At 71.0% G+C, this 453,211-nt stretch carries 411 protein-coding genes, 2 pseudogenes and 1 riboswitch (1 of these 414 running past the window's edge); of the genes and pseudogenes, 174 read left to right on the top strand and 239 right to left on the bottom strand.

Annotated features, from left to right (window positions below; genetic code table 11):
- Positions 1-191 precede the first annotated feature (191 nt).
- Positions 192-1,004 carry an enoyl-CoA hydratase/isomerase family protein gene (locus ACFYY1_RS09215; RefSeq protein ID WP_388582805.1) on the top strand — a complete coding sequence of 271 codons (813 nt, stop codon included), beginning with the start codon at positions 192-194 and terminating at the stop codon, positions 1,002-1,004.
- Between the two features lie 8 nt (positions 1,005-1,012).
- Here ACFYY1_RS09215 and ACFYY1_RS09210 read toward each other — a convergent pair whose 3' ends face one another.
- Together ACFYY1_RS09210 and ACFYY1_RS09205 are read right to left on the bottom strand one after the other, a co-directional pair.
- Positions 1,013-1,597, bottom strand: a complete 585-nt coding sequence (locus ACFYY1_RS09210) for a DNA-3-methyladenine glycosylase I (protein WP_388582803.1) — start codon at positions 1,595-1,597, stop codon at positions 1,013-1,015.
- On the bottom strand, positions 1,594-2,043 hold the full coding sequence (locus ACFYY1_RS09205; protein WP_388582801.1) for a hypothetical protein: 450 nt from the start codon (positions 2,041-2,043) through the stop codon (positions 1,594-1,596). Before ACFYY1_RS09205 ends, ACFYY1_RS09210 begins: the two co-directional genes overlap by 4 nt.
- Positions 2,044-2,180: 137 nt before the next feature.
- Between ACFYY1_RS09205 and folP the strand changes: the two genes are divergently transcribed.
- Entirely contained in the window at positions 2,181-3,053 is an 873-nt protein-coding gene (gene folP, locus ACFYY1_RS09200; RefSeq protein WP_388582799.1) for a dihydropteroate synthase, read from the top strand.
- 72 nt (positions 3,054-3,125) lie between these two features.
- On the opposite strand, the gene ACFYY1_RS09195 is transcribed toward folP, so the two are convergent.
- Together ACFYY1_RS09195 and dapE are read right to left on the bottom strand one after the other, a co-directional pair.
- The gene (locus ACFYY1_RS09195; RefSeq protein WP_388582797.1) at positions 3,126-3,875 is read right to left on the bottom strand and encodes a TIGR00730 family Rossman fold protein; all 750 of its coding nucleotides are present in this window, start codon (positions 3,873-3,875) and stop codon (positions 3,126-3,128) included.
- Positions 3,876-3,977: 102 nt separating this feature from the next.
- The gene (dapE, locus tag ACFYY1_RS09190; RefSeq protein WP_388582795.1) at positions 3,978-5,057 is read right to left on the bottom strand and encodes a succinyl-diaminopimelate desuccinylase; all 1,080 of its coding nucleotides are present in this window, start codon (positions 5,055-5,057) and stop codon (positions 3,978-3,980) included.
- Positions 5,058-5,118: 61 nt separating this feature from the next.
- On the opposite strand from dapE, the gene ACFYY1_RS09185 reads away from it, so the two are divergent.
- Together ACFYY1_RS09185 and ACFYY1_RS09180 are read left to right on the top strand one after the other, a co-directional pair.
- A complete protein-coding gene (locus ACFYY1_RS09185; protein ID WP_388582793.1) occupies positions 5,119-6,057 on the top strand; it encodes a hypothetical protein in 939 nt (312 codons plus the stop codon).
- Between the two features lie 287 nt (positions 6,058-6,344).
- Entirely contained in the window at positions 6,345-6,746 is a 402-nt protein-coding gene (locus tag ACFYY1_RS09180; RefSeq protein WP_388582791.1) for an ATP-binding protein, read from the top strand.
- A 90-nt stretch (positions 6,747-6,836) separates the two neighbouring features.
- On the opposite strand, the gene dapC is transcribed toward ACFYY1_RS09180, so the two are convergent.
- The gene (gene dapC, locus ACFYY1_RS09175) at positions 6,837-7,931 is read right to left on the bottom strand and encodes a succinyldiaminopimelate transaminase (protein ID WP_388582789.1); all 1,095 of its coding nucleotides are present in this window, start codon (positions 7,929-7,931) and stop codon (positions 6,837-6,839) included.
- 151 nt (positions 7,932-8,082) lie between these two features.
- Positions 8,083-8,403 (bottom strand): ferredoxin, encoded by a 321-nt coding sequence (fdxA, locus tag ACFYY1_RS09170; RefSeq protein ID WP_018956287.1) that lies wholly within the window; start codon positions 8,401-8,403, stop codon positions 8,083-8,085.
- Positions 8,404-8,520: 117 nt separating this feature from the next.
- Here fdxA and ACFYY1_RS09165 point away from each other — a divergent pair, with 117 nt between their 5' ends.
- Entirely contained in the window at positions 8,521-9,522 is a 1,002-nt protein-coding gene (locus tag ACFYY1_RS09165; protein ID WP_388582787.1) for a GNAT family N-acetyltransferase, read from the top strand.
- Positions 9,523-9,589: 67 nt separating this feature from the next.
- Entirely contained in the window at positions 9,590-10,438 is an 849-nt protein-coding gene (locus ACFYY1_RS09160) for a tetratricopeptide repeat protein (protein WP_388582785.1), read from the top strand.
- A gap of 643 nt (positions 10,439-11,081) precedes the next feature.
- On the opposite strand, the gene ACFYY1_RS09155 is transcribed toward ACFYY1_RS09160, so the two are convergent.
- Entirely contained in the window at positions 11,082-11,933 is an 852-nt protein-coding gene (locus tag ACFYY1_RS09155; protein WP_388582783.1) for a hypothetical protein, read from the bottom strand.
- 24 nt (positions 11,934-11,957) lie between these two features.
- On the opposite strand from ACFYY1_RS09155, the gene ACFYY1_RS09150 reads away from it, so the two are divergent.
- From ACFYY1_RS09150 to ACFYY1_RS09140, 3 genes are all read left to right on the top strand, one after another.
- Positions 11,958-12,290, top strand: a complete 333-nt coding sequence (locus tag ACFYY1_RS09150; RefSeq protein WP_388582781.1) for a hypothetical protein — start codon at positions 11,958-11,960, stop codon at positions 12,288-12,290.
- A 178-nt stretch (positions 12,291-12,468) separates the two neighbouring features.
- Complete coding sequence (locus ACFYY1_RS09145) at positions 12,469-13,197, top strand: class F sortase (RefSeq protein ID WP_388582780.1); 729 nt, start codon at positions 12,469-12,471, stop codon at positions 13,195-13,197.
- Between the two features lie 121 nt (positions 13,198-13,318).
- Entirely contained in the window at positions 13,319-14,830 is a 1,512-nt protein-coding gene (locus ACFYY1_RS09140) for an FG-GAP-like repeat-containing protein (RefSeq protein ID WP_388582778.1), read from the top strand.
- A 143-nt stretch (positions 14,831-14,973) separates the two neighbouring features.
- Here the strand turns inward: ACFYY1_RS09140 and ACFYY1_RS09135 are convergent, their stop codons facing one another.
- The 8 genes from ACFYY1_RS09135 to ACFYY1_RS09100 form a co-directional block, all read right to left on the bottom strand.
- Positions 14,974-15,585, bottom strand: coding sequence for a response regulator (locus ACFYY1_RS09135; RefSeq protein WP_388582776.1), 612 nt, complete (start codon positions 15,583-15,585; stop codon positions 14,974-14,976).
- On the bottom strand, positions 15,582-16,766 hold the full coding sequence (locus tag ACFYY1_RS09130) for a sensor histidine kinase (protein WP_388582774.1): 1,185 nt from the start codon (positions 16,764-16,766) through the stop codon (positions 15,582-15,584). The genes ACFYY1_RS09135 and ACFYY1_RS09130 overlap by 4 nt, the downstream gene beginning before the upstream one ends.
- Positions 16,763-17,503, bottom strand: coding sequence for an ABC transporter permease (locus tag ACFYY1_RS09125; protein WP_388582773.1), 741 nt, complete (start codon positions 17,501-17,503; stop codon positions 16,763-16,765). The genes ACFYY1_RS09130 and ACFYY1_RS09125 overlap by 4 nt, the downstream gene beginning before the upstream one ends.
- Complete coding sequence (locus ACFYY1_RS09120; RefSeq protein WP_388582771.1) at positions 17,500-18,435, bottom strand: ABC transporter ATP-binding protein; 936 nt, start codon at positions 18,433-18,435, stop codon at positions 17,500-17,502. The genes ACFYY1_RS09125 and ACFYY1_RS09120 overlap by 4 nt, the downstream gene beginning before the upstream one ends.
- 180 nt (positions 18,436-18,615) lie before the next feature.
- Entirely contained in the window at positions 18,616-20,709 is a 2,094-nt protein-coding gene (locus ACFYY1_RS09115) for a hypothetical protein (protein ID WP_388582769.1), read from the bottom strand.
- Positions 20,710-20,884: 175 nt separating this feature from the next.
- The gene (locus tag ACFYY1_RS09110; protein WP_388582768.1) at positions 20,885-21,331 is read right to left on the bottom strand and encodes a DUF6113 family protein; all 447 of its coding nucleotides are present in this window, start codon (positions 21,329-21,331) and stop codon (positions 20,885-20,887) included.
- A complete protein-coding gene (gene mshB / locus ACFYY1_RS09105) occupies positions 21,328-22,227 on the bottom strand; it encodes an N-acetyl-1-D-myo-inositol-2-amino-2-deoxy-alpha-D-glucopyranoside deacetylase (protein WP_388582766.1) in 900 nt (299 codons plus the stop codon). Before mshB ends, ACFYY1_RS09110 begins: the two co-directional genes overlap by 4 nt.
- Before the next feature lie 98 nt (positions 22,228-22,325).
- Entirely contained in the window at positions 22,326-22,520 is a 195-nt protein-coding gene (locus ACFYY1_RS09100; RefSeq protein ID WP_093896879.1) for a hypothetical protein, read from the bottom strand.
- A 165-nt stretch (positions 22,521-22,685) separates the two neighbouring features.
- On the opposite strand from ACFYY1_RS09100, the gene ACFYY1_RS09095 reads away from it, so the two are divergent.
- A complete protein-coding gene (locus ACFYY1_RS09095; protein WP_388582764.1) occupies positions 22,686-24,818 on the top strand; it encodes a prolyl oligopeptidase family serine peptidase in 2,133 nt (710 codons plus the stop codon).
- A gap of 16 nt (positions 24,819-24,834) precedes the next feature.
- On the opposite strand, the gene ACFYY1_RS09090 is transcribed toward ACFYY1_RS09095, so the two are convergent.
- The 6 genes from ACFYY1_RS09090 to ACFYY1_RS09065 all read right to left on the bottom strand — a co-directional run bounded on the left by ACFYY1_RS09090 (position 24,835) and on the right by ACFYY1_RS09065 (position 31,920).
- Positions 24,835-25,836 (bottom strand): hypothetical protein, encoded by a 1,002-nt coding sequence (locus tag ACFYY1_RS09090; protein WP_388582762.1) that lies wholly within the window; start codon positions 25,834-25,836, stop codon positions 24,835-24,837.
- Between the two features lie 195 nt (positions 25,837-26,031).
- Complete coding sequence (locus ACFYY1_RS09085; RefSeq protein WP_388582760.1) at positions 26,032-27,297, bottom strand: ABC transporter ATP-binding protein; 1,266 nt, start codon at positions 27,295-27,297, stop codon at positions 26,032-26,034.
- Positions 27,287-28,264, bottom strand: coding sequence for an ABC transporter ATP-binding protein (locus ACFYY1_RS09080; protein WP_388582758.1), 978 nt, complete (start codon positions 28,262-28,264; stop codon positions 27,287-27,289). Before ACFYY1_RS09080 ends, ACFYY1_RS09085 begins: the two co-directional genes overlap by 11 nt.
- Before the next feature lie 13 nt (positions 28,265-28,277).
- Positions 28,278-29,252, bottom strand: coding sequence for an ABC transporter permease (locus ACFYY1_RS09075; protein ID WP_388582756.1), 975 nt, complete (start codon positions 29,250-29,252; stop codon positions 28,278-28,280).
- Positions 29,245-30,168, bottom strand: a complete 924-nt coding sequence (locus ACFYY1_RS09070) for an ABC transporter permease (protein WP_388582755.1) — start codon at positions 30,166-30,168, stop codon at positions 29,245-29,247. Before ACFYY1_RS09070 ends, ACFYY1_RS09075 begins: the two co-directional genes overlap by 8 nt.
- A 117-nt stretch (positions 30,169-30,285) precedes the next feature.
- Positions 30,286-31,920 (bottom strand): ABC transporter substrate-binding protein, encoded by a 1,635-nt coding sequence (locus tag ACFYY1_RS09065; RefSeq protein ID WP_388582753.1) that lies wholly within the window; start codon positions 31,918-31,920, stop codon positions 30,286-30,288.
- Between the two features lie 472 nt (positions 31,921-32,392).
- On the opposite strand from ACFYY1_RS09065, the gene ACFYY1_RS09060 reads away from it, so the two are divergent.
- The 5 genes from ACFYY1_RS09060 (at position 32,393) to ACFYY1_RS09040 (ending at position 38,558) form a co-directional block, all read left to right on the top strand.
- On the top strand, positions 32,393-33,418 hold the full coding sequence (locus ACFYY1_RS09060; protein WP_388582752.1) for an ABC transporter permease: 1,026 nt from the start codon (positions 32,393-32,395) through the stop codon (positions 33,416-33,418).
- Between the two features lie 80 nt (positions 33,419-33,498).
- Positions 33,499-35,265 (top strand): ABC transporter substrate-binding protein, encoded by a 1,767-nt coding sequence (locus ACFYY1_RS09055; RefSeq protein ID WP_388582750.1) that lies wholly within the window; start codon positions 33,499-33,501, stop codon positions 35,263-35,265.
- A gap of 105 nt (positions 35,266-35,370) precedes the next feature.
- Positions 35,371-36,351 carry an ABC transporter permease gene (locus tag ACFYY1_RS09050; protein ID WP_388582748.1) on the top strand — a complete coding sequence of 327 codons (981 nt, stop codon included), beginning with the start codon at positions 35,371-35,373 and terminating at the stop codon, positions 36,349-36,351.
- Between the two features lie 56 nt (positions 36,352-36,407).
- A complete protein-coding gene (locus ACFYY1_RS09045) occupies positions 36,408-37,445 on the top strand; it encodes an ABC transporter ATP-binding protein (protein ID WP_388582746.1) in 1,038 nt (345 codons plus the stop codon).
- Between the two features lie 27 nt (positions 37,446-37,472).
- Complete coding sequence (locus tag ACFYY1_RS09040; RefSeq protein WP_388582744.1) at positions 37,473-38,558, top strand: ABC transporter ATP-binding protein; 1,086 nt, start codon at positions 37,473-37,475, stop codon at positions 38,556-38,558.
- A gap of 222 nt (positions 38,559-38,780) precedes the next feature.
- Here the strand turns inward: ACFYY1_RS09040 and ACFYY1_RS09035 are convergent, their stop codons facing one another.
- The 9 genes from ACFYY1_RS09035 to ACFYY1_RS08995 all read right to left on the bottom strand — a co-directional run bounded on the left by ACFYY1_RS09035 (position 38,781) and on the right by ACFYY1_RS08995 (position 51,433).
- Entirely contained in the window at positions 38,781-39,932 is a 1,152-nt protein-coding gene (locus ACFYY1_RS09035; RefSeq protein WP_388582742.1) for an ABC transporter ATP-binding protein, read from the bottom strand.
- Positions 39,925-40,983: an ABC transporter ATP-binding protein gene (locus ACFYY1_RS09030; protein WP_376425143.1), complete on the bottom strand. Its 1,059-nt coding sequence runs from the start codon at positions 40,981-40,983 to the stop codon at positions 39,925-39,927. The genes ACFYY1_RS09035 and ACFYY1_RS09030 overlap by 8 nt, the downstream gene beginning before the upstream one ends.
- A 14-nt stretch (positions 40,984-40,997) precedes the next feature.
- Entirely contained in the window at positions 40,998-41,951 is a 954-nt protein-coding gene (locus tag ACFYY1_RS09025; RefSeq protein WP_388582739.1) for an ABC transporter permease, read from the bottom strand.
- The gene (locus ACFYY1_RS09020) at positions 41,944-42,870 is read right to left on the bottom strand and encodes an ABC transporter permease (protein ID WP_388582738.1); all 927 of its coding nucleotides are present in this window, start codon (positions 42,868-42,870) and stop codon (positions 41,944-41,946) included. Before ACFYY1_RS09020 ends, ACFYY1_RS09025 begins: the two co-directional genes overlap by 8 nt.
- 151 nt (positions 42,871-43,021) lie before the next feature.
- Positions 43,022-44,665, bottom strand: a complete 1,644-nt coding sequence (locus tag ACFYY1_RS09015; RefSeq protein ID WP_388582736.1) for an ABC transporter substrate-binding protein — start codon at positions 44,663-44,665, stop codon at positions 43,022-43,024.
- Between the two features lie 516 nt (positions 44,666-45,181).
- Positions 45,182-47,053, bottom strand: a complete 1,872-nt coding sequence (typA, locus tag ACFYY1_RS09010; RefSeq protein WP_376634201.1) for a translational GTPase TypA — start codon at positions 47,051-47,053, stop codon at positions 45,182-45,184.
- 566 nt (positions 47,054-47,619) lie between these two features.
- Positions 47,620-50,031: an ABC transporter substrate-binding protein gene (locus ACFYY1_RS09005; protein ID WP_388582733.1), complete on the bottom strand. Its 2,412-nt coding sequence runs from the start codon at positions 50,029-50,031 to the stop codon at positions 47,620-47,622.
- 270 nt (positions 50,032-50,301) lie between these two features.
- On the bottom strand, positions 50,302-50,856 hold the full coding sequence (locus ACFYY1_RS09000) for an isochorismatase family protein (protein WP_388582731.1): 555 nt from the start codon (positions 50,854-50,856) through the stop codon (positions 50,302-50,304).
- Positions 50,857-50,953: 97 nt separating this feature from the next.
- Positions 50,954-51,433 (bottom strand): MarR family winged helix-turn-helix transcriptional regulator, encoded by a 480-nt coding sequence (locus ACFYY1_RS08995; protein ID WP_388582729.1) that lies wholly within the window; start codon positions 51,431-51,433, stop codon positions 50,954-50,956.
- A gap of 171 nt (positions 51,434-51,604) precedes the next feature.
- Between ACFYY1_RS08995 and ACFYY1_RS08990 the strand changes: the two genes are divergently transcribed.
- Positions 51,605-52,660 carry a LacI family DNA-binding transcriptional regulator gene (locus tag ACFYY1_RS08990; RefSeq protein WP_388582727.1) on the top strand — a complete coding sequence of 352 codons (1,056 nt, stop codon included), beginning with the start codon at positions 51,605-51,607 and terminating at the stop codon, positions 52,658-52,660.
- A 36-nt stretch (positions 52,661-52,696) separates the two neighbouring features.
- Here ACFYY1_RS08990 and ACFYY1_RS08985 read toward each other — a convergent pair whose 3' ends face one another.
- On the bottom strand, positions 52,697-53,692 hold the full coding sequence (locus ACFYY1_RS08985; RefSeq protein ID WP_388582726.1) for an acetylxylan esterase: 996 nt from the start codon (positions 53,690-53,692) through the stop codon (positions 52,697-52,699).
- 265 nt (positions 53,693-53,957) lie between these two features.
- Here ACFYY1_RS08985 and ACFYY1_RS08980 point away from each other — a divergent pair, with 265 nt between their 5' ends.
- The 5 genes from ACFYY1_RS08980 to ACFYY1_RS08960 all read left to right on the top strand — a co-directional run bounded on the left by ACFYY1_RS08980 (position 53,958) and on the right by ACFYY1_RS08960 (position 60,202).
- Positions 53,958-55,205 (top strand): sugar ABC transporter substrate-binding protein, encoded by a 1,248-nt coding sequence (locus tag ACFYY1_RS08980; RefSeq protein WP_388582724.1) that lies wholly within the window; start codon positions 53,958-53,960, stop codon positions 55,203-55,205.
- A 25-nt stretch (positions 55,206-55,230) separates the two neighbouring features.
- The gene (locus tag ACFYY1_RS08975) at positions 55,231-56,220 is read left to right on the top strand and encodes a carbohydrate ABC transporter permease (RefSeq protein ID WP_388582722.1); all 990 of its coding nucleotides are present in this window, start codon (positions 55,231-55,233) and stop codon (positions 56,218-56,220) included.
- Entirely contained in the window at positions 56,217-57,125 is a 909-nt protein-coding gene (locus tag ACFYY1_RS08970; protein ID WP_388582720.1) for a carbohydrate ABC transporter permease, read from the top strand. Before ACFYY1_RS08975 ends, ACFYY1_RS08970 begins: the two co-directional genes overlap by 4 nt.
- A 91-nt stretch (positions 57,126-57,216) precedes the next feature.
- Complete coding sequence (locus ACFYY1_RS08965; protein ID WP_388582719.1) at positions 57,217-58,419, top strand: glycoside hydrolase family 1 protein; 1,203 nt, start codon at positions 57,217-57,219, stop codon at positions 58,417-58,419.
- A gap of 307 nt (positions 58,420-58,726) precedes the next feature.
- Positions 58,727-60,202 (top strand): glucoamylase family protein, encoded by a 1,476-nt coding sequence (locus tag ACFYY1_RS08960; protein WP_388582718.1) that lies wholly within the window; start codon positions 58,727-58,729, stop codon positions 60,200-60,202.
- 135 nt (positions 60,203-60,337) lie between these two features.
- On the opposite strand, the gene ACFYY1_RS08955 is transcribed toward ACFYY1_RS08960, so the two are convergent.
- Positions 60,338-61,318 (bottom strand): hypothetical protein, encoded by a 981-nt coding sequence (locus ACFYY1_RS08955; RefSeq protein ID WP_388583465.1) that lies wholly within the window; start codon positions 61,316-61,318, stop codon positions 60,338-60,340.
- 217 nt (positions 61,319-61,535) lie between these two features.
- Between ACFYY1_RS08955 and ACFYY1_RS08950 the strand changes: the two genes are divergently transcribed.
- Positions 61,536-63,680, top strand: a complete 2,145-nt coding sequence (locus tag ACFYY1_RS08950; protein ID WP_388583464.1) for a TPM domain-containing protein — start codon at positions 61,536-61,538, stop codon at positions 63,678-63,680.
- 153 nt (positions 63,681-63,833) lie between these two features.
- Positions 63,834-64,544 carry a PspA/IM30 family protein gene (locus ACFYY1_RS08945; protein ID WP_388582716.1) on the top strand — a complete coding sequence of 237 codons (711 nt, stop codon included), beginning with the start codon at positions 63,834-63,836 and terminating at the stop codon, positions 64,542-64,544.
- A 36-nt stretch (positions 64,545-64,580) separates the two neighbouring features.
- On the opposite strand, the gene ACFYY1_RS08940 is transcribed toward ACFYY1_RS08945, so the two are convergent.
- The 7 genes from ACFYY1_RS08940 to ACFYY1_RS08910 form a co-directional block, all read right to left on the bottom strand.
- A complete protein-coding gene (locus tag ACFYY1_RS08940; RefSeq protein WP_388583462.1) occupies positions 64,581-67,100 on the bottom strand; it encodes a SpoIIE family protein phosphatase in 2,520 nt (839 codons plus the stop codon).
- A gap of 193 nt (positions 67,101-67,293) precedes the next feature.
- Positions 67,294-67,722, bottom strand: a complete 429-nt coding sequence (locus ACFYY1_RS08935; protein ID WP_351260943.1) for an ATP-binding protein — start codon at positions 67,720-67,722, stop codon at positions 67,294-67,296.
- Between the two features lie 274 nt (positions 67,723-67,996).
- Positions 67,997-68,398, bottom strand: a complete 402-nt coding sequence (locus tag ACFYY1_RS08930; protein ID WP_266729934.1) for an NUDIX domain-containing protein — start codon at positions 68,396-68,398, stop codon at positions 67,997-67,999.
- A 172-nt stretch (positions 68,399-68,570) separates the two neighbouring features.
- Positions 68,571-68,771, bottom strand: coding sequence for an SPOR domain-containing protein (locus tag ACFYY1_RS08925; RefSeq protein WP_388582714.1), 201 nt, complete (start codon positions 68,769-68,771; stop codon positions 68,571-68,573).
- A 198-nt stretch (positions 68,772-68,969) separates the two neighbouring features.
- A complete protein-coding gene (locus ACFYY1_RS08920) occupies positions 68,970-70,703 on the bottom strand; it encodes a purine-cytosine permease family protein (protein WP_388582712.1) in 1,734 nt (577 codons plus the stop codon).
- Between the two features lie 159 nt (positions 70,704-70,862).
- Positions 70,863-71,615: a GntR family transcriptional regulator gene (locus ACFYY1_RS08915; RefSeq protein ID WP_388582710.1), complete on the bottom strand. Its 753-nt coding sequence runs from the start codon at positions 71,613-71,615 to the stop codon at positions 70,863-70,865.
- Positions 71,616-71,887: 272 nt separating this feature from the next.
- A complete protein-coding gene (locus ACFYY1_RS08910; RefSeq protein WP_388582708.1) occupies positions 71,888-73,474 on the bottom strand; it encodes a S8 family serine peptidase in 1,587 nt (528 codons plus the stop codon).
- A gap of 228 nt (positions 73,475-73,702) precedes the next feature.
- On the opposite strand from ACFYY1_RS08910, the gene ACFYY1_RS08905 reads away from it, so the two are divergent.
- Both ACFYY1_RS08905 and ACFYY1_RS08900 read left to right on the top strand, forming a co-directional pair.
- Positions 73,703-74,797, top strand: a complete 1,095-nt coding sequence (locus tag ACFYY1_RS08905) for a pyridoxal-phosphate dependent enzyme (RefSeq protein WP_388582707.1) — start codon at positions 73,703-73,705, stop codon at positions 74,795-74,797.
- Between the two features lie 147 nt (positions 74,798-74,944).
- On the top strand, positions 74,945-77,578 hold the full coding sequence (locus ACFYY1_RS08900; protein ID WP_388582705.1) for a discoidin domain-containing protein: 2,634 nt from the start codon (positions 74,945-74,947) through the stop codon (positions 77,576-77,578).
- Positions 77,579-77,597: 19 nt separating this feature from the next.
- On the opposite strand, the gene ACFYY1_RS08895 is transcribed toward ACFYY1_RS08900, so the two are convergent.
- From ACFYY1_RS08895 to ACFYY1_RS08870, 6 genes are all read right to left on the bottom strand, one after another.
- Positions 77,598-77,780, bottom strand: a complete 183-nt coding sequence (locus tag ACFYY1_RS08895) for a hypothetical protein (protein WP_266688849.1) — start codon at positions 77,778-77,780, stop codon at positions 77,598-77,600.
- Positions 77,781-77,892: 112 nt separating this feature from the next.
- Positions 77,893-78,801, bottom strand: a complete 909-nt coding sequence (locus ACFYY1_RS08890; RefSeq protein ID WP_388582703.1) for a peptidoglycan recognition protein — start codon at positions 78,799-78,801, stop codon at positions 77,893-77,895.
- A 301-nt stretch (positions 78,802-79,102) separates the two neighbouring features.
- Positions 79,103-80,458, bottom strand: a complete 1,356-nt coding sequence (locus tag ACFYY1_RS08885; RefSeq protein ID WP_388582701.1) for a DUF4407 domain-containing protein — start codon at positions 80,456-80,458, stop codon at positions 79,103-79,105.
- Positions 80,448-82,232, bottom strand: a complete 1,785-nt coding sequence (locus ACFYY1_RS08880) for a hypothetical protein (RefSeq protein WP_388582699.1) — start codon at positions 82,230-82,232, stop codon at positions 80,448-80,450. The genes ACFYY1_RS08885 and ACFYY1_RS08880 overlap by 11 nt, the downstream gene beginning before the upstream one ends.
- Positions 82,229-84,454 (bottom strand): hypothetical protein, encoded by a 2,226-nt coding sequence (locus ACFYY1_RS08875; RefSeq protein ID WP_388582697.1) that lies wholly within the window; start codon positions 84,452-84,454, stop codon positions 82,229-82,231. The genes ACFYY1_RS08880 and ACFYY1_RS08875 overlap by 4 nt, the downstream gene beginning before the upstream one ends.
- A gap of 92 nt (positions 84,455-84,546) precedes the next feature.
- A complete protein-coding gene (locus tag ACFYY1_RS08870) occupies positions 84,547-85,383 on the bottom strand; it encodes a hypothetical protein (protein ID WP_388582695.1) in 837 nt (278 codons plus the stop codon).
- A 387-nt stretch (positions 85,384-85,770) separates the two neighbouring features.
- Between ACFYY1_RS08870 and ACFYY1_RS08865 the strand changes: the two genes are divergently transcribed.
- Entirely contained in the window at positions 85,771-86,283 is a 513-nt protein-coding gene (locus tag ACFYY1_RS08865) for a Pycsar system effector family protein (RefSeq protein WP_388582693.1), read from the top strand.
- 63 nt (positions 86,284-86,346) lie between these two features.
- Here the strand turns inward: ACFYY1_RS08865 and ACFYY1_RS08860 are convergent, their stop codons facing one another.
- Entirely contained in the window at positions 86,347-87,027 is a 681-nt protein-coding gene (locus ACFYY1_RS08860) for a Crp/Fnr family transcriptional regulator (RefSeq protein WP_388582691.1), read from the bottom strand.
- 316 nt (positions 87,028-87,343) lie between these two features.
- Between ACFYY1_RS08860 and ACFYY1_RS08855 the strand changes: the two genes are divergently transcribed.
- Complete coding sequence (locus ACFYY1_RS08855) at positions 87,344-88,909, top strand: SDR family oxidoreductase (RefSeq protein ID WP_388582690.1); 1,566 nt, start codon at positions 87,344-87,346, stop codon at positions 88,907-88,909.
- Between the two features lie 3 nt (positions 88,910-88,912).
- Here ACFYY1_RS08855 and ACFYY1_RS08850 read toward each other — a convergent pair whose 3' ends face one another.
- From ACFYY1_RS08850 to ACFYY1_RS08825, 6 genes are all read right to left on the bottom strand, one after another.
- Positions 88,913-89,404 carry a S26 family signal peptidase gene (locus ACFYY1_RS08850; protein ID WP_388582688.1) on the bottom strand — a complete coding sequence of 164 codons (492 nt, stop codon included), beginning with the start codon at positions 89,402-89,404 and terminating at the stop codon, positions 88,913-88,915.
- On the bottom strand, positions 89,401-91,233 hold the full coding sequence (locus ACFYY1_RS08845) for an ABC transporter ATP-binding protein (RefSeq protein WP_388582685.1): 1,833 nt from the start codon (positions 91,231-91,233) through the stop codon (positions 89,401-89,403). Before ACFYY1_RS08845 ends, ACFYY1_RS08850 begins: the two co-directional genes overlap by 4 nt.
- Entirely contained in the window at positions 91,230-91,784 is a 555-nt protein-coding gene (locus ACFYY1_RS08840) for a TlpA family protein disulfide reductase (protein WP_388582683.1), read from the bottom strand. The genes ACFYY1_RS08845 and ACFYY1_RS08840 overlap by 4 nt, the downstream gene beginning before the upstream one ends.
- The gene (locus ACFYY1_RS08835; RefSeq protein WP_388582681.1) at positions 91,781-92,329 is read right to left on the bottom strand and encodes a MauE/DoxX family redox-associated membrane protein; all 549 of its coding nucleotides are present in this window, start codon (positions 92,327-92,329) and stop codon (positions 91,781-91,783) included. Before ACFYY1_RS08835 ends, ACFYY1_RS08840 begins: the two co-directional genes overlap by 4 nt.
- A 73-nt stretch (positions 92,330-92,402) precedes the next feature.
- Entirely contained in the window at positions 92,403-92,585 is a 183-nt protein-coding gene (locus tag ACFYY1_RS08830) for a hypothetical protein (protein WP_388582679.1), read from the bottom strand.
- 80 nt (positions 92,586-92,665) lie between these two features.
- Positions 92,666-93,196: a peroxiredoxin family protein gene (locus ACFYY1_RS08825; RefSeq protein ID WP_388582677.1), complete on the bottom strand. Its 531-nt coding sequence runs from the start codon at positions 93,194-93,196 to the stop codon at positions 92,666-92,668.
- A gap of 109 nt (positions 93,197-93,305) precedes the next feature.
- Between ACFYY1_RS08825 and ACFYY1_RS08820 the strand changes: the two genes are divergently transcribed.
- Both ACFYY1_RS08820 and ACFYY1_RS08815 read left to right on the top strand, forming a co-directional pair.
- Positions 93,306-94,103 (top strand): BTAD domain-containing putative transcriptional regulator, encoded by a 798-nt coding sequence (locus ACFYY1_RS08820; RefSeq protein WP_388582675.1) that lies wholly within the window; start codon positions 93,306-93,308, stop codon positions 94,101-94,103.
- Between the two features lie 240 nt (positions 94,104-94,343).
- A complete protein-coding gene (locus tag ACFYY1_RS08815) occupies positions 94,344-94,880 on the top strand; it encodes a BTAD domain-containing putative transcriptional regulator (RefSeq protein ID WP_388582673.1) in 537 nt (178 codons plus the stop codon).
- A 28-nt stretch (positions 94,881-94,908) separates the two neighbouring features.
- Here ACFYY1_RS08815 and ACFYY1_RS08810 read toward each other — a convergent pair whose 3' ends face one another.
- Together ACFYY1_RS08810 and ACFYY1_RS08805 are read right to left on the bottom strand one after the other, a co-directional pair.
- Entirely contained in the window at positions 94,909-95,460 is a 552-nt protein-coding gene (locus ACFYY1_RS08810; protein WP_388582672.1) for a hypothetical protein, read from the bottom strand.
- On the bottom strand, positions 95,460-97,151 hold the full coding sequence (locus ACFYY1_RS08805) for a hypothetical protein (RefSeq protein WP_388582670.1): 1,692 nt from the start codon (positions 97,149-97,151) through the stop codon (positions 95,460-95,462). Before ACFYY1_RS08805 ends, ACFYY1_RS08810 begins: the two co-directional genes overlap by 1 nt.
- Before the next feature lie 420 nt (positions 97,152-97,571).
- Here ACFYY1_RS08805 and ACFYY1_RS08800 point away from each other — a divergent pair, with 420 nt between their 5' ends.
- The 4 genes from ACFYY1_RS08800 (at position 97,572) to ACFYY1_RS08785 (ending at position 99,384) form a co-directional block, all read left to right on the top strand.
- Positions 97,572-97,700 (top strand): CPCC family cysteine-rich protein, encoded by a 129-nt coding sequence (locus tag ACFYY1_RS08800; protein WP_388582669.1) that lies wholly within the window; start codon positions 97,572-97,574, stop codon positions 97,698-97,700.
- Positions 97,701-97,703: 3 nt separating this feature from the next.
- Positions 97,704-98,336, top strand: a complete 633-nt coding sequence (locus tag ACFYY1_RS08795) for a DUF6000 family protein (RefSeq protein WP_388582668.1) — start codon at positions 97,704-97,706, stop codon at positions 98,334-98,336.
- Between the two features lie 177 nt (positions 98,337-98,513).
- Positions 98,514-99,020, top strand: a complete 507-nt coding sequence (locus ACFYY1_RS08790; RefSeq protein ID WP_388582667.1) for a DUF2004 domain-containing protein — start codon at positions 98,514-98,516, stop codon at positions 99,018-99,020.
- Between the two features lie 55 nt (positions 99,021-99,075).
- Positions 99,076-99,384, top strand: a complete 309-nt coding sequence (locus ACFYY1_RS08785; RefSeq protein ID WP_388582665.1) for a type II toxin-antitoxin system RelE/ParE family toxin — start codon at positions 99,076-99,078, stop codon at positions 99,382-99,384.
- 630 nt (positions 99,385-100,014) lie between these two features.
- Here the strand turns inward: ACFYY1_RS08785 and ACFYY1_RS08780 are convergent.
- The 3 genes from ACFYY1_RS08780 to ychF form a co-directional block, all read right to left on the bottom strand.
- The gene (locus ACFYY1_RS08780; RefSeq protein ID WP_388582663.1) at positions 100,015-100,269 is read right to left on the bottom strand and encodes a Txe/YoeB family addiction module toxin; all 255 of its coding nucleotides are present in this window, start codon (positions 100,267-100,269) and stop codon (positions 100,015-100,017) included.
- A complete protein-coding gene (locus tag ACFYY1_RS08775) occupies positions 100,266-100,550 on the bottom strand; it encodes a type II toxin-antitoxin system Phd/YefM family antitoxin (protein WP_388582661.1) in 285 nt (94 codons plus the stop codon). The genes ACFYY1_RS08780 and ACFYY1_RS08775 overlap by 4 nt, the downstream gene beginning before the upstream one ends.
- A gap of 194 nt (positions 100,551-100,744) precedes the next feature.
- A complete protein-coding gene (gene ychF / locus ACFYY1_RS08770; protein ID WP_189542725.1) occupies positions 100,745-101,833 on the bottom strand; it encodes a redox-regulated ATPase YchF in 1,089 nt (362 codons plus the stop codon).
- 218 nt (positions 101,834-102,051) lie between these two features.
- Here ychF and ACFYY1_RS08765 point away from each other — a divergent pair, with 218 nt between their 5' ends.
- Complete coding sequence (locus tag ACFYY1_RS08765; protein WP_388582659.1) at positions 102,052-102,651, top strand: DUF6542 domain-containing protein; 600 nt, start codon at positions 102,052-102,054, stop codon at positions 102,649-102,651.
- A 30-nt stretch (positions 102,652-102,681) separates the two neighbouring features.
- Here the strand turns inward: ACFYY1_RS08765 and ppgK are convergent, their stop codons facing one another.
- Positions 102,682-103,419, bottom strand: a complete 738-nt coding sequence (gene ppgK, locus ACFYY1_RS08760; protein WP_388582656.1) for a polyphosphate--glucose phosphotransferase — start codon at positions 103,417-103,419, stop codon at positions 102,682-102,684.
- Positions 103,420-103,499: 80 nt separating this feature from the next.
- Positions 103,500-104,489: a 4-hydroxy-3-methylbut-2-enyl diphosphate reductase gene (locus ACFYY1_RS08755; RefSeq protein WP_388582653.1), complete on the bottom strand. Its 990-nt coding sequence runs from the start codon at positions 104,487-104,489 to the stop codon at positions 103,500-103,502.
- 138 nt (positions 104,490-104,627) lie between these two features.
- On the opposite strand from ACFYY1_RS08755, the gene ACFYY1_RS08750 reads away from it, so the two are divergent.
- From ACFYY1_RS08750 to ACFYY1_RS08735, 4 genes are all read left to right on the top strand, one after another.
- A complete protein-coding gene (locus tag ACFYY1_RS08750; RefSeq protein ID WP_388582650.1) occupies positions 104,628-106,019 on the top strand; it encodes an APC family permease in 1,392 nt (463 codons plus the stop codon).
- 200 nt (positions 106,020-106,219) lie between these two features.
- A complete protein-coding gene (gene xseA, locus ACFYY1_RS08745) occupies positions 106,220-107,431 on the top strand; it encodes an exodeoxyribonuclease VII large subunit (RefSeq protein ID WP_388582647.1) in 1,212 nt (403 codons plus the stop codon).
- 139 nt (positions 107,432-107,570) lie between these two features.
- Positions 107,571-107,837: an exodeoxyribonuclease VII small subunit gene (locus ACFYY1_RS08740; protein ID WP_388582644.1), complete on the top strand. Its 267-nt coding sequence runs from the start codon at positions 107,571-107,573 to the stop codon at positions 107,835-107,837.
- A gap of 184 nt (positions 107,838-108,021) precedes the next feature.
- Positions 108,022-108,612, top strand: a complete 591-nt coding sequence (locus ACFYY1_RS08735) for a malonic semialdehyde reductase (RefSeq protein ID WP_388582641.1) — start codon at positions 108,022-108,024, stop codon at positions 108,610-108,612.
- 140 nt (positions 108,613-108,752) lie between these two features.
- Here the strand turns inward: ACFYY1_RS08735 and ACFYY1_RS08730 are convergent, their stop codons facing one another.
- Positions 108,753-109,271, bottom strand: a complete 519-nt coding sequence (locus ACFYY1_RS08730) for a DUF4245 domain-containing protein (protein WP_388582638.1) — start codon at positions 109,269-109,271, stop codon at positions 108,753-108,755.
- 141 nt (positions 109,272-109,412) lie between these two features.
- Between ACFYY1_RS08730 and glpX the strand changes: the two genes are divergently transcribed.
- Positions 109,413-110,444, top strand: coding sequence for a class II fructose-bisphosphatase (gene glpX / locus ACFYY1_RS08725; protein WP_124716631.1), 1,032 nt, complete (start codon positions 109,413-109,415; stop codon positions 110,442-110,444).
- A gap of 282 nt (positions 110,445-110,726) precedes the next feature.
- Here glpX and ACFYY1_RS08720 read toward each other — a convergent pair whose 3' ends face one another.
- Together ACFYY1_RS08720 and ACFYY1_RS08715 are read right to left on the bottom strand one after the other, a co-directional pair.
- Entirely contained in the window at positions 110,727-111,110 is a 384-nt protein-coding gene (locus ACFYY1_RS08720) for a WhiB family transcriptional regulator (protein WP_388582635.1), read from the bottom strand.
- 186 nt (positions 111,111-111,296) lie between these two features.
- Positions 111,297-111,959 (bottom strand): DUF1707 domain-containing protein, encoded by a 663-nt coding sequence (locus ACFYY1_RS08715; protein ID WP_388582632.1) that lies wholly within the window; start codon positions 111,957-111,959, stop codon positions 111,297-111,299.
- A 203-nt stretch (positions 111,960-112,162) separates the two neighbouring features.
- On the opposite strand from ACFYY1_RS08715, the gene ACFYY1_RS08710 reads away from it, so the two are divergent.
- Entirely contained in the window at positions 112,163-113,830 is a 1,668-nt protein-coding gene (locus tag ACFYY1_RS08710; RefSeq protein WP_388582629.1) for a fumarate hydratase, read from the top strand.
- Between the two features lie 48 nt (positions 113,831-113,878).
- Here the strand turns inward: ACFYY1_RS08710 and ACFYY1_RS08705 are convergent, their stop codons facing one another.
- On the bottom strand, positions 113,879-114,868 hold the full coding sequence (locus tag ACFYY1_RS08705) for a LuxR C-terminal-related transcriptional regulator (RefSeq protein WP_388583461.1): 990 nt from the start codon (positions 114,866-114,868) through the stop codon (positions 113,879-113,881).
- An 83-nt stretch (positions 114,869-114,951) separates the two neighbouring features.
- On the opposite strand from ACFYY1_RS08705, the gene ACFYY1_RS08700 reads away from it, so the two are divergent.
- Together ACFYY1_RS08700 and ACFYY1_RS08695 are read left to right on the top strand one after the other, a co-directional pair.
- A complete protein-coding gene (locus tag ACFYY1_RS08700; protein ID WP_388583459.1) occupies positions 114,952-116,322 on the top strand; it encodes an MFS transporter in 1,371 nt (456 codons plus the stop codon).
- Between the two features lie 529 nt (positions 116,323-116,851).
- Entirely contained in the window at positions 116,852-118,153 is a 1,302-nt protein-coding gene (locus tag ACFYY1_RS08695) for a M18 family aminopeptidase (protein ID WP_388582626.1), read from the top strand.
- A gap of 121 nt (positions 118,154-118,274) precedes the next feature.
- Here ACFYY1_RS08695 and ACFYY1_RS08690 read toward each other — a convergent pair whose 3' ends face one another.
- Positions 118,275-119,804: a ricin-type beta-trefoil lectin domain protein gene (locus ACFYY1_RS08690; RefSeq protein WP_388582624.1), complete on the bottom strand. Its 1,530-nt coding sequence runs from the start codon at positions 119,802-119,804 to the stop codon at positions 118,275-118,277.
- A 106-nt stretch (positions 119,805-119,910) separates the two neighbouring features.
- Here ACFYY1_RS08690 and ACFYY1_RS08685 point away from each other — a divergent pair, with 106 nt between their 5' ends.
- From ACFYY1_RS08685 to ACFYY1_RS08670, 4 genes are all read left to right on the top strand, one after another.
- Entirely contained in the window at positions 119,911-121,335 is a 1,425-nt protein-coding gene (locus ACFYY1_RS08685; protein ID WP_388582621.1) for a class II fumarate hydratase, read from the top strand.
- A gap of 90 nt (positions 121,336-121,425) precedes the next feature.
- Positions 121,426-122,124 carry a DUF402 domain-containing protein gene (locus ACFYY1_RS08680; protein ID WP_388582618.1) on the top strand — a complete coding sequence of 233 codons (699 nt, stop codon included), beginning with the start codon at positions 121,426-121,428 and terminating at the stop codon, positions 122,122-122,124.
- A gap of 371 nt (positions 122,125-122,495) precedes the next feature.
- Positions 122,496-124,400, top strand: coding sequence for a SpoIIE family protein phosphatase (locus ACFYY1_RS08675; protein WP_388582616.1), 1,905 nt, complete (start codon positions 122,496-122,498; stop codon positions 124,398-124,400).
- Between the two features lie 168 nt (positions 124,401-124,568).
- Entirely contained in the window at positions 124,569-126,047 is a 1,479-nt protein-coding gene (locus ACFYY1_RS08670; protein ID WP_388582613.1) for a catalase, read from the top strand.
- Positions 126,048-126,140: 93 nt separating this feature from the next.
- Here the strand turns inward: ACFYY1_RS08670 and ACFYY1_RS08665 are convergent, their stop codons facing one another.
- Positions 126,141-128,378 (bottom strand): transglycosylase domain-containing protein, encoded by a 2,238-nt coding sequence (locus ACFYY1_RS08665; protein WP_388582612.1) that lies wholly within the window; start codon positions 128,376-128,378, stop codon positions 126,141-126,143.
- Between the two features lie 222 nt (positions 128,379-128,600).
- On the opposite strand from ACFYY1_RS08665, the gene ACFYY1_RS08660 reads away from it, so the two are divergent.
- The 5 genes from ACFYY1_RS08660 (at position 128,601) to ACFYY1_RS08640 (ending at position 133,515) form a co-directional block, all read left to right on the top strand.
- Complete coding sequence (locus ACFYY1_RS08660; protein ID WP_388582609.1) at positions 128,601-129,572, top strand: SPFH domain-containing protein; 972 nt, start codon at positions 128,601-128,603, stop codon at positions 129,570-129,572.
- Complete coding sequence (locus ACFYY1_RS08655; protein WP_388582607.1) at positions 129,569-129,817, top strand: hypothetical protein; 249 nt, start codon at positions 129,569-129,571, stop codon at positions 129,815-129,817. Before ACFYY1_RS08660 ends, ACFYY1_RS08655 begins: the two co-directional genes overlap by 4 nt.
- Positions 129,818-129,902: 85 nt before the next feature.
- The gene (locus ACFYY1_RS08650; protein WP_385818918.1) at positions 129,903-130,427 is read left to right on the top strand and encodes a PadR family transcriptional regulator; all 525 of its coding nucleotides are present in this window, start codon (positions 129,903-129,905) and stop codon (positions 130,425-130,427) included.
- Positions 130,424-131,110, top strand: a complete 687-nt coding sequence (locus ACFYY1_RS08645) for an ABC transporter ATP-binding protein (RefSeq protein WP_388582604.1) — start codon at positions 130,424-130,426, stop codon at positions 131,108-131,110. Before ACFYY1_RS08650 ends, ACFYY1_RS08645 begins: the two co-directional genes overlap by 4 nt.
- Positions 131,107-133,515, top strand: coding sequence for an ABC transporter permease (locus tag ACFYY1_RS08640; RefSeq protein ID WP_388582603.1), 2,409 nt, complete (start codon positions 131,107-131,109; stop codon positions 133,513-133,515). Before ACFYY1_RS08645 ends, ACFYY1_RS08640 begins: the two co-directional genes overlap by 4 nt.
- A gap of 60 nt (positions 133,516-133,575) precedes the next feature.
- Here the strand turns inward: ACFYY1_RS08640 and ACFYY1_RS08635 are convergent, their stop codons facing one another.
- A complete protein-coding gene (locus ACFYY1_RS08635; protein ID WP_388582600.1) occupies positions 133,576-134,544 on the bottom strand; it encodes a hydrogen peroxide-inducible genes activator in 969 nt (322 codons plus the stop codon).
- Positions 134,545-134,675: 131 nt separating this feature from the next.
- Between ACFYY1_RS08635 and ACFYY1_RS08630 the strand changes: the two genes are divergently transcribed.
- Positions 134,676-135,230, top strand: coding sequence for a peroxiredoxin (locus ACFYY1_RS08630; RefSeq protein ID WP_388582598.1), 555 nt, complete (start codon positions 134,676-134,678; stop codon positions 135,228-135,230).
- 12 nt (positions 135,231-135,242) lie between these two features.
- Positions 135,243-135,776 (top strand): alkyl hydroperoxide reductase, encoded by a 534-nt coding sequence (locus tag ACFYY1_RS08625; RefSeq protein WP_072483998.1) that lies wholly within the window; start codon positions 135,243-135,245, stop codon positions 135,774-135,776.
- Between the two features lie 104 nt (positions 135,777-135,880).
- On the opposite strand, the gene ACFYY1_RS08620 is transcribed toward ACFYY1_RS08625, so the two are convergent.
- The 4 genes from ACFYY1_RS08620 to ACFYY1_RS08605 all read right to left on the bottom strand — a co-directional run bounded on the left by ACFYY1_RS08620 (position 135,881) and on the right by ACFYY1_RS08605 (position 141,055).
- Positions 135,881-137,338, bottom strand: coding sequence for an AI-2E family transporter (locus tag ACFYY1_RS08620; RefSeq protein ID WP_388582595.1), 1,458 nt, complete (start codon positions 137,336-137,338; stop codon positions 135,881-135,883).
- A gap of 143 nt (positions 137,339-137,481) precedes the next feature.
- Entirely contained in the window at positions 137,482-138,186 is a 705-nt protein-coding gene (locus ACFYY1_RS08615) for a transglycosylase SLT domain-containing protein (protein ID WP_388582592.1), read from the bottom strand.
- A gap of 390 nt (positions 138,187-138,576) precedes the next feature.
- Entirely contained in the window at positions 138,577-139,899 is a 1,323-nt protein-coding gene (locus tag ACFYY1_RS08610; protein WP_360919198.1) for a PhoH family protein, read from the bottom strand.
- A gap of 394 nt (positions 139,900-140,293) precedes the next feature.
- On the bottom strand, positions 140,294-141,055 hold the full coding sequence (locus ACFYY1_RS08605) for an isoprenyl transferase (protein ID WP_388582589.1): 762 nt from the start codon (positions 141,053-141,055) through the stop codon (positions 140,294-140,296).
- A gap of 202 nt (positions 141,056-141,257) precedes the next feature.
- On the opposite strand from ACFYY1_RS08605, the gene mgrA reads away from it, so the two are divergent.
- Positions 141,258-142,298, top strand: a complete 1,041-nt coding sequence (mgrA, locus tag ACFYY1_RS08600; RefSeq protein WP_388582586.1) for an L-glyceraldehyde 3-phosphate reductase — start codon at positions 141,258-141,260, stop codon at positions 142,296-142,298.
- Positions 142,299-142,523: 225 nt separating this feature from the next.
- On the opposite strand, the gene ACFYY1_RS08595 is transcribed toward mgrA, so the two are convergent.
- A complete protein-coding gene (locus ACFYY1_RS08595) occupies positions 142,524-143,051 on the bottom strand; it encodes a hypothetical protein (RefSeq protein WP_388582583.1) in 528 nt (175 codons plus the stop codon).
- Between the two features lie 51 nt (positions 143,052-143,102).
- Here ACFYY1_RS08595 and ACFYY1_RS08590 point away from each other — a divergent pair, with 51 nt between their 5' ends.
- Positions 143,103-144,254 (top strand): winged helix DNA-binding domain-containing protein, encoded by a 1,152-nt coding sequence (locus ACFYY1_RS08590; RefSeq protein ID WP_388582580.1) that lies wholly within the window; start codon positions 143,103-143,105, stop codon positions 144,252-144,254.
- A gap of 55 nt (positions 144,255-144,309) precedes the next feature.
- Here the strand turns inward: ACFYY1_RS08590 and ACFYY1_RS08585 are convergent, their stop codons facing one another.
- From ACFYY1_RS08585 to ACFYY1_RS08575, 3 genes are all read right to left on the bottom strand, one after another.
- Entirely contained in the window at positions 144,310-144,768 is a 459-nt protein-coding gene (locus tag ACFYY1_RS08585) for a hypothetical protein (protein ID WP_388582577.1), read from the bottom strand.
- 73 nt (positions 144,769-144,841) lie between these two features.
- Positions 144,842-145,645, bottom strand: a complete 804-nt coding sequence (locus ACFYY1_RS08580) for a class I SAM-dependent methyltransferase (RefSeq protein WP_388582576.1) — start codon at positions 145,643-145,645, stop codon at positions 144,842-144,844.
- 82 nt (positions 145,646-145,727) lie between these two features.
- Complete coding sequence (locus ACFYY1_RS08575) at positions 145,728-146,522, bottom strand: prepilin peptidase (protein WP_388582573.1); 795 nt, start codon at positions 146,520-146,522, stop codon at positions 145,728-145,730.
- Positions 146,523-146,618: 96 nt separating this feature from the next.
- Here ACFYY1_RS08575 and ACFYY1_RS08570 point away from each other — a divergent pair, with 96 nt between their 5' ends.
- On the top strand, positions 146,619-147,008 hold the full coding sequence (locus tag ACFYY1_RS08570; protein WP_388582570.1) for a DUF192 domain-containing protein: 390 nt from the start codon (positions 146,619-146,621) through the stop codon (positions 147,006-147,008).
- Between the two features lie 58 nt (positions 147,009-147,066).
- Here ACFYY1_RS08570 and ACFYY1_RS08565 read toward each other — a convergent pair whose 3' ends face one another.
- Entirely contained in the window at positions 147,067-147,651 is a 585-nt protein-coding gene (locus ACFYY1_RS08565) for an XRE family transcriptional regulator (protein WP_356082533.1), read from the bottom strand.
- Positions 147,652-147,878: 227 nt separating this feature from the next.
- On the opposite strand from ACFYY1_RS08565, the gene ACFYY1_RS08560 reads away from it, so the two are divergent.
- From ACFYY1_RS08560 to ACFYY1_RS08540, 5 genes are all read left to right on the top strand, one after another.
- Entirely contained in the window at positions 147,879-149,027 is a 1,149-nt protein-coding gene (locus tag ACFYY1_RS08560) for a Zn-dependent alcohol dehydrogenase (protein WP_388582568.1), read from the top strand.
- A complete protein-coding gene (locus ACFYY1_RS08555; RefSeq protein ID WP_388582565.1) occupies positions 149,024-150,454 on the top strand; it encodes an APC family permease in 1,431 nt (476 codons plus the stop codon). Before ACFYY1_RS08560 ends, ACFYY1_RS08555 begins: the two co-directional genes overlap by 4 nt.
- A gap of 211 nt (positions 150,455-150,665) precedes the next feature.
- The gene (locus ACFYY1_RS08550; RefSeq protein WP_388582563.1) at positions 150,666-152,666 is read left to right on the top strand and encodes a hypothetical protein; all 2,001 of its coding nucleotides are present in this window, start codon (positions 150,666-150,668) and stop codon (positions 152,664-152,666) included.
- A 42-nt stretch (positions 152,667-152,708) separates the two neighbouring features.
- Positions 152,709-153,293, top strand: coding sequence for a hypothetical protein (locus tag ACFYY1_RS08545; protein WP_388582561.1), 585 nt, complete (start codon positions 152,709-152,711; stop codon positions 153,291-153,293).
- Positions 153,294-153,313: 20 nt separating this feature from the next.
- Positions 153,314-153,763, top strand: coding sequence for a DUF3592 domain-containing protein (locus ACFYY1_RS08540; protein ID WP_388582558.1), 450 nt, complete (start codon positions 153,314-153,316; stop codon positions 153,761-153,763).
- A 65-nt stretch (positions 153,764-153,828) separates the two neighbouring features.
- Here the strand turns inward: ACFYY1_RS08540 and ACFYY1_RS08535 are convergent, their stop codons facing one another.
- The 3 genes from ACFYY1_RS08535 to ACFYY1_RS08525 all read right to left on the bottom strand — a co-directional run bounded on the left by ACFYY1_RS08535 (position 153,829) and on the right by ACFYY1_RS08525 (position 157,793).
- Positions 153,829-154,557 carry an Imm52 family immunity protein gene (locus tag ACFYY1_RS08535; RefSeq protein ID WP_388582556.1) on the bottom strand — a complete coding sequence of 243 codons (729 nt, stop codon included), beginning with the start codon at positions 154,555-154,557 and terminating at the stop codon, positions 153,829-153,831.
- Between the two features lie 50 nt (positions 154,558-154,607).
- A complete protein-coding gene (locus ACFYY1_RS08530) occupies positions 154,608-156,950 on the bottom strand; it encodes a Tox-REase-5 domain-containing protein (protein WP_388582554.1) in 2,343 nt (780 codons plus the stop codon).
- A 249-nt stretch (positions 156,951-157,199) separates the two neighbouring features.
- Complete coding sequence (locus tag ACFYY1_RS08525; protein WP_388582551.1) at positions 157,200-157,793, bottom strand: hypothetical protein; 594 nt, start codon at positions 157,791-157,793, stop codon at positions 157,200-157,202.
- Positions 157,794-158,104: 311 nt separating this feature from the next.
- On the opposite strand from ACFYY1_RS08525, the gene ACFYY1_RS08520 reads away from it, so the two are divergent.
- Complete coding sequence (locus ACFYY1_RS08520) at positions 158,105-158,608, top strand: DinB family protein (RefSeq protein WP_388582549.1); 504 nt, start codon at positions 158,105-158,107, stop codon at positions 158,606-158,608.
- A 51-nt stretch (positions 158,609-158,659) separates the two neighbouring features.
- Here ACFYY1_RS08520 and ACFYY1_RS08515 read toward each other — a convergent pair whose 3' ends face one another.
- Positions 158,660-159,529 carry an LLM class F420-dependent oxidoreductase gene (locus ACFYY1_RS08515; protein ID WP_351261535.1) on the bottom strand — a complete coding sequence of 290 codons (870 nt, stop codon included), beginning with the start codon at positions 159,527-159,529 and terminating at the stop codon, positions 158,660-158,662.
- Between the two features lie 511 nt (positions 159,530-160,040).
- Between ACFYY1_RS08515 and ACFYY1_RS08510 the strand changes: the two genes are divergently transcribed.
- Positions 160,041-162,626 (top strand): MFS transporter, encoded by a 2,586-nt coding sequence (locus tag ACFYY1_RS08510; RefSeq protein ID WP_388582546.1) that lies wholly within the window; start codon positions 160,041-160,043, stop codon positions 162,624-162,626.
- 103 nt (positions 162,627-162,729) lie between these two features.
- Positions 162,730-163,989, top strand: a complete 1,260-nt coding sequence (locus tag ACFYY1_RS08505; protein WP_388582542.1) for a serine hydrolase domain-containing protein — start codon at positions 162,730-162,732, stop codon at positions 163,987-163,989.
- Here the strand turns inward: ACFYY1_RS08505 and ACFYY1_RS08500 are convergent.
- Positions 163,964-165,169: an erythromycin esterase family protein gene (locus ACFYY1_RS08500; RefSeq protein WP_388582540.1), complete on the bottom strand. Its 1,206-nt coding sequence runs from the start codon at positions 165,167-165,169 to the stop codon at positions 163,964-163,966. The two genes, ACFYY1_RS08505 and ACFYY1_RS08500, sit on opposite strands and share 26 nt — an antisense overlap.
- A 58-nt stretch (positions 165,170-165,227) precedes the next feature.
- Here ACFYY1_RS08500 and ACFYY1_RS08495 point away from each other — a divergent pair, with 58 nt between their 5' ends.
- A complete protein-coding gene (locus ACFYY1_RS08495; protein WP_388582538.1) occupies positions 165,228-165,977 on the top strand; it encodes a TioE family transcriptional regulator in 750 nt (249 codons plus the stop codon).
- Between the two features lie 137 nt (positions 165,978-166,114).
- Positions 166,115-166,687, top strand: a complete 573-nt coding sequence (locus ACFYY1_RS08490) for a dihydrofolate reductase family protein (RefSeq protein WP_388582535.1) — start codon at positions 166,115-166,117, stop codon at positions 166,685-166,687.
- Positions 166,688-166,899: 212 nt separating this feature from the next.
- Here ACFYY1_RS08490 and ACFYY1_RS08485 read toward each other — a convergent pair whose 3' ends face one another.
- The gene (locus tag ACFYY1_RS08485) at positions 166,900-167,163 is read right to left on the bottom strand and encodes a hypothetical protein (RefSeq protein WP_388582532.1); all 264 of its coding nucleotides are present in this window, start codon (positions 167,161-167,163) and stop codon (positions 166,900-166,902) included.
- Positions 167,164-167,705: 542 nt separating this feature from the next.
- The gene (locus tag ACFYY1_RS08480; protein ID WP_388582531.1) at positions 167,706-168,251 is read right to left on the bottom strand and encodes an ATP-binding protein; all 546 of its coding nucleotides are present in this window, start codon (positions 168,249-168,251) and stop codon (positions 167,706-167,708) included.
- A 318-nt stretch (positions 168,252-168,569) separates the two neighbouring features.
- Between ACFYY1_RS08480 and ACFYY1_RS08475 the strand changes: the two genes are divergently transcribed.
- Positions 168,570-169,421 carry a helix-turn-helix domain-containing protein gene (locus ACFYY1_RS08475; RefSeq protein WP_388582529.1) on the top strand — a complete coding sequence of 284 codons (852 nt, stop codon included), beginning with the start codon at positions 168,570-168,572 and terminating at the stop codon, positions 169,419-169,421.
- An 11-nt stretch (positions 169,422-169,432) separates the two neighbouring features.
- On the top strand, positions 169,433-169,624 hold the full coding sequence (locus ACFYY1_RS08470; protein ID WP_388582526.1) for a hypothetical protein: 192 nt from the start codon (positions 169,433-169,435) through the stop codon (positions 169,622-169,624).
- 56 nt (positions 169,625-169,680) lie between these two features.
- Here ACFYY1_RS08470 and ACFYY1_RS08465 read toward each other — a convergent pair whose 3' ends face one another.
- The 15 genes from ACFYY1_RS08465 to ACFYY1_RS08395 form a co-directional block, all read right to left on the bottom strand.
- Positions 169,681-171,759 carry a protein kinase gene (locus ACFYY1_RS08465; RefSeq protein WP_388582523.1) on the bottom strand — a complete coding sequence of 693 codons (2,079 nt, stop codon included), beginning with the start codon at positions 171,757-171,759 and terminating at the stop codon, positions 169,681-169,683.
- 125 nt (positions 171,760-171,884) lie between these two features.
- Positions 171,885-172,526 carry an OmpA family protein gene (locus tag ACFYY1_RS08460; protein ID WP_388583457.1) on the bottom strand — a complete coding sequence of 214 codons (642 nt, stop codon included), beginning with the start codon at positions 172,524-172,526 and terminating at the stop codon, positions 171,885-171,887.
- Between the two features lie 8 nt (positions 172,527-172,534).
- Positions 172,535-173,146, bottom strand: coding sequence for a hypothetical protein (locus tag ACFYY1_RS08455; protein ID WP_388582520.1), 612 nt, complete (start codon positions 173,144-173,146; stop codon positions 172,535-172,537).
- Positions 173,147-173,177: 31 nt separating this feature from the next.
- Entirely contained in the window at positions 173,178-173,780 is a 603-nt protein-coding gene (locus ACFYY1_RS08450; protein WP_388582517.1) for a pilus assembly protein TadG-related protein, read from the bottom strand.
- Positions 173,780-174,010 (bottom strand): hypothetical protein, encoded by a 231-nt coding sequence (locus ACFYY1_RS08445; RefSeq protein WP_388582516.1) that lies wholly within the window; start codon positions 174,008-174,010, stop codon positions 173,780-173,782. The genes ACFYY1_RS08450 and ACFYY1_RS08445 overlap by 1 nt, the downstream gene beginning before the upstream one ends.
- Positions 174,011-174,264: 254 nt before the next feature.
- Complete coding sequence (locus ACFYY1_RS08440) at positions 174,265-175,362, bottom strand: response regulator (protein ID WP_388582513.1); 1,098 nt, start codon at positions 175,360-175,362, stop codon at positions 174,265-174,267.
- Positions 175,363-175,414: 52 nt separating this feature from the next.
- On the bottom strand, positions 175,415-176,731 hold the full coding sequence (locus ACFYY1_RS08435) for a sensor histidine kinase (RefSeq protein WP_388582511.1): 1,317 nt from the start codon (positions 176,729-176,731) through the stop codon (positions 175,415-175,417).
- 51 nt (positions 176,732-176,782) lie between these two features.
- A complete protein-coding gene (locus tag ACFYY1_RS08430) occupies positions 176,783-177,670 on the bottom strand; it encodes a DUF5936 domain-containing protein (protein WP_388583455.1) in 888 nt (295 codons plus the stop codon).
- A 14-nt stretch (positions 177,671-177,684) separates the two neighbouring features.
- Positions 177,685-178,623, bottom strand: a complete 939-nt coding sequence (locus ACFYY1_RS08425) for a type II secretion system F family protein (protein ID WP_388582507.1) — start codon at positions 178,621-178,623, stop codon at positions 177,685-177,687.
- A gap of 10 nt (positions 178,624-178,633) precedes the next feature.
- Complete coding sequence (locus ACFYY1_RS08420) at positions 178,634-179,971, bottom strand: CpaF family protein (RefSeq protein ID WP_388582504.1); 1,338 nt, start codon at positions 179,969-179,971, stop codon at positions 178,634-178,636.
- Positions 179,972-180,040: 69 nt separating this feature from the next.
- Positions 180,041-180,445, bottom strand: coding sequence for a TadE/TadG family type IV pilus assembly protein (locus tag ACFYY1_RS08415; protein WP_388582501.1), 405 nt, complete (start codon positions 180,443-180,445; stop codon positions 180,041-180,043).
- The gene (locus ACFYY1_RS08410) at positions 180,442-180,834 is read right to left on the bottom strand and encodes a TadE family protein (RefSeq protein ID WP_388582498.1); all 393 of its coding nucleotides are present in this window, start codon (positions 180,832-180,834) and stop codon (positions 180,442-180,444) included. Before ACFYY1_RS08410 ends, ACFYY1_RS08415 begins: the two co-directional genes overlap by 4 nt.
- Before the next feature lie 90 nt (positions 180,835-180,924).
- Positions 180,925-182,211: a CpaE family protein gene (locus ACFYY1_RS08405; RefSeq protein ID WP_388582496.1), complete on the bottom strand. Its 1,287-nt coding sequence runs from the start codon at positions 182,209-182,211 to the stop codon at positions 180,925-180,927.
- A 7-nt stretch (positions 182,212-182,218) separates the two neighbouring features.
- On the bottom strand, positions 182,219-182,926 hold the full coding sequence (gene cpaB, locus ACFYY1_RS08400; RefSeq protein ID WP_388582493.1) for a Flp pilus assembly protein CpaB: 708 nt from the start codon (positions 182,924-182,926) through the stop codon (positions 182,219-182,221).
- A 92-nt stretch (positions 182,927-183,018) separates the two neighbouring features.
- Entirely contained in the window at positions 183,019-183,885 is an 867-nt protein-coding gene (locus tag ACFYY1_RS08395) for a hypothetical protein (RefSeq protein WP_388582491.1), read from the bottom strand.
- A 705-nt stretch (positions 183,886-184,590) separates the two neighbouring features.
- On the opposite strand from ACFYY1_RS08395, the gene ACFYY1_RS08390 reads away from it, so the two are divergent.
- The 3 genes from ACFYY1_RS08390 to ACFYY1_RS08380 all read left to right on the top strand — a co-directional run bounded on the left by ACFYY1_RS08390 (position 184,591) and on the right by ACFYY1_RS08380 (position 191,047).
- Positions 184,591-186,327 carry a chitinase gene (locus ACFYY1_RS08390; protein WP_388582489.1) on the top strand — a complete coding sequence of 579 codons (1,737 nt, stop codon included), beginning with the start codon at positions 184,591-184,593 and terminating at the stop codon, positions 186,325-186,327.
- A gap of 321 nt (positions 186,328-186,648) precedes the next feature.
- Positions 186,649-188,943, top strand: coding sequence for a serine/threonine-protein kinase (locus ACFYY1_RS08385; protein WP_388582486.1), 2,295 nt, complete (start codon positions 186,649-186,651; stop codon positions 188,941-188,943).
- A 154-nt stretch (positions 188,944-189,097) separates the two neighbouring features.
- Positions 189,098-191,047: a serine/threonine protein kinase gene (locus ACFYY1_RS08380; RefSeq protein WP_388582484.1), complete on the top strand. Its 1,950-nt coding sequence runs from the start codon at positions 189,098-189,100 to the stop codon at positions 191,045-191,047.
- Between the two features lie 64 nt (positions 191,048-191,111).
- On the opposite strand, the gene ACFYY1_RS08375 is transcribed toward ACFYY1_RS08380, so the two are convergent.
- The 4 genes from ACFYY1_RS08375 to ACFYY1_RS08360 form a co-directional block, all read right to left on the bottom strand.
- A complete protein-coding gene (locus ACFYY1_RS08375) occupies positions 191,112-192,587 on the bottom strand; it encodes a GntP family permease (RefSeq protein ID WP_388582482.1) in 1,476 nt (491 codons plus the stop codon).
- Between the two features lie 243 nt (positions 192,588-192,830).
- Entirely contained in the window at positions 192,831-193,241 is a 411-nt protein-coding gene (locus ACFYY1_RS08370; RefSeq protein ID WP_093897317.1) for a RidA family protein, read from the bottom strand.
- 6 nt (positions 193,242-193,247) lie between these two features.
- Positions 193,248-194,006: an IclR family transcriptional regulator gene (locus ACFYY1_RS08365; RefSeq protein WP_351264086.1), complete on the bottom strand. Its 759-nt coding sequence runs from the start codon at positions 194,004-194,006 to the stop codon at positions 193,248-193,250.
- Entirely contained in the window at positions 194,003-195,082 is a 1,080-nt protein-coding gene (locus ACFYY1_RS08360) for a sugar kinase (protein WP_388582479.1), read from the bottom strand. The genes ACFYY1_RS08365 and ACFYY1_RS08360 overlap by 4 nt, the downstream gene beginning before the upstream one ends.
- A 107-nt stretch (positions 195,083-195,189) precedes the next feature.
- On the opposite strand from ACFYY1_RS08360, the gene ACFYY1_RS08355 reads away from it, so the two are divergent.
- Both ACFYY1_RS08355 and ACFYY1_RS08350 read left to right on the top strand, forming a co-directional pair.
- The gene (locus ACFYY1_RS08355) at positions 195,190-196,518 is read left to right on the top strand and encodes an alanine racemase (RefSeq protein ID WP_388582476.1); all 1,329 of its coding nucleotides are present in this window, start codon (positions 195,190-195,192) and stop codon (positions 196,516-196,518) included.
- Positions 196,519-196,751: 233 nt separating this feature from the next.
- Entirely contained in the window at positions 196,752-198,386 is a 1,635-nt protein-coding gene (locus ACFYY1_RS08350; protein WP_388582473.1) for an amidohydrolase family protein, read from the top strand.
- Between the two features lie 49 nt (positions 198,387-198,435).
- Here ACFYY1_RS08350 and ACFYY1_RS08345 read toward each other — a convergent pair whose 3' ends face one another.
- Positions 198,436-199,272: a siderophore-interacting protein gene (locus ACFYY1_RS08345; protein ID WP_388582470.1), complete on the bottom strand. Its 837-nt coding sequence runs from the start codon at positions 199,270-199,272 to the stop codon at positions 198,436-198,438.
- Positions 199,273-199,355: 83 nt separating this feature from the next.
- Between ACFYY1_RS08345 and ACFYY1_RS08340 the strand changes: the two genes are divergently transcribed.
- Positions 199,356-200,171 (top strand): TetR/AcrR family transcriptional regulator, encoded by an 816-nt coding sequence (locus ACFYY1_RS08340; RefSeq protein WP_388582468.1) that lies wholly within the window; start codon positions 199,356-199,358, stop codon positions 200,169-200,171.
- A 91-nt stretch (positions 200,172-200,262) separates the two neighbouring features.
- On the opposite strand, the gene ACFYY1_RS08335 is transcribed toward ACFYY1_RS08340, so the two are convergent.
- The 4 genes from ACFYY1_RS08335 to ACFYY1_RS08320 form a co-directional block, all read right to left on the bottom strand.
- A complete protein-coding gene (locus tag ACFYY1_RS08335) occupies positions 200,263-201,132 on the bottom strand; it encodes a serine protease (RefSeq protein WP_388582465.1) in 870 nt (289 codons plus the stop codon).
- 131 nt (positions 201,133-201,263) lie between these two features.
- Entirely contained in the window at positions 201,264-202,133 is an 870-nt protein-coding gene (locus ACFYY1_RS08330) for a GyrI-like domain-containing protein (RefSeq protein WP_388582462.1), read from the bottom strand.
- 115 nt (positions 202,134-202,248) lie between these two features.
- On the bottom strand, positions 202,249-202,938 hold the full coding sequence (locus ACFYY1_RS08325; protein WP_388582459.1) for a methyltransferase domain-containing protein: 690 nt from the start codon (positions 202,936-202,938) through the stop codon (positions 202,249-202,251).
- Between the two features lie 93 nt (positions 202,939-203,031).
- Positions 203,032-203,361 carry a hypothetical protein gene (locus ACFYY1_RS08320; RefSeq protein WP_388582456.1) on the bottom strand — a complete coding sequence of 110 codons (330 nt, stop codon included), beginning with the start codon at positions 203,359-203,361 and terminating at the stop codon, positions 203,032-203,034.
- A 131-nt stretch (positions 203,362-203,492) separates the two neighbouring features.
- Here ACFYY1_RS08320 and ACFYY1_RS08315 point away from each other — a divergent pair.
- From ACFYY1_RS08315 to ACFYY1_RS08305, 3 genes and pseudogenes are all read left to right on the top strand, one after another.
- Positions 203,493-203,714 (top strand): annotated as a pseudogene (locus ACFYY1_RS08315) (arylamine N-acetyltransferase); the annotation flags it as partial.
- 273 nt (positions 203,715-203,987) lie between these two features.
- On the top strand, positions 203,988-205,199 hold the full coding sequence (locus ACFYY1_RS08310) for a pyridoxal phosphate-dependent aminotransferase (RefSeq protein WP_266730067.1): 1,212 nt from the start codon (positions 203,988-203,990) through the stop codon (positions 205,197-205,199).
- Between the two features lie 103 nt (positions 205,200-205,302).
- Positions 205,303-205,707, top strand: coding sequence for a hypothetical protein (locus tag ACFYY1_RS08305; protein WP_388582453.1), 405 nt, complete (start codon positions 205,303-205,305; stop codon positions 205,705-205,707).
- Positions 205,708-205,831: 124 nt separating this feature from the next.
- Here the strand turns inward: ACFYY1_RS08305 and ACFYY1_RS08300 are convergent, their stop codons facing one another.
- From ACFYY1_RS08300 to ACFYY1_RS08290, 3 genes are all read right to left on the bottom strand, one after another.
- A complete protein-coding gene (locus tag ACFYY1_RS08300; RefSeq protein WP_388582450.1) occupies positions 205,832-206,947 on the bottom strand; it encodes a glycosyltransferase in 1,116 nt (371 codons plus the stop codon).
- A gap of 44 nt (positions 206,948-206,991) precedes the next feature.
- Positions 206,992-208,410 carry a DUF2079 domain-containing protein gene (locus ACFYY1_RS08295; protein ID WP_388582447.1) on the bottom strand — a complete coding sequence of 473 codons (1,419 nt, stop codon included), beginning with the start codon at positions 208,408-208,410 and terminating at the stop codon, positions 206,992-206,994.
- Between the two features lie 182 nt (positions 208,411-208,592).
- Entirely contained in the window at positions 208,593-209,315 is a 723-nt protein-coding gene (locus ACFYY1_RS08290; RefSeq protein WP_388582444.1) for a peptidylprolyl isomerase, read from the bottom strand.
- Between the two features lie 384 nt (positions 209,316-209,699).
- Between ACFYY1_RS08290 and ACFYY1_RS08285 the strand changes: the two genes are divergently transcribed.
- A complete protein-coding gene (locus ACFYY1_RS08285; RefSeq protein ID WP_388582441.1) occupies positions 209,700-210,698 on the top strand; it encodes a hypothetical protein in 999 nt (332 codons plus the stop codon).
- A gap of 91 nt (positions 210,699-210,789) precedes the next feature.
- Here the strand turns inward: ACFYY1_RS08285 and ACFYY1_RS08280 are convergent, their stop codons facing one another.
- Positions 210,790-212,580 carry an Ig-like domain repeat protein gene (locus ACFYY1_RS08280; protein ID WP_388582438.1) on the bottom strand — a complete coding sequence of 597 codons (1,791 nt, stop codon included), beginning with the start codon at positions 212,578-212,580 and terminating at the stop codon, positions 210,790-210,792.
- Between the two features lie 244 nt (positions 212,581-212,824).
- Positions 212,825-214,681: a phosphoenolpyruvate carboxykinase (GTP) gene (locus tag ACFYY1_RS08275; protein ID WP_388582435.1), complete on the bottom strand. Its 1,857-nt coding sequence runs from the start codon at positions 214,679-214,681 to the stop codon at positions 212,825-212,827.
- A gap of 212 nt (positions 214,682-214,893) precedes the next feature.
- Here ACFYY1_RS08275 and ACFYY1_RS08270 point away from each other — a divergent pair, with 212 nt between their 5' ends.
- Positions 214,894-215,592, top strand: coding sequence for a hemolysin III family protein (locus ACFYY1_RS08270; protein WP_388582432.1), 699 nt, complete (start codon positions 214,894-214,896; stop codon positions 215,590-215,592).
- 63 nt (positions 215,593-215,655) lie between these two features.
- Entirely contained in the window at positions 215,656-216,297 is a 642-nt protein-coding gene (locus tag ACFYY1_RS08265; RefSeq protein ID WP_388582430.1) for a TetR/AcrR family transcriptional regulator, read from the top strand.
- Positions 216,298-216,337: 40 nt separating this feature from the next.
- Here the strand turns inward: ACFYY1_RS08265 and ACFYY1_RS08260 are convergent, their stop codons facing one another.
- Positions 216,338-218,374, bottom strand: a complete 2,037-nt coding sequence (locus ACFYY1_RS08260; RefSeq protein WP_388582427.1) for a thioredoxin domain-containing protein — start codon at positions 218,372-218,374, stop codon at positions 216,338-216,340.
- Between the two features lie 230 nt (positions 218,375-218,604).
- On the opposite strand from ACFYY1_RS08260, the gene ACFYY1_RS08255 reads away from it, so the two are divergent.
- Entirely contained in the window at positions 218,605-219,171 is a 567-nt protein-coding gene (locus ACFYY1_RS08255) for a Uma2 family endonuclease (protein ID WP_388582424.1), read from the top strand.
- A 64-nt stretch (positions 219,172-219,235) separates the two neighbouring features.
- On the opposite strand, the gene ACFYY1_RS08250 is transcribed toward ACFYY1_RS08255, so the two are convergent.
- Positions 219,236-221,041 (bottom strand): flavin-containing monooxygenase, encoded by a 1,806-nt coding sequence (locus tag ACFYY1_RS08250; RefSeq protein WP_388582421.1) that lies wholly within the window; start codon positions 221,039-221,041, stop codon positions 219,236-219,238.
- Positions 221,042-221,234: 193 nt separating this feature from the next.
- Between ACFYY1_RS08250 and ACFYY1_RS08245 the strand changes: the two genes are divergently transcribed.
- Positions 221,235-222,257: an SMP-30/gluconolactonase/LRE family protein gene (locus ACFYY1_RS08245; RefSeq protein ID WP_388582418.1), complete on the top strand. Its 1,023-nt coding sequence runs from the start codon at positions 221,235-221,237 to the stop codon at positions 222,255-222,257.
- A gap of 13 nt (positions 222,258-222,270) precedes the next feature.
- On the opposite strand, the gene ACFYY1_RS08240 is transcribed toward ACFYY1_RS08245, so the two are convergent.
- Together ACFYY1_RS08240 and ACFYY1_RS08235 are read right to left on the bottom strand one after the other, a co-directional pair.
- Positions 222,271-222,861: a TetR/AcrR family transcriptional regulator gene (locus ACFYY1_RS08240; protein ID WP_388582416.1), complete on the bottom strand. Its 591-nt coding sequence runs from the start codon at positions 222,859-222,861 to the stop codon at positions 222,271-222,273.
- Positions 222,862-222,939: 78 nt separating this feature from the next.
- Positions 222,940-223,323 (bottom strand): VOC family protein, encoded by a 384-nt coding sequence (locus ACFYY1_RS08235; RefSeq protein ID WP_388582413.1) that lies wholly within the window; start codon positions 223,321-223,323, stop codon positions 222,940-222,942.
- Between the two features lie 160 nt (positions 223,324-223,483).
- Between ACFYY1_RS08235 and ACFYY1_RS08230 the strand changes: the two genes are divergently transcribed.
- Positions 223,484-226,768: a tetratricopeptide repeat protein gene (locus ACFYY1_RS08230; RefSeq protein ID WP_388582410.1), complete on the top strand. Its 3,285-nt coding sequence runs from the start codon at positions 223,484-223,486 to the stop codon at positions 226,766-226,768.
- 132 nt (positions 226,769-226,900) lie between these two features.
- On the opposite strand, the gene ACFYY1_RS08225 is transcribed toward ACFYY1_RS08230, so the two are convergent.
- Complete coding sequence (locus tag ACFYY1_RS08225) at positions 226,901-227,134, bottom strand: hypothetical protein (RefSeq protein WP_388582407.1); 234 nt, start codon at positions 227,132-227,134, stop codon at positions 226,901-226,903.
- A gap of 1 nt (position 227,135) precedes the next feature.
- Positions 227,136-228,017 carry a mycothiol conjugate amidase Mca gene (gene mca, locus ACFYY1_RS08220; RefSeq protein WP_388582404.1) on the bottom strand — a complete coding sequence of 294 codons (882 nt, stop codon included), beginning with the start codon at positions 228,015-228,017 and terminating at the stop codon, positions 227,136-227,138.
- Between the two features lie 98 nt (positions 228,018-228,115).
- Between mca and ACFYY1_RS08215 the strand changes: the two genes are divergently transcribed.
- Positions 228,116-228,532 carry a DUF4307 domain-containing protein gene (locus ACFYY1_RS08215; protein WP_388582402.1) on the top strand — a complete coding sequence of 139 codons (417 nt, stop codon included), beginning with the start codon at positions 228,116-228,118 and terminating at the stop codon, positions 228,530-228,532.
- A 183-nt stretch (positions 228,533-228,715) separates the two neighbouring features.
- Positions 228,716-229,213, top strand: a complete 498-nt coding sequence (greA, locus tag ACFYY1_RS08210; protein ID WP_093550387.1) for a transcription elongation factor GreA — start codon at positions 228,716-228,718, stop codon at positions 229,211-229,213.
- 67 nt (positions 229,214-229,280) lie between these two features.
- Here the strand turns inward: greA and ACFYY1_RS08205 are convergent, their stop codons facing one another.
- The 3 genes from ACFYY1_RS08205 to ilvA all read right to left on the bottom strand — a co-directional run bounded on the left by ACFYY1_RS08205 (position 229,281) and on the right by ilvA (position 232,618).
- Complete coding sequence (locus ACFYY1_RS08205; RefSeq protein WP_388583453.1) at positions 229,281-230,066, bottom strand: ABC transporter permease; 786 nt, start codon at positions 230,064-230,066, stop codon at positions 229,281-229,283.
- A 65-nt stretch (positions 230,067-230,131) separates the two neighbouring features.
- Positions 230,132-231,190: an ATP-binding cassette domain-containing protein gene (locus ACFYY1_RS08200; RefSeq protein WP_388582398.1), complete on the bottom strand. Its 1,059-nt coding sequence runs from the start codon at positions 231,188-231,190 to the stop codon at positions 230,132-230,134.
- A gap of 198 nt (positions 231,191-231,388) precedes the next feature.
- Positions 231,389-232,618 (bottom strand): threonine ammonia-lyase, encoded by a 1,230-nt coding sequence (gene ilvA / locus ACFYY1_RS08195; RefSeq protein ID WP_388582395.1) that lies wholly within the window; start codon positions 232,616-232,618, stop codon positions 231,389-231,391.
- 156 nt (positions 232,619-232,774) lie between these two features.
- On the opposite strand from ilvA, the gene ACFYY1_RS08190 reads away from it, so the two are divergent.
- The 4 genes and pseudogenes from ACFYY1_RS08190 to ACFYY1_RS08175 all read left to right on the top strand — a co-directional run bounded on the left by ACFYY1_RS08190 (position 232,775) and on the right by ACFYY1_RS08175 (position 234,374).
- Positions 232,775-233,305: a MarR family winged helix-turn-helix transcriptional regulator gene (locus ACFYY1_RS08190; RefSeq protein WP_388582392.1), complete on the top strand. Its 531-nt coding sequence runs from the start codon at positions 232,775-232,777 to the stop codon at positions 233,303-233,305.
- A 74-nt stretch (positions 233,306-233,379) separates the two neighbouring features.
- The gene (locus tag ACFYY1_RS08185; RefSeq protein ID WP_388583451.1) at positions 233,380-233,874 is read left to right on the top strand and encodes a sigma factor-like helix-turn-helix DNA-binding protein; all 495 of its coding nucleotides are present in this window, start codon (positions 233,380-233,382) and stop codon (positions 233,872-233,874) included.
- Complete coding sequence (locus ACFYY1_RS08180) at positions 233,871-234,119, top strand: hypothetical protein (RefSeq protein ID WP_388582389.1); 249 nt, start codon at positions 233,871-233,873, stop codon at positions 234,117-234,119. Before ACFYY1_RS08185 ends, ACFYY1_RS08180 begins: the two co-directional genes overlap by 4 nt.
- A gap of 65 nt (positions 234,120-234,184) precedes the next feature.
- A pseudogene (locus ACFYY1_RS08175) lies at positions 234,185-234,374 on the top strand (DUF1059 domain-containing protein).
- Positions 234,375-234,452: 78 nt separating this feature from the next.
- Here ACFYY1_RS08175 and ACFYY1_RS08170 read toward each other — a convergent pair.
- Complete coding sequence (locus tag ACFYY1_RS08170; RefSeq protein ID WP_388582386.1) at positions 234,453-235,598, bottom strand: cystathionine gamma-synthase; 1,146 nt, start codon at positions 235,596-235,598, stop codon at positions 234,453-234,455.
- Between the two features lie 68 nt (positions 235,599-235,666).
- On the opposite strand from ACFYY1_RS08170, the gene ACFYY1_RS08165 reads away from it, so the two are divergent.
- From ACFYY1_RS08165 to ACFYY1_RS08155, 3 genes are all read left to right on the top strand, one after another.
- Positions 235,667-236,770 (top strand): hypothetical protein, encoded by a 1,104-nt coding sequence (locus ACFYY1_RS08165; protein WP_388582384.1) that lies wholly within the window; start codon positions 235,667-235,669, stop codon positions 236,768-236,770.
- 85 nt (positions 236,771-236,855) lie between these two features.
- Positions 236,856-237,521, top strand: a complete 666-nt coding sequence (gene msrA, locus ACFYY1_RS08160; RefSeq protein WP_388582382.1) for a peptide-methionine (S)-S-oxide reductase MsrA — start codon at positions 236,856-236,858, stop codon at positions 237,519-237,521.
- A gap of 285 nt (positions 237,522-237,806) precedes the next feature.
- Positions 237,807-238,361, top strand: coding sequence for an RICIN domain-containing protein (locus ACFYY1_RS08155; protein WP_388582380.1), 555 nt, complete (start codon positions 237,807-237,809; stop codon positions 238,359-238,361).
- A gap of 534 nt (positions 238,362-238,895) precedes the next feature.
- Here ACFYY1_RS08155 and ACFYY1_RS08150 read toward each other — a convergent pair.
- From ACFYY1_RS08150 to ACFYY1_RS08140, 3 genes are all read right to left on the bottom strand, one after another.
- Positions 238,896-239,450: a hypothetical protein gene (locus tag ACFYY1_RS08150; RefSeq protein ID WP_388582378.1), complete on the bottom strand. Its 555-nt coding sequence runs from the start codon at positions 239,448-239,450 to the stop codon at positions 238,896-238,898.
- 176 nt (positions 239,451-239,626) lie between these two features.
- Entirely contained in the window at positions 239,627-239,833 is a 207-nt protein-coding gene (locus tag ACFYY1_RS08145) for a DUF397 domain-containing protein (RefSeq protein WP_388582375.1), read from the bottom strand.
- Positions 239,820-240,143 carry a Scr1 family TA system antitoxin-like transcriptional regulator gene (locus ACFYY1_RS08140; protein ID WP_388582372.1) on the bottom strand — a complete coding sequence of 108 codons (324 nt, stop codon included), beginning with the start codon at positions 240,141-240,143 and terminating at the stop codon, positions 239,820-239,822. The genes ACFYY1_RS08145 and ACFYY1_RS08140 overlap by 14 nt, the downstream gene beginning before the upstream one ends.
- 1,180 nt (positions 240,144-241,323) lie before the next feature.
- On the opposite strand from ACFYY1_RS08140, the gene ACFYY1_RS08135 reads away from it, so the two are divergent.
- From ACFYY1_RS08135 to ACFYY1_RS08125, 3 genes are all read left to right on the top strand, one after another.
- Positions 241,324-242,070 carry an IPT/TIG domain-containing protein gene (locus tag ACFYY1_RS08135; protein WP_388582369.1) on the top strand — a complete coding sequence of 249 codons (747 nt, stop codon included), beginning with the start codon at positions 241,324-241,326 and terminating at the stop codon, positions 242,068-242,070.
- 278 nt (positions 242,071-242,348) lie between these two features.
- On the top strand, positions 242,349-243,470 hold the full coding sequence (locus ACFYY1_RS08130) for an IPT/TIG domain-containing protein (RefSeq protein ID WP_388582366.1): 1,122 nt from the start codon (positions 242,349-242,351) through the stop codon (positions 243,468-243,470).
- Between the two features lie 161 nt (positions 243,471-243,631).
- Positions 243,632-244,036 carry a YrdB family protein gene (locus tag ACFYY1_RS08125; protein ID WP_388582363.1) on the top strand — a complete coding sequence of 135 codons (405 nt, stop codon included), beginning with the start codon at positions 243,632-243,634 and terminating at the stop codon, positions 244,034-244,036.
- A gap of 35 nt (positions 244,037-244,071) precedes the next feature.
- Here the strand turns inward: ACFYY1_RS08125 and ACFYY1_RS08120 are convergent, their stop codons facing one another.
- A complete protein-coding gene (locus ACFYY1_RS08120) occupies positions 244,072-244,422 on the bottom strand; it encodes a winged helix-turn-helix transcriptional regulator (protein WP_388582361.1) in 351 nt (116 codons plus the stop codon).
- Positions 244,423-244,497: 75 nt separating this feature from the next.
- On the opposite strand from ACFYY1_RS08120, the gene ACFYY1_RS08115 reads away from it, so the two are divergent.
- Entirely contained in the window at positions 244,498-245,157 is a 660-nt protein-coding gene (locus tag ACFYY1_RS08115; protein ID WP_388582359.1) for an NADPH-dependent F420 reductase, read from the top strand.
- 120 nt (positions 245,158-245,277) lie between these two features.
- Here ACFYY1_RS08115 and gdhA read toward each other — a convergent pair whose 3' ends face one another.
- On the bottom strand, positions 245,278-246,651 hold the full coding sequence (gene gdhA / locus ACFYY1_RS08110; RefSeq protein ID WP_388582357.1) for an NADP-specific glutamate dehydrogenase: 1,374 nt from the start codon (positions 246,649-246,651) through the stop codon (positions 245,278-245,280).
- Between the two features lie 207 nt (positions 246,652-246,858).
- Complete coding sequence (locus ACFYY1_RS08105; protein ID WP_376632536.1) at positions 246,859-247,026, bottom strand: hypothetical protein; 168 nt, start codon at positions 247,024-247,026, stop codon at positions 246,859-246,861.
- Between the two features lie 365 nt (positions 247,027-247,391).
- On the opposite strand from ACFYY1_RS08105, the gene ACFYY1_RS08100 reads away from it, so the two are divergent.
- Complete coding sequence (locus ACFYY1_RS08100) at positions 247,392-248,960, top strand: hypothetical protein (protein ID WP_388583449.1); 1,569 nt, start codon at positions 247,392-247,394, stop codon at positions 248,958-248,960.
- A 24-nt stretch (positions 248,961-248,984) separates the two neighbouring features.
- On the opposite strand, the gene ACFYY1_RS08095 is transcribed toward ACFYY1_RS08100, so the two are convergent.
- The 5 genes from ACFYY1_RS08095 to ACFYY1_RS08075 form a co-directional block, all read right to left on the bottom strand.
- Positions 248,985-249,497: a hypothetical protein gene (locus tag ACFYY1_RS08095; protein WP_388582353.1), complete on the bottom strand. Its 513-nt coding sequence runs from the start codon at positions 249,495-249,497 to the stop codon at positions 248,985-248,987.
- 127 nt (positions 249,498-249,624) lie between these two features.
- Positions 249,625-250,308, bottom strand: coding sequence for an ABC transporter ATP-binding protein (locus ACFYY1_RS08090; protein ID WP_388582350.1), 684 nt, complete (start codon positions 250,306-250,308; stop codon positions 249,625-249,627).
- A gap of 45 nt (positions 250,309-250,353) precedes the next feature.
- Positions 250,354-251,820: an ABC transporter permease gene (locus ACFYY1_RS08085; protein ID WP_388582347.1), complete on the bottom strand. Its 1,467-nt coding sequence runs from the start codon at positions 251,818-251,820 to the stop codon at positions 250,354-250,356.
- A gap of 168 nt (positions 251,821-251,988) precedes the next feature.
- On the bottom strand, positions 251,989-253,254 hold the full coding sequence (locus ACFYY1_RS08080; RefSeq protein ID WP_388582344.1) for an Ig-like domain-containing protein: 1,266 nt from the start codon (positions 253,252-253,254) through the stop codon (positions 251,989-251,991).
- A gap of 279 nt (positions 253,255-253,533) precedes the next feature.
- Positions 253,534-253,929 (bottom strand): hypothetical protein, encoded by a 396-nt coding sequence (locus tag ACFYY1_RS08075; RefSeq protein WP_388582341.1) that lies wholly within the window; start codon positions 253,927-253,929, stop codon positions 253,534-253,536.
- A 107-nt stretch (positions 253,930-254,036) separates the two neighbouring features.
- Between ACFYY1_RS08075 and ACFYY1_RS08070 the strand changes: the two genes are divergently transcribed.
- On the top strand, positions 254,037-254,327 hold the full coding sequence (locus ACFYY1_RS08070) for a hypothetical protein (RefSeq protein ID WP_388582338.1): 291 nt from the start codon (positions 254,037-254,039) through the stop codon (positions 254,325-254,327).
- Positions 254,328-254,369: 42 nt separating this feature from the next.
- On the opposite strand, the gene hutH is transcribed toward ACFYY1_RS08070, so the two are convergent.
- The 5 genes from hutH to ACFYY1_RS08045 all read right to left on the bottom strand — a co-directional run bounded on the left by hutH (position 254,370) and on the right by ACFYY1_RS08045 (position 260,540).
- Complete coding sequence (hutH, locus tag ACFYY1_RS08065) at positions 254,370-255,920, bottom strand: histidine ammonia-lyase (protein ID WP_388582335.1); 1,551 nt, start codon at positions 255,918-255,920, stop codon at positions 254,370-254,372.
- Between the two features lie 120 nt (positions 255,921-256,040).
- Positions 256,041-257,210, bottom strand: a complete 1,170-nt coding sequence (locus ACFYY1_RS08060) for a diguanylate cyclase domain-containing protein (RefSeq protein WP_388582332.1) — start codon at positions 257,208-257,210, stop codon at positions 256,041-256,043.
- A 95-nt stretch (positions 257,211-257,305) separates the two neighbouring features.
- Positions 257,306-258,118, bottom strand: a complete 813-nt coding sequence (locus ACFYY1_RS08055) for an enoyl-CoA hydratase/isomerase family protein (RefSeq protein ID WP_388582329.1) — start codon at positions 258,116-258,118, stop codon at positions 257,306-257,308.
- Between the two features lie 112 nt (positions 258,119-258,230).
- Positions 258,231-259,403, bottom strand: a complete 1,173-nt coding sequence (locus ACFYY1_RS08050) for an adenylate/guanylate cyclase domain-containing protein (protein WP_360934166.1) — start codon at positions 259,401-259,403, stop codon at positions 258,231-258,233.
- Positions 259,404-259,673: 270 nt separating this feature from the next.
- Positions 259,674-260,540, bottom strand: coding sequence for a biotin--[acetyl-CoA-carboxylase] ligase (locus tag ACFYY1_RS08045; protein ID WP_388582326.1), 867 nt, complete (start codon positions 260,538-260,540; stop codon positions 259,674-259,676).
- Positions 260,541-260,686: 146 nt separating this feature from the next.
- Here ACFYY1_RS08045 and ACFYY1_RS08040 point away from each other — a divergent pair, with 146 nt between their 5' ends.
- From ACFYY1_RS08040 to ACFYY1_RS08025, 4 genes are all read left to right on the top strand, one after another.
- Entirely contained in the window at positions 260,687-262,270 is a 1,584-nt protein-coding gene (locus ACFYY1_RS08040; protein WP_351255945.1) for an acyl-CoA carboxylase subunit beta, read from the top strand.
- A 14-nt stretch (positions 262,271-262,284) separates the two neighbouring features.
- Positions 262,285-262,509, top strand: coding sequence for an acyl-CoA carboxylase epsilon subunit (locus ACFYY1_RS08035; RefSeq protein WP_388582322.1), 225 nt, complete (start codon positions 262,285-262,287; stop codon positions 262,507-262,509).
- 155 nt (positions 262,510-262,664) lie between these two features.
- On the top strand, positions 262,665-262,793 hold the full coding sequence (gene mmpB / locus ACFYY1_RS08030; protein WP_351255940.1) for a morphogenic membrane protein MmpB: 129 nt from the start codon (positions 262,665-262,667) through the stop codon (positions 262,791-262,793).
- An 82-nt stretch (positions 262,794-262,875) separates the two neighbouring features.
- Positions 262,876-263,487: a nucleoside triphosphate pyrophosphatase gene (locus ACFYY1_RS08025; protein WP_388582319.1), complete on the top strand. Its 612-nt coding sequence runs from the start codon at positions 262,876-262,878 to the stop codon at positions 263,485-263,487.
- A 90-nt stretch (positions 263,488-263,577) separates the two neighbouring features.
- Here ACFYY1_RS08025 and ACFYY1_RS08020 read toward each other — a convergent pair whose 3' ends face one another.
- The gene (locus ACFYY1_RS08020; RefSeq protein ID WP_388582316.1) at positions 263,578-264,042 is read right to left on the bottom strand and encodes a hypothetical protein; all 465 of its coding nucleotides are present in this window, start codon (positions 264,040-264,042) and stop codon (positions 263,578-263,580) included.
- Positions 264,043-264,452: 410 nt separating this feature from the next.
- Here ACFYY1_RS08020 and ACFYY1_RS08015 point away from each other — a divergent pair, with 410 nt between their 5' ends.
- Positions 264,453-266,207, top strand: coding sequence for an acetyl/propionyl/methylcrotonyl-CoA carboxylase subunit alpha (locus ACFYY1_RS08015; protein ID WP_388582313.1), 1,755 nt, complete (start codon positions 264,453-264,455; stop codon positions 266,205-266,207).
- 136 nt (positions 266,208-266,343) lie between these two features.
- A complete protein-coding gene (locus ACFYY1_RS08010; RefSeq protein ID WP_388582310.1) occupies positions 266,344-266,943 on the top strand; it encodes a TetR/AcrR family transcriptional regulator in 600 nt (199 codons plus the stop codon).
- Between the two features lie 85 nt (positions 266,944-267,028).
- Here the strand turns inward: ACFYY1_RS08010 and ACFYY1_RS08005 are convergent, their stop codons facing one another.
- Together ACFYY1_RS08005 and ACFYY1_RS08000 are read right to left on the bottom strand one after the other, a co-directional pair.
- Positions 267,029-267,997 (bottom strand): DeoR/GlpR family DNA-binding transcription regulator, encoded by a 969-nt coding sequence (locus ACFYY1_RS08005; RefSeq protein ID WP_388582307.1) that lies wholly within the window; start codon positions 267,995-267,997, stop codon positions 267,029-267,031.
- 207 nt (positions 267,998-268,204) lie between these two features.
- A complete protein-coding gene (locus tag ACFYY1_RS08000; protein ID WP_388582305.1) occupies positions 268,205-269,644 on the bottom strand; it encodes an NAD(P)H-quinone dehydrogenase in 1,440 nt (479 codons plus the stop codon).
- Between the two features lie 249 nt (positions 269,645-269,893).
- Between ACFYY1_RS08000 and ACFYY1_RS07995 the strand changes: the two genes are divergently transcribed.
- From ACFYY1_RS07995 to ACFYY1_RS07985, 3 genes are all read left to right on the top strand, one after another.
- On the top strand, positions 269,894-270,331 hold the full coding sequence (locus ACFYY1_RS07995; protein WP_072486709.1) for a gamma-glutamylcyclotransferase: 438 nt from the start codon (positions 269,894-269,896) through the stop codon (positions 270,329-270,331).
- Between the two features lie 102 nt (positions 270,332-270,433).
- The gene (locus ACFYY1_RS07990; RefSeq protein ID WP_388582302.1) at positions 270,434-271,258 is read left to right on the top strand and encodes a purine-nucleoside phosphorylase; all 825 of its coding nucleotides are present in this window, start codon (positions 270,434-270,436) and stop codon (positions 271,256-271,258) included.
- Positions 271,259-271,320: 62 nt separating this feature from the next.
- Positions 271,321-272,961 carry a phospho-sugar mutase gene (locus tag ACFYY1_RS07985; protein ID WP_388582300.1) on the top strand — a complete coding sequence of 547 codons (1,641 nt, stop codon included), beginning with the start codon at positions 271,321-271,323 and terminating at the stop codon, positions 272,959-272,961.
- Positions 272,962-273,004: 43 nt separating this feature from the next.
- Here the strand turns inward: ACFYY1_RS07985 and ACFYY1_RS07980 are convergent, their stop codons facing one another.
- Positions 273,005-273,658: a PH domain-containing protein gene (locus tag ACFYY1_RS07980; protein ID WP_388582297.1), complete on the bottom strand. Its 654-nt coding sequence runs from the start codon at positions 273,656-273,658 to the stop codon at positions 273,005-273,007.
- 124 nt (positions 273,659-273,782) lie between these two features.
- Between ACFYY1_RS07980 and deoC the strand changes: the two genes are divergently transcribed.
- The 3 genes from deoC to ACFYY1_RS07965 are packed head-to-tail and all read left to right on the top strand — an operon-like array spanning position 273,783 to position 277,091.
- Positions 273,783-274,745, top strand: a complete 963-nt coding sequence (deoC, locus tag ACFYY1_RS07975) for a deoxyribose-phosphate aldolase (RefSeq protein ID WP_388583448.1) — start codon at positions 273,783-273,785, stop codon at positions 274,743-274,745.
- Positions 274,746-274,750: 5 nt separating this feature from the next.
- Positions 274,751-276,190 (top strand): aldehyde dehydrogenase family protein, encoded by a 1,440-nt coding sequence (locus ACFYY1_RS07970; RefSeq protein WP_388582295.1) that lies wholly within the window; start codon positions 274,751-274,753, stop codon positions 276,188-276,190.
- Entirely contained in the window at positions 276,180-277,091 is a 912-nt protein-coding gene (locus tag ACFYY1_RS07965) for an aldehyde dehydrogenase family protein (RefSeq protein ID WP_388582293.1), read from the top strand. The genes ACFYY1_RS07970 and ACFYY1_RS07965 overlap by 11 nt, the downstream gene beginning before the upstream one ends.
- A gap of 70 nt (positions 277,092-277,161) precedes the next feature.
- Here ACFYY1_RS07965 and ACFYY1_RS07960 read toward each other — a convergent pair whose 3' ends face one another.
- Positions 277,162-277,581, bottom strand: coding sequence for a hypothetical protein (locus ACFYY1_RS07960; protein ID WP_388582290.1), 420 nt, complete (start codon positions 277,579-277,581; stop codon positions 277,162-277,164).
- Between the two features lie 63 nt (positions 277,582-277,644).
- On the opposite strand from ACFYY1_RS07960, the gene ACFYY1_RS07955 reads away from it, so the two are divergent.
- On the top strand, positions 277,645-278,352 hold the full coding sequence (locus ACFYY1_RS07955) for a uridine kinase (protein WP_388582286.1): 708 nt from the start codon (positions 277,645-277,647) through the stop codon (positions 278,350-278,352).
- A gap of 133 nt (positions 278,353-278,485) precedes the next feature.
- Here ACFYY1_RS07955 and ACFYY1_RS07950 read toward each other — a convergent pair whose 3' ends face one another.
- Positions 278,486-279,247, bottom strand: a complete 762-nt coding sequence (locus ACFYY1_RS07950) for a SigE family RNA polymerase sigma factor (protein ID WP_266730167.1) — start codon at positions 279,245-279,247, stop codon at positions 278,486-278,488.
- Positions 279,248-279,439: 192 nt separating this feature from the next.
- On the opposite strand from ACFYY1_RS07950, the gene afsQ1 reads away from it, so the two are divergent.
- From afsQ1 to ACFYY1_RS07925, 5 genes are all read left to right on the top strand, one after another.
- Positions 279,440-280,117, top strand: a complete 678-nt coding sequence (afsQ1, locus tag ACFYY1_RS07945) for a two-component system response regulator AfsQ1 (RefSeq protein WP_388583446.1) — start codon at positions 279,440-279,442, stop codon at positions 280,115-280,117.
- Complete coding sequence (locus ACFYY1_RS07940; protein ID WP_388582282.1) at positions 280,114-281,652, top strand: ATP-binding protein; 1,539 nt, start codon at positions 280,114-280,116, stop codon at positions 281,650-281,652. Before afsQ1 ends, ACFYY1_RS07940 begins: the two co-directional genes overlap by 4 nt.
- Positions 281,652-282,284 (top strand): GerMN domain-containing protein, encoded by a 633-nt coding sequence (locus ACFYY1_RS07935; RefSeq protein WP_388582279.1) that lies wholly within the window; start codon positions 281,652-281,654, stop codon positions 282,282-282,284. Before ACFYY1_RS07940 ends, ACFYY1_RS07935 begins: the two co-directional genes overlap by 1 nt.
- Before the next feature lie 88 nt (positions 282,285-282,372).
- Entirely contained in the window at positions 282,373-282,921 is a 549-nt protein-coding gene (locus ACFYY1_RS07930) for a VanZ family protein (protein ID WP_388582276.1), read from the top strand.
- Positions 282,922-283,014: 93 nt separating this feature from the next.
- The gene (locus ACFYY1_RS07925) at positions 283,015-283,218 is read left to right on the top strand and encodes a PspC domain-containing protein (RefSeq protein WP_259928209.1); all 204 of its coding nucleotides are present in this window, start codon (positions 283,015-283,017) and stop codon (positions 283,216-283,218) included.
- Between the two features lie 70 nt (positions 283,219-283,288).
- Here the strand turns inward: ACFYY1_RS07925 and ACFYY1_RS07920 are convergent, their stop codons facing one another.
- Together ACFYY1_RS07920 and ACFYY1_RS07915 are read right to left on the bottom strand one after the other, a co-directional pair.
- On the bottom strand, positions 283,289-283,606 hold the full coding sequence (locus ACFYY1_RS07920; protein ID WP_376625720.1) for a hypothetical protein: 318 nt from the start codon (positions 283,604-283,606) through the stop codon (positions 283,289-283,291).
- 136 nt (positions 283,607-283,742) lie between these two features.
- A complete protein-coding gene (locus ACFYY1_RS07915; RefSeq protein WP_388582272.1) occupies positions 283,743-284,897 on the bottom strand; it encodes an adenosine deaminase in 1,155 nt (384 codons plus the stop codon).
- Between the two features lie 103 nt (positions 284,898-285,000).
- Between ACFYY1_RS07915 and ACFYY1_RS07910 the strand changes: the two genes are divergently transcribed.
- Positions 285,001-285,771, top strand: coding sequence for an alpha/beta hydrolase (locus tag ACFYY1_RS07910; protein ID WP_388582269.1), 771 nt, complete (start codon positions 285,001-285,003; stop codon positions 285,769-285,771).
- A 132-nt stretch (positions 285,772-285,903) separates the two neighbouring features.
- On the opposite strand, the gene ACFYY1_RS07905 is transcribed toward ACFYY1_RS07910, so the two are convergent.
- Positions 285,904-286,209, bottom strand: coding sequence for a hypothetical protein (locus ACFYY1_RS07905; RefSeq protein WP_388582266.1), 306 nt, complete (start codon positions 286,207-286,209; stop codon positions 285,904-285,906).
- A 146-nt stretch (positions 286,210-286,355) separates the two neighbouring features.
- The gene (locus ACFYY1_RS07900) at positions 286,356-287,309 is read right to left on the bottom strand and encodes a LysR family transcriptional regulator (protein ID WP_388583444.1); all 954 of its coding nucleotides are present in this window, start codon (positions 287,307-287,309) and stop codon (positions 286,356-286,358) included.
- A 62-nt stretch (positions 287,310-287,371) separates the two neighbouring features.
- On the opposite strand from ACFYY1_RS07900, the gene ACFYY1_RS07895 reads away from it, so the two are divergent.
- The 4 genes from ACFYY1_RS07895 to ACFYY1_RS07880 all read left to right on the top strand — a co-directional run bounded on the left by ACFYY1_RS07895 (position 287,372) and on the right by ACFYY1_RS07880 (position 290,922).
- The gene (locus tag ACFYY1_RS07895) at positions 287,372-288,706 is read left to right on the top strand and encodes an MFS transporter (RefSeq protein WP_388582263.1); all 1,335 of its coding nucleotides are present in this window, start codon (positions 287,372-287,374) and stop codon (positions 288,704-288,706) included.
- 85 nt (positions 288,707-288,791) lie between these two features.
- Positions 288,792-289,508, top strand: a complete 717-nt coding sequence (locus ACFYY1_RS07890) for a L,D-transpeptidase family protein (RefSeq protein ID WP_388582260.1) — start codon at positions 288,792-288,794, stop codon at positions 289,506-289,508.
- Positions 289,509-289,612: 104 nt separating this feature from the next.
- Positions 289,613-290,605, top strand: a complete 993-nt coding sequence (locus tag ACFYY1_RS07885; protein ID WP_317861688.1) for a sigma-70 family RNA polymerase sigma factor — start codon at positions 289,613-289,615, stop codon at positions 290,603-290,605.
- Between the two features lie 8 nt (positions 290,606-290,613).
- Positions 290,614-290,922, top strand: coding sequence for a hypothetical protein (locus ACFYY1_RS07880; protein ID WP_388582257.1), 309 nt, complete (start codon positions 290,614-290,616; stop codon positions 290,920-290,922).
- 49 nt (positions 290,923-290,971) lie between these two features.
- On the opposite strand, the gene ACFYY1_RS07875 is transcribed toward ACFYY1_RS07880, so the two are convergent.
- The gene (locus tag ACFYY1_RS07875) at positions 290,972-291,358 is read right to left on the bottom strand and encodes an STAS domain-containing protein (protein WP_388582255.1); all 387 of its coding nucleotides are present in this window, start codon (positions 291,356-291,358) and stop codon (positions 290,972-290,974) included.
- Positions 291,359-291,643: 285 nt separating this feature from the next.
- Here ACFYY1_RS07875 and ACFYY1_RS07870 point away from each other — a divergent pair, with 285 nt between their 5' ends.
- Entirely contained in the window at positions 291,644-294,931 is a 3,288-nt protein-coding gene (locus tag ACFYY1_RS07870; protein ID WP_388583442.1) for a S8 family serine peptidase, read from the top strand.
- A gap of 104 nt (positions 294,932-295,035) precedes the next feature.
- On the opposite strand, the gene ACFYY1_RS07865 is transcribed toward ACFYY1_RS07870, so the two are convergent.
- From ACFYY1_RS07865 to ACFYY1_RS07820, 10 genes are all read right to left on the bottom strand, one after another.
- Complete coding sequence (locus ACFYY1_RS07865; RefSeq protein ID WP_388582252.1) at positions 295,036-295,626, bottom strand: Uma2 family endonuclease; 591 nt, start codon at positions 295,624-295,626, stop codon at positions 295,036-295,038.
- A gap of 98 nt (positions 295,627-295,724) precedes the next feature.
- Complete coding sequence (locus ACFYY1_RS07860) at positions 295,725-297,002, bottom strand: thymidine phosphorylase (protein ID WP_388582250.1); 1,278 nt, start codon at positions 297,000-297,002, stop codon at positions 295,725-295,727.
- Between the two features lie 111 nt (positions 297,003-297,113).
- Positions 297,114-297,512: a cytidine deaminase gene (locus ACFYY1_RS07855; protein ID WP_388582248.1), complete on the bottom strand. Its 399-nt coding sequence runs from the start codon at positions 297,510-297,512 to the stop codon at positions 297,114-297,116.
- The gene (locus tag ACFYY1_RS07850; protein WP_388582245.1) at positions 297,509-298,804 is read right to left on the bottom strand and encodes an ABC transporter permease; all 1,296 of its coding nucleotides are present in this window, start codon (positions 298,802-298,804) and stop codon (positions 297,509-297,511) included. Before ACFYY1_RS07850 ends, ACFYY1_RS07855 begins: the two co-directional genes overlap by 4 nt.
- The gene (locus ACFYY1_RS07845) at positions 298,801-299,919 is read right to left on the bottom strand and encodes an ABC transporter permease (RefSeq protein ID WP_388582242.1); all 1,119 of its coding nucleotides are present in this window, start codon (positions 299,917-299,919) and stop codon (positions 298,801-298,803) included. The genes ACFYY1_RS07850 and ACFYY1_RS07845 overlap by 4 nt, the downstream gene beginning before the upstream one ends.
- Positions 299,916-301,544, bottom strand: a complete 1,629-nt coding sequence (locus ACFYY1_RS07840) for an ABC transporter ATP-binding protein (protein WP_388582239.1) — start codon at positions 301,542-301,544, stop codon at positions 299,916-299,918. Before ACFYY1_RS07840 ends, ACFYY1_RS07845 begins: the two co-directional genes overlap by 4 nt.
- A gap of 248 nt (positions 301,545-301,792) precedes the next feature.
- Positions 301,793-302,833, bottom strand: coding sequence for a BMP family protein (locus ACFYY1_RS07835; protein ID WP_388582236.1), 1,041 nt, complete (start codon positions 302,831-302,833; stop codon positions 301,793-301,795).
- 138 nt (positions 302,834-302,971) lie between these two features.
- On the bottom strand, positions 302,972-304,198 hold the full coding sequence (locus tag ACFYY1_RS07830) for an amidohydrolase (protein WP_388583440.1): 1,227 nt from the start codon (positions 304,196-304,198) through the stop codon (positions 302,972-302,974).
- A gap of 180 nt (positions 304,199-304,378) precedes the next feature.
- Entirely contained in the window at positions 304,379-305,020 is a 642-nt protein-coding gene (locus tag ACFYY1_RS07825) for a hypothetical protein (protein WP_388582234.1), read from the bottom strand.
- Between the two features lie 74 nt (positions 305,021-305,094).
- Positions 305,095-305,313, bottom strand: a complete 219-nt coding sequence (locus ACFYY1_RS07820; RefSeq protein WP_388582231.1) for a hypothetical protein — start codon at positions 305,311-305,313, stop codon at positions 305,095-305,097.
- Positions 305,314-305,602: 289 nt separating this feature from the next.
- On the opposite strand from ACFYY1_RS07820, the gene ACFYY1_RS07815 reads away from it, so the two are divergent.
- On the top strand, positions 305,603-305,845 hold the full coding sequence (locus tag ACFYY1_RS07815; RefSeq protein ID WP_388582228.1) for a type II toxin-antitoxin system Phd/YefM family antitoxin: 243 nt from the start codon (positions 305,603-305,605) through the stop codon (positions 305,843-305,845).
- 102 nt (positions 305,846-305,947) lie between these two features.
- Here the strand turns inward: ACFYY1_RS07815 and ACFYY1_RS07810 are convergent, their stop codons facing one another.
- From ACFYY1_RS07810 to ACFYY1_RS07790, 5 genes are all read right to left on the bottom strand, one after another.
- A complete protein-coding gene (locus ACFYY1_RS07810) occupies positions 305,948-306,529 on the bottom strand; it encodes an XRE family transcriptional regulator (protein WP_388582225.1) in 582 nt (193 codons plus the stop codon).
- Positions 306,530-307,254: 725 nt separating this feature from the next.
- Complete coding sequence (locus tag ACFYY1_RS07805; RefSeq protein ID WP_388582222.1) at positions 307,255-308,310, bottom strand: hypothetical protein; 1,056 nt, start codon at positions 308,308-308,310, stop codon at positions 307,255-307,257.
- 11 nt (positions 308,311-308,321) lie between these two features.
- Positions 308,322-309,257, bottom strand: a complete 936-nt coding sequence (locus ACFYY1_RS07800; protein WP_383764273.1) for an N-acetylneuraminate synthase family protein — start codon at positions 309,255-309,257, stop codon at positions 308,322-308,324.
- 43 nt (positions 309,258-309,300) lie between these two features.
- Positions 309,301-310,533: a cytidylyltransferase domain-containing protein gene (locus ACFYY1_RS07795; RefSeq protein ID WP_388582220.1), complete on the bottom strand. Its 1,233-nt coding sequence runs from the start codon at positions 310,531-310,533 to the stop codon at positions 309,301-309,303.
- Positions 310,534-310,553: 20 nt separating this feature from the next.
- Positions 310,554-311,903 (bottom strand): DUF6716 putative glycosyltransferase, encoded by a 1,350-nt coding sequence (locus ACFYY1_RS07790; RefSeq protein ID WP_388582217.1) that lies wholly within the window; start codon positions 311,901-311,903, stop codon positions 310,554-310,556.
- Between the two features lie 209 nt (positions 311,904-312,112).
- On the opposite strand from ACFYY1_RS07790, the gene ACFYY1_RS07785 reads away from it, so the two are divergent.
- On the top strand, positions 312,113-313,147 hold the full coding sequence (locus ACFYY1_RS07785; protein WP_388582215.1) for a glycosyltransferase family 2 protein: 1,035 nt from the start codon (positions 312,113-312,115) through the stop codon (positions 313,145-313,147).
- A gap of 17 nt (positions 313,148-313,164) precedes the next feature.
- Positions 313,165-314,529 (top strand): polysialyltransferase family glycosyltransferase, encoded by a 1,365-nt coding sequence (locus ACFYY1_RS07780; protein ID WP_388583438.1) that lies wholly within the window; start codon positions 313,165-313,167, stop codon positions 314,527-314,529.
- 96 nt (positions 314,530-314,625) lie between these two features.
- Here the strand turns inward: ACFYY1_RS07780 and ACFYY1_RS07775 are convergent, their stop codons facing one another.
- The 3 genes from ACFYY1_RS07775 to ACFYY1_RS07765 form a co-directional block, all read right to left on the bottom strand.
- Positions 314,626-316,971 carry a glycosyltransferase gene (locus ACFYY1_RS07775; RefSeq protein ID WP_388582212.1) on the bottom strand — a complete coding sequence of 782 codons (2,346 nt, stop codon included), beginning with the start codon at positions 316,969-316,971 and terminating at the stop codon, positions 314,626-314,628.
- Positions 316,968-318,485, bottom strand: a complete 1,518-nt coding sequence (locus ACFYY1_RS07770; RefSeq protein WP_388582209.1) for a hypothetical protein — start codon at positions 318,483-318,485, stop codon at positions 316,968-316,970. Before ACFYY1_RS07770 ends, ACFYY1_RS07775 begins: the two co-directional genes overlap by 4 nt.
- Positions 318,486-318,693: 208 nt before the next feature.
- On the bottom strand, positions 318,694-319,338 hold the full coding sequence (locus ACFYY1_RS07765) for a TetR/AcrR family transcriptional regulator C-terminal domain-containing protein (protein WP_388582207.1): 645 nt from the start codon (positions 319,336-319,338) through the stop codon (positions 318,694-318,696).
- A 38-nt stretch (positions 319,339-319,376) separates the two neighbouring features.
- On the opposite strand from ACFYY1_RS07765, the gene ACFYY1_RS07760 reads away from it, so the two are divergent.
- Positions 319,377-320,804, top strand: coding sequence for an FAD-dependent monooxygenase (locus ACFYY1_RS07760; protein ID WP_388582204.1), 1,428 nt, complete (start codon positions 319,377-319,379; stop codon positions 320,802-320,804).
- Between the two features lie 9 nt (positions 320,805-320,813).
- Here the strand turns inward: ACFYY1_RS07760 and leuE are convergent, their stop codons facing one another.
- The 3 genes from leuE to ACFYY1_RS07745 all read right to left on the bottom strand — a co-directional run bounded on the left by leuE (position 320,814) and on the right by ACFYY1_RS07745 (position 323,821).
- A complete protein-coding gene (leuE, locus tag ACFYY1_RS07755; protein ID WP_388582201.1) occupies positions 320,814-321,479 on the bottom strand; it encodes a leucine efflux protein LeuE in 666 nt (221 codons plus the stop codon).
- Between the two features lie 60 nt (positions 321,480-321,539).
- Positions 321,540-322,151: a Uma2 family endonuclease gene (locus ACFYY1_RS07750; protein WP_388582199.1), complete on the bottom strand. Its 612-nt coding sequence runs from the start codon at positions 322,149-322,151 to the stop codon at positions 321,540-321,542.
- 89 nt (positions 322,152-322,240) lie between these two features.
- On the bottom strand, positions 322,241-323,821 hold the full coding sequence (locus ACFYY1_RS07745; RefSeq protein ID WP_388582196.1) for a methylmalonyl-CoA mutase: 1,581 nt from the start codon (positions 323,819-323,821) through the stop codon (positions 322,241-322,243).
- Positions 323,822-324,062: 241 nt separating this feature from the next.
- Here ACFYY1_RS07745 and ACFYY1_RS07740 point away from each other — a divergent pair, with 241 nt between their 5' ends.
- Positions 324,063-324,956 (top strand): peptidoglycan-binding protein, encoded by an 894-nt coding sequence (locus ACFYY1_RS07740; protein ID WP_388582193.1) that lies wholly within the window; start codon positions 324,063-324,065, stop codon positions 324,954-324,956.
- A 225-nt stretch (positions 324,957-325,181) separates the two neighbouring features.
- Here ACFYY1_RS07740 and ACFYY1_RS07735 read toward each other — a convergent pair whose 3' ends face one another.
- From ACFYY1_RS07735 to ACFYY1_RS07715, 5 genes are all read right to left on the bottom strand, one after another.
- Positions 325,182-326,276 (bottom strand): hypothetical protein, encoded by a 1,095-nt coding sequence (locus ACFYY1_RS07735; RefSeq protein WP_388582191.1) that lies wholly within the window; start codon positions 326,274-326,276, stop codon positions 325,182-325,184.
- Positions 326,276-327,025 carry an RNA polymerase sigma factor gene (locus tag ACFYY1_RS07730; protein ID WP_388582188.1) on the bottom strand — a complete coding sequence of 250 codons (750 nt, stop codon included), beginning with the start codon at positions 327,023-327,025 and terminating at the stop codon, positions 326,276-326,278. Before ACFYY1_RS07730 ends, ACFYY1_RS07735 begins: the two co-directional genes overlap by 1 nt.
- A 330-nt stretch (positions 327,026-327,355) precedes the next feature.
- Complete coding sequence (locus ACFYY1_RS07725) at positions 327,356-327,925, bottom strand: hypothetical protein (protein ID WP_388582186.1); 570 nt, start codon at positions 327,923-327,925, stop codon at positions 327,356-327,358.
- 116 nt (positions 327,926-328,041) lie between these two features.
- Positions 328,042-328,875: a DUF4328 domain-containing protein gene (locus ACFYY1_RS07720; RefSeq protein WP_388582184.1), complete on the bottom strand. Its 834-nt coding sequence runs from the start codon at positions 328,873-328,875 to the stop codon at positions 328,042-328,044.
- A 140-nt stretch (positions 328,876-329,015) separates the two neighbouring features.
- On the bottom strand, positions 329,016-330,635 hold the full coding sequence (locus tag ACFYY1_RS07715; protein ID WP_388582181.1) for a glycoside hydrolase family 20 protein: 1,620 nt from the start codon (positions 330,633-330,635) through the stop codon (positions 329,016-329,018).
- 300 nt (positions 330,636-330,935) lie between these two features.
- Here ACFYY1_RS07715 and ACFYY1_RS07710 point away from each other — a divergent pair, with 300 nt between their 5' ends.
- The 7 genes from ACFYY1_RS07710 (at position 330,936) to ACFYY1_RS07680 (ending at position 336,687) form a co-directional block, all read left to right on the top strand.
- Positions 330,936-331,466 (top strand): 2-oxo-4-hydroxy-4-carboxy-5-ureidoimidazoline decarboxylase, encoded by a 531-nt coding sequence (locus ACFYY1_RS07710; RefSeq protein ID WP_388583437.1) that lies wholly within the window; start codon positions 330,936-330,938, stop codon positions 331,464-331,466.
- 205 nt (positions 331,467-331,671) lie between these two features.
- Entirely contained in the window at positions 331,672-332,052 is a 381-nt protein-coding gene (gene sdhC, locus ACFYY1_RS07705) for a succinate dehydrogenase, cytochrome b556 subunit (protein ID WP_072486591.1), read from the top strand.
- Between the two features lie 5 nt (positions 332,053-332,057).
- Positions 332,058-332,534: a succinate dehydrogenase hydrophobic membrane anchor subunit gene (locus tag ACFYY1_RS07700; RefSeq protein WP_388582178.1), complete on the top strand. Its 477-nt coding sequence runs from the start codon at positions 332,058-332,060 to the stop codon at positions 332,532-332,534.
- A 29-nt stretch (positions 332,535-332,563) separates the two neighbouring features.
- Entirely contained in the window at positions 332,564-334,318 is a 1,755-nt protein-coding gene (gene sdhA, locus ACFYY1_RS07695) for a succinate dehydrogenase flavoprotein subunit (protein WP_388582176.1), read from the top strand.
- The gene (locus ACFYY1_RS07690; protein WP_388582174.1) at positions 334,318-335,076 is read left to right on the top strand and encodes a succinate dehydrogenase iron-sulfur subunit; all 759 of its coding nucleotides are present in this window, start codon (positions 334,318-334,320) and stop codon (positions 335,074-335,076) included. The genes sdhA and ACFYY1_RS07690 overlap by 1 nt, the downstream gene beginning before the upstream one ends.
- A 186-nt stretch (positions 335,077-335,262) precedes the next feature.
- The gene (locus tag ACFYY1_RS07685; RefSeq protein WP_388582172.1) at positions 335,263-335,865 is read left to right on the top strand and encodes a hypothetical protein; all 603 of its coding nucleotides are present in this window, start codon (positions 335,263-335,265) and stop codon (positions 335,863-335,865) included.
- Between the two features lie 12 nt (positions 335,866-335,877).
- Positions 335,878-336,687, top strand: a complete 810-nt coding sequence (locus tag ACFYY1_RS07680; protein ID WP_388582169.1) for a hypothetical protein — start codon at positions 335,878-335,880, stop codon at positions 336,685-336,687.
- 7 nt (positions 336,688-336,694) lie between these two features.
- On the opposite strand, the gene ACFYY1_RS07675 is transcribed toward ACFYY1_RS07680, so the two are convergent.
- Positions 336,695-337,204 carry a MarR family winged helix-turn-helix transcriptional regulator gene (locus ACFYY1_RS07675; RefSeq protein WP_388582166.1) on the bottom strand — a complete coding sequence of 170 codons (510 nt, stop codon included), beginning with the start codon at positions 337,202-337,204 and terminating at the stop codon, positions 336,695-336,697.
- Between the two features lie 88 nt (positions 337,205-337,292).
- Here ACFYY1_RS07675 and ACFYY1_RS07670 point away from each other — a divergent pair, with 88 nt between their 5' ends.
- The 4 genes from ACFYY1_RS07670 to ACFYY1_RS07655 all read left to right on the top strand — a co-directional run bounded on the left by ACFYY1_RS07670 (position 337,293) and on the right by ACFYY1_RS07655 (position 340,234).
- Entirely contained in the window at positions 337,293-338,519 is a 1,227-nt protein-coding gene (locus ACFYY1_RS07670) for an MFS transporter (RefSeq protein WP_388582163.1), read from the top strand.
- Between the two features lie 67 nt (positions 338,520-338,586).
- Positions 338,587-339,018, top strand: a complete 432-nt coding sequence (locus ACFYY1_RS07665; RefSeq protein ID WP_388582160.1) for a hypothetical protein — start codon at positions 338,587-338,589, stop codon at positions 339,016-339,018.
- A gap of 5 nt (positions 339,019-339,023) precedes the next feature.
- A complete protein-coding gene (locus ACFYY1_RS07660; RefSeq protein WP_388582157.1) occupies positions 339,024-339,458 on the top strand; it encodes a thiol-disulfide oxidoreductase DCC family protein in 435 nt (144 codons plus the stop codon).
- 23 nt (positions 339,459-339,481) lie between these two features.
- Entirely contained in the window at positions 339,482-340,234 is a 753-nt protein-coding gene (locus ACFYY1_RS07655; RefSeq protein WP_388582155.1) for a TetR family transcriptional regulator, read from the top strand.
- A gap of 76 nt (positions 340,235-340,310) precedes the next feature.
- Here the strand turns inward: ACFYY1_RS07655 and ACFYY1_RS07650 are convergent, their stop codons facing one another.
- The 3 genes from ACFYY1_RS07650 to ACFYY1_RS07640 form a co-directional block, all read right to left on the bottom strand.
- A complete protein-coding gene (locus tag ACFYY1_RS07650; RefSeq protein WP_388582154.1) occupies positions 340,311-341,867 on the bottom strand; it encodes an ABC transporter substrate-binding protein in 1,557 nt (518 codons plus the stop codon).
- Between the two features lie 188 nt (positions 341,868-342,055).
- On the bottom strand, positions 342,056-343,381 hold the full coding sequence (locus ACFYY1_RS07645) for a metallophosphoesterase (protein ID WP_388583435.1): 1,326 nt from the start codon (positions 343,379-343,381) through the stop codon (positions 342,056-342,058).
- Positions 343,382-343,434: 53 nt separating this feature from the next.
- Complete coding sequence (locus ACFYY1_RS07640) at positions 343,435-343,680, bottom strand: SCO4848 family membrane protein (protein WP_093549020.1); 246 nt, start codon at positions 343,678-343,680, stop codon at positions 343,435-343,437.
- On the opposite strand from ACFYY1_RS07640, the gene ACFYY1_RS07635 reads away from it, so the two are divergent.
- A complete protein-coding gene (locus ACFYY1_RS07635; protein WP_388582151.1) occupies positions 343,619-345,058 on the top strand; it encodes a D-alanyl-D-alanine carboxypeptidase in 1,440 nt (479 codons plus the stop codon). The two genes, ACFYY1_RS07640 and ACFYY1_RS07635, sit on opposite strands and share 62 nt — an antisense overlap.
- Here ACFYY1_RS07635 and ACFYY1_RS07630 read toward each other — a convergent pair.
- Positions 345,006-345,929 carry a YihY/virulence factor BrkB family protein gene (locus tag ACFYY1_RS07630; RefSeq protein WP_388582148.1) on the bottom strand — a complete coding sequence of 308 codons (924 nt, stop codon included), beginning with the start codon at positions 345,927-345,929 and terminating at the stop codon, positions 345,006-345,008. The two genes, ACFYY1_RS07635 and ACFYY1_RS07630, sit on opposite strands and share 53 nt — an antisense overlap.
- A gap of 143 nt (positions 345,930-346,072) precedes the next feature.
- On the opposite strand from ACFYY1_RS07630, the gene ACFYY1_RS07625 reads away from it, so the two are divergent.
- Positions 346,073-347,422, top strand: coding sequence for an FAD-binding protein (locus tag ACFYY1_RS07625; RefSeq protein ID WP_388582145.1), 1,350 nt, complete (start codon positions 346,073-346,075; stop codon positions 347,420-347,422).
- Positions 347,423-347,469: 47 nt separating this feature from the next.
- On the top strand, positions 347,470-348,339 hold the full coding sequence (locus ACFYY1_RS07620) for an SDR family NAD(P)-dependent oxidoreductase (RefSeq protein ID WP_388582142.1): 870 nt from the start codon (positions 347,470-347,472) through the stop codon (positions 348,337-348,339).
- A gap of 21 nt (positions 348,340-348,360) precedes the next feature.
- Here ACFYY1_RS07620 and ACFYY1_RS07615 read toward each other — a convergent pair whose 3' ends face one another.
- Together ACFYY1_RS07615 and trpS are read right to left on the bottom strand one after the other, a co-directional pair.
- Positions 348,361-348,951, bottom strand: coding sequence for a 2'-5' RNA ligase family protein (locus ACFYY1_RS07615; RefSeq protein ID WP_388582139.1), 591 nt, complete (start codon positions 348,949-348,951; stop codon positions 348,361-348,363).
- 113 nt (positions 348,952-349,064) lie between these two features.
- On the bottom strand, positions 349,065-350,078 hold the full coding sequence (gene trpS, locus ACFYY1_RS07610; RefSeq protein ID WP_388582136.1) for a tryptophan--tRNA ligase: 1,014 nt from the start codon (positions 350,076-350,078) through the stop codon (positions 349,065-349,067).
- A gap of 141 nt (positions 350,079-350,219) precedes the next feature.
- Here trpS and rocD point away from each other — a divergent pair, with 141 nt between their 5' ends.
- Complete coding sequence (gene rocD / locus ACFYY1_RS07605) at positions 350,220-351,425, top strand: ornithine--oxo-acid transaminase (RefSeq protein WP_388582133.1); 1,206 nt, start codon at positions 350,220-350,222, stop codon at positions 351,423-351,425.
- Positions 351,426-351,489: 64 nt separating this feature from the next.
- Positions 351,490-352,296, top strand: a complete 807-nt coding sequence (locus tag ACFYY1_RS07600; protein ID WP_388582131.1) for a hypothetical protein — start codon at positions 351,490-351,492, stop codon at positions 352,294-352,296.
- Between the two features lie 20 nt (positions 352,297-352,316).
- On the opposite strand, the gene ACFYY1_RS07595 is transcribed toward ACFYY1_RS07600, so the two are convergent.
- Both ACFYY1_RS07595 and ACFYY1_RS07590 read right to left on the bottom strand, forming a co-directional pair.
- Positions 352,317-353,498, bottom strand: coding sequence for a glutathionylspermidine synthase family protein (locus ACFYY1_RS07595; protein ID WP_388582128.1), 1,182 nt, complete (start codon positions 353,496-353,498; stop codon positions 352,317-352,319).
- Positions 353,499-353,504: 6 nt separating this feature from the next.
- Positions 353,505-353,771, bottom strand: coding sequence for a hypothetical protein (locus ACFYY1_RS07590; protein WP_351255764.1), 267 nt, complete (start codon positions 353,769-353,771; stop codon positions 353,505-353,507).
- Between the two features lie 202 nt (positions 353,772-353,973).
- Between ACFYY1_RS07590 and ACFYY1_RS07585 the strand changes: the two genes are divergently transcribed.
- On the top strand, positions 353,974-354,612 hold the full coding sequence (locus ACFYY1_RS07585; RefSeq protein ID WP_388582126.1) for a LysE family translocator: 639 nt from the start codon (positions 353,974-353,976) through the stop codon (positions 354,610-354,612).
- A 57-nt stretch (positions 354,613-354,669) separates the two neighbouring features.
- Here the strand turns inward: ACFYY1_RS07585 and ACFYY1_RS07580 are convergent, their stop codons facing one another.
- Positions 354,670-356,088 carry a PLP-dependent aminotransferase family protein gene (locus tag ACFYY1_RS07580; RefSeq protein WP_388582123.1) on the bottom strand — a complete coding sequence of 473 codons (1,419 nt, stop codon included), beginning with the start codon at positions 356,086-356,088 and terminating at the stop codon, positions 354,670-354,672.
- A 47-nt stretch (positions 356,089-356,135) separates the two neighbouring features.
- On the opposite strand from ACFYY1_RS07580, the gene ACFYY1_RS07575 reads away from it, so the two are divergent.
- Both ACFYY1_RS07575 and ACFYY1_RS07570 read left to right on the top strand, forming a co-directional pair.
- Positions 356,136-356,651, top strand: a complete 516-nt coding sequence (locus ACFYY1_RS07575; protein WP_383719621.1) for a carboxymuconolactone decarboxylase family protein — start codon at positions 356,136-356,138, stop codon at positions 356,649-356,651.
- A gap of 43 nt (positions 356,652-356,694) precedes the next feature.
- Positions 356,695-357,429 (top strand): isocitrate lyase/phosphoenolpyruvate mutase family protein, encoded by a 735-nt coding sequence (locus ACFYY1_RS07570; RefSeq protein WP_388582120.1) that lies wholly within the window; start codon positions 356,695-356,697, stop codon positions 357,427-357,429.
- 18 nt (positions 357,430-357,447) lie between these two features.
- Here ACFYY1_RS07570 and ACFYY1_RS07565 read toward each other — a convergent pair whose 3' ends face one another.
- The 5 genes from ACFYY1_RS07565 to ACFYY1_RS07545 all read right to left on the bottom strand — a co-directional run bounded on the left by ACFYY1_RS07565 (position 357,448) and on the right by ACFYY1_RS07545 (position 362,570).
- Positions 357,448-358,824, bottom strand: coding sequence for a B12-binding domain-containing radical SAM protein (locus tag ACFYY1_RS07565; RefSeq protein ID WP_388582117.1), 1,377 nt, complete (start codon positions 358,822-358,824; stop codon positions 357,448-357,450).
- 143 nt (positions 358,825-358,967) lie between these two features.
- Positions 358,968-359,957: a malate dehydrogenase gene (locus ACFYY1_RS07560; protein ID WP_388582114.1), complete on the bottom strand. Its 990-nt coding sequence runs from the start codon at positions 359,955-359,957 to the stop codon at positions 358,968-358,970.
- A gap of 202 nt (positions 359,958-360,159) precedes the next feature.
- The gene (locus tag ACFYY1_RS07555; protein ID WP_388582111.1) at positions 360,160-360,702 is read right to left on the bottom strand and encodes a helix-turn-helix domain-containing protein; all 543 of its coding nucleotides are present in this window, start codon (positions 360,700-360,702) and stop codon (positions 360,160-360,162) included.
- A gap of 372 nt (positions 360,703-361,074) precedes the next feature.
- The gene (locus tag ACFYY1_RS07550; protein WP_388582109.1) at positions 361,075-361,677 is read right to left on the bottom strand and encodes a DUF3017 domain-containing protein; all 603 of its coding nucleotides are present in this window, start codon (positions 361,675-361,677) and stop codon (positions 361,075-361,077) included.
- 29 nt (positions 361,678-361,706) lie between these two features.
- Positions 361,707-362,570 carry a bifunctional methylenetetrahydrofolate dehydrogenase/methenyltetrahydrofolate cyclohydrolase gene (locus tag ACFYY1_RS07545; RefSeq protein WP_388582106.1) on the bottom strand — a complete coding sequence of 288 codons (864 nt, stop codon included), beginning with the start codon at positions 362,568-362,570 and terminating at the stop codon, positions 361,707-361,709.
- Positions 362,571-362,794: 224 nt separating this feature from the next.
- Here ACFYY1_RS07545 and ACFYY1_RS07540 point away from each other — a divergent pair, with 224 nt between their 5' ends.
- Positions 362,795-363,565 (top strand): RDD family protein, encoded by a 771-nt coding sequence (locus ACFYY1_RS07540; RefSeq protein ID WP_388582103.1) that lies wholly within the window; start codon positions 362,795-362,797, stop codon positions 363,563-363,565.
- Positions 363,566-363,678: 113 nt separating this feature from the next.
- Here the strand turns inward: ACFYY1_RS07540 and purH are convergent, their stop codons facing one another.
- On the bottom strand, positions 363,679-365,232 hold the full coding sequence (purH, locus tag ACFYY1_RS07535) for a bifunctional phosphoribosylaminoimidazolecarboxamide formyltransferase/IMP cyclohydrolase (RefSeq protein WP_388582100.1): 1,554 nt from the start codon (positions 365,230-365,232) through the stop codon (positions 363,679-363,681).
- Entirely contained in the window at positions 365,219-365,875 is a 657-nt protein-coding gene (purN, locus tag ACFYY1_RS07530) for a phosphoribosylglycinamide formyltransferase (protein ID WP_388582097.1), read from the bottom strand. The genes purH and purN overlap by 14 nt, the downstream gene beginning before the upstream one ends.
- A 333-nt stretch (positions 365,876-366,208) precedes the next feature.
- Between purN and ACFYY1_RS07525 the strand changes: the two genes are divergently transcribed.
- The gene (locus ACFYY1_RS07525) at positions 366,209-367,168 is read left to right on the top strand and encodes a hypothetical protein (protein WP_388582094.1); all 960 of its coding nucleotides are present in this window, start codon (positions 366,209-366,211) and stop codon (positions 367,166-367,168) included.
- Between the two features lie 19 nt (positions 367,169-367,187).
- Here the strand turns inward: ACFYY1_RS07525 and ACFYY1_RS07520 are convergent, their stop codons facing one another.
- Positions 367,188-368,786, bottom strand: coding sequence for a DUF6350 family protein (locus tag ACFYY1_RS07520; protein WP_388583433.1), 1,599 nt, complete (start codon positions 368,784-368,786; stop codon positions 367,188-367,190).
- Positions 368,787-368,911: 125 nt separating this feature from the next.
- Here ACFYY1_RS07520 and ACFYY1_RS07515 point away from each other — a divergent pair, with 125 nt between their 5' ends.
- On the top strand, positions 368,912-370,363 hold the full coding sequence (locus tag ACFYY1_RS07515; protein ID WP_388582093.1) for a helix-turn-helix domain-containing protein: 1,452 nt from the start codon (positions 368,912-368,914) through the stop codon (positions 370,361-370,363).
- A 189-nt stretch (positions 370,364-370,552) separates the two neighbouring features.
- Here the strand turns inward: ACFYY1_RS07515 and sucD are convergent, their stop codons facing one another.
- The 5 genes from sucD to ACFYY1_RS07490 all read right to left on the bottom strand — a co-directional run bounded on the left by sucD (position 370,553) and on the right by ACFYY1_RS07490 (position 377,727).
- Positions 370,553-371,437: a succinate--CoA ligase subunit alpha gene (gene sucD, locus ACFYY1_RS07510; protein WP_266730260.1), complete on the bottom strand. Its 885-nt coding sequence runs from the start codon at positions 371,435-371,437 to the stop codon at positions 370,553-370,555.
- 21 nt (positions 371,438-371,458) lie between these two features.
- Positions 371,459-372,640, bottom strand: coding sequence for an ADP-forming succinate--CoA ligase subunit beta (sucC, locus tag ACFYY1_RS07505; RefSeq protein ID WP_266730262.1), 1,182 nt, complete (start codon positions 372,638-372,640; stop codon positions 371,459-371,461).
- 241 nt (positions 372,641-372,881) lie between these two features.
- Entirely contained in the window at positions 372,882-374,159 is a 1,278-nt protein-coding gene (locus ACFYY1_RS07500) for a VWA domain-containing protein (protein WP_388582089.1), read from the bottom strand.
- The gene (locus ACFYY1_RS07495; RefSeq protein WP_388582086.1) at positions 374,156-376,618 is read right to left on the bottom strand and encodes a DUF5682 family protein; all 2,463 of its coding nucleotides are present in this window, start codon (positions 376,616-376,618) and stop codon (positions 374,156-374,158) included. The genes ACFYY1_RS07500 and ACFYY1_RS07495 overlap by 4 nt, the downstream gene beginning before the upstream one ends.
- Complete coding sequence (locus ACFYY1_RS07490; RefSeq protein WP_388582083.1) at positions 376,615-377,727, bottom strand: AAA family ATPase; 1,113 nt, start codon at positions 377,725-377,727, stop codon at positions 376,615-376,617. Before ACFYY1_RS07490 ends, ACFYY1_RS07495 begins: the two co-directional genes overlap by 4 nt.
- Positions 377,728-377,845: 118 nt before the next feature.
- Between ACFYY1_RS07490 and ACFYY1_RS07485 the strand changes: the two genes are divergently transcribed.
- Both ACFYY1_RS07485 and ACFYY1_RS07480 read left to right on the top strand, forming a co-directional pair.
- Positions 377,846-379,351, top strand: coding sequence for an SWIM zinc finger family protein (locus ACFYY1_RS07485; protein ID WP_388582080.1), 1,506 nt, complete (start codon positions 377,846-377,848; stop codon positions 379,349-379,351).
- Positions 379,352-379,400: 49 nt separating this feature from the next.
- Entirely contained in the window at positions 379,401-380,996 is a 1,596-nt protein-coding gene (locus ACFYY1_RS07480; RefSeq protein WP_388582077.1) for a DUF5691 domain-containing protein, read from the top strand.
- A 66-nt stretch (positions 380,997-381,062) separates the two neighbouring features.
- Here the strand turns inward: ACFYY1_RS07480 and ACFYY1_RS07475 are convergent, their stop codons facing one another.
- The gene (locus ACFYY1_RS07475; protein WP_124716864.1) at positions 381,063-381,476 is read right to left on the bottom strand and encodes a cobalamin B12-binding domain-containing protein; all 414 of its coding nucleotides are present in this window, start codon (positions 381,474-381,476) and stop codon (positions 381,063-381,065) included.
- A gap of 368 nt (positions 381,477-381,844) precedes the next feature.
- Here ACFYY1_RS07475 and ACFYY1_RS07470 point away from each other — a divergent pair, with 368 nt between their 5' ends.
- Together ACFYY1_RS07470 and ACFYY1_RS07465 are read left to right on the top strand one after the other, a co-directional pair.
- Positions 381,845-382,780 carry an esterase/lipase family protein gene (locus ACFYY1_RS07470; protein WP_388582074.1) on the top strand — a complete coding sequence of 312 codons (936 nt, stop codon included), beginning with the start codon at positions 381,845-381,847 and terminating at the stop codon, positions 382,778-382,780.
- A 253-nt stretch (positions 382,781-383,033) separates the two neighbouring features.
- Complete coding sequence (locus ACFYY1_RS07465; RefSeq protein ID WP_388582072.1) at positions 383,034-384,623, top strand: M23 family metallopeptidase; 1,590 nt, start codon at positions 383,034-383,036, stop codon at positions 384,621-384,623.
- 79 nt (positions 384,624-384,702) lie between these two features.
- On the opposite strand, the gene pcrA is transcribed toward ACFYY1_RS07465, so the two are convergent.
- The gene (gene pcrA / locus ACFYY1_RS07460; protein ID WP_388582068.1) at positions 384,703-387,177 is read right to left on the bottom strand and encodes a DNA helicase PcrA; all 2,475 of its coding nucleotides are present in this window, start codon (positions 387,175-387,177) and stop codon (positions 384,703-384,705) included.
- 248 nt (positions 387,178-387,425) lie between these two features.
- Positions 387,426-387,590: riboswitch (cyclic di-AMP (ydaO/yuaA leader) on the top strand.
- 7 nt (positions 387,591-387,597) lie between these two features.
- Between pcrA and ACFYY1_RS07455 the strand changes: the two genes are divergently transcribed.
- On the top strand, positions 387,598-388,752 hold the full coding sequence (locus tag ACFYY1_RS07455) for an NlpC/P60 family protein (protein ID WP_376631546.1): 1,155 nt from the start codon (positions 387,598-387,600) through the stop codon (positions 388,750-388,752).
- A gap of 60 nt (positions 388,753-388,812) precedes the next feature.
- On the opposite strand, the gene ACFYY1_RS07450 is transcribed toward ACFYY1_RS07455, so the two are convergent.
- A complete protein-coding gene (locus ACFYY1_RS07450; protein ID WP_376631548.1) occupies positions 388,813-389,166 on the bottom strand; it encodes a hypothetical protein in 354 nt (117 codons plus the stop codon).
- A gap of 313 nt (positions 389,167-389,479) precedes the next feature.
- Here ACFYY1_RS07450 and ACFYY1_RS07445 point away from each other — a divergent pair, with 313 nt between their 5' ends.
- Positions 389,480-390,541: an NlpC/P60 family protein gene (locus tag ACFYY1_RS07445; protein ID WP_376631550.1), complete on the top strand. Its 1,062-nt coding sequence runs from the start codon at positions 389,480-389,482 to the stop codon at positions 390,539-390,541.
- A gap of 61 nt (positions 390,542-390,602) precedes the next feature.
- Positions 390,603-391,364, top strand: coding sequence for a GNAT family N-acetyltransferase (locus ACFYY1_RS07440; protein WP_388582064.1), 762 nt, complete (start codon positions 390,603-390,605; stop codon positions 391,362-391,364).
- Between the two features lie 25 nt (positions 391,365-391,389).
- On the opposite strand, the gene ACFYY1_RS07435 is transcribed toward ACFYY1_RS07440, so the two are convergent.
- Entirely contained in the window at positions 391,390-392,088 is a 699-nt protein-coding gene (locus ACFYY1_RS07435) for a LuxR C-terminal-related transcriptional regulator (RefSeq protein WP_388582061.1), read from the bottom strand.
- Positions 392,072-393,370 (bottom strand): PspC domain-containing protein, encoded by a 1,299-nt coding sequence (locus ACFYY1_RS07430; protein ID WP_388582058.1) that lies wholly within the window; start codon positions 393,368-393,370, stop codon positions 392,072-392,074. Before ACFYY1_RS07430 ends, ACFYY1_RS07435 begins: the two co-directional genes overlap by 17 nt.
- 169 nt (positions 393,371-393,539) lie before the next feature.
- Between ACFYY1_RS07430 and ACFYY1_RS07425 the strand changes: the two genes are divergently transcribed.
- Positions 393,540-394,880: a PspC domain-containing protein gene (locus ACFYY1_RS07425; RefSeq protein ID WP_388582056.1), complete on the top strand. Its 1,341-nt coding sequence runs from the start codon at positions 393,540-393,542 to the stop codon at positions 394,878-394,880.
- 156 nt (positions 394,881-395,036) lie between these two features.
- Here the strand turns inward: ACFYY1_RS07425 and ACFYY1_RS07420 are convergent, their stop codons facing one another.
- The 5 genes from ACFYY1_RS07420 to guaA all read right to left on the bottom strand — a co-directional run bounded on the left by ACFYY1_RS07420 (position 395,037) and on the right by guaA (position 400,258).
- Positions 395,037-395,546, bottom strand: a complete 510-nt coding sequence (locus ACFYY1_RS07420; protein WP_388582054.1) for a DoxX family protein — start codon at positions 395,544-395,546, stop codon at positions 395,037-395,039.
- Between the two features lie 102 nt (positions 395,547-395,648).
- The gene (locus ACFYY1_RS07415) at positions 395,649-396,917 is read right to left on the bottom strand and encodes a hypothetical protein (RefSeq protein WP_388582051.1); all 1,269 of its coding nucleotides are present in this window, start codon (positions 396,915-396,917) and stop codon (positions 395,649-395,651) included.
- A gap of 133 nt (positions 396,918-397,050) precedes the next feature.
- Complete coding sequence (locus tag ACFYY1_RS07410; RefSeq protein WP_388582049.1) at positions 397,051-397,821, bottom strand: class II aldolase/adducin family protein; 771 nt, start codon at positions 397,819-397,821, stop codon at positions 397,051-397,053.
- Positions 397,822-397,939: 118 nt separating this feature from the next.
- Complete coding sequence (locus tag ACFYY1_RS07405) at positions 397,940-398,560, bottom strand: Uma2 family endonuclease (RefSeq protein ID WP_388582047.1); 621 nt, start codon at positions 398,558-398,560, stop codon at positions 397,940-397,942.
- Positions 398,561-398,662: 102 nt separating this feature from the next.
- Positions 398,663-400,258, bottom strand: coding sequence for a glutamine-hydrolyzing GMP synthase (gene guaA, locus ACFYY1_RS07400; protein WP_351255662.1), 1,596 nt, complete (start codon positions 400,256-400,258; stop codon positions 398,663-398,665).
- A gap of 364 nt (positions 400,259-400,622) precedes the next feature.
- On the opposite strand from guaA, the gene ACFYY1_RS07395 reads away from it, so the two are divergent.
- Positions 400,623-400,940 carry a chorismate mutase gene (locus tag ACFYY1_RS07395; RefSeq protein WP_388582044.1) on the top strand — a complete coding sequence of 106 codons (318 nt, stop codon included), beginning with the start codon at positions 400,623-400,625 and terminating at the stop codon, positions 400,938-400,940.
- A 474-nt stretch (positions 400,941-401,414) separates the two neighbouring features.
- Positions 401,415-402,461 (top strand): LAETG motif-containing sortase-dependent surface protein, encoded by a 1,047-nt coding sequence (locus tag ACFYY1_RS07390; RefSeq protein ID WP_388582041.1) that lies wholly within the window; start codon positions 401,415-401,417, stop codon positions 402,459-402,461.
- 82 nt (positions 402,462-402,543) lie between these two features.
- On the opposite strand, the gene ACFYY1_RS07385 is transcribed toward ACFYY1_RS07390, so the two are convergent.
- The 5 genes from ACFYY1_RS07385 to ACFYY1_RS07365 form a co-directional block, all read right to left on the bottom strand.
- Positions 402,544-404,373, bottom strand: a complete 1,830-nt coding sequence (locus tag ACFYY1_RS07385) for a GMC oxidoreductase (RefSeq protein WP_388582040.1) — start codon at positions 404,371-404,373, stop codon at positions 402,544-402,546.
- A gap of 50 nt (positions 404,374-404,423) precedes the next feature.
- Positions 404,424-406,052 (bottom strand): succinic semialdehyde dehydrogenase, encoded by a 1,629-nt coding sequence (locus tag ACFYY1_RS07380; protein ID WP_388582037.1) that lies wholly within the window; start codon positions 406,050-406,052, stop codon positions 404,424-404,426.
- Between the two features lie 140 nt (positions 406,053-406,192).
- Positions 406,193-407,863: a serine/threonine-protein kinase gene (locus ACFYY1_RS07375; protein ID WP_388582034.1), complete on the bottom strand. Its 1,671-nt coding sequence runs from the start codon at positions 407,861-407,863 to the stop codon at positions 406,193-406,195.
- A gap of 130 nt (positions 407,864-407,993) precedes the next feature.
- Positions 407,994-410,843, bottom strand: coding sequence for a protein kinase (locus ACFYY1_RS07370; RefSeq protein WP_388582031.1), 2,850 nt, complete (start codon positions 410,841-410,843; stop codon positions 407,994-407,996).
- A 251-nt stretch (positions 410,844-411,094) separates the two neighbouring features.
- Positions 411,095-413,107 carry a protein kinase gene (locus ACFYY1_RS07365; protein ID WP_388582028.1) on the bottom strand — a complete coding sequence of 671 codons (2,013 nt, stop codon included), beginning with the start codon at positions 413,105-413,107 and terminating at the stop codon, positions 411,095-411,097.
- A gap of 120 nt (positions 413,108-413,227) precedes the next feature.
- Here ACFYY1_RS07365 and ACFYY1_RS07360 point away from each other — a divergent pair, with 120 nt between their 5' ends.
- Positions 413,228-414,316 carry a serine hydrolase domain-containing protein gene (locus ACFYY1_RS07360; protein ID WP_388582026.1) on the top strand — a complete coding sequence of 363 codons (1,089 nt, stop codon included), beginning with the start codon at positions 413,228-413,230 and terminating at the stop codon, positions 414,314-414,316.
- Between the two features lie 78 nt (positions 414,317-414,394).
- Here ACFYY1_RS07360 and ACFYY1_RS07355 read toward each other — a convergent pair whose 3' ends face one another.
- On the bottom strand, positions 414,395-416,101 hold the full coding sequence (locus ACFYY1_RS07355) for a glycerol-3-phosphate dehydrogenase/oxidase (protein ID WP_388582023.1): 1,707 nt from the start codon (positions 416,099-416,101) through the stop codon (positions 414,395-414,397).
- Positions 416,102-416,359: 258 nt separating this feature from the next.
- Between ACFYY1_RS07355 and ACFYY1_RS07350 the strand changes: the two genes are divergently transcribed.
- Both ACFYY1_RS07350 and ACFYY1_RS07345 read left to right on the top strand, forming a co-directional pair.
- Entirely contained in the window at positions 416,360-417,622 is a 1,263-nt protein-coding gene (locus tag ACFYY1_RS07350; RefSeq protein WP_388582020.1) for a nucleotide sugar dehydrogenase, read from the top strand.
- A gap of 104 nt (positions 417,623-417,726) precedes the next feature.
- On the top strand, positions 417,727-418,293 hold the full coding sequence (locus ACFYY1_RS07345) for a hypothetical protein (protein ID WP_388582018.1): 567 nt from the start codon (positions 417,727-417,729) through the stop codon (positions 418,291-418,293).
- 82 nt (positions 418,294-418,375) lie between these two features.
- Here the strand turns inward: ACFYY1_RS07345 and ACFYY1_RS07340 are convergent, their stop codons facing one another.
- The 5 genes from ACFYY1_RS07340 to ACFYY1_RS07320 form a co-directional block, all read right to left on the bottom strand.
- Positions 418,376-418,921, bottom strand: coding sequence for a hypothetical protein (locus ACFYY1_RS07340; RefSeq protein WP_388582015.1), 546 nt, complete (start codon positions 418,919-418,921; stop codon positions 418,376-418,378).
- A 195-nt stretch (positions 418,922-419,116) separates the two neighbouring features.
- Positions 419,117-420,241 (bottom strand): GuaB3 family IMP dehydrogenase-related protein, encoded by a 1,125-nt coding sequence (locus ACFYY1_RS07335; RefSeq protein WP_072486665.1) that lies wholly within the window; start codon positions 420,239-420,241, stop codon positions 419,117-419,119.
- Between the two features lie 104 nt (positions 420,242-420,345).
- Positions 420,346-421,851 carry an IMP dehydrogenase gene (gene guaB / locus ACFYY1_RS07330; protein ID WP_266730311.1) on the bottom strand — a complete coding sequence of 502 codons (1,506 nt, stop codon included), beginning with the start codon at positions 421,849-421,851 and terminating at the stop codon, positions 420,346-420,348.
- A gap of 139 nt (positions 421,852-421,990) precedes the next feature.
- Positions 421,991-422,566 (bottom strand): sigma-70 family RNA polymerase sigma factor, encoded by a 576-nt coding sequence (locus tag ACFYY1_RS07325; RefSeq protein WP_351255630.1) that lies wholly within the window; start codon positions 422,564-422,566, stop codon positions 421,991-421,993.
- A gap of 297 nt (positions 422,567-422,863) precedes the next feature.
- On the bottom strand, positions 422,864-423,475 hold the full coding sequence (locus ACFYY1_RS07320) for a response regulator transcription factor (protein ID WP_003948568.1): 612 nt from the start codon (positions 423,473-423,475) through the stop codon (positions 422,864-422,866).
- Between the two features lie 412 nt (positions 423,476-423,887).
- Here ACFYY1_RS07320 and ACFYY1_RS07315 point away from each other — a divergent pair, with 412 nt between their 5' ends.
- The gene (locus tag ACFYY1_RS07315) at positions 423,888-424,214 is read left to right on the top strand and encodes a WhiB family transcriptional regulator (RefSeq protein ID WP_388582011.1); all 327 of its coding nucleotides are present in this window, start codon (positions 423,888-423,890) and stop codon (positions 424,212-424,214) included.
- 240 nt (positions 424,215-424,454) lie between these two features.
- Here ACFYY1_RS07315 and ACFYY1_RS07310 read toward each other — a convergent pair whose 3' ends face one another.
- Positions 424,455-425,345 carry a LysR family transcriptional regulator gene (locus tag ACFYY1_RS07310; protein ID WP_388582008.1) on the bottom strand — a complete coding sequence of 297 codons (891 nt, stop codon included), beginning with the start codon at positions 425,343-425,345 and terminating at the stop codon, positions 424,455-424,457.
- Positions 425,346-425,453: 108 nt separating this feature from the next.
- Between ACFYY1_RS07310 and ACFYY1_RS07305 the strand changes: the two genes are divergently transcribed.
- Positions 425,454-426,128 carry an MOSC domain-containing protein gene (locus ACFYY1_RS07305; RefSeq protein ID WP_388583431.1) on the top strand — a complete coding sequence of 225 codons (675 nt, stop codon included), beginning with the start codon at positions 425,454-425,456 and terminating at the stop codon, positions 426,126-426,128.
- A 35-nt stretch (positions 426,129-426,163) separates the two neighbouring features.
- Positions 426,164-426,937 carry an SDR family NAD(P)-dependent oxidoreductase gene (locus ACFYY1_RS07300; protein WP_388582006.1) on the top strand — a complete coding sequence of 258 codons (774 nt, stop codon included), beginning with the start codon at positions 426,164-426,166 and terminating at the stop codon, positions 426,935-426,937.
- Between the two features lie 8 nt (positions 426,938-426,945).
- On the opposite strand, the gene ACFYY1_RS07295 is transcribed toward ACFYY1_RS07300, so the two are convergent.
- Positions 426,946-428,475, bottom strand: a complete 1,530-nt coding sequence (locus ACFYY1_RS07295) for a right-handed parallel beta-helix repeat-containing protein (protein WP_388582003.1) — start codon at positions 428,473-428,475, stop codon at positions 426,946-426,948.
- Positions 428,476-428,712: 237 nt separating this feature from the next.
- Between ACFYY1_RS07295 and ACFYY1_RS07290 the strand changes: the two genes are divergently transcribed.
- From ACFYY1_RS07290 to ACFYY1_RS07270, 5 genes are all read left to right on the top strand, one after another.
- Entirely contained in the window at positions 428,713-429,804 is a 1,092-nt protein-coding gene (locus ACFYY1_RS07290) for a substrate-binding domain-containing protein (protein WP_388582002.1), read from the top strand.
- Between the two features lie 193 nt (positions 429,805-429,997).
- Positions 429,998-431,326, top strand: a complete 1,329-nt coding sequence (locus ACFYY1_RS07285) for an ABC transporter substrate-binding protein (RefSeq protein ID WP_388581999.1) — start codon at positions 429,998-430,000, stop codon at positions 431,324-431,326.
- Positions 431,326-432,219: a carbohydrate ABC transporter permease gene (locus ACFYY1_RS07280; RefSeq protein ID WP_388581996.1), complete on the top strand. Its 894-nt coding sequence runs from the start codon at positions 431,326-431,328 to the stop codon at positions 432,217-432,219. Before ACFYY1_RS07285 ends, ACFYY1_RS07280 begins: the two co-directional genes overlap by 1 nt.
- Positions 432,216-433,070 carry a carbohydrate ABC transporter permease gene (locus tag ACFYY1_RS07275; RefSeq protein WP_388581993.1) on the top strand — a complete coding sequence of 285 codons (855 nt, stop codon included), beginning with the start codon at positions 432,216-432,218 and terminating at the stop codon, positions 433,068-433,070. Before ACFYY1_RS07280 ends, ACFYY1_RS07275 begins: the two co-directional genes overlap by 4 nt.
- A 35-nt stretch (positions 433,071-433,105) precedes the next feature.
- Positions 433,106-434,134 (top strand): hydroxyacid dehydrogenase, encoded by a 1,029-nt coding sequence (locus ACFYY1_RS07270; RefSeq protein ID WP_388581990.1) that lies wholly within the window; start codon positions 433,106-433,108, stop codon positions 434,132-434,134.
- A 129-nt stretch (positions 434,135-434,263) separates the two neighbouring features.
- Here ACFYY1_RS07270 and groL read toward each other — a convergent pair whose 3' ends face one another.
- Positions 434,264-435,889 carry a chaperonin GroEL gene (gene groL / locus ACFYY1_RS07265; RefSeq protein WP_388581987.1) on the bottom strand — a complete coding sequence of 542 codons (1,626 nt, stop codon included), beginning with the start codon at positions 435,887-435,889 and terminating at the stop codon, positions 434,264-434,266.
- Between the two features lie 98 nt (positions 435,890-435,987).
- Complete coding sequence (gene groES, locus ACFYY1_RS07260; RefSeq protein ID WP_124716902.1) at positions 435,988-436,296, bottom strand: co-chaperone GroES; 309 nt, start codon at positions 436,294-436,296, stop codon at positions 435,988-435,990.
- Positions 436,297-436,603: 307 nt separating this feature from the next.
- On the opposite strand from groES, the gene ACFYY1_RS07255 reads away from it, so the two are divergent.
- Positions 436,604-437,080, top strand: coding sequence for a DUF6234 family protein (locus ACFYY1_RS07255; protein WP_388581984.1), 477 nt, complete (start codon positions 436,604-436,606; stop codon positions 437,078-437,080).
- 205 nt (positions 437,081-437,285) lie between these two features.
- Here ACFYY1_RS07255 and ACFYY1_RS07250 read toward each other — a convergent pair whose 3' ends face one another.
- Entirely contained in the window at positions 437,286-438,353 is a 1,068-nt protein-coding gene (locus ACFYY1_RS07250; protein WP_388581981.1) for a polysaccharide deacetylase family protein, read from the bottom strand.
- A gap of 82 nt (positions 438,354-438,435) precedes the next feature.
- On the opposite strand from ACFYY1_RS07250, the gene ACFYY1_RS07245 reads away from it, so the two are divergent.
- The gene (locus ACFYY1_RS07245; protein ID WP_388583429.1) at positions 438,436-439,716 is read left to right on the top strand and encodes a methyltransferase domain-containing protein; all 1,281 of its coding nucleotides are present in this window, start codon (positions 438,436-438,438) and stop codon (positions 439,714-439,716) included.
- 25 nt (positions 439,717-439,741) lie between these two features.
- Here ACFYY1_RS07245 and ACFYY1_RS07240 read toward each other — a convergent pair whose 3' ends face one another.
- From ACFYY1_RS07240 to ACFYY1_RS07215, 6 genes are all read right to left on the bottom strand, one after another.
- Positions 439,742-440,107: a hypothetical protein gene (locus ACFYY1_RS07240; protein ID WP_388581979.1), complete on the bottom strand. Its 366-nt coding sequence runs from the start codon at positions 440,105-440,107 to the stop codon at positions 439,742-439,744.
- 50 nt (positions 440,108-440,157) lie between these two features.
- Complete coding sequence (locus tag ACFYY1_RS07235; RefSeq protein ID WP_388581976.1) at positions 440,158-440,823, bottom strand: hypothetical protein; 666 nt, start codon at positions 440,821-440,823, stop codon at positions 440,158-440,160.
- Between the two features lie 57 nt (positions 440,824-440,880).
- On the bottom strand, positions 440,881-441,345 hold the full coding sequence (locus tag ACFYY1_RS07230) for a VOC family protein (protein ID WP_388581973.1): 465 nt from the start codon (positions 441,343-441,345) through the stop codon (positions 440,881-440,883).
- A 62-nt stretch (positions 441,346-441,407) separates the two neighbouring features.
- Complete coding sequence (locus ACFYY1_RS07225) at positions 441,408-442,682, bottom strand: RNA polymerase sigma factor (protein WP_388581970.1); 1,275 nt, start codon at positions 442,680-442,682, stop codon at positions 441,408-441,410.
- Positions 442,683-442,739: 57 nt separating this feature from the next.
- A complete protein-coding gene (locus ACFYY1_RS07220; RefSeq protein ID WP_388581968.1) occupies positions 442,740-443,108 on the bottom strand; it encodes a YciI family protein in 369 nt (122 codons plus the stop codon).
- Between the two features lie 41 nt (positions 443,109-443,149).
- Positions 443,150-444,634 carry an MFS transporter gene (locus ACFYY1_RS07215; protein WP_388583427.1) on the bottom strand — a complete coding sequence of 495 codons (1,485 nt, stop codon included), beginning with the start codon at positions 444,632-444,634 and terminating at the stop codon, positions 443,150-443,152.
- Between the two features lie 174 nt (positions 444,635-444,808).
- Here ACFYY1_RS07215 and ACFYY1_RS07210 point away from each other — a divergent pair, with 174 nt between their 5' ends.
- On the top strand, positions 444,809-445,516 hold the full coding sequence (locus ACFYY1_RS07210; RefSeq protein ID WP_388581966.1) for a TetR/AcrR family transcriptional regulator: 708 nt from the start codon (positions 444,809-444,811) through the stop codon (positions 445,514-445,516).
- Between the two features lie 205 nt (positions 445,517-445,721).
- On the opposite strand, the gene ACFYY1_RS07205 is transcribed toward ACFYY1_RS07210, so the two are convergent.
- Genes ACFYY1_RS07205 through tsaB form a run of 4 tightly spaced genes read right to left on the bottom strand, consistent with a single transcriptional unit; the run spans position 445,722 to position 448,253 of the window.
- A complete protein-coding gene (locus ACFYY1_RS07205) occupies positions 445,722-446,000 on the bottom strand; it encodes a hypothetical protein (protein WP_388581964.1) in 279 nt (92 codons plus the stop codon).
- Complete coding sequence (gene tsaD, locus ACFYY1_RS07200) at positions 445,997-447,103, bottom strand: tRNA (adenosine(37)-N6)-threonylcarbamoyltransferase complex transferase subunit TsaD (RefSeq protein ID WP_388581962.1); 1,107 nt, start codon at positions 447,101-447,103, stop codon at positions 445,997-445,999. The genes ACFYY1_RS07205 and tsaD overlap by 4 nt, the downstream gene beginning before the upstream one ends.
- Complete coding sequence (gene rimI / locus ACFYY1_RS07195) at positions 447,103-447,594, bottom strand: ribosomal protein S18-alanine N-acetyltransferase (protein ID WP_388581959.1); 492 nt, start codon at positions 447,592-447,594, stop codon at positions 447,103-447,105. The genes tsaD and rimI overlap by 1 nt, the downstream gene beginning before the upstream one ends.
- On the bottom strand, positions 447,591-448,253 hold the full coding sequence (tsaB, locus tag ACFYY1_RS07190; protein WP_388581957.1) for a tRNA (adenosine(37)-N6)-threonylcarbamoyltransferase complex dimerization subunit type 1 TsaB: 663 nt from the start codon (positions 448,251-448,253) through the stop codon (positions 447,591-447,593). The genes rimI and tsaB overlap by 4 nt, the downstream gene beginning before the upstream one ends.
- Positions 448,254-448,406: 153 nt before the next feature.
- Between tsaB and ACFYY1_RS07185 the strand changes: the two genes are divergently transcribed.
- On the top strand, positions 448,407-448,964 hold the full coding sequence (locus ACFYY1_RS07185) for a L,D-transpeptidase (protein WP_388581954.1): 558 nt from the start codon (positions 448,407-448,409) through the stop codon (positions 448,962-448,964).
- Positions 448,965-449,006: 42 nt separating this feature from the next.
- Here ACFYY1_RS07185 and ACFYY1_RS07180 read toward each other — a convergent pair whose 3' ends face one another.
- The 6 genes from ACFYY1_RS07180 to ACFYY1_RS07155 all read right to left on the bottom strand — a co-directional run.
- Positions 449,007-449,183, bottom strand: a complete 177-nt coding sequence (locus ACFYY1_RS07180; RefSeq protein WP_388581951.1) for a hypothetical protein — start codon at positions 449,181-449,183, stop codon at positions 449,007-449,009.
- 219 nt (positions 449,184-449,402) lie between these two features.
- On the bottom strand, positions 449,403-449,942 hold the full coding sequence (gene tsaE / locus ACFYY1_RS07175; RefSeq protein ID WP_388581949.1) for a tRNA (adenosine(37)-N6)-threonylcarbamoyltransferase complex ATPase subunit type 1 TsaE: 540 nt from the start codon (positions 449,940-449,942) through the stop codon (positions 449,403-449,405).
- The gene (locus ACFYY1_RS07170; protein ID WP_388581946.1) at positions 449,911-451,164 is read right to left on the bottom strand and encodes an alpha/beta fold hydrolase; all 1,254 of its coding nucleotides are present in this window, start codon (positions 451,162-451,164) and stop codon (positions 449,911-449,913) included. Before ACFYY1_RS07170 ends, tsaE begins: the two co-directional genes overlap by 32 nt.
- Before the next feature lie 93 nt (positions 451,165-451,257).
- Positions 451,258-452,412, bottom strand: coding sequence for an alanine racemase (alr, locus tag ACFYY1_RS07165; protein ID WP_388581943.1), 1,155 nt, complete (start codon positions 452,410-452,412; stop codon positions 451,258-451,260).
- A gap of 61 nt (positions 452,413-452,473) precedes the next feature.
- Positions 452,474-452,857: a DUF488 domain-containing protein gene (locus tag ACFYY1_RS07160; RefSeq protein ID WP_388581940.1), complete on the bottom strand. Its 384-nt coding sequence runs from the start codon at positions 452,855-452,857 to the stop codon at positions 452,474-452,476.
- A gap of 50 nt (positions 452,858-452,907) precedes the next feature.
- Positions 452,908-453,211 carry the 3' end of an NAD(P)H-hydrate dehydratase gene (locus ACFYY1_RS07155; RefSeq protein ID WP_388581937.1) on the bottom strand. 1,166 nt of this gene lie beyond the right edge of the window, so only the last 304 of its 1,470 coding nucleotides appear in the window; its start codon lies off the right edge, out of view — the gene reads right to left on this strand; it ends in the stop codon at positions 452,908-452,910.

The raw sequence follows: 453,211 nt of genomic DNA, 5'->3' as shown, positions 1-453,211 counted from the left end.
CATCGGTCTGCATCGCTTGCGCAACGCGCTCTCTCAAAACCACCCAATTCGGCGATCGGCCTGCGATACTCCGCCACCCGCACCCCCGCTTCGGAGCGCAATTGTTAGACGCAGGTCACATATCGGCTCCCGCCCGAGTCGGCCATGCTTGCCTGGACAGGCATTGCCCGAGGTGCGAAGGGGACAACGAAATGGCCGACCACATGGCGGACAGCGTGCTCTACGAAGTGAGCGACGGACTCGCGACGATCACGATCAACCGTCCCGACGCGATGAACGCCATGAACACCGCGGCCAAGGTGGCGCTCCGGGACGCGCTGCGGTCCGCGGCGGCCGACACCACCGTACGCGCCGTGCTGCTCACCGCGACCGGGCGGGCGTTCTGCGTCGGCCAGGATCTGAAGGAGCATGTGGCCACGCTCGAAAGCACCCGTGAGTCGGGCGGCGGCAACGCGCTGAGCACGGTGCGGGAGCACTACAACCCGATCGTGCGGGCCATCACCGAGATGCCCAAGCCGGTCGTCGCCGGGGTCAACGGCGTCGCCGCCGGTGCCGGTTTCGGCTTCGCGCTCGCCTGCGACTACCGGGTGGTCGCCGACACCGCCTCGTTCAACACCTCCTTCGCCGGCGTGGCCCTCACCGCCGACTCGGGCGTCTCGTGGACGCTGCCGCGCCTGATCGGGCAGAGCCGCGCCGCCGATCTGCTGCTCTTCCCGCGCTCGATCTCCGCGCAGGACGCCCATGAGCTGGGCATCGTGAACAAGCTGGTGCCCGCCGCCGACCTGGCCGCCGAGGCCGCCGCCGTGGCCCGCGCCCTGGCGTCCGGCCCCACGGTGGCGTACGCCGCGCTCAAGGAGTCCCTGGCCTACGGCGCCGGTCACACGCTGGGCGAGGCACTGGAGAAGGAGGACGAGCTCCAGACCCGGGCGGGCGCGTCCGAGGACCACACGATCGCGGTGCAGGCGTTCCTGAACAAGGACCGGCCGAAGTATCTCGGCCGCTGACTCCCGGGCTACGCCCCCGTACCGCGTGCCACGCAGTCGGCCAGGTGGTCGTCGACCAGGCCGCACGCCTGCATCAGCGCGTAGGCCGTGGTGGGCCCGACGAAGCGCAGGCCGCGCTTCTTGAGGTCCTTGGCCAGTGCGGTGGACTCCGGGGTGACCGCGGGGATGTCGTCCGTGGTGCGCGGGACCGGGCGGCCGGCCGGGTCGGGGGCGTGGGACCAGATCACCTCGTCCAGCTCGCCGTCCGCCCAGCCCGCCAGCACCTTGGCGTTGGCGAGGGTCGCCTCGATCTTCGCGCGGTTGCGGATGATGCCGGCGTCGGCGAGGAGGCGTTCCTTGTCGGCGTCGGTGAACTCCGCGACGGCGGGGATCTTGAACCCGGCGAAGGCGGAGCGGAAGCCCTCCCGGCGGCGCAGGATCGTCAGCCAGGACAGGCCCGACTGGAAGGCCTCCAGGCAGAGCCGTTCGAAGAGGGCGTCGTCGCCGTGGACGGGGCGGCCCCATTCGGTGTCGTGATACGCGAGGTAGTCCTCGGTGGAGAGCCCCCACGGGCAGCGCAGGCCGCCGTCCGGGGCCGCTTCGGCTCCGCTCATTCCCGCGGCTCCTCTCCGGGGTGCCCGGTCCGCCGCGGGTCCGGTCCCGGCGACTCCCACGGCGCTCTCGGGCGGTCCTCGGGCAGCTCCCACGCCTGCGGCGGCTGTTCCTTCGGCGGCTCGATCAGATCGGGACGGCCGACCGCGGTCGCCTGCGCACCGGCCAGCGCCGACTCCAGCTCCGCGATCCGCGCGTCCCGCTCGGCGAGCTCGGCACCGAGCCGGCTGAGCGCGACGTCGACGTCCACCATGCGGTAGCCGCGCACGACCACCGGCAGGCGCAGCGCGTCGACGTCCGCACGGCCGACCGGTCTCGTCTCGGGCAGCGGATCGGTCAGTCGCTCGGGAGCCACGTCCTGCAGGACGGCGCTCTTCCCCCCACCGACCACCGCTAGGGTGACCGCGGCCACGACCACGACCATCGTCACCAGCAAGAACCAGAACACGCGCATCTCCCCGGGAGCGGAAACCTGTCCGGGTCCGATCGTGCCATGCGCCACCGACAACCGGTGGCCACCCGGGCAGCCCTTAGGGTCGCAGGTGACTTACGTGACGATGCGGTCCAGCAAAGGAGAAACGCGGTATGCGAAGCGGTGCGCTCAGGCTGGGACGGCGCGAATTCGGTGCGCACGAGCCGGTGATCATGGCGATCGTGAACCGTACCCCGGACTCCTTCTACGACCAGGGTGCGACCTTCCGGGACGAACCGGCGCTCGCCCGGGTCGAGCAGGCGATCGCGGAGGGTGCGGCGATCGTCGACATCGGGGGCGTGAAGGCGGGTCCGGGCGAGGAGGTGACCGCCGAGGAGGAGGCGCGCCGCACGGTGGGGTTCGTCGCGGAGGTGCGCCGCCGCCACCCGGACGTGGTGATCAGCGTCGACACCTGGCGCCACGACGTGGGCGAGGCGGTCTGCGAGGCCGGCGCCGATGTGCTGAACGACGCGTGGGGCGGCGTCGACCCGAGGCTCGCGGAGGTCGCCGCGCGGTACGGCGCCGGTCTGGTGTGCACGCACGCGGGCGGCGCCGAGCCGCGCACCCGGCCGCACCGGATCGCGTACGAGGACGTGATGGCGGACATCCTGCGGGTGACGGTGGGGCTGGCCGAGCGGGCGGTGGAGCTCGGGGTGCGGCCCGACGGGATCATGATCGACCCCGGTCATGACTTCGGGAAGAACACCCGGCATTCCCTGGAGGCGACGCGGCGGCTCGGTGAGATGACGGAGACCGGCTGGCCGGTGCTCGTCTCGCTGTCCAACAAGGACTTCGTCGGCGAGACGCTCGACCGGCCGGTGAAGGAGCGGGTCATCGGGACGCTGGCGACCACGGCCGTCTCCGCGTGGCTGGGGGCGCAGGTGTACCGGGTGCACGAGGTGGCGGAGACCCGGCAGGTGCTGGACATGGTGGCGTCGATCGCGGGACACCGGGAGCCGGCCGTGGCACGGCGCGGACTGGCCTGAGCGGTGCGGGGCGGTACGGGGCGGTACGGGGCGGGGCCCTGCGACGGGCTCGCCCCGCACCCCGGACGGCTCCTACCGGCCGACCTCCTTCGTCACGAGGTCGACCGCCTCGTCCACGTCGTCGGTGACGTGGAACAGCAGCAGGTCGTGCTCGGACGCCTTGCCCTGCGCCACCACCGTGTCCCGCAGCCAGTCCACGAGACCGCTCCAGTACGCGGTGCCGAACAGCACGATCGGGAAGCGGGTGACCTTGCCCGTCTGGACGAGGGTGAGCGCCTCGAAGAGCTCGTCCAGGGTGCCGAGCCCGCCGGGCAGTACGACGAAGCCCTGCGCGTACTTCACGAACATCGTCTTGCGGACGAAGAAGTAGCGGAAGTTCACGCCGATGTCGACGTGCGGGTTGAGGCCGGACTCGAAGGGCAGCTCGATGCCGAGCCCGACCGAGACGCCCTTCGCCTCCCGCGCCCCCTTGTTGGCCGCCTCCATCGCGCCCGGCCCGCCTCCGGTGATCACCGCGAAGCCGGCCTCCACCAGGGCCTTGCCGATCCGTACGCCCGCCTCGTAGTCGGGCCCGCCGGCCGGGGTGCGGGCCGAACCGAAGACGCTGATCGCGCTCGGCAGTTCGGCCAGCGCGCCGAATCCCTCGACGAACTCCGACTGGATGCGCATCACCCGCCAGGGATCGGTGTGCACCCACTCGGAGTCGCCCTCGGTGTCCAGCAGCCGCTGGTCGGTGGTACCGGGCTGCACCTGTTCCCTGCGGCGCAGTACCGGCCCGAGCCGCTGCTCCTCGGGTACGCGTGCTCCCTCGGGGTTGCCCATGACCTGCTCCCTCCGACGACGATCGACGGCCATCTGCCGATGACCATCCGTTGTCAGCTCAGGGTAGATCGACGGAGGTTACGGACAGGGGAATGCCATGGGTCAGGAGGTGAGCCAGGAGCGGAGCCGCTCCTCGCACCGGGTGATCCGCTCGACCACCACGTGCTCGTCCCGCTTGTGGGCGAAGAGCGGGTCGCCCGGTCCGTAGTTCACCGCGGGGACGCCGAGGGAGCCGAAACGGGAGACGTCCGTCCAGCCGAACTTGGGCCGGGCGGTGCCGCCCACCGCCGCCATGAACGCCTTGGCCGCCGGGTGCGAGAGGCCGGGCATGGCCGCGCCCGAGTGGTCGTCCACGACGAATTCGGCGACGCCGCAGTCCGCGAAGACCTCGTGGACGTGGGCCAGCGCCTCCTCGGCGGTCCGGTCGGGCGCGTACCGGAAATTGACCACGACGGTGCAGGCGTCCGGGATGACGTTGTTGGCGACGCCCCCCTCGATCCGTACCGCGTTCAGGCCCTCGCGGTATTCGAGGCCCTCGATGACCGGGCGGCGCGGTTCGTACGCGGCGAGGCGGTCCAGGATCGGGGCGGCGGAGTGGATGGCGTTGGACCCCATCCAGCCGCGCGCGGAGTGGGCCCGCTCCCCCTCCGTACGGAGGAAGACCCGCAGGGTGCCCTGGCAGCCGCCCTCGACCTCGGCGTCGGTGCCCTCCAGCAGGATCGCGAAGTCGCCCGCCAGCCAGTCGGGGTGGGCGTCGGCGACGTGGCCGAGCCCGTTGAGGTGCGCGGCGACCTCCTCGTTGTCGTAGAAGACGAAGGTCAGGTCGCGGTTGGGCGCGGGCACGGTCGCGGCGATCCGCAACTGGACGGCGACGCCCGACTTCATGTCGGTGGTGCCGCAGCCCCACAGCACCCCGTTCCCGTCGAGCCGGGACGGCACGTTGTCGGCGATCGGGACGGTGTCGATGTGCCCGGCGAGCACCACCCGCTCGGCGCGGCCCAGGTTCGTCCTGGCCACGACGTTGTTTCCGTACCGGTCGACGGTCAGGTGCGGGAGGGTGCGCAGCGCCGACTCGATCGCGTCGGCGAGGTCCTTCTCCTGACCGCTGACCGACGGGAAGTCGACGAGCCGGGCGGTGAGCTCCGGGCCGTCCAGGGTGAGGTCAAGTGTGGTTTCGGGCATGGGACCGACCCTAAGGGACTGGGCCCTCGGCCCCGGTCGGGCACTCCAGTACGGTGGGCCCGTGCCCCGGACCGTCTCCCCCGCCCGCCGACACACCGGCCGCAGCCGCCCCTTGCGCATCGCGGCGGCCCTTGTCGTGCTCGCCGCGCTCGGCGGCTATCTGACCGTTCAGTACATCACCGGCAGCCAGGTCGTCGAAGGATGCGTCGTGCGGTCCGCGGACGGCTCGGACGGCAAGGGCCGTACGTACCGGATGAGCCCGGAACAGGCGGTCAACGCCGCGACGATCTCCGCGGTCGGCACCTCGCGCGGGATGCCGGAGCGCGCCGTGACGATCGCGCTGGCGACCGCGCTCCAGGAGTCCGGGCTGCGCAACATCGAGCACGGCGACCGGGATTCGCTGGGGCTGTTCCAGCAGCGCCCCTCGCAGGGCTGGGGCACCGAGGAGCAGATCCTGGACCCGGTCTACTCCGCCGGGCAGTTCTACCGGCATCTCGCCGAGGTCCCCGGTTACTCGCGGCTGCCGCTGACGGTCGCCGCGCAGCGGGTCCAGCGCAGCGGTTTCCCGCAGGCGTACGCGAAGCACGAGCCGGACGCGGCCCTGCTGGCGGCCGCGCTGACCGGTCGTACCCCCGCCGCGCTGAACTGCGCGCCGCCGCGGGCGACGGCGGCTAGTGCCGACGCGGCGAAGGTGCGGGCGGAACTGGTGCGCGCCTTCGGCAAGGACGTGCTGCCCGCGGCGCGGACGGCTCCCGGGGGCGCCGGCGGTGCGGCGGCGACGAGCACGGTCTCGGTGCCGGTGGCGAAGCCCCGGGCGTCCGAGGACGACGGCTCGGCCCGGCGGGGCTGGGAGCTGGCGCACTGGGCGGTCGCGCAGTCCGAGGCGCTCCGCCTGGGCGAGGTCTCGTACGCGGGCCGGGTGTGGGAGGCCGGGTCGGGCTGGCGGACGGAGCGTAAGGAATCGGGCACCACCGAGGTGCGGATCAAGCTCGCCCGCTAGTTCGCACGATCACCCGGAGGTGTCGTCCGAACCCTTCCAGGCATCTCCTCGGACAGCGGCTCCCCGCAGCCCCCTCCCCGCACCTCAATTCCCTTGGCATGGAAGAGAAGTGACGGTCACCGACGTTCCCGGGAATGCTGCGTTTGCCCGGATTCCTCCATTGCAGATCATGTGACGCATTGCCGACTCTTTACCTCGGCCCACCGCAACCTCTCCCGCCCTTCCGACGGTTGTCATTGCGTCCGATCAACGGACAGACCCATTTCTCATCCTGTCGAAGGAGCATCATGTCCCTCCCCCTGACCCGCCGGATCGCCCGTGCCGCGCTGCTGATCGCCGCGGGTGCCGCTCCCGTGGTCGGCGCGGCCGGAGCCGCGGGTGCCGCGGAGCTCCCGCAGGCCCCGGAGCTCGGCGGTCTGACCACCGTCGACGGCGCCGGTCTCGGCAAGACGGTCGACGGCGCCTCCCAGCAGGGCGCCCAGGTGGCGGGCGACACCGGCGGCAGGATCGTCGGGACGACCCTCCCGGCCGCGACCCGCACCGTGGGCAAGGCCGGCGCCGAGACCACCCCCACCGTGCAGAAGGCCGCGGGCGGCGCCGCGGGCAGCGCGGGCCAGCTCGTCGGCGAGGCCGCCGGTGCCGCGACCCAGGGCGGCCTGCCCACCCAGGGCCTGCCGATCGGCGGCTGATCCGTGCCGGCCGCCGGCCGGCACATCACATACGCGAGGGGCCTCGGGAGTGCGCACTCCCGAGGCCCCTCGCGTATGTGCCGCGGTGTCTCAGCCCAGCCGCTTGACCGCGGCCGCCACCCGCTCGTCCGTCGCCGTGAACGCCACCCGCACGAAGTGGTCGCCGGCCGGTCCGTAGAAGTCGCCCGGCGCCACCAGGATGCCGAGCTCCGCCAGGTACGCCACGGTCTCCCAGCACGGCTCGTCGCGCGTCGCCCACAGGTAGAGGCTCGCCTCGCTGTGCTCGATCCGGAAGCCGTGCGCCTCCAGCGCGGTGCGCAGGGCCGCGCGCCGCTGCGCGTAGCGGGTCCGCTGCTCGGCCACGTGCTCGTCGTCGCCGAGCGCCACGACCGTCGCCGCCTGGACCGGGGCCGGCGTCATCATGCCGCCGTGCTTGCGGATCAGCAGCAGCTCACCGAGGACCGCCGCGTCGCCCGCGACGAAGGCCGCGCGGTATCCGGCCAGGTTGGAGCGCTTGGAGAGCGAGTGGACGGCGACGATGCCCTCGTACGTACCGCCGCAGACGTCCGGGTGCAGCACGGAGACCGGCTCGGCCTCCCAGCCCAGCTCCAGGTAGCACTCGTCGCTGAAGACCAGCACGTCGTGCTCGCGGGCCCAGGCGACGATCCGGATCAGCTCGTCCTTGGCCAGGACGCGGCCGGTCGGGTTGGACGGCGAGTTGAGCCAGAGCAGCTTGAGCCCGGCCGGGTCCAGCTCCGTCGGGTCGTCGTAGACCACGGGCTCGGCGCCGCAGAGCCGGGCGCCCACCTCGTACGTCGGGTAGGCGAGGCGGGGGTAGGCCACCTTGTCGCCCGCGCCGAGACCCAGCTGGGTCGGCAGCCAGGCCACCAGCTCCTTGGAGCCGACGACCGGCAGGACGTTGTGGTGCGTCACCCCGACCGCGCCGAGCCGCCGCTCCACCCACCCGGTGATCGCGTCACGCAGCTCGGTGGTCCCCCACACCGTCGGATAGCCGGGGCTGTCCGCGGCGGCGACGAGCGCCTGCTGGACCAGCTCGGGCACCGGATCGACGGGCGTGCCGACGGACAGGTCCACGATGCCGTCGGGGTGGGCCCCGGCCGTCGACTTGTAGGGCGCGAGCTTGTCCCAGGGGAAGACCGGGAGGCGGGAGGAGACTGCGGACACGGGACTCTGCTTTCTCGTACGGGGGTCACGCGGGACACGCACGGGGCCGCGAGGGCCCCTCGGGCCGCTCGTCACCCGGGCGTGGAAACACCTCGGTCCCGCACGGTGACGAGCCGTACGGGACCGGGGCGGCGCACGTGCTGGCCGTCGGCTACTGGTTCTGCGGCGGCAGCGCGGCGATGAACGCGTGGTCGCGCTCGATCAGGCCCAGCTTGGAGGCACCACCGGGCGACCCGAGGTCGTCGAAGAACTCGACGTTCGCCTTGTAGTAGTCCTTCCACTCCTCCGGGGTGTCGTCCTCGTAGAAGATGGCCTCGACCGGGCACACCGGCTCACAGGCTCCACAGTCGACGCATTCGTCCGGGTGGATGTACAAGGACCGCTGGCCCTCGTAGATGCAGTCGACGGGGCACTCTTCGATGCAGGCCTTGTCCTTTACGTCGACACAAGGCTGCGCGATGACGTAGGTCACGCTGTCGTTCCTCCTCGGTAGGGCGTTGGCTCTCGCGCGGGAGCGCGGCGTCGTCGATGCCCGCCCCTAGTATCTCCGTTCCGGGGCACGAACCGAACAGGAGGGGCGTACAGAGCTGTGGAATTCACCATCGGCGGACAGCTCAAGGTCCGAATCACACCTGCTGACGTGGGCAAACGGGTATCAGTCCGGCGTGTGTGCGAGACGGCCCCACATGGAGCGACGTTCGCCGACACCGTAGGGGTTCTCACATCGTGGGACGACGGTGTGCTCTCGATCACACCGAAGAGCGGTGAATCCGTCCGTATCCCGGAATCGGTTCTGGTGGCGGGCAAGGTCGTGCCCGCCGCTCCGGCCCGGCGGCGCGGTCCGGCGGCCTCCTTCGAGGAGCTCGCTCCCGTCCTCGCCCGTGCCTGGCAGCCGGTGGAGAGCGAACCGCTGGGCGACTGGCGGCTGCGCGCCGCGCGGGGGTTCACCCGGCGCGCCAATTCCGTGCTGCCGCTCGGTGATCCGGGCGTCCCGCTCGACGAGGCGCTCGGGCACGTCCGGCAGTGGTACGGGGCGCGGGACCTGCCCGCGTACATCCAGACCTCCACCGGCGCCGAGGGCACCCAGGAGCTGCTCTGCGCGGAGCTGGAGGAGCGCGGCTGGCGCCGCGAGGTGACGGCGGAGGTACGCACCGCCGGGCTCGCTCCGATCGGCGATCTGGACGCGGACGTGTCCCGGGTGCGGCTGAGCCGGGATCTCGACGAGACCTGGCTCGCCCGCTACCAGCGCTTCGAGACCCCCGGCCCGCACGTCCTGGCGGTGCTGCGCGGCGGCCCCTCGGTGTGGTTCGCGTCGGTGCCCGGTGACGAGGAGGGCGCGGCGCCCGCCGCGATCGGGCGGTGCGTGGTGGACGGGCGCTGGGCCGGCTTCATGGCCGTCGAGGTCGATCCGGCGCACCGGCGCCGGGGGCTCGGCTCCGCCGTGATGACCGCGCTCGCCCGCAGGGCCCTGGAGGAGGGCGCCTCCGCCGCCTGGCTCCAGGTGGAGACGGACAACGAGGGGGCGCGGGCGATGTACGAGGGCATGGGGTTCGCGGTCCATCACCTCTACCACCACTTCCGGTCGGCGTGACGGGGACGGGCGTGACGGGGACGGACGTGACGGAGGCGGACGGACGTGGCGGAGGCGGACGGATCCGATGAACCCTGAACCCGCCGGGCGCCCGGACCCGGACGAGCTGCGCCGCCGGTTCGCCGAGGAGGCGCGCGCCGAACGGCCGGACCTCGCGCTGCTCTGCCTGCTGCTGGGCGCGGTGGCCGATCCGGCGCTGGACGTGAACGGGATCGACGCGGCGCAGATCGAGCTGGACGAGCTGGCGGGCCGGCTTCCGTACGGGGTGCGGGGCGGCCGGGCGTGGGCCTCGGCGCTGGCCGAGCTGCTCGGGGAACGGTACGGCTTCGCGGGCTCGTCGGCGGACTACCAGCGGCTGGAGTCGTCGCTGCTGCACGAGGTGCTGCGCAGGCGTCGCGGGCTGCCGATCCTGCTGTCGGTGGTGTGGATCGAGGTCGCCCGGCGGGCGGGCGCCCCGGTGTACGGGGTGGCGCTGCCCGGTCATTTCGTCGTCGGCTTCGGCGATCCGGCCGAGCGGGTGCTCGCCGATCCGTTCGACGGCGGCCGGCCGATGACCGGGCAGGACGCGGAGCTGCTGGTGGCCGGGGCCACCGGGGAGCCGCTGGAGGAGTCGATGCTGGTGCCCGCCCGGCCGCTGGAGATCGTGCTGCGGATCCTGAACAACATCAGGGCCTGGGCGGCGGCCCGTCCGGAGCGCACGGACGTGGCGCTGTGGGCGGTGGACCTGTCGCTGCTGCTCCCCTCGCACCCCGCCAGGCTCCGGTACGAGCGCGCCCAGCTGCTCGTACAGAGCGGGCAGTTCCTGCGCGGGGCGGCGGAGATGGAGGAGTACGCGGACGTGGTCGACGAGGTGGAGCCCGCGGCCGCGGAGGCGATCCGCCGCCGGGCACGGGCCGCCCGGTCGCTGCTGAACTGAGCGCGGTCCGCAGGCGCGGCGGGGCGTCCGGCGGATGGACCACCGCGTGCCCCGCCGCCCTGCGGCCGGGCTCGTCCCACCGGCGTCGATATGCGCCAGAATTCCCGGATTCAGCGTATGCATGAAACTCCACGTCCTCAAGACCGGTGGTAATTCTCGCCTGAATGAACATGCGAGTTCCTCGCACGACCCGCTCTTTCGCCAATCGATTTCCGTGGGTGAGCACAGCAGGGGCCCCGGACCCCGGACAACCGATTCAGCGCTCGAAGGCAAGCAGGTCGATGTGACGGCGCGTCGCCGGATTCGGATCCTCGGCGACGCGGATCCAGGGGTGCACGCACGGAAACCCAGCAGGTCACGGAAGTCGCACCGCCCGACCGGCGCACTGTTCACACGTTTTCAACTCACCGACTCATAGACTTTGTTGACGGCAATTCGAGGGATAAAAAAGGAAGCGGACGGCGGGCGGCTCCACCTCGCATCAGGGTCGGCAAACGAGTGGAACCCCGTCACCCAAACCTCACGTGCCACTGCGTGCAGTCCAACGGGTGATTATCGGCCGCACTCCACCCGAAGAGCCCACGGCATAGCTCCAATGCCGCGTTTTGCATTGGCGCGAATTCACATTCCGGCTGACGGTGGATCACGTCGCCACTGCGCCACATTGAGTCGACACCCAGTCGCTCTTCGCAGTTGCGTCCGGAAGGAATGTGTTCAGATGCGCTCTGCCCGCACACTGTTCGCTTCGGCCGCTGTCACAGCGGTCCTCGCCATCACCGGCCCGTCCGCCTACGCCATGGCCGCGTCGGACGACTCGGGCCACGACAACGGTTACTCGTCCTCGCACGGCGACGACCACGGAAAGTCCGACCGCGGTGAGGGCCGCGGCGGAGACCGCGGTGGAGACCGCGGCGGCTACGGCGGTGGAGACCGCGGTGGTTACGGCGGTGGAGACCGCGGCGGCCGCGGAGGCGACGGCCCCCGTGGCGGCGTCCACGCCGGCGGCGGCTTCATGGCCTCCGTGATCGCCAGTGACGACGAGGGCGGTCGCGGTGGCCGCGGCGGCGACGAAGGCGGCCGTGGTGGCCGCGGCGGCGACGAAGGCGGCCGTGGTGGAGACGAAGGCGGCCGCGGTGGAGACCGTGGCGGCGACGAGGGCGGCCGTGGCGGCTACGGCGGCCGCGGCGGCGACGAGGGCGGTCGCGGCGGCGGCTACGGCGGTCGCGGCGGCGACAGCCCCCGTGGCGGCGTCCACGCCGGCGGCGGCTTCATGGCCTCCGTGATCGCCAGTGACGACGAAGGCGGCCGCAGCGGCCGCGGCGGCGACGAAGGCGGCCGTGGTGGAGACGAAGGCGGCCGCGGCGGCGACCGCGGTGGAGACCGTGGCGGCGACGAGGGCGGCCGTGGCGGCTACGGCGGCCGTGGCGGCGACGAGGGCGGTCGCGGTGGCGGCTACGGCGGTCGCGGCGGCGACAGCCCCCGTGGCGGCGTCCACGCCGGCGGCGGCTTCATGGCCTCCGTGATCGCCAGTGACGACGAGGGCGGCCGTGGTGGCCGCGGCGGCGACGAGGGCGGTCGTGGCGGCGACGAGGGCGGTCGCGGTGGCGGCTACGGCGGTCGCGGCGGCGACGAGGGTGGCCGTGACGGCGGCTACGGCGGCCGGGGCGGCGACGAGGGCGGCTACGGCGGTCGCGGCGGCGACCGGCCCCGTGGCGGCGTCCACGCCGGCGGCGGCGGCATGGCGATGACCGGTGGCAGCCTGGCCGCCGGCTCGGCGCTGCTGCTCGGCGGTGTCGGCGTCGGCGCGTACAAGCTGCGCCGTCGCCAGTCGACCGGTGGCGCGATGGCCTGACCGGGCCAACCCTCCAGCCGGTAGTTCGGTTGTCGCGGTCGCTGCCCTTCGGGGTGGCGGCCGCGGCGCCTTCATTTCCCCCCTGATAAGCCCCGGATAAACCCGGACCACGCTCCCCTCCGTCCCCTCCCTGTCCCTGCTCCCGCCTCAACACCGCACGACCGAAAGGCACGTTCCCATGGCCGCCCCGCAGTCGACCGGCTCCACCCCCACCCGGACTGCCCCCCGAACCACACTGGGCCGTGCCCTGATGTGGCCCGCCGTGACAGCCGGGCTCGGCATGGTCCTCATCTACAACTCCTTCGGCACCTCGGTCGACGACAAGCCGCCGGCCCCGCCCGCAGCCGTCGCGTCCGCCGTCCCCGAGGTCCCCGAAGTCCTCGGCTCCCACGCCGCACCCGCCCCCGTCACCTCGTCCAAGGCCACCGTCGGCCCGGCGATGTCGGCTTCCGTCCCGAAGCGGCTGCGGATCGCGACCATCGGCGTCGACGCGCCGTTCACCGAGCTGTCCCTCGGCCCCACCGGCCAGCTGAACGCGCCGCCCCCCAACGACAAGAACCTGGTCGGCTGGTACAAGGACGGCATCACCCCCGGCGAGCGCGGTGCCGCGATCGTGGCGGGCCACGTGGACACGACGACCGGCCCGGCCGTCTTCCTCCAGCTCCGGTACCTCAAGCCCGGCGCCAAGGTCGACATCACCCGCGCCGACGGCTCGGTGGCCACCTTCAAGGTCGACTCCGTCGAGCAGTTCAGCAAGGCGGAGTTCCCGGACGACCGGGTCTACGCCGGCACCGATTCCGCCCAGCTCCGGCTGATCACCTGTGGCGGCACGTACGACAAGACCGCGAAGGACTACGAGGACAACGTGGTGGCCTTCGCCCACCTGGACACCTTCGAGCAGGGCTGACCACCGGCGCTCATCGGTGGCGCGGCACAACCATCCGCCGGGCCACGAGGTCGTACGGGGCGGTGCGGAAGCGGATTCCGTACCGCCCCGACTCACGTACCGAACACCGGAGTTGATCGACTTGCCCATCCTCTCCCCACGCAGTCGGCTGGCGATCGCGACCGGAATCGCCCTGGTCGCCGGAGCCGTGGCCGCTCCCGTCGGCCACGCCGCCGCACGGTCGTCCGCCCCGGCCGCGCAGCCGCCCGCCCAGGCGGCGAGCGCGCCGAGCAGCAAGCGGCTGCGCGACGACTTCAACGGCGACGGCTACCCGGACGTGGCCGTGGGCGCCCCCATGGCCACCGTCGGCGGCTCGGAGGGCGCGGGCGCCGTGAGCGTCCTCTTCGGCGGCCCCGACGGCCTGTCCTCGGCTCGAAAGCAGGTGCTGACCTGGCCGGACCGCTCGGGCATCAGCAACCCGGGTGACGCGCGCTACGGCACGAACCTGCGCAGCGCCGATCTGGACAACGACGGTTACGCGGATCTCGTCAGCCGCCCCTGGGCGTACCGGGCCAGCGGTGAAGAGGGCACGGTGCTGACCGTCAACTGGGGCGGCCCGTCCGGCCTTTCGAAGAACGCCATGCTCCTGAAGCCCATCCCCGGTGACCAGGCCTATGGCTTCGGCGACCTGAGCGTGGGCGACGTCGACGGTGACGGCATCGCCGACATCGCGGTGGACGACGCACGGCTCGGTGGCCACATCCTGCACGGCCCGGTCGACCGCACCGGCAAGTGGAGCAGGATCAGTTCGTTCTCGGTCGAGGGCACCGAACTGCTCGACGTCTCGAAGACCGCCGTCGGCGACGTGACCGGCGACGGCGTGGGCGATCTGGCGGTCCTCGGTTTCGGCCCCGACGACCCGTGGCAGCAGCACACGTACCTGCTGAAGGGCGGCCGCTCCGGTTTCGCCGCCCCGGTCGAGATCAAGGACGCGGACGGTGCGGGCGTCGGCGGCACCGCCGTGGGCATCGCCGACCTGGACAAGGACGGCCACGGGGACATCGTCGTCGGACGCGGCGACGAGTGGGCGAACGAGGACACCCCGGTGAAGAAGGGCGGCGCGCTCTTCGTCTCGTACGGCGGCCCGGCGGGGCAGAGCACCGGCCGCAAGCCCGTCTGGATCAACCAGGACACCGAGGGCGTCTCGGGCACGGCCGAGTACCACGACCGGATGGGGTACAGCCTGGCGCTGGGCGACACGAACAGCGACGGCTACCCCGACATCGCCGTGGGCCTGCCGAACGAGAAGATCAACGGCATCGCCGACGCCGGCCGGGTCCTGGTGCTCAAGGGCGGCCCGAACGGCGTGGGCACCGCCGGCTCCAAGGAGTTCGGCCAGTACACGGCCGGGGTTCCAGGGGTGGCCGAGGCGGGCGACCAGTTCGGCGCGGCCCTCGCGCTGGGCGACTACGACGGCAGGGGCCGCGCGGAGATGGTGGTCGGCGCCCCGACGGAGAACAGCGGCAGGGGCGCCCTGTGGATCTTCGGTACGGATGCCTCCGGCATCATCGCGAAGGGTTCCGTCTCGTTCGGCGCGGCCACGATCGGCGCCCCGACCGGCCCCTCCCGCTTCAGCGAGACGCTGACGCACTGAGGGACTGCGCGGAATGGTGGTGGGGGGGCGGCGCCCCCGCACCCCGTCACACCAGCCGGTCGCCCTTGGGAAGGGCCTTCAGGAGCACGAGGTCGGCATGGGGTGCCGGGCCACAGATGCCGGCGCACCGTGATCACGGCGCGCTACAGCCAGCCCTTCTCGCGGGCGATGCGGACGCCCTCCGCGCGGTTGCGGGCCGCCATTTTCTGGATGGCCATGGAGAGGTAGTTGCGGACCGTCCCCTGCGAGAGATGGAGAGCGGCGGCGATCTCCGCGTTGGTGGAGCCGTCGGCCGCCGTGCGCAGTACGTCGCGTTCGCGGTCGGTGAGGGGGCTCGCCCCGTCGGCGAGGGCCGCCGCCGCGAGGGTGGGGTCGATGACGCGTTCGCCGGCGAGCACCTTCCGTACCGCCTCGGCCAGTTGGGCGGCCGGGGCGTCCTTGACCAGGAAGGCGTGGGCGCCCGACTCCATCGCCCGGCGCAGATAGCCGGGGCGGCCGAAGGTGGTGACGACGACGACCTTCACGGCCGGGAGTTCGCGGTGCAGGGCGGCCGCCGCGTCGATGCCCGTCATGCCCGGCATCTCGATGTCCAGGAGCGCCACGTCGATGTCGTGTTCGTGGGCGGCGGCCAGCACCTCGTCCCCGCGGGCGACCTGGGCCACCACCTCGATGTCGGGTTCCAGGCCGAGCAGCGCCGCGAGGGCCTCGCGCACCATGGACTGGTCCTCGGCCAGGAGGAGTCTGATCATGCTCATTCCGTGGATCCTAGGCCGGAATCGAGCGGAACACTCAGGGTCAGGGTGAAGCCTTTACCGGAACCGGGGACGGCGTCGCCGGCCGAGGTACGCAGCGTGCCGTCGACCGTGGCGAGGCGTTCACCGATGCCGGTGAGGCCGTTGCCGGGCTTGCTGCCCGAGGGGCCGACTCCGTCGTCGCGGACGGTGAGTTCGAGGAGCCTGCCGTCCAGGGTCTGGCGCGGGACGAGGGTGACCGCGCAGCGGCGGGCCCCGCTGTGCCGTACGACGTTGGTGACGGCTTCCCGCAGCGCCCAGGCGAGCACCTCCTCCGGCTTCTCGGGGAGGTCGTCGGGGGCCTCGGCCGGGACGTCGGCGACGATGCCCGCGGCGGCCAAGGCCGTGCGGGCGCCCGCGAGTTCGCCGGGGAGGGTCGGGCGGCGGTAGCCGGTGACCGCGCCGCGTACGTCGATCAGGGCCTGGCGGCTGACCTGTTCGATGTCCGCGACCTGGGCGGCCGCCTGTTCCGGGTGGTCGGGGAGCATCCGGCCGGCGAGCTCGCTCTTGAGCGTGATCAGGGAGAGCGAGTGGCCGAGCAGATCGTGCAGATCGCGGGCGAGCCTGAGCCGTTCCTCGTTGGCGGCGAGCTGGGCGACGGTGGCGCGGGCCTCGCGCAGCTCGATCGTCGTACGGATCAGCTGCCGTACGCCGGTCATCGAGAATCCGCCGAGCAGCGCGGGGAAGACGAGTGCGGTGATGACCTCGCGGGGGTGGTCGCCGGTCAGGCCGACGGCGACCAGGACGGCCGTGACGGCGGGGATGAGCCAACGGGCCGTCCGCAGCGGCAGGGTGGCGCCGACGGAGACCGACACGTACACGAAGAGGACCAGCCACGAGGTGCCGAGCGTCAGGGTGAGGACGAGGGCGAGGGCTCCGAGGAAGGCGATCGCACAGTGGACGAGGCGGCGGTCCAGGGGCTTGGACGTGTGCCGGAAGACCAGGAGCAGGTACGCCCCGACGAAGGTCAGCAGGCCGAGCGAGCCGAGCGCCGTCGCCCAGGGGGTGTGGTCGCCGTCGGCCAGGTCCTTGACCGGGGCGCTCATGAACGCGAGCCAGATGCCGATCCACAGCAGTTTGATCCAGAACTGCTTGCGGTGGGTGGGCGGGCGCCCGATGCCCATGGACGTCTCGTCGTCGTTCACGCCTTCAGGGTGTCCTTCCGGTAGAGCCAGGCCGCGCCGCCGGCGAAGACCAGGAAGTAGGCGCAGAGGATGGCGACGTCCTTGGCGTGCGGCGATCCGCCCATCTCGATCGCCTGGCCGAGAGAAGCGTACGCGTGTGTGGGCAGCCACTCGGAGATGTTCTGGAGCCACTGCGGGAAGGTCGCGCTGGGCATCCACAGGCCGCCGAGGATGGAGAGCCCGAAGTAGATGATCATGGTGAGCGGGCGGACCGCGTCCCCGCCGGCGAGGTAGCCGATGGCGACGCCGAGCGCCGCGAAGACCAGCGAACCGGCCCAGATGACTCCGGCCAGCGCGAACCACTGCCAGGTCTCGACCCGTACGTGCTTGACGGCGGCGGCGACCAGGAAGACCACGACGATGCAGGGCAGGGTGACCACCGCCGCGCCGGCGATCTTCGCCAGGACGTAGCCGCGGCTGGGCAGCGCGGTCAGCCGCAACTGGCGGACCCAGCCCTTCTCGCGCTCCTTGGCGATGCGTTCGCTGTTGCCCATGAGGACGGCGGTCAGCGCCCCGAAGGAGGCCATCGAGACCATGAAGAAGGCCTGGAAGGTGAGCTCGGTGTGCGGGATCCGGTCGCTGGTGTTCTGGGTGCCGGAGATGAGGAGGTAGATCACCGAGGGGTAGATGACCGAGAAGAACATGAACTTCTTGTTCCGCAGGGTGCGGGTGACTTCGAGCCTGATCAACGTGTTCACGCGGTCCTGGCCTCCTCGGCCTCGGTGAGGGCGACGAAGGCCTGCTCCAGGCCGAGTCCGGCGACTTCGAGCCGGCGCGGGTACAGGCCGAGTCCGTACACGGCGTGGACGGTCGCGTCCGCGTCGTGCGACTGGATCCGGACCCGGTTGCCGGTGATGTCGAGCGCGGCGAGGAACGGCAGGCCGCGCAGGGCCGCCTCGTCGGCCGGGCCCTCCAGTTCGAAGGAGATCCGGCGGGCCCCGGCCTTCGCCTTGATCTCGGCGGCGGTGCCGTCGGCGAGCAGCCGGCCCTTGTGGAGAACGAGGACGCGGTCGGCGATCGCGTCGGCCTCTTCGAGGTAATGGGTGGCGAACAGGACGGTACGGCCCTGCTCGGCCTGCTCGCGCATGGTGGCCCAGAAGGCCTGCCGGGCGGTGACGTCCATGCCGGTGGTCGGCTCGTCGAGGACGATCAGGTCGTTGGCGCCGGCGGTGGCGAGCGCGAAGCGGACGCGCTGTTCCTGGCCGCCGGAGAGCTTGTTGACCATCCGGTCGGCGATCTGCGCGACACCGGCGCGGGACAGCACCTCCGCCACCGGGAACGACTTGGGGTGCAGGTCGCAGGCGAGGCCGACCAGTTCCTCGACCGTGACGTCCTCCATCAGGCCGCCGGTCTGGAGCATCGCGCCGACCCGGCCCGCGGCGATGGCGTCCTGCGGGGTCGTGCCGAACACCCGGACCGAACCGGAGTCGGCGGTGCGCAGGCCCAGCAGCAGATCCAGGGTGGAGGACTTCCCGGCGCCGTTGGGGCCGAGGAGCGCCACGGTCTCGCCGGGGTGCAGGTCGAGGGTGAGCCCGTCGACGGCGCGTACCGCTCCGTACGCCTTGCTGACCTGATCGAAGCGGACCGCGGCGGTCTTCGCCCCGGTGGCCTCGGCGGTTGTCGTTGTCATGCGTCAAGCGTGGCCGAGGAAGGGTGGCCGCGGCAGGGCCGCCGGTCGTGGAAACGGGATGACAGATGTCATGCGGTGCGCATGACTCCGCTGCCGGCGGCATGGTCCGGACACGGCGCCGCCCCCGGCCGGAGGTCCGGTCGGGGGCGGGCGTGCGGTGCGGTTCGGCGGGTCCCGCGGTCAGCCGTTGCCGCCGAGGTCGATGACCACGGTCCGCTCGGCAGGGGTCTTGCCGAGCAGTGCGCTCTGCATGGCGTGTGCCACGTCGTCCGCGCTGAGCTGGTGCTTCTTGCCGTCGCCCTTGGTGATCATGATGCCGTCGAAGACGCCGTCACAGAGGGTGTCGATGGCCTTCTTGTCGTAGTGCGGGACCAGCTTGCCCTCGATTGGCACCATCGTCAGGATCTGCGGCAGCGACCTGGCCGGGCCGAACTGGATCTCCTTGGCGCCGGCCTTGATGGTGATCAGACCGGACATCGCGGGCTTCGCGAACTCCTTCATCGCCCGGTCCAGTTCGGCCTGGGTGATGGTGGGTTCGCTGGTGGTGACGGGCAGTTGGACGACCTTCGTCCGGCCGGTCTGCACCTGGGCGCGGTACGCGTCGCGCACCGAGGTCATCGACTGGTTGACGTCCAGCGTCTTGCCCGGCTTCCCGGGTACGGCGACGGCCTTGCCCGGTTCGAACTTGATCGTGCCGTCGTTGGACGAGCCCGAGACGCCCGCCAGGTCCGTCAGCGCGACGCCGAGCTTCTCCTTGTCGACCGGGATCACCGGGTCGACGGCACGCTTGCCGCCGAAGAGCGAGCCGATGACGGAGACCGGGTTGTAGTCGCTGCCCGCGGCCGCGCGCACGGTCTCCTGGCTGTCCAGGGCGAGCCCGGCCTTGTCCGGCGCGAGCTCGGTCTTCTTGCCGTCCACCGAGAGCTGGAGCGGGGTCGCGGCACGCTTGCCGAGGGCGGCGTCCAGCTTGGTGACGCCCTCCTCCTTCGTGCCGCCGCCGATGTCGACGCCGAGGACGGTGGTGCCCTTGGGCACGTCGGAGTGGTTCATCAGCAGCCCGGCGCCGTACGCGACACCGAGCAGCACGACGACACCGGCGCCGAGGAGGGCCAGCTTGGAGCGGCCCTGCTTCTTCGCGGGCGCGGGCGCCGGTTCGGGACGCGGGGCGGGAGCCGGCGACGCGGCGGCGGGGCCGCCGGGACCGGCCGGTCCGGTGCCCATCGGGTCGCCCGGACCGCGGGGCGCCGATTCGGGGCCGTCCGCACCGGGCGTGCCCGGGAACAGGGACGGCGCCCGGAACTCCGGCGGAACGACGGGGATGCCGCTGGTGAGCGTGTCACCGGAGACGTTGCCGCCGGGGCCGGACGATGCCGGGGCCGGGGCCGGGGCCGCGAACTGCGGCGTCAGCACCGCGGTGTCGTCGGACATCCGCGGCGCGCCGGCGGGGCCGGAACCCATGGCCCCGGAACCGGAGCCCATGGGGCCCTGGCCGCCCGGTCCGCCGAGGTTCGGCGTGAGGGACGAAGTCCCGGTGACCGGGCCCGTGGTGGGTCCGGCGGGGCCGGGGGTGCGCACGCCGAGGTTCGGCGTCGGACGCGAGCCACCGGACGCGGGGCCACCGGTCCCGAAGTCGTCGGGGCGGGGGGCGCCCTGGTCGCCGCCGCGCTGCGGACCGTCCGAGAAGTACGGCAGATCGGCACGGGGCGGAGTGGGCGCGGCACCCCCGACGCCTCCGATGCCTTCCGCACCGCCGGCCGTGCCGCCACCGGCCGAACCGCCGCCGGGCGCACCGCCACCGGCGACCGAGGTGTTCGTGGGGGCCTTGCGCGGGGCGAACCAGTCGCTGCCGCTCTTCTCCTTGGCCGACTTGTCGGCAGCCGGTTCCGCGCTCGCGGAATCGGTCCGGGCCTCGGCGGCGGACGGGGCGTCGGACGCGCCCGGCGCACCGTCCGCCGCGGGCGAACCGGGGCGCGGAATGCTGCCGGTGCGCTCGGCGTCGGCGCTGTCGGTGTCGCCCACGGGCGTACGCATGACGACGGGCGGGATGGGGCGCGAGCCCGGAATGTTGATCCGGATACGCGTCGTCAGCGTCGTCTCGGTCCTCGGCTCCTCGGACTGGGCCGGGTCCGCAGGCTCCGGGGCCCCCGCCGGGGCATCCTGCGAGGGGTGCAGCGACGGATACTGGCGGGATCCGTACGGCGGCGTCCCCGAGGGGTACGCGGCTCCCCCGCGCCCCTGGGGCCCGGAGGACGAACTGTCAGTTTCACGACTCAAAGCAGGTTCTCCCGATTGGCTCCGCCGCCCGTACTTCCCCCATGCCGCAGGCCAGGGGACGGCTCGGCGCGCGAACCACCATACTGGGCGCGGCCGGCGCACACCCCGCGACCGGGGGAAACGGCCGCGCGGACACCGGACGGACAAGGGGCATTACGGGATCGGACGTGGCACTTTACTTGCCAGGTCGGCCGCTGTCGGCGCCCTGTTGGGGCGACCGCGACATGGTGGCACAGATCACAGCGACAGCCATCCCGCCCAGCATGAAAAGGGTCAGGCCCAGTTCGTCACCGAAGACATAGTCGCCTTCCGGGCGCCCACCCAGCAGAACGACGATCGAAATCAGCCATCCCGCGGCGGGTGCCAGGGCGCCGAGCTGGGTGCCGAAGAGGCGGCGTCCGCCGTGGAAGAGCCCGGCGGCGGCCAGCAGCGCGAGCAGCAATCCGGCGGGGAACCAGGCGGCTTGGACGAGCGCCCCGGCGAGCCCGACGAGCGCGCCCAGCACGGCGAGGCCCACGTAGGCGGCGATCCGCTTGGGGTCGAGGGGCGCGGCGAGACCGGTGGGCGCGCCGCTCCCGGCGGCGTTCGAGGGGCGCGGTGCGCGCTGCTTGCCGCCGCTCATCGCTCCGCTCCCGCCACACCCGCGAACAGGTCGTCCTCCCGGGCCCCCCGGGGGGCTCCGGAGTCGCCGCGCACCAACTCGTAGTACTCGGTGGTGAAGAGGGGCTGGCCGAGGTCGTTGGAGAGGGCGAAGAAGGGGCCGTCCACGGCGATCTGGGTGGCGTGGGCCCGCATCGCGGCGCTCTTGGCGGCGGCGTGGGCCGTGCCGTCGATCCGCGCGGTGATCCTGGAGTCGTCGACCACGCCCGGTACGTCGTCGATGGCGGCGATGGCGGGGAAGGCGTCCGGCGCCGTCTCCCGGAGGCGGGCGAAGCCCTCCTCGGCGACCGTGCGGGGCACCCGGTTCCAGTAGATCTTGGCGATGGTGTGCGGGGCGCCGGACCCGGTGCGGTACCCGGGATCGGCGGCGAGCTCGGCTGCGCGCATCGCGACGCGGTGGGCCTGGATGTGGTCGGGGTGTCCGTAGCCGCCGTCGGGGTCGTAGGTGACCAGGACCTGCGGGCGCACGGAGCGGATCACCTCCACCAGGTGCCCGGCGGCTTCGTCCACCTCGGCGGCCCAGAAGGCGCCGGCGCGGTGGTTCTGCTCGGCGCCCATCATTCCGGAGTCGCGGAAGCGTCCGGGCCCGCCCAGGAGCCGGTGGTCGGTGACCCCCAGCTCCTTCATCGCCGCGTCGAGCTCGCCCTGTCGGTAGGGGCCCAGGGCGTCGTCCCGGTCGGCCGCGAGATGGGCGAGGGAGGGCGGGATGACCTCGCCCTCCTCGCCGAGCGTGCAGGTCACCAGGGTGACCTGGGCACCCTCGGCCGCGTACTTGGCCATGGTGGCGCCGTTGTTGATCGACTCGTCGTCGGGGTGCGCGTGCACCAGGAGGAGGCGCCGGGCGGGATGGTCCGTCATGGGGACCACCCTACGAGCCGGGCGCACCGATCTCCGCCCGCGTCACCACCGCACACCGCGCTCCGACCACCACGCACCGACCGCCGACGGGCCGGGCCTCAGAACTTGAGGCTTCCGATCATGCCCGCCACATTCGTGGTCAGGTTCGAGATGCTCGGCGCGATCGACGAGCTGGCGAGATAGAAACCGAGCAGTGCGCAGACCACCGCATGTCCGCCCTTCAGTCCGGATTTCCGGATCAGCAGGAAGACGACGATCGCCAGCAGCACCACCGCCGAAATCGAGAGTGCCACGGCGGTTCACCTCCATCAGTACGGTCGGGACGGGCAGCACACATGGAGCCAGCAGGTTCATACCCACCGAGCGCTACGGATCATAACTATCCGTCGTAACGCATTGATCGGGGCACAGCAGCACGAGGGGCGCACGACCGGGCGGTCGGGGGCTAGGTTCGGTGCATGACCTCGCAGAAGATCACCTTTCCCCGTCAGCACGCCAGGACGATGCGATTCACCCTCGGCGCCCCTCGGTCGTTCACCGTTTCACCCGACGGGGAGCGGGTGATCTTCCTGCGCTCGGGCTCCGGGACGGACCGTTCGGGCCAGTTGTGGGTGCTCGACCTGCCGAAGGACGGGGCGCCCCGGGAGCGCGTGGTCGCCGATCCCCAGGCCCTGCTGGGGGGTTCGGCGGAGCGGCTGTCGGCGCAGGAGCGGGCCCGGCGCGAGCGCAGCCGCGAGGGGTCGTCGGGGATCGTCGGCTACGCGGTCGACGCGGCGGCGGAGTTGGCCGCCTTCGCGCTCTCCGGGAAGGTGTACGTCGCCGAACTGCGGGCGGGTACGGCCCGCGCGCTGCCGGTGCCGGGCCCGGTGATCGACCCCCGGCCGTCACCGGACGGACGACACATCGCATATGTGTCCAAGGGTGCACTGCGGGTCGTCGACGCGGAGGGCGACGGCGACCGGGCGCTCGCCGAGCCGGACGGGGACGATGTCTCGTACGGCCTGGCGGAGTTCATCGCGGCCGAGGAGATGAAGCGCTCGCGCGGCTTCTGGTGGTCGCCGGATTCGGACCGGCTGCTGGTCGCCCGGGTCGACAACGCCCCTGTGCGGCGGTGGTGGATCGCGGATCCCGCGCACCCGGACCGCAGGCCCGCCGAGGTCGCCTACCCGGCGGCCGGGACGCCCAACGCCGATGTGCGGCTCTTCGTGCTGGGCCTGGACGGCGCCCGCACCGAAGTGGTCTGGGACCGGGCGCGCCACCCCTATCTGGCGCAGGTGCACTGGTCGTCGCAGGGGGCGCCGCTGCTGCTGGTGCAGTCCCGCGACCAGCGGAGTCAGCTCTTCCTCGCGGTGGACCCGGAGACCGGTTCGACGCGGACGGTGCATGCCGACGAGGACCCGGTCTGGCTGGAAATCTTCCCCGGGGTGCCCGCCTGGACGCCGGACGGCCGGCTGGTGCGGATCGCGGACGAGGGCGGGGCGCGGGTGCTCGCGGTCGGCGACCGGCTGCTGACCGGGGCGCAGTTGCAGCTCCAGGCGGTACTGGACATCGGCGAGTCGGACATCCTGATCTCGGCCACGGCCGGTGAGGAGGCGGCCGAGCCGGAGCTCGGCGAGACCCACGTCTACCGGGTCAACGAACTGGGCGTGGAACGGGTGTCCGAAGGGGCCGGTCTGCACTCGGCGGTCCGCGCGGGCGGGGTGACGGTGCTGGTCGGTCACTCCCTGGACCGGCCGGGCGCCCTGGTGGAGGTGGTCCGGGACGGCAAGCGGATCGCGACCGTGACGAGCCATGCGCAGGAGCCGGTGCTCTCCGCCCGGGTCCACCTCACCGAGGGGGGCGCACGGCGAATTCCGTGCGCCGTGCTGCTCCCCGAGGGGTACAAGGAATCGGATGGTCCGCTTCCGGTACTGATGGATCCGTACGGCGGACCGCACGGCCGCCGGGTGGTCGCCGCGCATAATCCGCACCTGACGTCGCAGTGGTTCGCGAACCAGGGCTTCGCGGTCGTCGTCGCGGACGGCCGGGGCACACCGGGGCGCACGCCCGGCTGGGAGAAGGCGGTCAAGAACAACCTGGTGCTCTCCATGGACGACCAGGTCGAGGCCCTGCACGCCCTCGCGGACCGGTTCCCGCTGGACCTCGGCAAGGTCGCGATCCGCGGCTGGTCGTTCGGCGGATATCTGGCGGCCCTGGCCGTGACCCGCCGTCCCGACGTCTTCCACGCGGCGGTGGTCGGCGCCCCGGTGACCGACCAGCGGCTGTACGACACCCACTACACCGAGCGTTATCTCGGCGACCCGGCGAAGCAGCCCGAGGTGTACGCGCACAACTCGGTGATCACCGACGAGGGGCTCTCGGAGGCTGCCGAGCAGGTGCGGCCGATGATGATCGTCCACGGCCTCGCGGACGACAACGTGGTCGTCGCGCACTCGCTCAGGCTCTCGTCGGCGCTGCTCTCGGCCGGGCGCCCGCACGAGGTGCTGCCGCTCAGCGGGGTGACGCACATGACCCCGCAGGAGCAGGTGGCGGAGAATCTGCTGCTGCTCCAGGTCGACTTCCTGAAGCGGTCGTTGGGGCTGACGGGCTGAGCCGTCGCCCTCCCCGTCACCAGCCGGGCGGCGGCTGGGACGGGGGCGGCGGCCCGAAGACGCCGGGGCGCGGATAGCCGTACCCCTGCCCGTAGCCCGGGTCGGGCAGCGGCGGGGGTACGGCCGGGCCCGGCCGGGCCAGCGCCAGCAGCACCACCACGCCGACGAACACCTCGAAGAACCCGGTCGCCACGGTGAGCTGGGCCTCGACCGGCAGATCGGCGAAGTGCTCCAGCAGCTCTTCGTGCACCGACCGGGCCACGCCCACCCCACCGCCGCCCAGCAGCAGCGCGGCGGCGATCAGGCCGAACGGGCGGGCGTGCACGGCGCGCGGCAGCCCGCTCACCCCCGCGAACAGGCAGAGCAGCGCCAGGACGGCCGTGAACCAGCCGGGCGGCGGGTCGGTCAGCCCCTGGAAGACCTTGTCCCCGCCCAGGAACCAGTCGGGGTAGATGTACGGGATCCGCACCGCCTGGCGGATCTCCCAGGCGATCGTGACCGCTCCCGCCGCGCCGAGGCAGAGGAAGGCGACCACCCCCGCGCCCTGTCCGGGCCGGGCCGGGGCGCTTTCGGAGAAGTCGTGCGGTGCCCGGCGGCCGGCCGCCGCGGTGATGATCAGCGCGATGCCCGCCGCGAGCGACGCGAAGGCACAGAGCAGGGCGCGGGTGCGCAGGTCGTCGACGAACCGGCCGTCCATCCGGGGCTCGCCGATGTTCCAGAGTCCGGGCAGCCGGACCACGATCGTGAGCACTCCGGTGGCGACCAGCGCGGGACCGGCCACCGAGGACCGCAGCGACGCGACGGCCGCGGCGACGTACACCACGAACAGCACCACGTCGTACGGCGAAGTGGCCGGACTCAGCGTCATCTGCGCGTCGCGATACGCGGCCCAGTAGTGCCACAACCGCTCGATGCCGTCGGCCGCCCTGACGTCCCGCACGACCCAGCCCGCGACGATCGACGCGAGCGCGGCGCAGAGAACGGCACCTGTGACCCTTGCCCCCCGAGTGAGTATCACCCGAGCGATACTTCACCGTCCCCGCCCGCCGGACAAGGGGTTCGTCGGCGTGGTGCGCCAACGGGCAACCGGCCGGGAGGACTTGACGGCCTCCCGGCCGGTACACGGCACCCGCACGGCCGTACCCGGACATGCTGGCCGGTCCGTATATCGGACGTGAGACGCCCGGGTTGCCCACGCGTTAACGCGCCCGCGTCAGCCGCCCCGGACGGAACCGGACGGAGCCGACCCGTTCTCCCCGTCCGAACCCTCCGAACCCTCCGCCCCGTCCGCACCTTGCGAACCCTCCGAACCTTGCGAACCCTCCGCGCCCTCCGCGCCCTCCGCGCCCTCCGCGCCCTCCGGCGGACCGTCCCCCTCCGCCGTTTCCTCCGCCGTCTCCCCCGGAACCTCCCCCGGCGTCTCCAGCAGCCCCTCCGGCGGCACCACCTGCTTCTCCTCCGCGAAGTGGCAGGCCGAGTCGTGCCCGGCCGGGGTGTCCGCCAGCCGGAAGACGGCCGGGACCGCCAGCAGCGGCACCTCCAGTTCGCACCGCTCCTGCGCCTTCCAGCACCGGGTGCGGAAGCGGCAGCCGGAGGGCGGGTTGGCGGGCGACGGGACGTCGCCGTGCAGGATGATCCGCTCCCGGTGTTCCCGGGCCGCCGGGTCCGGCACCGGGACGGCGGAGAGCAGCGCCTGGGTGTACGGGTGCGTGGGGTGGTCGTAGATCTGCTCGTCGGAGCCGATCTCGACGATCCGGCCCAGATACATCACCCCGACCCGGTCGGAGATGTGCCGGACGATCGACAGGTCGTGCGCGATGAAGACGTACGCGAGCCCGAACTCCGCCTGGAGCCGGTCCAGCAGGTTGACGACCTGCGCCTGTACGGAGACGTCGAGGGCGGAGACGGGTTCGTCGGCGACGATGATCTCGGGGTTCAGGGCCAGGCCGCGGGCGATGCCGATGCGCTGACGCTGGCCGCCGGAGAACTGGTGCGGGTAGCGGTTGATGTACTCCGGGTTGAGGCCGACGACGTCCAGCAGGTCCTGCACCTTGCGGCGGCGCTCCCCCTTCGGGGCCACCTCGGGGTGGATCTCGTACGGCTCCCCGATGATGTCGCCGACCGTCATGCGCGGGTTCAGCGAGGTGTACGGGTCCTGGAACACCATCTGGATGTTGCGGCGTACGGCCTTCAGGGCACGGCCGGACAGCTTGGTGATGTCCTCGCCCTTGTACTTGATCGCGCCGGCCGTCGGCTGTTCCAGATGGACCAGCATCTTCGCCACGGTCGACTTGCCGCAGCCGGACTCCCCCACGATGCCGAGCGTCTCGCCCGCCGCGAGGTCGAAGGAGACCCCGTCGACCGCCTTGACGGCGCCGATCTGCTTCTTGATCAGGATGCCCTGGGTCAGCGGGTAGTGCTTGACCAGATCGCGGACCTCCAGGATGGGCTCGCCGCCTTCGCGCGTCTCAGCGTGCATCGAGCGTCTCCTTCCAGAAGTAGCAGGCGCTCTCGCGGTGCTCGGCCACCTCGAACAGCGGCGGCACCTCGCCCCGGCAGATCGCCTGGGCCATCGGGCAGCGCGGGTTGAAGGCGCAGCCGGGCGGGATGTGCAGCAAGTTGGGCGGCAGGCCCTTGATCGCGTACAGCTCCCGGCCCTTCTGGTCCAGCCGCGGGATCGACCGGAGCAGGCCCTTGGTGTACGGGTGGGCGGGCGCCCGGTAGATCTCGTGGACGGGGGCGGACTCGACGATCCGGCCCGCGTACATGACGGCGATCTTGTCGGCGACGTCCGCGACCACGCCCAGGTCGTGGGTGATCAGGATCAGGCCCATGTTCAGCTCGCGCTGGAGCTCGGCGAGCAGGTCCATCACCTGGGCCTGGACGGTCACGTCGAGGGCGGTGGTGGGTTCGTCCGCGATGATCAGCGACGGTTCCAGCGCCATCGCCATGGCGATCATGATGCGTTGTCGCATGCCGCCGGAGAACTGGTGCGGGAAGTTCCCGACGCGTTCCTTCGCCGCCGGGATGCGGACCCGGTCCATCAGTTCGACGGCCTTCAGCTTGGCGTCCTTGTGGGACATCCCCCGGTGCACGACGAACATCTCGCCGAGCTGTTCCCCGACACTGAGCACGGGGTTGAGGGAGGAGAGCGCGTCCTGGAAGATCATGGCCATCTCCTGGCCGCGGATCTTCCGGCGTTCGTCCTTCTTCATCTTCAGCAGGTCGCGGTCCTTGAAGAGGATCTCGCCGCCGCTGATCTTTCCCGGGGGCATGTCGAGGATGCCCATGATGGCCTGGGCGGTGACCGACTTGCCGGAGCCGGACTCGCCGAGGACGGCCAGCGTCTCGCCCTCGGCCACCGAGTAGTTGACCCCGTTGACGGCCTTGGCCACTCCGTCGCGGGTGTGGAACTCCACGTGCAGATCGCGCACTTCGAGCAACATGGCAGCGGGCTCCTCAGCGCAGCTTGGGGTCGAGGGCGTCGCGCACCGCGTCGCCGAGCATGATGAAGGCGAGCACGGTGACCGCCAGGGCTCCGGCGGGCCAGAGCAGCATGTGCGGGGCGTTGCGGATGTACTGGGACGCGGCGGAGATGTCGATGCCCCAGGAGACGGCGGGCGGTTTCAGGCCGACGCCGAGGAACGAGAGCGTCGCCTCCAGCGAGATGTACGTACCGAGCGCGATGGTCGCGACGACGATGACCGGCGCGATGGCGTTCGGGGTGATGTGGCGCAGCATCATCCGCGAGTTGGAGGCGCCGAGCGCCCGTGCCGCCTGTACGTAGTCGTTCTGTTTGGCGGTGATCACGGAGCCGCGGGCGATACGGGCGATCTGCGGCCAGCCCAGCAGCACGATGAAGCCGATCACCGGCCAGACGGTGGAGCTGGTGACCACGGAGAGGAAGACCAGGCCGCCGAGGACCACGGGGATGCCGAAGAAGACGTCGGTGAGGCGGGAGAGGACCGAGTCCCACCAGCCGCCGAAGAACCCGGCCAGGGCGCCGAGGACACCCCCGAGCAGGGTGACGCCGAGGGTGGAGCAGACGCCCACGGTCACCGAGTTCCTGGCCCCGTAGACGGTACGGGTGTACACGTCGCAGCCCTGTCCGTCGAAGCCGAAGGGGTGTCCGGGCTGGGAGCCCTGCTGGGCCTTGGCCAGGTCGCAGTTCAGGGGGTCCTGGTCGGCGATCAGCGACGGCCAGATCGAGATGATCACCAGGAAGAGGATGATCAGGGCGGAGATGATGAAGACCGGGTTGCGGCGCAGGTCCCGCCAGGCGTCGGACCACAGGCTGCGCGGCTTCTCGGCGGGGCCGGTGCCCTCCGGGCCGCCGGGTGTCTTTTCGAGGGTCGTGCCCTCTTCCAGGGCGAGGTCCATCACGCCTCCCGCTCCGGCCGGTGAGATCGCCTCGTCCGGTGTCTGCTCAGGCATAGCGGATCCTCGGGTCGAGTACGGCGTACAACAGGTCGACGATCAGGTTCGCCGCCAGGAAGACGAGGACGAGGATGGTGACGAAGCCGACGACGGTCTGGGAGTTCTGGCGCAGGATGCCCTGGTAGAGCTGGAAGCCGACGCCGTGGATGTTGAAGATCCGCTCCGTGACGATCGCCCCGCCCATCAGCGCGCCCACGTCGGTGCCGATGAAGGTGACGACCGGGATCAGTGAGTTGCGCAGCAGGTGCCGGATGACGACGCGGCGCCGGGGCAACCCCTTGGCGACGGCGGTGCGGACGTAGTCGGCGCGGGCGTTCTCCGCGATGGAGGTCCGGGTGAGCCGGGTGACGTAGGCCAGGGAGACCGAGGCGAGGACGAGGCCGGGTACGAGCAGCTCGTTGAAGGGGGCCTCCGGCGAGACGGAGGGTTTGATGATGCCCCACTCGACTCCCAGGAGGAGCTGGAGCAGCAGGCCGGTGACGAAGGTCGGGATGGAGATGACGACCAGGGTCAGGATGAGCACGGTGGTGTCGACGGGGCGGCCGCGGCGCAGGCCGGTGACGACGCCGAGGCTGATGCCGATGACGATCTCGAAGACGATCGCGACGATGGTGAGCCGGATCGTGATGGGGAAGGCGGTGGCCATCAGCTCGGTGACCTTCTGCCCGTTGAACGCGGTGCCGAAGTCGCCGGTGAAGACATTGCCCATGTACGTGAGGTATTGCTGCCAGACGGGCTTGTCGAGGCCGAACTCGGCGCGGAGTTGGGCCTCGGTCGCGGGGTCGCACGCGCGGTCGCCGCAGAGACCCGCGATGGGGTCGCCCATCACGTTCACCATGAGGAAGATCAACAGCGTGGTGCCGAAGAAGACCGGGATCATCTGCAGCAGCCGCCGGATCACATAACGTCCCATGCAGGGCTCCGGGGGTCGCGGGGGTCAGGGGCTCGGGGCTGGGGAGTGACGCGTCGCGGGGACGGGCAGGCCGGGTGGCCGGTGCCAGGAGCGCACCGGCCACCCGGCCTCAACGGGTCACTTGACCTTGATCTGCTCGTAGACCGGGACGCTGAACTGGTTCAGCGACACGTTGGAGATCCGGTCCGAGTAGCCGGCGCTGCCGTTCTGGTACCAGAGCGGGATGACGGGCATCTGGGCGACCAGGACCTTCTCCGCGTCCTGGAAGGTCGTCACGGCCTTCGCCCGGTCGGACTCGGCGTTGGCCTTGTCGACGAGCCCGTCGAACTCCTTGTTGCTCCACTTGCCGTCGTTGGACGAGGCGTCGGTGTAGTACAGGGGCTGGAGGAAGTTCTGGATGAGCGGGTAGTCCATCTGCCAGCCGGCCCGCCAGGCACCGGTCAGCTTCTGCTGGGTGACCTGGTTGCGGAAGTCGGCGAAGGTGCCGACCGGGGCGCCGACGCACGCCTTGTTGTTGCCCATCACCTTGTTGATGCTGTTGCAGACGGCGTCGACCCACTCCTTGTGGGAGCCGGTGTCACCGTTGTACGAGATCTTGAGCTGGCCGCCGGGGATGCCGCCGCCCTCCTGGATCAGCTTCTTGGCGTTCGCCGCGTTGTACTCGCAGGGCGCGCCGCACAGCCCCTCCTTGAAGCCGCCGTCCACTCCGAGGACCGGGGAGGTCCAGTCGGAGGCGGGGGTGCGGGTCTTCTGGAAGATCTGATCGGTGATCTGCTGGCGGTTGATCGCCATCGACAGGCCCTGCCGGACCTTGGCGCCGTTCGGGGTGTCCCACTTCTTGTCGTAGAAGGGGAAGGCGAGGGTCTGGATGATGCCGGCCGGGGTGTTGATGTACCGGTCGCCGAGGTCCGCCTTGACGTTCTTCAGCTGCGAGGCGGGCACGTCGTCGACGAGGTCGAGGTTGCCGGCCGTCAGGTCCGTGTAGGCGGTGTTGTTGTCGGTGTAGACCTTGAGGTCGATGCCGCCGTTCTGCGCCTTGTCGTCCCCGGGGTACTTGTCCCACTTTCGCAGGCTCATCGACGAGCCCTTGGAGTACTTGTCGACGGTGTACGGCCCGTTGCCGATCGGCTTGGCCACCCAGGCGGCGTGGTCGGTGAAGAACGCCTGGGGCAGCGGGGCGAAGGCCGGGTAGCCGAGGGTGTCCGGCCAGAGGGAGAACTTCTGCGACAGCTTGACGGTGAACGTCTTGTCGTCGACGACCTTGAGGCCGGAGAGCGTGTTCGCGGTGGCGCTGCCGGTGTCCGGGTGGACGTCCCGGTAGCCCTCGATGTAGCCGAAGAAGTAGGCGTTCTTCTGGTTGTTCTTCAGCAGGGCCCCGTAGTTCCAGGCGTCCACGAACGACTTGGCGGTGACCTTCTCGCCGTTGCTGAAGGTCCAGCCGTCCTTCAGGGTGATCGTGAAGTTCTGGTTGTCCTTGGTGTCGATCTTCTCGGCGAGCATGTTGTCGGCCGCGCCGGTCTTCGGGTCGTACCGCTTGAGCCCGCGGAAGATCATGTCGAGGACCTTGCCGCCCTGCACCTCGTTGGTGTTCGCGGGTTCCAGCGGGTTCTGCGGGTCGCCCCACGAAGAGCTCACGATTCCGTTCGCCCCACCGCCGCCGCCACTGCTGCTGCCCCCGCCGCCACATGCCGTCGCCGCCAGGGCGACGACGACCGCACATGCGGCCCACCTGGCCTGTGTGGCTCCGCGCATGGAGTGCCTCCTCGTAGTGCTCCGTCATACGTACGGTCAAATATCACCGCATCATGGACATCACGCACATTTACTCCACCCATTCGGGCGCGCCGGAGCCCACCCGAGTGGCACCTCGCGACCGAAGGAGCTCCGGGCGCGACCCCCGGCAGACGGCGGAGCGATAACGACCACGCATCGAATGCGCATCGACCGCGACCCCGGGCGACCGGCCGTACGAATTCCGAGACATCCGCGCCCGCATATCGGATTCATTGCCGGACTTCACCCGTTAAGTCGCCAATGCGTCTTCGCTATAGCTAAGCGGAAGCAAAGACACCCCCTCATTTAGGTCATGAATTGCTCAAATTTCCAAAGAGCGTGCCAAGGGCGTCGGACATTCATTGACCCTGCATGAATTGCGTTGAAAAAGTCCGGGTAGCCCGTAGGTGTTGCCCTGCGGAGTCCTTCGACCCTCCGGGCCAGGAGCACCATGACAAGTCCAACCACGCACACAGCCACGACAGTTGAAGCGGTGGACGCGAAGTCGCAGATACCGGGCGCTTCGACACCCAAGGGCGCCGAAGGGCGCTCGCCGGGAAAGCTGGCCTGGCGGCGCTTCAAGCGCGACCGCACCGGCGTGATCTCGGCCTATGTGGTCGTTCTCTTCTTCCTGTTGGCCATCTGCGCACCACTGATCGCCAAGCTCTACGGCAAGGATCCGTACACGACGTACGGCCAGGACAACCCGGAACTGCTCAACGGCTTCGGCTATCCGGCCCTGCCCAACGGCGGTATCAGCGGCGAGTTCTGGTTCGGCATCGAGCCCCAACTGGGCCGGGACGTCTTCACGTTCCTGCTGTACGGGATCCGCACCTCGCTGCTCCTCGCGGCGGCGGCCACCATCCTCGTCACGGTCATCGGCGTGGCCGTCGGCATCACCGCGGGCTACCTGGGCGGCAAGACGGACTACTTCATCGGCCGGGTCATCGACATCCTGCTGTCGTTCCCGTCGACGCTCTTCTTCATCGCCTTCATGCCGGTCGTCTACGGGCTGTTCGTCTCGCCGGACGACGAGATCCCGACGTCGCTGCGGGCCATCTGTCTGATCCTCGCCCTCACCGCCTTCGGCTGGGCCTCGATGGCCCGGCTGCTGCGCGGCCAGGTACTGGCCCTGCGTGAGCGGGAGTTCATCGAAGCCGCGAAGGTGACCGGGGCCTCGCCCGCCCGGATCATCTTCAAGGAACTGCTGCCGAACCTCTGGACGCCGATCCTGATCCAGTCCACCCTCGCCCTGCCGGCCTTCGTGACGGCCGAGGCGGGACTCGCCTTCCTCGGTGTCGGCATCATCGACCCGACTCCCGACTGGGGCGTGATGATCCAGCGCGGAGCGTCGTTCTACACGGACGACATCACCTTCATGCTCTTCCCGGGCATCTCGATGATCATCTTCGTGCTCGCCTTCAACCTGCTCGGCGACTCCGTACGCGACGCGCTCGACCCGAAGTCCAAGGGCTGAGCCTTCGTTCCGCACAGCCCGGCCCCCGTGGTCCGGCCTGTCGTTCCTGCTTCGTCCACCGACCTCAAGGACCGATACGCATGTCTTTCTCCCGCAGAAACTTCCTCATCGCCACCGGTGTGGCGGCCGCGAGTTCCACCGTACTGACCGCATGCAGCAGCGGTGACGCGGGCGGCGGCAAGGGCAGCGGCGACGGCCCCAAGAAGGTCACCGGCAACAAGGGCGCCGAGATCCTGGTCGGCAGCAAGGCCGACTCCACCGGTCCCGCCCCCGAGGTCCCGGGCGCGGTCAAGGGCGGCACGCTCTACACGATGGAGACGATGGACTGCGACCACCTGGACCCGGCACAGATCTGGTCGTCGTACGAGAGTCTCCTCACCCCGCTGTTCATGCGCGGCCTGGTCGGCTACAAGGTGGCCAACGACGGCACCACCACCCTCGTGGGCGACCTCGCCACCGACGCCGGCACCACCAAGGACGGCGGCAAGACCTGGTCCTTCACCCTGAAGGAGGGCGGGAAGTGGGAGGACGGCTCGGACATCACGATGGAGGACGTCCGCCACACCTTCGAGCGGCTCTTCGCCAAGTTCGTGACGTTCGGCCCGCGTTACCCGCAGCAGTGGCTCATCGGCGGCGACAAGTACAAGGGCCCGTACGAGGGCAAGCACCTGGACTCCATCGAGATCGACGGCAGGACCGTCGTCTTCCATCTCAAGGAGGCCCGCGCCGACTTCAACTTCACGCTGGGCATGCGTTCCTTCTCCCTGGTGCCGAAGAAGCACGACAACAAGGAGGACTACGACAAGAAGCCGTTCTCCTGCGGCCCGTACAAGATCGACGCCCGCCAGGTCGGCAAGTCGATGTCGCTGTCGCGCAACCCGCACTGGGACCCGAAGACGGACCCGATCCGCAACGCGTACCCGGACAAGTTCGAGATGCAGTTCGGCTTCCAGTGGCTGGCCTCCACGGACCGGTACATGGCGGACCAGGGCAACGACCAGCACACGGTGTCGATCTTCAACGAGGTCGCGGCCGAGCGCATCCAGAAGGCCCTCGGTGACCCGGCGCTGAAGAAGCGCATCATGACGCACCTCGACGCGGCGACGTACTACTACGCGATCAACACCAAGCGGATCCCCGACGTGAAGGTCCGTCAGGCGCTCAACTACGCCTGGCCCGCGCAGCAGACGCAGCTGATCCGTGGCGGCGCCTCCTCCTCCGAGATCGCGACCACGATCATCAGCCCGCTCACCCCGGGCCACATCGACTTCGACCTCTACGGCAAGAAGAAGAAGCCCGCCGGCGACCCGGTCAAGGCCAAGGAGCTGCTGAAGGAGGCCGGCAAGGAGGGCCAGAAGATCGTCATCGCCTTCCAGCAGTCCGACAACGCGGTCAAGCAGGCCGTCGCCATCAAGAACGCGCTCACCAAGGCGGGCTTCGACGTGGTGACGAAGCAGGTCGACAAGACCTCCTTCTACAGCCAGATCGCCCTGATCGACAACCACTACGACATGTTCGCGGCCGGCTGGTCCGCCGACTGGCCGGGCGGCTACACGGCCCTCCAGCCGACCTTCGACGGCCGGGTGATCGCCGACGGCGCGTCCAACTGGCCCCAGCTGAACGACGCGGGCGTCAACAAGGCCATCGACGCGGCGGCCAAGATCACCGACACGGAGGAGGCCAACAAGGCCTGGGGCGCGATCGACCGGCAGATCATGGAGCTGGCCGCGTGCGTGCCGGACTACTGGCCGATCCGCAACTGGCTGTACGGCTCCAAGGTCGGCGGCGTGGTCTACGACGGCGGAAACAACGGCATCGCGATCACCAAGCTCTACGCCAAGGCGTGATCCCGAGGGGACGGCCTGCCGGACCGGCAGGCCGTCCCCGGTCCCGGTCATTCACCCGCTCACCGCCCCTCGGCGACGGCGCCGCACCCGGAAAGTCACGACCCCATGTTTCGATTTCTTCTCCGCCGCGTGACCGGCGCTCTCGTCATTCTGTTGATCATCAGCGCCATCACCTTCTATCTCTTCTACGCGATCCCCCGTGACCCCGCACGCCTGGCCTGCGGCAAGGTCTGCACACCCGAGCTCCTCACGCAGATCAAGCAGAACCTGGGTATCGCCGACCCCATGCCCGTCCAGTACTGGAACTGGCTGTCGGGCATCTTCGTCGGGCGCGACTACGGCAACTACGGCCACTGCCCGGCGCCCTGCCTCGGCTACTCGTTCACCAACCGCCAGCCGGTGTTCGGCACGATCATGGACCGGCTGCCGCTGACGCTCTCGCTCTCGCTGGGCGCGGCCTTCTTCTTCCTTCTCCTCGGTGTCGGCGCGGGCATGCTCGCCGCGGTCAAGCAGGGCAAGGCGCTCGACAAGATCGCCAGCTCCGCCTCGCTGCTCGGCTCCTCGCTGCAGATCTACTTCATCGGCTACATCGCGATGTTCCTCCTGGTGCAGCAGATGGGCCTGCTCGAACAGCCCTCGTACACACCGTTCACCGAGAACCCCGGCAAGTGGGCCGGCGGCCTGCTGCTGCCCTGGCTGGTGCTGTCGATCATCTTCACCGCCAACTACACCCGTATGACCCGCTCCCAGCTGGTGGAACAGCTCAGTGAGGACTACGTCCGCACCGCGCGTGCCAAGGGGCTGTCCCGCAGCTCGGTCTTCTTCCGCTTCGCCTGGCGCGGGGCCATGGGTCCGATCGTCACGATCTTCGGCATCGACCTGGGAACGCTGATCGGCGGCGCCATCATCACCGAGAGGACCTTCAGCCTCCAGGGCCTCGGTCAGCTCTCCCTCCACGCCGTCGACACCAGCGACCTGCCCATGCTGCTCGGCGTCACCATCGTCGCGGCGGGCGCGATCGTCCTCGCCAATATCGTCGTGGACACCGTGTACGGCCTCATCGACCCACGGATCCGGCTCGCCTGACCGCACCCCCGTTCCGGCCCACCTCTTCTCCCGCAACATCCTCCTGGAGCGTCCCCGTGACGAGCACCGATCAGCAGCCACTCCTCTCCGTCAGGGATCTGCACGTCCACTTCTCGACCGAGGACGGCGTCGTCAAGGCCGTCGACGGCCTCTCCTTCGACGTGGAGAAGGGCAAGACCCTCGGCATCGTCGGTGAGTCCGGCTCCGGCAAGTCCGTCACCAACCTGACGATCCTGGGGCTGCACCACCCCGACCACACCGAGATCGACGGCGAGATCCTCCTCGACGGGCAGGATCTGCTCGCCGCCTCGGAACGGCAGCTGGAACGGCTGCGCGGCAACAAGATGGCCATGATCTTCCAGGACGCCCTGGCCTCGCTCTCGCCGTACCACACCGTCGGCAGGCAGATCGGCGAGGCGTACCGCAAGCACACCGGGGCCTCCAAGCGGGAGGCCAGGGCACGGGCCGTGGAGATGCTCACCAAGGTGGGCATCCCGCAGCCCGACATGCGGGTGGACGACTACCCGCACCAGTTCTCCGGCGGCATGCGCCAGCGCGCCATGATCGCCATGGCGCTGGTCTGCGACCCGCAACTGCTGATCGCGGACGAGCCGACCACCGCGCTGGACGTCACCGTGCAGGCCCAGATCATGGACCTGCTCAAGGACCTCCAGCAGGAGACCGGCACCTCGATCATCTTCATCACCCACGACCTCGGTGTCATCGCCGACATCGCGGACGACGTGCTGGTGATGTACGGCGGGCGCTGTGTCGAGCGCGGTACGAAGAAGGAGGTGCTGCGGGCGCCCCAGCACCCGTACACCTGGGGCCTGCTGGGCTCCATGCCGAGCCTCGAAGGGCCCGTCGACGTACCGCTGTCGCCGATCCCCGGCTCCCCGCCGAGCCTTCTCAACCCGCCGACCGGCTGCCGCTTCCACCCCCGGTGCACGTTCACCGAGCAGGTCGGCGGCAAGCGCTGCGCCACCGACCAGCCGCCGCTGGAACTCACCGCCGGGCGCGGCGCCGCCTGCCACCTCACCGCGGAGCAGCGCGCCGAGTTCTTCGCGGACTTCGCCGGCACTCGGCCCAACTGACGTACAAGAGACGGGACTTCCCCACCAATGAGCAGCAAAGATCCTCTCCTGGACGTCTCCGGACTCACCAAGCACTTCCCGATCAAGGCGGGCTTCCCGATCCGGCGGACGGTGGGTGCGGTCCAGGCCGTCGACGGGCTGGACTTCAGCGTCGCCGAGGGCGAGAGCCTGGGCCTGGTCGGCGAGTCCGGCTGCGGCAAGTCGACCACGGGCCGGCTGATCACCCGGCTGCTGGAGCCGACGGCCGGCCGGATCTCCTACCGCGGGCAGGACATCACCCACGCCTCGCGCAAGCAACTGGCCCCGGTCCGCTCCGAGATCCAGATGATCTTCCAGGACCCGTACGCCTCGCTGAACCCGCGACAGACCGTAGGCAAGATCATCACCGCGCCGATGGAGATCAACGGCATCGACCCGGCGGGCGGCCGCGAAGCTCGCGCCCGGGAGCTGCTGGAGACCGTCGGGCTCAACCCGGAGCACTACAACCGCTTCCCGCACGAGTTCTCCGGCGGCCAGCGCCAGCGCATCGGGGTGGCCCGCGCGCTCGCCATGGAGCCGAAGCTGATCGTGGCCGACGAGCCGGTCTCGGCGCTGGACGTGTCGATCCAGGCCCAGGTGGTGAACCTGCTGCAGAAGCTGCAGAAGGATCTCGGCATCGCGTTCCTGTTCATCGCCCACGACCTGGCCATCGTGCGCCACTTCTCGCAGCGCGTGGCGGTCATGTACCTCGGCCGGATCGTGGAGATCGCCGACCGCGAGGACCTGTACGGCAACCCGCGCCACCCGTACACCAGGGCACTGCTGTCGGCCGTGCCCGAGGCGAGCGCCGACGACACCCCGTCCCGCGAACGCATCCTGCTCACCGGCGACGTGCCCTCCCCGGTCAACCCGCCGTCGGGCTGCCGCTTCCGCACGCGCTGCTGGAAGGCGACGGACAAGTGCGCGAGCGAGGCCCCGCCGCTGGTACGGGTGGAGGGCAGCCGGGAAGGCCATCTGACGGCCTGCCACTACCCGGAGGACACCCGGACCGTGTCGGCCGTCCCGAAGGCCCGTGACGGGGCCGCGGTGGCGTTCACCAAGGAGAAGGGCAAGGACCCCGAGGCCGAGGACTGACCCTCCTCGCCCCTGACCGGAGAACCGAGCACGTCGGCGCCCATTGACCCGAGCAACCGGCGAGCCCGGTTGCCGGGTACACGGGAAAGGACGCCCGGAACCGACTGGTTCCGGGCGTCTCAATGGCCCCTGCCGGGCACGACACGAAGCGCCCGGAACCGACAAGGGTTCCGGGCGCTTTCGCGTCATTCCGGCTGTACTGCTGAGCCGCTTCGGGCCGTCCTACGAGGCCGCGCCGACGACGTCCTTCTCCTCGGCGAAGTGGCACGCCGAGTCGTGCGCCGCGAGGGTGTCCGAGCCCTGGAAGCGCTCGGGGACGGCCAGCAGCGGCACCTCCGTGGAGCACTTGTCCTGGGCCTTCCAGCACCGCGTACGGAAGCTGCAGCCCGACGGCGGGTTCGCCGGCGACGGGACGTCGCCGGTCAGGATGATCCGCTCGCCGCGCTCGCGGGCCTCGGGGTCAGGGACCGGGACCGCCGACAGCAGCGCCTGGGTGTAGGGGTGCGTCGGGTGGTCGTAGATCTCCGTGTCCGTACCGATCTCGGCCATCTTGCCGAGGTACATCACACCGACCCGGTCCGAGATGTGCCGGACGATCGACAGGTCGTGCGCGATGAAGAGGTAGGAGAGGTTGAACTCGTCCTGGAGCTTCTCCATCAGGTTGATGACCTGCGCCTGCACCGACACGTCGAGCGCGGAGACCGGCTCGTCGCAGACGATGATCTCCGGGTTGAGCGCGAGGCCGCGGGCGATGCCGATGCGCTGGCGCTGGCCGCCGGAGAACTGGTGCGGGTAGCGGTTGATGTACTCCGGGTTGAGGCCGACGACGTCCAGCAGCTCCTGGACCTTGGCCCGCCGACTGCCCTTCGGGGCCACCTCGGGGTGGATGTCGAAGGGCTCGCCGATGATGTCGCCGACCGTCATGCGCGGGTTCAGCGAGGTGTACGGGTCCTGGAACACCATCTGAATGTTCCGGCGGACCGCCTTCAGCGCGCGGCCGGACAGCTTGGTGATGTCCTGGCCCTTGTAGAAGACCTGGCCCGCAGTGGCCGTCTCCAGCATCATCAGCAGCTTGGCGACCGTGGACTTGCCACAGCCCGACTCGCCGACGATGCCGAGCGTCTCGCCCTGGTAGAGGTCGAAGGAGACCCCGTCCACGGCCTTGACCGCACCGACCTGGCGCTTGAACAGGATGCCCTGGCTCAGCGGGAAGTGCTTGACCAGATTGCGCACCTGGAGAATCGGCTCACCGCGCTCCACCGGGGCTTCGATGGCCGCGACCGCCGCCGACTCGTCGACGGCGCCGACCGCCTTGACCTCGGTGACGTTCGGGGTGGCGTCCATGGAACCGTCCGTCTTGTCGAGCTCAGCCATGGATCGTCTCCTTCCAGAAGTGGCAGGCGCTGCCGCGTCCGGGCAGCTCGCTGCCGTCCTGCTCGGAGACCGGCACCAGGGCCGGGATCTCCGTGCGGCAGATGTCCTCCGCCTTGGGGCAGCGGGGGTTGAAGGCGCAGCCGGACGGGATCTTGAGCAGGTTGGGCGGCAGGCCCTTGATCGCGTAGAGCTCCTGGCCCTTCTGGTCGAGCCGCGGGATCGAGTCGAGCAGGCCGCGGGTGTACGGGTGCGCGGGCCGCTTGTACAGCTCGTGCACCGGTGCCGTCTCGACGATCCGGCCCGCGTACATGACCGCGATCTTGTCCGCGACGTCGGCGACCACGCCGAGGTCGTGGGTGATCAGGATCAGGCCCATGTTGAACTCCGTCTGGAGCTCCTTGAGCAGGTCCATGACCTGGGCCTGGACCGTCACGTCGAGCGCGGTGGTCGGCTCATCGGCGATGATCAGGTCCGGCTCCAGCGCCAGTGCCATGGCGATCATGATGCGCTGGCGCATACCGCCGGAGAACTGGTGCGGGTAGTCGCTGACCCGCTGCTTGGCGGCGGGGATCTTGACCCGCTCCATCAGCTCGATGGCCTTGAGCTTGGCCTGCTTCTTGGAGAGTCCCTGGTGGACCCGGAACATCTCGCCGAGCTGGTAGCCGACCGAGAGCACGGGGTTGAGCGAGGAGAGCGCGTCCTGGAAGATCATCGCGATCTTCTGGCCACGGATCTTCCGCCGCTCCTCGTAGCTCATGGTGAGCATGTCCTGGCCGCGGTACAGGATCTGGCCCTGCGGGATCTTGCCGGGCGGCATGTCGAGAATGCCCATGATCGCCTGAGCGGTCACGGACTTGCCGGAACCGGACTCACCGAGCACGGCCAGGGTCTCGCCCGAGTCGACGCTGTAGTTCACACCGTTGACTGCCTTGGCGACGCCGTCACGCGTGTGGAACTCCACGTGCAGGTCGCGCACTTCAAGGAGTCGGGCGTCGTCCGGCCCGCCGGAGCGGGGCGCCGGGATGTCTGCTGTCTTGTCCATGATGGTCACGTCGTACGCCCTCCTCAGCGCAGCTTCGGGTCGAGGGCGTCGCGGACCGCGTCGCCGAGCATGATGAACGCGAAGACCGTGAGGCTGAGCATTCCTGCCGGGAACAGCAGCGCGTGCGGGTTGTCGCGGATGGCCTGGCTGCCCTCCGCGATGTCGATGCCCCACGAGATCGTCGGGTCCGCGAGCCCGAGCCCGAGGAACGAGAGCGTCGCCTCGGCCGAGATGTACCCGCCGAGCGCGATGGTGGCCACGACGATGGTCGGGGCGAGCGCGTTGGGAAGGACGTGCCGGAAGAGGATCCGCGAGGTGCCGGCGCCGAGTGCGCGCGCCGCCGTCACGTAGTCCGCCTGCTTCGCGGTGATCACCGAGGCACGCATGACACGGCAGATCGAGGTCCAGCCCAGGAAGGCCAGGGCCAGGATCACCACGTACACCTTGCGGTCGGTGAAGGCGTTCAGGACGACCATCGCACCGAGCAGGAAGGGGATGCCGAAGAAGATGTCGGTGACCCGGGAGATGATCGAGTCGAGCCAGCCGCCGAAGTAACCGGCGAGCATGCCCAGCAGGCCGCCGACCACGGTGACCGCGGCGGTGACGCCGACGCCGACCAGGATCGAGGCGCGGGTGCCGTAGATGACACGCGCGTAGATCGAGCGTCCCTGACCGTCGTAACCGAACCAGTCGGGCTGGAAGAAGTGCCCCAGCTCCGGCTTGGTCAGGAAGTGGTTGGTCAGGTCGCCGTCGCGCGGGTCCGCGCCGGTGAACAGCCCGGGGAACGCGGCGACGATCAGCAGGATGAGCAGCAGGATCGAGGAGATCCAGAACATCGGGCGGTGGCGCAGGTCGAACCAGGCGTCGCCCCAGAGGCTGCGCGGCTTGTCCTGGGTCTTGCCCTTGCCGTCCGCGGCCGCGGGCGCGGCAGCCGCGTCCACCGCCGCTTCGGTCTTGGTCTCGGTGACGTCAGGCATACCGGATCCTCGGGTCCAGGACCGCGTACAGCAGGTCGACGAGCAGGTTGATCACAAGGATGACGAGGACGAAGACCGTGACGACGCCGACGATCGTCGAGCCCTCGCGCTGCTGCAGCGCCTTGAAGAGCAGGTTTCCGACACCCTGGACGTTGAAGATGCCCTCGGTCACGACCGCGCCGCCGATGAAGCCGCCGACGTCCGTACCGAGGAAGGTGACGACCGGGATCAGCGAGTTGCGCAGCAGGTGGACACCGACGATGCGGCGTCGCGGCAGGCCCTTGGCCATGGCGGTACGCATGTAGTCGGCGCGCAGGTTCTCCGCGAAGGTGGTGCGGGTCAGCCGTGCCACGTACGCCATGGAGAGCATGGCGAGCACGAAGCCCGGCAGGAACAACTGAGCGTAGTCCGTGGAGTCCTGGACGTTCGGTGCCACCCAGCCGAGCTGGTCCGCGAGGACGAAGCGGGCGAGGAAGCCGAGCACGAACACCGGGATCGAGATGACGATCAGGGTGAAGATCAGGACGCCGGTGTCGGCGGCCTTGCCGGCCCGCAGACCCGCCCAGGCGCCGAGCCCGATGCCGACGATGATCTCGATGAGCATCGCCACGGCGGTCAGCCGCAGTGTCACCGGGAAGGATTCGGACATCTCGTCGATGACTTCGCGGCCACCGAAGGTCCTGCCGAAGTCGCCCTGGAAGAGATTGCCCATGTAGTCGACGTACTGCTTCCACAGGGGCTGGTCGAGTCCGAACTCATGGCGCAGCGACGCGACCTGTGCGGGGTCTGCCGCCTTGTCTCCCCACATCGCCCGGATTGGGTCACCGGGAAGGATGTGGACCATGAGGAAAATAATCAGAGTGGTCCCGATGAATACCGGGATCATCTGGAGCAGTCGCCTTGCGACGTAACGCCCCATCATGCCTCCATGCCGTGAGGGGTCGGCGATGGCCTTGTCACAGTCTTCTCCGCCGCGGGGGTGTGGGGGGAGAGCCCAGGGGCCTACGCCTACGGGCCGGTTCCGCCGCCCCCGAAGAGGGACGGCGAAACCGGCCTTCGGATCCCGATGATTACTTCTTGGCCTTCACCTGGACGTCGGTGAAGATCGGGTCACCGTCCTGGCCGTAAGGAATCTTGCCGAAGACGTTGACCGACTGGCCCGAGTTGTTCTTGTAGAACCACAGCGGGATGGCCGGCATGTCGTTCTTCAGGAGCTGCTCGGCGTCCTGGTACATCTTGACGGTCTCGTCGAGCGTCTTCGCCTTGTCGGCCTTCGCCGCGAGCTCGTCGAACTCCTTGTTGGAGTAGCCCGAGGTGTTACCGGCGGCGGTGGTGCCGTACAGGTCGCGCATGAAGTTCGAGTTGACCGGGTAGTCGAGCACCCAGCCACCGCGGTACATGGACTTGACCTGCTTGTTGTCGCGGGCGTTCAGGTCCGCCTGGAAGTCCGGCTTGGAGTCACCGACGCACTCGACGTTGACGGCCTTGCGGATGCTGTTGCAGACCGCGTCGACCCACGGCTTGTGGGACTGGTCGGCGTTGAACTGGATCGAGATCTTGTTGCCCGGGACGCCGCCACCCTCCTCGATGAGCTTCTTCGCCTGGGCGGGGTCGTACTTCGTGACGTCACCGAGGGCGCCGGCCTTGTAGCCGAGCACACCGCGGGCGACGAACGAGTCGGCCGGGGTACGGGTGCCGTGCAGCACGGTCTTGGTGATCGTGTCACGGTCGATGGCCATGGACAGACCCTGGATGACCTTGGGGTCGATGTCCTTGAACTGCTTGGTGTAGAACGCCGGGACGATCGACTGCACCGCGGAGTACTCGGCGTCGATGGCACGGTCGCCGAGGTCCTGCTTGTAGCTGGTCAGCGAGGTGACCGGAATGGCCTCGATCCAGTCGAGGTTGTTCGACCGCAGGTCCGAGTAGGCGGCGTCGGCGGTGGTGTAGTTCTTGAAGTCGATGCCACCGTTCTTGGCCTTGTTCGGGCCCTGGTAGTCGTCGAACTTCCGGACCTTGATCAGCTTCTTGTGGTCCCACGAGACGAACTTGTAGGGGCCGTTGCCGATCGGCTTCTGGCCGGCGGCGGCCGGGTCCTTGAAGAAGGACTCGGGCAGCGGCGCCCAGACGTCGTAGCCGAGCTTGTACGCGAAGTACGAGACCGAGCCGGTCAGGCTGATCGTGAAGGTGTTTTCGTCGACGATCTTCAGACCGGACATCTTGTCGGCCTTCGGAGCACCCTTCTCGGGGTGGACGTCCTCGTAGCCCTTGATGTCCTGGAACCAGCTGGAGTTGGTCTGGTTGTTCTTGACGTTGGCCGACCAGTTCCAGGAGTCCACGAAGGACTTGGAGGTGACCGTGGTGCCGTCGTGGAACTTCCAGCCCGGCTTGAGCTTGACGGTCCACACGGACGAGTCCGCGTTGGGCGTCACGGACTCGGCGTTGATGTACTCGAGCTTGCCGGTGCCGGGCTCGTAGTCGACCAGGCCGGAGAAGATCGTGCGCAGGACACGGCTGCCCTGGCTCTCCTTGGCGTTCGCCGGCTGGAGCGGGTTCTGCGGCTCGCTCAGCTGGGCGGTCAGGATCCCGTTCGGGTCCGCCTTGCCCGAGCTCATGCTGTCGTCGCTACCGCTGTCGCTACCACCACAGGCGGTCGCGGCCAGGGCGATGATGGCCGCTCCCGCGACCCACTTGGCGCTCTTGGCACCACGCATGGGTTTCCTCCTCATGAGTCCACTTTTGACTACAAGAAGGGCACTGGAGTTGATACACCGACACCCCTGACGGTGATCGTTTCAGTGCCCCTAGTGTGCTCGTGAGTCGGCACTCCCCACAGTGCGTGACCCATTGACCCGAGCTCAACGGAGCCAACTATTAAGTACGTCCGGGCTGTAAACCACACTTAAGGGGTCTCGTTTTGACAACATCAAGGAATCGCGAATGACCGAAATCCGGACAAAGGGATCCCAGACAGACACGCTCGAAACGGACCGTTAACGCAGCTTTCGGAGAGCGACGATCGATATGCGGACGGATGGCCGAGGAAAACCACTGGACAACGGCGTGATGGGCCTACCCGAAAGTATCTTTCCGCTTCCGGCTGGTTGCTGATGCACACGGATACGCCAGGACGCCCCGTCGGGCCATCGCACAACAGGGCCCGGCCCCCGTCAACTGACGGAAGGCCGGGCCCCGTTGTACTCACCGGCGCGCCCGGCGCCGGTGTCGGATCAGCGCTTGGCGCGCGACGCGGCGCGGCCGCGCTCCTTCTGGTCGAGGACGACCTTGCGGATACGGACCGTCTCCGGGGTCACCTCGATGCACTCGTCCTCGCGGCAGAACTCCAGGGACTGCTCCAGCGAGAGCTTGCGGGCCGGCACCACGTTCTCCGTGGTGTCGGCGGAAGCCGCACGCATGTTGGTGAGCTTCTTCTCCTTGGTGATGTTCACGTCCATGTCGTCGGCGCGGGAGTTCTCGCCGATGATCATGCCCTCGTAGACCTCGGTGCCGGCCTCGGTGAAGATGACACCGCGCTCCTGGAGGTTGACCATGGCGAACGGCGTCACGGAGCCCGCGCGGTCGGCGACCAGCGAGCCGTTGTGACGGGTGCGCAGCTCGCCGAACCACGGCTCGTGGCCCTCGAAGATGGAGTGCGCGATGCCCGTGCCGCGGGTCTGCGTCAGGAACTCCGTACGGAAGCCGATGAGGCCGCGGGACGGAACGATCCACTCCATGCGGACCCAGCCCGAACCGTGGTTCGTCATCGTCTCCATGCGGCCCTTGCGGGTCGCCATCAGCTGGGTGATCGCGCCGAGGTGCTCCTCGGGGGAGTCGATCGTCATGCGCTCGATCGGCTCGTGCGTCTTGCCGTCGATCTGCTTGGTGACGACCTCCGGCTTGCCGACCGTGAGCTCGAAGCCCTCACGGCGCATCTGCTCGACGAGGATGGCCAGCGCGAGCTCACCGCGGCCCTGGACCTCCCAGGCGTCGGGGCGCTCGGTGTCCAGGACGCGGAGCGAGACGTTACCGATCAGCTCGCGGTCCAGGCGGTCCTTCACCTGGCGGGCGGTGACCTTGTGGCCCTTGCCGCCCTTGCCGACCAGCGGCGAGGTGTTGGTACCGATGGTCATCGAGATGGCCGGCTCGTCGACCGTGATCAGCGGCAGCGCGATCGGGTTCTCGGGGTCGGCCAGGGTCTCGCCGATCATGATGTCCGGGATACCGGCGATGGCGCAGATGTCACCGGGGCCCGCCACCTCGGCCGGCTTGCGGGTGAGCGCCTCGGTCATCAGGAGCTCGGTGATGCGGACGTTGGACATCGTGCCGTCGCGCTTGATCCAGGTGACGGTCTGGCCCTTGCGCAGCTCGCCCTGCTCGACGCGGCAGAGCGCGATACGGCCGAGGAAGTTGTCGGCGTCCAGGTTGGTGACGTGGGCCTGGAGGGGGGCGTCCTCGTCGTACTCCGGGGCCGGGACGTGCGCCAGGATCGTGGAGAAGAACGGCTCCAGGTTGTCGCTGTCCGCCGGGACGGTGCCGTCCTCCGGCTTGGTCAGCGAGGCGACGCCGTCACGGGCGCAGGCGTAGACGATCGGGAACTCGATCTGGTCCTCGTCCGCGTCCAGGTCCAGGAACAGGTCGTACGTCTCGTCGACGACCTCGGCGATCCGGGAGTCCGGACGGTCGGTCTTGTTGATGCAGAGGATGACCGGCATCTTCGCGGAGAGCGCCTTGCGCAGCACGAAGCGGGTCTGCGGGAGCGGGCCCTCGGAGGCGTCGACCAGCAGCACGACCGCGTCGACCATCGACAGGCCGCGCTCGACCTCGCCGCCGAAGTCGGCGTGGCCGGGGGTGTCGATGATGTTGATCGTGATCGGGTCCCCGCCGTCCTTGGGGTGATACTTCACCGCCGTGTTCTTGGCGAGGATCGTGATGCCCTTCTCACGCTCCAGGTCGTTCGAGTCCATCATGCGTTCGTCGAGGTTCTCGGCGGCGTGCGCGGCGAAGGCGCCGGCCTGCCTGAGCATGGCGTCGACCAGCGTGGTCTTGCCGTGGTCGACGTGGGCGACGATGGCTACGTTACGGATGTCGTGGCGCGTGGGCATGGGTGGCTTGCGCTTCTCTCGGATCGTGGGATCAGGCGTCTAAGTCGGTCTCAAGTCCTCGTACGCCCGCCGGGCGGACACGCCACGGCTCGTCCAATGGTACGGGGCTGGCGCCGCCGCGGCTTCCCGGGCGAGTGCCACCGGCCCCGGAACAGGCCGGAACCCGGTCCGCCGGGCAGCTGTGGACGGCGGACGCACCGCGTGGGAACGCGCACGTCAGGGGACGGTCCTTGCGGGGGCGAAGGCCCGCGTCCGCCTCGCGTTCGCGTCTCCGCGGCCGGGTCTTCCGGAGGATTTCACCGGGTGGTCACGACCACGGTCCCGCGGGCGGGGACGGCGGAGGCGGAGACGACGGAGGCGGACGCGGGACCTGCGCGGCTTCGGAGGTGGGGCTCCGAAGCGGAATCTCCGAGAGGCCGGAGTAGGGGCTCCGGGGTGGGGGGTCTCAGAGGTGGGGGGATCGAGCGGCCACCCGGGTCAACGGGTAGCGACGACCTTGCCCGCCGGGCAGGCCGGCGGGCAAGGGATTTGAGCCAGTTCTGAGCTTCGTGCCCTCTTCTGACCTGCTACTTCTTCTTGTTCGCCGGGGCTCCGGCGGCCTGCGGCTTCTTGAAACCGATGTCCTGGTAGTGGGGCGCCCCGAAGCCGAAGGCGCCGACGTTCGCCAGTTTCCTGTCCGTCGCCACCAGCTGCGGGCGCTGGTAGAGCGGAATCGATCCGGCGGCGGCCCAGATCCGGGCGTCGGCCTGCTTCATCAGGTCCTGGGCGGTGTCTTCGTCCAGCTCCGAGAGCGCCCGGTCGAAGAGCTGGTCGATGTGGTCGGTGCCGACCCGGGTGTAGTTCTGCTCGACCAGCAGCGAGCCGTCGGTGGCGGGCACCGGCTTGGCGAAGATCGGGCGGTCGTCGGTGGCCGGGTAGGCGGTCGCGGGCCAGGAGTACAGGGCCAGGTCGTACGCGCCGGAGGCGACGTGGTCCTTGAAGTAGTTCTCGTCGGGAACCTTGGTGATCTCCGTACGGATACCGACGGCTTCGAGCATCGCCGAGATCTTGTCCCCGACGCTGCGCAGCGGCTCCGACCCGGGACCGGACGGCAGGACGAAGCGCAGCGTGAGCGGCTTGCCGTCCTTGCCGAGCGGGCCGCGGCGCCCGTCGGGCACCTGGGCGGGGGCCGCGGTGCCCGCGGGGGCGTACGCGCCGGCGGCGCCGCCCGGCCGCTTGTCCTGGGCGGCGACCCTGGAGGGGACGTCCTCGGAGGTGCCGGACCCGGAGAGGTAGCCGGCCTGGCGCAGCAGCGCGGAGCTGTGGAACGCGGCGGTGGGAGCGGGCGCGAGTACGTGGGTGGCGGCGCCCGCCGGGCCGCTGTCGCCGGGCTTGTTGTCGTCGCCGACGATGTAGAGGCCGTCGTCGGCACCGGGCTCGCGCTCGCCGGCGCCGTCGCCGGTCTTGCCGTCCGCGGCGCCCGCCTTCGTCCCCTTCTTCTCCGCTTCCTTCCTTTCTGCGTCCTTCTTCTCTGCGTCCTTCTTCTCCGCGTCCTTCTTCCCGGCCTCCTTCTTCCCCGCCTCGCTGCCCGCCTTGGTGCCGTCCGACTTCTTGACCGCGCCCTCCGGCGTCCAGCCCGCGTCGGCCAGCAGCGCCTGTGCCTCCTCGGTGTCGTGGCCGCCGAGTGCGCCGCTGCTGTCCTTGTACGCCGGCTGCCCGGCCAGCGCCAGGTGGCTGCCGAGCGGCTGCGCGGGCAGGCCGAGCGGCCCCAGCACGGTGTCGACGAGCTCCTGGCGGTTCAGCGCGCGGGCCACCGCCCGCCGCACCCGGTCGTCGGCGAGCGGCCCGGACTCACCGTTCAGCGCGAGCTGGGTGTAGGCGGGCTCCAGCGACTTGCGCACCGCATAGGCGCGCAGCCCGGACTGCTCGGTGGCGTACGCCTCGGCGGCGGCCCGGTTCTTCTCCCTGGCGGCCAGTGCGGCGGCCGCCGCCTTGGCGTCCGAGCCGTGCACGACGGCCCAGGAGCGCAGGGCCGCGGCCGGGCCCTCCTGGACGCCGGGCCCCTGGGCGCCGGGCCCCTGGGCGAGTGGCTTCCCGTCGGCCCCCTTGCCACCGGCCGCCTGCGCGATCCGGTGGGCCGCCGCCGCGTCGATGTCGGCCACGTCGACCTTGCCCGCGATCAGGGCCTCGGTCCGGTTCTGCGGGGCCACGGCCCGGAAGACCAGCGAGTCGAGCTTGGCCGGGCTCCCCCACCAGCGCGGGTTGCGGACCAGTGTGACCTCGCCGGTCTTCTTGTCCACACCGCGCAGCCGGAACGGCCCCGAGGTGGCCTTGAGGGTGGTCCGGGCCCCGTCGTTGAAGGCGTCCGGGGAGCCGGTCACCTCCTTCGGGTAGAGCGGGGAGAACAGCGAGCGCCAGTCCGCGTACGGCTTGGCGAAGGTGACCCGTACCTCCAGGTCGTCGGCGCCCCGCTCGATCTTCTCGATGCGTTCGTACCCGGCGTTGCGGGCGGTCCAGAACGCCGTGTCCTTGCCGCTCAGCGCCCGCCACTGGGCGACGAAGTCGGCGGCCCCGATCTCCCGGCCGTCGCTCCACACCGCCTGCTGATTGAGCCGGTAGAGCACCACCTGCCTGGGCTCGCTCTCGACCACCTTCGCGGACTCCAGATAGTCCGGGTTCAGCCGCGGCCTGCCCTGGGCGTCGAGCGGGAAGAGCGTCGGCAGCAGCGCGCCGGTGATCCGGGTGGTGGTGCTGTCGGCATCCGCCTGGAAGGCGTTGAGGGTGGTGGGCAGGGCGTCGACGGCCCAGTTGACCGTCCCGCCCTCGGCGACCAGGTTTCGGGCGGCGACCGCGATGTCCTGGGGGGCCGTCGTACCGCTCGCGCCGCTGTCGCCGGAACTGCAGCCGGCCAGCACGGGGAGCGTCAGCACACCGGTCGTGAGGAGCGCGAGGGAGCGGCGCTTTCGTGCCGTCCCCCGCGGGACGCCGACGTGGGACATGGCTGATACCTCCGGGGCCGGCCCGACCCACCCATCCGCGGGTGTGCCGGATTGTGCGTTTCTGGTGGCATATGCAGTTGATCACACCGATAACGTCCACCCACTGAAAGCGCCCTCGCGCGGGAGGCGGCGCAGACACGGCGTGCAGGCCCGAAACCTCACCCGTGCGGCGGAGTGCCCCGGCTGCCGCGCCGCACGGGGCCGGCCGGCCCCGGGAAACAAGAAACCGGCCGGCCCCGGGGGAATCGGGGGACCGACCGGTCGCGGTGATCAGCCGAGCAGCTCGATGATCGCCTCCGTCGTGTCCGTCTCGCCCAGGCGCGGGAAGATCCTTCCGACGCTGTTGCGGTGGGCGTCGGCGTCCAGGTCGGTGACCGCGTCCGTGGCGATCGTGACGTGGTAGCCGTGCTCGTGGGCCGCGCGGGCGGTGGATTCGACGCCGATGCTGGTCGCGATGCCGGTGAGGACGAGCTGGGTGACGCCTGCCCGGCGCAGCCGGAGGTCGAGGTCGGTGCCGTGGAAGGCGCCCCAGGTGCGCTTGGTCACCACGATGTCGCCCTCGTGCGGGCCGAGCTCGGGCACGATGTCAGCCCAGTCGGTGGGCAGCTGTCCGCCTGACGCCATGGGGGCCTCGTTGCGGCCGGGGGCACCGTCGACGACGTGGACCAGGACGACCGGGAGGCCCTTGGCCCGGAAGGCGTCGGCGAGGGCGGCGGAGTTGGCGACGACGTCGGCGGCGGGGTGGGCGGTGTCCAGGCCGAGGATGCCCTTCTGAAGATCGACGACGACCAGGGCGGTCCTCGGGTCCAGGGTGGTGGCGGTCATGGTGGCGCTCCTGGGTGGTGTGGGCGGACGGTTCGGTTCCGATGGGCACGGGTGGGGGTGCGGGGGCGGGCGTGCCGGTCGCGGCCGGCGCCGGCCGTCAGTGCCCGGTCAGCCGGCCGATCAGCTCGACGGCCTCGGCCACGGTGCGGCGCTCGACGCCGTCGAGTTCGGCCTCCATGGCCCTGGCGAGCCAGTCGTGCTTGGCGGCCCGGACCTCGGCGAGCGTCGTGGCCCCGGACTCCGTGAGCGACATCACCGACTTGCGGCCGTCCGCCGGATCGGGGGCCCGCTCGACGAGCCCCTGGCTCTCCAGCGCGCCGAGAGTCAGCCGCATGGACTGCGGACGCACGTACTCCGCGCGGGCCAGCGCGGCCGTGGTGGCCGGCCCGTCGAGGTCCAGCCTGGCGAGCACCGAACGCTGCGTCGGCGTGAGCCGATCTCCCGTGGACATACTGCGCAGCCGCCGCACCAACCGGCCGACCACGGCGGTGAGCTCTGTCGCCAGCTGCTGGGCGTCCGGCTCGGTGGACGGGGCGGCGCGACGCCCGGCGGGGGTGGTTCCAGTCGGTTCCGGCATGCCCTCAACCTAAACAATACGCAGGCAACCTTGCAAGGTTGCCTGTCATTCTTCTTGACGGTCTTGCCCGCCGCACGGCCCGCGATCTAGGGTGAATGCGCTTTCAGAAGAGGGTCGGTACATGCAACAGCAGGTGCTTCGGTACGGAACAAGAAGCGGACGGTCGGTCGAGTGAGCGCCCCCACGGTGTACGACGTCGCCGAGCGGTCGGGCGTCTCCATTGCCACGGTCTCGCGGGTCTACCGCACCCCCGATTCGGTACGCGCCCAGACCCGTGAGCGGGTCCTCGAAGCCGCCCGCCAGCTCGGTTACGTACCCAGCGGGAACGCCCGCGGCCTGGCCAGCCGGACCACCGGGGTGCTGGGCCTCTGCTTCCCCGACTACGCCGACCCGGACGCCGAGGCCGACGCGGAGGCGGACAACGACGCCGACGACGCGGTGATGCTCTACTCCGACCAGATCATCCGCGGCATGGAGCGGGCGGCGCGGCGGCACGGTTACGCGCTGCTGATCGCCGCCTCGCTGGAGGGCGGGCCGGAGAGCCTCGTCGCGAAGGTCGCGGGGCGGGTCGACGGTTTCGCCGTGCTGGCACAGACCGTGCCGACCGAGGACCTGGAAGTGATATCGCGCCGGCTTCCGGTGGTGATGATCGCCGGCCCCCGCGAGATCGACCATCTCGACCACATCGTCGTCGCGAACGCCGACGGCGAGCGCGAACTGGCCCGCCACCTGATCGAGGACCACGGGCTGCGCAGGCTCGCCTTCGTCGGCGGCGAGGCCGAGTCGCCCGACGCCGAGGCGCGGTTCCTCGGCTTCCGGCAGGCGTGCCGCGACGCCGGGCTGCCGGTGCCGGACGAGCCCGATCTGCGGGCCGAGATGATGACGCAGGCCGAGGGCGCGCGGGCGGCGGAGGCGCTGCTCGACCGGCCGGGCGAACGGCCGCAAGGGGTGCTCTTCGCCAACGACCAGATGGCGGTGGGCGCGCTGCGGGCGCTGGAGCGGCGCGGGGTGCGGGTGCCCGAGGACATCGCGGTGACCGGCTTCGACGGGATTCCGCTGAGCCGGATCGTCCGGCCGCCGCTGACGACCGTACGCCAGCCGATCCGTCAACTCGGCGAGCAGGCGGTCGAGTTGCTGGTCCAGCGACTGGGCAACAGCGGCAGCGAGCCGGTGTCGCTGATGCTCCCGGTGTCGCTGATCCGCCGCGCCAGCTGCGGCTGCGGCTGACGAAGGCCGGCCCGGACGGGCCGGCCCTCGTACCGGCTACCGGGTCCCGCCCAGCCACTCCCCGAAGAACCGCTGCCGGGCCGCCCTGAGCTCCGCAGCCTCGGCCGCCGTGCCCTCGTACTCGAAGTGCCCCGCGTCCAGCACGTGCAGCTCGTGCTCGCCGGCCAGCGCGTTGTGCACGGCGAACTGCCCCGGCGGCGGCACCGAGGGGTCGAAGAGCGCCGCGGCCACCAGCGTGGGCAGCTCCAGCCGCGTCGCGGCCGTGGCCGCGTCGAAGTACCGCAGCACCTCGGTGACCTCGGGGTGCTCCCGGTGGTGGGCCCGCACCGACTCGCCGCTGCCGGTGCACTGCAGGGTGAGCCGCAAGGGGTGGTTGCCGAAGGTCGGCACCGTCAGCTGCCCGGCCGCGAACCGGTCGTCCCAGGGCAGCGCGAGCGCGCCCAGCCCGCCGCCGAAGCTCTCCCCGAGGTAGCCGAGGCCGGAGCCGCCCTCCCCCGGCGCCAGCTCCGGCACCAGCTCGTGCAGCGCCGACGCCGCGCACCACAGGTCCGCCACGCAGTCGCCGATGACGTATGTGTCGCGCGAGGCGATGCCGTGCAGCACGTGCGCGCTGGACACGCCCGGGATCCCCGGGTGCTCACCGCGCGTCGCCATGCCCCGTACGCACGGCAGGATCGCCGCGGCCCGGGGCAGCGGCAGCGGCACGTCGGGGCCCGGCCGGTCACGGCCGCCGTAGCCGTGTCCGATCACGAATCCGTGCTCCGCGGCCCCCTCGGCCGGCAGCGCCACCCAGCCACCGATCCGCACCCCGCCCACCGAGGTGAATGTCACGCCGTGGATCCGTACCCCGTCGCGCTCCTCCTCCACAGGACCGAGCTCCGGCTCCGTGGCGACCTTGCGGGCCTCCTGGTACCGGTCGCGCCAGAAGGCGTCGAAATCGTCCGGGGCGGCGGGAGCGGGGACGCGCAGGAGGTCCTGGAGCGTCTGGCCGTGTGCCGGATCGAAGGGGAAGTCATGTGCGAACGAAGCCATGACCACGACCGTAACGGGCCCGGCCCCGGCGGCACAGTCCTTGATCACTATCCGGGCAGCCGAGCCTGCCCCGTAGCGAAATCGGTCACATCACCCCCATTTTCGCAATTGGCATACTTACCGTGCAAGTTGAACATTCAGATGTCCAGCACGTTGCACGAGTGTGACCTAGCACCCTCTTGCGGATTCCCGAATGTCTGCCGCAGAGTGATGTATGCGCTTACAGGCAGCGCATACATCAGGATTGCTCAAGGAGGAGCCCTCCATGCCCCGCACCGCCAGAAACGCCTCGATCGGTATCGCTGTCGCCGGCGCGCTCACGTTCGGCCTGACCGCTTGCGGCAGCTCCGGCGACGACGTCGCCGCGGACAAGAAGCAGACGCTCACCGTCTGGGCCATGGGGGCCGAGGGCGAGAAGCTCGCGGATGTGGCCAAGGTCTACGAGAAGGCCAACCCGAACATCACCGTCAAGGTGACCCCGGTCGGCTGGGACGTCGCCCACCAGAAGCTGGTCTCCGCGGCCGCCGCCGGCACCCTGCCGGACGTGGCGCAGATGGGCGGCAGCTACATGGGCGAGTTCGCCGAGCTCGGTGTGCTGGAGCCGGTCGACACCAAGACCTTCGACGAGAAGGACTTCTTCCAGTCCGGCTGGGAGCAGGGCGAGGTGGACGGCCAGGCGTACGGCGTGCCGTGGTACGTCGACACCCGCGTGCTCTACTACCGCACCGACCTGGCCGAGAAGGCCGGCGTCACCAAGGCTCCGAGCAACTGGAAGGAGATGCAGGACCTCGCCTCGGCCTACCAGAAGAAGGCCGGGACCAAGTGGGGCCTGTCCATCCAGCCCAGCGGCCTGGACACGGTGCAGAACTTCTACTCCTTCCTGTACTCGGCCGGCGGCGAGATCGTCAACGACAAGGGCGAGGCCGTCATCGACAGCCCCGAGGCCGTCAAGGCGCTCAAGGAGTACGGCTCGTACTTCGACAAGGGGCTCTCGAACAAGTCCGTGCAGCCCGGCTACGACGTCGTGAAGGACTTCGGCAACGGCCGCGTCCCGATGTTCTTCGGCGGCCCCTGGCACGTCACCCTGCTGAACGAGGGCCAGCCGCAGATCAAGGGCAAGTGGGCGGTGGCCAACGTGCCCGCCGACAAGACCTCCGCCTCCATGGCCGGCGGCTCCTCCCTGGTGATCTCCAAGGACAGCGAGCACAAGGCCGCTGCCACCGAGTTCATCAAGTACCTGACGGACACCAAGGGCCAGGCCGACTGGTACAAGCGCACCAAGGACCTGCCGGCCAACACCTCCGCCTGGACCTCCGGCGACCTGGCCGACGACACCAACCTCCAGGTGTTCAAGAAGCAGATGGACACCGCCAAGTCGTCCCCGTCGCTGTCCAACTGGACGGAGATCACCGACAAGGTCGACCAGGCCATCGCCAAGGTCACCCAGGGCAAGGCGTCCGCCGAGGACGCGCTCAAGACGGCCCAGTCCCAAATCGAAGGCCTTCTGAAGTAATCGAAGGCCGGACGAAGTAGGAGTCATGCGCACCATGACCGCAAAGGCCGAGCAGTCGGCCAAGGCGCAGGCCGGGCCGGGGGCCTCCGGGTCCCCGGCCTCCGGGCCCGCAGGTCGCCGGGGCGGCAAGAAGTCGATGGGCGTGCAGAACCTGGCCGGCTGGCTGTTCTCCACCCCCTTCCTCGTCCTCTTCCTCGTCTTCATGGCGTTCCCGATCCTCGCCACGCTGGCGATGAGCTTCACCGACTTCGGGCTGCGCAATGTCACGCACCCGCTGGACGCGAACTTCATCGGCTTCGAGAACTACGTCAACCTGTTCAGCGACGAGAAGTTCCTCAAGTCGCTGTTCAACACGGCGTACTTCGTGGTGGTCGGCGTACCGCTGACGATCTTCCTCGGACTGGTCGTCGCCGTACTGCTGAACAACGGCATCGACCGGGCACGGACCTTCTTCCGCGTCGGCTTCTACGCCCCGGTGGTCACCACCATCGTCGCGGTCGCCGTGGTCTGGCGGTTCGTGCTCGACCCGAGCGACGGGCTCGTCGCTGGGCTCTTCTCCGAAGTGGGCCTCACCTCGCCCGACTTCCTGGGCTCCGAGACGCTCGCCATGCCGTCGATGATCGCGATGGCGGTCTGGCGCAACCTCGGCACGGTCATGGTGCTCTTCATCGCCGGTCTGCAGGCCATCCCCACCGAGGTGCGGGAGGCGGCGCGGCTGGACGGCGCCGGTGCCTGGCAGGAGTTCAAGGGCATCACCGTGCCACTGCTGCGGCCGACGCTGCTCTACGCCACGGTGATCACGACCATCGGTTACCTCAACGTCTTCGAGGAGCCGTTCGTGATGACCCAGGGCGGTCCCTCGGACTCCACGCTCACGGTCTCGCTGAACATGTACCGCGAGGGCTTCAACTTCTTCCACATGGGCTATGCGAGCGCCATGGCGTATGTCCTCTTCGTGGTGATCATGGGCATCACGGTGCTCCAGCTCCGACTGCTGAAGGACAACACGAAATGAGCGCCACCAGTGCACCGGGCGCCGTCTCGACGGCGCCGTCGAAGCAGCCCGGCAACACGCCGCCGTCCAGGGTGAAGAAGGCCCGCAACCCCAAGCGCGTCCTCGTCTACGTCCTGCTGTCGATCGGCCTGCTGATCATGTCGGCGCCGTTCCTGTGGATGGCCCTCTCGGCCTTCAAGACACCACAGGAACTGACGGCCAGCCCGCCCGTGTGGATCCCGACCGAGTGGACCCTGGAGAACTTCCGGGACCTGCTCGACAAGCTGGATCTGCCGCTGTACTTCATGAACTCGGTGATCGTGGCGGTGCTGGTCACCGTCTCGAACCTGGTGTTCTGCTCGATGCTCGGGTACGCCCTGGCCAAGCTGAACTTCGCCGGCCGCAACAAGATCTTCGGCCTGGTTCTCGGCGCCCTGATGGTGCCCGGCAACCTGATGCTGCTGCCGCTGTTCGTGCTGATGAGCAAGCTGCATCTGATCGACTCGTACGCCGGTCTGGTGCTGCCGTTCGCCGCCGGGGCCTTCGGGGTCTTCCTGATGCGGCAGTTCATGCAGTCGATCCCGGACGAGCTGCTGGAAGCGGCCCGGATGGACGGCGCCGGTGAGTGGTACATCTTCTGGCGCATCGTGATGCCGCTGGTGAAGCCCGCACTGGCGACGCTCTCGATCTTCACGTTCCTGGGCTCCTGGAACAACTTCGTCTGGCCGCTCATCGCGACCAACGACCCCGACAAGTACACCCTGCCGGTCGCCCTGGCCACCTTCGCCACCGACCCCAACAAGGCGGGCGGCTCCAACGGCATGCTGATGGCCGGCTCCCTGCTGGTCGTCCTGCCCGTCGTGATCCTGTTCATCGCGCTCCAGCGGCACTTCACCCAGGGCATCGCCACGGCCGGCATGAAGTAGGGCCGGTCCCGGCAGCCCCACCGAAACGTACGAGGCCACGGCCCCACACCCCGTCGGCCACACCCCTTCATCACCAGAGAGACAGTTTGCGATGACGCACACCCAGGTCCCGTTCCCGGAAAACTTCCTGTGGGGCGCCTCCACGGCCGCCCACCAGATCGAGGGCAACAACACCAACAGCGACTGGTGGGTCAAGGAGCACGCCGCGGGCACCCACATCCAGGAGCCCAGCCTGGACGCCTGCGACAGCTACCACCGCTGGCACGAGGACATGGACGTGCTGGCCGGTCTGGGCTTCACCGACTACCGGTTCTCCATCGAGTGGGCGCGCATCGAGCCGGCCGAGGGCCGGTTCTCCCGGGCCGAACTCGCCCACTACCGCCGCATGGTCGAGGGCGCCATCGAGCGCGGCCTGCGCCCGATGATCACCCTGCACCACTTCACCGTGCCGCAGTGGTTCGAGGCGCGCGGCGGCTGGACCGCCGAGGGCGCGACCGAGCTCTTCGCGCGTTACGTCGCGGCCTGCGCGCCGGTGATCGCCGAGGGCGTCGGCCACGTCTGCACCATCAACGAGCCGAACATGATCGCCGTCATGGCCGGCCAGGCCAAGCGGGGCGACAACAGCTTCCCGCCGGCCGGGCTGCCGACCCCCGACGACGAGACCACCGAGGCCGTCATCGCCGCGCACCACGCGGCCGTCAAGGAGGTCCGGGCGATCAACCCGGACATCCAGGTCGGCTGGACCATCGCCAACCAGGTCTACCAGGCCCTGCCCGGCGCCGAGGAGGTCACCGCGGCCTACCGGCACCCCCGCGAGGACGTCTTCATCGAGGCCGCCCGCGGCGACGACTGGATCGGTGTGCAGTCCTACACCCGGACCAGGATCGGCACCGACGGCCCGATACCCACCGCCGAGGGCGCCGAGCGCACCCTCACGCAGTGGGAGTACTACCCGTCCGCCGTCGGCTACGCGCTGCGCCACACCGCCGAGGTCCTGGGCAACGGCATCCCGCTGATCGTCACCGAGAACGGCATTGCCACCGACGACGACAGCCGCCGCGTCGACTACTACACCGGCGCCCTGAACGAGGTCGCCTCCGCGATCCAGGACGGCCTGAACATCCAGGGCTACCTGGCCTGGAGCGCGCTCGACAACTACGAGTGGGGCTCCTACAAGCCCACCTTCGGCCTGATCGGCTGGGACCCGGAGACCTTCGAGCGGCTGCCCAAGCCGTCCGCGCTCTGGCTGGGCGAGATGGGCCGCACCCGCGCCCTGCCGCGCATCGCCGGCTGACGCCGGCCACCCGGGCCGACCCACCTCGGCCCCGAGCCGACCGATGTCGGCTCCTCCCGACCGGGAGCCACCTGACGGCTCCCGCCCGTACGGGAACCGGCGGCACCTGACGGACGCCGGTTCCCGTACAGCAGGGCCTTTCGGGCCCTGTGCCCGCGTACGGCGCCGCTCGTGTTCTGCCCTGCTCACGAGCGGCGGCGCACGCCGATGCCGTACGAGGCACGGCGCCCCGCGCCCGCAGATTCACGACCGACGAACGAAATCCGCCCACCGCCCACAGTCGGTGGCTCTTCTTCGAGGGGTTCTGATGAACCGTCGTACGTTTCTCACCGCAGCGGGAACAGGGGCCGCCGCCCTGTCGCTGGGAGCCGTGGCCGCTCCCCCGGCGGGCGCCGCCGCCCGGCCGGCGCGCGGCTCGCACGCACCGCTGCTGCTGCGCTGGTTCCGCGACACGTACCGGTCGATCGAGGCCATGACGACCGACTTCGGTCTCGCCGTCGACAAGATCGACGTCAGCGGGCCCGGCGCCCCCGTCCAGTCGCGTCAGACCTCCCCCACCAACATCGGCTGCGGCCTCTGGTCGACGGTGGCCGCCGCCGGGCTCGGGGTGATCGACGACGACACGATGCGCCGACGGCTGGAGCACACCGTGCGGGCCGTCGAGAAGCTGGAACGCCACCACGGCTTCTGGCTCAACTGGTATGACGCGCACGACGGTTCGGTCCTCACCGAGTGGCCCGGCACCGGCGACCCGGTCCGCCCGTTCCTCTCCTCCGTCGACAACGCCTGGCTGGTCACCGGACTGCGCATCGCCGCCGACGCCGCGCCCGCGCTGCGCCCCCGCGTCGCCCGCATCCTGGCCACCGCCGACTGGTCGTACTACTACACGCCGTACGACCCGGCCGACCCGGTCGCCGGCCCCGGCCAGCTGCGCGGCGGGTTCTGGCCCGACACCGAGGAGCCCACCGGGCACCACTACGGCGCGCTCAACACCGAGCCCCGGATGGCCAGTTACCTCGGCATCGCGGACGGCTCGCTGCCCGCCGACCACTACTGGCACCTGCTGCGCACGATGCTGCCCGAGCACGGCCAGGAGCAGTACCCGCAGGGCAGTTACGTCGCCATGGACGGCGTACGGGTCTGGCAGGGGCACTACACCCATCGCGGCCGGAAGATCGTGCCCACCTGGGGCGGGTCGATGTTCGAGGCCCTGATGGTGCCGCTGTTCGTGCCGGAGGCGGAGTGGTCGCCGAGGTCCTGGGGCCTCAACCACCGCCGCTACGTCCGCAGCCAGATCGAGCACGGGATGCAGGAGGCGGGGTACGGGTACTGGGGCTTCTCCCCCGCCAACATCCCCGAGGGCGGCTACCAGGAGTACGGCGTCGACGCGATCGGCATGCAGGTCGACGGCTACGCCTCCAACACCGACCGCACGTACACCAAGGACGGCGAACCGCTGCCGCCCGCCTCGGCGTTCACCAACGGCGTGGTCACCCCGCACGCCTCCTTCCTCGCGCTGCCCTACGCGCCGGACGAAGCGATCGCCAACCTGCGCGCGCTCGACCGCGACTTCGGCGCCTACCACCCCGGGTACGGCTTCCGGGACTCCGTCAACGTCGGCACCGGCCGGGTCAGCGACTACCTGCTCGCGCTCGACCAGGGCATGATCGCCGCGGCGCTGGCCCAGGCGATCCGCCCCGGCCTGCTGCAACGGCCGTTCCGCACCGGCGGGTTCCAGTCGAAGGTGCGGCCGCTGCTCGCCAAGGAGCGGTTCTCCATCTGAGCCGTCCGAGCTGTCAGAGCTGTCAGAGCTGTCAGAGCTGTCCGAACCACCTGAAACGTGGCGGCGTACCGGTCCGGGGCGGAGCGCTCGGGGCCCGGCCCCGGCCCGGTACGCCGTCGCTCGGCCCGATTCCGCTCAGTTCCAGCCCGCGCGGTACGCCGTCCAGTCGCCCTCCCGCGCGGCGAAGTCGACGTAGAGCGCGACCCCGAACCGTTCGCGGCCGCGGTCGGTGCGCCCCAGGCCCAGCCGGGTGCCCCGGACCGCGGCCGCGACCGTCTCGGCCGACTCGTGGTGTCCGAGGTCGTCCTCGTGGAAGAACGGCAGCCCCATCAGCAGATCGGTGTCCTTCGGCGTGACTTCGAGGGCGAGCGCCGTCTGCTGGGCGACATAGCCGCCGAACAACCCCTCCAGGGGCATCCAGGTGTCGTACGACATGACGGCGATCTGGTCGACCCGGCGCGCGACCTGGCCGAAGAACTTCTGCGACCACCACTTCTCGCTGCCCCCGCTGCCCACGCCGAGCACCCGGTGCGCCGAGGGCAGCGGGTCGATCTGGTGGGCGGCGACCGACAGCTGTGCCTTGCGCGGCTTCGTGAGCGTGCGCAGGTCGTCCAGGAGCGAGAGGTAGTGGCGGTCGTCGGAGTGCAGCGGCTCCAGGTCGAAGTGGACGCCGTCGAACCCGGCTTCCAGGATCTGCCGGGCCGACGCGACCACGGCGATGCGTGACGCGGCCCGCTCCAGGCGCAGCCCGTTCGGCCCCTCGGTGGCCAGCACGTCGCCCAGCCAGGCCTGGACCCGGATGCCGGGCAGGGTGCGGTGCACGGCGTCGATCAGCCACCGGGCCCGGGGGTAGCGGTCGGCGGGCAGGGTGCCGTCGTGCTCCAGCGGCCCGGCGTGGACGTAGAGGTCCTTGATCCCCGTCCCCTCGATCCGGTCGGCGAACGCGGCGAGGTTGGCGTCGTCCTTGCGCCCGTCGACCCAGGCATGGCCGAGCCAGATGGCGTCCCGGCCCCGGGTGCGGGTGTCGTCGCCCGGGTCGCCGGAGTAGTTGAGCCGCAGGGCGATGCCCGCGGTGAGGACCGGCACCACGATCACCAGGACCGCCCCCAGCACCATCCTTCTGGGCCAGGTCCAGCGGAACCGGGCCGCCCGTTCGCGTATCCGCCCGGCCCCGCGTTTGATTCCCGTGAGCACGTCCGTCTCCCCCTGTGTGTCGGTGTGCCGTCGCTGCAGGAGGGCATCATGACGCACCGCCCGGACACCGATGGCGGGCCGGGTCGCCGGGTCGCGGGTGACTCAGGGTGGACATAGCCTCACAAATGTGACGCCGCCCGTGAGTCGTACCCGGATATCCATACCGGGCCGGGCCCTGCTCACCGCGCTGATGACGGTGTGCGGGCCGGCCCTCCCCGCAGTACCGGCCGTTGCCGCAGCACCGGCCCTTCCCGCAGCACCGGCCGCGCGCGCCGACGATCCCGTCACGCTGTCCCGGGACGGCCAGATCACCGACAAGGTGGGGGCGCTCGGGGACCGCAGGGACCAGGTGCGGGCCGCACTCGACCGGCTGTACGCGGACCGCCGCGTACAGCTCTTCGTCGTGTATGTACGGGACTTCTCCGGGTGGTCCGCGCAGAACTGGGCCGATGCCACGGCCGACCGCAACGGCCTCGGCCGCGACGACGTCCTGCTCGCCGTCGCCACCCACGACCGGCAGTACGCGTACACCGTCGAACAGGGCTCCCGCCTCACCGACGCCCAGCTCCAGGACGTGGCGGGCACCGCGATCGAGCCCGCGCTCAGGGAGCACGACTGGGCCGGCGCGGCGATCGGCGCGGCGGACGGGTACTCCGCCGTACTGGCCGGGAAGCCCGTGCCCACCCCGGCCATCACCCCCGGTGCCGCCGACCCCGGAACCGGTGAATCCACCGGCACCAGCACCGCGGACCTGATCCTCCCGGGGGTCGTCGTCGCCGGGGCGGCGGCGCTGGCCGGCTACGCGTACACCCGGCGCAGGCGGCGCGCCACGACCCGCACCACGCCCGGCGCGAAGGGCTGGGGCCCCGCCTCCGCCGCACCGGACGGGTCGCCGCAGCCGCTGCCGGAGCTGGACGCCCGCGCGAAGGAGGCGCTGGTGGACACCGACGACGCGGTCCGCACCAGCGAGGAGGAACTGGGGTTCGCCACCGCCCAGTTCGGCGAGGAGGCGGCAGCCCCGTTCACCGAGGCCGTCGACCATGCCAAGGGCGAGCTGACGGCGGCGTTCCGGCTGCGTCAGCAACTGGACGACGCCGTTCCAGAGGACGAGGCGGCCAGGCGCCGGATGCTGGACGAGATCATCGGCCGCTGCGCGGACGCGGGCGCCCGGCTGGACGCCGTGTCCGCGGACTTCGACCGGCTGCGCGCCCTGGAACGCGACGCCCCGCAGGCCCTGGCCACGGCCGAGGCCGCGTTCCGGGCACTCGCCGGCCGGGTCGCGGCGGCCGAGGCCACCTTGAACACGATGCGCGAGGAGTACCCGGAGCCGGCCTTCGCCGCCGTCGCCGGCGACATCGAGCAGGCCAAGGACCGGCTCGTCTTCGCCACGTCGAGCCTCAACCGGGGCCGGCAGTCGGTGGACAGCACCAACAACTCCGCGGCGGCGGTGTACATCCGGGCCACCGAGGGCGCCGTCGACCAGGCGACCACCCTCGTCGACGCGGTGGAGCGGCGGAGCCGGGAGCTCGCGGAGGCGGCGGGGCGGCTGCCCGCCGCCCTCACCGAGACGGAGACCGATCTCGCCGAGGCGGGCGGACTGCTCGAAGGCGCCGGGGACGGTGCGCCGATGGCCGGTCTGCGGGGCCGGATCGCCCGCGCGAAGTCGGTGCTCGGCGATGTGCGGGCCCAGATGCTGGCCGGGCCGTACGACCCGATCGACGCGCTGCGCAGGGTGGAGGAGGCGGACGCGGCGCTCGACGCGGCGCTGGCCGGGGTCCGCGAACGGGATCAGGGCGACCGGCGGGCCCTCGCCCTGCTGGACGGGGCGGTGCTCACGGCGCGTTCGGCGATCGCGGCGGCGGCCGACTTCATCACCACGAACCGGGGAGCGGTGGGCAGCCAGGCCCGGACCCGGCTGGCGGAGGCCCAGCGGCGTCTCGACCGGTCGCGGGAGCTGGCCGGGTCGAAGGATCCGCAGGGGGCGCTGACCGAGGCGCAGCAGGCGGATGCGCTGGCCGGGCAGGCCCGGAGCCTGGCCGAACAGGACGTGCGGGCGTACGGGAACCGGACCGGTCCGGGCGGTGCGCGGGGGACGGGCGGCGGGGTCGGCGGCGCGGTGCTCGGCGGCATCATCCTCGGCGGCCTCCTGGGCGGCGGGGGCGGGCGCGGCGGCGGCGTCCACGGCGGAGGGTTCGGCGGCGGGGGGCACGGCGGGGCCGCCGGGCCGGGCAGCTTCGGCGGCGGGGGGACACGGGGCCGGCGCGGTGGCGGCGGCCGGTTCTGAGCAGGCCACGGGGCCCGCCGCGGGGCCCGCTCCAGGACCTCGTCCGAGGTCTTCATCCGCAGTTCCGCTTCCCCGCACAGGGCTCCCCGGTCGTCTCCGGGGCCCCGGAGAGACCCACGCGCACAAGGACACAAGGGCACAAGGAGAGAGCTCATGACCAAGCAGACCATTCTCGGCCGCGTCACCCAGCTGGCGAAGGCCAACATCAACGCGTTGCTCGATCAGGCGGAGGACCCGCAGAAGATGCTGGACCAGCTGATCCGCGAGTACACGGCCAACATCTCGGAGGCCGAGCAGGCGGTCGCCACGACCATCGGCAATCTGCGGCTGCTGGAACAGGACCACCAGGAGGATGTGGACGCGGCGAAGGAGTGGGGCGGCAAGGCGCTCGCCGCGAGCCGCAAGGCCGACGAACTGCGGGCGGCCGGGTCCGGGGCGGAGGCGGACAAGTTCGACAACCTGGCCAAGGTGGCGCTCGGCCGGCAGCTCCGGTCGGAGAAGGAGGCGCGGACGGCGGAGCCGGTCATCGCCACGCAGACCGAGGTGGTGGACAGGCTGAAGTCGGGCCTGGACCAGATGAGGACCAAGCTGTCGGAGCTGAAGGCCAAGCGGGACGAGTTGGTGGCCCGTGCCAAGTCCGCAGAGGCGCAGAACCGGATGATGGACTCCGTCAAGAGCATCGATGTGCTCGACCCGACCAGTGAGCTGAGCCGGTTCGAGGACAAGGTGCGGCGCGAGGAGGCGAAGGCGCTGGGCAAGCAGGAGCTGGCCGCCTCGTCCCTGGATGCCCAGTTCGAGCAGCTGGACAGCCTGGGCGACAGCGCCGAGATCGATGCCCGGCTGGCCGCGCTGAAGGCCGCCTGACCCTGTCGGCCTGAGCCGGCCCGCCCGGCGGCCGGCTCAGTACATGCTCAGCAGCTGCTCCACGGAGAGCTCGGCGGCCGGCGCCCCGTCGGGCAGGGCCAGCTCGAACCAGACGGTCTTGCCGCGCGGGGTCCGCCTGGACCCCCAGGCCACGCTCAGCAGCCCGACCAGCTGGAGCCCGCGCCCGCCTTCGTCGGTGTCGCGGGCCCGCCGCCGCCGGGGCTGGACGAGTCCGGCGTCCCACACCTCGCAGACAAGGGTACGGTCGCGCAGCAGTCTGAGCCTTGTCTCGCCCTCCCCGTACCGCAGGGCGTTGGTGACCAGCTCGCTGACCAGTAGTTCGGTGGTGTCCACCAGCTCGTCCAGGCCCCAGTCGAGCAGCCGGCCGCGGGCCAGTTCGCGGGCCCGGCCGACGGAGCGGGGTTCGCGGGGCAGCCGCCAGTCGCCGACCGCGTCGTCCGGCAGCCCTTGGATACGGGCCACCAGCAGGGCGATGTCGTCCTCGCCGTGCCCGGTGTCCAGGGTGCTCAGCACGTGGTCGCAGACGTCCTCGATCGGCCGTTCCGGCTCGACGAGCGCGGTGCGCAGGGCTTCGAGGCCCTCGTCGAGCGGCTGGTCGCGGGACTCGACGAGCCCGTCCGTGTAGAGGGCGAGCAGCGAGCCCTCCTTCAGTTCGACCTCGACCTCCTCGAAGGGTTCGCCGCCGACGCCGAGCGGCATGCCGGGCGGCACGTCGAGCAGCAGGGCGGCCTCGCCGGGTTCGACGACGGCGGGCGGGAGGTGGCCCGCGTTGGCGAAGGTGCAGCGCCGGGTGACCGGGTCGTAGACCGCGTACACGCAGGTCGCCAGGTAGACCTCGGAGAGGTCCGCCTCCCGGGACTTGTGGGAGGCCCGCGAGGGCCACTGGGAGCCGCCGCCCCCGCCGCCGGGGGTGCCGAGTCCGCGGGCGACCTCGTCGAGAGCGGAGAGCACCTCGGCGGGTTCCAGGTCCAGCAGGGCCAGGGTCCGTACGGCGGTGCGCAGTTCGCCCATGGCGACGGCGGCCCGCAGTCCGCGGCCCATGACGTCGCCGACGACGAGGGCGGTGCGGTGGCCGGGGAGCTCGATCACGTCGAACCAGTCGCCGCCGACCTCGGTGGCCGTGTTGCCGGGCAGGTAGCGGCAGGCGATGTCGAGGCCGGCGGCGACCGGGTCGCCGGGCGGCAGGAGGCTGCGCTGGAGGATCAGGGCGCGTTCGTGCTCGCGCCGGTAGAGGCGGGCGTTGTCGATGCAGACCGCGGCGCGGGCGGCGAGTTCGGTGGCCAGGCCCCGGTCCCGCTCGCCGAAGGGCTCGCTGCCCTTGGTGCGGGAGAACTGCACGAGACCGACCACCGTGTCGTGGGCGACCATCGGCACGGCGAGCGTGGACTGGACGAAGCCCCGGTCGTCGCCGGGCACGTCCTCGACATGGCCGGTGCGCAGGGCGATGGCGCACGGCGAGTTGAACGAGAAGCGGTGCACGGAGCCGAGTTCGGGCGAGCCGGTCTCCGCGGCGGTGTCGGGCAGGACGTCCGCCACCGCGCTGGCCTGGGCGACGCGGCGCAGTTCGGCGGAGCCGCCGACGGATTCCTGGCGGAGCGAATCCCAGCTGCCGGGCGGTGCGTCGTCGCCGGTGAGCAGCCCCTGGTAGAGGTCGACGGAGGCGAGGTCGCAGAAGCCGGGGACGGCGACGTCGAGGAGTTCGCGGGCGGTGGTCTCCAGGTCGAGGGAGTTGCCGATCCGGGCGCTGGCTTCGTTGAGCAGGGCGAGGTTGCGGCGGGCGCTGGCGGCCTCGCGGGCGGCGATGTGCCTGCGGGTGACGTCGGTGGCCAGTCCGGCGACGCCGATGGGGCGGCCGGATCCGCTGTGCACGCGGTAGAGGTTCATCGACCAGTGGCGGTTGCCGGCGCCGGGGGCGGTGCCGACGATCTGGAGATCGGTGACGGACGCTCCGGTCTCCAGTACGCGCTGGATGGTGACGGTGAGCCGGTCGGCCTCGGTGCCGGAGAGATAGTCGTCGACCGTGCGGCCGCGGTGGTCCTCGGCCCGGCCGCCGAAGACGGTGGCGAAGCGCTGGTTGGCGCGGATCACCGAGAGGTCCGTACCGAACAGCACGAAGCCGAAGGGTGACTGACCGAATATCGCCTGGGAGGCGGCAAGGTCCGTCTCGATGTGGCGCAGTGCCCGGACGTCCACGACGATGCAGAGCGCGGCCCGTTCCCCGCTCTCCGTCTCGCTCGGCATCACATAGATCTCGGCGAGCCCGTGCACGGCCTCCTCGCCCGGCATCCGGAAGGGGACCAGGCCCGTCCACTCCCGGCCGTCGAGGATCTCACCGACCCTGCGGCGGCCGTCCGGGCGCAGTTCGGCGGGCATGAATGCCTCGACCGGATCCATGCCGACCGCCCTGTCCGCGGCAATGCCGAAGAGGCCGGCGGCCCGGCGGCTCCACTGCTCGATCAGGCCATCGGGGCCGATCGAGAAGGAGGCGACCCTGATGTAGTCGTAGATCGAGCCAGGCGGGCTGCTCTGCCACACGATGCCGCCCGCTGTCCCAGGTATTTCGCTCACGCGACCGTCCCCTCCAGCTCACACACCGGACCGGTCATGCCCGCAGTATTCAGCACTCCGGCCCCAACCGACACGGCGTTCACGATCACAGCACGGTCTCAGTCCCTTTCAGCCAGGTTCTGGCCGACCTCTGGTGATCGCTGTCCGTCCCACCCCACTCCTAACCAGGCAGGGCCAGCTCGAACCACACGGTCTTGCCGGTCTTTCCCCGCCGGGTCCCCCAGCGGCGGGCGGAACACGCCACCAGCTGCAGTCCCCGGCCCCCTTCGTCCTCCGGTCCCGCCATACGTTCGGTGGGCGGATCCGGAAGCGGATCGGAGACTTCCACGAGCAGTCCCGGATGGGCGGAGGGGGCGTCACCGTTGGGATGAGGGCGTACCAGGCGGACGCCGATGGGCCCCGATGTATAGCGCATCGAGTTGGTGACCAACTCGCTGACCAGCAGAACTGTCAGATCCCCGACGGCGGCATCGAGCCCCCAGGCGGTCAACGCCCCATGGACCGCGTGCCGTGCGGATCGCACGGCGCCCGGCTCAGCCGGAAAGGTCCACTCGGCACAGTCGCCTTCACTGTCGATCACGCCGATCACTTCCCAAGACCAGCAGCGGAGAACGCCCTGTTTGCAAGGACTATTCAGCACATACCCGATATTTGGGGTGAACTATCGCCGGGGCCGACACGTGGGGCGTACGGGTGTACGGCCGTGCGCACGAACAGATGTACCCGGGAAGAAGGGGCGCACGAGGCGGCGGGCACGCGCTGCCGCCTTGGCGTCTGCCTCGGTCGACCGCCTCCGGCGCCCCCGCACACCGGCGCCGGGAGCCCGGCCGCACGGGTCAACTCCGCTGGCGCCCGCGCCCTGTTCAGGCCAGCGCGCCCGAGGCCTTGAGGTCGTCGAAGAGCAGTTGGTCGACCGGCGGGACGAGCGGCCGGTCGGCGTAGGAGAACCAGGCCATCTCCTCGATCTCACTGCTGACGGTCAGCGTGCCCTGATACTCGCCGGCGTAACAGCTCATGCGCACGACCACACCGTCGGGATGACCGTGCGCCTGCGCCTCGTACGTGCCCATGTGGGACACGGTCGCGGGCAGGATGGCCACGGCGAGCTCCTCCTCGACCTCGCGCAGCAGGGTCTGCAGGTCGGTCTCCTGACCCTCCCGCTTGCCGCCGGGGATGTAGAAGACGTCCTTCCCCCGTGGTCGGGCGCAGAGAATCCTGCCGTTCTCCACCCGCACCCATGCCACCGTGTCGATCAGGACCGACATCACTCCGCCTTCGCTCTCGTGCAACCCCGTCGGACAGGACCCTAAGGGCTGCCCCGCAGGCCCTGCGCGACGGGCGGGCGAACGCGGGCGCGGTCATGCGCCGGAGCACGATCGCCCACCCCGCCGCACTCCTCGCGACCCCGCGAGCCCGGCATGACCCGAAAGACAGGCCCTAGGGCCGGGCGCTCTGCTCTGCGCGCTCCACCCAGTAGAGCTGCTTGTGGCCGTGCTCATCGAGCTTGTCGGCGATCCGCTGGGCCTCGCCCTGCGTGGCGTACCTGCCGACGCGATAGCGATTGCCGTTGTCGTCCTGCCTTATCACCAGCCACGGGAGCACGGCACCGCTGTCGCTCATCGTGTCCCTCCCGAGCATTGCGCCCCTCCCTCGAACGGCGTGCACGTCAGTAAAGATCCCCAGGAAACCGCAGTACGCATATGCCCGAGCCTACGCCTGACCTTCACTCAACGGATACGTAATTACACAAAGAGATACCGTTCCGGTCAGCGAGCGGGGGGCGCACCCGGTCGAATGCGCCCCCTGAGCCACCGGCTCCGCCGCCGCCCTCCCCCGCTATCCCGCCTCCGGCGCCGTCGCGCGCACCGTCGGCACCGGCATCAGGACGGGGCCGGCCGACGGCTGCTTGCGGCAGACGTCCCCGCACTTGGCGTCCAGCGAGCAGCACAGCGAACAGATCGGCCCGGACCGCACGGGGCAGTCGGCGATGTCCGGCAGCTCGTAGGCGGTCTCGCAGACCGCACAGGTGTGGGTGGCGGTGATGTCCGCGACCTCGACGCCCGGACCGTTCACCGGGTTGGGCCGCGCCAGGTAGTACTTCCCCTTCGTGGCCCAGGCGATCAACGGGCAGAGCGTCGAGGCCAGTCCGGCCGCGATGAAGGTCGAGAAGGCTTCGGCGTAACGGCCGAAGAGCCCGAAGAAGGCCAGGATCGAGACGGTCGAGGCGATCACCATCGCGCCGAATCCGGCCGGGTTCACCGCGTACAGATAGGCCCGTTTGAACTCGATGTACCGCGGGCTCAGCCCGATCCGCTTGTTGACGACCAGATCGGTGGCGACGGCGGCGATCCAGGCGATGCCCACGTTCGAGTAGAAGCCCAGCAGCTTGTTGAGGGCGGCGAACATGTTCATCTCCATCAGCGTGAGCGCGATGGAGAGGTTGAGGAAGATGTACCAGACCCGGCCCGGATGCCGGTGGGTGATCCGGGAGAAGAAGTTCGACCAGGACAGCGAACCGCTGTAGGCGTTGGTCACATTGATCTTGATCTGCGAGACGATCACGAAGACCGCCGCCGCGGGCAGCGCGAACGAGCCGAGCCACGGCCGCAGCGCCTCGATCTGCGGCGCGATCGGCTCCAGCGCGTGCGTCTTGCCGACGGCCTCCAGCGCGACGAAGGCGAGCAGCGCGCCGCCGATCTGCTTCGCGGCCCCGATGACGACCCAGCCGGGCCCCGCGGCGAGCACCGCGAGGTTCCAGCGCCGCTTGTTGGCCTCCGTCCGCGCCGGCATGAAGCGCAGGTAGTCGGCCTGCTCACCGATCTGGGCGATGAGCGAGAGCGCGACGCCCGTGCCCAGCCCGAAGCCGATCCAGGAGAACCCGGACCCCGCGCCCTCCGTGCCGCCGAAGGAGCCGAACGTGCCCCAGGCGTCGGGGGCTTCGAAGGCGAGCACGACGAACGGCAGCACCATGCCGACGATCCAGACCGGCTGGGTCCACGCCTGCACCTTGGCGAGCGCCCCCATGCCCCGGAAGACGATCGGGATGACGATGAGCGTGGTGAGCAGATAGCCGGCCTCGACCGGGAGCCCGACGGCCTGGTGCATGGCCTGCGCCATGATCGAGCCTTCGAGGGCGAAGAAGATGAAGGTGAAGGACGCGTAGATCAGCGAGGTGAGCGTCGAGCCGAAGTACCCGAAGCCCGCGCCGCGGGTGACCAGGTCCATGTCCAGGCCGTACTTCGCGCAGGCCCGCGCGATCGGTACGCCGGTGAGGAAGATGATCGTCGCGGCGGCGAGGATCGAGGCGAGTCCGCTGGTGAAGCCGTAGGTGAAGACGATCGAGGCGCCGATCGCGAAGTCGGCGAGGTAGGCGATCCCGCCCAGGGCGGTGCCCGCCACCGTGGCCGGTGACCAGCGCCGGAAGGAGTGCGGCGCGTAGCGGAGGGAGTAGTCCTCGCGGCTCTCGTCGGCGGCGAGCTTCGCGTAGCTGCGGGCCGGGGCGTCCCGGGCCGGGGTGTCGGCCCCGGCCGGGATGTCCTCGGCCGCTTTCGGTGTGGCTGTGTCCGTCATCGGTGACTTCCCGTCCGTCGTCCGGTGTGCGGGTACGGACCGGACGGTAAGAGCGGGACATGACAACTTTATGCAGCCGGTGATTGCCCGCCGGTTACGGGAGGCGTCCGGGCGTTAACGTGTCGTCACCGAAGCCGGACAGCGGTCCCCGCCCACCGGTCACCTGACCGGAAGGTGGTAGGCGACCCGGTAGCGATCGGCGGGCACCACCACGTCCGCCGTCTCGACCGGGCGGCCCGACGCGTAGTACGTCCGCTCGATCACCATCACCACGTGTCCGGGCACACCGCCGAGCGCCAGGAGCTCCTCCGCCAGCCCCGGACGCGCACCGACCTGCTCGGCCACGTTGTCCACGACGACATCGATCGCGGCCATCCGCTCGACCACCCCGCAGCCGCCCAGCGGACCCTCCTCCGGCAGCATCACCGGCGTACGCCCCGTCACGGCGAGCGGCTCCCAGGAGGTGGAGAGCATCATCGGCTCCCCGGCCTCGCGGAAGGTGTACCTCGTCCGCATCACCCGGTCGCCCGGCTCGATGCCCAGACGCCCGGCGATCTCGACGCTCGCCCCCTCCTGTTCGCTGCGGGACTCCCACGTCCCGTGCACCCCCTCCGCCGTCTGCTCCTGGCGGAACGGGCTGGCACCGGACGCGGACCGGTAGCCGGAGCGGGCGATCCGCCGCGGGACCGGGCGCTCGCGCACATAGGTGCCGGAACCGGAACGCCCCTCCACCAGACCCTCGGCCATCAACACCTTCCGCGCCTCCAGCGCGACGGTGTCCGAGACTCCGTACTCCTCGCGGATACGGGCCTGCGAAGGCAGGCGCGTATGCGGCGGCAGCGAACCGTTGACGATCTTCTCTCGCAGATCGCTTGCAACGCGCAGATACGCGGGCTGCTCACCGAAAGTCACAGGCCACTCCCAACAGGTTGACAGTCTGCAACAGCCTGACAACCGTGGGTTGTGAACCGCAAGTACAGGCCAAAGATTCACTCGATGTGATGATTCGCCAGGTCCTTGCGCATATCCGGCCATCGACCACCAGAGGGTTCTCAGCTCTTCTCACGCCTCCTCCCCTCCCCCGGTTCACCCCAATCGCGTTCCTTCTCGCACGGAAGTGGGGCGGCTGCCGAAGCAACCGCCCCACGAGTACGACGCGTCAGGACGTCAGAGCCCCGTGGCCGTCAGAACTGCAGAGCCCAGGAGTTGATCTTCCCGGTGTCCGCCGCCGCGTTGTCGGCGACCCGCAGCTTCCAGGTGCCGTTGGCCACCTCCGACGAGGCGTTCACGGTGTAGGTGGTGATCACGTTGTCCGTGCTGCCACCGGTCCCGAAGGCCTTCAGGTTGTAGACCGAACCGTCGGGCGCGACGAGGTCGATCTTCAGGTCGCCGCTGTAGGTGTGCGTGATGTTGACGGGCACGCTCAGCGTGGCCGGCGCGTTGCCGGTGACACCGGTGACGGTGATCGGCGACTCGACGGTGGAGTTGTCGGCGATGGTGTAGCTCGTCGTGCTCTCGAACTTCTTGCCGCCCGGCGGGGTGGTGGAGCCGCTGCCGACGTTCAGCAGCCGGTTCGGCGAGCCCGTACCCGGGCTGGTCACCACTCCGGTGCTGGCCGCGGCGACCAGTCCGGCGGAGACCTGCGCCGGGCTCTCGCTCGGGTGGTCGGCCAGGTAGAGGGCCGCGGCACCCGCGACGTGCGGCGTCGCCATCGACGTGCCGGAGATCGTGTTGGTGGCGCTGTCTCCGGTGTTCCAGGCCGAGGTGATCGACGAGCCGGGGCCGAAGATGTCCAGCACGCTGCCGTAGTTGGAGAAGCTGGAGCGGGCGTCGGTGCTGGTGGTGGAGCCGACCGTGATGGCCTCGGTGACCCGTGCCGGGGACTTCGTGGAGGCGTCGGTCGACTCGTTGCCCGCGGCGACCGCGTACGTGACGCCGGACGCGATGGACTTGCGCACGGCGGCGTCGAGCACCGAGTCCGCCCCGCCGCCCAGGCTCATGTTGGCGACCGCGGGCTTGACGGCGTTCGCCGTCACCCAGTCGATGCCCGCGACGACCTGCTCGGTCGTGCCGGAGCCGCTGTCGTCGAGGACCCGGACGGAGACGATCTTCGCCTTCTTGGCGACGCCGTACGACGACCCGGCGACGGTGCCCGCCACATGGGTGCCGTGGCCGTAGCCGTCGTCCGCGGTGTTGTCGTCGTCGATGGCGTCGTAGCCGTACGAGGCCCGGCCGCCGAAGTCGGTGTGGGTGATCCGCACACCGGTGTCGATGATGTACGCGGTGACACCCTGGCCCCCGTTGTCGGGGTAGGTGTAACTCTGGTTCAGCGGGAGGGACTTCTGGTCGATCCGGTCGAGGCCCCAGGAGGGCGGCGAGGGCTGGGTGCCGGTGACGTGGAAGGTCCGGTTCTGCACGACGGACTCGACGGCCGGGTCGGCGGCGAACTTCTTCGCCTGGCTCTCCGAGAGCTCCACCGCGTAGCCGTTGACGGCGGTGCGGTAGGTCCTCTTGATCTCGGCGCCGTACTCCTTGGCGAGCGCCCGGCCCTCCGCGGAACCCGCGTCGGCCGCCGATTCGTCGAGCGTGACGATGTAGCTGCCGCTGATGGTGCCCGGGGCACCCGCGTTCTGGATCAGACCTTCGGGCGCCGGCTGGGACGCCGAGGCGGGGAACGCCGCGGCGCCGGAGAGCACGAGGGCCGCACCGGCCATGACACTCGCCGCGGCGAGTCTTCGGCGCGCGTGGGGGGTGTGACGCGTCACTGACATGTGGGGGGTCCTCCTCGATCGAGGTGCACTGGTGGGGGGTTCGCCTGCTGCCGGACGGGGCGACAACTGGGCAGCATGGGCATGACAAACATCTGTTGCCGATGCCGCGCCGCCCAAGTCCCCGCCGACAGCGAAAGATTGACCGATTCTTGGGAATCGCACAAGGGTGCGCAGGGCTCTGCAATACCTTCGCCATCGGGCCGCCACGCGCCTGACATGCTGACCGGCATGCCCGCATACATCTGCCCGCAGGACGGCACCCGCGCCGACACCACCGCTCTCACCTGGTGCTGCCCGGTCTGCCGCGGCCCCTGGGACCTCGAATTCGAAGCCGCCGGCACACTCTCGGTCAACTCCCTGACCGGGCGCGTCAATTCACTGTGGCGTTACGAAGAGGTGCTGCCGCTCTCCTCGCCCACGACCACGCTCGGCGAGGGCCGCACCCCGCTCGTGCCGCTCACCGGCACGGTCTCGGCCAAGCTCGACTTCCTGATGCCGACGCTCTCCTTCAAGGACCGCGGCGCGGTGATGCTCGCCGAACTGGCCCGCCGGCTGTCGCCCGAACGCGTCGTCGCGGACAGCAGCGGCAACGCCGGGACGGCCGTCGCCGCCTACTGCGCCCGTGCCGCGCTCCCCTGCACGGTGTACGTCCCCGAGGGCACGTCCCCGAAGAAGACCGAGCAGATCCGGGCCCACGGCGCCCGCCTGGAGATCGTCCCCGGCGACCGCGAGGCCACCGCGGCCGCCGCCCGTGCCGCCGCCGACGTCCCCGGCACCTTCTACGCCTCGCACGTCTTCAACCCGTACTTCCTGCACGGCACGAAGACGTACGTGTACGAGCTGTGGGAGGACCTCGGCGGCCGTCTCCCGGACGCCATCGCCGTACCCGTCGGCAACGGCACCCTTCTCCTCGGCGCGGCCCTGGCCACCGCCGAGCTCCACGCCCGGGGGCTGATCGACCGGCGCCCGGCGCTGATCGCCGTACAGGCCGAAGCCGTCTCGCCGCTGGCCGACGCCTTCCGCGCGGGCGCCGAGGACCTGCTTCCCGACACCCTGCCCGCCGCCGCCACCCTCGCCGAGGGCATCGCCATCCCGCGCCCGCCGCGCGCACGGGCCATCCTGGCCGCGGTCAGGGAATCGGGCGGCACCTTCCTCACGGTGACCGAGGACCAGATCCGCGCCGCGCAACTGGACCTGGCGGCACGCGGCTTCTACGTGGAGATGACGGGCGTCGCCTGCTGGGCCGCGGTCGGCGACCGGACGGACCTGAGCATCGTCGTCCCGCTGTGCGGCGCGGGCCTCAAGACCGGCCTCGCGGGCTGAGGGAGCGGGCCCGCCGGGCAGGGCGGGGCGGACGGCCGGGGCGGGCACGGACCGGCCCGTCGCGGCACCGGCGCCCGCCGCTCCGTCAGCCGTTCACCCCGCGTGCCGCGCACCGCCGCGCGGCACACGCTTCCCTACCTTCGTACGGTGAGCCTCTCGCGCCTCGTTCTCCTCACGTCCCTCGTTTCCCTGGTCACGGGCGCACTGCTCGCGCCTGCGGCCCCCGTCCCGTACCCCGCGCCTCCCGCCACGGCGGCGCCTCCCGCCGCGGCTGCCACCGCCTGCGGCCGGGACACCGATCCCGCCTGGGCGCCGACATCCACCCGGTTCGGCGAGGCAGCCGGCTACGACCCCTACACCGGCAACGGGTACCTGGGCCACCGGGTGCCCGCGGCGGGCACCGGATACGCGGCGTCGGGCGAGAAGACCGGCTGGCCGCTGTTCACCCCGCGCTACGACGGCGCGTTCGTCTCCGGCCTGTTCGGGCGCGAGAAGGACCTCGCCGCCGGCCGCGAGGTGATCGCCGCACTGCCGAGCTGGACCGACCTCGACGTGCGCGTCGGCACCGAGACCTACGGCTCCCGCACGCCGCCCGGCCGGATCTCGCACTACCGCCAGACGCTCTTCCTGCGCTGCGGACTGGTGCGCACGTCACTGCGGTGGACCACGGCCGACGGCCGCGCGACCGATCTGACGTACGAGGTGCTCGCCGACCGGTCCGATGTGCACACGGGTGCCGTACGCCTGCGCGTGAAGCCGCACTGGAACGGCACCGCGACCGTCACCGGCCGGCTCGACCCGAGGGGCGCGCGCCGGATCGCCCTCGCCGCCGACGGCACGTTCCGCACCCTCGGTACCGGAACCAGGGGCGCGATCGCGCAGACGCTGCGCACCGGCGGACCGGGGGCCGGAGCGCCGGTCGCGGCGCGCAGCACGCACCGGGTGCGCTCGGGGCACACGTACACCTTCGAGAAGTACGTCGGCGTCGACACCGCGCTCACCTCCGCCGCCCCGCGCGCCGCCGCCCGCGAGGCCGCCCGGCGCGCGGGGCGGCGCGGCTGGTCCGGGGTGCTCACGGCGAACGCGGCCGCCTGGCGGCGGGCCTGGGCGGCCGACATCCTGGTACCGGGCAGTCCCGACCTCCAGAAGTGGCTGCGGGCGGCACAGTACGGGCTGCTGGCCGCCACCCGGACCGGGTCCCGCGACAGCATCGCGCCGGCCGGCCTGACCAGCGACAACTACGCCGGCCTGGTGTTCTGGGACGCCGAGACCTGGATGTACCCGGGGCTGCTCGTCACCCGCCCCGAGCTGGCCCGCCCGGTCGTCGAGTACCGCTACCGCACCCGCGGCGTGGCCCGCGCCAACGCCCGGAAGCTGGGGTTCCAGGGCCTGTTCTATTCGTGGACGAGCGCGAGCAGGGGCGAGCTGTGGTCCGAGTGCCAGAGCTGGAACCCCCCGCACTGCGTCACCCAGAACCACCTGCAGGGCGATGTCTCGCTGGCCGTCTGGCAGTACTACCTGGCGACCGGGGACCGTAACTGGCTGGCCGGGCACGGCTGGCCCCTGCTCGCCGGGATCGCCGACTTCTGGGCCTCGCGGGCCACCGCGAACGACGACGGCAGCTACTCGGTGAAGGAGGTCGCGGGCCCCGACGAGTACAGCAACGGCGTCACCGACGGGGTCTTCACCAACGCGGTCGCCGCCACCGCCCTGCGCAACGCCACCCGCGCGGCGCACCTGCTCGGCCGCACCGCACCGGCCCGGTGGAAGCGGGTGGCGGACGGCCTGCGCATCCCGTACGACCCGGCGCGGAGGCTGTTCCTCCAGTACGCGGGGTACAACGGCTCGACGATCAAGCAGGCCGACACGGTGCTGCTGATCCACCCGCTGGAGTGGCCGATGGAGCCGGGAGCCGCCGCCACCACGCTCGACTACTACGCGGAGCGCACCGACCCGGACGGCCCGGCCATGACCGACTCGGTCCACGCGATCGACGCGGCCACGATCGGGGAGCCCGGCTGTGCGACGTACACCTATCTCCAGCGCGCCGTACGCCCGTTCATACGCGGTCCGTACGCCCTGTTCAGCGAGGCCCGGGGCGCGAAGGCGGGCGCCCAGGACCCGCTGTCGGGCTCCCCCGCCGAGGACTTCCTCACCGGGAAGGGCGGGTTCCTCCAGGTCTTCACGCATGGTCTGACGGGGTTGCGGCTGCGGGAGGACGGGGTGCGTCTGGATCCGATGCTGCCGCCGCAGCTGGGCAGCGGTGTCACGCTGACGGGCCTGCGCCACCGGGGCCGTACGTACGACCTCGCGATCGGCCCCTGGACGACGACGGTCCGGCTGACCGCCGGCGCCCCCTTCACCGTCGACACCCCCGCCGGCCCCCGCACGCTGAGCGGCACGCTATCTCTCCCCACCCGCCGCCCGGACCTCGCCGCGACCACCGACGCGGCCCGCTGCCGCCCGGTGACGGCTTCCTCGGAATCCCCCGGCCTGTACGCGGTGGCCGCGGTGGACGGCAGTCCGGCCACCGCCTGGTCCCCGGACGGCGCGAAGGGCGCGCTGACGGTGGACCTGGGGCGGGCGGGCGCGGTGACATCGGCCGTACCGGAGTGGGCGGACGTGCGGCCGCTCTCGTACCGCCTGGAGACTTCGTCCGACGGCACGCACTGGCAGCCGTACCGGGCGGGCGCGGTGGCCCGGTGGGTACGGCTGACGGTGGAGTCCGAGGACCCGCAGAAGCCCGCGGGTGTACGGGAGTTGAGGGTGACCCAGCCGTGACCGCGCGGCCTTGCGGGGGTCAGCCGCGGGCGCGGAGCCTGCTGCCGAAGCCGTAGTAGAGGCCGAGCAGCACACCGCCCACCGCCGCGACGATCCCCGTCGCCCGGCCCGAGCCGAGGGCCCCGGTGAGGACGACGGCCGCCGCGTACACGCTGGGCAGCCACCAGTTGAAGCCGGATCTCGCGGCCGGACGGCGTTCCATGTTTCCCCCTGATCGGCATCGGCATGCCGCACGAGGTGCGGCGGAGCGCTGCCGATCATGCCATCCGGACCCGGCCCGCGGAACGGCCTGCGGCAAAGCCACGGCCACGGACTCAGCGGGCGGCGTCGTGGCGAGGGCTGTTCAGGTTCGCGGCGAAGCGGATGCCGGAGGGCGAGAGCGGTGACGCCCCGCCCTGGAGGCTCGCGGCAAGGGTGCGGATGGCGGGGAGCCGCGCGAGCAGCGCCTGGCCGGGGCAGTTGGTGGCGAAGCCGTCGCGGTGGCCGGAGATGGCGTCGAACTCGGCCGAAGTGCCCTTGGCGTAACGGCTCTTGCCGTTGGTGGAGGTGAGCCGCACCTTGCCCGCGGCGTCGACGCCGCCCAGGCCGAGCTTCCAGGCCGCCAGCGCCGCGATCGCGTGCTCCATGGCCGCCGGTACCGGCGTCCCCGGCCCGAAGGTGCCGATGGCCGCGATCCCCGTGGTGCCCTGGTTGAACCCGAGGGTGTGGGAGCCGACGACGGGGCGGTCGGCGCCGCCTGCGCGGCCTTCGTAGATGGTGCCGCACGTGTCGACGAGGAAGTTGTAGCCGAGGTCGCCCCAACTCCGGTCACGGGTCTGGCCCGTGTACAGATTGCGCAGGGTGCGGGGGACGTCGGCGCAGTCGTAGCCGTTGGGGGTGTCGGTGTGATGGATGAAGACCGCTTTGACCCCTGCCGCGTAGTGCGCATGACGGTCGCGCCTGGTCTCGTCGGCCCGCCACCGCGCACGCGACACGATGGCCGGCCGGGGCACCAGGCGGGGCGGGGCCATCGACGCCGCCCCGAGGGCCGGGAACGGGCGCCCGATGCCGGCGACCGGCCCGGCGGTCGTTCCGGGCCGCCACACGGACGGGGCCCCTTCCGGAGCCGGGTCGTGAACGGCTCGGGCCTTCGTCACCCCGGCGGGTGCCACGAGGAGGGGAAGCACCATCGGAACGGTGACCCACAGTGCTATTCGGTGCAGACGCATTCGGTACGGACGCACGGGAGAGAACCTTCTCTTCGTCTTTCGCCGGGATGCCGACGGGAGCGCGTATGTCCCACAGCTTCGCGGCGCCCGGTCCGCCGCGCGCGGCGGGTTAGTGCAGACAGGCGAGCGGCGCGACTCCCCGGCCGACGGCTACGGCGAGTGACGAAAAAGAGGGAGAGCCGGCGGCAGCAGCGGCTGCCGCCGGCTCTTCGGCGGATCTCACGAATCTCCTGCGACCCGGTGATTCATCGCGGAAGCGGATCGGTTTCCGGGACCCTCGCATCAGCGTCCGCAGGGCCCGCGGGCCCTGCGATGGTCACCCGTCGTTCAACAGCCGGGCGGTGCGCGCATCGAGTTCCTCGCGGCGGATCCGGGCGTGTTCGGCACGGGCCTTGAAGCGGGCGTGCCCCATGCGGGCCTTCTCCTCCTCGGCCCACAACTCGGTGCGGTAGCGCTGGACCTCGTGCTCGATGGTGGCGCACTGGCGCAGCACGTCCTGGTCCTCCAGGTGGATCCGCTGGTTGGCCTCGCGCCGTTCGGCGAGCCTGCGGTCGTACTCGGACGGGCCGCTCATCAGCTTGGCGAGCACCGGCATGGCGTCGACCAGCAGCAGCACCGCGTGCAGCAGGAACATCATGAAGAGCGCGAAACCGTCGGACCAGGCCACCGTCGACAGGGCGTCGGCGCGCAGCAGCAGCCCGTCGTGCTGCTGCTCGCGCTGCCGCTGCGCCACCTTGGTGTCGATGGCCTTCTTGATGTCGACGCGGTAGGCGGTGCCGGTGCTGGTCAGCCGGTCGGAGAGGGTGTTGCCCCGGGCGACGAGCTCGGCGCGCTTCTCCTCGTACTCGGCGATCTTGCTGGTCTTCCGGTACGCGCTGGTGTCGGCACGGGCCCGCTCGCAGGTCTCGGTGACGTCCCATCCGTTGCCCCGCCAGATCCACCGGTCGCGGCCGCACTCCCGCCGCTCGGCGGCGTTCTTGGCGTCCAGGGTGTTGTTGGCGGTCCTGATCTGCCGGTCGAGGCGGGCAAGGGCGGCGGTGTTGTCGTCGATGTCCGACCTGATCGCGGCCGGTGCGCCCTTCACGGTGAGCTGGTGGTCGACGCATCCGGGGCGGGCGGTGGTGTCCTTGCCGTCGAGCGGGTTGCAGGCGGTGAGCCGTCCCCGGAAGTCGGCCAGGTCACGTTCCCGGGTGACGGCCATCTCCTGGCGTATTTCCCGGTCGAAGATCTGGAAGAGCAGGGGTTCGGCGATGGTGAGGCCGAGCACCACGGAGAGCAGCAGCCGGGGAAGCAGGAGGCGGACCGCGCGGCCGCCCGTGTATCCGTGGGTGCTGGAGACCAGCCAGCTGTCCAGGGCCAGCACGATCCACGCCCAGACCATTCCGACGACGACGGCCACCACGACGGGGGTGCCCTCGCGGATGGTGGAGAGCGCCAGGGCCATGGATGCCCCGCCGAGCAGGGCGGTGTTGAGGACGATGGCCCCGTACCAGGTGTAGCGGGCACGCTCGGCGGACTCGCGCTCCAGTACCTCCTCGCGGATGCCGATCAGGCGGCGCAGTCGGGCGGCGGGGCCCCGGGCGGGCCGGCGCACGGTCCGGGAGCCGGGGGCGGGTTCGGGCCACGCGTCGTGGCTGCCCTCCGGCGACCATACCGGGGTGTCAGCGGCCACGTTCCTCCCTCCCTGCTTCGCCGAGGTCGCCGTCCGCGTACTTCGGGCCCGGTTCCGGTTCGTCGTTCCCCTGGTAGACGGCCCGGTCCTCGACCGGCCCGGACCGCTCGGGTGACACGGCTTCGCGGGCGGCCGGCGTCGCGACCGCCCCGGAGCCGTCGTCCACCGGTGCCGCGTCGTCCGTCTCCCGCCGTGTCCGGCTGCCGTGTCGCTCCCGACCGGGTCCTTCGGCCGGGTCGTACGCCTGTTCCTCGCCGTGTCCGGTGTCGTACCCGCCGTCGCGGCGGCCGTCCTGCTCGTACGGCTCGCCCCGGTACGGCCCGGCGGCCGCGTCCTCGGCGCTCGCGTCCGCGCTCTTCGTCCCGTCACCGCCCTTCTCCAGCTGCGGGACCTCGCTGTCCGCCAACTCGCGGATCGGCAGGCCCTGTTCCTCGATGCCCTGGTCGGAGCCGAGGCGTTCGATGAGGGCTCGGGCGTCGAGCGGTACGTTGTCGAGGAGTCCGCGGTTGACGGCCTGGATGGTGAACTCCTGGTTCATTCTGGCGCGCTGGTCGGCCCGGTGCCGCCGTTCGGCGCGGGCCGCCAGTTCGTCCTCGCGCCGTTCGGCGTGCTGCCGCTGTTGTTCCTCCCGCTCGGAACGCCACTTCTCGCGCTTCTCCTCGCGGTCCGCCGCCAGCTCGGCGCGCCGGTCCTGGCGGCCGACTTCCTGGCGCCGGTCCTGGCGTTCCAGGCGGACGCGGAGCTCGTCCTGCTCGGCTCTGCGCAGCCGCTCGGCGTGCTCCCTGCGGTGTTCCTCCTCCTGGCGCTGCTGCTCCTGCCGGTGCCGTGCGTCGTCGCGCTGCCGTGCGGCCAGGTCGGAGTAGCTGATCTCCCCGTTGCGCAGGGCGAGGATGTCGGTCTTCTCCGCGTCGGTGCCGAATTCCGCGAGGTCCTTCAGGGCCTCGATACGGTGGAACTCGTTGTCGCGTTGCCGGCGGGTGTGCGTGTGGAGCTGATCCTCGGCGCTGCTCTCGTACGTGTACAGCCGCTTGAGGTCTTCCAGGTCCTGCGCGTGCCGCAGTTCCATGGCACGCATCTCGCTGTCCATCTGTTCCTGCTCCCGCTTGCGCAGATGCTCCATCCTGGCGCGTTCGCGGGCCACTTCCTCCTTCACCCGGTCCTGCTCCCGGGCCCGCCGTTCCTCGTCGGCGACGCGCCGCTGGGCGGCGAACTCGTCCGGGGTGAGCACCTCCAGATACGGATCGGTCACGGTCATCCCGGCGATCCGCGGCGGTTCCATCTCCAGGTACGCGGTCAGGCGCGCGGTCAGCAGCCTGGTCACCTCCTTGCCGGCGTCCAGCGGCCATTCCTGGGTGACATCGGTGAGTCCCGGCAGCGCCCGCAGATAGCCGACCAGCCGGGATTCCACGTCGGTGACGCCCTCGCGGACCACCGCCACCGGGTCGGTGACCGTGCAGTGGAAGGCGACCTGCACGGTGAAGCCGTCGGTCTCGGCGGACGGCACGTTCGTGCCGGCCATGACGGGCACCGCGACACTGCAGTCGACGACCGTGACCGAGGCGGCGCCGGTCACGACGTCGTCCTGCGGGCCGCGAACACCGTGGTCGGTGATGTACTGGTCGCCGTGCCGGTAGACGAGCACCTGGTGGGCGGAGACCCGGGGAATCTCGTCGTGGGCGCGGCGCGTCCGGTTCCAGAACTTCCGGCCGGTGTGCTGCACAGGGGTCAGTACTCGTTCCTCGACCAGAGGATAGGTCTTGCGGTTCGTGTTCATTGCGGGTGACTGTCCTTCGCACGGTTCAGGGCGCCGAGCAGGATCGCGACGCAGTCGGGGTCGGTGGGACGCGCCTGGCGGGCGGCCGCGAGGCGACTGAACTCGCTGGTGAACAAGGGGAGTTCGACGGGCGGGAGCGCGTCGACGAGTGCGCGGCCGAGCCGCTCGGCCGCCGAAGTGGGATCGGAGGTGACGGCGGGCAGTGCGCGCGCCGCGCCGAGCAGTGCGGTCAGGGCCTCCCGGCGCAGCGGCCGGTGGCAGATCACCGCCGCCCACAACTGGGCGGCGAGCGCTGCTTCCCCGGGCCGGTCGGCGGTGTAGCGGGCGATGGCGGAGCGCCCGGAGAGCGGCTCCCGGACGGTGAGGACCCGCAGGCAGGCGCCGAGCACCAGGACGCCGATCGGCGAGTAGGCGGCGGACCGGGTCCGCTGTTCCCTGCCGATCCGGTAAGCCAGGGCCTCCAGCACGATCCCGGCGTCCTGCCGGCAGTCGGCCAGGACGAGGAACAGGCGCGCCCAGGCGTCCATCGCCTCGCGTGCCGCGTACTCGGTGTGGAGGCTGCGCTGGAGCAGCACCCAGAGCCATCTCACCGCGTCGGTGGGGAAACTGATGCCGAGCTGTCCGCCGAACGCGCCGAGTGCGGTGCTCCGCAGCCTGGGGTCGGCGGACTGTGCCCAGGTACGGGCCAGAGTGAGCGCCGCGGCCGCCGGGGCCTCCTCCAGGCACATGTACCACAGCACGTACAGGGCGGTGTCGTGCCCGCTCTCCCCGCCCTCGCCCCGCGCCCAGGGGCTCAGATAGCACTCCATGACCTCGTCGAAGGCGACGTGTCCGAGCAGCGCCAGACCGGAGGCGATGGAGAGCTGGAGGTCCGGACCGGGCCCGGCGTCGATGACGGTGGCCAGCCAGTCGCGGACCGCGTCCCAGTACTCGGTGGGGTATCCGCGCCACAGCTCCTGCAGCACCCAGCGGCGCAGCTCGGGGTCGGCGAAGACCATGACCTCGCGAGTGGTCGAGCCGTAGAGCTGCATCTCGGTGGTGACCAGCGCGTTACGGGCCAGCGAGCGGCGCCGGTCGGCGGGGCGGGCACGGCGGTGGGACGGGGCGGGGCGGGCCTCCCGGGGCTCCGTGCCCTGCGCGTCAGGGCCCGGCACGGCGGTGCCGGCCTCAGCGGCCAGAGACGGTTCGGGCGTGAAGTACACGGGTTCCAGGTGCTGTTCGAGGTTCTCCTGGAGTGATTCGAAGTCGCGCCGCCCGACGCCCGGCGCGAAGGCGAGGGTGGTCACCTCGGCGATCTCGTGCAGTGTGCGTTCCCCCTCGACGCCGAACCAGTCCAGCACGGCCCGGGGCGCGCTGCCGGTGTGTTCCTTCCACACCTGGCCGGGGTCGTCCCCCGCCGCGATCCGGTCCGCCGCCTCGGCGGCGACCGCGACCGGGCAGCGGGCCGGGATGCCCTCCATCGCCCGCGCGAGGGTCTCCTGCGGGACGCGGCCCTGGACGAGCCGGGCCCGTACCACCTTCTCCAGCGCGGGGGGCTGCCACGGCAGATGGCGCACGGCCTCCGGTGGCGGCCCGTCCAGCCCGTGCACCGTGGTGATCACCAGATGGGCGCGGTGCCGTCGGACCTGGTCACGCACGCGTCGCCAGTCGAAGTCGGTGGAGCGGCCGGGGGCGTCGCCGCCCGCCGTGCGGTCCAGGACCACATAGCCGACCCCGGAGTCGAAGCTCCGCTCGGCGAGCTGATCGAGGCCGATGTCGGGCGAGAGCACCACGTAGTCGGCGGACGGGCCGACGACCTCGCGCAGCAGGGCGACCGCGGCTGACCTCTTCCCGGTGCCCCGGGAACCCGACAGGACGACGACACCGGTGCGTGTCAGCTCCTGGGCCGCGTCGTCGAAGCAGCCGGGCCGTACGTAGGACCGCAGCAGCGCGTCGATCTCGTCGGCCTCCAGCAGACCGGTCGCCCTGGTGTGACCGCCCTTCCCCGCGCCGGCGCCGATGCCGAAGTGGGCCCGGCCGTGGTACTGGGGGCCGTAGAAGTTGTTGTAGACGTGCTGCCCGCCGTCCGGTCCGGGCCCGGACGCGGGACCCGTCGTGGTTGTGGACGCCGGGGCGGGCGTGGGGGGCGGGGCCGGGGCCGTCGTGGTGGCCGGTCCGGGCCGGCCGTTGTCCTGATCGTCCGAGCACTGTCCGGGATCGCCGTCTCCCGCGCCGTCCGGCATTCCGCCTCCCTCACCCTCGCTACCGTTCCCGTTGCTGTCCGTCGGCTGGTCCGTCGGCCTCACTCGCGCACCTTGTTCCCCTCGGCCCGCCCTCAGTCGGAGAAGCCGAAGACGATGTTCCCGTCCGTGTGCAGGGGGGCGTGAATGTGGTTGTTCACGATCTTGTTGGTCACCGGAGCCCCTCCGGTGACGGGGGCGTCCGGGGTACTCGCGGGCTTCGCGGGCTCAGCGGCCTCATCGGGATCAACGCGGCGGCCGGCGGGCTCCGCAGCCGAACGGCCACCGTCCCGCCCGTGCTCACCGAGGTCCAGCCGGTGGACGTCGTACCCCGGCACCCACAGCCAGGCCCGGCCCCGGTACTCCTTCTTCTCGACGAGGACCTCGCGGAACTCCTCCGGCCGGAAGTTGGTGTACCCCTGGGCCACCAGCTCCGTGAAGACCGGCGCCGTCAGAGCGACCACCAGCCCGGCATCCGGCGCGGCGGCCAGCGCCCGGTGCAGCGGTTCGCCCTCCAGGATCCGGGACACCTCGACCGGCCCCGGGCCCACGAATCCGCTGGGTGCTTCGGACGCCGGTCCGAAGTGCACCGCCACGCGCAGCGCGAGCCGCGCTTCGGGCACCCGGTCCCGGTTGTGGGCCCGCAGTCCCGCGTCCAGCCTCCGCATGAACGGCTCGACCAGCGCCTGCTCGTCGGACCCGGTCGGCAGCACCGCGAACTCCGAGTCCCCGCCCGGCTGTCGCGCCCAGGTTCCGCGGTCCAGCCCGGCCGCCTCGGCCGCGTCGGCCAGCAGACGTGGCAGCTCCGTCTGGATGACCCGTTGCCGCGCGGTGTCGGCACTGCCATATCCTCGCGCGTCGACAGCGAGCAGCAGCCGCCTGTTGAACACGCCCATCGCACCTACGGACATCCAGTCCTCCTCGTCCGTCACACGGGGATGACAACATGCCGCACCGTCAACTCACTTGCAAATCAAGGCTGTTACTAGGCGCAGAAGCGATACGGCATGCCGTTCCCGGGCCGGTGCCCACCCCCGTGGGGCACCGGCCACCCTGCCAGTCGTACACCTGGAGTCCTCTTGCGCACCCGGTGGAAATACGGGATCTCCCGCCTCACAGGTCGATTGCGCCCCGCACCGGCGAATCCCGTACAAGTGCCTGGTCCGCCCCCACCGGAGACCACCCAATGGAGTGAGTCAGCGCACAGGTCCACAACACGCCTGCGCCCGAGCCCCACTGGAGTCCCGATGCCCCTGCCGTCCCCGCCACCGCCGCCGGCCCCTTCCCCCTCCCCCTCGCCGTCCCCCGCTCCCCCCAGAGTGCCGTCCGGCCGCGCCTCGCACGCGATGCTGCCCGCGCTGCAGACCGCACACCAGCACGCCGACTCCAAGGCCGGCATCCTCTCCGCGGTGCAGGCGGCGCTGGTGGGAACGGCCGGCACCTGGAGCGGAGCCGCTCTGGACGGCTGGCGGAGCGGTGGAGCGGCCGGCTGGACCGCGGGGCTGCTGCTCATGCTCTTCGTCGGCGGGCTGCTCGGCGGGGCCGTGTCGCTGGCACTGGCACTGCGCCCCCGGGTGTGGCGCCCCGGTGTCCCCAACGACTACAGCTTCGTCCATCTGGCCTCGGCCTCGGAGCCGCCCCCGTCCGCCGCGACCGCCCCGCCTGCGCCCACCTCGGCCGACGAGGACGACCGGCAGCTGCGCGCGATGATCCGCTTCCTGTCCGGGGTGGCGGTACGGAAGTACCGCTGCGTCACCGCCGCGGTGGTGTGCACCGCGGTGATGGCCACCGCCGCCGGCCTGTGCCTGCTGCTGAAGCCGGTCCTCGGCTGATCCGCCCCGGCCGGGCGGCGGACCGGTACCCGGTCCCACCACCTCGGGTCCACCCCACCGGCTTCACCGCTCCCGCCACCCCGCGGACTCGTCCGGCTCGGCCAGTTCGGCCACCCGGGCAAGCCGGGAAAGGTCGTGCAACGTGGTCGTGCGGTACCCGGTGCCGAGCAAGCCGTCGTCCCTCAGCTGGCGCAGCCCCTTGTGCACGGTGGTCTCGGCGGCTCCGGTCAGCGCGGCCAACTCGGGCTGGGTGAGCTGGAATCCGATCACCCGGCCACCGCCGCGCTCCTGCCGTCCGTACGCCACGGCCAGTTCCAGCAGGAGCCGGGCCAGCCGTATCTTGACCGAATAACCCCGGAACTCCAGGCGCCTGCGGTTGGCCCAACGAAGCCGGTCGGCGACGATCCGCGTCAGCGCCATCGCCACCTCGGGCCGCCGCATCATCAGACCGTGCAGCGCACCGGGGCTGATCACCCGCGCCCGCAACGGCCCGCAGGCCACCACCCCGGCCGAGCGCGGCGCTCCGTCCAGTGCGGCCATCTCCCCCACGCAGTCGCCGCCGACACGCACCGCGAGCAGTGACTCCTGCCCGTTCTCCGCAGTGGCGGTGACCTTGGCGAACCCGCTGAGAATCACATAGAGATGCCGGTCAAAGGCCCCTTCCGTGAGCAGCACTTCCCCGGACCCGAGAGTCAACTCCGCCCCCAGGGACAGCAGTTCCTCACGTGCCGGCTCGGAAAGCACCGCCAGCAGACTCCGGTCCGGCCAACTGCGGTCCGGTCGGCTCCACCCCTGGTTCCCGCCCTCACCCCGCACAGCGCGCTCCCCTTCGGTTCCCCGGCTCCGATCCACCCGACAAGACCGGCGACCCCGGGCGGCCAGGCTAGCGCCAGACCGTTGGTCCCGCGCGGGTCAGCGGCGACCGGTCCGCCGCGCGCGCCGGGTCGGCGCATTCGGGCGAGCACGGCGACACGCTGCGAAGCGGGCCTCCGGCCTGCAGATTTCAGCCATGATCGGTCGATGTGGGGGACGGTCGGAGCGGACGGATGGAGGCACGGTCGTGGGCACGGACGAACGGCTCGGCGGGGACGCGGAACGGTTGCACTGCCTGGTCACCGGGGCGTCCGGGTACATCGGCGGGCGTCTCGTCCCGGAACTGCTGCGGGCGGGCCACCGGGTGCGGTGCCTGGCCCGCACCCCCCGCAAGCTCCGTGACCACCCTTGGGCGGGGGACGCCGAGACGGTGCGGGGCGACGTGACGGACGCGGACTCGGTGGCCGCGGCCATGCGGGGGATCGATGTGGCGTACTACCTGGTGCACGCCCTCGGCACCGGTTCCGCCTTCGAGGAAACCGACCGCCGGGCGGCCCGTGTCTTCGCCGAGCAGGCGCACGCGGCCGGCGTACGGCGGATCGTCTATCTGGGCGGGCTCACCCCACCGGGCGTACCGACCGGGTCGCTCTCCCCGCATCTGCGCTCCCGGGCCGAGGTCGGCCGGATCCTCCTCGACGCACCGGTGCCCGCCACCGTGCTGCGGGCGGCGGTCGTCATCGGTTCGGGATCGGCGTCCTTCGAAATGCTGCGGTATCTGACCGAGCGGCTGCCCGTCATGGTCACCCCCAGCTGGGTGCACACCCGTACCCAGCCCATCGGGGTACGCGATGTGCTGCGCTATCTCGTCGGCTCGGCCACCATGCCGGACGACGTCGACCGGGCGTTCGACATCGGCGGGCCCGACGTCCTCACGTACCGGGAGATGATGTGCCGTTACGCCGCCGTCGCCGGACTGCCCCGGCGGCTCATCGTTCCGGTTCCGGTCCTCACCCCGCGGCTGTCCAGCCACTGGGTCGGTCTCGTCACCCCGGTACCCGCCTCCCTGGCCCGGCCGCTGACGGAGTCCCTGCGCAATGAGGTCGTCTGCCAGGAGCACGACATCGCCCGCTACGTGCCCGACCCGCCGGGCCTGCCGCTGCCGTTCGACGAGGCACTGGCGCTGGCACTGCGCCGGGTGCGTGAGGCCCAGGTCGCCACCCGCTGGTCCTCCGCGGCCCTGCCGGGAGCGCCCAGCGATCCGCTGCCCACGGACCCGGACTGGGCCGGGGGCAGCCTCTACCAGGACGAACGACAACTGCCCGTCGACGCGGACCGGGCGGCCCTGTGGCGGGTGATCGAGGGCATCGGCGGCGACAACGGCTGGTACTCCTTTCCGCTCGCCTGGGCGGTCAGGGGGTGGCTGGACCGGTTCGTCGGCGGGGTGGGGCTGCGCCGCGGACGACGCGACGCCGAGCACCTGCGCGTCGGGGACTCGCTGGACTTCTGGCGGGTCGAGGAGATCGAGCCCGGACGGCTGCTGCGGCTGCGCGCGGAGATGCGGCTGCCCGGCCTCGCCTGGCTGGAGATGTACGCCGAGACCGGCCCCGACGGCCGCACCCGCTACCGGCAACGGGCGCTGTTCCACCCGCACGGCCTGCTGGGCCACGCCTACTGGTGGTCGGTCTCCCCCTTCCACGCCGTGGTCTTCGGCGGCATGGCCCGCAACATCACCCAGGCGGCCGCCAAGGGACTGAGCGCACACCGGCGTTCCTCGCCCGCCGACCGTGCCCGGGGGCCCCGCCCCGGGCGATGAGCCTCACCCGCCCGACGAGGAGAGCGACGAAGGCGCACCGGGGGCCGCGGCGGCCCGCAGGCGGAGCAGAGCGGTGCCGATGACCTTGTCCTCGGGGCAGTAGCCGCACTGCTTGGAGTCCCGTGAGCCCGGTTTCTCGCCCAGGAGGACGAGCATGCCCGGCGGCACGTGCGTACCGGGGCAGCGGACGGCCCAGTGCGGTACGGGCTCTCCGGCGACGGCGACGACGCGTTTGACGTACCACGAGTCGGGCGTGGTGTCCGCGGGGCCGTGCCAGCCGTGCTCGGGGTGGGGTGCCACGACGACGGCCACCCGGCCGGTGGCGACGCGGCGGGTGCCGCGGAGCACGAGGAGCCGGTCACCGGGCATGAGCGTCGGCGACATGCTGTACCCGCGGACGGTCACGGCCAGCAGCCGCCGACGCGCCAGCGACAGGGCCGCGGCGAGGACGAGGAGCGCCCCGAGGACGAGGAGCACCGGGACGGCGGCGCTCACCGGACGGTCTCCTCGTAGCCCTCGGCCTGCGTGGTGAAGAGCTCGGCGTACGCGCCGCGGGCGGTCATGAGCTGTTCGTGGGTGCCTGCCTCGCGCACGGTTCCGTCGGCGATGACGACGATGGTGTCCGCGGCGCGGACCGTGTTGAGGCGGTGGGAGACGAGAATGCTCGTCGCGCCCTCGCGCAGTGCGGCGAGCCGGTCGTGCACATGGCGTTCGGCCACCGCGTCGAGGCCGGTGCTGGGTTCGTCGAGGATCATGAGGTCCCGTTCGGAACGCATCAGGGCGCGGGCGAGCGCGAGGCGTTGCCACTGACCGCCCGACAACTGGACCCCGGAGTCGGTCTCTTCGGTGTCGTCGGGGAAGAACATCCGGCTGAGCATGGTGTCGTAGCCCTGCGGGAGGCCGGCGAGTGCGGTGTGGATGTCGGCGTCGGCGGCGGCCGCGTGAATGCGTCCGTGGTCGTGGAGGGCGCCGAGGTCGCCGAGGCCGATGTTCTCCCCGGCGGTCAGGTCGTACTCCATCGGGTCCTGGAAGACCACACTGACACGCCTGCGCAGCTGGTCCGCGGGGAAGTCCTTGAGGTCGGTGCCGTCCCAGTGGATGCTGCCGCGCTGCGGGTCGTAGAGGCGGCACAGCAGTTTGACGAGGGTGCTCTTGCCGGCCCCGTTGAGTCCGACGACGGCCAGGCTGGTGCCGTGCGGAATGGTCAGGCTGACCCCGCGCAGGATCCAGGGTCCGTCATCGGAGTAGCGGAACCAGACGTCCCGGAGTTCGATGCCCTCGCTCAGGGGCGGCGGGGCGATCGGGGCGGCCGGGGCGGGGAGGTCGTCCCCGACCTGGGTGACATGCAGGTAGTGGCCGAACAGCAGGGCCGTCTGGTGGCTCTGGGCGATCGACCCGACCAGGCCGACGAGGGCCGTCTGCAGCCCGGCGAGGGCCGCGACGAGAAGGGACACGTCACCGGCGGTGAGGGTGTGGGTGGCGGCCTGGTGCACGCCCCAGACGAGTGCGCCGGTGGAGATGACCGCGCCGAGGGCGGCCAGGGCCGTCTCGTAGACGGCCAGGCGGCGGTCGAGGTGTTCCTCCTGCTGGTTGATGCTGTCGAGATCGGTACGCAGGCGCTGCGCGAAGTAGTCGCCGAGGCCGTAGAGGCGGATCTCCTTCGCCGCCTGGGTGTCGGTGAGGAGCCCCCGGTAGAAGATCTGGCGGCGGGCGAGGCTGCTGGTGCGCCAGAACATGTCGGCACGGTGGCGGCTGTTGGCCAGGTGGGCGAAGAGGGCCGGCACGGCCGCGGCGACGAGTATCGCGGCCAGGGTGGGGCTGATGAGCAGGACGCTTCCCAGGAAGCCCACCAGGGTGAGGATCCCCTGGGCGCCCTGGAGCACCGCACCGACGAGTCGTTCGGCGCCCTGGGCGCTCTGGATGGCGAGTTGGACCCGGTCGTGGAAGGCGGGCTGTTCGAGCCTGGACAGCCCGCTGAGCCGGTTGACGGCCGTGAGCAGGTCGCTCTGGGCCCGGGTGGAGGTGGCGCGGCGGATGCGGCCGTCGGCGTAGGAGGAGACGGCCGAGGCGGCGGCGAGCAGGACGGTGAGCAGGCCGATGCCGATCGCGGCCCGGTCGAGGTCCGCGGCGCGGAACCCGTCCGTGGTGAGGCTGTCGACCACGTACTTGAGCAGCCAGGAGGCGGCCACGGGGGCGGTACCCGCGATGACGACGGCGGTGACCCGGACGGCGAGGGCCCCGGGGCAGGACCGCAGTGTGAGGGCGAGTACGGCGGTGAGCCCCCGCAGGAAGTCGGCCGGGCGGGCGGCGGGCTGCCCGCTCATGCGTCGAGGAGGTCGAGCTCGGGCAGCGACCCCTGGCCGACGCCTGCCCCGGTGACGGTCCCGTCGGCGTCGAGGAGGACGAAGCTGGGGTGGTGGCGTACGCCGAAGGCGCGGGCGACGGGGCCGTTCGGCGGTTCGGTGGCGGTGAGTCCGGTGAGCGGTCCGACCGCTTCGAGCAGGGGGCCCGCGTCGGCGGGCTGCCCGTTGACGACGGCGACGAGACGCGCGCCCGAAGGGGTGTTCTCCTCGGCCCACCGCTGGATCCCGGCAAGGCTGTCCCGGGTGGGCCCGCAGTCGGGGCGGAGGAAGCAGATGAGGGCGGGGTGGCCGGCCAGGGTGGCTTCGCCGACTTCGCCCCGGTCGGTGTGCAGGGTGAAGGCGGGGATGCGGTCGCCTTCGCGTACGGCGAGTTCCGGCGGGCCCGACGGCGCGGCGGCCGGGGCGGGGGCGGTCATCGCGGCCCGCCAGCGCTTGGTGACGGCGACGGTGAGGAGGGCGTTGACGAGGGTGGCCGCGGCGAGAAGGGCGAGGCCGGCGATGGCGTGGTTCACTGCGTGATCGTCCTTTCGGCGGCCGGGCGGGCGGCGAAGAAGGCGGCGAGGTCGTCGGTGAAGACGGCGAACACGGTGAGGTGGATGGCGACCGCCCCGGCGAGCACCAGTGCGGGGGTGCTGAGCGGGCCGGCCGTGCCATGGGTAAGGGCGATGGTGCCGCCGAGGAGGGCGAGCGCGGTGAGCGTGAGGTTGCGGGCGACATGCCAGGGGCCCATGGGCACCGTGGTCCTGCTGCCGAAGCAGGGGCAGCCGGCGGAGCTGCCGCGCCGCATGGTGGTGACGGCGACGGCGCTGAATCCCGCGCACAGGGCGGCGGAGACGGCCAGGCCCGCGGTGAGCGTCCGGGGCAGGGCGAGGAGCACGGCGGCGAGGAGCTCGGCCGCGGGCACCAGGACGGCGAGGGCCGGCCGGGCGGCGGCCGGCAGGTAGGGGAGTTCGCCCAGTGCCGTGGCGAACCGGCGGCGGTCGCGCAGCTTGGCGAGGCCGGCCACGGCGAGCACACAGATCAGGGTCAGACGGCAGACGAGCAGCAGGTCGGACAAGGATGACTCCGGGGGAATGGGTCCTGGGCCGGCGGACACGGGGCAGGCCGCGCACGGCCCGCCCCGTGGTGAATCAGCAGTAGCTCCAGGCCCCACAGCTGACCGTGCACGTGGTGCCCTTGTAGCAGCAGCGGCGGCACCGCTGGGCGCTGGTGCTCCACTCGGTGTAGCAGTCCGGCGGGCAGGCTGCCTGGGCCTCGGCCTTGGGCAGGATCCGCTCGATCAGACGGCCGGCTCCGGTCTTGAGTGTGCGCATGGTTCTCCTATTCCTGTGTGGATGGGATGTGCGTACTCCACGGTGCGGCGGCGGTCCGGGGACCGTGCCCGCACCGGGGTTCAGGAGGCCGCCGGTACCGGTTCGCGGTCGGCGGCGGGAGCGGCGACAACGCCGTCCTGGTAACTGAGGAACGTGGGGAAGCCGGGGACGCGCAGCGCGCGGAAGAGCGGTGAGGCCGCGGGCCCCGGCAGCACCTCGTCGGCCGTTCCGGCGAGTTGGGTGGTCAGGCTGCTCCCGACTGCCTCGTCCCCGATCACCAGGGCCAGCACCCGCCCGCCCGCTGCCCGGGCCCGGTCGGCCTGTTCGGCGAAGTCGGGAAGGCTGTCGGTGCAGGACGGGCAGTCGTGCGAGAAGACCCCCAGCAGCAGCTCCCCGGAACGGAAGCCGTCCTGGTCCACGGTCCGGCCGCTGAGCGCGGTGGCGGTGAACTCCGGGAGCCCGTCCCCGGGTTGCGGCCCTTCGGCGGCGAAGTCTCGGCGTCGGCGTACGGCTTCGAGCTCCTGCCAGCGGCGCAGGATGACCATGAGCAGGACGAGGTTGAGCAGGGTGACGGCTCCGACGAGCACCAGACCGACAATGACGTAAGGCAAGTTCGACCCCCTGGCGCGGTTGCACGAGTGAGCAGTGTGATACGTGGGGCCTGTCGGGAGGATGCCAAGACCTTGCCAGGAGCATGACGGGCTGAGCATGATTGCCGCCATGCTTGCCACGGGGTCGCGTTTTCGAGTGCTGGGCAGAGTTGAATGGACCGTCGACGGACGTCCCAAGGCCATCGGTCGGCGCCGTGAGCGTCTGCTGCTGGGCTTACTTCTGATGGAGATGGGCCGGCCGCTCCCGATGGACCGGCTGATCGACCTTCTGTCGGACGAGGACGAACGGCCGCGGTCCCGGACCGATCTCTACGTGGACGTCTGCCGACTGCGGGCAAGCCTTCGCCGGGGCGGGTGCGACGGGGCGGTGGGGCTGGTACGGAGCGGCTCGACGTACACCCTTACCGGCGATCCGCAATGGGTGGACCTGCACCGTTTCACCCAGCTGGTCAACCGGGCCCAGCGGAGCACCGAGCCGCAGGAGATCTCCCGGCTCACCTCGGCCGCCCTGGCCGAATGGCGGGGCGCGCTGCTGGAGGACGTCGCATCCGAGCGGACCCGCCAGGGCATCGGCGCCGCTTTCGACGAGCTGCTGATATCGGCGCAACTGCTGCACGTGGCAGCGGAGTTCAAACTGCGCAACTATTGGTCGCTGGCCGCGGAGCTCGCGCGCCTCACCCAGGAGTACCCGGAACACGAGATGCTCCTGGCCTTCCGCGCGGCCACACTCTACGAATGCGGCCGCCGCGCGGACGCACTGCGCGTGCTGTCCTCGGCACGGGCCCAGATGACCGCCCGGCTGGGCCTGGACCTGAGCCGCGAACTCCAGGACCTGCGCCAGGCGATCCTGCGGGACGGCCCGGTGGACCTCCGCATCTTCCGGGGCGGCGCCCTGGACGTCGTGTGACGCCGCGTGACGTCGCGGCGCCGGGTCGCGGCGGGCCGGGAACCCGCCGCGACCGGGCAGTGGACCATGCGTCCCGCGTGGTTCAGTCGGCGACACCGAAGCGCGCGTGCAGCCGGCGCAGCGGCGTGGGGGCCACCAGTTGCCGCGTCCGGCGAGCCGCCTTGGCGGGGAGCAGCAGGGAGCCGGTCTGCGCGGCGCCCTCGCCGCCGGGGGCCTGCCGAGGGCGAGCCCCCGCAGCTCGTGTGGACCGCGGGCGGCTATCGCCTGGACACCGGCGACGCGGTCACCGATCTCCATGAGTACGAACGCCTCGCCGCCACCGGCACCACCCTGGCCCTCACCGGCCACCTGGACGAGGCCGCGCAGCACCTCGACGGCGCCCGCATCCTGGTGACCGGCCCCCTCGCGGAGGGTCTGGAGGCCCCGGTCCTGGACCGCGAACGCGTGTACCGCGACGAGCGTTTCCTCGCCGACATGGAGCTCCGCGCCGAGGTGGAACTCGACCTGGGCCGCCACCGCAACGCCGTCCCGTATCTCTGCTTCGTCCTCCACCGCCACCCGCTGAGCGAGCGCTTCACCTGGCTCCTGATGCTCGCCCTCTTCCGGGCCGACCGCGGCGCCGAGGCCCTCACCGTCTACGACACCTACCGCCGCCGGGTCGCCGCGGAACTCGGCACCGACCCCGGCCGCGCCCTGAAGGAGCTGCAGGGCCGCGTCCTCGCCCAGGACCCGGAACTGGCGGCCGTCACCGCGGTACCGCGACGGCCTTCCCCGTGAACCGCGGGTGGGTGAAGTCCGCCCACGCTCAGGACGAGAGGCCGGGCCGGTCCCATCGCGCGACGAGGTCGGCACCCACCACGAGAAGGGCCCCCTCCGTGAAGGCGATCTCATGCGAGACGCCTTGCGGATGCGGGAGCACTTCGTCCAATTGGAGATCGCCCAACCGGGGCGGCCATTCGGCGCGCCCGGCGAATCCGGCCGCTCCCCCGAGTTCGAAACCCGCGACGCCCTCGACGCCCTCGACACCTTCGAAACCCTCGGTGTCATCGGTTTTCACCCGGAAATCCCTTACACCCGAGTACCGGATACGCAGACCGCCGTCATGCTTCCATTCATTCGGCCCCAGCGACAACTCAAGCGACACGCGTCCGTGCTCGTCGACGAGCTCGACCCGGTCCAGCGTCAGATCCTTCACACAGCGCGAACTGCCGAAGTCGTAGTGGTCGGGATCCGAGGCGAATTCCGCCGCACCGGCGGGAAGACCGGGCAGCAGCCCCGGCAGGGCACGGAGGTATGCCTGCGGGTCCAGATGAAATCCGTACAGATCCTGCAGTGGTCGAACCTGGACGTACTTCATCAGCAGCCACCGGTGATCCGGTCGCGCTTCCAGCTGTCGCCCTTGATGTTCTCCGTGCCCTTGGGCCCGATGCGGCCTTCGCGCCTCATCTCGCCCACCGCCAGCCCCTTCAGAAGGTTGTAGGTTTCACGGGGCACCTTCACATCCGCGCTCTTTCCGTGCTTGGCGAACCATCCGTCACTGCCGAAGATCCCGATTTCCCTGCCGTTCTTGTAGACATGGATCTCGAAATCCGTCGTACCGCCGATCTCGAACCGGTCGAGCCGGCCAGTGTAATTGCCCCCGAAGTTCAGCGGATCCTTCTTGCCCGCCACCACACGTTCGGCCTGCGGCCCCGTCTCCGTACGCAACTGCCGCACTTCACCACGCGATGAGGCATCCGGCGCAAGGAACCCGGAGCGGGAGTCACGCGTGGCGGAGCACGGCCCGGCACCCTTGCGCTCCTTGCCGACCTTCTCCACGAGCCGCTCGACCTCGACCGTGGCCAGCGCTCGCGCCGTGATCAGGGAGTTGGCCCGCAGCGGAATCGTGTACTGCACGGGCCGGCCGCCGTTGGCGCGCGAACGGGCGCGGGCCTCGGCCTTCTTCTGCCCCTCCACCGAGGCGAAGGTGCCGCCCGCCCCCGGGTTGGAGCAGGTGAGACTGCCGGACACACCGCTGCCGGAGACCGGGAACGTGGTCGCCGGGCTGGTGCAACTCCCGGCGGAGCGCCCGTCGATGGTGAAACCGGACGTCATGACCGCCGTGACCTGACCACCGGTCAGGCGTGACCTGGCGTCCGCGGTGATCTGGCCCGAGAAGTTCCCCGTGGCGGTGCAGCCGCCGGCACTGCAGCTCACCGACCCGTCACCCCGCAGGGACAGCGAGATACCGCTGTCCCCCGCCTGACTCAGGGCCTTGGTCTGCTTCTCCAGAGTGTCGTACATCGCGGGGGCCGCTTCGGGGGTGACCGGCTCAAGGTCCAGCGCCGAGGTGTCCTTGCCGTCGAACGGCCCCTCCCCCTCGGTCCACGCCCCGGCCCCGGCCGTGACGGCATGGGCCACGGTCCGTACCGCACCGGCCCGCGCGCCGCCCGACGCCGAATCGGCGGGCGGCTCCAGCCGCAGCAGCCGGTAGGGCTCGTGGGCAGTGACGACCATGCGCCCGGCAGAAGTTTCCAGCGCCTGGGCGGGGACACCACCGACGTCGCGCCGCCGGGAGGCGTATCCGTCGCTGCCGGGACCGGTCTCCAGATCGGCCAGGGCCTGCAGCAGCGACGCGGCGAGTTCCGGCGGGGCCGGCCGGTGCCCGGCCAGTTCGTCGGTGATCCCCTCGCCCCGGCCCGCTCCGGCGTCCCACCTGCTCGGCTTCTTCTCACCGTCCTTCGCCGCAGGGTCCAGCCGCCATCGGACGAACGTCTTCCCTCCGACGCCCAGGAACTCACGGTCGAGCTCCTCGCGGCCGAATCCGGTACTGCCGAAGCGGCTCCCGGCGGAGGTGACGGTGACCTCGCGTTCCATCAGACCGCCCGGCGAGTCGTCCTTGTAGCGCAGTCCCGGAGCGGTGACGAGGTCGGCCAGCGCGAGACGGTAGGGCGCGAGCAGCCGGGAGTCGGCCTTCGCCGCCCGCTTGCCGTCGGCCTCCGACCGGCCGGGATCACCACCACCGAGAAGAACAACCCCCGCAACGAGCGCGAGTACGAGAACACCCACAACCCCGGTAAGAATCAGCACCGCACGCCTGCCCGCCGGACGCCGCGGCCCCTGCCCCCCACCGGGCGGACCGGGCGGATACGGCGGCAACGGCGGCACCCCACCGGGCGGTCCGAACGCCCCGGGCGGCGGACCGGGCACGCCCTGCCCCGCCCCCCACGGCCCGCTCAGCGGCGGACCGAACACACCCTGGCCCTCGCGGCCCTCGTTCTGCTCCGGCGCTGCCATCCGCTCCCCCGACCTCACTGCCGGCCCCAGCGGTGCAGCCACTGGCGAACACCGCGGGCCCAGCCCCTGCCGCCTTGAACGGTCGTATTGTCCAGGAAGCCGAAGTAACCGACGACCCCCTTTCGCGCCATATGCACCACCTGGCAAAGAAATCCATGGCACACCGGCGGGACCTGCAACGAGACTGCGCGGGTGAGCAACTCCCACCCCTGCCCCTGCTGCGGGCACCGCGTACTGGGCGCGATGCCCGGCTCGTACGAGATCTGCCCCGTTGTCGCCCCCGCTTGGATCGACCGTGCCGACCTGTACCCGGAGAGGTGACCGATGCCGTTCCAGCACCCCGAGGAGATCGGCTACGGCTACGTGATCGAGCGCTACGTGACGAGGAAGGACTCGGACCGCCCGCGCTACCGCGACCTGAAGAGCGGTCGCGCCCTGCAGCCTGGGTGGCCGCACGCCGAACGCTTCGCCCGCCACCTCATCGACGACGCCGCCACGATCACCGACGCCGAGCTGGAGGCCCTCCTCGGCTACGAGTGGCGCTCACGCCTCACCGCCGGCTGGCTGATCGGCGTGGGCCGACGCGCCACGTTCCGCGAACGCATCGGCGACCTGCTCCTGGCCAGCGAGTTCTGCTTCTCCGGCGGCGCCTACTGCTTCGCCCTGGCCCGCTTCGGCACGCACGCGGACGCCGAGATCCTCACCGCCTACCTCGACCACTACCTCCCCCGCACCGACCTCCGCTACGACCAGCCCGCAGCCCTCGGCGCCCTCCTCCACCTCGACGCCCGCCTCGACACCCACCACGCCGACCGCTTCACGGAGCCCGACGGCCTCTGGGAGCAGTGGGTCAACGCCCTGGACCACCTCCGCGGCTGTCCCGGCTACACCCCTGCCGAGCAGCGCCGCGGGACCGACCTCCGCTGTGCCTTCGCCAACAACTGGACCCAGCCGTAGCCTCATCCGTCGCCGGGCGACCACCTGGGGCGCGTGCGGATCGCGCGAGGGAAGGCGACACCGGAGGCGCTGTACCGGCAGCACCGGCAGCCGCGCGGAATGATCGCGGCCGTAACCTGCATCAGGGACATGCACTACTCCCCCAAGCCCTGCCCACCCATCGGAATGACAGGCCCCATGAAGAGCGTCGATCACCCTTACTTCGGGCACCTTGAGGTTCCATCGGTGGACGAGACGGAAGTCATCTGGGAAGGCACAGCCGCGCTGGCAAGCAGCGAGGTCGAAGTCCAGCTGTGGGCCGCCCCTGACTCCGGGCTGGATGCGGAAGAACTGGATGCGTTCGCGACGCACCTGGCCGATCTGCCGGCCCTGGACACCGCAGCTCGCGCGGCGATCCGCGAGAACCTGCGGCAGGATCGCTACTTCATCGACCACCACGCCGACGAACTCGACGACATCGAAGTGATCAAGCGCCTCACCGAGGAAGCGAACGGCGAAGCGATCGGTGTCGACGCGTTCACTGCGGCCATGCACCCCGCCGGGATCGGGCTGTGGCACCTGATCGGCGAGCCCGGGACCCGGATCGTCATGGACTACACGATCGACGCCGCGACCAGTGACGAACTCCTCGCCGTCAAGGTGGCCCGCGACGGTGCCGTGGTATCCGTCGACTGGGAAAGCTGACGGCATCAGCCCTGGCGTCCCGATCGAGGACGTGCGAGGGAGACGCCGGCGCAAAGTGAGTGACTGCCGCACAGTGTTCCGACCCGAGGCCCAGGCCGAGCTTCGCAAGATCCCTCGCGATATGGCGCTTCGCATCCTGGCCGAACTGACAGAACTGGAGAGCGACGCTTTGGGCTTCGACACCACCGCACTTGTATCCCAACCTGAGCGCCGACACCTACGAATCGGCGACGATCGCGTCGTCTACACCATTCACAACGGGGAACTGGTGGAGTGGGCCGCACACGTCGGACACCGTTCCACGGTCCACGAAACGCAGCCGCTCCAGGTTCTGCGGACTGCTGCCGGCAGCACAACGGCCTGACCTGTCTTCTCACAGGTCAGGCCGTTAGTGACGTTCAATCAGACGTTGAAGCGGAAAGTCCACGATGGAGCTCCCACCTGCGAACATACGACCTTCCGGGGCTCATCCCAGCACAGCCCCAGCACGGGCGCTCCCCCCAGCATCACACAGCTCGGACGCCCCGCTAGTCACTCCCTACATGGATTCAGTAGTCGTCGTTCTGGCGATGCACACCGGAGGGTCTGACGGGCGATGAGCTGACGGTGTTGAGCCAATGCTCCGCGAATCGCCCCCGGCTTCGACTCCGGAGCCCGGCAGCTCTCCCCCCTCACCGAAAAGGCCGCGACCGCCATCGAGAGCTCCTACTCGAACAACTATCTCGCACCGCTCTTCAAGAACACCACGAAGTGTCGCGACCTGGTCGCCCAGGTTGAGGCCAAGTTGAGTTCCGACTGACGGGCAACACTCGGCGGATGGGCTCTCCGCCGGGCTCTCAGCGTACTCAACGGCTCAACGCGTCCACAGCAAGCCAGTAGGTACACGGCTCCCTGACTACTACCCGGCAGCGCCTCCAATGTCAGCGCGCGCCGCACGGGCCACGTCTCACAAGGAGGCACCCTCACCTGCTGCCCAATGGACCAAGGCTCTTTGTCAGTAGTGGTAACGAGCCGCAAGGATGATAATTTCCTTGCCTGTGACCAGATAGACGAGACGATGCTCGTCATCAATCCGTCTCGACCAGGCGCCGGGCAAGTGGTATTTGAGCGGCTCGGGCTTACCAATGCCCGTGAAGGGGTCGCGCTTGACGTCCTCGATCAGCTTGTTGATCCGAGCGAGCATCTTGCGGTCGTTCTTGAGCCAGGACGTGTAGTCCTCCCAGCCCTGATCTTCGAAGACGAGCCTCACGTAGCGCCCTCACGTGCCGCATCCGGCGAGTCGGGGGCGATCAGTTCCCGCGCGGACACGTTGACGTTGGCCAGAGCGTTCTCGTACGCCTTGAGCAAGCGACGAGCGTTCGCCGGAGAGCGCAGCAGGTACGAGCCTTCGCGCAGCGCTGCATAGTCCTCGGCCGAGACGAGTACGGCATTGCCATGCTTGGAAACGATCTCGATGGCCTCGTGATCGTCGTTGACCTTCTTGATCAGCGGAAAAAGAGCCTTGCGGGCTTCGCTCGCGGTTATGGACATGACCTGACCCCTTCCATCAAGTGGTACCTAATAACGTACCACTCCTGATGTCCTCAAGGCGGGCCAAACTACTGACGGGTGATTGGGCTTCTGGGCACCATCCCAGCACGGGAATACACAAAGGGCCGACTCCCGGAGGAGCCGACCCTTTCTGACCTGCATGTTTGTCAGATCAGCGACGTGGTGGAGTTCCGCTACACGTTGAAGCGGAACTCCACCACGTCCCCGTCCTGCATCACGTAGTCCTTGCCCTCCATGCGGGCCTTGCCCTTGGCGCGGGCCTCGGCGACGGAGCCGGTTTCGACCAGGTCCTCGAAGGAGACGATCTCCGCCTTGATGAAGCCCTTCTGGAAGTCGGTGTGGATCACACCGGCCGCCTCGGGGGCCGTGGCGCCCTTCTTGATCGTCCAGGCCCGGGCTTCCTTCGGGCCCGCCGTGAGGTAGGTCTGGAGGCCCAGGGTGTCGAAGCCGACGCGGCCGAGGGTGGCCAGGCCGGGCTCTTCCTGGCCCATGGACTGGAGGAGCTCCAGGGCCTCGTCGTCGTCGAGCTCGATCAGCTCGGACTCGATCTTGGCGTTGAGGAAGATCGCCTCGGCGGGGGCGACCAGGGCGCGCTGTTCGTTCTTGAAGTCCTCGTCGACCAGCTCGTCCTCGTCGACGTTGAAGACGTAGAGGAAGGGCTTGGTGGTCAGGAGGTGCAGCTCGTGGAGGAGCTTGCCCTTCTCGGTGCCGGCGGTGATGCCGGCGGCGAAGAGGGTCTGGCCCGACTCCAGGATCTTCTGGGCCTCCTCGACCGCGGCGAGGACCGCGACCTTCTCCTTCTGGAGGCGGGACTCCTTGGTGAGGCGCGGGACGGCCTTCTCGACGGACTGGAGGTCGGCGAGGATCAGCTCGGTGTTGATCGTCTCGATGTCGTCCTTGGGCGAGACCTTGCCGTCGACGTGGACGACGTTCTCGTCCTTGAAGGCGCGGATGACCTGGCAGATCGCGTCGGACTCGCGGATGTTCGCGAGGAACTTGTTGCCCAGACCCTCGCCCTCCGAGGCGCCGCGGACGATGCCGGCGATGTCGACGAAGTCGACCGTCGCGGGGAGCAGCCGCTGGGAGCCGAAGATCTCCGCCAGCTTGTTCAGCCGGGCGTCCGGGACGCCGACGACGCCGACGTTCGGCTCGATCGTGGCGAACGGGTAGTTGGCCGCCAGCACGTCGTTCTTGGTCAGGGCGTTGAACAGGGTCGACTTGCCGACATTCGGCAGGCCGACGATTCCGATCGTGAGCGACACGTTGGCGACTTCCTGAGGAGTGAGGTGGGTGGAGGAGGACCGCGGACCGGGTGGGCCGATTCTCCAGTTTACGGGCGGGGGCGACCAGGTCCCCACGGGTCCGGTCGGGTGCCGATCCGGTTCCCGTTCGGCCGTGTGGCATCGAACTCATCCCCTAGGTCGCGCAAAGGGCGTGTCCCGTACCTGATTCCTGCCGCCCGGCGACCTACGTTGTCCCGGTGGAGCAGCACAGGACACGTCCCCCGCAGCGCAGGCAGTCTCGCCAGGCCCCGCTGTCCCCGCAGGGCACCATCGAGGAGAGGGCGACCGTCTACCGGGTGGTGAGCGCGCCGGAGGGCCGTACGCGTCGGGTGCCGCCCGTCGTCCTCGCGCTGCGCAGGCTGCCGAACCTGCGGCTGACCGGGATCGGGGCCGGGCTCTTCGCCGCTGCCACCATGTTCGTACTGGCCTGTCTCGACCTGCTGGTCCTCGACGGTTCGTCGGTGGTGTTCGGTGTGCTGTTCCTGCCGGTCTGCGCGCTGACCGCGCTGTGGGTGCGGCCCGCGGACCTGGTGACCGCGCCGATCATCGTGCCGATCGCGTTCGCCGTCGGCGTCGTACCGATCGCCGGCGGCACGGGCGGCTTCGGCGGCCAGACCATGGCGGTCGTCACCGCGCTCGCCGTGCACGCCGGCTGGCTGTACGGCGGAACGCTCATCGCCGGGCTCATCGCGACCGTACGGAAGGTACGGCTGATGCGTCAGCGGCAGCGCCGCATGCTGCTCGCCGCGGAGACGGCCCGGCCCTCCTCGCAGGGACCGCGCCGCCCTCGGCGGTGAGCGGTGAGCGGTGAGCGGCACCGCAAAGCTCTAGTTGCCCCTGGCCGCCATCGCCGCGCCGACGATGCCGGCGTTGTTCTGGAGCTCCGCGGGCACCATCTCGGCCCGTACGTGCTCGATCAGGGGCAGGAACTTGTCGGCCTTGCGGCTGACCCCGCCGCCGATGATGAAGAGCTCGGGCGAGAACAGCATCTCCACATGGGCCAGGTACTTCTGCAGCCGGTGCGCCCAGTGGTGCCAGCTCAGGTCCTCGTCCTCCTTGGCCTTGGTGGAGGCGTGCTTCTCCGCGTCGTGGCCGTTCAGCTCCAGGTGGCCCAGCTCGGTGTTGGGCACGAGCCGGCCGTCGGTGAAGAGGGCGCTGCCGATCCCCGTACCGAGCGTCAGGACGATCACGGTTCCCTTGCGGCCCCGGCCCGCGCCGAACGTCATCTCCGCGACACCGGCCGCGTCCGCGTCGTTCAGCACGGTGACGGGGAGGCCGAGCCGGTCGCCGAGCAGTCCGCGGGCGTCCGCGTCGATCCAGCCCTTGTCGACATTGGCCGCGGTACGGGTGACCCCGCCGGTGACCACGCCCGGGAAGGTGACGCCCACCGGGCCCGACCACTCGAAATGGCCGACGACCTCGGCCACGCACTCGACCACGTCCTTGGGCGTGGCCGGGTGCGGTGTCAGCACTTTGTGGCGCTCCTGCGCCAGGTCTCCGCGGTCCAGGTCCACGGGAGCGCCCTTGATCCCGGATCCGCCGATGTCCACGCCGAAGATCTGCATGCAGTCCACGGTACGGGCAGGCTGCCCGGCTCACTTCCCGAAAGCCGGACAGCGTGCGCCGGGTGTCACTTCTCCGGGTGTCACTTCTCCGAGAGTGCGGCGGCCTCGGCGCGCAGGTCGCGGCGGAGTTCCTTGGGCAGCGAGAAGGTGATGGACTCCTCGGCCGCCTTCACGATCTCCACGTCCTCGAAACCGCGCTCGGACAGCCAGGCCAGGACTCCGTCGACCAGCACCTCGGGGACCGACGCACCGGAGGTGACGCCGACCGTGGAGACTCCGTCCAGCCAGGCCTCGTCGATCTCCTCGGCGAAGTCGACCAGGTGGGCGTCGTTCGCACCGGCGCCGAGGGCGACCTCGACCAGGCGGACCGAGTTGGAGGAGTTCTTCGAGCCGACGACGATCACGAGGTCGGCGTCCGCGCCCATCTGCTTCACCGCGATCTGCCGGTTCTGCGTGGCGTAGCAGATGTCGTCGCTGGGCGGCGAGATCAGGAGCGGGAACTTCTCCTTGAGCGCACCGACCGTCTCCATCGTCTCGTCGACGGAGAGCGTGGTCTGGGAGAGCCAGACGACCTTCGAGGGGTCGCGCACCTCGACACCCGCGACGTCCTCGGGGCCGTCGACCAGCGTGATGTGGTCGGGGGCCTCGCCGGAGGTGCCGATGACCTCCTCGTGGCCCTCATGGCCGATCAGGAGGATGTCGAAGTCGTCCTGTGCGAAGCGGACGGCTTCCTTATGGACCTTGGTGACCAGGGGGCAGGTCGCGTCGATCGTGGCGAGCTTCCGCTCGGCCGCCTCCTCGTGCACGGTCGGGGCGACGCCGTGCGCGGAGAACATCACGATCGAGCCCTCGGGGACCTCCGCCGTCTCCTCGACGAAGATCGCGCCCTTCTTCTCCAGGGTCTGTACGACGTACTTGTTGTGAACGATCTCGTGGCGCACGTACACCGGGGAGCCGTATTGCTCCAGGGCCTTCTCCACGGCGATCACGGCACGGTCCACCCCCGCGCAGTAGCCACGGGGAGCGGCGAGCAGGACGCGGCGAGGTGTCGTAGCAGTCATGCGACCCATCGTAAGGCCGAGTCGAACGCGCGGAAGATCAGCCCGGTGGCGAGACTGGCGGAACCGGCAGGACCGACGGGGCCGGCAGGACTGGCAGGACTGGCAGGACCGACGGGGCTGAAACCGTACGTGACTCTGGGAGGGCTCATGCCGGACACCGGCAGCGGCGGGACTACTGGGGTGGCGGGGGCGCATCAGGAGAGCGGGAGGCTGCGGCGGACGCTCGGGTTCCGGGATCTGGTGGTCTACGGGCTCCTGTTCATCGCGCCGATGGCTCCCGTCGGGGTGTTCGGCACGCTGGACGCGAAGTCCGACGGTGCCGTGGCGCTGGTCTACGTCGCGGCGACGGTGGTGATGGCGTTGACGGCGTTCAGTTACGCCCAGATGGTGCGGGTCGCCCCGCTGGCGGGTTCGGTCTTCGCGTACGCGCGCAAGGGGCTCGGGGAAGGGCCCGGGTTCATCGCCGGGTGGATGGCGATGCTCGACTACCTGCTGATCCCGGCGGTCGCCTATCTCTTCTCCGGGATCGCGCTGAACGCGCTGGTGCCGTCGGTGTCGCGGTGGGTGTGGACGGCGCTCGCCGTCGTCGTCACCACCCTGCTCAACCTCTGGGGTGTGCGGGCCGCCGCCCGGGTCGGCTTCGCGGTGCTGGCGATGGAGATCGTGGTGCTGCTGGTGTTCCTGGTGTCGGCGGTGGTGGTGCTCGTACGGGACGGGGCGCAGCGGGGCTGGCTGACTCCGCTCACCGGTGATTCGGGCTTCTCCGCCCCGGCGGTGCTGGGGGCGGTGTCGGTGGCGGTGCTGTCGTATCTGGGCTTCGACGCGATCGCCACGTTCGCGGAGGAGGTGACCGGGGGCTCGGCGAAGGTGGCGCGGGCGCTGCTGTTCTGTCTGGTGCTGGCGGGTGTGCTGTTCGTGGCGCAGGCGTATCTGGCGGCGCTGCTCGAACCGATGACGTCGGCGGAGCTGGCCGCCGATCCGGCCGCGCAGGGGTCGGCCTTCTACGACACGGTGGACGCGGCGGTCGGCGGCTGGCTGCACGATCTGGTGGCCGTCAGCAAGGCGATCGGTGCGGCGTTCGCGGCCCTGGCCGGGCAGGCGGCCGCGGGACGGCTGCTCTTCGCGATGGCCAGGGAGCGTCGGCTGCCCTCGGTGCTCGCCAAGGTCGACCCGGGGTCCGGGGTGCCGCGGGCCGCGATCCTGCTGGCCGCGACGGTGACGCTGATCGCCGCGGTGTGGGCGGCCCGGCGCGCCGACGGGCTGGACCATCTGGTGTCGGTCGTCGACATCGGTGCGCTGACGGCCTTCGTGCTGCTGCACGCGTCGGTGGTCGGCTGGTTCGCCGTGCGCCGGATGGCGGGGCCGCCGAGCTGGTGGCGGCATGTGCTGGTGCCGGTGGTGGGCGCGGGGGTGCTGGTCGTGGTGATCGTGGAGGCGACCCCGAGCGCTCAGGTGGTGGGGGTGTGCTGGTTCGCGGTGGGGCTGGTGGTGCTGGCCTTGCAGTGGGGGCGCGGCGTAGGGCCCGGGGCGGCGGGGTGACGAGGTGCACCGGGTGTTCCTGGGACCCGGGGTCCTGACGCTCCCCGGAACCCGGCGTTCCTGGGATCTGGCGTTCCTGACGCTCCCTGGGCCCCGGTGGTCCTGGCACTCCCCGGGACCCGGTGGTCCTGACACCCCCGGGACTCCGTGGTCCTGTCGTGCGCGCCCGATTGTCGGTGGGGGCGGTTACGCTCGCTCGCATGGCTCTCCAGACGTCCGCGGAAGCTCCGCTGCCCGTAGGTGATGTGTCGCGGCTCATCGGCGGCTGGATCGACCGGCTCGGGGCGGTCTGGGTCGAGGGACAGATCACGCAGCTGTCCCGGCGGCCGGGCGCCGGGGTGGTGTTCCTGACGCTGCGCGACCCGTCGCAGGACATCTCGGTGAGCGTGACGTGCTTCCGGCAGGTCTTCGACCGGATCGCTGATGTGGTGACGGAGGGGGCGCGGGTCGTCGTCCTGGCCAAGCCGGAGTGGTACGCGCCGCGCGGCCAGCTGTCCCTGCGGGCCACGGAGATACGGCCGGTCGGCATCGGTGAGCTGTTGGTCCGGCTGGAGCAGCTGAAGAAGTCGCTGGCCTCGGAGGGGCTCTTCGCACTCGACCGGAAGAAGCCGCTGCCGTTCCTGCCGCAGCTGATCGGCCTGGTCTGCGGACGGGCGTCGGCGGCCGAGCGCGATGTGCTGGAGAACGCCCGGCGGCGGTGGCCCGCGGTCCGCTTCGAGGTGCGCAACGCGGCGGTGCAGGGTGTGCACGCGGTGAATCAGGTGGTCCAGGCGGTGAAGGAGCTGGACGACCTGCCGGAGGTCGACGTGATCGTCGTGGCGCGGGGCGGCGGCAGCGTGGAGGACCTGCTGCCGTTCTCGGACGAGCAGCTGATCCGGACGGTGGCCGCGTGCCGTACGCCGGTGGTGTCGGCGATCGGTCATGAGCCGGACTCGCCGCTGCTCGACCTGGTCGCGGACCTGCGCGCCTCCACGCCGACCGACGCGGCGAAGAAGATCGTGCCGGACGTGGGCGAGGAGCTGGACCGCGTACGGCAGCTGCGTGACCGTGCGCTGCGGACGGTACGGGGGCTGCTGGACCGGGAGGAGCGCGGGCTGGCGCACGCCCTGGGCCGGCCGTCGATGGAGCGCCCCCAGCGGATGGTGGACGAGCGCGCGGCGGAGATCGACGCGCTGGTCGGGCGGAGCCGGCGGGTGCTGGGCCATCTGCTGGACCGGGCGGACTCGGAGCTCGCCCACACCCGGGCGCGGGTCGTCGCGCTGTCGCCCGCGGCGACGCTGGAGCGCGGTTACGCGGTGCTGCAGCGGGCCGACGGCCACGTCGTACGGGATCCGGCGGACGCGGGCGCGCCGGGCGAGGTGCTCCGGGCGCGGGTTTCCGGGGGCGAGTTCGCGGTGCGGGTGAGCGAGTGAACGGGGTCGAGATGACGGACGCGGTCGAGGTGGTGGACCGGGTCGGGGTCCCGGACCGGGTCGAAATCATGGACCGGGTCGAAATCACGGACGTACGAGGTCACGGGCCCCTGGTGGGCCGGAACGTAGGGTGGGGCGCATGACGGACGACGCGACTACGGCGGCGGGTGCCACGGGCACGCTCGGCTACGAGCAGGCCCGTGACGAGCTGATCGAGGTGGTGCGCCGCCTGGAGGCCGGCGGTACGACGCTGGAGGAGTCCCTCGCGCTCTGGGAGCGGGGCGAGGAGCTCGCGAAGGTGTGCCGGCACTGGCTGGAAGGCGCACGCGCCCGGCTGGACGCGGCCCTTGCGGGGCCTGCCGACGCCCGGGAGAACGGCGGCACGGCAACGGCCGACAACGGCTGAGGCATCCCAGGGCTGCCGCCGGGCCGGGCGGGGGCGCTGTGGCCGGCCGAGGCTGCTCGTGGAACCGGTGGAGCGCTGTGGAACGGATCACCTCGCCCAGTTTTAGTTGAAAGTTAACCTACTTTCGGGCTAACGTGGTCCCGGTCAGTCGACCCATCTGAACGTCCGGAAGGCAATACGCACGATGTCCCTCGCCCTTGACGCCGCCGCCCAGGATCTCCTCTTCCGTGAGGCCCGCACCGCCAACACCTTCACCGACGAGCCGGTGACCGACGAGCAGGTCCAGGCGATCTACGACCTGGTCAAGTACGGGCCGACCGCGTTCAACCAGTCGCCGCTGCGCGTCGTCCTGGTCCGCTCCGACGACGCCCGCGCGCGTCTCGTGAAGCACATGGCCGAGGGCAACCAGCCGAAGACCTCGACCGCCCCGCTGGTCGCGATCCTGGCCACCGACAACGAGTTCCACGAGGAGCTCCCCGCCCTGCTGCCGCACTTCCCGCAGGCCAAGGACGCGTTCTTCTCCGAGCGCCCGGTCCGCGAGTCGGCCGCCGCGCTGAACGGCGCGCTGCAGGCCGCGTACTTCATCATCGGCGTCCGCGCCGCCGGCCTGGCCGCCGGCCCGATGACCGGCTACGACGCCGCGGGCATCGAGAAGGAGTTCCTGGACGGCGACCACAGCGTGCTGATGGTCGTCAACATCGGCAAGCCGGGCGAGGACGCCTGGTTCCCGCGTCTGCCGCGTCTCGCCTACGACGAGGTCATCAAGACCGTCTGAGCCGGACCGCCCGGCCGGACCGTCACCGCGGCGTCACAGCCGTACGGAAGAAGGCCCTGGAGCACCGAGTGCTCCAGGGCCTTCTTCCGTACGCCGCACGCTTACGCGCGACGGTGTCAGGACGTCTACGCGCGACGGTGTCAGGACGTCTTGAGCGCGGCGGCCATCTCCGCCAGCCGCTCCGACGAGGCGGAACCCGTCACCACGGTGGTCGAACCCTTGTCGTGGCGCACCAGGGCGTCGTACTTCGAGCCCTTCCAGTGCTGCCAGGTCTCGCCCGCGACCTGCTGCGTACGCCCGGTGTTCCTGGCGTCCTGGCTGACCTCGGTGACGTACTTCTTCGCCGGGGACGTGGACTGCTCCACCGCGACGTACTTGCCCTCCGGGTCGAGGAAGCCCAGGTGCCAGCTGTTGCCCGCCTTGCGGTCGTAGCTGACCGAGGTCGGCTTCCACTTCTCGGTCAGCCCGTCCGGGGCGGCCACGGGGTACGGCGCCGCGCGGCGGGCCGTCAGGAGCTCCACCCGGTAGTCGACCGCCTCGACCGGGTTGGCGTTCTCGTCGTGCGGAACGAAGATGTAAACAACCCCTGCCGCGGCGGAGACGACCGCCATCGACAGGAACATGTCCCGCACCGTCTGCTTGCCTCGCTTGCTAGCCACGGGTCCATGGTCGCATTAGCCCCGACGGGCCCGACCCGGGGGCAGCTGCTCATAAGTGACCCGGTCTGCTCATTTTGTCGACCTGACGATAGAGTCGCAGCACCCTCTTCCGGTCGTCGCCGTACAGAAAGGTGCGCTCCGATGTCCGAGCATCATCTGCCGTCCCAGCTAGAGGTCTCCCCCGAGGCCCCCGACCGCAACCTCGCCCTGGAGCTGGTCCGGGTCACCGAGGCCGCCGCCATGGCGGCGGGGCGCTGGGTGGGCCGCGGCGACAAGATCGGCGCCGACGGCGCCGCCGTGAAGGCCATGCGGACCCTCGTCTCCACCGTCTCGATGAACGGCGTCGTCGTCATCGGCGAGGGGGAGAAGGACGAGGCCCCCATGCTGTTCAACGGCGAACGCGTCGGCGACGGCACCGGCCCCGAGGTCGACATCGCCGTGGACCCGATCGACGGCACGACCCTGAACGCCAAGGGCATGCCGAACGCGATCGCCGTCCTGGCAGCCGCGGACCGCGGCGCCATGTTCGACCCGTCGGCCGTCTTCTACATGGACAAGCTGGTCACCGGCCCGGAGGCCGCCGACTTCGTCGACATCAACGCCCCCGTCTCGGTGAACATCCGCCGGGTCGCGAAGGCGAAGAACTCCGCCCCCGAGGACGTCACCGTCGTCGTGCTCGACCGCCCGCGTCACGAGGGCATCGTGAAGGAGATCCGCGAGACCGGCGCCCGGATCAAGTTCATCTCCGACGGCGATGTCGCCGGCTCGATCATGGCCGCCCGCGAGGGGACCGGCGTCGACCTGCTGATGGGCATCGGCGGCACCCCCGAGGGCATCATCTCGGCCTGCGCCATAAAGTGCCTCGGCGGTGTCATCCAGGGCAAGCTCTGGCCCAAGGACGAGGCCGAGCGCCAGCGCGCGCTGGACGCCGGGCACGACCTGGACCGGGTGCTGTCCACCGACGACCTGGTCAGCGGCGACAACGTGTTCTTCGTCGCGACCGGCATCACGGACGGCGAGCTGATGCGCGGCGTGCGGTACCGCGCGGAGACGGCGACCACCGAGTCGATCGTCATGCGGTCCAAGTCCGGCACCATCCGGAAGATCGACTCCACGCACCGGCTCTCGAAGCTGCGCGCCTACAGCGCGATCGACTTCGACCGCGCGAAGTAGACCCGGTCCCGTCCCGGAGGTCTCCGGAAGCACCACGCGAAGAGGCGCCCCCCATGTGCGGTGGGGGCGCCTCTTCGCGTGGTGCGCGCGGACACGGGACCATGCGGACGCAGGCTCGCGGACACGGGACCGTACGGGCGCAGGCTCGCGGACACGAGACCGTACGGACACGGGGCCATACGGACACGGAACCGTACGGGCCGAATCGGCCGGGTCCGGTCCGGTCCAGTCCGGGTCCGGTCCAGTCCAGTCCAGTCCAGTCCGGGTCCGAGTCCCGGCCGGTCAGCCAGCCGCCGCGATCCGGCCCGTCGCCCCGGAGGAAACGGCGGCGGCCTTGCGCTCCATCTCGCGGCGTCTGCGACGGGCGAGCACCACACGGCGCTCGGCGGCGGTGAGGCCGCCCCACACCCCGTACGGCTCCGGCTGTATGAGCGCGTGTTCCTGGCATTCGATCATCACCGGGCAGCGCGCGCAGACCCGCTTCGCGGACTCCTCGCGCGCGAGTCTGGCAGCAGTCGGCTCCTTCGACGGGGCGAAGAACAGCCCGGCTTCGTCCCGGCGGCACACCGCCTCCGAATGCCAGGGGCCGGCCTGGTCCTCCCGCGCGGGGGTGCGCTGGGGAGGGACGGCGGCGACCTGCAGGGGCTGATGCGGCAGTTGCAGCACGGTCTACTCCTGACGACGGCTTCGCGAGCGAGAGACGATGCAGCATTCCCTACCCGCTGTGCGCACGCCTATGCACTGAGTGGCACTCGGTCCGGGCTGCGAAATAGCGGCCGGCCAGGAAATTGGCTTGTTCTCGAAGGCGAATCGAGGGAGTCCGAGGGAGTTCCCGATGAGTTCGGGCAGTGACTATCCGAGGTATTTGCGCAGCCGGTCCTGGAGATCCGCGATGAACTTCCCCCGCTTGGGCTTCGCCTCCACGCTGCCGAACACGGAATAGCCGTTCACGACGACCACCGGCGCTTCGGGGTCCGCGGATTCCAGGGTGGCGACTTCGAAATTTCCGAAGACGCCCGTGCCGCTGCCGCGCAGCGAGATGTTCTCGGGGACCTTGACGTCCACACTCCCGAAGATGGAAGTCGCGTTGATGACCGTGAGTCTCTGACCGAAAAGCGCCTCGGTCAGATCGACCTCCACGCTACCGAAGAGCGCGAAGGCGTTCGTACGACTGCCGACCCGCCAGCGGCCCTTGCGGGTCGAACTGCTGAAGATCGCCACCAGGTTGTCGGCGGGACCCGTGGGGCCCTCGTGACCGTGGAAGCCGGGAGCGGCGGCCGTACGGGCGGCGCCCGCCGGGGCGGGCAGGTCCCGTACCAGTGGTTCCAGCTCGCCGACGGTCTTGGCGCGATAGACCGCGTCGACCCGCTCGGCGTGCTCGTCGGCGGTGAGCCGGCCCTCGGCCATGGCTTCCCGCAGGATGTCCGCGATCCGGTCCCGGTCCGCGTCGGAGGCGCGGATGCCGGCCGGCTCCACCGGGGCCACTGGCTGCTGGGGCTGCTTTTCGAGGTCCACCGGCCCAGCGTACCCAAACGCGATAGATCGCGACTAGCCCCCGTCCCGCCCCCGCGGTGTCGCGCCCCGCCCACGAACGGCCGCCCGGGAGCGGCCGAACTGAGCCTTACCTCACAGCTTCGGCACTCCTGTGGCGTTCTACCCTGGTGGGTGCGCTGCCCAAGGGAGGTCAGCCGCCGTCTGCCGAGTGAGGAATGGCCGTAATGCCAGAGTTTGCGTACTCCGATCTGCTCCCTCTGGGAGAGGACACCACGCCGTACCGTCTGGTGACCTCCGAGGGTGTCTCCACCTTCGAGGCCGACGGTCGTACGTTCCTCAAGGTCGCGCCGGAGGCGCTGCGCACCCTGGCCGCCGAGGCCATGCACGACATCTCGCACTATCTGCGCCCCGCCCACCTGGCGCAGCTGCGGCGGATCGTGGACGACCCCGAGGCGTCGTCCAACGACAAGTTCGTCGCGCTCGACCTGCTGAAGAACGCGAACATCGCGGCGGCCGGCGTGCTGCCGATGTGCCAGGACACCGGCACCGCGATCGTCATGGGCAAGCGCGGGCAGAACGTCCTCACCGAGGGCGGTGACGAGGAGGCGCTGTCGCACGGCATCTTCGACGCGTACACCAAGCTCAACCTGCGCTATTCGCAGATGGCTCCGCTCACCATGTGGGAGGAGAAGAACACCGGCTCGAACCTCCCCGCCCAGATCGAGCTGTACGCCACCGACGGCGGCGCGTACAAGTTCCTCTTCATGGCGAAGGGCGGCGGCTCGGCCAACAAGTCGTTCCTCTTCCAGGAGACGAAGGCGGTGCTGAACGAGACCTCCATGATGAAGTTCCTGGAGGAGAAGATCCGTTCGCTGGGCACGGCCGCCTGCCCGCCGTACCACCTGGCGATCGTCGTCGGCGGTACGTCGGCCGAGTTCGCGCTCAAGACCGCGAAGTACGCCTCCGCGCACTACCTGGACGAGCTGCCCGCCGAGGGCTCCCCCACCGGCCACGGCTTCCGGGACAAGGAGCTGGAGGAGAAGGTCTTCGAGCTGACGCAGAAGATCGGCATCGGCGCCCAGTTCGGCGGCAAGTACTTCTGCCACGACGTGCGTGTCGTGCGCCTTCCCCGGCACGGCGCCTCGCTGCCCGTGGCGATCGCCGTGTCCTGCTCGGCGGACCGCCAGGCCACCGCGAAGATCACCGCCGAGGGTGTCTTCCTGGAGCAGCTGGAGAAGGACCCGGCCCGCTTCCTGCCGGACACCACCGACGAGCACCTCGACGAGGCGGGTGACGTCGTGAAGATCGACCTCAACCGCCCGATGGACGACGTCCTCGCCGAGCTGACCAAGTACCCGGTCAAGACCCGGCTCTCGCTGACCGGCCCGCTGGTCGTGGCCCGCGACATCGCGCACGCCAAGATCAAGGAGCGGCTGGACGCGGGCGAGGAGATGCCGCAGTACCTGAAGGACCACCCGGTCTACTACGCGGGTCCGGCGAAGACGCCCGAGGGGTACGCCTCCGGCTCCTTCGGCCCGACGACGGCCGGCCGCATGGACAGCTACGTCGCGCAGTTCCAGGCGGCGGGCGGCTCGAAGGTGATGCTCGCCAAGGGCAACCGGTCCAAGCAGGTCACCGACGCGTGCGACGCGCATGGCGGTTTCTACCTCGGCTCGATCGGCGGCCCGGCGGCCCGCCTCGCGCAGGACTGCATCAAGAAGGTCGAGGTCGTCGAGTACGAGGAGCTCGGCATGGAAGCGGTCTGGCGGATCGAGGTCGAGGACTTCCCCGCGTTCATCGTCGTCGACGACAAGGGCAACGACTTCTTCACCGAGCCCGCCCCGGCGCCGACGTTCACCAGCATTCCGGTGCGGGGCCCGGGTCTCGCCTGATCCGACGGTACGGAGCACGGCCTCGCGGAGCGCTCCGCGAGGCCGTGCTCACGCCTCCTCCAGCAGGCCCGATGTGGCGACCAGATAGCCGAGTTGGGCCCGGCTGTTGCTGCCCAGTTGCTCGGAGACCCTCCGCACGTGCTCCGCGACGCTGCGGCGGCTCATGCCGAGCCGGCGGGCGATCGACTCGTCCGTCTCGCCGCCCACGACCGCCTGCAGGATGGTCCGTTGCAGGTCGGAGGTGACGACGGGGGTACGCAGCGGCACCCGTTCGGGGCGGACCGGGACCGAACGGGCCCAGGCCTCGTCGAAGTGCCGGGCCAGGAAACGGACCAGGGACGGGTGCTGGATGCGCAGGGCGCTGTGCGGTTCGTCGGAGAACGGGATGAACGCGAGGTTCCGGTCGAAGACGATGATCCGGTCGGCGACCTCGGCGAGCGTTCTGACCTCGGCACCCTCGGTCGTCACCCGCTCGATGTAGGCGAGCGTCGTACGGTCCGAGCGGACGGTGTGCTGGTAGATGGTCCGCTGCCGGATGCCGCGGCGCAGATTACGGATGTCCCTGGGCAGCGACTCCTCCAGCACGTGCACGGGGCGGCCGCCGCCCGGGTGGGCGGTGCGGACCTCCTCGCGGCAGCCCGCGACGCCCGCTTCGAGCGCCTTGCCGATGACGGCCTCGCCGGAGAGCCGGGTGAGCGCGGACGGTTCGAGCCGGTGCGCTTCGGCGTACAGGCCCTCGAACACGGTCAGGGCGGCGCGGGTCGAACGCAGGGTGCGCCGCTGCCGGGCGATCGCCGCCTCGATGGGGCCGAGCACGTCGAACGAGGCGGTCTCGGGCGGTACGGGGACGAGCCGTCCCGGTGCGTGGCGGTCCACCACCATCAGACGCAGGGCGCTCAGGCAGCCGGGCACGTCGCCCGCCGGAAGGCTTCCGTCCGTGAGCGCTCGCCGATAGGCCGCGAGGGCCGGGTCGCAGACACGGTCCGGCGACGATTCGCGGCAATCACACGCCCGTGGGCCGGAATGCTCGTCCTTCACAAGCATGCAGATTACATTCATGCAATCGCGCGCCCAGGGCTGAACGCGACCGCTCGGTGAGTATGGGCCGGGTGACGCGCGACATCGGACAGGCGAAGGACCGGCCGGACCGTGCACCGGACGGCGAGGACGGCGACGCGGCCGGTTCCGCGCGCGGGGAGCGCCGCTACCGGTTCCTCGTCGCCGGGTACTCCCTGTCCTCCTACGGCACCTTCCTGAACATGGTGGCGCTCAACTTGTTCGTCTACGAGACGACCGGGCGGGCGCTCGCGATGGGCCTGTTCATGGCCGTACGCCTGGCGTCCGGCTTTGTCGCCGGGCTGATCTCCGGTGGTCTGCTCGACCGGTTCGCCGCCAAGCGCGTCATGCTGTGGACGAATGTGGCGCAGGCGGCGGTGATGCTGCTGCTGGTCCTCGCGCCCGAAGGAATGCGGACGGCCTCCCTGATGGCCGTTTCCGTGGTGGTCGGCGGCTGCGGAACGCTTTTCATGGTGTCGTTGCGCAGTTCCATTCCCGAGATGGTCGGCGACGACCGGCGGTCCTGGGCGAACTCCCTTTCCATCACCGGGCGTTCGCTGGCGATGGTGGCCGGTTTCGCCTCCGCGGGCGTGGTGGTCTCGCTGGTCGGTTACACCGCCGCTTTCGTGGTGGACATGGCCACCTTTGTGATCTGCGCCGTCACGGTGGCGCTGCTGCCGATCCCGGGCGGGGGCCGGGGAGAGAACGCCCGGCCGGAATCGGAGGGGGATTCGGGCGGGGACGGGAAGCCGGAGCGGACCGGTGGCCGGGGGAGGCCGGGGAGGTGGCGGCGGCCGGGCGCGTCGCTCGCGTCGGCGGCCGCGCCGGGGCTCGGTCTGATGGTGGTGCTGCGGAGTGTCGACGCCTTCGGCTCGTCCTCCCACAACGCCGCGCTGCCGGTCCACTCCGCCGCGCTCGACGCCGGCCACCCGGCCGTTTTCGTCAGCGCGTTCTGGTGTCTGTGGGCGGTCGGGAACGTCGTCGCGCAGCAGGTGATCCAGCGGTACGTCGCACGCACCGGGCGCACGGTGGGGGCGCCGGGCTTCGGGTACGGCACCTGTCTGATGTCCGGGGCGTTCATCCTGGCGTTCGCCGGGTTCCCCTGGGCCGCGACCGTCGTGATCGCGCTGGCGGCGGGGGCGGCCGACGGGCTGACGGAGGTCTCGTACACCTCCCATCTGCAGACGCTCCCCGCCGGTCCGCGCGCTCACGCGTTCGGGCTCTCCGCGACCCTGGAGAACCTCGGCTTCGGCGTCGGCATGATCCTGGTCGCCGCGGCCCTCGACCGGTTCAGCCCGCTGGCCGTCGTCGGCTGGTCGCACGGGGCGGCCGTCGTGGTCGCCGTGGTGTTCCTGATCAGGGTGTCCTGGGCGCGCGGGCGGGCCGCGATCCCCGCGCCCCGTTCCGGCGCCGACCGTGCCGGAACGGAGCGATGAGGAATCCCGTACGGCGTTATTCGGCCATTCTCGGGAGGCTCGGCAAGGGGCCGGGCTCCCGTCGTGGTGTCGCGCACGCTCCCGGTGCCTGCCCCGGCACGCCGCCGCCCGCCGCGGGGGCCGCCGTCGCCGCGACCGGTCGGACACCGCCGCTTTCACGCAGCGGGCCGCGCCGCGGACTTGCGCCGTACCGGCCCGCTTTGGTGGGTTGTCGAACGTTCCCGCCCCTAAGGGCTGTCCCGTAGTCCCTGGTGGATCAGTGTGCGGCGTCGGACGCGGTGCATCGCAAGGCGGAGGGACGCCCGAATACTGGATGTATTCGGGCGTTCCGACAACGCGGCGAGGTGCCGTGGCCGTCGTCGCACGCCCGCCAGGGATTACGGGGCAGCCCTTAGGACGTACCCCCACCGGATCGCCCGGGTGCCCGGGGACCGGCCCCCTTCTCGTACACCCCGTACCGCGCCGCACCCAGCGGCCCGGCGCGGGTTCCTCCACCCTCACCGTCGAACTCCGGAAAGGCGGACGCCCGATGACGCCGCTTCCCCACCGCAGCCACACCGACGACCTGCTGTCCTTCATCAGCGCCAGCCCTTCCCCGTACCACGCGGTGGCCAGTGCCGCCGAGCGCCTGGAGAAGGCGGGCTTCCGTGAACTGCGGGGCACCGACGACTGGACGGGCACGACCGGCGGGAGCTTCGTCGCCCGCGCCGGTGCGCTGATCGCCTGGTACGTCCCCGAGGGGGCCCCGGCGCACACCCCCTTCCGGATCGTCGGCGCCCACACCGATTCCCCGAACCTGCGGGTCAAGCCCGCCCCCGACACCTCGTCGGCGGGCTGGCGGCAGATCGGTGTGGAGATCTACGGCGGCGTTCCACTGAACACCTGGCTCGACCGCGACCTCGGCATCTCCGGGCGCCTCGCGGTACGCGCCCCGGGCGGCGGGGCCGCCTCCCGGCTCGTCCGGATCGACGAACCCCTGTTGCGGGTGCCCCAGCTGGCCATCCACCTGGACCGTACGGTCAACGAGGCGCTCGCGCTCGACCCGCAGCGCCACGTCGCTCCGCTCTGGGCGCTCGGACCACGCGCGGAGGGTGCGCTGCTGCGCCGGGTCGCGGCGGCCGCCGAGGCGGACCCGGACGAGGTGCTCGGCTGGGACCTGATGCTCCATGACGTCCAGCCGCCCGGATACCTGGGCGCGGACCGGGAGTTCGTGGTGTCGGCGCGGCTGGACAACCTGGTCTCGGTGCACGCGGGCGTCACGGCCCTGGCGGCCGCGGCGACCGCTGCCGACGAGCCGGCGTACGTCCCCGTCCTGGCCGCCTTCGACCACGAGGAGGTCGGCAGCGGTTCGGCGACGGGTGCGCAGGGTCCGCTGCTCGAACGGGTCCTGAGCCGCTCGGTCACCGCCCGCGGCGGCAGCCCGGAGGACTGGTCGCGGGCCCTGTCCGGGGCGTTCTGCGTCTCCGCCGACATGGCCCACGCGGTCCACCCCAACTACGCGGAGCGGCACGACCCGGACCATCGTCCGCTGCCCAACGGCGGCCCCGCGCTCAAGGTCAACGTCAACCAGCGGTACGCCACCGACAGCACCGGCATGGCGGTGTTCGCGGCGGCGTGCGAGCGGGCGGGCGTGCCGTGGCAGCCGTTCGTGTCCAACAACGCGATGCCGTGCGGTACGTCGATCGGCCCGCTCACCGCTGCCCGGCTGGGCGTGGAGACGGTCGACGTGGGGGTGCCGGGGCTGTCCATGCACTCGGCGCGCGAGCTGTGCGGGGTCGAGGACCCCGGCCATCTGGCCGCCGCGCTCGGCGCGTTCATGACGTCCGGCTGATCCGCGCCGGACGTCGCGGAGAGGCCGGTCCGCACCGGACGGCCCGAAGGGGCGGCGCGGCACCGGCCGCCCCGCCCCTTCGTCACGTACACGTCAAGCTGTTCTCGCTGTGCGAGTCCTGCTACACGAACCGCTGCTGCGCGCTGCCGTCGCAGGCCTGGAGCCTCAGCGGGTCCTTCGCCGCCGCCAGCGTCAGGCACAGTCCGGTGGAGGCCGCCGGGCGCAAGGTGCCCGACTGCTTCACGAACTGCTGGTTGGCCGCGCCCGAGCAGTTGTACAGGATGGCCGTGGCGCCCGCCTTGTAGTCGGCGCCCGGGATGTCCAGGCACCGGTCGTGGCTCAGCTCCGTGTGGAGGTTCTTCGTGCTGGAGTCGTACCACCAGCCCTGGTTGCGGCCGCCGTGGCAGTCCCAGCCGCCGATCTTGGTGTCATTGCGGGTCACCGAGCCGGGGACGTCCACGCAGGTGCCCGTCGCCTCGTTCTTCAGGGGCTTGAAGGCGTCGTCCCACACTCCGGCCTGCAGAACCGGCTTTCCGGTGCTCGCCGGGTCGGCGCAGCTCGCCTGGCGCAGGTTGGAGTTGTAGATCTGGGTCAGGCAGGACGCGAAGGCACCGTGGCCGCTCGCGTTCGGGTGGTAGGACTGCCGCGTCGAGTTGGAGTCCGGCGGGAAGTGTCCGAGGTCGATGTAGAGACCGCGGGCCCAGGTGGACTCGCTGCACACCTCGTGGCCGTGGAAGAGCCGGGAGTTGTCGAGGTAGACGGCACCGGTGTCGTCGGCGACCTTGCGCATCCCGCGCTCGAAGGCGGGGACGGCCACGTTGCGGCCCCAGGCCGCGTCGGAGTCGTACCCGGCGCAGCCGCCGGGAAGCTTTCCGGGGAAGCTCGGGTTGTCGTAGAAGTCAGGGCCGATGGGGCTCGGGTAGCCCATGACCACGAGCTTGTAGTCGTTGTCGGCGTAGCCGGCGCCGGTCATGACGGTCTTCAGGTCGCGCACCGTCTTCTCGACTTTGGGGACGAGTCCGTCGACGCGCGCCTGCCAGCCGCCCTCGTACTTGGGCTGGCAGGTGCCCTGGGAGAACACCCAGCGCTCGACGCAGTCCGTCATGACCGGGCCGAACTGGAGGTCGTCGTTGGCACCCGCCACCAGCAGGATCATCTTGATGCGGGTGTTGCGGGCCTTGATGGCGAGGTTGTCGCTCTGCACCAGCTCGTCGGCGTACTGCTTCGAACCGCCGATCACGATGTTGCCGGTGTACGCGCCGGAGCAGGCGACGTTGTACGTGACGTCCGCCGGGATGCCGGTGCGGTGGATGGCGGAGTCGGGCGAGCGGTGGCACCAGTTGTCGGGGCCGTTGGTGCCGGCCTCGTACGTGCCGACGCCCTCGCCCGAGATCTCGCTGTCGCCGAGCGAGATCAGCCCGGTCTTGCGTTGTGCGAGCGGGCGCTCGGCCGGGTCGCCGTACAGCTTGGTGGCCTCCGCGGCGCGGATGGCCTCCAGTTCGGGCGACAGGGGGGTGGATGCGGTGGTGCTGGAACCGGACCGGTCCGTCGCGCCGGCCGTACCGGCGGCCACGGTCATGCCGCCGACCGCGGCCGCCATGGCCGCGGCGGCCGCGACCGTACAGCGGAATCTGTGCCTCATGCGCCTCATTGCGCCTCCCCGGGTTGTGGTTACCCCCGGTATTTACTGGTCGGTAGGCGTCTTGGGAATAGAAAGAACAAGACAAGTGCTCAACTTTTTCAGGAGGTTGAACGAGATGGACGAGTCACAGGCCGGCGAGCGGTCCCCCGCGAGCGGTGGAAATTTCCGCATCGAGCACGATTCGATGGGCGAGGTGAGAGTGCCCGCCGAGGCCAAGTGGCGGGCCCAGACGCAGCGCGCGGTGGAGAACTTCCCGGTCTCCGGCCAGCGCCTGGAGCGGGCCCACATCGAGGCCCTGGCCAGGATCAAGGCGGCCGCGGCCAAGGTGAACGCCGAGCTGAAGGTGGTCGACCCGGACATCGCCGCGGCCATCCAGGAGGCCGCCGCCGAGGTCGCCGAGGGGCGCTGGGACGACCAGTTCCCGGTCGACGTCTTCCAGACCGGGTCGGGCACCTCGTCCAACATGAACACCAATGAAGTGCTGGCCACCCTGGCCACCGAGCGGCTGGGCCGCGAGGTCCACCCCAACGACCATGTCAACGCCTCGCAGTCGTCCAACGATGTCTTCCCGTCCTCCATCCACATCGCCGCGACGGCGGCCGTCACCGGCGACCTGATCCCCGCGCTGGACCGGCTGGCGACCGCCCTGGAGCGCAAGGCCGCCGAGTTCGCGGCGGTCGTGAAGTCGGGGCGTACGCATCTGATGGACGCCACCCCCGTCACCCTCGGCCAGGAGTTCGGCGGCTACGCGGCGCAGGTCAGGTACGGCATCGAGCGGCTGCGCGCCTCGCTCCCCCGTCTCGCCGAACTGCCGCTGGGCGGCACGGCCGTGGGCACGGGCATCAACACTCCGCCCGGCTTCTCCGCCGCCGTCATCGCCGAGGTCGCCGCCGCCACCGGGCTGCCGCTGGCGGAGGCCCGGGACCACTTCGAGGCGCAGGGCGCGCGGGACGGGCTCGTGGAGACCTCGGGCCAGCTCCGCACCATCGCCGTCTCGCTCACCAAGATCTCCAACGATCTGCGCTGGATGGCTTCGGGGCCGCGCACCGGACTCGCCGAGATCAACCTCCCCGACCTCCAGCCGGGCTCGTCGATCATGCCCGGAAAGGTGAACCCGGTCATCCCCGAGGCCGTGCTGATGGTGGCCGCCCAGGTGACGGGGAACGACACGGCGGTCGCCGTGGCGGGCGCGGCGGGCAACTTCGAGCTGAACGTGATGCTCCCGGTCATCGCGAAGAACCTGCTGGAGTCGGTACGGCTGCTGGCCAACGCCTCCCGTCTGCTCGCCGACCGCACGGTCGACGGGATCACCGCCAACGTCGAGCGGGCCAGGGAGTACGCCGAGTCCTCGCCGTCCGTCGTCACCCCGCTGAACAAGTACATCGGCTACGAGGAGGCGGCGAAGGTCGCCAAGATGTCCCTCGCGCAGCGCCGGACCATCCGCGAGGTCGTACTGGACTCGGGCTACGTCGAGCGGGGCGACCTCACCGTGGAGCAGCTCGACGAGGCACTCGACGTGCTGCGTATGACCCACCCGTGACCTGCGTCGCGGCTGGGCCCTGTCGTCGGACTGCCGTCGTCCGGACGACGACAGGGCCCAGGGGGTTTCCGGTCCCTCTAAGATCCGTCCATGGCAGGTACCGGAGACATCGAGCACTGGGCGCCGGGTGATCAGATCCTGTGGCGCTACCGCCGCAACGGCGCACCGGCGGGGTCCGGGGCGCCGGAGCGGACCCCGGACCCGTTCCACATCTGCCGCCCCGTCACCGTCGTCCAGGACACCGGCGAACTGCTCGCGGTATGGGTGGCGCCCGGCACCGAGTGCGTGAAGCCGGTGCTGGCGAACGGCCGGGACGTGCACGCCGAGCCACTCGCCACCCGCTATACCGCCCCGCGCACCACCGCCCGCTCCCCCTGGCTGGGGAACGGTGTGCTGAAGCTCGCCCGGCCCGGTGAGCCGTGGTCGGTCTGGCTGTTCTGGGAGCCGGTCTGGCAGTTCCGCAGCTGGTACGTGAATCTGGAGGAACCGCACACCCGCTGGCAGGGCGGCGTCGACTCCGAGGATCACTTTCTCGACATCTCCGTGTACCCGGACCGCAGCTGGATCTGGCGCGACGAGGACGAGTTCGCCATGGCGCAGCGGGCCGGTCTGATGACCCCGCGGACCGCGCGGCGGGTGCGGGAGGCGGGCCGGGCCGCCGTCGGGCTGATCGAGGAGTGGGGCGCTCCGTTCCGGGACGGCTGGGAGGACTGGCGGCCCGATCCACAATGGCGGGTTCCCGCGCTTCCGGATGACTGGGACCGCACCCCCTCGTATACGCCGTCGTGAGACCCTTGATGCACCCCAGGGGGACAAACGTAGGATCGTCCTCCGGGCTGCCGCTCCGCTCCAACCGGGAGGCGCGGCACCCGACCTGACCACAAGTCACCGCACGAGCACCGCGTACTGCATGAGCTGTATGAGCCACATCAGTCGTATGAATCGTATGAACCACTACGAGGGGGTGGAGACGTGCTCGCTGTTGCCCGCCCCGTCGCCGGAAACGTTGTCACCGGCCAACCCCGCAAGCATCCGGTTTCAGCCCCTCGTTCCGGGGCATCCGGTGACAGCCGTTGTTATCGCCGCTCTTGCCGGGGCACAGTAACGCCCCACGAGGTGATTGCCTCATACAACCGGCCCGGACGGACGGAACCCCACGCGTGACGGAGCACCCCACCTCCCACGAAGGCCGGCAGCCTCTCGCCGCCCGGTCGCAGGAACGCACCCGGCCGCGGCAGCAGGACGCCGCGCCGGCCGCCTCCCCTGCCACCGCCGCGATCCCCGGCCCGGCCGCGGCTCCGGGGCCGGCGGCCGGCCCCCCAGGACTCGACCCGCAGGCCGCATCCCGTCGCGAGGGCGACCGGCTGCGTTTCGTCGGGGCCGCCACCCGGCGGATCGCCCGCGGCATAGACCTGGACGAGATCGTGCTGGGCCTGTGCCGGGCCAGTGTGCCGACGTTCTCCGACGCCATACTGGTCTACCTCCGCGACCCGCTCCCGGTCGGTGACGAGCGGCCGGTCTCCCCCTTCGTGCTGCGGCTGCGCCGGTCCGACCGGCTGCGGCTGAGCGAGGAGGAGACGGACATCTCGTCGGAGACCGAGCGGCTGCGGCTGCCCGTCATCGATCCGCACGGCGATCTGACGCCCGCGGCCGAGCTGTGCGAGGTCCGCTCCGGCGGCGCGCTGGCCGAGGTCCTGCGCGGGGTGCGGCCGGTCTTCGGGGACTCGGCGGCGGCCCGTGCCGCGCTGCCCGAGCTGCTCGGCGCCGGCCGGACCGTACCCACCGGGCACCGTGCGATCCTCGCCCCGCTGCGCGGCCGGCGGCGGGTGATCGGCGCCGCCGTCTTCCTGCGCGGTACGGAGCGGCCGCCCTTCGAGTCCAACGACCTGCTGGTCGCGGCCCAGCTGGCGACGCACACCGCGCTCGGCATCGACAAGGCCGTGCTGTACGGGCGCGAGGCGTACATCGCCGACGAGCTCCAGCGCACCATGCTGCCCGACTCGCTGCCGCAGCCGACCGGCGTCCGGCTCGCCTCCCGCTATCTCCCGGCCGCCGAGACGGCCCGGGTCGGCGGCGACTGGTACGACGCGATCCCGCTGCCCGGGAGCCGGGTCGCCCTGGTCGTCGGCGACGTCATGGGCCACTCCATGACGTCCGCGGCGATCATGGGCCAGCTGCGCACCACCGCGCAGACCCTGGCCCAGCTCGACCTGCCGCCGCAGGAGGTGCTGCACCACCTCGACGAGCAGGCCCAGCGGCTCGGCAGCGACCGGATGGCGACCTGCCTGTACGCGGTGTACGACCCGGTCGCGCACCGGATCACGATCGCCAACGCCGGGCATCCGCCGCCCGTCCTGCTCCATCTGGGCGGCCGTGCGGAGGTGCTGCGGGTGCCGCCGGGCGCCCCGATCGGCGTGGGCGGGGTGGACTTCGAGGCCGTCGAGCTGGACGCGCCCGCGGGCGGCACGCTGCTGCTGTACACCGACGGCCTGGTGGAGTCCCGGCTGCGGGACGTCTGGACCGGGATCGAGCAGCTGCGCGAACGGCTCGCCGCCACCGCCCGGCTGACCGGCCCGGACCACTCGCCGCCGCTGGAGGCGCTCTGCGACGACGTGCTGGACATGCTCGGTCCGGGCGACCGGGACGACGACATCGCGCTGCTCGCCGCCCGGTTCGACGGGATCGCGCCGAGCGATGTCGCGTACTGGCACCTCGAACCGGAGGAGACGGCGCCGGGCCGGGCCCGCAGGCTGGCCCGCCGCGCGCTCAGCCGCTGGGGTCTCGACGATCTCTCCGACTCGGTGGAGCTGCTGATCAGCGAGGTGGTGACCAATGCGGTGCGTTACGCGGAGCGACCGGTGACACTGCGGCTGCTGCGCACCGACGTGCTGCGCTGCGAGGTCGGCGACGACTCCCCGCAGCTGCCCCGGCAGCGCCGGGCGCGTGACATGGACGAGGGCGGGCGCGGCCTGTTCCTGGTGAACCGGCTGGCCAGGCGGTGGGGGGCGACCCGCCTCTCGACCGGCAAGGTGGTCTGGTTCGAGATGCCGTCCCGGGGCCAGTAGCCGGACCGGTGAAGGCGCCGCGAAGGAGCGGCACACGGGCGTGGAACGGGCACGGGGCAGAGCCCTGTACGCACGGTAGCGAAATGTTGCCGACCTCCTGTCGGCGGGTTTGACTTCAGTCGTGAACGAGACGGCCTGACCGAAACCCCCACCGACGGGAGGACGCTCGTGTCCGAGGAATCGCATACCCCAAAGACTCAGAACACCCCGTACACCACGAACAATGCCGGAATCCCGGTGGAGAGCGATGAACACTCGCTCACTGTCGGATCCGATGGACCGATCCTGCTCCAGGACCACTACCTCATCGAGAAGATGGCCCAGTTCAACCGTGAACGGGTCCCCGAACGAGTGGTTCACGCCAAGGGATCCGGCGCGTACGGCACCTTCAAGGTGACCAATGACGTCAGCCAGTTCACCAAGGCCGACCTGTTCCAGCCGGGCAAGCAGACCGCCATGCTCGCCCGCTTCTCCACGGTCGCCGGGGAGCAGGGCTCCCCCGACACCTGGCGGGACCCCCGTGGATTCGCCCTGAAGTTCTACACCGAGCAGGGCAACTACGACATGGTCGGCAACAACACGCCGGTCTTCTTCGTGCGTGACCCGATGAAGTTCCAGGACTTCATCCGCTCGCAGAAGCGCCGCCCGGACAGCGCGGTGCGCGACCACGACATGCAGTGGGACTTCTGGACCCTGTCCCCCGAGTCCGCGCACATGGTGACGTGGCTGATGGGCGACCGGGGCATCCCGAAGACGTACCGCCATATGAACGGCTACAGCTCGCACACCTACATGTGGGTCAACGCCGGCGGCGAGCGGTTCTGGGTGAAGTACCGCTTCAAGACCGACCAGGGCATCGACTTCTACACGCAGGACGAGGCCGACCGGATGGCCGGTGTGGACGGCGACGTCCACCGCCGCGACCTGTTCGAGGCGATCAAGCGCGGTGACCACCCGAGCTGGACGCTGTACGTCCAGGTCATGCCGTTCGACGACGCCCCGGACTACCGGTTCAACCCGTTCGACCTCACGAAGGTGTGGCCGCACGGCGACTACCCGGAGATCGAAGTCGGCCGGATGACGCTGAACGAGAACCCGGAGGACTTCTTCGTCCATATCGAGCAGGCGTCCTTCGAGCCGTCGAACCTGGTGCCCGGCATCGGTCCGTCGCCCGACAAGATGCTCCTCGGCCGGCTCTTCTCGTACCCGGACACCCACCGGTACCGGATCGGCCCGAACTACGCGCAGCTGCCCCCGAACCGTCCGCGGTTCGGCCGGAACTCCTACGCGAAGGACGGCCCGATGCGGTACGAGCCGAGCCGTACCGGAGCGGTGTACGCGCCGAACTCCTACGGCGGCCCGGCGGCGGACACCGCGCGCTACGGCGACCCGGCGGGCTGGGCGACGGCGGGCGAGATGGTCCACGAGGCGTACAAGCTGCACAGCGAGGACGACGACTGGGGCCAGGCGGGCACGATGGTGCGCAAAGTGCTCGACGACGCGGCCCGCGAGCGGCTGGTAGGGAACATTTCCGGCCATCTGCTGGACGGTGTGAGCGCCCCGGTCCTGGAGCGCGCGCTGCAGTACTGGCGCAACGTGGACAAGGACCTCGGCGACCGGATCGCCAAGAAGGTCAACGGCGGCTGACCCACGGGAAGACCCGCGGGAAAAGGATCAGGGGCGGTGCCGGCCGGCACCGCCCCTGACTCATGTGTTCATCGTCGGCTCAGGCTCGGGCACTCACCGCGCGGGAGGAGCGTTGTTCTCGCTGCCGTCGGCAGGCTTGCCGGGGACCCCGCCGCCGCCCGGCGGCTCCGGGGACTGGGTCGGCGGCACTTCCGGCGACTGGCTCGGCGGCGGCACGTCCGGCGACTGGCTCGGCGGCACCTCGGGCGACTGGCTCGGGCTCTGCGAGGGCACGTCCGGCGACTGCGACGGGGTCGTGTCGGTGCTCGGCGACTGCGAGGGGGTCGTCGACGGCGAGGACGGGACGGTGGACTGTCCGCGCTCGACGTCCTCCAGGTCGAACTGGGCACTGGAGCCGCCGCCCAGCGCGCCGAGCGTGTAGTCCGCCCAGATCTGCGCCGGGAAGCCACCGCCGTTGGCCCGGCCGGAGTTGGCCGTGCCGGTCAGGCTGACCTGGCCGCCGCCGTCCTTGGGCGATTCGCCGAAGAGCGCGACGACGGTGGTGAGCTCGGGGGTGTAGCCGGCGAACCAGGCCGACTTGTTGTTCTCCGACGTACCCGTCTTGCCCGCCGCCTCGTACGCCGAGGTGTTGGCCGCCTGGCCGGAGCCGCTGTCCACCACGCCGGTCAGCACGGAGGTCACGGTGTCGGCGGACTTGCGGCTGATCACCTGGCTGCCGATGCCCTCGACCGGCTCGACCGTCCGCTCACGGTGCTCGGCCGACTTCACGATGTGCGGGGTGACCTTCTTACCGTGGTTGTCGAGCGTGGCGTACGCGCCGGCCATGTCCCACGTCGAGGCGTTCATGGTGCCGAGCGTGATGGCGGGGCGCTCGGGGAAGTTCTTGTCCGGTACGCCGAGGGCCAGCGCGGTCTTCTTCACCGCGGGCGGGCCGACGTCGACGACCATCTGCGCGAAAGCCGAGTTGATCGACGCGTTCATCGCCTTCTGCACGGTGACGTCGCCGTAGCTCCGGTCGTCCTCGTTCTCCGGGGCGAACGGGGTGTCGCTGCCCACGACGGGCCGCTTGCTGGTGCCGTCGTAGCGGGTGTTGACGCCGATCAGGTCGCCGTCCTGGGTCTTGGCCTCGTTCTCCAGCGCCGAGGCGAACACCAGCGGCTTGAAGGTGGAGGCGGGCTGGTAGTCCTGGCGGGTGGCGTTGGAGATGTAGTGCTCGGTGTAGCCCGTGCCGCCGTACATCGCGACGACGGCGCCGGTCTTCGGGTCGACGGAGGTGGCGCCCGCCTGGACGGTCGCGTCGACCTTGTTGCCCTTGCGGTCCAGCTTGGACTCCAGCTGGCGGTCGACGGACTGCTCCAGCTGCTTCTGCCGCTTCTTGTCGATGTTGAGCGTGAAGGTCCAGCCGCCGGCCTGCCGCATCTCCGCGGTGATGCCCTGCTTCTCCAGCTCCTTGTTGGCCGCCTCGACGAGGTAACCGGTCTGGCCCTCCATGCCCTTGGCGGGCTTGGCCTTGCCCGGGACCGGGAATTCGAGCTTGTCGCGCTCGGCCTTGTCGAGCCAGTGCATCTCGACCATGTTGTCGAGGGTGTAGCCCCAGCGGTCCTTGACCAGCTTCCTGCCGGTCTCCGACGCGGTCTGCCAGTCGTACTGGCTGGGGGCCTGGAGCACCGAGGCCAGGTAGGCGCCCTGGGAGACGTTGAGGTCCTTGGCGTCGACTCCGTAGTAGGCCTGCGCGGCGGCCTGGATGCCGCTCGCGCCGCGCCCGTAGTACGCGGTGTTGATGTACCCGGCGAGGATGTATTCCTTGCTCTTCTTGCTGTCGACCTTGAGCGAGATCACCAGTTCCTTGAGCTTCCGGCTGATCGTCGGGTCCTGCGTCAGGTAGTAGTTCTTCACGTACTGCTGGGTGATGGTCGAGCCACCCTGCTTGCCCTTGCCGCTGAGGGTGTTGAGAAGCCCGCGCGCGGTGCCCTTCAGGTCGACGCCCTTGTCGTCGTAGAAGGACTTGTTCTCGGCGGCGACGAAGGTGTGCTGCACCTTCAGGGGCACCTCGGCCAGATCCACGATCTGGCGGTTGACCCCCTGGCCGGTCCGGGTCAGCACCGACCCGTCGCTGTACTGGTAGACGTTGCTCTGCCGCTCGGCCAGGGCGTTGGCCTTCGGGACGTCCACGTACATGTAGAGCGCGACGAAGGCGCCCATGGCCAGCAGGCAGAACCCGAAGAAGGTGCCCAGCATCTTCTTCCACGTGAAGAGTCTGCGTATGCCGCCGCTCTTCGCGGCCCGCCGCGCTCCGCGCTGCTGGGCTCGTCGCGCATCCGCTCGACCCATCGCTGTGTTGCTCCCGTTTCTCTGCTCGACCAGATCCGCTCAGCCGAACCAGCTAACACCGTCGGCAAGGACAAAAAGCGAGCGATGCGGTCTTTTACGGACGTGACAATCAGCACCCGCTCTCAAGGGAACCGACTCATGAAGGGTGCCCAAGGTTGCGAGCACAGGTAATGTGTAATCACATTGCTAGCACCGAGCCGGCCTTTCGAAACGGGGGATCCCATGACCGATCACGACAATCCGCACGCCACGCCCACCCTTGCCACCGACCTCACTCCCGACACGCCCCAGATGCCCGAACCGCAGGTGAGAGAGGTGACGGCGCACAGCATCCCCGGCGGTCTCGGCCTGCTGCTGACCGTGGTCGGCGTGATCGCGGGCATCGGTCTCGCCATCGTCGGCGGCGTCGTCGGCTCGAACGGCAACAACGGCCTGGGCGTCCCGGTCTGCATCTTCGGGGTGCTGCTCGTCATCGTCTCGTTCTTCTGCATGACGGGTGTGAAGATGGTCGCACCCGGCGAGGCCCGTGTGATCCAGCTCTTCGGCCGCTACGTCGGCACCATCCGCGCCGACGGGCTCCGCTGGATCAACCCGCTCACCAGCAGCCGGAAGATCTCCACCCGGGTCCGCAACCACGAGACCGCGGTCCTGAAGGTCAACGACGCCTACGGCAACCCCATCGAGCTCGCCGCGATCGTCGTCTGGAAGGTCGAGGACACCGCGCAGGCGCTCTTCGAGGTCGACGACTTCCTGGAGTTCGTCGCCACCCAGACCGAGGCCGCCGTCCGGCACATCGCGATCGAGTACCCGTACGACGCCCACGACGAGGGCGGCCTCTCGCTGCGCGGCAACGCGGAGGAGATCACCGAGAAGCTGGCCGTGGAGCTCACCGCCCGGGTGCAGGCCGCCGGCGTACGGATCATCGAGTCGCGCTTCAGCCACCTCGCGTACGCCCCCGAGATCGCCTCCGCGATGCTCCAGCGCCAGCAGGCCGGCGCGGTGGTCGCGGCCCGGCAGCAGATCGTCGAGGGTGCGGTCGGCATGGTCGAGATGGCGCTCACCCGGATCGCCGAGCAGGACATCGTCGAGCTCGACTCGGAGCGCAAGGCGGCCATGGTCAGCAATCTGATGGTGGTGCTGTGCGGTGACCGTGCGGCCCAGCCGGTCCTGAACACGGGCACTCTTTACCAGTGACCGAACAGACCCCGCCGGCCCGCAGGACCCCGCCGCAGCGCAAGCAGATGCTGCTGCGGCTGGATCCCGCGGTGCATGACGCGCTGGCCCGCTGGGCCTCGGACGAACTGCGCAGCGCGAACGCCCAGATCGAGTTCCTGCTGCGCAGGGCGCTGGCGGAGGCGGGCCGTCTGCCGGGCACGGCACGGCCGATCCCCCGCCGGGGGCGACCCCCGAAGGAGGCCCCGGAGCCGCCCGGAGCCTGAGCTCCGAGCGGGTCCGGAAGCCGGGGTTCCGGGACCGGAACCCCGGTATACACCAGAGGTATACACGCCGTGTACAGTGCTCGGCATGTCAATCGGTCACACCCTGCTCGGACTCCTGGAGTCCGGCCCCCGCCACGGCTACGACCTCAAGCGGACGTTCGACGAGAAGTTCGGCCACGACCGCCCCCTGCACTACGGCCAGGTCTACTCGACCATGTCCCGGCTGCTCAAGAACGGCCTCGTCGAGGTCGACGGCGTGGAGAGCGGCGGCGGCCCGGAACGCAAGCGGTACGCCATCACCGAGGCCGGGATCACCGATGTCAGCTCCTGGCTCGCACAGCCGGAGAAGCCCGAGCCGTACCTCCAGTCGACGCTCTACACCAAGGTCGTCCTGGCCCTGCTCACCGGCCGCAGCGCCGAGGCCCTGCTGGACACCCAGCGCACCGAGCACCTGCGCCTGATGCGGATACTCACCGACCGCAAGCGCAAGGGCGACCTCGCCGATCAGCTGATCTGCGACCACGCCCTCTTCCACCTCGAAGCCGATCTGCGCTGGCTGGAACTGACCGCCGCCCGGCTCGACCGGCTCGCCGCGGAGGTGGCCGCGTGATCCCCGCCGGCTCCCTGCTCAGCGCCGACGGCCTGCACAAGGCGTACGGCCACACGCCCGCGCTCGACGGCGCGTCGTTCTCCATCCACCCGGGCGAGGTCGTCGCCGTGATGGGCCCCTCCGGCTCCGGCAAGTCGACCCTGCTGCACTGCCTCGCCGGCATCGTCACCCCCGACCGGGGAACGGTCACCTACGCGGGCCGCGAGCTCTCCGCGATGTCGGACGCCGAACGCAGCGCCCTGCGCCGTACCGAGTTCGGCTTCGTCTTCCAGTTCGGCCAGCTCGTCCCGGAGCTGACCTGTGTGGAGAACGTCGCCCTGCCGCTCCGGCTGAACGGCGCCAGGCGCAAGGAGGCCGAGCGCACCGCCCGCCACTGGCTGGAGCGCCTGGAGGTCGACACCGTCGGCGGCAAGCGTCCCGGCGAGGTCTCCGGCGGGCAGGGGCAGCGCGTCGCCGTGGCCCGCGCGCTGGCCGCCTCGCCCAAGGTGATCTTCGCCGACGAGCCGACCGGCGCCCTGGACTCCCTCAACGGCGAACGGGTCATGGAGCTGCTCACCGAGGCCGCCCGGTCGGCCAACGTCGCCGTGGTCCTGGTGACCCACGAGGCCCGGGTCGCCGCGTACTCCGACCGCGACATCACCGTGCGCGACGGCCGGACCCGCGACCTGGAGCACTCCGTATGACGCTGCTCGACCGGAAGAACGCGCCGGCCGCGACACCGCCGGCACCCACCCCGCCCACTGCGCCCACCGGTGTCGCCGCCTGGTTCCGGGACCTCGGCCTCGGCATCCGGTTCGCCTCCGGCGGCGGGCGCGAGGGCTGGGTCCGCACCGCGCTGACCGCCGTCGGCGTCGGCCTCGGGGTGGCACTGCTGCTGACCGCCGCCTCCGCACCGCATCTGCTCCAGGAGCGCTCCGCGCGCAGCGAGGCCCGCGCCGAGAGCGCCGTTCCCGGCGGGCCCGACGCCCAGGCCGAGAAGACCGACTCCTCGGTGCTGCGGATCGACGCGGAGACCGAGTACCGCAGCCGCACCGTCGAGGGCTGGCTGATGCGCCCGGACGGTACGCACCCGGTCGTCCCGCCGGGCGTCGCACGCTTCCCCGGCGCGGATGAGATGGTGGTCTCCCCCGCGCTGAAGGAGCTGCTGGGCTCCCCGGAGGGCAGCCTCCTCAAGGAGCGGCTGCCGTACCGGATCACCGGCACGATCGCCGACTCCGGCCTGGTGTCGCCGCGCGACCTGGTCTACTACGCGGGCAGCGACACCCTGACGCCCGCCAACGGCGGCCACCGGATCGCCGGTTACGGCGATCCGGGGCAGGGCGAGGAGATGCCGCCCGTCCTCATCGTGCTGATCATCATGATCTGCGTGGTGCTGCTGGTGCCGGTCGCGATCTTCATCGCGACGGCGGTGCGGTTCGGCGGCGACCGCCGCGACCGCCGGCTCGCCGCACTGCGCCTGGTCGGTACGGACATCCGGACGACCCGTCGGATCGCGGCCGGCGAGGCCCTGTTCGGGGCGCTGCTGGGCGTGCTGACCGGGGCGGTGCTCTTCCTGGTGGGGCGCCGGTTCGTCGGTCGCATCGAGGTGTGGAACGTCAGCGTCTTCCCGTCCGACCTGGTGCCCGACCCCGCGCTGACGGCGCTGGTCGTCGTCTCCGTCCCGGTGGCGGCGGTACTGGTCACGCTGGTCGCGATGCGCTCGGTGGTGATCGAACCGCTCGGCGTCGTACGGGGCGGCGGCAACCGCGGGCGCCGGCTCTGGTGGCGGCTGCCGATGCCGGTCGCGGGCCTGGCGGTGCTCGGGCTGACCGGCAAGGTCGACGAGTTCACCCCGGTCGACCCGTATCCGATCGCGGGCGGTGCCGTGCTGGTCCTGGTCGGGCTCGCGCTGCTGCTGCCCTGGCTGGTCGAGGCGTGCGTGAACCGGCTGCACGGCGGCCCGGTGTCCTGGCAGCTCGCCACCCGCAGGCTCCAGCTGAGCAGCGGGGCCGCCTCCCGCGCGGTCAGCGGCATCACGGTCGCGGTCGCGGGAGCGGTGGCGCTGCAGATGCTGTTCGCCGCGGTGGGCGACGAGTTCAGCAGGCAGACCGGGCAGGACCCGTCGCGGGCCCAGTTCTACACGTACTCCGAGCAGGTCGAACCCGGGGCGGCCACCCGGACCATCGAGAAGTTCAAGGCCACCAAGGGCGTGGAGGCCGTCATCGGGAAGGTCGAGACGTACGCCACCCGGCCCGGCAAGTACACGAAGTCCGATGTCCAGCCGACCACCAGTCTCATCGTCGGCGACTGCGCGACCCTGCGCGAGCTCGCCCGGATCGGCTCCTGCACGGACGGCGACACCTTCGTGGCCCACCCCAGGAACGACAAGGAGATGTCCGACTGGGTCGATGTGACGGCCCGCAAGGGCAAGAAGGTCCTGATCGGCTCGGGCTACGGGCAGAAGCCGATGCCGTGGATCCTGCCCGCCGACTCCCGCACGGTCCAGGCCCGCCACGATCCGCTGGGCGAGGACTCCTGGGGCATCATGGCCACCATCGGCGCGCTCGACCCGAGCAAGCTGCCGGGCGCGACGACCCAGACGCAGATCCGGATCGACGAGGGCGTCGAGGACGCCGCCGAGTACGTACGGAACACGGCGGCCCGGATCGACCCCGCGATGCGGGTCGCGTCCCTCACGTCGAAGACCCGTGACGAGAAGTACGCCAGTGTGCAGCGCGGCCTCCAGGTCGGCGCGACCGCGACGCTGCTGCTGATCGCCGCCGCGATGCTGGTCTCACAGCTGGAGCAGCTGCGCGAACGCAAGCGCCTGCTGTCGGTCCTGGTCGCCTTCGGCACCCGGCGCTCCACCCTCGCCTGGTCGGTGCTCTGGCAGACCGCCGTGCCCGTGGTCATCGGGCTGACGGTCGCCGTGGCGGGCGGGCTCGGCCTGGGCGCGGCGCTGATCACCATGATCGACAAGCAGATCACCGACTGGTGGCTGTTCCTGCCGATGACCGGCGCGGGCGCGGCGCTGATCCTGCTGGTCACGCTGGTGTCCCTGCCCTCGCTGTGGCGCATGATGCGACCGGAGGGCCTGCGCACGGAGTGACGGCGCGGTAGTGAACGACGGGGGTGCGGTCCTGCGGGACCGCCACCCCCGTCGTTCGTTTCAGTCGTTCTGCGGGCCGCCCGTCACCCGTACCGGCAGCCCCCGCATCGCTTCCCGCAGCGCCGCCGCGAACTCCTCGAACTCCTCGTGCCGCGCCGCCCCGGTCCGCATCCCCAGCGCCACCCGCCTCGACGGTGCCGGCTCCGCGAAGTAGCCGGTGGCCAGCGCCTCGTTGCGGCCGGTCTCGACCGTCACCGCGGTCCGCGGCAGCAGCGTCACCCCGAGCCCGCCGGCCACCAGCTGGACCAGCGTGGAGAGCCCGGCCGCGGTCGTGGTGACCGGCGCGCCCTCCGTGCGTCCGGCCTCCCGGCAGATGTCCAGGGCCTGGTCGCGCAGGCAGTGCCCCTCGTCGAGCAGCAGCAGCGGCAGCTCGCGCAGCGCCTCGCGCGGAATGTCGCAGCGCCCGCCCAGCCAGTGGTCCTGCTCCATCACCAGTACGAAGTCCTCGTCGAAGAGCGGGAGTTCGGTGACGCTCGGCACCCCGAGCGGAACGGCGAGCAGCAGCAGATCGAGCCTTCCCGCGGCCAGCCCCTCCAGCAGCGAGGAGGTCTGCTCCTCGTGGACCTGGAGGTCGAGCTCCGGGTACTGCTCGTGGACCAGCCGCAGCACCGTCGGCAGCAGGTACGGGGCAACGGTCGGGATCACTCCGAGCCTGAGCACCCCGGTGAACGGTGCCCGGACCGCCTCGGCCTCCTCCATCAGCTCGCCGACGGCCTCCAGCACCGCGCGGGCCCGCACCGCGAGCCGCTCCCCGGCCGGCGACAGCAGGACCTTGCGCGTCGTACGCTCGATGAGCTGGACACCCAGTGCCTCTTCCAGTGCCGACACGGCCCCGGACAGCGCAGGCTGACTCATCCCGATTGCTGCCGCCGCGTCCCTGAAGTGCAGATATTCCGCGACGGCCACGAAGGCGCGCAGCTGCGACAGGCTGGGTTGTTTGGGCCTGCTGCCCTGATTTCCCTGAGCCACTGATAGGCACCTCCGATCATCACGGCCGAGTGTAGCTATTTCCGCGATCAATGCACTCTGTGCCAAGGTGGATCCCGTCCAACCCTCAGGAAGTCCCCCAAAAGGGAATTCCAACGCTACAAGGAGAGCGCGTGCTCACTGTCGGTGACAAGTTCCCCGAGTTCGACCTGACTGCTTGTGTTTCGCTGGAGAGCGGCAAGGAGTTCGAGCAGATCAACCACAAGACCTACGAGGGCAAGTGGAAGATCATCTTCGCGTGGCCGAAGGACTTCACCTTCGTGTGCCCCACCGAGATCGCCGCCTTCGGCAAGCTGAACGACGAGTTCGCCGACCGTGACGCCCAGATCCTCGGCTTCTCCGGCGACTCCGAGTTCGTGCACCACGCCTGGCGCAAGGACCACCCGGACCTGACCGACCTGCCGTTCCCGATGATGGCCGACTCGAAGCACGAGCTCATGCGTGACCTCGGCATCGAGGGCGAGGACGGCTTCGCCCAGCGCGCCGTCTTCATCGTCGACCAGAACAACGAGATCCAGTTCACGATGGTGACCGCCGGTTCCGTGGGCCGTAACCCCAAGGAGGTCCTGCGGGTCCTGGACGCCCTGCAGACCGACGAGCTGTGCCCGTGCAACTGGACCAAGGGCGAGAACACCCTCGACCCGGTCGCCCTCCTCTCGGGCGAGTGAGCTGACAGCGACATGGCACTCGACGAACTGAAGGCCGCCGTTCCGGACTTCGCCAAGGACCTGAAGCTGAACCTCGGCTCGGTCATCGGCAACAGCGAGCTCCCGCAGCAGCAGCTGTGGGGCACCGTCCTCGCCTGCGCGATCGCCTCGCGCTCGCCGAAGGTGCTGCGCGAGCTGGAGCCGGAGGCGAAGGCCAACCTCTCCGCGGAGGCGTACACCGCCGCGAAGTCGGCCGCCGCCATCATGGCGATGAACAACGTCTTCTACCGGACCCGGCACCTGCTGTCGGACCCCGAGTACGGGACGCTCCGCGCGGGTCTGCGGATGAACGTCATCGGCAAGCCGGGCGTGGAGAAGATCGACTTCGAGCTGTGGTCGCTCGCCGTCTCCGCGATCAACGGCTGCGGCCAGTGCCTGGACTCCCACGAGCAGGTGCTGCGCAAGGCCGGCGTGGACCGTGAGACCATTCAGGAAGCCGTCAAGATCGCCTCGGTGATCCAGGCGGTCGGCGTGACCCTCGATGCCGAGGCCGTGCTCGCCGAGTAGGGCCAAGGCCCTGGCAGTACCCCTTGTACGAGAAGGGCCCCGTGGACGACCGACCGTCCCGGGGCCCTTCTCTCTTGTGCCGGTGTCCCGTGCGCCCGCGGGACCTACTTGCCGGGCCCGGCCTTCGTTCCGCCGCCGTCGCCGTCCTCGTCGGCGTGGCCACCGGTGCGCTCGGGAAGCGAACCCGGTGCGGGGGTCGGGGCGACGTCGACCGCGGTCGCCCCGCGCGGGGACGGCGCGTATCTCAGGGCCTGTTCCTGCCCGTACGTCCGCAGATAGCCGACCACCGTGTTGGTGACCGCGACCAGCGGCACCGCGACCACCGCACCGCCGATGCCCGCGATCATGCCGCCCGCCGCGACCGAGAGGACGACGGCGAGCGGATGCACCCGCACCGCGCGTCCCAGGATGAACGGCTGGAGCACATGGCCCTCGATCTGCTGCACGGCGAGCACCACCGCCAGCACCATCAGGGCGGTGAACACGCCCTGGGTGACCAGCGCGACGACCACCGCCAGTGCCCCGGAGACCACGGCACCGACCAGCGGGATGAAGGCGAAGAGGAAGATGAAGACGGCCAGCGGCACCGCCATCGGCACGTCGAGGAAGAAGATTCCGAGCCCGATGAAGATCGCGTCGATCAGGGCCACTATGACGGTGCCCCGCACATAGGCGGTCAGCGTCCGCCAGGCGCGCGGCCCGGCGCCCGCGACCCCCGGCCGGGCCTGGGCCGGCACCAGCTTCAGCACCCAGTGCCAGATGCGCCTTCCGTCGTAGAGCAGGAAGAGCGTCGAGAACATCGCCAGCAGTATCCCGGTGAGGACCTCCACCATCACGGTGACGCCCTCCAGCCCCGCGGAGGTGATCTGCTCGGTGTTGGTGCCGATGGTGTCGCTGAGGTTCTTCGCGATGTCGTTGATCTGCTGCTCGGTGACGTGGAAGGGGCTGTCGAGCAGCCAGCGCTTCAACTCGTCGATGCCGTCCCGCACCTTCTCCGAGAGGGTGTCGAGGTTGTCCATGACCTGCCAGACCACGAACCAGCCGACCAGACCCATGACGACGAAGCCCAGGATCGCCGTGACGGCGGTGGCCAGACCGCGCGGCAGCCCGTGGCGGCGCAGCCGGGCGACGGTCGGCTGGAGCATCGCGGTGACGAGCAGCGCGGCGACGAACGCCAGAACCACCAGCTGCACGGCGCTGATGACCTTCATCAGCACCCAGAGGGTGCCGGCCAGGACGAGCAGCCGCCAGCCCGCCTCGGCCGCGACGCGCATCCCCCAGGGGATCGCCGCGACCGGATCGGGCCGGGCGGCGACCGACGGGGCGTACGAGGGCGGCGGCGGGACACGGTCGTCCGCGTCCCGTGCCGCTTCAGCCGGAACGTCCGCGGCGGGCACGGCAGGGGCGGGCACGGCAGAGGCGGTCACGTCCCCGGCGGACCCCGGCAGCTCGGCCCGCCCGGACCCCTGGCCCACGACCTCGTCCCTGCGCTGCTCCAGCCGGTCGCCCAGCTCGGTCAGTTCGGCCCCCAGCCGGCCGAGCCAGCCCGGAAGTTTCGACATGATCGTTCCTCTTCCCCCGTTTACTCTCCCCACCGCTCCCCCACTGGACGGTTCGGACCGACCGTACACGCGCGAAGCCCCCCACCGTAGGACGGTGAGGGGCTTCGTACGAGAGGAACGCGAACCTCGGAAGGTTCCGGGTCCTAGTACCAGTGGTTGGCCTGCCAGAACGACCAGGCACCGCACGGGCTGCCGTAGCGGCTGTCCATGTAGTTGAGGCCCCACTTGATCTGGGTGGCCGGGTTGGTCTGCCAGTCGGCACCGGCGGACGCCATCTTGGAGCCGGGCAGCGCCTGGACGAGGCCGTAGGCGCCGGAAGACGGGTTGCTCGCCCGATAGTTCCAGGTCGACTCGTGGTTCACGATGTTGCTGAAGCACTGGAACTGGTCGCCAGGAACCATCTGACGGGCCATCGCCTGGACCTCGGCGACGGTGTACGAGCTCTGCGTGGCGAACGCGGAGGCGCTGCGGACCGAGGAGCGGCTGGCGCGCTCGGCCGCTTCCTTCTTCTCCTTGCGCTCCTGCTCCAGCCTGTCCTCGGCCGCCGCCTTCTTCGACTTGGCGTCCTTGGCGGCCTGGATGCGGGCCGCTTCCTCCACGGACTTCTTCGCGGCTGCGTCGGCCGCGGAGGCCTGGGCGTCGGCCTGCTGTGTCAGCGAGGCGGTCTGCACCTGGGCCTGCTGGCCCGCGGGGATGTCTGCGAGCAGCGTGGTGTCGGCTGCGGTCGCCTCGAAGTTGTTGTCGTCGACAGCAGGGGTGCTGCCCGATGCAACGCCTACGACGGCGCCAACGGTGGTCACGGCAGTGGCGGATGCCACGGCGAACCCCCGGACCGAGATCCGGCTCACACGGTGTCCTTCCAGCATCGCCCGCTTAGGTGACCTCGCGGACGCAATCGTGCCCCTGGCGCTGGCCTCCCTACTGCTTGGGTCACGGGAGGCACGGGCCCGGTGGGCGACTCCCCGGAGGAAGCGCCGCGTGGTGCTCGCGGGCGGCATACGGACGGCGTTTGTTGAGTTGTGTGGTGCGTGGCACCTGTGGAGGTGCGGGTGTGCCGTATGCGGGGCCTGACGGAAGCAAGACTCTGCCGGAACGGCACACCGGGAAGCAATTCTCTGTTGCGTGTGAAAGCTCACACCTCGTTTGGCGCAAGTGATTTACGGAAATGGTGCCGCAGCACGGTGCCGCCCGGCTAGGCTACTTCGCCCGCCGGGCGGCACCAACTGTCGCATCCCGTATCAGATCTGGCCTTCCTCCAGCATTTCGGTCACCAGCGCGGCGATCTGCGAGCGCTCGGAGCGGCTGAGGGTGACGTGCGCGAAGAGCGGATGGCCCTTCAGCTTCTCGACCACGGCGACGACTCCGTCGTACCGGCCGACCCTGAGGTTGTCCCGCTGGGCCACGTCGTGCGTGAGCACCACCCGGGAATTCGCCCCGATCCGGGACAGCACGGTCAGCAGCACGTTCCGTTCGAGGGACTGCGCCTCGTCGACGATCACGAAGGCGTCGTGGAGCGAGCGGCCCCGGATGTGGGTGAGCGGCAGGATCTCCAGCATCCCGCGCCCCAGCACCTCTTCGATGACCTCGCGTCCGGCCACCGCCGAGAGCGTGTCGAAGACGGCCTGCGCCCAGGGGCTCATCTTCTCGGCCTCGGTGCCGGGGAGATAGCCCAGTTCCTGCCCGCCGACCGCGTACAGCGGGCGGAAGACCATCACCTTCTGGTGCTGCCTGCGCTCCAGGACGGCTTCGAGACCGGCGCAGAGCGCCAGCGCCGACTTCCCGGTGCCGGCCCGGCCGCCCAGCGAGACGATGCCGACGTCCTGGTCGAGGAGCAGATCCAGGGCGATGCGCTGTTCGGCGCTGCGGCCGTGGATGCCGAAGGCCTCCCGGTCGCCGCGGACCAGGCGCACATTGCCCTCGGCGGTGACCCGGCCGAGCGCCTTGCCGCGTTCGGACTGGAGGACCAGTCCGGTGTGCACGGGAAGTTCGGCGACCTCGGGGACGTACAGCGTCTCCTCCCCGTAGAGCAGGTCGACCTGCTCGCCGGAGAGCGGGACCTCCGACATGCCGGTCCAGCCGGAGTCGGTGATGGCGAGTTCGGCGCGGTACTCCTCGGCGAGGAGGCCGACCGAGGACGCCTTGATGCGCAGGGGCAGGTCCTTGGAGACGACGGTGACGTCGTACCCCTCGGCCTGGAGGTTGCGCGCGACCGCGAGGATCCGTGAGTCGTTGTCCCCCAACCGGTAGCCGGCTGGCAGTACGCCGGGGTCGGAATGGTTGAGTTCGACGCGCAGCGTCCCGCCCAGATCCCCGAGCGGGATCGGGGCGTCCAGCCGGCCGTAGCGGACCCGGAAGTCGTCCAGCAGGCGCAGGGCCTGCCGGGCGAAGTAGCCGAGTTCCGGATGGTGCCGTTTGGCCTCCAGTTCCGTGACCACGACGATCGGGAGCACCACTTCGTGCTCGTCGAACCGGGCCATGGCGTTGGGATCGGCCAGCAGGACGCTGGTGTCGAGAACATAGGTGCGCCTGTCGGGCATGCGGCGCTTTGTGCTGGTCACCACGGAAGGACGTACCCCCTCGGAAGAGGTTGGGGTGCGACGGTGTCGCGGAGCATCCCAATGGGAGAGGACGGACCGGGTTCGGGCCCCGAAGCACGGGCCGGAAACCGGCCCTCCGCGTCGGCCGCGTTGGTCGTACGGTCCTTCGTGTGCAAAGGGCCTCCCGGGCGAGCGGACTCCATGCCGCTCACTGGACACGACGTCCGCCTGGTTTCTGACCGGACGTCGACCTGTCAGGGGTATTCCCTCGAACACGCGAAGCCATGCCGCCCGGAGCGGGCGGGTGAGCTGGGATTTGTGCCCCGGGGCACGTGGGTTCGGGCGCACCGCCCGCGCGGCCGCGTCCGCGGACGCCGGACGGGCCGGGAGCGGTCGCCGCGGAGCCTGCCGGGGGAAGTCAGCCGCCGAAGCGGCGGCCGCGGGCCGCGTAGTCGCGCAGGGCGCGCAGGAAGTCGACCTTGCGGAAGGCCGGCCAGAAGACCTCGCAGAAGTAGTACTCGGAGTGCGCGGTCTGCCAGAGCATGAAACCGGACAGCCGCTGCTCGCCGCTGGTGCGGATGACGAGGTCCGGGTCGGGCTGGCCCCGGGTGTAGAGGTGCTCGGAGATCATGTCGGTGGAGACGATCTCCGCCAGGTCCTCGAACGAGGTCCCCTTGGCGGAGTGGTCCAGCAGCAGCGAGCGGACCGCGTCGGCGATCTCCTGGCGCCCGCCGTAGCCGACGGCGACATTGACCAGTATTCCGTCGACGTCGACCGTGGCCTGCTCGGCCTCCTTGAGCACCGTCTGGGTGTGGGCGGGCAGCAGGTCGAGCGTGCCGACGTGGTGGACCCGCCAGCGGCCGTCGGCCGCGAGGTCGCGCACGGTGTTCTCGATGATCCCGAGGAGCGGCTTCAGCTCGGACTCGGGCCGGTCGAAGTTGTCCGTGGAGAGCAGCCAGAGCGTGACGACTTCCACATCCGTCTCGCTGCACCAGCCGAGAAGTTCCTTGATCTTGTCCGCGCCGGCCTGGTGCCCCTGCGCGGCCGTGCCGCCGGACGCCTTCGCCCAGCGCCGGTTGCCGTCGAGGATGACACCGATGTGCTTGGGCACCTGGGTGTGGTCGAGGCGGGCCTCCACCCGGCGCGCGTAGAGCCCGTACACCAGGTCGCGCAAGTTCACTGAGTCCACCTCTCGGTTCCGTGCGGGGCCCACCCGCCCCCTCTGCCCGGGGTCCGGGGTCGTCCCCCTGGGGATCGCCGCACAGGTCCACAGAGTCCGTCGCCCCGCCGTGCCGTGGCAGTCCCCGAAGCCGCCACATTACTGCGCAGGCGGCGTACCGGCCCAACCCGGCCTGTCACAAGTCCGTGATAAGGAGAGAAACGTGACTGATTCTCCTCTCCACTACCAAGCCGCCGCTTCGCGATACGACTCCATGGAGTACCGCCGCACCGGCCGCAGCGGTCTCAAGCTGCCCGCCGTCTCCCTCGGCCTCTGGCACAACTTCGGCGACGACCGCACACTGGACTCCCAGCGGGCGATCCTGCGCCGCGCCTTCGATCTCGGTGTGACCCACTTCGACCTGGCCAACAACTACGGACCGCCGCCCGGCTCCGCCGAGCTCAACTTCGGCAAGCTGTTCCGGCAGGACTTCGCCCCGTACCGGGACGAGCTGATCATCTCCACCAAGGCCGGTTACGAGATGCACCCCGGCCCCTACGGCGAATGGGGTTCCCGCAAGTACCTGCTGTCCTCGCTCGACGCCTCGCTGAAGCGGATGGGGCTGGACTACGTCGACATCTTCTACTCCCACCGCTTCGACCCGGAGACCCCGCTGGAGGAGACGATGGGGGCCCTGGCCTCCGCCGTCCAGCAGGGCAAGGCGCTGTACGCGGGGGTGTCCTCGTACAACGCGGAGCAGACCGCCGAGGCCGCCGGGCTGCTCAGGGAGATGGGCGTACCGGCGCTGATCCACCAGCCGTCCTACTCGATGATCAACCGCTGGATCGAGGACGACGACCTGCTCGACACCCTGGAGACGGCCGGCATGGGCTGCATCTCCTTCGTGCCGCTCGCGCAGGGGCTGCTCACCGGGAAGTACCTGGCAGGCATCCCGGAGGGCTCCCGCGCCACCCAGGGCAAGTCCCTGGACCCCGGTCTGCTCTCGGACGAGGTGGTGCGCCGGCTGAACGGGCTGAACGACATCGCCCGGCGGCGCGGTCAGTCGCTCGCCCAGCTGGCGCTGTGCTGGGTGCTGCGCGACAGCCGGATGACGTCCGCGCTGATCGGCGCGTCGAGCGTGAAGCAGCTGGAGGAGAACGTCGCGGCGCTCGCCGGACAGCCGCTGACCGCCGAGGAGTTGCAGGAGATCGACACCTTCGCCGTGGACACCGCGGGCACCAACATCTGGGCCGGACGGGGCTGACGGGGCTCACGGGGCGAGCGGTCTTGCGGGGCGCTTTCGCGTAGGCGGTACGCGCCCGGCGCCGCGGCCCGACAAAAAACGGGCCGGTCCGTGGGGGGGGATACGGACCGGCCCGAGGGGGGGTTTCCACCATAACCCTTCGTAAGTGATGGTGGGCGCCACGCCACTCCACAATCACTCTCCGGATTCACCGGACTCCGTTGCGCGCATCACCGGGTTGACGTCTCAGTGCCCGCCGACCGGCTTCACGCAGCCGGTTCCTTCGAGGTATCTGCCGTGCGCCTCGGCCGTGACCAGGCCGTTGACCATGCCGTCCAGCGCGCCCTCGACGCAGATGGTGCCGAGGTCGAGCAGGAAGGTGGTGCGGTGAGGGCCGAAGGTGCCGGTGGTGATCGCTCCGGAGCTGTAGCCCAGTCCGGTGAGGGCCGCCCTGACCTTGGGCTCGGTGGTCCTGCGACCCTCCGCGATCCCGGCCAGACCGGCCTTGACCTTCTCCACCTCGGCATCGCCCCGGGTCCGGTCGGCCGGGGACAGCTCGGCGGTGGACTGGAAGGCGTGGTTCTCCCGGTACTTCGAGGCGTCGCTGCCGTCGACGGGCCCGTCGACGCCGTCGAGCGGTGCCGCGCGGGGCGGGGTCCCCTCGGCCCCCGGCCCGGACCCGGCCCGCTCGGTGCCGCAGGCGGCGAGGGCGGGGAGGAGGGCGAGCGCCGCCGCTGCGGCGAGTATCCGGGCCGTACGTCTCGCGGAGGTCATGGGCCGAGTATGGGACAGGACCTGACCGGATGGGCCGATAGTTTCACCGTCATGACGAGCCGAACCGCAAACGTGACCTGGACCGCCGCGAATGCCCGCCGGATGGCGCGCCAGGGGCTCGCGTCCTCCGGCCGCCTCGGCCCCGCCGAAGTGGTCGCCACGCTGCCGGCCGCGCATGCCCAGGTGCTGTCGGCCGCCGAGCTCTCCGTCGGGCTGCGGACCACGGACGTGACCCGTACCGATGTGCGCGCCGCGCTGTGGAAGGACCGCACGCTGGTCAAGACGTTCGGGCCGCGGGGCACCGTCCATCTGCTGCCGATGGCCGAACTCCCGCTGTGGACGGGTGCGTTGTCCGCGCTGCCGACCGGGCGCAATCCGTTCGCCAAGGATGCCCGGATGACCCCGGAGCAGGTCGAGGCGGTGCTCGCCGCGATCGCGGACGCGCTGACCGGGGCCGAGCTGACCATCGACGAGCTGTCCGACGCGGTGGTGGAGCGGGCCGGTGCGTGGGCGGGGGATCTCGTGATGCCCGCGTTCCAGGGCATGTGGCCGCGCTGGCGGCAGGTGCTGCATCTGGCGGGCCACCGCGGGGTGCTGTGCTTCGCGCCGGATCGCGGCCGCAAGGTGACCTACACCCGTCCCGGCGTCGCACCGCTCGACGGGCCCGGGGCGCTCGCCGGTCTCGTACGCCGCTATCTGCACGCGTACGGTCCCGCGACGCCCGCGCACTTCGCGAAGTGGCTGGCGGCGCCTTCCGGTTGGGCCGGGGAGCTGTTCGCGGGGACGGCCGCGCGCGGGGAGATCGAGCAGGTGACGTACGAGGGCGGCCCGGCCTGGGTGGTGGCGGGTGACACCGGCTTCTCGGCGGAGCCGGTCCGCGGGGTGCGGCTGCTCCCCTACTTCGACGCCTTCCTCATCGCGTCCCAGCCGCGCGAGCTGCTCTTCCCGGGCGCGGCGTACACGCGTGCGCTGGCGGGCGGCCAGGCGGGGAACTTCCCGGTGCTGCTGGTCGACGGCGTGGCCGCCGGGGTGTGGCACCAGCGGCGTTCGGGCCGCCGGATCGCGGTGACCGTGGAACCGCTGACGCCCCTGACGGCCGGGCAGCTGCGGGAGCTGGAGGCGGAGGTGGCGCGGGTGGGGGCGGTGCTGGAGGGGAACGCGGAGCTGACGGTGGGCGAGGTGACGGTGGGGGCGCACGCGTAGGGCGGATGCGGGGGCACGCGGAGAGCGGGGGCGGGGGCACGCGCAGGGGGCTCGCTCAGGTGGTGGCCGGGGCGCCCCGGTGGCCCCGGGTGAAGCGGATCGCCACGGTGTCGCCGCCGATGACCACGAAGCTGCCGCCCTCGCAGCGGATGACGACCTCGCGCACCTGCCCGTTCTCGTCCCCGCGTTCCTCGGTGCGGGTGACCGTCCAGCCGCCGTCGGGCGGCTCCGGCAGGCTGGACACGGTGGCGAACTCCCACTGCCCCGACGGTACGCACCAGTCGGGCAGTCGCGGCCAGGCACCGGGGCCGACGCGCAGCGTCCAGTCGGACGCACAGGTCAGGAGCACCGACTGGCCGTCGGCCAGCAGGAATTCGACGGCCTCCGGCTCCCCCAGCCGTCCTTCCGGCCGGTAGAACACCCCGACCACCGCGATGATCCGCTCGCCCCGGAGCCAGTCGGCCCGTCCCTGCCGCGGGACCCGCGGCGCTTCTTCTTCGTTCCCCACCCTCATGTGCCAGATCCTTCCCCAGGAGTTCACCGACCAGGGTCGCATCATCCGGCCGTGCACGGCGGTTACTGCTCGGTCAGGGCCGGTCCGGTTTGCGTGCCTCGATCAGGAATCGGGTGGTGTGGGCCACGAACGGCCCCTTGTTCTCGATCAGTTGGTGCAGTTCGGCCAGGCGCGGCCGGTACTGCTCGACGGTGAAGCCCGGCACCATCCAGATCACCTTGCGCAGGAAGTAGACGACGGCGCCGATGTCGAGGAACTCGGTGCGCAGTCGCTCCGCCCGCAGATCGACGACCTCCAGCCCGGCCGCCTCGGCGGCCGCGCGTGCCTGCTCGGGGTCGCGGGCGCCGCGCACCTCGGGCGGCTGCGGGCCGAGGAAGTACTCGACGAGCTCGAAGACGCTGGCCGGGCCGACCTGTTGCGAGAAGTACGTGCCGCCGGGGGCGAGCACCCGCGCGATCTCCGCCCACCAGGTGGTCACCGGGTGCCGGCTGACCACCAGGTCGAAGGCGTCGTCGCCGAACGGCAGCGGCGGTTCGTCCGCGTCGGCGACCACGGCCGCGCCGAGCGGGTGCAGGAGCGCGGTGGCACGGGCGACGTTCGGCGGCCAGGACTCGGTGGCGACGGTGAGCGGCGGCAGCTTCGGTACGGAGGCGAGGACCTCGCCGCCGCCGGTCTGGATGTCGAGCGCGGCCCCGGCCCGCCCCATCCGGTCCGCCATGGCGCGGGCGTAGCCCCAGGAGGGGCGTTCTTCGGTGGCCCGGCCGTCGAGCCAGGAGAAGTCCCAGCCGTCCACGGAGACGGTGGCCGCCTCCGAGACGAGGGCTTCGAAGCGGGCGCGCTCCGCTTCGGTGGGCGTCTCTTCGGGTGTTCCGGACATACGGGAATGGTGTCAGCCGGGTGCGGGGCGGCGCGACCGGATTGCGGCGGGGCCGGATTGCGGCGGGGCAGGGGCGGCGGGGTCAGGCGGCCAGGGCGCCGAGCAGCAGGCCCAGCAGCGCACCCGTGATCATGAACGGGCCGAACGGGATGCCGGTCTTGCGCCCGGCCTTCCTCATGACCATCAGCCCGAACCCGTAGACCGCTCCGAGCAGGAACCCGGCGAAGCCTCCGGCGAACACCACCGCCCAGCCGTACCAGCCGAGGGCCATGCCCAGCGAGAGGGCGAGCTTGACGTCCCCGAAGCCCATTCCGTTCGGGTTGATGAGGAAGAGCAGGAAGTAGAAGCCGCCGAGCGCGGCGCCGCCGAGCAGGGCGGACAGCCAGGATCCGGCGTGCTCGGGGAGCAGGGCGGCGGCGCCCAGGAGTACGGCGACGGCCCCGGCGGCGGGCAGCGTCAGCCGGTCGGGCAGCCGGTGGACGCGGCGGTCGATGGTCGCCAGGAGTACGGCGACGGGTGCCATGAGCAGCCAGACGGCCAGTTCGGGGCGGAGCCCGGTGGCCGCCGCGAGGACGGCGCAGGACAGCGCGGTGACGACGGGGACGAGGACGCCGGGGGCGTAGCGCGTGGCGGGCGGCGTGCGGTCCGGCCCGCCGTCCGGCCCGGCGCCCCCGGCGGGTACCGGCACGGCCGCGCACCGGGCGCACCGGGTGGAGCCGAGCCAGCCGCGGGCGGCCCCGGTGAGGGTGTGGCCCTCGGGGCAGGTGTCGCGCCAGGGGTCCTCCGGTTCGACGGAGAACCGGTAGGCGGCGCGCGGGACCAGCAGTCCGGCCGCTGCGCCCCAGAGTGCGGCGAGCACTGTCAGCATGGCGTCCACGGAGCGACCCTAAGCGGGCGCCGGGCACCGGTCATGGGTCCTGGGGCCCACTGCGTACCGTTCCGGACCCAGCGGCGGTCACCTGGCGCTACCTTCATGGCCATGGCTCAATGGCGCAATGGCAACGGCACGTTGACGGTCACCGACGCACAGGGTGGGCAGGGCGAGGAGATCCCGCTGCGGATCGCGGCCTCGTACCGGGCCCGGAGTCGCGGGCTGCTCGGGCAGGACGGGATCGACGGCGCTCTCCTGATCACCCCGTGCGGGAGTGTGCACAGCTTCCGGATGCGGTTCACCATCGATGTGGCTTACCTGGACCGGAAGTTCAAGGTCGTGGCGGTCCACACGATGAAGCCCGGCCGGCTGGGGATGCCCCGGCTGCGGGCCCGGCATGTGGTCGAGGCGGAGGCGGGGGCGATGGAGAAGTGGGGGATACGGCCGGGGGTCCGGGTGGCGATCGTCCAGAGCGGGACCGACCGGAAGTGAACGGCGGCCGGAAGTAGGAAGCAGGGAGCAGACACCCCCAGGGATTACGGGGCAGCCCTCAGGGCCGGAGCTTCGTGCGGGACAGCGGCAGGGCCGGGGCGATCGACCAGAGGACCTCGGCCTCCTCCTCGCCGGGGTTGTCCCAGGCGTGCGCGGCCCGCGCCGAGAACGTCGTCGAGTCACCGGCCTCCAGGAACCTGGGCTCACCGTCCACGCTCAGCCGCAGCGTGCCGCGGACCATGTACGCGAAGACCGTCTCGGCCTCCAGGCTGTACGCACCGCCGGAGCCGCCGCCGGGCCGCAGGATCGTCCGCATGACCTGGACGTGCCGTTCCTCGGCGGGCGTCAGGAGGAACTCCTCGATGCCGTGGCCGCCCATCTCCAGCTTGGCGCCCTCGCCGCCCTTGACGACGTCCTGGTCCGGATAGTCGAAGAGCGTCGCGATGCCGGTGCCCAGGGCCTCGCAGATGCGGATCAGGGTCGGGACGGAGACCGAGGTCTTGCCGCGCTCGGCCAGGCTCACGAAGCCCTTGGTCACACCGGCCGCTTCCGCGACCTGGGCGAGTGTCAGGCCCTGCGCCAGGCGGAGCTCACGCAGCCTCGGGCCGATCGTGGACATGTGACTGTCAGGGGCTTCGGACATGGCGGACACGCTACCCGTCGGGGACGTCACCGTTGGTGGCCGGGGGAACGCGCAGGTCACAAGGGTTACCGGAAGGGTCTTTACCCATCGAGTTTAGTGCTGTAAAACTTGACGAAAGTTTAATGGCGCTAAACAAGGCGTCCCGGCGGGCCGCTGTGCCGCCCGCCTCCGAGCGCCGGCCGTGCCGCGCTCCCCCGCCCCTTCCGCACCACCCGAGGAGTAAGCCGATGAGCTCCCCGTCCTTCCAAGAGAGCACCGCGCGCACCGTGCGCGGCGTCGTCCTGCGCTCCCCGGGCCAGGAGGTGGCCGTCGCCGACATCACCCTGGACCCGCCGGGCCCCGGTGAGGTCGAGGTCGCCGTGACCGCGGCCGGCGTCTGCCACTCCGACCTCCACGTCCTGCGCGGCGAGTGGGACCACCCCACCCCGGTCGTGATGGGGCACGAGGGCTCCGGCGTGGTCACCGCGCTCGGCGCGGGCGTCACCGGGCTGGCGGTCGGCGACCACGTCGTGCTCTCCTGGGTCCCCTCCTGCGGCACCTGCCGCTTCTGCCTCGCCGGACGGCCCGCCGCGTGCAGCCTGGTCGCCGAGGTCGTGGCGCCCGGCGGGGTGCTGTACGACGGCACCAGCCGGCTCTCGGTCGACGGCCGGAAGGCCCACCACTACCTGGGCGTCTCCTCGTTCGCCGAGCGCGTCGTGGTCCCCGCCTCCGGCGCGATCAAGGTGCGCGAGGACGCGCCCCTCGACGTCATCGCCCTGGTCGGCTGCGCCATCGCCACCGGTGTCGGCGCGGTCCGCAACACGGCGGGCGTCGAGGCCGGGGCCACCGTCGCCGTCATCGGCTGCGGCGGCGTGGGCCTGTCCTGCGTACAGGGCGCCCGGCTGGCCGAGGCCGGCCGCGTCGTCGCCGTCGACGTGGTCCCGGAGAAGCTGGAGCTGGCCCGCAGGCTCGGCGCCACGGACACGGTCGACGCCCGCGAGGGCGATGTCGTCGAGGCGCTGCGCACCCTGGTCCCGGAGGGCCTGGACTACGTGTTCGACGCCATCGGCAAGATCGAGACCACCGAGCAGTCCATCGCGGCGCTCGGCCAGGGCGGCGCCGCCGTCATCGTCGGCCTCCCGCCGACCGGCCGCACCGCACGTTTCGACCCGCTGGCGCTCGCCGAGGCCGACCAGCGCATCCTCGGCTCCAACTACGGCTCGGTCGACGCCGCCCGGGACATCCCGGCACTGGTGGACCTCGTGGTGTCGGGCGAGCTCGACGTGGAATCGATGATCTCGGCACGGCGTCCGCTGGACGAGGCGGGCGACGCGCTGGCCGACCTCGCCTCCGGCCACGCCCTGCGCCAGCTGCTGATGATGGAGGACCGGACATGAGCACCGCCGGAAAGCAGTCCACCGCCGCGAAGCCGGCCGACGGCCTGGCCCACCGCTCCGTCTCCACCTTCGAGGTCGGCGCGCAGAGCGTCGCCAACGTCGCGCCCAGCGCCGTCATCGCCTTCGCCCCCGCCAGCATGGCGGCGTCCGCGGGCAACGGCGCCTGGTTCTCCTTCTTCCTGGCCATGGCGGCCGTGCTCGCCATCGCGTACTGCATCTGCGTCTTCGCCCGCAGGCGCGCCGGGGTCGGTTCGCTGTACGCCTTCTCCCGGCTCTCGCTCGGGGCGCCCGGCTCCTTCGTGACCGGGTGGGCGCTGCTCATCGGGGCGGTGTGCATCGGCTCGGGTTCGCTGGCCGGGGCCGGTTACTACACGGCGCGCGCCCTCGACCAGATCGGCATCGGGATCTTCACCGGGATCACCGGTCAGATCCTGCTGGACGTGCTGCTGGCCGCCGTGGCGATGCGGCTGACGATCGCCAGTGTGCGGACGGCCGCCCGGGTCGCCTCGGTGCTGGAGGTCGTGTCGATCGTCCTGATCGTGGTCGTCCTGCTCCCCGCCTTCTTCAAGAGCGGGAACATCATCGACACCGACCAGCTGAGCCTCAGCGGCTCCACCCTCGACGGCATCGTCTTCGCCGTGGTGCTGGGCGTGCTCGGCTTCGTCGGCTTCGAGGGCGCCGCGTCGCTCGGGGCCGAGGCCACCGACCCGTACAAGGCGATCCCCCGCTCGGTGATGGGCAGTGCGGTGCTGGCCGGTGTGCTCTACATGTTCGCCACGTACGCGCAGGTCGCCGGGTTCGGCGGGGCGGACGCGCTGGGCAGGAGCTCCGACCCGATGGACGAGCTGGCGGAGATGTCCGGTCTCGGCTTCCTGAAGTTCTTCCTGCACGCGGGCTTCGCGGCATCGTTCGTGGCCGTGGTGATGGCCTGCATCACCGTCGCCGCCCGGCTGCTGTTCGGCATGGCGAAGGAGGGTGTGATGCCGGCCCGGCTCGGTGTCGCCCACCCCCGCCACCGCACCCCGTCCGCCGCGATCTGGACCATCACCCCGTTCGTCGTCGTCCCCGCGGTGCTCGTGGTCGGCGCCGGAACCGCGCCGCTGAACGCGACGTCGTACATCGACACCATCGGTGTCTTCGGCTACATGCTCAGCTACACCCTGGTGTGTCTGGCCGCGCCGCTGTTCGTACGCCGGATCGGGGCCCGCGGCCTGCTCGTCACCTGGGGCCTGGGGCTGATCGGCGCCGCCGCGATGATCTACGTCTTCTACCGCAACCTGTGGCCGGTTCCCGCCTGGCCGCTGAACGTGCTGCCGTACGTGTTCGTCGGCGCGCTGGTCGTGGGCATCGTCGGCTTCGCCGTACTGCGGGTGCGCAGACCCGAGGTCGCCGAGCGTGCGGGAACGTTCGCGGACGACCTGGACTGACCCGGCCGTACCTCCTTCCCCTCCCCTCCCCCCTCCCCTCCCCTGATGCCCCGTCCCTCCGCTTCCCGCGGCAGGGCGGGGCATCGGCCGTTGGGCCCGAGTTTGGGGCCAAGGGCCCAGGTCACCCGGCTCGTACACCCGTACGCTCACGTCGACCCGAATGCGAACTGCGGGCACAGGCATGGCAAGTGGGCGTCGGAGAGGAAGAACCGTGACTGGTGGCGGGGGCTGGGGAAGCGGAGGCGCGGGCCACATACCGCCCGGGAGCGGGCGTGGCGGATCCGGTGCGAGCGGCGGCGTGTTCTTCGCGCTGACCCGCAGCTGGGCCGCCGGCGCGCTGGTCTACATCGCCGCCGGGTATCTGGTCTCGCGCGGGCTCGTCGAACTGCTGGCCAGCGACGAGCGGCTGGCCGGATTCGGCTGGCGCCTGGCGCTGATCCACGTACCCGCCGTCATCACGACCGTCCTCACGGTCCTGGCCTCCGCGCGCGTCCTGCCCGACGAGTACCGCGAGTCCCGCCTGCTGACGCTCCTCGCCGCCCTCACCGTCCCGCTGGCCGCGCTCGTCTACGGGCTGGCCGTGTCCTGGCATCTCGTGGACGTCGAGGGCACGTTGATGCCGCTCGTCTCGCTGGCCACCGGCGCGGCGGCGGGCCTGGCCGTCGACCGGCTCCTGGACGACCGCGCGGACCGGCCGGAGCCCGCCCCGTACCAGCCGTACTCCTGGCGGGACGGCGGTGCCACCGCCATGGAGTACCTCGGGGTGGTCGTCCTCGTCGTGACGCTGATCGGCGCGATGGCCATGGCCGGCGTCGGCGGGGACATCGGTGAGCGCATCCGCTGCGCGATCAGCTCCATGGGCGGCGGCGGTGGCGGCTGTTCCACCGGCGGCGGGGAAACCACCGCCAAGCCGAAGACGGACGCCGACTACGAGCCCAAGATGTGCCAGGTCTCCAGCATCTCCGACACCGTCGGCGACAAGGTCAAGATCGGCTGGTTCGAGTGGGGCAACGAGTACGGCTTCCAGCAGAAGGTCAGCCAGGCCAAGACCGATGTGAACGAGGACGGCAAGGTCGACGAGAACGACAAGCTGGTCTACATGACGTTCACGGACGCCGCCTCGGCCGGAGCCACCGCCAGCACACCCGGCGTCAAGCTCGGCAAGCTGGGCAAGGCCGATGTGGACGTCGGCGGCGGCATCAAGATCACCAACGGTGACACCTGGGTCTTCAAGAGCGAGGAGGAGGCCCAGAAGATGAGGGACGACATCGAAGAGATGAAGATGTGGGAGACCTCCACCAAGTACAGCGGCGGCTACGGCGGCGGCTGGTACTCCGGGATGAAGTGGGCCGACAAGAAGAAGGACGTCGAGAGCAAGATCGGCGACAAGAAGATCTCGTACTCGACCATCGGTCTCAACGCGTACGCGGACGGCGGCCTCTCCATCAGCGCGGGCGACGAGTCCAAGCTCGGCGCGAAGCTCGGCGGCAAGGCGAAGTTCTCCCCCGAGGTGACCATCACCAAGGACGACGTCAACGGCAACGAGTCGTACACGTACACCGCCAAGCTCGAACTGGAGGGCAAGGTCAGCGGTTCGGCCGGCTCGCTGGGCGGTGCGGCCTCCGCGAAGGACAGCCGGACCGGGGCGGTCACCGTCACCCGTGACCAGAAGACCGGCAAGATCGTCCGGATCGACATGACCCAGACCATCGAGAACGGCTCGACGACCGACAAGGGCGACATCAGCGGCGACAACGGCGAGAAGGGCAAGGACAAGCGCGGCGGCAAGGTCAGCGGTTCCGACTCCTCCGGCGACACCGGCATCGAGGTCCGGACGAACTCGATCGTCTTCGGCAAGGACACCGACCAGGCCACCGAGGACAAGCGCGCCATCGCCGAGCAGTGGCTGGACGGCTCCGGCAACAACACTGCCCCGTTCGAGTACATGTTCGGCGATCATTCGCTGGAGCAGAAGCCGACCGGAACCGACCCCTTCGACCAGCTGATGTACGAGGACGGCCTGTCCAGCAAGATGAAGTACAACGGTCAGACGGACGCCCAGGAGTTCGGCTTCGAGGTCTCGCTCGGCATGAGTCTGGGATTCTCCATCTCCGACGAGCACAAGAAGGAGACACTGGCGGACGCGGAGTTCCTCGGCGCTCCGCAGGGCGACAAGCGCTCGTACCTTCCGTACAGCTACTGCGCGAAGTAGCTGTACGGGAAGCACCGACGAAGAGGCGATAGGCGACAGGCGATGACGACGACCAAGAAGACGTACCGGACCATCGGCGCGACCGCGGCCGCCGCCATCGGCCTCGCCCTGCTCACCGGCTGCGGCGGGGAGAGCGCCGCGCTCCCGCAGGGCTGGGACAAGCTCGACACCAGGAGCCTCTCCGTCGGCTACCCCGGGGACAAGGGCTACAAGGAGCAGCCAGCGGCCGACCGGGCGAAGACCAACGCGGCGGTGGCGCTCAAGGAGGAGGGCGGGCTGCGCACCGGCATGGTCTCGGTGCAGCTCGACTTCGCCACGGGCGTGGACAGTGCCGCCGAGGCGGCGTCCGCGGCGGGCGCCGGCATCGGTCTCGGGGCGACCCGCAAGGAGACCGAGGAGGTGCGGCTCGCGGGTGCGGAGAGCGCCCGTGAGGCGCGTCGGATCGACTACGAGTTCACGTCGAGCGGCGAGGACCGGACGCCGGCGCAGGGCACCCGGATGACGGGGGTCGTGGTGGCGGGCGTCGATTCGAAGGATGTGCCGTTCGCGGTCCGGATCAACGCGGTGAAGGGCTCGCTGAGCGCGCAGGACCTCGACGCGTTCGTCGACTCGATCACGGTCAAGTAGCGGACCGGGAGCGCCCGTTCATGCAGATCCTGCCCGGTGGCACGGCCACGTTCCTGCTGCTGTCCGCCCTGTTCCTGGGTGCGTTCGCGCTCCGGTCCGCGCTGCGGCTGAACCGGGTGCTGCGGCTGGTGCGGCACGGCGAGCGCGCCGAGGGCCGGTGCTCGGACCGCCGGACGGTCGACCGGGGGCCGGGCTCGGAGCGTGGTTACGCCACCGAGTACGTCTTCGCGTTCCGCACCCGCGAGGGCCGCGACATCGAGTTCACCGACCACGCCCCGGGCCCGTTCGGCTTCGAGGTCGGGGCTCCGGTCCGGGTCAGCTACGACCCGGCCGACCCGGCGAAGCGCGCCACGGTGGCCGGGCCGGGGGCGTGGGGTCCGGTGCTGATGCCCGCGGTGTTCTCGCTCGTGCTCGGGGCGCTCGCGGTGGGGCTGCTGCTGGGGTTCGCGGCGATGCGGGGATGGCTCTGAGGGCTGCCCGCGTGCGGCGGCGAGCAGTGCGGCGGCAGGGCCTTTCGTGCCGGTCAAGCCGCGGGTCAGAACCTGTCGCGGTCGAAGGGCTCCGGGAGCGGCGTCAGCGCCCCGGCCGCCCGCAGTCGCGTGTTCGCCTCGACGACCGTCTCGATGGACGGGGACTGCGTACCGCCACGGGTGAGGTCGATGACCAGTCCGCCGTGCGCGGTGCGGACGTACGTTCCGGGCAGGTCGTCGGGGGCGAGGGTGGCGCGGCCGGCGGAGAGGAAGACCGCACGGCCGCAGCGCGGGTCGCTGTTGGCCAGACCGAACCGTTCGGCCACCGCCCGGTACTGGGGCTTTCCGTACACCTGCCCGGCGTCGGTCTCCCAGTGCTCCGCCAGGACGCGCAGGATCTCCGGGGCGCGCCGGATCACTTCGGCGGATTCGTCGACCTCGCGCGACCGGAAGGTGAGGGAGACGGAATGCGGCGCGTGGAGCGACGTGCCGCCCGCGTGGATCGCGAGAGACACGTGCGCCGCTGCGGGATTCCGCGCCCACAACGACGACGTGTAGCCCACCACGTCGAGGTCGGGGCCCGTGTTCGTCCGTTCGATGTACTCCACCAGTGCGGGAACCGAGGGCTCCAGCAAGGGGTCGGAGGCGAGACCTTCCCCGGACTCGTGCCATACGTCGAAGGTCGGGCCGTCGATGTCCCTGAGCGCGGTGAGCGTGCCGGACCAGCGCTCGGCGATGTCCGGCACGGTTTCCCCGCGCGGGCCCCAGAGACCATTGACGACGACGTACAGCACGACACGCTCTCCTCGGGTTCCGGTCCTGCGTTCCGCTGCCCGACCGGCGTTCAGCCCTCCAGGTCGTCAGGGGTGTTGATGACCTTAACGTTGATGCCCCGTTCCTCGAACATCTCGCGCGCCGCTTCGGCGACGTTCGGGTCGGAGAGGTGCCACTCGACCGGTCTGCCGCGCGCCGCGTCGACCTGCCGGGTCGCCTGGGTGGCCCACCGGTCGGCGAGGTCCGGGGCGAGCGTTCCGGTCTCGGCGTTGTAGAACTTCGAGTTCGTGTACCCGTACTTCGCCTCCAGGTAGGTGCCCCGCGAAGCGTCCCAGCCGTCGAAGTCGACCGCCTTGCCCGTGAGCTTGTCCAGCGGCACCTGGTACTCCTTGCCGCGGCCCACCTTGGAGATCTGTTCCTGGTAGCGGGCGCCCATCTCGGTCGGGTAGCTGAAGACGCCCGGCTTGACCTCCGCCCAGTTCCCGTCGCCACCGTCCTTGGCCCCGGTCGGCGGGTCCTTCAGGTCCTTGTACCAGGCCGGCTTGGGCTTGTTCTGGGCCGCTTGCAGCCCCTGCCTCCGCTTGGCCGCGGCGGCGGCCTTCTTCGCCTCGTCGGCCAGTCGCTGGGCCTCTTCGGCGGCGGCCTTGTCCTCCGGGGTGACGTCGTCGCAGTCCTTCGCGAGGAACCCGACGGGTACGGAGACGGGCGGCGCGGCGATGGTGCCGGTGCCCGAGCCGGGCAGTCCGACGCCCGCACCGCTGCCGTACGGGACCCGGACACGACCGCCCATCCCGATGGTGCAGCCCTTGAGGCCGGCCTTCTCGGCGGCGTCGTCGGCGTGCCGCTGCGCTTCCTGCGCGGCCCGCTCCGCGCCGTCGACATCGCCCGCCTTGGCGGCCTTCTTCGCCTTGTTCGCGGCATCGGAGGCCTTCTCGGCGACCTCGCCCAGCTTGCCGAGTTTCCCGAGCTTGCCCAGCTTCCCGAACTTGCCGATGAGCTTGGCCTCGCCGTAGCCCGGGATGAACAGCGAGCCGATGTTCCAGAGGCCGGTGCCGATCGCCTGGCCCTCGTCGCCGTTCTTCCACATGTCACGGACTTCGTCGCCGATGAACATGTCGTCGAGGACCTTGAGGCCGGTGCCGCCGGACGCCTTGGTCCAGTCCCAGATCGCCCCGAGGTAGTCGCCGTCGTCCCACTTGCCCCCGGCGTCCTTGGAGTCCTCGCTCCACTTGTCGCCGAGGCCCTTGCCGTAGTCCATCAGGCCGTTCCACGCATCGACCGGGTGGATGATCGTGCCGATCGTGCCGGTGATGTCGCCCCACAGGCCGTCGCCGATCAGGCCCTCGAAGAAGCCGCCGGTCTGGTGCGCGGCGCAGGAGAAGAACGCGCCGACGCCCGAGGTGCAGCTCTCGTCGGACTTCCCGTCGTCGCCGTCGCCGGAGTCGTCCTGGTCGTCGTCGCCGCCGTTCGGCTCCCCGGAGGTGTCCACGTCGTCGCCGCCGTCGTCGACCTGGACGGCGGGGTCGCCCCCGTTGGAGCCCGCGGAGCTTCCGGCGGCGCCGGAGTCGCCCGGACCGCCGGAGCCGCCCGAGTCGGATCCCGAGCCGCCCGATGCGCCCGATGCGCCCGATGCGCCCGAGGTGCTGGTTCCACCGGCTGTGTCGGTTCCGCCGGCCGTGTTGGAGCCCCCGGCCGTGTCCGACCCGCCGGAGTCCGTGCCGCCGGAGGTGGCCGTACCGCCCGAGTCCGTGCCACCGGAGGCGGTCGTACCGCCGGAGTCCTTGCCGGGCCCCGCCTCCACGTTGCTGCCGGGCGCGGGGCAGGCGCTCCCGGTGAGCCGGCAGATCGCGTCCTGCATGCCGCCGGTCAGCTGGGCGGCGATGCCCGTGACGACGAGCCCGCCGATGAGGGCCACGACCACCAGGATCATGCCCAGGTATTCCATCGCGGTCTGACCTGCGTCGTCCCGACGCCACTTGATCATGCGCGCGATGCTGAACCGCCGGTGTGGCAGCCGCTGTTCGAGGGGCAGGTCGAACCATTCGCGTGAACTCGGCCGGAACAGCAGGACGATGACGGCAATCGGCATCACCAGCTGGGTGACTGCGCGCCCACCGCTGTCCCCGCCGAGGTTCGCCAGTGCGCCGAAGGTGAGCCAGACGTGTACGGCCAGCAGTCCGCGCCAGATCCAGACGCCGCCGGTGCGCGCGTACAGCGAGAGCACGAAGGCGATCACGCTCGGCAGCGCCGCGTACAGCAGCAGCCCGAAGAGCTGGCCGTCGACCTCGTCGACCGCCGACGCCACCGTCAGCACACCGATGCCGCCCAGGGCCGCGGCGGCGAAGAGGAACCGTACGAGGATCAGCACCGCCTGCAACGGGCGCGGCAGGGACTGCCTGCCCTGCCGGCCCACGGCGACGCTCCCGCCCCCGCCCCCGCTACCCGAAACCGCAAATCCGCCTATGCCAGACACGACGAGTCCCCCACCTTGCCGGTGTACGGCCACAGTTCAGCCACTCCACGCATCCGACCACACCGGCACCCATCGGGGCATGGGCCTCAGGACCCAATGCAAGGCTCAAAGTCGGCCCTACTGGACGGGAACTCACTACCGGACGGGAATTCACTGACGGACGGGAACTCACTGACGGACGGGAAGTCGCTACCGGACGGGGACCTCGCTCCCGAAGAGCATCCAGGGCGACTGGTCGTACGAGGCCACCCCGGCGAGCTGCGGCTGCATCGCGGCTATCTCGTGCCGCACGGCCAGCGTGTCGGGCCAACTGTCGAAGAACGTGGTGCCGTTGATGACGACTCCGCTCCAGTCCGTCGCCACGGAGGCACCCTCGCGGTCGACGACGAAGCCGATGCAGAGCACGGAAGCCCGCCCTATCGCCTCCCTGATCGCCCTCGCGGCCACCTCCTGTTCGTCCCGGGCCAGCCGGCCGAACCCGAATTCCAGCGCGACCACCCCGTCCCGCATCCGGCGGATGCGTGCGGGCACTTCGGTTCCGCTGTCCACCCACAGCACGAAGTCGACACTGTCGAGCCGCTGGAGTCCGGCGAGGAGCACGAGCTGCTCCCTGGTCACCCACGACGGAGTGCCGTGCGGGCCGGGCCCCGGGCCGAGCAGTGTGACCCGTCGGGTGACCGGGTGGCTGAGCCGCAGCCCCGCCGCTTCGAGATCGTTGAAGAGCGACTCGGAGTCCGGGCGGCTCCAGCCGAGGTGGTACGAGTAGAAGAAACCGTCACTCATCGACACATCACCCCATGAATGTGTGGAGACAGAGATGGAGACAGATGGAGATAGACAGAGACAGGCCAAGAACAGGTGCAAGCAGTTGCAAGCAAGTGCAAGCAGGTGCAAACAAGTGGCGCGTGCAGCTCCGGGTGTCTGCGGGCACGCCGGACAGGCGCTCGTCCCGGGCGCCGGCGGTTGGCTCACAGTTGGTCGTGCACGAGCGTAATGAGGCCGGATCGCCGGGGCGTGGGCCCACGGACCCAGCGACGGGCCCCATTGGACAATGCGGTGGACAGGGGGCGGCCCATCGCACATCGTGTACGGCGATGACACGCACCGATTCGCCTCCCGCATGGGACGAGCGCACCCAGTTGGCCACCTTCCTCGACTATGTCCGCGCCACCGCGCGCGCGAAGTGCGAGGGCGTCTCGCCGGAGGACGCCCGCAGGGCCCCGCTGCCCGGATCGCCCCTGATGACGATCGCCGGGCTGATCAACCACCTGAGCTGGGTGGAGTACTACTGGTTCGAGGTGGCCTTCCTCGGTGGTCCGGACGAGGGGCCGTGGACCGACGAGGACCCCGACCGCGAAATGCGCATCGCGGTGGACATGCCACTCGCCGACGTGCTTTCGCTCTACGAGGAACGAACCACCCGTTACCGCGAGTTGGTGGCATCCACCAGCCTGGACACACCGGCCAAGCAGCCGCGGCGCGACGGCAGGCACCCCGATCTGCGCTGGATCGTCATGCATCTGATCGAGGAGACCGCCCGGCACAACGGCCACCTCGACGTGATCCGGGAGATCGTCGACGGCACCACGGGCGCGTAGACCCGTCCTGGTGCGACGCGGGAGCGCATCGCCCCTCGCCCCCGCCGCCGGCTATCCGATCCCGGCGACGGCGGGTGCGATGCGCTCCGCGATCTGGTGGGTGAAACTGACCGGGTGCCGGTCGGGCAGCACCTGGATCTCGCTGATGCCCAGGTCCGCGTACGCCTCCGCGTCGGCGAGGAACGCGGCCGGCTTCTCCAGCACCGGGCCGCCGTACATCACGGTCTTCGTGATGGCGTCGTAGTCGCGGTCCTCCGCCTCGCAGTGCGCCCGCAGCACATCGAGTTTGTGGGCCACTTCCTCCTGGTCGGTGGCGAAGAGGTTGCACGCGTCCCCGTAGCGGGCGACCAGGAGCAGGGTCTTCTTCTCGCCCCCGCCGCCGATCATGATCGGCGGGTGCCCGCCGATCGGTTCGGGCACGCACAGCGTCTCGGCGAGCCGGTAATGACGGCCCCGGAACGGGCCGTTGTCGTCGCTCCACATCTGGAGGCAGATGCGGAGCGTCTCCTCCAGCCGTTCGAACCGCTCGGCGACCGGGACCACCGGCACGCCGAGCCCGTACTGCTCGCGCTCGTACCAGGAGGCGCCGATGCCCAGCCTCGCCCTGCCGCCCGACAGCACGTCCAGGCTGGTGACGATCTTCGCCAGCAGGCCGGGGTGCCGGTACATCACCCCCGTGACCATCAGGCCGAGCGTCATCCGTTCGCTCACCGCCGCCACGTAGCCGAGGGTGGTGTACCCCTCCAGCATCGGTTCGTCGGCGACGCTCCGCCCGGTCTCCATCTGGAAGTAGTGGTCCATCACGCTGAAGGACGCGATCCCGGCCTGCTCGGCGACCCGCACCGACTCCGCGAGCGTGGGCGCGATGAGTGCCGGGTCGGCCGGTGTCGAGTAGTTCCAGTAGTGCAGACCGAGCTTCATGTCCGCCCTCCGAAGGCCGAGGGGGCTCGGGCGCGGAACTGCGGCGCCTCGCGGCCGGGGTTTGTCACGCTACGCGAGGCGACACTCATCGGCATGTCGAGCGGAGAGCGGAGAGCAGAGAGCAGAGAGCAGAGAGCAGAGCTTAGTACGATTCCAAAATATCCGAATCCGTATCAACGCTTCCATGCTGGGACCATGGAGACCACGCGCGATCCGGCCCACGTGACCGGGAAGGGGTCCGACGCCTGGTCGGCCACGATCGGCGAGCAGATGGAGACGGAGCGCGCGCTCCTGGCCCCGCTGAGCGAGGAGGAGCGGGAGCAGCTCGTGGTCCTGCTGCGCAAGATCGCCTCGGCGGCGGAGTCCGACGGCCCGCCGCTCATGCCGCCCCCGACTGAGCCCCGCACCGCGTACCGCGTGCCGCGCGCCGCGCGCCCGCACACGCACACGTACACCGATCGTTCACGGCAACCGGGCACCACGGCTTGGATACCTCAACTATCTTGCTCCCGTGGAACAGTTGACCGCCGAAGATCCCCAGCACATCGGCCCCTACCGTCTGATAGCCCGGCTGGGCGCGGGCGGCATGGGCCTGGTGTACCTCGGACGCTCCGAAGCCGGACGGACCGTGGCCGTGAAGGTGGTGCAGGCCGAACACGCCCAGCACCCCGAATTCCGCAAGCGGTTCACGCGTGAGGTGGCCGCCGCCCGCCTGGTGGGTGGGACCTGGACGGCGGCCGTGCTCGACGCCGACACCGAGGCCCGGGTGCCCTGGGTGGCGACCCAGTACATCCCCGGGCCCGACCTGACCACCGTGGTCGCCAAGGACTTCGGACCGCTGCCCGAGCACTCGGTCCGCACCCTCGCCAACCGCCTGGCCACCGCCCTGCAGTCGGTGCACGGCGCGGGCCTGATCCACCGCGACCTGAAGCCCTCCAACGTGCTGGTGACGGTGGACGGGCCACGGGTGATCGACTTCGGGATCGCGCGGGCCATGGACAGCCTCGCCGGGGACAGCCTGCACACCCGTACCGGAATGCTGATCGGCTCCCCCGGCTTCATGTCGCCCGAGCAGGTGCGCGGCCTCGAACTCACCGCGGCCAGCGACGTGTTCTGCCTGGGCGCGGTGCTGGTCTACGCCGCCACCGGCCGCCTCCTGTTCGGTGCCACGGAGACCGGTCTGAACGCGCACCTGTTCCGCATCGCGGAGGAGGAAGCGGACCTGACCGGCGTACCGGAGTCACTCGTCGACCTCGTACGCGCCTGTCTGCACAAGGACCCGGCACAGCGGCCCACACCCGCCGACGTGGTCGCCCGCACGGCCGGTGACCAGGGCGGCGAATGGCTGCCGGGCTCGGTGCTCGCCCAACTCGGGCGGCATGCCGCCCAATTGCTGGACTTCGCCCCGGAGACGAGGAGCGCTCAGCCGGACCCGCGCGTCCCGGCCCAGCCGCAGTACGCCGACCGGCCCCAGCCACTCCCCCCGCATCCCGCGTACGCCCCGACGGCACCGGCGGACCGCCACCCGTCACCGGGGTTCGGGCCGTCCCTGAGCAAGGCGCCCGGTGGCCTGCCGACGGTCCCAGTCCCGCCCGGAGCCCCGGCTCCGCACCCCATGCGGTGGTGGGGGCTGGGGATGGCCGCGCTGGCCCAGCTGCTGGTGCTGATCGGCATGTCGATCACGAACACCGCCCTGCCGGCCATCTACATCGATCTGGGCGCCTCGATCGACGGCCTACGCCTGTACTCCACCGCCTACACGCTGGCCTTCGGCTTGCTGCTGCTGCTCGGCGGGCACCTCTGCGATCTCCTGGGCCGCAAAAAGGTGTTCGTCATCGGCTCGGCCGGTCTCGCCCTGGCCTTCGTGATCAGCGGACTGGCCCCCAACGCCGACCTGCTCATCGTCGCCAGCGCACTCCAGGGCATGTCCGCCGCGCTGCTCTCGTCGTCCGCGCTGGCCCTGGTCTCCGCCGGATTCAGCGACCCGAAGGAACGCGGCAGGGCCTTCGGCATCTACGCCGCGGTCGCCGGCGGCGGACTGGCGTTCGGTCTGTTCGCGAGCGCCACGCTGATCGACAGCCTGGCATGGCGCATGTGCATGTACGCCATCGCCGGGATCGCGCTGGTCATCGCGGTCTGCGCGGCCCCCCTGGTGCACGACCCGCACCCGGTCCGCACCCCCGCCCGTCTCGACGCACCGGGCCTGGCGATCGGCTCCGTCGCGCTCATCGCCCTCGCCTTCGGCTTCGACAGGGCCCAGGCGACGGGCTGGACCTCCCTTCTGACCCTGATCCCCCTCATGGGCGGCGCCCTGTTGCTCCTGGCCTTCGGGTGGCAGCAGACCAGTTCTCCCAACCCGCTCGTCCCGGTGCACGTGCTCAGGGACCGTAGCCGTGCGGGCTCTCTCCTCACCCTGTTCTTCCTGGGCCTGAGCCTGTTCGCCGCGTTCCTGATCCTGAACAGGTACATCCAGGGCGTCATCGGATTCCCCCCGAGCGGCGCCGGTACGGCCCTGCTGCCCATGGCCGGCGCGGCCGTCCTCGCCGCCACCCAGGTCGCCGCCCGGCTGTGCCACCGGGTGGCGCCCCGCAACCTGATCGTGCCGGGCCTGCTGCTGACGGCGGTCGGCCTGGCGGTCCTGACCGGGATCGACGCCGACAGCACGTTCACCGCCCAGGTGCTGCCGGGCACACTGCTCATCGGCTTCGGCTCCGGACTGGCCCTCACCCCGCTGTTCACCACCGTGACCGGCCAAGTCGCCGCGCAGGACTCCGGCGGGACCTCGGCAGCGGTCCTCGCCGCCCAGAACCTGGGCAGCTGGGCCGCCTGGCCCCTGTTCGTCAGCGTCCTCGCCTCGGCGATCTCCGCCCGGCTGACCAATTCGCCGGACGTTCCCACCGCTCTGGTCGATGCGGCCAAGACCGGCTTCCCGATCAGCCGGTCGAACCTTCCGGACACGCTTTCCCGCACCGTAGACCGGATCAACGCGGCGGTGGTGGAGGGGTACTCCGTAGCCCTCTGGTGGACGGTCGGCCTCACCCTGCTGGCGGCCGTGCTCGCCGGTCTGCTGATCACGGCCAGGGCCCCCAAGGAGTGACCCGGGCGAACAGCCCCAACGATCAACCCTGAGGCCCGCGTTGCGCGTCAGTGGCACCGAGGGGGCGACACCTCGCCCCCTCGGTGACCTGGAGGCAAGACGCATGAGGCAACGAACCGCACGGATCTCCTCGCTCGCCCTGGCGGTCGCCGCGACCGCGGGAGCTGCCGCGCTCGACCCTTCCGCACAAGCGGCACCCGCGCCCACCGCGGCCGCACCCGCACCCGCACCCGCGTACGAGGCGCAGTCGCCGCGCGGCCACGAGGCGACCCGGGCCGCGCTGCGCGCCGTGGTCGAGCAGGGCGAACTGCCCGGAGTCGCCGCCATGGCACGGGACAGCAGGGGAAGTTGGTACGGATCGGCCGGACACGCCGACACCGCGACCGGCCGCGAGCGCTCGCCCGGCGACCACTTCCGCGGGGCCAGCATCACCAAGACGTTCATCGCGACCGTCCTGCTCCAGCTGGAGGCCGAGGGGAAGCTGAGCCTCGACGACCCGGTCGAGCACTGGCTGCCCGGCCTGGTGCGGGGCAACGGGTACGACGGCAGCCGGATCACGCTGCGCAGCCTCCTCAACCACACCAGCGGCATCGCCGACCACACCTCGGACCCCGCGTTCGCGCACGACGCCGCCGGCCCCGGCTTCCCGGAGCACCGCTACGACACCCACACCCCCGAGGAACTGGTGGCGGTCGCGCTGAAGTACCCGCCGGTACCCGACCCGGAGAAGACGCCGCTGTACTCGAACACCAACTACGTCATGGCCGGGATGGTCATCGAGAAGGCGACGGGCCGTTCGTACGCGCAGGAGACCACCCGCCGCATCATCCGGCCGCTGAAGCTGCGCGGGACGTCGTTCCCCGGCACGGCACCGCAGATGCCGGACCCGCACCCCGTCGGCTACTCCCGCTTCCACCAGGAGACCCCCGACGCGGAGATCCACGACGCCACCGAGCAGAACATGACCTGGCTGGGCGCGTCCGGCGACATCATCTCCACCGGCGGCGACCTCAACCGCTTCCAACGCTCGCTGATGGCCGGTGAGTTGCTGCCACCCACGCAGATGAAGGAGATGCTCGACGAGGTGCCGCTGGGCGACGGGACCGGGTACGGACTCGGCGTCGAGTTCGCGGAGCTGTCCTGCGGTGTGAAGGTGGTGGGCAAGAGCGGCCGCACGAACGGTTCCCTGTCCGCGATGGTCGGCACACCGGACGGGAAGCACCAGCTGACGTTCAACATCAACGGAGACTGGCTGCTGGACGGGGCGGTCTACGTCGACGTGATCGAGGCGGAGTTCTGCAACAAGGCCCCGGGCGGCCCGGCCGGGGCCCGATCCCTCACTGGACCTGTGGGACGTCCTTGACGAACACGATGCCGTCGCTGTCCGCCAGGTGGGCCGGGTCGAACGGGGCGTAGCCGAACCAAGGGGATACCCGGGGGCCGGGCCGTGTGTCCCCGAGGACGGTGGCCAGCCGGCCGGCGTCGATGACGCAGCGGTCCTCGGGGAGCGCGTACAGGAGTCCTTCGACGGTGTCCGGCGGCGGGGTGCCCACACCCCGGTGCCGGATCGTGCCGAGGGCCGTCGCCACGAAGGCGTACTCCTCGCCGAGCCCGGCGTCCACCAGCGCACCGGCGCTCCACCACTCCAGCGGCATCCCGCCCATCCGCATCGAGCTCTTCTCCCGCTGGAGGTGGGAGTTGTGGGCGTGGACGAGCACGGGGCCCCGCTCGGCGAGGGCGAGGATGTTGTGGGCCATCATCTGGTCCCGCAGCCCCGCCAGTCGGCTCAGGCGGACCGGTGAGGCGTCGGCCATCCAGTGGTGGTAGCGCAGCAGCCCGATCGCGGTCCGCCCGTGCAGCCGCGCCCGGTCCCGGTCCTCCGGCTGCCCCGCCGCGATCAGGTGCGGCGTCTGCGCGTCGAGCAGCGCCACCAGGTCGTCGGCGAGCAGCCGCAGTCGACCGGCGTCGGCCGACTGCCCCACGGACCGGGACGGGTCCCTCATCGCGGCGGGCTCGGTCCACCGGTCGTCGGCGCCGAGCAGGCGGTCGAGCGTCTGCGCGGTGCAGGGGAGCAGGTCCACGTCCACCCGGTCCGCGAGGTAGCCGTGAAGCGCGGTGAGGGACTGCCGGGGGCTCGCGGCGGCGGTGATCTCCAGCGGGCCGTCGAAGCCGGCGAAGCGGACCCGCTCGGGCGCGGGCCTGCCGTCGTTGTGGGCGCGCATCCAGCGCACGAGCTCGCGGTTGGCCGCGGAGGCGCCCCAGCCGTGGCTGAAGCCGTGCTCCATGACCTCGTCGAGGGTGCCCGTGCCCGAGGTGACGTAGTCGTCCACGGCCAGGCCGGCCAGGCAGTCGCTCTCGATCGTGATCGTCCGGTAGCCCTCCTCCTCGACGAGCTGCCGGAAGAGCTCGTTGCGCAGGTCGAGCAGGGTGTCCTCGCCGTGGGTGGGCTCGCCCAGGGCGAGCACCCGGGGCCGGGCCGGGAGCAGCCTCATGACGGCGGCAGCATCGACGGCTCGGGCGGTGTCCTTGATGTCGGTAGCCATGCCTTCAACGCTATCGTTGAACCTTCGGTTGAAACTTTCCCGCGATATCGGCAGGACCATGGGTCAAAACCTTCAAACCGGTGATCGGCTCCGACCGATCGACCTGGCACGCGCGCACGGTCTGTCCACCCAGGCGGTCAGGAACTACGAGGAGGCCGGCATCCTCCCCGCCGCCGGTCGCACCCCCCACGGCTACCGCACCTACACCTCGCTGCACGCGGGGGCCCTGCGCGCGTTCCTCGCCCTGGTCCCCGGCCACGGTCACCCCACGGCGACGGCGATCATGCGGGCGGTGAACGAGGGCGCGGTCGACGAGGCGTTGCACCTCGTCGACGAGAGCCACGCCCAGCTCCTGGACGACCGGCAGACGCTGCGGGCCGTGGAACGTGCCCTCCGCGACCTGGACCCCACGGCGGCGCCCGCCCCGGACACGGCACCCGGTTCCGGTTCCGGTTCTGATTCCGGCGGGACCTTCATCGGGCCGCTGGCGGGGAAGCTCGGCATCCGGCCCGCGACGCTGCGCAAATGGGAGCGCGCCGGACTGGTGCAGCCGCGCCGCGACCCACGGACCGGTTACCGCGTCTACGGCGAGGGCGACGTACGAGACGCCCGGATGGCCCACCAACTACGGCGGGGCGGCTACCTGTTGGAGCAGATCGCCCCGCTGATCGCCCAGGTCCGCGCGGCGGGCGGCCCGGAGCCTCTGGCAGCCACCCTGCGCAACTGGCACGACCGGCTGACCGCCCGAGGACGCGCGATGCTGGCCGGGGCCGCTGAGCTGGAGGCGCATCTGCGCGAACGCGGATGAGACAGCCGCACACACGATCGACGGGGACCGATGAGTTTCCCGTAAATCCGGAGTCTGCAGTCTGTAAGTAAGTGAGCAATAGTTCGGTGCGGCGCAGCCCGCTGCCGCACCACCCACGCGAAACCAGGAGTCCTCAGATGCGCACCCTGATCAGCACCGCCTTCGTCTCGCTCGACGGCGTCGTGGAGGCCCCGGGCGGCGAGCCCGGCTACCGGAACTCGGGGTGGACGTTCAAGGACATGGAGTTCGTCCCGGAGGCGTTCGAGATCAAGGGCCGGGAGCAGCAGGAAGCCGCCGCGATGATGATGGGCCGGGTCAGCTACGAGGCGTTCAGCCCGGTGTGGCCGGACATGGCGGACTTCGCCGACTACAAGCGGATGCCGAAGTACGTCGTCTCCACCACCCTCACCGAGGGCGACCTGGTCTCCAACTGGGGCGAAACCACGATCCTGCACTCGCTCGACGACGTCGCCGCGCTGAAGGAGACCGAGGGCGGCCCGATCATCATCCACGGCAGCGCCACCCTCAACCGGAACCTCTCGGACGCCGGCCTGATCGACCGCTACCACCTCCTCGTCTTCCCCCTGCTGCTCGGCGCGGGCAAGCGCCTGTTCAGCGGCACGGACAAGGACACCCAGAAGCTGAAGCTCGTCGAGCACGAGGCGTACTCCAACGGCCTGCAGAAGAACGTCTTCGACGTCATCCACTGACACCACCACCGCCGCGCCCGCGCCCGCGCTCCAACCGGCTCACACCACCCGATAGCCGGCTGCGTAACACCGCACCGAATCAGGGTCGGGGGAGCTGAACGCACCCGCGGCAGGATCAGCAGCCGTCGGCTACGACGCTGCCGAGACGGCCGTCACCGCGGAAGCGATACGCCTCTCGACGTACCGCTTCCGCTGACGTCAAGGCCAGGGCGTCAGCCGTGGTTTACCCAGAACAGTGCGCCCATGAGCAAGAGGATTCCGCAGCCGAAGACCGCACCGATCCCAGGATTTCTGCGCAGAGCGACGGCCCGACCGAGCATCCCCAGAGCGGGGATCCAGCCGACCGCGTAGATGATCCAGGCAACCCTCTGCATCGATGCGCCGGTATCCGCTTTGAACAGCACCCACGCCACCAGCACGAAGAGCGCCGGTGCGGCCCACAGATTGCGTTCGATGGCCTGCTGGCGTTCCGACAACGAAATCCCCCTGAGTCAAGTGAAGACGCGGCCCCAGCCCTCCGCCGCGACGGCAACCAATTGCCCGGCCCACCACGGCGAGCCTCTCACCTTCGCCGAGCAAGCGCACTCTCGCCACGCTCCCGCCAACGCCCCAGCAACGCACGGGAGTTGCTGTCCCTCACCGTTGATCGACTGGTGCGCTGCGAGTGTAGAGATGCCCGGCATCCTTCACGCCGGGTGGCGCTCCGTCTCCGATCACGGCCCTCCCGCCCGCCGACGGCCAGGCCACATGTCGTCGTACGCCGCGTCGAAGAACTCCGCCTGCGGCCCGCGCAGCGCGGACCCCTCAGATACCCCGCCCCTGACCGCCTCCGCGAGGCGCGCTGCAAATCGATGGGCAGCCCCTCGCATGGGCTCGCTCCTGGCTGCCAAGTCGATCTCCGCGTGCGCCAGCCACAGATCACCGATGGGCTGATCGAGTTCGGCATCGGCCGCGGCGCCACCGCTGCCCGAGCGCGCAAGCGCCGCCATCGACCACTCACGCTTCTTGGTTCACCTTCTCAACGGGGCAGCTCGACCCAGGATTTGATGCCGCGTCGGGGCAGGTTGGCTTCGGCAGCACCCCACTCGCCACCCCAGTCGTCCACAACGGCCGCCAGCATCCAGAGCGCCCGTCGGCGCCGGGCCTCGCACAGGGCGGCCGTGTCCGGTGCGGGGTGGTGCGGGTGCTGGTCCCAGACAAGGAGACGTACGGCATCGTCGCGGTGGCGCAGTGATACGTAGAAGTCCTTGCCCGGACTCATCCGTACGGTGACGGCAACGAGTTCGTCCACGACGTGCGTGGCCGGCCAGACATATGGAGCAAGGCCGTGCGCTTCCAGGGCGGCGGCCACCACGGTCCGGCCGATGAACGCGCTCCGGAGGTCCCCAGGCAGCGTGAAACTCAACGAGAGCCCGCGCCCGGAGTGGCCCTTGGAGCGCAGGTGGGGCCGGGGATGCACCTGCGAGGGGTCGGAGCGGAGGGCGAGGTGGGGGTGCGGGGTGGCCTGCGGACTCGTCTCGGCGGTGGCGGTCGGACAGAGCGCGGTGAAGGTGGATACGTACATGACGGACTCCCCTTGTGCGGGTGACTTGTTGGCGGTTTCTCTCTTTCGCGTGGGCGCGCACGAATGGCTCACGTTGTTGCGTTGTGGACGAGCAGTGGCCTGTCTCCCTGACACGGGACCGCCCCTCCCAGGGCAGGAGGTCGCGGGCGGGACCGCGTGATGCACTTCCGGCTCGTCGGCGCTGTGTGAGCGGTGCACCACCTAACGTAGCGTCACGAGGGTAAAATTACCCCACTCCTCTGGGAAATGAACCCTTTCGTGGCAGCAGGACGCGCACACGCGGCAAACTGCCGGTGACCGCACGCGGAAAGGAACGGCATGGCAGCAAGGACGTCCCCTACCGAACGTCAGAAGCGGCTCGGAGCCGAGCTGCGGAAGATGCGCACTTCGGCCGACGTATCCGCAGAGTTCGCGGCTGGCCTGCTCTCCGTGGACCGGGGCAAGATCTCGAACATCGAGGCCGGTACGCGTCCCATCAGCCCGGAACGCCTGCGCACACTGGCCTGCAACTGCGCCTGTACCGACGACAAGTACGTTGAGGCCCTGACAGAGATGGCCCAGCCGAGCGGGCGCGGATGGTGGGAGAGATACAGGGGACAACTACCCCAAGGACTTCTCGACATCGCCGAGTTGGAGATGCACTCAGTACGCATGCGAGCTGCGTACTCCATGCACATTCCTGGCCTGCTACAGACCTCGGACCACGCGCTGGCTCTCTTCCGAGTGGTGATCCCCCGGCTTCCGGAGCGGGAGATCGCGCTGCGACTGGCACATCGCGTGGAACGCCAGGAGGTTCTGGACGGGGGCACACCGACGCCGTACACAGGAATCGTGCACGAGGCAGCACTCCGCATGCAGTTCGGCGGCCGCACCGTGGCGCGCGCTCAACTCGAACACTTGCTGAAGAAGTCCGAGCAGTCGAACATCACGCTACTGGTCATCCCGTTCGAAGCAGGAGCCTTCCCGGGCGCCGGGCAGACCGTCCTCTATGCGGAGGGGCCGGTGCCTCAGCTGGACACCGTACAGATCGACAACTCCCACGGTCCTGTGTTCCTCCACTCGGAAGCTCAGCTGACCAAATACCGGGCCCACCTGGACTGGATGGAAGAGATCGCCCTGTCGCCGGACAAGTCGCGGGCCTTCATCCACGCCATCGCACGCCAACTCTGAGGAGATGACAGATGCCGGAAGTCACGTGGGAAGACGCGTTCTGCGGCGAAGGGAACTCCTGCTACCGGATAGGGACCGATGAGGCAGGCAACAGCTACATCTCCGTCAGCGGCGCGGAGGAGCACTTCCTCACCGACAGCCGCGAAGCGCTCCAGCAGATGATCCGCGACATCAAGGCCGGCAAGGCCGACCACCTGCTGTAGCCGAACAAGCAGAAGGCACCCGGCACCGCGACGCGCTCGCCGTGCCGGGCGCTGGGTCAGATGGAGCCGCGCTGAATTCGCGTCGTGTCCCAGAGGAGGCCACGCCGACCGTCCTCCGTCTGCGCGATCAGGGCCTGCCCGTGCTGACCGACCGCGAGATACCAAGCCCCTGGGAACAGCTCGGCCTCCACTCGCGGGGACAAATCCTCCGCAACAAGCTGACGGGGCTCAGGCACCGCGAACCAGAACGCCGAGAACCCGCCGTCCGGCTGCCCAACCTGCTGAGCACCCCCGGACGAACCATCCTTCGCCGAAGCACTGCGCCCTTCCCCTTGTGCACGCGAAGACGGAACGCTCACTGGGCGGTTTGAGCCGTCACCCAGGCGTTGAATGCGCTGCGTGTCCCAGAGGAGCCCACGCCGACCGTCGTACAGCTGCGCGATCAGAGCCTGCCCACGCTGACCCACCGCGAGATACGGCGTGCCTGGCAGCAGATCGGTCACCACCCGGGGAGACAAGTCCTCCGCGACGAGCTGACGGCGCTCGGGCACGGTGAACCAGTATGTGGAGCTCTCACCCTCCGGCTGCCTCACGCGCGCTGCCGCCCGGGGAGGGCTCTGTCGCACCGACACCGCCCACATCACCAGGTCCGCATCGTGGTCAGGATTCGACCTGTATCTCTCGGAACTCAGATCGAGCCGAGATCGGAGTGCGGCGACAACGAGCGGAATCTCGTTGGCCGGTCGACCACTGCCCGCCGCCGTCAAGATCTCGTCCGCGTCACTGTCACGTGCGGCGGAGCGGAGAGCTGTCACGAGTGCCGCGAGGCCCGCGGGAGGCTGGTGGCGTCCGGCATATCGAAGCAAGTCGTCGGCCATCGCGGGGCGTTCACCCTCCCGGAGCCCTTGGACCGCGTCCATCACGTCCATTGCCGAGAGCATCTTCGCCGCTTGGACGAGGGACCGGTGTGCCGTGTCCCTGTGCCCGGCGTTCCACAGATCAAGCAGCGCGGGAACCAGCCTGCCGACCGGCAGTCCCTGAATCAGCGCCGGCGGATCCGGGGCGACGGCGACAGGTTCCGCGGCGGGCATCGTGCCGGTGCCGGGACCGGCCGGGGGCGGCACCGTGGTCCCGGCCGCCACGGCCTCCGCCACAACGGCCTCGACACGACGGCCTGCCGGGACAGGGTCGGGCACACCGGGGCGAGGCACTCCTGCCCGACCCGCCGCTACGGGGCTTGTACGCGTCGTCATCTGGTCGAAGAGAGGGGCCGAAGGCGGCGTTCGCGTGCCGGGGGCTTCCTCGGGGCCGGTCACCGGACCATTGACGATCGCGGAAAGTGCCTCCGCGGCCTCTTCGACCGTTGCCCGCCCATCGGGCTCTTTGACGAGCAGGCGCAGGAGAAGGGGTTCGAGATCACCTGCCCAACGCATCTGCTCGGGCTCCCTGCCACAGATCGCCGCGATCAACGTGGCGTAGGTGTCCCCTCGGAACGGCGGCCGTCCTTCGACCATCTCGTACAGCGTCGCGCCGAACGACCAGATGTCGGAGGCCGCGTCGCCACGAGCGTGCTGGAGCTGTTCCGGAGACGCGTACTGCAAGGTCACGGGGGCGCCCCCGTCCCTGGTCATGGTGGTCGCGTCAGAGATCAGCGCGATCCCGAAGTCCGCGATGAACACCCTTTGACCGGAGAGCAGGATGTTGGCCGGCTTCAGATCCCGGTGCACGACGCCGGAGCGGTGCGCCTCTGCCAGGGACTCCAGAACAGCCAGCCCGATCTCCGCCACCCGGCGCACCGGCAGCCGGCCCTCGTCGTCGAGCAGCTCCCTGAGGGACGGCCCCTCCACGTGCTCCATGACGATCACGGGCGGATCGATCCGCGAGAGGATGTCGAACACTGTGACGATGCCGGGATGCCGGCTGAGCCGGGCCAGCGCCTTGGCCTCCCGCCGAAAGCGCTCCAGCTGACGGCTTCGTTCCTCCTCGCCGTCGGCGAACCCGTAAAGGATCTCCTTGAGGGCGACGTTCCGGTCGAGCTCCTCGTCATGAGCGAGCCAGACGCGGCCCATGCCGCCCTTTCCGATGGCCCTGATCAGTCGGAACCGGCCATCGACCAGCTCACCTTGCTGCCCCATGACCTCTACTTTAATGGCGCATCAAACATGCTGTGAGCATCCGTCAGAAGCATGCACACGCAGCCGAAAGGCCCGTGGGCCGCGATGCGATCGCGGCCCACGGGCCCTTGCTGTGGCGCGGTTCCTCAGGAAGACGTGCCGCGCGGGAAGGAGACCTCCACGCGCCGGTTCTTCTTCCGGCCCTCTTCCGTGCTGTTGTCGGCGATCGGGTACTGCTCGCCGTAGCCACGGATCTCGAAGGTGACGGTCGACCCGAGATCCTTCACCAGGACCGACTGCACGGCGTTGGCGCGCTGCTTGGACAGCACGTCACCGTGGGCCGAAGAGCCGAGGTCGTCAGTGAAGCCGAAGACGCGCACCTTGGTGGCGTTCTGCTTCTTGATTTCCGCCACGATGGCTGCGATACGGGAGTTGGCCGCGGAACTCAGTTTCGCACTGTCCTTGCCGAACAGAACCTCGGCCTGGAGCGCGAACTTGATGTTCGCGTTGCTGTCCTCGCGACGCTCTTCGCCGCCCATGTCCTCGACCACCTGGACGATGTCGAGAACCTTGGCGGGGGCAAGCGTGCCCCCCTCGGGCATCTTCAGGTCTGGGTCATTGGGATCGAGCTTCACTGGCGGCACAGACGTTGCCTCGGTCCCTGGAGGCACGCTCGGGCCATCGTCGGCGAGGGCCGACGACGCCCCGAGCAATGTTGCAGCGGCCGCCACCACGACAGACAGTCCAGCGACGCTGAATGGCTTCAGCCGTGTTCGGTTGCAGGTCATGTCGGCCGTCACCCTGAAATCTTCAGAGAAGCCGTCGCGAACGTCGGCAACGTGAAGTCGACTTCAGTCGTCGTGCTGGGAGGCGCCGGGAACTGCATGAAGATGGAAGTCGACTCCCCAGCCGACAGCGGAGGAATGCCAGTGGTGCATAGGCAACGGCTTTCCGTGTCGCGAAGAACGTAGTACCGCTTCTTGCCCGTTTTATCCACCAGCGTCGCGCCAGCAACAGAGTTTGCGTTGGCGTTGACGACCGCAGATTCCGCACCCGCCCACGAGCTGGAGTTCTGCGTCCTGTCACTCACGTTCTTGATCGTTCCCTGAACCGTGACGAATCCTCCAGAGTCACGCTTCACCTGATTGATGACGAGAGTGAGTCCACTTCCCCTGACCTCGGCCAGCTTGGCGTTCGGGTCCACGTTGTCCTCGGCAGCCGTGCCCTCCGGCCCCTTCTTGTCCTCGTCCGAGGACTTGGAAGGCGCGGAGGAGGGCGACGAGCCAGCACCATTGGACTTGTCACCGGCGTCGTCGGTGCCGCAGCCGACTACGGCCAGGGCCATCGCCGCTGCCAACGAGACAGCCGCCACGGCCCTTCGAGACCTGGTGGAGCGCCGAATGCTCATGGATTCTGGTTCCTTTACTCGTCGTTCGCCATCAATTGTCGACCAAGTGCACGTCGTAGAGGATCTTGCTCACCTGAGACCAGGGCGGAGGGCTGCCCGGACTGATCTCGAGAAAGTCCTTGCCACACGTGAAGAAGAAGATGTCCCGAATGCTGTCGTCGTTGAGGTCGACGGACGTCCAGCTGCAGCGGAACTTGATGACAGCGGTAGCCGTGGCCTTCGCCTTCTTATTCTCCGTGCCGGGAATAACCGACGAGTCCACAGGCTTGAGACCCTCGACATCGACCTTGATCCGGTCCTCGCGGCCACCCGGAATCGGGATGCAGCTTTCGACCTTCGCCTGATTTTCGGCGGCCAGACCGGCGGCTGCGGAGCATCCACCCACGGGGTGGGCCTGGAGGTACTCACCGAGCAGGTCCTCGGGAAGTGAAGCAAGGAATCCGGCCTGGAATTCATCGCGAGCCTGCCGCGCTGCGGCCAGAGCAGCTGCATCAGCCGCCCCCTGGGCTCCGTTGCGCAAGGCCGCTGCTTTGCCGACGGCAAAGAATGCGAACACGAGGAAGAGCAGGCCCGCCACCATCACTACGTAGATGGGGAAGGCCTGCCCTGCATCGATACGGTTGCGACGCCGCATTACTTGGCTGTGATGGAGCTCACAAGGCCGTCGATCCGCTTCGAGATGTTGCCACCGATGCCCGTCGCCATGATCGCGCCGATGATCGCCACGACCACCAGGATGATGCCCAGGTACTCGAACGCCGTCTGGCCCCGGTCCTTGGCCTCGTAGCGCTTCTGGATGGCGCTGACGGCGGTGTTGGCCCAGCCGTTGACGCGAACGGCGGTCTTCAGGGTGATGTTCGACATGGTGTTCCCCTCCGGGTTCGGCCGACCGGTAGCCGGCCGACTCGCAAGTTTCCTGGGTGTCGCCCGCGGTACCGGCTTCCTCCTGGCCGGTGCCGCTGGCGACATGAGAAACATACGGCGGCACGCCCCGCTCGCCGGAGGGTCCCAGGGCCCATTCCCGGGCCCAAAACGTCAGTTGGGTCTTCGACTTCGTCGCGTGCTGTCGGGCCCCACGCCCCGCACGCACTGTCCTGGATCCGCTCCCGGCCTGCCGCTCAGCCACGGTGACCACCTGCCTCGCGAGCTCCGCGTCCCGCCGAGGGGGCCGTGCCGAGCCAGCGGGCAATGGCCTCGCTGCGGCTCGCACTGTGCAGCTTGGTGAAGATGCGGTTGATGTGGTTCTTGACCGTCTTCTCGCTGATGAAGCAGGTGGCGGCGATCTGCTGATTGCTCATGCCGGAAGCGATCAGCTCCATGACCTCCACCTCCCGTGAACTCAGCCCGTATTGCTGCCTGTTGAGCTTCGCGTCCGGTTCCCCGGCCATGGAAGACTGTGCCACAACTGGTTGCAGATGCGAAAGACCCTGCGGTGTGCGGACAGGTCGCGGCGCAGGTGGAGACGGTTCAGGCTTGGGTACATGTGCAGGCGCACCCTGTTGCTGAACGGAACTCGGGGCGTGGCCGTCGTATCCGGGCCCCTGGTAGGGAACACCTGTGGTCAGAGCCGTCCCGAGCCCTTCCGGAAGCGGTCGTGACTGTGCCCCTGGGCCCTGACGCATGTGGGCGAGGAGTGCGTTGGCCGCGGTGGCCGTGAAGTGGGCACGGCCGTCCCTCGTGTCGCGCACGGCCTGTACCAATTGGTCCGCCGTGAACTCACCGTGAACCAGATAGCCGCTCGCGCCCAGGCGCAGCGCCTCGTGGACGATCTCGTTCTCGCGGCTGTAGGTCAGCATCATGACGGGCGCGACCTGCACGAGGTGCGGCAGCGCGGAAATGCCGTCGACGCCGGGCATCCGGACGTCCAGCAGGACGACGTCCGGACGGTGCTGGACGGCCATGTCGTAGGCCTGGCGGCCGTCCGCGGCCTCCGCGACGACCTCGATGTCGTCACGGCCGGAGAGCAGGACGCCGAGGCCGGCCCGGACCACGGGGTTGTCGTCGGCCACGACGACCCGCAGGGCGCTGGGAACAGCCATGGGCGTCGCTGCGGGGAAGGGAGGCATGGGCCCGGATGCCGCGGACTGCTGTGGGACGGGGAACGCGTGGGAGCTGGGCTCCGAGTTGAGCGGGGTGACGTGCGAGGACGTGTGCTGGGACGCGTGGTTCTGTGCGGCCCAGTTCTGGCCCGAAGCACGGGAGACGTCGTCCGGCATCTGCGACCTCCTCTCAAGGGTCTATGGGGGGTGACGGTGAAAACGGAGCGGTTCATTCGGGCTGCTCCGCGCCGGCAGCGGCGAGGAGAGCTGCGATCGGGAGTTCCAGGCGGACCTCGGTACCCTTGGTCTCCTTCCCCTTTCCGATGCGGATGCGGGCACCGATGGACGCGGCACGCTCGACCATTCCGACCAGGCCGAAGTGGCCGGCGTGCCGAAGGTCGTCGAGCGTCGTCCCCGGGGGGAGGCCACGCCCGTCGTCGTACACGCTGACGCGCAGGACGTCGCCCTTCACGCCTGCGAGCACGACGAGGTAGGTGGGTTGTGCATGGCGGTGGGCGTTCTCCATCGCCTCGGAGGCGATGGTGAGCAGCTGGCGGGCGACGACCTGGGGGACGTGCGGGATCGGTGCTTCGCTGAGAAGTCGGAAGGTCGCGGTGAGACCGTGGCGTCGAGTGAAGTCTTCGGCACGGGCTCGGAGTTCGCGTACGACGTCGACGCCGCCGTCCAGCCCCGACTCACGGCGCAGGTCCGAGAGGAGTTCGCGGGATTCTGCCGCGGCGCGTCGGGCGGCGCGAGCGACCAGTTCCGCCTGGTGTTTGACGGTCAGCGGGTCCATCCGGTCGGACGAACCGGCCAGGCCGTCGGCTGCCAGGGCCAGACCGTGCAGGGTCTTGGCGACCGAGTCGTGCATCTCCCGGGCGAGGCGAGTGCGTTCGCCCTCCACGGCCTCGTTGACGGCGAGACGTGCCCGGGTCTCGGTGAGCGCCTGGCTGGCCGTCCCGAAGCGGAGAAGCAGGTTGCGAAGCGTGACGCCGACGGCGCCCGCGATGACGCAGAAGCCGGGGAGGAGGAATGCCGTGGCGTCCGCGGGCTGGAGTTTCGGGTCGGTGGCGTACACACCGAGCACGATGACGATCTGGAGTGCGGCGAAGACCGCCGCACCCCGCCAGCCCGAGACGAGACCGGCCAGCAGCGGGGTGCACGCGGTGACGTACGCGAGCGTGGATTCTGGCGTGGCCGTGACCAGCAACAGGGCACCGAAGAAGGCATCGATGCCCAGCAGCCAGGGGTGGCGCAGAAGGACGGGGCCGAATCGTTCCCAGTCGCGGAACAACGCGTATGAACCCATGAAGGTGACAAGGATGGCCGAGCCGATCAGCCAGGAGGCCAGGCCCGACGCGGTGTGATTGATCGCGAACGGCGTGGCTATGGCGATCATGGCGAGCCGGAAGCCAAAGACCTGCCTGCACATCGCTTGGAGCGCGTTCAGCTGGATGGCGAACGCCGGGCGGGAACCCGGATCGGCTATCGCGCTGCGCACCTCCGCGTCCAGTCCGGTCTGGGTCCCACCGAGTTGGAACGACATGAGCCTGTCACCTCCCCTGCCCCGTTTCCTCTGCCGCCCGCGTCGTCCACATCAGCCGCCCGAAAGGAAGCCCAGGTCGATGTCGGCTCCGTAGACGAAGCCGACTGTCAGCAGCACCAACGTTCCGGGGAGCAGAAAGGTGGTGACCGCGAAGGTCGCCTTGGGAACGGCCCTGGCCGCCTTCCGCCGGGCGTTCTGGGCGTCGGTGCGCCGCATGTCGTTGGCGATCTGGATCAGCGTCTCGACGATCGGGGCACCGAGCTCCTCGCCCTGCTGGAGCGTCGTCACGAACATCGCGACCTGCTCCGAGTCGTTGCGCTTGCGCAGCTGCTCAAACGCTTCGCGGCGGCTGACGCCCATGTCCATCTGGCGCAAGGTGATGCGGAGCTCGTCCGCCCAGGGACCCTCGTACTTCTCGGCGACACGTCCCAAAGCCTGGCGGAAGCCGAGCCCCGCCGATACGACGACTGCGAGGACGTCGAGGAAGTCCGGGAGCGTCCGGTCGATGTGCTCACGGCGGACGCGTACCGCCGACCAGAGCCCGACTTCGACCCAGAACATTCCGAAGGCGACCAGAAGCAGGGCAAAGAAGATCTGGCCACGCAGGAGCATCGTGAAGGCGCCGAGCATGCCGAGTCCGCCGTAGACGGCGCGACGTGCTGCGTAGCGGTCGATCGTCAGACCGCCAGGGTTGCCCGCCAGGTCGATCTGGCGGCGCTTCTTGTTGACGGCCTTGGGGCCCATCATCCGCAGTACCGCGGGGGCCCAGCGCATGCCGAGACGGTCGATGCCGGAGCCGACCGCGCTGGTGCGGGTGGCGCCGACCTCCAGCGCGATCGCGAGGTCACCGGGGAGCTTCGCGTCACGCCGGTACATGCGGATGCCGGCGATGACGCCGTACACCGCGAGTCCCATGATGCCTGCGAGCAGCAGGTCCACGTTCGCCCCGCTCATCAGACGTCGATCCGGGACATGCGACGGATCACGATGAATCCGATCGCGTACAGAGCGATGGAGATGACCACCGCGACCTGGCCGAAGAAGGCGCCGGTCATCCGGTCGAGTGCGCCGGGCATGACCGTGTCCATCAGGAGCATGGCGCCCAGGCCGAACATCGGGACGGCGTAGGCGGTGACGGTGACCTGGGAGAGCTGGGTCTTGACCTCTCGCCGGGTCTCCTTGCGCTCCTCCAGCGTCTCGGTGAGGTTGCGCAGCGAGCTGACGACCGTACCGCCGGCCCGGTTGGAGAGGACCAAGGTGGTGACGAGGACGACGAGTTCGCGGGAGGGAAGCCGGTCGGTCAGCTCGCTCAACGCGTCGTCGAGGGGTTCACCGACGGCGAGGCGGCGCGAGACCCGGGACAGTTCCTCGCCGGCCGGGTTGTCCATCTCGTCGGCCGCCATGCTGATGGACGTACGCAGTGCGAGGCCGGCCTGGGTGGCGTTGGCGAGGATGCGGGCGAGCTCGGGAAGCTGGTTGATGAAGCGCTCGGTGCGCTTGGTCCGCTGCCAGTTCAGGAAGGCGTTGGTGCTCCAGAGTCCGATGAGGGCGGCGACCGGGCCGAAGAAGCTGGCGAGTATCGACGAGGCGATCATCCACAGTGCGGCCATGGCGGCGAGCGCGTAGACGAAGAACTCGCCGGGAGTGACGTCCAGGCCGGTGGCGGCCAGTTTGAGTTCGAGCTTCCGGCCCAGGCCGGTCTTGCGCAGCCTGCTGTCGAGGCCCCGGAAGCGGCGGTGGCGCCCCGCCTCCGGGATGTGACCGGTGTGCGAGAGCCGGTCCACCAGGGCGTCCCGGTCGGCCTTGCCGCCACTGTAGGCGTGCAGACCCACTACGCCCGTGACACCGGCGAGCAGCGTCACGCCGATGGTGAGAAGAGGAAGATTCGTCATGGCACGGTACCTAGTTGGCCTCTCGGGTGGCGAGCTGTTCGGCGGATGCGGCGACCCCGAAGGCCTGCGGGACGGGCTGGCTGGCCATGTAGAGGCGCTCGGCGATCTTGCGCGGGAGCGGGAGGTAGTTGAACTCGCCGTTGATCCGTCCGTCGGCGTCCATCGGCTGGGCGTCGAATTTGGCGACGGTCACGATGCGGTAAGGATCACGCCCGTGCGAGTCGAGGACGGCGATCTCGGTGATCTTTCGGGAACCGTCGGCGTGACGGGTGAGCTGGACGATCACGTCGACTGCGCTGTTGATCTGGTCGTGCAGCGCCTCGAACGGGATCTTGATCTCGGACATCGAGGCCAGGGTCTGCAGACGCATGAGCGCGTCCTCGGCATTGTTGGCGTGGACCGTGGCGAGTGAGCCGTCGTGACCGGTCGACATCGCCTGGAGCATGTCGAGCGACTCCCCGCCACGGACCTCACCGACGACGATGCGGTCGGGTCGCATACGCAGGGAGTTGCGGACCAGGTCACGGATGGTGATCTGCCCCTTGCCCTCGACGTTCGCCGGCCGGGACTCCAGCCGGATGACGTGGCTCTGCTGGAGCTGGAGCTCGGCGGAGTCCTCGATGGTGACGATGCGCTCGCGGTCGGGGATCAAACCGGAAAGCGCGTTGAGGAGTGTCGTCTTTCCGGTACCGGTGGCGCCGGAGACGATGATGTTGAGCTTGGCCTGGACGAGACCGGCCAGCAGGATCAGCATCTGATCGTCGAGCGAGCCGACATTGATCATTTCCTGGAGCGTGAAGGCCCTCGGGAACCGTCGGATGGTGAGCGTCGCCCCGGTCAGCGACAGCGGCGGGATGATCACGTTGACACGCTCACCACTGGGTAGACGCGCGTCAACCATGGGGTTCTGCTCGTCCACACGGCGGTTGACCGTCGACACGATGCGCTCGATGGTCTGCATCAGCTGCTCGTGCGAACTGAAGCGCATCGGCAGCTTCTCGACCTTGCCGGAACGCTCGACGAAGATCTGGTCCGGTCCGTTCACCATGATTTCGGTGATCGACGCGTCTTCGAGGAGCGGCTCCAGAATGCCGAGTCCGAGGGCCTCGTCGACGACCCGGCGGATGAGCTGGGTGCGTTCGACCGTCGAGAGGACCGGGCCCTCGCGGCTGATGATGTGGCTGAGTACGCGCTCCAGCCGCGCTCGCCGGTCTGCGGCGGCGAGCGAGGACATCTCCGCCAGGTCGATCTCTTCGAGCAGCTTGGCGCGGTAGGTGGCCACCATGTGGCTGTCCTCCCGCGCCCCGCCGTTCTTCTCGGGGGCGCTCATGCGTGCCCGCAGACTCATTGCGTAACTCCTCGTTCCGACTTGCTTGTTGAGCCGCTGGAGAGGCCGTGGTTCGACGCGCCGCAGGCGTCAGGTGCGAGGCATCGTGGAGCTTCGTTCCGCCGTGCTCCAGATGTTGACGCCCGGAAGGATGTCGGGCACCTTGACGCGGGTCGTGCAGGTGATGTCCTCGCCGGAACCGCTCGTCCTGATGCGGGCCCGCTCGGCGGTCCAGTCGCTCATCGCGTCCTTGCCGGCCTGCACATCGCAGCCGCCGAAGGCCGACATGCTGCCCGAACGCGCTGCCGCGCGGGCCCCCGTTCCCGCCTGGTTGGCGGCGTACGCGGCGAGCCCGGCCTGGATCGCAAGAAGCCCGCACAGGAGCAGCAGGGGGAGGAAGCCCAGATACTCGATGGCGACCTGGCCGCGATCACGACGGAGGGATGTGGTGCCCAAGGCGGGTACGGTGCCGATGGTGGGTGTGTGCTCGTTCATCGGTCAGCCTCCACCGGGTATGCGGCGTTGCCGTTGACGCGAAACGGCCAGTTGAGAATGCCGGGCACCAAAACAGGTACCTGGAGCTTGACCTCGGCCTTGTAGGCGCCGCCCGAGGTGCGGCACGACGTCCGCTTCATCGAGTCCCGCCAGGCCTTTGGCAGTTGTTCCTCGGCCGCGTCGCGGCACGCCTGCCCACGCATGCTCTGGGCGATCGCCCCTTGATGTGCTGCCTTGTCCGCCGAGTTCCCCGCCAGGGAGAACGTGTAGCCGATCAGCGCACACTGCCAGAGCGCGAGGAACAGCACGATGATCCACGGCGTGACGCCCAGGAACTCGATCGCGGTCTGGCCGCGGTCGCGTCCCCGGCCGAAGAAACGGGCACGCATCCCGCCCCTCACCGGGACAGCGTCACCGCAACGCCTTCCCCGTATCTCCGTGTCTCTCGTCTCGGTAAGTGCCATTGGTCAACTTGCCCCCTAGGTCGTCTGCCGGTTCCGGGAGTCGCCGTCGCGGTCGCGCCGGCGACCGATCGAGCCTCGGTCGTTCTTGAACTTCGCGATGGTCTTCGCGCCGCTCTTTTCCGCCTTCTCAGGAACCTTGACGATGCCGAGCTCGCCCGCAAGGGCCCAGAGGGCCTGTTTGACCGTGCTCTTGGAGTCGAGTTCGTGCAGCCTGCCCGCGTCGACGACGCTCTGGAGCTCCTTGAAGTTCGCGGGAACGGCGGTGTTGGCCGTCGTGGTTCCGGTGATCTTCTCGATCAGCTGCGGCTGGATCTCGGTGTTGCGGATGAACCGGTTGACGACGGTGACCGTCTCCTCGGCCTTGCGGATCTGGAGCCGTTCCCACATCCGTACGACCCGCTTCGCACCGCGCACCGCGATCACATCGGGCGTGGTGACCAACAGCGCCGTGTCGGCCATCTCGATGGCCGCCGCGCTGGCCCCCTGGAGCTGGCTGCCGCAGTCGATCACCACGACCTCGTGGCGCGAGCGCAGGGCGCTGACGACCTGCCGGGCCGAGCGGTCGCTGACCTCCTCGGCGCTCTCCCCCTCGTTGGGGGCCAGCAGCAGCGCCAGGCCGGTGCTGTGGCTGAACACGGCGTCGGACAGGACGCGTGGCGATATGTCGGTGATCGTCGACAGGTCGACGATGGACCGCCGGAACTGCACATCGAGGTACGAGCCGATGTCGCCGGTCTGGAGGTCCAGGTCGACCAGGGCCACGTTGCGCCCGGATGCCTGCGCCGCCAGGGCAAGCTGTACGGCCGTAATGGTGGCGCCCACCCCTCCCTTGGCACCGCTGACGGTGATGACCGTACCGCCGGGACCGGTGAAGACATCGGTCCCGGTGGTCAGGTGGCGGCGGACTCCGACGGACCATTGGGCCGCGGATTGAACCCTGTTGGCCAATTCCTCGTAGCTGAGGGGGAGGGTGACGACACCACGTGCACCCGACTCCATCGCGGACGAGAACAGACCAGGGGTGACATCGGCGGTGATCAGCACGACCCCGATGGCGGGGAAGCGCAGGGAGACCTCCCGGATCAGTTCCAGTGCCGGCACCGGACCGATCCGCTCGTGGACCAGCACGACCTCGGGCAGATCGTCGAGCGACTCGCCCGCGAGGCGGGCGAGGGTGTCGATGAGCTGGGTCGAATCGCTGACCGGAGCGGCCGGCTCCGCCTCGGGGAGCTGGCTGAGCAGGGTGGTGACGGATCTGGCCGCGTCGACATCACCTACGGCCGGGAGGATCCTCGTGGTCATTCGATCCTCACTTGTCCTTGTCGAGCGTGTAGGTGCGGTCGCCCGGACGGATGGTGCTGTCGCTGCCGGAGGCGAGGAGCGCGAGGCGCACGTGCTCCGCGAAGGACTCGGCGTAGGCGATGCGCTGGGTGTCGAGCGTGTTGAGCGCGAAGGTGATCGGGACGGCCTCGGTGCCCATGCTGGACTTGCCGTCGTTGCTGGGCTCCAGGGCGGTCAGCTTGCCGACGTCCAGGACCTTGGCATTGGAGACGATGACCTTGGACTGGGATGCCTCTCCCTTGTTCTCGCCGGAGAAGGTGGCGTAGATGTTGACTGTGGCACCAGGGGTGATCTTGCCGGCGACGCCCGTCGCCGCGTCGATCATGATGGCGATCTCCTGCTCCCCGGGCTGCAGCTCGGGACGGCGCTGCATCATGTCGGACTGGAGCAGCGAGCCCTTGCGCAGCTGGGTGACGGCGATCTTGCCGTTGACCTCGGAGAGGTCCGTCACCGCGTTGGTGGAGAGCCAGCGCTTGGGCATCGAGATCTTCTCGAACTGCCCGGAGGACAGGGCGGTATAGGGAGCGACATCGGACTTCAGCTGGTAGGCCGAGACCTCCGGCCCGACCTTGGAGTTGACGTCGCTGATCACCGAGAGCACGCCGGCGAAGGCGCCGAAGGCGCACAGAACCGACAAAAGCAGGAGTATCACGCCGCGGCGCTGACGGGAGTTCATGGGCCGGACAACCTCGTTCAATTCGGATGCGTGGGGCAGCGGACGGAAGGGCGTCTACGGAGGAAAGCGGAAGCGCTGGGACTGCGGTCGTTCTAGGACTGCGGTGGTGCGAGCGCTCCATGGCTGAGGACACCGGCTGGGTGCTTTCGGTTCTCCGCTGCGGGTAGCGGGGAGGAGCAGAACCCGCAGCGGTCACCGATGAGTTCCATTCCGCACCAGTGGCAGTTCTCCCGGCGCACCGAGGACACCAGCTGGTACAGGACGGAGATGTCTGGCAGATAGGCGGCGAATTCCACCAGTTTCCCGGTTCCCCACCATGCGGGGGAACCGGACGGGAGTGCGGCCTCGTGAATGGCCTGGACCTTCCACGCGGGCGCGAGGGCCTCCTTCACCCACTCGGACTGGGACTGCCCCTTGGCGGTCATCAGATGAGTGGCGAATTCGGGGCCGGTCGGGAGTTCCGCCTTCGGACCGACCTTGACGAGCTGTGGTTCGGGTCCCGCGACCACGGCGAACTGCGAGCCGGGCACCCAGGACTTGGCATGGGTCCTGAGGTCGACCGGGACCCGGTCGAACTTGGTGACGGAGTGGAGCAGGGCACCCGCGTGGATGTAGTGCGCCAGCAGCCGGGCGGCGGAGGCTACCACTCCGGGGCTGAAGTCACAGATGGACAACTGGCGCAGCTGCCGTACGAGTACGGCCACGCCGAGCGGCGGCAGGTCCGCCTTCACCAGAGCGATGCGATCGCTCTCCAGGACCGAGCGGACGGAGTGGAGCCGGCGCTCGTGGGCGGGCGAGATGCCGGTCGGGTAGACGGCGACGACATAGCCGTGCTGTTCGAGCAGCACGTGCATGTCACCGATGGCCATCTCCAGAGCCTGGGCATCCGGAGCCTGCAACAGGGCGGCTGTCGGTGTCTGCTGATCGGTCGGAGGTAGTACCAAGTCAGCACTGGTCACTGCTATTGCGGTCGGCACGCTGTTCCCCGTTTCGGCTCCGGCCGGACGCCGGTCATGACGTCGGCCGCAATCGCTCCTGCTCCGCGGTTCTGCTTCAGCACTTTATCCACGTCTTACCTGGCAGAGAACACTTTTCGGAGGCCAGTCCGACAACGTGTGCGAGGCGCCCGCGTAACGCCCCGGTGCTAAATCGGACCAAATCGAAAATCGTCAACTTCTGTACAACTGCGGAGGGTTACCGATACACCTTCCGGTTACCCCGACCCCGAATTCATCGCCGCACGTCAGCGCGGATGCGGAACCTGCCGCACCCGCCCCCGCGAAGGCCGGACGGTCACTGTCCGAGCACTCCCTGCACTTCACCCGCACGGGGTGCGACACGGCCCGACGAGGTCAACAAAACGTCAATTCACAGGGAAGCCGAGGCCGGTTCGGAGCCCAAGCGGAGGCACTCGCGAGCCCCTGATGGACCCGTTCGGAAGCGGTCGGACGGACAGGGTCGCCGCAGGTCCCGTTGCCAGAGGTCTTGACAACTCGATTGGTCTGGACCAGTTTTGTCGGCCAGCGGTGGCCACCGTTCCTCAACTCCACATCTCCTTCTTCTGCCCGTCACCCGCCGGACGGCCCGAGTACCGCCGGTCCACCCCGCCGGCTCCTCGCCGAGCACCCCGGCAGGCATCCCCGACTCCCCCACGGAGGCTGCAAGTGGAACCTTCCCCCGCCAACGGCCACAGAATCCGCAGACGTTACAGCCGTCCCCTCGCCGGCGCCGCCGCGGCCGTCCTCGCAGCCGGCGCGCTGACCGCCACGGGCCTCGCCGGAAACGCCCAGGCCGCCGATATCAACGTCGCCAAGAACGCGGGCTTCGAATCCGGGCTCGCCAACTGGACCTGTTCCGGCGGCAGCGGCACCACCGTCTCCTCCCCCGTGCACGGCGGCACCGCGGCCCTCAAGGCCACCCCGGCCGGTCAGGACACCGCACGGTGCACCCAGACCGTGGCCGTGAAGCCCGACTCGACGTACACGCTCAGCTCCTGGGTGCAGGGCGGGTACGCGTACCTCGGCGCGAGCGGCACCGGGACCACCGACGTGTCGACCTGGTCCCCCGGCTCCGGCGACTGGACGCAGCTCACCACCAGCTTCAAGACCGGTCCCGGCACCACCTCGGTCCAGGTCTACACGCACGGCTGGTACGGGCAGGCCGCCTATCTGGTGGACGACGTGTCGGTCAACGGCCCCGACGGCGGGGGCGGCACCGACCCGGAGCCGACCATCCCGTCCGCCCCGGCCGGCCTGACGGTCGGCACGGCCACCTCCTCCTCCGTGGCCTTGTCCTGGAACGCGGTCTCCGGCGCGACCGGCTACACCGTCTACCGGGACGGCGCGAAGGCCACCACGACCACCGGGAACTCGGCGACCGTCACGGGGCTGGCCGCCGACACCGCGTACCAGTTCGCGGTGACCGCCACCAACGCGGCCGGTGAGTCCGTCAAGTCCTCGACGGTCAGCGGCCGTACGGCCAAGGAGGGCGGCGGCAACCCCAACCCCGGCACCTCCGTCCCCAAGCACGCGGTGACCGGCTACTGGCAGAACTTCAACAACGGCGCGACCGTGCAGAAGCTCAGCGACGTGCCCGCCGACTACGACATCATCGCGGTCTCCTTCGCCGACGCCACGACCACGCCGGGCGCCGTCACCTTCAACCTGGACACGGCGGGCCTGAACGGCTACACCGTCGACCAGTTCAAGGCCGACATCAAGGCGAAGCAGGCGGCCGGGAAGAACGTCATCATCTCGGTCGGCGGCGAGAAGGGCTCCATCTCGGTCAACAGCGACGCCTCCGCGACCAACTTCGCGAACTCGGTCTACTCGCTCATCCAGGAGTACGGCTTCAACGGCGTCGACATCGACCTGGAGAACGGACTCAACTCCACGTACATGACGAAGGCGCTGCGCTCGCTGTCGCAGAAGGCGGGCTCGGGCCTCGTCATCACGATGGCGCCGCAGACCATCGACATGCAGTCCACGTCCGGTGAGTACTTCAAGACGGCGCTCGGCATCAAGGACATCCTGACCGTCGTCAACACGCAGTACTACAACAGTGGTTCGATGCTGGGCTGCGACGGCAAGGTCTACTCGCAGGGTTCGGTGGACTTCCTCACCGCGCTCGCCTGCATCCAGCTGGAGGGCGGCCTCGATCCGTCCCAGGTCGGCCTCGGTGTGCCGGCCTCCACGCGCGGCGCGGGCAGCGGCTACGTGGCGCCCTCGGTCGTGAACGCGGCGCTGGACTGCCTGGCCAAGGGCACCGGCTGCGGTTCCTTCAAGCCCTCGAAGACCTACCCGGGGCTGCGCGGGGCGATGACCTGGTCGACCAACTGGGACGCCACGGCGGGCAACGCCTGGTCGAACGCGGTGGGCCCGCACGTGCACGGCCTGCCGTAACCAACAGCTGACACCCACGCGTGCACGGCCTGCCGTAACCATCGGCCGGCATCAGTGACCAGCAGCGCCGCCGCTCCCCCGGCGGCGCTGCTGCACGTTCCGGGGACGGGGACGGGGCCGGGGCCGGGGCCGTTCCCGGGGCGGTTACCAGGACCGTTGCCGCGTCCCGTTGCCGCGTCCCGTTCCCGGGGCCGTCCCAGCCCTGTCCCGGGCCGGCAACAGAGTGTCCGGGACTTCCCGCATTCCATGGCTGTTCGGACGCGTACATGGCACCGTTGTTGGGCTCGACGGGCTCGACGGTGATGCGACAGGGGGCGGGACATGGCCGGGGCGCGGGTGCAGGCACTGGGCGCGGACGATCCGGCGACGCTCGGACCGTACCGGCTGATCGGACGGCTGGCGTCCGGCGGCATGGGGCGGATCTATCTGGCCCGCAGCGGTGAGCGCGGTGGCGAGCGCAGCGGTGAGCGCGGCGGCGGTCGGGGCGGCGGTCGGGGGCTGGTCGCAGTCAAGACGCTGCTGGCCGAGGGGAACGTCAGCGAGACCGACCGGCGGCGGTTCGCCCGCGAGGTGTCGCTCGCACAGCGGGTCGACAGCGCGTACACGGCGCGGGTACGGGACGCGGACCCGGACGCCGAGCGGCCGTGGATGGCCATCGACTACATCGCCGCACCGCCGCTCTCCGAACTCGTCCGCAGCTGCGGGGTACTGCCCGCGTCGGCAGTGCGGTGGATCGCCGCCGGGACCGCGGAGGCGCTGGTCACCCTGCACGGGGTGGGCATCGTGCACCGTGATGTGAAGCCGCAGAACGTGCTGCTGCCGCTGGAGGGCCCCCGGGTCATCGACTTCGGCATCTCGCACGCCGCCGACCTCACCCGCACCAGCCTGACCCTGGGCACCATCGCCTTCACCTCCCCCGAACAAGCACGCGGCGAAGCATCCACAGCAGCCTCCGACGTGTACTCCCTCGGCGCCACCCTCTTCATGCTCGCCACCGGACGACCCCCCTACGCCGCCGACGGCGACACCCTCCGACTCCTCGCCCGCGTCCAACGCGGCGAACTCGACCTCGACGGACTACCCAAAGAACTCGTCCCCACCATCCGCCCCTGCCTCGCCACCAACCCCACCCAACGCCCCGAACCCGCCGAACTACTCGCCCGCTTCCACCGCGACCAAGCCGGAATGCCCGCCACACAGAGCGGGAGCCGCTGGCTGCCACCGCGGTGGACGGAACTGATCGGCGCGTACGCGACCCAGGGCCTGGAACTCGCGAACGGCCGCGGCGCGGCCCCGGCGGCGCCGACCGCCGACGGGCGTACGAACGCGGTGCCGCCACCCCGCCCGACGATGGTGTACACGGAGGAGCGCAGGGCCCGCGCCGCCCGCGACCGGGCCCGCCGCGACCGTACCCGGCAGGAGCTGGCGGCCCTCGCAGGACTGGCGGAGCGGCAGCGGGCGGAGCAGGCCGAGCGGGAGCGGGCGGAGCGCGAACAGGCCGAGCGCGCCGCGCGGGAGCGGGCGGAGCGCGAACGCGCGGGAGCCGCCAGGCAGGAGGCGCAGCGCGTCGAGCGCGAACGCGCGGAAGCCGCCCGGCAGGAGGCCGCCCGTGCCGAGCGGCGGCGGGCCGCGCAGAACCAGGCCCGGCGGGAAGCGGCCGCGCAGGACCGTGCCAGGCGGGAGCGTGCCGAGAGGGAGCGCGCGGAGGAGGCCGCCCGTGCCGCGCAGGCGATCCGAACCGCGCGGGCGCGGGCGGCCGCGCCCGCCAACGCCTCGCCCGCAGGCGGCACGACGCGCCCGCCGGGAACCACCTCGGGCAGCTCCTCGAACTGGGGCTGGCTGATCGCCGTCGCCGTCGTCGTCGCCCTGGTGATCTGGCAGCCCTGGGAGACCTCGGGGAAGGCGAGCGACAGCGGCGGCTCCTCCGCCGGCACCACCGCTTCCGGTGCCGTCACGTCCGGCAGCAGTCTCGACACCCACTCCGACGACGAGACCACCGGCACCGACGACAACGACAGCAGCAGTAGCGACGATTCCGGAGGTGCCTCGGACGATTCGGGCAGCATCGACGACGAGCCGTCACCGACCCCGACACCCACGCCCACACCGACGCCCACACCCGACGCCACCGATCTGGCGTTCCGCGCCGTGAACGCCGGTGACTGCCTCAATGTGTACGGCGACGGGCACGGCAAGATGAGCACCACGACCCCGGTCCGGGTCAACTGCCGGGCCTGGAACGCCTATATGCACGTCAACCGCGTCACCTCCCGGCCCGGGGAGTCCAGCTCCTGCGACACGGGGCAGGGGTTCACCTGGTGGCACAAGTCCGGTGAGGACGGGATCGAGCGCACGCTCTGCCTCGACCGGGTGTACCAGGTGGGCCAGTGCTTCCCCGCGAACGTCCAGAGTTCCGTCAGCGCCGATCTGACGGTGGTGCTGTCCTGCAACTCGTCGACCGTCCCCCAGGCCGACCAGTCGATCCTGCGGATAACCGGGTACTACCGGGCGCCCTCGGCCGGCACCAAGTGGACCTGCCCGGCCGGGCAGGGGGAGCGGTTCTGGTACTGGCAGGTGAACAACGGCCGGAGCATCATCTGCGCCTCGGCGGCCTGACCGGACGCGGCACAACTCCCCCATGCACCCCGTGCACCTCCCCCTTGTCTGTCCCGGACCGGCCGCGCGCTGTCCGGGACAGGCCGGTCCGTAGCCCCGGACGAGGTCGCGTGCCACCTTGATGGAGGTGCGGTTGTGCGACAGGGGGAATGACATGGCCGGGGCGCGGATTCAGGCGCTGAGCGGGGACGATCCGACAGTTCTCGGGCGGTACCGGCTGATCAAACGGCTGGCGTCCGGCGGCATGGGGCGGATCTATCTGGCCGTGGGCGACGCACGGGGCAGCGGCGGGCAGGACGCCGGAGAACTCGTCGCGGTGAAGACGCTGCTCGCCGAAGGTGCGGTCAGCGAGGTCGACCGGCGGCGGTTCGCCCGCGAGGTGAAGCTCGCACAGCGGATCGACAGCGTGCACACGGCGCGGGTACGGGACGCGGACCCGGACGCCGAACGGCCGTGGATGGCCATCGACTACATCGCCGCACCGCCGCTCTCCGAACTCGTCCGCAGCTGCGGCGTGCTGCCCGCGTCGGCAGTGCGATGGGTGGCGGCCGGCACGGCGGAAGCGCTGGTCACCCTCCACCGCGAAGGCATCGTGCACCGCGACGTGAAGCCGCAGAACGTGCTGCTGCCGCTCGACGGGCCACGGCTGATCGACTTCGGCATCTCGCACGCCGCCGACCTCACCCGCACCAGCCTGACCCTGGGCACCATCGCCTTCACCTCCCCCGAACAAGCACGCGGCGAAGCATCCACAGCAGCCTCCGACGTGTACTCCCTCGGCGCCACCCTCTTCATGCTCGCCACCGGACGACCCCCCTACGCCGCCGACGGCGACACCCTCCGACTCCTCGCCCGCGTCCAACGCGGCGAACTCGACCTCGACGGACTACCCAAAGAACTCGTCCCCACCATCCGCCCCTGCCTCGCCACCAACCCCACCCAACGCCCCGAACCCGCCGAACTACTCGCCCGCTTCCACCGCGACCAAGCCGGAATGCCCGCCACACAGAGCGGGAGCCGCTGGCTGCCACCGCGGTGGACGGAACTGATCGGCGCGTACGCGGCCCAGGGCCGGGAGCTCAGCCGCGCGGGCCTGATCGACCCGGACGCCCTGACCATGGACCAGCGCACGAGCAGGGACCAGCGCACGAGCGCGGTTCCGCCGCCGGGGCCGACACGGATGTACACGGCGGAGCGCGAGGCGCAGCTGCGGGAGCGCAAGCGAGCCGCGCGGGAGCGGGAACGCGCCGCGAAGGAGCACGAGCGCGCGGAGCGCGAGCGGGCGGACAAGCGAGCCGCGCGGGAGCGGGCGGAGCGGGAAAAGGCCGCGCAGCGGGCGCGGGCGCGTGCCTCTTCGGCGCGCCCGGACTCGTCCGGGTCCCCGTCGAGACCGCGCCCCACCCCCACCCCCACCCCCACGCCCACACCTCTGGCACCGCCGAAGAAGTCGTCCCCCTCCGCGAGCTGGCTGCTCGTGCCGCTCATCGTCCTGGTACTCCTGATCTACCGGCCCTGGGAGACGCCGGGCACGCAGAGCACCAGCGGCAGCAGCTACGGCACCAACGCGATGCGGACCCCGACGCCCACGCCCACGCCCACCCCGACCGCCGATGCCGTCGACCGGGCCTTCCGGTACGTGACCAGCGGCCAGTGCCTCAACGTCTACGACGACGGGTACGGGAACTGGAGCTCCGAGGTGCCGCAGCAGGTCGCCTGCGACTCCACCAACGCGTACGTCTATGTCACCCGCGCCTACTCGACCGGCGGCACCCCCGACCCCTGCCCCTCGGAGAACGGCAGCGGCACCTGGTACCACGCCGCGAAGGACGACATGAACACGACGCTGTGTCTGACCCGTCAGTTCCGCAAGGGCCAGTGCTTCCCCGCCGATCTGGACGGCAACGGCAACGCCCGTCTGCTCGTGGTCTGGAGCTGCAACGCCGACAAGGTGCCCGTCGCAGGCCAGTCGATCGCGCAGATCACCGGCTACTACCGGGCACCCAAGTCGTACAGCGGCCAGATCTGTCCGGCGAACGCCGGGCAGCGCTACTGGTACTGGAAGGTGGACAAGGGCAAGAACATCATCTGCGTCAGCCAGGCCTGAGCCGGTCGAGTCGGTCCGAGCCATGCCTGAGCCCCTGCCCGAGCCGGACGAAAGGACAAAGAACCTAGATCACCAGGCTCAGCAGCGCCGCCACCGCGAATCCCGCGACCGACAGGACGGTCTCCAGGACCGTCCAGGACTTCAGGGTGTCGCGCTCGGAGATGCCGAAGTACTTCGACACCATCCAGAAGCCGCCGTCGTTCACATGGGAGGCGAAGATCGAGCCGGCCGAGATCGCCATGATGATCAGGGCCAGGTGGGCCTGCGAGAGGTCCTGGCCCTCGACCAGGGGGACGACGATGCCGGCGGTGGTGACGATGGCCACGGTCGCCGAGCCCTGGGCGACGCGCAGGACCACGGAGATCAGCCAGGCGAGCAGGATGACCGGCAGGCCGACGTCGTTGAAGGTCTTGGCGAGGGCGTCCGCGATGCCGCTGGCCTTGAGGACGGCGCCGAACACACCGCCCGCGCCGACCACCAGCAGGATGTTGCCGACCGGCTTCAGGGATGAGGTGGACACCGATTCCAGGGACTTGCGGGACCAGCCGCGGCGGATGCCCAGCAGGTAGTACGCCAGCACCAGCGCGATCGTCAGGGCGACGAAGGGGTTGCCGAAGAACTCGATGACCGAGCGCGGGGTGGAGGGGTCCAGCGCGATCGAGGAGAACGTCGCGGCGAGGATCAGCACCAGCGGGGTGCCGATGATCGTGAGTACGGTGGAGAGCGCGACCGGCTCCTCGCGCGGGGTGACCCCGGCGGCCCGCTGCTCGGCGACGACCGCCGCCTTGGCCTCCTCGGCGGCCTCGACCATGTCCTGCGGGACCGCGACGAAGATCCGCTTCCCGATCCAGGCAGCGTAGCCCCAGGCGGCGAGGACGGACGGGATACCGACGACGGCGCCCATCAGGATGACCCAGCCGAGGGAGACGTGGAAGAGTCCGGCGGCGGCGACCGGGCCGGGGTGCGGCGGCAGGAAGGCGTGGGTCATCGAGAGGCCCGCCAGCAGCGGCATGGAGTAGAGCAGGATCGACTTGCCGGAGCGCTTGGCGGCGGCGTACACGATCGGTGCGAGGACGAAGATGCCGACGTCGAAGAAGACCGGGATGCCGAAGATCAGGCCGGTGAGGCCCATGGCGAGCGGGGCGCGCTTCTCGCCGAAGAGGTTGAGCAGGCGGGTGCTCAACACCTCGGCTCCGCCGGAGACTTCGAGGATCGAGCCGAGCATCGTGCCGAGGCCGATGATGATCGCCACATGGCCGAGGATGCCGCCCATGCCGGATTCGATGACGGAGACGGCGGCGGACCTCTGGACCGTACCGAAGAGCTCGGTGACGGAGAGCCCGGCGCCCAGGCCGACGGCTATGGAAACGGCGAGCAGCGCGACGAACGGCTGCAGCCTGACCTTGATGATCAGGAAGAGGAGGAGCGCGATCCCGAGGGCGGCGACGGTCAGCAGACCACCGGTGCCGTCGATGAGCGGGAGGATTCCGCCGGTGTGGGGCGGTGTCTCGGCCGGTGGTGGGGTTGCGGCGAGCAGCATGCGTGACTCCGTTGGGGGCGACGGATTTCGGGTGTGGGGGAGCGCGGCACGGCGCCCCCGTGGGGCGGGGCGCCGTGCCGTGCGCGGTGGGGCGTCGGTGCGGTTGCGACAAGTGGATCAGCCGGTTCGACCGGTTCGATCAGCTCGACCGGTTCAATCAGTTCGGCCGGGTCATTCAGTTTGGCCGGCTCAATCAGTTCGGCCGGCTCAGCTGGTGAAGCCGGCTCAGGCGGTGAAGCCGGATCAGCCGAGGACCGCGAGCGCGTCGATCTCGATCAGGAGGCCCTTGGGGAGGCCGACGTAGACCGTCGTACGGGCGGCGGGGGCGGCCTTGAGGTTCTGCTCGCCGAAGTAGGCGTTGTAGATCTCGTTCATCTCGGCGAAGTGGTCCACGTCCGTGAGGTAGACGCGCATCATCATCACGTCGTCCCAGCTCGCGCCGCCCTCCTCCAGGATCGCCTTGACGTTGGCGAAGGTCTGCAGGGTCTGCTCGCGCAGCGTGGGCCCGGCGGGGGTCGGGGCCTGGCCCTCGACGGCGGGCAGGAATCCGACCTGGCCGGCGACCTGGAGGATGTTCCCCTTCTTCACCCCGTGCGAGAACTTCGCGGGGGGCGTGGTGTGGGTGCTCGGGGTGAGGGCGATCTTCTCGGTCATGGCTGTTCAGGCTTTCTTGGGTCGGGTGGTGCCGGAGTACTCCCGGCTGATGGAGTCGGCGGTGCGGCGCACCAGCGGGAGCAGGGTGAGGAGTTCCTCGGCCGTGACGACGACATTGGGCGCGGAGACCGACATCGCTGCGACGACCCGCCCGTCCGCCCCCCGGATGGGGGCGCCGACGCAGTTGATGGACTCCTCGTGGCCGCCGAGGTCGGTGGCCCAGCCCTGTTCGCGGACGACGGTGAGCTCCTTGAGGAAGGCACCGGCGTTCGGGGTCGAACGGGACGTGTACATGGGGTAGTCGAGCTTCTCGGCGATGGCGCGCCGCTCGGGCTCGGTGAGGTCGGCCAGAAGCAGCTTCGCGACGGCGGCGACGGTGATCGCGACGGGCTTGCCGATCCGCGAGTACATCCTGACCGGGTAGCGGCTCTCGACCTTGTCGATGTAGAGGACCTCCTGCTCCTCGTACACCGCGAGATGCACGGTGTGGCCGCAGCTCTCGTTGAGTTCGACGAGGTGGGGGTGGGCGATCTCCCGTACGTCGAGGTTCTCGACGGCCTCCTGCGCAAGGGCGAAGAGGCGGGCGCCGAGCCGGTAGCGCTGGTCCTGCTGGCGGTAGACGAGGCCGTGCTCGTGGAGCGTACGGAGCAGGCGCAGCGCCGTGGACTTGTGGACGCCGAGCCGCTCGGCGACCTGGCCGAGGTCGGCGGGTCCCTGGGCGAGCAGCGGCAGGATGCTCAGCGCCCGGTCGACGGTCTGACTCATGTCGTACGTACCTCCTGGTCGTCCCCCGTCCACCCGGGGCCGAGACGAAGTCTCCCCCAGGCCTCGTCGTCCAGTGCGGCAAGGCCGTCGGCGTGCGCGCGGGCCGGCGGGGCGGTGAGGTCGCCGGGGACGGTGAGGACGGCGGCGGCCATGAGGTGGCCGTGCCGGACGCGGTCGCGTACGGGCAGGTCGCGCAGGGTGGCGGACAGGAACCCGGCGGCGAAGGCGTCGCCCGCGCCGACGGGCGCGACGACGTCCACGCGCAGGGCGGGGACGGTGGTGACCGCACCTGCCCCCGAGGCGTCGCCGGCGCCATCGGCAGCACCGCTGCCCGAGAAGACCGTCGCGCCCTCCGCGCCCCGCTTCACGACCAGCGTCGCCGGTTCCGGCAGCGCCGCGCGGATCGCCTCCGCGCCGGTCACCCCCCACGCCTCGGCCGCCTCGTCCTCGCCGACGAAGACCAGGTCGCTGCGGCGGGCCAGGTCGAGGAGCACCTCGGGGGAGGCGTCGGCGTCGCGCCACAGGCCGGGCCGGTGGTTGACGTCGAAGGAGATCAGCGGGCGGCCGGGGCGGGGCCCGGTCAGGTCGTGGAGCAGGGCCAGGCAGTCGGCGGAGAGCGCCGCGGTGATGCCGGACAGGTGCAGGACCCGGGTCGTGGGCAGTGTCACGTACGGGATGTTGCGGGGTGACATCGCGGAGGCGGCGGAGCCGGCCCGGTAGTAGGCGACCTCGTGCACGTCGGTGGCGCGGTCGGTCGCGGTGCGGAAGTAGATCCCGGTGGGCCGCGAGGGGTCGCGCCGCACGCCGGAGGTGTCGACCCCGTAGCCGGCGATCGCCTCGACGAGGTGGTCGCCGAAGCCGTCCGCGCCGACCCGGCTGACCCAGGCCGTCCGGTGCCCGGCGGCGGCCAGCGCGCAGGCGACGTTGGACTCGGCGCCGCCGATGCCGCGGCCGAAGGAGGGTACGTCGGCGAGGCGTCCGGGCTGCGACGGCAGGAACGTCACCATGGACTCGCCGAGGCACACGACTTCGGCGGCCGTGGCGGCGTCGGCGGTCCTGACCGGGGTTCCGGACACTCGGGGCTCCTCGCGGGTTCGGTGATGCGGGTTCGGGGCGCGGCGGGGTTGCACGCCATTGACCCGGCGTCGGCTCGGATGTTAGACAGCGTTAAGCGATATACGCAATGGGTGTTGCATATGATGCAACGACGACTTCGATCGAGGAGACTCCCTTGGGTGCCGACCGTCCTGTGTCCGGACTCGCCGACGAGCTGGTCGACCACCGCTTCAAGGCGCTCCCGCCCGACGCGGAGGGCCTGACCGTCGGCGCCCTCGCCGCCGAGCGTCGCAACCTCTTCACGGGCGGCTTCACCACCCCGGTGCTCGCCCTGTCCGCCGAGTCGGTCGAGCACAACCTCGCCCTCCTGGAAACGTACGCGGAGCGCCACGGACTCGCCTTCGCCCCGCACGGCAAGACCTCCATGTCCCCGCAGCTCTTCGCCCGCCAGCTGGAGTACGGCGCCTGGGGCATCACCGCCGCCGTGCCGCACCAGGCGCGGGTCTACCGGGCGTACGGGATCCGGCGGATCTTCCTCGCCAACGAGCTCGTCGACGCCGTGGCCCTGCGCTGGCTCGCCGCCGAGCTGGACTCCGACCCGGAGTTCCGCTTCGTCTGCTACGTCGACTCGGTGCGCGGCGTGGAGCTGATGGACGAGGCGCTGCGTGCGGCGGGCGCCTCGCGCCCCGTCGACGTCGTGGTGGAACTGGGCGCGGGCGAGGGTGCGCGCACCGGGGTCCGCACCGAGGCCGAGTGCGCGGCGGTGGCCGACGCGGTGGCGGCGGCCGGGACCCTGCGCCTGGTGGGCGTGGCCGGTTACGAGGGCGAGGTGCCGCAGGCGTCCGCCGAGCGGGTACGGGACTGGGTGGACCGGCTCGTCGCGCTGGCCGTCGGCTTCGACCGCGCGGGGCGCTTCGCGTCCGGCGAGGAGATCGTGATCAGTGCGGGCGGCAGCGCGTGGTTCGACGCGGTGGCGGATGCGTTCGCGCAGATCCCGGAGCTGTCGGCGCCGGTGCTGAAGCTGCTGCGCTCGGGGGCGTACGTCTCGCACGACGACGGCCACTACCGCCATCTGACCCCGTTCAACCGGGTGCCGGAGGAGGGGGAACTGCAGCCCGCCTTCCGGCTGTGGGCGCAGGTCGTGTCGCGCCCGTCGGCCGAGCAGGCGTTCCTCAACGCGGGCAAGCGGGACGCGGCGTACGACCTCGACCTGCCCGAGGCGCAGGTCGTGCGGTCCGGCCGGGACGGCGCGGTCCGGCCCGCGACGGGCATCTCGGTCACCGGGCTGTCGGACCAGCACGCGTGGGTGCGTACGGATCCGGGTGCGGAGCTGGAGGTGGGCGACTGGGTGGGGATGGGCCTGTCGCATCCGTGCACCAGCTTCGACAAGTGGCAGTTGATTCCGCTGGTCGCGGCGGACGGCACGGTCACGGACTACATCCGCACGTTCTTCTGATCCGCCCGTTCTTCTGATCCGCACGATCCTCTGATCCCCACGCCCTGCCGCTGCGGGAGGGGGAGCTGCCCTGCGGGGCGGTTCCCCTGCCCCGCCCGCCCCTTCCCGTAACCGGGGGCTCCGCCCCCGGACCCCTGCTCCTCAATCGCCGGAGGGGCTTGAAATGCTCCTCGGCCACCGGAGGGGCTGAAGCGCTCCCCCGTTCGCCGGAGGGGCTTGATCTGGGAGCCCCCATGGACCTCGTCATCCGTAACGCCCACGTCGTCGACGGCACCGGCGCCCCCCGCCGCCGCGCCGATGTGGCCATCGCCGACGGCCGGATCGCCGGGATCCACCCCGAGGGCTCCTCCGGCCCGCGCCCCTCCGCCCGCCGCACGCTCGACGCCGACGGGCTCGTCCTGGCGCCCGGCTTCATCGACATGCACGCGCACAGCGATCTCGCGCTGCTCCGCGACCCGGACCACAGCGCCAAGGCCGCGCAGGGCGTCACCCTCGAAGTACTCGGCCAGGACGGCCTGTCGTACGCCCCGGTCGACGACCGGACGCTCGCCGAGGTCCGCTCCACCATCACCGGCTGGAACGGCTGTGCGCCCGGGGACACGAGCATCGACTTCGACTGGCGCACGGTCGGCGAGTACCTGGACCGGCTGGACCGCAACTTCGACGGCCGGGGCATCGCCGTCAACGCCGCCTACCTCGTCCCGCAGGGCACGGTCCGGATGTACGCGGTGGGCTGGGAGGACCGCCCCGCCACCGATGCCGAACTGACCCGGATGAAGGAACTCGTCGCCCAGGGCATGGCGGAAGGCGCGGTCGGCATGTCCTCCGGCCTCACGTACACCCCCGGCATGTACGCGAACGACGCCGAACTCACCGAGCTGTGCCGGGTGGTGGCCCAGTACGGCGGCTACTACTGCCCGCACCACCGCTCGTACGGAGCGGGCGCGCTCGGCGCGTACGAGGAGATGGTGCAGCTCACCAGGAACGCGGGCTGCGCCCTCCATCTCGCCCACGCCACCATGAACTTCGGCGTGAACAAGGGCAGGGCGCCCGAGCTGATCGCGCTGCTCGACGACGCCCTGGACGCGGGCGCCGACATCTCCCTCGACACCTACCCGTACACCCCCGGCTCCACGACCCTCGTCGCGATGCTGCCGAGCTGGGCGAGCGAGGGCGGGCCCGAGTCGGTGCTCGCCCGCCTCGCCGACGACGCCACGGCGGAACGCATCCGGCACCACCTGGAGGTACTCGGCTCGGACGGCTGCCACGGCGTGCCGATCGAGTGGGACACCATCGAGATCTCGGGGGTCGGCGTCCCCGCCCTCGCCGGCCACGTGGGCCGCACGGTGGCCGAGTCGGCGCGGCTGCGCGGCGAGGCGCCCTGGACGACCGCGCGCCGGCTGCTCGTCGAGGACCGGCTCGGCCCGACGATCCTCCAGCACGTGGGCCACGAGGAGAACGTGCGGCAGATCATGCGCCACCGGGTGCACACCGGGGGGAGCGACGGCATCCTCCAGGGCGACAAGCCGCACCCGCGCGCCTACGGCACGTTCCCGCAGTATCTCGGCCGGTACGTGCGGGAGTTGGGCATCCTTTCGCTGGAGGAGTGCGTCGCCCACCTCACCTCGCGCCCGGCCCGGCGGCTGCGCCTGGCCGACCGGGGGTACGTCCGCGAGGGCTACCGCGCCGACCTGGTGCTCTTCGATCCGGCGACGGTGGCGGCGGGCTCCACGTTCGAGGAGCCGCGCACCCTGCCGGCCGGCATCCCGCACGTGCTGATCGACGGCCGCTTCGTCATCGAGGACGGCCGCCGCACCCAGACACTGGCAGGCCGGGCCGTCCGGGGAGCGGGACGCACCACCGCGTAGCGCGCCCGGCCCTCACTCCCCCGCCCTCGCCCCCCTGCCCGCTCCCTGATCACTCCTCCGCCTGCTCCTTCGCCCAGGCCAGGTCCTCCTCGGTCGGGGCGTCGTCCTGGGTGAGGCTGCGCCGCCAGTAGCCGCTGAACTGCACGGCCGCCCGGGGCAGCCCGCGCTCCTCGACCAGGTGACGGCGCAGGGTCCGCACCGCCCCCGCCTCACCGGCCAGCCACGCGGCTCCGGTCCCGGCGGGCAGCGGCGCCGTCCGCACCGCGTCCACCAGCGACCCGCCCCGGTCCCGGTGCACCCAGTGGACGTCCACGTCGCCGGCCGAGCCGAGCGGCCGCTCCTCCGTCGCGTCGGCGACCTCGGCCCGGACGAGCGCCCGCGCCCCGGCGGGCAGCGACTCCAGCAGCGTCGCGATCGCGGGGAGCGCCGACTCGTCGCCGGCCAGCAGCAGCCAGTCGGCGGCGGGCAGCGGCCGGGCGTACAGCGACGACGGGCCGACCATGCCGAGCACATCGCCCGGCCGCGCGTCCCGGCCCCAGCGGGCGGCGGGCCCGTCGTCGCCATGGAGCACGAAGTCGACCGTCATCACGTCACGCCCCCGGTCGTACGCGCGAACGGTGAAGCTCCGCAGCAGCGGTCGCTCGGGCTCGGGAATCGCGAGGTACGCCTCGTACCACCGCATGCCGTACGTGTCGTCGGCCTCCGGCTCCGGCAGCCGGGGCACCCCTTGCCCCTCCCTCGGGAAGCAGAGCTTCATCTGCTGGTCGGGCCGGTCCTCCATGAGCCCCGCCAGCGCCTCCCCGGTGAAGGTGACGCGCGCCGTACGCGGAGTGATCCGCTCCACGCCGACGACCCGTACGTACGACACGGTCAAAGCCTGCCCCATCGCGGCTTCCACCCTCTCCGACTGATAGTTTATGCCGTAAGGAATTACTCGGCGAAGTTACTTTATGACGTAAGGAGTCGCAAGTGGTGGTCTTTGCCGGACAGGGCGACGCCCGCCGTTCGATGTCCCTGTTGTGGCGCGCCGACGGACCTCGGGAGCAGGGCCGGCGGCCCGGTCCCGGCCCCAGGCCGGGGCTGAGCGTCGATGCGATCGTGACCGCCGCGATCGCCGTCGCGGACGAGGACGGCATGGCCGCGCTGTCGATGCGCGCGGTGGGCGAGCGGCTCGGCCGCACCGCCATGGCGCTCTACACCTACGTCCCCGGCAAGAGCGAGCTGCTGGACCTGATGTACGACGCGGTCCACGCCGAGCTGCCCGCGCGGTACGAGGAGACCGGCGACTGGCGCGCGGGGCTGACCGCGTGGGCGCGGGACAGGCTCGAATTCCACCTCCGCCACCCCTGGGTGCTCCAGGTCTCCCAGGCCCGCCCGGTGCTCGGCCCGCACGAATACGCGGGGCTGGACACGCTCGTGCGGCTGCTGAACACGACCGGGCTCGAAGCACGTCTGCTGCGGCAGCTGGTCGGCACGCTCTCCCACTTCGTGCGCGGCTGCGCCGGGACGGTCGCCGAGGCGCGGCAGGCCGCGGCGGCGACGGGCGAGTCGGACGAGGAGTGGTGGTTCGCCCGCTCGGCGCTGCTGGGCGAGGTGGCGCCCGACTTCGCGGAGCGCTATCCGAACCTGATGGCGATGGAGACCGCTTCCACCCCGCAACCGCAGGCTCCCGGCGAGGAGTCGGTGCCGTACCTGGAGCGCGAGGCGAGGGAGACGTTCGACGTGGGGCTCGGGGTGCTGCTCGACGGGATCGGGGCGGCGATCGCAGGTACGGCGAAGCCGTGAACGCGCGTCGCCGCCGCGGCACCCGGTGACGGGCGTCGCGGCGGCGAGGTGACTCACGGGGCCACGGTCACGGCCTCGGTCATGGTCACGGTCACGGCTTGGGCAGGGCACACCCTGCACGGTCGAGGTCGAACTGGTTGCCGGCACCGATGCACGGCACGATGCCGTACGTCTCCTGGGCGTAGTTGATGCCCTCGCGCACCGTCACGTTGCCGTTCTCGTCGACCTCGCACGGATTGTTGTCCGTGCACTCCTGGCCGTCCTCGTTGCCGGTGTTGTTGACGGCGACGACCTTGCCGGTTGCGTTGTCGATCACCGGGGAGCCCGACGTACCGCCGATGGTCTGACAGGCGGAGGTGTAGCGGACCGAGTCCTTCCAGGTCCACTCCCCTTCCTTGAGGCGGTAGACGAAGCCGTCGACGTTGCAGGCGTACGTACGCTTCCAGTAGCCGGACACGACGGTGATCGCGGTGCCCTGGACCGGGTGCGCGGTGTTGAGCTCCAGCGCCTTGATGCCGTAGGTGCTCTCGATCTGGGCGTAGGTGCGGGTGAGCTGGTACACCGATATGTCGGTGTCCGTCATCGTCCCGTACGCGATCTTGCTGGCGCGCAGGGTGCCGACGCCGCTGCCCGAGGCGTTCAGCAGGGTGAAGCTGCGGGTGGACGGCTGGTTGAACACGACTTCGCCGGGGCCGGGGAATCCGGTCTCCATGCAGTGCCCGTTGGAGAGCACCAGCGCGGGGTCACCGGGCTGGGAGTCCGGGGTACGGACGACGGAGCCGGAACAGTTGCTGAGCGCCACGGTCCCGGCGAAGTTGACCGCCTTGGGCCTGACCTTCTCCTTGACCGCGACCGGCGACGACGCGTCGTGGCCGGTTGCGGCGGTTGCGGCGGTTGCGGGCGCGACGCCGGCCCCGAGGAGCAGGACAGCGAACAGCGCACCGACGAGAGGCTTCTTCATGTGGGGGTCCCCTCAAGTGACCTGGGCAGGGTCCTGTTGGCCCCCACCCACCGAAGTCTCCTTCGGATTTGACATGCGCATGTTGGCGCACTGAAGGGGCCCCCACAAGGGGCGGTTTCCAGCCGTCGATCTCAGCCGTTGTCCGGCTCCACCGGGATCCAGAGCTCCGCCTCGCCCCGCGCACCGTCCTGCGAGAGCCGGACGCGCAGGATCTCGGGCCCCGGCCTGCTCCGGTACGGATTGGACGGGAACCACTGGGTGAACACGTCCCGCCACAGGTACTGGAGCGCCTGGGGGAAGGGCCCGGTGTTCTCGAAGACGGCCCAGGCACCGGCCGGGACCACCAGTACGTCCAGATCCTCGGGCACTTCCTGCCTACTCGTCACTACGGCGTGGTAGTAGTCGAGTTCGGTCCCCTCCGCGCGGCTCTGGGCGAGGTTGTCACTGACCTGGACGATGCCCTCCGGCTGCTGGTCGGACAGGGCCGCGATGCGCTCCACGGTCTCCTTGCCGATGCCCCGGACGAACTCGGCGATGGCCGGGTTGACCCCCTCGTGCACCAGGGGGACCCGCGCCTTCCTGCCCACCACCCGGAACTCGTCCTTCGTCACGATCCGGTACTCCATGCTGCTGCTCCCTTCGACCACGAGACGGAAGGACATCCGGGGCTGGGACCGCAGAACCGCACCGACCCGACGGGCCTCGCCCGGACCGACGCCGTGCATGGCCCGGAACGCCCGCGCGAACGCCTCGCCCGAGGAGTAGCCGTGGCGCACGGCGACCTCCAGCAACGTCCGTTCCCCGGCGAGCACTTCGGCGCCCGCGAGCGTCAGCCGCCTGCGCCGTACGTACTCCGAGAGCGGCATCCCGGCCAGCGCGGAGAACATCCGCCGGAAGTGGTACTCCGACGTCATGGCGATCCGGGCCAGCTCGGCCGCCTCGATCTCCTGACCGAGCCGGCTCTCGATGTACTCCATGGCCTGGTTCAGCTTCTCCAGCACCCCGGTCTCCTTCCCTTACGGACCCTCACGCTAGGAGCCGCGCACCCCCGCGGGCCCGACATCCTGTGCCCGTTGCGGTCGGGTGGCCGCCCGCCGGGCCGGCGCCCCCCGCTGATCAGCGGCCGGAGGCCGGGTCGCCGGTCCTCGCCGCCTTCAGGACGTCGTAGCCGACGAAGTCGAACATCCGCTGCCCCGGGACGAGTTCGCTTCGCTCACCGGCGAAGCGGTGCGCGTCGACGAAGCGGTGCGCGCCGACGCCGTACCCCGCGTCCGGTTCCGACAGCCACAGCAGCTCGAAGCCGCGCTCCTCGAACCAGTCGCAGACCAGCGGCACCCGGTCGGGTGCGGCGCGGTTGCGGGTCCAGACGACGGTGCCGCCGGGCGCGCACAGCCGGGTGCAGGTGTCGATGGTGCGCTCGATGTCGGCATCGACGACATTGCCGAACACCCCGCAGACCAGCACGAGATCGGCCGGCGCAAGACCGAGGCAGTGATCGGTGAGCGAGGCGTCGCCCGTCACCACCTCCACCCGCGTCAGCCCGGCCCTGCGGGCCGACTCCCGGGCCAGTGCGGTGTTCCCCGGATCCAGCTCCACCAGCCGGGCCCGCACGTCGTCGCGCCGGGGGTGGCCCGCCAGTACGTCGATGAGGTCGCGGCCCTGCCCGGCGCAGACGCTGATCACGCGCAGCGGGCCGGGCGGTGCGGTGTCCAGGGCGTCCCGGATCCGGTCCTGGACGGCCCTCAGCCGCCGCGTCAGCCAGGAGTCGGGGTCGTCGTACGCATCGTGCCATGCCTGCCAGTCCATGGCGGGACCCTACGGCGGGGCGCCGGGCACGTCCTGCGAATTCCGCCGGGCCGTCGTGCCCGTACGACGGACCGGCCCCGCACACCCGCACACCTACGCGGCCTCCGTCGCGGCCGCCTCCCTCGACAGCTGCACCGCCTGGCGCAGGCTCAGGCCCGGCTCGGCCTTGCGGAGCGCCTTGACCGCCGCGACCGCGTCGAGCGGGCCCTGGTGGCCGCCCGCCCTGATCCGGCTCCCCGCCCAGCGGCCCCGCAGCTCCGTGTCCGGTGTGCCGGCCGCTTCGGCGACCACGGCGAGGGCCCGCTCCAGGCCGGGGCGCTCCTCCGCGCCCGCGGTCTCCAGCGCCTGCCGGAGCGCCGCACCGATGGCTTCCGCGTCGCGCACCACGACCACGGCCAGATCCTGCTTCCCGTTTCCGATCATGTGGTCATCCTCACCGGCAAGAGGCGCGCTCCCACCCGAGTTGAGCCACATCTGAGGTACGGAGGAGGCGCCCGGCGACCGGGGTCCCGGGAACCGGGCCGCCTCCGTCCCGGGCCGGAGGCGGCCGGCCGCTGGAACCCTTCGAGGCGCCGGACTACGAGGTGATCGACCGGCGCATCGCGACCAACCCGCGCTCCCCGTTCTCGCACCGGGTGTACGCCCAGCGCACCACCTCGGACACCCCTCTCTCACTGACCGGCCGCACCCTCACGGTCACCGCGCGGAACGGCACCCGCGAGGAACGCGAACTCGCGGACGGCGACGAGGTGCTGCGCGTACTGGCGGCCGACTTCGACATCGGCCTGCCCCCGGGCACCCGGCTGCCGGAACAGGAGGGAGCGGGGGAGGAAGGGGGACGTCGTGGCGCATCTCACCCGTCCGCGTCCGTCACGCCCGGATTCCACCGCATTCGAAGCCCCGCCCCCGGCCCCGCCCGGCGTTCCCACGGTCACGGACGGTGGGCGCATGGGGATGGAAGACGGGGCGGGGCGGGGGAAATACCCGGGTGGGGCAACCGGGAGGGAAAGGCCGAGCAGGGCGCGGGGCGCGGTCGTAAGCTCCCAGACATGCAGGTCATCCAGTCCACGAAGCTCGCCAACGTCTGTTACGAAATCCGGGGCCCCGTGCTGGAGGAGGCGATGCGGCTGGAAGCGGCCGGTCACCGCATCCTCAAGCTGAACACCGGCAACCCTGCCGCGTTCGGGTTCGAGTGCCCGCCCGAGATTCTTGAGGACATACTGCGCAACCTCTCCGGGGCGCACGGCTACGGCGACGCGAAGGGGCTGCTGTCCGCGCGGCGGGCGGTGATGCAGCACTACCAGACCAAGGGGATCGACCTCGACGTCGAGGACATCTACCTGGGCAACGGCGTCTCCGAGCTGATCCAGATGTCGATGCAGGCGCTGCTCGACGACGGCGACGAGGTCCTCGTACCGGCTCCGGACTATCCGCTGTGGACCGCTTCGGTCTCGCTGGCCGGCGGCACGGCCGTGCACTACCGGTGCGACGAGCAGTCCGACTGGATGCCGGACCTCGCCGACATCGAGCGGCGGATCACCGACCGCACCAAGGCGCTCGTGATCATCAACCCGAACAACCCGACGGGCGCGGTGTACGACGACGAGATGCTGCGCGGGCTGACGGAGATCGCCCGGCGCCACAACCTGGTCGTCTGCTCCGACGAGATCTACGACCGGATCCTGTACGACGGGGCGACCCACACCCCGACCGCGACGATCGCGCCCGATCTGATGGTGCTCACCTTCAACGGGCTCTCCAAGAACTACCGGGTGGCCGGCTACCGGTCCGGGTGGCTGGCGGTCTGCGGTCCGAAGGCGCACGCCTCCTCGTACATCGAGGGGCTGACGATCCTCGCCAACATGCGGCTGTGCGCCAACATGCCCTCGCAGCACGCCGTGGCCACCGCGCTGGGCGGCCGGCAGTCGATCGACGACCTGGTGCTGCCGGGCGGGCGGATCCTGGAGCAGCGCGATGCGGCGTACGACCTGCTGACGCAGATCCCGGGCGTGACCTGCGTGAAGCCCAAGGGGGCGCTGTATCTCTTCCCGCGCCTGGACCCCAAGGTCTACAAGATCAAGGACGACCGGCAGATGGTGCTCGATCTGCTGCGGGCCGAGAAGATCATGGTCGTGCACGGCACCGGGTTCAACTGGCCCGAACCCGATCACTTCCGGGTGGTGACGTTGCCGTCGACCGAGGATCTGACGGACGCGGTGACCCGGATCGCGCACTTCCTGGACGGCTACGGCCAGCCGTAGCGGCCGGCCGCCGAGGATTCCGCGGGAGCCGGGAATCGATCGCAGACAACTTTAGACTTAATCCAAGGTAGGATGGTCCCACTGCAACACCAGGAGGCCATCCATGTACGAACCGATCCGCACCAAATCGGTCCACACACCGGCCGACCACGCCGACGACTTCCCGCACCGCTCCCGTGAGGAAGAGCTGGACATCCAGCTCGCCGGGCACCTGGCCGCGCTCCTCGCGGTCACCGACGAGCTGGGCATCGGCGAGGCGGGCGACCGCATCGCCGCACAGGTCGCCAGGCTGCGCGGTGCGCCGCCCGCCCGGCACGCCGGCCGGACCGACGCACCCGCACCGGCACTGCACCGCCGCGCCCACGCCCTCGCGGGCCGGGCACTGGTGGTGGCCGCGTCCCGCGCCGACACGGCCGTCGCGATCCTCGCGGCCGAGCGGATGGACGCCCACACCGCGGCGCTCGCCGCCCCCGCCGCCGCCTCGACCCGGCTGGTCGGCGCCCACTGACGGCCCCGGCCCACGTGCCGTCGAGGCGCGTGGGCCGGGTGCCACCCGATGCCACCCCATGGCCGCACACGACCGCCCGCGCGGCTCCGGGCCCGGCCCCGCTCCGGTCCTGCGGCGGCTCCGGTCAGGCGTTCACGAGTTCCCTCGAACCCAGCTTCTGCCGGGCGAATTCAAGGTTGCCGACCACCCGGTCGCGATGCTCGGGAGGCACCTTGCCGCTCGTGAGGAGGCGTTGGCCGCAGCGCTCCGACTCCTCATAGTTTCCGGTCCAGTAAGCGGCTACGGCGAGTTCGTCGAGCGAGCACCAGTCGTACCACTCGAACTCGACGAACAGAATGTCTTCCGGGTGCGGGATCTGCGCCGCTTGCTGCGCGAACATGTGCGCAAGTGGCCAGCGTTGGCCGTTCGTGCGGCAGTAGCGCGCGAGTTCACCGAGCGCTTCGGCGCGAGAAGGACGGCTTTCGTGCGCGCGGAGGTAGCGGTCGATCACCTCGGTCGGCCGCTTGCCGAGCTCTGCCGCAAGCCGTGCGGCGTAGAGGTGGGAACAGAAGACTTCCTCCGCGAAGCCTCCCATGCCTGCCCGGCGGTCGTAGGCGGCCAGCGACCTCTTCGGCTCTCCGGCATCCCGCCAACTCTGGGCGAGGTAGAAGACATAGCGGGAGTTGTCGGGTTCCTTGATCAGACCCTGTTGAAGGACCTTGGCGTCGCGCAGGTATTTCTTCCGTACTCCCTCATCTCTCAGGCGTGCGCCACCACCCACCGAGAGGATGTTGGCGCCTTCGAATGTCCCGAGGGTGTACGACGTTCCGCAGTCGATGTACTCGTGCAGGACGCCGACATAGCGCCAGGGCAACCGGGTCGAGACCAGAGCGGGGCGCCAGTGGATGATGGGGCCGTCGTGCAGTGCGACCCGGTAGGCGTCGTGGGTCAGCTCCGGCATGCGGAAGCCGGGCTCCACCTCCATCTCGTCGTCGGCGTCGATGAACAGCAGATAGTCCGCTTCGGCGCGCGCCAGGTCGATCGCCTCGCTGCGGCTCCCGTCGTATCCCTTCCATGGACTTTCGTGCAGGGCGCCGGGCAGATCGCTGAAGACGTCACGGATGACGTCCTGGGTGCCGTCGGTCGAGCCCGTGTCCAGGATGACCCACGTGTCGATCAAGGGGCGCACGGATTCGAGGCATCGTCTGATGACCGGGGCCTCGTTCTTGACGATCATGTTCAGGCAGACCGTTGATTTCACGGGTCACCTCCAAATCGGTGAGGTAGAAGACCGACGACGTGACGTCAGCTCGGACGCTTGAGCAGTACGAAGCCCTGTTCATTGCTCACGGTGAGATACCCCTGTGCCCGCGCAGCGCCCAGTGCCTGCTGCTCCTGAAGGACGTTCAGCGGCCACCGCTGACTGAACGGCACCTTGGTGTCCACCATGATCCACTGAGGATTGGGGCGGCTGTCGGACCAGCCGTGGAGGCTGACACTCGTACGGTTCGTGAGCTGGGGCACGAGCTGATTGGATGCCTGCACCGTGGCGCCGTCGGGGATCCGGTCCATCAGACGGTGGGCGGCGGCAATGCGGGGGTCGTCCCGCCAGGTGGCCGGCTGGACCAGCTGCCAGAACGGAAAGTGCGGCAGGAGCATGAGTGTGATCGCAGCGGAGCCGGCGAGGTACCGGCGCACGCTGCTCCTGCTCGGGTTCCGTCGGCTCAAGGCGTCGATGAAGGCCGCGAAGACGATCGGCATCAGAGTGAGCGAATAGTGGTAGACGGTGCCCCAGTGGATACTGAGCTCCGAGGCAGCCCGCCACATCAGGGTCGGCACCGCGATCCACATCAACGGGGACCGCAGGGCCAGGAACAGGGTCGGGACCAGCACGAACAGGAGCGTCGTGACCTTGACCTCGGGGGTGATGAGACCGATCGTGCTCCTGTACAGCAGATGCGTCAGCCCGCCCGCACTGCCTTCCGAGCCGTTCAGGAAGCCCCAGTAGTCGTAGGACCCGCTCGGGCTGAAGGCCGGCAGAATGACCGTCGTCGCCAGCAGTGCCCCGGCCAGGCCGACTGCGGCGGTGGTGATCCCGAGCTTGCGGTCGCCACGCCAGGCGACGACGAGGCCGATCACGACCACGGTGAGCCCGAGGTCCTCCTTCACCAGCAGCAGGGGCAGCGCCCAGCAGACCGCGGCACGCATCCGGCCCGTCGCGAGAGCGGTGAGTGAGCACGCGAGAAGGGGAACGGCGAAGGCCCATTCATGGAAGTCGGAGCCGACCCCGCTCGCGAGACCCCAGGAGAGGCCGTAGCAGACCCCGATGACCGCGGCGGCGGGGGAGCCCAGCACTCGGCGCGCCCAGAAGGTCAGGGGCAGAACGCTCGCGGCGATCAGCGCCGCCTGCACCGTGAGCAGGGCCATCGCCGAAGGCCACAGCCAGTAGACGGGTACCACCAGGGCCAGAATGGGAGAGAAGTGGTCTCCCAGGATGGGAAAGTCCGGCCCCTTGATCTCGGAGACGGGCAGGTGCCCATGCGCGTAGGAGCGGACGACCTGTTCGAAGATTCCCAGGTCGAAACCGTGGGAGAGCATGCGCTGATGGATGCTCAAGGACAACGTCGCGTACGTGAAGAACAGCGCCGCCGCCAGGGCCCAGATCCACCACGGGCTGTCGAAGCGGCTCCCCCGAGACGGCTCGACCGCCGAACCTTCATCCACAGTTGATTTTTGTTGTACCGGGAGCGTGGCACTGTCGGTGGGTGGGGCTTGCATGACTTATTCCTTCCGGGAAACCGACCCTGAGGACCTCAAGATGCCAGCAGCCTTCAAGGCCGGGCTCTGAGCCGCCATGTGCGCGCGCAGAATACTCCGAACAGCGGCACACCTGGGGCGTGGTGGAGTCACCCGCGCTTCTCGCGAGGGGCATTGACCGATGCCTGTCGCACCGTTACCGACTTGATGACGACAGTCTTCTTCGGTCTTCCGTCGGAGGATCCGTCCTGCGTTCCGTTGCCGGCGATCTCCTTCAGCACATCCATTCCGCTCACGACTTTCCCGAAGGGAGTCCACTCGGACGACATGGGGATGTCAGGATCGGCATAACTGATGAAGAACTGACTGCCGTTCCTGCCGGGAGCCGCCTTGGACATCGCCAAGGTGCCGGCCAAATATTCTGCTCCATCCAGATTTTCATCCTGGAAGAAATATCCCGGATCCGCCGCGCCTTTCTCCTCTGAGGCACCGCAGTCCAATACGTAAAGCCTTCGGGTCGTGACGCGGTGACACGTGCTGCCGTCGTAGTACCCCTTCCGCGCCAGGAAGGAGAAGGAGTTGGTGGTGCAGGGCGCCTTGTCGGTCAGGGCCTCGAAGGTGACGGTTCCCCGGTTGGTCACGATTTCTGCCGTGTATGGCCGAGCAGCGGCCGATGCATCGAAAGCGGGAACTCCCACGGGCTTTGCGCCACCGGTGAGTTTGTATGAGCACGTGACCGGAGGCTTCGCGTCGACGCTGTATCCCGTCAGGGAAACCGCCGCCCATGTCAGCCCTGAACACGTCGCGGATACGGCGAGCGCGACCGCCGCCACCTTGACCACGCGTTTCCTGGCCCTGGTGAAGAAATTCATCTTTCCTTGAAAATCCCTGACGGACATTCGAGCCTCAATTTGACAAGTGGGAGCCGATAAAGCACGCAGAGCGTATCCATCCGTCCGCGCTTCGACCGCACCGACACTCACTCGGAACTGAAACCACTACGGGGCTGCATGGCCCAACTCTTCGGGGCTCATACTCTTTCGGCCCCCTTCCGCATTCTGCCGATCGCCTGAACGTCTGGTGCGCCTCGCCCACTTTCTTGCATATGCACCCGAGTGTTGCGTCAGAGGCTCCGCATGCCTCATCAGACCACTCCGTTCGGTTCCCCAAGGAGCAAACTCATGAGTCCTGAGAACAGGACCCCCTCACGTCTGGGCCCGGTGCCCCGCGGTCACCGGTGGCTGGCAGGCGGTGCGATGGCAACGCTGAGCCTCGTCGTGCTGGGCTTCGCCAGCCCCGTGATGGCGTCCGCCCAGAACACCTTCTCTCCGAGCGAGACGAACCGGCCTGTACTCATGGGCGGTGACAAGTGCGAGCACCACAAGCACAAGCACGACAGGGACGAGTGCAGGAAGAAGGAGAAGGACAAGGAGAAGGGCAAGCGCGGCCCCACCGGGCCCACCGGGCCGACGGGTCCGCGCGGTGCCACGGGACCGACCGGACCGACCGGACCCACCGGACCGACCGGCCCGACCGGCCAGAACGGTGAGAACGGCGCCACCGGAGCAACGGGACCGACCGGACCCACCGGACCGACCGGCCCGACCGGCCCGACCGGCCAGAACGGTGAGAACGGCGCCACCGGTGCAACGGGACCGACCGGACCCACCGGACCGACCGGCCCGACCGGTCACACCGGTGCGACCGGCGCCACCGGTGCGGCTGGGCCGTGCGTCAATGTCGACTCGGTGCGGCCCAACGGCGAGGAGCAGTTCCTCGGCGCGCTCTTCAACGGGGTGCCGTTCTACGGCAAGCGCGACACCAGGCCGGCGGCCGGCGGCCCGAACAATGGAAACATCACCCACGGGTCGATGAACACCCCGGGCTGGGGAGACCTGAGCACAATCACCGGTTTCCCCTCGAACAAGACCGTCTGCGGCATCTCGGTCGACGGTGCCCAGGGGGCTGACGCCTTCTACAAGATCATCACCACCGATGGTGACGTCTTCACCCTGCACTGCGCCGCCAACGGGCAAACCCTTGTGTGCCCCGCCGAAGGGTCGCAGTGGGTGGAAGTAACGGATCTGCCGAACTCTCCGGGCTTCAGCGCCGCCGCGCCGCCGTTCAGGAACGAAGCGCCGCTGAGCCCGAGCGAGCAGTCCAGCCTGATGGACGAGCTGATCAACAGCCTCACCGGCAACAGGGCGACGAAGCCGGTCGTGGACGCAACCGAGAAGGGACTCTCGAAGAGCTAGAAGCGGCCCTGACCTCGCCCGGACCCCTCTGAAGTGTGCCGTGCCCCGGATGATCGGGGCACGGCACACGTGCGTGTCGGAACGCCTCTCGTCAGACGCGCACCCGCACCGTCGCCGATGCCGTCGATCCGCTGTGCAGGGCGTCACCGGCGTAGCCGACCTCGTACGTCACCGAACCGGTGGCGCGGGGCAGGTCGTTGATGGTGAACGTGCCGTCGGCGGCGACGGCGGCCGAGGTCAGGGTGCCGGTCCCCTTCCGGTCGGTGCGCACCACGGACAGGGTGATCCCGGCGGGCAGCGGCCGCCCCTGGCCGGTCAGGGTGCCGGTGATCGTCAGCCCGGCGCTCTTCGTCGCCTCCGCCGGAGCGGTGAGGGCGATGGTGGTCGGGGCCTTGTCGACCGTGACGGCGAGCGTGGCGTCCTCGGCCGGACGGTGGGTGACGTCACCGGTGAACGAGACGGTGTAGGTGGCCTCGCCGACCAGCGACGGCACGTCGAGGACGGTGAACGATCCGTCGGCGTCGACCTCGACGGGGGCGAGCTTGCGGTCGCCGTTCGCGTCGTGCCGTACCGCCGACACCCTGACCGGTTCGGCGGGCGCGGGTCCGTCCAGCTCCAGCCGGCCCCTGATCCCGACCGGCTCGCCGACGACGGGCCGGCCCGGGGTGGTGGAGAGCGCGCCGGTGAAGCGGGAGTCGTACTGGGCGGCCGGGGGCTGGATGACATGCAGCCAGTACTCGTTGCCGTAGGTGTTGGTGGTGACGGCGAACAGCCGTGAGCCGTCCTTCGACCAGCCGAGCCCGCGCGGTGCGATCCGGTCCCCGTCGAGCGCACCCTCGTAGGCGAACTCCAGCGGGGCCGTACCGGCCGCCGGGTCGGCCGCCTGCACGAGCAGGTCGGCCGTGCTCCCGGTCGCGGCGGCGCCCCGGGCGATGTGGGTGCCGTCGCCGCTGAAGGCCACGGCGGACGCCACGGCCCCCTCGGGCAGCGGCTGGTACCCGGCCGGCGCGTCGGACAGGTCGGCGGCGTCCAGCAGCCGGGTGCCGTACGCGGCGTCGGCGACGGCGATCCGCCGCCCGTCGGGCGACTGCGCCGTGTCCCGCACATCGAGCGCGCCCCGGCCCTCGGCGTCCGCGAACCGGCGCTCCGGGCCGCGCACGAGCGTGTCGCCGCTCGCGTCGAGGGTGGTCAGGAACGGGTCGGCCTCGCCGGGGCTGCGGGTCTGCGCCATCACGATGCGGTCCGGGACCTCGGGGCCGCTGGTCAGCCGCAGCCGGCCCGCGCCGTTCCATCCGGTGTTCGTCGGCTGGGTCCCGCTCGTGCCGTACAGCCAGGTGGTGCGGGTGTCGCAGTCGGAGTAGTACGGCGTCTCGGTGTGCCACTCCTTGCCGCCCGCGAAGGCGACATCGCGCGGGCAGCCCACGTCGTATGCGGTGAACGTGAAGCCGGTGCGCTGCTGCGTCACGGTGTCGAACACGAGGATGCCCGAGGACTGCGAGACGTAGAGCGTGCCGCCGTCGGCGCTCAGGGCCATCCCGGACGGTGCGGTGCCGGTGGGCAGCGAACCGACCTTCTGGCCCTGGAAGTTGTAGACATGGACCTGGTTCGCCACCCGGTCCCGGCGGTCGTCGGTGATGTAGACCCGCTCGTGCGCCGAGTCGACGACCATGGCCGAGTACGACGAGATCGGCAGCTTGGCCACGGTGTCACCGGCCACCGGGCCGTCGGCCGCGAGGGCGGCGGACGGCGCGAGGGCGGTGAGCCCCGCGGTGCCGAGCGTCAGCGCGGCAAGCGTCGCCGCGATGCGTATGCGGTGCTGATTCCTTCTCAACTGAGTCCCCCACAGGCTCTGCTGGTCCCCGGCCGACCAAGCCGGGGACATGTGAAGGAATATCGAATCTTGTGGAGGTGCCGTGCGCAAGATCAAGGCGATGCCCGGTGGTTCTCCACAAGGGGCACAAGGGGGCAGGAAAGCCATGAAAAGGGGCGGCCCCCGGAATCGTGAGGGGATTCCGGGGGCCGGCCGGACCGCGGCGGGCTGTTGACCCCACAGGTCAGGGCGGACGTCCGAGGCCCGGCCGCGGGGGTGTGCGGGGCGCACCCCGCGCGGGGTGCGCCCGGGGGCATCAGCCCAGGCGCTCGACCAGCGCGCGGTACTCGTCCCACAGCTCCTTCGGAGTGTGGTCGCCGAAGGTGTTGAGGTGCTCGGGGACCAGCGCCGCCTCCTCGCGCCAGACCTCCTTGTCGACGTTGAGCAGGAAGTCCAGGTCGGACTCGGAGAGGTCCAGGCCGTCGGTGTCGAGGGAGCCCTTGGCCGGCAGGATGCCGATCGGGGACTCGACGCCCTCGGCCTTGCCGTCGAGGCGCTCGACGATCCACTTCAGGACGCGGCTGTTCTCACCGAAGCCGGGCCACACGAACTTGCCCGCGTCGTTCTTGCGGAACCAGTTCACGTAGTAGATCTTCGGGAGCTTGGACTGGTCCTTGTCGGCACCGACCTTGATCCAGTGGTTCATGTAGTCGCCCATGTTGTAGCCGCAGAACGGCAGCATGGCGAACGGGTCGCGGCGCAGCTCGCCGACCTTGCCCTCGGCGGCGGCGGTCTTCTCGGAGGCCACGTTGGCCCCGAGGAAGACGCCGTGCTGCCAGGTGAAGGACTCGGTGACCAGCGGGACGGCCGAGGCGCGGCGGCCGCCGAAGAGGATCGCCGAAATCGGCACGCCCTTCGGGTCCTCCCACTCGGGCGCGATGATCGGGCACTGGCCGGCCGGGACGGTGAAGCGGGCGTTGGGGTGGGCGGCCGGGGTGTCGGACGCGGGCGTCCAGTCGTTGCCCTTCCAGTCGGTGAGGTGGGCCGGAGCGGTCTCCGTCATGCCCTCCCACCACACGTCGCCGTCGTCGGTGAGCGCGACGTTGGTGAAGACGGAGTTGCCCCACATCGTCTTCATGGCGTTGGCGTTGGTGTGCTCACCGGTGCCGGGCGCGACGCCGAAGAAGCCCGCCTCCGGGTTGATCGCGTACAGCTGGCCGTCCTCGCCGAAGCGCATCCAGGCGATGTCGTCGCCGATGGTCTCCACGGTCCAGCCGGGGATCGTCGGCTCCAGCATGGCGAGGTTGGTCTTGCCGCAGGCCGACGGGAACGCGGCCGCAATGTACTTGGGGGCCTCGGCCTCGCCCTGCGGCGGGGTGAGCTTGAGGATCAGCATGTGCTCGGCGAGCCAGCCCTCGTCACGCGCCATGACGGAGGCGATGCGCAGCGCGTAGCACTTCTTGCCGAGCAGGGCGTTGCCGCCGTAGCCGGAGCCGTAGGACCAGATCTCGCGGTCCTCGGGGAAGTGCGAGATGTACTTGGTGGAGTTGCACGGCCACGGGACGTCCTCCTGGCCCTCCTCCAGGGGCGCGCCCAGCGTGTGGACGGCCTTGACGAAGAAGCCGTCGGTGCCGAGCTCGTCCAGGACGGCCTGCCCCATGCGCGTCATGGTGCGCATCGAGACGGCGACGTACGCGGAGTCGGTGATCTCGACGCCGATCGCGGAGAGCGGGGAGCCGACGGGGCCCATGCAGAACGGGACGACGTACATCGTGCGACCGCGCATCGAGCCGCGGAAGACACCCTTCTCGCCCGTGAAGCTGTTTCCCTCTTCCCCGGTGAAGATGGCCCGCATCTCGGCGGGGGCCTTCCAGTGGTTCGTCGGGCCGGCGTCCTCCTCCTTCTCGGAGCAGATGAACGTACGGTCCTCGACGCGGGCGACATCGCTCGGGTCGGACGCCGCGTAGTACGAGTTCGGGCGCTTGGTCTCGTCGAGCTTGGTGAACGTGCCCTTGGCCACGAGCTCCCCGCACAGGCGCTCGTACTCGGCCTCGGAGCCGTCGCACCAGACCACCCGGTCCGGCTCCGTTATCGCTGCGATCTCGTTCACCCAGGTAATGAGGGCCTGGTGCTCGGTGGGGACGGTGAGGGGAGCCGCGATGTCGCGCGCCACGATCGCTCCTTGTTGAGGGTGTCTGTTTGGTAGTTGCCCCGTGGGGGCTGCGACCCGGATGCTTCTACCCCTTCGAATCCCGTTGGCGCTCATCCGGTGCCGACCGCACTCATTTGATCATCCGACCGTTTCGCCCATATGTCCAGGGGGGCGCACACGTGAGCATTGCCACTCGTATCGGTTACCTACGGTCGCGTAGGTACGATGCGGGAATGACTGCTGCCGCCGCCGCGCCCGCGCCCGCCGGGCTGGAACCAGCCGAGTCCGACCCCGTCCCGGTCAAGCCGCGGCTGCGCGGCTGGCTGCACGCCGGGATGTTCCCCGCAGTGATCGTCGCGGGGGTGGTGCTGATCGCGTTCACGGACAGCGCCGTCGGCCGGATCGCCTGCGGCATCTACACCCTGACCGCGTGCCTGCTGTTCGGTGTGAGCGCGCTCTACCACCGGGGCACCTGGGGCCCGCGCGGCGAGGCGGTGCTCCGCCGGCTCGACCACGCCAACATCTTCCTGATCATCGCGGGCACGTACACCCCGCTGACCCTGCTGCTGCTCCCCGAGTCCACCGGGACGCCGCTGCTGTGGGCGGTCTGGGCGGCCGCCGCCGCGGGGATCGCCTTCCGGGTGTTCTGGGTCGGCGCGCCGCGCTGGCTCTACACGCCCTGCTACCTGGCGATGGGCTGGGCCGCGGTCTTCTTCCTGCCGGACTTCATGCGCACCGGCGGGATCGCCGTGCTGGTGCTGGTCGTCGTCGGCGGGCTGCTCTACAGCGTCGGCGGCGTCATCTACGGCATCAAGCGCCCCAACCCCTCGCCGCGCTGGTTCGGCTTCCACGAGGTGTTCCACTCGCTGACCCTGGCGGCCTTCGTGGTGCACTACGTCGGCATCTCGCTGGTGGCCTACAACCACCACTGAGCGGCGTCCAACCACCACTGAGCGGCGTCCCGACCGGTGCCGGCGCCCCGCCGATGCCGGACAATGACGGCCATGGCCGCCACCTCCCGTACCCCTTCCGTTCCGGCTCCGGTCGCGGAGCCGCGGCCGGGGCTGCGCGAGCGGAAGAAGCTCAGGACCCGGATCGCGATCCGGCAGGCCGCGTACCGGCTGATCGCCGAGCAGGGGTACGACGCGACGACGGTGGAGCAGATCGCGGCGGCCGCCGAGGTGTCGCCCAGCACCGTCTTCCGGTACTTCCCGGCCAAGGAGGACATCGTCCTCACCGACGAGTACGACCTGGTCCTGGAGACCGCCCTGCGCCGCCGCCCGGCCGGTGAGCCGCCCCTGGAGTCGCTCCGGCACGTCCTGACCGGCACGCTCGCGGCGTTCCTGGCGACCGGGGAGGAGGAGCTCCGGCAGCGCACCCGGCTGATGGTGGAGGTGCCGTCGGTCCGGGGCCGGATGGCGGAGAGCATGTCGGGCACCGCCGAGGTGCTGGCCGGCGCGCTCGCCGCCCGCAGCGGCCGTGCGCCCGGCGACCTGGCGGTCCGGGTGTGCGTCGCGGCGGTGCTGAGCACGCTGCGCGAGGTGACGCTGTACTGGGGCGAGCACGGCCAGGAGGACGACCTCGTCGCGCTGATCGGCCAGGCCCTGGACACCCTGGAGCACGGCCTGCGGCTGTGACGGCCGGGGCGGGGAACGGCCCCCGGCCGGCCGCCGGTCCTCAGCGGCCGCCGAGGCTCCGCGCCAGCTCCCCCGCGTCCGTCGTCGGCGCATCGCACACGAAGTGCCTGCACACGTACGCCGTCGGCGCCCCGTCCACCATCGGCCGGTCCGCCAGCAGCGGGAACTCGGCCCCGCCCGTCTCCCCGGCCGCCACCACCGCGCCCGGCGCCGTGCCGAGCAGCGCCGTACGGTGCAGCTCGCCGCCGACCGGTCCGGCGACGGCCACCTCGCGCGGCCCGTCGAGCAGGGCCTCCGCGACCGCGAGCCCCCAGCCGGTGAACCGGGGAGCGCGCGGCCCGAGCGCCTTGATCACGCCGAGCGCGCCCTCCGCGGCGGTGCGGTGGGCCTCGGAGCCGGTGTGCGCGGCGTACGAGAGCAGCGCCCCGGCCGCCGCCGTCCAGCCGGCCGGGGTCGCGTTGTCGGTGGGATCCTGCGGGCGGCGGATGAGCTGCTCGGCGTCGTCCGCCGCGTCGTACAGCTGACCGCCCTCGCCGGTGAAGTGCTGGAGCACGATGTCGAGCAGGAAGCCGGCGAACTCCAGCCAGGCACCCTCGCCGGTGACCGAGGCCAGCGCGAGGAAGCCCTCGGCCACGTCGCCGTAGTCCTCCAGGACCCCGGCGTGTCCGCCGGACCGCCCGTCCCTGGACGTACGGTCCAGCCGGGCGACGTCGCCCATGTGCACCCGTACCAGCAGGTCGGCGGCCTCGGTGGCGCGCTCGACGAGGTCGGGCCGGTCGAAGTACGCCCCCGTCTCGGCGAGCGCGGCGATCGCCAGACCGTTCCAGGCGGCGACCACCTTGTCGTCCCGGCCGGGGCGCGGGCGCGGCTCCCGGGCGGCCAGCAGCGTGGCCCGCACCCGGGCGACCCGGTCCGGGTCCGCCCCGGCGCCCTCCGGCGCGAGCTGGAGCACCGAGGATCCCTCCTCGAACGTGCCCTCCCGCGTCACCCCGTAGTACTCCGCGGCGAAGGCCGCGTCCTCCTCCCCCAGGACCTCCCGCAACTGCTCGGGCGTCCACACGTAGTACGCGCCCTCGACGTGCCGCCCGTCGCCGGCCGCGCCGTCCTCGCTGTCCGCGTCGAGCGCGGAGGCGAAACCGCCCTCGGCGGTGCGCAGTTCGCGCACCATGAAGTCGGCGGTCTCCAGGGCGATCCGGCGGGCCTGCTCCGAGCCGGTGGCCCGCCACAGGTGCGCGTAGACCCGGCAGAGCAGCGCGTTGTCGTAGAGCATCTTCTCGAAGTGCGGCACGAGCGCGCCCCCGGGCCGCTGGCGCAGCACGTACCGGTGGAAGCCCCCGCCCAGCTGGTCGAAGAGGCTCGACCGCGCCATGGCGCCGCACAGCCCCTCGGCCATCTCCAGCGCCCCTTCGGACTCCGTCCGGGCGTGGTGCCGCAGCAGGAACTCGATCACCATGCTCGGCGGGAACCTGGTGTCACCGGAGCCGAGCCAGCCGCTCTCCGGGTCGTACTCCCGGCTGACGCCCAGCAGCGCCCGCGCGAGCTCCGCCTCACCGGGGAGCCCGCCGGCCCCGTGGTCCAGCTGCCGCCCCGCCAGGTCGCGGGTGATCTTCTCGGCGACCTCCCCGACCTCCGCGCGCCGGCCGGTCCAGGCGCTGTGCACGCCTTCGAGCACCTGCCGGAAGGACGGCATGCCGTGGCGGGCCTCGGGCGGGAAGTAGGTGCCGAAGTAGAACGGCTCGCCGTCCGGCGTCATGAACACCGACATGGGCCAGCCGCCCTGCCCCGTGGCGGCCTGCACCGCCTCCATGTAGACGGCGTCCACATCGGGCCGCTCCTCGCGGTCCACCTTGACGGACACGAAGTGCTCGTTCATGTACGCGGCGGCATCGTCGTCCTCGAAGGACTCGTGCGCCATGACGTGACACCAGTGGCAGGCGCTGTAACCGACGCTCAGGAACACGGGGACATCGCGCCGTTTTGCTTCCTCGAAGGCTTCGGGTCCCCACGGCCACCAATCGACCGGATTGTCAGCATGCTGAAGCAGATACGGCGAGGTCACACCAGCCAACCGGTTCATACGGACCAGCCTCTCACAGCGCCTGGCACGACCGATGAAACCCTCGCGAGCCCGCCTCGCTCGGCTGAATTGCACTTGTGAGCCATCACGTGGTGGGCGGCTCCTCCCCCTCGGGGTCGGCGTCGGCCTCTTCCCGGCGTTCGTCCGAGTCGGGGCGGTCCGACACCCCGGAACAGTAGGTTGAGCGCAGCAGCGCTGGACCTGCCGAGGCTCCTCGAAGGAGGTGCACCATGACCGCTGAGATGGTGGCGCCCGCGTGGATGCATACGCAGATCAGCGCGGATCAGTACGACTCCTGGTCCGAGGAGCAGTGCGCCGGCATCGAGATCGTGGACGGGATGGTCGTCGTGAGCCCGAGCGCCCCCAAACGGCACAACCGGCTGGCTCGGGTCCTGGCCAATGCCCTGGACGCCGCTGCGGGCCCGGACTGGAGCGCCGACACGGACTTCGATGTCCGCCTGCAGGACGTTCCGCTCACCAACCACCGTCCGGACGTCATCGTCTACCGCGCGGAGACCATCGACCTCACGCCCACCCGCCCCGAGCACGTACTCCTGGTCGTCGAAGTCGTGTCGCCCGGATCGGAGACCACTAACCGGATCGTGAAGGTGGACCAGTACGCCAAGGCCGGCATCCCCTTCTACTGGCGGGTCGAGCAGGCCGCCACCGGCGTCCCGATCATCTACACCTACGTTCTCGACCACGCCACCAAGGTCTATAGGGACGGTGAGATGTTCACCGGCGTGATCAAGGCCGCCGCACCCTTCCCCGTCACTGTCGACCTGGGAACCATCTGACAGAAACGGGGCAGGGGCGTGCCAGACCCCGCTCCCCGATCCGGCCCGATCCGGACGGAAGGCCCTAAGCCCGACCGGTCCTGGCCCGGAGGACTTCGCCCATGGACTCGGCGCGCCACCGCTCCAGGAGTTCGTGGAAGGCGACGGCCCCGTGCGGGTAGGCGGTCGGGCCGTTGGGCCGGCCCCTTCCCTCGCGGTTGTAGTAGCCGGGGGTGCACTCGGCGTGGAACCACTCGTGGTCGGGGGCGCCCTCGGCCAGGACGGCTGTCCAGGCGTCCTCGGTCTCGGGGGACGGTTCGATGAGGGCGCCCTCGGCTTCGGCGGCCGCGACGAGGGCGGCGGCGTGGACGGCCTGCTCGTCCAGGATGTGGGTGAAGTTGACGCTGCTGGCGTTCTGGAGGGAGCCCATCTGGATCAGGTTCGGGAAGCCGTTGCTGGTGAAGCCGTGGAGCGTGCGCGGGCCCCGCTGCGCCCACCTGTCCAGCAGCCGGACGCCGCCCCGGCCGTGGACGGGGAGCTTGCCCGAGTGGATTCCGGAGGTCCCGACGTTGAATCCGGTGGCGAAGATCAGGCAGTCGAGTCCGTACGTGGTGGCGCCGACCGTGACGCCGTGTTCGGTGACGCGCTCGATGCCGTGGGTGTCGGCGGTGTCGACCAGGGTGACGTCGTCGCGGTTGAACGCCGGGTAGTACAGGTCGGAGAAGGTGGGGCGTTTGCAGGCGTAGCGGTACCAGGGCTGGAGCTTTTGTGCCGTCTCCGGGTCGGTCACGGTCTGCTCGACACGGGCGCGGAGCTCGTCCATCTTGGCGGCGTCGGCGGCCTCGTAGGCGGCTTCGAAAGCCCTTCGGTCGCCCTGGCGCCGAAAGCTCGGCAGGAGCTTCTCCAGCAGGCCCGCCGAAGCGGTCCACCGGTCCGCCACGAGATCCTCGTCGGCGTGCTCGCCGGAGACTATGCGGAGGTAGTTCGCGCGTCGTTCCCGGGCCCAGCCCTCGCGGTCGGCGCCGACGTCCTGGGCGGTGGTGCGGCGGTTGGCCCGTACGTCCACGGTGGAGGGGGTGCGCTGGAAGACGTAGAGGTGCGCGGCGTCCTCGGCCAGCATCGGGATGACCTGGACGCCGGTGGCGCCGGTGCCGACGATGCCCACCCGCTTGTCCGCGAGGCCGGTCATGCCGCCCTCCGGGGTGCCGCCGGTGTAGGAGTAGTCCCACCGCGAGGTGTGGAACGTGTGGCCCTTGAAGTCCTCGATCCCGGGGATCCCCGGGAGCTTCGGGTCGGTGAGGGTGCCGGTGGCGTTGATGACGTACGTGGCGCGGAAGGTGTCACCGCGGTCCGTGGCCACGATCCATGTCTCACCGGCCTCGTCCCAGGTCAGAGCGGTGACCGCGGTGGAGAAGAGCGCGTCCGCGTAGAGGCCGGACTTCCGTGCGATCCGTACCGCGTGGCGGCGGATCTCGTCGCCGGGGGCGTACTTCCACTCCGGTACGTAACCGGTCTCGTCGAGCATCGGCAGGTACACGTGGGACTCGATGTCGCAGTGGACGCCCGGGTAGCGGTTCCAGTACCAGGTGCCCCCGAAGTCGCCGCCCTTCTCGACGATCCGGACACGCTCCACGCCGTGGCGCCGCAGATGTGCCCCGGCGAGGATGCCGCCGAATCCACCGCCGATCACGGCGACGTCCACGGCGTCGTGGAGCGGCTCGCGCTCGCCCGTCCCCACCGTGTACGGATCGGCGGCGTAATAGCCGAACTCGGCGTCGGCATCACGGTATTGACCGACACCGTCGGGCCGGACGCGCCGCTCGCGTTCGAGGCGGTAGCGCTGTCGCAGCTCCGCGAGCACGTCGGGAGCCGAACTTTGATGGGTCGTCATGTCGGGCCTCGATCCTTGGCGTTGGAACCGCCCCGGACGAGCGGCGGTCCGCTACCGTAGCAAGTACCGGACAGCAGTGTCCGGTTGGAGTCCGGTGGCACGGCGACATTCGGCCAGGTGGCTTTCGCACCTCCGGCGCGCCGCTTGTCCCCGGCCTGCGCACCCCCGCAGCGGACAGGAAGAGTGATCCCCCATGCAGCGACTTTCGGCCCGGTCCTTCGCCGTGCTCGCCACGATCGGCACCCTGGTCCTCACCGGATGCGGCACTCAGAGCGGCGATCCCAGGACGCAGGAGGCGGCGTCCGCGACCGAGGGCAGGACCATCCGCGCGCAGAAGGTCATGCAACTGACCCAGGTGCACGCCGAGACCGGGATGACCTTGCTGGAGGGGCCCACGTTCGGCGAGGACGGCGGCCTGTTCGTCGTCGATGTCACCGCGCCCGGGGGCAAGCCCAAGGTCATGCGCGTCGACGTCGGGAAGAAGACGTCCCGTGCGGTCCACACCGACGGCCGCGGGGCCTACACCTCGGCGCAGTTCAGCCCGTACGACGGACGGCTCTACCTCAGCGACTTCGCCCACGGCGAGGTCGTGAGCCTGGCCCCCGGCGGCGGCGATCCGCGGACCTTCTTCTCCGGCGAGGTCGACGGGGCGCGGATGAACCCCGACGACATCGCCTTCGACCAGAAGGGCGATCTGTACATCAGCGACTCACGCGGTCTGTCCGAGGGCCGGGCGCACGGGCGTGTGGTGCGGATCGACCGCGAGGGGAAGAAGGCCACCGTGCTGGCCGAGGACCTGGCCGCACCGAACGGGATCTCGTTCGACGCGGACCACCGCGGCCTGTGGTTCAGCGAGCTCACCGAGAACCGGATCTCCTACCTGCGCCTCGACGGCGAGGGCGAGGTGACATCCCGGCACACCGCCATCCGCGTGGACGGCGGAATCGCGCAGACCGACTCGATCGCCGTGGACGCGGACGGCAACCTCTACCAGGGCCTGCACGGCCGGGCGGCCATGGCCGTGTACGACCGGCACGGTGAGCGGCTGGCGACGGTCGAGCTCCCCGCGCGGACCGAAGGTCTGGAGTCGGCGACGAACGTGGCCATCACGCCCGGCGGGACCAAGGCGTACATGACCGTCAGCGGCCCCGCCGGAGGATATCTGTACACCTTCGACGCGCTCGCGGAAGGCATCCGGCAGTCCAACGGCGGCTGACGCCCGCCCCGGCTCAACCGTCGAAGGCCCGTACCGGCCCCACCTCGACGCCGAGCAGCCGCCAGGCGGCCAGCGCCCGGTGTTCCCGCTCCTCGCGGGTGGGGCCGGTCACGGCGGCCGAGACCATGACGACCGCGAGCACGAGGTCGTTCGCGGCACTCAGCCGATGACCGCCGGGCAGCCGTGTCCGCAAGGCGCGCTCCACGCGTCCGGACAGGCCCAGGGCATGTGTGCGGATCTCGGAGCGACCGGCCGCCCGGTCGGCGTGCAGGAGACCGATGAAGGCCGCCGACTCGGTCAGATGCCAGGTCAGCACACCGAGAACACCGGCGAAGGTCGCGCTCTCGGCCTCGGCCGCCTGCTCGATCTGCCGCACATTGCCTTCCAGAACGGCGGCCACCGCGGCGGTCCGGTCCGGGAAGTGCCGGTAGAGAACGCCCTGCCCTACCCCGGCCCTGCGCGCGATCGCGGACAGCGGCGCCTCCAGACCGTGTTCCGCGAAGATCTCCCGGGCGGCGGTGACCAGAGCGGCCCGGTTACGGGCGGCCGCCTTCGGCCCGTCGTTCGCGGGACGCCTCCCGTCCTGCCCGGTGTGCTCCGTCACCCCGGCAGCGTACCGGCCGGGCGGACGCGGCTCCCCCGTCCGCCCGGCCGGGACGGCGGGCAGGCGCGCGTACCCGCGTCAGGGATGCGCCGCGGCCCGGTCGGACTCGCTGCGCAGGACGCAGAACTCGTTGCCCTCGGGGTCGGCGAGGACCGCCCAGCCGGAGCCGTCGGGACTGCGGTGATCGGCGACGAAGGCGGCGCCGAGGCCCAGCAGCCGTTCCACCTCCTGCTCGCGCGTGGTCCCGGGGCGCAGACACAGGTGGATCCGGTTCTTGATCTTCTTGGGCTCGGGCACCTGGTTGAAATACAGCACCGGGCCCTGCTCCAGCATCACCTGGGTCTCCCGGTCCCCCGGGCCGGCCTCCGGATGCAGTGGACAACCGGTCACCCCGCTCCAGAACCGGGCCAGCCCATAAGCATCCGCACAGTCGATCGCCACGTTCTGCACTACCGAAACCATGCGCGCGAGCCTTCCGCATTTCCGCCGCGTACGCCACCGGGCCGGCCCGCGCCGCGCAGCGCAGGGCGTCACTCCCTCGCGCCGACGCGCCGCGAGCGGGAGACTGGGCTGCGATCCCGGCCGAGGCAGGGCCGACCGTCGTATCCGGAGGGGGACACACATGCGGGACAGCCACCGGGCCGAAGCCGAAGGGCTGTTGGTGCGCGCCGTGGAGGAAGAGGTACGGCGCTCGGGCGGCCGGGCGGACGCCGCCACGCTGACGGCGCGCGGGCGGGCGGCGCTGGATTCGCTGGCGGCCGCGGCGGACGACGAGTACGCCGCTTACCTCCAGGCGCTGGACGCCGCGGAGGCCGGGACGCGGCCGCTGTCGCAGCGGTTCAGCCGGGCCACGCTGGGAACTCCCCTGCTGGTCACCGGAGTTGCCGCGGTCGCCGCCGTCGGCGCGGATGTCGCGTTCGGTACGGCGGCCGGGCCGGCCCTCGGCGCGGGCGCCGTCGTCGCGGTCGCGGGGGCCACCGCCACCGTCGCCAAGGTCACCGCCTCGCACTGGCCCGCCGCCCACCGCCGGGCCGGGGCGCTCGGACAGCCCGGCGGTGCCGAACAGTTGCGGCTGCAGTGGCTGGCAGCGCTGGAGGTACGGGGCATCCGCCCCTTCATCGACCAGCAGCGGATGCTCACCGCCTCGTCCCGCACCCCGACGAAGAAGGTCCCCTCGCAGTCGCGGACCAGCCAGTCGCCGCGCCGCACGGACCGCAGCGCGGCGGCCCGTACCCGCGCGGTCCTGGAGCAGTCGTTCGGCCATCTGCCCGCCGAGGACGGGCCGTTCGCCGGGCGGCGTACCGAACTGGCGCAGATCGCCCAGTGGGTGCGGGAGGCCCGCGCGTCGACCGAGACCAAGCCCACCGTCGTCGTCCTGCACGGCACGCCCGGCTCGGGGCGCACCACGCTCGCGGTGCGGGCGGCGCACAGCCTGAAGGACCTGTTCCGCGGCGCCTGCGTGGTCGATCTGCGCGGCGACGTGACCGGTGAGGCCCCGCTGCCGACCCGCGACGCGCTGCTGCACCTGCTGAACCGGCTGGGCGCGCCCCGTGAGCAGCTGCTGTTCCGGGACGGGGCGGCGCCCGGCGGCGGGGCGGACCCGTCGGCCCGGGGCCGGGCGTCGGCCGAGCAGCAGGTGCGGCGGCTGAGCGAGCTGTACCACCAGCATCTGACCGGCACCCCCGTGGCGGTCGTCCTCGACGACGCGGGCGACGCGGCGCAGGTGCGCACCCTGATCCCCGAGCGTTCCGACAGCCTCGTCCTGGTCACCGCCCGCGAGCCCCTCCAGCTGCCGGCCGACGTCCCGGCCCGGGTCCATCAGCTGCCGGTCGGCGCCCTCGACGCGGCCGGTGCGGAGGAGCTGCTGCGCGAGGCGGCCGAGACCCGGGAGGAGGGGCCGTACGACTCCCGGGCGACGGACACCGTCACCGAGCTGTGCGGCGGGCTGCCGCTCGCTCTGCGCGTCGCGGGCTCCTCGCTCGGGGCCCGCACCCGCGACGCCCTCGCCGCCTCGCTCGCCGCGTACGGTCCGGTCGAGCCGGTCGAGCGGGCGCTGTGGCTGCGCTACACCGACCAGTCCGAGCAGGCGCGGCGGCTGCTTCGCCGGCTCGCGCTGGCCGGGCGGGCGAGCCTGGGGGCGGCCGCTGCGGCGGCGCTGCTGTCCGCCGACGAACAGGAGGCCGAGCGGCTGCTGAAGGCGCTGGCCGGGGCCGGGCTGCTGACCCATGTCCGGGGCTCGCGCTACCGGCTGCACGACCTCGTACGGGGCTTCGCGCTGGACCGGCTGCGGGACGAGGAGGAGGCGTCGGACCGTACCGCCGCGCAGGAGCGGCTGATCCGCAACTACGCGGACCTGGCCGGTGCGGTGATCCGGATGGTGGACGGCAAGATGTCCACCCGGGCCGGCCAGTTCGGCTCGCACGGCTTCGGTTCGCTGGACGCGGCGCTGCGCTGGCTGGACGACGAGTCGAGCTTCATCACCTCCGCGCTGCGGCACGCCGAGGGCGTCGACCAGGGTGCCGTGCTGGACCTGCTGGGCGCGCTGTGCGACTACTGCCTGCTGCGCGGCGACCTCTACCGGCTGGGCGAGATCAGCGAGTTGACGCAGGCGGTGGACAAGGGACTGCTTGAGCGGTCCGTGCAGTGGCGCACCGGCATCGCGGCCCGGCAGCTCGGCGAGCTGGACAAGGCCCGCACCACCCTGTCGTCGGTGGTCGGCCTCTACCGGGAGGCGCAGAACGGGGCGGGTACGGCGCTGGCGCTCTGCTCGCTCGGCATCACCCTGCACCACCAGGGCAATCTGACCGAGGCGTCGGCGCGGCTGCGCGAGGCGATCGAGCTCCAGTCCTCCGAGGAGCAGGCGGAGGACCGGGCCTGGTCGATGCACGCCCTGGCGGCCGTCGAGCGCGACCGGGCCCGGCTCGCTGAGGCGCTGACCCTGCTGGACACCGCGCTGACCCTGCACCGGGAAGGCGAGTCGCTGCACGGCGAGGCGTGGACGCGGTTCCAGCTCGGCCAGACCCTGCTGCGGATGGGCGCCGTGGAGCGGGCCGAGGAGGCGCTGCGCACGGCCCTGGACCTGTACGGCCGTACCCGTGACGAGCGGGGCGAGGCGTGGGCGCTGACCCAGCTGGCCCGCGCCCGGCTCCTGGACGGCGACCCGGCCCCGGCGGTGGAGCAGCTGAACCTGGCGCTGGAGCGGCACCGGGACAACGAGGACGCGCGCGGCGAGGCGTGGACGCTGTTCTACCTGGGCCAGGCCCTGGAGGAGAGCGGCGACACGGACCGGGCGGTGCGGCAGCTGGAGCGGGCCCGCACGATGTTCTCCCGGATGCGGGACGTGTACGGGCTGGCGTGCGCCCGCCACCACTCGGGCCGGGTCACCCGTGACCAGCGGGCGGCCCAGACCGGGAACCTGCGCAACTCCGGCTTCGCCCGCCAGCTCCTGATGGACGCCCGCGCCGACTTCCGGCGCATCGGGGTCGCCCACGGCGAGGCGTGGACGTGCCTGGAGCTGGCGCTGATCGACGCGGGCAACAACCGTTCCCCGCAGGCGCTGGAGCTGTGCGGCGAGGCGGTGGAGCTGTTCGACTCGTACGGCGACGCGCGGGGCGCGGACTGGGCCCGCTTCCTGCGCTGCACGCTGCTGCCCTACGCCTCGCCGGGCGGCAGCGAGGTGGGTACGGCGGTGGCCCAGGAGGAGCTGGCCGAGCTGCTGCGGGCCGGGCACCCGGCGCGCGACGGCAAGCTGGAGGACTGCGCAGCGGCGTTCACGGTGGTGCTGAACCGTGGCGTGGACCTGGAGGACGGGTGGCAGGCGTGGCGCCTGGGCATGACACCGACACGTCATGCCCGGGAGGTCATGGGCGTGCCGGTGCCGGCCGCGTACGGCCCGCCCGGCGACTGAGGCCGGCCCCGGGCCGAGGACAGCCCTGAGTCCGGCCGGTCACCGACCGGCCGGACTCGTGCCGGGGCGGCTCCGGAACGCCGGAACCGCCCCCGTCGGCCGCCCCCGTCGACCGCCTCCGGCTGCTTCCGGCTACTTCCGCTTCGCGGAACCGGCCGCCACGGGCGCTTCGGCCTCCGCGTCCGGGTCCGGGGCCTCCTCGAAGTCGACCTTGCCCATGTGCCGGTTCATGGACTTCATCAGCAGCCACACGCCCACGGCGAGCGCCGCGAAGACGATGAAGCCGAGAACGCCTGGGGTCACCTTGTTCTTGTCGAGCTCTTCAGCAAGCGGAACGAGGTCGGTCAGTGCCTGGGTCGCGTACATATCAGGCATTGTCGCGGATGCCCGCGAAGAGGTCGCTCTCGGGGAGGGAGGTATCGACGAGAGACTTCGCCAGCTCGTACTCCTCGGTGGGCCAGACCTCCTTCTGGATGTCCATCGGGACGCGGAACCAGCCGCCGTCCGGATCGATCTGCGTGGCGTGCGCGATCAGCGCCTTGTCACGGATCTCGAAGAAGTCCGCACACGGAACGTGCGTGGTCAGCGTGCGCTCGTCGCGCTCGAACTCCTTCCAGCGCTTCAGCCAGTCGCCGTACGGCGACTCCAGACCACGGGCCAGCAGCGCCTCGTGCAGCGCCACCGTGCGCGGCCGGTTGAAGCCCTGGTTGTAGTAGAGCTTCTGCGGCTGCCAGACCGGGCCGAACTCCGACTCCGGGAACTGCTCGGCGTCCGCCGCACCGTCGAAGGCGATCATCGTGATCTTGTGGGTCATGATGTGGTCGGGGTGCGGGTACCCGCCGTTCTCGTCGTACGTCGTGACGACCTGCGGCCGGAACGCACGGATGCTGCGGACGAGCCGGCTCGCGGCCTTCTCCTCGTCCTCCAGCGCGAAGCAGCCCTCGGGCAGCGGGGGCAGCGGGTCGCCCTCGGGCAGACCCGAGTCGACGAAGCCCAGCCACTCCTGGTCGACGCCCAGGATCTCCCGGGCCTCGTCCATCTCCTTCTTGCGCACCTCGTGGATGTTCTCCTCGATGTACGCGTCGCCCTGGAGCTTCGGATTGAGGATGGAGCCGCGCTCGCCTCCCGTGCAGGTCACCACCAGCACGTCCACCCCCTCGGACACATACTTGGCCATGGTGGCCGCGCCCTTGCTCGACTCGTCGTCGGGGTGGGCGTGGACGGCCATCAGTCGCAGCTGCTCGGTCAAGACTCGATCCTCAGTGATTCGGCATGTAGGCAGGCTTCTATAGTGACCGAAACCGGGGGGTGGAAAATTCCTCGATCCCCGGCACGGGAGGAACGATCATGACGGCGGTGCGCGAAGCGCTTCCGGAGAACCGCTACGGCCGCTCCGCGGACCAGCGCGCGGACCGCAAGCTCAAGATCATCGGCTCGGTGCTGGGTGTCGTGCTCCTCGGTGTGGTCGGCTGGATCGGCTACGACTACATCACCGGCCAGGGCATCAGCGCCGAGGTGATCAAGCGCCAGGTCGTCTCGGACCAGCGGGTCGACATCCACCTCGAAGTGCGCAAGGACAAGGACGCCAAGGGCTACTGCACCCTGCGCGCGCAGCACGAGGACGGCAGCGACGTGGCCCGCAAGGACTTCCGCTTCGACGAGCGCACCGACCGGATCGACCGCGTCGTCTCGCTGCGTACGACGTCCAGGGCCACCAGCGTCGAGCTGATGGGCTGCACCACCGACGACGGCGCCTCCCATTGACCGGCGCACGCCGGCCCTGACCCGCCCCGTCCGGGCCTGACCTGCGTCTACGCGGTCCTGATGTTTTACCTTCTCCCCCTTTTCCTGCGGAATTGTTAGGCTCGTGGTTTCGCCCACCCGTGGAAGCACATGCTTACGGGTAGGGCGATGCTTTGTATTCCCAGTACCGACGAGGAGCACCCTGTGACCCAGACCAGCGAAAACGTCACCTGGCTCACGCAGGAGGCGTACAACCAGCTCAAGGCCGAGCTGGAGTACCTGTCTGGTCCCGCGCGCACGGAAATCGCCGTAAAGATCGCGGCGGCCCGTGAGGAGGGCGACCTGCGCGAGAACGGCGGGTACCACGCCGCCAAGGAGGAGCAGGGCAAGATGGAGCTCCGGGTTCGCCAGCTGACCCAGCTCCTGGAGCACGCGAAGGTCGGCGAGGCGCCTGCCGACGACGGCGTGGTCGAGCCCGGCATGGTCGTGACGATCGCCTTCGACGGCGACCCGGACGACACGATGACCTTCCTGCTCGCCTCCCGCGAGTACGCGAGCTCGGACATCGAGACCTACTCCCCGCAGTCGCCGCTCGGCACCGGCGTGAACGGCAAGCGGATGGGCGACGACGCCGAGTACGAGCTGCCGAACGGCAAGACGGCCACCGTGAAGATCCTCGCGGCGAAGCCGTACACCGGCTGATCCTGCAGACCGACGCCAGGAGCCCCCGGCCCGTCGGGCCGGGGGCTCCTGGCGTGCGCGGCGGTGCTCAGACCGCCACCTGCCGGTACTTGCGCACCGCCAGGGTGCGGAAGACCACCAGGATCAGCAGCGACCAGATCAGCGACGCCCAGACCGGGTGCACCATCGGCCAGGCGTCCGACGGCGACACGCCCGGGTTGCCGAAGAGCACCCGGCACGCCTGGACGGTGGCGCTGAACGGATTCCATTCGGCGATCGGCTGGAGCCAGCTCGCCATGTTCTCGGTGGGCACGAAGGCGTTCGAGATGAACGTCACCGGGAAGAGCCAGATCAGCCCGCCGGAGGTGGCCGCCTCGGGGGTACGGACCGAGAGGCCGATCAGCGCCCCGATCCAGGAGAAGGCGTACCCCAGCAGGAGCAGCAGCGCGAAGCCGCCGAGCACCTTGCCGATGTTCTCGTGGGTGCGCCAGCCGACCAGCAGCGCGACGACGGCGAGGACCAGCAGGGTCAGCGTCGTCTGGACGAGGTCGGCGAGCGTACGGCCGGTGAGCACCGCGCCGCGCGCCATGGGCAGCGAGCGGAACCGGTCGATGAGGCCCTTGTGCATGTCGTCGGCGATGCCCGCGCCGGCCCCGGCGGTGGCGAAGGTGACGGTCTGCGCGAAGATGCCGGCCATCAGGAAGTTCCGGTACTCGACGGGGCTGGTGGAGCCGCCGATCATCATCGAGCCGCCGAACACGTAGCTGAACAGCACGACGAACATGATCGGCTGGATGAGCCCGAAGATGATCATCTCGGGTATCCGGGCCATCCGGATGAGGTTGCGGCGGGCGATGACGAGCGAGTCGCGCATCGACTGCCCGATCCCGCCGCCCGTCCTGGGAGCGGCGGGGGTCAGGGGCGTTCCGGATATCGCGCTCACTTGACCGCCTCCGTTCCCGCCAGGAAGCCATCGGCCCGGTCGGCCCCGGCCCCGGTCGTGGCGCCGTTCCCGTCCCCGTTCCCGTCCTCGTTCCCGTTCCCCTCGCCGTTCTGCGTGCCCGCCGTGTGGCCGGTCAGCGAGAGGAAGACGTCGTCGAGGGTGGGGCGGCGCAGCCCGATGTCGTCGATCTCCACGCCACGGGCGTCGAGGTCGCGGATGACCTCGGCCAGCAGCTTGGCTCCGCCGAGGACCGGGACGGTCAGCTTGCGCATGTGCTCGGCGATGGTGACCTCGCCCTTGCCGAGGTGGGCGAGGACGGCGCGGGCCGGTTCGATCTGGTCGCGCTGGTGGACCACGACCTCGACGCGTTCGCCGCCGGTGCGGGCCTTGAGCTCGTCGGAGGTGCCGCGGGCGATGACCAGGCCGTGGTCGATCACGCAGATCTCATGGGCGAGGTGGTCGGCCTCCTCCAGGTACTGCGTGGTGAGCAGCAGCGTGGTGCCGCCCGCGACGAGTTCCTCGATGACCTCCCAGAGCTGCTGCCGGTTGCGCGGGTCGAGGCCGGTGGTCGGCTCGTCCATGAACATGACCGGCGGGGAGACGACGAGCGCCGCGGCCAGGTCGAGGCGGCGGCGCATGCCTCCGGAGTACGTCTTGGCCGTGCGGTCGGCGGCGTCGGCGAGGTTGAACCGCTCCAGCAGCTCCCCCGCCCGGGCCTTCGCGTCGCGTGCGGTCATCTGGTAGAGCTGGCCGACCATCTGGAGGTTCTCACGGCCGGTCAGATACTCGTCGACCGCGGCGAACTGGCCGGAGAGGCCGATCGACCTGCGCACCTCGTTGGGCTTCTTCAGTACGTCGATGCCCGCGACGACGGCCCTGCCGCTGTCGGGTCTGAGCAGCGTGGTGAGGACGCGCACGGCGGTCGTCTTGCCTGCGCCGTTGGGGCCGAGAAGTCCGAGGACGGTGCCTTCCGGCACATCGAGATCGACACCGCCTAGTGCTCGTACATCGCCGAAGGTCTTCACCAGGCCTTCGGCATGGATGGCGCCTGGCATACGGGATTCCCCCAGTGCGTTCGGGTGACTTCCTCAACAGATCCTAGGTTTGACGGTCTTTCCGCGCCTGGCGAGCAGCTGCGGGCGGCCATGCCCGCCCCACCCCGGCGACCACAGCAACGTAACGCGATACATCGCGACAGGCAAGGGTTCGGTACGACGCCGTACGGGTCGGTCCGTCACCGGGCGGCCCGCGCCTCAGTCCATCACCAGATAACCCGCGTCCCGCAGTGCCGCCGAGACCTCCGCGCAGTGCTCCGGGCCCTTCGTCTCCAGCTGGAGCTCCACCTCGACCTCGGTGAGCCCGAGCCGGGGATCGGTCCGCACATGACCGATGTCGAGCACATTGGCGTCGACCACCGAGAGCACGCCCAGCAGCGTGGCCAGCGCGCCGGGGCGGTCGGCAAGCCGCAGCCGCAGGCTCAGGTACCGGCCGGCCGCCACCATGCCGTGGGTCAGGACGCGCTGCATCAGCAGCGGGTCCACGTTGCCGCCCGAAAGGAGCGCGACCACCGGTCCGTGGAACGACTTCGGGTCGCTCAGCAGCGCCGCGACCGGGCTCGCCCCGGCCGGTTCCACCACCAGTTTCGCCCGCTCCAGGCAGAGCAGCAGCGCACTGGACAGCTCGTCCTCGGAGACCGTACGGACCTCGTCGACCCACTCCCTGACCAGCTCGAACGGCACATCGCCGGGGCGCCCCACCTTGATGCCGTCCGCCATCGTGGTCGGCGAATCGATCGACACCGGATGGCCGACCGCCAGCGACGGCGGGTAGCAGGCCGCGCCCGCCGCCTGCACCCCGACGATCCGTACGTCGGGCCGGACCGCCTTGACCGCCACCGCGATGCCCGCCGCGAGCCCGCCGCCGCCCATCCCCACGACGATGGTCCGCACCTCGGGGCACTGTTCGAGGATCTCCAGGCCCACCGTGCCCTGCCCGGCGATGATGTCCGGGTGGTCGAAGGGGTGGATGAAGACCGCACCGGTCTCCTGTGCGTACTCCTGCGCGGCGGCCAGCGTCTCGTCGACGACATGTCCGTGCAGCCGGACCTCGGCCCCGTACTGGCGGGTGGCGGCCACCTTCGGCAGCGGCGCCCCGACCGGCATGAAGACCGTCGACCGTACGCCGAGCAGCGCAGACGCGAGTGCGACACCCTGCGCATGGTTTCCGGCGCTCGCGGCGACGACCCCGGCCGCCCGCTCCACCGGCGACAGCCCCGCGATGCGTACATACGCACCACGCAGTTTGAACGAGCCGGTCCGCTGCAGGTTCTCGCACTTGAGGTGGACCGGCGCGCCCACCAGGTCGGTCAGATGGCGGCTGCCTTCCATGGCGGTCATCCTGGCCACACCGGAGAGCATCTTCTGCGCTCCGCGGACGTCGTCGAGGATCAGCGGGGGAAAGTGGCCGGTCGCGCGGAAGTTCATACGGTAAGTCTTGCAGCTCGGCAGGGCACCGGCCGCCGCGTCCCGTCCCCTCCTGGGCCGTTGTCCACGGGTTTGCGCAGCGCTGGTACGCGTTGCCCCGTGGCCGCGTACTCTGTCCCCCACCCATCCGACACCGCACGAAGAGAGCCCCCGGCCATGCCCCCTCAGGACATGACGACAGCTGCGTCTCCTTCCGGGGGCGCCGCCCCCGAACCCACGGGTTCCGACCACGTCCTCGACGCCCTGCAGCACCAGGTCGCGGTATTCGCCCGCCGTGCCGAGCAGACCCGCCTCGGCGGTGTCGGCCAGGTGCGCAATTCCATGGACCGGGCCGCCTACCTCCTGCTCAACCGGCTGGACCGGGAAGGGCCGATGGGCGTCAAGGCGCTCGCCGCGGGCATGGGGATCGACTCCTCGACCGTGACCCGGCAGGTCGCCCCGCTCGTCGACACCGGACTGGTCAAGCGCACCTCGCACCCCGAGGACGGCCGGGCCGTCGTGCTCCAGCTGTCGCCGCGCGGCCAGGCCCGGCTGGACGAGGTCCGCGGCTCCCGCCGCGAGCTCATGACGCAGGTGACGGACGGTTGGACGACCGAGGAGCGCGAGACGTTCTGCGCGCTGCTCACCCGGTTCAACGCGTCGCTGGCCGCCCGCCAGACCTCGCACCAGGCGCCACCGGCCGGCTGAGGGCGTCCCGGCCCCGGGCCGACCTGCTGCACGCCTCTTGACCAGGAGCCCGCGAAGGGGCTCGGATGTGGACTGTGCGAGAGCGCCAGACGGGCCGGGAGCGGCGCCGCGCCCAGGAGTTCGAGACCTTCGTCGCGGGCGCGGCCGGCCGCCTGCTGCACACCGCCACGCTGCTCACCGCCGAGCCGATGCGGCCGCCGGGAGCCAATCCCCGGGCCCAGCGGCTGCTGACGGCCGCGCTGGCGTGCACATACGCGCAGTGGGACCGGCTGCGCGGCGAGGATCCGTACGACCGCACCCGGCGCGAGCTCGCCGTCCGGTTCGCCGAAGAGGTCTGGCACCATCACCGGCCGCGCGGCGGTCTGCTGGACCCGCTGACACCGCAGGAGCGTCTCGTCCTCGTACTGCGGCTGTACGAGGGGGTCGCGGAGGAGCAGACCGCGGCGCTGCTCGGTCTGCCGGTGGACCGGGTGCGGGCGCTCTGCAACCGCTCGGTGGCCACGATGCGCGGCACCCGCCGTCCCACGGCGCGGCGGGGTCCGGCGGGCCCGCTGGGGGTCGCGCGGTGAGCCGCAGCGGCGACCGGGAGGACGAGGTCCGGCGGATGCTGGACGGCCCGCATCCACAGGTGCCCGCCGATCTGGCGCGGCGGGCGGCGCAGCGCGGCGGGCGGCTGCTGCGCCGGCGGCTGTTCGTCCGTCGGCTGATGCTGGTGGTGGCGTGCGTCGCGGTGGTGGCCTTCGCGGTCTGGGCGATGGCGGTACACCCCTGGCAGGTACCACCGGCCGAGACGACGCCGCTGGACGGTTGGTGAGCGGTGATGACCGCCGAACTATCCTGGTATGTGCGGGATTGCGTGACGGTCCCCGGGAGGCTGCCATGACCAGGAAGATCGCCGACTGCCGCAAGCATCCGAGTGTCGCACTGCTCGCTCACCATCTCCGGTGAGGAGGAGGAAGTCGTACGGGCCGCAACGGAACACGCGGTCTCCGTCCATGAACACACCGACAGCCCGGAACTGCGCGAACAGATCCGGGCGATGCTGGAGGACGAGCAGGCCGACGCCTGAGAAGGCCCCGGACGGCCGGGCGGACTCGAAGCGTTCGAGCCCGCCCGGATTCCCGCCGGGTTTCCTGATTGGCCGGCTCTAGCCGAGCGCCTGCGTCAGGTCGGCCAGCAGGTCGTCGGCGTTCTCGATGCCGACGGAGACGCGGACCAGGTCGGCCGGCACCTCCAGCGGGGAGCCCGCCGCCGAGGCGTGCGTCATCCGGCCCGGGTGCTCCACGAGCGACTCGACGCCGCCCAGCGACTCACCGAGGGTGAACAGCTTCGCCCGGTTGCAGACCTGGACCGCCGCCTCCTCGCCGCCCTGGACGCGGAAGGACACCATGCCGCCGAAGGCCTTCATCTGCTTGGCGGCGACCTCGTGACCGGGGTGCTCGGGCAGTCCCGGGTAGAGGACCTGGGTCACCTTGGGGTGCCGGGTGAGCAGCTCGGTGACCTTGGTGGCGTTCTCGCAGTGCCGGTCCATGCGGACCGCGAGGGTCTTGATGCCGCGCAGCACCAGCCAGGCGTCGAACGGCCCGGCGACCGCACCCATCGCGTTCTGGTGGTACGCCAACTCATCGGCGAGTTCGGGGTCGTTGACGATCAGCGCACCGCCGACGACGTCCGAGTGACCGCCCATGTACTTCGTGGTGGAGTGGACCACCACATCGGCGCCCAGGGCGAGGGGCTGCTGGAGGTAGGGGCTGGCGAAGGTGTTGTCGACGACCAGACGGGCGCCCGCGGCGCGGGCCACACCGGCGATCGCCGCGATGTCGGTGATGCCGAGCAGCGGGTTGGACGGGGTCTCCACCCAGATCGCCTTGGTGCGCGGGGTGATCGCCGCCCGTACCGCCGCCACGTCCGAGGTGTCGGCGACGGAGAACTCGACGCCCCACCGCGAGACGACCTTCGCGAACAGCCGGAACGTGCCGCCGTAGGCGTCGTTCGGGATGACCACGTGGTCGCCGGGGGTCAGCAGCGTACGGAGCAGGCAGTCCTCGGCGGCGAGGCCGGAGGCGAAGGCGAGCCCGCGGCGGCCGCCCTCCAGGGCCGCGAGGTTCTCTTCCAGGGCGGTACGGGTCGGGTTGGCGCTGCGGCTGTACTCGTAGCCGCCGCGCAGTCCGCCCACGCCGTCCTGCTTGTACGTGGACACCTGGTAGATGGGCGGAACAACGGCGCCGGTGAGGGGATCGGCGGTGTTTCCCGCGTGGATCGCGAGGGTCTCGAAGCTGTGCTGGTCGCTCATGGGGCCCGAGCGTAGTTCGTCACGAGGGCGCCCACCGGACTACCGGGCCGTCCGGTGACAATGGGGGCATGGAGATTCTCTGGTTCCTGATCGCCCTGTGCATGCTCGCGGCCGTCATCGGCCCCTTCGTGCTGCGCCGCCGGGGCGGGATCCGCCTGGTCGCGCCGGGTTCCCCGGACGCCGCGGACCCGGACGCGTACGGCTTCGTGCGCCAGGAGGAGCTGGACATCCGGCTGCCGGGCCCGGACCAGGACCTCCTGGACGTGCTCGACGTCGTGCAGCGTTCCCAGGACTGGCGGGCCGCCTCGCAGCTGCTGGCCGGTACGCCCAAGGAGGGCGAGGTGCGGTGGCAGCGGGTGCAGGCCTTCGCCGGGGCCGCCTCGCTGGAGCTGGCGCAGCAGCCCGGGGTCGGTGGTGCGTGGCTGCGCGCATGGCGGGCCGAGGCGCCGAAGGACGCGGGCGGCGCGGCGGTGCACGCGGAGTTCCTGGTGCAGCAGGCGTGGCGTTCGTCGACCGCCGGGACGGACGACTTCCGGATCATCCTGGAGGAGGCCCGTACGGTCTGCGGCGAGGCGGCTCTGCTGGCGCCGGGCGACCCCGTTCCGTACCTCACCGAACTGGCCGTCTCCCGCGGACTGGGTTACTCCCACGAGGAGTTCGACCAGCTCTGGGCGAAGGTGATGGACCGGGCCCCGGCCCACATGGGCGCGCACATCGCCGCGCTGCACTTCTGGTGCGAGAAGTGGCACGGTTCGCGCGAGGAGGCCGACCGCTTCGCCACCGCGGCCGCCGCCCGCGCCCCGCAGGGCTCGCTGCTGGCCGCGCTGCCGCTCTTCGCGGTGTACGAGCACCTGCCCGAGGTCAATCTGGTGCAGGGCTTCTACCGCAGCGCGGTGGTGACCAAGGCGGTCGAGGGCGCCCTGTTCGCGGTGCACGCGGCCCGCCCCGACGACCCGATGCTCGCCCACGTCCGCCACCTCCTGGTCCTCTTCCTGGTCCGGATGGAACGCTGGTCGGAGGCGATGGCCCAGCTCGTCCACATCGACGGCCACGTCGGCGCGCTGCCGTGGACACAGGGCCCCGACCCGGCCGCCGAGTACACGGTCTACCGGGCGCTGGCGGTGGCCGGCTACGAGGCGAACGGCGGCACCCCGGCGACCCTGCCGCACTGACGGCACGCGCGTGGGGCCGGGCGGAATCCATGACACCCCCACCGCGTTGTACGCACTGCACACTCACCCCAGGAGGAGCCCCCGCATGTTCCTGCAACGCCGTACCCCCCAGCTCCCCACCCCGGAGGAGGCCCTGAAGGGCCGCCCCACCCCCGAATTCACCGTCCCCACCCACCACACGGTCCTCGGCAACCCCCTGGTGGGCCCGTACCCGGAGGGCCTGGAGGTCGCGGACTTCGCGCTGGGCTGTTTCTGGGGCGCCGAGCGCAAGTTCTGGCAGACGGAGGGCGTCTGGACGACGCTCGTCGGCTACCAGGGCGGCTACACCGAGAACCCCGCGTACGAAGAGGTCTGCTCGGGCCTGACCGGCCACACGGAGGCGGTCCGCGTCGTCTTCGACCCGGAGACCGTCTCGTACCCCGAGCTGCTGAAGCTCTTCTGGGAGTCCCACGACCCGACCCAGGGCTTCCGCCAGGGCAACGACGTGGGCACCCAGTACCGCTCGGCGATCTACACCCACTCCCCCGCCCAGGAGGCGGCGGTGACTGCCTCCCGCGAGGCCTACCAGAAGGTCCTCACAGCCGCTGGGCACGGCGCGATCACCACGGAGATCCTCCCGGCGCAGGGCCGCACCTTCTGGCCCGCGGAGGGCTACCACCAGCAGTACCTCGACAAGAACCCGGCGGGCTACTGCGGCATCGGCGGCACGGGCGTCTCCTGCCCGATCGGGGTCGCTCCGGCTGGGGAGTGACAGACCAACTGGGGCCGGTGAGTGCCCGCCCGCTTTGGGCCGGCGGGCACCTTCCTGCTGATGAGGGCGCAATTTTCGAGGTCCGCTCCGGGGTCCAGTGCCGAGCCAGCAGGGGGCGCGACTCGTGGGAAGGCTTGTCCCCGGAAGCTTCGAGCGCCCCCTTCGAGGGTGATTTGCCCCTTCTGCCCTTCCTGGATGCCCTGATGAAACGGGACGATTCGACTGTTCCGATTCAAAACGACGGCCGTGAGCACGGGTGTTCCGTCGCAGGTGAAAGGGGTACGAATGCGCGTCAAGTTCGGAAAGGTCGCTTGGGGGGCGGTAGCCGCTGCTGCGGTGGCGGCGACTCTCGTCCCGGTGGCAGCCATGCCGCAAGCCGCTGCGGCAGCCACGTCATCACATGCTCAGCAGTCGAAGGCCGCTGTCCCGGTCCGTGACATCAGGACGTTCGCGGACAAGTGCCTGACCGTCGCCAACCGCAACCCCAACAACGGTGCCGACATCGTCCAGTACCAGTGCGAAGGCGACTTCGCCCAACGCTTCAGCCTCGTCCCGGTCGGTGGCGGACAGTACGAGATCAGGACGTTCGCGGACAAGTGCCTGACCGTCGCCAACCGCAACCCCAACAACGGTGCCAGGATCGTCCAGTACCAGTGCGAAGGCGACTTCGCCCAACGCTTCGACCTCGTCCCGGTCGGCGGCGGACAGTACGAGATCAGGACGTTCGCGGACAAGTGCCTGACCGTCGCCAACCGCGACCCCAACAACGGTGCCGGCATCGTCCAGTACCAGTGCGAAGGCGACTTCGCCCAGCGCTTCGCGATCCACCCGTCCCACTGAGCACCTCACCCGCCGTCGACCACAGGTGGTACCGCTGCGAAAGGATCTCCAGGGACCCGCTCCGCGCAGAAGGAATCGGGCCTTCGGGCAAGGCTCCAGGTCCGAACCATGGTCGCCGCTGCGCGGAGGTCACGCCCTGCGTCGTCGGCGATCGCGCCGGGCTCCACCAGAAAGGCCCGCGTGGCTGTCGATGGGTGACGTGCAGCGGATGCAAGCTCGGCAAGTTCTCGGCGGGGGTGTCGCCCGCGTCCGCCGACACGCGGAAGCATGCCGCTGCTTGTGATCGCTGATCAGCCACTCGGTGCCCGCCTGCCTGTTTTGGCCGGCGGGCACCTTCCTGCTGGTCAGGGGCGGCGTTTCGGGGTGCGGGCAGTGGCCGTTCGGCCGGAGTCGGCGGAACGCCGCAGGCGCGCCCTTGAGCAAGCAGAGAAGAGTTGGACCGATCCGGCCTTGCGCCTGGCGGCGGGGGCCTCACCCGGGGCGACGCGGAAGGCGAACGGCCCGTGCGCGGCAGAGATTCGCGGGTGACGGCGCCTATGACGCGGGTACGTCCTGGCCGAGTGTGCCGAGCACATCTCCGAGGAGGTCCTCGGAGGCGAACTCCGAGACCCAGTCGCCGAACCGCCGGGTGTACTCGGCCCGGATCTCCCTGTCGATGACCCCCGCGTCGTCGAGCGGCGTGAGCGGGAAGTTCTGTTGCAGCCACACGTGATACCTCTGGCGTGGGGCGGCGAGGCGGGCGCGGTCCTCGGCGTCGTCCGGCTCGACGGCGAGCAGAAAGAAGAGTTCGCGCAGGTTGCAGGCCTCGACACAGACGTCGCCCTCGTCACCGAAGAAGATGACGGGCAGGGTGGCGAGGTCGGTGCGGTCGTCGCAGCGCCACAGGGCGTAGTACGAGCCGGAGGACGTCGCGTACGCGAACGGGATCAGCCGGTCCAGGTATGCGTCGGGTGCGTCGCCGCAGAACCAGTCCAGGCCCTTGTCGTACTCGAACAGCTCGAATCCGGGTGCGAAGAACTGCCCTTCGAGGCTGTCCTGGAACTCCTTGAGCAAGTTCAGTTCGGGGACGGGAGAGTACGCGTCGCTCAAGAGGGCTCCTTGGACGGGGTGTTGACCGGTGGCGAGGACGCTATCCGCTGGGTCTGACACCGCGCGTTCGGGAGGGTGATGTCGCGTCGTTGCTGTGACCGGCCTGGCCGTCGGCCCGGTCACAGCATCACGATCTCAACCTCGGCAACCTGCCGGAGCGACCGCCGGGGCGACGGTCAGCGGGCGCCAGGTCCCGCCTTCACATCAGCGATGAACGCTGACCAGCTGCGACCGCTGAAGGCGACAACGGGTCCGGAGGCGTCCTTGCTGTCCCGCACCGGCACGAGGCCGGCAGCACCGTCCGCCACCTCCACGCAGGCTGACTGCTGGTTGCTGTAGCTGGACTTGAACCACACCAAACCGGTTGAACTATTGCTTTTCATAACTCCCTGACACTTCAGAGATCAGACGCCGCGAGGCCTGTTCGTCGCTTGCCTTGGTACAGATGTCGGCGAAGGCCGCGTTGTAGCGAGCCACTTCGGCGGGCTTGTCCAGGTAGAGGTCTCCAGTGAAGCCGTCGGCGTACACCGTGGGCGGCTCGCTCTCGCTTCCGTCGCGGTTGCGCGGGAACCGCAAGACGCCGAACGCGCCGGACAATACCCCCAGGTGAAAGCCTGCCGCGAACGGGACGTCCTGGCGGCAGCTGAGGCCTGGCCAGGTGGTGTTCGACCGGGTCAAGGAGATGCCCTGCATGGTGCTTCACGCCAGGGGTGCCTGCGCCGTCGTCGTACGGCCTGGCGGCCGGCCGTGGGAAGTGCAGCTGCGAGGGCTCTCGCCAAGCACTGACTACCACTGCCGACAGCTCGATGCACTGGCAAGCCATGTCGCCCACCAGCGGCGTGGCGGAGAGCATCCACGCTGAATCCAGGGCGTGGGAAGGATGGTCCAGCTCAAGGCCGCCCTGCCCGCCGCGCAGTGCGACGCGGCGGGCGGGGCCACTGCCGGGGTGTGCCGCCGCCCTCGTGCGAGATCGCCGATTTCCTGCGCTCCCGGCGCGCCGCGCTTACCCCCGGACCGGGCCGGACTGCCCGACGACCGGCGCGCTCGCCGTGTACCCGGGCTGCGCCGTGACGAGGTCACCCGCCCTGGCCGGCGTCAGCATCGAGTGCTGCTCCCGCCTTGAGCAGGGCCGCGCACAGAACCCCTCGCTCAGCTCGCCCTGCCACCGGCCTCCTGCACCGGGGCGCATAGTGAAAGAAGCGGCGGATTCGGGTACCCCCGGCGTACTGATGCGCCCGCCCTCGTACCATCGTCCGTTCAGGTGGTCGCCCGTCATGGCACTTGTGTCATATTCCAGTTGTATGGGTCACTTGCGTAACCGAACCGGTGGGCCGCCCATCCCTCTCCGGGGGACGCGGAACCGTTCTGTTCGCCGACCGTCCACGCATGATGGGCCTCGGCATCTTTTGCTCCGGATGGCCGCGATGGGCACCCCTGTAGAGGACTTGGATCCGACCAGTCGTCCCTGCCGAACAGCAGCAGGGGCTGATGCGGCAGCCTCCGGCCTCTGCAAGTGAGCGGTGCGCGATCCATGCGCGCACACCGAACACCTCGTCATCGGGGCCACGAGAGCGACCGGCCGGCCACGGCCTGCGGGGTCGGCCGGCGCGACTCGGCTCATCACGGCTCCGAGTGCCCTGCTCGGCGTACAGCCAATGACGGCGCGGTTCCCCACGACAGGCGTCCTTCGGAAGGTTCCCCGGGCTCGCCCAGCGGCGTCCCCGGGGACCGGTCGAGCGGGAGGTGAGCGCGGACGGCCGGGGCCGGACAGCGTCCCGGTGGTCCAAGCCGCGGCCATGGGCCCCGCTCCGGGCCCGTCTCGAAGTCAACTTCGGCATTCGAGAGGTCAGTTCAGGGAACACGGAGGACGATCATGCCAATCAGTCCCAACCAGGGCTCCACCGGTGGCGGTACCACCGTCACCATCACGGGCACCAACCTCACGGGCACCACCGCGGTGCTCTTCGGCGCCAAGCCGGCGACCGGTGTCACCAACGTCTCGCCCACCCAGGTCACCGCTGTCTCACCGTCCGGTTCCGGCACGGTCGGCGTGACGGTGACCACCCCGGGCGGAACCAGCAATCCGATCCCGTTCTTCTACGTCGGCGCCCCGTTCAAGTCCGGTCTGAGCGTGAGCTCGGGCCCCACCGCGGGCGGCAACACCGTCGTCATCAGCGGCACCGGTCTGTCCACCGCGACGGGGGTGTCCTTCGGCGCCAATACCGCCACACCGACGGTGCTGTCGGACAGCCAGATCAGCGTCGTCGTGCCCGCGGGTGCGGCAGCCGGGCCGGTGGGCGTCAGTGTGACGACCGCCGGAGGGTCCAACAACGGTCTGTCGTACACGTACATCGACGTCCCGACCATCACCGGGATCGCTCCGGCCTCCGGACCGACGTCCGGCGGAACGGCGGTGACGATCACGGGCACCAACCTGACCTCGACGAGTCAGGTCACGTTCGACTCGGTGCCGGCACCGTTCACGGTCGTCAACGCGACGACAGTGTCCGCCGTCACCCCGGCCGGTACCGTCGGTGCGGTCGACGTGGGTCTCTCCAACCCCGCGGGCACGGCCACGGACGTCGGCGCCTTCACCTATGTGGCGGGCCCCGGTATCTGATCCGCCACGGCGGTGGCACCGGCCGTCGGCGCGGAACAGCGCCCGGCGCCGGTACCGCTTGCGGTGCATGATGCCCGCCCCGGTCGGCGCTCTCGGCACCCGGCCGGGCGGGTACCCACTCGGCACCACTCGCTCGCGCCGCCCGGCCAGGAGGTCCGGGCGGCGCCCGACCTTCACATTCCGGTCCCCTCGTCCCGTCCCATCCCATCCACAACACCCCCCGTCCATGACGTCCTGTCCACAACACCCCGATCACACCACCCGACAGGAGAACGGCAGTGGAGCACTCCGCAGGCTCAATGCCCCACGCCGCGCAGCCGTCGACGGCTGCGGCGGCCCACGCGATCACGACGAGCAGCAGTCAATTCCCGGCAGCCGCCGCAGCGGTCGCGGCGCCCACGATCAGCTCCCTCACCCCCACCCAGGGGCCGGTCGAGGGCAGGAACACGGTCACGCTGACCGGGACCGGCCTCACCGGCGCCACCTCGGTCCGCTTCGGCACCACGGCCGCCGCGTTCATCACCGTCTCCGACGCGCAGGTCACCGCGATCGCCCCCGCCGCACCCGCCGGCCCGCTGAGTGTCACGATCACCACCGCGGGCGGCACCAGCGCCGGTATCTCCTACACGTATGTCGCCGCTCCGGTTCTGAACAGTGTGGCTCCTGCCCAGGGACCGCTCGCGGGCCAGAACACCGTCACCCTGTCCGGAACCGGCTTCACCGGTACGACCTCTGTTCGTTTCGGCGTGAACGCGGCAATTTCGTTCACCTTCGTCTCGGCGACCCAGCTGACCGCGGTGGTCCCCACCGGCGGCCCCGGACCGGTCGCCGTCACGGTCACCACGCCCGGCGGTACCAGCACTCAAGCCGTCTCCTACTACTACCTCGGCGCACCGGTCCTCAACAGCGTCACCCCCGGCGCCGGTCAGGTGAGCGGTAACAACGCCGTGACGTTGACCGGGGCGAATCTCCTCCAGGCCAGTACGGTTCGCTTCGGCCCGACGGCGGCCGCCCCCTCCGCCATTGTCTCGGCCACGGAGATCAGAGCGACGGTGCCGCCCGGTGTCAGCGGCACCGTACCGGTCAGCATCACCACGCCCGGCGGCACGAGCAACGCCGTCACCTACCTGTATCTGGGCGTCCCGGTGATCGCCGGTCTGGTACCCGACCAGGGACCGCCGGCAGGCGGGAACACCGTGACCGTCACCGGCTCCGGACTGACCTATGCCACCGCGGTGCTGTTCGGGAGCGTGCCCGCCGGCTTCACCGTGGTCTCCGACACCCAGTTGACGACCACGGCGCCGCCCGGCGTGCTGGGCGCGGTCACCGTCAGGGTCGTCACCCCGGGTGGCACCAGCATCGGCGTTCCCTACACCCGAGTCGGCTCACCCGCCGTCTGAGCGGTCGGGCGGCTCGGCGGACATTCCCGCCCCAGGCCGGCTCAGGGTTCGATCCGGCTCAGCTCGGCAGCCCGCCGTCGGCGTTGACAGGATCTTCGCCTCCTTGCTGGACTGCGGGGTCCGGCCACCCCGGTCGACCCCCGTACGAAGAGGAGTTCCCGTTGACTACGAACGAAGGCCACGGCACTCCTGCCACCCCGGCCGGTCCGGCCTGGTTCATGGCCAATGAACTGCTGGCGTTCGTCGTCGAGGTGGCGGCACTGGCCGCTCTGGCCTGGTGGGGTTTCGTCACCGGGAAGGGTGTGGCTGCCCGGTTGCTGCTGGGGATCGGGGCGCCCGCTGCCGCCGCTCTGGTCTGGGGGATGTTCGCCGCGCCTCGTGCCCGTTTCCGACCGCCGCTCGCGGGGGTTCTGCTGGTCAAGGCGGTGGTGCTCGGTGGTGGTGTGTACGCAGTGCATGCCGTGGGGCATTCGGTGGCCGCGGTGTTCTTCGGGGTGGTGGTGGTCGTGAACACGGGGGTGGCGGAGACCTTCCGGCGGCGGCTGAACGGTGCCGCGGCCGGCTGAGGTGACCGTGGTGTCCGGGGCCGGGGCGGCGGAGTTCAGGCGCCGTTTCGGTCCTGGGCGGCCATGACCTCGTCGCCGTGCTCGAAGGCCCAGGCGCCGAATGCTTCGATCGGGCCGAGCAAGGTCCGGCCCAGAGCGGTCAGTTCGTACTCGACGCGGGGTGGCGACTCGGCGTAGGCGTGGCGTTCCACCAGGCCGTTGAACTCCAGCCGCCGCAGCGTCTCGGTCAAGACCTTGGGGCTGATGCCGCCGATGCGCTCGCGGAGTTCGCCGGGGCGGGCGGGGCCGTCCCGCAGGACCCAGATCACCACGGCGTTCCAGGTGTTGGAGAGCAGGTCGAAGGCGAGGCGGGCGCGGCAGTCGGCGAGGTAGGCGTCGGTCGTCACGTACCAAATGGTGCCTGACGGGTTTCCTAGTGTCGTCCCGGAATTGGTTGGAGCGAGCCGGAAGGGGACGGATCGATGAAGATCGGTGTGCTGGGAACGGGGAACATGGCGGATGCGCTGGCCACGCACTGGGGGCGGGCCGGGCACGAGGTGTTCGTCGGAGGACGGGACGGCCAAAAGGCCCAGCGGCTCGCGGCGCGCATCGGCGGCGGTGCGGGGTACGGGAGTCTGCGCGCGGCGGCGGAGTTCGGCGAGGTGGTCCTGGCCGCGCTGCCGTACGGCGCGGGGGCGGACGTCGTCGGGGAGATCCGGGCGGCGCTGGACGGGAAGGTCCTGCTCGACTGCGCCAATCCGGTCGGGCCCGGCTTCCGGCTGCTGACCGGGGGCGGCCCCTCGGCGGCGGGGCGGCTCGCCGCCGCCGCACCGGGTGCGCGGGTCGTCAAGGCGTTCAACCTCTGTCACGAGGACGTGTGGCGGATGAACCCGCCGGTCTTCGACGGTCAGCCGCTCGCGGTCCCGGTCTGCGGGGGCGACGAGGCGGCGGTCGCGCTGGTGCACGGGCTGGTGCGGGACGCGGGCTGCGTACCGGTGGCCGCCGGCGGGCTGGAACGCGCCGGACTGCTGGAGGCGACCGCGGCGCTGTACATCGGACTGTGGGTGCAGGAGCAGGCGGACGTACGGGCGATCGCGCCGCCCCTGGCCTACGCGACGGGGCCGGGGGCCGAGCAGCAGTAGCCCCGTCCTGGCCGTGTCGGCCCGGCCGGCTGCCGCCTGCTGCCGGCTGCCCCGCACGGCCGTGGCCCGGCTGCTCCGTGCGGAGCTGCCGGGCCACGGTCACGTGTCAGGGGTGCCGGATCAGATCAGGCCCTGGGCCAGCATCGCGTCCGCGACCAGTTCGAAGCCGGCGATGTTGGCGCCGACCACGTAGTTGCCGGGGCTGCCGTAGCGCTCCGCGGTGGTGTAGCAGGAGTCGTGGATGTGGCGCATGATCTCCGCGAGGCGCTCCTCGGTGTGGGAGAAGGTCCAGGAGTCGCGGGATGCGTTCTGCTGCATCTCCAGGGCGCTGGTGGCCACGCCGCCCGCATTGGCGGCCTTGCCGGGGGCGAAGGCCACGCCGGCCTCCTGGAGGACGCGTACGGCCTCCGGTGTGGTGGGCATGTTGGCGCCCTCGGCGACCGCCTTCACGCCGTTGCGCACCAGGGCCACCGCGTCGGCCTCGTGGAGCTCGTTCTGGGTGGCGCAGGGCAGGGCCACGTCGCAGGGGACGTTCCAGACACCGGTGCCGGGGACGTACTTGACGTGCTCGCCGCGGCGTTCCGCGTACTCGGAGACGCGGCCCCGGCCGGCCTCCTTGATCTCCTTGAGGAGGGCGAGGTCGATGCCCTTCTCGTCCACGACGTAGCCGGTGGAGTCGGAGCAGGTCACCACGGTCGCGCCGAGCTGCTGGGCCTTCTCGATCGCGTAGATCGCGACGTTGCCCGAGCCGGAGACGACGATGCGCTGGCCGTCGAGGGACTCGCCCCGGCTGCGCAGCATCTCGGCGGTGAACATGACACAGCCGTAGCCGGTCGCCTCGGTGCGCGCCTGGGCGCCGCCCCAGCCGAGGCCCTTTCCGGTGAGCACGCCGGACTCGTAACGGTTGGTGATCCGCTTGTACTGGCCGAACAGGTAGCCGATCTCGCGTCCGCCGACGCCGATGTCACCGGCGGGGACATCGGTGTACTCACCGAGGTGGCGGTGGAGTTCGGTCATGAACGACTGGCAGAACCGCATGATCTCGGCGTCGGAACGGCCCTTGGGGTCGAAGTCCGCGCCGCCCTTGCCGCCGCCGATGGGCATGCCGGTGAGCGCGTTCTTGAAGATCTGCTCGAAGCCGAGGAATTTCACGATGCCGAGGTTGACCGAGGGGTGGAAGCGCAGCCCGCCCTTGTACGGACCCAGCGAGCTGCTGAACTCGACCCGGAAGCCGCGGTTGACGTGGATGTCGCCGGAGTCGTCCGACCACGGCACCCGGAAGATGAGCTGGCGCTCGGGCTCGCAGACGCGCTCGATGATCCTGGCGTCCACGAACTCCGGTCGCTTCGCGAGGACCGGGCCGAGGGTCTCCAGGACCTCCCGTACCGCCTGGTGGAATTCCTTCTCGCCCTGGTTGCGCCGGAGGATCTCGGCGTACAGCGGCTCGATGATGCTGCTCTCGTGCGGGGTTACGGAATCAGGGGTGGCCTGCATCAGGTCAAGACCTTCCGTCGGTGGGCATGCGCGCGAAAACGCCCCCCGTCCGGGCGCGTCGGCGGTCCCCCTCGCCATTGAGGGCGTCGCCCAGACTTCGCACGCTATGCGGCTCACGAAAGCGACGTACAGAACCGTTGTGGCCCACCCATTGTCCCAGTCTCCCCGGTGGTTCTTTCAAGGGGACCCGGGCAAGGGGGACGTTCCCTACGCCCGCGCCTCGCGTCGCAGCATCCACAGCCCCGCTCCGGACGCGATGACGACCAGCCCCGAGACCACGCTCAGCACGATGTGGAGGGCGTTGTTCTCCATCAGGTTGAGCGCGAGGTTCGCGGCGAGGGCGGCGCAGAGCACGAGCCAGAGCAGTGCCTTCATGGGTTCCTCCGTGTGGGTGGTGGTGGCCGGGGTGATGCCGGGCGGGTGAGTGGCCGGGTGATGTCGTGCGGCCGGGTGATGTCTCCATTCTGTTGGCGGGAGGCGGTCGCCACGAGGGGCCGGCCCCCCGGCTTCATGGTGTAGCCGGCTACACCACGAGGGGTCGGGGAACGCGGAGGCCGCGTCCCGGTCCGGATTGTTTTATTAGGGTTTGCCGCGTGGGGATCACCGAGAGCACCGGGCCGCGCGAGAAGGAAAGCGACCGGAAGGCCGGGCGGAAGGTCGGGCGGGAAACCGGGCGGGAAACCGGGCGGGAACCCGGGCGGGCCTTGCCCGGTGCGGCCGGGGATCCCGCGCTGTGGTGGGTGCCGGGGATCGCGGTGCTCGTCGTCGTGCCGCTGTACCTGCTGTGGGCGCTGGTGCTGGCCACCGGCGGCGGTGATCTGGCCGCGCAGCTCGCCTGGGCCGGCTTCGCCTCCCGGCATCCGGGGTCCGCGTACAACCTCTCCTGGTACGGAGGGACGCACCCCGCCAACTACAGCCTGCTGACGCCGCCGCTCATGGCGGCGTTCGGGGTGCGGACGGTGACCGTCGCCGCCGGGCTGTCCGGGTCGTGGGCGCTGGGGCGGCTCTGTGTACGGAGCGGGGTGCGGTGGCCGGGGGCGGTCGCGGTGCTGGGTTCGCTGGCGCTCTGGTGCAATGTCGCGTCCGGGCGCACCACGTTCGCGCTGGGCGTCGCGATCGGGCTGGTCGCGCTGGTGTGCGTACGGCGCCGCCGCACGGGCCCTGCGGCGGGCTGCGCGGCGCTGGCCACGGCGGCGAGTCCGGTGGCGGGGCTGTTCCTGGTGGTGGCGGGCGCGGCGTACGGGCTGGACCGGCGGTGGCGGCGGGCGGCCGGGCTCGCCGTACCGCCGCTCGTGGTGGTGGCCGCGACGACACTGGTCTTCCCGTTCACGGGTGAGCAGCCGATGGCGGCGGGCAAGCTGTGGATGCCGTTGGCGGTCTGCGCGGCGCTGTGGCTCGCGGCGCCGCGCGAGGGCGGCTGGCGGGTGGTCCGGTTCGCGGGCGCGGTGTACGCGGTCGGCGTCGTGCTGACCTTCCTGATCGCCTCGCCCATCGGGACGAACGTGGAGCGGCTGGTGGGGCTGGCCGGTCCGCCCGTGCTGCTGGCGGCGCTGGCGGCCGTCCGGACGGAAGACCCCAGGGGCCCCGGGGGCCCCTGGTGGGCGCGGTGCGGCGCGGCCGTGCTGCTGGCCGGGATGCTGGCGTACAACACGGCCTGGCTGGCCGGCAAGACCGATGACGACCTGCGGGTCTCCGGCTCCGTGCCCGGCTGGGCGGCGCACCCCGACGGCGTGGTCGCCGAGCTGCGCCGGCTGGGCGCCGGGCGGACGCGGGTGGAGGTCGTGCCGGCCCGCAACCACCGCGAGGCGACGGTGCTCGCCCCGTACGTGAACATGGCGCGCGGCTGGAACCGGCAGCTCGACGTGGAGCGCGGGCGGCTGTTCTACTCGGGGACGCCGACCCCGGCGACGTACCGGGCCTGGCTGGACCGGTGGGGCGTGGGCCTGGTCGTGCTGCACAGCGGCAGGCCGGACGGGCCCGCCGAGGCGGAGGCGGAGATCGTCCGGCGCGGCGCCGACTGGCTGGAGCCGGTGTGGCAGGACGCCGGGTGGCGGATCTACCGGGTGCGCGGGCCCGTACCGCTGGTCTCCGCACCGGGCGCCGCCGTACGCGGGGACGACGCCTCACTGGTGGTGCGGATGCCCGCCGCCGGGTCGGTGACGGTACGGATCGCCTACTCGCCGTGGCTGCGGGCGGACGGCGGCGGGTGCCTGCGGCGGGACGGCGAGTGGACGCGGCTGACGGTGGAGCGGGGCGGGGAGTACCGGCTCGATTCGCCGTACCGGCTGTGGCCGTTCGGGTCGTGCTGACGGGCAGGGGCGCTCCGGCGGGGTTCAGTCGGTGACGCCCAGGTCCTGGCGCATCAGCCGCCACATCGCGTCGAGGCGGGGGTCGGCCGACTTCAGGTCCTCCAGGGCCTGTTCGACGTTCTCGCCGTCGTGGGCGACGCCCCGGTCCAGGCGCTTGACGACCGCGTCACCGCCGGCGAGCACCTGGTTGAGGTCGCGGGAGGCCTGCAGTATCCGTTCGGGGACGATCATCTGGGCCTCCGCGTAGCGGTCGCGGTGGTCGAGGCGGGCCTCTTCGAGCTGGTTGCGTTCCTGCTCCGTATAAACGCCGTCGCGGATGCGGTGCAGGGCGTCCTTGAGGAGGGTGTGGAACTGCCGGGAGGCCCGGTTCATGGCCGTGTACTGGGTGCGCCGCTCCTCGAACTTCCGCCGTTCGTCCGCCAGTCGGGTCTCCTCGGTGCGCTGGCGTGCGGTCAGCCGCTGCGCGAACACCGGGGCGAGGAGGGTGCCGAGCACCCCGACGACTGCGGTGATCATGGCGGTGATGGCGGTGGTCATGGCAGCGAGACTAGTGGGGGCCGCCAGGCAGCGTGGCGCGCGGTGTGACCCGCGGTTCCCGGGCGCACGGTGACTGCCCGCCCGGCCCCGCCCGGCCCGCCCCCTCCTCCTCAAGTCCCGTACCGGGTCAGGCCGCCGCGTTCTCCGTGATGGTGACCTTCCCCTTGCGGATGGTCGCGAGCCTGGGCGCCCGCCGGGCGATGGCGCTGTCGTGCGTGACCATGACGAAGGTCAGGCCGTGCTCCTTCCACATGGTCTCCAGCACCTCCATGACCTCGTCCCGCATCGACTCGTCGAGGTTGCCGGTGGGCTCGTCGGCGAGCAGCACCTTCGGCCGCTTGACCAGGGCACGGGCGATCGCCACCCGCTGCTGCTGGCCGCCGGACATCTCGCCGGGCAGATGCCCGAGCCGCTCACCGAGTCCGACGGACTCCAGTGCCTCGGCGGCCCGCTTCCGGCGCTCGGCCGCCCGGCCGCCGAGCGGTACGAGCGCGGTCTCGACGTTCTCCTGGGCGGTGAGCGTCGGGATGAGGTTGAAGCTCTGGAAGACGAAGCCGATGTTCTCGGCGCGCACCTTGGTGAGCTTGGCCTCGCCGAGCTTCGCGAGGTCTACGCCGTCGAGTTCGACGCTGCCGCTCGTGGGGCGGTCCAGGCCGCCGAGCATCTGCAGCAGTGTGGACTTGCCGCCGCCGGTGGGGCCCTGGATGACCAGCCGGCCACCGTCCTCGATGGTCAGATCGACACCGGCGAGTGCGTTGACGGTGGACTTTCCGCGCGTGTAGCGCTTGGTGACGTCTCTGAGCGTGTACATGGGTCAACTCCTGCTGGGACTGAGGGGTGTGGGGCGCGGGGCGGGCTATTCGACGCGTCGCAGGGCGTCGGCCGGACGCAGCCGGGAGGCCCGCCAGCCGCCGAAGCCGCCCGCGATCAGCCCGCCCGCCACGGCCAGCGCGACGGCGGTCAGGATGACGGAGAGCGAGACGGGTGCGGTCAGCGCGATGTCGAGGGTCTTGGACGCGGCGTCCCTGCCCGGTCCGCCCATGAACCGGCCACCGCCCATGCCACCGCCCATTCCGCCGCCGGACGAGCCGAGCTGTGCGGTGAGCGTGGGGCTGATCGCGGTGACGGCGTACGCGCCGGCCAGGCCGATGCCGATGCCGAGTACGCCGCCCAGCAGCCCGTTGACGAGGGCCTCGCCGACGACCTGGCGGGTGACCCGGCCGCTCTTCCAGCCGAGCGCCTTGAGCGTGCCGAACTCCCGCACCCGGCGGCTGACCGCCGCGGAGGTGAGCAGTCCGGCCACCAGGAACGCGGCGGCCAGCACCACGATCGAGAGCCACTTGCCGACGCCCGAGGCCAGGTCGGAGGCGGTGGAGAGCGAACCGGAGACGGTGTCGGCGAGATCGGCGGAGGTGGTGACGGTCGTGCCGGAGATGTTCTTCTGGATGGCGGACTTGACCTGGTCGATCTGCTGCGAGTCCGCGGCCTTCACATAGACCGTGGTGACCTTGTCCTTCGAGTCGGAGAGGGTCTGCGCCTGCTTGAGCGGGATGTAGAGGTTGGCGGCCGCGTCACCGCTGTCGGCGGTCGAGACCCCGACCACGGAGAACTTCGTCCCGTGGATGGTCACGGTCCTGCCGACGTCGAGCTTCTTCTCCTTGGCGTACGCGGAGTCGACGACGGCCACCTTCGCGTCCGTCTCGGAGGTCTTGAACGTACGCCCCTTGGTGATCTTCGAGGAGGTCAGCGGGCCGATTCCCTGCTCGGTGACGTCGGTGCCGTACACCGTGTAGGAGTTGACGTCGAAGGAGGCGCCGCCGCCCCTGACCTCGCCCTGCGGCTGGCCGTTGCCGCCCGGACCGCCGAAGCCGCCCTGGCCGCCCTGGCCCGCGCTCTCGTCCTGCTTGAACTCACCGCGCTTGAACTGGCCGTCGACCTTCATCACGTTGAGGCCGAGTCCGCCGACGGCGCCGGCGACACCGTTCTGGCCGCCGATCTCGGTGACGGTCGACGAGGCCAGCGTCTGGAAGCCCTGGATCATGACCCGGTCGCTGCTCTGCGTCGCGTCGTCGTCGCCCTTGGCGTCGAACTCGAACTTCGGGCGTCCGCTGCCCGATCCGGGTGCGGCGGCGGCCTTGGTGACCGTCATGTCCGTGCCGAGGCCGTACAGCGATTCCAGGACCTTGTCCTGGGCCCGGCTCATGCCGGTGGAGACCGAGCTGACGACGATGACCAGCGCGATGCCCAGCGCGAGCCCCGAGGCGACGACCAACGCCGCCTTTCTGCGGCGGCGCAGCTCGCGCCGGAGGTAGGTGAAGAACATGGCGCGACGTTATGGAGCGCTTGTGATGGCGGGATAAGGCCACCATGAGAGCGTGATGAGAAGTCCTACGAACGCCGCAGGCGGCGGCACCGCGGATCCGAGGGGATCCGGGTGCCGCCGCCTGGGTACGGGGTTCGGGCCGCGCCGGGGACGGGCGCGTGGCTCGGGTCAGGCCTGGGAGCCCGCCGTCCACTCCGCCCAGCTCATGTTCCAGCCGTTGAGGCCGTTGTCGGGGGTGATGGTCTTGTCCGGGGAGTTCTTGACGATGACCACGTCGCCGATGAGCGAGTTGTTGTAGAACCAGGCGGCGGGCTGGTTGGCGTCGCCCGCGCCCTTCACGTCGGCGAGGCCGACGCAGCCGTGGCTGGTGTTGGCGCTGCCGAAGATCGACCGCGCGCCCCAGTAGTTGCCGTGGATGAAGGTGCCCGAGGTGGACAGCCGCATGGCGTGCGGCACGTCCTTGATGTCGTACTCGCCCTTGCCGTCGTCGTCGGTGAAGCCGACCGTCGCACCGTTCATCCGGGTCTCCTTGAACTTCTCGGAGATCACCATCTGCCCGTTGTACGTGGGGTTCTCGGCGGAGCCGGAAGAGATCGGGATGGTCTTGATCGTCTTGCCGTCCTGGGTGACGGTCATCGTCTTCGTCTTGGCGTCGACGGTCGAGACCTGGTTGCGGCCGACCTTGAAGGTGACCGTCTTCTGCTGGACGCCGAAGACGCCGTCCGCGCCCTCGACCCCGTCCAGCGCCAGCTTCAGCGTGACGGTGGAGCCGCCCTGCCAGTAGTTCTCCGGACGCAGGTCGAGACGCTGCGAGTTGAACCAGTGGCCGACGACTTCCTGGCCGCTGCTGGACGTCACGGTGATACCGGCCTGGACGGCCTTCTTGTCCGTGATCGCCTTGTTGAAGTTGATCGAGACCGGCATGCCGACGCCGACGGTGGAACCGTCCTCGGGGGTGAAGTTCCCGATGAAGCTGTTGGCGGGCGAGACGGTGGTGAAGGAGGAGTTCTCGTGCGCCTCGCGGCCCTTGGAGTCCTTCGCCGTAGCGCTGATCTTGTACGTGGTCGAGCGCTCCAGCTGGACGTCGGGCTTCCAGCTCTTGCCGTCGGCGGAGAGCGTGCCCTTGACGGCGTCCCCGGCCGCGGTGGTCATGGTGACCTCGGACAGCGTGCCCTTGGTGACGGTGACCTTGGCGTCGTTGTTGATGCTCGCGTTGGTCGCGCCGTTCTTCGGAGAGATCGCTATCTGCGCTTCCGAGGCGTCCTGCGCCGCGGCCTTGTCGACCTCGGACGCCTGCGACTTCTTCGAGCTCTCGGCGCTGCTGCCCGTGTCGCCGTCGTTGCAGGCGGTGAGCACCAGAACGCCGCCGAGCAGTGCGGACGCGGCCATCAGGCCCCTGCGCCGCTTGCTGTCCGTCATCACACGCTTCTCCATCGTTGCCGAATCCCCAAAAACCCCGAGCGGAGCCGCCGTCGACCGGCGGAACCCGTCAATGTTCCTAGAACCCATGGAAGGGGTCCTCCGTTCCACATCCACGAAAGATGTGGGGAACAACACTCATCGACGCGTCCGCGGCTGCGGTGGTTCCCGACGCCGGCCCCGCAGGGGCGACCGGCGAACGACACGGCCCCGGACCGCGTACGAAAACGGTCCGGGGCCGGTGTTCACCAGCTGCTGGTCCCGCCGCTCGCGGCGACGTGACCGTCGTCGTCCTCACCCATTGTGCGGGACGCCGCCACCCCTGCCCGCGCCGTCCTCCTCGTCCCATACGACGCCCTCCTCGCCGTCCTCGTCGTCGAGGTCCCAGGCGTCCGGGTCGTCGGGGTCGTAGTCGACGGTCTCGCTGCTCCAGGACGCCTGTGCGAGCTCGACCCCGGGTACCTCGCTGACCAGGTCGAACGGGTCGATGAGGGAGGCGAGGGCCTCCGCGCCGTCCTCCCGTACGGCGGCCTCGGCGTGCATGCGTTCCTCGGCGGACTCGCCGCCCGGCTCCCCGTACTCGGCGGCGATCGACTCCAAAGCGGTACCGCTGAGGGCGGCGGGGTCGGTGACCTCCAGCACCATTTCAACTCGAAGCCGAACAAACCGTGATGTCTCAGAAGTGCTCATGTGCCGGAGCGTAAGCTCCCCGCGCTCCCGGCTTTCCCGCGACCCGCTGCTTTCACTAGCATCGGCACACATGACCAACTCACGGCCGTGACAAGGGGATCGATTCCATGGTCGTCGCTCGCCGCCCGCTCCTGACCGCCACCGCCGCGGGCATACTGCTGGCCGCCCTCTGGTTCGTACCGTCCGCCAACGCGACGGACGGGCCGGCCGCACCGTCGGGCAACCGGAGCGGACCGGCCACCACCTCCGCCGGGGACACCGCGGCCGGTCCGCGGCTGGCCGACACCGGGACCGGCATCGACACCACCCCGTATCTGATCGGCGGCGTGGCGTTCCTGGGCATCGGCGCGGCGTTCGTCTCCCACTCGGCGCGCCGCACCGGGACCCGGCCCGTCTGACGATCGGGGCACGCGGGCCCGGCACGATCCGAACGAGAGACCTCAGTGCAGCGGTCCGGTCACCGGCTCGACCGCCGCGACCAGCTTCCCCGAGCGTACGAACGCGTCCGCCGCGGCCAGGTCCGGGGACAGGAAGCGGTCCGGTCCCGGGCCCTGGACGCCCGCGGCGCGCAGCGCCTCGATGACGGCCCGCGAGGCGGGCGCGGGGGTGAGGCCCCCGGCGGCGCGCAGTTCGATGGCGCGGGTCGCCGCGTACAGCTCCACGGCGACGATCCGGGCGAGGCTGTCCACGGAGGCACGGAGCTTGCGCGCGGCCGACCAGCCCATGGAGACGTGGTCCTCCTGCATCGCGGAGGACGGGATCGAGTCGGCCGAGGCGGGCACGGCGAGCCGCTTCATCTCGCTGACCAGGGCGGCCTGGGTGTACTGGGCGATCATCAGGCCCGAGTCCACTCCGGCGTCGTCGGCGAGGAACGGCGGCAGCCCGTGCGAGCGGTTCTTGTCCAGCAGCCGGTCGGTGCGGCGCTCGGTGATGGAGCCGAGGTCGGCCGCGACGATCGCCAGGAAGTCGAGTACGTACGCGACGGGGGCGCCGTGGAAGTTGCCGTTGGACTCGACCCGGCCGTCGGACAGCACGACGGGGTTGTCCACGGCGGAGGCCAGCTCGCGGGCCGCGACGTTCCCGGCGTGGTCGAGGGTGTCCCGTCCCGCGCCGTTGACCTGCGGGGCGCAGCGCACCGAGTAGGCGTCCTGCACACGGGGCGCGTCGTCCTGATGATGGCCGGTGAGGCCGGACCCGGCGAGGACCCGCAGCATGTTGTCGGCGCTGACGCCCTGGCCGGGGTGCGGGCGGATGGCGTGCAGCTCCGGGGCGAGCACCTTGTCGGTGCCGAGCAGCGCCTCCAGGGAGAGCGCGGCGGTGATGTCGGCACAGGTGTAGAGGGCCTTCAGGTCGGCCAGGGCCATGACGAGCATCCCGAGCATGCCGTCGGTGCCGTTGAGGAGGGCGAGGCCCTCCTTCTCGCGCAGCTCGACCGGGGTGATGCCGTGGGCGGCGAGCAGTTCGCCGGCGGGGCGCACGGTGCCGTCGGGGCCCTCCGCGTCACCCTCGCCCATCAGCGTCAGGGCGCAGTGGGAGAGCGGGGCCAGGTCGCCGGAGCAGCCGAGCGAGCCGTACTCGTGGACGACGGGCGTGATGCCCGCGTTGAGGACGTCGGCGATGGTCCGCGCGACCTCGGGGCGTACGCCGGTGTGCCCGGAGGCGACCGTCTTCAGCCGCAGGAACATCAGCGCGCGGACCACCTCGCGCTCGACGCGCGGGCCCATGCCGGCGGCGTGCGAGCGGACGATGTTGCGCTGGAGCTGGGCGCGGAGGTCCTTGCTGATGTGCCGGCTGGCCAGCGCCCCGAATCCGGTGGAGACGCCGTAGACCGGCTCGGGCCCGGCGGCGAGCGCGTCCACGATCTCGCGGGCGGCGGCGAGCGCGTCGACGGCGGCTGCGGAGAGCTCGACGCGGGCGTTGCCGCGGGCCACGGCGATGACGTCCTGAGCGGTGGTACCGGATGTCCCCACCACCACTGTGTGCGTATCCATACTCAAAAGCGTACGGATCATTCAAAAACGTACGGATTGAATCCCTTCATGTCGCCGGTGGTGGCGTGGTTCGTGTCGCCGGTGGTGGCGTGGTCGAGCCCTTACCGGCCGGTACGGCGCTCAGGGCCGGCTGCCGCGCAGGTGGCGGCGGTCGTGCGGGGACCTGGGCGGCGCGTCGGCCAGCCGGAGCACCTCGCCGTCCCGACCCGCCACCACCGGCTTGACCGACCGGGCCGCCTTCGCCCGGTACTGGGCCGCGTCCGCCAGCCGGAACAGCCGCCGTGCCGACACCACCGGGCCGATCGGGTCACCGGTCGACGCGATCCCGCACGCCACCCCGTCCCCGAGCTCCAACTCGGCCGCCCGTTCGCAGAGTTCGGCGGCCACCCGGACCACGTCGTCGACCTCCGGGCCCAGCGTGAGCAGACAGAACTCGTCACCGCCGAGCCGGGCCGCGAGCGCGCCGGGCAGCATGGCGCCGCAGCGGGACAGCACCGAGCCGAAACGTTCCAGCAGGCGATCGCCGACCGCGTGGCCATGGGTGTCGTTGACCTGCTTCAGCCCGTTGAGGTCGCAGACGACGAGGCTGACCACCGCCCCGTCCGCCCGGTGCCGCTCCACCGCCTCGTCGAGCCGCACGTCGACGGCGCGGCGGTTGGCCAGACCGGTGAGCGGGTCGGTGAAGGCGAGCTTGCGGACCTCTTCGAGCCGTTCGGCCTGGGAGATCCCCGCGGCGACGACCGCGGCGAGCACGGTCGCGAAGTCCGCGTCCTCCCGCCCGAACACCGGCGCCCCCACCGGGCGGGCCACGTACAGCTCGCCCCAGGCCCGCCCGTGCAGCACGATCGGCGCGACCACGCAGCAGCCGCGACCGCGCCGGCGCAGCGCGGCCACCCGCTCCCGGCCGTACCCGCTCCCGTACTCCCGCAACCCGGCGGCCGCGTCCGCGTCCGCGTCCGCCGCACCGTCGGCGGTCTCCACCCAGGCGTCCGGCTCACCGCCCCCGGCCCACCGTTCGTGCAGGAACTCGGTGATCTCCGGGAACTGGTGCACCGGATAGGTCTCCGCCTCGGGGAACTCCTCCTCCCCCTCGGCCCGTTCGCCCGCGTTCACCAGCACGCGCAGCTGCCCGCGCCCCCGCTCCCACACGGAGAGCGCGGCGAAGCTGCCGCCCAGCGCCTCGCACGCCCCCAGCGCAGCCGCTCGCCACGACCCCCGCGGGGTGTGTGCCGCCGCCATCGTCTGCGCAAGCGAAACCACGGCCCGCAGCCGTGCATCATCACCACCCATCGCTACAGCTTATGTAGTTTTGTGGTGATTTGATCAGTTTCGGATGCCGATCACCCGCACTGCGTGTCTATCCGATTACAAAACGTCACTCCGCGTCACTCGCCGGGCCAGTTCGGCTTGCGCTTCTCGTTGAACGCGGCCACGCCCTCGGCCCGGTCGCCGGAGAAGGCCACCGACCGCCAGGCGGCGTCCTCGACTTCGAGGCCGGCCCTCAGATCGAGGCCGTGGCCCAGCCGCAGCGCCCGCTTCGCGGCCCGCAGCCCCACCGGGGAGTTGACGGCGATCCGGCCCGCGAGCGCCAGTGCGGCCGCCCGGTCCTGCCCGGCCTCCACCAGCTCGTCGACCAGCCCTTGACCGAGCGCCTCGGCCGCCTCCAGCCGCCGGGCCGTGAAGACCAGCTCGGCGGCGCGCGCCGCGCCGATCCGCCGCGGCAGCAACTGCGTACCGCCGCCGCCCGGGATGACACCGACCGACACCTCGGGCAGGCCGACCACGGCCGTGCGGTCGGCGACGATCAGGTCGCAGGACAGGGCCAGCTCGAACCCGCCGCCGAGCGCGAAGCCGTGCACGGCGGCGATGGTCGGCATCGGCAGTTCGAGCACACCGGTGTACGCGGCGCGGGCGGTCGGGCGCTGGCGCAGCAGTTCGGCGTCGGTGAAGGAGTTCCGCTCCTTCAGGTCGGCACCCACGCAGAAGGCCCGCTCGTGGCTGGAGGTGAGGACGGTGACGCGTACGCCGGGGTCGACGGAGAGCGCGGCGCAGGCGGCGGCGATCGAGCGGGCCATGTCCGTGGACACCGCGTTCATCGCCTTGGGCCGGTCGAGCACCAGCTCGGCGACGTGTTCCTGCCCCTCGTGGACCCGTACGGCGACGAACTCCCCGAACCGCTGCTCGGACGTGACGGTCATGACTGCACCCCTCCGGTTAACGAGCGTTATCGGAGGGATCCTATGGCGCGGCCCGGGCAGTGGTCAGGGGTGCGCCCGCCCCGGCTTCCCGCGAGGGTTCCGGGTGCCGGGGTCAGGAAGTGCCGCGGCGGGCCAGCAGCCAGGGTTCCACCACGCCGAGCCCGCGCACCGGTCGCTGCCACATCGGCTGGAGCCCGTAGCGGTACTTGGGGACGGCGGCCGGCTCCACGCCTTCCTGGCGCTCCTTCTCGGCCACCGCGGCCTCCTGGGCCGCCTGCGCCTCGGAGGCCGGGGCGTCGCCGGTACGGGTCAGTTCCTCCGCGAACGCCCCGTCCACCAGCACCGCGTCCTTCGGCGCTATCGATGTCAGCCGGCTGGCGAGGTTCACCGTCGTACCGAAGACATCGCCCATCCGGGTGGTGACCGTGCCGAACGCGATGCCCACGCGCAGCGCCGGCATGGTCTCGTCCTGGGTCATCGCCTCGATCAGGCGCAGCGCGATCTCGGCCGCGGTGCCCGCGTCGTCGGCGGCGAAGAGGACCTCGTCGCCGAGGGTCTTGATCAGGCGGCCGCCGTGGGCGGCCACCAGGTCCGCCGAGGTGGTCTCGAAGGCCTCGACCAGCTCGCCGAGCTCCTCCTCCTCCAGCCGCCGGGTCAGCCGGGTGAACCCGACGAGGTCGGCGAAGCCGACGGCCAGGCGGCGGTCGACCATCTCCTCGTCGTCGGCGGCCTGGACGACCCGCCCGGTGGCGGCGGCCAGCTGGCGCCGCCACACGTAGACCAGGAACTCCTGGAGCTCCGGAAGCAGCAGCTCGACCAGCGGGTACGTGACCTCGGTACGGGTCATTCCTGGCTCGGGCGGCTCGGTGAGCCCTTCCAGGAAGGAATCGATCTGCCACTCCGCCAGCCGGGCCGTGGTCTGCCCGGTGGACCGGGCCACCTGGATCGCCATCGGCTCGCTGAGCAGCCCCGCCTCGACGAGGCCGGCGAGCCGGCGCAGCGCCAGCACATCGGCCTCGGTGAGCGCCTTGGCCTGCCCGATGTCGGCGAAACCCATGGCCCGCCAGAACCGGGAGGCCAGATCCATCGAGACACCGGCGGTACGGGCCGCCTGGAACGGCGTGTAGCGCCGGTCGGCGCCCAGGATCAGCTGTTCCAGCCGGATCGCGAGGGGGTCGTCGGTCGGTTCCGCCGTATGGTCGACTTCGTGATGCGGTGTCGCGTGGACCGAGGGTTCCGACGGGGGCTGTGTGCCCGCACCGGAGGTCGTGTCGTCGACGGTCACCAGCCGCCTCCTGCCCGTTCCCTGCGCACTGCCCTGCCGATCTGTCGGTGGATCGCCTCAACGATACGGCAGGTGTGCCGAAGCTCACGCCCCTATGGCGTCCGGGAATGTTCCTGGGTGAGCCGGGGGGCGTGGGTGGTTGCGGCCGGTGGGTGGTTTCCAGGAGGGCACGGATTTCAAGCCCCACCACACCCCGGAACGCTTCCCGGGTGAGGCACCCCCAGCCCGTCCGGCGATCGAGGACAAGACGGCAACCGGGCGGCCCCCGCCTCAGACCAGACCGCCCCCCACGCCCCGCAGGTGGACGATGTCGCCGGCCGACACCGGTTCCTGGAGGCCGTCCTCGGTGGACAGGACCAGGCGGCCGTCGCCGTCGATCGCCACGGCCTCGGCCACCACGGTGCGGTCGCCGGGCAGCTGGGCCCGTACCGTCCGGCCCAGCGTCGCGCAGCCCGCCGCGTACGCCTCCTGGAGGCCGCTCGCCGCCGCGTCGCCGTCCGCCGCGCGCCACTGGCCGTACCAGTGCTCCAGCGAGCGCAGCACGCCCCGCAGCAGCGTCTCGCGGTCGGTGGACACGGCACCGGCCAGGGCCAGCGAGCCGGCCGTGGGGGCGGGCAGCTCGTCGGCGCGCAGGGAGACGTTGAGGCCCATGCCGATGACGACGCCGTCCCCGGCGCGCTCGGCCAGGATGCCGCCCGCCTTGCGCTCCACGCCCTCCACCGTGACCAGGAGGTCGTTGGGCCACTTCAGGGCCGTGTCGACGCCCGCGGACCTCGCCAGGCCGGTCGCCGCCGCGACGCCGGTGAGCAGTGGCAGCCAGCCCCACCGTTCGGCGGGGACGTCGCCCGGCTCCAGGTAGACGGAGAAGAACAGGCCCGAACGGGCCGGAGCCGTCCAGGTGCGATCGAGGCGGCCGCGGCCCGCGGTCTGCTCCTCGGCGACCAGCACGGTGCCTTCGTCGAGCCCGGCCGCCGCACGCCGGGTGAGCTCGGAGTTGGTGGACCCGATCGTCTCCACGACGTCGAGCGAGGTCCACAGCCCGCCCGGCCGCAGCAGTCCGCGGCGCAGCGCGGGGACGTTCAGGGGCGGTCGGTCCAGGTCCGACCAACGGCTCTGTGGCGCATCCGAAGGTGTCATGCAAGCCAGACTAGGTGTGGCAAACGACGCACTGCCGAACCGTATCCGCGCCGATACGCTACGGATCAGTAGGTGTTTGAGTACCTGTTCAGCACCTGTTTCAGCAGCACAGTCGTCCCCGTGACCAGGCAGGGAGCCGCCACCCGATGTCCGAGCCGGAAGAGACCGACATCCACACCACCGCGGGCAAGATCGCGGACCTGCAGCGCCGTATCGACGAGGCGACGCACGCGGGCTCCGCGCGCGCGGTGGAGAAGCAGCACGCCAAGGGCAAGTTGACCGCGCGGGAACGGGTCGAACTGCTGCTCGACGAGGGTTCCTTCGTGGAACTCGACGAATTCGCCCGGCACCGCTCGACCAATTTCGGCATCGAGAAGAACCGCCCGTACGGAGACGGCGTCGTCACCGGTTACGGCACGGTCGACGGCCGCCCCGTCTGCGTGTACTCGCAGGACTTCACCATCTTCGGCGGCTCGCTCGGCGAGGTCTACGGTGAGAAAATCGTCAAGGTGATGGACTTCGCGCTGAAGACCGGCTGCCCGGTCATCGGCATCAACGACGGCGGTGGCGCCCGGATCCAGGAGGGCGTCGCCGCACTCGGTCTGTTCGCCGAGATCTTCCGCCGCAATGTGCACGCCTCGGGCGTCGTGCCGCAGATCTCACTGATCGTGGGACCGTGCGCGGGCGGCGCGGTCTACTCCCCCGCGATCACCGACTTCACGGTCATGGTCGACCAGACCTCGCACATGTTCATCACGGGCCCCGACGTCATCAAGACGGTCACCGGCGAGGACGTCGGCTTCGAGGAGCTCGGCGGCGCCCGCACCCACAACACCACCTCCGGGGTGGCGCACCACATGGCGGGCGACGAGAAGGACGCCATCGAGTACGTCAAGTCGCTGCTGTCGTACCTCCCTTCGAACAACCTGTCCGAGGCGCCGGCCTTCCCCGAGGCCGCCGATCTCGCCACCACGGACGAGGACCGCGAGCTCGACACCCTCATCCCGGACTCGGCGAACCAGCCGTACGACATGCACACCGCCATCGAGCACGTGCTGGACGACGGCGAGTTCCTGGAGACGCAGGCCCTGTTCGCGCCGAACATCATCACCGGCTTCGGGCGCGTCGAGGGCTACCCGGTCGGCATCGTCGCCAACCAGCCGATGCAGTTCGCCGGTTGCCTGGACATCAACGCGAGCGAGAAGGCCGCACGGTTCGTCCGCACGTGTGACGCTTTCAACGTGCCCGTGCTGACCTTCGTCGACGTCCCCGGCTTCCTGCCCGGCGTCGACCAGGAGTACGGCGGCATCATCCGCCGCGGCGCCAAGCTGATCTACGCCTACGCCGAGGCGACCGTCCCGCTGATCACGGTGATCACCCGCAAGGCGTTCGGCGGCGCGTACGACGTCATGGGCTCCAAGCACCTCGGCGCCGACATCAACCTCGCCTGGCCGACCGCCCAGATCGCGGTGATGGGCGCGCAGGGCGCGGTGAACATCCTGCACCGCCGGACGATCGCCGCCGCCGAGGATCAGGAAGCCACCCGTGCCGAACTGATCGCCGACTACGAGGACACGCTGCTCAACCCGTACGTGGCGGCCGAGCGCGGTTACGTCGACGCGGTGATCATGCCGTCCGACACCCGCGCCCACATCGTGAAGGGGCTGCGCCAGCTGCGCACCAAGCGGGAGTCGCTGCCCCCGAAGAAGCACGGCAACATCCCCCTCTAGAAAGGGTCCTGGCCATGATCAAGGTCGTACGGGGCAACCCGACCCCGGAGGAGCTGGCAGCCGCACTGGCGGTGGTGCGGGCGCGCGCCGCCGCGACGACGTCGTCCGACGAGTCGGCCGGTGGTCCGGCCACCGGGTCGGCGCTGCCCGGCCAGTGGTCCGACCCGGGGCGCATCGCCCGGCGCACCCGCCATCTGCCGGGGCCCCGGGCCTGGGCCCGGACGTACTGGCCCGGGTAGGCGCGGAAGCATCCCTTCACGCACGTCTCCGGAGGTCCGGGCCCCTTGGGGTCCGGACCTCCGGTGCGTCCGGGCGCGATCTGGTCCGTACGCACCACGGCGGCTGAGTACCCGTACTCAGGCGCACCGTCCGACACGACAGCAGGATCGTTTCCATGCTGTGGTCCGACCCCGAGAACAAGCCTCCGAAGGAACTGCGCGACGCCCAGGACATGATGCGTCGTGCGGGGCTGGTGCTCGCTCTCGCGATGGTGGTCGCGATGATCGCGATCGGGATGCGCTGAGGGGTGGATCCGGGGCGGATCCGAGGCCGGTCCACGGGGGGCCGCCGTACGGGGCCGGGGCCGGCGCGGCGGCTCTTCTACGATGGCCCGTATGACTGATCAGCGCCGTCTCGTGCTCGCCTCCGCCTCCCCCGCCCGTCTCGGTCTGCTGAGGCAGGCCGGCTTCGCGCCCGAGGTGATCGTCAGCGGGGTGGACGAGGACGCGCTGAGCGCCCCGACCCCGGCCGAGCTGGCACTGGTGCTCGCCGAGGCCAAGGCGGCGGCGGTGGCGGGCCGGGCGGAGGCGGCGGGCGCCCTGGTCATCGGCTGCGACTCGGTGCTCGAACTCGACGGCGAGGCGCTCGGCAAGCCGGCCGACGCCGAGGAGGCCATCGCCCGCTGGAAGTCCATGCGCGGCCGGGCCGGTGTGCTGCGGACCGGACACAGCGTGATCGACACCGCGACCGGACGTACCGCCTCGGCGACCGCCTCCACGACCGTCCGCTTCGGCGAACCGACGGACGCCGAGATCGCCGCCTACGTGGCCACCGGCGAGCCGCTCCACGTCGCGGGCGCCTTCACCCTGGACGGCCGCTCGGCACCGTTCGTCGACGCCATCGAGGGCGACCACGGCAATGTCATCGGGCTCTCGCTGCCGCTGCTGCGCCGGTTGCTGGGCGAGCTGGGGATCTCCGTCACCGAGCTCTGGGTCTGAGGCCCGACGGGCCGGGCTCGGGTCCGGCTCGGGAAGGAGGCTGGTCCGGCTCAAGAAGGAGTCGGACCCGGCCCGAACCCGCCCGACCGGTCAGACGGCCGCCGGGGCGCCCGCTCCGGCGTCGTCGGCGGGCCCCTCGGACCCGGGCTCCTCGGACCGGGTGCCGTACGCCACCAGGGTGAGCACTATCAGCCCGAGCACCACCATCATGCTCGCGAACGCGGCCCAGCCGACCAGCCCGACCGTCAGCGCGCCCAGCACCGCGTGCACCACCGCGCAGATGATCAGGACGATGCGGGCGAACCGGCCGGGAGCCCGGTCGCGGGCGCCGGCCAGCAGCAGGAACAGCCCGCACAGCAGCAGGTACAGGCCGAAGAAGCCGCCCATCGCCCAGGTGCCGTTCGACATGACGGCGGGATCCATCCCGGCCAGTGACATGTCCTGGTTCTTGACGACCGTCGCCAGGATGCCGTTGATGAGCACGATGCCCACGGCCTCCGCGAACAGCACGATCGCGGCCACGAACGCCACCGGTCTGCGCACCACGGTGTTCACCCCCTGTTACCTGCAGTACGTGAGATAGCGCGGACCCTACTAACCAGTAATGCTCCGGACAAGGGCCCGGCGATCTCCGCTTCCGCACCGCACTCATGGCGCACGCGGGCACACTCGTCCCGCACCCCCCTGTCACGGCCCCAGGCGCGTCGGGCAAAGAATCGTTCGCCCATTAGTGGGGACTCGACAAAGAAACGCGCGGAGTCACAGCTCGCCCGAACAGAGACCTGGACCACACCTCGTGGCTACTGTGCGGTTATGAAACCCGGCGTACCGTGGTGCCACAAGGGATTTCGCGACTTGAGCAAGCCTCGAATCACACTCCGTGTGGGCAAGCTCACCATTGGGGACGGGTCGTAGGGCCGTGTCGGTAGTCCCTAAACTCAGCTTGTTTCAAGGAGGGAGCCATCGTGCGCAAGGTGCTCATCGCCAACCGTGGCGAAATTGCTGTCCGTGTTGCTCGGGCATGCCGGGATGCCGGGATCGGGAGCGTGGCCGTCTACGCCGACCCGGACCGCGACGCTCTGCATGTGCGTGCGGCCGACGAGGCATTCGCTCTGGGCGGTGACACCCCGGCCGCCAGCTACCTGGACATGGCCAAGGTGCTCCAGGCTGCCAAGGACTCCGGTGCCGACGCGATCCACCCGGGCTACGGCTTCCTGTCGGAGAACGCCGAATTCGCGCAGGCCGTGCTGGACGCCGGCCTGACGTGGATCGGCCCGCCGCCGCAGGCGATCCGGGACCTCGGCGACAAGGTCGCCGCCCGGCACATCGCGCAGCGCGCCGGGGCTCCGCTGGTGGCCGGCACGCCCGACCCGGTCGAGGGTTCCGCCGAGGTCGTGGCGTTCGCCGAGGAGCACGGGCTGCCGATCGCGATCAAGGCCGCCTTCGGTGGCGGCGGTCGCGGGCTGAAGGTGGCCCGCACGCTGGAGGAGATCCCGGAGCTGTACGACTCCGCGGTCCGTGAGGCCGTCGCGGCCTTCGGCCGGGGCGAGTGCTTCGTGGAGCGCTACCTCGACCGGCCGCGCCACGTCGAGACGCAGTGCCTGGCCGACAGCCACGGCAACGTGGTCGTGGTCTCCACCCGTGACTGCTCGCTCCAGCGCCGCCACCAGAAGCTGGTCGAGGAGGCCCCGGCACCGTTTCTGTCCGAGGCGCAGAACGCGGAGCTGTACGCGGCGTCCAAGGCCATCCTGAAGGAGGCCGGCTACGTCGGCGCCGGCACGGTGGAGTTCCTCGTCGGCACGGACGGGACGATCTCCTTCCTGGAGGTCAACACCCGCCTCCAGGTCGAGCACCCGGTGACCGAGGAGGTCAGCGGCCTCGACCTCGTACGCGAGATGTTCCGCATCGCCGACGGCGAGGAGCTGGGCTACGACGACCCGGCCGTGCGCGGGCACTCCTTCGAGTTCCGGATCAACGGCGAGGACCCGGGCCGCGGCTTCCTGCCCGCCCCGGGCACCGTCACCGCCTTCGCCCCGCCGACCGGCCCCGGTGTCCGCCTCGACGCGGGCGTGGAGTCCGGCTCGGTCATCGGCCCGGCCTGGGACTCGCTGCTGGCGAAGCTCATCGTGACCGGTGCGACCCGTGAGCAGGCGCTGCAGCGCGCGGCCCGCGCGCTGGCCGAGTTCAACGTGGAGGGCATGGCCACCGCCATCCCGTTCCACCGCGCGGTCGTCACCGACCCGGCCTTCACCAGCGACCCGTTCCAGGTCCACACCCGCTGGATCGAGACCGAGTTCGTCAACGACATCAAGCCCTTCACCGCCACGGCCGCCACGGAGGCCGAGGAGGAGGCCGGCCGCGAGACGGTCGTGGTCGAGGTCGGCGGCAAGCGCCTGGAGGTCTCCCTGCCCTCCTCGCTCGGCATGAGCCTGGCCCGCACCGGACTCGCCGCGGGCGCCAAGCCCAAGCGCCGCGCCGCCAAGAAGTCCGGCTCCGCGGTCTCCGGCGACACCCTGGCGTCCCCGATGCAGGGCACCATCGTCAAGATCGCCGTCGAGGAGGGCCAGGAGGTCCAGGAGGGCGACCTGATCGTCGTCCTGGAGGCCATGAAGATGGAGCAGCCGCTCAACGCGCACCGCTCCGGCACCATCAAGGGCCTCGCCGCCGAGGTCGGCAGCTCGGTCTCCTCCGGCGCCGTGATCTGTGAGATCAAGGACTGACGACCTACACGTTGTCCCGCACTGACCAGGTCCCCTGGAAAGACGCCCGTCTTTCCAGGGGACCTGGTCGCGCGGCCACTCCCCCGGACACGCGGTGGCATCCTGGACCCGAGGTGGAAGAAGGGATGACCGCGCCATGGCGATCAGTACGGCACAGACGCCGCCCCGGCCCATGCGGGCCGACGCGCGCCGGAACTACGGCTGGCTGCTGAGCGAGGCCCGGACCGCCTTCGCGGAGCACGGCACCGACGCGTCCCTGGAGGACATCGCGCGGCGCGCGGGCGTGGGGATCGGCACGCTGTACCGGCATTTCCCGAACCGGCACGCGCTGATGAACGCGGTCTTCCAGGAGGCGGTGACGTCCCTGATCACCCGTTCCCGTGAGCTCGCGGGGGCGGAGCAGCCGTGCCGGGCCCTGGTGGAGTGGCTGGGCGCAATCATCACTCATGCGGGTGAGTACCGGGGGCTCGCGCAGGCACTCATGTCGACATCGCGGGACGAGAGTTCCGCCCTGGCACAGTGCAATGTGCCGTTGCGCGAAGCGGGGACGGTGTTGCTGGGGCGGGCGCAGGCGAGCGGGGCCGTGCGGCCGGAGGTGTCGATCGACGACCTTCTGCAGCTGACCAACGCGATCGCGCTGGCCGCCGAACAGTCGCCGGAGGACCCGGAGTTGGCGGGTCGGTTGCTGATGCTGACCCTGCAAGGGCTGAAGGGGACACATCCGGAGGCGGGTTGAGCGGGGCGCGGGACTGTTCCCCTGCCCGTCTCCGTCTCCCTGCCCGCCCCTTCCTGCGACCGGGGCCCAACGACCTCGTGCTCGGTCAGCGGCGCCGCAGATCCGCCACCCTCGCCCGGTCCCCCTGCTCCGCCATCACCGCCGCGCTCCGCAGCTGCTGCGGGCCCGGCCCCCCGGGCCCGCCCCCGTGCGTCCGGCGCTGTCCGGGCAGAGGCATTTCGCGACGGCCCTGGCGGCCGTGCGGGAGGGGCTCGGCCGATGAGGGGCCGCTGCCCGAACCGGCCACCGCGATATGGACCCCCTGGTCGGCGAGGGCCTGCAGTTCGGTGGCGGCGCGGTCGTCGTGGCCGGGGGGTTCGTCCGTCACCAGGCGGGTGATGATGTCGGTCGGCACCGTCTGGAACATGGTGTCGGAGCCGAGCTTGGTGTGGTCCGCCAGGACCACCACCTCGGCGGCGGCCTGCACCAGCGCCCGGTCCACGCTGGCGGAGAGCATGTTGGAGGTGGACAGGCCGCGCTCCGCGGTGAGCCCGCTCCCGGAGAGGAAGGCCCGCGAGACCCGCAGCCCCTGGAGGGACTGCTCGGCACCGCTGCCCACCAGGGCGTAGTTGGAGCCGCGCAGCGTACCGCCGGTCATCACCACCTCCACCCGGTTGGCATGGGCCAACGCCTGTGCGACCAGCAGGGAGTTGGTGACGACGGTCAGACCGGGAACCCGCGCGAGCCGGCGGGCCAGCTCCTGCGTGGTCGTACCGGCACCGACGACGATGGCCTCGCCCTCCTCCACGAGACCGGCGGCCAGGTCGGCGATGGCCGTCTTCTCCGCGGTGGCGAGATGGGATTTCTGCGGAATGCCGGAGTCCCGCGTGAATCCGCCCGGCAGTACCGCACCGCCGTGCCGGCGGTCGAGGAGTCCTTCTGCCTCCAGTGCCCGCACGTCCCGCCGTACGGTCACTTCGGAGGTCTGGACGACGCGGGCGAGCTCACGGAGCGATACCGCCCCGTTGGCGCGCACCATTTCGAGGATCAACTGACGACGTTCTGCAGCGAACACAAAACTGACAGTAACGTGACCGCCCGAGTGTTTTCAGCGGTTTGCGCCGAATAACGGAAGTTGTACATACAGGGGGTCGCCAAGTGATATAGGCGGCCCCGTTGTTGTTCCGTACTGACCGGACGGCGATCGCCGGAGCGTCCGAGTTGCCGGGAGATGCCCGGAGAGGCCCGGAGACACCGGGGATCGCGGCGCCCCCGAAGGCGCTTACGCCTCGCCCGCGCGCTTTCGGGTGTGCAACTGCCTGGCCACTTCCGCGATCGAACCCGACAGGGACGGATACACGGTGAAAGCGTTTGCGATCTGTTCTACCGTCAAATTGTTGTCGACCGCGATCGAGATGGGGTGGATGAGTTCGCTCGCGCGCGGCGCGACGACACAGCCGCCGACCACGATGCCGGTACCGGGCCGGCAGAAGATCTTGACGAATCCGTCGCGGATTCCCTGCATCTTCGCGCGCGGGTTGCGCAGCAGCGGCAGCTTGACCACCCGGGCGTCGATCTTGCCCGCGTCGACGTCGGCCTGGGTGTAGCCGACGGTGGCGATCTCGGGGTCGGTGAAGACGTTCGAGGAGACCGTCTTCAGGTCCAGCGGGGCCACCGCGTCGCCCAGGAAGTGGTACATCGCGATCCGGCCCTGCATGGCGGCGACCGAGGCGAGGGCGAAGATCCCGGTGACGTCACCGGCCGCGTACACGCCCGGCGCGCTGGTGCGGGAGACCTTGTCGGTCCAGATGTGGCCGGACTCCTTGAGCCGGACCCCGGCCTCCTCCAGTCCCATCCCTGCGCTGTTGGGGATGGCGCCGACCGCCATGAGGCAGTGCGAGCCGGAGATGACCCGGCCGTCGGCGAGGGTGACCTCGACCCGGTCGCCGACGCGCTTGGCGGCCTGGGCGCGGGAGCGGGCCATGACGTTCATGCCGCGGCGCCGGAAGACGTCCTCCAGCACGGCGGCCGCGTCCGGGTCCTCGCCCGGCAGCACCCGGTCGCGGGACGAGACGAGGGTGACGCGCGAGCCGAGCGCCTGGTAGGCGCCCGCGAACTCGGCGCCGGTCACGCCGGAGCCGACCACGATGAGCTCCTCGGGCAGCTCGTCGAGGTCGTAGACCTGGGTCCAGTTCAGGATGCGCTCGCCGTCCGGGAGCGCGTCCGGGATCTCCCGGGGGTGACCGCCGGTGGCGATCAGCACGGCGTCGGCGGTGAGCGTCTCCTCGGTGCCGTCGGCGGCGGTCACGACGACCTGGCGGGAGCCGTCGGCGGCCTGGAGGCCCTCCAGTCGGCCCCGGCCGCGCATCACGCGGGCGCCGGCCCGGGTGACGGAGGCGGTGATGTCGTGGGACTGGGCGAGCGCCAGGCGCTTCACCCGTCGGTTGACCTTGCCGAGGTCGACGCCGACCACGCGGGCGGCCTGCTCGACGTGCGGGGTGTCGTCCGCGACGATGATGCCCAGTTCCTCGTACGAGGAGTCGAAGGTGGTCATCACCTCCGCCGTCGCGATCAGGGTCTTCGAGGGCACGCAGTCGGTGAGCACGGACGCGCCGCCGAGGCCGTCGCAGTCGACGACGGTCACCTCCGCGCCGAGCTGGGCGCCCACCAGGGCCGCCTCGTAGCCGCCGGGTCCGCCGCCGATGATCACGATCCGGGTCACGAAAAGTCCGCCTCGCGTATGTCATCCCGCGGCCGTCTGCTGCCCCGGCCGGGGGTCCGGGGGAGCGCCCCGGGGGAATGCAGTACGTACTTCATTGTCCCGCACGCGCCAAGGTGCTTCGCCCCGGGTCCCTCCATACGTGCGCCGGGGCGTGCGCGCCGGGGCCCGGGGGCGGGAAGCGGAACCCGGCGGGTGGTCTTCCGCACCGGAATCGACGATCCCCCCGTCACCTCCCGTACCCTCGGACCCATGTCGCTCTACGCCGCGTACGCCGGCAACCTCGACGCGCGGCTGATGACGCGCCGCGCACCGCATTCCCCGCTGCGCGGCACGGGCTGGCTCAACGGCTGGCGGCTGACCTTCGGCGGGGAGCAGATGGGCTGGGAAGGCGCGCTGGCCACCGTGGTGGAGGCGCCCCGTTCCCAGGTCTTCGTCGCGCTGTACGACCTGGCGCCGATGGACGAGGACTCCATGGACCGGTGGGAGGGTGTCGGCCTCGACATCTACCGGCGGATGCGGGTGCGGGTGCACACCCTGGACGGCGAGGAGCCGGCCTGGATGTACGTGCTGAACGGCTACGAGGGCGGGCTGCCCTCCGCCCGCTACCTGGGCGAGATCGCCGACGCCGCCGAATCCGCGGGCGCGCCGCACGACTATGTGATGGAACTCCGCAAGCGCCCCTGCTGACCGGTCCGGCCAGCGCTTTTGTGTGAATGTACGAGCAAGCGTGTACAGACTCTGCACAAGGGCATCTACGCGCGTAGGGAATCACCGGCTACCCTCATCCGCGTGAACGCATCAGTTATTCCGGACAACATCCAGGGCGACCCGTACGCGGCCGCCGCCGACGCCGCCGCCCGCCTGCGCGAGCTGACCGGTGCCGAGACCCACGACGTCGCGCTCGTGATGGGTTCCGGCTGGGCGCCCGCGGGCGATGCGCTCGGCGCTCCGGAGGCCGAGTTCCCGGTGACCGAGCTGCCCGGTTTCCCGGCGCCCGCCGTGCAGGGGCACGGCGGAACGATCCGCTCGTACAAGATCGGTGAGAAGCGGGTCCTGGTCTTCCTCGGCCGTACGCACTTCTACGAGGGCCGGGGCGTCGCCGCCGTCGCGCACGGGGTCCGTACCGCCGTCGCGGCCGGGTGCGGGACCGTCGTCCTGACGAACGGCTGCGGCGGTCTGCGCGAGGGCATGCGCCCCGGTCAGCCGGTGCTGATCAGCGACCACATCAACCTGACGGCAGCCTCCCCCATCGTCGGCGCCAACTTCGTCGATCTGACCGACCTGTACTCGCCGCGGCTGCGCGCGCTGTGCAAGGAGGTCGACGGGACCCTCGAAGAGGGGGTGTACGTGCAGTTCCCCGGCCCGCACTACGAGACGCCGGCCGAGATCAACATGGTCCGGGTGATGGGCGGCGACCTGGTCGGCATGTCCACCGTGCTGGAGGCCATCGCGGCGCGCGAGGCGGGCGCCGAGGTGCTGGGCATCTCGCTGGTCACCAACCTCGCGGCGGGGCTGAGCGGGGAGCCGCTCAACCACGAAGAGGTGCTCCAGGCGGGCCGGGACTCCGCCACGCGCATGGGCGCGCTGCTGGCCCGGGTCCTCGAACGCATCTGATCCGGCCGCGGCCGGATCCGCGCACGCACCCACCCACGAAGCACCGCAGGAAGGCGGACACCGTGCAGCAGGACCTCATCGCGCAGGCCAAGGCGTGGCTCGCGGAGGACCCCGATCCCGAGACCCGCGACGAGCTCGCCGCGCTCATCGAATCCGGGAGTGCCGACGAGCTCGCCGCACGGTTCGCCGGCACCCTGCAGTTCGGCACCGCCGGGCTCCGCGGTGAGCTGGGTGCCGGGCCGATGCGGATGAACCGCTGTGTCGTCATCCGCGCCGCGGCCGGGCTCGCCGCGTATCTGAAGGCGCAGGGGCAGGGCGGCGGGCTCGTCGTCATCGGCTACGACGCCCGGTACAAGTCCGCCGACTTCGCCCGCGACACCGCGGCCGTGATGACCGGCGCGGGCCTGCGGGCGGCCGTGCTCCCCCGCCCGCTGCCCACTCCCGTGCTGGCGTACGCCATACGGCACCTGGGCGCCGTCGCGGGCGTCGAGGTGACCGCCAGCCACAACCCGCCGCGCGACAACGGCTACAAGGTCTATCTGGGCGACGGCTCGCAGATCGTCCCCCCGGCGGACGGCGAGATCGCCGCCGAGATCGCCGCGGTCGGCCCGCTCGACGGCGTGCCCCGCCCCGACGAGGGCTGGGAGACCCTCGGCGAGGAGGTCCTGGCGGCCTACCTGGCCCGCACGGACGCGGTGCTCGCCGCGGGTTCGCCGCGTACCGCCCGGGTCGTGTACACCGCGATGCACGGGGTCGGTACGTCGGTGCTGACCGCCGCCTTCGACCGGGCCGGGTTCCCCGCGCCGGTGCTCGTCGCCGAGCAGGCCGAGCCCGACCCGGCGTTCCCCACCGTCGCGTTCCCCAATCCGGAGGAGCCCGGCGCGATGGACCTCGCCTTCGCGACCGCCCGCCGCACGGACCCCGACATCGTCATCGCCAACGACCCGGACGCCGACCGCTGCGCCGTCGCCGTCCCGGACCCCGCCGCCGAGGGCGGCTGGCGGATGCTGCGCGGCGACGAGGTCGGGGCGCTGCTCGCCGCCCACCTGGTGGACCGGGGCGTGAGCGGCGTCTTCGCCGAGTCGATCGTGTCGTCCTCGCTGCTCGGCCGGATCGCCCGGAAGGCGGGGCTCGGCCACGAGGAGACGCTGACCGGTTTCAAGTGGATCGCCCGGGTGGACGGGCTGCGCTACGGGTACGAGGAGGCGCTCGGCTACTGCGTCGACCCCGAGGGCGTGCGCGACAAGGACGGCATCACGGCCGCGCTGCTCGTCGCCGAGCTCGCCTCCGTGCTCAAGGAGCAGGGGCGTACGCTGCTCGATCTCCTCGACGACCTGGCGCTCGTCCACGGGCTGCACGCCACCGACCAGCTGTCGGTCCGGGTGAGCGACCTGTCGGTCATCTCCGACGCCATGGCGCGGCTGCGCGAGCAGCCCCCGGCCGCGTTGGCGGGCCTCGCCGTCGTCTCGGCCGAGGACCTGGCGCGGGGCACGGCCGAGCTGCCGCCCACCGACGGGCTCCGCTACCAGCTCCGGGGCGCCCGGGTGATCGTCCGCCCGAGCGGCACCGAGCCGAAGCTCAAGTGCTATCTGGAGGTCGTGGTGCCGGTCGGTTCGGCGGACGAGCTGCCGGCGGCGCGGGCCAGGGGGGCCGAGCTGCTCGACGGGATCAAGCGCGATCTGGCGGCCGCGGCCGGGATCTGAGCGGAGGCCGCCCGGCCCCGGCCGGAAGTCGGGCGGCCCGCCCTCAGCCGGTCGCGAACAGCACCACGAGCAGCACCGCGCCCACCACGGCCGGTGCGATCACCTCGTACGCCCAGCGCACCGAAACCGACGGCTCCCCGGACCCCGCGGCGGCGCCCGCGCCGCCCGTCCTCGCCCGCTCCGCCAGCTCGCGCAGGTCCGCCACGGTCTGGTCGGCCGTCGCCATCCGGGCCTTGGTGTCGCGGACATCGGCGTGCACGGACGTCCGGTCGTACGGGTCGTCCAGCGACCGCCGGGACTGCTGCCGGGCCGCCTTCTTCCGCTGCCGCAGCGACACCGGCACCGCCCAGAGCTGGTACTTGGCGCCGCCCTCGGTGAACAGCTCGCAGGAATACCCGGCCCGCAGATCCGCGACCTCGGTCCACGGCATGCCGATCGTCCGGAACGGGTTACGGATCCGGATGCGCTGCTCGTTGGCGAGCACGACCGGTCGCAGCGTGAAGGCGACGACCAGCGGCACCGCGGTCAGCATCCCCGCCAGCGCCAGCCACGGCACCCGGCCGTTGCCCCGGATCAGGGCGTCCCCGCCGATCCAGCAGATGAGCAGGAGCAGCAGAACGCCCCCGACGATCCCGGCGGGCGAGCGGAAGGTCCGGTCGGCGTAGACCGGCTCGGCGGGTGGTGTGGGGCTCGTCATGGGCCCGATTCTGCCTGACGGGCGCAAGGGGCGCCGGGGCGGCCGCCCCCAGGCCGCGCCCCGCGCGGAGAGGTGGTCCCCCTGTACAGGTCGCTACGCGCGTAGATATGCTCCTCTGGTGACCATGCCCACCACAGCTCCAGCATTCAGCGACGCGACCGCGTCCGACAGTGCGCTGCGCCGCTTCCTGCACGGGCTGCCCGGCGTCGACGCCGTCGGCCTCGAAGCGCGCGCCGCGTCCCTCGGCACCCGTTCGATCAAGACGACGGCCAAGGCGTACGCCATCGACCTGGCCATCTCGATGATCGACCTGACGACGCTGGAAGGCGCGGACACCCCGGGCAAGGTCCGGGCCCTCGCCGCCAAGGCCGTCAACCCCGACCCGACCGACCGCACGACCCCGCGCACCGCGGCGGTCTGCGTCTACCCCGACATGGCGGCGACCGCCGTCGCCGCGCTGGCCGGCTCCGGCGTGAAGGTGGCCTCCGTGGCGACGGCCTTCCCGGCCGGCCGCGCCGCGCTCGACGTGAAGCTCGCGGACGTCCGCGACGCCGTGGCCGCCGGGGCCGACGAGATCGACATGGTGATCGACCGGGGCGCGTTCCTCTCCGGCCGTTACCTGAAGGTGTACGAGGAGATCCTCGCCGTGAAGGCGCAGTGCGCGCGGGCCGACGGCCCCGACGCCCGCCTCAAGGTGATCTTCGAGACCGGCGAGCTGTCCACGTACGACAACATCCGCCGCGCCTCCTGGCTCGGCATGCTGGCGGGCGCCGACTTCATCAAGACCTCGACCGGCAAGGTCGGGACGAACGCCACGCCCGCCAACACCCTGCTGATGCTGGAGGCCGTGCGCGACTTCCGCGCGCAGACCGGCGTGCAGATCGGCGTGAAGCCGGCCGGCGGCATCCGCACGTCCAAGGACGCGGTCAAGTTCCTGGTGCTGGTGAACGAGACGGCGGGCGAGGACTGGCTGGACAACCACTGGTTCCGCTTCGGCGCCTCCAGCCTGCTGAACGACCTGCTGATGCAGCGCCAGAAGCTCAGCACCGGCCGTTACTCCGGCCCCGATTACGTGACGGTGGACTGATCCCCATGGCATCTGCATTCGAGTACGCCCCCGCCCCCGAGTCGCGCTCGGTCGTCGACATCGCGCCCTCGTACGGGCTGTTCATCGACGGCGAGTTCGCCGAGGCGGCCGACGGCAAGGTCTTCAAGACGGTCTCGCCGTCCACCGAAGAGGTCCTCTCCGAGGTGGCGCAGGCCGGCGAGGCCGACGTCGACCGGGCCGTGAAGGCGGCCCGCAAGGCCTTCGAGAAGTGGTCCGCGCTGCCCGGCTCCGAGCGCGCCAAGTACCTCTTCCGGATCGCCCGGATCATCCAGGAGCGCAGCCGCGAGCTGGCCGTCCTGGAGACCCTGGACAACGGCAAGCCGATCAAGGAGACGAGGGACGCCGATCTCCCCCTCGTCGCCGCGCACTTCTTCTACTACGCGGGCTGGGCCGACAAGCTGGACCACGCGGGCTACGGCGCGAACCCGCGTCCCCTCGGCGTCGCGGGCCAGGTCATCCCCTGGAACTTCCCCCTCCTGATGCTGGCCTGGAAGATCGCCCCGGCGCTCGCCACCGGCAACACGGTGGTCCTCAAGCCCGCCGAGACGACCCCGCTCTCCGCGCTGTTCTTCGCGGACATCTGCCGCCAGGCGGGCCTGCCCAGGGGTGTCGTGAACATCCTTCCCGGGTACGGGGACGCGGGCGCCGCCCTCGTCGCGCACGAGGACGTGAACAAGGTCGCCTTCACCGGCTCGACCGCGGTCGGCAAGGCCATCGCCCGCCAGGTCGCCGGCACGGACAAGAAGGTCACCCTCGAACTGGGCGGCAAGGGTGCCAACATCGTCTTCGACGACGCCCCGATCGACCAGGCCGTCGAGGGCATCGTCACCGGCATCTTCTTCAACCAGGGCCAGGTCTGCTGCGCGGGCTCCCGGCTCCTGGTCCAGGAGTCGATCCAGGACGAGGTGCTGGACGCGCTGAAGCGCCGGCTGTCCACGCTCCGGCTCGGCGACCCGCTGGACAAGAACACCGACATCGGTGCGATCAACTCCGCGGAGCAGCTGGCCCGGATCACCGCGCTCACCGAGACGGGCGAGGCGGAGGGCGCCGAGCGCTGGAGCGCCCCCTGCGAACTCCCCTCCGCCGGCTACTGGTTCGCCCCGACGCTGTTCACCAACGTCACCCAGGCGCACACCATCGCCCGCGACGAGATCTTCGGCCCGGTGCTGTCGGTGCTGACCTTCCGTACGCCCGACGAGGCCGTCGCCAAGGCCAACAACAGCCAGTACGGCCTCTCGGCCGGCATCTGGACGGAGAAGGGCTCCCGCATCCTCGCGGTGGCGAACAAGCTCCGGGCGGGCGTCGTCTGGGCCAACACGTTCAACAAGTTCGACCCGACCTCGCCCTTCGGCGGCTACAAGGAGTCGGGCTTCGGCCGCGAAGGCGGCCGTCACGGCCTGGAGGCGTACCTCGATGTCCGATAACCGTCTGAGCGTCTTCAAGACCTACAAGCTGTACGTCGGGGGCAAGTTCCCCCGCTCCGAGAGCGGCCGGGTGTACGAGGTGACGGACTCGAAGGGCAAGTGGCTGGCGAACGCCCCCCGGTCCTCCCGCAAGGACGCGCGCGACGCGGTCGTGGCCGCCCGCAAGGCGTTCGGCGGCTGGTCGGGAGCGACCGCGTACAACCGCGGCCAGATCCTCTACCGCGTCGCGGAGATGCTGGAGGGCCGCAAGGACCAGTTCGTGCGGGAAGTGGCGGACGCGGAGGGCCTGTCGAAGTCCAAGGCGGCGGCCGTCGTCGACGCGGCGATCGACCGCTGGGTCTGGTACGCGGGCTGGACCGACAAGATCGGCCAGGTCGTGGGCGGGGCGAACCCGGTCGCGGGCCCGTTCTTCAACCTGTCCACGCCCGAGCCGACCGGCGTGGTCACGGTCCTGGCCCCCCAGGAGTCCTCGTTCCTGGGCCTGGTCTCGGTGATCGCCCCCGTGATCGCGACCGGCAACACCGCCGTCGTCATCGCCTCCGCCGCCTCCCCTCTCCCGGCGCTGTCCCTGGGCGAGGTGCTGGCCACCTCCGACCTGCCGGGCGGCGTGGTGAACATCCTGTCCGGCCGGACGGCGGAGATCGCGACGCCGCTCGCCTCCCACCAGGACGTCAACGCCATCGACCTCACGGGCGCCGACACCGCCCTCGCGAAGGAGCTGGAGATCGCGGCGGCCGACAACCTGAAGCGCGTCCTGCGTCCACAGCCTGTGGACGGAGACGGTGGCGGCGGCACGGACTGGACGACCGATCCGGGCACCCACCGCCTGACGGCCTTCCTGGAGACCAAGACGGTCTGGCACCCGACGGGCGCCCTGGGCGTCTCGGGCTCCTCGTACTGACCGGCTCCCCGCACGGCAACGGCCTGTCCCTCCGGAACCCACCCCGGAGGAACAGGCCGTTCCCGGCTGCTCAGCCGCCGTGCAGCGCCTGCGCCACCGGCCCGACCAACGGCAGGTCCTTCAGCGCGCCACCGCTGGTCAGCGGGTCGGTGACGGCGGCCGTGGAGAGCGGCTTGAAGTCGGCCACCTGCGTCCCCACCGCGTTGTCCAGCGGGTCCGTGCCCGTGCCGGCCAGCGGGTCGAGCCGCAGATGCGTCACCGGGGCGATGCCGTTGCTGAGCGAGTGGCCGAGCGCCCCGGTCACCGCGCCGCTCGCGGCGTCCCCGGCCGCACCGAGGCCGGTGTCGGCGCCCACGACCGGCACGTGGGGCAGCGGCGCCGCCTGGGCCGCCGCACCCCCCGCACCGAGCGCGGCACCCACCGCGGTGACGGTCAGACCTGCCCTCAGCAGGGCGCGGCGACGGGACTTGGAAAGTGCATGACGTGCCATGGAATTCCCACCTGATCGAGACGATCGAGTAACCATCTGGATGCGTAGAGTAGTTGAGATGTGATGCTCGATACCAACAAGGGCACCGGGGGATCCCCTGCGCGGGTCAATGCCTCACACTCGTATCCTGTGAATTCCCAACCGATCCCGACCCGCGTCGTGCTGCTCGCGGGCCCTTCCGGCTCCGGCAAGTCCTCCCTCGCCGCCCGCACCGATCTGCCGGTGCTGCGCCTGGACGACTTCTACAAGGAGGGCGACGACCCCACGCTGCCGCTCGTTCCCGGCAGTACGGACATCGACTGGGACTCCGCACAGTCCTGGGACGCCGACGCGGCGGTCACCGCGATCACGGAGCTGTGCCGCACCGGCCGCACCCACGTCCCGGTCTACGACATCGCCACCAGCTCCCGGGTCGACCGGGAAGCCCTCCACATCGAGCGCACACCGCTGTTCGTGGCCGAGGGAATCTTCGCGGCGGACATAGTCGAACGGTGCCAGGAACTCGGCGTACTGGCCGACGCCCTGTGCCTGCGCGGCCGCCCGACGACGACGTTCCGCCGCCGCCTGATGCGGGACCTGCGCGAGGGCCGCAAGTCCGTGCCGTTCCTGCTGCGGCGCGGCTGGCGGCTGATGCGCGCGGAACGCCGGATCGTGGCCCGCCAGACCGCCCTGGGCGCCCATCCCTGCGGCAAGGAAGAGGCCCTGGGCCGCCTGGCCGCGGCAGCGGCGGGCCGGTGCCGCCGCGCGACGGCCACACGCGGGACGGCATAGCGGCACCCCGTTCCGCGCACGCGAACGGGGCCGGACAGGACCCCCCGGCCCATCCGACCCCGCAGCACTTCCCCCGTATTCCGCCGCCTCCCCCGAAGCAGCGGCCCCGTTCTCCCCCGTGTCCCCCTCGCCTTCAGGCCACCAGCTCGCCGAAGGACTCCTCCTCGTCACGGCCGAAGCTGAGGACCTCGTCCTCGCGCAGCCGGCGGAGCGACCGCCAGATGCTGGACTTCACCGTGCCGACACTGATGTCGAGGATGGCCGCGATCTCCGGGTCGGTGCGGCCCTCGTAGTAACGCAGGACCAGCATCGTGCGCTGGAGTTCCGGCAGCCGCGCCAGCGCCTGCCAGAGCACGGCGCGCAGTTCCGTGCCGCGCATCGCGTCCGTGTCGCCCGCCGTCTCCGGCAGTTCCTCGGTCGGGTACTCGTTGAGCTTGCGCCTGCGCCAGGCGCTGATGTGCAGGTTGGTCATGGTGCGGCGCAGATAGCCGCCGACCGCTGCCTTGTCGCTGATCCGGTCCCATGCCCGGTACGTCGAGAAGAGGGCGCTCTGCAGCAGGTCCTCGGCCTCGAACCGGTCGCCGGTCAGGTGGTAGGCGGTTGCGTACAGGGAGGCGCGGCGCTCCCGGACGTAGGCCGTGAACGCCGCTTCGGCGTCCTCGCCCTGCGCCGGGGCCTTCCGCTCCCCCGTGACCTCCCCGTACGCGCTGCCCCCGTTGTTTCCCCCGTTGCCCCCCACAGGCGCGTCAACCACTGTCATGTACGACAGGTGCTGACGCCCGGCGCCACGAACGCACCCCCGCCCGTTCCCGGCGCCGGACTTCTCGATACTCCGGCCGACGTCGTGGAGACGCGTGACAACTGCGCTTGCGGTGGTGCTGTGAGTTGCGTTCATCTCGCGCCCCCCATCGGTGGAGTCCGTCCGTTCCTTGTGCCACAGAGCTTGCCGGGGCAGTTTCATGGCCCTGTCCGCCGACTGTCACAGGCCTGTCACAGGGCCCGCCGATCGCGCGTCCGGGGCGCGTGGGATGTATGAGTCGACCCCAACTGTCGAACTGGGGCGCCACCATGGGTCAGAATGACCAGCGTGCCTTTCCTGTTGCTGATCGAGGACGACGACGCCATCCGCACGGCCCTCGAACTCTCGCTGTCGCGCCAGGGCCACCGTGTGGCCACTGCGGCGACGGGAGAGGACGGCCTGAAACTGCTGCGTGAGCAGCGGCCGGACCTGGTCGTGCTGGATGTGATGCTGCCCGGGATCGACGGCTTCGAGGTGTGCCGGCGGATCCGGCGCACCGACCAGCTGCCGATCATTCTGCTGACCGCGCGCAGCGACGACATCGACGTCGTGGTCGGTCTTGAGTCCGGTGCCGACGACTACGTGGTGAAACCCGTGCAGGGCCGGGTGCTCGACGCCCGGATCCGCGCGGTGCTGCGCCGCGGCGAGCGCGAGTCCACCGACTCCGCGTCGTTCGGGAGCGTGGTGATCGACCGTTCCGCGATGACCGTGACCAAGAACGGCGAGGATCTGCAGCTCACGCCGACCGAGCTGCGGCTCCTGCTGGAGCTGAGCCGCCGGCCGGGCCAGGCCCTGTCGCGGCAGCAGCTGCTGCGGCTGGTCTGGGAGCACGACTACCTCGGTGACTCCCGGCTGGTGGACGCCTGTGTGCAGCGGCTGCGGGCCAAGGTGGAGGACGTGCCGTCCTCACCGACCCTGATCCGTACCGTCCGGGGTGTGGGCTACCGGCTGGACTCGCCTCAGTGAGCGACACCGTCAAGCGGAGCCTGCTCACCGGTCTTCGCTGGACCAGTCTGCGGCTGCGGCTCGTCGTGGTGTTCGCCCTGGTGGCGCTGACCGCCGCGGTGTCCGCGTCGGGGATCGCGTACTGGCTGAACCGCGAGGCCGTGCTGACCCGCACCCAGGACTCCGCGCTCGGGGACTTCCGCCAGGAGATGCAGAGCCGGGCGGCCTCGCTGCCGCTCCATCCCACCAGGGACGATCTGCAGAACGCCGCGGTGCAGATGGCGAGCAGTTCGCCCGGCTACAGCGTGCTGCTGGTCGACGAGCGCGACACCGGCAAGCCGATCGTCGGCAACTCCGACCTGGACACCTTCACGCTCGACAACGTCCCGCTGTCGCTGCAGAAGGCGGTCAACAAGAAGCAGCCGGTGGAGGCGGGCAACAAGTACGAGTACCACCTGTTCTGGCAGCGGACCAGCATCCGCGGCACGCCGTACCTGGTGGGCGGTACGAAGATCATCGGTGGTGGCCCGACCGGCTACATGCTGAAGTCGCTCGACCAGGAGCGGCAGGACCTCAACTCGCTGGCCTGGTCCCTGGGCATCGCCACCGGGCTCGCGCTGATCGGTTCGGCGCTGCTCGCGCAGGCCGCGGCGACGACCGTGCTGCGGCCCGTGCAGCGGCTCGGTGACGCCGCCCGCAAGCTCGGCGAGGGCAAGCTCGACACCCGGCTCGTGGTGTCCGGCACGGACGAACTGGCCGATCTCTCCCGTACGTTCAACCGGACCGCGAGCTCGCTGGAGAAGCGGGTCGCGGACATGAGCGCGCGGGACGAGGCCAGCCGGCGGTTCGTCGCCGACATGTCGCACGAGCTGCGCACCCCGCTCACCGCGCTGACCGCCGTCACCGAGGTGCTGGAGGACGAGGCGGACAGCCTCGACCCGATGATCGCGCCCGCGGTACGCCTGGTGGTGAGCGAGACCCGGCGCCTGAACGACCTGGTGGAGAACCTGATGGAGGTCACCCGCTTCGACGCGGGTACGGCCCGGCTCGTCCTCGACACCGTGGACGTCGCCGACCAGGTCACCGCCTGCATCGACGCCCGCGCCTGGCTGGACGCGGTGGATCTGGACGCCGAGCGCGGCATGATGGTCCGCCTCGACCCGCGCCGGCTCGATGTGATCCTGGCGAATCTGATCGGCAACGCGCTCAAGCACGGCGGTTCGCCGGTGCGGGTCGCGGTGCGGACCGAGGGCGACCAGCTCGTCATCGAGGTCCGGGACCACGGCCCCGGCATCCCCGAGGACGTGCTGCCGCATGTCTTCGACCGGTTCTACAAGGCCAGCGCCTCGCGCCCGCGTTCCGAGGGCAGCGGTCTCGGGCTTTCGATCGCCATGGAGAACGCGCACATCCACGGCGGTGACATCACGGCGGCGAACTCGCCGGACGGCGACGGCGCGGTGTTCGTGCTGCGATTGCCGCGCGATGCCGAGCCGCTCACCCGTTCCGACGGTGGGCACGACGCCGGGGACCGGGACGAGGAGGGCGACGCGACGTGATGAGCAGGGCGAGAAGCAGCAGCGGAAGCCGCCGGGCGCGCCGCACGGCCGTGGCACTGGCCGGGGCCGTGGCCGGGGCCCTGCTGGCCGCGGGCTGCGGGATCAGGTCCACCACGGTGCCGGTGGACGCCGGGGCCGCGCCGTCGCAGGTGCCGTGCACGATGTCCGCGGAGGACGTCACGACGCAGGCCCTCAAGGGCATCCCCGTACAGGTCTATCTGGTCTGCTCCTCGCAGCTGGTCACGGTGGACCGTACGGTGCAGGTCGACGAGAGCGCTTCGGACCGGGTCCGGATCGCGCAGGCGCTCCTGGACGAGCTGCTGCTGAAGCCGCCCGCCGCCGAACGGCGGGCCGGGTACTCCACGACCGTCCCGGCGGCCCTGCGGGTCGGCGGGGCCCGCAGCGGCGACCGGGCGGGCACGCTGCGGCTCAGCGAGCAGCCGGAGGACCTGCGGTCCGAGGCGCTGGCGCAGATCGTGTGCACGTACGCGGAGAGCGACTCGCTCGCCCCGGAGGGCACGGTGGTGCTGGGCGGGCCCGGGAACTATCCGCCGCGCGGGTACCTCTGCACCTCGGAGATGAAGGCGCGTCCCAAGGCGGTACCGACGTTCGGGGCGGGTACGGGGGCCTGAGCGCCCGCCGGTCTGCTCCGGGCGCGCCGGGCGGGCCGGATTCCGGGGCGGCGGAACCGATCCTGCCGTTCGTGGCGTCTTGGGGAGCGTGCGTCAAGGTTCGGACGGTACAGCCGTCATCCGCTTCCGCGCGGCCGGGGTCACTCTCCTCATCGCGCATCTGCTGCTCGTCGGGTGGCTGACTCTGCGTCCGCTCGATGTGCCGTGGATGGGCGCCTCGAATCTCCGACCCTTCGCCGGTATCAGAGCCGACCTGTCCCTCGGCCCGGTCGAGGCCGCCCGCCGGATCGGTGAGGGGCTGCTGCTGCTCGCCCCGCTGGGTGTGCTGCTGCCGATGGCCGGGGGCCGGCTCACCGTCTCCCCGTGGGCCTCGCTGGCCCGCACCGTCGCGGCGGGTGCGCTGATCTCCACGACCATCGAACTGGCCCAGACCGGAGTGCCCGGTCAGGTCGTCGACGTCGACTCGCTGCTGCTCAACACCATCGGCGTGGCCCTCGCCCATCTGCTCGTCGTACCCATGTGCCGGGCGCGGCTGCGCCGCCGGAAGCGGGAGCGGGTCGGGGTGGCACCCCGCCCGAGGGACGAGGCGGGCCAGGGTTCGACCCCGACGATTCCCAGGGTCGGGATCGCCCCGTAGAGCGACGCTTTGCCCCTGTTCGCCGGGCCACCATGGAGACATCGGGAGCACGACGGAGCTGCTCCCCAGCAACGGTTCGCGAAGGAGCCCACCATGGCCGCACTTGCCCGCCCCCGCGACGGACGCATGATCGGTGGAGTGTGCGCAGCGCTGGCACGGCGCTTCGGCACCTCCGCGGGGACCATGCGCGTGATCTTCCTGGTCTCCTGCCTGCTGCCGGGGCCGCAGTTCCTGCTCTACCTGGCGCTGTGGCTGCTGTTCCCGTCCGAGAAGACGTCGTCGGCCGCCGCCTGGTGACCTCGTACGCATACGCCTGTGGGGCGGACACCCGGTTCGGGTGTCCGCCCCACAGGCGTAGGTACGGGGATCAGCCGCCGAGCGGGAGACCGTTGGCCGACAGGCCGCCGGTCTGGAGGCCGCCCGCGGGCATGCCGCCGAGCAGGCCCTTGGCCGGGGTGGTGACCTCGCCGACGAGCTTCTGCTGGTCGGTGCCGAGCAGCTTGGTGGCCGTCTCCTGCACCGGCAGGCTCTGGGTCGCCGTTCCCAGCGCCGCGCTCGCGACCGGCAGAGCGGTGCCCGCGGCGTCGGTCGGCAGCACGGCGGCGGAGGCGGTGCCCGCAGCGGCGGCGGCGAAGGCGGCGCCGAGAGCGGCGACGCCGAGAGTCCTGACAGCAGACTGCTTCATGTGAAATTCATCCTTGGGGATAGGAATGTGGGGGGCTTCGAAAAGTAGCCAGCCCACCACCCTTCCCGCAAACATGCCGACACACCGGGAAAGGCCGGGAATTCGGCGTCCCGGCCCTTCTCGGCAAGGGCGTCGATCAGCCCGCAGAAGCGGAAGAAACGCTGGTCGCGGCGGTCTGCTCGAAGAGCCATTCGGACTTCAGCTCGGCGTATCCGGGCTTGATCACATCGTTGATCATCGCCAGACGCTCATCAAAAGGAATGAATGCCGACTTCATCGCATTGACGGTGAACCACTGCATGTCGTCGAGCGTGTATCCGAAGGTCTCGATCAGCTTCTCGAATTCGTGGCTCATGCTCGTACCGCTCATCAGCCGGTTGTCCGTGTTCACGGTGGCCCGGAAATGCAGCTTGCGCAGCAGCCCGATGGGGTGCTCGGCGTACGAGGCGGCGGCGCCGGTCTGGAGGTTGGAGGTCGGGCACAGCTCCAGCGGGATGCGCTTGTCCCGTACGTAGGAGGCGAGTCGGCCGAGCTTCACACCGCCGTCGTCGGCGACCTCGATGTCGTCGATGATGCGGACCCCGTGCCCGAGCCGGTCCGCACCGCACCACTGGAGCGCCTGCCAGATCGACGGCAGGCCGAAGGCCTCGCCCGCGTGGATGGTGAAGTGGTTGTTCTCGCGCTTGAGGTACTCGAACGCGTCGAGGTGCCGGGTGGGCGGGAAGCCCGCCTCCGCGCCCGCGATGTCGAAGCCGGCGACGCCCTGGTCGCGGTAGCGGTTGGCGAGTTCGGCGATCTCCAGGGAGCGCGCGGCGTGCCGCATCGCGGTGAGGAGGGCGCCCACACGGATGCGGTGCCCGTCCCGGCGGGCGCGCCGCTCGCCCTCGCGGAAGCCCTCGTTGACCGCCTCGACGACCTCTTCGAGGGTCAGCCCGGCCTCCAGGTGCTGCTCGGGGGCGTACCGCACCTCGGCGTAGACGACACCGTCCGCGGCCAGGTCCTCGGCGCATTCGGCGGCCACCCGGACCAGCGCGTCGCGGGTCTGCATGACGGCGCAGGTGTGGGCGAACGTCTCCAGGTAGCGCTCCAGCGAACCGGAGTCGGCCGCCTCGCGGAACCAGATGCCGAGCTTGTCGGGCTCGGTCTCGGGGAGTCCCTCGTATCCGCTCGCGAGGGCGAGGTCGACGATCGTCCCCGGGCGCAGGCCGCCGTCGAGATGGTCGTGCAGAAGCACCTTGGGTGCACGCCGGATCTGATCCTGGCCGGGCACATGAAGGGTCGGGCTCATCATTTGCGCACTCTAGCGCCTACGCGCGTAGATTGTCGCTTGCCGATGCGTAACAGTGACCGCGAATACGGGTGGAGTACACCTGTCCTTCTGACACTGTTCTGTCATGGCACAGCGCGCACTCCCCCTGCCCGACGCAAGGCTGGGACGGGCCGTCAGGACGGCCGGAGCTCCAACCGCGGTCAGCGGCGTTGTTCTGCTGCTCCCGGACGGCGAGGCCGATTCGCACCGCCGCCCTTCCCCTCTCTCCTACGCACTCCAGCTGCCGCTGGCCCGCGCCCTGGCCCGTGCCGGTCAGGACGACGGCCTCGCCGCACATGTCGTGCGCTACCGCTGCCGGGGCTGGAACGCCACGGACGCGCAGCTCGCGGCGGACGCCGAGTGGGCGGTGGAGGAGGTCGTACGGCGCTACGGCGACGTCCCCGTCTGCCTGGCCGGCCACGGCATGGGCGGCCGGGCCGCACTCCGGGCGGGCGGCCACGCGGCGGTCGACTCCGTGCTGGCGATGGCCCCGTGGCTGCCCGAGGGCGGGGCGGAGGGAGCGGACGGGGCGGAGCCGGTGAAGCACCTGCTCGGCCGCCAGGTGCTGCTCGTCCACGGCACCAACGACGCCCGGACCGACCCCGAGCTGTCCTTCCGTCTGGCCGAGCGGGCCAAGAAGGCCAACCGTGACACCTGCCGCTTCGAGGTCCACTCGGACGGCCACGGGCTGCGCCAGCACCGGGCCGAAGTGACGGCCCTGGCCGCGGACTTCGTGTGCGGTTCGCTGTTCGGCCGGGCCTACGCGCGGCCGGTCGCCGACGCGCTGGCGGCACCGCCGCCGCTGGGGCTGCGGATGCCGCTGGCGGCGGGATTCGGCAAGTCGCTGCGGAGCTGAGGGAGTTGAGGGAGTTGAGGGAGTTGACGGGGCGACAGGCGGGCGCGTGAGGTGTCTGCGGGGCGCGGGGCTCCCGCCCCGGCTCCCCGCCGCGGTCCGCGGGACCGGGGCGGGGAGCCGCGGCGAAAGAAGTCAGGCCTTCTTCCACTGGACGTCGTAGGCCCGCAGCGCGTACTGGCCGCAGTCGCCGCCGAACTTCCACTTGCCCTTGCCGACCCAGGCGCCGTAAATCGTCCTGTTGGAGCACTCCGTCACCGTGCGGGCCTTGCCGCGCGTCACGGCGCAGGAGGCGGTCCAGGCGGAGCTGCCGGTCTTCCAGTTCTTGCACGTGTAGCCGTAGTCGTTGGCGCTCGCCGCGCCCGGCAGGGCGACGATCAGGCCACCGGCGAGGACTGCGGTGGCGGCGGCGGACGTCAGGCCGCGCATGACGCGCTTCATGTGCTCTCCCTCGTTTGGACTCAGGTACCGGACGGCTTGAGGTGCGCAGGTCAGGCGCTCCGTACCGGCTGAAATCGATCATGGCACGACTCCTGGTCGGTCGGAGTCAGGCCGAGTCGGTCCGGGTCAGTCCGGGGCAGGCCGGGTCAGTCCGGCAGCAGGTGTCCCCGTCTCGACAGCAGGAAGCGTTTGAAGGCGGCGACCGGTGGGGTGTCCGGGTGGCCGTCCAGCCAGGCGACGCCGATCTCGCGGGCCGCCCTGGGGGCCGTGACGGTCAGCTCGACGACGCCGGGGCGGGCCACCGCGGGGGGCGGCAGCAGGGCCACGCCGAGCCCGGCCGCGACCAGGCCGCGCAGGGTCTCCGCCTCCTCGCCCTCGAAGGCGATCCGGGGCGTGAAGCCCGCCTCGGCGCACAGGTCGTCGGTGATCCGCCGCAGGCCGTAACCCGGTTCGAGGGTCACGAACTTCTCGTCGGCAGCCTCCGCGAGGCGGATGCGCCGGCGAGTGGCGAGGCGGTGGTCCTCGGGGACGACGAGGCGCAGGCGCTGTTCGTCCAGGCGGCGGGCGACGAGGTCGGGGGCGTCCGGGACGGGGGAGGTGAGGCAGAGGTCGAGGCCGCCCGCGCGCAGGCGCTCGATCATGGCCTCGCCGTAGTTCTGCACGAGCTGGAATCGGACCCGGGGGTGGTCGGCGCGGAAGGCGCGCAGGAGGGCGGGGACGGTCTCCGAGCCCATGGTGTGGAGGAAGCCGAAGGCGACCTTGCCGGTGGCCGGGTCGGCGTCGGCCCGTACCGAGTCGGCGGCCTTCTCGACCTCGGCGAGGGCCCGCTCGGCGGAGCCGAGGAAGGTGCGGCCCGCCGGGGTGAGCGAGACGGTGCGGCCCTTGCGGGCGAACAGGGCGACTCCCAGGTCCTGTTCGAGCCTGACCATCGCCCGCGACAGCGTCGACTGCGGGACGCCGAGCTCCTGCGCGGCGCGCGTGACGTGCTCGTGGCGGGCCACCGCCTCGAAGTGGGCCAGTCGCGGCGCGAGCACGGCGCGAATGTCTTCTTCGTAACTACTCGGTGACAGCCGGGGCTGTGAGCTGTGTTCATGCACCATGGGATTGATTATCGCCAGTTCGTGCATTGGACGCATGAAACCGGAGAGCCTACTTTCGAAGCATGCCTCCTGCCAGTACCGGGGCGTCCACCCTCACCGTGGCCGCCTCGCCCCAGCCGTCCCCCGTCGCCACCACCGACTCCGCCGCGCCGGACCGTCTCGAACCCGGCCGCCCCGGCTACCGCCGGATGAGCTTCGCGCTCTTCGCCGCAGGTGTCGCGACCTTCGCACTCCTCTATTCCACGCAGGCGCTGCTGCCCGCCGTCTCCGCCTCCTTCGGCGCCACGGCCGGACAGGCCAGCTGGACGGTCTCCGCGGCGACCGGCGCACTGGCACTGTGCGTACTGCCGATGAGCGCGCTCTCCGAGCGGTTCGGACGGCGGCAGATGATGACCGCCTCGTTGACGGTCGCCGTACTGGTCGGGCTGCTCGTCCCCTTCGCCCCCTCGCTGGGCTGGCTGATCGCGCTGCGCGCCGTCCAGGGCGCGGCACTGGCCGGGCTGCCCGCCTCCGCGATGGCGTACCTGGCCGAGGAGGTACGGCCGAAGGCGCTGGTCGCCGCGATCGGACTGTTCGTGGCCGGCAACAGCATCGGCGGCATGAGCGGCCGCATCCTCACCGGCTGGATCGCCCAGCTGTGGGGCTGGCGCGCGGCGCTCGGCGCGGTCGGCCTGCTGGCCGTGGTCTGCGCCGTGGTCTTCCACTTCATGATCCCCCGGGCCCGGAACTTCACCCCCGGGACACTGAACCCGAAGGCCCTCGCGAAGACCGTCGGCGGGCACCTCGCCGATCCGCTGCTGCGCCGGCTGTACGCGATCGGCGCGCTGTTCATGACGGTGTTCGGCGCGGTCTACACCGTGATCGGCTACCGCCTGGTGGAGGCGCCGTTCAACCTCCCGCAGGGCGTCGTCGGCTCGATCTTCCTGGTCTACCTCGTCGGTACGGTCTCCTCCGCCGCGGCCGGCAAGCTGGTCGCCCGGCTCGGCCGCCGGGGCGCGCTGTACCTGGCCGTCTCCACCACGGCCGCCGGTCTGCTGCTCTCGCTCGCCGACCAGCTGTACGCCGTGCTCCTCGGCCTGGTCCTGATCACGGCGGGCTTCTTCGCCGGGCACGCGGTCGCCTCCTCGTCCGTGAGCCGGACCGCGACGAAGGGCCGCGCCCAGGCGTCGGCGCTCTACCAGTCCGCGTACTACCTGGGCTCCAGCGCGGGCGGCACGCTCGGCGCGGTCGCCTTCCACGCCGGGGGCTGGGCCGGGACCGTCTCGCTGGGACTGCTCGCGGTCCTCGGCGTCGTCTCGATCACCCTGTACGGGTCGCGGGCCGCCCGCGCCGAGCGGCACCGGACGGTGCCGGTGGCCTCCGTGCGGCACCGGGGCATGGCCTCTGTACAGAACTGAGACATACCACGCACAACCATCCGCTCCCCGACGCGCGTCTAGAAGACGGAACCACCTCACGGCGCGCGAAGGGGAGTTGGCGTACATGGGAGTCGCGGGGAACACACGGGGAGTCCGGCTGCGGCGCGGGCTCGCGCTGTCGGTCGCGGGACTGACCGCACTGCCGGCGATGGTGCTGGCCACCGGCGGGTCGGCGCAGGCGGCGTCCTGCACGACGTCCACCGGGCCGTACCAGAAGCAGGTCGAGAAGTACCTGAAGCGGCCGGTCGACGGCAAGCAGTCGGCGGCCGACTGCAAGGCGATCAGGTCGTTCCAGAGCACCTACGGGGTCACCCCCACCATCGGGTACGCGGGTCCGGTCACCTGGCGCACGATGAAGACGCTCACCGCCCAGAAGGCGGCCGGCAAGAATCCGAACAAGGACAAGAAGTGCCCCACCGACAAGGGGCGCATCGCGTGTGTGGACCTGACCCGGCAGCTGAGCTGGATCCAGGACGGCAGCAAGCTGAAGTTCGGCCCCGTGCCGGTGCGGACCGGGCGCGACGGGTACGAGACCCGCACCGGGTCGAAGAAGATCTACTGGCGCCACATCGACCACGTCTCGTCGATCTACCACGTGTCGATGCCGTACTCCCAGTTCTTCGACGGGGGGCAGGCGTTCCACGCGGTGGGCGTGAAGATGTGGAACCCGCCGGGGTCGCACGGCTGTGTCAACATGCGTACCGCCGACGCCAAGTCGTACTGGAAGCTGCTGAAGAACGGCGACGACGTATACGTGTACGGACGCAAGCCCGGAACGTGACCCGAAACAGGGCGGCTTCGATACTTCACGCCCGCGTTGTCAGTGGCCTGCGGTAGCTTCCGGAGTGCCGGTGAGCGGTGTCACAGCGCAACAGGGGTGGAGCAATGAGTGATCTGACAGCGACGACGGACGTCGACAGCCGTCTGGAGGGACACCGGGTCGAGCTGACCGGTTACTGCTACCGGATGCTCGGCTCGGCCTTCGAGGCGGAGGACGCGGTGCAGGACACGCTGGTGCGTGCCTGGCGCAACTTCGACAAGTTCGAGGGGCGTTCCTCGCTGCGCTCCTGGCTGTACCGCATCGCCACCAACGTCTGCCTGGACATGCTGAACGCGGGCAACAAGCGGGCCCGTCCGGTCGATCTGACGGGCCCGACCCCGCTCGCCCAGGCGGCGCTCAATCCCCTCCCGGAGAACACCTGGCTGGAACCGATGCCGGACGGCCGCATCCTGCCGACGGTGGCCGACCCGGCGGAGGCCGCCGTGGCGCGGGAGTCGGTGCGCCTGGCGTTCGTCGCCGCGCTCCAGCACCTGCCGCCCAAGCAGCGTGCCGTGCTGATCCTGCGCGAGGTGCTGGCCTGGAAGGCGAGCGAGGTCGCCGAGCTGCTCGACACCTCGGTCGCCTCGGTCAACAGCGCCCTCCAGCGGGCGCGGGCCACCCTCACCGAACACGAGGGCAAGCCCGCCGACGCCGCGAATCCGCTCGACGAGGAGCAGCGCAAGCTCCTTGAGCGGTACGTGGCGGCCTTCGAGGGCTACGACATGGCGGCGCTGACGGCGCTGCTCCATGAGGACGCCGTGATGACCATGCCGCCGTTCGACCTCTGGCTCCAGGGGCACGACGACATCACCGGCTTCATGCTCTCCATCGGCGCGAGCTGTGCCGGCTCCCGCCTGGTGGCGACGTCGGCGAACGGCACCCCGGCGTTCGCGCACTACAAGCCGAATCCGGACGGGCCCGGGTTCGTGCCGTGGGCGGTGCAGGTCATCGACATCTCGGACGGGGCGATCACCGGGATGCACTGCTTCCTGGACACGCCGCGCTGGTTCCCGCTCTTCGGGCTGCCGGACCATCTCGACGACGACGCGGCGGTGTGAGACCGGGCATGAGACGCGGGATACGGAACGGACTCGTGGCCGGCTGGGTGGTACTGGCGGCCGGTGGCTGGGGGCTGACCCAGTGGATGGGTGAGCCGTCCGCCACCGGTGGTCCCGAGCCCGGTACGGCCCGGCCCTCCGGGCCGGGCCGTGAGCCGGGGCCGCAGCCCGAGTCCGCCTGCGACGACCTCGCCGCCGCCTCCTCGCCGCGGCCCACCGACGTCGCCTCGCTCCTCAAGGCGTCGGCGGCCCCGGTCGAGAGCGGGAGCGCCCAGCTCCGGGTGGTGGTCTGCGACGTGGCCAGGATCACGGACTGAACGGGGCGGGGACGGGGGCGAGCGGCGGGACCGGGGTAGCCCGTGCCGTTCAGCCCCCGCCCCCGCTCTCCTCCGCCCCCGTACCCGTCCCGCACTCCAGGTCCACCACGTCGGCCAGCCCGACCAGGTCCAGCAGGCTCTGCAGCTCGGGCGGCACATTGCGCAGCCGCAGCCTTCGGCCGCCCGCCCGGCGTGCGACGAGCCCCAGCCGAGCTATCGCCTCGACCAGGGCCAGATCGACGCGCACGACGCCGCCCACGTCGCAGTCCACCCCGGCGCCCGGGGCACGGGCGGCGCCGTCGGGGCCGTACAGCAGCGCCTCCAGCTCGGCGCAGAGTCCCGGCACCACGTCCCTGGTGACGTGGCCGGTGACGACGAGAACGATCGGGGTCATGGCTTCCACATCAGAGAGACCGGCCCGGCGGCCGAAACTCATCGCTGCCCGGATGCCTGCTTCCCGACTTCCCGACGGGTGCCGCGCCCGCGGTGCTGATCGGTGAACTTCCGTCAACTCCGGTTATTTGTGGGCCTCCTGTGAACCCGACCGCCCAATTCCCCCTCTAGGTACGTGAACCGGCCGGTGCGGCGTCCCCGTCGCACCGACTGACCAGCGGCCCCTCGCGGGCCGCCCGATTCTCCAGGGGGAGAGTTGCGCAAACACGTGAGAAACGCGTGTGTTTCGACCATCGCCGCGGCAGCCGCCGTGGCACTCGCGGCCGGGATGACCAGCCCGGCCGTCGCACAGCCCGACGCCGCCCAGCAGTCCGGCACCGGGGCCAGGACCCAGTGGCCCTCGGCCCAGAACCGGCTGACGCTGATCACCGGTGACGTCGTCACGGTGGACGCCAAGGGCCGGATCATGGGTTTCCGGGCCGCCGAGGGGCGCGAGCACATACCCGTGCAGCGGCAGATAGTCGACGGGCACACCCTGCTCGTCCCCGCCGACGCGCACCGCCTGATCAGCTCCGGGAAGCTGGACCGCAGGCTGTTCGACGTCACCGAGCTGAGCCGCGCGGAGAACCGCCGGGCCCAGAAGTCGGGCCTGAAGCTGATCGTCTCCTACCGGGGCGCGAAGGCCGCCGACGCGAAGGCGGAGGTCCGCGCGGCCGGTTCCACCCGGGTAGACCGGACCCTGAAGACGCTGAACGCCCAGTCGGTGATCACCCCGCAGCGCGACGCCCAGGACATCTGGCAGGCGCTCACCAGCAAGCCCTCGCCCGGCGCCCAGCGCACCACCACCGCCGGGATCGACCGGGTCTGGCTGAACGGCGTACGCCGGGCGAGCCTCGACAAGAGCGTCCCGCAGATCGGCACCCCGGCCGCCTGGAAGGCCGGCTACACCGGCAAGGGCGTCAAGATCGCCGTCCTGGACACCGGCGTGGACGCCACCCACCCCGACCTCGCGGGCCAGATCCTCGACACGAAGAACTTCACCGCCTCGCCCGACGCCAAGGACCGGGTCGGCCACGGCACCCATGTCTCGTCGATCGCGGCCGGTACCGGCGCCAAGTCGGGCGGCAAGTTCAAGGGGGTGGCCCCGGACGCCAAGCTGCTGGAAGGCAAGGTGCTCGACGACGCCGGCTTCGGCGACGACGCCGGCATCCTGGCCGGCATGGAGTGGGCGGTCGCGCAGGGCGCCGACATCATCAACCTGAGCCTCGGCGGCGGCGACACCCCCGAGGTGGACCCGCTCGAAGCGGCGGTCAACAAGCTGTCGGCCGACAAGGGCGTCCTGTTCGCCATCGCGGCGGGCAACGAGGGCGACATGGCCGGCACGGTCGGCTCCCCGGGCAGCGCGGACGCCGCGCTGACCGTCGGCGCGGTCGACGACAAGGACGAGCTGGCCGACTTCTCCAGCCGTGGCCCGCGCATCGGCGACAGCGCGATCAAGCCCGATGTCACCGCCCCCGGCGTGGACATCACGGCGGCGGCCGCCCCCGGCTCCGCCATCGACCAGGAGGTCGGCCAGAACCCGCCGGGCTACCTGACGATCTCCGGTACGTCGATGGCGACCCCGCACGTCGCGGGCGCCGCCGCGCTCCTCAAGCAGCAACACCCGGAGTGGAAGTACGCCGAGCTCAAGGGCGCGCTGACCGCCTCGACGAAGCCGGGCGCGTACACGCCGTTCGAGCAGGGAACGGGCCGGATCGCGGTCGACCGGGCGGTCGCCCAGACCGTCGTCGCCGAGCCGGTCTCGCTGAGCTTCGGCCTGCAGCAGTGGCCGCACACCGACGACGCCCCGGTCACCAAGGCCGTGACGTACCGCAACCTCGGCGACAGCGACGTCACCCTCGACCTCGCGGTCACCGCGACCGGCCCGAAGGGCGAGCCCGCCCCGGCCGGCTTCTTCGCCCTCGGCACCGACAAGGTGACCGTCCCGGCGGGCGGCACCGCCGAGGTGCCGCTGACCGTGAACACCAAGCTGGGCGGTACGGCCGACGGCACGTACTCCGCGTACGTCGTCGGGACCGGCGGCGGCCAGAGCGTGCGCACGGCGGCCGCGGTCGAGCGCGAGATCGAGTCGTACGACCTCACGGTCAAGACCATCGGGCGCGACGGCAAGCCCGCCGAGTTCACCGAGTCCGACCTCTACGGCCTCTCCGGCCCGGCGCTGGGCACCTGGGTCTCCCCGACCGGCCGGGGCGGAACCGGAAAGGTCCGTGTTCCCAAGGGCGGTTACACGCTCAACGCAGCCGTGTACGTCGACCCGGAGAACGGCGCCAAGGGCACCGACTGGCTCTCCCAGCCGAAGCTGGACATCACCAAGAACGTCACGGTGACCTTCGACGCGCGCAAGGCGAAGCCGGTGAGCATGACCCTGCCGGCCACCGGAACGAAGGCTCAACTGGGCGCGTCGGAGCTCCAGTTCAAGAACAAGGACGTGGAATACGGCTACGGCTGGCTGCTCGACTCGTACCAGGGCTTCCGCACCGCGCACTTCGGCCCGGCGGTCACCGACGGCTCGCTCTCCGCGCAGTGGATCGGCTCCTGGACCAAGGGTGCCTCCACCCGGTACGACATCGCGCTCGACGGTCCGGTGACCCGGGCCTCGACCGGTTACAGCCGGAAGTTCACCTCCGGCCAGCTGTCCAAGGTGAACATCGCTCTCGGCGCGTCCCTCAAGGGCAAGACCGGCGAGGTCGCGGCCTGGAGCACGTTCCCCGGTTCGGACGGCAGCTGGGCGGCCTGGTCGCCGCACAAGGTGCCCGGCACCACCACCGCGTACGTCTCGACCGCCGACAAGGTGAAGTGGGCCTTCGACTTCATCCAGGACGGCGCTCCGGACGCCGACGGCGTCCCGGGCATCGACGCGATGTACACCATCGGCGCTCCGCAGACCTTCAAGGCGGGCAAGACCTACGCGAAGAAGGCCAACACCGCGGTGTTCGGTCCGGCGCTCGGCTCCGGCAACGGCATCATCCGCGACGGCAACTCCATCGTCCCGATGCTGCCGATCTCGGCCGACGGCAACGGCAACACCGGCTCCCAGGCGTACAGCTCGGTCAAGACCGTCCTGTACCGCAACGGCGCGAGGCTCGCCCAGAACGCGGACCCGCTGGAGGGCGTGCCCTTCACCGTGCCGGCCGGCACCGCCGACTACCGGCTGACGAGCTCGGTCCGGCTCGACCCGAAGGCCACGACCCTCTCCACCCGGATCGACGCGAGCTGGACCTTCCGCTCCAAGAAGACCGCCACCGAGACCCTGCTGCCCATCTCCACGGTCCGCTTCACACCCAACGTGACGCTGGACGGCAAGGTGACCTCGGGCCGGACCGCTTCGGTGCCGGTGAAGGTGCAGGGCGCCGCCGCCGGAAAGAACCTCAAGTCGCTGACGGTGTACGTCAGTTACGACGCCGGCAAGACCTGGAAGAAGGCCACGGTCAAGGCGGGCAAGATCTCCGTGAAGAACCCGGCGAAGGGGAAGTCCATCTCCTACCGGGCGAACGTCACGGACAAGAAGGGCAACAAGTCGTCGGTGTCGATCTACAACGCCTACTTCGGCAAGTGAGCACGTAGCCCCACCCCGACCGCACGACGGCGGCCCGCCGGGACGGATCCCTCCGCCCCGGCGGGCCGCTCGCGTTTCCAAGGAAACCGGCACCGAGATGTCGCTCAGCTGACTGGGAAGATCCCGGTGTCCAGGTCCAGCCCGAACGGCTCGGGCAGCGTCAGCTTCTCCCCGTACTCGACCGTGTCCAGCACCCGGTAGGTTCCGCCGTCGGGTTCCCCGTAGAGCGTGGCGGTGGGGCGGCCCGAGTGCCACGGATCGAGCAGCAGGAACAGCTCGACCCCGGCCTTCGCGTAGCCGTGCACCTTGCCGATGCGGTCGTGGTTGGCGTTGGCCTGCGAGGTGATCTCGACGACGAGCCGGGCTTCTTCGGCCGGGATGCGGTTGCCCGGCCCGGCCGTCGCCGCGTCCGGCACGACGGCGAGATCGGGCATGTAGATCCCGCCCCGTCCCGGCACGGACACAGCGAGCCGCTGGTAGATCCCCCAGTCCTCCGGAATGACGCCGTAGAACCTGCGCTGCAGCAGTCCCGCGGTGTTGTTGTGGTCCTTGGACGGCGGTGGCTCCACGGTGACGATCCCCTCGATGATCTGCACCTTGCAGCCCTCGGGTGCGTCCGTCTCCTCCCAGATCCGGACGAGGTCGTCCCATTCCTGACCGTCGCCCCGCGCGGGCTCGACGGCGGGTGCGCTCATGACGGTCTCCTCCTGTCGGAACGTCACCGAGTCCAGCATGCCGAACGGGACCGGCGGCGGTCCACCGGTCCCGTTCACCCGTACGAGGAAACCGCAGGTCAGGCGATACGTTCCCGCACCACCGGGGTGGCGGTGAACGTCGTGCCGGACGGGGCGATGTCGTATGCGTCGGGCAGGGCCTTCAGGGCGTAGTCGAACTTCTCGGGGGTGTCGGTGTGCAGCGTCAGCAGGGGCTGGCCGGCCGTCACCGTCTCGCCCGGCTTGGCGTGCAGTTCGACGCCCGCGCCGGCCTGGACCGGGTCCTCCTTGCGGGCCCGGCCCGCGCCGAGGCGCCAGGCGGCGACGCCGATGTCGTAGGCGTCCAGGCGGGTCAGTACGCCGGTGGAGGGGGCCGTGACGACGTGCTGCTCGCGGGCGACCGGGAGCGTGGCGTCGGGGTCGCCGCCCTGGGCGGAGATCATCCGGCGCCAGACGTCCATGGCGGAGCCGTCGGCGAGGGCCTTCTCCGGGTCGGCGTCCCTGAGTCCGGCCGCGTCCAGCATTTCGCGGGCCAGGGCGAGGGTGAGGTCGACGACGTCCTTGGGGCCGCCGCCGGCCAGTACCTCGACCGATTCGCGGACCTCCAGGGCGTTGCCCGCGGTCAGGCCGAGCGGGGTGGCCATGTCGGTGAGCAGGGCGACCGTGCGCACGCCGCTGTCGGTGCCCAGGGCGACCATGGTGGAGGCCAGTTCGCGGGCGTCCTCGATGGTCTTCATGAAGGCGCCGGAGCCGACCTTGACGTCCAGGACGAGCGCGCCGGTGCCCTCGGCGATCTTCTTGGACATGATGGAGCTGGCGATCAGCGGGATGGCCTCGACGGTGCCGGTGACGTCGCGGAGCGCGTACAGCTTCTTGTCGGCGGGGGCGAGCCCGTCACCGGCGGCGCAGATCACCGCGCCGGTGGTGTCCAGGACGTTCAACATCTCCTCGTTGGAGAGGTGGGCGCGCCAGCCGGGGATGGACTCCAGCTTGTCGAGCGTGCCGCCGGTGTGGCCGAGGCCCCGGCCGCTGAGCTGGGGCACGGCGGCGCCGCAGGCGGCGACCAGCGGGGCGAGCGGCAGGGTGATCTTGTCGCCGACGCCTCCGGTGGAGTGCTTGTCGGTGGTGGGGCGGGAGAGCGACGCGAAGTCCATGCGCTCGCCGGAGGCGATCATGGCGGCGGTCCAGCGGGCGATCTCCGTGCGGTTCATGCCGTTCAGCAGGATCGCCATGGCCAGCGCGGACATCTGCTCGTCGGCGACCTCACCGCGGGTGTACGCGTCGATGACCCAGTCGATCTGCTCGGGGCTCAGCTCGCCTCGGTCCCGCTTGGTGCGGATGACGGAGATGGCGTCCATGTCCTGGAATTCCTTCCGGCCGGTGCGTACGCAGGAGTCCCCATGACTCTACGCGCATAGAGGGTGGGAACGGGGGTGGCCCTCCCGACGTGCGGGAGGGCCACCGAAGTTCTACTTCAGATGGTTCGGGCCGAACGCCTGCGGCAGCATCTCGTCGAGCGTGCGCAGCCCGTCCGGCGTCTCCAGGACGAGTTCGGGGCCGCCGAACTCGTACAGCAGCTGCCTGCACCTGCCGCACGGCACCAGGATCTCGCCCGCCCCGTCCACACAGGTGAAGTGGGTCAGCCGGCCGCCGCCGGTGGCGTGCAGCTGGGAGACCAGTCCGCACTCGGCGCACAGCCCGATGCCGTACGAGGCGTTCTCGACGTTGCAGCCGGAGACCGTACGGCCGTCGTCCACGAGCGCCGCGGCGCCGACCGGGTAGTGCGAGTACGGGACGTACGCGCGGGTCATCACGGACCGTGCGGCGCTCCGCAGCGCCGCCCAGTCGACCTCCGCGGCGGCCGTCACTTGCCCTGGCCCTTGCGGTAGCGCATGCCGTCCGCCTTCGGCATCCGCAGCCGCTGGGCGGAGAGCGAGAGGACGAGCAGCGTGACGATGTACGGGGTGGCGCTCACGAACTCGGTGGGCACGGTGTCCGTGGCGAGGTACCAGACCAGCACCGCGGCGGCGATGACCGCGCTGACCCCGCCCTGCACGAAGCTCTTGCGGTAGAGCTTCCAGGCGGCGAGCGCGGCCAGCACGACGACGAGCAGCAGGAGCAGCGCGTGGACGGACGGGCCGCCGTTGCGCAGCTGGAGCGCGTCGGCGTAGCCGAACAGGCCGGCGCCCATGGCGAGCCCGCCCGGCCGCCAGTTGCCGAAGATCATCGCGGCGAGACCGATGTAGCCGCGGCCGCCGGTCTGGCCCTCGTTGTAGATGTGCGAGGTGACCAGCGAGAGGAAGGCACCGCCGAGGCCGGCCATGCCGCCGGAGACGATCACCGCGATGTACTTGTACTTGTAGACGTTCACGCCGAGCGACTCGGCGGCGACCGGGTTCTCGCCGCAGGAGCGCAGCCTCAGCCCGAACGAGGTCTTCCAGAGCACGAAGAACGTGAGCACGAACAGGACGATGGCCAGGATCGTCAGCAGCGACACGTTGGTGACCAGACCGCCGATGACGCCGGCCAGGTCGGAGACGAAGAACCGGTGGTGCTCCTCGGTCTCGATGGAGTGCAGCCAGTCGGAGAGGCCCGGGATCGTCACCGAGGTGATCTCGTCGACCGGCGGGGACTGCTTCGGGCTGCCGCCCTTGGCCGCCGCCTCGCCCGAGTTGAACCAGAGCTTGGCGAAGTAGGTGGTGAAGCCGAGCGCCAGGATGTTGATGGCGATGCCGGAGATGATGTGGTCGACGCCGAAGGTGACGGTCGCGACCGCGTGCAGCAGTCCGCCGAGCATGCCGCCGACGACCCCGGCCAGTACGCCGAGCCACGGGTCGGTCTGCCAGCCGGCCCAGGCGCCGAAGAAGGTGCCCAGGATCATCATGCCTTCGAGGCCGATGTTGACCACGCCGGCCCGCTCGGCCCAGAGGCCGCCGAGACCGGCGAGGCCGATCGGTACGGCCATGGCGAGCGCCGCGCTGATCTGGCCGGCGGAGGTGATGTCCTCGGCGCCGGTGATGACGCGCACGGCGGACAGCGCGAGCAGCACGCCCGCGATGATCAGCAGGACGACGGGGAAGGAGAGGCGGGTGCGGCCGCCCTTGTCGCCGGCGACCTTGGGGGCCGCGGGGGGCGGGGTGGAAGTCGCCGTGGCGCTCACGCCGACACCTCCTGCTGGTCGTTGTTACGGGCGGCGGCCTGTGCGGCGAGTTCCGCGCCGACCTTGCTCTGCTGGCGCTTGAGTCCGTAGCGGCGGACGACTTCGTAGGCGATGACGACGCACAGGACGATGACGCCCTGGATCACGCCGACGATCTCCTTGTCGTAGCCCTCGAATTCGAGCTTGCCGGTGCCGCGCTCCAGGAAGCCCCAGAGCAGCGCGCCGAGCGCGATGCCGATGGGGTGGTTGCGGCCGAGGAGAGCGATGGCGATGCCGGTGAAGCCGATGCCGACCGGGAAGTCGCCGCTGTACTCGTAGCTGTCGTTGAGGAGGGTCGGCATGCCGATCAGACCGGCGACGGCGCCGGAGATCAGCATCGAGGTGATGACCATCTTCTTGACGTCGACACCGCTGGCCTCGGCCGCGGAGCCGGACTGGCCGACGGTGCGCAGGTCGAAGCCGAAGCGGGTGCGCGAGAGCGTGAACCAGTAGGCGACGCCCGCGACGACCGCGACCACGATGAAGCCCCAGACGGGCGACGGGGTGGTCGGGAACTCGAAGAAGTGCGAGGACTCCGGGATCGGCTTGGTGGAGATCTTCGTGCCGGCCTCGTCGAGGTGGCCGAGGCGGCCCTGCTGGAGGAGGTAGCCGATGATCGCGGTCGCGATGGCGTTCAGCATGATCGTCGAGACGACCTCGCTGACGCCCCGGGTGACCTTGAGGACACCGGCGATGCCGGCCCACATCGCGCCGACGATCATCGCGGTGAGGATGATCAGCGGGATCTGCAGGGCGCCGGGCAGCGTCAGCGCGCCGCCGACGGCGGCGGCGAAGAAGGCGGCGAGGCGGTACTGGCCGTCGACGCCGATGTTGAAGAGGTTCATCCGGAAGCCGATAGCCACCGCGAGACCCGCGAGGTAGTACGTCGTCGCCTTGTTGAGGATGTAGACCTGGCTGTCCGACTTCATCCCGTAGTCGAACATGATGCCGAAGGCGCTGAACGGCTCCTTGCCGGTGGCGGCCAGCACGAGTGCGGTCACCAGGAAGGCGACCACGATCGCGAGTACGGGGGCCGCGATCCCCAGGAGCAGCCGCTCCTTGTCGATCTTCTTCATCGGTCCTCTCCCCCGTCCCGGGGGTCGGTGTCGGTGCTGTCGGCGCCGTCGGAGCTGTCCGAGCTGTCGGAGCTGTCGGCCGCCGTGTCCTCGGGTGCCGCTGACTCGTCCGGGGCTTCCAGGTGGCCGGTGGCCGCGCCCGTCATCGCCGAGCCGAGCTCCTCCGGGGTGATGGTCGCCGGGTCGGCGTCCGCCACCAGCCGGCCGCGGTACATGACGCGCAGGGTGTCGGAGAGGCCGATCAGCTCGTCCAGGTCGGCGGAGATCAGCAGCACCGCGAGACCCTCGCGGCGCGCCTCGCGGATCTGGTCCCAGATCTGCGCCTGCGCGCCGACGTCCACGCCCCGGGTCGGGTGCGCGGCGATCAGGAGCTTGGGGGCGTGGCTCATCTCGCGGCCGACGATCAGCTTCTGCTGGTTGCCGCCGGAGAGCGAGGCGGCGGTGACGTCGATGCCGGGGGTGCGCACGTCGTACTCGCGCACGATCCGCTCGGTGTCGGCGCGGGCGCCCTTGAGGTCGAGGAACGCGCCCTTGCTGTTGGGGCGTTCGGTGACGTGGCCGAGGATGCGGTTCTCCCAGAGAGGGGCCTCCAGCAGCAGTCCGTGCCGGTGGCGGTCCTCGGGGATGACGCCCATGCCGTCCTCGCGGCGCTTGCGGGTGGGCGTGCGGGAGATGTCGGCGCCGTCGAGGGTGAGCACCCCGGCGTCGAGCTGGCGCATGCCCATGATGGCGTCGACGAGTTCGGACTGGCCGTTGCCCTCGACGCCCGCGATCCCGAGGACCTCGCCCTTGTGGATGGTGAAGCCGATCCCGTCGAGGACCGAACGCACCACGCCGTCCGGGTCGGTGGCGCTCAGCCGCAGCCCGTCGACGGTCAGCATCGGCACGTCGGTGACGGTCGACTCGCGGGTCTCGGGCGAGGGGAGTTCGCTGCCGACCATCAGCTCGGCGAGCTGCTTGGTCGTGGTGGTCCTCGGGTCGGCGGTGCCCACCGTCGTACCGCGCCGGATGACGGTGATCTCGTCGGCGACCGACAGGACCTCGCCCAGCTTGTGCGAGATGAATATGACGGTCAGGCCCTCGGCCTTGAGCTCGCGCAGGTTGTCGAAGAGCGCGTCGACCTCCTGCGGCACCAGGACGGCGGTGGGCTCGTCGAGGATCAGGGTGCGGGCGCCGCGGTAGAGGACCTTGAGGATCTCCACGCGCTGCCGGTCGGCGACCCCGAGATCCTCGACCATGGCGTCCGGGCGGACCCCCAGACCGTACGAGTCGGAGATCTCCTTGATCTTCGCGCGGGCCCGGTCGCCGATCCCGTACAGCTTCTCCGAGCCGAGGACGACGTTCTCCAGGACGGTGAGGTAGTCGGCGAGCATGAAGTGCTGGTGCACCATGCCGATGCCGCGCGCGATGGCATCACCGGGGTTGTGGAACGAGACCTGCTCGCCGTCCACCGCGATGGTGCCCTCGTCCGGCTTCTGCATGCCGTAAAGGATCTTCATCAGAGTGGACTTGCCGGCCCCGTTCTCGCCGACGAGGGCGTGGACGGTGCCGCGGCGCACGGTGATGTCGATGTCGTGGTTGGCCACGACCCCGGGGAACCGCTTGGTGATGCCGCGGAGCTCCACGGCATGGGGACTGCTGGACGCGTTGATGGCGCACTCTCCTTGGCAGGAGCGGAGGGCGGAGGCGGTGGGAGCGTGAAAGGTATCGCGCCCGGTGGATGCTACGCGCGTAGCGCCACCGAATCGTTGGCCACCTGATGACAGGTGGCGGACCGTGTGCGTACGGCTACGGCACGTCGGCCGGGCCCGTACGTGAAATCGGGGCCCGAGTGAAGCCGAAGCGGCTCACCCGGGCCCCGATCGACGGTGGATCAGGTCGTGGTCTTGACCTTGATGGTGCCGTCGGCGATCTTCTTCTTCGCCTCGTCGAGCTTGGCCTGGATGTCCTTGATGTGGTCACCCGTGGTGGTCAGGCTGACGCCGTCCTTGGCCAGCGTGTACGTCTGCGTGCCGGTCAGCGGCTTGCCGTCCTTGACGGACTTGACCAGGTCGTAGACACCGCCGTCGACGTTCTTCACGACCGAGGTCATGATCGTGTCCTTGTACTTGGACAGCGCCGGGTCGAGGGCCTGGTCGGAGTCGACGCCGATGGACCAGGCGCCCTTCTTGCCCGCGACGGCCTCGATCGAACCGGCACCCGAGCCGCCGGCGGCGGCGAAGATGACGTCGGCGCCCTTGTCGAGCATGCCCTTGGCGGCGGCCATGCCCTTGTCGGGGCTGCCGAAGCCGGACAGGTCCGAACCGGTGGACAGGTACTGGATCTGCACCTTGGCCTTCGGGTTCGTCTCCAGGACGCCCTGCTGGAAGCCCGCGGCGAACTTCTTGATCAGCGGGAGGTCCACGCCGCCGATGAAGCCGACCTGGCCGTCCTTCGACTTCAGCGCGGCGGCGACACCGGCGAGGTAGGAGCCCTGCTCCTCGGTGAAGACGATGCTGTCGACGTTCTTCGCGGTGGCGACCGAGTCGACCAGACCGAAGTTCACCTTCGGGTACTTGGCGGCGACCTTGTCGACCGCGTCCTTGTACGCGAAGCCGACCGCGACGACCGGGTTGTAGCCGCCCTCGGCGAGCGACTCCAGGCGCTGCTCACGGTCGGCGGGGGTCTCACCGTTCTTGGCGGTGAGCTCCTTGGTCTCGGCACCGAACTCGGCCTTGGCCTTGTCCAGACCGCGCGCGGCGGAGTCGTTGAACGAGTTGTCACCACGGCCGCCCACGTCGTAGGCCATGCCGATCTTCATCTTGCCCTTGTCGGAGCCGGAGCTCTCGGTGGACGACTCACCGCACGCGCTGGCGGTGAGTGCGAGGGTCGCGGTGACGGCACACGCAGCGGTGATCTTGGATACCCGGCGCAAGGGAAGGCTCCTTCAAACCTGACCGAAGCGCCTCTTCCGGCGCTGGTTTCGCGGCGATCGTAACGCGCGTAGATGTCAGATAAAGCCCTGTACGGAAGCCGTTATCGGATCGTCGCGAACCAGCGGTGACGTCTCCGGTCACAGATGGTTGCGGTCGAGCAACGCGGAGGCAGTGAACAGCTCCACGGCGACCTTGATCGCCTCCTCATCGGCGTCGAAATCACCCCGATGCAGGTCGAGCCGGGCCGTGTCACCGGGCGTGCGGACCCCGAGCCGGGCCATGGCGCCGGGGACGTGTTCCAGGTACCAGGAGAAGTCCTCGCCGCCCAGGCTCTGTTCGGTGTCCTCGATCGCATACGATCCGCGGCGCGCGGTCATCGCCGCGGCGAGCAGATCGATCATGGCGGCGTCGTTCACGACGGGCGGGACGCCCCGGACGTAGTTGATCACCGTCTTGGCGCCGTGCATCCCGGCCACCTCGTCGATCGCGGCGTGCACCAGGTCGGGGGCCTCCCGCCAGGCGGCCAGCTCCAGGCAGCGGACGGTGCCCGACAGTTCGGCGTGCTGCGGGATCACGTTGCAGGCGTGACCGGACTCCAGCCGCCCCCAGGTGACGGCGAGCCCGGCCCGTGCGTCGACCCGGCGGGCCAGCAGCGCGGGCACCTCGGTGGCGACCTTGGCGGCCGCGGTGACCAGGTCCGTGGTCAGGTGCGGGCGGGCGGTGTGGCCGCCCGGACCATCGAGCGACACCTCCAGCCGGTCGCAGGCCGAGGTGATCGCCCCGACCCGCAGCCCGATCCGCCCCACGTCCACCCTCGGGTCGCAGTGCACCCCGATGATCCGCCCGACGCCCTCCAGCGCCCCGGACAGGATCGTGTCGGGCGCCCCGCCGGGCAGTACCTCCTCGGCCGGCTGGAAGATCAGCCGTACGGGGTTCGGGAGCAGCCCCCGCCGGTCGAGCTCGGCCAGCACCAGCCCGGCACCGAGGACCGAGGTGGTGTGGATGTCGTGCCCGCACGCGTGGGCCCGGTCGGGGACGGTGGAGCGGTACGGGACGCCGGTCTTGGTGTCCGGGATGGGCAGGGCGTCGATGTCGGCCCGCAGGGCGAGCATCGGGCGCCGCTCGCCCTCGCGGCTCCCCACGTCACAGATGAGCCCCGTGCCCGTGTCGAGCACCCGGGGTTCGAGGCCCGCCTTCTCCAGCCGGGCCTTGATGGCCGCGGTGGTGCGGAACTCCTGGTTGCCCAGCTCGGGATGCATGTGCAGGTCGCGCCGGAAGGCGATCAGCTCGGCACGCAGGTCCTCGGGCAGGGTGCCGGGCAGTGCCTCGTCACCGGACGACTGGGCATCGGAATCGCGGGACATCAACTGGTTCACCTGGTGAAGGGTAAGGCCCTTCCCCCTTCAACTGACCATGAAACAAGAAAAGTTCAGCCACATAGACGAATAAATGACTGCGTCGTGGCGTGTGAGGTGACGGCCGGGTGGGTAAACTCGCCCCCTTTTGCGCCATGATCGGCGGCCGGTACGGGCCACCGGCCTCCATCAGCGGGACAGCCCCCGGCGCACCGGCATCAGCGCCGCCCCGAGGCACAGGGCCCCGACCGGCAGCAGATCCAGGCTCACGGCCATCACCGCAGTCCCCGCCAGCACCAGCACAGGCGCCCATGCCCGGACCAGGTCACGGCGGAGGAAGGCGAGCAGGGTGACGAGGGCCAGCAGCCCGAGCCAGAACAGCATCGGCACCACCGTGTAGACCAACGGCATCACACCGGGCACGCCCTGCACCCGGTCGAACATCTCGCTCATGGCCTCTTTGTCCGCCGAGACGAACGCGGCCCCCAGGTCGATCACCGCCTGCACCACCACCGCCGCCGTACCGAGCAGACCGGCCCAGGCGGCCACCTCGCAGGCGACCCGCCCGCCCCCGCGCTCCCCGGCCAGCTTCCGCAGCCCCAGGAAGACCGGCACGAAGGCGAGCACCCCGGCCAGGAACAGCAGATGCGCGGCGGTCCACCACACCCCGGGCCCGTAATCACCGATGCCCCGCCCGACCAGCCGCACCACCCCGTACCCGGCCATCAGGGCCGGCCCCGCGAGGAGGGCCGTTCCCAGCGTCACCCCGGCCGCACCATCCGTGCCGGCCGCTCCACCCGGTCGCTCCGTCGCCATCCGCATCGTCGTCATGCGCCGATGCTCGTGCCCGGCGGACCCTTGCCGCTATCAGGGCTTACCCCCAACGAACCCTGGGTGTAAGCCACTTACGAGTCAGGGTGATCCGTGATGTCGAGGGAACGTTCGACCTGCATCAAGTGGAGCTCAACGCCGAAGCCCTCGGCCAACACTCCGTTGAGACACCCCGCATGCGCTCCGAACCACTGGCGGGTCGGCAGGTGCTCCACCGCCATTTCCACGGTGATGCAGTCCGACGCACCGGCCGTGTACCGCCGCAGACGCAGCAGCGAAATCTCTGCGGGCATTCCTCTACGACGCGCATGCCCCACCGCCCCTCGCCGAACGTACAGGTCGTGCGCGGACGTGACACCCCAGGGTGCCGGTGTCACGTTGCCACGGCACCCCCGGCACCTCCTCGACCGGCAGAGGGCCGCGATGCCTGCGCAGCTCCGGCGGACGGGGCAGGAGGCCAGGCCGCGAGGCGCGGAAATCGCGAGCGCGCCGTGACGGCGCCGTCACGGCGCACCCCGGCCCTGCGGGGTAAACATGGTGCAGTGGTCGGTCCACCTTCTGATCCGTCCCTGTGAGGGAGTCATGGAAGCAGTTCGTCAGTACAACGCCCACGAGGCAAAGACCCACCTCTCGCGCATCCTGGAGCAGGTGGCCACAGGCGAGGAGATGGTGATCTTCAGATCTGGAGAGCCAGTGGGGAAGATCGTGCCGCTCCGCACCCGGGTGAAGCGGACCGAACGCGGTTCGCTCCAGGGGCAGATCCACATCAGGAAGGACTTCGACGACCTGCCGGACGGCTTGGCCGACGCCTTCGGGATTCCCTGATGAGATCGTTGCTCGGCGCGTGTGTCGTCACGAGGTCGCCCGACGACTCCACCGAACTCACCGGCGGGATCACGAGAGTGGTTGTGCTCCCTGGTCACGGCCTCACAGCATCTGGGGCACGCCCCGGCTCCACAGTTCCTCGGCGTGCTCCGCGAACCTGTCGAACATCCCGCTGTCGCCCTGGCGACGCAGATGCAGGAGAGGCGAGTCGTGACCGACGAGCCGAGCCAGGTGAGGTGTGACGAGTGCGTCGTAGTCGAACCTGAACACAGACAGGGACACGTGGTTGACGGCGTCCTCGACGCTGCTGAAACGTGCTTCCAGGCCCTCCATCGGGCCGAGGCGCCCCAGGTGCTCCAGGCTGATCCGGATGCGCGTCGCGACGCTCAGAGCGACGTCCTCGATGGCCTCACGCTGGTGGGTCACCTCCCCGTCAGGGTCACCGAGCAGGAAGCGCACTCGGCATCCGTCCGCGATCTTCCTGCGCAGTGTGTCGACGAACGCGGGTTGCTCCAGCCATACGAAGTAGTTCGTGTAACCGGCCAGGAAGATGTCCGTCGTGGCGCCTTCGATCAGCTCGCCCCACACCGTCGACGGGCAGGCCGACCGGTACGGGTATGCGTGTACCAACTCGCGGTCATGACCGGTCTTCACGCGTTCCTGTACGGCCTTCGGCCAGATCATCTCTTCGTCCACCTTCAGCGCCCGGCACGCGTCGACACGATTCCTTGCATGAGGTACCAACTCGGCATCGGCCAGCCACCGTTCCACGGTCTTGGGTGCCACGCCGATACGGGCAGCAAGTTTCCGTGGCGAGAGCTTGGCGTCTGCCATAGCCGATCGTAGAGCGACGTTCAAGACTTCCCCCAGCGACGTTTGGGCCTTTTTGAACCGTAGCGCTCAACGGCCCGACTGTCCCTGATTCATGACGAGATACGTCCGCAAGGGGCGAGCAGCATCACGACCATGACGGCTCACAGGACGACGATGGACAAGCCCGTACACCTTCAGCTCTCCCCGGAGCCCCCGAAACCGGCAGAGGGGTGCGATGTGTGCGCGGCCCTGGCCGAGCAGAGGCAGGAAGCCAGGGCGCGAGGCGACTACTCAGCCGCGACGGACGCGAACGTGGAGATCCGTAACCACCCGCATAGGGCAGGGCGCCGACGATGAGTCACGGGGAAGGTGTTAGCGCCTTCTGGCAGAGCGAGGCGCCCATGGGCAGCCAGCGGTCGTTGTCAGCCCGCGTCATAGGACGCCCTTCGGCCGGACACCTTCCCGTTGCATCGCCCGGATCCCCTCGTACCGCCCCAGCACGTGGTACCTGACGGAGCCACGGTTGTGGGCGGACGTGACAGTTCGTGGTGCAAGTGTCACGTTGCCGTGGCACCCCACCCCGTCTCCTGCCGTTCCTACGCCTCCGTCACCGCCGTAGCCCGCCAGGGGGCCAGGCGCTGGACGTCGCGGGCGGTTTCCGTGACGCCGCTCAGGAAGCCCTGGGCGCGGGGGGATGCCGTGTCGCGGAGCCATTCCGGGGCGATGTCGCAGACCGCGACCTTCACCTCGGTGCCGGCCAGGGCCAGGGGGAGGGTGTGGACGACCGTGGAGGGGAAGCTGAGGACCGTGCGGCCGATGGGGCCGCGGCGGGCGATGAGTTCCAGGGGGAGGTCGGGGCGGACGATCTCCAGGCCGGTGGCGGCCTCCAGGGCGTGGAGCTTCTCGGTGGACTCGCGGCGGTGGGCGAAGTAGCGGGTCGCGCCGTGGGTGCGGGACAGGGCCGCGACGGCCTCCAGGTACTGGTCCCGGTCGACCACGCCCGTCTCGACCAGTGAGGTGCCGACCAGGTCGGCGCCCTTGGTGAGCAGCGGCGGGCCGAAGCGGGCGCGGGTCCAGGCGAAGGTGTTGGGGGTGACGCCCACGCCGGGCGGAGCCTCGACCGGCATGGCCGTGAAGACCTCGACCGTACGGGTGGCGGACGGGGTGAAGCGGCTGCGGGCGCGGGCCGTGACCGGGGCCAGGACCAGTTCGCGGGGGCCCGAGCTGCCCTTGCGGTGCCAGCGCACCAGGCGTTCGCCGCGCGCGAGTTGGGCGACGAACTCCATGGTGGCCGTGCCGTCGTCGACCACGGTGAGGCGGCGGGCCCGCACCATGGTGAGCAGGAGTTGTACGTACCGGGAGAACGGGTCGCCGATGACGACGTGCCGCGCCCTGCGGACGAGTCCGGACAGGTCGCGCAGGCTCTTGAGGGGCGCGCCCGCGCCGCCGCGCGCCTCCTGCCAGCGGACGTTGATGCCCTCGTCGCGGGCCAGCTCCGCCATCCGGCGCAGCTGACCGCGCGACATCGGGTCGACCGGGGGGAGGACGACGACCGTGATGTCCGTGAGGACCCGGTCGCCGCCTCCCTCTGCGTAGGCCCACTCCAGGACGTTCAGGAGCTGGACCGGGCTCTCGACGAAGGCGAGGTTCACCGGTCGGCCCGTCAGACCGCGACCGGCTCGGCGGCCGGGGCCGCCTCGGCGTTCTCGGCGACGACGCCCGCGACCCGGCGGAGCTTCTTCATCGGGCCGAGCTCGGACTCGTACACCTTCTTGACGCCGTCGCCGAGCGAGGCCTCGATGGTGCGGATGTCGCGGACCAGGCGGGTCAGGCCCTGCGGCTCGACGGAGGCGGCCTGGTCGGAGCCCCACATGGCGCGGTCCAGGGTGATGTGGCGCTCGACGAACGCGGCGCCGAGGGCGACGGCGGCCAGCGTGGTCTGGAGGCCGGTCTCGTGGCCGCTGTAGCCGATCGGGACGTTGGGGTACTCCTGCTGGAGGGTGTTGATGACCCGCAGGTTCAGCTCCTCGGCCTTGGCCGGGTACGTCGAAGTGGCGTGGCAGAGCAGGATGTTGTCCGAGCCGAGGACCTCGACCGCGTGGCGGATCTGGCGCGGGGTCGACATGCCGGTGGAGAGGATGACCGTGCGGCCGGTGGCGCGCAGGGCGCGCAGCAGCTCGTCGTCGGTGAGGGAGGCCGAGGCGACCTTGTGGGCGGGGACGTCGAACTTCTCCAGGAAGGCGACGGCCTCGGTGTCCCACGGGGAGGCGAACCAGTCGATGCCGCGCTTGGCGCAGTGCTCGGAGATGGCCTGGTACTCGGCCTCGCCGAACTCGACGCGGTGGCGGTAGTCGATGTACGTCATCCGGCCCCAGGGGGTGTCGCGCTCGATGTCCCACTGGTCGCGCGGGGTGCAGATCTCCGGGGTGCGCTTCTGGAACTTGACGGCGTCGCAGCCGGCTTCGGCGGCCACGTCGATCAGGGCGAGGGCGTTGTCGAGGTCGCCGTTGTGGTTGATGCCGATCTCGCCGGTGACGTAGACGGGGTTGCCGGGGCCGGCGGTGCGGGTGCCGAGGGTGCGCAGACGGGAGGTGCTCATGAGGTGTGTTTCCTTAGCTAGAACGGGTTCGGGGGACCCGGGATTACTTGGGGGACCGGTCGGTGGGAGTCGTGAGGGTGGGGCCGAGCAGCCAGGCCGCGATCTCGCGGATGGCGCCGAAGCCGCCGGGAGTGGTCGTGACGGCGCGTGCGGCCGCCCGTACCGAGTCGTGGGCACTGGCGACGGCGACGGGCCAGCCGGCGAGTGCGAAGCACGGCAGGTCGTTGACGTCGTTGCCGACGTAGAGGACACGTTCGGGAGCGATGGACTGTTCGTCGCACCACTGCTTGAGCGCCCGGTCCTTGCGGTCGATGCCGTGCAGGACGGGGATGCGCAGCTTGTGGGCACGGGCGGCGACGACCGGGTTCTGCTCGCTGGAGAGGATCAGCAGCGGCAGTCCGGCCTTGCGCAGGGCGGCGATGCCCAGGCCGTCGCCGCGGTGGACGGCGACGATCTCGCGTCCGTCGGCGTCGATGAGGACCCGGTCGTCGGTCTGCGTGCCGTCGAAGTCGAGGACGACCGCGTCGATGTCGTCGAGGGTGGGCAGCGGCGCCGGGTCGAGCAGCGGCGCGAGGGCGCGGGCGCGGGCCAGGTCGTGCGGGTCGTCGACCTCCAGGACCCGTGCGGCGTCGGTGCGCACCAGGGCGGTGTGGCCGAAGAAGCGGTGGCGGTGGGTACGGAAGCCGGCCACGTCCATGGCGTACGCGGTGCCGGTTTCGAGAAGGTCCTCGGGGCGGTCCTGGCGCATCTGGCGCACGGACTTGTCGTGGTTGACGCCGTAGTTGTCCTCCTCGATCGCGCTGCCGTCGCGCCAGAGGAAGCCGTGGAAGGGAGCGACGGTGACCGCCGTGTCGGCACCGTCACGGGCGACCGCGGCGGCGACGCCGTCGATGTCCTCCCGCAGCACGAAGGGGCTGGTGCACTGGACCAGGAGCACCACGTCGGCGGTCCGCTCGCGCATCGCCTCGTAGGCGTCCAGGGCGTGCAGCACCGCGTCCTCGCTGCTGGACCTGTCCCCGGCGATGGCCGCGGGGCGCTGGACGATGTGCAGCCGCTCGGGGGCGCCGAGCGTGTCGCCGGCGGCGCGGGCCGCGTCCGCGATGGCCGCGTCGTCGGTCGTCACGACGACGTCGGTGACCTCGCGGGAGGCCAGGCAGGCGCGTACGGCGCGGGCGATCAGCGGGACACCGCCGACCTGGGCGAGGTTCTTGGCCGGTACGCCCTTGGATCCGCCGCGGGCGGGGATCACGGCGAGCACGGTGGGGGTCGGGGTCATCTCTGCTCCTGAAGTGGTGTTCACAGCTCGCCCATCCGTCGGATCACCGGGGCGACCCGCTGGACGCCCTGCCGGTACGCGCCGCGCGCCGCCTCCCGGACCGCCTCGCGGACCGCGCCGCGCACTCCCCCGGTCTCGCGGGGCCGTTCGGCGCCCGGCAGCGGGTGGCCGTCGGGGGCGAGGTGGTGGCGGGCGAGGATGCCGGGGAGGTAGCCGGGGGCGGTGGCGGGTGTGTAGTACGGGGCGAGGTCGGGCAGCCGGGCCGCGGCGAGCAGCCCGTCGACGCGGGCGCGGGCGTGGTCGTAGGCGGTGGCGTACGTGCCGTCGGCGGCGACGCCCTGACCCGCCAGCCACCGCGGGTCGGGCTCCGGGCGGAAGCCGCCGTCCAGGTGGTCCCAGGAGGTGAGCAGGCCGGAACCGATGAAGTGGTGGTTGCCCAGCGCCTCGCGGACGCCGAGGTCGGTGAGGACCGCGGTCGGGACACGCCGGTGCAGGGACTCCAGCGCGGCGGTCGAGGAGACCGTGACCAGCAGGTCGGTGCGGTCCAGGACCTCGCCCATGTGCCCGTACACCAGGCGGAAGTTGGGCGGCAGCCCGCCGGGCAGCCTCTCGGCGAGCCGCTGGTACGGGAGTTCCTCGATGTGCGTGGTGTGCTCGCCGGGCTTGGAGCGCAGCTTCAGCAGCACCTCGCGGTCCGGGTGCAGCCTGGCGTGCTCGACGAGCCTGCGCAGCAGGTACACGCGGTCGTCGCGGGAGGCCGGTACGGAGGGCTGGGCGGCGAAGACGACGGTGTCGCGGCCCTCCTGCGGGCGGTGTGGCTCGCCGCCGAGGAAGGGCAGCGCGGCCTCGGTGACCGCCGAGGCGTCGGCGCCCACTCCCTCGTACACCGCGCGGAAACGCTCCGCGTCGTGGGTGGAGTTGGCGAGGACGATGTCCGCGCCGTGCCGCAGCAGCAGCCCGTCGGCGAGCTTCTCGTAGACCACGCCGACATAGCCGGTGACGACGACGGGCCTGGCGGGCAGCCGCAGTGCGGCGAGTCCGTGCAGCATCGCCTGGACGGCTCCGCCGACGAGGGCGAGGACGACGACGTCGTACCCCTCGTCGCGCACGGTGTGCAGGAACTCGACGGCCGTCACCTCGCGGACCCGGCCGGCCTCGATACCGACGTCGCCGACCTCGGCGAGCTGGCGCGGGGTCGGGGTGGCCCGGCCGCGCAGCAGCAGTCCGCTGATCTCGACGCGCTGCGCCGACGCCCCGGACGCACCGGCGGTGAGGCGGCGCGCGGTGAGCGCGCCCCATTTCCACCGGGTGTCGGAGTCGGCGAGTACGGCTACCCGGAGGGCGGTCGTCTTTTCGGTACGTGGGGGCACGTCCCAGAACTTAGGAAGGCATTTCGATTCGCGGCCCAACGTGACGGCAACAGCTGGTTAACAGCCCACCGACGCTTGGCGAATCGCCTCCACAAAGGGGACGCAATCACCCATGATTCAACCCGGTTCATCATTCCGACATTCGCCGTTCACCCGCCGTCCCTCCCGGCGCCAAGGCAAATGACGGGCTCACGCCTAGCGTGAGACGGGTGGTTAAGCTCTCGGTCATCGTGCCGTTCTACAACGTGCAGACATACGCCCCCGACACCTTGAGAAGCCTGCGGGCGAACGCCCGCGAGGACTTCGAATTCATCCTCGTCGACGACTGTTCGACCGACGGGACCGCGGACATACTGCGCCGCGCCGAGGACGAGATTCCGGGGGTGGTCGTACGCAGACACAAGCAGAACGGCGGACTGGCCACCGCCCGTAACACCGGCCTGGACGCGGCGCGCGGCGAGTACCTCGCGTTCCTGGACGGCGACGACTGGATCGCCCCCGGGTACTACGCCGAACTCCTGTCCCGTACCGAGGCGTTGGGCTGCGACTTCGTCCGTACCGACCATGTCCAGGTCGAGGGCCGCAACCGCGGCGTGCACCGCGTCCCGCACGGCAGGCGCGGCGAGGTGCTGGACCCGCGCGACGCGATCCTGCCCGCCGAGCGGTCCACCTCGGTGGACTACCCGTACGCCTGGGCCGGGCTGTACCACCGGCGGCTGCTGGACCGCGGGCTGCTGCATTTCACGGACGGTCTGCGCACCGCGGAGGACCGTCCGTGGATCTGGCGGCTGCACCGTGAGGCCGATTCCTTCGCGGTGCTGGGGATTCTCGGAATTTTCTACCGGCGCGGTGTCGCTTCTTCGCTCACGCAGATCGGCGACGTACGCCAGCTCGATTTCATTCGCTCGTTCGACCAGGTCATTCGGGAAACCGCGGAAGACCGTGACGCGCAGGTACTGCTGCCCAAAGCGGTCCGTACCTATTGCGCGATCATTTTCCACCACATGAGCTCGATCGAAAGGTTCGAACCCGCCGTGGCCCGCACCCTGAAGTCCATGAGTGCGGCCGCGCTCGGGCGAATGCCGCAGCAGGTGCTCGACGACGCCCTGGACTCGATGGACGCGCAGCGCGCCACCGTGCTGCGCCGGCTGCGCCGCCGTCCGGCCGCCGCGGGCGCCTCGGCCGCCGCGGGCGCCTCGGGCTCCTCGGGCTCCTCGGGCGCCAAGGAGGTGTCGGCCGCGTGAACACCGCCCGGACCCGCATGACGCAGATCTTCCTCGCCTCCACGCTCTACGGCGCCGCCACGCTCGCCGCCGCGCTCGACGCGGGCTGCTTCCCGGACGCGGACCGCCGCATCCTGCTCGTCTCGAACAACGCGTCCGTGCCGGAGACGACGGCCTCCCTCGACGCGATGCCCGGCTTCGACGCGCTGCGCGGCCGGTTCGACGACGTGGTGTCGTGGAACACGACGATCGCCCCGTTCCACCCGGGCGGCTGGTCACCGCGCCCCGACGACGTACCCCTGTGGGAGCGCCATCTGCGGCTCGCCTGGGAGCTCGGCGACGACGACATCGAGCTCGCGGTCGAGTCGATCCAGGTCAACCCCGCGATGGCCGTCGCGCAGATCTTCACCGGCGCGCCGCTCGATGTGTACGCGGACGGGCTGATGAGTTACGGCCCCACCCGCAACAAGATCGACCCGCTGGTCGGTACCCGGGTGCGCCGGCTGCTCCACCTCGATCTGGTGCCGGGGCTGAAGCCGCTGCTGCTCACGGAGTTCGGGGTGGCGCCGCAGATCGTGCCGGGCGAGGTGTTCCTGAAGGTGCTCGGTGAGCTGGCGGACGCGCCCGGGGCCCAGGACGGGATTCCGGCCGTGGAGGCGCCCGCGCTGCTGCTCGGCCAGTACCTGTCGGCGCTCGGGCTGATCAGCGCGGCCGAGGAGGAGGAGCTGCACCTGCGGATGATGCGCGGCGCGGTCGCGCTCGGCCACACCCGCATCGTCTTCAAGCCGCATCCCACGGCCCCGGCGCAGTGGTCGGGCGCAATGGGTGAGGAGGCGGCGAAGCTGGGCGCGGAACTGACGGTGCTGGACGACGGGGTGCTCACCGCGCCGGTCCTCGCCGAGGTGCTCTACCAGCGGATGCGCCCGGCGCTGGTCGTCGGCTGCTTCTCGACGGCGCTGTTCACCGCTGCGCAGCTCTACGGGCTGCCGGTGGCCCGGGTCGGCACCGGGATGCTGCTGGACCGGCTCGCCCCGTACGAGAACAGCAACCGCGTACCGGTCACGCTGGTGGACGCGCTGCTGCCGGAGGTCACGGACCGGGCGGCCGTCGAGCGGGCGGGGACGGCACCGGGCGCGGGGGCGGTGGATCCGGCCGACCTGACCGGGCTGGTCACCGCGGTCGGCTTCGCGATGCAGCCGAGGATCTACCCGGGACTGCGGCCGGCCGCCGAGCGGTATCTGGCCGCCCACCTGTCCGCCTCCACCTGGCGCTACTTCAAGCGGAAGCGGCTGACCTCGCTGGCGCTGCCGGGCGCGGTACCGGCGCAGCTCGCGTTCCTGCCGCGCAACGCGGTGGTGCGCCGGGTCGCGCGGTCGGTGCGGCGCCGGGTGGTGCGGCGGTAGGCGGGGCGCGTACGGGGGTGGCGCGGAGTCCCTCCCCGCACGGGGTACGGGGCGGGACGCCCGATTCGGCGTCCCGCCCCGTACCCGTGACCGCTCTCAGACCGGCACGCCGCCCTGGATCACCCGCAGGTCCGCCGCGTTGGCCTCGGTGACCTTCCAGAGTTCCCGCTGCCGGCCGTGCACATCGGCGACGCTCGCCGCGTGGTCGTCGAGCAGTCCGGCGGCCCGCTCGGCGAGCCGGGCCCCGAGGTGCCGGTCGTGGACCGAGATGCCCCACTCCGGGCGGTCGATGTCGGCGAGGAAGTACGCCATCTTCGGATGCGAGATCAGGCTGATGACCGGCGTGCCGCAGCCGAACGGGATCATCCCCGCGTGCCCGCGCATCCCGATCACCAGCCTGGTCCGGGCGTAGGTGTCCCGGATCGCGTCGTTGTCGAAGTCGTACATCGGGATCACCGGCAGCGCGATGCCGTGTTCGCGCCGCAGGTCGAAGGCGATCCGCTCGTCGTCCAGCGAGTGGGCGACGCACCGGACCTCGGCCCGCTTGCCGAGCTCCCGCACCGCGGTCGCCATCTCGGCCAGGAAGTGCCCGTAGTCGTGCCCGAAGCGGAGCCCGGAACGGTCGTACGCGGCGTTGATCAGCACGGTGTCCTCGCGCCGCTCCGGGTCCGTCCAGCCGTCCACCAGCTGCCTGGTGACCGTGGTCGGGCAGGGCTGGAAGCGCACCTTGTCGTGGAGCGAGGCGGGCAGCAGTTCGCGGACCTTCTCGATGGAGCCGTGGTTGCGCAGCCCGAAGAACGAGGCCCGTTCGACGAGCTTTCGCAGGCTGGAGAGGAACCTCTCCCGCCCGTGCCCGTACGCCTGCCCGTCGAAGGCGTTGAAGCCGACCGCGTACACCATGACGGGTACGTCGATCCGGTCGAGCAGTTCGTCGGGGACGTTCCACTGCCAGCCGCTGTTGCCGTTGGGCGCGGTGTCCGGGATGAAGAGGCCGCCGCCGCCGATGACCAGGCCGCGGCGCTCGTTGACCCGTTCCAGCGCGGCCTCGTCGAAGAGCCGGTGGGCGTGGACCGAGTGCCACCGCCGCGGGCCGGTGTCCCGGCCGAAGGCCAGCCGTACGCTCTCCGGCAGCAGCTTGTCCCCGGCGTTGCCCTGGCGCTCCATGTAGAAGGCGACATGGGCGAGCTGGCCGGCGGCGGGGCCCTCCACGGGCGGGGTGAGGTCCGTGGTGCGCTTGTGCATCAGCCGGTTGGCGCGGTGGGTGGGGTCGACCGCGAGGCCCTTCAGGGCGTACCCGGCCGCCGCGTCGTCGTCGCCGTGGATCCAGGCGATCTGGGCGAGGCGGGCGAAGGCGGTGGCGGCCCGGTTGGGCGAGGCGGTGGCGAGCAGCAGCCTGACGCGGGCCTCCTCGTAGCGGGAGACGCTCATCAGGGCGTGGCCGAGGACCTCGTGGGGCCAGGACTCGTCGACGGGGATCCGGACCCGGCCCAGCAGATCGGCCGCCTCCTGGTACTCGCCCGCCGCGATGTGGGCGGCGGCGACCTTGCGGGCGTCCTCCGGGGAGCCGGTGCGCGCCACGTGCGGGGTGCCGTAGTGGACCAGCAGGTCGTGGTGCTTGGCACCGGGCAGGGCCAGGTACGCGGCGTGGAACTCGGCGTCGGACAGCTCGAATTCGTGCCAGCGGTCCTCGGCCTCGCGGTATCCGGCCTCGCCGCCCTGCCAGGGCTTGTGCCGCCCGGTGAAGTGCAGGATCGCGGTGGATTCGGGGACCGGGAGGTCGCCGGAGAGCCGCCGCTTGACGAAGTTGTAGCGGGCGTCGAGCTGGACGAAGTCGCCGTCGAGCACGGCGTTGAGGATGCCCTGGTCGTGCTTGTCGAGCTCGTACGTACCGGCCCGCCCGACCTCGTCGATCCGTGCGCAGAACGCGTCGCTCAGATATTCGCGCTGGATGACCAGCAGTCCGCTGTTGAGCTTGTGCTGCCCGTAGAAGAACTGCGGTACGGCGGCCAGTCCGTCGCGCAGGGTCAGCAGTTCACCGAGATCGCCGAGGACGACCATGTCGGTGTCCAGGGTGATCACGGTGTCGTAGTCGCGGACCCGGAAGATGTCGAGGATGAAGTAGGCCTTGCGCACCAGGTAGTTGTCCTGGTCGCCCTTGGCGTACGAGTCGTAGTGCCCGGCGTCCACGCGGCGGAAGTCGATGCGCGGGTGCAGGGCCCGGATCTGTGCGACGGAGGCGGGGCGCAGGCCGTCGTGCAGGACGAGGAAGTCCTCGCAGACGTTCGGGTTGGACAGGGCCAGGCTGCGCAGCAGGGCGAGGAAGCCGGGCAGGTAGTTCTCGTCGACGAAGCTCGCGAAGGCGACCCGGCGCTTGCCGGTGAGCGGGTTGGCGGGCGCGGGCGAGGCGGGGAGGGTGGAAGAGGGCGTGGCGGTCGTCGTCATCGCAGTCGGATCCTCATGTCGGTGACGCTCTGGGCGCGTTCCATGACCCACGCCTTTTCGCTGGTGTACTCGTGCACGGAGGTGATGGGCATCCGCATCGCGCCGGGCAGCCGGTAGGCGCCGCTCTCGTAGAAGTCGAAGCCGATCAGGTCGAGCCGGCTGCTGACGTCCAGGTGGTCCAGGAGCCACAGCATGTTGAAGCCGGTGGTGGGGATGGCGGGCCAGACGTCGGCGCCGACCCGCCCGATGTCGCGCAGCGGCCAGCGCAGCGACTCGTCGCCCAGGTACTGCTGGGCACCCGGGACGAGGCGGTTGCGCAGAGAGTGCTTCCAGTCGCCGGAGACCCCGCCGAAGACCAGTCGGGTGTGCACCTTCTGGTCCCAGTTGAACCCGTGCTTGTGGATGGTGGCGTGGATGTCGGTGCGCCGGCCGGTCGCCGCCGGGTCGATCCGGTACGAGTTGAACCGCACGACCAGGTCGTAGCCGTCGATCTCGGCGCCCATCGAACTGCTGCCGACGCGCTGGGAGTTGGCTATCAGGCAGATGGACCTGCCCGCGATCCGGTTGCGGAACTCGCCGACGGTGGTCCACTCGACACCGCCGAAGACGGGGTCCGCGACCGGGCCGCGCATCCGGCTGCGGCGCTGCTCGGCGTAGAGGGCGACGATCCCGGTGAGCCCGGCCACGGCGGCGGGGTCCGTTCCGGCCGCCTCCATGGCCAGTGCGAGGTACTGGGAGGTGGCCTCCTGGATCTCGGTCACCGGGGCGCCGGTGCGCTCCTGGGCGAGCAGCGCGCCGACCAGCAGGGGCTCGGCCCGGCGCCAGTCGCCGCGTGCCTGGAGGGCCAGGCCCTCGGCCCACGACTCGGTGACGGGGCGGGCGGCGTGCTCGGCGGCGGCGGGGCAGTCGCGCTCCAGCCTCCGCAGCAGCTCGTCCTGGAGCCGCGCGCCGGCCCGCAGCCCGACGACCTTGGCCGCGACGCCGAAGCCGTCGTCCTCGGTGAACGAGAGGTAGCGCTCGTACGCCTCGATGGCCGCGGCCTCCGCGCCCATCGCCTCCAGCGTCCTGGCCCGCAGCCGCCAGCCGGCCCGGGAGCCCTTGCGCTGGGTCAGCACGGTGTCGCCGATGAGCACCGCGAGCTTCAGCTCGTCCTCGTAACCGCAGTCCAGTGCCTTGTTGCCGACCGTGAGCAGCGGGTCGAGCAGCTCGTCGGCGAGGGCCGGGACGGAGCCCGCGCCCGCCTTGCCTGCCCGCCGCATCAGCGGGATCGAGGACGTGGCGCCCGCGGGGGCCGCGGGCCGCGTCGCGGCGTGCACGGCCAGCAGGTGGCGCAGCGCCTCCGCGAGTGCCGTGCGCCGGCGGTCGAGCCCCGCCACCAGCTTGGTGCTGTGCGCGGCACAGGCCCGCAGGCACACGTCCACGTCGGTCGGGGTGACGGAGGCCGGCGGCGAGGCGGCGCTCCCGGGCGGGGCCGCGTCACGTTGCCGTGGCCGACGGGTGCGGGCTTCTCTCATGGCGCTCCAAGCGTCTGTGCCCGTGGGGGGAGGGGGCGTGTCCGGTCGTGCGGTCACCGGAGCGCACCGGGGCCCCGCCCCGTCGGGGGGCGGATGCCCGGCGCGCGTGTTCGGTTCCGCGTCACGCTAAGAAAGCTGAACGGCCACCGGATGAACTCGCCCTGTCGGTACCGGAAACTGCGCACCGACCTCGCTGGTACGGGCCTTCTCAGCGCACCCCGTACCGTGCCTCGATGCCCGCGACGATCAGCCGCAGCCCGTCCTCGAAGCGTTCGTCGTAGTGGGCGAAGATCTCGGCACCGGCCGCCGCGGCGAGCGGGTACGCGGCCATGCGCGCGGCCCGCTCGTCGACGTCGAAGCCCTCGCGCCGCTCGTCCGGCATCGGCCGCACGCCCTGCTCCTCGGTGACGAAGCCCATGGTGTACGCGTACGCGGTGGTGCCCGCCCGGACGGCCTGCCACAGCTCGAAACCGGCGTCGACCATCGTCCGCAGATGGGATTCGAGGCCCTCGGCGTGGTCGGTCCCGGTGAATCTGGCCCCGCTGTAGACCTTCGCCCCGTCGCGGTGGCGCAGCAGGGCGGTGCGCAGCGCGCTGTTGTACGCGATGAGCTGGTCCTGCCAGCGCTCCGGGCCGGGGCCGGGCAGGTCCTCGGCGAGCATCCGGCAGTACATCACCGTGGCCATCTCGTCGAGGAGCTCCTGCTTGTCCTTGAAGTGCCAGTAGAGCGCGGGCGCCTTGACGTCCAGCTCCCTGGCGATGGCACGCAGGGTGAGGCCGTCGAGGCCCACCTCGTTCAGCAGCCGCAGCCCGGTGTCGGCGACCCGCGCCCGGTCGATCTTCGTCGTACCCACCTTGACAATTTAACAGCGTTAAGCACACACTCCGAATCATGGAACTTAACAGCGTTAAGGAAACCGGGGTCCTGATCGTCGGTGCCGGCCCCTGCGGCCTGGCCCTCGCCTGCGACCTGGCCCGCCGTGACGTGCGCGCCCTGGTCGTCGAGCAGGCGCCCACGCTCTTCCCCGGCTCGCGCGGCAAGGGCATCCAGCCGCGCACCCGGGAGGTGCTGGACGACCTCGGGGTCGGCGAGGCGGTGCGCGAGCACGGCGGCCCCGCTCCGGTCGGGATGGTCTGGCAGGACGGGGTGCGGCAGCAGGAGTACGACATGTTCCGCCGCGCCGCCCCGACGGAGGCCGAGCCGTACGGGGAGCCGTGGCTGATGCCGCAGTGGCGCACCCAGGAGATCCTGCTGGCCCGGCTGCGCGAGCTGGGCGGCGATGTCGTCTTCTCCACCGCGCTGACCGGGCTCGGCCAGGACGCGGACGGCGTCACCGCCCACCTGGCCACGGGCCCGGTGCGGGCCTCCTTCCTGGTCGCGGCGGACGGCGGGCGCAGCACGGTCCGGCGCGCGCTGGGGATCGCGATGACGGGGGAGGAGGTCGACCCGGCACCGATGCTGGTCGCCGACGTCCGGGTGGCCGAGGGTGCGCTGGACCGGCTCAACTGGCATGCGACGCAAGGGGATCAGGGCTTCCTCACGCTCTGTCCGCTGCCCGGCACGGCGGACTTCCAGCTGGCCGCCCAGTTCAAGGAGGGCGAGCCCGACACGTCCCCGGACGGGGTGCGCGCCCTGGTCGCCGCCCGTACGCATCTGGCGGCCGATGACATCACCGAGGTCCGCTGGTCGTCCGACTTCCGGCCGCGCGCCGCACTGGCCGACCGGTTCCGCGACGGCCGGGTCTTCCTGGCGGGCGACGCCGCGCATGTGCACTCCCCCGCGGGCGGCCAGGGCCTCAACACCAGCGTGCAGGACGCGTACAACCTGGGCTGGAAGCTGGGCCAGGTGCTGCGGCACGGCGCGCCCGTCTCCCTGCTCGACAGCTACGAGCAGGAGCGCCGTCCGGTCGCCGCCGACATGCTCGGCCTGTCCACCCGGATCCACCGGGGCGAACAGGAACGCGGCGCGGCGGCCCAGCAGCTCGGCCTCGGCTACCGCGAGGGCCCGCTGTCGGTGGGCCGGGCCGGTGCCCTGCACTCCGGCGACCGCGCCCCGGACGGCCCGACGACCGGGGGCCGCCGCCTCTTCGACGTCTTCCGGGGCCCGCACTTCACCCTGCTGGCGGTCGGCACGGACGCGGCACTCCCGGCGTTCGACGGCGACCTGATCCGCGTGCACCGCACGGACGCCTGCGAGGCGTACGGCAGGGGCCTGTTCCTGGTCCGCCCCGACGGCTACATCGGCTGGGCGGGCGAGGACACCTCGGACCTGGCGCGCCACCTGGCCCGGTTCGGACTCGCCCCGGTCACCGTCTGCTGAGCGGGAGCGTCACACGCTGCTGAGCGAGAGCTTCGCCGCGAACCCCAGGAAGAGCAGACCGGCCGCCGAAGTGGCCCCGGCCGACAGCCGCTTGCGGCGGCGGAACGCGGCGGACAGCCGGGTGCCGCCGAATATCAGCATCGACAGATAGAGGAAGCTGGCGATCTGCAGCAGGGTGCCCAGCACCAGGAAGGAGAGCGCCGGGTAGGCGTAGTGCGGGTCGACGAACTGCACGAAGAACGAGATGAGGAACAGGATCGCCTTCGGATTGAAGAGGCTGACCACCAGCGCCCGCCGGTACGGCCGCTCCATCGCCGCCGCGGCCGTGGGCCCGGCGTCCTCCTCGGTCAGCTCGGCCATCCGCCGGTGCCGCTCGCGCCACATGGTCACCGCGGCCCGCAGCATGCCGATCGCCATCCAGGTCAGATAGCCCGCACCGGCGTACTTGACGACGGCGAAGAGCACCGGCGTCGTCTGCAGCAGCGACGAGGCCCCGAGCGCGGACAGCGTCATCAGGACGGTGTCCCCGGTCCACACCCCGGCCGCCGCCACATACCCGGTCCGCACCCCGCGCCGGGCGGCGACGGAGAGCACGTACAGCGAATTCGGTCCCGGCAGCAGGACGATCAGCACCAGGCCGGCGAGATAGGTCGGAAGATCGGTGACACCCAGCATGAAACGGAGTGTCGCACGCGAGTACGACACTCCGTCCAGGGGGTTCGGGAAGGCGAGGGGTCAGTCCTCGTCGCCGTCGAGGAGGCGGTCGACGGAGAGCTTCATCTCGACTCCGACCACGTCCGGCACGGTGAACGAGGTCCCACGCTTGTGGTGCGCCTTGTTCTTGTACTCGCCGCCCCGGGGGTCGGTGCAGAGCAGCACCTGGTCGTGCTTGCGGTCGGCCACCACGTAGACCGGAATGCCCGCCTGGGCGTAGTCCTCGACCTTGGGGCCGAGGTCGTCCGCCCAGTTGGTCGACGTCACCTCCACGACCATGCGGAAGACGTGGGCGGCGTAGCAGTTCTTCATGACATGGGCGTCCTTGATGTCGGCCTCGACGACCGACAGGTCGGGAATCGCGTAGTCCTCGGGACCGGTGGGCAGCCACAGCCCGACGCCCTGGACGAGCCTGAGTCCCACGGTGCGCGCCCGCGCACCGAACTCCTCACCCAGCCAGGACAGAGCCAGAGCGTGCGATACGTCCGCCGGTGGTGTCACAGTGAGCCTCCCCTGGAGAATCTCCACGCGATGCCCAGGCAGCGAGTGTGCGAGCTGGTCGGCTGCCTCGCCGAGCGTCAGCTCCGGCTGTTCCTGCACGTGCACCTGCTCCTCGTGCTGCATTACGGCCACGGCATCCTCCTTTCGGGGACCACTGTTCATGAGCTTATCCAGGGTCGCGGACATTCAGCGAGGGATCACCCGCACGGGTACCCGCCCCCTCAGAAAGCGTCCGACGGCACATACCTCCCCCACACCTCGCGCAGCGCGTCGCACACCTCGCCCACCGTCGCCCGTGCCCTGAGCGCGTCCTTCATCGGGTACAGGACGTTGTCCGTGCCCTCCGCCGCCTTCCGCAGCCGGGCCAGCGCGGTGTCCACCGCGTCCTGGTCGCGCCCGGCGCGGAGCCTCGCCAGGCGGGCCGCCTGCTCGGCCTCGATCGCGGGGTCGACGCGGAGCGGCTCGTACGGCTCCTCCTCGTCCAGCTGGAAGCGGTTCACGCCGACCACCACGCGCTCCGCGCTGTCGGTCTCCAGGGCGATGCGGTACGCGGAGCGCTCGATCTCGCTCTTCTGGAAGCCGCGCTCGATCGCGCTGACCGCGCCGCCCATGTCCTCGACCTTGGCCATCAGCTCCAGGGCGGCGGCCTCGACCTCGTCGGTCATCTTCTCGACGACGTACGACCCGGCGAACGGGTCCACGGTGGCCGTCACGTCCGTCTCGTACGCCAGGACCTGCTGGGTGCGCAGGGCGAGCCGGGCGGACTTGTCGGTGGGGAGGGCGATCGCCTCGTCGAAGGAGTTGGTGTGCAGCGACTGGGTTCCGCCGAGGACCGCGGCCAGGCCCTGGACGGCGACGCGGACCAGATTGACCTCGGGCTGCTGGGCGGTGAGCTGGACGCCGGCGGTCTGGGTGTGGAAGCGCAGCATCAACGACTTGGGGTTCTCGGCGCCGAACTCCTCCTTCATCACCCTGGCCCAGATCCGCCGGGCGGCGCGGAACTTGGCGACCTCTTCGAGGATCGTGGTGCGGGCGACGAAGAAGAAGGAGAGGCGGGGCGCGAAGTCGTCGACGTCCATGCCGGCCGCGACGGCCGTACGCACGTACTCGATGCCGTCGGCGAGGGTGAAGGCGATCTCCTGCGCGGGCGAGGCCCCGGCCTCGGCCATGTGGTAGCCGGAGATCGAGATGGTGTTCCACTTCGGGATCTCGGCCCGGCAGTACTTGAAGATGTCGGCGATCAGCCGCAGCGAGGGGCCGGGCGGGAAGATGTACGTGCCGCGCGCGATGTACTCCTTGAGGACATCGTTCTGGATGGTGCCGGTGAGCTTCTCTGCCGGGACGCCCTGCTCCTCGCCGACCAGCTGGTAGAGCAGCAGGAGCAGCGCGGCCGGGGCGTTGATCGTCATGGACGTGGAGACCTTGTCCAGCGGGATTCCGTCGAACAGGACCCGCATGTCGTCGATCGAGTCGATCGCGACCCCGACCTTGCCGACCTCGCCGGACGCGATCGCCGCGTCCGAGTCGTGGCCCATCTGGGTGGGCAGGTCGAAGGCGACGGACAGCCCCGTCGTCCCGTTGGCGATCAGCTGCTGGTAGCGGGCGTTGGATTCCGTGGCCGTGCCGAACCCCGCGTACTGGCGCATCGTCCACGGCCGGCCGGTGTACATCGTGGGGTAGACACCGCGCGTGAAGGGGTAGGCGCCCGGCTCCCCCAGCTTCTCGGCGGGGTTCCAGCCGTCGAGTGCGTCCGGCCCGTAGACCGGTTCGATGGGCAGTCCCGACTCCGACTCGCGCGTCATCTGCTGTGCCTCCCGCTGAAGCTGCTCAGTAAAGCTACTTGCTGGTAACCACGGTTCCCGCGACGGACTGTAGCGGTGGGCGCGAGACCGTTGGAGGGGCAGGCGCTGGGACCTTGCTCACAACCCCGGCCCGCGCGTCCCGGCGCCGTCCTTCCCCCATCATGCGCGGGCTTTGGCAACCGGGCAGAGCGGGAATCCGTCCCATGGGACACCGGACGCACCGGACACGCAGGGGGCCGAGATGACAGGCAGCACCACCGGAAGCACCGCACGGAACGCGAAACGGGGCCGGACGGGGGCGGCGGTGCTCGCCGTCCTCGCCGTCGCCACCGCGACGGCCGGCTGCGAGGCGCAGGCCACCGGCAGCGCACCCGCGGCCTCCTCGTCGCCGCGGGCCACCGTCACCGACGACGACAAGCCCGCGCCCACTCCGCCGTCGCCCGCCGCCTCGCCGTCGGCGACCACCGCGTCGCCCTCACCCACGCCGAAGCCCGACCCGCAGGGCACGACGCTCATGGCGAGCGGTTCCCAGGGCAAGCAGGTGCGGGAACTGCAGGCCCGGCTGCGGCAGATCGGCCACTTCGACCGCAGCCCCACCGGCTACTACGGCACCGTCACGGTCGCCGCGGTCCAGTCCTTCCAGGGCAAGCGGGGCCTGACCCGTACGGGCAGGGCGGACACCCTCACCTGGCAGAAGCTGCTCGGCATGACGCACGAGCCGACGGCCGCCGAGCTGAATCCGCCGACCACCCGGCAGGTCGCCAAGCCGGACAAGCGCTGCATGACCGGCCGGGTGCTCTGCATCAGCAAGAACAGCCGGACCCTGTCGTGGATGATCGACGGCCGGGTCATGTCGTCGATGGACGTCCGCTTCGGCTCCCAGTACACGCCGACGCGCGAGGGCACCTTCTCCGTCTACTGGAAGTCCCGCCACCACGTGTCGTCGATCTACCACACGGCCATGCCGTACGCGATGTTCTTCAGCGGCGGCCAGGCGGTGCACTACTCGGCGGACTTCGCGGCCCGCGGCTACAACGGCGCCTCGCACGGCTGCGTCAACGTCCGGGACGAGGGGAAGATCGCCTCGCTCTTCGCCCAGGTGAAGAACGGCGACAAGGTCGTGGTCTACGGGTAGGGCCGGTCCGGCCGGAGAAGGAGAAGAAAAAAGAGAAGGGGCGCGGACGGGACCGGGGGAACGTGTCCCGCCCGCGCCATGTGCGCTGAGCCGTAGGTACGGGGGGAACCCCGGCTCTTTGCGCTGCCGATGACCAGTCGGCTCACTCAGTACTGCGCCGCGGCCTCGAAAAACGTCACACCTGGTGGTGACGGGCCGAAAATCGCCTGTCGCGGGCGGCCTCGCTCAGCCCGGTGAACCGGCGGCCGCGCGGGCGGCACGGGCCGAGGGCGTCACGGAGACCGGGGTCGAAGGAAGCCGCACACCGTTGGCGAACCGGGCCGACGAAGCGGTGCCTGCGGCGGAGTCGGCGGCGCTGTTCCCGTTCGAGCCGTCGCCGTTCTGCTCGTCGCCGCCGTCGCCGCCCTGGTCGCTCTGGCCCGTCTCGGACCGCTCGATCACGCGGTCGCAGAACCGGTCCAGGTTCTCGGCGCCGTTGGCCAGCGCCTCCAGCTTGCGCCTGCGGCTCTCGCTCAGCTTGCCGTCGCGGTAGTCGCGGCAGGCCTGGAGCGCCTTGGCGTACCAGTCGGCGGAGCTGTCGTTCCCGGGGGGCTCGGGCTGCTCGCTGTTCCGGTCGCCGTCCGGGGAGCCGGTCGCGCCGCCGCCGGGCTTCCGCTTGTCGGCGTCGCCAGGCTCCGTCGCCCGGCCGGAGCTGCCGTGGTCCTGGCCACCGGCCGGGGCCGAGGGGTCCGTGGGCGACGAGGAGGTGCCCGTTCGCGGGGAGCCGGACGGCGGCGGCTGCGCGGTCTCGTCCGTGGTGGGCCCGGAGCCGAGCTCCTCGGGCGTCGCCTCGGACGAGACGGAGGCGGCCGGCAGCGGGGTACGCCCGCCGAACGGCCCGGGGAGCATTCCGGTTCCGGCCGCCACGGCCACCCCGCCGAGCGCACAGCCCGCGAGGGAGGCGACCAGGCCGAAGCGGACGGGCCTGCTCCAGCGCCAGGGGCGGGTACGTCCGGAGACCGTGGACGCGGTGGCGCGTGAAGCGGAGCCGCCGGCGGCGGCCTCGATACGGACCGGGTCGAGCACCTCGGCACCGGCGGGACGGCCGTCCACGGCGCCCTTCGCCCGCGCGGAGCGGGAGGCGGCGCGGAAGGCGGTGAGCGCCGCGGCCTCGCCGGGCAGTTCACCGGTGGCCGGGCGGGTGGCGCGGGCGGCGTCCAGCGCGGCCACGAGCCTCTCGGCGTCCGTACACGACCGACCGCCGACGGGATCGACCGGCTCGCCGCGGAGCAGTCTCTCCGCGGCGTCCTTGTCAAGCCATTCGTACCGCTCGTCGGCCATCACATGTCCTTCTGCGTCCACGGACGCGAATGCGTCACACCGGCCGGCGCCGCCAGACCGTTGCGGGCGGGGCGCTGGGCGGGCACCGCGTCGAGTTCCGCCGTCCGGGCAGCCGTGCTCCGGTGCGGGGCGGACGGATCCGCCGGATCTCCTTCGGGGGCACCGTCGACGGCGCCGCCCCGGTCGTCGTCGCCGTCGTCGTCCGTGCGCAACAGCTCGGCCAGCCGCTTCAGGCCCCGGTGCGCTGCGGTGCGTACCGCCCCCGGACGCTTGCCCAGCGTCTGCGCGGCGCCCTTCGCGTCCAGGCCCACGACCACCCGCAGCACCACGGCCTCGGCCTGGTCCTGCGGCAGCTGGGCGATGAGCGACATCGTGCGGCCGGTGGCCAGGGCCTCCATCGCCTCGTCGGCGGTGTCGGAATCGGCCGGCCGCTCGGACAGTTCCGACTCGTCGCCACCGATCGCGGGGCGTCTGCCGCGCATCCGCAGATGGTCCAGCGCACGGTTGCGGGCTATCCGCGCCGCCCAGCCGCGAAAGCGGTCGGCGTCACCGCTGAACCGGTCGAGGTCGCGCGCTATCTGCAACCAGGACTCGGACGCCACGTCTTCGGCGTCCGGCTCCCCGACCAGTGTCCTTATGTAGCCCAGCAGCCGCGGCTGCACAGCGCGGTACACAGTACGGAAGGCGTCCTCGTCCCCGTCCTGCGCCGCGAGCACCGCGGCAGTGAGCTCCGCGTCGTCCCCCAGCACTCCCTCAACCTGCCCTGCAGTCCCGAATCGCAGCTGGTCATCACTGCCGCGCCACCCTGCGCGACTCAGCACGCTACGTCCTCGGCGGGGGTCGCGTCCATGACTTGTACAACCCGCAACGTTCCTCCGACGACGTGCGGTGTGACAGAAAACGCAGCGACGGCGCTGAGAGGAGTACGGGGTCGTCCTACGGCCCCGCGGAAGACGACCGGGGCCTCTCCTGTGGGGGGTGGCGGCCCCGGTCGTCCTCGTTCTTACCGGCACCGGCATCTCTCGGCTCCCCGGCACCGCACCGGGCACCTCTCGGCCTCCCGGCGGACCAAGCACCTTTCAGCCCCGCCCCCGGGCCCGCCGCGAGACCGCCGCGCGCAACACCCGCTGCCCCTCCGCGGACACCTCCAGCACCTGGCGCAGCCCGGCACCCGCCGACGCGGCGTCCGTGGCCTCGGCCAGCATCTCCAGGATCCGGATCTGCCGGCGCAGCTCACCGGCCGGCAACGGACCCGCCGCGTCCGGATCGTCCTCGCCGAGGCGCCGCACCGTCCGAGCGGTGGTGCCCGGCGCCGCGTCCGGATCGAGGTGGGCCTCCAAGGCCAGCAGCGAGCACGCGTCGGCCCAGTCGCGCAGCCCCGGCGCCGCCCGGTCCGCGGGCGCCTCGCCCAGCAGCTCCCGGATCCGCGGGGCGGCGCCCGCCTCGTCGGCCGCGGCGTCCAGTGCCGCACGGGCCTCGGCGAGGCGGTCCGGCCAGAGAGCCGCGTCCGCGCAGCCCGCCCAGAGCGGACGCAGCGGATCCGGGTCCGCTCCGTCCACGGGCTGCGGCAGGCAGCGGTCGAGGCAGGCGACCGCACTCGCCGCGAGCCCTCGCTCGTCGGCGGCGGCGATCAGTTCCAGCAGGCTCATCGGCGTCTCCCGTCGGCACGCCCCCGTGCGCGCACATGGGGACGAGGCGCTTCCTGTTATCGCGTTCAGCGCCGAATGGCTCAAAACCGTCACTGTGAAGGGCCGAATCGCATCGCTCAGTGGCCGTGTCGCCAGTCGTCACGCCCCGGCGCACGCGGGACGCCCAGCGGATACATGCCGAGCGCCGCCCGCTCCCCCTGCATCCGGGTCAGCTTGCGGACGAAGAGGATGGCCAGCACCGCGGCCACGATGTCGAAGGCATCGGTGGCCGTCACCAGGTCCGCCGCGTCCAGGATCTCCTGCGGCTGCTCGGCCGCCCGGTACCGCCGGGTCGCGTACTGGGAGCCGACCAGCGAAACGACCCAGCACCCCCACCACAGGTTCATCACGGTGGCCGGGACCGTGCGCCAGCTGCCGTCGGAGTTCGTCTGGGCGCTCGCGGTCCAGATGCCGCCCGCGATCCGGCGCGGCAGCACCAGGTTGGCGAACGGGACGAACCAGGCACCGATGGCCCAGCCGGGCCGCATCGACTGCATGCTCGGGTCGAACACCTCGGCGTTGAGCCGTACCCGCCGGAACCAGATGATGAAGACGACCGCGGTGGCCAGGATCGCGAGGCTCTGCAGCCCGCCCGCCGCCCCGTACAGATTGTCGGCGAGCGTCGCCTCCGCCTCGTCGTACGTCGCGAAGTCGTTCTCCAGCCCGGCCGCGATCACCCGGCGGGTGTTCAGGCCCGCCGCCACGGCGAGCAGATCCGCCGCCGCGACGACCGCCAGGAGTACGACGACGGCCTTCGCGAGCCCCTCGGGCGAACGCAGGTACTGCTGCGGCGCGAAGAAGGCCGGGGCGGGCGGCACCGGGGCGGGTGCCGGACCGGCCGGGCCGGCACAGGTCAGACAGCGTCCGTCGTCGGTGACCGGCGGTCTGAGACGGCAGGTGGAACACAGCATGAAGTGGAACCCCCCAAGGTTCTGAGCGCGAAAGCGCGAATCCGCGCGCTCCTCCCCGGAACGCGCGGCATGCGGAACCTAGCCCCCCGCCACCTGGCTGTCCACGAGGAATCCCGACCGGCCGGCCGCGGCGACCGCGCTCAGCCCGCCTCGTCGATCCGTGCGGCCAGTGCCCGGAACTGTTCCCAGCTCAGCGCCGGCTTGCCCGGAACCCACAGCTTCTGGGCGGTCGCGCGCAACGGCATCCGGATGCCCTGTGCCACCTGCGCCGGGGTCTGCGCCTGCGGGAGGTCGCCCCAGACCGCGAACCGGCCGCCGAGGATCTGGCCGGACCAGCGCGCCGGGACCGGCTGGGTGCCGCGCAGGACGAGCGGGGTCCACTGCTCGTAGATCCGCTCGCCCGTCGGGTAGACGAACTGGTTGGGCTGGCCGAGCACGTAATAGAGGTACTCGTCGTTGAGGTTCACCACGCGCCGGCCCTCGCGCAGGTACTCCTCCGGCAGCCGGGCGCCGTACTCCTTGCCCGTCCAGTACTCGACCTCGATGTCCTTGTCGGCGTGCACGGTCCCGTCACGGAAGAAGCCGTCGTTCCACGCCTTGGGCCGCTTGCCGTGCGGGCGCACCACCGCCGCGCGGTCGTTCAGCCAGCCCGTCGCCAGGTCCTTGATGCTCGCCTGCGCCCCGTACTTCTGCTGGGCGGCCCGTTGCAGCTGCGGGTACGAGGCCGCCGGGTCCCGCGCCATCAGGGCGAGGTACTCGTCGGCGCCCAGATGCCAGTACGCGCCGTGGAACAGCTCGGTGAACTCGCCGAGGAGTTCGTCGACGAGCTTCGCCGAGCCCGGGTCGGAGATGTCGAGCGACCCGGGCGAGCGCGTCCCCGACACATTGCGCAGCTGGAGGTCGGGGTGGGCCCGCAGCACCGCGCCGAGGTGGCCCGGGGAGTCGATCTCCGGGACGACCTCGATGTGCAGCCGGGACGCGAGGCCGACGATCCGCCGCACCTCCGCCTGGGTGAGGTGCTGCGGCGACACGACTTCGGGGTGGGTGCGGGACTCGATGCGGAAGGCCTGGTCGTCGGAGAAGTGCAGGCCGAACTGGTTGAGCTTGAGGTCGGCCATCTCGCGCAGCCGGTCCTCGATCCAGGCGGCGGTGTAGTGCTTGCGCGCGATGTCGAGGTTGAGGCCGCGCTGCGGCCGGTCGGGTCGGTCGCGCACCTCGCCCTCCGGCATCGCGCCGTCGGCGCGCACCGACTGCTTCAGGGTGCGGGTGCCGTAGAAGACCCCGGCCTGGTCGGGCCCGCTGATGGTGACCCGTCCGCCGTGGACGCCGAGGGTGTACGACTCGGGGGCGCCCTTGCCCGGGGCGAGGGCCAGCTCCACGTCGCCCGCGCGGGCGGGGACGTCGCCCCGGTAACGGATCTTCAGCTCCTGGGCCAGCAGCTGTCCCTCGTCGGCGAGCGTCCCGCTGCCGCGGGCGACGACGACCCCGGCGTCCGGGCCGGGGCGCCAGCCGGGCCCCCGGGCCGCGATGTGCTCACGTACCGCGGGGATGGTGCGCGGGGCGGTGGAGAGCGGGTAGCTCCGGGTGGGCGAAGGGGCCGGCGAGGGGGCGGCCGAGGAGGACGCGGGGGTGCGGGCGTTCGACGACTGTCCGGCGAGTCCGTTGTCGGAGCCTTCCGGCCAGACGACGACGGCGATCGTCGCGGCGGCCGCCGCGGTGAGGACCGCACCGGCCACGAGAGCGCCACGTGAGGGCGACATCGGTCAGAAACCTCCGTTATTACGGACAATGAGGCAGAAGCAGGGAGACAGCCGGGCATTCTCCTTGGATTACGGCACGTCAGACGATCCGAAACTCTCCCGTCCGGGTGAAGTTCGCGCATCCGTCGGACGTCCGTTGCCCTGTCTCGCTAGCTTTGAGGCACATTCGTCTCTCCCTTCACCCCCGCATCTGCCTGGTTTCATCCCCCCTTCCCTCTCCAGGGTCACAGATGCCGTTGACCCGCCGAGGAGCCCACGCTGTCCAGGTCCAGCGAGTCCCACGCCGGCCTCCCGGAGCAACTGCGCCAACCGGCCACCCGGACGGCCGTACCCGTCCAGAATTCCGCCGCCGAGCAGGTCCCCGCCCATGTCCCGGGCCTCGACCGCTTCAACGCCGTGCCGGCCGCCGAGGCCGAGGCCGCCCTGCTGGAGTGCTGCGCCAGCCGCCGCTGGGCGCACCGGCTGGCCGCCCACCGCCCCTATCCCGACCTGGACGCGCTGCTGGCCGCGGCCGACGAGGCGGGCTACGACCTGGCCCCGGCGGACCTCGCCGAGGCGCTCACCGCCGAGGTCTCCCCCGGGCTGCACCACGCCGCGCCGCACTCCGCCCATCTGGCGCTGCGGGCCGCGCACGCCGCGTACGAGTCGCGCTTCGGGCATGTCTTCGTGATCTGCCTGGACGGCCTGGGACCGGCCGAGCAGCCGGACCAGGTGCTCGCCGGGATCCGGGCCAGGCTGGCCCACGAGCCCGACCAGGAGCGGGTGGTGACCGCGGAGGAGATGCGGCGGCTCGCCCGGGGCCGCATCATCGAGCTGGTATCGGGTTCATAACGGAACGGGCTCGACAGGGGTGCGTAGCAGCTCTTTCTAGCCCGTCCGTGCCTGTTTGATTGCCACTTTGATCACACCGCGGGCCCCCGCGCGAACGAACCGACAAACCGTCGCTACGATGGCCGGGGCCGGTGGACCGTACCCGGCCGGGTCAGACCGACAGCAAGCCGGCCGGCCCCAATCCCCGCTCCCGGAGGGTTCTTCCGTGCCGGCTGGAACGCTGTACCGCGGCCGGGAAGGCATGTGGTCCTGGGTGGCTCATCGAGTCACCGGTGTCCTCATTTTCTTCTTCCTGTTCGTACACGTCCTGGACACCGCTCTCGTCCGCGTCTCCCCCGAGGCCTACGACGACGTCGTGGCCACGTACAAGACACCGATCGTCGCGCTCCTCGAATACGGCCTGGTGGCCGCGATTCTCTTCCACGCGCTGAACGGTCTCCGGATCGTCGCCGTGGACTTCTGGGCCAAGGGCCCGCGCTACCAGAAGCAGATGCTCTGGTCGGTCGTGGGCATCTGGGTCGTGCTGATGGTCGGGGCGCTGTACCCGGTCCTCGGCCACGCCGTACGCGAAGTATTCGGGAGCTGAGGCCAATGTCCACCGAGTCCTCCGCCGCGATCGGCTCCGTCGAGGGCGTCAGCCTGTACGACACGGACAACCCTGCCCCGGTCATCGAGCCGCCGCGCAAGCGGACCGGCAAGACCCCCAAGGGTTCGCGCACCAACTTCGAGATGTACGCCTGGCTCTTCATGCGCCTGTCGGGCATCGTCCTGGTCGTCCTGGTCCTGGGCCACCTGCTGATCCAGCTGGTGCTGGACGGCGGCGTCTCCAAGATCGGCTTCGCCTTCGTGGCCGGCCGCTGGGCCTCGCCGTTCTGGCAGCTCTGGGACCTCGGGATGCTGTGGCTGGCCATGCTGCACGGCGCCAATGGTCTCCGTACGGTCATCAACGACTACGCCGAGCGGGAGAACACCCGTTTCTGGCTGAAGATGCTGCTGTACACCGCCACGGTGTTCACCGTCCTGCTGGGCACGCTGGTGATCTTCACCTTCGACCCGAACATCCGCTAGGCGCCGGGCCAGAGGGACCAGAGGAAATCATGCAGATCCACAAGTACGACACCGTCATCGTCGGCGCCGGCGGCGCCGGTATGCGAGCGGCCATCGAGTCCACGAAGCGCAGCCGTACCGCCGTGCTCACGAAGCTGTACCCGACCCGCTCCCACACGGGCGCCGCGCAGGGCGGCATGGCCGCCGCGCTCGCCAACGTGGAGGAGGACAACTGGGAGTGGCACACCTTCGACACCATCAAGGGCGGCGACTACCTGGTCGACCAGGACGCCGCCGAGATCCTGTCGAAGGAGGCCATCGACGCCGTCCTCGACCTGGAGAAGATGGGCCTGCCGTTCAACCGCACGCCCGAGGGCAGGATCGACCAGCGCCGGTTCGGCGGTCACACCCGTAACCACGGCGAGGCCCCGGTCCGCCGGTCCTGCTACGCCGCGGACCGCACCGGCCACATGATCCTCCAGACGCTGTACCAGAACTGCGTCAAGGAGGGCGTGGAGTTCTTCAACGAGTTCTACGTCCTGGACCAGCTGATCACCGAGGTCGACGGCGTCAAGCGCTCCGCGGGTGTCGTCGCCTACGAGCTGGCCACCGGCGAGATCCACGTCTTCCAGGCGAAGTCGGTCATCTACGCCTCCGGCGGCACCGGCAAGTTCTTCAAGGTGACCTCCAACGCGCACACCCTGACCGGTGACGGCCAGGCCGCGTGCTACCGCCGGGGCCTGCCGCTGGAGGACATGGAGTTCTTCCAGTTCCACCCCACGGGCATCTGGCGCATGGGCATCCTGCTGACGGAGGGCGCCCGTGGTGAGGGCGGCATCCTCCGCAACAAGGACGGCGAGCGCTTCATGGAGAAGTACGCGCCGGTCATGAAGGACCTCGCGTCCCGTGACGTCGTGTCCCGCTCCATCTACACGGAGATCCGTGAGGGCCGCGGCTGCGGTCCCGAGGGCGACCACGTCTACCTCGACCTCACGCACCTCCCGCCGGAGCAGCTGGACGCCAAGCTCCCGGACATCACCGAGTTCGCGCGTACGTACCTCGGCATCGAGCCCTACACGGACCCGATCCCGATCCAGCCGACCGCGCACTACGCCATGGGCGGCATCCCGACCAACGTCGAGGGCGAGGTGCTGGCCGACAACACCACCGTCGTCCCGGGCCTGTACGCCGCCGGCGAGGTCGCGTGCGTCTCCGTGCACGGCGCCAACCGGCTGGGCACCAACTCGCTGCTCGACATCAACGTCTTCGGGCGCCGTTCGGGCATCGCCGCCGCCGAGTACTCCGCCAAGCACGACTTCGTCGAGCTGCCCGAGAACCCGGCGCAGATGGTCGAGGAGCAGGTCGAGCGGCTGCTCAACTCCACGGGCACCGAGCGGGTCGCGGCACTCCGTCTGGAGCTGCAGGAGTGCATGGACGCCAATGTGATGGTGTTCCGCACCGAGCAGACCATCAAGACGGCGGTCGACAAGATCGCCGAGCTGCGCAAGCGCTACCTCAACGTGTCCGTCCAGGACAAGGGCAAGCGGTTCAACACGGACCTCCTGGAGGCCATCGAGCTGGGCAACCTGCTCGACCTGGCCGAGGTCATGGCGACCTCCGCGCTGGCCCGCAAGGAGTCCCGCGGCGGTCACTACCGCGAGGACTTCCCGAACCGCGACGACGTCAACTTCATGCGCCACACCATGGCGTACCGCGAGGTCTCGGCCGACGGCACCGAGTCGATCCGACTCGACTACAAGCCGGTCGTCCAGACCCGCTACCAGCCGATGGAGCGTAAGTACTGATGGCTACCCCGACTCTGGACAAGGTCGAGGCGGAGTCCGCCGCCTCCCCGTACATCACGGTCACCCTCCGGATCCGCCGCTTCAACCCCGAGGTCTCCGACGAGGCCCGGTGGCAGGACTTCCAGATCGAGATCGACCCGAAGGAGCGTGTGCTCGACGCCCTTCACAAGATCAAGTGGGACCTCGACGGCACGCTGACGTTCCGCCGTTCCTGCGCGCACGGCATCTGCGGCTCCGACGCGATGCGGATCAACGGCAAGAACAGGCTCGCCTGCAAGACGCTGATCAAGGACGTCGACCCGGCGAAGCCGATCACGGTCGAGGCCATCAAGGGCCTCACGGTCCTCAAGGACCTCGTGGTCGACATGGACCCGTTCTTCCAGGCGTACCGCGACGTCATGCCCTTCCTCATCACCAAGGGGAACGAGCCGACCCGCGAGCGCCTGCAGTCCGCCGAGGACCGCGAGCGCTTCGACGACACCACCAAGTGCATCCTCTGCGCCGCGTGCACGTCCTCGTGCCCGGTGTTCTGGAACGACGGCCAGTACTTCGGCCCGGCGGCGATCGTCAACGCGCACCGCTTCATCTTCGACTCGCGCGACGAGGGCGGCGAGCAGCGTCTGGAGATCCTCAACGACCGTGACGGTGTGTGGCGCTGCCGCACCACCTTCAACTGCACGGACGCCTGCCCGCGTGGCATCGAGGTCACCAAGGCGATCCAGGAGGTCAAGCGGGCGCTGATCACGCGCCGCTTCTGACCGCCACCGGCACAGCAGTCGCATCCGGCCCCGTTCTCCGCGGCAACACCGCGGGGAGCGGGGCCGCTTGCTGCGCCGCGGGGTGCTTGGCGGTACGGTCGTGCGGACCGGAACCGGACCAGAACCGGTTCGCCGCCGCCGGCGCAGCAGGCCCGGGGCACACAGCCTGATCGAGAGCGGGGAACGTTGAGCGATCCGAATCCGTACGCGGACGACTCATACAAGTGGGGGCCGGCTCCCCAGCAGCCGGGCAATCCGCCCACCGTCGCCGACGGCCAGGCACAGCCCGGTCCGGGCGCCCCGGCGTACGGCTACCCGCAGCCGCTGCCCGAGTCCGCGGCCGAGCCCGGCCCCGGTTACGGCTACCCGCAGGGCGTCGCGGCCCAGCCGACCATGCCCGGTCACGGCTTCCCGCCGCAGCCGGGCGCCCCGATGGGCGGCTCCGGCATGCCGGTCCTGATGTTCGGCGACATCGCCGTGATGCAGGACCAGATCGTGACCCCGTCCGGCCCGATGCCGCTCAAGGGCGCGGTGTGGACGGCGACGGACCTCACCCGCACCGAGGAGAAGATCCCGACGGTGGCGATCGTGCTCGCGATCGTCTTCGCGCTGTTCTGCCTGGTCGGTCTGCTGTTCCTGCTGATGAAGGAGAAGCAGACGACCGGCTTCGTCCAGGTGTCGGTGTCCAGCGGCGGCCGTCATCACTCGACGATGATCCCGGCGGTCGACCAGAACACCTTCCCCCTGGTGATGGCCCAGCTCAACACGGCCCGCGCGATGAGCATCTGACGGCCGGCCGCGATGGCCCGCCTCAGCCACACCGTGACGGTCCTCGCGCCGGACCGCGAGCTGCTCCACACCTGCGCCCCGCTGCTCTGGGACCTCGCCGAGTCCACTCGGGCCCGGGGCCGGGACATCGTGCTGCCGGACGGGCACAAGGTCCCCGGCCTCGCCCTGGTGAAGGGCCGCCATCTGCGGCCGGGCGCCCGGTACGAGTCCAGCGGCTCCGGCACCGGGGAGCAGGAGACGACGGTGATACGGGAATGGCGGCGCGGCAGTGCGATCGCCGTCGAGCAGCTGATGCGGTCACCGGAGCTGTCCGGGCGGATGACGGTGCGGCTGCGCGACCCGGACCGCCCGGCGGCGCTGGAGATCGCGGGGCGGATGCGGGGTCCCGAGGACTCGGGGTCGCTGTACCGCCTGTCGGGCAGGGCGTCGCTCGATCTGACCGCCTGGTGGGCGGCGGCCGCCCTGGCGCCCGGGGCGCCCCCGGTGGCCCGCGCGCCGGCCGAGGCACGGCTGAAGCACCGGCTGGGGATCGCCCGCCTGTACCTGCGGCCGCGCCGGGCGGAGCAGGGCCTGTGGTACGTCGATGTCACGCTGAGCGTGCACGGGCGGCTGCTGCTGCGGCCGGTCGCCGCGTTCGCGCTGCTGCTCGCGGGCGTGCCGCTGCGCCGCGGCTTCCGTTCCTCGGTGGAACGGGCGGCCGGGCAGTGGAACGAGGCGCTCGGGCAGATCCTCGCGAAGGGCCCCGACGAGCTGCGGGCGGAGCTGGCCGGACATCTCGTCACCGGCCCGGACGACCCTGACCGGACGGAGCGGGCCGGCTGAGCGCCCGTCAGTCCCAGGCGGCGGCGCCCCGGTCCTCGGCGACCACCATGATGCGCCGCAGCATGTCGTTGAGCAGGATGCGTTCGTCCTTGCCGAGGACGCCGAGCAGCCGGTACTCCTCGTCGCCGAGCACGTCCATCGCGCCCAGCCAGGTCGAGCGGCCCGTGTCGGTGAGTTCCACGACGACCCGTCGGCGGTCGGTGGTGGAGGGGGTGCGGCGGACGAAGCCGCGTCGTTCGAGCGCGTCCAGCCGGCCGGTGACGGAGGCGGGCGCGAGGTCCAGGTCGGCGGCGAGCTCGGAGGGGGCTGCCTTGCCGCCGCGTCCGGCCAGCTTGTGGAGCGTGTCGAACTCCTGGCGGTCCAGGTCGAAGTCGACCAGGGACTGCTCGCGTACCCGGCGCAGGTGGACGGAGAGTTTCTTCATGCGGGTCACCGCACCCTCGACCTCGGGGTCGAGGCCCGGAAGGACGGGCTTCCAGCGCTCCACGTGTCCGTCGGTCCAGTCGCTTCGCTCCATGGGGAAAGCGTACGCCGAGCCTCCAACTACCCTTCGGAACCCGATATTTCGTTGACGAATAGTTCGATGGCGAAATAGGTTCCCGCGCATGCCGCACCCCTTGCGCACGCGCGCCTTCCGCCTGCTCTTCATCGGCCGCACCCTCTCGCTCCTCGGCGACGCCGTCATCCCCACCGCCCTCTCGCTGGCCGTCTACCTGGCCACCGGCTCGACCGGGGCGCTCGCCCTGGTCCTGGGCTGCGCGATGGTCCCCAAGCTGCTCCTGCTGCCGCTGGGCGGTGTCGTGGGCGACCGCTTCAACGCCCGTACGGTCGCGCTCACCACGGATCTCGTACGGTGCGCGACCCAGCTCTTCGTCGGCGCGGAGCTGCTCGGCGGCTCCCCCGCGCTCTGGCAGATCGCGCTCGCCGAGGCGGTCGGCGGCGCCGCCGGGGCGTTCGCGATGCCGACCGTGTCACCGCTGATCCGAGGCACCGTGGCGGAGTCCGGGCTGCTGCGCGCCAACTCCCTGATGGCGGTGGTCAACAGCGCCACCCGGCTCGGCGGCCCGGCCCTCGCCGGGGTGCTGATCCTCACCGCGGGGCCGGGCTGGGCCTTCGTGCTGGACGGCGCCAGCTTCGCCGTGAGCGCCGCGCTGCTGTCCGCCGTCGAGGTCCGGCACGTACCCACCCCCCGGCGCTCACTGTTCACCGACCTCAAGGAGGGCTGGGGCGAGGTCCGCGGCCGCGACTGGTACTGGACGAGCCTGCTCGGGCACGCCACCTGGAACGGCGCCGCGGCCGTCCTGATGACCGTCGGCCCGGCGCTCTTCGTCCGGGAGTTGGGCGGCAAGGGCGTCTGGGTCGCCCTGCTCCAGACCGGCGCGGTCGGCCTGCTCCTCGGCTCGCTGCTGGCCGGCCGGGCCCGCCCCCGCCGCCCGATCCTGGTGGCCAACCTGGGGCTCGCCACGTACGCCCTGCCGCTCGGCCTGCTGGCCGCCCACGCGCCCGTCGCGCTCTCCATCGCCGCGTACGGCGTCGCCCAGGCCGGCCTCGGCTTCCTCGGGCCGGTCTGGGAGACCTCGGTCCAGTCCGCCGTACCGGCGCATGCGCTGGCCCGGGTGACCTCGTACGACTGGCTGCTCTCCCTCGGCGCGATGCCGCTCGGCTACGCCCTGGCCCCGCTCGCGGCCTCCGCCTGGGGCGCCGAAGTGCCCCTGGCCGTCGCCGCGGTGGCGGTCGGCGCGGCCTGCCTGGGGACGGCGGCGGTGCCGGGCGTACGGCGCTTCACCGCACCCGGCGAGAAGACCGGGCGAGCCGCCGAACTCCCCGCTTGAACATGTTCAATTACAGGTCTACAGTCCATGACAACAGCTTTTGAACGCGTTCAAGGGAGGGTGGGGCATGGACCTCACTGTTGTCGCGTACGTCATCTATCTGCTGATCAGCGTCGCGCTGACCGTCTGGGTCGCGCGCACGCTCAGCCGCAACGGCAAGGTGTTCCTCGCCGATGTGCTGCACGGGAACGAGAAGCTCGCCGATGCCGTCAACCACCTGCTGGTGGTCGGCTTCTACCTGGTCAACCTGGGCTTCGTCACCCTCTACCTGAGGAACTCCGACGCCGTCACCGACGCCCGCGGACTCTTCGAGGCACTGTCGGTGAAGCTCGGCGTCGTCCTGCTCGTCCTCGGTGTGATGCACCTCGGCAATGTCTATGTGCTCAACAAGATCCGCCGCCGCGGTCTGATGGAGCGCGAGCAGATCCCGCCGGTGGCCCCGCAGGGCTGGACGGGGCCGGGCAACGGCCCGTGGGCGGCGCCCGCGCCGAGGGCCTGAGCGCCATGACGGGCCGAACCGGCGGGCAGCGGCTCTCCGTCGAGCGCCTGACGGTGCTGTACGACGCCCGGTGCTCGCTCTGCCTCCATCTGCGGCAGTGGCTGACGAAGCAGCGTCAGCTCGTCCCGCTCGACCTCGTTCCGGCGGCCTCCGAGGAGGCGCGCCGCCGCTTCCCCGGGCTCGACCACGCCGGGACGCTGGACGAGATCACGGTGATCGGCGACCGGGGGCAGATCTACCGCGGGACCTCCGCGTGGATCGTCTGCCTCTGGGCGCTGGCCGAGCACCGGCCCAGGGCCCACTGGCTGACCACCCCGGCGGGCCGCCCGTTCGCGCGGGCCACCGTGCTCGCCGCCGCGAAGTACCGGTCCCTGACCGCCGCACCGTGCGGCGGCCAGGACGGCGACGGTGCCTGCACGGTCCCCGGATCCGGGAGCTGACCGCGCCGGATACCCTCGGGAGCGTGGTGAAGGAAGCGAAGGACGTGAAGGAAGTCAGGGCTCCCAAGAGCGAGCAGACCCGCACACTCATCCTCGAAACGGCGCTCCGGCTCTTCCAGGAACGCGGTTACGACAAGACGACGATGCGGGCCATCGCCCAGGAGGCCGGTGTCTCCGTGGGGAACGCCTACTACTACTTCACGAACAAGGAACACCTCGTCCAGGGCTTCTACGACCGGCTCGCGGCGGAGCACGCGGCGGCCGTGCAGCCGGTCCTGGACGGCGACAAGGACCTCGCGGTGCGCATGCGCGGGGTCCTGCTCACCTGGCTGGACGTGGCGGAGCCGTACCACCGCTTCGCCGCCCAGTTCTTCAAGAACGCCGCCGACCCGGAGAGCCCGCTCAGCCCGTTCTCGGCGGAGTCGGTCGCGGCCCGCGAGGCGGCGATCTCCATCCACCGGCGGTGCCTGGCCGGGTCCGACGCCAAGACCGACCCCGAACTGGCCGAACTGCTGCCGCAGTTGATGTGGCTGATACAGATGGGCCTGGTGCTGTACTGGGTGTACGACCGCACGGAGCACACCGAACGCAGCCGCCGCCTGGTGGAGCGCTCCGCCCCGATCGGCGCCCGCGCCATCGCCCTCTCCCGGTTCCGGGTGCTGCGGCCGCTGGTGCGGCAGATCCACGAGGTGCTGGAGGAGTTCCTGCCCGGCGCCGCGAAGACCGGCGCCACGAAGACCCGGGACCAGGGCCGTACAGGCCCCGACAAGCCCTGACAGGCCCTCGTACGACGACGGGGCGGCCGGCCGGCGAACGCCGGCGGACCGCCCCGTGTGCTGCCCTGGGGGACCGTCAGATCCGCCGCAGTTCCCAGAGCCGCCAGAGGCCGGTGCCGTCCGAGAGGTACTGCGAACCGGAGACGTCCGTCGTGCTGACGACGTAGTCCTTCTTCTGCCACAGCGGGACCAGCGGCACGTCCTCGCCGACCTGTGCCTGGAGCTCCTTGAAGTCGGCCGCGGTGCGCCCGCGGTCGCCGTACTGGAGCGTGGAGCCGATGAGGCTGTCCACCTTCTTGCTGGAGTAGCCGTTGTGGAGGCTGTTGTTGCGGCCGACGAGCGGCTGGCTGAAGGTGTCGGGGTCCGGGTAGTCGGGGAGCCAGCCGACCGTGTACGCGTCGTACTTGCCGGCCGCGTAGTCCTTCTGGAACTGCTGCCAGTCGACGGCGTGGACCTTGACCTTGAAGAGCCCGTCGGCCTCCAGCTGGCGGCGGAGCTCCGCGGTCTCCTTCGCTTGGGTCTCGTTCCCGCCGCCGTAGCCGAAGCTGATGTTCACCGGGGTCTGCACGCCGGCGTCCTCCATCAGCTGCTTGGCGCGCTCCGGGTCGGGTGTGGGGTAGGCGTCGAAGAACGGCGTGCTGTGCCCGATGTAGCCCTGCGGGATCAGCGAGTAGAGCGGCTCGACCGTGCCCTTGTAGACGCCGGTCACCAGCGGACCGCGGTCGATGAGCGAGGCGATGGCCTGCCGGACCTTCTTGTCGGCCAGCGGCGAGCCCGGCCGGACGTTGAAGACGAGATTGCGGATCTCAGCGCTGTCCGCCTCGGTGACGCGCAGGTCCGGGTCGCCGGGGTTCAGCTCGGCGAGCGTGGCCGGCGGCAGTTCGCGGTGCGTGACGTCGACCTGCTTGGCGTTCCAGGCGGACAGGAGCTCGTCCGACTTGTCGTAGTAGTGCACGGTGACCGGGACACCGGTCTTGCTCAGCGCGCCCTTGTAGAGGGGGTTGGGGACCAGTTCGGCGATCTCGCCCGACCGGTACGACTTCAGGAGGTACGGGCCCGAGCCGTCGATGGTGTTGCCCTTGCGGAGCTTGTCCGCCGGGTACGACTCGCGGTCGACGATCGAACCGGCGCCGGTGGCGAGCTTCTGCGGGAAGGTCGCGTCGCGCGAGGAGAGGTTGAAGGTGACGGTGCGGCCGTCCGCCACCACGTTCTTGAGGCTCGGGAAGAGCACCCAGGGACCGACGTCCGTCTTGATCCTGATCATGCGCTCGATGGAGTACTTGACGTCCTCGGCCGTGATCTTGCGGCCGTTGGAGAACGCCAGGTCGTCACGGAGCTTGCACTGGTACGTCTGGAGCTTCTGACCGATGAACCCGCAGCTCTCGGCGGCGTCGGGCTCGGGCACGACCGCACCCGACTTGAACGTCAGCAGGGACTGGTAGATGTTGCTGTACATCGCCCAGGAACCCGCGTCGTACGCGCCGGCCGGGTCGAGCGAGGTGACCTCGTCCGTGGTGCCGACCGCGATGGGGTCCTTGTTCACCTCGTCCGAGGGGAGCAGCTGCCAGGCGACAACGCCTGCGATGACCAAAACCGCGAGAATCGCGAGAATCCGTAGCCGGATCGACCGCATTGACGTGCTCTCCCTTACCAGCCCCACCTCGGCAACCGCGCTCAGATACGCACATCACCGCATGCCCATGGTCAGCCAATCACACGATTTTCACATCTGGAAGAGCGAAACTGTGATTCATAGCCTTTTGTTCGACAGTTGAAACCTTGGGTGCATCCGAACGTCTGAAACCTGTTGTCGACGGAGAGTCACGCCCGCAGCGAGGCGAGCTCCACGACGGTGATGTCGGACGGTGCGCCGACCCGTACCGGCGGGCCCCAGGCGCCCGCGCCCCGCGAGACGTACAGCTGGGTGTCGCCGTAGCGGTCGAGCCCGGCGCCGGTGGGATTGGCCAGATCCGCGATGAAGTTGCCCGGCCAGAGCTGGCCGCCGTGGGTGTGGCCGGAGAGCTGGAGGTCCACGCCGTGGGCGACGGCGTCATGGATGACGACGGGCTGGTGGGCCAGCAGAACGGCGGCGCGGGCGCGGTCCCGGTCGCCGAGCGCACGGGCGAAATCAGGCCCCTGTCCCTCGCTCTCCCCGGCGACGTCATTGACGCCCGCAAGATCGAATCCGGCGATCTCGACCCGGGCATTCTCCAGCGGGTGAAGGCCCAATTCCCTTACCTGGTCGACCCATTGGGCGGCGCCGGAGTAGTACTCGTGATTTCCGGTGACGAAGTAATTCCCGTGCCGGGCCTTCAGCCGGGCGAGCGGCTCGGCGGCCGGGCCGAGGTCGGCGACGGTTCCGTCGACGAGGTCGCCCACGACGGCGACCAGATCCGGCTGGGTCCGGTTGATCGTGTCGACGATCCGCCGGGTGTGGTCGCGGCCGAGGATCGGGCCGAGGTGGATGTCGCTGACGACGGCGATCCGGAAACCGTGCGCGGAGCGGGGCAGCTTGGCAAGCGGGACGGTGATCCGCTTCACCCGCGGCCCGCGCAGCACCCCGTAGGTGCCGTAGCCGACCGTGCCGAGCCCGGCGACGGCGGCGGCCCCTCCGACGGCCCGCGCGACGAACAGCCGGCGGGTGGGGGCATCCGTGCGGGGCGGGGCGGGGGCGTCGGCGACGAGGGTGCCCGGGGCGGCGGAAGCGCTCGTACCCGAGGAGATTTCCGGTCGTTCCGCGTCAGGTGCCGGAACCGCGCCGGACACACCGTCCGCTGACGCCGCGTCGGCGTCCGCGCCCGCGCCCGTACCCGTTTCCGCGCCTTCCGGCCGCCCGGCCCGGTCCGCCCGGCGCGCCAGTGCCCGGCGCAGAACGGGCCGTACCGCCTCGCCCACCAGCAGAGCCAGCGTCAGGTACAGCACGGCGGCCAGCCACAGATAGCCCGGCCAGGCCAGTACCTTCTGGAGCCAGAAGGGCGCGCCCGCACGGCCGGAGACCAGCGCGCCGACGCTGAGCAGCGGCAGCACGTACGCGGCCACCGTGCCGGCCCTGCGCAGCGCACTGCCCTCGGCCGTCGTGTCACCGACGAAGCGGCACCACAGATAGCGGTGCACGCCGGCCAGCAGCGCGAGCACCACGATCGCCATCAGCGCGAGACCGGCCACCGCCACTTGCTCTCCTCCGCGTGTCGTACGGCCGGTTACGCGCGTTCACGGCGCAGGGCCCTGACGCCGCGGAACCCGATCACTCCCACCGCCGTCCCCAGGAGAAAGGACGTGATGGCGAGCAGCAGATGCACCCAGAAGTACGCAGTCGGGTCACCCGCGTCGTCGAAGGCGAGTCCGCTGCCGTCCTTCCACAGGTTCTTGACGAAAGTGATCCAGATGAACCAGCTCCACACCCCGAAGGCGAGCAGGAACCAGGAGACGGGGCGGCTGAGCTTCATGGACTCAGTATCGCCGCCGCCCTCCGGCCCAGCCGCCCGGGGTGGGCTGTCCTGGCGGTACGCCCGGCGGGTCAAGGAGTCCGCACCCATTTTCATATCTTCTGCATGTACGTTTCCGATCGTGCCTGCTCTCAAAAAGACCGCGATGACGGTCATCTCCGCCGCGTTGTTGTCCACTTTTGTTGTCAGCCCTGCATCGGCGGTCGGCAAGGACACCTCCGACGACCAGCCGAAGCCGCCCGCGGGCATGTCCAGGGTCGGCGGCGAACTGCTGGGCCGGGCCGGTACGCAGGTGCAGCTGGGACCGGACGCCCCGGTGCTGCCGAAGGGCCTCACGGGCAGGTCCTGGATCGTCGCGGACGCGGAGAACGGCGAGGTCCTCGCCTCGCACAACCCGCACTGGCGGCTGCCTCCCGCCTCCACCCTGAAGATGCTCTTCGCGGACACCGTGATGCCCGCGCTCCAGCCCAAGACCCAGAAGTACACCGTCAAGGACGAGGATCTGGCCGACCTCGGCGAGGGCAGCAGCCTGGTCGGCGTCAAGGAGAAGCTCACCTACACGGTCCACGATCTGTGGCTCGGGGTGTTCCTGCGTTCGGGCAACGACGCGGTGCATGTGCTCTCCGCGATGTACGGCGGCGTCCCCAAGACCGTCGACGCGATGCAGGCGCACGCCGAGGAGCTGCAGGCGCTCGACACCAAGGTGGTCTCGCCCGACGGGTACGACGCGCCCGACCAGGTCTCCAGCGCGTACGACCTGACGCTGTTCGCCCGCAGCGGGCTGCAGAAGGCGGACTTCCGGGAGTACTGCTCCACGGCCGAGGCGCAGTTCCCCGGCACGGAGAAGAACGGGAAGCGCGAGAGCTTCGCCATCCAGAACACCAACAAGCTGCTCACCGGCGCGGGCGGCGTCGACCCGTACAAGGGCATCGCGGGCGTCAAGAACGGCTACACCACGCACGCCGGCAACACCTTCACCGGTGTCGCGGAGCGCGACGGCAAGGTGCTGCTCGTCACCGTCATGAACCCCTCGTCCGAGAAGCCCCACGCCGTCTACGACGAGGCCGCCAGCCTCCTCGACTGGGGCTTCGACGCGAGCGGCAAGGTGACCCCGGTCGGCGAGCTGGTGGCCCCGAAGTCCGCCGACACCGGCACCGGGTCCGGCAAGGGACCCGCGGCCGAGCAGGGCAAGGGCGAGGGCCGCAACGGCCCCGCGCAGTCCGCGAAGGCCACCGCGTCCGAGGGCGGCGGAGGCGGTGGCGCCGGGATCGCCCTGGGCATCGCCGGGGGCGCCCTGGTGCTGCTGGCCGGCGCGGTGTTCCTGGTCAACCGGCGCTGGCCGCTGCCGGACCTGGTGCGTCGCCTTCCCCGCCGCTGACGGCCCCGGACGCCTCGTCCCCGCTGTTCTGCGTCGCCGTCCAGGCGGCGCAGAACAGCAGCAGCTTCGCCGAGAGGTTGATCCACAGCAGCAGCGCGACCGGCACCCCGAAAGCGCCGTACATGCTCTTCGCCGCGACGCCCTTCATATAGCTGCCGAGCAGCAGCTTGAGCAGTTCGAAGCCGATCGCGCCGATCGCCGCGGCGACCAGCAGCGCGCGCCGCGGGGGCTCGACGCCCGGCAGCAGCGTCAGCAGATAGAGCAGCAGCAGGAACCCGGCGAGCGCGGCCACGACCAGGGTGGCCGCCTGGAGCACCACCCCGCCGGCGCCGCGGTCCGAGATGCCGAACAGCTCCGCCGTCCAGCCGACCGCGACGGACCCGGCCGACGACACGGCGAGCGTCGCGAGCACCGCCCCGCCCAGGCCCAGCAGCAGCCCCGTGTCCTTGAGTTTGCGCAGGACCGGATTGCCCAGGCCCACGTCGTCCAGGTCCCAGACGGCGCGCAGACAGTCCCGCATCGAGCCGATCCAGCCGATGCCGGTGAGGAGCAGCACCGCACCGGCCACCACGCCCACCGTGCCGGCGTGGGCCACCAGGTTCCCGATGCCCAGCTGGTCGGAGATGCCCGGCACCTGCTCGGCCAGCTTGTCCTCGATCTTGTGGAGCTGCTCGGTGGAGAGCAGCGCGGCACCGATCGCCGCGCCGACCGCGATCAGCGGGAAGAGCGCCAGAAAGCTGATGAAGGTGATCGCGGCGGAGAGCCTGGCCCAATGGACCCGCTCCAGCGTCTCGTAGGAGCGCCAGACGTGCGTCGCCATCAGCCGGGAGACGATCGGCCCGATGACGGGGAGGTTCTTCAGCCAGTCCATGACGTACGGCTTACCCTCCCGGGCACGGGAATCCGGCACCGGGCCCCGCTGCCGCAGGCCCTGACACTTCTTCAATCACCCATACCGGTGAGTGTTGTAACAAATGCCCTGAAAGGGTTTTCTCTGGCGATACGGTCACCGTCATGTCCGTCGACACCGTGTCCCTGACCGGCTGGGGCCGCACCGCCCCGACAACCGCCCTGCGTTTCCGCCCCCGTTCGTACGAGGAGGCGGCGGCGACGGTACGCGGCTGCGGGCCCCGCGGCTCCATCGCCCGGGGCCTCGGCCGGGCGCACGGCGACGCGGCCCAGAACGCGGGCGGCTCCGTCCTCGACATGACCGCGCTGAACCGGATCCGCACCATCGACGCCGGCGCCGGGCTCGTGGTCTGCGACGCCGGGGTCAGCCTGCACCGGCTGATGGAGGTCCTGCTGCCGCTGGGCTGGTTCGTCCCCGTCACGCCGACGACCCGTTACGTCACCGTGGGCGGCGCGGTCGGGGCCGACATCCACGGTCACAACCAGCACGTCGCGGGCTCCTTCTCCCGGCACGTCCAGGAGCTGGAGCTGCTGACCGCCGGGGGCGAGATCCGTACGGTCCGGCCCGGCACCGATCTCTTCGACGCGACCGCGGGCGGCCTCGGCCTGACCGGGGTGATCCTCTCGGCCACGCTCCGGTGCCACCGCGTCACCAGCTCGTGGATGTCGGTCGACACCGAACGCGCCGTCGACCTGGACGACCTGCTGGAACGGCTCGGCACCGGGGACCACCGCTACCGCTACTCGGCCGCCTGGATCGACCTCCACGCCCGCGGCCGGGCCACGGGGCGCTCCGTACTCACCCGGGGGGAGCACGTACCCCGGTACGCGCTCCCGGCGCGCGCCCGGCGCACACCGCTCTCGTTCCGCCCGGGGCCGCTGCCGGCCACCCCCGCCCTCGTACCGGAGGCGCTGCTCGGCGGCGCCCCGGCCACCCTGCTGAGCGAGCTCAGGTACCGCGGCGCGCCCAAGTACCGGATCGGCGAACTCCAGCGGATCGCCGCGTTCTTCCACCCCCTGGACGGGCTGCCGCACCGGCACCGGGTCCATGGGCGGGCCGGATCCGTGCGGTACCAGTTCGCCGTCGGCCACGGCCAGGAGGAGACGCTGCGCCGGATCGTGCACCGGATCGCCCGACGGCGCTGCCCGGCGACGAACGCCGTGCTCAAACGGTTCGGCGCCGGGGACCCCGGCTGGCTGTCGTTCCCGGCGCCCGGCTGGTCGCTCGCCCTCGGCCTGCCCGCCGCCCTGCCCGGACTGGCCGGGTTCCTGGACTCGCTGGACGAGGAGGTGGCGGCGGCGGGCGGCCGGGTCTGTCTGGCGAAGGACTCCCGGCTCCGGCCGGAGCTGCTGGCCGCGATGTATCCGAGGCTGGCGGACTTCCGGTCGCTGCGCGCCGAGCTGGACCCGGACGGGGCCTTCCGCTCGGACCTGTCGCGCCGCCTGTCGCTCTGACCGCCGCCACCCCTCTTTCCCCTCCCCACGTCGCAAGGAGTGTTCCCGTGAAGGACGCCTTCGGAGCCCCGCAGTCCCTGCTCGTCCTCGGCGGCACGTCGGAGATCGCGCTGGCCACCGCCCGGCGGCTGATCGCCCTGCGGACCCGCACGGTCCGGCTGGCCGGGCGCCCCGGCCCCGCTCTGGACGCGGCCGCCGCCGGACTGCGCGCCCGCGGCGCCGACGTCCGCACCGTCGGCTTCGACGCCCTGGACATCGAGTCGCACGAGAGTGCCCTCGGCAAGATCTTCGCCGAGGGCGACATCGACATGGTGCTGCTCGCCTTCGGCATCGCCGGCGACCAGGGGCGCGACGAGGAGGAGCCGCTCGCCGCGGCCCGGGTCGCCCAGACCAACTACACCGGAGCCGTCTCCGCCGGGCTGGTGTGCGCCGGCGCACTCCAGGCGCAGGGGCACGGCTCGCTGGTGGTGCTCTCCTCGGTGGCGGGCGAGCGCGTCCGCCGCGCCGACTTCATCTACGGGTCCAGCAAGGCGGGCCTGGACGCGTTCACGCAGGGGCTGGGGGACGCGCTGCACGGGACCGGGGTGCATGTCATGGTCGTGCGCCCCGGCGTCGTACGGCCGGAGCCGGTCACGGAAACGGTGCCGGCCACGAAGACGGTGCCGGTCGCGAAAGCAGTGCCTGCCGGGTCTCCGGTGGGAGCCCGGATCGCCGCGGCGCGGTCGGCCTCGGCCCGGTTCGCCTCGGCGCCGCTGGAGGCGCCGGCCCTCACCACGACGCCGGACGCGGTCGCGGAGGCCATCGTGACGGGACTGCGGCGGCGCTCGGAGACCGTGTGGGTGCCGGGCTCGCTCCGTGCGGTGATGTCGGCGCTGCGGCACGTGCCGCGCCCGCTGTTCCGGCGGCTGCCGATCTGAGCCGGAGCCACCGGGAGGCGGTCAGGGGTGCAGGGAGGGCTCGTCCACGGAGGAGCTGCCCTGCGCGGGCACGGCGGGGGCGCCGCCCCCGGCGCCGAACGGGAACTCGTTGATCTTGCGCCAGACGCTGTCCGAGCCCTGTTCGTACAGCGCGAAGGAAGCACAGGTCCAGGCCGCCTCGTAGTCGGCGAGCTCGGCGTACGCCCGGTCCATCGCCTCCTCGGCGATGTCGTGCGCCACGGTCACGTGCGGGTGGTACGGGAACTGGAGCTCGCGCACCAGCGGCCCGGAGGCGTCCCGGACCCGCTTCTGCAGCCAGGTGCAGGCCGAGGCGCCCTCGACGACCTGGACGAAGACGACCGGCGAGAGGGGACGGAAGGTCCCCGTGCCGGACAGCCGCATCGGGAAGGGGCGGCCGCCCGTCGCGATCTGGGCCAGGTGCGCCTCGATCGCGGGCAGGTCGGCCGCCTCGGCCTCGGTCGGCGGGAGAAGGGTGACGTGCGTGGGAATGCCGTACGCGGCAGGGTCCCCGAAGCTCGCGCGCCGCTCCTGGAGCAGGCTGCCGTAGGGCTCCGGGACCGCGATCGAAACGCCGAGCGTTACGGTCCCCACGTCGTCCTCCTCCATGCTCGATGGTCGGTGGCCTGCTTGCGGCCACCCACCGGGTTCGGCTTCCCGTCGCCAGTGTGACGCCTGCGGCAGCGAAACCGCCAGGGTCCTTGGACTCAGTGCTTCGCGGGCAGAAAGCCCATCCGGTCGTACGTCAGGGCCAGGGTCTCGGCCGCGACGGCACGGGCCTTCTCCGCGCCCTTGGCCAGGATCGAGTCCAGCGTCTCCGGGTCGTCCAGGTATTCCTGGGTGCGGGTCCGGAAGGGTGTGACGAACTCGACCACGACCTCGGCGAGGTCGGTCTTGAGCGCACCGTAGCCCTTGCCCTCGTACTTCTGCTCCAGATCCGCGATACCGGTGCCCGTGAGTGTCGAGTAGATGGTCAGAAGATTGCTGACGCCGGGCTTCTCCACCTGGTCGAAGCGGATGACCGTGTCCGTGTCGGTGACCGCGCTCTTCACCTTCTTGGCGGTGACCTTCGGCTCGTCCAGAAGGTTGATCAGGCCCTTCGGGGTGGCCGCCGACTTGCTCATCTTCGCCGACGGGTCCTGGAGGTCGTAGATCTTCGCCGTCTCCTTGAGGATGTACGGGTTCGGCACGGTGAACGTCTCGCCGTAGCTTCCGTTGAACCGCTCGGCCAGGTCGCGGGTCAGCTCCAGGTGCTGGCGCTGGTCCCCGCCGACCGGGACCTGGTCGGCCTGGTACAGCAGGATGTCGGCCACCATCAGCATCGGGTAGGTGAAGAGACCGACCGTGGTCCGGTCGGCGCCCTGGTTGGCGGACTTGTCCTTGAACTGCGTCATCCGCGAGGCCTCGCCGAAGCCGGTGAGGCAGTTCATGACCCAGCCGAGCTGGGCGTGCTCGGGGACGTGGCTCTGGACGAAGAGCGTGCAGCGCTCCGGGTCGAGCCCGGCGGCGAGGAGCTGGGCGACGGCGAGCCTGGTGTTCGCCCGCAGCTCCGCGGGGTCCTGCGGAACAGTGATCGCGTGCAGGTCCACGACCATGTAGAAGGCGTCGTGGGATTCCTGCAGCGCCACCCACTGGCGGACCGCGCCGAGGTAGTTGCCGAGGTGGAACGAGCCTGAGGTGGGCTGGATTCCGGAGAGCACACGGGGGCGTTCAGAGGCCATGGAACTCATTGTCTCAGGTGCGGACAACTGGCCCCGACCGGCCTGGCGCGCCGGGGAACACAGGTTTCCTCACCGCTGAACCGACCAACGATACAAAGTGGGCACCACCCCCGCCCACGCCGCACGACGAACGGAGATCCCGTGTCGACCACGGAAACCGCCATCGCCTCCGCCGAGGCGCACAGCGCGCACAACTACCATCCGCTGCCCGTCGTCGTCGCCACGGCGGACGGGGCCTGGATGACCGATGTCGAGGGCCGCCGCTACCTCGACATGCTCGCCGGCTACTCGGCGCTCAACTTCGGTCACGGCAACCGGCGCCTGATCGACGCGGCCAAGGCACAGCTGGAGCGGGTGACGCTCACCTCACGTGCTTTCCATCACGACCGGTTCGCCGACTTCTGTACGCGGCTCGCCGAGTTGTGCGGCATGGAGTCGGTGCTGCCGATGAACACGGGCGCCGAGGCCGTGGAGACCGCGGTGAAGACGGCCCGCAAGTGGGGTTACCGGGTGAAGGGCGTCCCGGACGGCATGGCGAAGATCATCGTCGCCGCGAACAACTTCCACGGCCGGACGACCACGATCATCAGCTTCTCCACGGACCCGGAGGCACGGGAGGACTTCGGCCCGTACACGCCGGGGTTCGAGATCGTGCCGTACGGGGATCTCACCGCGCTGCGGGAGGCGATGACCGAGAACACCGTGGCGGTGCTCATGGAGCCGATCCAGGGCGAGGCCGGGGTGCTGGTGCCGCCGCCCGGTTATCTCCCCGGGGTGCGGGAGCTCACCCGCGAGCGGAACGTGCTGTTCATCGCGGACGAGATCCAGTCGGGCCTGGGCCGGACCGGCCGGACCTTCGCCTGTGAGCACGAGGGTGTGGTGCCGGACATGTACGTGCTCGGCAAGGCGCTGGGCGGTGGTGTGGTGCCGGTGTCGGCGGTGGTCTCGTCGCAGGAGGTGCTCGGGGTGTTCCGGCCCGGTGAGCACGGTTCGACGTTCGGCGGCAATCCGCTCGCCTGCGCGGTCGCGCTGGAGGTCATCTCGATGCTGCGCACCGGCGAGTTCCAGCAGCGGGCGGCCGAGCTGGGCGAGCACCTGCACCAGGAGCTCGGGCTGCTGGTGGGCGGCGGCGCGGTGGAGGAGGTGCGCGGCCGCGGGCTGTGGGCGGGGGTCGACATCGCCCCGGGCCTCGGCACCGGCCGGGAGATCTCCGAGAAGCTGATGGAGCGCGGGGTGCTGGTCAAGGACACCCATGGCTCGACGATCCGGATCGCCCCGCCGCTGGTGATCAGCAAGGAGGATCTGGACTGGGGCCTGGAACAGCTCCGCGCCGTCCTGCGCGGCTGAGCCGCCGGCCCGCCGGGCGGGCCCGGGGCCCGTCCGGCGGGCCCGCCCTGGCAGACTCCGCACCGTGAGACCCGACCTGACACTGCTGCGGGAACTGATCGAAGGATCACCGGGGTTCGGCCGCGGGCGCGCGGGCGCCGTGCCGGAGGCCCTGATCCGCGAGGCCGAGGCACGCGTCGGCCCGCTGCCGCCGTCGTACCGGTGGTGGCTGGCCGAGTACGGCCACGGCCGGGCCGGGGACGCGGACATCGCGACGGTCGGGCCCGCCGGGTCCGCCGACGACATGTACGAGGCCGTCACCGCCGGGTGGCGGCTGGACGGCGACCGGCTCTGCTTCGCCGTCGAGCCGGACTGCGGCGACGGCTACCACTTCGTCCTCGACCGGGCGGGCGAGGCCGAAGTCGACGACGGGGCCGATGACGGGGACGGGGACGGGGGCAGGGAGTACCCCGTGGTGTGCCGTGACGGTACGGACGGCGGCGAGTACCCGGTGGCGGAGTCCTTCGCCGGGTTCCTGGCCGTCCGGGCGGCCCGGTCGCGCGGCCTGCGGGACGGGCCCAATCCCGCGGTCGCCCGGCTGTGGCGGTCGACGCCGGGCGTGCTGCTCGACAACGGCGTGCACATCTACGGTCCGCACCTGATCCAGGAACGCAACGAGACCTTCGAGGTGCCCCTGTACGCGCCCGGCTGGGTGCTGGTCGGGGACGACAGCGGGGGCGACGGACTCCTCATGCGCCGCCACGGCCGCGACCGGGTCTCCGTGTACCGGCTCGGCCTGGGCGCGGTCCGCGAGGACGTCGCGGCCGAGGGCGAGCCGGTCACGGACGACCTGCTCGGCTGGCTGCGCGCGGGCGCGCCCCTGCCGGACTGAGGCGGCCGGACCGGAGAGCCCTAGAGGATGACGTGCGGCAGGAAGCGGGCGTACTCGTCCGTGACCAGGCCGGCCGATTCGCGGATGCCGAGCCCGGCCGCCTCGTCCTCGACGACCCACGCGCCCAGCACCACACGGTTGCCGTCGAAGTCGGGCAGCGGTGCCAGCTCCTGGTAGCAGCACGGCTCGTCCCGCACCGCCGCCGGGCTTCCCGGCTCGTGGATCGTGACCCCGTCCCCCTCGCGGCCGAGCAGGGGCTTGGCGACATAGCCGCCCGACTCCGCGAGTTCGCGGGGACCGTCGAGGTAGGAGGGCAGCAGGTTGGGGTGGCCGGGGTAGAGCTCCCAGAGGATCGCCAGCAGCGCCTTGTTGGACAGCAGCATCTTCCAGGCCGGCTCGATCCAGCAGGTGGTGCCCGTACCGCCGCCGTTGTCGAGGGTGTCGAGCACATGCGGACCGAACCGGTCGGTCGCCAGCCACTCCCACGGGTACAGCTTGAAGCAGCTCCGGATGAAACGGAGCCGCTCGTCGACGAACCGCCCGCTCAGCCGGTCCCAGCCGATCTGCTCGACGGAGAGCGCCTCCGTGTCGATGCCGGCCTGTTCCGCGGTCTCCCGCAGATACGCGACCGTCATCAGGTCCTCGCCCAGCTCGTCGCCGTCGGAGTGCGCGAAGTGCAGCGGGCCCGGCGGCAGCAGGGGGGCCTGCCGCTTCCAGGCCTCGACGAGCCGTTCGTGCAGCGAGTTCCACTGGTCGGCGCCCGGGAAGCGGTCCTCCATCCAGAACCACTGGGCGCTCGCGGCCTCCACCAGGGAGGTGGGGGTGTCCGCGTTGTACTCCAGCATCTTCGCCGGGCCGGTGCCGTCGTACCGAAGGTCGAACCTGCCGTACAGGGACGGGAGTTCGTCCCGTCGCCGCCAGGACTGGCCGATCAGATCAGCCAACCGCCGGTCGGTGATGCCGAGTTCGGCGAACCGGTCCCGCTCCACGATGTGCGCGGCGGCGGCCAGGCACATGGTGTGCAGTTCCTCGACGACCTCCTCCAGCGCCTCGACCTCGGGCAGCGAGAAGACGTAGTAGGCGCTCTCGTCCCAGTACGGGCGCAGCGATCCGTCCGGGTAGCGGGTGAGCGGGAAGACGACCCCCTGCTCCTCCACCGTCCGCTGCCAGTCGGGGCGGGGCGTCGTGGTGCGACGTTCCATGCCGGTTCAGCCGCCCCCGGTGCCCGAGCAGCCGAAACCGCCGCGGTCGACCGCGGACTTGTCGAAACTGCCGCCTTCCACCTTGCCGTTCTTGCTGCTGCCGCCGTAGTAGTACGAGCCCTTGCCGTTCTTGCACTCGTAGCTCGGCAGCTTGTCGCGGGTCAGCGGGTCGACGCACCGCTTGTCCGGCTCCGAACCGCAGGAGGTGATCATCGCCGCGAGCACCCCCATGCCACCGAGCACGACCGTGCTCGACCTCAGCCTGCGTGCCATGTTTCCGACTCCCCCGTGCATATGAATCAAGCCAATGCGACCACCTGTCAGATTAAATGCCTGCCGCTGGCGGCGGGAAGCGGGTGCACCGGATGTCCACAAGCAGAGTCGCTCTGCGGCCTTCGGGATGATCTGCGCACTCGACGCCGCCGGCTGCTTCGACACCGCGTCGCTCCTCAAAGGTGGCGTACGCTGGCCTTCCATGGCAATTGGCACCGCGCTGTGGTCCTTCGCCCTCGTCGTAGGGCTTCTCACTCTCACCCCCGGACTCGATACCGCTCTGGTCCTGCGCACCTCGGCCCTCGGCCGGCGCAGAAGAGCCTGGGGCGTCGTCCTCGGAATCCAGTCCGGCACCCTGCTGTGGGGCGCGCTCACCTCCCTCGGGGTCACCGCGCTCTTCACGGCCTCCCATCTCGCCTATGTGACGTTGCGCTGGGTCGGCGCGGCGTACCTGGTCTGGATGGGCCTGCGCATGCTCCGCGACACCTTCCGGGGGCTGCCCGACGGCGGGACGGACGAATCCGCCCTCCTGGCCGGCACGGACTCGTTCGCCGGCGGATGGCGGCAGGGAGTCCTCACCAACCTCCTCAACCCGAAGATGGGAGCCTTCTACGTCGCCGTCCTGCCCCAGTTCATCCCGGCCGGCACCAGCCACTTCACGATGGGCCTCCTGCTCACCTCCGTACACATCCTGCTGGGCCTGATGTGGTCGGCCGTGCTCGTCGGCTTCGCCCGTGTGCTGCACGGCTGGCTCCGCAGACCGCAGGCCCGCCGGCTGCTCGACCGGATCACCGGGACCGTCATCGCCGCCTTCGGTGTCCGGCTGGCACTCGGCGACTGAGCCCCGGGCGACCGGGCATCCCGCCCCGTCGCCCGGAGGCCGTCGGGCGGCCGGTGGTCACCCGGCGGCCTCCCGGGGCAGCACCCGGCAGAGCGCGTCCAGCGCCCCCGACCAGGCGCTGTCGGTGGGCGTCCCGTAGCCGATGACCAGCGCGTCGCGGCCCGGCGCCGCGTCCGGGTGCCGGAAGCGCGAGATCCCCTCCAGCGCCAGCCCCTGCCACGCCGCCGCCCGGAGCACCGACGGCTCGGTGCCCTCGGGCAGTTCGAGCACGGCGTGCAGCCCGGCCGCGATGCCGCTGACCCGGACGCCCGGGGCCCGTTCCGCCAGTGCCGCGACGAGTTGGTCGCGGCGTCGCCGGTAGCGCAGCCGCATCGAACGCACATGACGGTCGTACGCACCCGACCCGATGAACTCCGCGAGCGTCAGCTGGTCCACCGCGCTCGACGACCAGTCGCTGACCCCCTTGGCCTCGCAGACCTCCCCCACCAGCGCCTCCGGCAGCACCATCCAGCCCAGCCGCAGCCCGGGTGCCAGCGATTTGCTCGTCGTGCCCAGGTGCACCACGCGTTCGGGGTCGAGGCCCTGGAGCGCGCCCACCGGCTGCCGGTCGTACCGGAACTCTCCGTCGTAGTCGTCCTCCAGGATCAGCCCGCCCGTGCCGCGCGCCCAGTCCACGGCCGCGGCCCGCCGGTCGGGGTGGAGCGGCACCCCCGTGGGGAACTGGTGCGCGGGCGTCATCAGGACCGCGCCCACACCCCGCATCCCGGCCAGCTCACCGGTCCGCGCCCCGAGCGGGTCGACCGGCAGGCAGGGCAGCCGCAGCCCGGCGTCCGCGAGCAGGTTCCGGTGGATGTCCAGCCCGTACGACTCGACGGCCACCTCCCGCACCCGCCGCCTGCGCAGCACCGGCCCCATCAGCTTCAGCGCGTGCGCGAAGCCGGCGCAGACCATGATCCGCTCCGGGTCCGCGTACACGCCGCGGGCCCGTGCCAGATAGCCGGCGAGCACGGTGCGCAGTTCGATGCGCCCGCGGGGATCCCCGTACCCGAACGCGTCGTTCGGTGCCGCCGTCAGGGCGCGCCGGGACGCCTTGAGCCATTCGGCGCGCGGGAACGTCGAGAGGTCGGGCGAGCCGCCCAGCAGGTTGTGGACGGGCCGGGCCCGCGCCGCGCGGGCCCGCACGGCCCGGGTGGACGGCCGGCGCGGCTCGGCCCGCTGCGCCACCCGGGTGCCCGAGCCCTGCCGGGCGGTGAGCCAGCCCTCGGCGACCAGTTCGGCGTAGGCGTCGGCGACGGTGTTCCGGGCGATGCCCAGGTCGGTGGCGAGGCTGCGGGAGGACGGCAGCCGGGTGCCGGGCGTCAGGCGCCCCGTCCGTACGGCCTCGCGCAGCGCGTCCATGAGCCCGGCCCGCAGTCCTGCCGCACCGGTCGTCTCAAGATGCAGGTCGGCGCCGAAAGTGGCCCATGAATCCGTCATGGGAATGGACCATACCTGTGCGCCATCCACCCCGTAGCGTCATACCCATGACGACGAACGAGCACAGCCACCCGACCTCCGAGCTCACCTCCGAGCACACCCCCCGCCTGCAGAACTGGGCCGGGCTCGCCCCCGATGTCTACAAGGCGATGGTCCGGCTGGACGCCGCGTCCCGTAAGGGCCTCGACCCGGTCATCGGGGAGCTGGTGAAGATCCGCGCCTCGCAGCTGAACCACTGCGCGTTCTGCCTGGACATGCACACCAAGGACGCGATCGCGGCCGGCGAGTCCGTCCAGCGGATCGTCCAGCTCAGCGCCTGGGAGGAGTCGCAGCACTTCTACACGCCCAAGGAGATCGCGGCCATCGAGCTGACCGAGGCCGTGACGGTGCTGACCGACGGTTTCGTGCCGGACGAGGTGTGGGAGAAGGCAGCGAAGCACTTCGACGAGACGGAGCTCGCCCATCTCGTCGCGGCGATCACCACGATCAACGCCTGGAACCGCTTCGCCGTGACCACCCGCATGGTCCCCGGTCACTACCAGCCGGGCGACATCAAGCACTGATCCCCGCACCGCCACTGCCCCGACCCACCCCCAGGAGCCCCGCGTGACCGCCTCCGTCCTCCGCGCCCTGCATCACGACCGCGCCCCCGGCGACCCCCTGGTCGTCCCCGGCCCGTGGGACGCGGGGAGTGCGCGTGTCTTCGTCGAGGCGGGCTTCCCGACGCTCGCCACCCCGAGCGCCGGGGTCGCGGCCTCGCTCGGTTACGAGGACGGGGCGACGCCCGCCGACGAGATGTTCGCGGCCGTGGCCAGGATCGTGCGGGCCGTCCCGGCCTCCGTGCCCGTCTCGGCGGACATCGAGGCGGGGTACGGACTGGACCCGCGGGAGCTGGTGGAGCGGCTCCTGGGCACCGGGGCGGTCGGCTGCAATCTGGAGGACTCGGCCGAGGGCGGCCTCGTCGACGCCGAGCGGCAGGCGGACCGGCTCGCGCGGGTGCGGGAGGCGGCGGGCGACGCGCTCTTCATCAACGCCCGCGTCGACACCTACGTCCGGGGCGTCCCCGAGGACACCGACCCGGAGGCGGAGACGGTGCGCCGCGCGCTGCTGTACGTGGCGGCGGGTGCGGACTGCGTCTACCCGATCATGGCCCCGCCCGAGGCGCTGCCCGCCCTGGCCGCCGCCGTCCCGGTCCCGCTCAACGCCCTCGCCCGGCCGGACGGCCCGGCCCCGCGCCGGCTGGGCGAGCTGGGCGCCACCCGGATCACCTTCGGCCCCGGGCTGCAGCGCCGGACCATGGCGGCGCTGCGCGAGACCGCGGACGAGCTGCGGAAGCACTGAACGTACGGAGCCGAGCTCTCAGGCCCGTCTGCCGCCGAAGGCCGCCAGGGTCCGTTCCAGCATCGGCATGGCCCGCACCACCCGGCGGGAACGGATCAGGGCGTCCCAGGCGGGCTCGAACTTCTTCCAGCCGCCCGAGTACGCCAGGTGCCTGAGCCGTTCGTGCGTGCCCGGCTGGGCGGCCGCCCCGCGCCAGATGTTGGACCACCGGTAGAAGTCGCGGTACGCCCGCCAGTACCCGTCCTCCAGCTGGCGCGGCGTCATGCCCTTCGGGCGGTAGACGACATGGCGGGTGTCGTAGAGGTCCCAGTCCCGGTGCACGATCCGGTCCTCGGCCTCCATCTGTTTCCACAGACCGGTGGACGGATACGGCGTCATGATGTGGAAGGTGGCCGTCTCGATGCCCTGCTCCACGGCCCACTCCACCGTACGGTCGAAGACGTCCGGGCCGTCGTGGTCGAGCCCGAAGACGAAGCTGGCGTTGACCATGACCCCGGCGTCGTGGAGCCGGCGGACGGCGGCCGCGTAGTCCTTGCCGATGTTCTGGTCCTTGCGCCGTTCGGCGAGGTTCGCGCTGTTGACGGTCTCGAAGCCGACGAACAGGCTGCGCAGCCCCGCGTCCACGGCGCGCTCCAGCAGATCGGGCTGGAGCACGGACTTCACGGTGCCGGCGGCCTGCCAGAGCCGTCCCATGCCGGCCATCCCGTCGAAGAGCGCCTCGGCGAAGCGCCGGTTGCCGAGCAGATGGTCGTCGAGGAAGTACAGGTGCCTGCCGGGCAGCCGCTCGATCTCGGCGAGCGCGTCGTCCACGGCCTGGGTGTAGAAGGACTTCCCGCCCTCGAAGAAGGCATCCTTGTAGCAGAAGTCGCAGTGGTGCGGGCAGCCGCGCGAGACGACGATCGAGTTCGGCACGAGATACAGCTGCCGCTTGATCAGGTCGCGCCGCACGGGCGGCAGCCCGGCCAGCGTGCGCAGCTTCGAGTCGTACCGGCGGGCCGGCGTCCCGTCGCGGAACTCCTTGAGGAACACCGGCCAGGTGTCCTCGCCCGGCCCGGTGAAGATCGTGTCGGCGTGGGCCGCGGCCTCGTCCGGGAGCGAGGTCACGTGGAGGCCGCCCATGGCGACGTGGACGCCCCGGGCACGGAAGTGGTCGGCGATCTCGTAGCCGCGCCGGGCGGAGGTGATGTACGGCTGGACGACCAGCAGGTCGGGGGTGTCGAGCGCCTCGATGTCCACCCGTTCGACGTGCTCGTCCAGGAGCGTCACCTCGTCGTCCGGGTCGAGGTACCCGGCGAGGGTCGCCAGGCCGAGCGGCGGGAAGAGCGAGTACTTGATGGGGCGGAACAGCGGGCTGGTCGCCTCGGTCAGTGCCGGAAGGATCATCGTCACGCGCATGACAGCGCAGACTCGGGAAGTGGTGCGGTCAGTTCCCGGCGGGTGCCGACCGGATACGCCACCGCCCCCGGCAGCGGTGCGGCCGGGGGCGGTGGGGTGCGCCTGGAGAGGCGCACGGATCAGACGGATCCGATGGGGCCGGATCAGATCAGGCCGAGCTCGCGAACGGCGTCGCGCTCCTCGGTGAGCTCCTTCACCGAGGCGTCGATGCGCTTGCGGGAGAACTCGTTGATGTCCAGGCCCTGGACGATCTCGTACTTGCCGTCCTTGACGGTGACCGGGAAGGAGGAGATGAGGCCCTCGGGGACGCCGTAGGAGCCGTCCGACGGGATGCCCATCGAGGTCCAGTCGCCCTCGGCGGTGCCGTTGACCCAGGTGTGCACGTGGTCGATGGCGGCGTTGGCGGCCGAGGCGGCCGAGGACGCGCCACGGGCCTCGATGATCGCGGCGCCGCGCTTGGCGACGGTCGGGATGAAGGTGTCGGCCAGCCACACCTCGTCGTTGACGACCTCGGCGGCGTTCTTGCCCGCGATCTCCGCGTGGAAGATGTCCGGGTACTGAGTCGCCGAGTGGTTGCCCCAGATGGTCAGGCGCTTGATGTCGGAGACCGTGGTGCCGGTCTTCTTCGCCAGCTGCGTCAGCGCCCGGTTGTGGTCCAGACGGGTCATCGCGGTGAAGCGCTCGGCCGGTACGTCCGGGGCGGAGGCCTGCGCGATGAGCGCGTTGGTGTTGGCCGGGTTGCCGACGACGAGGACCTTGATGTCGTCCGCGGCGTTGTCGTTGATGGCCTTGCCCTGCGGTTTGAAGATGCCGCCGTTGGCGGAGAGCAGGTCGCCGCGCTCCATGCCCTTGGTACGCGGGCGGGCGCCGACCAGCAGGGCGACGTTGGCACCGTCGAACGCCTTGTTGGCGTCGTCGGTGATCTCGATGCCGCGCAGCAGCGGGAAGGCGCAGTCGTCGAGCTCCATGGCGGTGCCCTCGGCGGCCTTCAGTGCCGGGGTGATCTCCAGGAGGCGCAGGTTGACCGGCACGTCCGGGCCGAGCAGGTGGCCGGAGGCGATGCGGAAGAGCAGCGCGTAGCCGATCTGGCCGGCTGCGCCGGTCACGGTGACATTCACGGGAGTGCGGGTCATGGCGATCTCCGTTAGACAGCTGGCGGTGGGGGTCCCTGCCCCTGGTGCTGGACATCCCTCGCCATCTGAATCTTGATGTGAAGAGATATCCAGCGATCAGGCTATCCGACCCTGAACCTCCCGGCGGCCCTGCCCCCTGTGGCACCGCACACAACCCGTCACACAGCGCTCACCCGGCCGAATCCCGGTTCACCCGTCCCGGTCACCCGTCCCGGCCGCTCCGAGGGCGGCGCCCCGGTGGGGGCCCCGTACGGCCCGCCGTCAGAGCCCCGGCCCGGTCAGCAGCACCACCGCGGCCAGCACCAGCAGCGCCGGCCACCCCCGCCAGGAGCACGGCCGGCCGTCTCCGGCCGACTGCGGCCGGCCACCCCCCGCCGCCGTTGAAGCGGACCGTGACCGGGTCCCGGGGCGGTGTCCCCGCGCCGTCCGCGCCGGGGCTGCCGACATGCGGCACCGTCATGTCCTGGCGCGGCTCGGAACGGCTCCAGGCCCGCTCCGCCAGCTCCCACATCGTCGTCAGATGTGCCTGGCTGGTGCCCGTCGCCTCGGCGAGCGCGACGACCGCCCCCTTCGGCGCGAGCAGCCGCCCGTTCAGGTACCGCTCCCACGAGGTCCTGCTGTAGCCGGTGCGGTCGGCCACCGCGGCGATGCTCAGCCCCCTGCGGTCGACGAGCCTGCGCAACTGGCCGGCGAACTCCCTGACCTGCGGATCGAGTTCATCCGACAGCGCCTTCCAACGAGGCATCGCTCCCTCTTGCCCGGATCCGGTGATTCTTCCGTTCCGGACTACCCAGGCGCGGGCGCGAACGCGGAACGACGGGTCATCGTTACGGGGCGCACGGAGGCATTCGGAACCTCGCACCCGACTCCTGCGCGCCCCCGCTCCACGCCCTCGTTGCACGCCTCGGGCCGGGACTCCGTTGCCGGACGATCACACGGTGGCGGAATGGTCACTTCCGTGCCACAGGCGACAGGCATCCCTTGAAGCGCCCCACCCCGTCGACCAGGCTGAAGTCCGGTGTCCGTCCCTTCTCGGGGGAGGGGACGGACACCCTGTTTCCGCGGGCACGGCGGACCTCGGAACGCGGCGGATCTTGCAGCGCGGCGGACCGCGGGCTCAGCGGATGGTGAAGTGGACCGCCTGCTCCAGGAACGGAATGTCCAGCCACGGCTCGGGCTGCGCCACCAGCGCGAGCATCACGATGAGGAAGCCGAGCAGCCCGTAGGTCACCAGGTCGGTGAAGCGGGAACGTACCGCCAGCATGCCCACCGACGGCACCACGAGCCGCAGCACGGCGCCCCCGACGAGGGCCGCGCCGATCAGCATCGTGCCGACCCGGAAGGCTTCGGCGAACGGGTCGACGGCCACGATCAGCAGCCCGATCCCGGCCGTGCAGAGCACGGCGAGCAGCGGCCACTGACGGGCCGGGGCGGGTGCGTCCCCGGACGCGGCCCTGCCTCCGCCCTCGGGACGCGCGGTGTCCCGGGTGAGCGACGGGAAGCGCCGCGAAGGACGCGGGCCCGTGCCCGCACCCGTACCGCCGTCACCGCCGCCGTCGCCCGCACCTTCACGAGCGGCGTCGTCACGGGTCGCGGCCTGGTCCGGTGCGGCCCCGTCCGCCGCCCTCCCACCCGTGCCCGGCGCGTCCGCGCGGGACTGCGCCGCGGGCGTGCCGTCCGCCGAGGCGGACGGGTCGGCCGGACTCGTACCAGCACCCATGGGGTTCCCTCCGGATCGGGTCGGCCGGCTCAGACGGCCTGGGCCGCGTTGCGCTCGGCCGCCTCGACCACGTTGACGAGCAGCTGGGCGCGGGTCATCGGGCCGACACCGCCCGGGTTCGGGGAGAGCCAGGCGGCGACCTCGGCCACGCCCGGGTGGACGTCCCCGACGATCTTGCCGTTCTCGTCCCGGCTGACGCCGACGTCGAGCACGGCGGCGCCCGGCTTCACGTCCTCGGGCTTGATGATGTGCGGCACCCCGGCGGCGGCGACGATGATGTCGGCCTGCTTGAGCTGGGCGGAGAGGTCACGCGTACCGGTGTGGCACTGGGTGACGGTGGCGTTCTCGGACTTACGGGTCAGCAGCAGCGGGATGGAACGGCCGATGGTGACACCGCGGCCGACGACCACGACGTGCGCCCCGTTGATCTCCACGCCGTGGTGGCGGAGCAGCTGGACGACACCCTGCGGGGTGCAGGGCAGCGGGCCCGTCTCGTTCAGTACGAGGCGGCCGAGGTTCATCGGGTGGAGGCCGTCGGCGTCCTTGGCCGGGTCCATCAGCTCCAGGACGCGGTTGGTGTCGATGCCCTTGGGGAGGGGCAGCTGCACGATGTAACCCGTGCAGTCGGGGTTGGCGTTGAGCTCCCGTACGACGTCCTCGATCTCCTCCTGGGTGGCGGTGTCGGGGAGTTCGCGCTGGATGGAGGCGATGCCGACCTGCGCGCAGTCGCGGTGCTTGCCGTTCACGTACCACCGGCTGCCCGGGTCGTCCCCGACCAGCAGGGTTCCCAGGCCAGGGGTGATGCCCTGTGCCTTGAGGGCCGCCACGCGGACGGTGAGATCGGACTTGATCGCGGCTGCGGTGGCCTTGCCATCGAGAATCTGGGCAGTCATGTCCCCATACTCGCGGATGACCCCGCCCGCATACCAATTCAGGCCGCGGGCGATGGCTCGATGTTGCACTTGCGCAACAACCACCGTCACGGCTGGACAAACTTACATTGCGCTTATAACGATTATGGCCGCAGTGCCGCAGAAGTACCGGGGGGCGGACCACTGACTCTTCTTTCCTCCGTGCGGCCGCATCGTCCCCGCACGCACGTTGGAGGAACGCCCAGATGAGTTTCGGCGACCCGAACCAGAATCCGAACAACCCGTACGGCCAGCAGCCGGGCCAGCCGCCGCAGGGCCAGCCCGGTTACGGCTACCCGCAGGCTCCGCAGGGCGTCCCGCCGCAGGGCCAGCCGGGCTACGGCTACCCGCAGCAGCCGGGCCAGCCGCAGGGCCAGCCGGGCTACGGCTACCCGCCCCAGCAGCCGGGCGGCACCCTCCAGGCCAACAACGGCTACATCAACGTCGTGGGCCTCGGCACCGTCGAACTCGCCACGATGGGGCGCCGTCTGGGCGCGCGTGCGCTGGACGGCGTCGCGTACGGCATCCTCTACATGATCTTCTCGGCGATCGGCGTCGCGAGCCTCGTGGGCGCCTCGGAGTCCATCGACGACTGCAGCAGCTACTCGTACGGCACCGAGTCCTACAACTCCTGCATGAACGACGCGGCCAACGCCAGCGTCGGCATCGTCGCGGGCTTCTTCGGCTTCATCGCCGTGTTCGCGCTGATCGCGCTGCTCTACGAGTGGCTGATGGTCTCCATCTGGGGCGCCACGCTCGGCAAGATGGTCCTCAACGTCAAGGTCGTCAAGGAGAGCACCGGCCAGGCCCCCGGCCTGGGTGCGGGCTTCATCCGCTGGATCATCCCGATGGTCGGCTCGCTCTTCTGCGGTCTCGGCACGCTGCTGGTCTACCTCTCCCCCTTCTTCGACAACTCGGGCAAGCTCCAGGGCTGGCACGACCGCGCCGGCAGCACGATCGTCGTCAAGACGAAGTGAGCATGCTGCAGGTGTAACCACCCTCACCGCATCGCGAAGGCCGCCAATCCCCCGCTCATTCCGGGGAGTTGGCGGCCTTCCGGCTTACCCGGGCAGCCCGGGTGCGACGCGTGTCAGTGGAAGAAGTGGCGCGTGCCCGTGAAGTACATCGTCACGCCCGCCTTCTTCGCGGCCTCGACGACCAGCTCGTCACGGACCGAACCGCCGGGCTGGGCCACGGCCTTGATGCCCGCGGCGGTCAGGATCTCCAGCCCGTCCGGGAACGGGAAGAACGCGTCGGAGGCGGCGTACGCACCGCGCGCCCGCTCCTCGCCCGCCCGCTCGACGGCCAGCTTCGCGGAGTCGACGCGGTTGACCTGGCCCATGCCGACGCCCACCGAGGCGCCGTCCTTGGCGAGCAGGATCGCGTTGGACTTGACCGCACGGCAGGCCTTCCACGCGAAGGCGAGCTCCTTCAGCTCATCGGCGCTCAGGGCCTCGCCGGTCGCGAGGGTCCAGTTGGCCGGGTCGTCGCCGTCGGCCTGGAGGCGGTCGGTGACCTGGAGCAGCGCGCCGCCGTCGATCGGCTTGACCTCGACCGGGGCGGTCGGGGCGTCGGGGCAGCGCAGCACGCGGATGTTCTTCTTGCGGGCCAGGACCTCGACCGCGCCGTCCTCGTACGACGGGGCGACGATGACCTCGGTGAAGATCTCCGCGACCTGCTCGGCCATGGCGACGGTCACCGGACGGTTGACGGCGATGACACCGCCGAAGGCCGACAGCGGGTCGCAGGCGTGCGCGTTGCGGTGCGCCTCGGCGACGTCGTCGGCGATCGCGATGCCGCACGGGTTGGCGTGCTTGATGATCGCGACGCACGGCTCGGCGTGGTCGTACGCGGCCCGGCGCGCGGCGTCGGTGTCCGTGTAGTTGTTGTACGACATCTCCTTGCCGTGCAGCTGCTCCGCCTCGGCCAGGCCACCGGTGCCGGAGGTGTAGAGCGCGGCGGGCTGGTGCGGGTTCTCGCCGTAGCGCAGGACGTTCTTGCGCTCGTACGTCGCGCCGAAGAAGTCGGGGAAGCCCGAGTCGTCGGCGGCGGCGTAGTCGTCGGCGAACCAGGAGGCCACGGCCACGTCGTACGCGGCGGTGTGCTGGAACGCCTCGGCGGCCAGGCGCTTGCGGGCGGTCAGGTCGAAGCCGCCCGCCCTGACCGCGGCGAGGACGTCGGCGTACCGCCCGGGGCTGGTGACGACGGCCACCGACGGGTGGTTCTTGGCGGCGGCACGGACCATGGACGGGCCGCCGATGTCGATCTGCTCCACGCACTCGTCGGCCGAGGCGCCGGAGGCGACGGTCTCCTTGAACGGGTAGAGGTTGACGACCACCAGGTCGAACGGCTCCACGCCCAGCTCGGCGAGCTGCTCGCGGTGGGCGTCCAGACGGAGGTCGGCGAGGATGCCGGCGTGGACGCGGGGGTGCAGCGTCTTGACGCGGCCGTCGAGGCACTCGGGGAAGCCGGTGAGCTCCTCGACCTTGGTGACCGGCACCCCGGCGGCGGCGATCCGCCCGGCGGTGGAGCCGGTGGAGACCAGTTCGACACCGGCCTCGTGCAGACCGCGGGCGAGGTCTTCGAGCCCCGTCTTGTCGTAGACACTGACCAGGGCGCGGCGGATGGGCTTATTCACCGACATGACCGAGATGAACCTTTCGTCCCTCAATGCGATAGCCGTCACGGGCGAGCCGCCCCACGGCCTCGACGAGCAGCTTGCGCTCGACTTTCTTGATGCGTTCATGGAGGGCCTCTTCGCCCTCCGCCGTGTCCTCTTCGGTCACCTCGACCACGCCCTGCGCGATGATCGGACCGGTGTCGACGCCGTCGTCGACGAAGTGGACGGTGCACCCGGTGACCTTCACGCCGTACGCGAGCGCGTCGCGCACTCCGTGGGCACCGGGAAAGCTGGGGAGCAGGGCGGGGTGGGTGTTGATGAACCGGCCGCCGAACCGGGCGAGGAACTCCTTGCCCACGATCTTCATGAATCCGGCGGACACCACCAGGTCGGGGCGGTGCTCGGCCGTCGCGGCCGCGAGCGCGGCGTCCCATTCCTCGCGGGTGGCGTGGTCCTTGACCCGGCACACGAAGGTCGGCAGCCCGGCGCGCTCCGCCCGTTCCAGACCGACGATGCCGGGGCGGTCGGCGCCGACCGCGACGATCCGCGCGCCGAAGCCCTCGGGATCGTCACCGATGGCGTCGAGCAGGGCTTGAAGGTTCGTGCCGGAACCGGAGACCAGTACGACCAGGCGGGCCGGGGCGGCTGAGGGGGGCGGGGAGGCCACTGCTGGGCCCTTTCTCGCGTGGTGGTTCTCGCATGGTGAAGCAGAGCGACGCTGAATTTGTATGGTCGTACGAAAGAACTGAGCCCCTCGATACGGGGAACTCTACGAACCAGCCGACCGTCAGCAACGATACCGGCACCTCGGGGCACCCCCACGGGACGGGGGTGGACGGCGGCCGGCCGGACTCCGGGGAGGAACGGTGGGTCCGGGGACGGATATCGGCTGCTCGGGCCCCGCTCCCAGCTTTCGGCCGCTCCTGGGCGGGAGGTAGCGTCAGGGGACAGCGAACCGTCCACAGGGCGGCAATGACGAGATGGGGAAGACGTTCACCACATGCCGGACCGACGCCGCCGCACCGCCTTCCGCCACCCGCTGCCCGAGCGGGCCTCACTGCTGATGCGAGAACGCCAGTCCCCCACGGGCTCCTCTTCCTCCTCCTCTTCGTCCGGGGCCTCCGGGGCCTCCGGGGCCTCCGGGGCCTCCGGTACGTCCGGGTCCTCCGGCGGGCCGGAGGAGAACCCGTTCGCCGCGCCGCCGGAGAACCGGCCCGACCAGCCCTGGCAGCCCCGCCGCCCCTCGAACACCGGAAACGGGAACGGGAACGGGGACGGCAACGGGGACGACTCCTCCGAGGGCGGCTCCTCCGAAGACCGGCCTGCCTGGGGCGGCCAGTGGAGCAGCCGGCAGCCCGGCCGCCAGAGCGGCGGCTTCGGCGGCCGTCCCGGGGGCCAGGGCGGTTCGAACGGCCAGGGCGGACCCGAGGGCAGCTCCGGCGGGCTGCGCTGGGACCCGACCGACCCCGCCCAGCGCCGTGCTCGTTACGCCCTGCTCGGCGGCATGTGGGCCTTCTTCTTCGCCCTCTTCGACTTCCCCGAGGTCGCCCTGCTGCTCGGCGCGCTCTCCGTGTACTGGGCGATCAGCGCGCTCCGGGCGAAGCCGAGGAGCGCCTCCGCCACGGCGGCCGACGGCTCCGGCCGGGCGTCGGACCCGGCTCGGGCATCCGGTCCGGACCGGGCGACCGGTGCCGCCGCTGCCGGGCGGACCCCGGCGGCCGGCTCCGCGCCCGGTACCCCCGCCGCTCCCGGCGGTGGCCGCCAGCAGACCACGGCCGCGGTCAGCGGCCTGGTGACGGCACTGCTCGCGCTCTCGATCGTCGCGACGACCTACACCGTGCAGCTGGTCTACCGCGACTACTACACCTGCGTGAACGACGCCCTGACCAAGACCGGTCAGCTGTCCTGCAACGACCTGCTGCCGAAGCCGCTGGAGCCCTTCTTCGGCGTCAAGAACTAGGAACGCGCGCCCCGGGCGTTCAGCTGATTCCGGACGGTCCGGCCTCTCCGGGCCGGACCGTCCGCTCGTGCCAGGGGTCGGTCGGCAGGAAGTCGTACGGTTCGAGGCCCTCGCCCTCGCCCTCGTCCTCATCTGCGCCCGGAACGGACGTGCGGGCGGCGGGCTGCACGGACACCGAAGGCGACGACGGCGCAGGGCCCACGGACACGGCGTCGGACCCGCCTCCCGGCACCGGTTCCGGCACCGGAACCGTTTGCGGCGCCGGCTTCCCGTCCTCCTGCCCCTTCTCCCCCTCCCCGGCTCTCGCCTCCGCCTCTTCCCGTACCGCGCCCGTGAGCCACCACCACACGCCCGCGCCGCGCTCCCGCAGCCGCCAGGCCCGGAAGAGCAGCGCACCGGGAACGCCGAGCAGCGCCGTCCACAGCAGGGCCGCCGCGCCCGTGAGCCACCACACCGGCCCGAACTCCGCCAGCGCCCGGGTACCGAGCGGCCCCCCCGCGGCCGCGGCGAGCACCGCCGTACCGGCCCCGCACCCCATCGCGGCCAGGGTGGCCGTCAGCGCGGTCGCCCGCAGGCTCCAGGCGTCCTCACGCGCGGCGTGCGGGGGCGCGGCCCGCCGTACCGTGAACCAGGCGATCGTCACCCCGGCCGCGACCGGAACCCCGGCAGCCGACCAGTTCAGGACCGTTCCCGGGCCCGCGGCGGGCAGCGCGGCAAGCAGCGGGAAGCCGGGCAGCGCCGGGCGCCCCGAGAAGGCGAGCGGGGTGACCGTGGACGCCGTACCGAGGGCGAAGCCCGGCCCGAGCCCGTACGCCGCACCCCATACCGCCGCGTTCGGCACCAGCACCAGCGCGAGCAGGAAGACCGAGGCCCGGCCCGCCCAGTCGCCCGAGAGCTGGACGAACGACTGCTGGGCAGGGTGCGCATGCCACACCAGCGCCACCGCGACGAGCAGCGCCCCGCCGCCGAGCAGCACCGTCACTCCAGCGGCCGCCGCCCGCCAGGCCGTACCCGCCTGCTCCCGGAACCGGCCGCGTGCCAGCGCCTCGTGCAGGCGCAGCGGCGCCCAGGACGGCAGCGGCCCGACCGGCCGCCCGGCCGCCGTCCAGACCCCGGCCGCCGCCGCGCCCACCACCACGATGGCCGACGGGAAGAGCAGCGACGGCGGGTGCACGGACAGCGCACCGTCCCGCCCGTAGTACGCGACAGCCGCCCCGACCAGCAGATATCCGGTGACGACCATGACGAACGCCCCCGCCGCCGAGGGGACCGGGCGCCCCTCGTCCGGCACCAGGAGGTCCCGCGCCGCACGGTGGACCAGCCACACCGGCACCACGGCGAGCAGCAGCGGAACGAGGCCGATCGGGGCGGGCACTCCGCTGAGCGTGTCGGCTCTGACCAGCTCCGCGCCGTGGGCGAGCAGCCAGAGCCCGGCCGCCGTGTGAAGCGCCCCGGCGGGGTTGCTGTCGGAGGTGGGCGAGCTGATCCACAGCGCCAGGACGAGGACGGCGATGGAACCCAGTCCCAGCCCGGCCGCGATCGCTCCACGCAGAAGGGCGTACGTCAGCACGGCGGACCGGCCCTGCTCGGCCGACAACGACGGGCTGCTTCCGGTCACTTGGGTCACACGGCCATGCTCCCAACGACACGCGCCCATTTCTCGTAACAGGCGAATGGCCGCCGTGTCGCTCAATATACGTTTATGTTCTTTTTCACCCAGTGCAGCTTGGCCGGGGGTCCTCCATGACGCAGCGCTCGGCCGATTCGGCCTCCGCGGATCCGCTTCCCTCCCCCAAGGAACGACGCAGACTGCGCGAGGCGAAGTCACTGAGTGAAGAGCAGGTCGCAGCGGCGATGGGCGTCACCTGCGCCACGGTCCGGTCCTGGGAGACCGGCCGCACCTCGCCCCGGGGGCGGAAACGCGAGGCGTACGCCAGGCTGATAGGCGGTGGCAGGCCGAGCCCGCAGGCCGCCCCGCCGGGCACCCGGAACATACCGGGTGCCCCGAACACGCGGCCGAAGGCCGCGGTCGGACGTACGGCCCGCCCGGCGGCGCCGAAGACGGTCGCGAGGCTGTCGAAACCGCTGACGTCCACGAGGCCGCCGTCGCGTCCGCCGACCCCCGTCGAAGCCACCGGGAGCACCGACATGGCCCCGACCGAGCCCGGCACCACCCCCGATCCGCCCCACGCATCCGCGCTGACCGAACCGGCCCCCGCGGCCGGAACCGCCGGACCGGCCCAAGCCGCCGGACCGGCCGAAACCGCCGGACCGGCCCAAGCCGCCGGACCGGCCCAAGCCGCCGGACCGGCCGAAACCGCCGGACCGGCCGAAACCGCCGGACCGGCCGGAACCGCCGGACCGGCCCCCGGCGGCTTCTCCCCCGACGAGGCCTTCGATGCCTTGTACGCGCACGCCGCCGATGCCCTGTTCCGCCAGACGTTTCTGCTGACCGGGCGCCGGAACCTCTCCCGGGAGTCCGTCGCACGGGCCTTCGCGCTGGCCTGGGAGCGCTGGCCCGAGGTCGCGAGGGACCGGGACCCGGCAGGCTGGGTGCGGGCCGCCGCGTACGAGTACGCCATGTCACCGTGGCACCGGCTGCGCCGTGCCCACCGCCGGCTCGATCCGCCGCAGGCCGAACCCGGTCCGCGGGCCCTGCTCGACGCGCTGCTGGAGCTGCCGCCGTCGTACCGCCGCACCCTGCTGCTCTACGACGGTGTCGGCCTGGACCTGCCGGAGACGGCGGCGGAGACGGAGGCGAGCACCCCGGCGGCGGCGGGCAGGCTGATGAACGCGCGCGACGCGGTGGCCGAGCGGCTGCCCGAGCTGGCGGCGGAGTCGTCGGCAGCCGAGCAGTCGGCGCTGCTGCACGAGCGGCTCGGCGCGCTCGCCCTGGCCCAGCCCCCCGGCTCGCTGCCCCCGTCCGCCCTGATCCGCACGGACAGCGAGCGCAAGGCCCAGCTGTGGACCCGGGCGGCCGTCTCGTTCACGGTGCTGATCATCGGGCTGACGCTGTTCACGCTGGGTACGGCCCCGACCCGGTACGAGACCCCCCAGTCGCCCGGCCGGCAGGTCGGCGGGGTGCCGCCGCGCGGCGGTCCGCAGAAGCTGACGCCGCAGGACCTGAAGCTGCGGAAGCAGCTCCACGGCGAGCTCGTGCGGGGCCCGGCCCGGCTGGTCCCCAGGGCGGGCTGACCCGCTCCCGGGGACACGGAGCGGACTTCCAGGGGCATGGAGCGGACTTCCGGGGACACGGAGCGGAGGAGACACGGAAACGGCGCGGGTCCGTACCCCTTGTTCGGGTACGGACCCGCGCCGTCTGTGCGGTGACGCGATGCTGCTGTCCTGCTTGTCCTGCGGTGGTGCTCCGACGCGGTGAGGCGATCAGGCGCCGAGGATCTCGCGAGCCAGCTTGGCGGTCTCGGTCGGCGTCTTGCCGACCTTGACGCCGGCGGCCTCAAGGGCCTCCTTCTTCGCCTGGGCGGTGCCGGAGGAGCCGGAGACGATGGCGCCCGCGTGGCCCATGGTCTTGCCCTCGGGGGCGGTGAAGCCCGCGACGTAACCGACGACCGGCTTGGTGACGTTGGCCTTGATGAAGTCGGCCGCACGCTCCTCGGCGTCGCCGCCGATCTCGCCGATCATGACGATCAGGTCGGTCTCGGGGTCGGCCTCGAACGCCGCGAGGGCGTCGATGTGCGTCGTACCGATGACCGGGTCGCCACCGATGCCGACGGCGGACGAGAAGCCGATGTCACGGAGCTCGTACATCATCTGGTAGGTCAGCGTGCCGGACTTGGACACGAGACCGATGCGGCCGGGCTTGGTGATGTCGCCCGGGATGATGCCGGCGTTGGACTGGCCGGGGGTGATCAGGCCGGGGCAGTTCGGGCCGATGATCCGGGTCTTGTTGCCCTTCGAGCTCGCGTACGCCCAGAAGGCGGCCGAGTCGTGGACGGCGATGCCCTCGGTGATGACGACCGCGAGGGGGATCTCGGCGTCGATCGCCTCGACGACGGCGGCCTTGGCGAAGGCCGGCGGCACGAAAAGGACGGACACGTTCGCGCCGGTCTTCTCCATCGCCTCGGCGACGGAGCCGAAGACCGGTACCTCGGTGCCGTCGAAGTCGACGGAGGTGCCGGCCTTGCGCGGGTTCACGCCGCCGACGATGTTGGTGCCGTCACCGAGCATGAGCTTGGTGTGCTTCATGCCCGTGGCACCGGTCATGCCCTGGACGATGACCTTGCTGTCCTTGGTGAGGAAGATAGCCATGGTGGTCTGAGTCCCTCTTCCTTACTTCGCAGCCGCGGCGAGCTCGGCGGCCTTGTCGGCCGCGCCGTCCATGGTGTCCACGCGCTGGACCAGCGGGTGGTTGGCGTCGGAGAGGATCTTGCGACCCAGCTCCGCGTTGTTGCCGTCGAGGCGCACGACCAGCGGCTTGGTGACTTCCTCGCCCTTGGACTTGAGCAGCGCGAGCGCCTGGACGATGCCGTTGGCGACCTCGTCGCAGGCGGTGATGCCACCGAAGACGTTGACGAAGACGGACTTGACGTCCGGGTCGCCGAGGATGATCTCCAGGCCGTTCGCCATGACCTCGGCGGAGGCGCCGCCACCGATGTCGAGGAAGTTGGCGGGCTTCACGTTGCCGTGGTTCTCACCGGCGTACGCGACGACGTCCAGGGTCGACATGACCAGGCCGGCGCCGTTGCCGATGATGCCGACCTCGCCGTCGAGCTTGACGTAGTTGAGGTTCTTGGCCTTGGCGGCAGCCTCGAGCGGGTTGGCTGCGGCCTTGTCCTCAAGGGCCTCGTGGTCGGGCTGACGGAAGTCGGCGTTCTCGTCGAGAGACACCTTGCCGTCCAGCGCGATGATGTCGCCGGAGGCGACCTTGGCGAGCGGGTTCACCTCGACGAGGAGCGCGTCCTCGGCGACGAAGGTGTCCCACAGCGTCACCAGGACCTCGGCGACCTTCTCGGCGACCTCGGCCGGGAACTTCGCCTGGGCGACGATCTCGCGGGCCTTCTCGATCGTGACGCCGTCGACGGCGTTGACCGGGACCTTCGCAAGGGCCTCGGGGGTCTTCTCCGCGACCTCCTCGATGTCCATGCCGCCCTGCACCGAGGCCATGGCCAGGAAGGTGCGGTTGGTGCGGTCGAGGAGGTACGAGACGTAGTACTCCTCAAGGATCTCCGGCGCGGTCTCGGCGATCATCACCTTGTGGACCGTGTGGCCCTTGATGTCCATGCCGAGGATGTCGGTCGCGCGGGCGACCGCCTCGTCGGGGGTGGCGGCCAGCTTGACGCCACCGGCCTTGCCGCGGCCACCGACCTTCACCTGCGCCTTGACGACAGACTTGCCGCCCAGCCGCTCGGTCGCCTCGCGGGCTGCCTCAGGCGTGTCGATGACTTCACCGGCCAGCACCGGTACACCGTGCTTGGCGAAGAGGTCCCTCGCCTGGTACTCGAACAGGTCCACGCGCGTCCGTCCCTTAATCAATGGTCTCGCGGTTGGTTTTCTGCGTGGGCGTGCCGCGAGGGGCAACGTGACTGTTCTGTCACCAGGAAGGCGCACACGGTGACCCCGGGTACGCGGCATGTCCATCTCGCAGGTTATCCCCGTGGTCCGCAGGACCCTAAATCAGAGATCGCAACCGAGCGGTGATTACGGTCACAGATCACGCCGGTGGCCGTGTGTGAGTGGACAGCACGCCCCTCTGTCACCGGTGGTTCTCCGTGTCCGGCACGGGAAGCGGGCGCTTCTCGACGGCCGCAGCCATCACCTCCGGGAAGAGGTCCGGGGTGCACGCGAAGGCCGGTGCTCCCAGGGCCCCGAGCGCCGCCGCATGGTCGCGGTCGTAGGCGGGCGCGCCCTCGTCGGACAGTGCGAGCAGCGTCACGAACTGCACGCCGGAGGCCTTCATCGCGGCGACCCGCTTCAGCATCTCGTTGCGTATGCCGCCCTCGTAGAGGTCGCTGATGAGCACGACCACGGTCTCGGCCGGGCGGGTGATCCTCGACTGGCAGTAGGCGAGCGCGCGGTTGATGTCGGTGCCGCCGCCGAGCTGGGTGCCGAAGAGCACGTCCACGGGGTCGTCGAGCTGGTCGGTGAGGTCGACCACCGCCGTGTCGAAGACGACGAGCCTCGTCCGCAGGGTGCGCATGGAGGCGAGCACCGCGCCGAAGACGGAGGCGTGGACGACGGAGGCGGCCATCGAACCCGACTGGTCGATGCAGAGGATGACGTCCTTCTTCACGGACCGGGCGGCCCGCCCGTAGCCGATGAGCCGCTCGGGGACGACGGTGCCGTACTCGGGGAGGTAGTTCTTGAGGTTGGCCCGGATGGTGCGGTCCCAGTCGATGTCGTGGTGACGGGGCCGGTCGATCCTGGCCGAGCGGTCCAGCGCGCCAGTGAGCGTGGCCCGGGTGCGGGCGGCGAGCCGCTTCTCCAGATCCTCGACGACCTTGCGCACGACCGCTCTCGCGGTCTCCTTCGTCGTCTCGGGCATGGCCTTGTTGAGCGAGAGGAGTGTGCCCACGAGATGGACATCGGCCTCGACCGCCTCCAGCATCTCCGGTTCGAGGAGCAGTGCGGAGAGACCGAGCCGGTCGATCGCGTCGCGCTGCATGACCTGGACGACGGAGCTGGGGAAATACGTGCGGATGTCGCCGAGCCAGCGGGCCACGGAGGGGGCGGAGGCCCCGAGTCCGGCCGTGCGGCTGTTCCTGCCCCGGCCGCCCTGCTGTCTGCCCCCGTCGCCGTAGAGCGCCGTCAGTGCGCCGTCCATCGCGGCGTCGCGCCCGGTGAGGGTGCAGCCGGTGCTCTCGGCGCTGTCCCCGCCCAGCACCAGCCGCCACCTGCGCAGCCGCTCGTCGTTCGCCGGGCCGGGCTGCGGCGGGTGGGGTGGGCGGGGTGGGTGCGACGCGGTGCCGGTCGTTTCCGCGTCCGTGGTCGTGGTTGTGGGCGTGGTTGTGGTCGTGGTCGTGTCCGTGGTCATCCCGTTGCCCCCAGCGGTTCCTCGACGTTCGCGGCGCTCCCGGCCCGCCCGGACCGGGGCCCGCCGTCCGGGCCCGGGTCGTCGTGCAGTCCGAGCAGCAGGCGCAGCACCGGCTCGACCGCGTCGGCCCGCGCCTCGTCCAGCCCCGGGCCGAATCCGGGTGCCGTCGCGCCGGGCCCCGTGCCGATGCCGGTGACCGGCGGTCCTCCGACGGCCGGGCCGCGCCGCACGAGCTCGCCCAGGGTGCGCCGTACGCCCGCTTCGTACGCCGAGAACGTGCGCCGCAGCAGTGGCAGCACATCGGCGAACCGGTCGGCGGGCACCCCCGTGAGCCAGGCGTCGACCAGGCCGAGCAGCCGCTCGTCGTGGACGAGCAGCATGCCTCCGCCGGCGACCCCGCCGACGAATCCCTCGATCCACTCCGCGGCGTCGGCCGGGGGCGTGCCGGGTGAGAGGGCCAGCCCCATCAGCCGCGCCGCGCCGTCCTGCGCGAGCTGTCCGTCGTCGAGCAGCAGGCGGGTCGCGCGCCCCCGGACGACTCCGGCGACCGTGTCCCGGGCGGCGAGCTTGTGCAGTACGGCCGTCCAGCGCTCGCGCAGCCCGTCCGCGTCCGTACCGGTGTGGGCCGGCGCGGTCCCGGTGAGCAGCCCGATCGCGGCGTGGACCCCATCCACCCGGCCGCGCAGTTCGGCGGCTCCGTCGGCGTCGAGCCCGGTGCAGGCGGCCGGCAGTGCGACGCAGATCCGCTCGGCGAGCCCGGCCGCGACCTCGGCGAGCGCCGCGGTGTCCGTGGACCGGACGTCGCCGTAGCGCAGGGTGCGGGCCAGTGCGGGCAGCGCGTCGGCGAGACGGCCGACGTCGGTGTCGAGCGCGGCGCGGTCGGCGAGGGCCCGCATCACGACGGGGAGCGCGTCGGGCAGTTCGGCCAGGAGACACTGCTCGGCGAGTGACGTGACCTCGGCGAGCGCGGTCGCCGAGGCCGCCTGCGCCCCGGCCTTGGCGGTGGCCGCGGAGAGCACGGTGGTGCCCCAGGTACCGGCCTCCGCGACCTGTACGTACAGCTCGGGCTCCCAGCGCAGCCGCCAGCTCTCCCGGAAGGTGCCGGTGCTCGCCCGGCCGGCGGCGGGCTCGCCCCAGCCGACGGCGAGGACACGCAGCCGGTGCAGGAGTCTGCTGCGGGCCGCGTCGTTGTCCTTGCGCAGGTCGAGCTCCAACTCCCGCTCCTGCGCCTCCGGTTTGAGCCGCAGCGTGCGCTGCAGGCGGGTGAGGTCGCGCTGCAGGGGCACGGCGGGGGCGGTGTCCGGGACTTCGCCGAGGGTCTCGCCGACGATCAGCCGGTCCTGGACGAGTGCGAGCGGCACGTCGGAGCCCTCGCACATCACGGCGCGGACCGCGTCGGTCGTCTCGCTCAGTCCGGCGAGCGGGCGCCCGCGCATGGCGGCCAGGGTCCCGGCGAGCCGTACGGCCTCGATGACATGGGCCGACGACACGAACCGGTCCTCGTCACGCATGAGTCCGGCGACCTTGGTCATCCACCGCTCGATCGGGCGGTCCGGGGCGTCGAAGAGGTGCGCGTACCAGCCGGGCGAGTCGATGCCCGCGCCGTAGCCGCTGTGCCGGGCCAGCCGCCGGTGCGACCAGGGCACCCAGGTCAGTTCGGCCTTGACCTTGGGCAGCCCCTTGAGCAGGGCGCGGTCGGCGGTGAGCGTGGTCCCCGTATTGAGCGCGGGCACGTGCCAGGCACCGCAGACGACCGCGACGCCGTCGCCGAACTCCTTGCGCGCCTTGCGCAGTTGGATGCGCATATGTGCCTCGCGGACGGCGTCCCGGGGGTGGCCGCCGTCCCCGTACACCTCGCGCAGTGCGGTCATCGCCTCGGCGAGGGCGGCGAACGGCGCCAGCGGGTCGACGGCTTCGCCGTCCTGGGCGCGGTGTTCGACGACGTCCTCCCACCAGCGCTCCGGGTCGTCGTGGCCCGCCGCCTCGGCGAGCACACCGATGGGATCGACCGGGGCCGGCGCGGCGGCCGGGCCATCGGGACCGGCATCGGTGTCGGCGTCGGCTTCGGCGTCGGGTGCGCGCTCGCCGCTCTCCTCCGCTTCGTTCTCCGCGGCCTGCGCCATGGCCAGGGAGTTCGCCGCGGGCAGGTCGATGAACCGGAGCGGAACGCCGTGCTCAAGGGCCCAGCGGATCGCGATCCACTCGGGCGAGAACGCGGCCAGCGGCCAGAAGGCCGCCTGCCCCGGGTCGTCGACGGCGTGGGCGAGCAGCGCGACCGGTGGCCGCATCCGTTCGTCGGCGGCCAGCGGCAGCAGCGCGTCGGCCTCCGGGGGCCCTTCGACGAGCACGGCCGGCGGGCGGGCGGCATCCAGCGCCGCGCGCACGGCCCTGGCCGAGCCCGGCCCGTGGTGCCGCACCCCCAGCAGCAGCGGTCCCGCGGGACGCGCGGCCCCGGTCATGCGGAGACCTCGCGGCAGGCACGGTAGAAGTCCTTCCACCCGTCCCGCTCCCGGACCACGGTCTCCAGATACTCCTGCCAGACCACCCGGTCGGCAGCGGGATCGCGGACGACCGCGCCGAGGATGCCCGCCGCCACATCGCCGGGGCGCAGCATCCCGTCGCCGAAGTGCGCGGCCAGCGCGAGGCCGTTGGTGACGACGGAGATCGCCTCGGCCGTCGACAGCGTCCCCGAGGGGGACTTGAGCTTGGTGCGGCCGTCGGTGGTGACTCCGTCGCGCAGTTCGCGGAAGACCGTGACGACGCGCCGGATCTCGGTCATGCCGTCCGGTGCGGCCGGGAGGTCGAGCGAGCGCCCTATCTGCTCGACGCGCCGGGACACGATGTCGACCTCGGCGTCGGGGGTGGCCGGCAGCGGGAGCACGACGGTGTTGAACCTGCGGCGCAGCGCGCTGGACAGTTCGTTGACGCCTCGGTCGCGGTCGTTGGCGGTGGCGATGACATTGAAGCCGCGGACCGCCTGGACCTCCTGTCCCAGCTCGGGGACGGGAAGCGTCTTCTCCGAAAGGATCGTGATGAGCGAGTCCTGCACGTCGGCGGGGATGCGGGTGAGTTCCTCGATCCGCGCCGTCATGCCGTCGGACATGGCGCGCATGAGCGGGCTGGGCACCAGGGCGTCGCGGCTGGGCCCGTGCGCGAGCAGCTGCGCGTAGTTCCACCCGTAGCGGACCGCTTCTTCCGGGGTGCCTGCCGTGCCCTGGACGAGCAGTGTCGAATCGCCGCTGACGGCGGCCGCCAGGTGCTCCGAGACCCAGGTCTTGGCGGTGCCCGGAACGCCGAGGAGCAGCAGGGCCCGGTCGGTGGCGAGCGTGGTCACGGCGACCTCGACGAGGCGGCGCGGGCCCACGTACTTCGGTGTGATCACGGTGCCGTCCGGCAGGGTGCCACCGAGCAGGTAGGTGGCGACGGCCCACGGGGAAAGATTCCAACGGGCGGGCCGTGGGCGGTCGTCGGCCGCGGCGAGGGCCTTCAGCTCATGGGCGAAGGCGTCCTCGGCATGCGGTCGGAGAGCCTGTACGTCGACGGCGGCAGTGGTTTCGGACACGGTCATGGATCCCCCTCCGGATCGGTCGACCCGATGCGGTTCCCACCGTGCACCATGGCACTGACAATCGGCCCCGACCGCAGGTCGGAGCCGATTGTCAGTGGGGCGCTCTACCGTCGTTCCCATGCTGCTATCTCACGGGGGAGATCCCTTGCGCACCGCCGCTCCGGTGGCGCGCTGGACGGTGGAGCAGGTACTGGCCCTTGCTCCTGACGATGCCTCACGCAAGGCCGGGAGCAAGCTCGGTGTGGCCGGTCCGTGGTCGGGGGGCGGGTGCGACGGTTCGGGTGCGGTGTGGGGGCAGTGCAAGGGGAGCGGGAGCAAGCCGTATCTGACGGTGATCGACACCACCGGTCCCGCGTACAAGTGCAGTTGCCCGAGCCGGAAGTTCCCGTGCAAGCACGCGCTGGGCCTGCTGCTGGTCTGGGCGTCGGGCGAGTCGGCCCTGCCCGGGGGCGAGGTGCCGGACTGGGCCGGCGAGTGGCTGGCGGGCCGCCGTGAACGGTCGGCCGGGAAGGCGGAGCAGCGTGCGGGGGCGGATGGCGCCCCGCCCGCGGGCCCGGCGGACCCGGAGGCCGCCCGCCGGCGGGCCGAGCGCCGGGCCGAGCGGATCACCGGCGGTGCGCAGGAGCTGGAGGAGCGGCTGACCGATCTGCTGCGCGGGGGGCTGGCGGCGGCCGATCGGCCGGGGTACGGGCTCTGGGAGGAGACGGCGGCCCGCATGGTCGACGCCCAGGCGCCCGGACTGGCGGCCCGGGTGCGGGAGCTGGGCTCCATACCGGCATCCGGTCCGGGCTGGCCGGCCCAGCTGCTGGAGGAGTGCGCGCTGCTGCATCTGCTGGACAGCGCCTGGCTGGGGATCGACCGCCTGCCGGAGGCATTGGCGGCCACGGTCCGTACCCGGGTGGGTCTGACGGCCCCCGCCGAGGGTCCGCCGGTCCGCGACCACTGGCTGGTCCTCGCCCAGTACGACACCCCGGACGGCAAGATCGTCGCCCGCCGCATCTGGCTGTACGGGAAGGGGACGGGCCGCACGGCCCTGCTGCTCTCCTTCGGAGCGGCCGGGCGCTCTCCCGGCCCGGCACTGCCGGTGGGCGTCACGATCGACGCCGAGCTGACACCCCATCCGGGTTCCGGCCGGCTACGGGCGGAGCTGGGCCGGCAGTTCGGTGTGCCGTCGTCGGCCGGCGCCCCGCCACCGGGCGGCACGACAGCGGCAGCGACGAGCGCGTACGCAGACGCCCTGCGTGCGGACCCCTGGCTGGACGCCTGGCCAGTGACCTTGCGCGACGTCATACCCGTGCCGTCCGGGGACGGCTGGCAACTCGCGGACGCGGCGGGCGACGCGGCTCTGCCCATCGCCCCGGCGGCTCTGTCCCGGCCCGGACTGTGGAAGCTCGTCGCGCTCTCCGGAGGCTCCCCGGTCACGGTCTTCGGCGAATGCGGCCACCGCGGCTTCGACCCGTTCGCGGCCTGGTCCGCCGGGCCGGACGGGTCCGCCGGGTCCGACAGGTTCGACGACGGCACCGGGGCCGGAGCCGGCACGGGAGCCGGAACCCTGGCCCGAGCCGGGGCCGATGCCTGGGGCGATCGTGCCGACGCGGCGTCCGGGACCGTGCCGCTCATCTGATCCGACGCCGGACTCGAAGCTCACAGGGGGATCCATGCAAGGGGGACCGATGCCTCGCACCATCACACCCGCACCGTGGGAAGAACTCGTCACCACGGCGCTGCTCGGCACCGACCGCCGCCCAGCGACGGCGGGAGACGGCGGCCCTGCCGGGCTGCTGGACGCGGCGGCGCTCCACACCGTGCGGCGCAGGGCGGGTCTGCTGCCCGCCGCCCCCGCCGCCCGGCCCGTGCCGGCCCCCGTCGACCCGCGACCGCCGCTGCCCCCGGCCGCCCGGCGCAGGCTCGCCCAACTGCTGGCGGACCGGTCGACACCGGGCGGCTCGGGCGGCCGTCGCGGTACGGCGCCCGATCTCACGGAGCTGATCCCGCAATGGCTGGCCACCGCCAACCAGCGGGGCTTCCGGGCCCCGGCAGAGCTGCTCCCCGCCCTGCTCGACGCGGCCAGGGCCCGGACGGACCTGCGGCCGCAGGCCCTGGCCTTCGCCGGGCCGCGCGGACTGTGGCTGGCCGGGCTGAACCCCGACTGGAAGTTCGCGCTGCGCGGTGCGTCCGGCGGCTCGTCGCTGCCCGACCCGACGGAGCCGGAAGCGGTCACCCGGCTGTGGGAGGAGGGGCTGTTCGCCGAGCGGGTCGCCCTGCTCGGGGCCGTTCGCGCACACGATCCCGCGGCGGCGCTCGCGCTGCTCGCGACCACCTGGGCCACCGAACGGGCCGAGGACCGGCTGATGTTCCTGGACTCGCTGCGCACCGGACTGTCCCCGCTGGACGAGCCCTTCCTGGAACAGGCGCTCTCCGACCGCAGTCGCAATGTCCGCTCGACAGCCGCCGAACTGCTCTCCGCGCTGCCGGAGTCGGCGCTCGCCGGCCGGATGGCGGCCCGCGCTCTGTCCTGCGTGAGCCCGGACCTCACCAGCGACGAGGCCTCGGTCGCCGTGGAGGCGCCACATGAATGCGACGCCGCGATGGAGCGTGACGGCGTGGTGGCGGTGCCGCCCTCCGGGCGCGGGGAACGGTCGTGGTGGCTCGGCCAGTTGGTGGAGGCGACCCCGCTCGCCACCTGGCCGGCGCGGTTCGCGGGCCGCTCCGCCCGGGAGGTCGTCGGCCTGCCCGTCGCGGACGGCTGGGCCGAGGAACTGCACGCGGCATGGTGCCGGGCGACGGTGCGGCAGCGGGACCCCGAGTGGGCCCGCGCGCTGCTCGGCGCCCCCTCCGTGCCTCCGTCGAACGGCCCCGGCACGGCATCGCTCGCCGAACGGTCGAAGCTCCTCGGCATACTCCCCGCACCCGAACGGGCCGGCTGGGTGGCCGGCTTCATAGCCGCGCACGGGCTGTCGGAGGCCTTCCAGCTCCTGGGGGTCTGCCCGACCCCCTGGGCCGAGCCGCTGGGCCGCGCGGTCGTCGACGCCCTGGACATCGCCCGGGACGCGGGCAGCTACCCCTGGAGCTTCAGCGGCGTGATGGGCCTCGCCGAACGCTGCCTGAACCCGGCCGAGGCGGACCGCCTGGAGGTCCTCACCACCACCCCGGACGAACCGGAGGACGCCTCACCGGGCGCGAACGGCTACTGGTCCGAGGCCTTCCAACGGCTGGTCTCCACGCTGCGGCTGCGCGCGGCGATGGACTCGGAACTGACCCCGGCCTGACGGGACCGACGGCGGAACGGGCCGGACGGGGGCAGGTCCGAGCGCAACACCAGGGACCGACAGGGATCAGGCTTCCGCGGGGTGGCGGACGTTCGCGTTGACCCAGTCGACGATCGACGTCGTCGTGGCGCCGGGGGTGAAGATCTCCGCGACGCCCTGGTCCTTCAGCGGTGCGATGTCCGCCTCCGGGATGATGCCGCCGCCGAAGACCTTGATGTCCTCCGCCTCGCGCTCCTTCAACAGCTCGATCACCTTGGCGAAGAGCGTGTTGTGCGCACCGGAGAGGATCGAGAGGCCGATCGCGTCGGCATCCTCCTGGATCGCGGTGTCCACGATCTGCTCGGGCGTCTGGTGGAGCCCGGTGTAGATGACCTCCATGCCCGCGTCGCGCAGCGCCCTCGCGATCACCTTGGCCCCGCGATCATGGCCGTCCAGGCCCGGCTTCGCCACCACCACACGGATCGGACCGGTCACACCCATCACTGCCTCCACATGCGTCTCCCGTGCCTGAAGGGCCGGGGATGTGAACGAACGTTATCTACAGCATCCCGCAAGCCGTCGTTTCGCGGTGGACGGGGAGGGGGAAATCACACGTGGGACATGTTCGCCGGGCGCCGTTCCCGTCATCACGCGGCAGACCAGCCGTGCGGGACCGGCCGCCAGGGGAGCCGCTACGAGGTCGCCGTACCACCGCGCCGTCAGCCGCGCGGCACGGTGGTACGGCCGGCCCGGCCGGTCGGGCGATCCGGCCGACCGGCACGACCGCGCCTGGGTGACGGCGCCCCATGAGAGGGCATCCGGGGCCGGAGGAGCCGCCTTCCCCCGCCTGCCGGAGCAGGAGGTCGGCCATGAAGGACCTGCCTTTTCTTCCTCCACTGCTGCGCCGGCCGTGTCCGCTCCCCACCGTCCGGCTGTCATCCGCGCTGCTGAAGGCCACCGCACTGGAGCTGGCGGTTCTCGCCGGGCATGTACTCATCTATCCCACCGGCATCCCGGGCGAACGACGGGCCGCGGCCCGCCCGGCCGGGCCGCGCGCCACACCCCCCGATACCAGCGCACCCCCCGGCGCCACCACACCTCCCGGCGCCACCGCCCCGGCCAGGGCCTCCGTCCTCCCCGCCGACGGCCCCGAGGGCGACGGGGGCGACGAGCACCCCCCGGTCGTCCTGCTGCACGGCTTCATCGACAACCGCTCCGTCTTCGTCCTGCTGCGCCGCTGCCTCGCCCGGCACGGCTGGCGCCACCTGGAATCGCTCAACTACTCGCCGCTGACCTGCGACATCCGGACGGCGGCCGAGCTGCTCGGGCGGCATGTCGAGGAGATCTGCGCCCGCACCGGACACCACGAGGTCGACATCGTCGGGCACAGCCTGGGCGGCCTGATCGCCCGCTACTACGTACAGCGACTCGGCGGTGACCAGCGGGTCCGTACGCTGATCACGCTCGGCACACCCCACGGGGGCACGGCCGTCGCCCCACTGGCGAGCGCCCATCCCATCGTGCGGCAGATGCGCACGGGCTCCGCGCCGATCGAGGAGCTGCGCAGACCCGCGCCCGGCTGCCGCACCCGGTTCGTGAGCTTCTGGAGCGAGCTCGACCGGGTGATCGTCCCGGCCGAGGCGGCCCGCATCGACCATCCGGATCTGGACGCGCGGAACGTACGCGTCACCGGGATCGGCCATCTCGCGCTGCCGGTGCATCCGGCCGTCGCCGCCGCCGTCCGGCAGACGCTGGAATCCCGCGAACCGACGGCCGAGGCCAACGGGACCATAGGAGCAGCGTGAACCGGCGCGGCCGGACGGGTCCGCCGAGCCGCAGAGACCGCCCCACAAATAGAACGGGTTTCGAACAAAAGGCCAAGGCTGTGTGAGCAGTCCGTCGAAAGGCGGCCGATTGCCCGTTTCCTGAGCCGCCCATGCCCGCCGAAGATTGTCGGCGTCACGTACCGCCGGGTACAGTCGCGGCCACTGCTCCCCCTGGGATCCCCCTGCCGGACTCCAGAGCACAGGTCCTGCTGCCGAGGCGAGAGAGAAGTTGGTGAACGACCAGCACCCCCACGCCGGGTACGCCGGATACGACAGTGATGCGACCGGCAGTTTCGACAGCGACCCGCTCTTCGGTTCGCTCCCCGGCGGCCACGACGGCGCGTACGGCAGCGGCTACGACGCCGGACAGTCCGGGTACAGCGGCCAGTACGACTCCACGCAGTGGGACACGGGCGCACACCCCACCACCTCGTACGACGCCTACACCGCGTACGCCGCGCAGCCCCAGCAGCAGTACGAGGCGGCACCGACGTACGACACCACGGCCACCTGGACGCCCGCGGCCGACTACGGCACGGAATCGGTCACGGCCACCGCGACCGCCACGTTCGCCGGGATCCCGGCACAGGGCGGCGCCCCGGACGCCACAGGCCAGTGGGACACCGGCGGCTGGCAGACGAACAGCCCGTGGGCCACGAGCGAAACGGCTGTCCACGACTCCGGCGCGTACGACGCCACCGCCTGGAACACCGGCGCCACGCCCGAGCACGAACAGCACATCGCGCAACCCTCACAAACCGCAGAAACCGCACAGGTGTCCTACGAGGCGCAGTCGGCACACACGGCACATGAGGCGCTCGGAACCCACGAGACCTACACCGCCCCGGGGTCCTACGACCTCTACGACCCGTACGCGCCCTACGCCTCCGCTGCCGCGGACACCACGACCGGTGCGGACGGCGCGGCTGACGCGGACGGCATCGGAGCGGACGACGTGCCGGCGGACGATGTCCATGACGCGGCCACCATCAGCGTCGCGGCCATCTCTGACGTCGCGGAGGCCGCGCCCGGACCACGCCGCTCCGTCGGCCGCTCCGCAACCCGCGGCGGCGGCGCCGGCCGCAGCAGGCGACGTTCCCCCGCGAAGCGATCCGCGCTCCTCACCGTCGCCATCCCCTCCGCCTGCGTGATGAGCGTGGCCGGAATCGCCGCGGCCTCGGTCGGCGGGCTGGGCGGCGAGGAGAAGAAGGACGACAACACCACGATGGCGGCGGCCGACCCCGGCTCCGTCAAGCCGGTCGCCGCCAACAACAAGCTGGACACCCAGCTCGCCAACCTCAGCGCCGACGCGGAGAACTTCGCCGACCGCGCCAGCCGCACCCAGGAGCGCATCGACCTGCGGGAGCGGCAGGCCGCCGAGAAGAAGAAGCGCGAGGAAGAGGCCGCGCGCAAGGAGGCCCTGCGCCCCAAGTTCGTCATGCCGGTCAAGGATCACGGCCTCAGCGCGTACTTCGGGCAGGCAGGCGTCAACTGGATGTCCGTGCACACGGGCATCGACTTCCCCGTCATGCAGGGCACACCCGTGATGGCCGCGACGGACGGCACCGTGCGCACCCAGCTGAACAGCGCCTACGGGAACATGGCCATCGTCACCGCGGCCGACGGGACCGAGACCTGGTACTGCCACCTCAGCGCCACCAAGATCCGCTCGGGCCCGGTCAAGGCCGGTGACGTCATCGCGTACTCGGGCGACACCGGGAACTCCACCGGCCCGCACCTGCACTTCGAGGTGCGCCCCGGTGGCGGAGCGGCAGTGGACCCGCTGCCCTGGCTCCGCAGCCACGGCGTCAACCCGACCTGAGACCCAGGCCCCAAGACCTGAGAGCTGAGAGCTGAGCCGGCGGGCGGGGCAACGACCCCCGCCCGCCGGCCGGCTCCGCCTACAGCTTCTCGACCGGCGCGTACCGCAGCAGCAGTTTCTTCGGACGCTCGTCGCCGAAGTCGACCGTGGCCTTCGCCTGGTCACCGATGCCCTCGACCGCCGTGACCGTGCCGAGCCCGAACTGGTCGTGCGTGACCCGGTCCCCGACGGCCAGCGTGACCGTCGGCTTGTCGGAGGTACGCCGGGTCGCGAAGCCCGAGGGCCCGGAGCGCGAACGCGACGAGGACAGCGACGAGGTGATCCCCGACGTCGGTCCGGCCGGTGCCGCCATCGGCCCGGTCCGCTTCCACTCCAGGTGCTGGTCCGGGATCTCCTCCAGGAACCGCGACGGCGGGTTGTACGAGGGCTGCCCCCACGCGCTGCGCATGGCGGCCCGGGTCAGGTAGAGCCGCTCGCGGGCCCGGGTGATGCCGACGTAGGCGAGGCGCCGCTCCTCCTCCAGCTCCTTCACCTGCCCCAGCGCCCGCATGTGCGGGAAGACGCCGTCCTCCATGCCGGTCAGGAAGACGACCGGGAATTCGAGGCCCTTCGCGGTGTGCAGCGTCATCAGCGTGATGACGCCGGAGCCGTCCTCGTCCTCGTCGGGGATCTGGTCGGAGTCGGCGACGAGCGCGACCTTCTCCAGAAACTCGGCGAGCGTGCCCGTGCCGGGGGCCGTACCCGCTGCCGCGTCCGCGCCCTCCTCGCCGGCCGCTCCGCGCTCCTGCTCGAATTCGAGGGCCACGGCGGCCAGTTCCTGGAGGTTCTCGATCCGGGTCTCGTCCTGCGGGTCGGTGGACGCCTGGAGCTCGGCGAGATAACCCGTGCGCTCCAGCACGGCCTCCAGGACCACCGCGGGGCCCGCGCCCGACTCGACGATCGTGCGCAGCTCCTCCATCAGCGTGTTGAACCGCTTGACGGCGTTGGCCGACCGGGCCGCCATGCCGTACGCCTCGTCGACCCGGCGCAGCGCCTGCGGGAAGGTGATCTTCTCGCGCATCGACAGCGCGTCGATCATGGCCTCGGCGCGCTCGCCGATGCCGCGCTTGGGCACGTTGAGGATGCGGCGCAGCGGGACGGTGTCCTCCGGATTGGCGAGGACGCGCAGGTAGGCCAGGATGTCCCGGACCTCCTTGCGCTCGTAGAAGCGCACGCCGCCGACGACCTTGTAGGGCAGGCCGACGCGGATGAAAATCTCTTCGAAGACGCGGGACTGCGCGTTCGTACGGTAGAAGATCGCGACGTCACCGGCCTTGGCGTCGCCCGCGTCGGTGAGCCGGTCGATCTCGTCGGCGACGAACTGCGCCTCGTCGTGCTCGGTGTCGGCGACGTAGCCGGTGATCCGGGCGCCCGTGCCGGCCTTGGTCCAGAGGTTCTTGGGGCGGCGGCTCTCGTTGCGCTCGATGACCGCGTTGGCGGCGGACAGGATCGTCTGCGTGGAGCGGTAGTTCTGCTCCAGGAGGATCGTCGTCGCGTTCGGGTAGTCCTCCTCGAACTGGAGGATGTTGCGGATGGTCGCGCCGCGGAAGGCGTAGATCGACTGGTCCGCGTCACCCACGACGCACAGCTCGGCCGGGGCGTCGCCCTCGCCCGCCGGGCCGACCAGCTCGCGTACGAGGGTGTACTGGGCGTGGTTGGTGTCCTGGTACTCGTCGACCAGGACGTGCCGGAAGCGGCGGCGGTAGTGCTCGGCGACGTCGGGGAACGCCTGGAGCAGGTGGACCGTCGTCATGATGATGTCGTCGAAGTCCAGCGCGTTGGCCTCGCGCAGCCGGGACTGGTACATCGCGTAGGCCTGGGCGAGGGTCTTCTCGAAGCCGTCCGCGGCCTGGCCGGCGAAGGTCTCCTCGTCGATCAGCTCGTTCTTCAGGTTGGAGACCTTGGCGGTGAACGACTTCGGCGGGAAGCGCTTGGGGTCCAGGTCGAGATCGCGGCAGACCAGGGCCATCAGCCGCTTGGAGTCGGCGGCGTCGTAGATCGAGAACGACGACGTGAATCCGAGCCGCTTCGACTCGCGGCGCAGGATGCGTACGCACGCGCTGTGGAAGGTCATGACCCACATCGCGTTGGCGCGCGGCCCGACGAGCTGCTCGACGCGCTCCTTCATCTCGCCGGCGGCCTTGTTGGTGAAGGTGATCGCCAGGATCTGGCCGGGGTGCACCCCGCGCTCCGCGAGGAGGTGGGCGATCCGGTGGGTCAGCACCCGGGTCTTGCCCGAGCCGGCCCCGGCGACGATGAGCAGCGGGGAGCCCGCGTGGACGACGGCGGCGCGCTGCTCGGTGTTCAGCCCGTCGAGGAGCGCCGCCGAGTCGATGACGGGGCGGTGCGCGCCGTCGCGGTAGTAGGCGTCCCTGGGCGGCGGGGGCCCGTCGAACACGCCCGCGAAGAGGTCCTCCGGCACCGCTTCGGGTGCGGAGTCCTCGGGGGGCGGCGGGGGCTCTTCCTCCGAGTGCTGGAGGCCGGCCAGGAAGCTGTCGTCAAAGAGGCTGCTCATCGCTTGTCGAGTCTAGGCCGCCCCACCGACACCCGGAGGCCGCATGACCAACCGCACACAGCACGGCGGACACACAGCGGGATCGGCCACCCACTCCACGTGAGGAATTCCGGGCCTCCGCCGCCCGTCGCGGCGAGGTCACGAAAATGTATCGGGCATATCGAACATCAACCTTCCCAGCGGCACCATGGGTTGGCTAGCGTGCTCGACCGGGCGGCCCGTACCCCCTTGAGGCGAACCACGCCGAGCGGGCGCCTGCGCCGAATCCGGACTGCCTCACGGGAGTTCGGAACCGGGGACCCATACGCAGCACCGGGGTGAATCGGTCCTTATCCCCCACTCGGACCGTAGGGCAGCCTTCCGTTCCGCCCGAACCCGACAGCTAACCCGGTAGGCGGTCCACGGAAGGAGATGCCGACCTTGGCATCCCATCGCAAGCCGCGCACCCGGGTGCGCACCACCGCACCGGCCGTCGGTCTCACCACGGCGGCCCTGGCGTCCGTGACCCTGCTCTCCACGCAGAGCGCGATGGCCGCGCCCGACCCGAAGCCCAGCGTCGAGGACGTCCAGAAGCAGGTCGACGACCTCTACCGGCAGGCGGGCACCGCGACCCAGCGGTACAACCAGGCGAAGGAAGCCTCCGCCACCCAGCACGCCAAGGTCGACGCCCTGCTGGACGACGTCGCCAAGCGCGCCGACAAGCTGAACGAGGCCCGCAGGACGCTCGGCACCTACGCGGCCGCGCAGTACCGCAACGGTTCCATAGCGCCGAGCGCCACGTTCTTCCTGGCCGACGACCCGCAGTCGTACTTCGACCAGAGCCAGCTGATGGACCGGATGACCAGCCGGCAGCAGAAGGCGATCACGGACTTCCGTGCGGAGCAGGCCAAGGCGTCGAAGAAGCGCGCCGAGGCGGTGCGGAGCCTGGAGACGCTGACGACGACGCAGGCCACGCTGCGCACCAGCAAGCAGGACGTCCAGACGAAGCTGGGCGAGGCGCGCACGCTGCTGTCGAAGCTGACCGCCGAGGAGAAGGCGCGGCTCGCGGAGATCGAGCGCAAGAAGGAGGCGGAGGCCGAGCGCAAGGCCCAGGAGCTGGCGAAGCAGCAGGCCGCCGCGAAGGCCGAGGCGGACCGCAAGGCCGAGGAGGCGGCGAAGGAGGCGGGGAGCGGCAGCGGTACGGGGACGGGCACCGGATCCGGAACCGGCTCGGACAGCGGCGCCACCACCAAGGCGGAGCAGGTCCTCGCCTTCGCCAGGGCCCAGATCGGCAAACCGTACGTCTGGGGCGCGACGGGCCCGTCGTCGTACGACTGCTCCGGGCTCACCCAGGCCGCGTGGAAGGCGGCGGGGGTCGACATCCCGCGCACCACGTGGGACCAGGTCGAGATCGGCACCCGGGTCGCCACGGCCGACCTGCGGCCGGGGGACCTCGTCTTCTTCTACGACGACATCAGCCACGTCGGCATCTACAAGGGCGATGGGATGATGATCCACGCGCCGAAGCCCGGGGCGAACGTGCGCGAGGAGTCGATCTACTACATGCCGATCTACGGCAGCGTGCGGCCCGCGTAGCGGGCCCGAGCACGCCGCGCCGCCCCGGTGCCCGGGGCGGCGCGGTGCGGTACGGCGGGATCAGACCCAGAGGGTGGCGATGAAGATGTTGAGGAGCGTCAGCCCGCCCACCGCCGCGAAGGCGCCCTTGTCGACCTTCTCCTCGTCCCGCTTGATGTAGACGAGCGCGAGGATGACGATCAGGACCAGCATCTTGACGCCGATCTTGATGTTGTTGACGTGGTTGCCGTCGGCCTCGTTGAGCCCGACCAGTGCGACACCGGTGACCAGCATGGTCAGAGCGCCGTGCAGCATCGCCGGGACGAACCGGGCCGTGCCCGCGCCCATCGCCTTCATCTGGGTCAGGAAACCGCCCAGCAGGGAGGCGATGCCGATGATGTGCAGGGCGACGAAGACATGAATGAGTACGTCCATGAGGCCGCAGCCTAGCCCCGGCCATATCACCACTCGGCAGGCAGGTGCGCCTTCCTCGTCACTTCACTCGCGTCTGCACCAATTGCCTGACTCTGGTGCAATTTTTCCGATCACTCGGCGACAACGCCGCGCCAAATTCGGACAATAAGCGTCATTACGACTCCTGCCCGTGCCCCGGGTTTAGCGTCGCTGACCAGACGACCGGATCACCCCCGCTCCGTACGCGGACGGTGCACCGGTCGCCCCGCCGAGAGTTGTGGCGGGCCCGCCGGTATCCCCCGGCGGGCAGTCGTCAGGAAGGACGCACGCCCTCGTGGCAGCGCATCGAAAACCCAAGCAGCGCCTGTACACCGGCCCTGCTGCCCGCACCGCGGCGACCCTCGTCCTCACCGGGGCCGCCACCGCCGCCGCCCTGCCCGGCCCGGCCCACGCCGAGCCGCAGCGCACCCCCGCCCAGGTCAAGGCCGAGGTGGACCGGCTGTACCACGACGCGGAGGTCGCCACCGAGCAGTACAACGGCGCGAAGGAGAAGGCCATCGCCGCCGAGCACTCCCTCGACACCCTGCGCGACGAGGCCGCCCGCAGGACCGAGCGCCTCAACGCCTCCCGCGACGCACTGGGTTCGTTCGCCGCGGCGCAGTACCGCGCCGCCGGCCTCTCCCCGTCCGTGCAGCTGGCGCTCTCCTCCGACCCCGACCAGTACCTGGAGCGGGCGTCGTACGTGGACCGCATGGGCGACCGCCAGGCCGTCGCGCTCGCCAAGGTCCGGCGGCAGGTCGCCCAGATCGCCACGCTGCGCTCGCAGGCCGAGGGGGAGCTGGCCGCGCTCACCTCCCGCCGGGCCGAGCTCAAGAAGCACAAGGCGACGATCACCACCAAGCTGGCCGAGGCACAGCGGCTGCTCGACCGGCTCACCCCGCCCGAGCGCACCGCCTACGAGAACGCCGGCACCGGGCCGGCCGACGGCACCCGCCCGGCCGACCGCGCCGGCCGCGCCGCGGCGCGCGGCCCCGTCCGGGCGCCGAACGCCCGCGCCGCCGAGGCCGTCGCGTTCGCGTACGGGGCGCTCGGCAAGCCCTACGTCTGGGGTGCCACCGGCCCCTCCTCGTTCGACTGCTCCGGGCTCACCCAGGCCGCCTGGCGCTCCGCCGGCGTCTCGCTCCCCCGGACCACGTACACCCAGATCAACGCCGGGCGGCGCGTCTCGCGCTCCGAACTCGCGCCGGGCGACCTGGTGTTCTTCTACTCCGGCATCAGCCACGTCGGGCTGTACATCGGCAACGGACAGATGATCCACGCCCCGCGCACCGGGTCACCGGTCCGGATCGCGCCGATCGACCAGATGCCCTTCGCCGGGGCCACCCGGGTGGCATAGGCTCCCGTCTCCGACGGCGGGCCCACCCGCCGTCGCCCATCCGGCCGGAGGACCACCCCACATGCCCATGGACGCCGAGGTCCAGAACCACGCCCGTACGCTCGCCCAACGCTCCCCGGACCACCTCCGGGTCGGGCCCTTCACGGTGCGCTACAACCCCAACTGGTCGCTCAAGTACGCCAATTACGCCATACCCGACCAGGACGCCGAGCCGACGCCGGCCGATCTCGACGCGCTGGTCGCGGCGTTCCGCGAGCACGACCGGCTGCCCCGGCTGGAGTTCCTGCCCGGCTCGGCGCCCGCGGTCGAACCCGCGCTGCTCGCCGCCGGGTTCACCGTCGAGAACCGGGCCCCGATCATGGCCTGCGCACCGGACGACCTGCTGACGCCGAAGCCGGTGGACTCCCTCACGATCACCGAACCGGCCACCGACACGGAGCTGGCCGCCGCCGCGCTCGTCCAGCACCACGGATACGGCGGCACCGGCGAACCCGAGGCCGGCGTGGCGGACTGGCTGCGCACCGCGGCCCGCGACGGCGGGGTCGCCGCCCTCGCCACGGTCGACGGCGTACCGGCGGGCGCGGGCGGCTGCTCCGTCCCGGTCGACGGCCTCACCGAACTGGCCGGTCTCGCCGTGACCGAGGCCCACCGCCGCCGCGGCATCGGCGCCGCGCTCTCCGCCCATCTGGCCGCGACCGCCTTCGAGCGCGGCTGCCGGGTGGTGTGGCTGGAGCCGGGCGACGCCGATGTGGAGCGGATCTACGCGGGCATCGGCTTCCGCAGGATCGGCGAGAAACTGAACATCTCGCTCGAACCGGCCTGACGGAGACCGTCACCGGCCATCGGGCTCAGACCAGCCGCCGGGCCGTCGCCCACCGGGTCAGCTCGTGGCGGTTGGACAGCTGGAGCTTGCGCAGCACCGCCGAGACGTGCGACTCGACCGTCTTCACCGAGATGAACAGCTGCTTGGCGATTTCCTTGTAGGCGTAGCCGCGGGCGATCAGCCGCAGCACCTCGCGCTCGCGCTGGGTGAGGCGGTCCAGGTCCTCGTCGACCGGCGGCGCGTCCGTGGAGGCGAAGGCGTCGAGGACGAAGCCGGCCAGCCGGGGCGAGAACACCGCGTCGCCGTCCTGGACCCGGAAGACCGAGTCGACCAGGTCGGCGCCGGTGATGGTCTTGGTGACATAGCCGCGGGCGCCGCCCCGGATGACGCCGATGACGTCCTCGGCGGCGTCCGACACGGACAGCGCCAGGAACCGCACCGGGTTCTCGACCGCGCCCATCAGCGGGGCGCAGCGGCGCAGCACCTCGACGCCGCCGCCGCCGGGCAGGTGCACGTCGAGCAGGACGACCTCGGGGCGGGTCGCCGTGATGACGGTGACCGCCTGGTCGACGTCGGCGGCCTCGCCGACCACCTCGACGCCGGTCTCCTCGGTGCGGCCGATCTCGGCCTGGACGCCGGTGCGGAACATCCGGTGGTCGTCGACGAGCACGACCCGTACCCGGCGCTCCGGGCCGTCGGTCGTCGCCTCAGTGGTCCTGGTCATCGCTCGCCCTCTCCATCTCCAGCTCGACTTCCGTACCCCCACCGGGCACCGAACGCAGCCGCGCCGTACCGCCGTTGCGCTGCATCCGGCCGATGATCGATTCTCGTACGCCCATTCTGTCCCCCGGTACGGAGTCCAGGTCGAATCCCGGACCCCGGTCGCGCACCGAGACGAAGACCGTGCGGCCCTCGACCTCCGCGTAGACCTGCACGGCGCCGCCCTCGCCACCGTACTTGGCGGCGTTGACCATCGCCTCGCGTGCGGCCTGCATCTGCGCGGCCAGCTTCTCGTCCAGCGGGCAGTCGCCGACGACGACCACCTCCAGCGGGACGCCGTGCTTGTCCTCGACCTCGGCGGCGGCGCGCTTGACCGCCTCGGCGAGGGTCTCGGGTTCGTCGTCCTCGTCCTTGCCGGTGCCCTCGGGGTTGTACAGCCAGTTGCGCAGTTCGCGTTCCTGGGCGCGGGCGAGCCTGCGGACCTCGCCGGCGTCCTCCGCGTTGCGCTGGATCAGGGTGAGGGTGTGCAGCACCGAGTCGTGGACGTGGGCGGCCACCTCGGCGCGCTCCTGGGCCCGGATGCGCATCAGGCGTTCCTCGGAGAGGTCCTGGGTCATGCGGACGAGGTAGGGGCCGGCCAGCAGCGCGATGCCGGTGAGGACGGCGATGGCCGCGGTCATGACGTTGCCGAGCTGGGCGGCGGAGCCTCGTACCACCATGAAGACGGCCAGGCCCAGGCCGACCAGGGCGACCCCGGCGAGCCCCCGGGCCAGGTGCAGCACCCGGCGGCGGCTGCCGACCTCCATCCAGCGGGCGCGCCGGGCGTTGTCGGCCTGCCGCCACACCAGTACGGAACCGGCGCCGATCAGCAGCGTGGGCCAGATGTAGCGGTTGGCCCCGCTGCCCATGTCGACGTTGCCGACGAAGATCATGGCACCGATCAGCAGCGCGATCAGGGCGAAGACCTGGCCCCGGTCGGGTTTGCGGAGCCGGCGGCTGCCGTCCGGGGCGGTCTCGAAGACCGAACGCGGTGCCTCGACGCCGCCGACGCCGAGCGGGACGACGATCCAGAACACGGCGTAGAGCAGCGCGCCGAGGCCGTCCGCGAAGAAGAGGCCGAGGAAGACGAACCGCACCCAGACGACGGGCAGCCCGAGATGCCCGGCGAGACCGCGCGCGACGCCGCCCAGCAGCCGTCCGTCGGCGCTGCGGTACAGCCTGCGCAGCGGCGGCTCCTCCGGAGCGGGGTTGCGGGAGCTGGCGGCTCGGGTCGTGGCGGCTGGCATGCCCCGATCGTCACATGCCCGTACGGGTGGAGGCATCAGGGTCGGCCCCTTAAGCGACCCTGAGAGCCCGGGGCCGGGACGGCACCCAGGGGTGCGGCCGGCCAATATCAGGGATCGGCCAGGGTCGGCCCGGGTCCCGGACGGGCTCCCGGCCCGTCACCATGGAGCCATGACCGTTCCCCAGGACACCTCCCCCGGTGTCGCTCCGCCCCCCGAACCGGCCCCGCTGCTGCGGCGCAGTCCGCAGCACAAGGTCGTGGCCGGGGTGTGCGGCGGGCTCGGCCGGTACTGCGACGTCGACCCGGTGATCTTCCGGATCGTGCTCGGTGTGCTGTCCGTGACCGGCGGCATCGGGCTGATCTTCTACGGCTTCGCCTGGCTGCTGGTCCCGGTGGACGGCGAGGAGGAGAACGAGGCGCGCAGGCTGCTGTCCGGCCGGGTGGAGGGGGCGTCGCTGATCGCGGTGCTGCTCGCGCTGATCGGCTGCGGCCTGTTCCTGTCGATGCTGGGCAACGGCGGCACGCTGGCGTTCTCCGCGATGCTGTCGCTCGCGGTCGTCGGCTTCGCCGTGTGGACGCAACACCGCCGGACCGCGGCACCCGAGGACCCGCTGCATCCGGCGACCGCGCAGGCGGTGGCGGACGCGCCCCCCGAGGTGAAGGCGCCGCCGACGCCGGGCAGCCCGTCGTGGTGGCGGGACCCCATCGTCAAGGACGGTACGACGGGGCCGGTGGGCGCGGGCTATCTGTGGGGGCCGGCCGACACGGTGGTCCCGCCCCGCACGGCACGCCCTGCGGGTGCCGCGCCGAAGGATCCGTTCCGCACGCCCCGGCGGGAGGCGGGCACCAGAGGCCCGACCTCGATCGGTGGTGTGGTGTTCCTGTTCGCGCTGATCGCGGGTGGTCTGGGCACCTCGCTGAGCTGGGAGTCCCAGCCGCTCGGTACGAGCCTGCAGTTCGGCCTGGCCGGTGCGCTCGCGGTGTTCGGGCTCGGGATGGTGGTCAGCGCGTTCCTGGGGCGGACCGGGTTCGGCACGGTCATGCTCTCGATGATCACGGCCGTCCTGCTGGCGTGCGCCTCCGCGCTGCCCAAGGACATCTCTACGCAGTGGGTGCGCGAGGGCTGGCGCCCCGCCTCGATGGCCGCCGTCCAGCCGCGCTACCAGCTGGGCACCGGAGTGGCCCGGCTGGACCTCACCGGGATCGAGGTGCCCCGGGGCGAAACCCTCGCGACCGAGGTCGGCGTCGGGGCCGGCCGCGTGGTCGTGGTCGTGCCGAAGGAGGTGACGGTGAAGGTGGACGCGCGAGCGAACCTCGGCGACATCACCCTGCCGGTCAGCCGGCCCGGCGCGGCCCCGGCCGGCGAGGCGCCGGTCGACATCGACATCAGGCCGTCGCAGAACGAGCACCGTACGCTGCCGCCGTCCCCGGGCAGCAGACCGGCGGGCACGGTGGAGCTCACCCTCGAAGTCGGCATCGGACAGGTGGAGGTCACCCGTGCTGCGTCATGAGATCCGTCCGGGACGGGCGGTGGCGGGCCTCGTCATGCTCGCGCTGGCGGCGGGCTACGCGGCGGACGCCGCAGGGGTCTGGGACGCCCCGTGGGTGTTCTTCTTCCCGCTGTTCTTCGGCGGCCTCTGGCTGGCCGCCACCGTGACCTGGGTGAACTACCGGATCCGTCGCCGCCGTGACGCGAGAAGAGCGTCCGCGGAGAACGCCGCGGCCCCGCCGAGCAGCAGCGGCAGCCAGGCCATGAGGTAGACCAGGTCGTTGCCGAAGTAGTACGGCGAGACCTGCCAGCTCACGGTCAGCCACAGGCTCAGCGAGATCAGCGCCCCGCCGAGCGCGGCGAGCCGTGCCCACAGCCCGACGAGGGTGCCGAGGCCGACGAGGAGTTCACCGATGGCGATGGCGTACCCGAAGGCGCCGGGGCTCTTCAGCGCGAGGTCGACGAGGGCCGGGATCGCGGACGAGTCGGGCACCGCGTGCAGGGTCTCGCCGATGGAACCGGCGCCGCTCGCCCGGAAGAAGCCGCTGTCCGTGAGCTTGTCGAGCCCGGCGTAGACGAAGGTCACGCCGAGGAAGATCCGCAGCGGCAGCAGGGCGTGCTCCCGCGCCAAGTCCTTGAGCCCTCTCGGCTCACCCAGACCGCGTACGTTCGTTCCGTATCCCTGCATGTGGCTGCGCCGCCTTCCGTAGACCCGTCACCAGACGATACGTAGGCGGGATGCGGGCTGCTCAACCGGTGGGCCCTCCGGCCGGATTCCGCCGCCCGGCGGTCAGTCCGTCACGTCGATCTCGACCCGGTTCGTCTCCACCCCGGCGGCGGTCACCACCTGCACCTCCACCACCCCCGGTTCGACCTCCACCGGCACCGGCACGGTGAGCACGCCGTCCGTCGGGTTGGCGAAGCCTCCGGTGACCGGGATCAGCGGCACATGCACATGGACGCGGCCGATCCGGACGACCAGGCGGGCCAGCCGCTCCGGGGTCCCGGCGCCGGGCGGCACGAAGCCCGCACCCCGGATCTCGATGTCGTCACCGGTGCGCACCGGCGCGTCCAGGTCCCCGGCCTCACGGGCCCGGACCACCGAGAGGATCACCGGCCGCCCGCCCTCCGCGTACTTCCCGGCGAAGTAGGCGAGCGCCGAGACGGTCACCAGGAGCGCCAGGCCCCAGGGCAGGTCCGGCAGCTGCTCGGGCCGGCGGGCCAGGCGGACCGCAGCGAACAGCACGGCGACGGTGCTCACCAGCACGTACTGCACATCCGTGAAGCTGCCCCGCCCGGAGTCGTCGGTGAGCAGATCGGCGGCGCGCGGCCGGACGGCCCGCAGCTTCTGGAGCCGCCCGGACAGCGTCCGCACGGTCACCACCCGGCGGACGACGACGGCGACGGCGCAGACCAGTGCGAGCACCGTCACCACCCCGGCGCCCCGGGCCAGGTCCAGCCCCTCGATCAGCTCGTCCCGCTCGCCGTGGCCGGAGGCGCCCGCCAGCTGGAGCGCCAGCACCAGTACGGAGAAGACCGCGAGCAGGACCCAGGAGGCGGCGACCGCGCGGGAGGTGGAGAGCCGGTGGTCCTCGCCGATCAGCGGGGCGAGGAGGCCGCCCCGGGCGCGGTGGACATGGGCGGCGCCGGTCAGCAGGCCCGCGGTGACGAGTCCGGCGAGCAGCCCGGCCGTACGGGCGTTGGTCCAGCCCGCTCCGATGGCGGTGACGGCCTCGCCGATGACCAGCAGGGCGACGCCTCCCCACACCGTGATCAGGGTGCGCCGCCAGACCCGGTACAGCCAGGCCTCGCCCGCCTCCCGGCCCCGTTCTGCGACGGTCCTGGCGGACTGGGTCAGCTCGTCCGAGACCCACTGCCGGGTCGCCGAGGCGGACTGCGCGACCCCGGGCGGCAGCCCCTGGCCGGCGGCGAGTTCGTCCCGCTTGGCCAGGAACGCGGCCACCGCGCGCCGGTGGCCCTCGCGCGCCCCGTGCGGGCAGTCGCCGCACGTGCAGCCGCCCCCGTGCGTGCTGCCCGCCCTCGCCTCGTCCAACGCCACTGGAACGCCGCCCTTTCAACCCCCGGTACAGCCAACTCTGCTGTGATTGCTGCGAATTGTGCCGTACGGCGGGGCTCCGGACCGCATCGGGGCGACCCCCGGGCGGCGGTCGCCCAAATGTGCGAACGAATCGTCAGAACGCGCGGCTGATCCGGCGCCACAGGGGCTGGTAGTTGATCCAGGCCACCAGGTCGCTGCCCAGCTGTTCACGGGTGGCGAGCGCGTCCGGGTGCTCGATCAGCACCGGCTTCCCGGCGGCCCGCGCGGCCAGCTGCACCTGGCAGGCACGCTCCAGCGTGATGAACCACCAGGCGGCCGCGTCGACCGAGTCGCCGACGGTCAGCAGCCCGTGGTTGCGCAGCACGATCGCCTTGTGCCCGCCGAGCGCGGCGGCGATCCGGCGCCCCTCCTCCTCGTCCACGACGACCCCGGTGTACGCGTCGTACAGGACGTGGTCCTCGTAGAAGGCGCAGGATTCCTGGGTGATCGGCTCGATGAGCTCGCCGAGCGCGGACAGCGCCCGTCCGTGCACGGAGTGGGTGTGGGCGACGGCGACGACGTCCGGGCGGGCCCGGTGCACCTGCGCGTGGACGGCGAACGCGGCCTGATTGACGTGGTGGTGCCCCGCGACGACCTGGCCCTCGCCGTTCACCAGGATCAGATCGTCCGGCGCGAGCCCGGCGAACGTGGCCCCGAAGGGGTTGACCCAGAAGCAGTCGGAGAACTCCGGGTCCCGCGCGGTGATGTGCCCGGAGACCCCGTCCTCGTACCCGTACTCCCCGAACAGCCGGAGCGCCCCGGCCAGCCGTTCCTTGCGGTGCGCGCGCTCGTCGGCCACGGATTCATGGACGGGCGGCATCGCGAAGTGGAGCTGGTCCACGGGTATGGGTGTGGGCTCGGTCATGGCGGCTCCTCGTGGCTCCCAGGACGTACGGGATCGGAAGTTACCGCCGGTTGCCGCAAGTGGCCAGGGGTACGGGGGCGGATGGGCTGCGCGGATCCGCCCCCGGGGGACGCGCCCCTTACCTGCCGCGGTTGTAGATCTGGGTGAGGTCCGCCTCGATCAGGAACGGAACCTCAAGTTTGAGCCTTTTGCGGTGGATGCCCGTCGGGGTGTACACCTGCCGGGCCGCGTCGAGTTCGTACACGTACACGATCGGCAGACCGTCGGCGTCCGCTTCCACCCGCCAGAAGTGAACGACTCCGGCGGCTGCGTACTTGCGTGGCTTGACGTCGCGATCGCGGTCCTGCGAGTCGGGTGCTGCCACTTCCACGGCCAGGAGGACGTCCTCGGGCTCGTACCAGATCTGGTCGGCTCCGGTGTCCGCCTCCGCCCGGTAGACCACCATGTCGGGCTCCAGGCGATTCCGCTTGTCGATCCTGATGGTCATTTCCCGGTCGACATCGAGATCCTGCGGCAGATGCGCGAGCAGCGCCTGCTCCAGCAACCACATCGCGCGGGTATGGAATTTCCGCTGCGGACTCATGAAGACGAGGCTCCCGTCGATCAGCTCGGTGTGGGGCGGGAGGCCCGGAATCCGGTCGAGGTCGTCCGCTGTCCATCCGCCCTCGGGCGGGACGGGCCACCGGTACTGCTGCTTCTCAAGCCTGGGCTCGGGTGCGGCGATCTTCTTTGCTCCCATGGGGCAGAGTCTCGTCTCCGCTGCCGACGCACCCAGCTCATACGACGATGCCGCCGCCCAAACGAATGAGCGACGGCATCGGCATTGACCTTGCGGGAGGGGTCACTCCCACTCGATGGTGCCCGGCGGCTTGCTCGTCACGTCGAGCACGACGCGGTTGACGTCGGCCACCTCGTTGGTGATGCGGGTCGAGATCCGGGCGAGGGTCTCGTAGGGCAGGCGCGACCAGTCGGCCGTCATGGCGTCCTCGGAGGAGACCGGGCGCAGGACGATCGGGTGGCCGTAGGTGCGGCCGTCGCCCTGGACGCCGACCGAGCGGACGTCGGCGAGCAGGACCACCGGGCACTGCCAGATGTCGCGGTCCAGGCCGGCCGCGGTCAGCTCCTCGCGGGCGATGGCGTCGGCCTCGCGGAGCAGGTCGAGCCGCTCCTTGGTGACCTCGCCGACGATCCGGATGCCGAGGCCGGGGCCGGGGAACGGCTGGCGCTGGACGATCTCCTCCGGCAGGCCGAGCTCCTGGCCGACCATGCGGACCTCGTCCTTGAACAGCTGGCGCAGCGGCTCGACGAGCGAGAACTCGATGTCCTCGGGGAGGCCGCCCACGTTGTGGTGCGACTTGATGTTGGCGGTGCCGGTGCCGCCGCCGGACTCGACGACGTCCGGGTAGAGCGTGCCCTGGACGAGGAAGGCGACTTCCTCGCCGTCGGCGGCGCCCTCGGCGACGATCTCGGCCTGGGCCTGCTCGAAGACCCGGATGAACTCGCGGCCGATGATCTTCCGCTTCTGCTCGGGGTCGGAGACCCCGGCCAGCGCGGTCAGGAAGCGCTCCTCGGCGTCGACGACCTTCAGCTGGACTCCGGTGGAGGCCACGAAGTCCTTCTCGACCTGCTCGCTCTCACCCTTGCGCATCAGACCGTGGTCGACGTACACGCAGGTCAGCTGGGAGCCGATGGCCTTCTGCACGAGGGCCGCGGCGACCGCCGAGTCCACCCCGCCGGACAGGCCGCAGATGGCGCGCTTGGTGCCGACCTGCTCGCGGATCAGCGCGATCTGCTCCTCGACCACATTGGTCGTGGTCCAGGTCGGCTCGATGCCGGCGCCCCGGTAGAGGAAGTGCTCCAGGACCTGCTGGCCGTGCGTGGAGTGCAGGACCTCGGGGTGGTACTGGACGCCGTAGAGCTTCTTCTCGTCGTTCTCGAAGGCGGCGACCGGTACGACGTCGGTGGACGCGGTGACGGTGAAGCCCTCGGGGGCGGCGGAGCAGGCGTCACCGTGCGACATCCAGACCGACTGCTCGGCGGGCGTGCCCTCGAAGAGCGTGGAGCCGGTCTTGGAGACGGTGAGCGGGGTACGGCCGTACTCACGGGCACCGTTGTCGTCGACGGTGCCGCCGAGCGTGGTGGCCATCAGCTGGAAGCCGTAGCACATGCCGAAGACCGGGACCCCGGCCTCGAACAGCGCACGGTCGAGGGACGGCGCGCCCTCGGCGTACACCGAGGAGGGGCCGCCGGACAGGATGATCGCCCGGGGGTTCTTGGCCAGCATCTCGGCCACCGGCATGGTGGACGGGACGATCTCGCTGTAGACCCGGGCCTCACGGACGCGTCGGGCGATGAGCTGGGCGTACTGCGCGCCGAAGTCGACAACCAGAACCACGTCGGTAGTGGTGTCGGGGGCGGCGGGGGGTGCTGCTGGCACGGGCGGCCTTCCGGCGGTGAAGGGGGCGAGAAAGGGGGGTCTGTTTTGTCGATTCTACCGGGGTTGCGGAGTCCGCCGTCGTCCCGCTCGTGCTCGGGTACGGGGCCACCGCCTTCCGGACCCGGCGTCTCAGCATCCGGGCGCCGTGTTGGTCCGCCCTCGGCGGCCGGGCCATACTGGTTCCATGCTTCAGCACACGACCTTCGTCTTTACCTATGGCATCCGGCCCGCCGGCTGCCATGGTCGTGCTGCTTGATCCCACCGACAAGCAACGTTCCAGGCGCCCCGGGCCGAAAGGCCCGGGGCGCCTTGGCGTTACGGACCGGCCGGCCTCGGGGACCACACCCCACGAGGAGTCACCACCATGACCAGCACCGCCCCCGCGAAGAGCACCGCCACGAAGACCGCCGCCGAGAAGACCGGCGCGGGCACCGAGGAGGCCGCCGTGCTGATCGACGACGCGCGGACCCGGATCGACACCCTCGACGACCGGATCATCGGGCTCGTCCAGGAGCGGATGGCCGTCTCGGCGGTCATCCAGGAGGCCCGGATCACCTCGGGCGGCCGCCGGATCAACCTCGCCCGCGAGATGGAGATCCTGGGCTCGTACCGGGACGCGCTCGGCAAGCCCGGCACCTCCCTCGCCATGACGCTGCTGGAGCTGTGCCGCGGCCGGGCGTGACACCCCGCGGGCCGGGGGTACTCCGGCGTATCCCAGTTCGGGCCGACTCTCACCCGTACGGCGCGTGACCGGGTCCGGCGCGGCTTCGTTGGTCCCGGTGTCCGTGCCAGCCAGGGGCGGCTCTGGAAGAAACCACGCGTGGCTCCGCTGGTGCGTGTGGCGTACCGCAGGTACGCCGTGGGACCGCGCTCCAGCGTGCGTGACCGGTCGGCAGGGGACAGCAGCCCGGTCACCCCAGGAAACGGCCGGCTTCGGGGACGCCCGGGGCCGGCCGTTTCCGTACCCGCCCACCTCGGGCGCGGCCCCTGGACGTGAGGGGCGTCACATAAAGGTTCTGTGAGATTCCGGACAACCTTTGCGGCGGACCACGGGTCAACCATGCGGAACCACCGGCCCCGCTCGTGCTGCCGCACGGTCGGGCCCGTCCCGATACCCGTATCGCTCATCGCGGTACGCCGGACTTCTGAGGTCACCATGAAGCTTCGCCGAGCTCTGGCGCTCGCCGCCGCCACGGCAGTCATCGCACCTGCCACGCTCCTGGCCTCCACCACCGCGTTCGCCGGGACCACGGACGGCACCGCTGCCGCCGAGACCACCGTCTCGCCCTCGCCCAGCGACTCCGGTTCCCCGGAGACCGAGCCGGCCCCGTCCGCCTCCGAGTCCGTCTCCGCCCCTGCCGGCGACCCCGCCGGAGACCCCGCCGAGGAGCCGGGCGAGCCCGGTACCGGCGAGGAGTCCGAGTCCGCCGGGGGCTCCGCTCCGGACCCGGGCGAGGCCATCGGCGCGACCCCGAGCGATTCGGCGAGCGCCTCGTCGTCCGCCTCCGCCACCCCCTCGGAGTCCGAGGACCCGGAGGAGCCGGTGGAGTGCGCCAAGTCCGACCTGGACATCTCCATCACCGGCCTGCCCGGACAGATCGTCCGGGGCAGCGGCTGGCACAAGTTCAAGATGAACGTCTACAACTCCTCGAAGTCCGCCGTGAAGGAGATCGACTACTTCGCGGGCGCCTCCTCCGACAAGGCCGGCAACGACCTCTTCCGCTCGAAGCAGGTCAGCCTCCAGGCCCTGGACCAGGAGACCGGCAAGTGGGAGGAGCTCAGTGAGGACGGGCGCGCGGTCGGTTACGTGGGCCAGTCCGACGAGATCCCCGCGGGCTACGAGGTCGACATCCCGCTGCGCATCAACGTGAAGCAGACCGCCCCCGTCGGCGCCGGTTTCACGCTCGGTGCCGGTCTGTACGTGGGTGACAAGGACTGCATGGGCGTCAGCGACGTCGCGTACAAGTTCAAGATCGTGAAGTCCGGCGGGGGCGGCTCGGTGCCGCAGACCGGTGGCAGTGCCCCGGTCCCGGCCTCGAAGCCGGCCGCCAACACGGCGGGCAAGGTGTCCGGCAGCCTCGCGGAGACCGGTTCGTCCTCCGCGCTGCCGGTGTTCGCCACCGCGGGCGGCGCGGCCGTGGTGCTCGGCGCGGGCGCGATGTTCATCGTGCGGCGCCGCAGGAACGGTGACGCCGGCGTGTGACGCGTCGGGGCACCGTGAGCATGAGGGGCTGCACTCGGAGGGGGGTGCAGCCCCTTTCTGCTGTCCGGGCCCGCTCGCTCCGCTACGGCTTCTTCTTCGGCGGGACGGCCGGCAGCCCGAGGAACGGCAGCTTCAGCGCGCCGAACGCGTCCTTCGGCACCGCCGGTGACCGCGGCTCGACCGCGCTCAGCCGCTCGTACTCCTCGCCCTGCGCCGGACGCGGATCCGCCTCGCCCTTGTTGGGCCAGAAGGACATCGCGCGCTCGGCCTGCGCGGTGATGGTCAGCGACGGGTTGACACCGAGGTTCGCGGAGACCGCCGAGCCGTCGACGACCGAGATGCCGGGGTGTCCGTAGAGCCGGTGGTACGGGTCGATCACCCCGTCCTCGGCGGTGGCGCCGATGGGGCAGCCGCCGAGGAAGTGCGCGGTGAGCGGGGTGCCCATCAGCTCGCCCACGTTCGAACCCGCGAATCCGTTGATCTCCTCGGCGAGCAGCGTGGCGCTGCGCGTCGCCGCCTCGATCTGGGTCGGGTTGGGCGCGCCGTGCCCCTGCCGTGCGGTGAGCAGGCCCTTCCCCACGCCGCCCGGCTTGCGGTACGTCGTCAGGGAGTTGTCGAGCGACTGCATGACGAGCCCGATGATGGTCCGCTCCGACCAGCGGCGGTTGGAGAGCGACCGGGCCGCGAGCGTGGGGTGCTTGACCAGTTCGAGCAGCCACCTGCGTACCCGGTGCGCGCCGTACGGCACCTGGAGGATGGTCAGCGCGCCCATCGAGTTGGAGCCCTTGCCGTAGCGGACCGGCTCGATGTGCGTGTTCTCGTCCGGGTGGATCGAGGAGGTGATGGCGACGCCGCGGGTGAAGTCGGCCCGCGCGGTCCCGTGCTTCTTGCGGTAGCGCCGGTCGCTGGTCTGCGAGCCGACCAGGCCCTCGGAATTGGTGCGGGTCAGCTCGCCGAGCCGGGACGAGATCCGGGGCAGCAGACCGGTGTCCTTCATCCGGTGCAGCAGTGTCTGGGTGCCGTACGTGCCCGCGGCGACGACGACCCTGCGGGCGGTGAACGTGCGGCCCTTGCCCTTCTTCCGGTTGTCGGTGGGGAGGGTCTTGACCGCGTAGCCGCCCGTGGAGTTCTCGGTGACCGCGACGACCGAGGTCATCGGGTGGACGACCGCGCCGGCCTTCTGCGCGAGGTGGAGGTAGTTCTCGTTGAGGGTGTTCTTCGCGCCGTGCCGGCAGCCGGTCATGCATTCGCCGCACTCGGTGCAGGCCTTGCGGGAGGGCCCCGCCCCGCCGAAGAACGGGTCGTCGACCTCTCCGCCCGGCCGGGCCTTCGCCGTGCCGTCGCCGTCCTCGCCGTCCCCGAAGAAGACGCCCACCGGCGCCATGTGGAACGTGTCGCCGATGCCCATGGCCTGCGCGGTCGCCTTCAGGTGGACGTCCGACGGGGTCATCGTCGGGTTGAGCCGGACTCCCAGCATCCGCTTGGCCTGGTCGTAGTACGGACCCAGCTCCTCGCGCCAGTCGGTGATGTCCTTCCACTGCGGGTCCTCGAAGAACGGCGCGAGCGGCTCGTACAGGGTGTTGGCGTAGTTCAGCGAACCGCCGCCGACGCCCGCGCCGGCCAGCACCATGACATTGCCCAGCAGGTGGATGCGCTGGATGCCGTACAGGCCGAGCGTCGGGGCCCACAGGAAGTTCTTCAGGTCCCAGGAGTTCTTGGGCAGTTCGGACCGGGCGAAGCGACGGCCCGCCTCCAGGACCCCGACCCGGTAGCCCTTCTCGGTCAGCCGCAGCGCCGACACCGCACCGCCGAAGCCCGAGCCGACGACGAGCACGTCGTAGTCGTACGCGGCGTCGTCGTCGGCCGTTCCCGGGCCGGCGGGCCGATTCTGGGCAGGGCTGTCCTGGGACATGGCTCTCCTTGGTGCTAAACGGGCGGAAAGTGCTGCGGTACCACCGGTGTTCAGCGCAGGCGGAACGCCTTCATCGCCTTGAGGCTGACGCTCATGAACGCCGCGTACTTCTCGTCGTCCATGCCGAAGGACGGGGCGAGCGGGATCAGCCGCTGCTGGGCGACGGTCTGTGCCTCGGTGTACTTGAGGATGCCTTCGGAGCCGTGCCGGCGGCCGAGGCCGGAGTCCTTCATGCCGCCCATCGGGGACTGCACGCTGCCGTACGCGGGGGCGTACCCCTCGTTGATGTTGACGGTGCCGGTGCGCAGCCGGGCGGCGACCTGGTGGCCGCGCCTGGAGTCCTTGGTCCAGACGCTGGAGTTGAGGCCGTAGGGGGTGGCGTTGGCCAGGTCCACGACCTCGTCCTCGTCGGTGAAGCGGTAGATGGAGACGACCGGGCCGAAGGTCTCCTCGCTGCACACCGCCATCGGCGCCTCGACGCCGTCGAGGATGGTCGGCTCGTAGAACAGCGGGCCGATGTCGGGGCGGGCGACGCCGCCCGCGACGAGCTTCGCGCCCTTCTCGACGGCCTCCGCGACGTGCCGGGTGACGGTCTCCAGCTGGCGCTCGCCGACCAGGGACCCCATGTCGGCGCCGTAGGCGAGCGAGTTGCCGAGCCGCATGGCCTTCGTACGGGCGGCGAAGCGGGCCACGAAGTCGTCGGCGATCGACTCGTGGACGTACAGCCGCTCGATGGAGATGCAGAGCTGGCCGGCGGAGGAGAAGCAGGCGCGGACGGCGCCCGCGGCGGCCTTCTCCACGTCGGCGTCCTTGAGGACCAGCATGGCGTTCTTGCCGCCGAGCTCCAGCGAGACGCCGACGAGCCGGGCCGCCGCGCCCTGCGCGACCTCTCGGCCGGTGCGGGTGGAACCGGTGAACGAGACGTAGTCGGCGTGCTTGACGACCTCGGGGCCGACGACGGGGCCCTCGCCGAGGACGACCTGGAAGACCTCGGCGGGCAGTCCGGCCTCGATCAGCAGGTCACGGGCCCACAGCGCGGTCAGCGCGGTCTCCGTGTCGGGCTTCATCACGACGGCGTTGCCGGAGACGAACGCGGGCAGCGCGTCGCCGACGGACAGCTCGAAGGGGTAGTTCCACGGCGCGATCTGCCCGATGACGCCGCGCGGCTGGCGCAGCTCGGTGACCTTGGTGAGGGTCGGTACGACTCCGGTGTGCCGCTTCGGCTTCAGGTACGAGCCGGCCTTGCGCCCGTAGTGGCGGGCCGCGACGGCGACGGCCTGCACCTCCTCGTGGGCGTGCAGCCGGGCCTTGCCGGTCTCCAGCTGGATGAGGTCGAGCACCTCGGCCTGGCGGCTGAGCACCAGGTCGTGGAAGCGGAGCAGTACGGCGGCCCTGGCTCGGACGGGCGTCGCGGCCCAGGCGGGCTGGGCGGCACGGGCCCGCTCGAAGGCGCCCGCCACGTCCTCGGGGGTGGACTCCGGCAGGTCGGCCAGCTTCTTCCCGGTGAAGGGCGTGTGGTTGGCCGTACGGCCCGAGCCGGCCACACCCCGGGTCAGCTGGGCGATCACCTCGGGAGTCACCACATCGGCGGCGGTGCGTACGCCCGCGGGCGCGGCGGCCACCGGGTTGGTGCCGACCGGGGCTGCGGGGGTGGATGTGGAGGCCTGCGAGTCCGTCATGAGGGCGAGAGTACGTCCAGCCGCACACTTTGGGTACCCGTGGGTAACGGGTTTTCACAGTCCCCACAAACAAGCCAGCGATCACTGGCAACAAAGCCCCTGATCAGGACCCCTTCCGTCAGAGAAGGGGCCGAGGGGCCTCAGCCCGAGGTGCCCGGCGCACGCCAGCCGCGCAGCATCGTGTCGAACTGTGCCCGGGTCGTGTCCCAGTCGTCCGCCGGGCCCGTCATGTACAGCGCGTACTCCGGACCGCCCTCCTCGCCGAAGTACATCTGGTCGATGGCATGGCGCGGGCCCGGGTGGTCCTTGGTCTCGGTCCAGGTGAACTCCCAGAGCGAACCCGGACGGTCCCGGTAGGTGTTGGAGTGCAGGGTCTTGCGCTCGTAACCGGGGAGCCGCGTGGAGAGCTGCGTCTCCAGGCTCAGCATGTGCATGTACGGGTTGTCGAAGTCGGGCGCCGGGTCGATGCTGATCCGGATGTAGTGCACGCCGTTGTCCGGGGTGTAGTCGATCTGGTTGCCGTCCGCCCGGCGCTCCCAGCCCTCGGGCACGGTCAGGCTGAAGCCCTCGGGGTCCTCCACCCGCTTCCAGCCGTCGGGCACGTCCTTCACCCGTACGCCGGGATTGTCCGACGGCGGGGCCTTGGCGTCCGTACCGGTGTCGGCGCCGGGCTTCCCCGGGTCGGCGGTCGCGTGATGGCCCGTGCCGCCGCGCCCGGCGTTGTCGTCCGTCCGGTCGCCGAACTTCATCGCGGCGAGTCCCGCGCCGCCGCCGACCAGCGCAGCTGCCGCGATGACCAGGACCACGGTGCGCCAGCGGCTGCGCCGGGCCGTCGGGGCCGGTGCGGCGGTGGTGGGGTGGGGCAGCCGGGTGGTGCCGGGGGCGGGCGGGCCGGACGGGCCGTCCTGGCCCAGGGAGCGCAGGACCTCGTCGGGGACGCTCTGCGTCGGTACGAACGCCTGCGCGGCCACGGGCTTGCGGCCCTCCATGGCCTCCAGCAGCATCCGCTCCGTCTCCGCGGCCGACGGACGCTCGTCCGGCGCCTTGCGGAGCAGCGCGGTGATCACCGGGGCCAGCGGGCCCGCCCGGCCGGGCGGCGGGGGCTCGTCGGCGACGACGGCCTGCATGGTGGAGATCGGGGACGTACGGCGGAACGGCGAGCGGCCCTCGACCGCGGTGTAGAGCGTGGCGCCGAGCGACCACAGGTCGGAGGCGGGTCCCGGGTCGGCGCCGCGTACCCGTTCGGGTGCCAGGTAGTCGATGGAGCCGACCAGTTCACCGGTCCGGGTGATGGTCGAGTCGCCCTCGATGGCGGCGATCCCGAAGTCGGTGAGCAGCACCTGCCCGTCCTTGGCGAGGAGCACGTTGCCCGGCTTCACGTCACGGTGCAGGACCCCCGCCCCGTGCGCGGCGCGCAGGGCGCTCAGCACATGGAGGCCGATCCGGGCGGCCTCGCGCGGCTCGACCTCGCCGGACTCCTTGGCGGCGTCGGCGAGGGACGGCCCGTCGACGTACTGCATGACGATCCAGGGCCGGTTGTCGTACTCGATCACGTCGTGCACGGTGACCACGCCCGGGTGCGTGATCCGGGCGGCCGCGCGGGCCTCCTTCTGCGTGCGGGCGTGCAGCACGATCCGGTCGGCCTCCGCAACGTACTGGCCGGCGGTCAGCTCCTTGACCGCGACCGTGCGGTGCAACACCTCGTCGTGGGCCCGCCAGACCTTGCCCATGCCGCCGCGCCCGAGGACCTCGCCCAGCCGGTACCTTCCGGCCAGCAACAGTCCCGCGTCCGTGCCCTGTGATCGATCCACGTATCCCCGCCCCGTTCCTCGGGTGCCAGATTACGGAGAGGACGCACGGCCACGGAACCTCGCACCGCCCACGAGACCGCACTGTGATGCTTGTCGCTCCCGCCCCGCCCGGGAGTTGTACGGAGAGGGTTCAGCGCGTCACCCGGTAGGAGGCGATGGCCTGTTCGTAGATGTCCGACACCTTGTCGCGCCGGTTCTCCGGGCCGATGACCTGGATGACGTGGTAGCGGCCCTCGACGATCATCACGAGGTTGCGGGCGTACACCTCGCGCCCCGAGGCGTCCTGCCAGGTGAACTGGCCCTCCGCCATGGCCTGTCGCCCGACGTCGATCCGGCGCAGCCCGCTCGACCCCGACCAGCTGGAGTCGCGGAAGGGCTGCAACTCCAGTTCCTTGCCCGCCTGGTACGCCAGCGGGTCGTCGCCGTTGGCCTTGACGGTGTCGCGGCCCGGGACGATGAGCAGGCTGAAGCCGTCGCTGCCGTAGCGGATCTGACGATCCGCGTTGGCGGGGCTGCGCTGCCAGCCCTTGAGCACACCGACCTCGAAGCCCTCCTTGTCCTTGCGCAGGGTGTAGCCGGGAGCGAGCGCGACGGCGGAGCGGCTGGTCTGCGGCTGCTGGGTGCCGGGCGACCCGGACGACTCCTGGCCTCCGGGCTCCCCCGCGCCGGGCTCCGGCGAACCGGATGCCGAGGAGGACGGGCCCGAGGCGCCGCCGCCCGGTTCTTCATTCGACTTGGGCATGAACATCACGGCGTACGCGATGGCGGCGGCGAGGGCCAGCAGGATCAGCACCAGGAGCAGCCGCCCGAGCCGCCGCGGCGCCCGGTCACCGCCCTCGTGGGGGCGGGGCGGGGTGCGCAGCGCCTTGGGGCCCTTGGGCTCACGCGGCGCCCGAGGGGCTCGCTCGGCCCTGAGAATGTCCAGCCCGACCTGCCGGTCGTGCCGATCCTGTCGGTCCTGTCGGTCGTGCCGATCCTGTCGGTCGTGCCGGTCCTGATGGTCCTGTCGGCCGGGCTTGTCCTTCGTGTGGCGGTGACGGCCGTGGGCCGCGCTCCGGCCGCGTCGCCTGCGGACCAGCTCGCCCCGGCGGCGTACGACGGGGAGCCGGGCCGTGTCGGCGGACGGCAGGGGCACGACGTCCAGACCGGCCTCGGGCTCGGGCGCCGACCGCACCAGGGAGCGCAGCCAGCCGCTCAGCTCCTCGAAGTCCGGCCGTTCGGTGGGGTCCTGGCGCAGCAGGGACTCGACGACGGGACGCAGCGGACCGCACTCCTCGGCGAAGGCGGGCGGCTCCCCGCACACCATCTGGACGAGCTCGGCCGCGTTCTCCTCGGGGTAGGGGGCGTGGCCCTGGACGGCGCGGTAGAGCAACGCGCCCAGTGCCCAGAGGTCGGTGGCGGGCCCGATCGGCGGTGCCAGCCGCCAGTTCTCGTGGACGGGGCCGGCCTGCTCGGGCGCCCAGCGCTCGGTGACCGCGCCGACCACGGCGATCCGGGTCTGCCGGGCGCGCTCGGCGGCGAGCGGTGTGGCGGGGCCCCGGTAGACGGAGTCCGTACGGTCGCTCGCGGGCGCCTCGTCCCAGCGGCCCGGCTGCTGCTGCCGCCCCGTGCGGTGCGCGGGCAGCGTCGGGGAGTCACCGTGACGCCGGGCGTCGGCGCGCAGGGCGTCCTCGCCGGAACCTCCGGCGGGGACGGGGCGGCCGGAACCGGGGCCGTCGCTCCAGGAACCGGTGAGATGCAGCCACCGTGCGGGCGGCCGGCCGTCCTCGCCGTCGCCGCCGTCGTGGCCGTCGTTGTCGTAGCCATGGCCGCCGGTCTCGTGGCCGTCGGTCTCGTGGCCGTCGTCGTAGCCGCCGTCGTCCGGGTCCGGCAGGTACGCGTCCTCCGGCCGTGCGGGACGCTGGACCGGCAGGCTTCCGGTGTCCTCCGCGTCGCCCGCGCCGGCGCGCCGCCGGTCCTCGCTGACGCGTGCGGCGGCGCGGGCGCCCTCGCGGTAGGCGGCGATCGCTCCGGCGCGCTCGGCCCGCAGCTGTGCGGCGTCTCCCGGACCGCCGTGCGGGGCGTCGCGACCGTCGTCGCCGTCGTCGTACGGGTCGTCGTCCGCGTACGGGTCGTCGTCCGCGTACGGGTCGTCATCGCCGTGGGTCGCGTCGGCCCCCCGGCCCGTCTCGATCGCCGCCGGGCCGCGTGAGGCCGGCACCTCGGCCGGAGAAGCGGGCAGGGGCGGCATGGCGGGCAGGGGCGGGGCGAAGGCGCCCGCGGAGCCCGTACCGAGCGCCGGGCGGGCGAACCCGTCCTCGTCCTCGTAGCCGTAGCCGCCCTCGTGCCCGTAGCCGCCCCGGCCCCCGTAACCGCCCTGGCCCTCGTCCTCGTCCTCGGCCTCGTCGGGCTGCGGTGTCGTCACGTACCCGCAGAGCGCCTCCTCCGCCGCCCCGGCCGCGAGGCCGGTCAGCACGACCCGGCCGTCGTCACAGATCAGCACCGTGCGGACGGTGATGTTCCGGTGGGTCCAGCCGTGGGCGTGCAGCACGCGCAGCGCGGCCAGCACGTCGGAGCCGATCTCGGCGGCCCGGAAGGGGTTGAGCGGTCGCTCCGCGAGGAGCGAGGCGAGCGGGCGAGCCGCGACGAGTTCGCTCACGATCCAGAGCGAACCCTCTTCGGCGAACACGTCGAAGACCTGATCGAGCCTGGGGTGGTCGGGCACCTGGGCCGCCGCCTGCGCCGCCTCCACGGCGCGCCGGACCACCGGGTCGGTGGGAACGCGCACGGCCCGCCCGGCCGACCGTCGGGCCCACGGGGCCGAATCCTCGGCGTCCACCACCTCGGCGTCCACCACCTCGGGCAACGGCACCTGCCGGACCAGGACTTCCTGCCCGCTATAGGTGTCGAACGCCCGGGTCTCGACCGTTTCGTACTCGTCGTGCGGAGGCAGCGGAAGGCGGTAGCGGTCGGCAAGTACCCGACCCGCGTAGTCGTCCACGACGCCTCCCCAGAGCGCGCTGTCCCCCCGGCCACGAAAGCCGGAATCAATCCATCAATTGCGGTCACTCACCGCGCAATTGACCCACCGTTCCAGCTGCGTACGGTCTTCAGGCTCTCACGATACGTGGCAAGTGCCGGACACGCGGCCGGGTCGGCGCATCCCGGCCCCTTCCGCCCACGGATCAGCCCGTGGGGCCGAAGCCCGATTGTTCCCCCCGGAGCCTGAATGGCCGCCCGAGGCCCGGTTGTTCAGTCGATGGGCTTGAACGTGTCGAACGCGGTCTTGCGCAGCGTCCGGCACTCCTTGCTGTCCCACTCGTCGGCCTTGCAGCTGATCATGATCGCGTAGCCGTGCTTGCCGTCGACCTTGAAGCCCCGGTTGAGCACATGGACCCGCTGGCCGTTCTGGGTGCGCTCGAACTGCCAGTCGGCGACGGTCGGGTAGTTGTTGTACTGGACCTTGTTTATGCCGAGATGGTGGTAGCCGCTGCTGCTGGCCGCGACTGCGGCCCTCGCGGCATTCCAGGCCGCAGCCGCGTCACCGCCGGGCGAGTCGGTGTAGTCGACCTGGATACGGGGGAAGCCGCCGCTGACGTTGTAGATGCCGCCGGAGTTCTGGCCCGCCGTCTTGTAGAAGCGGAAGTCCTCGGGCATGGCCATCTGGAAGTGGAACTTCTTGTTCGTGACCATCCGGAATCCGGCGGGCAGCGCGTCGCCCGGCTTGTCGCCCTTGCCGCCGTCCTTGCCGTTGCCCGTTCCCTGGTCCTCGCCCTGTCCCTGGCCCTGGCCCTGATTGCCGTTCTGGTCCTGATCCTGGCCGTTGCCCTGGTCCTTGCCGCTGCCACTGCCGCTGTCGGTCTCCGGGGAGCCGCCCGTCGACGCCGAGGGCCCGGCGGAGGTGGACTTGTCGTCCTTGCCGCCTTCGTTGCCCGCGTTGTTCTTGTCGTCCCCGCCGAGCGTGAGCGCGAGGACCGTGCCGAGCACGGCGAGTACGATCACGGCCGCGATGATCGCCAGGGTCCGGCGCGGCACCACGTCCGTGATGGACGCCCGGGGCGGGGCGGCCGGGGACGTGGCCGGGCGCGGCGGCGGTACGACCGCGGAGGCCGGGGTGGTCGCCGAGGCCGGGGTGGTCGCGGGCTTGGCGGGGGTGGCCGCGCCGGCGGACGAGGGGGAGACCGACGGGGGTGCCGAGGGCGGGGGCGGTGTGGTGGTCGCCGCCGCGGCCGCGGCGGCCGGTGCCGTCTTCGCGTTCCGTACGGAGCGCAGGGCACCCCGCAGCCGGTCCCGCGTGCCCTCGCCCTGTTCCGCGGGCTTCGGCGCCTTGGCGCGGGGCTCGTCGGTCTTTCCGGGCAGCGCCATGACCTGGGTGGCGTCGGCGGGCGGCACCGCCACCGGGTCCGGCTTCTCGGGGGCGTGGATCACATCGTTGAGCAGGGCACGGGCACCCGCGTCGTCGAGCCGCTGCTCGGGGTCCTTGGCGAGCAGGCCGTAGATGACCTCCTCCAGCGGACCGGCGTTCTTCGGCGGGTCGAGCGGCTCGGTCATCACCGCGGTCAGGGTGGCGATGGCCGACCCCTTGTCGTACGGCGGGGAGCCCTCGACGCTGGCGTACAGCAGTCCGCCGAGCGACCAGAGGTCTGCGGGCGGCCCCGGCTTGTGGCCGCGGGCGCGCTCGGGCGAGATGTACGAGGGGGCGCCGACGAGCATGCCCGTGGAGGTGACCGACGGGTCGCCCTCGACCTGGGCGATGCCGAAGTCGGTCAGCACGACCCGGCCATCCTCGGCGATCAGCACGTTGGACGGCTTCACGTCGCGGTGCAGGATGCCCTCGCGGTGCGCCGAGCGCAGCACGTCGAGGATGGCGAGGCCGACCTCGGCGGCGCGCTTCGGCGTCAGGACACCGTCCTCGCGCACGGCTTCGGCGAGGGACTTGCCCTCGATGAGCTCCATCACGATCCACGGCCGGTCGTCCTCGTCGACCACGTCGTAGACCGTCACCGCGCCGTTGTTGCGGATCCTGGCGATCGCCTTCGCCTCACGCAGCGTGCGCGTGATGAGCCGACGCTTCTCGTCCTCGTCGATGGCCGAGGGGAACCGCAGTTCCTTGACCGCGACCGTGCGGCCCAGCGTCTCGTCGACGGCACGCCAGACCGTGCCCATACCGCCCCGGCCGAGCACCTCCCCGAGCCGGTAGCGCCCCGCAAGGAGACGTCCGTCCTTGTCCCGTTGGGGCTCCCGTGCCTGCTCCGCCTCCGACATGCGTCCCCTCTGCGATCAACCCGCCCTGGCAGAGCGTTCATTGTCCCTCACCCCGGCACCGGTCATGGTGCCGGGTCCGCGGGCCCGCCATGATGTGCCCCGAGGAAGGGAATCCCCGCCATGCCGATACCCAGGGCACTGCTCGTCGCCCCGTTGCTGCTGGCGCTGCTCGGCCTGGGAACGGTGCCCCTGCCCAGCGAACCACACCTCACCCCCGCGGCCGCCTATCTTCCCCGGCTCGTCGCCGAGGGCGGTGCCCCCACGGCGGCGCTGCTGGCCCGCCGCGCCTCCACCGCACCGTACGACACCTATCGCTCGACGGGTCCCGGGATCCGGCGGGCGGACCGGTTCCGGGCGGGCAGCATCACCAAGACCTTCGTCGCCACGGTCGTGCTCCAACTCGCCCGGGAACGACGGCTCCAGTTGACGGACCCGGTCGAGCGGCTGCTGCCGGGGCTGGTGCGCGGCAACGGCAACGACGGCCGCCGCATCACCCTGCAAGCCCTGCTCAGCCACACCAGCGGCCTCTACGACTACACCGCCGATCCATCCGCCCACCCCCTCACGGCCGTCGCGGCGGTCCGCGTCGCCCTGACCCACCGTCCGACGAGCGCTCCCGGCCGCTACGCCTACTCCAACACCAATTACGCCGTACTCGGACTCGTCGTTCAACGGGTCACCGGTCACGGCTACGCCACCGAGATCCGCAACCGCATCATCACCCCCCTCCACCTCACGGGCACCTCCCTCCCGGGCTCCCGTACCGCCCTGCCCTCCCCGCACGGCCGGGCCTACTCCCGCGATCCGGCCGCCGGCGGTCTGCGCGACGTCACCACGCTGGACCCCCGCACGGCGGGCGCGGCCGGCGCGCTGATCTCCACGCTCGACGATCTGAACCGCTTCTACGCGGCCCTGCTGGGCGGCCGTCTCCTCCCGCCCGCCCAGCTGGCGCTCCTGCTGAACACCCGGGCCACACATGGCGTCTACGGACTGGGCATCTATCCGCAGAAGCTCTCCTGCGGCACCACCGTCTGGGGGCACAACGGCCACATAGCGGGCAGTTACGTCCGCACCGCCTCGACGCGCGACGGACGCCACACCCTGACGTACCGCATCGACACGGACACGCTGACCCACGCGCGGACCCTCGAACCCGCACTGCTCGAAGCGGAGTTCTGCGACCGGCCGGAGAATCCCCGGAGCCCCTGAACGGAGTTCCGCGACCGGTCGGGGGTCCCCGGATCCCCTGAACAGGGTTCCGCGACCGGTCGGAGAGTCCCCGAGCTCCTAGATCGGCACGATGTCCGGTGCCCCGAGCCGCGCCGCGTCCGCCGTGAGGTCGTCCGGCTGGCGCTGCGACTCCCGCTCCGCCTGCACCCGCTTGTCGTAGTGCTCGACCTCCCGGTCGATCTGCCCCTCGTCCCAGCCCAGCACCGGCGCCATCAGTTCCGCGCAGAGCCGGGCGCTGCGCGTGCCCCGGTCGAAGGTCTCTATGGAGATCCGGGTCCGGCGGGTCAGTACGTCGTCGAGATGGCGGGCCCCCTCGTGCGAGGCGGCATAGACGATCTCGGCCTTCAGGTAGTCGTCGGCCGAGGGCAGCGGCTCCCCCAGCACCGGATCGGCCAGGATCAGTTCAAGGATCTGCTCGGTCGCCGAACCGTACCGGTTGAGCAGGTGCTCCACCCGGGCGACATGGAGTCCGGACCGGGCCGCGATCCTCGCCCTGGCGTTCCACATCGCCGGGTATCCCTCCGCGCCCAGCAGCGGGATCTCCTCGGTGACGCAGGCCGCCACCCGCTGGTCCAGGCCGTGCACCGCCTCGTCCACGGCGTCCTTGGCCATCACCCGGTACGTCGTGTACTTGCCGCCCGCCACCACCACGAGGCCCGGCAGCGGATGCGCCACCGTGTGCTCGCGCGAGAGCTTGCTGGTCGCGTCGGACTCGCCGGCCAGCAGCGGCCGCAGCCCGGCGTACACGCCCTGGACGTCGTCCCGGCTCAAGGGGGTGGCCAGGACCGAATTGACGTGTTCGAGCAGGTAGTCGATGTCGGCGCTGGACGCCGCCGGGTGCGCCTTGTCCAGGTCCCAGTCGGTGTCCGTGGTCCCGATGATCCAGTGCCGCCCCCACGGGATCACGAAGAGGACGGACTTCTCGGTCCGCAGGATCAGGCCGGTCGAGGAGTGGATGCGGTCCTTGGGGACGACCAGGTGAATGCCCTTGGACGCCCGGACGTGGAACTGTCCGCGCTCCCCGATCAGCGCCTGGGTGTCGTCCGTCCAGACCCCGGTCGCGTTGACCACCTGTTTGGCCCTGACCTCGTACTCACCGCCCGCCTCGACGTCCTCCACCCGGGCGCCGACGACCCGCTCGCCCTCCCGGAGGAAGCCGACCACCCGCGCACGGTTGGCCACATGCGCGCCGTAACCGGCGGCGGTGCGCACCAGGGTCGCCACATAGCGGGCGTCGTCCATCTGCGCGTCGTAGTACTGCAACGCCCCGACCAGGGCGTCCTTCCGCAGCGCCGGGGCGACGCGCAGGGCGTGGCGGCGGGAGAGGTGGCGGTGCACGGGCAGGCCGCGGCCATGGCCCGACGACACCGACATCGCGTCGTAGAGCGCCACGCCGGAACCGGCGTAGAACCGCTCCCAGCCCTTGTGCTGCAACGGGTAGAGGAACGGCACCGGCTTCACCAGGTGCGGGGCCAGCCGCTCCAGGAGCAGCCCGCGCTCCTTCAGCGCCTCGCGGACGAGCGCGAAGTCGAGCATCTCCAGATACCGCAGCCCGCCGTGGATCAGCTTGCTCGACCTGCTCGATGTGCCCGACGCCCAGTCGCGGGCCTCGACCAGCCCGGTCGAGAGGCCTCTCGTCGCCGCGTCCAGCGCCGTGCCGGCGCCGACCACGCCCGCTCCCACGACCAGCACGTCCAGTTCGCGCTCGGCCATCGCGGCCAGCGCCTCGGCGCGCTCCGCGGGTCCCAGTGTCGCTGTCCTCACCGCTGCCTCCCGGGTAGATCGGGGTGGTCCGGCACGGGGACGCGACCCGGCCCGGCGGCCGGGGCGGCCCGCGCCCACCTCTCGATTCTGTCCGGCGTCCACGACTTCGGCCACCGCCTGTGGACAACACCGGGACGACAGAAGCTCGCAATGCGACATACAGGTCATATATAAGCCTAGTGTGACATTGCGCTGTCCACAGCGGTTGCGCTTTCTGCCCTCATGGCCATAGTCCGACGGGAAGGACGGCCCATCCACATGCCCGCAGACCTCGCAGTCATCGGACTCGGCCACCTCGGCCTGCCACTCGCCCAGGCCGCCGTGGCCGCGGGCGTGCAGACCGTCGGCTACGACACCGACCCGCGCGCCTGCACGGAGCTCTCCGCGGGCCGCACCCCCGTCGAGGGATCGCTCACCGCCTCGGAGATCCGCCGGATGCTCTCGGGGGGCTTCCGGCCCACCACCAACCCGGCCGAACTGGGCCGGGTCCGTACTGCGGTGATCTGCGCGCCCGCCCCCCTCGGCGCCGACCGCACCATCGACCTCACCGCCGTCGGCGACGCCGCCCGCGCACTCGCCGCCCGGCTGCGCCCGCACACCACCGTGCTGCTCGAATCGGCCGTACCGCCCGGCACCACCGAGAACTACCTGCTGCCGCTGCTCGAAGAGGGCTCGGGCCTGCGCGCCGGCCGCGACTTCCACCTGGCCTGCTCCCCCAGCCGCCTCGACCCCGGCAACCGGACCCACGTCTACGCCAACACCCCCAAGGTCATCGGCGGCCTCACCCCCGCCTGCACCGAATCCGCCGCCGCCTTCTACGGCCGGCTCACCGACAAGGTCGTCCGGGCGCGCGGCCCGCGCGAGGCCGAGATGACCAAGGTTCTGGAGACCAATTTCCGGCACGTCAACATCGCCCTGGTCAACGAGATGGCGGTGCTCTGCCACGACCTCGGCGTCGACCTGTGGGACGTCATCCGCTGCGCCGAGACCAAGCCCTTCGGCTTCCAGCCCTTCCGCCCCGGCCCCGGCGTCGGCGGCCACGGCGCACCCGTCGACCCGGGCTACCTCCCGTACAACAGCCGCACCCCCGGCCACCCCCTGCGGATGGTCTCGCTCGCCCAGGAGATCAACGGCCGGATGCCGCAGTACGTGATCCAGCGCTGCGCCACCCTGCTGAACGAACACGGCAAGTCCGTCCGCGGCGCCCGGGTGCTGCTGCTCGGGGTCACCTACAAGCCCGACCTCGCCGATCAGGAGGGCTCCCCCGCCCGGGAGATCGCGACCCGGCTGATGGACATGGGCGCCCAGATCGGCTACCACGACCCGCACGTCCTGGACTGGCGGGTACGCGAGCTCCCGGTCCCGCGCGCCGACTCGCTGTACGAGGCGGCGTCCAGCGCCGACCTCACGGTGCTGCTCCAGCACCACCGGACGTACGACCTCCAGGGCCTCGCCGTGAAGGCCCAGCTCCTCCTGGACACCCGCGGCGCGACCCCGGCGGGGGCCGCACACCGGCTTTAAACATCTCTCCCCAGGATTTCGGTAGGAGATGTCACAGGCTGCTGCTAGCCTGCGGCGTCACTTCTCGCACAGTCGTGCGCTTCCGTCCCAGGGGGGATATCACCATGAGCCAGCCCGTGCCGCCTCCGAACCAGCCGCACGACGCCCAGCCCGGCGGCAACCCGTTCGCGGGCCAGCAGCCCGGCGCCCAGCCCGGCGGCAACCCGTTCGCGGGCCAGCAGCCGGGCGCCCCGTTCGGCGGCGCACCGTTCACCCCGCCGGCCCCGGCACGCAACAACATCGGCCTCGGTCTGGCCGCCGCCGTCGTCGCGGCCATCGTCGCCGCCGCCATCTACGGCGCCATCATCGGCGCCACCAAGCACGAGATCGGCTACGCGGCCGTGGGTGTCGGCTTCGTCGTCGGCTTCGCGTCGGGCAAGGTCGGCGGCCGCAACCCCGCGCTGCCGGTCGTCAGCGCCCTGCTCTCGCTGGTCGCCGTCTACTTCGGCCAGCTGCTCGGCGAGGCGATGATCGCGGCCAAGGAGCTCCCGGTCACCGTCTCCGAGCTGTTCTTCGAGCACTTCGGCGCGCTGAACGAGTTGTGGAAGGCCGACTCGGACTTCATCTCGTACCTCTTCTTCGCCATCGCGGCGGTCGCCGCGTTCTCCGGCGCCAAGAAGGCTGCCGGCTAGTCGCGCGGACACATACGGGTGGGCCCGGACCGCCGCTGCGGTCCGGGCCCACCTCCGTCTGCACCTTCCGTCGACGGCGCAATTACTTCGCAGAGTGCTTGTAGCGATACCCAATCGCCTTGCGTGCCGTGCCCTTACCCACGTAGCTGCCGTCGAGCTTGCTGTAGATCTTGAAGGAGTACGACTTGTAGAGCGGGTATGCCTTCAGCGTCCCGAACTTGCCCTTCGGAACGTCCCAGCTGCCCGACATGCTCTTCGTGCGGGACTTCGTGACGTCGAACCCGACTGCACCCGAGACGGCCCCCGCAGTCACCGTGACCGTCGAGCTTTTGGTGTTGCTCACGGTCTCGATGGAAGTCAGTGTGAGCGTCATGGGCCCCCGCCCCTGAACCATGGCGATGGCCGCCTTCCCCTGGACCACACCCTCGTACTTGACGTTCTTGAGCTTGCAGTAGACGAAGTGCCCACCCCTGCTCAGGCAAACCCGCTTGCTGACGGCCTGGGCTTCACCAGCCATGCCCATCGTCGCAAGGACGATAGCAAGAACGGTAGTTGCAGCGCCTATCCCTCGGGCGACAGCCGAATTCGTGAATCGCAAAGCTTTCCCCTCGTCGAGGCTGCCGGTCACAGCAGCGCCCCCGACGCTAGTCCCGCTCGCGGCTCCGCACACGACTCTCCCACCAGAATTGAGCGAGATCTGAGCTCCGTCACAACACTGGCGAGCGGGGAACCACCTCCCAAGGCACGCACGTGGTTGGGGCCCCACCGGCCCGGTGGGGCCCCAACCACGTCCTGAAACGACACAGCCCGCTACGACACAGCGTCAGCGGCGGTGCTGCGAGTCCGCCACCGTGACCTCGACGCGCTGGAACTCCTTGAGGTCGCTGTACCCCGTCGTCGCCATCGCCCGGCGCAGCGCGCCGAAGATGTTCATCGAACCGTCGGGGGTGTGCGAAGGACCGGTCAGGACCTCCTCGGTGGTGCCGACCGAGCCCAGGTCCACCAGCTTGCCGCGCGGCACGTCCTCGTGGACGGCCTCCATGCCCCAGTGCCGGCCGCGGCCCGGCGCGTCCGTCGCACGGGCCAGCGGGGAGCCCATCATCACGGCGTCCGCACCGCAGGCGATGGCCTTCGGCAGGTCGCCGGACCAGCCGACGCCGCCGTCCGCGATCACGTGCACGTACCGGCCGCCGGACTCGTCCATGTAGTCACGGCGGGCGCCGGCCACATCGGCGACCGCGGTCGCCATCGGGACCTGGATGCCGAAGACGTTGCGCGTGGTGTGCGCGGCGCCGCCGCCGAAGCCGACGAGAACACCGGCCGCACCGGTACGCATCAGGTGCAGGGCGGCGGTGTACGTGGCGCAGCCGCCGACGATCACCGGGACGTCCAGCTCGTAGATGAACTGCTTGAGGTTGAGCGGCTCAGCGGCACCCGAGACGTGCTCGGCGGAGACCGTCGTACCGCGGATGACGAAGATGTCCACGCCCGCGTCGACGACGGCCTTGGAGAACTGCGCGGTGCGCTGCGGGGAGAGCGCGGCGGCGGTGACGACACCGGAGTCGCGCACCTCCTTGATGCGCTGCCCGATCAGCTCCTCCTGGATCGGCGCGGAGTAGATCTCCTGGAGCCGGCGGGTCGCCGACTCGACAGGCATCTCGGCGATCTCGTCGAGCAGCGGCTGCGGGTCGGCGTGCCGCGTCCACAGGCCCTCAAGGTTGAGGACGCCGAGGCCGCCGAGCTCACCGATGCGGATCGCGGTCTGCGGGGAGACCACGGAGTCCATGGGAGCGGCCAGGAACGGCAGCTCGAAACGGTAGGCGTCGATCTGCCAGGCGATCGAGACCTCCTTCGGGTCGCGGGTACGGCGGCTCGGAACGACGGCGATGTCGTCGAATGCGTACGCCCGGCGGCCGCGCTTGCCGCGCCCGATCTCGATCTCAGTCACGTGTGTGGCCTTTCCCTCTGCGTTTCAGCGCCTTCCAGTATCCCCGACATACGCGCCAGGGGCGGCCCCGGGAGTCCCGGGGCCGCCCCTGGCACTGTCGGCGGCTACTTGTTGCGGCTGTAGTTCGGCGCCTCGACCGTCATCTGGATGTCGTGCGGGTGGCTCTCCTTGAGCCCCGCGGACGTGATGCGGACGAAGCGGCCCTTGGTCTCCATCTCGTCGATGGAGGCGGCGCCCACGTAGCCCATCGTCTGGCGGAGGCCGCCGACGAGCTGGTGCAGCACATTGGCCAGCGGGCCGCGGTAGGGCACCTGGCCCTCGATGCCCTCGGGGACGAGCTTGTCGTCCGAGGCCACGTCGGCCTGGAAGTAGCGGTCCTTGGAGTACGAGCGGCCCTGGCCGCGGGACTGCATCGCCCCGAGGGAACCCATGCCGCGGTACGACTTGAACTGCTTGCCGTTGATGAAGAGGAGCTCGCCGGGAGACTCCTCGCAGCCCGCGAGGAGGCTGCCCAGCATCACCGTGTCGGCACCGGCGGCGAGCGCCTTGCCGATGTCGCCGGAGTACTGCAGGCCGCCGTCCCCGATGACCGGGACGCCGGCCGCACGGGCGGCGAGAGCGGCCTCGTAGATCGCGGTGACCTGCGGGACGCCGATACCGGCGACCACACGGGTGGTGCAGATGGAGCCGGGGCCCACGCCGACCTTCACGCCGTCGACGCCGGCGTCGATCAGGGCCTGCGCGCCGTCACGCGTCGCGACGTTGCCGCCGATGACGTCGACGCCGACGCTGGACTTGATCTTCGCCATCCAGTTCAGCGCGTTGCTGTTGTGGCCGTGCGAGGTGTCGACGATGAGGAAGTCCACGCCCGCCCCGGCCAGCGCCTGGGCGCGCTCCAGGGCCTCGGGGCTCGCGCCGACCGCCGCGCCGACGAGGAGCCGGCCCTCGGCGTCCTTCGCCGCGTTCGGGTACTGCTCGGCCTTCACGAAGTCCTTGACCGTGATGAGGCCCTTGAGGACACCCGCGTCGTCGACCAGCGGAAGCTTCTCGATCTTGTGGCGGCGCAGCAGCTCCATGGCGTCGACGCCGGAGATGCCGACCTTGCCGGTCACCAGCGGCATCGGCGTCATGACCTCGCGCACCTGGCGGCTGCGGTCGGACTCGAACGCCATGTCGCGGTTGGTGACGATGCCGAGCAGCTTGCCCGCCGGGTCGGTCACCGGGACGCCGCTGATGCGGAACTTGGCACACAGCGCGTCGGCCTCGGCCAGCGTCGCGTCCGGGTGCACGGTGATCGGGTCGGTCACCATGCCGGACTCGGAGCGCTTCACGAGGTCGACCTGGTTGACCTGGTCCTCGATCGACAGGTTGCGGTGCAGGACACCGACGCCGCCCTGCCGTGCCATGGCGATGGCCATGCGGGACTCGGTGACCTTGTCCATCGCTGCGGAGAGCAGCGGGATGTTCACGCGTACATTGCGGGAGATACGGGACGAGGTGTCGACCGCGTTCGGCAGCACCTCGGATGCGCCGGGCAGCAGCAGCACGTCGTCGTATGTCAGCCCGAGCGTCGCGAATTTCTCGGGCACTCCGTCGACGTTTGCAGTCATGACACCTTCCCCAAATGGCCTTGATCGGTGCGGATGTCCATGCTAACGGCCTTCGGGGGTGTCTCATTCCACGAGCAAGATCACCTAAAGGTTCTGTAGCTTCGTACGGATCCTCCCGTACGGCACCGACCGCGTCCGCTCACTGCTCCGCGAGCGCCCGCAGCCTGCTCAGGGCCCGGTGCTGGGCGACCCGGACCGCGCCCGGCGACATGCCCAGCATCTGCCCGGTCTCCTCGGCGGTGAGCCCGACGGCGACCCGCAGGACCAGCAGTTCGCGCTGGTTCTCCGGGAGGTTGGCCAGGAGCTTCTTCGCCCAGGCGGCATCGCTGCTGAGCAGGGCACGCTCCTCGGGCCCGAGCGAGTCGTCCGGCCGCTCGGGCATCTCGTCGGACGGCACGGCCGTCGACCCCGGGTGCCGCATGGCGGCGCGCTGGAGGTCGGCGACCTTGTGGCCCGCGATGGCGAACACGAAGGCCTCGAAGGGCCTGCCGGTGTCCTTGTAGCGCGGCAGCGCCATCAGCACCGCGACACAGACCTCCTGCGCCAGGTCCTCCACGAAGTGGCGAGCATCACCGGGCAGCCGGTTCAGCCGCGACCTGCAGTAGCGCAGCGCGAGGGGGTGGACATGGGCCAGCAGATCATGGGTGGCCTGCGCGTCGCCCTCGACGGCACGGTGCACCAGGGCACCGATCGCCGTCGTCTCGTCGTCGCGCATCGGACCATGGTGCCCCGGAGCCGCGTCATCCGTGCCGCCGCGTCCGTAGTTGTGCACCGAAGCGTTATGAGCGGGTGCGCCGGAAGTCATGTCCTGCGCCCTCCCCTTCCGCTCGACCGAATCGTTCCCCAGGAACTCCACATCTCAAGGATGCGGCATCGGCCGGGAAGCGTCACATAGCGTCGGCGCGACGGGCTCCACCGGTGGGGCGGAACCCGTCGCGCGCATGTCGGTCACGTCGCCCCGCCCGCCGCTGCACGGGCGGGGAATCGATCGACTGCCGGCCACGGCCGGACCTCAGCGGACCAGACCCCAGCGGAAGCCGAGCGCCACGGCGTGTGCCCGGTCCGAGGCGCCGAGCTTCTTGAACAGGCGCCTGGCGTGCGTCTTCACCGTGTCCTCGGAGAGGAACAGCTCACGGCCGATCTCGGCGTTCGAACGGCCGTGGCTCATGCCTTCGAGCACCTGGATCTCACGCGCGGTGAGCGTCGGCGCCGCACCCATCTCGGCCGACCGCAGCCGACGCGGGGCGAGCCGCCACGTCGGATCGGCCAGCGCCTGGGTGACGGTGGCGCGCAGCTCCGCGCGGGAGGCGTCCTTGTGCAGATAGCCGCGGGCACCGGCGGCGACCGCGAGCGCGACACCGTCCAGGTCCTCGGCGACGGTCAGCATGATGATCCTGGCTCCGGGGTCGGCGGAGAGCAGCCGCCGGACCGTCTCCACACCTCCGAGACCGGGCATGCGTACGTCCATCAGAATCAGATCCGAACGGTCGGCGCCCCAGCGGCGGAGGACTTCCTCGCCGTTGGCCGCCGTCGTCACCCGCTCCACGCCGGGCACGGTCGCGACCGCGCGACGAAGCGCTTCTCGGGCAAGCGGGGAGTCGTCGCAGACGAGGACGGATGTCATGACCGTCCTCCGAAGCCGATGCGCGTCACCTTGAGCCTCCAGGCTGTTACAAGTCGTCACCTGTGCGGTTGACACTCTCGGACGCCTGCCCGATCGCTTTTTCCGTCAACCGCCTCCGCCTTCTCAACGACGGTCACTCGAAAGAGTTACGGGTCCAGAAACCGAGTTCGGCACTCTACGTGAGGGGCCGCACACGGAGGAGAACGACGCGGATCATCCGATCGTCAACCGAAACTTCACATGAAGGTATGCCCCATTTAGCGGGTTATCTTCCCTTTTGCTGGTGTCTGTGGATAGATTCGCAATCAGTCATATTTACATCTACTTACACAGCAGATGTACGGTCGTGGGCACGGTCGATGACGGACGACAACGACGTTTCCGACTCAGCAAGGTTTCGAGGGGACAAGCAATGGCAGATTTCTCCCGCCTTCCCGGACCCAACGCCGATCTCTGGGACTGGCAGCTGCTGGCGGCCTGCCGCGGGGTGGACAGCTCACTGTTCTTCCACCCGGAGGGCGAGCGCGGTGCGGCACGGAGCGCCCGCGAGAACTCGGCGAAAGAGGTCTGCATGCGATGCCCGGTACGCGCCGAGTGCGCCGCGCATGCCCTGGCCGTGCGAGAGCCCTACGGAGTGTGGGGCGGACTGACGGAGGACGAACGCGAGGAACTCATGGGACGGGCCCGCAGCCGGCTGATCGCGGCCGCGGCGCCGTCGGGCGCCCCGGGGCACGGCTGATCCCGCCGGGCCCGACACAGGAACACCAGGCCCGCACGGGAGCACCGGCCCGCACGAGAACGCAGGCCGACGCGAGAACGCAGGCCGGCACGGCAGCGCAGGCCTGTACAGGAACGCAGGCCGGCACAAGAACAAAAGAAACGTTTCCGCGGCGGGGCCCTTCCGACCCTGGTCCGCCGGACAGGCCCGAGGGGCCGAACACCCGGCCACCGACCGGCGGCCGGGGCACAGGCAGGCCCCTCAGCGGGCGGCCGCCAGGGACAGCCGGTCCAGGGTGGCGGCCACCGCCGGGACCTGGGCCAGGTCGGGCAGGGTCAGCGCGACGATCTCGCGCTCGATGGCCGGCTCCACCGTGACGGTGCGCGCGCCCTTGGGGCGTACGGACTCGATCGCCAGCTCCGGCAGCACGGCGACCCCGAGTCCGGCGCCGACCAGGCCGACCACCGCCGGGTAGTCGTCGGTGGCGAAGTCGATCCGGGGAGTGAATCCCGACGCCTCGCAGACCTCCACGAGCTGGCGGCGGCAGCGCGGGCAGCCCGCGATCCAGGACTCCTCGGCGAGCTCGGCGATCCCCACCGCGGCGGAATGCGACAGCCGGTGCCCCTCGGGGACCAGGCCGATCAGCCGGTCGGTGAGCAGCGGGCGCACCACCAGGTCGTCCCATTCGGCGCCGGAGGCTCCGTAGCGGAACGCCAGCGCGATGTCGCAGTCGCCCTCGCGCAGCATCTCGACCGAGCGCGGCGGCTCGGCCTCCACCAGCGAGACCCGGGTGCCGGGGTGGGCGGCGCGCAGTGCGGCGAGGGCGCCGGGGACCAGGGTGGAGCTGCCGCTGGGGAACGAGACGAGCCGGACCCGGCCGGCCCGCAGCCCGGCGATGGCGGCGACCTCCTCCTCGGCGGCGGTGAGACCGGCGAGGATGCCCGAGGCGTGCCGGACGAGGGCCTCACCGGCCTGGGTGAGCCGCATCTCGCGTCCGGTACGGATCAGCAGGGTGGTGCCCGCCGAGGCCTCCAGGGCCTTCATCTGCTGGCTGACCGCGGGCTGGGTGCAGCCCAGCTCGCGGGCGGCGGCGGAGAACGAGCCGGTGGCGGCCACGGCGCGCAGGACACGGAGATGACGGGCTTCGATCACCCTTCAACCATAAGCGACTCTTGGATCGGTTGCGAATAATTGCCGCACATCTTTGAGGGTGGAGTGGTTAGCGTTCTCGGTATGAAGTCCATGGAACCGTCCGGGCCGATGCGGCTGCTGACCGTGAACACGGGGCGCCCGAGGGCCGTCTCCTACACCGACGCCCCCAGTGGCGTCACCGGCATCGACAAGCGGCCGGCCGACGGGCCGGTCCGGGTCGCCGATCCCGGGCCCAAGGGCACCGGCGGCAGTGGTCTGGCCGGGGACTCGGTGTGCGATCTGCGCCATCACGGCGGCTCCGACCAGGCGGTGTACGCCTTCGCCCGCGAGGAGCTCGACGTGTGGGAGCGGGAGCTCGGGCGCCCGCTGGCCAACGGCGCGTTCGGCGAGAACCTGACGACCGGCGGGGTCGATGTGAGCGGCGCGAGGATCGGCGAGCGCTGGCGGATCGGCGCGGGCCTGGTGCTGGAGGTGACATCGGGCCGGATTCCGTGCCGTACGTTCGCCGGTCATGTCGGCGAAGAGCGCTGGGTCAAGCGGTTCACTCGGGCGGCGGCTCCCGGTGCCTATCTGCGGGTGATCGAGCCGGGCGAGATCCGGGCCGGGGATCCGGTCGAGATCGTGTACCGCCCGGACCACGACGTCACCGTACGGATGGAGTTCCTGGCCACCACCACGCGGAGGGACCTGCTGCCGGAGCTGCTCGCCGCCGGGGACGCACTGCATCCCGAGGCGCTGCGCGCCGCTCTGAAGTACGCCGGAAGGCCGGCGGCGGACAGCTGATCGCCGCGTGCCGGACAGGCACTAACGTGCCGCGTATGACGACTGCACTGATTACGGGCGCGACCGCGGGGATCGGTGCCGCCTTCGCGCGGCGGCTCGCGGCGGACGGGCACAACCTGGTGCTGGTGGCGCGCGACACCGAGCGGCTGCGCGAGCAGGCGACGGAGCTGCACGACCGGCACGGCATCGAGGCCGAGGTGCTGAGGGCCGATCTCTCCGAGGACGACGGGATCGCCTCGGTCGAGGACCGGTTGACGGACCGTCGCCATCCGGTCGACCTGCTGGTCAACAATGCCGGGTTCGGCAACAAGGGCCAGTATCTGGACGTGCCCATGGCCGATGAGCTGAAGATGCTGAAGGTGCACTGCGAGGCGGTGCTGCGGCTGACCTCGGCGGCGGCGGCCGGGATGCGGGAGCGCGGCCGGGGCGGCGTGGTCAACGTGGCCTCGGTGGCCGCGTTCGTGCCGCGCGGCACGTACGGCGCGTCCAAGGCGTGGGTCGTGCAGTTCACCCAGGGCGCGGCGAAGGACATGGCCGGTACGGGAGTCCGGCTGATGGCGCTGTGTCCCGGGTTCGTACGGACGGAGTTCCACCAGCGGGCCGGGATGGGGACCGGCAACATCCCGGGCTGGATGTGGCTCGACGCGGACAAGCTGGTGGCGACGGCCCTGGCGGACCTGGCGCGCGGCAAGTCGGTCTCGGTCCCCGATCCCCGGTACAAGGCGCTGATGGGGGTCGTGAAGGTGACGCCGCGCGGCCTGCTCGGAGGGATGACCTCCAAGACAGGCCGCAAGTACGGTCCTCGGTGAGCTGCGGGTTACCCCACCCCGGGGCCCGCGTAGGCGCCGATGTTGGGGGCGCCGGGCTCCAGTTCGTTGCCGAAGTAGTCCTTGCCGCCGTTGTTCTCGATGACGGCTCCGGCGGCGAGGGCGGGCGAGCCGGCGCCGAGCCGGAAGTCGTCCCGCAGCTTCGGGTCGGCCGTGATGCCGCCGGGGTTCGGCCGGGTCATGTCGATGCCGTAGAAGGCGTTGTGGTCGAAGGAGAGCCCGGGGGTCGGGTTCTTGAAGGCGTAGCCGCCGGTGCCCTCGCTCACGAAGACGTTGTTCCGGATGGACAGTTCGTGCTGGGTGGTGGCGGGGCTGCCGGCGTCGTCCTGGACGAGGTGGCCGGGGATCTGCTCCTTGTTGTGGAAGGTGTTGTTGTAGATCTCGGTGCCCAGGATCGGGCCCCAGCAGTTCTGGACGAGCCGGGCGCCGTCGTCGCGGCTGACGTTGTAGCGGGCGACCGTGCCGATGGTCTTGGCGCCGCTGTACGGGCAGATCAGCAGGAAGCCACCCTTGTTGTCGTGGCTGTAGTTGTACTGGAAGACGGTGTTCCGGGAGGCGCCGTCGGCGTCGAAGGACATGCCGTCGTGAGTGTTGCCGCCGCCGGAGACCTCGTTGTACTCGACGGTCGTGTCATCGGTGTTGAAGGTCCAGATGCCCGCGTTGGCGGAGGGCGAGCGGAGCTGGAAGCCGTCGACCCGGTTGTGGTCGACGCGGGCGCCGCTGGTGGTGTCGAGCTTCATCCCGTCGCCGGCCAGGGACTTGAGCGTGTTGTGGTGGATGCGGACGCCGGTGCTGGGCGTCCACTCCCCCGGATACACGTTCGGGTCCTGCTGCTGGCCGACCAGATCGCGCTTGGAGAAGGTCGACTTGAAGTAGATGCCCTCGCGGTCGACGTCCTCGATGCGGTTGTGCGAGATGTCCAGACCGTCGTACCAGCTGGCCTTCGCCTTGCCCTCGACGGCGATGTGGATCGCGCTGGAGCCGGAGACCGTCTTGTAGTCGCCGCCGCGCACATCGTGGATGTAGAGGCCGGAGATGTCGAAGCCGCGGGCGACGCCGTAGTCGGTGAGGCGGAGGCGGACGCCGTTGCGCTCGCTGCCCGGGTTGGCGGCGTTGGTGATCTCCAGCGCCTTGAGGTGCACGTACTGCGTGTCGGCGAGCAGGACCACGTCGTGGGCGCCCGCACCGTCGAGCCTGGCGCGGGCCGGGCCGCCGCCGTAGTCGGCGATGGTGAACGGGGCGCGGGCGGAGCCGGAGCCGGTGGGGGCGAGGGTGCCGGTGCAGGTGGCGCCGCGCTTGAACAGGAGCCGGTCGCCGGGGCCGTAGGGGTGCGCGTTGGCCTCGGCGAGCGAGGTCCAGGGGTGTTCCTTGCTGCCGGTGGCACCGGCCGGGTCCGCGGCGCAGTCGACGTGGAAGGTACGGCCGGTGGGCGCGGCCTGTGCGGCGGTCTGGCTCGCGACGGTCAGGCCGCCCGCGGCGGTCAGGGCCGCGAGCGCCGCGGCGGTGACGCGATGTCTCACAATTCCTCCGTACGAACAGTCAGGGTCGGGACGGACGGTCGGGGTGGGGCGGACGGCCGGAGGGGAAGGGACGCGTCCGCATCGCCGGGAATCCTGGACTCGGATTGATCGAACGTCAATGGATCGCGTTTGAATGATCGAAACTCCCATCGTTCGATCACGTTGGTCTAGGGTCGGACAACGGCCCGGGACCGGCCGGACCGAGGCCGGGCCACACACTGCGAGGGGACTGCTGCCGTGCGCGAGAGTGCTGCTGAACGTCATGACCGCCTGCTCGGGCTGGTACGGGAACGGGGTTCGGCCCGGGTCTCGGACCTGGCCTCGCTGCTGGGGGTCTCGCCCGTCACGGCGCGCCGTGACGTGGAGGAGCTGGCCGGCCGCGGTCTGCTCGACCGGGTCCACGGATCGGTGTCCTGGCCGCAGGACGCCGCCCCGGGTGCCGCCGCCGGCCCCGGCGCCACGGGCAGCGGGCTGGTCCTCGGCATGCTCGCGCCCTCGTCGACCTACTACTTCGCCGAGGTCATCCGCGGGGCCCACGAGGCCGCCGCCAGAGCCGGGGCCCGGCTCGTCCTGCGGATCTCCGACTACCGGCCGCAGGAGGACCACGCCCGCACCGAGGGCCTGCTCTCCGCGGGCGCCGAAGGGCTGCTGGTCGCGCCCGGCTGGCAGGACCCGGGCGACCCCGCCGCGTTCGGCGACTGGATCGCCTCGCTGCCCGTGCCGACCGTCCTGCTGGAGCGCAGGCCCACCGCGGGCTCCCCGCTGGACGGCCTGGACCGGGTCTGCTCGGACCACGCGCACGGCGTGCTGCTGGCCGTTCGCCACCTGGTGGAACTCGGGCACGGGGCGCCGCTGCTGATGGCCCGCGCGGACTCCCCGACCGCGGTCGCGGTGCGGTCCGGGTACGCGGAGGCACTGGCCGTGCTCGGGCTGCGCGCACCGCAGGACGTGATCGATTCCGTACCGGCCGAACTCGCCCCGGACGCCTTCGAGGAGGCGGTGCGGGCGCTGCGCGAGGCGGTCCTGTCGGGGGTGGCGACGGCGGCGCTGATCCACAACGACGTGGACGCGATCCAGGTGGTGCAGCGCCTGGCCGAGCTGGGCGTGCGGGTACCGCAGGACCTGGCGCTGATCGCCTACGACGACGAGGTGGCGGCCCTCGCGGACACCCCGCTCACGGCGGTGGCGCCGCCCAAGCGCGAGGTGGGCCGCCATGCGACGGAGCTGCTGGTGGAGCGGCTGGGCCAGAGCGCGGGCGCCCCGCGGCGGCATCTGACGCTGCTGCCGCAGCTGAGGGTCAGGGACTCGTGCGGGGCGCGCCTGCCGTAGGCGCGGAGCGGGCCTGCGGAGCGGGTGTTCCCGCGGGTCCTCGCACCCGATTTCGCAGGATATCTCACACTCTTCCGTACGTAACTTATCTGATCTTTTTTCGATCAATCGATCTTTCGCTCTTGACTTCGGTCACGACTGGTCCAAGGATCACGGCCAACGCCAATGTCGCCGCCAGTTCAGGAGCCTCGCTGTGAGCCGCAGTCCGAGCAGAACGTCCCTCGCCGTTGTCGGCACCGCCACCGCCCTCGCCCTTCTCACGGCCTGTGGCGGCAGCGGCGACGACGACTCCGCCGCCGGAAGCGACGGCAAGCCCGTCAGCATCACCTTCTGGGGCTGGGCCAAGGGATCCAAGGAGGTCGTTGACGCGTTCAACGCCTCGCACAAGAACATCAAGGTGGTGTACGAGGAGATCCCGTCCGGCAACGCGGGCGGTTACGCCAAGATCTCCAACGCGGTGAAGGCGGGCAACGCCCCCGACCTCGTCTCCATCGAGTACCCGCAGCTTCCGGAGTACGTCAGTCAGGGCGCGCTCCAGGACATCGGCCAGTACTTCACCGAGGACATCCGCAAGAAGCTGCTGCCGCAGGCGGTCGAGCTGACGACGCTCGGCGGCAAGAACTGGGCCGTTCCGTTCGACGCCTCGCCGCAGTCCTTCTACTACCGCAAGGACCTCTTCGAGAAGTACGGCGTCGAGGTCCCCAAGACCTGGGACGAGTTCCGCAAGGCCGCCGAGAAGATCAAGAAGGCCGACAAGAAGGCCCGGATCGGCACCTTCTTCCCCGATGACCCGACCACGTTCCAGGCAATGGCCTGGCAGGCCGGCGCCCAGTGGTACAAGCCCGAGGGCGACACCTGGAAGGTCAGCACCGCCGACGCGGCCACCAACAAGGTCGCCGACTACTGGCAGGGTCTGCTCGACGACGACCTGATCCGCTCCAACGCCTCGTTCAGCCCCGAGTGGACCAACTCCCTCAAGAACGGCGGCACCGTCGGCTACCTCGGCGCCGCCTGGGGCGCGGGTGTCCTCAAGGGCACCCTGCCCGAGCAGAGCGGCAAGTGGGCCGTCGCCCCGATGCCCAGCTGGGACGGCAAGCCCGCCAGCGGCATGCTCGGCGGCTCCACCTTCGCGGTGACCAGGGACAGCAAGAAGGCGAAGGCCGCGGTCGAGTTCGCCACCTGGATGTCGACCACCGAGGAAGGCATCAAGGCCCGCATCGAGTCCGGCACTTCGAGCGCCTTCCCGGCCGCGGCGGCCCTGCGCCCGGTGGCCAAGAAGTCCTTCGACGCCGGGTTCTACGGCGGCGAGGACATCTACCAGGTGTTCGAGGGCGCCGCGACGTCGATCGGCCAGGACTGGAACTGGGGCCCGACGACCGGCACCACGAACACCACCATGAAGGACCAGTTCGGCAAGGTCGCGAGCGGTGGCACCACCATCAAGGACGCCGTGAAGGCCGGGCACGACGCCACGGTCGCCGAGCTGAAGAAGCGCGGTCTGAAGGTCGAGGACGCAGGCTGATGAAGCGCGCCCGGACGACCAGAGCCGCCGCCATCCTGCTGGGGCCCTTCTTCGTACTGTTCACCGTGGCCATGGTGCTGCCGATCGGTTACGCGGTCTGGCTCAGCCTGTTCACCGAGAAGCAGTCCGGCCTGGGCTTCGGCGGCACCGAGACCGTCTTCAGCGGACTCGACAACTACACGGCGGCCCTGGGCGACCGGGCGTTCCGCGAGGGCTTCGGCGTACTCCTCGGATACTGCCTGTTCTACATTCCGCTGCTGCTCGTCGGAGCCCTCGCCCTCGCCCTGCTGCTGGACTCCACGCTGGCCCGTGCCCGCCGGTTCTTCCAGCTCGCGCTCTTCCTGCCGCACGCCGTGCCCGGCATCATCGCCGCGCTGATCTGGGTGTACCTCTACACACCGCAGCTCAGCCCGGTGGTCAGCGCCATGGAGTCCGGCGGGATCGGCTTCGACTTCTTCTCCCCCGAAGGCGCCCTTCCCTCGATCGTCAACATCGCCCTGTGGGAGTGGCTCGGCTACAACATGGTGATCTTCTACGCCGCGTTGCAGGCGATCGACCGCTCCGTGCTCGAAGCGGCGACGGTCGACGGGGCCGGTGCCTGGCGCGTCGCGCTCAGCATCAAGGTTCCGCTGATCCGCGCCTCCGTCGTGATGGTCGCGCTGTTCACGGTCATCGGCTCGCTCCAGCTGTTCACCGAGCCGCTGATCCTCAACAAGGGGACCGGCTCCGCCGTCACCTCCACCTGGACGCCGAACATGTACGCGTACACCGCGGCCTTCGAACGCAACGACTACGGTCTCGCCGCGGCCGCCTCCATCCTGCTGGCGCTCACGGCCGCGCTGCTGTCCTTCGTCGTCACCCGCTTCACCGGCCGGAAGGGCAAGAAAGCATGAACTCCCCAGCCTCCCGCAGCCGCTGGATGTCGAAGACCGCCGTCAACGGCTTTCTCCTGCTCGCCGTCGTCTACATGCTCTTCCCCCTCGTCTGGCTGGTCACCGCCGCCACGAAGGACACCGGCGGCCTGCTCGCGGGCAACGCCTTCTCCTTCGAGGGCTTCAACCTCGGCGAGAACCTGTCGAACCTGGCCTCCTACGGCGACGGCATCTACTTCCGCTGGTACCTCAACAGCCTCCTGTACGCGGGCGGCGGGGCGATCGTCTGCTCGCTGATCTGCGTCGCCGCGGGATACGCCTTCGACAAGTACGAATTCCGGGGCAAGGAGAAGCTGTTCGCCCTGGTGCTGATGGGTGTGCTGGTGCCCACCACGGCGCTCGCCCTGCCGATGTACCTCCTGGCCTCCAAGACCGGCCTGGTCAACACCTACTGGTCGGTGCTGATCCCCGTGCTGGTCAACCCGTTCGGCGTGTATCTCGCCCGGGTGTTCAGCACCGGCTACATACCGAACGAGGCCCTGGAGGCCGCCCGTATCGACGGGGCCGGCGAGCTGCGCGTCTTCTGGTCCATCGGACTGCGCATGGTCATGCCGGGCTTCGTGACGGTCTTCCTCTTCCAGTTCACCGCGATCTGGAACAACTTCTTCCTCCCCCTCGTGATGCTCTCGGACCGCAAGCTCTTCCCGCTGAGCCTCGGTCTGTACTCCTGGAACACCAACACCCACGGCGAGCCGAGCTTCTACCCGCTCGTCGTCACCGGGTCCCTCCTCGCCGTCATCCCCCTGATCGTCGCCTTCGTCTCGCTGCAGCGGCACTGGAAGGCCGGACTGACCGCCGGCAGCGTCAAGTGACCTCACCGCGAGCCCTGAGGAGTACGAGTTCCACCATGCCCCACGCCACTGACAACCGGCCGACGGCCCTGCTCGCGATGGGCCCCGGCATCGCCGACCGTCTCCTCGCCGACCGCCATCGCACCCGGCTGGCCGCCCTCACCCGCACCGACCCGCACTTCGTCGCCCACGACCTGGCCGACCCGACGCCCGAGGCGGCCGCCGCGCTCGCCGAGGCCGAGGTGCTGTTCACCTGCTGGGGCGCGACCCCGCTCACCGCCGGAGTACTGGCGGGCGCGCCCCGGCTGCGGGCCGTCGTGCACGCCGCGGGCTCCGTCAAGCACCACATCACCGACGCCTGCTGGGAACGCGGCATCGCCGTCACGTCGGCGGCCGGGGCCAACGCCCTGCCGGTCGCCGAGTTCACCCTCGCCGCGATCCTGTTCGCCGGCAAGCGGGTGCTGCACTCCGCGGAGCGCTACCGCGGTCTGCGCACCGGGCACGACTGGCTCGCGGAGCTCGACGGGGCCGGCAACTACCGCCGTACCGTCGGCATCGTCGGGGCCTCCCGGATCGGCCGTCGGGTGATCGAGCTGCTGCGCCCCTTCGACCTGGACGTGCTGCTGTACGACCCGTACGTGGACGGCCCGGAGGCGGCCCGGCTCGGCGTACGGCTCACCTCGCTCGACGAGCTGTGCGCGAGCAGCTCCGTCGTCTCGGTGCACGCCCCCCAGCTCCCGGAGACCCACCATCTGATCGGTGCGGCGCAGCTGGCCGCCATGGCGGACGGGACGACGCTGATCAACACGGCGCGGGGTTCGCTGATCGACGAGGACGCGCTGCTGCCCGAGCTGACGGCCGGGCGGCTCCAGGCGGTGCTGGATGTGACGGAGCCCGAACTCCCGCCCGCCGGCTCGCCGTTGTACACCCTGCCGAACGTGCTGCTCACCCCGCACGTCGCGGGTTCGCTGGGCGTCGAACTGCACCGGATGGCCGACCAGGCGCTGGACGAGCTGGAGCGGTTCGCGGCCGGCCTGCCCTTCGCGGACCCGGTGCACTCCGGCAGCCTGAGCCACTCGGCCTGAACGCCCGAAGGCCCCCTGTCCCACCGTCGAGCGGTGGGGCAGGGGGCCTTCTGCTGCCTTCGGTCCTCCGAAGGGCTGCCCGGCCTTCCGAGGGCGAGCCCTCGGTGGCCGGGCGCCGGTGACCAGGCGTCAGTGCGAGTGACCGTGACCGCCGTGGCCGGCCTCGGCCTCTTCCTCGGCCGGCTTCTCGACGACCAGGGTCTCGGTCGTGAGCAGCAGCGACGCGATGGACGCGGCGTTCTCCAGCGCGGAGCGGGTGACCTTGACCGGGTCGATGACGCCGGCCTTCACCAGGTCGCCGTACTCGCCGGTCGCGGCGTTGAAGCCCTGGCCCTTGTCGAGCTCGGAGACCTTCGAGGTGATGACGTAGCCCTCAAGGCCCGCGTTCTCGGCGATCCAGCGCAGCGGCTCGACGGCGGCACGGCGCACGACCGCGACACCGGTGGCCTCGTCGCCGGTCTTGCCGAGGTTGCCCTCCAGCACCTTGACGGCGTGGACGATGGCGGAGCCACCACCGGAGACGATGCCCTCCTCGACCGCGGCGCGGGTCGCGGAGATGGCGTCCTCCAGACGGTGCTTCTTCTCCTTGAGCTCCACCTCGGTGGCGGCACCGACGCGGATCACGCACACGCCGCCGGCCAGCTTCGCGAGGCGCTCCTGGAGCTTCTCGCGGTCCCAGTCGGAGTCGGTGGCGTCGATCTCGGCCTTGATCTGGTTGACCCGGCCCTTGACGTCGCCGGGCTCGCCGCCGCCGTCCACGATCGTGGTGTCGTCCTTGGAGACGGTGACGCGGCGGGCGGTGCCCAGCACGTCCAGACCGGCCTGGTCGAGCTTGAGGCCGACCTCCTCGGCGATGACGGTCGCACCGGTGAGGGTGGCGATGTCGCCGAGCATGGCCTTGCGGCGGTCACCGAAGCCCGGGGCCTTCACCGCGACGGCGTTGAAGGTGCCACGGATCTTGTTGACGACGAGGGTCGACAGCGCCTCGCCCTCGACGTCCTCGGCGATGATCAGCAGCGGCTTGGAGCCACCGGCCTGGATGACCTTCTCCAGCAGCGGGAGCAGCTCCTGGATCGAGCCGATCTTGCCCTGGTGGATCAGGATGTACGGGTCGTCGAGGACGGCCTCCATACGTTCCTGGTCGGTCACCATGTACGGGGACAGGTAGCCCTTGTCGAAGGCCATGCCCTCGGTGAAGTCGAGGTCCAGACCGAAGGTGTTGGACTCCTCGACGGTGATGACACCGTCCTTGCCGACCTTGTCCATCGCGTCCGCGATGAGCTCGCCGACCTGCGGGTCCTGCGCGGAGAGCGCGGCCACGGCGGCGATGTCGGTCTTGTCTTCGATCGGTCGGGCGGTCGCGAGGAGCTCCTCGGACACGGCCTTGACCGCGGCGTCGATGCCCTTCTTCAGGGCGGCCGGGGAAGCACCGGCGGCGACGTTGCGCAGACCCTCGCGGACGAGCGCCTGGGCCAGCACGGTGGCGGTGGTCGTACCGTCACCCGCGACGTCGTTGGTCTTGGTCGCCACCTCCTTCACCAGCTGGGCACCGAGGTTCTCGTACGGGTCGTCGAGCTCGACCTCGCGCGCGATGGTGACACCGTCGTTGGTGATGGTGGGAGCGCCGAACTTCTTGTCGATGACGACGTTGCGGCCCTTGGGGCCGATCGTCACCTTGACCGTGTCGGCAAGCTTGTTGACGCCGCGCTCAAGGGCGCGACGGGCGTCCTCGTCGAACTTCAGGATCTTCGCCATGGGAGCTGAGCTTTCCTCTCGAACGAACTGCGCCCCCGACCACCCGGCTGGTTATTCGCGGGGGCCAGGGGCGCAGAACAGAAGCAAACGTGGGTGAATTACTTCTCGACGATCGCGAGCACGTCGCGGGCCGAGAGGACGAGGTACTCCTCGCCGTTGTACTTCACCTCGGTGCCGCCGTACTTGCTGTACAGCACGACATCGCCGGTCTTGACGTCGAGCGGAAGGCGCTCGCCGTTCTCGAAGCGGCCCGGGCCCACGGCCAGGACGACGCCCTCCTGGGGCTTCTCCTTGGCGGTGTCCGGAATGACCAGGCCGGAGGCCGTGGTCTGCTCGGCGTCGAGCGGCTGGACCACAATGCGGTCCTCGAGCGGCTTGATCGCAACCTTGGTGCTGGCGGTCGACACGATCCGGTCTCCCCCTTCGGAGATCTCACGGGGTAACAGTCTTGGGGTGGCGACCAGGTCGATCCGTCGTCGCGGGTGCCGGACCTGCCAGTCGCACAGTACTGCTGGCACTCTCCAGTGGTGAGTGCCAGCACCGAGACTATGACCGGGATTAGCACTCGGTCAAGCGGAGTGCCAATTCAGACGATCGTGGCGCGGCACCTTCCGGACACCCGGGCACCGACCCGGGCTGTTGTCCGGACAACAGTCCGGACAACATGGTGGCAACGTACGGACGGACCGGACCGTTCCGTACGACCGTGTGGAGATGACCCGCCCTTCTGCGTACCGGCAGTCCGACCCCGCGTCCGGGCGGCGCCCGTACGAATCGCGCGCCGTGAACGGCTGCCTCGATGTGGTGCTCGGGGTGCTGCTGGCTCTCCTGGAGGGGCTGATCTGCGCGGTCGCCACCATCCGGCTCGCCTTCTCGCGGACGGACCCCGACGGTTCGGAGGCGACGGGCCCGCCGCCGATGGACTGGACGCCCGTCCTCGTGTTCGGCTCGATCACCGCGGTGATCTGCCTGATCGCCGTCGTGCTGATCCGGAGCAACTGGCCCTGGGCGGGCGCGCTCCAGGTGCTGGCCGCGCTGGCGCTGTGCGTGGTCACCGTGCAGGTCGGCCACGAGGACTACCGCCGCTCGCACCCGGCGCCCGCGCCCGCCCCCTCGTACGATCCCGGCCGGACCGGCCACCAGTGCCTCAGCGGCGGCGACAGCCGTGAGTGCCGGGACTCCGGCAGCTGACGGCAGGGGATCACGACCGTCGCCCCCGGCCCGCCGTGATCACCGTGCGCGGGCGGGCCCGCCGCGGGCGTCCGCTGCGGGTGATGCACCCTCTGGGCGGCCTTGCGGCCCAGCCGTTCGATCGGATCCACCGACTGGGCGCAGCCGGTGGCGGCCAGGAGCGCACCGGCCGTCAGCAGTCCGGCCAGCAGCCGGTGCGCCTTTCTCATACGTAGTCCTCCAGCCGGGCCACGGCGTACCCCCGGTCCGTGACGGTCTTCATGACCGCCCGGACCAGGTCGGTCATGCTGCCGCCCCATTCACCGCGCCCCCGGAAGTGGGTGAGGATGATGTCGCCCGGGTGCAGGTCCTGGTCCTCCTCGCGCCACTCCATGTGGTCCGGGAACGCCTCGGCGTTCCAGAGGGGCACGGCCCTGATCCCGCAGGACTGCGCGATGCGCAGGGTGTCCCCGTTGTAGTTGCCGTACGGCGGGCGGAAGAGGACGGGCCGCTTGCCGAACTGCTTCTCGATGGTCTCCTGCTGCCGGCAGATCTCGCGTTCCTGCTCGTCGTAGGAGAGTCCGGGCAGATAGGGGTGGTTGAGCGTGTGGTTGTTGAGGGTGACACCCAGCCGCTGGGCCTCGGTGAAGTACCCGTAGTTGTCGCTCACCTCGTAGTCGCTGAGGAAGGCGCTGTACGGGATGTCCAGCTCGTCCATCATCTGCAGCAGCTCGGGGTCCTTCTCGGAGCCGTCGTCCATCGTCAGGAAGACGATCCGATCCTTGGTCGGGACGGTGGTGAAGACCGGCGGCAGCGAGTCGTCGCCGCCCTTCACCTCGAACCCCTCGCGGGTGGTGATGCGCGGCTTCACGGCGGGTGGCGGCGGCGCGATCAGCGGCGTCTCCTCCAGCCCCCACTTCTTGGCGAGCGCCGCCCGCACGGCCGGAGCGAGCTGCGCGTTCTCATGGGCCCCGCCGGGTGCGCGGCCCTGGCCGGGCCGCTGTCCGGGGCCGCCCGGGTGCCCGGCGGCGGGGTTCGAACCGGGGGTCGCGCCGGGGTTCAGTTCCGGATTCGCCCCCGGGTTCCCGGCCAGTGGCCGGTCCCGGTGCTCGATGTCGCCCGCCTGTTCGCCGGCCCCGGAGGCGCAGCCGGAGCCGACCGCGGCGACCAGGAGTGCGGCCAGGACGGCGCAGGCGGGCCGGTGCGCGCCGGAGCCGCGGTCGCGCCCGGACCGGGGCAGGCCCGACTGGCTCCGTTTCATGGTGTTTTTTTCGTTTTGTCGTACAAGTTGCATGGCATCGGACACTGCCAGCACGGGACGGGCCTCCCGGTCCGACACCGCCGCCGGGCCCGCCGGTCTACCCGGCTGGCTCACAATGGGGCGGGTGAACGCTCTCGCCCCGAACGACCCGAACGACCCGAACGACGCCGACGACCCGAATGACGCCGGCGGCCGGTCCGACGCCCCCGACCCCGTCGCCGCCTTCCAGGCCCTGCGCACCCCCGAGGGCACCGCGCTCCTGGACGGGCTGCGGTCGTACGACCCCTCCCAGGAACTCGCCACCGCCACCCGGCTGCGCCGCTCCCACCCGGCCGCCCTGGTCTCGGCGGCGCTGGGCCAGGCGCGGCTGCGGCAGCGGGCGGTGGCGAAGTTCGGCGCCGAGGACGCGTACCGGATGTTCTTCACGCCCAACGGCGTCGAGCAGGCGACCCGTACGTCGGTGGCCACCCATCGCGCGCTGCGGTTCGCCGCGGGCGGGGTGCGCAGCGTCGCCGATCTCTGCTGCGGGATCGGCGGCGACGCGATCGCGCTCGCGCGGGCGGGCATCCGCGTGCTCGCCGTCGACCGCGACCCGCTGACCGCGGAGGTGGCCCGTGCCAACGCCGCCGTGCTGGGCCTGGACGGTCTGATCGAGGTGCGGTGCGCCGATGTCGCGGGCGTCGACACCTCGTCGTACGACGCGGTCTTCGTCGACCCGGCCCGGCGCGGCGGCCGGGGCCGGATCTTCGACCCCGAGGCGTACTCACCGCCGCTCTCCTGGGCGACCGGTGCCGCGCTCGCGGCGCCCAGGGCCGCCCTGAAGATCGCCCCGGGCATCCCGCACGAGGCGATCCCGGCGCAGGCGGAGGCCGAGTGGATCTCGGACGGCGGCGACGTGAAGGAGGCGGTGCTCTGGTTCGGCGAGGGCTTCGCGGCCGGTTCGTACCGCGCCACCGTGCTCCCGGCCGGGGCCGGCCTGTGGTCCGCGGCCCCGCTGCCCGCCCCGCCGGTCGGCCCGGTGGGCCGCTATCTGTACGAGCCGGACGGCGCCGTCATCCGCGCCCATCTGGTCGCCGACCTCGTCGAGCGGTGCGAGGGCCGGCTGCTCGACGAGACGATCGCGTACATCACGAGCGACGAGTTGTACGATTCCCCGTACACCTCCGGGTACGAGATCACCGACCAGCTCCCGTTCAACATGAAGAAGCTGAAGGCGCTGCTGCGGGAGCGGAAGGTGGGCGTGCTGACCGTGAAGAAGCGCGGCTCCGCGGTCGAACCGGAGGAGCTGCGCCGCAGGATGAAGCTGCAGGGGCCCGGGTCCGCGACGGTCTTCCTGACCCGGGTGGCCGGAGCACCGACGATGCTGATCGGCCACCCGCTGACCCGCCCGGCCTGACCGTCCCGGTCCGGCCCGGCGGCCGTCAGTCGAGGTCGGTCAGGTCCTCGGCGTACACCTGTGAAAGCGGCTGAGGACCCACGTACTGCTGGCAGTTGCACTGTCCGGACTCGAAGCGGACCGGCTTCCTGGCCTCGTCCCAGGCCGTCGGCACCTCGACCCGCTCATGGCACTTGCCCTGCTTGTCGTGCTTGGCGAGATGGTGGGTGCAACCGCAGACCGGCTCCGGCGGCCTGTTCGCGGTTTCGAGCGCCAGCCGCTCCTGCTTGGCGGCGTCGAGGAGTTCCAGCTTGCGGTCGTGCCGGTTGCGCAGCGCCGTACGGACGTTGTCGACGGCCCATCCGAAACCGCCCGTCCAGAAGATGATGAGCACCCACCAGTACCACTCCATGTCGCCCTCCCCCGGCGTGACCCATGTGTCCCGTCAGGATAGGTGCGCGGTCAGCGGTGGGCGCCGCCCCCGACGGAGATCAGCGGCTGCGGGGCGGGCGCCCCGGCCAGTACCCGCCGCACCCAGCGCCGGTGGGCGGACGCCTTGACGAGGCCGATGAGTCCGACGAGCCAGCTGATCAGCCCGAGCCCCATGACCAGGGCGACCATGCTGTAGGTGGATCTGCCCGGGGCGGCGGTCGCCGGGACCACGAAGCACGTGACCGCCCCCACCCCGCACAGCACGGCGGACATCAGCATCCAGGCGGTGCCGGCGCCCGGCATCCGCAGCGCCGCGTCACGTGCCGGATCGCGGTCCAACCCGCCCCAGGCGTCGAGCAGTCGGCGGATCCTGAGGTCCCGGCGCAGGCCGATGACGACGAGGACGGCCGCGGGCACCATGCAGCAGACGCCCATGGCGGCGATGATCACACCGATCCCGGCACTGATGACGTCGTACGACTCCTCGAAGGTGACGAGCGCCGTGCCCACCAGGAGCCAGCCGAGCGCGCAGAGCGCACCCCACAGCCACAGCATCGCCAGCCGCCCCGGCGACACATGGGCCCTCACCAGCGCCCCGAGCACCGCGGCCCGGTCGGCGAGCAGCGCCTCCCGGTCGGGCCAGGAGCGTATTTCCACGGGCGGCGGCGGTGGCGGCAACGGTGCGCGACGAGACATGGGCATGACCCTACCGACCACGCCCGCGGGCCGGTCCGGGTCTTGCCCAGGTGTTGCTCACGCGTTGCGCAACGCCTCGATGTCCAGCTTCCGCATGCCCATCATCGCCTTCATGGCCCGCTCGGCCTTGTCGGGGTCCGGGTCGGACAGCGCCTCCTCGAACCCGCGGGGCACGAGCTGCCAGGACAGGCCGTACCTGTCCTTGAGCCAGCCGCACTGCCCCTCCTCGCCATCGGCGGTGAACTCGGCCCACAGGGTGTCCACCTCTTCCTGCGTGGCGCAGTCCACGGAGAGCGAGATCGCCTCGGTGAAGGGGAACTGCGGGCCGCCGTTGAGCGCGACGTACTCCTGGCCGGCCAGGCGGAACTGAACGGTCATCACCGATCCCGTCCGCCCCGGCGCGGCGTCGTTGTAGTACGTCGTCCTGAGCACCTCGGAATCGCCGCCGAAGACGGACACGTAGTAGTTCGCGGCTTCCTCGGCCTGGGTGTCGAACCACAGGAAGGTGGTGATCTTCTGCATGGTCTGCTCCTGTCGGGTGGTGCGGGAGGCTGTACAGGGCAGACCCGTGCGCCGGCCGGAACTCATCGGCCGTCGCGGGCCGGATGCTGCGCGCGCTCCAGGAGCATCGCCCGTTCCCGTTCGTTGCGGGCCAGTCCGGCCGCCCGTACGAACTCCGCCCGCGCCTCGTCCGTACGCCCCGTCCTGGCCAGCAGGTCCCCGCGCACGCTGGGCAGCAGGTGGTAGTCCCGGAGCGCCGGGTCGTCGGTCAGGGCGTCGACCAGGGCGAGTCCGGCGGCCGGACCCCGCGCCATCGAGACGGCCACGGCCCGGTTCAGCTCGACGACCGGGGACGGCGCGATCGCGGCGAGGCGGTCGTAGAGCGCGGCGATGGTGGTCCAGTCGGTGTCCTGGTACGTCACGGCGCGCGCGTGGCAGGCGGCAATCGCGGCCTGCACGGTGTACGGGCCGAGCCCGGCCCCCTGGCCGGTCGCCGCCACGGCCCGCTCCAGGGCCGCGATCCCGCGCCGGATCAGCAGGCGGTCCCAGCGGGCCCGGTTCTGGTCGGCGAGCAGCACCGGCGCACCGTCCGGACCGGTTCTGGCGACGGTGCGCGAGGCCTGGAGCTCCAGCAGCGCCGCCAGTCCGTGGACCTCGGGCTCCCGCTCCATCAGGCCGGCGAGCACCCGGGACAGCCGCAGCGCGTCCTCGCAGAGCGCCGGGCGCAGCCAGTCGTCGCCCGCGGTCGCCGCGTAACCCTCGTTGAAGATCAGGTAGATGACTTCGAGCACGGAGCCCAGGCGGGCGGCGCGCTCCGGGCCGTACGGCACCTCGAAGGGGATGCCCGAGCGGCCCAGGGTCCGTTTCGCCCGGACGATGCGCTGGGCGACGGTCGGTTCGGGGGCCAGGAACGCGCGGGCGATCTCCTCGGTGGTGAGTCCGCCCAGCAGCCGCAGGGTGAGGGCGATCCGGGCCTCGGTGGAGAGCACCGGGTGGCAGGCGGTGAAGATCAGCCGGAGCAGGTCGTCGTCGATGTCGTCGGCATCGGCCGGCTCGGGCGGCGGCACGTCCTCCAGGGACCGCCCCACCTCGGCGAGCTTGCGCGCGTAGGTCTCCTTGCGCCGTACGAGGTCGATCGCGCGGTGTCTGGCGGTGGCCATGAGCCAGGCGCCCGGCCGGTCCGGGACACCTGACTCCGGCCACTGCTCCAGTGCGGCCACCAGGGCGTCCTGCGCGAGTTCCTCGGCGATGCCGACGTCCCGCACGATGCGGGTGACACCTGCGATGATCCGCGCCGACTCGATCCTGAAGACCGCTTCGACCGCTTCGGCCGCCGGCTCCGGGCTTGCTGCCGTCATGATCACTCATCACAGCAGCCGTTCCGGGGCGGGGCAAGCAGGCCGGTCGGGCAGGTCTCAGGCGCCCGGGGTGGTCTCGTCGATCTGGCGGACCTCGGAGGTCACGGTCCAGTTCTCCGGATGGGTCCGCAGGAACCGCCGGGTCCACTCCAGGGCCTCCTCCTTGTCCTTGGTCTGGAGGATGGCGTAGCCGCCGACGACTTCCTTGGTCTCGGTGAAGGGCCCGTCGGTGTGGGTGAGCTTCCCGCCGGACCAGGTGACCCTGGTCCCCTGGGAGGTCGGCGTGAGCCCGGCCGTCTCCAGCATGACTCCGGCCTTGGTGATCTCCTCGAACAGCGCGCCCATGCGGGCCTCGAACCCGGGGTCCGGGTCCTCGAAGGGGAGGCTCTGCTCGTCGATGCGGATCAGTGACATGAAGCGCGGCATGGTGACTCCTGGGTCGGAAGGGCGGGGGCTCTCCCCGCCTCTCACCTTTGCGTCGAACGGGACCCGGCCGGATCGACAGCTCCCGGGAAATTCTTCTGAGAATCTTCCGGCCCGGCCACCGGAGCCGTCTCGGAAGCCGTGTCGGGAGCCGTGTCGGGGGCCGCGTCCGGGGCCGTCCCGGAAGCGCTCTGCGGGGCCCTTGCCGGCGCCTTCGGGAGCAGCACCAGGGCCACCAGGGCCGCGACCACGAGCAGCCCGGCACAGACCCAGAACGCCGCCGCGTACCCGGCCGCCAGGTCGGCCGGGCGGTGTCCGTCGCCGGTGACCCGGGCGGCGACGGTGACCAGGACCGCGAGCCCCAGCGAGCCGCCCACCTGGCGGGCGCTGTTCAGCAGCCCGGAGGCCATGCCCGTCTCGTCGGGCGCCACATCGGTCGTGGCCGCCGTGCCGAGCGGTACGAAGCACATCCCGACGCCGATGCTGCAGACCAGTGACGGGCCGAGGATCGAGAGCAGGAAGCCGCCGTCGGCCCGCGCGGTCGCCGCGTATCCGGCGAGGCCGAGCGCGGCCAGCAGGGCGCCGAGCGCCAGCAGCCGTCCGGCGCCGAGCGCCGCGACCGTACGGGTGGCGACGACCGAGCCGACGACGACGCCCGCCGGGAACGGCAGGAAGGCGACACCGGCGGCGGTCGGCCCGTAGTCGAGCACCTGCTGCATGTAGAGCGAGGCGAAGTAGAACGCGGCGAACTGCCCGGAGCTCAGCAGCAGGCAGATGAGATTCGCGCCCAGGACCGGCCGCTCGGTCAGCAGCCCGGGACGGAGCAGCGGGGAGCGGGTGCGCAGCTCGACGGCGACGAACGCGGTCAGCAGCAGCGCGGCGGCGCCGAGCGTGCCCAGCGTCCGGGGCGAGCCCCAGGAGTCGGTCGAGGTGCGCACCAGCCCGAGGACGAGCAGCGTCGTACCCGTGGTGGCCAGCAGCGCCCCCAGCACGTCGAGCCGGGCGCCGGTCCTGGCCCGTTCGCCCCGCAGCCCGGCACGCACGGCCCCCACCAGCGCGAAGCCCACGATCGGCACGTTCACCAGCATCACCGCGCGCCAGCCCGCGGCGTCGGTGAGCACCCCGCCCGCGAGGACGCCGACCGCGCCGCCCGCCGCGCCCGACATGCCCCACAGCCCCAGGGCGCGGGAGCGGGCGGGCCCGGCCGGGAAGGCCAGGGCGATCAGCGCGAAGGCGACCGGGGCGAGTGCCGCGGCGCCGACGCCCTGCAGCGCCCGCGCGGCGATCAGCGTGCCGGGCGACCGGGCGAACCCGCCGGCCAGGCTCGCCGCGCCGAACAGCACCAGGCCCGCCATCAGGACCCGGCGGCTGCCGAGCAGATCGCCGAGCCGCCCGCCGAGCATCAGCAGCCCGCCGAAGGCCAGCGCGTAGGCGTTCACCACCCAGAGCAGCCCCTGGGGCGTGAAGCCGAGATCGCCGCGCATGTCCGGCAGCGCCACGTTCACCACCGACATGTCCAGCGCCACCATGAACTGCACGGCGAGAGCCACCACCAGCAGCCAACGCGTGTGCCGTGACCGTTCGTCCACAACTCGCCCCTTCCTTCGCGATCATCCGGTCCGATCATTACTATACGCGTATAGAAATTAATCACCAGGGTCCCCGAAAGGCGTGGGGACAGCGGGACGGGAGACAATGCCCGGGTGTCAGGGACAGAGAAGAAGCGGGCGCCGGGGAGCAACCGGGCCCCCGCGAAACGATCCGTGGGACGGCCGCGCAGGCTCGACCCGGACGCGATGGTCGCCACCGCGCGCCGCATCATCGAGGAAGAGGGCGTGGACGCCCTGAGCATGCGGCGGGTGGCGAAGGAGCTCGGCTCCACACCGATGGCGCTCTACCACTACGTGCAGGACAAGGACGAGCTGCTGATGCTCACCCTGTCGGGCACCGCGGCCGCCTTCCCCCGCCCCGAGCTGCCCGAGGACCCGCGCGAGCGGCTGCTGGCCGTGGCCGTGCACATGCACGGCATCCTGGAGCGGATCCCGTGGGTGCTGGACATCCTGGCGCTGGGCGAGCTGACCGACAAGAACGCGCTGTGGATGGTCGAGGAGATCATCGACTCGGCGCTCGCCTGCGGCCTCTCCCCCGCCCAGGCGGTACGCGCGTACCGGACGATCTGGAGCTACGTCTACGGCGACCTGATATTCCGCCGGGCCGCCGAACGCCGCGCGCAGACCCCGCCGAGCAGGCGCTACTTCCCCGAGATGGTCACGGAACAGGACGCGGCGACGCTGCCCCGGCTCGCCGCGATCAAGGACGACTGGCGCGCGTACGCCGCCGACTACGACGTGGCGGACGAGCTCGACGCGATCATCCGGGGACTGATACCCCGGGACGCCGCTTCCGGCTGAGAGCCTGTCGGGTGGCCTTCGATCGGATAGCGGACGTGGTCTGGTGCGTGCGATTCCAAGGCGCCGGGATGTCCTCGGGTGGGGTCTCCCCTGCTCGTTGAGAGCTTGGGGAAGGAGCTACCAGGACATTTCGGCAACGCGGGAAGCGTGCGTGCCAGGGCGTGGCCGCCCGATCAGAGGTCACCCGACAGGCGCTGAGGGCAGGTCACCCGGTGGCGACCCCGGCGTCCCCCAGCGACTCGAAACGCCAGCGGTGCACCGGGCGGGCGATCAACTCGGCGTCCGGTTCCGGGAGTTCGGGCAGCTCGTCGCCGTACACCCCCTCCCACCAGGTGATGACCAGGACCCGGTCCTGCGGGGCGCGCAGCAGCTCGCGGCGGAGCGGCTCGCGGGCCAGCTCCGCCGAACGGGCCCGCGCCCACTCCAGCAGTTCGGCGCCCCGGCCGTCGGCGGCGCGGGCCTCCCACATCAGGGCGACGGTCATGAGTAGAGGTTGTCCTTGCTGATCTCGTGGACGTGGTCGTGGTCGTGGCTGTGCGCGTGGGCGCCCGGTACGTGGGTGTCGGTCACCGGCAGCGAGGAGTCCGCGGACAGCTCCAGGTCCGAGGCCGGCCGGTTCCGGGCGACCATCTCCGCGCCCAGCGCCGCGACCATCGCGCCGTTGTCCGTGCACAGTCCGGGGCGCGGCACCCGCAGCCGGATGCCGGCCCGTTCGCACCGCTCCTCGGCCAGCGCCCGCAGCCGCGAGTTGGCCGCGACCCCGCCGCCGATCATCAGGTGGTCGACGCCCTCGTCCTTGCAGGCCCGGACGGCCTTGCGGGTGAGCACGTCCACCACGGCCTCCTGGAAGGACGCAGCCACGTCCCGTACCGGCACCTCCTCGCCCGCCGCGCGCTTGGCCTCGATCCAGCGGGCCACCGAGGTCTTCAGGCCCGAGAAGGAGAAGTCGTAGGCGGGATCGCGCGAACCGGTGAGCCCGCGCGGGAACGCGATCGCGGCCGGGTCGCCCTCCTTCGCCAGCCGGTCGATGACCGGGCCGCCGGGGAAGCCCAGGTTCAGCACCCGGGCGATCTTGTCGAAGGCCTCGCCCGCCGCGTCGTCGATGGTCGCGCCGAGCGGCCGCACGTCATTGGTGATGTCCGGCGCGAGCAGCAGCGAGGAGTGGCCGCCGCTGACCAGCAGCGCCATCGTCGGCTCGGGCAGCGGGCCGTGCTCCAGCTGGTCCACGCAGATGTGCGAGGCGAGGTGGTTCACCCCGTAGAGCGGCTTGTTCAGCGCGTACGCGTACGCCTTCGCCGCCGACACGCCGACCAGCAGCGCGCCCGCGAGGCCGGGGCCCGCGGTGACGGAGATGCCGTCGAGGTCGCGGGCGCTGATCCCGGCGTCCTTCAGGGCACGCTCGATGGTGGGGACCATCGCCTCCAGGTGGGCGCGGGAGGCGATCTCCGGGACGACGCCGCCGAAGCGGGCGTGGGTGTCGACGCTGGACGCGACGGCGTCGGCGAGCAGGGTGGTGCCCCGGACGATGCCGACGCCGGTCTCGTCGCAGGAGGTCTCGATGCCGAGTACGAGCGGTTCGTCAGCCATCAGTCAGTCTCTGTTTCTTGTACGTGGAGGCGCATGACGAGTGCGTCGATGTTGCCCGGCTGGTAGTAGCCGCGGCGGAAGCCGATCGGTTCGAAGCCGAAGCGTTCGTACAGCTTCTGGGCCCGGGTGTTGTCGACGCGGACTTCGAGGAGCACCTCGGCGCACTCGAAGGCCGTGGCGTGCTTCAGCAGGTCGGTCAGGAGCACCGAGCCGAGGCCGCCGCCCCAGTGGTCGCGGGTGACCCCGATCGTCTGCACGTCGGCGAGGTCGCCGGCCGCGGCGAGGCCCGCGTAGCCGACGATCCGGCCGGTGGCGGGGTCCTCGGCGACGACGTAGCGGCGGGTGGCCCGGTGGCCCCGCGAGTGCGCCAGCTCGGACCAGAACATGCCGGCCGACCAGGCGTCGTCCGGGAACAGCTCGTGTTCGAGCTCCAGCACCGGATCGATGTCCCACCAGCGCATCTCGCGCAGTACGGCAGTCGTGGTCGTCACTTCGGGGTGACCACCTTGTAGTTCTTCGGCACCTGGGCGTCGGGCCTGCGGAGGTAGAGCGGCTGCGGCGGCAGCAGTTCCGCGCCCGCGGCGAGCCGCTCGGCGGCGAGGGCGGCCAGCGCTCCGGCACTGACGTGCTCGGGTCCCCGGGCGTCCGGGAACGCCTCCGGGTAGAGCACCGCGCCCGCGCCGACGACGGGCAGCCCGGCGAGCTGTCCGGCGATGTCGGCGGGCCGGTCGACGGCGGGCCCGGTGACCCGGGTGCGCGCGTCGTCGTATCTCGCCCAGTAGACCTCCTTGCGGCGGGCGTCCGTCGCGACGGCGAACGGCCCCTCCAGCCCGGCCGGCCCCGCGGCGTACGCGAGACCGTCCAGGGTGCACAGCCCGTGCACGGGCACACCGAGGGCGGAGCCGAAGGTCGCGGCGGTGACCAGCCCGACCCGGAGCCCGGTGTACGGGCCGGGGCCGACGCCGACGACCACGTCCGTCACGGCGTCGAGTTTCACCCCGGCCTCGGCGAGGACCCGGTCGACGGCGGGCAGCAGCAGCTCCCCGTGCCTTCGGGCGTCGACCTGACCGGACTCGGCGACGACGGAGGTCCCGTCGTGCAGGGCGACGGTGACGGCGGGGGTTGCGGTATCCACGGCGAGCAAGAGCACGCAAACAGCCTACGGCTCCGCCGACCGGGGCACGGCGCCCCGTACGGCGTCCCGGCCCGCCCGGCCCCGGCTGCTACCGTCACCGTGCACACGCGAGTACGACGTAAACGCTAAACGCTTGTACGACATACGGAAGCGAAAGGGGCGCGCACGGTGTCTAGGGGCAGCTCGGGAATCGTGGCCGGGCTCACTGCGGCGGCGCTGGTCGCCGTCGGCGTCCTGGCCTTCCAGGCGTCGGCGAACGTCCCCGACAACCTCGCGGCCCCGAAACCGAAGGCTTCCGCCACCGCCACCGAGCACGCGAAGCCGAAGGAGAAGTCGCGCCCGGCCGCGCTCCCCAAGGGTTCCGGCACCGGCAAGCGGGTCGTGTACGCCCTGGAGGACCGCCGCGTGTGGCTCGTCGACGCGGACGGCAAGGTGGCCCGCACCTTCGAGGTCATGCCGAGCGCGCTGAGCCCGCAGCCCGGGACCTACAGCGTGGGCACCCGCCAGGGCACCCCCACCAAGGGCTCGGACGGCGTGATGATCGAGCACGTGGTGCGGTTCGCAATGGTGGACGACGCGGCCGTCGGGTTCAGCGCGGCGGTGGACGGCTCGATGGAGAGCCCGGACCCGACGTTGAAGACGGGTGGCGTGCGGATGTCCCGGCCCGACGGGGACGCCATGTGGGACTTCGCGATGGTCAGCACGAAGGTGGTCGTCGTCCCGTAGCGGCCGGCGCCGCTCCGGACAGCCGCCCCCGCTCCGCACGCGCTATGCCGCGTCGCGCCGGGACGGCAGCTCCTCCGCCTCTTCCCCGGTCGGCTCGGCCGGCTCGACCGGTGGCGTGGACACCGCGGTGGCGGCGGCGCACGAGGCCAGCAGATCCTTCATCGACAGCGCGGACGGCTGCTGCGTCCGTGGCTGCGAGTCACGCTCGGGCGTCGGCATGGATGCCTCCTGGAGCTCTGGTGGAGGTCGTGGTTAGGCGAACCTAACCAGGTCTCCCGTCCATGTGACCACGAGCGCCGCTCTCCGCGCAACAATTTACCGACGGCTTGTCGGAAAGAATGCCGGACGGCCGGATTCACCCACGGAAGAGCGCCCGGACGGCCGACGACACGGTGACCGAGGAACCGTCCCGCGGGAGGACCCGCCCGCCCCGGCGGTTCAGTGGCCCATCGCCTCGCGCAGTCCCGCCCAGCGCGCGCCGATCCCGACCAGCGTCACCTCGCGCCGTTCGTCGTCCGTGTCGCCGACCGCGCGGTCGATCACCACCTGGAGCCGGTCCTCGGACAGCTCCTCGACCTTGCCGTCGCCCCACTCCACGACCACCACCGACTCCGGCAGCGACACGTCCAGGTCCAGGTCCTCCATCTCGTCGAGGCCGCCGCCCAGGCGGTACGCGTCGACGTGGACCAGTGCCGGGCCGCCGGTCAGCGACGGGTGGACGCGCGCGATCACGAAGGTGGGGGAGGTGACCGCGCCGCGCACGCCGAGGCCCTCGCCCAGGCCCCGGGTCAGCGTCGTCTTGCCGGCGCCGAGCTCTCCGGTGAGCATCACGAGGTCGCCCGGCCGCAGGATCCCGGCGATCCGGCGGCCGAGTGCCTGCATCCGTTCGGGGGACTCGATGGCCAGGCCCAGGGTGACGGTGGCGGACGCGGCGTCCTCGACGAGCTCAGTCGCCGGGCTGTTGTGCGGTGCTTCCATGTCCGCCAACGTTAGCCGTTGCCGGCACGGCTCCGACGCGCACCAGCAGGTCCGCCAGCCGGTCCGTGACCGTCTCGGGGTGCTCCAGCATCACCAGATGGCCGGCGTCCGGGACGATGACCAGCTCCGCGTCCGGGAGCTGGTCCGCGATGGTCTCGCTGTGCGAGCTGGGCGTCACCAGGTCCTTGTCGCCCGCCAGGATCAGCACCGGGACGTCGCGGAAGGCGGGCAGCGCGCCGCTCTTGTCGTGTTCGGTGAAGGCCGGGTAGAACTCGGCGACCACGTCGATCGGGGTGGACTCGATGAGCCGCTCGGCGAACCGCTCCACCGCCGGATCCACGTCCCGCGAACCGAACGAGTACCGCTTGATCAGCCCGGCGAAGAGGTCGGCGGTGGCCCGGCGGCCCCGTTCCACCAGCTCGGCCTGGGAGCCGAGCGCCCTGAGCACCCCGGGCAGCACCCGGCGCACCGCGTTCACGCCCGCGACCGGCAGCCCGAAATCGACCTCGCCCAGCTTCCCGCTCGATGTGCCGACGAGGGCGACGGCGGCGACCCGGTCCCGGAACAGCGCGGGGTACTGGTCGGCGAGGGCCATCATCGTCATGCCGCCCATCGAGTGCCCGACCAGCACCAGCCTGCCCTCGGGGGCCGCCGCGTCGATCACCGCCTTCAGGTCGCGGCCGAGCTGGTCGATGCCGACCGTCACGCCCTGCGCATGGGCCCGGCCCCGCTCGGAACGGCCGTGGCTGCGCTGGTCCCAGTGGACGGTGCGGACCAGGCCGCGCAGCGCCGCCCGCTGGAAGTGCCAGGAGTCCTGGTTGAGGCAGTAGCCGTGGCTGAAGACCACGGTGACGGGGGCGGGGGCCTTGCGGCCGAAGAGCCTGCGGCGGCGGGTGCCGGGGGCGGCGGCGCCTCCGCCGCCCGCGTCGGTGCCCGCGGCGCCGTCCGGTTCCACCTCGTCGACCTCGTAGTACAGCTCGGTGCCGTCGTCGGCCGCGGCCCGGCCGGGCAGGCCGCGCAGCGAGCCGTACGGTCCGGTCGCGTCCAGCGCCAGCCTGGCCCTTCTGCGCATGCCCCGGCCGACGGTGAGCCGCTCGACCGCGACACCGGCGGCGGCGCCCGCCGCGATCACGCCTATGGCGGCTCCGGCGATCCCCGCCCGGCGCCAGCCGACCGCCGTAGCAGCGGTCGTCACCGCGTCCCCCGCACCGATCTCGCTCACCGTGCCGCGCTCCTCGTCGGTCGTATCCGTCAGGTCAGGGCCGGTCTGTTCCGGTCGTGATCCGATCGTGCCTGGTCAGCGGCGCCTGATCGGTCAGGACTCGGCCGGGGTGGCATGCAGATGCACGCGCGGTACGCGGGTGCCGATCCGGGTGACGATCTCGTACGCGATCGTGTCGGCGGCCTGCGCCCAGTCCTCGGCGCTCGGCTCGCCCCGGTCCCCCGGGCCGAAGAGCACCGCCTCGCTGCCGACCTCGACCTCGTCCCCGTGGAGGTCGACGACGAACTGGTCCATGGCCACCCGGCCGGCGATCCGCCGGATGACACCGCCGACCAGGACCGGGGCGCGGCCGGAGGCGTGGCGCGGGATGCCGTCCGCGTAGCCGACCGGCACCAGGCCCAGGGTGGTCCCGGCACTGGTCGTGTAGTGGTGGCCGTAGCTGATCCCGTGCCCGGCCGGCACCCGCTTGACCAGGGCGACCGAGGCGATGAGCGTCATGACGGGGCGCAGCCCGAAGTCGGCCGGGGTGCCCAGCTCGGGGCTGGGCGAGATGCCGTACATCGCGATCCCGGTCCGGACCAGGTCGAAGTGGGCCTCGGGGATCGTCAGCGTCGCCGGGGAGTTGGCCATGTGGCGCACCTCGGGGTCGACGCCCTCCTTCTCCGCGTACGCCACCATGTCGCGGAAGGCGGTCAGCTGGGCGGCGATGGAGGGGTGGCCCGGCTCGTCGGCGCAGGCGAAGTGGGACCACAGGCCGGTGATCCGTACCGTGCCCGCGTCCTCGGCGGCGCGGGCCGCGGCGACGAGCTCCGGCCAGTCGGCGGGCTGGCAGCCGTTGCGCCCGAGGCCGGTGTCGGCCTTGAGCTGGATCCGGGCCGGGACGCCCGCCCCGGTGGCCGCGGCGACGACCTCGCGCAGCGCCCACATCCCGCTCACCGACACGTCGATGTCGGCCTCGATCGCCTCGCGCCAGGGGCCGCCCGGAGTCCACAGCCAGCACATCACCCGGCCGCCGAGTCCGGCTGCCCGCAGGGCGAGCGCCTCCTGCGGGGTCGCGGTGCCCAGCCAGGTCGCCCCGGCCTCCAGCGCGGCGCGGGCGCAGGGCACCGCCCCGTGCCCGTACGCGTCGGACTTGACGACGGCCATGAGCTGCGCGCCCGACGCCCGTGCGCGCAGCACCCGCACGTTGGCGCGCAATGCGGCGAGGTCGATCTCGGCACGGGCTCTCAAGGACGCTGTCTCGTTCATCGCGCCCAGTCTCTCAGAGGCGCCCGGCAGGGCCCTCGGGCGGCGGGTCGCCCCAGGGTCCTCAGGGCCGGCGCAGCTCGTGTTCCAGGTGGTCGACGATGACCGGGACATGGCTGTGGGGTACGTCCTTGACCGCCGTGACCAGTGTCACCGGGCCGCCCTCCTCGACGAGTTCGACCAGCTCCCGGACGGCCGCCGTGTGGACGGGGTCGGTCAGTTCGGTGCGGTAGCGGTCGACGAACTCGTCGTAGCGGGTCCCGGTGCGGTCCTCGTGGTACCAGGCGCGCAGCTCGTTCGACGGGGTGATGTCCTTGAGCCACTTGTCGATCGCGGCCTTCTCCTTGGACTCGCCGCGCGGCCAGAGCCGGTCGACGAGGACGCGGGTGCCGTCGGTGTCCTCCTTCGGCTCGTACACCCGGCGTACGCGTACCTCGCTGCTGCCCACGGTCGGCCCTCCTGTCGGCTGCGGTCGGTGTCTGCTGGGCCCAGGATCACTCAGGCCCGTACGTCCCGCCACGCTGCGGGGATCGCCTCGGCGACGTCCTGCGCGGCGACGGGCGAGCCGTCGGAGGCGTGGCGGGCGGCGAGTCCGTGCAGATGGGCGCCGGCCGACGCGGCGTCGCGCGGGGCGAGGCCCGCGGCGAGCAGGGAGCCGGTCAGGCCGGACAGGACGTCGCCGCTGCCCGCCGTGGCCAGCCAGGAGGTGCCGGTCGGATTGACCCGTACGGGAGTGGCCGGGTCGTCGGTGGCGACCAGGGTCGTCGAGCCCTTGAGCAGGACCGTGGCGCGGTAGCGGGCG

The sequence above is a fragment of the Streptomyces sp. NPDC001890 genome (genome assembly GCF_042891445.1).
In the GTDB taxonomy this organism is placed as follows: domain Bacteria; phylum Actinomycetota; class Actinomycetes; order Streptomycetales; family Streptomycetaceae; genus Streptomyces.
The sequence above is the reverse complement of the archived record's forward strand: the minus strand, read 5'-3'. Positions and strand labels throughout refer to the sequence as shown.

What these genes read in the sequence shown, in the direction of transcription:
- ACFYY1_RS07255 (WP_388581984.1), top strand. Translation starts at nt 436,604, where the DNA reads ATGACCCGCCCTTCTGCGTACCGGCAGTCCGACCCCGCGTCCGGGCGG.
- ACFYY1_RS07635 (WP_388582151.1), top strand. Translation starts at nt 343,619, where the DNA reads ATGAACCAGCTCCACACCCCGAAGGCGAGCAGGAACCAGGAGACGGGG.
- ACFYY1_RS08440 (WP_388582513.1), bottom strand. Translation starts at nt 175,362, where the DNA reads ATGCCGGACGACGTCTCCCGTGCTTCGGGCCAGAACTGGGCCGCACAG.
- ACFYY1_RS09195 (WP_388582797.1), bottom strand. Translation starts at nt 3,875, where the DNA reads ATGGGCAACCCCGAGGGAGCACGCGTACCCGAGGAGCAGCGGCTCGGG.
- ACFYY1_RS07865 (WP_388582252.1), bottom strand. Translation starts at nt 295,626, where the DNA reads ATGAGCGCACCCGCCGTCGAGCCCGCGCGGGGCGACGGTCAGGAATGG.
- ACFYY1_RS08480 (WP_388582531.1), bottom strand. Translation starts at nt 168,251, where the DNA reads ATGTACGTATCCACCTTCACCGCGCTCTGTCCGACCGCCACCGCCGAG.
- ACFYY1_RS08520 (WP_388582549.1), top strand. Translation starts at nt 158,105, where the DNA reads ATGACACGCACCGATTCGCCTCCCGCATGGGACGAGCGCACCCAGTTG.
- ACFYY1_RS07955 (WP_388582286.1), top strand. Translation starts at nt 277,645, where the DNA reads ATGCTCGATACCAACAAGGGCACCGGGGGATCCCCTGCGCGGGTCAAT.
- tsaD (WP_388581962.1), bottom strand. Translation starts at nt 447,103, where the DNA reads ATGGCTGACGAACCGCTCGTACTCGGCATCGAGACCTCCTGCGACGAG.
- ACFYY1_RS08040 (WP_351255945.1), top strand. Translation starts at nt 260,687, where the DNA reads ATGTCCGAGCCGGAAGAGACCGACATCCACACCACCGCGGGCAAGATC.
- ACFYY1_RS07240 (WP_388581979.1), bottom strand. Translation starts at nt 440,107, where the DNA reads ATGGAGTGGTACTGGTGGGTGCTCATCATCTTCTGGACGGGCGGTTTC.
- ACFYY1_RS08375 (WP_388582482.1), bottom strand. Translation starts at nt 192,587, where the DNA reads ATGCTGCTCGCCGCAACCCCACCACCGGCCGAGACACCGCCCCACACC.
- ACFYY1_RS08145 (WP_388582375.1), bottom strand. Translation starts at nt 239,833, where the DNA reads ATGAAAAGCAATAGTTCAACCGGTTTGGTGTGGTTCAAGTCCAGCTAC.
- ACFYY1_RS08555 (WP_388582565.1), top strand. Translation starts at nt 149,024, where the DNA reads ATGAGCACCGCCGGAAAGCAGTCCACCGCCGCGAAGCCGGCCGACGGC.
- ACFYY1_RS07680 (WP_388582169.1), top strand. Translation starts at nt 335,878, where the DNA reads ATGGCCCGCCTCAGCCACACCGTGACGGTCCTCGCGCCGGACCGCGAG.
- ACFYY1_RS07365 (WP_388582028.1), bottom strand. Translation starts at nt 413,107, where the DNA reads ATGTCGGAGGCGGAGCAGGCACGGGAGCCCCAACGGGACAAGGACGGA.
- ACFYY1_RS07595 (WP_388582128.1), bottom strand. Translation starts at nt 353,498, where the DNA reads ATGGAACGTCGCACCACGACGCCCCGCCCCGACTGGCAGCGGACGGTG.
- ACFYY1_RS07660 (WP_388582157.1), top strand. Translation starts at nt 339,024, where the DNA reads ATGACGGGCCGAACCGGCGGGCAGCGGCTCTCCGTCGAGCGCCTGACG.
- ACFYY1_RS08410 (WP_388582498.1), bottom strand. Translation starts at nt 180,834, where the DNA reads ATGCGTGCCCGTTTCTTCGGCCGGGGACGCGACCGCGGCCAGACCGCG.
- ACFYY1_RS08460 (WP_388583457.1), bottom strand. Translation starts at nt 172,526, where the DNA reads ATGACCTGCAACCGAACACGGCTGAAGCCATTCAGCGTCGCTGGACTG.
- ACFYY1_RS09005 (WP_388582733.1), bottom strand. Translation starts at nt 50,031, where the DNA reads ATGTCCCACGTCGGCGTCCCGCGGGGGACGGCACGAAAGCGCCGCTCC.
- ACFYY1_RS07225 (WP_388581970.1), bottom strand. Translation starts at nt 442,682, where the DNA reads ATGACGGCAGCAAGCCCGGAGCCGGCGGCCGAAGCGGTCGAAGCGGTC.
- ACFYY1_RS08075 (WP_388582341.1), bottom strand. Translation starts at nt 253,929, where the DNA reads ATGAGCACTTCTGAGACATCACGGTTTGTTCGGCTTCGAGTTGAAATG.
- ACFYY1_RS08215 (WP_388582402.1), top strand. Translation starts at nt 228,116, where the DNA reads ATGACGGCGGTGCGCGAAGCGCTTCCGGAGAACCGCTACGGCCGCTCC.
- ACFYY1_RS07435 (WP_388582061.1), bottom strand. Translation starts at nt 392,088, where the DNA reads ATGACCAGGACCACTGAGGCGACGACCGACGGCCCGGAGCGCCGGGTA.
- ACFYY1_RS07280 (WP_388581996.1), top strand. Translation starts at nt 431,326, where the DNA reads ATGAAGCGCGCCCGGACGACCAGAGCCGCCGCCATCCTGCTGGGGCCC.
- ilvA (WP_388582395.1), bottom strand. Translation starts at nt 232,618, where the DNA reads ATGAACTTCCGCGCGACCGGCCACTTTCCCCCGCTGATCCTCGACGAC.
- ACFYY1_RS08545 (WP_388582561.1), top strand. Translation starts at nt 152,709, where the DNA reads ATGACGACGACCAAGAAGACGTACCGGACCATCGGCGCGACCGCGGCC.
- alr (WP_388581943.1), bottom strand. Translation starts at nt 452,412, where the DNA reads ATGAACGAGACAGCGTCCTTGAGAGCCCGTGCCGAGATCGACCTCGCC.
- ACFYY1_RS07585 (WP_388582126.1), top strand. Translation starts at nt 353,974, where the DNA reads ATGGCAATTGGCACCGCGCTGTGGTCCTTCGCCCTCGTCGTAGGGCTT.
- ACFYY1_RS08140 (WP_388582372.1), bottom strand. Translation starts at nt 240,143, where the DNA reads ATGCAGGGCATCTCCTTGACCCGGTCGAACACCACCTGGCCAGGCCTC.
- ACFYY1_RS07410 (WP_388582049.1), bottom strand. Translation starts at nt 397,821, where the DNA reads ATGACCGAGCCCACACCCATACCCGTGGACCAGCTCCACTTCGCGATG.
- ACFYY1_RS08985 (WP_388582726.1), bottom strand. Translation starts at nt 53,692, where the DNA reads ATGGCTTCGTTCGCACATGACTTCCCCTTCGATCCGGCACACGGCCAG.
- ACFYY1_RS08735 (WP_388582641.1), top strand. Translation starts at nt 108,022, where the DNA reads ATGTCCCTCGCCCTTGACGCCGCCGCCCAGGATCTCCTCTTCCGTGAG.
- ACFYY1_RS08930 (WP_266729934.1), bottom strand. Translation starts at nt 68,398, where the DNA reads ATGTCGGTCCTGATCGACACGGTGGCATGGGTGCGGGTGGAGAACGGC.
- ACFYY1_RS07540 (WP_388582103.1), top strand. Translation starts at nt 362,795, where the DNA reads ATGAGTTTCGGCGACCCGAACCAGAATCCGAACAACCCGTACGGCCAG.
- ACFYY1_RS07900 (WP_388583444.1), bottom strand. Translation starts at nt 287,309, where the DNA reads ATGGTGCATGAACACAGCTCACAGCCCCGGCTGTCACCGAGTAGTTAC.
- ACFYY1_RS07545 (WP_388582106.1), bottom strand. Translation starts at nt 362,570, where the DNA reads ATGACTGCCCAGATTCTCGATGGCAAGGCCACCGCAGCCGCGATCAAG.
- ACFYY1_RS08755 (WP_388582653.1), bottom strand. Translation starts at nt 104,489, where the DNA reads ATGGGTCGCATGACTGCTACGACACCTCGCCGCGTCCTGCTCGCCGCT.
- ACFYY1_RS07980 (WP_388582297.1), bottom strand. Translation starts at nt 273,658, where the DNA reads ATGACGAGCCCCACACCACCCGCCGAGCCGGTCTACGCCGACCGGACC.
- ACFYY1_RS08115 (WP_388582359.1), top strand. Translation starts at nt 244,498, where the DNA reads ATGAAGATCGGTGTGCTGGGAACGGGGAACATGGCGGATGCGCTGGCC.
- ACFYY1_RS08945 (WP_388582716.1), top strand. Translation starts at nt 63,834, where the DNA reads ATGACCAAGCAGACCATTCTCGGCCGCGTCACCCAGCTGGCGAAGGCC.
- ACFYY1_RS07360 (WP_388582026.1), top strand. Translation starts at nt 413,228, where the DNA reads ATGCCGATACCCAGGGCACTGCTCGTCGCCCCGTTGCTGCTGGCGCTG.
- ACFYY1_RS07235 (WP_388581976.1), bottom strand. Translation starts at nt 440,823, where the DNA reads ATGTCTCGTCGCGCACCGTTGCCGCCACCGCCGCCGCCCGTGGAAATA.
- ACFYY1_RS08910 (WP_388582708.1), bottom strand. Translation starts at nt 73,474, where the DNA reads ATGTCAGTGACGCGTCACACCCCCCACGCGCGCCGAAGACTCGCCGCG.
- ACFYY1_RS08335 (WP_388582465.1), bottom strand. Translation starts at nt 201,132, where the DNA reads ATGAAGAAGCCTCTCGTCGGTGCGCTGTTCGCTGTCCTGCTCCTCGGG.
- ACFYY1_RS09035 (WP_388582742.1), bottom strand. Translation starts at nt 39,932, where the DNA reads ATGGCTGAGCTCGACAAGACGGACGGTTCCATGGACGCCACCCCGAAC.
- ACFYY1_RS08415 (WP_388582501.1), bottom strand. Translation starts at nt 180,445, where the DNA reads ATGAACGAGCACACACCCACCATCGGCACCGTACCCGCCTTGGGCACC.
- ACFYY1_RS07205 (WP_388581964.1), bottom strand. Translation starts at nt 446,000, where the DNA reads ATGACCGTCGCCCTGATGTGGGAGGCCCGCGCCGCCGACGGCCGGGGC.
- ACFYY1_RS09000 (WP_388582731.1), bottom strand. Translation starts at nt 50,856, where the DNA reads ATGACCGCCACCACCCTGGACCCGAGGACCGCCCTGGTCGTCGTCGAT.
- ACFYY1_RS08445 (WP_388582516.1), bottom strand. Translation starts at nt 174,010, where the DNA reads ATGTCGAACATCACCCTGAAGACCGCCGTTCGCGTCAACGGCTGGGCC.
- ACFYY1_RS07810 (WP_388582225.1), bottom strand. Translation starts at nt 306,529, where the DNA reads ATGATCTGGCCGAAGGCCGTACAGGAACGCGTGAAGACCGGTCATGAC.
- ACFYY1_RS08230 (WP_388582410.1), top strand. Translation starts at nt 223,484, where the DNA reads ATGCGGGACAGCCACCGGGCCGAAGCCGAAGGGCTGTTGGTGCGCGCC.
- ACFYY1_RS07325 (WP_351255630.1), bottom strand. Translation starts at nt 422,566, where the DNA reads ATGCGCGACGACGAGACGACGGCGATCGGTGCCCTGGTGCACCGTGCC.
- ACFYY1_RS07885 (WP_317861688.1), top strand. Translation starts at nt 289,613, where the DNA reads ATGAGTGATCTGACAGCGACGACGGACGTCGACAGCCGTCTGGAGGGA.
- xseA (WP_388582647.1), top strand. Translation starts at nt 106,220, where the DNA reads ATGGCTCTCCAGACGTCCGCGGAAGCTCCGCTGCCCGTAGGTGATGTG.
- ACFYY1_RS08980 (WP_388582724.1), top strand. Translation starts at nt 53,958, where the DNA reads ATGCCCCGCACCGCCAGAAACGCCTCGATCGGTATCGCTGTCGCCGGC.
- ACFYY1_RS07740 (WP_388582193.1), top strand. Translation starts at nt 324,063, where the DNA reads ATGACAGGCAGCACCACCGGAAGCACCGCACGGAACGCGAAACGGGGC.
- ACFYY1_RS07675 (WP_388582166.1), bottom strand. Translation starts at nt 337,204, where the DNA reads ATGGAGCGAAGCGACTGGACCGACGGACACGTGGAGCGCTGGAAGCCC.
- ACFYY1_RS07875 (WP_388582255.1), bottom strand. Translation starts at nt 291,358, where the DNA reads ATGAGTTTCGGCCGCCGGGCCGGTCTCTCTGATGTGGAAGCCATGACC.
- ACFYY1_RS08385 (WP_388582486.1), top strand. Translation starts at nt 186,649, where the DNA reads ATGGCCGGGGCGCGGGTGCAGGCACTGGGCGCGGACGATCCGGCGACG.
- ACFYY1_RS07910 (WP_388582269.1), top strand. Translation starts at nt 285,001, where the DNA reads ATGGCACAGCGCGCACTCCCCCTGCCCGACGCAAGGCTGGGACGGGCC.
- ACFYY1_RS09025 (WP_388582739.1), bottom strand. Translation starts at nt 41,951, where the DNA reads ATGCCTGACGTCACCGAGACCAAGACCGAAGCGGCGGTGGACGCGGCT.
- ACFYY1_RS08265 (WP_388582430.1), top strand. Translation starts at nt 215,656, where the DNA reads ATGACGGCCATGGCCGCCACCTCCCGTACCCCTTCCGTTCCGGCTCCG.
- ACFYY1_RS08660 (WP_388582609.1), top strand. Translation starts at nt 128,601, where the DNA reads ATGACCGATCACGACAATCCGCACGCCACGCCCACCCTTGCCACCGAC.
- ACFYY1_RS07315 (WP_388582011.1), top strand. Translation starts at nt 423,888, where the DNA reads ATGGCAGATTTCTCCCGCCTTCCCGGACCCAACGCCGATCTCTGGGAC.
- ACFYY1_RS08875 (WP_388582697.1), bottom strand. Translation starts at nt 84,454, where the DNA reads ATGCCGGACGGCGCGGGAGACGGCGATCCCGGACAGTGCTCGGACGAT.
- ACFYY1_RS08355 (WP_388582476.1), top strand. Translation starts at nt 195,190, where the DNA reads ATGGGTGTTGCATATGATGCAACGACGACTTCGATCGAGGAGACTCCC.
- ACFYY1_RS07575 (WP_383719621.1), top strand. Translation starts at nt 356,136, where the DNA reads ATGACGACGAACGAGCACAGCCACCCGACCTCCGAGCTCACCTCCGAG.
- ACFYY1_RS07230 (WP_388581973.1), bottom strand. Translation starts at nt 441,345, where the DNA reads ATGCAGAAGATCACCACCTTCCTGTGGTTCGACACCCAGGCCGAGGAA.
- ppgK (WP_388582656.1), bottom strand. Translation starts at nt 103,419, where the DNA reads ATGCAGATCTTCGGCGTGGACATCGGCGGATCCGGGATCAAGGGCGCT.
- ACFYY1_RS07735 (WP_388582191.1), bottom strand. Translation starts at nt 326,276, where the DNA reads ATGGCCGACGAGCGGTACGAATGGCTTGACAAGGACGCCGCGGAGAGA.
- ACFYY1_RS08205 (WP_388583453.1), bottom strand. Translation starts at nt 230,066, where the DNA reads ATGCGCGACTCGCTCGTCATCGCCCGCCGCAACCTCATCCGGATGGCC.
- ACFYY1_RS07480 (WP_388582077.1), top strand. Translation starts at nt 379,401, where the DNA reads ATGCCTCGCACCATCACACCCGCACCGTGGGAAGAACTCGTCACCACG.
- ACFYY1_RS07630 (WP_388582148.1), bottom strand. Translation starts at nt 345,929, where the DNA reads ATGGACTGGCTGAAGAACCTCCCCGTCATCGGGCCGATCGTCTCCCGG.
- ACFYY1_RS08245 (WP_388582418.1), top strand. Translation starts at nt 221,235, where the DNA reads ATGCAGCGACTTTCGGCCCGGTCCTTCGCCGTGCTCGCCACGATCGGC.
- ACFYY1_RS08905 (WP_388582707.1), top strand. Translation starts at nt 73,703, where the DNA reads ATGCCCGCATACATCTGCCCGCAGGACGGCACCCGCGCCGACACCACC.
- ACFYY1_RS07395 (WP_388582044.1), top strand. Translation starts at nt 400,623, where the DNA reads ATGACCAGCACCGCCCCCGCGAAGAGCACCGCCACGAAGACCGCCGCC.
- ACFYY1_RS07425 (WP_388582056.1), top strand. Translation starts at nt 393,540, where the DNA reads ATGACCGTTCCCCAGGACACCTCCCCCGGTGTCGCTCCGCCCCCCGAA.
- ACFYY1_RS07845 (WP_388582242.1), bottom strand. Translation starts at nt 299,919, where the DNA reads ATGAAGAAGATCGACAAGGAGCGGCTGCTCCTGGGGATCGCGGCCCCC.
- ACFYY1_RS07560 (WP_388582114.1), bottom strand. Translation starts at nt 359,957, where the DNA reads ATGACCCGCACTCCCGTGAATGTCACCGTGACCGGCGCAGCCGGCCAG.
- ACFYY1_RS08845 (WP_388582685.1), bottom strand. Translation starts at nt 91,233, where the DNA reads ATGAGCGGGCAGCCCGCCGCCCGCCCGGCCGACTTCCTGCGGGGGCTC.
- ACFYY1_RS08565 (WP_356082533.1), bottom strand. Translation starts at nt 147,651, where the DNA reads ATGTCCGAAGCCCCTGACAGTCACATGTCCACGATCGGCCCGAGGCTG.
- ACFYY1_RS07470 (WP_388582074.1), top strand. Translation starts at nt 381,845, where the DNA reads ATGAAGGACCTGCCTTTTCTTCCTCCACTGCTGCGCCGGCCGTGTCCG.
- ACFYY1_RS08795 (WP_388582668.1), top strand. Translation starts at nt 97,704, where the DNA reads ATGCCGTTCCAGCACCCCGAGGAGATCGGCTACGGCTACGTGATCGAG.
- ACFYY1_RS07390 (WP_388582041.1), top strand. Translation starts at nt 401,415, where the DNA reads ATGAAGCTTCGCCGAGCTCTGGCGCTCGCCGCCGCCACGGCAGTCATC.
- ACFYY1_RS08580 (WP_388582576.1), bottom strand. Translation starts at nt 145,645, where the DNA reads ATGTCCGGAACACCCGAAGAGACGCCCACCGAAGCGGAGCGCGCCCGC.
- ACFYY1_RS08515 (WP_351261535.1), bottom strand. Translation starts at nt 159,529, where the DNA reads ATGAAGCTCGGTCTGCACTACTGGAACTACTCGACACCGGCCGACCCG.
- deoC (WP_388583448.1), top strand. Translation starts at nt 273,783, where the DNA reads ATGCCCACCACAGCTCCAGCATTCAGCGACGCGACCGCGTCCGACAGT.
- ACFYY1_RS08895 (WP_266688849.1), bottom strand. Translation starts at nt 77,780, where the DNA reads ATGGAACGCCGTCCGGCCGCGAGATCCGGCTTCAACTGGTGGCTGCCC.
- ACFYY1_RS07775 (WP_388582212.1), bottom strand. Translation starts at nt 316,971, where the DNA reads ATGACGACGACCGCCACGCCCTCTTCCACCCTCCCCGCCTCGCCCGCG.
- ACFYY1_RS08250 (WP_388582421.1), bottom strand. Translation starts at nt 221,041, where the DNA reads ATGACGACCCATCAAAGTTCGGCTCCCGACGTGCTCGCGGAGCTGCGA.
- ACFYY1_RS09050 (WP_388582748.1), top strand. Translation starts at nt 35,371, where the DNA reads ATGTTTCGATTTCTTCTCCGCCGCGTGACCGGCGCTCTCGTCATTCTG.
- ACFYY1_RS08470 (WP_388582526.1), top strand. Translation starts at nt 169,433, where the DNA reads ATGCCGGAAGTCACGTGGGAAGACGCGTTCTGCGGCGAAGGGAACTCC.
- ACFYY1_RS07180 (WP_388581951.1), bottom strand. Translation starts at nt 449,183, where the DNA reads ATGCCGACGCCCGAGCGTGACTCGCAGCCACGGACGCAGCAGCCGTCC.
- ACFYY1_RS08350 (WP_388582473.1), top strand. Translation starts at nt 196,752, where the DNA reads ATGGACCTCGTCATCCGTAACGCCCACGTCGTCGACGGCACCGGCGCC.
- ACFYY1_RS08775 (WP_388582661.1), bottom strand. Translation starts at nt 100,550, where the DNA reads ATGTCCATAACCGCGAGCGAAGCCCGCAAGGCTCTTTTTCCGCTGATC.
- ACFYY1_RS08695 (WP_388582626.1), top strand. Translation starts at nt 116,852, where the DNA reads ATGACGCCGCTTCCCCACCGCAGCCACACCGACGACCTGCTGTCCTTC.
- ACFYY1_RS09060 (WP_388582752.1), top strand. Translation starts at nt 32,393, where the DNA reads ATGACAAGTCCAACCACGCACACAGCCACGACAGTTGAAGCGGTGGAC.
- ACFYY1_RS08650 (WP_385818918.1), top strand. Translation starts at nt 129,903, where the DNA reads ATGTCAATCGGTCACACCCTGCTCGGACTCCTGGAGTCCGGCCCCCGC.
- ACFYY1_RS08500 (WP_388582540.1), bottom strand. Translation starts at nt 165,169, where the DNA reads ATGGCTACCGACATCAAGGACACCGCCCGAGCCGTCGATGCTGCCGCC.
- leuE (WP_388582201.1), bottom strand. Translation starts at nt 321,479, where the DNA reads ATGCTGGGTGTCACCGATCTTCCGACCTATCTCGCCGGCCTGGTGCTG.
- ACFYY1_RS08710 (WP_388582629.1), top strand. Translation starts at nt 112,163, where the DNA reads ATGCCAGAGTTTGCGTACTCCGATCTGCTCCCTCTGGGAGAGGACACC.
- ACFYY1_RS08380 (WP_388582484.1), top strand. Translation starts at nt 189,098, where the DNA reads ATGGCCGGGGCGCGGATTCAGGCGCTGAGCGGGGACGATCCGACAGTT.
- pcrA (WP_388582068.1), bottom strand. Translation starts at nt 387,177, where the DNA reads ATGAGCAGCCTCTTTGACGACAGCTTCCTGGCCGGCCTCCAGCACTCG.
- tsaE (WP_388581949.1), bottom strand. Translation starts at nt 449,942, where the DNA reads ATGGAAGCACCGCACAACAGCCCGGCGACTGAGCTCGTCGAGGACGCC.
- gdhA (WP_388582357.1), bottom strand. Translation starts at nt 246,651, where the DNA reads ATGCAGGCCACCCCTGATTCCGTAACCCCGCACGAGAGCAGCATCATC.
- ACFYY1_RS07820 (WP_388582231.1), bottom strand. Translation starts at nt 305,313, where the DNA reads ATGCCCGCAGAGATTTCGCTGCTGCGTCTGCGGCGGTACACGGCCGGT.
- ACFYY1_RS08370 (WP_093897317.1), bottom strand. Translation starts at nt 193,241, where the DNA reads ATGACCGAGAAGATCGCCCTCACCCCGAGCACCCACACCACGCCCCCC.
- ACFYY1_RS08025 (WP_388582319.1), top strand. Translation starts at nt 262,876, where the DNA reads ATGGCCCGTATGACTGATCAGCGCCGTCTCGTGCTCGCCTCCGCCTCC.
- ACFYY1_RS09055 (WP_388582750.1), top strand. Translation starts at nt 33,499, where the DNA reads ATGTCTTTCTCCCGCAGAAACTTCCTCATCGCCACCGGTGTGGCGGCC.
- ACFYY1_RS09075 (WP_388582756.1), bottom strand. Translation starts at nt 29,252, where the DNA reads ATGCCTGAGCAGACACCGGACGAGGCGATCTCACCGGCCGGAGCGGGA.
- ACFYY1_RS08625 (WP_072483998.1), top strand. Translation starts at nt 135,243, where the DNA reads ATGGCACTCGACGAACTGAAGGCCGCCGTTCCGGACTTCGCCAAGGAC.
- ACFYY1_RS08310 (WP_266730067.1), top strand. Translation starts at nt 203,988, where the DNA reads ATGCAGGTCATCCAGTCCACGAAGCTCGCCAACGTCTGTTACGAAATC.
- ACFYY1_RS07915 (WP_388582272.1), bottom strand. Translation starts at nt 284,897, where the DNA reads ATGATGAGCCCGACCCTTCATGTGCCCGGCCAGGATCAGATCCGGCGT.
- ACFYY1_RS09160 (WP_388582785.1), top strand. Translation starts at nt 9,590, where the DNA reads ATGAACCCTGAACCCGCCGGGCGCCCGGACCCGGACGAGCTGCGCCGC.
- ACFYY1_RS07215 (WP_388583427.1), bottom strand. Translation starts at nt 444,634, where the DNA reads ATGGTGGCGCTGGACATGTCGGTGGTGAACGTGGCGCTGCCGGACATG.
- ACFYY1_RS08010 (WP_388582310.1), top strand. Translation starts at nt 266,344, where the DNA reads ATGGCGATCAGTACGGCACAGACGCCGCCCCGGCCCATGCGGGCCGAC.
- ACFYY1_RS08450 (WP_388582517.1), bottom strand. Translation starts at nt 173,780, where the DNA reads ATGCGGCGTCGCAACCGTATCGATGCAGGGCAGGCCTTCCCCATCTAC.
- ACFYY1_RS08680 (WP_388582618.1), top strand. Translation starts at nt 121,426, where the DNA reads ATGGCAGGTACCGGAGACATCGAGCACTGGGCGCCGGGTGATCAGATC.
- ACFYY1_RS07760 (WP_388582204.1), top strand. Translation starts at nt 319,377, where the DNA reads ATGGAACTTAACAGCGTTAAGGAAACCGGGGTCCTGATCGTCGGTGCC.
- ACFYY1_RS07345 (WP_388582018.1), top strand. Translation starts at nt 417,727, where the DNA reads ATGAGCCAGCCCGTGCCGCCTCCGAACCAGCCGCACGACGCCCAGCCC.
- ACFYY1_RS07830 (WP_388583440.1), bottom strand. Translation starts at nt 304,198, where the DNA reads ATGTCCCGCGATTCCGATGCCCAGTCGTCCGGTGACGAGGCACTGCCC.
- ACFYY1_RS08465 (WP_388582523.1), bottom strand. Translation starts at nt 171,759, where the DNA reads ATGGGGCAGCAAGGTGAGCTGGTCGATGGCCGGTTCCGACTGATCAGG.
- ACFYY1_RS07515 (WP_388582093.1), top strand. Translation starts at nt 368,912, where the DNA reads ATGACGCAGCGCTCGGCCGATTCGGCCTCCGCGGATCCGCTTCCCTCC.
- ACFYY1_RS07490 (WP_388582083.1), bottom strand. Translation starts at nt 377,727, where the DNA reads ATGACCGTGTCCGAAACCACTGCCGCCGTCGACGTACAGGCTCTCCGA.
- ACFYY1_RS08170 (WP_388582386.1), bottom strand. Translation starts at nt 235,598, where the DNA reads ATGAGCGACCAGCACAGCTTCGAGACCCTCGCGATCCACGCGGGAAAC.
- ACFYY1_RS08055 (WP_388582329.1), bottom strand. Translation starts at nt 258,118, where the DNA reads ATGACCGTCACGTCCGAGCAGCGGTTCGGGGAGTTCGTCGCCGTACGG.
- ACFYY1_RS07935 (WP_388582279.1), top strand. Translation starts at nt 281,652, where the DNA reads ATGAGCAGGGCGAGAAGCAGCAGCGGAAGCCGCCGGGCGCGCCGCACG.
- ACFYY1_RS09065 (WP_388582753.1), bottom strand. Translation starts at nt 31,920, where the DNA reads ATGCGCGGAGCCACACAGGCCAGGTGGGCCGCATGTGCGGTCGTCGTC.
- ACFYY1_RS08345 (WP_388582470.1), bottom strand. Translation starts at nt 199,272, where the DNA reads ATGGGGCAGGCTTTGACCGTGTCGTACGTACGGGTCGTCGGCGTGGAG.
- ACFYY1_RS08425 (WP_388582507.1), bottom strand. Translation starts at nt 178,623, where the DNA reads ATGACGAATCTTCCTCTTCTCACCATCGGCGTGACGCTGCTCGCCGGT.
- ACFYY1_RS07905 (WP_388582266.1), bottom strand. Translation starts at nt 286,209, where the DNA reads ATGAAGCGCGTCATGCGCGGCCTGACGTCCGCCGCCGCCACCGCAGTC.
- hutH (WP_388582335.1), bottom strand. Translation starts at nt 255,920, where the DNA reads ATGGATACGCACACAGTGGTGGTGGGGACATCCGGTACCACCGCTCAG.
- ACFYY1_RS08505 (WP_388582542.1), top strand. Translation starts at nt 162,730, where the DNA reads ATGAGGCAACGAACCGCACGGATCTCCTCGCTCGCCCTGGCGGTCGCC.
- ACFYY1_RS08070 (WP_388582338.1), top strand. Translation starts at nt 254,037, where the DNA reads ATGGTCGTCGCTCGCCGCCCGCTCCTGACCGCCACCGCCGCGGGCATA.
- ACFYY1_RS07380 (WP_388582037.1), bottom strand. Translation starts at nt 406,052, where the DNA reads ATGACGGACTCGCAGGCCTCCACATCCACCCCCGCAGCCCCGGTCGGC.
- ACFYY1_RS08925 (WP_388582714.1), bottom strand. Translation starts at nt 68,771, where the DNA reads ATGCTCGGGAGGGACACGATGAGCGACAGCGGTGCCGTGCTCCCGTGG.
- ACFYY1_RS09040 (WP_388582744.1), top strand. Translation starts at nt 37,473, where the DNA reads ATGAGCAGCAAAGATCCTCTCCTGGACGTCTCCGGACTCACCAAGCAC.
- ACFYY1_RS08035 (WP_388582322.1), top strand. Translation starts at nt 262,285, where the DNA reads ATGATCAAGGTCGTACGGGGCAACCCGACCCCGGAGGAGCTGGCAGCC.
- ACFYY1_RS07720 (WP_388582184.1), bottom strand. Translation starts at nt 328,875, where the DNA reads ATGCTGTGTTCCACCTGCCGTCTCAGACCGCCGGTCACCGACGACGGA.
- ACFYY1_RS07565 (WP_388582117.1), bottom strand. Translation starts at nt 358,824, where the DNA reads ATGCGCGTGACGATGATCCTTCCGGCACTGACCGAGGCGACCAGCCCG.
- ACFYY1_RS09135 (WP_388582776.1), bottom strand. Translation starts at nt 15,585, where the DNA reads ATGAGCATGATCAGACTCCTCCTGGCCGAGGACCAGTCCATGGTGCGC.
- ACFYY1_RS08320 (WP_388582456.1), bottom strand. Translation starts at nt 203,361, where the DNA reads ATGATCGGAAACGGGAAGCAGGATCTGGCCGTGGTCGTGGTGCGCGAC.
- ACFYY1_RS07275 (WP_388581993.1), top strand. Translation starts at nt 432,216, where the DNA reads ATGAACTCCCCAGCCTCCCGCAGCCGCTGGATGTCGAAGACCGCCGTC.
- ACFYY1_RS07640 (WP_093549020.1), bottom strand. Translation starts at nt 343,680, where the DNA reads ATGAAGCTCAGCCGCCCCGTCTCCTGGTTCCTGCTCGCCTTCGGGGTG.
- ACFYY1_RS08165 (WP_388582384.1), top strand. Translation starts at nt 235,667, where the DNA reads ATGGAGATTCTCTGGTTCCTGATCGCCCTGTGCATGCTCGCGGCCGTC.
- ACFYY1_RS07925 (WP_259928209.1), top strand. Translation starts at nt 283,015, where the DNA reads ATGGCCGCACTTGCCCGCCCCCGCGACGGACGCATGATCGGTGGAGTG.
- ACFYY1_RS07305 (WP_388583431.1), top strand. Translation starts at nt 425,454, where the DNA reads ATGCGGCTGCTGACCGTGAACACGGGGCGCCCGAGGGCCGTCTCCTAC.
- ACFYY1_RS09210 (WP_388582803.1), bottom strand. Translation starts at nt 1,597, where the DNA reads ATGAGCGGAGCCGAAGCGGCCCCGGACGGCGGCCTGCGCTGCCCGTGG.
- ACFYY1_RS09080 (WP_388582758.1), bottom strand. Translation starts at nt 28,264, where the DNA reads ATGTTGCTCGAAGTGCGCGATCTGCACGTGGAGTTCCACACCCGCGAC.
- ACFYY1_RS09085 (WP_388582760.1), bottom strand. Translation starts at nt 27,297, where the DNA reads ATGCACGCTGAGACGCGCGAAGGCGGCGAGCCCATCCTGGAGGTCCGC.
- ACFYY1_RS08820 (WP_388582675.1), top strand. Translation starts at nt 93,306, where the DNA reads ATGCTTGCCACGGGGTCGCGTTTTCGAGTGCTGGGCAGAGTTGAATGG.
- ACFYY1_RS07745 (WP_388582196.1), bottom strand. Translation starts at nt 323,821, where the DNA reads ATGACGCGCGAGTCGGAGTCGGGACTGCCCATCGAACCGGTCTACGGG.
- ACFYY1_RS07550 (WP_388582109.1), bottom strand. Translation starts at nt 361,677, where the DNA reads ATGGGTGCTGGTACGAGTCCGGCCGACCCGTCCGCCTCGGCGGACGGC.
- ACFYY1_RS08750 (WP_388582650.1), top strand. Translation starts at nt 104,628, where the DNA reads ATGCCGGACACCGGCAGCGGCGGGACTACTGGGGTGGCGGGGGCGCAT.
- glpX (WP_124716631.1), top strand. Translation starts at nt 109,413, where the DNA reads ATGTCCGAGCATCATCTGCCGTCCCAGCTAGAGGTCTCCCCCGAGGCC.
- ACFYY1_RS08080 (WP_388582344.1), bottom strand. Translation starts at nt 253,254, where the DNA reads ATGGAGAAGCGTGTGATGACGGACAGCAAGCGGCGCAGGGGCCTGATG.
- ACFYY1_RS07690 (WP_388582174.1), top strand. Translation starts at nt 334,318, where the DNA reads ATGGCTACCCCGACTCTGGACAAGGTCGAGGCGGAGTCCGCCGCCTCC.
- ACFYY1_RS07475 (WP_124716864.1), bottom strand. Translation starts at nt 381,476, where the DNA reads ATGGGTGTGACCGGTCCGATCCGTGTGGTGGTGGCGAAGCCGGGCCTG.
- guaB (WP_266730311.1), bottom strand. Translation starts at nt 421,851, where the DNA reads ATGACTGCAAACGTCGACGGAGTGCCCGAGAAATTCGCGACGCTCGGG.
- mshB (WP_388582766.1), bottom strand. Translation starts at nt 22,227, where the DNA reads ATGACGGACCATCCCGCCCGGCGCCTCCTCCTGGTGCACGCGCACCCC.
- ACFYY1_RS08880 (WP_388582699.1), bottom strand. Translation starts at nt 82,232, where the DNA reads ATGAACACGAACCGCAAGACCTATCCTCTGGTCGAGGAACGAGTACTG.
- ACFYY1_RS07525 (WP_388582094.1), top strand. Translation starts at nt 366,209, where the DNA reads ATGCCGGACCGACGCCGCCGCACCGCCTTCCGCCACCCGCTGCCCGAG.
- ACFYY1_RS08155 (WP_388582380.1), top strand. Translation starts at nt 237,807, where the DNA reads ATGCGCGTCAAGTTCGGAAAGGTCGCTTGGGGGGCGGTAGCCGCTGCT.
- ACFYY1_RS08975 (WP_388582722.1), top strand. Translation starts at nt 55,231, where the DNA reads ATGCGCACCATGACCGCAAAGGCCGAGCAGTCGGCCAAGGCGCAGGCC.
- ACFYY1_RS07350 (WP_388582020.1), top strand. Translation starts at nt 416,360, where the DNA reads ATGCCCGCAGACCTCGCAGTCATCGGACTCGGCCACCTCGGCCTGCCA.
- ACFYY1_RS07320 (WP_003948568.1), bottom strand. Translation starts at nt 423,475, where the DNA reads ATGACATCCGTCCTCGTCTGCGACGACTCCCCGCTTGCCCGAGAAGCG.
- ACFYY1_RS08525 (WP_388582551.1), bottom strand. Translation starts at nt 157,793, where the DNA reads ATGAGTGACGGTTTCTTCTACTCGTACCACCTCGGCTGGAGCCGCCCG.
- ACFYY1_RS07995 (WP_072486709.1), top strand. Translation starts at nt 269,894, where the DNA reads ATGTCGCTCTACGCCGCGTACGCCGGCAACCTCGACGCGCGGCTGATG.
- ACFYY1_RS09020 (WP_388582738.1), bottom strand. Translation starts at nt 42,870, where the DNA reads ATGGGGCGTTACGTCGCAAGGCGACTGCTCCAGATGATCCCGGTATTC.
- ACFYY1_RS09015 (WP_388582736.1), bottom strand. Translation starts at nt 44,665, where the DNA reads ATGCGTGGTGCCAAGAGCGCCAAGTGGGTCGCGGGAGCGGCCATCATC.
- ACFYY1_RS07960 (WP_388582290.1), bottom strand. Translation starts at nt 277,581, where the DNA reads ATGGCACGTCATGCACTTTCCAAGTCCCGTCGCCGCGCCCTGCTGAGG.
- ACFYY1_RS08135 (WP_388582369.1), top strand. Translation starts at nt 241,324, where the DNA reads ATGCCAATCAGTCCCAACCAGGGCTCCACCGGTGGCGGTACCACCGTC.
- ACFYY1_RS08200 (WP_388582398.1), bottom strand. Translation starts at nt 231,190, where the DNA reads ATGCCAGGCGCCATCCATGCCGAAGGCCTGGTGAAGACCTTCGGCGAT.
- ACFYY1_RS08235 (WP_388582413.1), bottom strand. Translation starts at nt 223,323, where the DNA reads ATGGTTTCGGTAGTGCAGAACGTGGCGATCGACTGTGCGGATGCTTAT.
- sdhA (WP_388582176.1), top strand. Translation starts at nt 332,564, where the DNA reads ATGCAGATCCACAAGTACGACACCGTCATCGTCGGCGCCGGCGGCGCC.
- trpS (WP_388582136.1), bottom strand. Translation starts at nt 350,078, where the DNA reads ATGGCCTCTGAACGCCCCCGTGTGCTCTCCGGAATCCAGCCCACCTCA.
- ACFYY1_RS07770 (WP_388582209.1), bottom strand. Translation starts at nt 318,485, where the DNA reads ATGAGAGAAGCCCGCACCCGTCGGCCACGGCAACGTGACGCGGCCCCG.
- ACFYY1_RS07780 (WP_388583438.1), top strand. Translation starts at nt 313,165, where the DNA reads ATGACGCAGATCTTCCTCGCCTCCACGCTCTACGGCGCCGCCACGCTC.
- ACFYY1_RS08405 (WP_388582496.1), bottom strand. Translation starts at nt 182,211, where the DNA reads ATGACCACGAGGATCCTCCCGGCCGTAGGTGATGTCGACGCGGCCAGA.
- ACFYY1_RS08260 (WP_388582427.1), bottom strand. Translation starts at nt 218,374, where the DNA reads ATGAACCGGTTGGCTGGTGTGACCTCGCCGTATCTGCTTCAGCATGCT.
- ACFYY1_RS07250 (WP_388581981.1), bottom strand. Translation starts at nt 438,353, where the DNA reads ATGCAACTTGTACGACAAAACGAAAAAAACACCATGAAACGGAGCCAG.
- ACFYY1_RS09095 (WP_388582764.1), top strand. Translation starts at nt 22,686, where the DNA reads ATGACCTCGCAGAAGATCACCTTTCCCCGTCAGCACGCCAGGACGATG.
- ACFYY1_RS07800 (WP_383764273.1), bottom strand. Translation starts at nt 309,257, where the DNA reads ATGAGCACCTCCCGTCTGCGCACCCTCGGCACCCGCACCGCCGGCCCC.
- ACFYY1_RS07715 (WP_388582181.1), bottom strand. Translation starts at nt 330,635, where the DNA reads ATGTCGCCCTCACGTGGCGCTCTCGTGGCCGGTGCGGTCCTCACCGCG.
- ACFYY1_RS08690 (WP_388582624.1), bottom strand. Translation starts at nt 119,804, where the DNA reads ATGAGGCGCATGAGGCACAGATTCCGCTGTACGGTCGCGGCCGCCGCG.
- ACFYY1_RS08225 (WP_388582407.1), bottom strand. Translation starts at nt 227,134, where the DNA reads ATGTACGCGACCCAGGCACTGACCGACCTCGTTCCGCTTGCTGAAGAG.
- ACFYY1_RS07495 (WP_388582086.1), bottom strand. Translation starts at nt 376,618, where the DNA reads ATGACCGGGGCCGCGCGTCCCGCGGGACCGCTGCTGCTGGGGGTGCGG.
- folP (WP_388582799.1), top strand. Translation starts at nt 2,181, where the DNA reads ATGCGAAGCGGTGCGCTCAGGCTGGGACGGCGCGAATTCGGTGCGCAC.
- ACFYY1_RS07450 (WP_376631548.1), bottom strand. Translation starts at nt 389,166, where the DNA reads ATGGACGTACTCATTCATGTCTTCGTCGCCCTGCACATCATCGGCATC.
- ACFYY1_RS07500 (WP_388582089.1), bottom strand. Translation starts at nt 374,159, where the DNA reads ATGACCACGGACACGACCACGACCACAACCACGCCCACAACCACGACC.
- ACFYY1_RS07860 (WP_388582250.1), bottom strand. Translation starts at nt 297,002, where the DNA reads ATGGACGCCATCTCCGTCATCCGCACCAAGCGGGACCGAGGCGAGCTG.
- ACFYY1_RS08810 (WP_388582672.1), bottom strand. Translation starts at nt 95,460, where the DNA reads ATGAAGTACGTCCAGGTTCGACCACTGCAGGATCTGTACGGATTTCAT.
- ACFYY1_RS09120 (WP_388582771.1), bottom strand. Translation starts at nt 18,435, where the DNA reads ATGACAACGACAACCGCCGAGGCCACCGGGGCGAAGACCGCCGCGGTC.
- ACFYY1_RS08190 (WP_388582392.1), top strand. Translation starts at nt 232,775, where the DNA reads ATGCCCCCTCAGGACATGACGACAGCTGCGTCTCCTTCCGGGGGCGCC.
- ACFYY1_RS08685 (WP_388582621.1), top strand. Translation starts at nt 119,911, where the DNA reads ATGGACGAGTCACAGGCCGGCGAGCGGTCCCCCGCGAGCGGTGGAAAT.
- ACFYY1_RS07965 (WP_388582293.1), top strand. Translation starts at nt 276,180, where the DNA reads ATGTCCGATAACCGTCTGAGCGTCTTCAAGACCTACAAGCTGTACGTC.
- sucD (WP_266730260.1), bottom strand. Translation starts at nt 371,437, where the DNA reads ATGGCTATCTTCCTCACCAAGGACAGCAAGGTCATCGTCCAGGGCATG.
- ACFYY1_RS09070 (WP_388582755.1), bottom strand. Translation starts at nt 30,168, where the DNA reads ATGGGACGTTATGTGATCCGGCGGCTGCTGCAGATGATCCCGGTCTTC.
- ACFYY1_RS08595 (WP_388582583.1), bottom strand. Translation starts at nt 143,051, where the DNA reads ATGACCTCCGCGAGACGTACGGCCCGGATACTCGCCGCAGCGGCGGCG.
- ACFYY1_RS07625 (WP_388582145.1), top strand. Translation starts at nt 346,073, where the DNA reads ATGTCCGTCGACACCGTGTCCCTGACCGGCTGGGGCCGCACCGCCCCG.
- ACFYY1_RS08620 (WP_388582595.1), bottom strand. Translation starts at nt 137,338, where the DNA reads ATGTCGAAACTTCCGGGCTGGCTCGGCCGGCTGGGGGCCGAACTGACC.
- ACFYY1_RS07440 (WP_388582064.1), top strand. Translation starts at nt 390,603, where the DNA reads ATGCCCATGGACGCCGAGGTCCAGAACCACGCCCGTACGCTCGCCCAA.
- ACFYY1_RS08095 (WP_388582353.1), bottom strand. Translation starts at nt 249,497, where the DNA reads ATGACCACCGCCATCACCGCCATGATCACCGCAGTCGTCGGGGTGCTC.
- ACFYY1_RS07725 (WP_388582186.1), bottom strand. Translation starts at nt 327,925, where the DNA reads ATGAGCCTGCTGGAACTGATCGCCGCCGCCGACGAGCGAGGGCTCGCG.
- ACFYY1_RS07645 (WP_388583435.1), bottom strand. Translation starts at nt 343,381, where the DNA reads ATGGCGATCGTGGTGCTCGCGCTGCTGGCCGGCGTGCACCGCTATCTG.
- ACFYY1_RS07970 (WP_388582295.1), top strand. Translation starts at nt 274,751, where the DNA reads ATGGCATCTGCATTCGAGTACGCCCCCGCCCCCGAGTCGCGCTCGGTC.
- ACFYY1_RS08455 (WP_388582520.1), bottom strand. Translation starts at nt 173,146, where the DNA reads ATGAGCATTCGGCGCTCCACCAGGTCTCGAAGGGCCGTGGCGGCTGTC.
- ACFYY1_RS08365 (WP_351264086.1), bottom strand. Translation starts at nt 194,006, where the DNA reads ATGAGTCAGACCGTCGACCGGGCGCTGAGCATCCTGCCGCTGCTCGCC.
- ACFYY1_RS08830 (WP_388582679.1), bottom strand. Translation starts at nt 92,585, where the DNA reads ATGCGCACACTCAAGACCGGAGCCGGCCGTCTGATCGAGCGGATCCTG.
- ACFYY1_RS08995 (WP_388582729.1), bottom strand. Translation starts at nt 51,433, where the DNA reads ATGCCGGAACCGACTGGAACCACCCCCGCCGGGCGTCGCGCCGCCCCG.
- mmpB (WP_351255940.1), top strand. Translation starts at nt 262,665, where the DNA reads ATGCTGTGGTCCGACCCCGAGAACAAGCCTCCGAAGGAACTGCGCGAC.
- msrA (WP_388582382.1), top strand. Translation starts at nt 236,856, where the DNA reads ATGTTCCTGCAACGCCGTACCCCCCAGCTCCCCACCCCGGAGGAGGCC.
- ACFYY1_RS07895 (WP_388582263.1), top strand. Translation starts at nt 287,372, where the DNA reads ATGCCTCCTGCCAGTACCGGGGCGTCCACCCTCACCGTGGCCGCCTCG.
- ACFYY1_RS07880 (WP_388582257.1), top strand. Translation starts at nt 290,614, where the DNA reads ATGAGACGCGGGATACGGAACGGACTCGTGGCCGGCTGGGTGGTACTG.
- ACFYY1_RS07555 (WP_388582111.1), bottom strand. Translation starts at nt 360,702, where the DNA reads ATGCCTCGTTGGAAGGCGCTGTCGGATGAACTCGATCCGCAGGTCAGG.
- ACFYY1_RS08045 (WP_388582326.1), bottom strand. Translation starts at nt 260,540, where the DNA reads ATGACACCTTCGGATGCGCCACAGAGCCGTTGGTCGGACCTGGACCGA.
- groL (WP_388581987.1), bottom strand. Translation starts at nt 435,889, where the DNA reads ATGGCGAAGATCCTGAAGTTCGACGAGGACGCCCGTCGCGCCCTTGAG.
- ACFYY1_RS09215 (WP_388582805.1), top strand. Translation starts at nt 192, where the DNA reads ATGGCCGACCACATGGCGGACAGCGTGCTCTACGAAGTGAGCGACGGA.
- ACFYY1_RS08305 (WP_388582453.1), top strand. Translation starts at nt 205,303, where the DNA reads ATGTACGAACCGATCCGCACCAAATCGGTCCACACACCGGCCGACCAC.
- ACFYY1_RS08475 (WP_388582529.1), top strand. Translation starts at nt 168,570, where the DNA reads ATGGCAGCAAGGACGTCCCCTACCGAACGTCAGAAGCGGCTCGGAGCC.
- ACFYY1_RS07385 (WP_388582040.1), bottom strand. Translation starts at nt 404,373, where the DNA reads ATGTCCCAGGACAGCCCTGCCCAGAATCGGCCCGCCGGCCCGGGAACG.
- ACFYY1_RS09110 (WP_388582768.1), bottom strand. Translation starts at nt 21,331, where the DNA reads ATGAGCGGCGGCAAGCAGCGCGCACCGCGCCCCTCGAACGCCGCCGGG.
- ACFYY1_RS07670 (WP_388582163.1), top strand. Translation starts at nt 337,293, where the DNA reads ATGCCGCACCCCTTGCGCACGCGCGCCTTCCGCCTGCTCTTCATCGGC.
- ACFYY1_RS08920 (WP_388582712.1), bottom strand. Translation starts at nt 70,703, where the DNA reads ATGACGGACACAGCCACACCGAAAGCGGCCGAGGACATCCCGGCCGGG.
- ACFYY1_RS09180 (WP_388582791.1), top strand. Translation starts at nt 6,345, where the DNA reads ATGTCCCTCCCCCTGACCCGCCGGATCGCCCGTGCCGCGCTGCTGATC.
- ACFYY1_RS08290 (WP_388582444.1), bottom strand. Translation starts at nt 209,315, where the DNA reads ATGAATTTCTTCACCAGGGCCAGGAAACGCGTGGTCAAGGTGGCGGCG.
- ACFYY1_RS07420 (WP_388582054.1), bottom strand. Translation starts at nt 395,546, where the DNA reads ATGCAGGGATACGGAACGAACGTACGCGGTCTGGGTGAGCCGAGAGGG.
- ACFYY1_RS08540 (WP_388582558.1), top strand. Translation starts at nt 153,314, where the DNA reads ATGCAGATCCTGCCCGGTGGCACGGCCACGTTCCTGCTGCTGTCCGCC.
- ACFYY1_RS08640 (WP_388582603.1), top strand. Translation starts at nt 131,107, where the DNA reads ATGACGCTGCTCGACCGGAAGAACGCGCCGGCCGCGACACCGCCGGCA.
- ACFYY1_RS08570 (WP_388582570.1), top strand. Translation starts at nt 146,619, where the DNA reads ATGGCCATGGCTCAATGGCGCAATGGCAACGGCACGTTGACGGTCACC.
- ACFYY1_RS07920 (WP_376625720.1), bottom strand. Translation starts at nt 283,606, where the DNA reads ATGAAGCAGTCTGCTGTCAGGACTCTCGGCGTCGCCGCTCTCGGCGCC.
- ACFYY1_RS08280 (WP_388582438.1), bottom strand. Translation starts at nt 212,580, where the DNA reads ATGTCCCCGGCTTGGTCGGCCGGGGACCAGCAGAGCCTGTGGGGGACT.
- ACFYY1_RS08960 (WP_388582718.1), top strand. Translation starts at nt 58,727, where the DNA reads ATGAACCGTCGTACGTTTCTCACCGCAGCGGGAACAGGGGCCGCCGCC.
- ACFYY1_RS07665 (WP_388582160.1), top strand. Translation starts at nt 338,587, where the DNA reads ATGGACCTCACTGTTGTCGCGTACGTCATCTATCTGCTGATCAGCGTC.
- ACFYY1_RS08325 (WP_388582459.1), bottom strand. Translation starts at nt 202,938, where the DNA reads ATGGACTGGCAGGCATGGCACGATGCGTACGACGACCCCGACTCCTGG.
- ACFYY1_RS07590 (WP_351255764.1), bottom strand. Translation starts at nt 353,771, where the DNA reads ATGGCACGCAGGCTGAGGTCGAGCACGGTCGTGCTCGGTGGCATGGGG.
- ACFYY1_RS07245 (WP_388583429.1), top strand. Translation starts at nt 438,436, where the DNA reads ATGGGGCGGGTGAACGCTCTCGCCCCGAACGACCCGAACGACCCGAAC.
- ACFYY1_RS08560 (WP_388582568.1), top strand. Translation starts at nt 147,879, where the DNA reads ATGAGCTCCCCGTCCTTCCAAGAGAGCACCGCGCGCACCGTGCGCGGC.
- ACFYY1_RS08060 (WP_388582332.1), bottom strand. Translation starts at nt 257,210, where the DNA reads ATGGGTGGTGATGATGCACGGCTGCGGGCCGTGGTTTCGCTTGCGCAG.
- ACFYY1_RS09145 (WP_388582780.1), top strand. Translation starts at nt 12,469, where the DNA reads ATGGCCGCCCCGCAGTCGACCGGCTCCACCCCCACCCGGACTGCCCCC.
- ACFYY1_RS07795 (WP_388582220.1), bottom strand. Translation starts at nt 310,533, where the DNA reads ATGACCCCGACCCCCACCGTGCTCGCCGTGATCCCCGCCCGCGGCGGA.
- cpaB (WP_388582493.1), bottom strand. Translation starts at nt 182,926, where the DNA reads ATGAACTCCCGTCAGCGCCGCGGCGTGATACTCCTGCTTTTGTCGGTT.
- ACFYY1_RS08255 (WP_388582424.1), top strand. Translation starts at nt 218,605, where the DNA reads ATGACCGCTGAGATGGTGGCGCCCGCGTGGATGCATACGCAGATCAGC.
- ACFYY1_RS08270 (WP_388582432.1), top strand. Translation starts at nt 214,894, where the DNA reads ATGACTGCTGCCGCCGCCGCGCCCGCGCCCGCCGGGCTGGAACCAGCC.
- ACFYY1_RS08420 (WP_388582504.1), bottom strand. Translation starts at nt 179,971, where the DNA reads ATGAGTCTGCGGGCACGCATGAGCGCCCCCGAGAAGAACGGCGGGGCG.
- ACFYY1_RS07815 (WP_388582228.1), top strand. Translation starts at nt 305,603, where the DNA reads ATGGAAGCAGTTCGTCAGTACAACGCCCACGAGGCAAAGACCCACCTC.
- ACFYY1_RS07650 (WP_388582154.1), bottom strand. Translation starts at nt 341,867, where the DNA reads ATGCGGTCGATCCGGCTACGGATTCTCGCGATTCTCGCGGTTTTGGTC.
- purH (WP_388582100.1), bottom strand. Translation starts at nt 365,232, where the DNA reads ATGTCGGTGAATAAGCCCATCCGCCGCGCCCTGGTCAGTGTCTACGAC.
- ACFYY1_RS07485 (WP_388582080.1), top strand. Translation starts at nt 377,846, where the DNA reads ATGCTGCTATCTCACGGGGGAGATCCCTTGCGCACCGCCGCTCCGGTG.
- ACFYY1_RS07405 (WP_388582047.1), bottom strand. Translation starts at nt 398,560, where the DNA reads ATGGGAGCAAAGAAGATCGCCGCACCCGAGCCCAGGCTTGAGAAGCAG.
- ACFYY1_RS08090 (WP_388582350.1), bottom strand. Translation starts at nt 250,308, where the DNA reads ATGTACACGCTCAGAGACGTCACCAAGCGCTACACGCGCGGAAAGTCC.
- ACFYY1_RS07580 (WP_388582123.1), bottom strand. Translation starts at nt 356,088, where the DNA reads ATGACGGATTCATGGGCCACTTTCGGCGCCGACCTGCATCTTGAGACG.
- ACFYY1_RS08490 (WP_388582535.1), top strand. Translation starts at nt 166,115, where the DNA reads ATGCGCACCCTGATCAGCACCGCCTTCGTCTCGCTCGACGGCGTCGTG.
- ACFYY1_RS08435 (WP_388582511.1), bottom strand. Translation starts at nt 176,731, where the DNA reads ATGTCGTTCCAACTCGGTGGGACCCAGACCGGACTGGACGCGGAGGTG.
- ACFYY1_RS07825 (WP_388582234.1), bottom strand. Translation starts at nt 305,020, where the DNA reads ATGACGACGATGCGGATGGCGACGGAGCGACCGGGTGGAGCGGCCGGC.
- ACFYY1_RS07700 (WP_388582178.1), top strand. Translation starts at nt 332,058, where the DNA reads ATGTCCACCGAGTCCTCCGCCGCGATCGGCTCCGTCGAGGGCGTCAGC.
- ACFYY1_RS07220 (WP_388581968.1), bottom strand. Translation starts at nt 443,108, where the DNA reads ATGCCGCGCTTCATGTCACTGATCCGCATCGACGAGCAGAGCCTCCCC.
- ACFYY1_RS07950 (WP_266730167.1), bottom strand. Translation starts at nt 279,247, where the DNA reads ATGAACGCAACTCACAGCACCACCGCAAGCGCAGTTGTCACGCGTCTC.
- ACFYY1_RS08590 (WP_388582580.1), top strand. Translation starts at nt 143,103, where the DNA reads ATGACGAGCCGAACCGCAAACGTGACCTGGACCGCCGCGAATGCCCGC.
- ACFYY1_RS08790 (WP_388582667.1), top strand. Translation starts at nt 98,514, where the DNA reads ATGAAGAGCGTCGATCACCCTTACTTCGGGCACCTTGAGGTTCCATCG.
- ACFYY1_RS07300 (WP_388582006.1), top strand. Translation starts at nt 426,164, where the DNA reads ATGACGACTGCACTGATTACGGGCGCGACCGCGGGGATCGGTGCCGCC.
- dapE (WP_388582795.1), bottom strand. Translation starts at nt 5,057, where the DNA reads ATGCCCGAAACCACACTTGACCTCACCCTGGACGGCCCGGAGCTCACC.
- ACFYY1_RS07430 (WP_388582058.1), bottom strand. Translation starts at nt 393,370, where the DNA reads ATGCCAGCCGCCACGACCCGAGCCGCCAGCTCCCGCAACCCCGCTCCG.
- ACFYY1_RS08105 (WP_376632536.1), bottom strand. Translation starts at nt 247,026, where the DNA reads ATGAAGGCACTGCTCTGGCTCGTGCTCTGCGCCGCCCTCGCCGCGAAC.
- ACFYY1_RS08495 (WP_388582538.1), top strand. Translation starts at nt 165,228, where the DNA reads ATGGGTCAAAACCTTCAAACCGGTGATCGGCTCCGACCGATCGACCTG.
- ACFYY1_RS08740 (WP_388582644.1), top strand. Translation starts at nt 107,571, where the DNA reads ATGACGGACGACGCGACTACGGCGGCGGGTGCCACGGGCACGCTCGGC.
- ACFYY1_RS08585 (WP_388582577.1), bottom strand. Translation starts at nt 144,768, where the DNA reads ATGAGGGTGGGGAACGAAGAAGAAGCGCCGCGGGTCCCGCGGCAGGGA.
- ACFYY1_RS08285 (WP_388582441.1), top strand. Translation starts at nt 209,700, where the DNA reads ATGGCAACGCTGAGCCTCGTCGTGCTGGGCTTCGCCAGCCCCGTGATG.
- ACFYY1_RS07870 (WP_388583442.1), top strand. Translation starts at nt 291,644, where the DNA reads ATGACCAGCCCGGCCGTCGCACAGCCCGACGCCGCCCAGCAGTCCGGC.
- ACFYY1_RS08970 (WP_388582720.1), top strand. Translation starts at nt 56,217, where the DNA reads ATGAGCGCCACCAGTGCACCGGGCGCCGTCTCGACGGCGCCGTCGAAG.
- ACFYY1_RS08665 (WP_388582612.1), bottom strand. Translation starts at nt 128,378, where the DNA reads ATGGGTCGAGCGGATGCGCGACGAGCCCAGCAGCGCGGAGCGCGGCGG.
- typA (WP_376634201.1), bottom strand. Translation starts at nt 47,053, where the DNA reads ATGCCCACGCGCCACGACATCCGTAACGTAGCCATCGTCGCCCACGTC.
- ACFYY1_RS08965 (WP_388582719.1), top strand. Translation starts at nt 57,217, where the DNA reads ATGACGCACACCCAGGTCCCGTTCCCGGAAAACTTCCTGTGGGGCGCC.
- ACFYY1_RS08955 (WP_388583465.1), bottom strand. Translation starts at nt 61,318, where the DNA reads ATGGTGCTGGGGGCGGTCCTGGTGATCGTGGTGCCGGTCCTCACCGCG.
- ACFYY1_RS08085 (WP_388582347.1), bottom strand. Translation starts at nt 251,820, where the DNA reads ATGTTCTTCACCTACCTCCGGCGCGAGCTGCGCCGCCGCAGAAAGGCG.
- ACFYY1_RS07890 (WP_388582260.1), top strand. Translation starts at nt 288,792, where the DNA reads ATGGGAGTCGCGGGGAACACACGGGGAGTCCGGCTGCGGCGCGGGCTC.
- ACFYY1_RS07270 (WP_388581990.1), top strand. Translation starts at nt 433,106, where the DNA reads ATGCCCCACGCCACTGACAACCGGCCGACGGCCCTGCTCGCGATGGGC.